This is a genomic window from Streptomyces sp. CA-294286 (assembly GCF_050947155.1).
In the GTDB taxonomy this organism is placed as follows: domain Bacteria; phylum Actinomycetota; class Actinomycetes; order Streptomycetales; family Streptomycetaceae; genus Streptomyces.
Map to the genome: position 1 here is coordinate 2487011 of NZ_CP192005.1, position 461373 is coordinate 2948383.

Annotated in this window: 395 protein-coding genes, 6 tRNA genes and 11 pseudogenes (1 of these 412 running past the window's edge); 183 read left to right on the forward strand and 229 right to left on the reverse strand. The window is 70.2% G+C overall.

The genetic code is table 11. The features are described from left to right. The 13 genes from ACQPZG_RS15790 to ACQPZG_RS15850 form a co-directional block, all read right to left on the reverse strand. On the reverse strand, window positions 1–779 hold the 5' portion of the coding sequence (locus ACQPZG_RS15790; protein ID WP_433546399.1) for an NADH:flavin oxidoreductase. 343 nt of this gene lie to the left of the window's left edge; 779 of the gene's 1122 nt are visible here — the first part of the coding sequence; its start codon is at window positions 777–779; the stop codon falls past the left edge of the window. 214 nt (window positions 780–993) lie between these two features. Further along, window positions 994–1650 (reverse strand): DsbA family oxidoreductase, encoded by a 657-nt coding sequence (locus ACQPZG_RS15795; RefSeq protein ID WP_433546400.1) that lies wholly within the window; start codon window positions 1648–1650, stop codon window positions 994–996. Between the two features lie 263 nt (window positions 1651–1913). Beyond that, on the reverse strand, window positions 1914–2432 hold the full coding sequence (locus tag ACQPZG_RS15800; RefSeq protein ID WP_433546401.1) for a pyridoxamine 5'-phosphate oxidase family protein: 519 nt from the start codon (window positions 2430–2432) through the stop codon (window positions 1914–1916). Between the two features lie 302 nt (window positions 2433–2734). Further along, a tRNA-Thr gene (locus ACQPZG_RS15805) sits at window positions 2735–2808 on the reverse strand. A 100-nt stretch (window positions 2809–2908) separates the two neighbouring features. Then, a complete protein-coding gene (locus ACQPZG_RS15810) occupies window positions 2909–4522 on the reverse strand; it encodes an alpha/beta hydrolase (RefSeq protein WP_433546402.1) in 1614 nt (537 codons plus the stop codon). Between the two features lie 162 nt (window positions 4523–4684). Beyond that, entirely contained in the window at window positions 4685–5890 is a 1206-nt protein-coding gene (locus tag ACQPZG_RS15815; protein WP_433546403.1) for a DNA polymerase III subunit delta', read from the reverse strand. A 459-nt stretch (window positions 5891–6349) separates the two neighbouring features. After that, window positions 6350–9844 (reverse strand): dTMP kinase, encoded by a 3495-nt coding sequence (tmk, locus tag ACQPZG_RS15820; RefSeq protein WP_433546404.1) that lies wholly within the window; start codon window positions 9842–9844, stop codon window positions 6350–6352. Window positions 9845–10284: 440 nt separating this feature from the next. After that, complete coding sequence (gene topA, locus ACQPZG_RS15825) at window positions 10285–13095, reverse strand: type I DNA topoisomerase (protein WP_433546405.1); 2811 nt, start codon at window positions 13093–13095, stop codon at window positions 10285–10287. Window positions 13096–13532: 437 nt separating this feature from the next. Next, window positions 13533–15062 carry a DUF7059 domain-containing protein gene (locus tag ACQPZG_RS15830; protein WP_433546406.1) on the reverse strand — a complete coding sequence of 510 codons (1530 nt, stop codon included), beginning with the start codon at window positions 15060–15062 and terminating at the stop codon, window positions 13533–13535. Window positions 15063–15156: 94 nt separating this feature from the next. Further along, window positions 15157–15690, reverse strand: a complete 534-nt coding sequence (locus ACQPZG_RS15835) for a small secreted protein (RefSeq protein WP_433546407.1) — start codon at window positions 15688–15690, stop codon at window positions 15157–15159. 285 nt (window positions 15691–15975) lie between these two features. After that, window positions 15976–18402, reverse strand: a complete 2427-nt coding sequence (locus ACQPZG_RS15840; RefSeq protein WP_433546408.1) for a sodium-translocating pyrophosphatase — start codon at window positions 18400–18402, stop codon at window positions 15976–15978. Window positions 18403–18590: 188 nt separating this feature from the next. After that, window positions 18591–19040 carry an ATP-binding protein gene (locus tag ACQPZG_RS15845; RefSeq protein WP_433546409.1) on the reverse strand — a complete coding sequence of 150 codons (450 nt, stop codon included), beginning with the start codon at window positions 19038–19040 and terminating at the stop codon, window positions 18591–18593. Window positions 19041–19167: 127 nt separating this feature from the next. Beyond that, window positions 19168–19521, reverse strand: coding sequence for an STAS domain-containing protein (locus ACQPZG_RS15850; protein ID WP_185033884.1), 354 nt, complete (start codon window positions 19519–19521; stop codon window positions 19168–19170). Window positions 19522–19684: 163 nt separating this feature from the next. Here ACQPZG_RS15850 and ACQPZG_RS15855 point away from each other — a divergent pair, with 163 nt between their 5' ends. Beyond that, window positions 19685–22069 carry a DEAD/DEAH box helicase gene (locus tag ACQPZG_RS15855; protein WP_433546410.1) on the forward strand — a complete coding sequence of 795 codons (2385 nt, stop codon included), beginning with the start codon at window positions 19685–19687 and terminating at the stop codon, window positions 22067–22069. Between the two features lie 553 nt (window positions 22070–22622). On the opposite strand, the gene ACQPZG_RS15860 is transcribed toward ACQPZG_RS15855, so the two are convergent. From ACQPZG_RS15860 to ACQPZG_RS15870, 3 genes are all read right to left on the reverse strand, one after another. Next, on the reverse strand, window positions 22623–22901 hold the full coding sequence (locus ACQPZG_RS15860) for an Rv3654c family TadE-like protein (protein WP_433546411.1): 279 nt from the start codon (window positions 22899–22901) through the stop codon (window positions 22623–22625). A gap of 311 nt (window positions 22902–23212) precedes the next feature. Then, window positions 23213–23629 (reverse strand): TadE family type IV pilus minor pilin, encoded by a 417-nt coding sequence (locus ACQPZG_RS15865; protein ID WP_433546412.1) that lies wholly within the window; start codon window positions 23627–23629, stop codon window positions 23213–23215. Beyond that, window positions 23616–23699 (reverse strand): hypothetical protein, encoded by an 84-nt coding sequence (locus ACQPZG_RS15870; protein WP_433549426.1) that lies wholly within the window; start codon window positions 23697–23699, stop codon window positions 23616–23618. The genes ACQPZG_RS15865 and ACQPZG_RS15870 overlap by 14 nt, the downstream gene beginning before the upstream one ends. 471 nt (window positions 23700–24170) lie before the next feature. On the opposite strand from ACQPZG_RS15870, the gene ACQPZG_RS15875 reads away from it, so the two are divergent. The 6 genes from ACQPZG_RS15875 (at window position 24171) to ACQPZG_RS15900 (ending at window position 30964) form a co-directional block, all read left to right on the forward strand. Beyond that, entirely contained in the window at window positions 24171–25196 is a 1026-nt protein-coding gene (locus tag ACQPZG_RS15875; RefSeq protein ID WP_433546413.1) for an ABC-three component system protein, read from the forward strand. Beyond that, window positions 25193–25660: an ABC-three component system middle component 2 gene (locus ACQPZG_RS15880; protein ID WP_405759831.1), complete on the forward strand. Its 468-nt coding sequence runs from the start codon at window positions 25193–25195 to the stop codon at window positions 25658–25660. Before ACQPZG_RS15875 ends, ACQPZG_RS15880 begins: the two co-directional genes overlap by 4 nt. Further along, complete coding sequence (locus ACQPZG_RS15885; RefSeq protein ID WP_433546414.1) at window positions 25653–27485, forward strand: hypothetical protein; 1833 nt, start codon at window positions 25653–25655, stop codon at window positions 27483–27485. Before ACQPZG_RS15880 ends, ACQPZG_RS15885 begins: the two co-directional genes overlap by 8 nt. Before the next feature lie 404 nt (window positions 27486–27889). Further along, a complete protein-coding gene (locus tag ACQPZG_RS15890) occupies window positions 27890–29170 on the forward strand; it encodes a hypothetical protein (RefSeq protein WP_018514232.1) in 1281 nt (426 codons plus the stop codon). Further along, complete coding sequence (locus ACQPZG_RS15895) at window positions 29167–30312, forward strand: hypothetical protein (RefSeq protein ID WP_158689985.1); 1146 nt, start codon at window positions 29167–29169, stop codon at window positions 30310–30312. Before ACQPZG_RS15890 ends, ACQPZG_RS15895 begins: the two co-directional genes overlap by 4 nt. Before the next feature lie 433 nt (window positions 30313–30745). Then, window positions 30746–30964 (forward strand): hypothetical protein, encoded by a 219-nt coding sequence (locus ACQPZG_RS15900; protein WP_433546415.1) that lies wholly within the window; start codon window positions 30746–30748, stop codon window positions 30962–30964. Between the two features lie 117 nt (window positions 30965–31081). Here the strand turns inward: ACQPZG_RS15900 and ACQPZG_RS15905 are convergent. Beyond that, a pseudogene (locus ACQPZG_RS15905) lies at window positions 31082–31222 on the reverse strand (transposase); the annotation flags it as partial. Window positions 31223–31454: 232 nt separating this feature from the next. Here ACQPZG_RS15905 and ACQPZG_RS15910 point away from each other — a divergent pair. From ACQPZG_RS15910 to ACQPZG_RS15920, 3 genes are read left to right on the forward strand one after another with little or no spacing between them, the layout of a single operon-like run. After that, window positions 31455–32306, forward strand: a complete 852-nt coding sequence (locus tag ACQPZG_RS15910) for a hypothetical protein (protein WP_433546416.1) — start codon at window positions 31455–31457, stop codon at window positions 32304–32306. Next, window positions 32306–33289 (forward strand): hypothetical protein, encoded by a 984-nt coding sequence (locus tag ACQPZG_RS15915; protein WP_433549427.1) that lies wholly within the window; start codon window positions 32306–32308, stop codon window positions 33287–33289. The genes ACQPZG_RS15910 and ACQPZG_RS15915 overlap by 1 nt, the downstream gene beginning before the upstream one ends. Continuing rightward, window positions 33286–33855, forward strand: a complete 570-nt coding sequence (locus tag ACQPZG_RS15920; RefSeq protein WP_433546417.1) for a hypothetical protein — start codon at window positions 33286–33288, stop codon at window positions 33853–33855. The genes ACQPZG_RS15915 and ACQPZG_RS15920 overlap by 4 nt, the downstream gene beginning before the upstream one ends. 37 nt (window positions 33856–33892) lie before the next feature. Here ACQPZG_RS15920 and ACQPZG_RS15925 read toward each other — a convergent pair whose 3' ends face one another. The 8 genes from ACQPZG_RS15925 to ssd form a co-directional block, all read right to left on the reverse strand. Then, complete coding sequence (locus ACQPZG_RS15925; RefSeq protein ID WP_405759816.1) at window positions 33893–34462, reverse strand: DUF6262 family protein; 570 nt, start codon at window positions 34460–34462, stop codon at window positions 33893–33895. Next, complete coding sequence (locus tag ACQPZG_RS15930; RefSeq protein WP_433546418.1) at window positions 34459–36993, reverse strand: tyrosine-type recombinase/integrase; 2535 nt, start codon at window positions 36991–36993, stop codon at window positions 34459–34461. Before ACQPZG_RS15930 ends, ACQPZG_RS15925 begins: the two co-directional genes overlap by 4 nt. Continuing rightward, on the reverse strand, window positions 36990–38036 hold the full coding sequence (locus tag ACQPZG_RS15935; RefSeq protein WP_433549428.1) for a tyrosine-type recombinase/integrase: 1047 nt from the start codon (window positions 38034–38036) through the stop codon (window positions 36990–36992). Before ACQPZG_RS15935 ends, ACQPZG_RS15930 begins: the two co-directional genes overlap by 4 nt. A 197-nt stretch (window positions 38037–38233) precedes the next feature. Next, window positions 38234–38371 (reverse strand): DUF4244 domain-containing protein, encoded by a 138-nt coding sequence (locus ACQPZG_RS15940; protein WP_433546419.1) that lies wholly within the window; start codon window positions 38369–38371, stop codon window positions 38234–38236. Between the two features lie 52 nt (window positions 38372–38423). Continuing rightward, window positions 38424–39218 carry a type II secretion system F family protein gene (locus tag ACQPZG_RS15945; RefSeq protein WP_433546420.1) on the reverse strand — a complete coding sequence of 265 codons (795 nt, stop codon included), beginning with the start codon at window positions 39216–39218 and terminating at the stop codon, window positions 38424–38426. Then, window positions 39215–40117, reverse strand: a complete 903-nt coding sequence (locus ACQPZG_RS15950; protein ID WP_433546421.1) for a type II secretion system F family protein — start codon at window positions 40115–40117, stop codon at window positions 39215–39217. The genes ACQPZG_RS15945 and ACQPZG_RS15950 overlap by 4 nt, the downstream gene beginning before the upstream one ends. After that, entirely contained in the window at window positions 40078–41229 is a 1152-nt protein-coding gene (locus ACQPZG_RS15955; RefSeq protein ID WP_433546422.1) for a TadA family conjugal transfer-associated ATPase, read from the reverse strand. Before ACQPZG_RS15955 ends, ACQPZG_RS15950 begins: the two co-directional genes overlap by 40 nt. Further along, entirely contained in the window at window positions 41226–42329 is a 1104-nt protein-coding gene (ssd, locus tag ACQPZG_RS15960; protein ID WP_433546423.1) for a septum site-determining protein Ssd, read from the reverse strand. Before ssd ends, ACQPZG_RS15955 begins: the two co-directional genes overlap by 4 nt. A 466-nt stretch (window positions 42330–42795) precedes the next feature. Here ssd and ACQPZG_RS15965 point away from each other — a divergent pair, with 466 nt between their 5' ends. After that, window positions 42796–43644 carry an HAD family hydrolase gene (locus ACQPZG_RS15965; RefSeq protein WP_433546424.1) on the forward strand — a complete coding sequence of 283 codons (849 nt, stop codon included), beginning with the start codon at window positions 42796–42798 and terminating at the stop codon, window positions 43642–43644. A 348-nt stretch (window positions 43645–43992) separates the two neighbouring features. On the opposite strand, the gene ACQPZG_RS15970 is transcribed toward ACQPZG_RS15965, so the two are convergent. Continuing rightward, window positions 43993–44820 carry an oxidoreductase gene (locus tag ACQPZG_RS15970; RefSeq protein ID WP_433546425.1) on the reverse strand — a complete coding sequence of 276 codons (828 nt, stop codon included), beginning with the start codon at window positions 44818–44820 and terminating at the stop codon, window positions 43993–43995. 112 nt (window positions 44821–44932) lie between these two features. On the opposite strand from ACQPZG_RS15970, the gene ACQPZG_RS15975 reads away from it, so the two are divergent. Then, complete coding sequence (locus ACQPZG_RS15975; RefSeq protein WP_433546426.1) at window positions 44933–45919, forward strand: ATP-binding protein; 987 nt, start codon at window positions 44933–44935, stop codon at window positions 45917–45919. Between the two features lie 13 nt (window positions 45920–45932). Here the strand turns inward: ACQPZG_RS15975 and ACQPZG_RS15980 are convergent, their stop codons facing one another. Next, the gene (locus ACQPZG_RS15980) at window positions 45933–47207 is read right to left on the reverse strand and encodes a hypothetical protein (protein ID WP_433546427.1); all 1275 of its coding nucleotides are present in this window, start codon (window positions 47205–47207) and stop codon (window positions 45933–45935) included. Between the two features lie 290 nt (window positions 47208–47497). Here ACQPZG_RS15980 and ACQPZG_RS15985 point away from each other — a divergent pair, with 290 nt between their 5' ends. From ACQPZG_RS15985 to ACQPZG_RS16010, 6 genes are all read left to right on the forward strand, one after another. Beyond that, window positions 47498–49999 carry a bifunctional SulP family inorganic anion transporter/carbonic anhydrase gene (locus ACQPZG_RS15985; protein ID WP_433546428.1) on the forward strand — a complete coding sequence of 834 codons (2502 nt, stop codon included), beginning with the start codon at window positions 47498–47500 and terminating at the stop codon, window positions 49997–49999. A gap of 226 nt (window positions 50000–50225) precedes the next feature. After that, on the forward strand, window positions 50226–52196 hold the full coding sequence (gene acs, locus ACQPZG_RS15990; RefSeq protein ID WP_433546429.1) for an acetate--CoA ligase: 1971 nt from the start codon (window positions 50226–50228) through the stop codon (window positions 52194–52196). 210 nt (window positions 52197–52406) lie between these two features. Beyond that, window positions 52407–53858, forward strand: a complete 1452-nt coding sequence (gene nhaA, locus ACQPZG_RS15995; RefSeq protein ID WP_433546430.1) for a Na+/H+ antiporter NhaA — start codon at window positions 52407–52409, stop codon at window positions 53856–53858. A gap of 76 nt (window positions 53859–53934) precedes the next feature. Continuing rightward, complete coding sequence (locus ACQPZG_RS16000; protein WP_433546431.1) at window positions 53935–54414, forward strand: phage holin family protein; 480 nt, start codon at window positions 53935–53937, stop codon at window positions 54412–54414. After that, a complete protein-coding gene (locus tag ACQPZG_RS16005) occupies window positions 54411–55403 on the forward strand; it encodes an alpha/beta fold hydrolase (protein WP_433546432.1) in 993 nt (330 codons plus the stop codon). The genes ACQPZG_RS16000 and ACQPZG_RS16005 overlap by 4 nt, the downstream gene beginning before the upstream one ends. A gap of 133 nt (window positions 55404–55536) precedes the next feature. Next, entirely contained in the window at window positions 55537–55725 is a 189-nt protein-coding gene (locus tag ACQPZG_RS16010; RefSeq protein ID WP_433546433.1) for a hypothetical protein, read from the forward strand. 60 nt (window positions 55726–55785) lie between these two features. Here ACQPZG_RS16010 and ACQPZG_RS16015 read toward each other — a convergent pair whose 3' ends face one another. The 4 genes from ACQPZG_RS16015 to nth form a co-directional block, all read right to left on the reverse strand. After that, window positions 55786–57186: a 6-phospho-beta-glucosidase gene (locus tag ACQPZG_RS16015; RefSeq protein ID WP_433546434.1), complete on the reverse strand. Its 1401-nt coding sequence runs from the start codon at window positions 57184–57186 to the stop codon at window positions 55786–55788. Between the two features lie 47 nt (window positions 57187–57233). Beyond that, window positions 57234–58439, reverse strand: coding sequence for a MarP family serine protease (locus tag ACQPZG_RS16020; protein WP_433546435.1), 1206 nt, complete (start codon window positions 58437–58439; stop codon window positions 57234–57236). 22 nt (window positions 58440–58461) lie between these two features. After that, on the reverse strand, window positions 58462–59211 hold the full coding sequence (locus ACQPZG_RS16025) for an NUDIX hydrolase (RefSeq protein ID WP_433546436.1): 750 nt from the start codon (window positions 59209–59211) through the stop codon (window positions 58462–58464). Window positions 59212–59279: 68 nt separating this feature from the next. Beyond that, complete coding sequence (nth, locus tag ACQPZG_RS16030) at window positions 59280–60116, reverse strand: endonuclease III (protein ID WP_433549429.1); 837 nt, start codon at window positions 60114–60116, stop codon at window positions 59280–59282. A 251-nt stretch (window positions 60117–60367) separates the two neighbouring features. Between nth and ACQPZG_RS16035 the strand changes: the two genes are divergently transcribed. After that, window positions 60368–61042 carry a Crp/Fnr family transcriptional regulator gene (locus tag ACQPZG_RS16035; protein WP_185033934.1) on the forward strand — a complete coding sequence of 225 codons (675 nt, stop codon included), beginning with the start codon at window positions 60368–60370 and terminating at the stop codon, window positions 61040–61042. Between the two features lie 369 nt (window positions 61043–61411). Here ACQPZG_RS16035 and ACQPZG_RS16040 read toward each other — a convergent pair whose 3' ends face one another. The 5 genes from ACQPZG_RS16040 to ACQPZG_RS16060 form a co-directional block, all read right to left on the reverse strand. After that, window positions 61412–62290, reverse strand: coding sequence for a prohibitin family protein (locus ACQPZG_RS16040; RefSeq protein ID WP_433546437.1), 879 nt, complete (start codon window positions 62288–62290; stop codon window positions 61412–61414). 476 nt (window positions 62291–62766) lie between these two features. After that, on the reverse strand, window positions 62767–63597 hold the full coding sequence (locus ACQPZG_RS16045) for an MBL fold metallo-hydrolase (protein WP_433546438.1): 831 nt from the start codon (window positions 63595–63597) through the stop codon (window positions 62767–62769). Then, a complete protein-coding gene (locus tag ACQPZG_RS16050; protein ID WP_433546439.1) occupies window positions 63594–64502 on the reverse strand; it encodes an NUDIX hydrolase in 909 nt (302 codons plus the stop codon). The genes ACQPZG_RS16045 and ACQPZG_RS16050 overlap by 4 nt, the downstream gene beginning before the upstream one ends. Window positions 64503–64746: 244 nt before the next feature. Continuing rightward, window positions 64747–65214 (reverse strand): RidA family protein, encoded by a 468-nt coding sequence (locus ACQPZG_RS16055; protein ID WP_433546440.1) that lies wholly within the window; start codon window positions 65212–65214, stop codon window positions 64747–64749. Further along, window positions 65211–65372, reverse strand: coding sequence for a DUF4177 domain-containing protein (locus ACQPZG_RS16060; RefSeq protein ID WP_075033571.1), 162 nt, complete (start codon window positions 65370–65372; stop codon window positions 65211–65213). Before ACQPZG_RS16060 ends, ACQPZG_RS16055 begins: the two co-directional genes overlap by 4 nt. 64 nt (window positions 65373–65436) lie before the next feature. Between ACQPZG_RS16060 and ACQPZG_RS16065 the strand changes: the two genes are divergently transcribed. Next, window positions 65437–66453, forward strand: coding sequence for an ArsA family ATPase (locus ACQPZG_RS16065; protein ID WP_433549430.1), 1017 nt, complete (start codon window positions 65437–65439; stop codon window positions 66451–66453). Further along, window positions 66450–67913 carry an ArsA family ATPase gene (locus ACQPZG_RS16070; protein ID WP_433546441.1) on the forward strand — a complete coding sequence of 488 codons (1464 nt, stop codon included), beginning with the start codon at window positions 66450–66452 and terminating at the stop codon, window positions 67911–67913. The genes ACQPZG_RS16065 and ACQPZG_RS16070 overlap by 4 nt, the downstream gene beginning before the upstream one ends. A 150-nt stretch (window positions 67914–68063) precedes the next feature. Here ACQPZG_RS16070 and ACQPZG_RS16075 read toward each other — a convergent pair whose 3' ends face one another. Continuing rightward, window positions 68064–68411, reverse strand: coding sequence for a WhiB family transcriptional regulator (locus tag ACQPZG_RS16075; RefSeq protein WP_433546442.1), 348 nt, complete (start codon window positions 68409–68411; stop codon window positions 68064–68066). Between the two features lie 568 nt (window positions 68412–68979). On the opposite strand from ACQPZG_RS16075, the gene ACQPZG_RS16080 reads away from it, so the two are divergent. Continuing rightward, the gene (locus tag ACQPZG_RS16080; protein ID WP_433546443.1) at window positions 68980–71223 is read left to right on the forward strand and encodes a transglycosylase domain-containing protein; all 2244 of its coding nucleotides are present in this window, start codon (window positions 68980–68982) and stop codon (window positions 71221–71223) included. Window positions 71224–71440: 217 nt separating this feature from the next. Here ACQPZG_RS16080 and ACQPZG_RS16085 read toward each other — a convergent pair whose 3' ends face one another. Beyond that, complete coding sequence (locus ACQPZG_RS16085) at window positions 71441–71917, reverse strand: GatB/YqeY domain-containing protein (protein ID WP_433546444.1); 477 nt, start codon at window positions 71915–71917, stop codon at window positions 71441–71443. Window positions 71918–72131: 214 nt separating this feature from the next. On the opposite strand from ACQPZG_RS16085, the gene ACQPZG_RS16090 reads away from it, so the two are divergent. The 3 genes from ACQPZG_RS16090 to ACQPZG_RS16100 all read left to right on the forward strand — a co-directional run bounded on the left by ACQPZG_RS16090 (window position 72132) and on the right by ACQPZG_RS16100 (window position 74183). Beyond that, window positions 72132–73064: a metallophosphoesterase gene (locus ACQPZG_RS16090; RefSeq protein ID WP_433546445.1), complete on the forward strand. Its 933-nt coding sequence runs from the start codon at window positions 72132–72134 to the stop codon at window positions 73062–73064. A gap of 268 nt (window positions 73065–73332) precedes the next feature. After that, window positions 73333–74079, forward strand: a complete 747-nt coding sequence (locus tag ACQPZG_RS16095; protein WP_433546446.1) for a Pr6Pr family membrane protein — start codon at window positions 73333–73335, stop codon at window positions 74077–74079. 30 nt (window positions 74080–74109) lie between these two features. Further along, window positions 74110–74183 (forward strand) — tRNA-Pro (locus tag ACQPZG_RS16100). A 98-nt stretch (window positions 74184–74281) separates the two neighbouring features. Here the strand turns inward: ACQPZG_RS16100 and ACQPZG_RS16105 are convergent. The 4 genes and pseudogenes from ACQPZG_RS16105 to ACQPZG_RS16120 form a co-directional block, all read right to left on the reverse strand. Continuing rightward, a complete protein-coding gene (locus tag ACQPZG_RS16105) occupies window positions 74282–74425 on the reverse strand; it encodes a hypothetical protein (RefSeq protein WP_433546447.1) in 144 nt (47 codons plus the stop codon). A 232-nt stretch (window positions 74426–74657) separates the two neighbouring features. Continuing rightward, window positions 74658–75360, reverse strand: a pseudogene (locus ACQPZG_RS16110) (class I SAM-dependent methyltransferase). Between the two features lie 107 nt (window positions 75361–75467). Next, a pseudogene (locus tag ACQPZG_RS16115) lies at window positions 75468–75713 on the reverse strand (hypothetical protein); the annotation flags it as partial. Between the two features lie 551 nt (window positions 75714–76264). Further along, complete coding sequence (locus ACQPZG_RS16120; RefSeq protein ID WP_433546448.1) at window positions 76265–76435, reverse strand: aureocin A53 family class IId bacteriocin; 171 nt, start codon at window positions 76433–76435, stop codon at window positions 76265–76267. A gap of 767 nt (window positions 76436–77202) precedes the next feature. Between ACQPZG_RS16120 and ACQPZG_RS16125 the strand changes: the two genes are divergently transcribed. From ACQPZG_RS16125 to ACQPZG_RS16170, 10 genes are all read left to right on the forward strand, one after another. Continuing rightward, entirely contained in the window at window positions 77203–77520 is a 318-nt protein-coding gene (locus tag ACQPZG_RS16125; protein WP_433546449.1) for a LysR family transcriptional regulator, read from the forward strand. A 202-nt stretch (window positions 77521–77722) separates the two neighbouring features. Next, the gene (locus tag ACQPZG_RS16130; protein WP_433546450.1) at window positions 77723–78010 is read left to right on the forward strand and encodes a hypothetical protein; all 288 of its coding nucleotides are present in this window, start codon (window positions 77723–77725) and stop codon (window positions 78008–78010) included. 41 nt (window positions 78011–78051) lie between these two features. After that, the gene (locus ACQPZG_RS16135) at window positions 78052–78519 is read left to right on the forward strand and encodes a PH domain-containing protein (protein ID WP_433549431.1); all 468 of its coding nucleotides are present in this window, start codon (window positions 78052–78054) and stop codon (window positions 78517–78519) included. Between the two features lie 35 nt (window positions 78520–78554). Beyond that, window positions 78555–79991, forward strand: coding sequence for a PH domain-containing protein (locus ACQPZG_RS16140; protein ID WP_433546451.1), 1437 nt, complete (start codon window positions 78555–78557; stop codon window positions 79989–79991). Window positions 79992–80209: 218 nt separating this feature from the next. Then, window positions 80210–81904 carry a TIGR02677 family protein gene (locus ACQPZG_RS16145; protein WP_433546452.1) on the forward strand — a complete coding sequence of 565 codons (1695 nt, stop codon included), beginning with the start codon at window positions 80210–80212 and terminating at the stop codon, window positions 81902–81904. After that, complete coding sequence (locus ACQPZG_RS16150) at window positions 81901–83226, forward strand: TIGR02678 family protein (protein WP_433546453.1); 1326 nt, start codon at window positions 81901–81903, stop codon at window positions 83224–83226. The genes ACQPZG_RS16145 and ACQPZG_RS16150 overlap by 4 nt, the downstream gene beginning before the upstream one ends. Next, a complete protein-coding gene (locus ACQPZG_RS16155; protein WP_433546454.1) occupies window positions 83223–87461 on the forward strand; it encodes a TIGR02680 family protein in 4239 nt (1412 codons plus the stop codon). The genes ACQPZG_RS16150 and ACQPZG_RS16155 overlap by 4 nt, the downstream gene beginning before the upstream one ends. Continuing rightward, window positions 87458–88729, forward strand: a complete 1272-nt coding sequence (locus ACQPZG_RS16160; protein WP_433546455.1) for a TIGR02679 family protein — start codon at window positions 87458–87460, stop codon at window positions 88727–88729. The genes ACQPZG_RS16155 and ACQPZG_RS16160 overlap by 4 nt, the downstream gene beginning before the upstream one ends. Window positions 88730–88826: 97 nt before the next feature. Beyond that, a complete protein-coding gene (locus tag ACQPZG_RS16165) occupies window positions 88827–90647 on the forward strand; it encodes a prolyl oligopeptidase family serine peptidase (RefSeq protein ID WP_433546456.1) in 1821 nt (606 codons plus the stop codon). Window positions 90648–90714: 67 nt separating this feature from the next. Beyond that, window positions 90715–91632 (forward strand): SURF1 family protein, encoded by a 918-nt coding sequence (locus tag ACQPZG_RS16170; protein WP_433546457.1) that lies wholly within the window; start codon window positions 90715–90717, stop codon window positions 91630–91632. Window positions 91633–91836: 204 nt separating this feature from the next. Here ACQPZG_RS16170 and ACQPZG_RS16175 read toward each other — a convergent pair whose 3' ends face one another. The 4 genes from ACQPZG_RS16175 to ACQPZG_RS16190 form a co-directional block, all read right to left on the reverse strand. Continuing rightward, complete coding sequence (locus ACQPZG_RS16175) at window positions 91837–93285, reverse strand: hypothetical protein (protein ID WP_433546458.1); 1449 nt, start codon at window positions 93283–93285, stop codon at window positions 91837–91839. Further along, entirely contained in the window at window positions 93282–93803 is a 522-nt protein-coding gene (locus ACQPZG_RS16180; protein ID WP_433549432.1) for a SigE family RNA polymerase sigma factor, read from the reverse strand. Before ACQPZG_RS16180 ends, ACQPZG_RS16175 begins: the two co-directional genes overlap by 4 nt. Before the next feature lie 781 nt (window positions 93804–94584). Beyond that, a complete protein-coding gene (locus tag ACQPZG_RS16185; protein WP_433546459.1) occupies window positions 94585–95646 on the reverse strand; it encodes an aspartate-semialdehyde dehydrogenase in 1062 nt (353 codons plus the stop codon). After that, a complete protein-coding gene (locus tag ACQPZG_RS16190) occupies window positions 95643–96914 on the reverse strand; it encodes an aspartate kinase (RefSeq protein ID WP_433546460.1) in 1272 nt (423 codons plus the stop codon). The genes ACQPZG_RS16185 and ACQPZG_RS16190 overlap by 4 nt, the downstream gene beginning before the upstream one ends. A 285-nt stretch (window positions 96915–97199) precedes the next feature. Here ACQPZG_RS16190 and ACQPZG_RS16195 point away from each other — a divergent pair, with 285 nt between their 5' ends. Then, complete coding sequence (locus ACQPZG_RS16195) at window positions 97200–97850, forward strand: hypothetical protein (RefSeq protein WP_433546461.1); 651 nt, start codon at window positions 97200–97202, stop codon at window positions 97848–97850. 129 nt (window positions 97851–97979) lie between these two features. Here ACQPZG_RS16195 and ACQPZG_RS16200 read toward each other — a convergent pair whose 3' ends face one another. The 3 genes from ACQPZG_RS16200 to ACQPZG_RS16210 form a co-directional block, all read right to left on the reverse strand. Beyond that, the gene (locus ACQPZG_RS16200; protein WP_433546462.1) at window positions 97980–98651 is read right to left on the reverse strand and encodes a DUF5063 domain-containing protein; all 672 of its coding nucleotides are present in this window, start codon (window positions 98649–98651) and stop codon (window positions 97980–97982) included. Continuing rightward, window positions 98644–99243 (reverse strand): recombination mediator RecR, encoded by a 600-nt coding sequence (gene recR / locus ACQPZG_RS16205; protein ID WP_185033972.1) that lies wholly within the window; start codon window positions 99241–99243, stop codon window positions 98644–98646. The genes ACQPZG_RS16200 and recR overlap by 8 nt, the downstream gene beginning before the upstream one ends. A 196-nt stretch (window positions 99244–99439) precedes the next feature. Further along, window positions 99440–99775 carry a YbaB/EbfC family nucleoid-associated protein gene (locus ACQPZG_RS16210; RefSeq protein ID WP_185033973.1) on the reverse strand — a complete coding sequence of 112 codons (336 nt, stop codon included), beginning with the start codon at window positions 99773–99775 and terminating at the stop codon, window positions 99440–99442. Window positions 99776–100173: 398 nt separating this feature from the next. Between ACQPZG_RS16210 and ACQPZG_RS16215 the strand changes: the two genes are divergently transcribed. Then, the gene (locus ACQPZG_RS16215; protein WP_433546463.1) at window positions 100174–100965 is read left to right on the forward strand and encodes an SLATT domain-containing protein; all 792 of its coding nucleotides are present in this window, start codon (window positions 100174–100176) and stop codon (window positions 100963–100965) included. A 287-nt stretch (window positions 100966–101252) separates the two neighbouring features. Here ACQPZG_RS16215 and ACQPZG_RS16220 read toward each other — a convergent pair whose 3' ends face one another. From ACQPZG_RS16220 to ACQPZG_RS16250, 7 genes are all read right to left on the reverse strand, one after another. Further along, a complete protein-coding gene (locus ACQPZG_RS16220) occupies window positions 101253–101900 on the reverse strand; it encodes a hypothetical protein (protein ID WP_433546464.1) in 648 nt (215 codons plus the stop codon). Between the two features lie 115 nt (window positions 101901–102015). Continuing rightward, window positions 102016–102735, reverse strand: a complete 720-nt coding sequence (locus ACQPZG_RS16225) for a GntR family transcriptional regulator (protein WP_433546465.1) — start codon at window positions 102733–102735, stop codon at window positions 102016–102018. 96 nt (window positions 102736–102831) lie between these two features. After that, window positions 102832–104193 carry an aspartate aminotransferase family protein gene (locus tag ACQPZG_RS16230; RefSeq protein WP_433546466.1) on the reverse strand — a complete coding sequence of 454 codons (1362 nt, stop codon included), beginning with the start codon at window positions 104191–104193 and terminating at the stop codon, window positions 102832–102834. Between the two features lie 480 nt (window positions 104194–104673). Continuing rightward, entirely contained in the window at window positions 104674–106941 is a 2268-nt protein-coding gene (locus ACQPZG_RS16235; protein ID WP_433549433.1) for a protein kinase domain-containing protein, read from the reverse strand. Window positions 106942–107028: 87 nt separating this feature from the next. Beyond that, window positions 107029–107493 carry a MarR family winged helix-turn-helix transcriptional regulator gene (locus ACQPZG_RS16240; protein WP_433546467.1) on the reverse strand — a complete coding sequence of 155 codons (465 nt, stop codon included), beginning with the start codon at window positions 107491–107493 and terminating at the stop codon, window positions 107029–107031. Then, window positions 107490–108089, reverse strand: coding sequence for a DJ-1/PfpI family protein (locus ACQPZG_RS16245; RefSeq protein ID WP_433546468.1), 600 nt, complete (start codon window positions 108087–108089; stop codon window positions 107490–107492). The genes ACQPZG_RS16240 and ACQPZG_RS16245 overlap by 4 nt, the downstream gene beginning before the upstream one ends. Before the next feature lie 156 nt (window positions 108090–108245). Then, window positions 108246–108902, reverse strand: coding sequence for a M15 family metallopeptidase (locus ACQPZG_RS16250; protein ID WP_433546469.1), 657 nt, complete (start codon window positions 108900–108902; stop codon window positions 108246–108248). Window positions 108903–109120: 218 nt separating this feature from the next. On the opposite strand from ACQPZG_RS16250, the gene ACQPZG_RS16255 reads away from it, so the two are divergent. Both ACQPZG_RS16255 and ACQPZG_RS16260 read left to right on the forward strand, forming a co-directional pair. Continuing rightward, complete coding sequence (locus tag ACQPZG_RS16255; RefSeq protein WP_433546470.1) at window positions 109121–109621, forward strand: hypothetical protein; 501 nt, start codon at window positions 109121–109123, stop codon at window positions 109619–109621. A 268-nt stretch (window positions 109622–109889) separates the two neighbouring features. Then, window positions 109890–110036 carry a hypothetical protein gene (locus tag ACQPZG_RS16260; protein ID WP_433546471.1) on the forward strand — a complete coding sequence of 49 codons (147 nt, stop codon included), beginning with the start codon at window positions 109890–109892 and terminating at the stop codon, window positions 110034–110036. 90 nt (window positions 110037–110126) lie between these two features. Here the strand turns inward: ACQPZG_RS16260 and ACQPZG_RS16265 are convergent, their stop codons facing one another. Beyond that, window positions 110127–111266, reverse strand: a complete 1140-nt coding sequence (locus ACQPZG_RS16265; RefSeq protein WP_433546472.1) for a winged helix DNA-binding domain-containing protein — start codon at window positions 111264–111266, stop codon at window positions 110127–110129. Between the two features lie 375 nt (window positions 111267–111641). Here ACQPZG_RS16265 and ACQPZG_RS16270 point away from each other — a divergent pair, with 375 nt between their 5' ends. Beyond that, complete coding sequence (locus ACQPZG_RS16270; RefSeq protein WP_433546473.1) at window positions 111642–113189, forward strand: substrate-binding domain-containing protein; 1548 nt, start codon at window positions 111642–111644, stop codon at window positions 113187–113189. A 137-nt stretch (window positions 113190–113326) separates the two neighbouring features. Here ACQPZG_RS16270 and ACQPZG_RS16275 read toward each other — a convergent pair whose 3' ends face one another. Continuing rightward, window positions 113327–114610 carry an adenylosuccinate synthase gene (locus tag ACQPZG_RS16275; RefSeq protein WP_433546474.1) on the reverse strand — a complete coding sequence of 428 codons (1284 nt, stop codon included), beginning with the start codon at window positions 114608–114610 and terminating at the stop codon, window positions 113327–113329. 240 nt (window positions 114611–114850) lie between these two features. Between ACQPZG_RS16275 and ACQPZG_RS16280 the strand changes: the two genes are divergently transcribed. Further along, the gene (locus ACQPZG_RS16280) at window positions 114851–115609 is read left to right on the forward strand and encodes a diacylglycerol kinase family protein (RefSeq protein WP_433549434.1); all 759 of its coding nucleotides are present in this window, start codon (window positions 114851–114853) and stop codon (window positions 115607–115609) included. Between the two features lie 1592 nt (window positions 115610–117201). On the opposite strand, the gene ACQPZG_RS16285 is transcribed toward ACQPZG_RS16280, so the two are convergent. After that, a complete protein-coding gene (locus ACQPZG_RS16285) occupies window positions 117202–117726 on the reverse strand; it encodes a GbsR/MarR family transcriptional regulator (protein ID WP_433546475.1) in 525 nt (174 codons plus the stop codon). 101 nt (window positions 117727–117827) lie between these two features. Between ACQPZG_RS16285 and ACQPZG_RS16290 the strand changes: the two genes are divergently transcribed. Both ACQPZG_RS16290 and ACQPZG_RS16295 read left to right on the forward strand, forming a co-directional pair. Beyond that, window positions 117828–118736 carry an ABC transporter ATP-binding protein gene (locus ACQPZG_RS16290; protein WP_433546476.1) on the forward strand — a complete coding sequence of 303 codons (909 nt, stop codon included), beginning with the start codon at window positions 117828–117830 and terminating at the stop codon, window positions 118734–118736. Continuing rightward, entirely contained in the window at window positions 118733–120337 is a 1605-nt protein-coding gene (locus ACQPZG_RS16295) for an ABC transporter permease (protein ID WP_433546477.1), read from the forward strand. The genes ACQPZG_RS16290 and ACQPZG_RS16295 overlap by 4 nt, the downstream gene beginning before the upstream one ends. A gap of 115 nt (window positions 120338–120452) precedes the next feature. Here ACQPZG_RS16295 and ACQPZG_RS16300 read toward each other — a convergent pair whose 3' ends face one another. From ACQPZG_RS16300 to ACQPZG_RS16375, 16 genes are all read right to left on the reverse strand, one after another. Then, window positions 120453–120956 (reverse strand): tetratricopeptide repeat protein, encoded by a 504-nt coding sequence (locus ACQPZG_RS16300; protein ID WP_433546478.1) that lies wholly within the window; start codon window positions 120954–120956, stop codon window positions 120453–120455. Between the two features lie 26 nt (window positions 120957–120982). After that, window positions 120983–121567 carry a Uma2 family endonuclease gene (locus ACQPZG_RS16305; RefSeq protein WP_433546479.1) on the reverse strand — a complete coding sequence of 195 codons (585 nt, stop codon included), beginning with the start codon at window positions 121565–121567 and terminating at the stop codon, window positions 120983–120985. Between the two features lie 93 nt (window positions 121568–121660). After that, window positions 121661–122368, reverse strand: a complete 708-nt coding sequence (locus ACQPZG_RS16310) for a response regulator (RefSeq protein ID WP_433546480.1) — start codon at window positions 122366–122368, stop codon at window positions 121661–121663. Further along, window positions 122365–123753: a histidine kinase gene (locus ACQPZG_RS16315; RefSeq protein WP_433546481.1), complete on the reverse strand. Its 1389-nt coding sequence runs from the start codon at window positions 123751–123753 to the stop codon at window positions 122365–122367. Before ACQPZG_RS16315 ends, ACQPZG_RS16310 begins: the two co-directional genes overlap by 4 nt. 119 nt (window positions 123754–123872) lie before the next feature. Then, window positions 123873–124733 (reverse strand): SDR family oxidoreductase, encoded by an 861-nt coding sequence (locus ACQPZG_RS16320; protein WP_433546482.1) that lies wholly within the window; start codon window positions 124731–124733, stop codon window positions 123873–123875. Between the two features lie 52 nt (window positions 124734–124785). Continuing rightward, window positions 124786–125781: an alpha/beta hydrolase gene (locus ACQPZG_RS16325; RefSeq protein ID WP_433546483.1), complete on the reverse strand. Its 996-nt coding sequence runs from the start codon at window positions 125779–125781 to the stop codon at window positions 124786–124788. 194 nt (window positions 125782–125975) lie between these two features. Continuing rightward, window positions 125976–127346: a kynureninase gene (kynU, locus tag ACQPZG_RS16330; protein ID WP_433546484.1), complete on the reverse strand. Its 1371-nt coding sequence runs from the start codon at window positions 127344–127346 to the stop codon at window positions 125976–125978. Next, window positions 127339–128187 (reverse strand): tryptophan 2,3-dioxygenase, encoded by an 849-nt coding sequence (locus ACQPZG_RS16335; RefSeq protein ID WP_433546485.1) that lies wholly within the window; start codon window positions 128185–128187, stop codon window positions 127339–127341. Before ACQPZG_RS16335 ends, kynU begins: the two co-directional genes overlap by 8 nt. A 109-nt stretch (window positions 128188–128296) precedes the next feature. Further along, complete coding sequence (locus ACQPZG_RS16340) at window positions 128297–129235, reverse strand: DUF3152 domain-containing protein (RefSeq protein WP_433546486.1); 939 nt, start codon at window positions 129233–129235, stop codon at window positions 128297–128299. 288 nt (window positions 129236–129523) lie between these two features. Beyond that, entirely contained in the window at window positions 129524–129937 is a 414-nt protein-coding gene (locus tag ACQPZG_RS16345) for a DUF3151 domain-containing protein (protein ID WP_185034018.1), read from the reverse strand. Between the two features lie 129 nt (window positions 129938–130066). Beyond that, complete coding sequence (gene fbaA, locus ACQPZG_RS16350; protein ID WP_433546487.1) at window positions 130067–131089, reverse strand: class II fructose-bisphosphate aldolase; 1023 nt, start codon at window positions 131087–131089, stop codon at window positions 130067–130069. 243 nt (window positions 131090–131332) lie between these two features. After that, the gene (pyrE, locus tag ACQPZG_RS16355) at window positions 131333–131872 is read right to left on the reverse strand and encodes an orotate phosphoribosyltransferase (RefSeq protein ID WP_433546488.1); all 540 of its coding nucleotides are present in this window, start codon (window positions 131870–131872) and stop codon (window positions 131333–131335) included. Window positions 131873–131893: 21 nt separating this feature from the next. Next, the gene (locus ACQPZG_RS16360) at window positions 131894–132712 is read right to left on the reverse strand and encodes an aldose 1-epimerase (RefSeq protein ID WP_433546489.1); all 819 of its coding nucleotides are present in this window, start codon (window positions 132710–132712) and stop codon (window positions 131894–131896) included. An 88-nt stretch (window positions 132713–132800) separates the two neighbouring features. Beyond that, window positions 132801–133724, reverse strand: coding sequence for an SRPBCC domain-containing protein (locus ACQPZG_RS16365; RefSeq protein ID WP_433546490.1), 924 nt, complete (start codon window positions 133722–133724; stop codon window positions 132801–132803). A 317-nt stretch (window positions 133725–134041) separates the two neighbouring features. Further along, window positions 134042–136039: a spermidine synthase gene (locus ACQPZG_RS16370; RefSeq protein WP_433546491.1), complete on the reverse strand. Its 1998-nt coding sequence runs from the start codon at window positions 136037–136039 to the stop codon at window positions 134042–134044. A 96-nt stretch (window positions 136040–136135) separates the two neighbouring features. Then, entirely contained in the window at window positions 136136–136657 is a 522-nt protein-coding gene (locus ACQPZG_RS16375) for a DUF2617 family protein (protein WP_433546492.1), read from the reverse strand. A 1222-nt stretch (window positions 136658–137879) separates the two neighbouring features. Between ACQPZG_RS16375 and ACQPZG_RS16380 the strand changes: the two are divergent. Next, window positions 137880–139049: pseudogene (locus ACQPZG_RS16380) on the forward strand (pyridoxal phosphate-dependent aminotransferase); the annotation flags it as partial. A gap of 335 nt (window positions 139050–139384) precedes the next feature. After that, window positions 139385–140644, forward strand: a complete 1260-nt coding sequence (locus ACQPZG_RS16385) for a glycosyltransferase family 39 protein (protein ID WP_433546493.1) — start codon at window positions 139385–139387, stop codon at window positions 140642–140644. A gap of 43 nt (window positions 140645–140687) precedes the next feature. Here ACQPZG_RS16385 and ACQPZG_RS16390 read toward each other — a convergent pair whose 3' ends face one another. The 3 genes from ACQPZG_RS16390 to clpB form a co-directional block, all read right to left on the reverse strand. Beyond that, a complete protein-coding gene (locus ACQPZG_RS16390) occupies window positions 140688–141806 on the reverse strand; it encodes an alpha/beta hydrolase (RefSeq protein WP_433546494.1) in 1119 nt (372 codons plus the stop codon). 218 nt (window positions 141807–142024) lie between these two features. Continuing rightward, the gene (locus ACQPZG_RS16395; protein WP_433546495.1) at window positions 142025–142564 is read right to left on the reverse strand and encodes a YbjN domain-containing protein; all 540 of its coding nucleotides are present in this window, start codon (window positions 142562–142564) and stop codon (window positions 142025–142027) included. A gap of 152 nt (window positions 142565–142716) precedes the next feature. Further along, window positions 142717–145335 carry an ATP-dependent chaperone ClpB gene (clpB, locus tag ACQPZG_RS16400; protein ID WP_433546496.1) on the reverse strand — a complete coding sequence of 873 codons (2619 nt, stop codon included), beginning with the start codon at window positions 145333–145335 and terminating at the stop codon, window positions 142717–142719. A gap of 153 nt (window positions 145336–145488) precedes the next feature. On the opposite strand from clpB, the gene ACQPZG_RS16405 reads away from it, so the two are divergent. Then, window positions 145489–145893, forward strand: coding sequence for a TIGR03618 family F420-dependent PPOX class oxidoreductase (locus ACQPZG_RS16405; protein ID WP_433546497.1), 405 nt, complete (start codon window positions 145489–145491; stop codon window positions 145891–145893). Window positions 145894–146018: 125 nt separating this feature from the next. On the opposite strand, the gene ACQPZG_RS16410 is transcribed toward ACQPZG_RS16405, so the two are convergent. Beyond that, window positions 146019–146372 (reverse strand): (2Fe-2S)-binding protein, encoded by a 354-nt coding sequence (locus tag ACQPZG_RS16410; RefSeq protein ID WP_433549435.1) that lies wholly within the window; start codon window positions 146370–146372, stop codon window positions 146019–146021. Further along, window positions 146369–146620: a 5'-nucleotidase gene (locus tag ACQPZG_RS16415; RefSeq protein WP_433546498.1), complete on the reverse strand. Its 252-nt coding sequence runs from the start codon at window positions 146618–146620 to the stop codon at window positions 146369–146371. The genes ACQPZG_RS16410 and ACQPZG_RS16415 overlap by 4 nt, the downstream gene beginning before the upstream one ends. 162 nt (window positions 146621–146782) lie before the next feature. On the opposite strand from ACQPZG_RS16415, the gene ACQPZG_RS16420 reads away from it, so the two are divergent. The 3 genes from ACQPZG_RS16420 (at window position 146783) to ACQPZG_RS16430 (ending at window position 149235) form a co-directional block, all read left to right on the forward strand. Beyond that, entirely contained in the window at window positions 146783–147760 is a 978-nt protein-coding gene (locus tag ACQPZG_RS16420; protein WP_433546499.1) for a helix-turn-helix transcriptional regulator, read from the forward strand. Between the two features lie 34 nt (window positions 147761–147794). Beyond that, a complete protein-coding gene (locus ACQPZG_RS16425) occupies window positions 147795–148466 on the forward strand; it encodes a helix-turn-helix transcriptional regulator (RefSeq protein ID WP_433546500.1) in 672 nt (223 codons plus the stop codon). A 190-nt stretch (window positions 148467–148656) separates the two neighbouring features. Beyond that, complete coding sequence (locus ACQPZG_RS16430; protein WP_433546501.1) at window positions 148657–149235, forward strand: hypothetical protein; 579 nt, start codon at window positions 148657–148659, stop codon at window positions 149233–149235. Window positions 149236–149332: 97 nt separating this feature from the next. Here the strand turns inward: ACQPZG_RS16430 and ACQPZG_RS16435 are convergent, their stop codons facing one another. The 5 genes from ACQPZG_RS16435 to ACQPZG_RS16455 form a co-directional block, all read right to left on the reverse strand. Then, entirely contained in the window at window positions 149333–149779 is a 447-nt protein-coding gene (locus ACQPZG_RS16435; protein WP_433546502.1) for a heat shock protein transcriptional repressor HspR, read from the reverse strand. A 7-nt stretch (window positions 149780–149786) separates the two neighbouring features. After that, window positions 149787–150965 (reverse strand): molecular chaperone DnaJ, encoded by a 1179-nt coding sequence (dnaJ, locus tag ACQPZG_RS16440; protein WP_433546503.1) that lies wholly within the window; start codon window positions 150963–150965, stop codon window positions 149787–149789. 39 nt (window positions 150966–151004) lie between these two features. Then, window positions 151005–151688, reverse strand: a complete 684-nt coding sequence (grpE, locus tag ACQPZG_RS16445) for a nucleotide exchange factor GrpE (protein ID WP_433546504.1) — start codon at window positions 151686–151688, stop codon at window positions 151005–151007. Then, window positions 151688–153547 carry a molecular chaperone DnaK gene (gene dnaK / locus ACQPZG_RS16450; protein WP_433546505.1) on the reverse strand — a complete coding sequence of 620 codons (1860 nt, stop codon included), beginning with the start codon at window positions 153545–153547 and terminating at the stop codon, window positions 151688–151690. The genes grpE and dnaK overlap by 1 nt, the downstream gene beginning before the upstream one ends. 185 nt (window positions 153548–153732) lie before the next feature. After that, the gene (locus ACQPZG_RS16455; protein WP_433546506.1) at window positions 153733–154833 is read right to left on the reverse strand and encodes an LCP family protein; all 1101 of its coding nucleotides are present in this window, start codon (window positions 154831–154833) and stop codon (window positions 153733–153735) included. A gap of 212 nt (window positions 154834–155045) precedes the next feature. Between ACQPZG_RS16455 and ACQPZG_RS16460 the strand changes: the two genes are divergently transcribed. The 3 genes from ACQPZG_RS16460 (at window position 155046) to ACQPZG_RS16470 (ending at window position 160057) form a co-directional block, all read left to right on the forward strand. After that, window positions 155046–155609, forward strand: coding sequence for a sugar transferase (locus tag ACQPZG_RS16460; RefSeq protein WP_433546507.1), 564 nt, complete (start codon window positions 155046–155048; stop codon window positions 155607–155609). A gap of 394 nt (window positions 155610–156003) precedes the next feature. After that, a complete protein-coding gene (locus ACQPZG_RS16465; RefSeq protein WP_433546508.1) occupies window positions 156004–158286 on the forward strand; it encodes a (Fe-S)-binding protein in 2283 nt (760 codons plus the stop codon). Between the two features lie 811 nt (window positions 158287–159097). Next, window positions 159098–160057, forward strand: coding sequence for a Yip1 family protein (locus ACQPZG_RS16470; protein ID WP_433546509.1), 960 nt, complete (start codon window positions 159098–159100; stop codon window positions 160055–160057). Window positions 160058–160204: 147 nt separating this feature from the next. On the opposite strand, the gene ACQPZG_RS16475 is transcribed toward ACQPZG_RS16470, so the two are convergent. From ACQPZG_RS16475 to ACQPZG_RS16485, 3 genes are all read right to left on the reverse strand, one after another. Next, window positions 160205–160708 carry a phosphoribosyltransferase gene (locus ACQPZG_RS16475; RefSeq protein ID WP_433546510.1) on the reverse strand — a complete coding sequence of 168 codons (504 nt, stop codon included), beginning with the start codon at window positions 160706–160708 and terminating at the stop codon, window positions 160205–160207. Between the two features lie 8 nt (window positions 160709–160716). Next, on the reverse strand, window positions 160717–161292 hold the full coding sequence (gene dcd / locus ACQPZG_RS16480; protein WP_185034056.1) for a dCTP deaminase: 576 nt from the start codon (window positions 161290–161292) through the stop codon (window positions 160717–160719). A 402-nt stretch (window positions 161293–161694) separates the two neighbouring features. Then, window positions 161695–161874: a hypothetical protein gene (locus ACQPZG_RS16485; RefSeq protein ID WP_433546511.1), complete on the reverse strand. Its 180-nt coding sequence runs from the start codon at window positions 161872–161874 to the stop codon at window positions 161695–161697. Between the two features lie 177 nt (window positions 161875–162051). Between ACQPZG_RS16485 and ACQPZG_RS16490 the strand changes: the two genes are divergently transcribed. Both ACQPZG_RS16490 and ACQPZG_RS16495 read left to right on the forward strand, forming a co-directional pair. Further along, window positions 162052–162125 (forward strand) — tRNA-Gly (locus ACQPZG_RS16490). 386 nt (window positions 162126–162511) lie between these two features. Beyond that, window positions 162512–163147 carry a TRADD-N-associated membrane domain-containing protein gene (locus ACQPZG_RS16495; protein WP_433546512.1) on the forward strand — a complete coding sequence of 212 codons (636 nt, stop codon included), beginning with the start codon at window positions 162512–162514 and terminating at the stop codon, window positions 163145–163147. 88 nt (window positions 163148–163235) lie between these two features. Here the strand turns inward: ACQPZG_RS16495 and ACQPZG_RS16500 are convergent, their stop codons facing one another. The 3 genes from ACQPZG_RS16500 to ACQPZG_RS16510 all read right to left on the reverse strand — a co-directional run bounded on the left by ACQPZG_RS16500 (window position 163236) and on the right by ACQPZG_RS16510 (window position 165329). Continuing rightward, window positions 163236–164438, reverse strand: a complete 1203-nt coding sequence (locus ACQPZG_RS16500) for a tyrosine-type recombinase/integrase (RefSeq protein WP_433546513.1) — start codon at window positions 164436–164438, stop codon at window positions 163236–163238. Continuing rightward, a complete protein-coding gene (locus ACQPZG_RS16505; protein ID WP_433546514.1) occupies window positions 164438–164659 on the reverse strand; it encodes an excisionase family DNA-binding protein in 222 nt (73 codons plus the stop codon). Before ACQPZG_RS16505 ends, ACQPZG_RS16500 begins: the two co-directional genes overlap by 1 nt. A gap of 184 nt (window positions 164660–164843) precedes the next feature. Next, on the reverse strand, window positions 164844–165329 hold the full coding sequence (locus ACQPZG_RS16510; protein WP_433546515.1) for a helix-turn-helix domain-containing protein: 486 nt from the start codon (window positions 165327–165329) through the stop codon (window positions 164844–164846). Window positions 165330–165623: 294 nt separating this feature from the next. Here ACQPZG_RS16510 and ACQPZG_RS16515 point away from each other — a divergent pair, with 294 nt between their 5' ends. The 15 genes and pseudogenes from ACQPZG_RS16515 to ACQPZG_RS16585 all read left to right on the forward strand — a co-directional run bounded on the left by ACQPZG_RS16515 (window position 165624) and on the right by ACQPZG_RS16585 (window position 179292). Next, window positions 165624–166832 (forward strand): DUF3631 domain-containing protein, encoded by a 1209-nt coding sequence (locus tag ACQPZG_RS16515; RefSeq protein WP_433549436.1) that lies wholly within the window; start codon window positions 165624–165626, stop codon window positions 166830–166832. Window positions 166833–167254: 422 nt separating this feature from the next. Then, a pseudogene (locus ACQPZG_RS16520) lies at window positions 167255–167410 on the forward strand (DUF2637 domain-containing protein); the annotation flags it as partial. A 902-nt stretch (window positions 167411–168312) separates the two neighbouring features. Then, a complete protein-coding gene (locus ACQPZG_RS16525) occupies window positions 168313–168918 on the forward strand; it encodes a plasmid mobilization protein (protein WP_433546516.1) in 606 nt (201 codons plus the stop codon). After that, window positions 168915–170639 carry a relaxase/mobilization nuclease domain-containing protein gene (locus ACQPZG_RS16530; RefSeq protein WP_433546517.1) on the forward strand — a complete coding sequence of 575 codons (1725 nt, stop codon included), beginning with the start codon at window positions 168915–168917 and terminating at the stop codon, window positions 170637–170639. Before ACQPZG_RS16525 ends, ACQPZG_RS16530 begins: the two co-directional genes overlap by 4 nt. 106 nt (window positions 170640–170745) lie before the next feature. Continuing rightward, window positions 170746–171126, forward strand: coding sequence for a hypothetical protein (locus ACQPZG_RS16535; RefSeq protein ID WP_433546518.1), 381 nt, complete (start codon window positions 170746–170748; stop codon window positions 171124–171126). Window positions 171127–171287: 161 nt separating this feature from the next. Next, window positions 171288–171950, forward strand: coding sequence for an HAD-IA family hydrolase (locus tag ACQPZG_RS16540; protein WP_433546519.1), 663 nt, complete (start codon window positions 171288–171290; stop codon window positions 171948–171950). A gap of 108 nt (window positions 171951–172058) precedes the next feature. Beyond that, entirely contained in the window at window positions 172059–173261 is a 1203-nt protein-coding gene (locus ACQPZG_RS16545; RefSeq protein ID WP_433546520.1) for a helix-turn-helix domain-containing protein, read from the forward strand. A 206-nt stretch (window positions 173262–173467) separates the two neighbouring features. After that, complete coding sequence (locus tag ACQPZG_RS16550) at window positions 173468–173911, forward strand: hypothetical protein (protein ID WP_433546521.1); 444 nt, start codon at window positions 173468–173470, stop codon at window positions 173909–173911. Further along, complete coding sequence (locus ACQPZG_RS16555) at window positions 173908–174117, forward strand: hypothetical protein (protein WP_433546522.1); 210 nt, start codon at window positions 173908–173910, stop codon at window positions 174115–174117. Before ACQPZG_RS16550 ends, ACQPZG_RS16555 begins: the two co-directional genes overlap by 4 nt. A gap of 53 nt (window positions 174118–174170) precedes the next feature. After that, window positions 174171–175058 carry a glycosyltransferase family 8 protein gene (locus ACQPZG_RS16560; protein ID WP_433546523.1) on the forward strand — a complete coding sequence of 296 codons (888 nt, stop codon included), beginning with the start codon at window positions 174171–174173 and terminating at the stop codon, window positions 175056–175058. Then, entirely contained in the window at window positions 175055–175963 is a 909-nt protein-coding gene (locus tag ACQPZG_RS16565) for a phosphotransferase family protein (protein WP_433546524.1), read from the forward strand. Before ACQPZG_RS16560 ends, ACQPZG_RS16565 begins: the two co-directional genes overlap by 4 nt. Further along, entirely contained in the window at window positions 175960–176691 is a 732-nt protein-coding gene (locus tag ACQPZG_RS16570; RefSeq protein ID WP_433546525.1) for a glycosyltransferase, read from the forward strand. Before ACQPZG_RS16565 ends, ACQPZG_RS16570 begins: the two co-directional genes overlap by 4 nt. 14 nt (window positions 176692–176705) lie before the next feature. Further along, complete coding sequence (locus tag ACQPZG_RS16575; protein ID WP_433546526.1) at window positions 176706–177614, forward strand: PIG-L deacetylase family protein; 909 nt, start codon at window positions 176706–176708, stop codon at window positions 177612–177614. Beyond that, on the forward strand, window positions 177611–178225 hold the full coding sequence (locus ACQPZG_RS16580; protein ID WP_433546527.1) for an AAA family ATPase: 615 nt from the start codon (window positions 177611–177613) through the stop codon (window positions 178223–178225). Before ACQPZG_RS16575 ends, ACQPZG_RS16580 begins: the two co-directional genes overlap by 4 nt. A gap of 8 nt (window positions 178226–178233) precedes the next feature. Next, entirely contained in the window at window positions 178234–179292 is a 1059-nt protein-coding gene (locus ACQPZG_RS16585) for a glycosyltransferase (RefSeq protein ID WP_433546528.1), read from the forward strand. On the opposite strand, the gene ACQPZG_RS16590 is transcribed toward ACQPZG_RS16585, so the two are convergent. Continuing rightward, complete coding sequence (locus tag ACQPZG_RS16590) at window positions 179262–180305, reverse strand: phosphotransferase (protein ID WP_433546529.1); 1044 nt, start codon at window positions 180303–180305, stop codon at window positions 179262–179264. The genes ACQPZG_RS16585 and ACQPZG_RS16590 overlap by 31 nt on opposite strands. A 123-nt stretch (window positions 180306–180428) precedes the next feature. On the opposite strand from ACQPZG_RS16590, the gene ACQPZG_RS16595 reads away from it, so the two are divergent. From ACQPZG_RS16595 to ACQPZG_RS16620, 6 genes are all read left to right on the forward strand, one after another. Then, window positions 180429–180677 carry a hypothetical protein gene (locus tag ACQPZG_RS16595; protein ID WP_433546530.1) on the forward strand — a complete coding sequence of 83 codons (249 nt, stop codon included), beginning with the start codon at window positions 180429–180431 and terminating at the stop codon, window positions 180675–180677. Window positions 180678–180734: 57 nt separating this feature from the next. After that, window positions 180735–181972 (forward strand): IS3 family transposase gene (locus tag ACQPZG_RS16600; protein ID WP_433546531.1). Its coding sequence is split into 2 segments (ribosomal slippage): window positions 180735–181058 and window positions 181061–181972, totalling 1236 coding nucleotides; the frame shifts between segments, so codons are not numbered across the junction. A 64-nt stretch (window positions 181973–182036) separates the two neighbouring features. Continuing rightward, the gene (locus tag ACQPZG_RS16605) at window positions 182037–183017 is read left to right on the forward strand and encodes an RES domain-containing protein (RefSeq protein WP_433546532.1); all 981 of its coding nucleotides are present in this window, start codon (window positions 182037–182039) and stop codon (window positions 183015–183017) included. A gap of 87 nt (window positions 183018–183104) precedes the next feature. Continuing rightward, window positions 183105–183671 carry a hypothetical protein gene (locus ACQPZG_RS16610; protein WP_433546533.1) on the forward strand — a complete coding sequence of 189 codons (567 nt, stop codon included), beginning with the start codon at window positions 183105–183107 and terminating at the stop codon, window positions 183669–183671. Between the two features lie 213 nt (window positions 183672–183884). Next, complete coding sequence (locus ACQPZG_RS16615) at window positions 183885–184361, forward strand: hypothetical protein (RefSeq protein ID WP_433546534.1); 477 nt, start codon at window positions 183885–183887, stop codon at window positions 184359–184361. 152 nt (window positions 184362–184513) lie between these two features. Then, a complete protein-coding gene (locus tag ACQPZG_RS16620; RefSeq protein WP_433546535.1) occupies window positions 184514–186727 on the forward strand; it encodes an NB-ARC domain-containing protein in 2214 nt (737 codons plus the stop codon). A 140-nt stretch (window positions 186728–186867) separates the two neighbouring features. On the opposite strand, the gene ACQPZG_RS16625 is transcribed toward ACQPZG_RS16620, so the two are convergent. Together ACQPZG_RS16625 and ACQPZG_RS16630 are read right to left on the reverse strand one after the other, a co-directional pair. Further along, on the reverse strand, window positions 186868–187551 hold the full coding sequence (locus ACQPZG_RS16625) for a hypothetical protein (RefSeq protein WP_433546536.1): 684 nt from the start codon (window positions 187549–187551) through the stop codon (window positions 186868–186870). Then, window positions 187535–187954 (reverse strand): hypothetical protein, encoded by a 420-nt coding sequence (locus tag ACQPZG_RS16630; protein ID WP_433546537.1) that lies wholly within the window; start codon window positions 187952–187954, stop codon window positions 187535–187537. The genes ACQPZG_RS16625 and ACQPZG_RS16630 overlap by 17 nt, the downstream gene beginning before the upstream one ends. 422 nt (window positions 187955–188376) lie before the next feature. Between ACQPZG_RS16630 and ACQPZG_RS16635 the strand changes: the two genes are divergently transcribed. Next, window positions 188377–188988 (forward strand): hypothetical protein, encoded by a 612-nt coding sequence (locus ACQPZG_RS16635; RefSeq protein ID WP_433546538.1) that lies wholly within the window; start codon window positions 188377–188379, stop codon window positions 188986–188988. A gap of 7 nt (window positions 188989–188995) precedes the next feature. Then, on the forward strand, window positions 188996–190027 hold the full coding sequence (locus ACQPZG_RS16640) for a helix-turn-helix domain-containing protein (RefSeq protein WP_433546539.1): 1032 nt from the start codon (window positions 188996–188998) through the stop codon (window positions 190025–190027). A gap of 268 nt (window positions 190028–190295) precedes the next feature. Here the strand turns inward: ACQPZG_RS16640 and ACQPZG_RS16645 are convergent, their stop codons facing one another. Together ACQPZG_RS16645 and ACQPZG_RS16650 are read right to left on the reverse strand one after the other, a co-directional pair. Beyond that, window positions 190296–190991, reverse strand: coding sequence for a UTRA domain-containing protein (locus ACQPZG_RS16645; RefSeq protein ID WP_433549437.1), 696 nt, complete (start codon window positions 190989–190991; stop codon window positions 190296–190298). A gap of 9 nt (window positions 190992–191000) precedes the next feature. Beyond that, a pseudogene (locus tag ACQPZG_RS16650) lies at window positions 191001–191216 on the reverse strand (GntR family transcriptional regulator); the annotation flags it as partial. Window positions 191217–191234: 18 nt separating this feature from the next. Between ACQPZG_RS16650 and ACQPZG_RS16655 the strand changes: the two are divergent. Further along, a complete protein-coding gene (locus ACQPZG_RS16655) occupies window positions 191235–191702 on the forward strand; it encodes an NUDIX hydrolase (RefSeq protein WP_433546540.1) in 468 nt (155 codons plus the stop codon). A gap of 423 nt (window positions 191703–192125) precedes the next feature. Then, entirely contained in the window at window positions 192126–193172 is a 1047-nt protein-coding gene (locus tag ACQPZG_RS16660; protein WP_433546541.1) for a DNA-methyltransferase, read from the forward strand. A 20-nt stretch (window positions 193173–193192) separates the two neighbouring features. Here the strand turns inward: ACQPZG_RS16660 and ACQPZG_RS16665 are convergent, their stop codons facing one another. Next, window positions 193193–193876 carry a hypothetical protein gene (locus ACQPZG_RS16665; RefSeq protein WP_433546542.1) on the reverse strand — a complete coding sequence of 228 codons (684 nt, stop codon included), beginning with the start codon at window positions 193874–193876 and terminating at the stop codon, window positions 193193–193195. Window positions 193877–194637: 761 nt separating this feature from the next. On the opposite strand from ACQPZG_RS16665, the gene ACQPZG_RS16670 reads away from it, so the two are divergent. The 3 genes from ACQPZG_RS16670 to ACQPZG_RS16680 all read left to right on the forward strand — a co-directional run bounded on the left by ACQPZG_RS16670 (window position 194638) and on the right by ACQPZG_RS16680 (window position 196050). Further along, a complete protein-coding gene (locus tag ACQPZG_RS16670; protein ID WP_433546543.1) occupies window positions 194638–195213 on the forward strand; it encodes a hypothetical protein in 576 nt (191 codons plus the stop codon). 190 nt (window positions 195214–195403) lie between these two features. Next, the gene (locus ACQPZG_RS16675) at window positions 195404–195652 is read left to right on the forward strand and encodes a hypothetical protein (RefSeq protein WP_433546544.1); all 249 of its coding nucleotides are present in this window, start codon (window positions 195404–195406) and stop codon (window positions 195650–195652) included. Continuing rightward, window positions 195649–196050 (forward strand): PIN domain-containing protein, encoded by a 402-nt coding sequence (locus ACQPZG_RS16680; protein ID WP_433546545.1) that lies wholly within the window; start codon window positions 195649–195651, stop codon window positions 196048–196050. Before ACQPZG_RS16675 ends, ACQPZG_RS16680 begins: the two co-directional genes overlap by 4 nt. Window positions 196051–196863: 813 nt before the next feature. On the opposite strand, the gene ACQPZG_RS16685 is transcribed toward ACQPZG_RS16680, so the two are convergent. The 9 genes from ACQPZG_RS16685 to ACQPZG_RS16725 all read right to left on the reverse strand — a co-directional run bounded on the left by ACQPZG_RS16685 (window position 196864) and on the right by ACQPZG_RS16725 (window position 206271). Then, window positions 196864–197733, reverse strand: a complete 870-nt coding sequence (locus ACQPZG_RS16685; protein WP_433546546.1) for a hypothetical protein — start codon at window positions 197731–197733, stop codon at window positions 196864–196866. 250 nt (window positions 197734–197983) lie between these two features. Next, window positions 197984–198256 (reverse strand): DNA-binding protein, encoded by a 273-nt coding sequence (locus ACQPZG_RS16690; protein WP_433546547.1) that lies wholly within the window; start codon window positions 198254–198256, stop codon window positions 197984–197986. Continuing rightward, a complete protein-coding gene (locus tag ACQPZG_RS16695; protein ID WP_433546548.1) occupies window positions 198253–198981 on the reverse strand; it encodes a hypothetical protein in 729 nt (242 codons plus the stop codon). The genes ACQPZG_RS16690 and ACQPZG_RS16695 overlap by 4 nt, the downstream gene beginning before the upstream one ends. Before the next feature lie 12 nt (window positions 198982–198993). Beyond that, window positions 198994–200592: a hypothetical protein gene (locus tag ACQPZG_RS16700; RefSeq protein WP_433549438.1), complete on the reverse strand. Its 1599-nt coding sequence runs from the start codon at window positions 200590–200592 to the stop codon at window positions 198994–198996. A 424-nt stretch (window positions 200593–201016) separates the two neighbouring features. Continuing rightward, on the reverse strand, window positions 201017–201262 hold the full coding sequence (locus ACQPZG_RS16705) for an S-type pyocin domain-containing protein (protein WP_433546549.1): 246 nt from the start codon (window positions 201260–201262) through the stop codon (window positions 201017–201019). Window positions 201263–201487: 225 nt separating this feature from the next. Beyond that, window positions 201488–202372, reverse strand: a complete 885-nt coding sequence (locus tag ACQPZG_RS16710) for a hypothetical protein (protein WP_433546550.1) — start codon at window positions 202370–202372, stop codon at window positions 201488–201490. Further along, complete coding sequence (locus ACQPZG_RS16715) at window positions 202369–204543, reverse strand: hypothetical protein (protein WP_433546551.1); 2175 nt, start codon at window positions 204541–204543, stop codon at window positions 202369–202371. The genes ACQPZG_RS16710 and ACQPZG_RS16715 overlap by 4 nt, the downstream gene beginning before the upstream one ends. Further along, window positions 204540–205463, reverse strand: coding sequence for a hypothetical protein (locus tag ACQPZG_RS16720; protein WP_433546552.1), 924 nt, complete (start codon window positions 205461–205463; stop codon window positions 204540–204542). The genes ACQPZG_RS16715 and ACQPZG_RS16720 overlap by 4 nt, the downstream gene beginning before the upstream one ends. A gap of 148 nt (window positions 205464–205611) precedes the next feature. Next, on the reverse strand, window positions 205612–206271 hold the full coding sequence (locus ACQPZG_RS16725) for a Crp/Fnr family transcriptional regulator (RefSeq protein WP_433546553.1): 660 nt from the start codon (window positions 206269–206271) through the stop codon (window positions 205612–205614). 292 nt (window positions 206272–206563) lie between these two features. Here ACQPZG_RS16725 and ACQPZG_RS16730 point away from each other — a divergent pair. Continuing rightward, window positions 206564–206845 (forward strand): annotated as a pseudogene (locus ACQPZG_RS16730) (helix-turn-helix domain-containing protein); the annotation flags it as partial. 3 nt (window positions 206846–206848) lie between these two features. On the opposite strand, the gene ACQPZG_RS16735 reads toward ACQPZG_RS16730, so the two are convergent. Continuing rightward, complete coding sequence (locus ACQPZG_RS16735; protein WP_433549638.1) at window positions 206849–207028, reverse strand: hypothetical protein; 180 nt, start codon at window positions 207026–207028, stop codon at window positions 206849–206851. Then, window positions 207025–207396 carry a hypothetical protein gene (locus tag ACQPZG_RS16740; protein WP_433549639.1) on the reverse strand — a complete coding sequence of 124 codons (372 nt, stop codon included), beginning with the start codon at window positions 207394–207396 and terminating at the stop codon, window positions 207025–207027. Before ACQPZG_RS16740 ends, ACQPZG_RS16735 begins: the two co-directional genes overlap by 4 nt. Before the next feature lie 198 nt (window positions 207397–207594). On the opposite strand from ACQPZG_RS16740, the gene ACQPZG_RS16745 reads away from it, so the two are divergent. Continuing rightward, complete coding sequence (locus ACQPZG_RS16745; RefSeq protein WP_433546554.1) at window positions 207595–208575, forward strand: HNH endonuclease; 981 nt, start codon at window positions 207595–207597, stop codon at window positions 208573–208575. 246 nt (window positions 208576–208821) lie between these two features. On the opposite strand, the gene ACQPZG_RS16750 is transcribed toward ACQPZG_RS16745, so the two are convergent. Continuing rightward, window positions 208822–209226 (reverse strand): hypothetical protein, encoded by a 405-nt coding sequence (locus ACQPZG_RS16750; protein WP_433546555.1) that lies wholly within the window; start codon window positions 209224–209226, stop codon window positions 208822–208824. 761 nt (window positions 209227–209987) lie between these two features. On the opposite strand from ACQPZG_RS16750, the gene ACQPZG_RS16755 reads away from it, so the two are divergent. Next, on the forward strand, window positions 209988–210773 hold the full coding sequence (locus ACQPZG_RS16755) for a BBE domain-containing protein (RefSeq protein WP_433546556.1): 786 nt from the start codon (window positions 209988–209990) through the stop codon (window positions 210771–210773). A 173-nt stretch (window positions 210774–210946) separates the two neighbouring features. On the opposite strand, the gene ACQPZG_RS16760 is transcribed toward ACQPZG_RS16755, so the two are convergent. Next, entirely contained in the window at window positions 210947–212131 is a 1185-nt protein-coding gene (locus tag ACQPZG_RS16760; RefSeq protein WP_433546557.1) for a zinc-dependent alcohol dehydrogenase, read from the reverse strand. 715 nt (window positions 212132–212846) lie between these two features. On the opposite strand from ACQPZG_RS16760, the gene ACQPZG_RS16765 reads away from it, so the two are divergent. Continuing rightward, a complete protein-coding gene (locus tag ACQPZG_RS16765; RefSeq protein ID WP_433546558.1) occupies window positions 212847–213338 on the forward strand; it encodes a DUF2243 domain-containing protein in 492 nt (163 codons plus the stop codon). A 23-nt stretch (window positions 213339–213361) separates the two neighbouring features. Further along, window positions 213362–214156 (forward strand): cytochrome c oxidase assembly protein, encoded by a 795-nt coding sequence (locus ACQPZG_RS16770; protein WP_433546559.1) that lies wholly within the window; start codon window positions 213362–213364, stop codon window positions 214154–214156. Between the two features lie 256 nt (window positions 214157–214412). Here ACQPZG_RS16770 and ACQPZG_RS16775 read toward each other — a convergent pair whose 3' ends face one another. Together ACQPZG_RS16775 and ACQPZG_RS16780 are read right to left on the reverse strand one after the other, a co-directional pair. Next, on the reverse strand, window positions 214413–215063 hold the full coding sequence (locus tag ACQPZG_RS16775; protein WP_433546560.1) for a response regulator: 651 nt from the start codon (window positions 215061–215063) through the stop codon (window positions 214413–214415). Beyond that, complete coding sequence (locus tag ACQPZG_RS16780; protein ID WP_433546561.1) at window positions 215060–216268, reverse strand: sensor histidine kinase; 1209 nt, start codon at window positions 216266–216268, stop codon at window positions 215060–215062. Before ACQPZG_RS16780 ends, ACQPZG_RS16775 begins: the two co-directional genes overlap by 4 nt. Before the next feature lie 150 nt (window positions 216269–216418). Here ACQPZG_RS16780 and ACQPZG_RS16785 point away from each other — a divergent pair, with 150 nt between their 5' ends. The 3 genes from ACQPZG_RS16785 (at window position 216419) to ACQPZG_RS16795 (ending at window position 220551) form a co-directional block, all read left to right on the forward strand. Beyond that, window positions 216419–216979, forward strand: a complete 561-nt coding sequence (locus tag ACQPZG_RS16785; RefSeq protein WP_433546562.1) for a VanZ family protein — start codon at window positions 216419–216421, stop codon at window positions 216977–216979. Window positions 216980–217154: 175 nt separating this feature from the next. Next, window positions 217155–218672, forward strand: a complete 1518-nt coding sequence (locus ACQPZG_RS16790) for an ABC transporter substrate-binding protein (protein ID WP_433546563.1) — start codon at window positions 217155–217157, stop codon at window positions 218670–218672. 13 nt (window positions 218673–218685) lie between these two features. Further along, window positions 218686–220551, forward strand: coding sequence for an ABC transporter permease subunit (locus ACQPZG_RS16795; protein ID WP_433546564.1), 1866 nt, complete (start codon window positions 218686–218688; stop codon window positions 220549–220551). A 325-nt stretch (window positions 220552–220876) separates the two neighbouring features. Here ACQPZG_RS16795 and ACQPZG_RS16800 read toward each other — a convergent pair whose 3' ends face one another. Beyond that, window positions 220877–222994, reverse strand: coding sequence for a pectinesterase family protein (locus tag ACQPZG_RS16800; RefSeq protein ID WP_433546565.1), 2118 nt, complete (start codon window positions 222992–222994; stop codon window positions 220877–220879). A gap of 433 nt (window positions 222995–223427) precedes the next feature. Beyond that, on the reverse strand, window positions 223428–224426 hold the full coding sequence (locus tag ACQPZG_RS16805; protein ID WP_433546566.1) for a PRC and DUF2382 domain-containing protein: 999 nt from the start codon (window positions 224424–224426) through the stop codon (window positions 223428–223430). Between the two features lie 344 nt (window positions 224427–224770). Here ACQPZG_RS16805 and ACQPZG_RS16810 point away from each other — a divergent pair, with 344 nt between their 5' ends. Further along, the gene (locus tag ACQPZG_RS16810; RefSeq protein WP_433546567.1) at window positions 224771–227140 is read left to right on the forward strand and encodes an ATP-binding protein; all 2370 of its coding nucleotides are present in this window, start codon (window positions 224771–224773) and stop codon (window positions 227138–227140) included. Here the strand turns inward: ACQPZG_RS16810 and ACQPZG_RS16815 are convergent. Then, window positions 227104–227259, reverse strand: coding sequence for a hypothetical protein (locus ACQPZG_RS16815; protein ID WP_433546568.1), 156 nt, complete (start codon window positions 227257–227259; stop codon window positions 227104–227106). The genes ACQPZG_RS16810 and ACQPZG_RS16815 overlap by 37 nt on opposite strands. Before the next feature lie 252 nt (window positions 227260–227511). On the opposite strand from ACQPZG_RS16815, the gene ACQPZG_RS16820 reads away from it, so the two are divergent. Together ACQPZG_RS16820 and ACQPZG_RS16825 are read left to right on the forward strand one after the other, a co-directional pair. After that, the gene (locus tag ACQPZG_RS16820; protein WP_433546569.1) at window positions 227512–228000 is read left to right on the forward strand and encodes a hemerythrin domain-containing protein; all 489 of its coding nucleotides are present in this window, start codon (window positions 227512–227514) and stop codon (window positions 227998–228000) included. Window positions 228001–228202: 202 nt separating this feature from the next. Continuing rightward, window positions 228203–228637, forward strand: a complete 435-nt coding sequence (locus ACQPZG_RS16825; protein WP_433546570.1) for an ATP-binding protein — start codon at window positions 228203–228205, stop codon at window positions 228635–228637. Window positions 228638–229090: 453 nt separating this feature from the next. Here the strand turns inward: ACQPZG_RS16825 and ACQPZG_RS16830 are convergent, their stop codons facing one another. Together ACQPZG_RS16830 and ACQPZG_RS16835 are read right to left on the reverse strand one after the other, a co-directional pair. Then, window positions 229091–229453: a hypothetical protein gene (locus ACQPZG_RS16830; protein ID WP_433546571.1), complete on the reverse strand. Its 363-nt coding sequence runs from the start codon at window positions 229451–229453 to the stop codon at window positions 229091–229093. A 52-nt stretch (window positions 229454–229505) separates the two neighbouring features. Next, window positions 229506–230483, reverse strand: a complete 978-nt coding sequence (locus ACQPZG_RS16835; protein WP_433546572.1) for an LLM class F420-dependent oxidoreductase — start codon at window positions 230481–230483, stop codon at window positions 229506–229508. A gap of 212 nt (window positions 230484–230695) precedes the next feature. On the opposite strand from ACQPZG_RS16835, the pseudogene ACQPZG_RS16840 reads away from it, so the two are divergent. The 4 genes and pseudogenes from ACQPZG_RS16840 to ACQPZG_RS16855 form a co-directional block, all read left to right on the forward strand. After that, a pseudogene (locus ACQPZG_RS16840) lies at window positions 230696–231157 on the forward strand (cation:proton antiporter regulatory subunit); the annotation flags it as partial. Window positions 231158–231255: 98 nt separating this feature from the next. Continuing rightward, window positions 231256–232587, forward strand: a complete 1332-nt coding sequence (locus tag ACQPZG_RS16845) for a cation:proton antiporter domain-containing protein (RefSeq protein WP_433546573.1) — start codon at window positions 231256–231258, stop codon at window positions 232585–232587. 207 nt (window positions 232588–232794) lie between these two features. After that, window positions 232795–233424, forward strand: coding sequence for a hypothetical protein (locus tag ACQPZG_RS16850; RefSeq protein ID WP_433546574.1), 630 nt, complete (start codon window positions 232795–232797; stop codon window positions 233422–233424). A 198-nt stretch (window positions 233425–233622) separates the two neighbouring features. Further along, the gene (locus ACQPZG_RS16855) at window positions 233623–234078 is read left to right on the forward strand and encodes a tellurite resistance TerB family protein (protein ID WP_185034114.1); all 456 of its coding nucleotides are present in this window, start codon (window positions 233623–233625) and stop codon (window positions 234076–234078) included. 134 nt (window positions 234079–234212) lie between these two features. On the opposite strand, the gene ACQPZG_RS16860 is transcribed toward ACQPZG_RS16855, so the two are convergent. From ACQPZG_RS16860 to ACQPZG_RS16870, 3 genes and pseudogenes are all read right to left on the reverse strand, one after another. Further along, window positions 234213–234878 (reverse strand): CatB-related O-acetyltransferase, encoded by a 666-nt coding sequence (locus ACQPZG_RS16860; protein ID WP_433549439.1) that lies wholly within the window; start codon window positions 234876–234878, stop codon window positions 234213–234215. 252 nt (window positions 234879–235130) lie between these two features. Further along, window positions 235131–235586, reverse strand: a pseudogene (locus tag ACQPZG_RS16865) (GNAT family N-acetyltransferase); the annotation flags it as partial. Window positions 235587–235621: 35 nt separating this feature from the next. Beyond that, window positions 235622–236851, reverse strand: a complete 1230-nt coding sequence (locus ACQPZG_RS16870; protein WP_433546575.1) for a M23 family metallopeptidase — start codon at window positions 236849–236851, stop codon at window positions 235622–235624. 276 nt (window positions 236852–237127) lie between these two features. Between ACQPZG_RS16870 and ACQPZG_RS16875 the strand changes: the two genes are divergently transcribed. Together ACQPZG_RS16875 and ACQPZG_RS16880 are read left to right on the forward strand one after the other, a co-directional pair. Further along, entirely contained in the window at window positions 237128–237865 is a 738-nt protein-coding gene (locus ACQPZG_RS16875) for a GAF domain-containing protein (protein ID WP_433546576.1), read from the forward strand. 80 nt (window positions 237866–237945) lie between these two features. Continuing rightward, entirely contained in the window at window positions 237946–238689 is a 744-nt protein-coding gene (locus ACQPZG_RS16880) for an ANTAR domain-containing protein (RefSeq protein WP_433546577.1), read from the forward strand. A 6-nt stretch (window positions 238690–238695) separates the two neighbouring features. Here the strand turns inward: ACQPZG_RS16880 and ACQPZG_RS16885 are convergent, their stop codons facing one another. Next, window positions 238696–238929: a hypothetical protein gene (locus ACQPZG_RS16885; protein WP_433546578.1), complete on the reverse strand. Its 234-nt coding sequence runs from the start codon at window positions 238927–238929 to the stop codon at window positions 238696–238698. A gap of 133 nt (window positions 238930–239062) precedes the next feature. On the opposite strand from ACQPZG_RS16885, the gene ACQPZG_RS16890 reads away from it, so the two are divergent. From ACQPZG_RS16890 to ACQPZG_RS16905, 4 genes are all read left to right on the forward strand, one after another. Further along, window positions 239063–239590: a DinB family protein gene (locus ACQPZG_RS16890; protein WP_433546579.1), complete on the forward strand. Its 528-nt coding sequence runs from the start codon at window positions 239063–239065 to the stop codon at window positions 239588–239590. Between the two features lie 195 nt (window positions 239591–239785). Then, the gene (locus ACQPZG_RS16895) at window positions 239786–240928 is read left to right on the forward strand and encodes an LLM class flavin-dependent oxidoreductase (protein ID WP_433549440.1); all 1143 of its coding nucleotides are present in this window, start codon (window positions 239786–239788) and stop codon (window positions 240926–240928) included. Beyond that, a complete protein-coding gene (locus ACQPZG_RS16900) occupies window positions 240925–241545 on the forward strand; it encodes an FMN reductase (protein WP_433546580.1) in 621 nt (206 codons plus the stop codon). The genes ACQPZG_RS16895 and ACQPZG_RS16900 overlap by 4 nt, the downstream gene beginning before the upstream one ends. A gap of 381 nt (window positions 241546–241926) precedes the next feature. Then, window positions 241927–242835: a hypothetical protein gene (locus ACQPZG_RS16905; RefSeq protein WP_433546581.1), complete on the forward strand. Its 909-nt coding sequence runs from the start codon at window positions 241927–241929 to the stop codon at window positions 242833–242835. A gap of 124 nt (window positions 242836–242959) precedes the next feature. On the opposite strand, the gene ACQPZG_RS16910 is transcribed toward ACQPZG_RS16905, so the two are convergent. The 3 genes from ACQPZG_RS16910 to ACQPZG_RS16920 all read right to left on the reverse strand — a co-directional run bounded on the left by ACQPZG_RS16910 (window position 242960) and on the right by ACQPZG_RS16920 (window position 245390). After that, window positions 242960–243826, reverse strand: a complete 867-nt coding sequence (locus ACQPZG_RS16910; protein ID WP_433546582.1) for an ABC transporter permease — start codon at window positions 243824–243826, stop codon at window positions 242960–242962. After that, window positions 243823–244815, reverse strand: a complete 993-nt coding sequence (locus ACQPZG_RS16915) for an ATP-binding cassette domain-containing protein (RefSeq protein ID WP_433546583.1) — start codon at window positions 244813–244815, stop codon at window positions 243823–243825. The genes ACQPZG_RS16910 and ACQPZG_RS16915 overlap by 4 nt, the downstream gene beginning before the upstream one ends. A 137-nt stretch (window positions 244816–244952) precedes the next feature. Next, window positions 244953–245390 (reverse strand): hypothetical protein, encoded by a 438-nt coding sequence (locus ACQPZG_RS16920; RefSeq protein WP_433546584.1) that lies wholly within the window; start codon window positions 245388–245390, stop codon window positions 244953–244955. A 182-nt stretch (window positions 245391–245572) separates the two neighbouring features. Between ACQPZG_RS16920 and ACQPZG_RS16925 the strand changes: the two genes are divergently transcribed. The 3 genes from ACQPZG_RS16925 to ACQPZG_RS16935 all read left to right on the forward strand — a co-directional run bounded on the left by ACQPZG_RS16925 (window position 245573) and on the right by ACQPZG_RS16935 (window position 249235). Then, window positions 245573–246502, forward strand: coding sequence for a hypothetical protein (locus ACQPZG_RS16925; RefSeq protein ID WP_433546585.1), 930 nt, complete (start codon window positions 245573–245575; stop codon window positions 246500–246502). Between the two features lie 210 nt (window positions 246503–246712). Beyond that, complete coding sequence (locus ACQPZG_RS16930) at window positions 246713–247240, forward strand: hypothetical protein (protein WP_433546586.1); 528 nt, start codon at window positions 246713–246715, stop codon at window positions 247238–247240. Between the two features lie 375 nt (window positions 247241–247615). Continuing rightward, entirely contained in the window at window positions 247616–249235 is a 1620-nt protein-coding gene (locus ACQPZG_RS16935; protein WP_433546587.1) for an alpha/beta fold hydrolase, read from the forward strand. Between the two features lie 225 nt (window positions 249236–249460). Here the strand turns inward: ACQPZG_RS16935 and ACQPZG_RS16940 are convergent, their stop codons facing one another. Then, entirely contained in the window at window positions 249461–251542 is a 2082-nt protein-coding gene (locus ACQPZG_RS16940; RefSeq protein ID WP_433546588.1) for a PhoX family protein, read from the reverse strand. Window positions 251543–251761: 219 nt separating this feature from the next. On the opposite strand from ACQPZG_RS16940, the gene ACQPZG_RS16945 reads away from it, so the two are divergent. Then, window positions 251762–252016: a hypothetical protein gene (locus ACQPZG_RS16945; protein WP_433546589.1), complete on the forward strand. Its 255-nt coding sequence runs from the start codon at window positions 251762–251764 to the stop codon at window positions 252014–252016. Between the two features lie 896 nt (window positions 252017–252912). Here the strand turns inward: ACQPZG_RS16945 and ACQPZG_RS16950 are convergent. Beyond that, a complete protein-coding gene (locus tag ACQPZG_RS16950) occupies window positions 252913–253287 on the reverse strand; it encodes a DUF6344 domain-containing protein (protein WP_433546590.1) in 375 nt (124 codons plus the stop codon). 330 nt (window positions 253288–253617) lie between these two features. On the opposite strand from ACQPZG_RS16950, the gene ACQPZG_RS16955 reads away from it, so the two are divergent. Together ACQPZG_RS16955 and metG are read left to right on the forward strand one after the other, a co-directional pair. Continuing rightward, on the forward strand, window positions 253618–255309 hold the full coding sequence (locus ACQPZG_RS16955) for a VWA domain-containing protein (RefSeq protein ID WP_433546591.1): 1692 nt from the start codon (window positions 253618–253620) through the stop codon (window positions 255307–255309). A 107-nt stretch (window positions 255310–255416) separates the two neighbouring features. Next, complete coding sequence (metG, locus tag ACQPZG_RS16960) at window positions 255417–257027, forward strand: methionine--tRNA ligase (RefSeq protein WP_433546592.1); 1611 nt, start codon at window positions 255417–255419, stop codon at window positions 257025–257027. Between the two features lie 516 nt (window positions 257028–257543). Here the strand turns inward: metG and aspS are convergent. After that, window positions 257544–259310: an aspartate--tRNA ligase gene (gene aspS, locus ACQPZG_RS16965; RefSeq protein WP_433546593.1), complete on the reverse strand. Its 1767-nt coding sequence runs from the start codon at window positions 259308–259310 to the stop codon at window positions 257544–257546. A gap of 166 nt (window positions 259311–259476) precedes the next feature. Here aspS and ACQPZG_RS16970 point away from each other — a divergent pair, with 166 nt between their 5' ends. Continuing rightward, window positions 259477–261573: a SpoIIE family protein phosphatase gene (locus ACQPZG_RS16970; protein WP_433549441.1), complete on the forward strand. Its 2097-nt coding sequence runs from the start codon at window positions 259477–259479 to the stop codon at window positions 261571–261573. 270 nt (window positions 261574–261843) lie between these two features. Here the strand turns inward: ACQPZG_RS16970 and ACQPZG_RS16975 are convergent, their stop codons facing one another. Continuing rightward, the gene (locus ACQPZG_RS16975) at window positions 261844–262803 is read right to left on the reverse strand and encodes a pirin family protein (RefSeq protein ID WP_433546594.1); all 960 of its coding nucleotides are present in this window, start codon (window positions 262801–262803) and stop codon (window positions 261844–261846) included. 123 nt (window positions 262804–262926) lie between these two features. After that, the gene (locus ACQPZG_RS16980) at window positions 262927–263493 is read right to left on the reverse strand and encodes an SseB family protein (RefSeq protein ID WP_433546595.1); all 567 of its coding nucleotides are present in this window, start codon (window positions 263491–263493) and stop codon (window positions 262927–262929) included. Between the two features lie 131 nt (window positions 263494–263624). Here ACQPZG_RS16980 and ACQPZG_RS16985 point away from each other — a divergent pair, with 131 nt between their 5' ends. The 5 genes from ACQPZG_RS16985 to ACQPZG_RS17005 all read left to right on the forward strand — a co-directional run bounded on the left by ACQPZG_RS16985 (window position 263625) and on the right by ACQPZG_RS17005 (window position 271779). Then, window positions 263625–265454 carry an acyl-CoA dehydrogenase gene (locus ACQPZG_RS16985; protein ID WP_433546596.1) on the forward strand — a complete coding sequence of 610 codons (1830 nt, stop codon included), beginning with the start codon at window positions 263625–263627 and terminating at the stop codon, window positions 265452–265454. 165 nt (window positions 265455–265619) lie between these two features. After that, window positions 265620–266351: a hypothetical protein gene (locus tag ACQPZG_RS16990; protein WP_433546597.1), complete on the forward strand. Its 732-nt coding sequence runs from the start codon at window positions 265620–265622 to the stop codon at window positions 266349–266351. 144 nt (window positions 266352–266495) lie between these two features. After that, window positions 266496–267788, forward strand: a complete 1293-nt coding sequence (locus ACQPZG_RS16995) for a M18 family aminopeptidase (protein ID WP_433546598.1) — start codon at window positions 266496–266498, stop codon at window positions 267786–267788. Window positions 267789–267943: 155 nt separating this feature from the next. Continuing rightward, window positions 267944–268162 carry a DUF6458 family protein gene (locus ACQPZG_RS17000; protein WP_433546599.1) on the forward strand — a complete coding sequence of 73 codons (219 nt, stop codon included), beginning with the start codon at window positions 267944–267946 and terminating at the stop codon, window positions 268160–268162. A 149-nt stretch (window positions 268163–268311) separates the two neighbouring features. Next, a complete protein-coding gene (locus tag ACQPZG_RS17005; protein WP_433546600.1) occupies window positions 268312–271779 on the forward strand; it encodes an AfsR/SARP family transcriptional regulator in 3468 nt (1155 codons plus the stop codon). Window positions 271780–271928: 149 nt separating this feature from the next. Here ACQPZG_RS17005 and ACQPZG_RS17010 read toward each other — a convergent pair whose 3' ends face one another. From ACQPZG_RS17010 to ACQPZG_RS17030, 5 genes are all read right to left on the reverse strand, one after another. Further along, window positions 271929–273743 (reverse strand): NHL domain-containing thioredoxin family protein, encoded by a 1815-nt coding sequence (locus tag ACQPZG_RS17010; protein WP_433546601.1) that lies wholly within the window; start codon window positions 273741–273743, stop codon window positions 271929–271931. Between the two features lie 232 nt (window positions 273744–273975). Next, window positions 273976–274767, reverse strand: coding sequence for an ABC transporter permease (locus ACQPZG_RS17015; RefSeq protein WP_433546602.1), 792 nt, complete (start codon window positions 274765–274767; stop codon window positions 273976–273978). Continuing rightward, window positions 274764–275777: an ATP-binding cassette domain-containing protein gene (locus ACQPZG_RS17020; RefSeq protein ID WP_433546603.1), complete on the reverse strand. Its 1014-nt coding sequence runs from the start codon at window positions 275775–275777 to the stop codon at window positions 274764–274766. The genes ACQPZG_RS17015 and ACQPZG_RS17020 overlap by 4 nt, the downstream gene beginning before the upstream one ends. Window positions 275778–276273: 496 nt before the next feature. Continuing rightward, entirely contained in the window at window positions 276274–277113 is an 840-nt protein-coding gene (locus ACQPZG_RS17025) for a DUF4097 family beta strand repeat-containing protein (RefSeq protein ID WP_433546604.1), read from the reverse strand. 81 nt (window positions 277114–277194) lie between these two features. Further along, entirely contained in the window at window positions 277195–277716 is a 522-nt protein-coding gene (locus ACQPZG_RS17030) for a hypothetical protein (RefSeq protein ID WP_433546605.1), read from the reverse strand. 458 nt (window positions 277717–278174) lie between these two features. Here ACQPZG_RS17030 and ACQPZG_RS17035 point away from each other — a divergent pair, with 458 nt between their 5' ends. The 3 genes from ACQPZG_RS17035 (at window position 278175) to ACQPZG_RS17045 (ending at window position 279932) form a co-directional block, all read left to right on the forward strand. Next, a complete protein-coding gene (locus tag ACQPZG_RS17035) occupies window positions 278175–278669 on the forward strand; it encodes a GNAT family N-acetyltransferase (protein ID WP_433546606.1) in 495 nt (164 codons plus the stop codon). Between the two features lie 116 nt (window positions 278670–278785). Further along, complete coding sequence (locus ACQPZG_RS17040) at window positions 278786–279406, forward strand: NADPH-dependent F420 reductase (protein WP_433546607.1); 621 nt, start codon at window positions 278786–278788, stop codon at window positions 279404–279406. 31 nt (window positions 279407–279437) lie between these two features. Next, window positions 279438–279932, forward strand: a complete 495-nt coding sequence (locus ACQPZG_RS17045; protein ID WP_433546608.1) for an LURP-one-related/scramblase family protein — start codon at window positions 279438–279440, stop codon at window positions 279930–279932. 111 nt (window positions 279933–280043) lie between these two features. Here ACQPZG_RS17045 and ACQPZG_RS17050 read toward each other — a convergent pair whose 3' ends face one another. Next, complete coding sequence (locus ACQPZG_RS17050) at window positions 280044–280838, reverse strand: carbon-nitrogen family hydrolase (RefSeq protein ID WP_433546609.1); 795 nt, start codon at window positions 280836–280838, stop codon at window positions 280044–280046. Between the two features lie 190 nt (window positions 280839–281028). Here ACQPZG_RS17050 and ACQPZG_RS17055 point away from each other — a divergent pair, with 190 nt between their 5' ends. Beyond that, on the forward strand, window positions 281029–281859 hold the full coding sequence (locus ACQPZG_RS17055; RefSeq protein WP_433546610.1) for a maleylpyruvate isomerase family mycothiol-dependent enzyme: 831 nt from the start codon (window positions 281029–281031) through the stop codon (window positions 281857–281859). A 29-nt stretch (window positions 281860–281888) separates the two neighbouring features. Here the strand turns inward: ACQPZG_RS17055 and ACQPZG_RS17060 are convergent, their stop codons facing one another. From ACQPZG_RS17060 to pdhA (ACQPZG_RS17080), 5 genes are all read right to left on the reverse strand, one after another. Then, window positions 281889–283193, reverse strand: coding sequence for an MFS transporter (locus ACQPZG_RS17060; protein WP_433546611.1), 1305 nt, complete (start codon window positions 283191–283193; stop codon window positions 281889–281891). Next, on the reverse strand, window positions 283190–283831 hold the full coding sequence (locus ACQPZG_RS17065; protein WP_433546612.1) for a GntR family transcriptional regulator: 642 nt from the start codon (window positions 283829–283831) through the stop codon (window positions 283190–283192). The genes ACQPZG_RS17060 and ACQPZG_RS17065 overlap by 4 nt, the downstream gene beginning before the upstream one ends. Window positions 283832–283908: 77 nt before the next feature. Beyond that, window positions 283909–285369, reverse strand: coding sequence for a dihydrolipoamide acetyltransferase family protein (locus tag ACQPZG_RS17070; protein ID WP_433546613.1), 1461 nt, complete (start codon window positions 285367–285369; stop codon window positions 283909–283911). Between the two features lie 13 nt (window positions 285370–285382). Then, window positions 285383–286363 carry an alpha-ketoacid dehydrogenase subunit beta gene (locus ACQPZG_RS17075; protein WP_433546614.1) on the reverse strand — a complete coding sequence of 327 codons (981 nt, stop codon included), beginning with the start codon at window positions 286361–286363 and terminating at the stop codon, window positions 285383–285385. Window positions 286364–286365: 2 nt separating this feature from the next. Continuing rightward, window positions 286366–287529, reverse strand: a complete 1164-nt coding sequence (gene pdhA, locus ACQPZG_RS17080; RefSeq protein WP_185032609.1) for a pyruvate dehydrogenase (acetyl-transferring) E1 component subunit alpha — start codon at window positions 287527–287529, stop codon at window positions 286366–286368. A gap of 328 nt (window positions 287530–287857) precedes the next feature. On the opposite strand from pdhA (ACQPZG_RS17080), the gene ACQPZG_RS17085 reads away from it, so the two are divergent. From ACQPZG_RS17085 to ACQPZG_RS17095, 3 genes are all read left to right on the forward strand, one after another. Continuing rightward, window positions 287858–288520 carry a response regulator gene (locus tag ACQPZG_RS17085; protein WP_185032607.1) on the forward strand — a complete coding sequence of 221 codons (663 nt, stop codon included), beginning with the start codon at window positions 287858–287860 and terminating at the stop codon, window positions 288518–288520. Window positions 288521–288637: 117 nt separating this feature from the next. Then, window positions 288638–289057 carry a pyridoxamine 5'-phosphate oxidase family protein gene (locus ACQPZG_RS17090; protein ID WP_433546615.1) on the forward strand — a complete coding sequence of 140 codons (420 nt, stop codon included), beginning with the start codon at window positions 288638–288640 and terminating at the stop codon, window positions 289055–289057. A 161-nt stretch (window positions 289058–289218) separates the two neighbouring features. Next, window positions 289219–290193 (forward strand): phosphotransferase, encoded by a 975-nt coding sequence (locus tag ACQPZG_RS17095; protein ID WP_433549442.1) that lies wholly within the window; start codon window positions 289219–289221, stop codon window positions 290191–290193. A gap of 58 nt (window positions 290194–290251) precedes the next feature. Here the strand turns inward: ACQPZG_RS17095 and ACQPZG_RS17100 are convergent, their stop codons facing one another. Then, window positions 290252–291964: a protein kinase domain-containing protein gene (locus ACQPZG_RS17100; protein WP_433546616.1), complete on the reverse strand. Its 1713-nt coding sequence runs from the start codon at window positions 291962–291964 to the stop codon at window positions 290252–290254. A gap of 353 nt (window positions 291965–292317) precedes the next feature. Here ACQPZG_RS17100 and ACQPZG_RS17105 point away from each other — a divergent pair, with 353 nt between their 5' ends. The 6 genes from ACQPZG_RS17105 (at window position 292318) to ACQPZG_RS17130 (ending at window position 300151) form a co-directional block, all read left to right on the forward strand. Next, window positions 292318–293961 carry a protein kinase domain-containing protein gene (locus ACQPZG_RS17105; RefSeq protein WP_433546617.1) on the forward strand — a complete coding sequence of 548 codons (1644 nt, stop codon included), beginning with the start codon at window positions 292318–292320 and terminating at the stop codon, window positions 293959–293961. Between the two features lie 198 nt (window positions 293962–294159). Further along, window positions 294160–294873: a hypothetical protein gene (locus ACQPZG_RS17110; RefSeq protein ID WP_433546618.1), complete on the forward strand. Its 714-nt coding sequence runs from the start codon at window positions 294160–294162 to the stop codon at window positions 294871–294873. Between the two features lie 104 nt (window positions 294874–294977). After that, complete coding sequence (locus tag ACQPZG_RS17115; RefSeq protein ID WP_433546619.1) at window positions 294978–295652, forward strand: PadR family transcriptional regulator; 675 nt, start codon at window positions 294978–294980, stop codon at window positions 295650–295652. A 172-nt stretch (window positions 295653–295824) separates the two neighbouring features. Continuing rightward, the gene (locus ACQPZG_RS17120) at window positions 295825–296628 is read left to right on the forward strand and encodes an ABC transporter ATP-binding protein (protein ID WP_433546620.1); all 804 of its coding nucleotides are present in this window, start codon (window positions 295825–295827) and stop codon (window positions 296626–296628) included. Continuing rightward, window positions 296625–299510 (forward strand): FtsX-like permease family protein, encoded by a 2886-nt coding sequence (locus tag ACQPZG_RS17125; RefSeq protein ID WP_433546621.1) that lies wholly within the window; start codon window positions 296625–296627, stop codon window positions 299508–299510. The genes ACQPZG_RS17120 and ACQPZG_RS17125 overlap by 4 nt, the downstream gene beginning before the upstream one ends. Before the next feature lie 98 nt (window positions 299511–299608). After that, window positions 299609–300151, forward strand: coding sequence for a bacterial proteasome activator family protein (locus tag ACQPZG_RS17130; protein ID WP_433546622.1), 543 nt, complete (start codon window positions 299609–299611; stop codon window positions 300149–300151). Between the two features lie 236 nt (window positions 300152–300387). Here ACQPZG_RS17130 and ACQPZG_RS17135 read toward each other — a convergent pair whose 3' ends face one another. The 7 genes from ACQPZG_RS17135 to pdhA (ACQPZG_RS17165) form a co-directional block, all read right to left on the reverse strand. Then, a complete protein-coding gene (locus tag ACQPZG_RS17135) occupies window positions 300388–301368 on the reverse strand; it encodes an NAD(P)H-quinone oxidoreductase (protein WP_433546623.1) in 981 nt (326 codons plus the stop codon). Window positions 301369–301456: 88 nt separating this feature from the next. After that, window positions 301457–302566 (reverse strand): potassium channel family protein, encoded by a 1110-nt coding sequence (locus ACQPZG_RS17140; protein ID WP_433546624.1) that lies wholly within the window; start codon window positions 302564–302566, stop codon window positions 301457–301459. A gap of 51 nt (window positions 302567–302617) precedes the next feature. Next, on the reverse strand, window positions 302618–304036 hold the full coding sequence (locus tag ACQPZG_RS17145; protein WP_433546625.1) for a molybdopterin molybdotransferase MoeA: 1419 nt from the start codon (window positions 304034–304036) through the stop codon (window positions 302618–302620). Next, a complete protein-coding gene (locus ACQPZG_RS17150) occupies window positions 304033–305043 on the reverse strand; it encodes a DUF6457 domain-containing protein (RefSeq protein WP_433546626.1) in 1011 nt (336 codons plus the stop codon). Before ACQPZG_RS17150 ends, ACQPZG_RS17145 begins: the two co-directional genes overlap by 4 nt. A 55-nt stretch (window positions 305044–305098) precedes the next feature. Further along, window positions 305099–306568, reverse strand: coding sequence for a dihydrolipoamide acetyltransferase family protein (locus ACQPZG_RS17155; protein WP_433546627.1), 1470 nt, complete (start codon window positions 306566–306568; stop codon window positions 305099–305101). A gap of 1 nt (window position 306569) precedes the next feature. Further along, window positions 306570–307592 carry an alpha-ketoacid dehydrogenase subunit beta gene (locus tag ACQPZG_RS17160; RefSeq protein WP_433546628.1) on the reverse strand — a complete coding sequence of 341 codons (1023 nt, stop codon included), beginning with the start codon at window positions 307590–307592 and terminating at the stop codon, window positions 306570–306572. After that, entirely contained in the window at window positions 307589–308722 is a 1134-nt protein-coding gene (gene pdhA / locus ACQPZG_RS17165) for a pyruvate dehydrogenase (acetyl-transferring) E1 component subunit alpha (RefSeq protein WP_433546629.1), read from the reverse strand. The genes ACQPZG_RS17160 and pdhA (ACQPZG_RS17165) overlap by 4 nt, the downstream gene beginning before the upstream one ends. 439 nt (window positions 308723–309161) lie before the next feature. On the opposite strand from pdhA (ACQPZG_RS17165), the gene ACQPZG_RS17170 reads away from it, so the two are divergent. Next, window positions 309162–309611: an Lrp/AsnC family transcriptional regulator gene (locus ACQPZG_RS17170; RefSeq protein ID WP_433549443.1), complete on the forward strand. Its 450-nt coding sequence runs from the start codon at window positions 309162–309164 to the stop codon at window positions 309609–309611. A gap of 163 nt (window positions 309612–309774) precedes the next feature. Here ACQPZG_RS17170 and ACQPZG_RS17175 read toward each other — a convergent pair whose 3' ends face one another. Both ACQPZG_RS17175 and ACQPZG_RS17180 read right to left on the reverse strand, forming a co-directional pair. Then, window positions 309775–310428: a TetR/AcrR family transcriptional regulator gene (locus tag ACQPZG_RS17175; RefSeq protein ID WP_433546630.1), complete on the reverse strand. Its 654-nt coding sequence runs from the start codon at window positions 310426–310428 to the stop codon at window positions 309775–309777. Beyond that, entirely contained in the window at window positions 310425–311933 is a 1509-nt protein-coding gene (locus ACQPZG_RS17180; RefSeq protein WP_433546631.1) for a 3-hydroxyacyl-CoA dehydrogenase, read from the reverse strand. Before ACQPZG_RS17180 ends, ACQPZG_RS17175 begins: the two co-directional genes overlap by 4 nt. Before the next feature lie 216 nt (window positions 311934–312149). Here ACQPZG_RS17180 and paaN point away from each other — a divergent pair, with 216 nt between their 5' ends. Continuing rightward, a complete protein-coding gene (paaN, locus tag ACQPZG_RS17185) occupies window positions 312150–313853 on the forward strand; it encodes a phenylacetic acid degradation protein PaaN (protein WP_433546632.1) in 1704 nt (567 codons plus the stop codon). A 75-nt stretch (window positions 313854–313928) separates the two neighbouring features. Here paaN and ACQPZG_RS17190 read toward each other — a convergent pair whose 3' ends face one another. From ACQPZG_RS17190 to ACQPZG_RS17205, 4 genes are all read right to left on the reverse strand, one after another. Then, window positions 313929–314975 carry a hypothetical protein gene (locus ACQPZG_RS17190; RefSeq protein WP_433546633.1) on the reverse strand — a complete coding sequence of 349 codons (1047 nt, stop codon included), beginning with the start codon at window positions 314973–314975 and terminating at the stop codon, window positions 313929–313931. Between the two features lie 227 nt (window positions 314976–315202). Next, a complete protein-coding gene (locus ACQPZG_RS17195; RefSeq protein WP_433549444.1) occupies window positions 315203–315970 on the reverse strand; it encodes a TrmH family RNA methyltransferase in 768 nt (255 codons plus the stop codon). A gap of 41 nt (window positions 315971–316011) precedes the next feature. Next, a complete protein-coding gene (locus tag ACQPZG_RS17200) occupies window positions 316012–317298 on the reverse strand; it encodes an HTTM domain-containing protein (protein ID WP_433546634.1) in 1287 nt (428 codons plus the stop codon). Continuing rightward, complete coding sequence (locus tag ACQPZG_RS17205) at window positions 317295–318128, reverse strand: DUF5819 family protein (protein WP_433546635.1); 834 nt, start codon at window positions 318126–318128, stop codon at window positions 317295–317297. Before ACQPZG_RS17205 ends, ACQPZG_RS17200 begins: the two co-directional genes overlap by 4 nt. 120 nt (window positions 318129–318248) lie before the next feature. On the opposite strand from ACQPZG_RS17205, the gene paaA reads away from it, so the two are divergent. The 6 genes from paaA to ACQPZG_RS17235 all read left to right on the forward strand — a co-directional run bounded on the left by paaA (window position 318249) and on the right by ACQPZG_RS17235 (window position 323392). Continuing rightward, a complete protein-coding gene (gene paaA, locus ACQPZG_RS17210; RefSeq protein ID WP_433546636.1) occupies window positions 318249–319370 on the forward strand; it encodes a 1,2-phenylacetyl-CoA epoxidase subunit PaaA in 1122 nt (373 codons plus the stop codon). Continuing rightward, window positions 319367–319666: a 1,2-phenylacetyl-CoA epoxidase subunit PaaB gene (paaB, locus tag ACQPZG_RS17215; RefSeq protein WP_433546637.1), complete on the forward strand. Its 300-nt coding sequence runs from the start codon at window positions 319367–319369 to the stop codon at window positions 319664–319666. The genes paaA and paaB overlap by 4 nt, the downstream gene beginning before the upstream one ends. Then, window positions 319663–320418, forward strand: coding sequence for a 1,2-phenylacetyl-CoA epoxidase subunit PaaC (paaC, locus tag ACQPZG_RS17220; protein ID WP_433546638.1), 756 nt, complete (start codon window positions 319663–319665; stop codon window positions 320416–320418). Before paaB ends, paaC begins: the two co-directional genes overlap by 4 nt. Then, window positions 320412–321065, forward strand: a complete 654-nt coding sequence (paaD, locus tag ACQPZG_RS17225) for a 1,2-phenylacetyl-CoA epoxidase subunit PaaD (RefSeq protein WP_433546639.1) — start codon at window positions 320412–320414, stop codon at window positions 321063–321065. Before paaC ends, paaD begins: the two co-directional genes overlap by 7 nt. Next, on the forward strand, window positions 321066–322130 hold the full coding sequence (locus ACQPZG_RS17230; RefSeq protein ID WP_433546640.1) for a 2Fe-2S iron-sulfur cluster-binding protein: 1065 nt from the start codon (window positions 321066–321068) through the stop codon (window positions 322128–322130). 104 nt (window positions 322131–322234) lie between these two features. Next, window positions 322235–323392: an acyl-CoA dehydrogenase family protein gene (locus ACQPZG_RS17235; RefSeq protein WP_433546641.1), complete on the forward strand. Its 1158-nt coding sequence runs from the start codon at window positions 322235–322237 to the stop codon at window positions 323390–323392. Window positions 323393–323423: 31 nt separating this feature from the next. Here the strand turns inward: ACQPZG_RS17235 and ACQPZG_RS17240 are convergent, their stop codons facing one another. The 4 genes from ACQPZG_RS17240 to ACQPZG_RS17255 form a co-directional block, all read right to left on the reverse strand. Beyond that, window positions 323424–323768, reverse strand: coding sequence for a rhodanese-like domain-containing protein (locus ACQPZG_RS17240; protein ID WP_433546642.1), 345 nt, complete (start codon window positions 323766–323768; stop codon window positions 323424–323426). A gap of 50 nt (window positions 323769–323818) precedes the next feature. Next, on the reverse strand, window positions 323819–324661 hold the full coding sequence (locus ACQPZG_RS17245) for a J domain-containing protein (RefSeq protein WP_433546643.1): 843 nt from the start codon (window positions 324659–324661) through the stop codon (window positions 323819–323821). Window positions 324662–324761: 100 nt separating this feature from the next. After that, window positions 324762–326222, reverse strand: a complete 1461-nt coding sequence (locus ACQPZG_RS17250; protein WP_433546644.1) for a DUF2252 domain-containing protein — start codon at window positions 326220–326222, stop codon at window positions 324762–324764. Window positions 326223–326386: 164 nt separating this feature from the next. Further along, window positions 326387–327445, reverse strand: a complete 1059-nt coding sequence (locus ACQPZG_RS17255) for a hypothetical protein (protein ID WP_433546645.1) — start codon at window positions 327443–327445, stop codon at window positions 326387–326389. Window positions 327446–327559: 114 nt separating this feature from the next. On the opposite strand from ACQPZG_RS17255, the gene ACQPZG_RS17260 reads away from it, so the two are divergent. Then, window positions 327560–328075 (forward strand): MarR family winged helix-turn-helix transcriptional regulator, encoded by a 516-nt coding sequence (locus ACQPZG_RS17260; RefSeq protein WP_433546646.1) that lies wholly within the window; start codon window positions 327560–327562, stop codon window positions 328073–328075. A gap of 40 nt (window positions 328076–328115) precedes the next feature. On the opposite strand, the gene ACQPZG_RS17265 is transcribed toward ACQPZG_RS17260, so the two are convergent. Together ACQPZG_RS17265 and ACQPZG_RS17270 are read right to left on the reverse strand one after the other, a co-directional pair. Continuing rightward, a complete protein-coding gene (locus ACQPZG_RS17265) occupies window positions 328116–329837 on the reverse strand; it encodes a glycosyltransferase (protein ID WP_433546647.1) in 1722 nt (573 codons plus the stop codon). Window positions 329838–329953: 116 nt separating this feature from the next. Next, window positions 329954–330036, reverse strand: a tRNA-Leu gene (locus ACQPZG_RS17270). A gap of 310 nt (window positions 330037–330346) precedes the next feature. Between ACQPZG_RS17270 and ACQPZG_RS17275 the strand changes: the two genes are divergently transcribed. The 6 genes from ACQPZG_RS17275 (at window position 330347) to pknB (ending at window position 338464) form a co-directional block, all read left to right on the forward strand. Beyond that, a complete protein-coding gene (locus tag ACQPZG_RS17275; protein ID WP_433546648.1) occupies window positions 330347–331201 on the forward strand; it encodes an FhaA domain-containing protein in 855 nt (284 codons plus the stop codon). Between the two features lie 10 nt (window positions 331202–331211). Continuing rightward, entirely contained in the window at window positions 331212–331733 is a 522-nt protein-coding gene (locus tag ACQPZG_RS17280) for an FHA domain-containing protein FhaB/FipA (protein ID WP_433546649.1), read from the forward strand. Window positions 331734–331883: 150 nt separating this feature from the next. Then, window positions 331884–333377, forward strand: a complete 1494-nt coding sequence (locus ACQPZG_RS17285; protein WP_433546650.1) for a Stp1/IreP family PP2C-type Ser/Thr phosphatase — start codon at window positions 331884–331886, stop codon at window positions 333375–333377. 15 nt (window positions 333378–333392) lie between these two features. Next, complete coding sequence (locus tag ACQPZG_RS17290; protein WP_433546651.1) at window positions 333393–334805, forward strand: FtsW/RodA/SpoVE family cell cycle protein; 1413 nt, start codon at window positions 333393–333395, stop codon at window positions 334803–334805. Then, window positions 334802–336262, forward strand: coding sequence for a peptidoglycan D,D-transpeptidase FtsI family protein (locus ACQPZG_RS17295; RefSeq protein WP_433546652.1), 1461 nt, complete (start codon window positions 334802–334804; stop codon window positions 336260–336262). Before ACQPZG_RS17290 ends, ACQPZG_RS17295 begins: the two co-directional genes overlap by 4 nt. Before the next feature lie 189 nt (window positions 336263–336451). Beyond that, entirely contained in the window at window positions 336452–338464 is a 2013-nt protein-coding gene (pknB, locus tag ACQPZG_RS17300; RefSeq protein WP_433546653.1) for a Stk1 family PASTA domain-containing Ser/Thr kinase, read from the forward strand. A gap of 155 nt (window positions 338465–338619) precedes the next feature. Here the strand turns inward: pknB and ACQPZG_RS17305 are convergent, their stop codons facing one another. From ACQPZG_RS17305 to ACQPZG_RS17330, 6 genes are read right to left on the reverse strand one after another with little or no spacing between them, the layout of a single operon-like run. After that, a complete protein-coding gene (locus ACQPZG_RS17305; RefSeq protein WP_433546654.1) occupies window positions 338620–339357 on the reverse strand; it encodes a class E sortase in 738 nt (245 codons plus the stop codon). Window positions 339358–339404: 47 nt separating this feature from the next. Then, complete coding sequence (locus ACQPZG_RS17310; RefSeq protein ID WP_433546655.1) at window positions 339405–340919, reverse strand: class E sortase; 1515 nt, start codon at window positions 340917–340919, stop codon at window positions 339405–339407. Beyond that, window positions 340916–341560 carry an aminodeoxychorismate/anthranilate synthase component II gene (locus ACQPZG_RS17315; protein WP_433546656.1) on the reverse strand — a complete coding sequence of 215 codons (645 nt, stop codon included), beginning with the start codon at window positions 341558–341560 and terminating at the stop codon, window positions 340916–340918. Before ACQPZG_RS17315 ends, ACQPZG_RS17310 begins: the two co-directional genes overlap by 4 nt. Next, window positions 341557–341736, reverse strand: coding sequence for a hypothetical protein (locus ACQPZG_RS17320; protein ID WP_433546657.1), 180 nt, complete (start codon window positions 341734–341736; stop codon window positions 341557–341559). The genes ACQPZG_RS17315 and ACQPZG_RS17320 overlap by 4 nt, the downstream gene beginning before the upstream one ends. 57 nt (window positions 341737–341793) lie before the next feature. Beyond that, entirely contained in the window at window positions 341794–342495 is a 702-nt protein-coding gene (locus tag ACQPZG_RS17325; RefSeq protein ID WP_433546658.1) for a class E sortase, read from the reverse strand. Window positions 342496–342522: 27 nt separating this feature from the next. Then, a complete protein-coding gene (locus ACQPZG_RS17330) occupies window positions 342523–343341 on the reverse strand; it encodes a DUF881 domain-containing protein (RefSeq protein WP_433546659.1) in 819 nt (272 codons plus the stop codon). 149 nt (window positions 343342–343490) lie between these two features. Here ACQPZG_RS17330 and crgA point away from each other — a divergent pair, with 149 nt between their 5' ends. Beyond that, the gene (gene crgA, locus ACQPZG_RS17335) at window positions 343491–343748 is read left to right on the forward strand and encodes a cell division protein CrgA (protein ID WP_433546660.1); all 258 of its coding nucleotides are present in this window, start codon (window positions 343491–343493) and stop codon (window positions 343746–343748) included. A gap of 297 nt (window positions 343749–344045) precedes the next feature. On the opposite strand, the gene ACQPZG_RS17340 is transcribed toward crgA, so the two are convergent. Then, the gene (locus ACQPZG_RS17340) at window positions 344046–344963 is read right to left on the reverse strand and encodes a rhomboid family intramembrane serine protease (RefSeq protein WP_433546661.1); all 918 of its coding nucleotides are present in this window, start codon (window positions 344961–344963) and stop codon (window positions 344046–344048) included. Window positions 344964–344974: 11 nt separating this feature from the next. After that, complete coding sequence (locus ACQPZG_RS17345; RefSeq protein ID WP_433546662.1) at window positions 344975–345505, reverse strand: peptidylprolyl isomerase; 531 nt, start codon at window positions 345503–345505, stop codon at window positions 344975–344977. Window positions 345506–345838: 333 nt separating this feature from the next. Here ACQPZG_RS17345 and ACQPZG_RS17350 point away from each other — a divergent pair, with 333 nt between their 5' ends. Continuing rightward, window positions 345839–346537: a DUF5324 family protein gene (locus ACQPZG_RS17350; RefSeq protein WP_433546663.1), complete on the forward strand. Its 699-nt coding sequence runs from the start codon at window positions 345839–345841 to the stop codon at window positions 346535–346537. Window positions 346538–346832: 295 nt separating this feature from the next. On the opposite strand, the gene ACQPZG_RS17355 is transcribed toward ACQPZG_RS17350, so the two are convergent. After that, a complete protein-coding gene (locus ACQPZG_RS17355; RefSeq protein ID WP_433546664.1) occupies window positions 346833–347093 on the reverse strand; it encodes a hypothetical protein in 261 nt (86 codons plus the stop codon). A 25-nt stretch (window positions 347094–347118) separates the two neighbouring features. Further along, a complete protein-coding gene (locus tag ACQPZG_RS17360; protein WP_433546665.1) occupies window positions 347119–347256 on the reverse strand; it encodes a hypothetical protein in 138 nt (45 codons plus the stop codon). Between the two features lie 1241 nt (window positions 347257–348497). Here ACQPZG_RS17360 and ACQPZG_RS17365 point away from each other — a divergent pair. After that, a pseudogene (locus ACQPZG_RS17365) lies at window positions 348498–348722 on the forward strand (GNAT family N-acetyltransferase); the annotation flags it as partial. 123 nt (window positions 348723–348845) lie between these two features. Here the strand turns inward: ACQPZG_RS17365 and ACQPZG_RS17370 are convergent. Beyond that, window positions 348846–349118: a hypothetical protein gene (locus ACQPZG_RS17370; protein ID WP_433549640.1), complete on the reverse strand. Its 273-nt coding sequence runs from the start codon at window positions 349116–349118 to the stop codon at window positions 348846–348848. 249 nt (window positions 349119–349367) lie between these two features. Then, window positions 349368–349440, reverse strand: a tRNA-Ala gene (locus ACQPZG_RS17375). Window positions 349441–349601: 161 nt separating this feature from the next. Between ACQPZG_RS17375 and ACQPZG_RS17380 the strand changes: the two genes are divergently transcribed. Together ACQPZG_RS17380 and ACQPZG_RS17385 are read left to right on the forward strand one after the other, a co-directional pair. Then, the gene (locus ACQPZG_RS17380) at window positions 349602–350150 is read left to right on the forward strand and encodes a DNA-binding protein (RefSeq protein ID WP_433546666.1); all 549 of its coding nucleotides are present in this window, start codon (window positions 349602–349604) and stop codon (window positions 350148–350150) included. A 71-nt stretch (window positions 350151–350221) separates the two neighbouring features. After that, the gene (locus tag ACQPZG_RS17385; protein WP_433546667.1) at window positions 350222–351772 is read left to right on the forward strand and encodes a protein kinase domain-containing protein; all 1551 of its coding nucleotides are present in this window, start codon (window positions 350222–350224) and stop codon (window positions 351770–351772) included. Between the two features lie 49 nt (window positions 351773–351821). Here the strand turns inward: ACQPZG_RS17385 and ACQPZG_RS17390 are convergent, their stop codons facing one another. From ACQPZG_RS17390 to dnaA, 11 genes are all read right to left on the reverse strand, one after another. Beyond that, complete coding sequence (locus tag ACQPZG_RS17390; protein WP_433546668.1) at window positions 351822–353300, reverse strand: hypothetical protein; 1479 nt, start codon at window positions 353298–353300, stop codon at window positions 351822–351824. A 520-nt stretch (window positions 353301–353820) separates the two neighbouring features. Beyond that, window positions 353821–353955 carry a DLW-39 family protein gene (locus ACQPZG_RS17395; protein ID WP_003958712.1) on the reverse strand — a complete coding sequence of 45 codons (135 nt, stop codon included), beginning with the start codon at window positions 353953–353955 and terminating at the stop codon, window positions 353821–353823. Window positions 353956–354111: 156 nt separating this feature from the next. Beyond that, window positions 354112–354185, reverse strand: a tRNA-Ile gene (locus tag ACQPZG_RS17400). Window positions 354186–354268: 83 nt separating this feature from the next. Continuing rightward, window positions 354269–354913, reverse strand: a complete 645-nt coding sequence (locus ACQPZG_RS17405; protein WP_433546669.1) for a DUF3566 domain-containing protein — start codon at window positions 354911–354913, stop codon at window positions 354269–354271. Window positions 354914–355006: 93 nt separating this feature from the next. Then, complete coding sequence (gyrA, locus tag ACQPZG_RS17410) at window positions 355007–357625, reverse strand: DNA gyrase subunit A (RefSeq protein ID WP_433546670.1); 2619 nt, start codon at window positions 357623–357625, stop codon at window positions 355007–355009. Between the two features lie 42 nt (window positions 357626–357667). Beyond that, on the reverse strand, window positions 357668–359770 hold the full coding sequence (gyrB, locus tag ACQPZG_RS17415) for a DNA topoisomerase (ATP-hydrolyzing) subunit B (RefSeq protein ID WP_433546671.1): 2103 nt from the start codon (window positions 359768–359770) through the stop codon (window positions 357668–357670). Between the two features lie 353 nt (window positions 359771–360123). Further along, on the reverse strand, window positions 360124–360630 hold the full coding sequence (locus ACQPZG_RS17420; RefSeq protein ID WP_433549445.1) for a DUF721 domain-containing protein: 507 nt from the start codon (window positions 360628–360630) through the stop codon (window positions 360124–360126). 113 nt (window positions 360631–360743) lie between these two features. Continuing rightward, entirely contained in the window at window positions 360744–361865 is a 1122-nt protein-coding gene (gene recF, locus ACQPZG_RS17425) for a DNA replication/repair protein RecF (RefSeq protein ID WP_433546672.1), read from the reverse strand. Between the two features lie 62 nt (window positions 361866–361927). Next, window positions 361928–362809 carry a phosphogluconate dehydrogenase (NAD(+)-dependent, decarboxylating) gene (gene gnd / locus ACQPZG_RS17430; protein ID WP_433546673.1) on the reverse strand — a complete coding sequence of 294 codons (882 nt, stop codon included), beginning with the start codon at window positions 362807–362809 and terminating at the stop codon, window positions 361928–361930. A gap of 131 nt (window positions 362810–362940) precedes the next feature. Continuing rightward, entirely contained in the window at window positions 362941–364071 is a 1131-nt protein-coding gene (dnaN, locus tag ACQPZG_RS17435) for a DNA polymerase III subunit beta (protein WP_433546674.1), read from the reverse strand. Window positions 364072–364983: 912 nt separating this feature from the next. Continuing rightward, entirely contained in the window at window positions 364984–366849 is a 1866-nt protein-coding gene (gene dnaA / locus ACQPZG_RS17440) for a chromosomal replication initiator protein DnaA (RefSeq protein ID WP_433546675.1), read from the reverse strand. A 395-nt stretch (window positions 366850–367244) separates the two neighbouring features. On the opposite strand from dnaA, the gene rpmH reads away from it, so the two are divergent. From rpmH to ACQPZG_RS17485, 9 genes are all read left to right on the forward strand, one after another. Further along, a complete protein-coding gene (rpmH, locus tag ACQPZG_RS17445) occupies window positions 367245–367382 on the forward strand; it encodes a 50S ribosomal protein L34 (RefSeq protein ID WP_015797593.1) in 138 nt (45 codons plus the stop codon). Window positions 367383–367400: 18 nt separating this feature from the next. Next, window positions 367401–367802: a ribonuclease P protein component gene (gene rnpA / locus ACQPZG_RS17450; protein WP_433546676.1), complete on the forward strand. Its 402-nt coding sequence runs from the start codon at window positions 367401–367403 to the stop codon at window positions 367800–367802. Continuing rightward, entirely contained in the window at window positions 367799–368158 is a 360-nt protein-coding gene (yidD, locus tag ACQPZG_RS17455) for a membrane protein insertion efficiency factor YidD (protein ID WP_433546677.1), read from the forward strand. The genes rnpA and yidD overlap by 4 nt, the downstream gene beginning before the upstream one ends. 3 nt (window positions 368159–368161) lie before the next feature. Continuing rightward, the gene (yidC, locus tag ACQPZG_RS17460) at window positions 368162–369418 is read left to right on the forward strand and encodes a membrane protein insertase YidC (protein ID WP_433546678.1); all 1257 of its coding nucleotides are present in this window, start codon (window positions 368162–368164) and stop codon (window positions 369416–369418) included. Window positions 369419–369432: 14 nt separating this feature from the next. Beyond that, window positions 369433–369951 (forward strand): protein jag, encoded by a 519-nt coding sequence (locus ACQPZG_RS17465; protein WP_433546679.1) that lies wholly within the window; start codon window positions 369433–369435, stop codon window positions 369949–369951. Window positions 369952–370054: 103 nt separating this feature from the next. Then, window positions 370055–370771, forward strand: a complete 717-nt coding sequence (gene rsmG, locus ACQPZG_RS17470; protein ID WP_185032688.1) for a 16S rRNA (guanine(527)-N(7))-methyltransferase RsmG — start codon at window positions 370055–370057, stop codon at window positions 370769–370771. Window positions 370772–371038: 267 nt separating this feature from the next. Further along, entirely contained in the window at window positions 371039–372115 is a 1077-nt protein-coding gene (locus ACQPZG_RS17475; protein ID WP_433546680.1) for a ParA family protein, read from the forward strand. Beyond that, complete coding sequence (locus ACQPZG_RS17480) at window positions 372112–373182, forward strand: ParB/RepB/Spo0J family partition protein (RefSeq protein WP_433546681.1); 1071 nt, start codon at window positions 372112–372114, stop codon at window positions 373180–373182. Before ACQPZG_RS17475 ends, ACQPZG_RS17480 begins: the two co-directional genes overlap by 4 nt. 303 nt (window positions 373183–373485) lie before the next feature. Next, window positions 373486–374103 (forward strand): GNAT family N-acetyltransferase, encoded by a 618-nt coding sequence (locus ACQPZG_RS17485; protein ID WP_433546682.1) that lies wholly within the window; start codon window positions 373486–373488, stop codon window positions 374101–374103. Window positions 374104–374709: 606 nt separating this feature from the next. Here the strand turns inward: ACQPZG_RS17485 and trxA are convergent. The 7 genes from trxA to ACQPZG_RS17520 form a co-directional block, all read right to left on the reverse strand. Then, entirely contained in the window at window positions 374710–375042 is a 333-nt protein-coding gene (gene trxA, locus ACQPZG_RS17490; protein ID WP_433546683.1) for a thioredoxin, read from the reverse strand. Window positions 375043–375082: 40 nt separating this feature from the next. Then, on the reverse strand, window positions 375083–376057 hold the full coding sequence (gene trxB / locus ACQPZG_RS17495; protein WP_433546684.1) for a thioredoxin-disulfide reductase: 975 nt from the start codon (window positions 376055–376057) through the stop codon (window positions 375083–375085). Window positions 376058–376182: 125 nt separating this feature from the next. Further along, window positions 376183–377082: a hypothetical protein gene (locus tag ACQPZG_RS17500; RefSeq protein WP_433546685.1), complete on the reverse strand. Its 900-nt coding sequence runs from the start codon at window positions 377080–377082 to the stop codon at window positions 376183–376185. Next, the gene (gene sigM, locus ACQPZG_RS17505; protein WP_433546686.1) at window positions 377079–377786 is read right to left on the reverse strand and encodes an RNA polymerase sigma factor SigM; all 708 of its coding nucleotides are present in this window, start codon (window positions 377784–377786) and stop codon (window positions 377079–377081) included. The genes ACQPZG_RS17500 and sigM overlap by 4 nt, the downstream gene beginning before the upstream one ends. Window positions 377787–377815: 29 nt before the next feature. Beyond that, on the reverse strand, window positions 377816–379555 hold the full coding sequence (locus ACQPZG_RS17510; RefSeq protein WP_433546687.1) for a protein kinase family protein: 1740 nt from the start codon (window positions 379553–379555) through the stop codon (window positions 377816–377818). A 120-nt stretch (window positions 379556–379675) separates the two neighbouring features. Next, the gene (gene murJ, locus ACQPZG_RS17515) at window positions 379676–381823 is read right to left on the reverse strand and encodes a murein biosynthesis integral membrane protein MurJ (protein ID WP_433546688.1); all 2148 of its coding nucleotides are present in this window, start codon (window positions 381821–381823) and stop codon (window positions 379676–379678) included. A gap of 58 nt (window positions 381824–381881) precedes the next feature. Next, a complete protein-coding gene (locus tag ACQPZG_RS17520; RefSeq protein ID WP_433546689.1) occupies window positions 381882–384191 on the reverse strand; it encodes a DUF6049 family protein in 2310 nt (769 codons plus the stop codon). 182 nt (window positions 384192–384373) lie between these two features. Here ACQPZG_RS17520 and ACQPZG_RS17525 point away from each other — a divergent pair, with 182 nt between their 5' ends. Beyond that, complete coding sequence (locus tag ACQPZG_RS17525; protein WP_433546690.1) at window positions 384374–385816, forward strand: CCA tRNA nucleotidyltransferase; 1443 nt, start codon at window positions 384374–384376, stop codon at window positions 385814–385816. A 94-nt stretch (window positions 385817–385910) separates the two neighbouring features. Here the strand turns inward: ACQPZG_RS17525 and ACQPZG_RS17530 are convergent, their stop codons facing one another. From ACQPZG_RS17530 to ACQPZG_RS17540, 3 genes are all read right to left on the reverse strand, one after another. Continuing rightward, a complete protein-coding gene (locus ACQPZG_RS17530; protein ID WP_433546691.1) occupies window positions 385911–387206 on the reverse strand; it encodes an MFS transporter in 1296 nt (431 codons plus the stop codon). Between the two features lie 101 nt (window positions 387207–387307). Next, on the reverse strand, window positions 387308–388390 hold the full coding sequence (locus tag ACQPZG_RS17535; RefSeq protein ID WP_433546692.1) for an inositol-3-phosphate synthase: 1083 nt from the start codon (window positions 388388–388390) through the stop codon (window positions 387308–387310). 48 nt (window positions 388391–388438) lie between these two features. Further along, a complete protein-coding gene (locus ACQPZG_RS17540) occupies window positions 388439–389188 on the reverse strand; it encodes a helix-turn-helix transcriptional regulator (RefSeq protein WP_433546693.1) in 750 nt (249 codons plus the stop codon). Window positions 389189–389576: 388 nt separating this feature from the next. Here ACQPZG_RS17540 and ACQPZG_RS17545 point away from each other — a divergent pair, with 388 nt between their 5' ends. Beyond that, window positions 389577–392309, forward strand: coding sequence for a transglycosylase domain-containing protein (locus tag ACQPZG_RS17545; protein WP_433546694.1), 2733 nt, complete (start codon window positions 389577–389579; stop codon window positions 392307–392309). A 202-nt stretch (window positions 392310–392511) separates the two neighbouring features. Further along, window positions 392512–393996: a glycosyltransferase family 87 protein gene (locus ACQPZG_RS17550; RefSeq protein WP_433546695.1), complete on the forward strand. Its 1485-nt coding sequence runs from the start codon at window positions 392512–392514 to the stop codon at window positions 393994–393996. Between the two features lie 142 nt (window positions 393997–394138). Here ACQPZG_RS17550 and ACQPZG_RS17555 read toward each other — a convergent pair whose 3' ends face one another. From ACQPZG_RS17555 to ACQPZG_RS17565, 3 genes are all read right to left on the reverse strand, one after another. Next, window positions 394139–395170: an alanine racemase gene (locus ACQPZG_RS17555; protein WP_433546696.1), complete on the reverse strand. Its 1032-nt coding sequence runs from the start codon at window positions 395168–395170 to the stop codon at window positions 394139–394141. A 66-nt stretch (window positions 395171–395236) separates the two neighbouring features. Further along, window positions 395237–396358 carry a lipid II:glycine glycyltransferase FemX gene (locus ACQPZG_RS17560; protein WP_433546697.1) on the reverse strand — a complete coding sequence of 374 codons (1122 nt, stop codon included), beginning with the start codon at window positions 396356–396358 and terminating at the stop codon, window positions 395237–395239. Window positions 396359–396499: 141 nt separating this feature from the next. After that, on the reverse strand, window positions 396500–396814 hold the full coding sequence (locus ACQPZG_RS17565; protein WP_433546698.1) for a hypothetical protein: 315 nt from the start codon (window positions 396812–396814) through the stop codon (window positions 396500–396502). Window positions 396815–397080: 266 nt separating this feature from the next. On the opposite strand from ACQPZG_RS17565, the gene rpsF reads away from it, so the two are divergent. From rpsF to rplI, 4 genes are all read left to right on the forward strand, one after another. Beyond that, window positions 397081–397371 (forward strand): 30S ribosomal protein S6, encoded by a 291-nt coding sequence (gene rpsF, locus ACQPZG_RS17570; protein WP_016644628.1) that lies wholly within the window; start codon window positions 397081–397083, stop codon window positions 397369–397371. Between the two features lie 87 nt (window positions 397372–397458). Continuing rightward, a complete protein-coding gene (locus ACQPZG_RS17575) occupies window positions 397459–398058 on the forward strand; it encodes a single-stranded DNA-binding protein (RefSeq protein WP_433546699.1) in 600 nt (199 codons plus the stop codon). A gap of 43 nt (window positions 398059–398101) precedes the next feature. Continuing rightward, complete coding sequence (gene rpsR / locus ACQPZG_RS17580; RefSeq protein ID WP_003967857.1) at window positions 398102–398338, forward strand: 30S ribosomal protein S18; 237 nt, start codon at window positions 398102–398104, stop codon at window positions 398336–398338. An 18-nt stretch (window positions 398339–398356) separates the two neighbouring features. After that, entirely contained in the window at window positions 398357–398803 is a 447-nt protein-coding gene (gene rplI, locus ACQPZG_RS17585; RefSeq protein ID WP_185032466.1) for a 50S ribosomal protein L9, read from the forward strand. Between the two features lie 138 nt (window positions 398804–398941). On the opposite strand, the gene ACQPZG_RS17590 is transcribed toward rplI, so the two are convergent. Beyond that, window positions 398942–400279, reverse strand: coding sequence for an MATE family efflux transporter (locus tag ACQPZG_RS17590; protein ID WP_433546700.1), 1338 nt, complete (start codon window positions 400277–400279; stop codon window positions 398942–398944). 495 nt (window positions 400280–400774) lie between these two features. On the opposite strand from ACQPZG_RS17590, the gene dnaB reads away from it, so the two are divergent. Further along, window positions 400775–402235, forward strand: coding sequence for a replicative DNA helicase (gene dnaB / locus ACQPZG_RS17595; RefSeq protein WP_433549446.1), 1461 nt, complete (start codon window positions 400775–400777; stop codon window positions 402233–402235). Between the two features lie 162 nt (window positions 402236–402397). Further along, window positions 402398–403849, forward strand: coding sequence for a serine hydrolase domain-containing protein (locus tag ACQPZG_RS17600; protein ID WP_433546701.1), 1452 nt, complete (start codon window positions 402398–402400; stop codon window positions 403847–403849). A 119-nt stretch (window positions 403850–403968) separates the two neighbouring features. On the opposite strand, the gene ACQPZG_RS17605 is transcribed toward ACQPZG_RS17600, so the two are convergent. The 4 genes and pseudogenes from ACQPZG_RS17605 to ACQPZG_RS17620 all read right to left on the reverse strand — a co-directional run bounded on the left by ACQPZG_RS17605 (window position 403969) and on the right by ACQPZG_RS17620 (window position 407491). Further along, entirely contained in the window at window positions 403969–405144 is a 1176-nt protein-coding gene (locus tag ACQPZG_RS17605) for a winged helix DNA-binding domain-containing protein (RefSeq protein ID WP_433546702.1), read from the reverse strand. A gap of 123 nt (window positions 405145–405267) precedes the next feature. Continuing rightward, complete coding sequence (locus ACQPZG_RS17610) at window positions 405268–405720, reverse strand: N-acetyltransferase family protein (protein WP_433549447.1); 453 nt, start codon at window positions 405718–405720, stop codon at window positions 405268–405270. A 51-nt stretch (window positions 405721–405771) separates the two neighbouring features. Continuing rightward, window positions 405772–405903 (reverse strand): annotated as a pseudogene (locus ACQPZG_RS17615) (MarR family transcriptional regulator); the annotation flags it as partial. A 709-nt stretch (window positions 405904–406612) separates the two neighbouring features. Beyond that, complete coding sequence (locus ACQPZG_RS17620) at window positions 406613–407491, reverse strand: GNAT family N-acetyltransferase (protein WP_433546703.1); 879 nt, start codon at window positions 407489–407491, stop codon at window positions 406613–406615. A 321-nt stretch (window positions 407492–407812) separates the two neighbouring features. Here ACQPZG_RS17620 and ACQPZG_RS17625 point away from each other — a divergent pair, with 321 nt between their 5' ends. After that, entirely contained in the window at window positions 407813–409306 is a 1494-nt protein-coding gene (locus tag ACQPZG_RS17625; RefSeq protein ID WP_433546704.1) for a globin domain-containing protein, read from the forward strand. A gap of 53 nt (window positions 409307–409359) precedes the next feature. Here the strand turns inward: ACQPZG_RS17625 and ACQPZG_RS17630 are convergent, their stop codons facing one another. The 4 genes from ACQPZG_RS17630 to ACQPZG_RS17645 form a co-directional block, all read right to left on the reverse strand. After that, entirely contained in the window at window positions 409360–409839 is a 480-nt protein-coding gene (locus tag ACQPZG_RS17630) for an NUDIX domain-containing protein (protein WP_433546705.1), read from the reverse strand. 92 nt (window positions 409840–409931) lie between these two features. Further along, complete coding sequence (locus ACQPZG_RS17635; RefSeq protein ID WP_433546706.1) at window positions 409932–410828, reverse strand: LysR family transcriptional regulator; 897 nt, start codon at window positions 410826–410828, stop codon at window positions 409932–409934. 283 nt (window positions 410829–411111) lie between these two features. Next, window positions 411112–412260, reverse strand: a complete 1149-nt coding sequence (locus ACQPZG_RS17640) for a cystathionine gamma-lyase (protein WP_433546707.1) — start codon at window positions 412258–412260, stop codon at window positions 411112–411114. 4 nt (window positions 412261–412264) lie between these two features. Beyond that, the gene (locus ACQPZG_RS17645) at window positions 412265–412645 is read right to left on the reverse strand and encodes a phage holin family protein (protein ID WP_433546708.1); all 381 of its coding nucleotides are present in this window, start codon (window positions 412643–412645) and stop codon (window positions 412265–412267) included. Window positions 412646–412717: 72 nt separating this feature from the next. Here ACQPZG_RS17645 and ACQPZG_RS17650 point away from each other — a divergent pair, with 72 nt between their 5' ends. From ACQPZG_RS17650 to ACQPZG_RS17665, 4 genes are all read left to right on the forward strand, one after another. Then, the gene (locus ACQPZG_RS17650) at window positions 412718–413035 is read left to right on the forward strand and encodes a cupin domain-containing protein (protein ID WP_433546709.1); all 318 of its coding nucleotides are present in this window, start codon (window positions 412718–412720) and stop codon (window positions 413033–413035) included. Between the two features lie 189 nt (window positions 413036–413224). Then, on the forward strand, window positions 413225–413455 hold the full coding sequence (locus ACQPZG_RS17655; protein WP_433546710.1) for a DUF5326 family protein: 231 nt from the start codon (window positions 413225–413227) through the stop codon (window positions 413453–413455). 366 nt (window positions 413456–413821) lie between these two features. After that, window positions 413822–414613, forward strand: a complete 792-nt coding sequence (locus ACQPZG_RS17660; RefSeq protein WP_433549448.1) for an IclR family transcriptional regulator — start codon at window positions 413822–413824, stop codon at window positions 414611–414613. A gap of 98 nt (window positions 414614–414711) precedes the next feature. Continuing rightward, window positions 414712–415146, forward strand: coding sequence for an SsgA family sporulation/cell division regulator (locus tag ACQPZG_RS17665; protein ID WP_185032433.1), 435 nt, complete (start codon window positions 414712–414714; stop codon window positions 415144–415146). A 135-nt stretch (window positions 415147–415281) separates the two neighbouring features. Here ACQPZG_RS17665 and ACQPZG_RS17670 read toward each other — a convergent pair whose 3' ends face one another. After that, window positions 415282–416679 (reverse strand): YibE/F family protein, encoded by a 1398-nt coding sequence (locus ACQPZG_RS17670; RefSeq protein ID WP_433546711.1) that lies wholly within the window; start codon window positions 416677–416679, stop codon window positions 415282–415284. 202 nt (window positions 416680–416881) lie between these two features. Here ACQPZG_RS17670 and thiC point away from each other — a divergent pair, with 202 nt between their 5' ends. Then, complete coding sequence (gene thiC / locus ACQPZG_RS17675; RefSeq protein WP_433546712.1) at window positions 416882–418648, forward strand: phosphomethylpyrimidine synthase ThiC; 1767 nt, start codon at window positions 416882–416884, stop codon at window positions 418646–418648. A 218-nt stretch (window positions 418649–418866) separates the two neighbouring features. Here thiC and ACQPZG_RS17680 read toward each other — a convergent pair whose 3' ends face one another. The 3 genes from ACQPZG_RS17680 to ACQPZG_RS17690 form a co-directional block, all read right to left on the reverse strand. Continuing rightward, complete coding sequence (locus ACQPZG_RS17680; protein WP_433546713.1) at window positions 418867–419700, reverse strand: hypothetical protein; 834 nt, start codon at window positions 419698–419700, stop codon at window positions 418867–418869. A 181-nt stretch (window positions 419701–419881) separates the two neighbouring features. Continuing rightward, window positions 419882–421162 carry a metallophosphoesterase gene (locus ACQPZG_RS17685; RefSeq protein WP_433546714.1) on the reverse strand — a complete coding sequence of 427 codons (1281 nt, stop codon included), beginning with the start codon at window positions 421160–421162 and terminating at the stop codon, window positions 419882–419884. A gap of 258 nt (window positions 421163–421420) precedes the next feature. Continuing rightward, entirely contained in the window at window positions 421421–422542 is a 1122-nt protein-coding gene (locus ACQPZG_RS17690; RefSeq protein WP_433546715.1) for a LacI family DNA-binding transcriptional regulator, read from the reverse strand. Window positions 422543–422931: 389 nt separating this feature from the next. On the opposite strand from ACQPZG_RS17690, the gene hisC reads away from it, so the two are divergent. The 5 genes from hisC (at window position 422932) to ACQPZG_RS17715 (ending at window position 432267) form a co-directional block, all read left to right on the forward strand. Next, window positions 422932–424038, forward strand: coding sequence for a histidinol-phosphate transaminase (hisC, locus tag ACQPZG_RS17695; RefSeq protein ID WP_433546716.1), 1107 nt, complete (start codon window positions 422932–422934; stop codon window positions 424036–424038). Window positions 424039–424321: 283 nt separating this feature from the next. Then, a complete protein-coding gene (locus ACQPZG_RS17700; protein ID WP_433546717.1) occupies window positions 424322–425830 on the forward strand; it encodes a cytochrome ubiquinol oxidase subunit I in 1509 nt (502 codons plus the stop codon). Between the two features lie 16 nt (window positions 425831–425846). Further along, a complete protein-coding gene (cydB, locus tag ACQPZG_RS17705) occupies window positions 425847–426848 on the forward strand; it encodes a cytochrome d ubiquinol oxidase subunit II (protein ID WP_433546718.1) in 1002 nt (333 codons plus the stop codon). Between the two features lie 68 nt (window positions 426849–426916). Further along, window positions 426917–430492, forward strand: coding sequence for a thiol reductant ABC exporter subunit CydD (gene cydD / locus ACQPZG_RS17710; RefSeq protein WP_433546719.1), 3576 nt, complete (start codon window positions 426917–426919; stop codon window positions 430490–430492). Between the two features lie 20 nt (window positions 430493–430512). Next, entirely contained in the window at window positions 430513–432267 is a 1755-nt protein-coding gene (locus tag ACQPZG_RS17715) for a sensor histidine kinase (protein WP_433546720.1), read from the forward strand. 29 nt (window positions 432268–432296) lie between these two features. Here ACQPZG_RS17715 and ACQPZG_RS17720 read toward each other — a convergent pair whose 3' ends face one another. The 7 genes from ACQPZG_RS17720 to ACQPZG_RS17750 all read right to left on the reverse strand — a co-directional run bounded on the left by ACQPZG_RS17720 (window position 432297) and on the right by ACQPZG_RS17750 (window position 439808). After that, entirely contained in the window at window positions 432297–433187 is an 891-nt protein-coding gene (locus tag ACQPZG_RS17720; RefSeq protein WP_433546721.1) for an HAD family hydrolase, read from the reverse strand. Window positions 433188–433269: 82 nt separating this feature from the next. Next, the gene (locus tag ACQPZG_RS17725; RefSeq protein ID WP_433546722.1) at window positions 433270–434184 is read right to left on the reverse strand and encodes an LLM class flavin-dependent oxidoreductase; all 915 of its coding nucleotides are present in this window, start codon (window positions 434182–434184) and stop codon (window positions 433270–433272) included. Between the two features lie 114 nt (window positions 434185–434298). Beyond that, window positions 434299–434883 (reverse strand): RNA 2'-phosphotransferase, encoded by a 585-nt coding sequence (locus ACQPZG_RS17730; protein ID WP_433546723.1) that lies wholly within the window; start codon window positions 434881–434883, stop codon window positions 434299–434301. Window positions 434884–435014: 131 nt separating this feature from the next. Then, complete coding sequence (locus ACQPZG_RS17735) at window positions 435015–436109, reverse strand: MerR family transcriptional regulator (RefSeq protein ID WP_433546724.1); 1095 nt, start codon at window positions 436107–436109, stop codon at window positions 435015–435017. 83 nt (window positions 436110–436192) lie between these two features. Continuing rightward, a complete protein-coding gene (locus ACQPZG_RS17740; protein ID WP_433546725.1) occupies window positions 436193–437137 on the reverse strand; it encodes a metal-dependent hydrolase in 945 nt (314 codons plus the stop codon). Then, a complete protein-coding gene (locus ACQPZG_RS17745; protein WP_433549449.1) occupies window positions 437134–438948 on the reverse strand; it encodes an SDR family oxidoreductase in 1815 nt (604 codons plus the stop codon). Before ACQPZG_RS17745 ends, ACQPZG_RS17740 begins: the two co-directional genes overlap by 4 nt. Window positions 438949–438950: 2 nt before the next feature. Further along, a complete protein-coding gene (locus ACQPZG_RS17750) occupies window positions 438951–439808 on the reverse strand; it encodes a M24 family metallopeptidase (RefSeq protein ID WP_433546726.1) in 858 nt (285 codons plus the stop codon). A gap of 265 nt (window positions 439809–440073) precedes the next feature. Between ACQPZG_RS17750 and ACQPZG_RS17755 the strand changes: the two genes are divergently transcribed. Genes ACQPZG_RS17755 through ACQPZG_RS17770 form a run of 4 tightly spaced genes read left to right on the forward strand, consistent with a single transcriptional unit; the run spans window position 440074 to window position 443637 of the window. Further along, a complete protein-coding gene (locus ACQPZG_RS17755) occupies window positions 440074–441093 on the forward strand; it encodes an ABC transporter ATP-binding protein (RefSeq protein WP_433546727.1) in 1020 nt (339 codons plus the stop codon). Next, window positions 441083–441994: an ABC transporter permease gene (locus tag ACQPZG_RS17760; RefSeq protein WP_433546728.1), complete on the forward strand. Its 912-nt coding sequence runs from the start codon at window positions 441083–441085 to the stop codon at window positions 441992–441994. The genes ACQPZG_RS17755 and ACQPZG_RS17760 overlap by 11 nt, the downstream gene beginning before the upstream one ends. Further along, window positions 441991–442902, forward strand: a complete 912-nt coding sequence (locus tag ACQPZG_RS17765; RefSeq protein WP_433546729.1) for an ABC transporter ATP-binding protein — start codon at window positions 441991–441993, stop codon at window positions 442900–442902. Before ACQPZG_RS17760 ends, ACQPZG_RS17765 begins: the two co-directional genes overlap by 4 nt. Window positions 442903–442917: 15 nt before the next feature. Next, window positions 442918–443637 (forward strand): ABC transporter permease, encoded by a 720-nt coding sequence (locus tag ACQPZG_RS17770; RefSeq protein ID WP_433546730.1) that lies wholly within the window; start codon window positions 442918–442920, stop codon window positions 443635–443637. 179 nt (window positions 443638–443816) lie between these two features. Here the strand turns inward: ACQPZG_RS17770 and ACQPZG_RS17775 are convergent, their stop codons facing one another. From ACQPZG_RS17775 to ACQPZG_RS17825, 11 genes are all read right to left on the reverse strand, one after another. Then, window positions 443817–445097, reverse strand: a complete 1281-nt coding sequence (locus ACQPZG_RS17775; protein ID WP_433546731.1) for a CynX/NimT family MFS transporter — start codon at window positions 445095–445097, stop codon at window positions 443817–443819. Between the two features lie 79 nt (window positions 445098–445176). Continuing rightward, entirely contained in the window at window positions 445177–445851 is a 675-nt protein-coding gene (locus tag ACQPZG_RS17780) for a FadR/GntR family transcriptional regulator (protein WP_433546732.1), read from the reverse strand. A gap of 151 nt (window positions 445852–446002) precedes the next feature. Next, window positions 446003–446842, reverse strand: a complete 840-nt coding sequence (locus ACQPZG_RS17785; protein ID WP_433546733.1) for an HAD family hydrolase — start codon at window positions 446840–446842, stop codon at window positions 446003–446005. Further along, window positions 446839–448116, reverse strand: a complete 1278-nt coding sequence (serS, locus tag ACQPZG_RS17790) for a serine--tRNA ligase (RefSeq protein ID WP_433546734.1) — start codon at window positions 448114–448116, stop codon at window positions 446839–446841. The genes ACQPZG_RS17785 and serS overlap by 4 nt, the downstream gene beginning before the upstream one ends. Before the next feature lie 579 nt (window positions 448117–448695). Then, window positions 448696–449631: a prephenate dehydratase gene (gene pheA / locus ACQPZG_RS17795; RefSeq protein WP_433546735.1), complete on the reverse strand. Its 936-nt coding sequence runs from the start codon at window positions 449629–449631 to the stop codon at window positions 448696–448698. A 202-nt stretch (window positions 449632–449833) separates the two neighbouring features. Next, complete coding sequence (gene efeB, locus ACQPZG_RS17800; protein ID WP_433546736.1) at window positions 449834–451117, reverse strand: iron uptake transporter deferrochelatase/peroxidase subunit; 1284 nt, start codon at window positions 451115–451117, stop codon at window positions 449834–449836. Window positions 451118–451122: 5 nt separating this feature from the next. Further along, window positions 451123–453213 carry a copper resistance CopC/CopD family protein gene (locus tag ACQPZG_RS17805; protein WP_433546737.1) on the reverse strand — a complete coding sequence of 697 codons (2091 nt, stop codon included), beginning with the start codon at window positions 453211–453213 and terminating at the stop codon, window positions 451123–451125. Between the two features lie 17 nt (window positions 453214–453230). Then, window positions 453231–453737: a copper chaperone PCu(A)C gene (locus tag ACQPZG_RS17810; protein WP_433546738.1), complete on the reverse strand. Its 507-nt coding sequence runs from the start codon at window positions 453735–453737 to the stop codon at window positions 453231–453233. Further along, a complete protein-coding gene (locus tag ACQPZG_RS17815; protein ID WP_433546739.1) occupies window positions 453734–454402 on the reverse strand; it encodes an SCO family protein in 669 nt (222 codons plus the stop codon). The genes ACQPZG_RS17810 and ACQPZG_RS17815 overlap by 4 nt, the downstream gene beginning before the upstream one ends. Before the next feature lie 29 nt (window positions 454403–454431). Beyond that, window positions 454432–455187 (reverse strand): YcnI family copper-binding membrane protein, encoded by a 756-nt coding sequence (locus tag ACQPZG_RS17820; protein ID WP_433546740.1) that lies wholly within the window; start codon window positions 455185–455187, stop codon window positions 454432–454434. Between the two features lie 110 nt (window positions 455188–455297). After that, entirely contained in the window at window positions 455298–456173 is an 876-nt protein-coding gene (locus ACQPZG_RS17825) for a hypothetical protein (RefSeq protein WP_433546741.1), read from the reverse strand. Window positions 456174–456422: 249 nt separating this feature from the next. Here ACQPZG_RS17825 and ACQPZG_RS17830 point away from each other — a divergent pair, with 249 nt between their 5' ends. Then, window positions 456423–456881: an ATP-binding protein gene (locus ACQPZG_RS17830; RefSeq protein ID WP_433546742.1), complete on the forward strand. Its 459-nt coding sequence runs from the start codon at window positions 456423–456425 to the stop codon at window positions 456879–456881. A 78-nt stretch (window positions 456882–456959) separates the two neighbouring features. On the opposite strand, the gene ACQPZG_RS17835 is transcribed toward ACQPZG_RS17830, so the two are convergent. Together ACQPZG_RS17835 and ACQPZG_RS17840 are read right to left on the reverse strand one after the other, a co-directional pair. Next, window positions 456960–458450 carry an aminopeptidase P family protein gene (locus ACQPZG_RS17835; RefSeq protein ID WP_433546743.1) on the reverse strand — a complete coding sequence of 497 codons (1491 nt, stop codon included), beginning with the start codon at window positions 458448–458450 and terminating at the stop codon, window positions 456960–456962. Window positions 458451–458579: 129 nt separating this feature from the next. Then, a complete protein-coding gene (locus tag ACQPZG_RS17840; RefSeq protein WP_433546744.1) occupies window positions 458580–459821 on the reverse strand; it encodes a PP2C family protein-serine/threonine phosphatase in 1242 nt (413 codons plus the stop codon). Between the two features lie 741 nt (window positions 459822–460562). On the opposite strand from ACQPZG_RS17840, the gene ACQPZG_RS17845 reads away from it, so the two are divergent. Beyond that, window positions 460563–461255 carry a bifunctional DNA primase/polymerase gene (locus ACQPZG_RS17845; RefSeq protein WP_433546745.1) on the forward strand — a complete coding sequence of 231 codons (693 nt, stop codon included), beginning with the start codon at window positions 460563–460565 and terminating at the stop codon, window positions 461253–461255. Window positions 461256–461373: the final 118 nt, after the last annotated feature.

The following is a 461373-nucleotide window of genomic DNA, read 5'->3' on the forward strand; positions in this document are numbered from 1 at the left end:
TCGGCGTCCCCGCCGGGCCACCGCCACGAGGGGTCGTTGATCTTCGCCTGCGAGAACCGGACACCGACCGGAAAACCCGACCCCACCGCCCGCGCGACCTCGGACACCACTTCCCGTACGAGCCGCAGACGCCCTTCGAGGCCGCCTCCGTACGCGTCAGTCCGCGTGTTCGTGTACGGGGTGAGGAACTGGTCGAGCAGATAGCCGTTGGCCGCATGGACCTCCACGCCGTCGAACCCGACCTCCCGGGCCCGCACCGCCGCGGTCGCGAAGCCGTGGACCGCCTCGCAGACCTGTCCGGCCGTCATCTCCGACGGAACCGGCCAACGCCCGTCCCCCCGGTACTTGGCCAGCTGCTCGCCCAACGGCCGCACCGCCGAGGGACCCGCGGTCCCGTCGCGGAAGCGGTTGCCCTGCGCGAGAGCCCCGGCGTGCATCAACTGAAGGACGATGCGCGCCCCGGCCGCGTGGGCCCGCTCCACGACGGGCCGCCAGGCAGCGGCCTGCGCCTCGTCCGTGATGCCCGGCTGGTGCAGGTACCCCTGGCTGAACGCGGTGTCGGCGTACGTCCCTTCGGTCACCAGGAGCGCGAACCCGCCCTCGGCGAAGGCCCCGTAGTACTCGGCCATCTCCGCCGTGGCCCTGCCGTCCTCGGTGGCGGACACCCGGGTCATGGGGGCGAGGGCGAACCGGTTGCGCAGTTCGAGCCCCGCGAAACGACAGGCGGTGAGGGCGGGATGTGCGCCGGGAGGCCTCCCGGACGGCGCACCGGGCGTCACCGTGGGCGCAACGCCGGACGGTGCACCGGACCGGATGCCGGACGGAGTGCCTGACGGGTCACCGGACCGGATGCCGGACGGAGCGCCGGACGATTCGCCGGGCCGGATGCCGGACGGAGCACCGGCCCCGGCATCGGGTCGAGCGACGGCGCGACCGCCGGGCCGGGCCCCGGAAGGGCTGCCGGAACGTCCCTCCGGATGCGTGCCGCTCACCTCAGCAACCCCCGTCGATACCGCACGCAGCCCCGTACAGGGTGCCCTCGGACTGCTGCGCCTGAGCGTCGAGGATCGCCTTGCGCAACTGCGCGGGACGCGGGACGCCCTCGATCCGGGTGTCACCGACCAGCAGGGTGGGAACCGACTGCACCCGATGGGCCGCCGCCTCGCGCAGCGCCTCCTGGTGCTTGGCGCGGTACGTGCCGTCCGTCAACGCACCCCGGAAGCCCGCCTCGTCGAGGCCGACCTCGCCGGCCAGTGCGGTGAGGACGTCGATCTCCCCCAGGTCCTGACTCTCCTGGAAGAAGGCGCGGAACATCCGCCGGGTGTAGGCGGTCCCCAGGCCGTGCTCCGCCGCGTACTGGTACCCCTCGAAGGCGAGGGCGGTGTACGGCTGCGGGGACACGGTGGGGAGCGTGATGTCGACCCCCAGACGACGGGCCATGGGGTAGACGGCCCGCTGCCAGATGGCCGGAAGGTACTCGTCCTCCGGCCGCAGGGTGGGCTGCGGGTGGGGACGCAGCTCGAACGGCATCCACTCGATCTCCACCTCGACGCCGACATCCGCGACCGCCTCTTCGAGGGGGCCCTCGGCCAGCATGCAGAAGGGGCAGACGTAGTCGGACCAGATCTTGATCTTGACGGGATCAGTCATGCGCAGACCTCCAGTTATTTGATCGCACACGCAATGACATCCCCCGACGATTCGGCAGGGGATACGCGGAACACGAAGAAGGTTGCACGCACATGCACTTTAGTGTCAAGTCACCTGCTCTTCTTCGGAGATCAACGCGCCCCACGCACCCCCGAACCCGGCCGGCACCTGCGCGCACGTGGGTGCGGGGCAGGTCGGCACGGCGCCGCCGCGTACCGCAGGCGCCGTACCGACGCCCAGGCCCTCCGTCACCGGGCCCGGCGTCATGGACCGGTGAGCTTGTCGAGGTCGGGGGCGTAGACGGTCATCCAGTGCGGGTTGAGCCGGTAGTAGACGACCTCGCGGTTCCAGTCGAAGGCGTCGTCCTCGTAGAAGTCCTTCAAGTAGGCGAGGAGTTCCTGCCAGTCGGCCGAGGTCCCGGCGCCCTCGGGGTTCAGCTCCTCCACCGTGCCGTGGGTGAACACGCCGAGGTCCTCGCCGCGCATGTGCGCGACGCTGGCGGCCGGACGGGCCGCGAGATGACGGGCCTTGGCGGCTTTGCGCGCCGTACCGAAGTGCCACCGGCCGTGCAGGAAATGCCCGTCGGCGCCGCTGATCCGCGGTTCGCCCTTGGCGGTCACCGTGGAGAGGGCGAGCGTGCACATGCCGGTGAGGGCCCCGGTGAGCTGCGCCGCCGTGATGGTGTGGCCCTCGACGATCGAGCGGAGGTGTGCGGTCGAGCCGGAGAGGGAGGAGTCGAGCAGGGACTGGAGCTTGTCGAGTTCTTCTGGGGTTTCGCGCATACGCCCATCGTCGGCCGCAAACCCGACACCCTCTGTCGTCATGGATGAAGCAGCGGTGAGGTTGCCCCGCGCGGACGACGCTCGGTGCTGCGCGGATGACGCCTGGTGCCGCGCGGACGGCACCAGGCGGGGGACGAAACGCCGGGACGTGTTCACGTATGCGCGATTGCTCGACGAGCTGTGCCGCCGTTGGCCGACCGAGACCACTGGGGGTCGCGGGGCCGCCTGCGCCGTGCACCCGGCACGTCCCCCAAACATGAAAAAGCCCCAGGTCACGGCGAGTGAGTCCTGGGGCTGATCCGAGCCGCCTTCGGGATTCGAACCCGAGACCTACGCATTACGAGTGCGTTGCTCTGGCCAACTGAGCTAAGGCGGCGCCGCCGTGTTCACACCATGGTGCGATCAGCAGCGTGCCCAAGTCTACACAGTTTCCGGGGGTGCTCCGTCCACCCCCGGAGCGAGGGGTTCCGCGCAGGTCAGGAGCACTGTTTGCCGTCTTGCGGAGGGGTGCCTTCCAGGAGGTAGGCGTTGATCGCGGTGTCGATGCAGTCGCTGCCCCGGCCGTACGCCGTGTGGCCGTCGCCGTCGTAGGTGAGCAGGGTGCCGCTGGCGAGCTGGGCGGCCAGGGACCTGGCCCACTTGTACGGGGTGGCCGGGTCGCGGGTGGTGCCGACGACGACGATCGGAGCGGCGCCCTTGGCTTCGATGCGGTGCGGTTTTCCGGTGGCGGGGACCGGCCAGGAGGCGCAGTTCAGGGAGGCCCAGGCCAGGCCCGCGCCGAAGACGGGGGAGGCCTTCTCGAAGGAGGGGAGCGCGGCCTCGACGTCGGCGGTGGTGGTGAACGCCGGGGGGAGGTCGAGGCAGTTGACGGCGGTGTTGGCGTACATCAGGTTGGCGTACTCGCCGCTGGGCCCGCGCTCGTAGTAGCTGTCGGCGAGGGCCAGCAGGCCGTTGCCGTCGCCCTGCTGGGCGGCTTCGAGGCCGGCGCGGAGCCTCGGCCAGGCTCCCTCGTCGTACATGGCGGCGATGGCCCCCATGGTGGCGAGGGCTTCGCCGAGGGGGCGGTTCTTGTCCTTGGTGGGGGCGGGCTTGGTGTCGAGAGCGGTGAGGAGGGCCTTCAGTCGGGTGGCGGCCTGGGTCGGGGTGCCGGTGCCGAGGGGACAGGCCCGCTGCTTGACGCAGTCGGCGGCGAAGGACTGGACTGCCGTCTCGAAGCCGGCCGTCTGGTCGCGGTTCAGGTCGCGCGCCGGCAGCGAGGGGTCCATCGCGCCGTCCAGGACCAGGCGTCCGGTGCGGTCCGGGAAGAGTTCCGCGTAGGTGGCCCCCAGGAAGGTGCCGTACGAGGCGCCGACGTACTGGAGCTTCTCGTCACCGAGGATCTCGCGGAGGAGGTCCATGTCGCGGGCCGCCTCCACCGTGGAGACGTGCGGCAGAATGCGGGCGGAGCGCTTCTTGCAGCCGGCCGAGAACTTCTCGTACGCGGCGGACAACGCGGCCACTTCGGCTGCGTCGTCGGGGGTCTGGTCGACCTGGGTGTGCGCGTCCATCTCCTTGCCGGTCAGGCACTGGACGGGTTCGCTGCGGGCGACGCCGCGGGGGTCTACGGCGACCATGTCGTAGCGGGCGCGGACCGGCGCGGGGTAGCCGAGGCCCGCGTACGCCTGGAGGTATCCGATCGCGGAACCGCCCGGTCCGCCCGGGTTCACCAGCAGAGACCCGATGCGCGTGCCGGGGCCGGTGGCCTTGACCCGGGACACGGCGAGCTTGATGTCGCCGCTGCCTCCGCTGCCGCTGCCGGGCTTCGCGTAGTCGAGGGGGGCCTGCATGGTGGCGCACTCGAAACCGGGGACACCGCACTGGCGCCACGTCAGTTTCTGCGCGTAGTACGGGGCGAGGGCCGCCCGGTCGGCGCCGGAGGAGCCCTGCGCCTGGCCCTGGGTGGAGGTGGACACCGTCTTGAGCGGCGGGGACGCCGTGCCCGACGAGCATCCGGAAGCACCCCCGATCAGCAGGCCGGTCGCGGCGAGGAGGGCGACTGACGTACGCAGCCGGGAGCGGGGCGAGGTGCGGAGCGGGGGCCTGGTGTCCATGCCCGGAGCGTAGTCGGGACGTGACGTGCCGTGCATGCCCGGTGCGCCCGGGTCCCCGTACGAGTGAGGCGGTCAACGGGGCGCCTCGGCGCGGAGGCGAACAGGGCGCGGCCTCCCTCTGGCTGTCGGCTCGCGCGGCGGGGCCGTCGGGCCATGTCGCCTTCAGCCCGTACGCAAGGACACCGCCATCGCCTCGACCGCCAGGAGCGGCGCCACGTTGCGGTCCAGGGCTTCGCGGCAGGCGATGATCGACTCGATGCGGCGCAGGGTGCGTTCGGGGGTGGAGTCGCGGGCGATCCGGTCCAGGGAATCCCGTACGTCCTCGTTGGCCAGCGCCACCGACGAGCCCAGCTGGAGGGCGAGCACGTCGCGGTAGAAGCCGGTCAGGTCGGTGAGAGCCAGGTCCAGGCTGTCGCGCTGGGTGCGGGTGGAACGGCGCTTCTGGCGGTCGGCCAGCTCCTTCATCGCGCCCGCCGTGCCGCGCGGCATGCGCCCGCCGGTGGACGCGCCCAGCGCCGCCTTCAGGTCCTCGGTCTCCTTCCCGTCGACGTCCTCGGCCACCTGCTTGGCGTCCTCGGCCGCCGCGTCGACGAGTTCCTGGGCGGCCTTCAGGCAGGCGCCGATGTCGTCGGTGCGGAACGGGAGACGCAGGACCGCGGCACGTCTCCTGCGGGCCCGTTCGTCGGTCGCCAGACGCCGGGCGCGGCCGATGTGGCCCTGGGTGGCGCGGGCGGCGGTCATCGCCGCTTCGGGATCGATGCCGTCCCGGCGTACGAGGACGTCGGCCACCGCCGCGACCGAGGGCGTGCTCAGCGTGAGGTGCCGACAGCGGGAGCGGATGGTGGGCAGCACGTCTTCGAGGGAGGGCGCGCAGAGCAGCCAGACCGTACGGGGGGCGGGCTCCTCGACGGCCTTCAGGAGCACGTTGCCCGCGCCCTCGGTGAGCCGGTCGGCGTCCTCCAGGACGATGACCTGCCAGCGGCCCACAGCGGGCGAGAGCTGGGCACGGCGGACCAGGTCCCGGGTCTCCTTCACACCGATGGAGAGCATGTCCGTACGGACGATCTCCACGTCGGCGTGCGTGCCGATGAGGGTGGTGTGGCAGCCGTCGCAGAATCCGCAGCCCGGGATGCCGCCGAGGGCACGGTCCGGGCTGACGCACTGGAGGGCGGCGGCGAAGGCGCGGGCGGCGGTGGAGCGGCCGGAACCGGGGGGGCCGGTGAACAGCCAGGCGTGCGTCATCTTGGAGGCGTCGGGTGCGGACTCTCCAGAGGTCTGGAGTGTGACCTGCGCGTCGGCGTCCTTGGCGGCGCCGGCGAGCTGTTCCTGAACGCGTGCCTGTCCGACGAGATCGTCCCAGACGGTCATGTGGGGGGTTGCCCTCCTTCCTCTCGTGGCGGGGCGGTGGTGGTGCGAGCCAGCGGGGCGCGTCCCTGGACGGCCCGCGGGTCGTGCCCCGGGTCCATTGTGACGGCACCCACTGACAACGAGGGACAACCACCGGCAACGAGGGACGGGCTTCAGCGGAGCGCCTCCCTCCGCCGCTCCGCCGGGGACCCCCTGTCGAGCGGGGCTCCCATCGGACCTCGGGCTCAGCGGGTCTCCGTGCTGCCCGTGCCCGCAGCTGCCCGTCCCCGCAGGGCCGGCGCGTCACCCGGCTCGTCCCCCACGGGCCCAGCACGTCTCCCCAGCCGTACCTCCCGCGCTCAGCCCATCTCCCCACCCGTATCGCCCGGGTTCGACGCCTCCTCGTCCCGCGAGGCCAACGCGTCCCCCCACCCGGATTTCACCGGCTCGGAGCGGCTGTCGCCCCGCTACCAGGCCCGTTCAGCGACGTCCCTTGCCGCGCCTGTTCCCGCGGTCGCCGTTCTCCCCGTCCGGATCGCCCAGCAGCTCGTCCGCCAGCGACGGCAGGTCGTCCAGCGGGGTCTCCTCCGCCCAGTCCGAGCGGCGGCGCGGACGTTCGGGTGCCCCGCCGCCCTGGGCGTCCGGGTCGAACTGGGGAAGTTCGCGAGTCCGGTCCTCCCCGCCGCCGGTCGCCGCTGCCTCGTCGCGGAAGTACCCGCGCGGAACCCGGTCCGCCGGTTCGCCGCGCGTCCCCGCGTCCGGCCCGCCCCGGACCCCGGCGTCCCGCACGGGCGGCAGCACAGCTGTCTCGTCGGTCGGAGAAGTCGGAGCCGCCGGGGAACTCGGGACCGCCGGAGAAGTCGGAGCCGCCCGGCCCGGTCGGACCGGCGGCAGCACCGCGGTCTCGTCCGCAGCCGAACCCGCCGACGAACCCGACGGCGGGTACGCCTGCGAGTGCTCCGTCCGCGAAGGAGCCTGCGGCAGCACCGTCGTCTCCTCCATGTCCGCGCGCGGGTCGGTCGGAGCCGAGGGAGCCGTGGTCGGCGCAGTGTCGGCCGAGGGAGTCGTGGTTGGCGCGTCGTCCTTCGTCAGGTCCAGCCGTACGACCGGAGTCGGCACCGTCACCTCGCTGTCGGACTCCGGCTGCTTGCGCAACGAAGCACGACCGGAAGCGGCAGCTCCGGAAGCAGCCGCTCCGGGAGCGGGGGGAGTTCCAGGAGCAGCGGCTCCGGGAGCAGGGCGAGTTCCGGGGGCAGGCCGAGTTCCGGGGGCAGGGCGAGTGCCGGGGGCAGAGGGCGAGGCGGAGGGAGTTCCCGGGGCGGGAGGCGAGGCAGGGCGGGACGCGCGCGTCGGGCCGGCGCTCGCGGCCGACACGGCCGCCGCGGCAGCCGCCGCGTTCGCCGCCTCCGTCGCCCGCCTGGCCTCCTCGGCCCGCAGCAGCGCCTCCTCCGCCTTGCGCTGCTTCTCGCGTCGGCGTTCCTCCGCCTCCGCGCGCAGCCGGGCCTCCTCCTCGGCCTGCTTGCGCAGGCGTTCCTGCTCGGCCGCCCGCGCCTTGGCCTCGGCCTCGCGGCGCACCCGCTCCTCCTCGGCGAGCCGACGCGCCTCCTCGGCCCGCAGCCTGGCCTCCTCGGCCTGCCGCTCCGCCTCCCGCCGGCGCGCCTCCTCGATCTCGCGGCGCTTGCGCTCCTCCTCCTCGGCGCGCAGCCGGGCGAGCTGTTCCTGTCGTTCGCGCTCGATCCGCTCCTCCTCGGCCTTGCGCGCGGCCTCTTCCTCGGCGAGGCGACGCGCCTCCTCCTCGGCGGCCTTGCGGGCGGCTTCGGCGGCGGCGATCTCCTGCTCGGACATCGGCAGCATCTGATCGAGCCGGTGGCGTACGACCGTGCTGACCGCCTCGGGATCCTGGCCCGCGTCGACGACCAGGTAACGGCTCGCGTCGGCCGCCGCCAGGGTCAGGAATCCGGACCGTACCCGCGCGTGGAACTCCGGAGGCTCCGATTCCAAGCGGTCCGGCGCCTCGGTGAAGCGTTCGCGCGCCGTCTCCGGCGACACGTCCAGCAGCACCGTCAGATGCGGTACGAGGCCGTGCGTGGCCCACCGCGACATGCGGGCGATCTCGGTGGGGGCCAGGTCTCGGCCGGCGCCCTGGTACGCCACCGAGGAGTCGATGTACCGGTCGGTGATGACGACCGCGCCGCGCTCCAGGGCCGGGCGTACGACCGAGTCCACGTGTTCCGCCCGGTCGGCGGCGTACAGCAGCGCCTCCGCGCGGTTCGACAGGCCCGCGCTCGACACGTCCAGCAGGATCGACCGCAGCCGCTTGCCGATCGGTGTCGCACCGGGTTCGCGGGTGACGACGACCTCGTGGCCCTTGGCCCGTATCCAGTCGGCGAGCACCTTGGCCTGGGTGGACTTCCCGGCTCCGTCGCCGCCCTCCAGGGCGATGAAGAACCCGGTCGCGGACGGCGCCTGCGTCGGCTCGCCGCCCCGGATCGCCTCGCGCAGATCACGTCGCAGGGGCACCCCCTGCCGGTCGTCCGTCTTGGCGAGCACGAGCGCGGCCACGGGCAGCAACAGGGCTCCGACCAGCATCAACGTGTACCCGGCACCGCCTCCCCTGATGAAGACGAAGCTTCCGCCCTCCAGCCGGTGGTAGCCGATCGCGGCGGCCAGCAGCGGCCCGGCGAGAACGCCGAGTGCGCCGCAGAGGCGTACGAACGCCTGGAGGTGCTCGGTCGTGCGGGCCCGGCGGTAGTCCTCGGTCTCCAGGTCGAGCAGGGTGTGCCCGGTGTTCGCGGCGACGCCCGCGGCGAAGCCCGCGAGGAGGGCGAGGAGCAGCACGGTGGTGGTGTCGGGCACGACGCCCATGGCCAGCAGCGCGATCCCGGTGACGGCGATCGCCAGCGCCAGCAGGCGGCGGCGCGACAGGGCGGGCAGGATCCGGGCGGCGCCGCGAACACCCAGGCCCGTACCGGCCGCGAGGGCCAGCACGAGCAGCGCGAAGACCGCCGGGCCGCGCCCGAGGTCCACCGCATGCAGTACGGAGACGGCCCCGGCGGCGGCGATCGCCGCGGTCACGGCCGCACAGGCCGGGACCAGAAGCGGAATGGCACCGGTACGCCCCCTGTCGGGGCCGTTCCCGGTACTACTGGGACGACGCAGCCCCTCCAGCGGCGACCGGGGACGCGGGGTGTGCGCGTCGGGCAGCTGAAGCAGCGCGAGGACCGAAACGGAAGCCGCGAAAAGCCCTGCGGCGAGGTACGAGCCGAGTGCCGCCTGGTGGTGCGAGAACCAGTCGAGCCCGGTTCCCAGCAGCCGACCGAGCAGCGTGGCGGCCAGCAGAGCGGCAGCGGCGACGGGGATGGCCACGAAGCGTGTACGGAGGGACAGCTTCCGCAGGGCCCCGAGGTGATCCGGAAGCGGCCGCACCGCAGCGCCCTCGATCGGCGGCGCGGGCAGCAGCGCGGGGGCGGCGCTCTCGTGCGCCACCGACCAGAACCGCTCCGCGACCCCCGCGATGAACACCGTGACCAGCAGCATCGCCGTCGCCTTTGCGGGCAGCCAGACCACCCACAGCGGGGCGACGACGAGCAGCGCGACCCGCAGTCCGTCGGCGGTGAGCATCGCCCACCGCCGGTCGAGCGGACCGCCCGGCGCGACGAGCGCGGAGAGCGGGCCGAGGAGCACGGCGCCGAAGAGGAGCGTGGCGAGGAGTCGGGCACCGAACACGGTGGCCACGACGAGGGCGACACCGCGGTAGTCGCCACCGAAGACCGCCCGGGGGCCCGATGCCTCCAGCGTCAGCAGGAGAAGTACGAGAAGGGCGAGAGCGTCTCCGACACCGCTGACGAGCTGTGCGCTCCACAGCCGCTTGAGCGGCTGATGGCGCAGGAGAGCCCGGACGGCTCGCTCGCGGGAGTCTGCGGCTAGTGCGTCGGAGGTGGGGCTCACGACCGTTGGCTGCTCGGCTCGCGTCATCCCGCCAGCCTATCCGCAGTGCCGGGGGCGTATGCGCGAGTGCTCGAACTGGAGTATGAGGTGCTCTCCTGCGTCAGCACACGGAGGCGACGGGCCAGGCGACCGACGTCCGCCCCCTCGGGCGGCGGGCCCCAGGGACGCGGGGCCCCTGCACGCGCGAAGCCGGGTGCTCGGAGGGCGGACAAGGATGGGGCTGCACCCACGCGGAAGCATCCCGCCCCGCCGTCCGCCCCACTCCGGCCGCTGGGTACTGAGGTCGGGGACGACCCTCCCGCCACCACGGAGACGTCCCGTCCCGCCGTCCGCTACGGCCGCTGCGTGCTGCGGTCGGGCGGCCCTCCCGCCCCGCCGCCCGGGGGCCGCGGTCGGGGACGACCCTCCCGTCGCCACGGGGGCATCCCGCACCCGCCGCGCCGTCGGGGCCGCCCCCGTCGCCCTGACTACTCCGCAGCCGAGGCGGTCTTCTTGGCCGGAGCCTTCTTCGCAGCAGTCGTCTTCTTCGCGGCGGTCGCGGAAGCCGTCTTCTTGGCCGCGGCCTTCTTCGCCGGAGCCTTCTTCGCGGGGGCCTTCTTGGCCGCCTTCTTGGCGACCTTCTTCGCCGGGCCCTTCGCCCGCTTCTCCGCGAGCAGCTCGTACCCGCGCTCGGGCGTGATCTCCTCGACGCTGTCGCCGGACCGCAGCGTCGCGTTCGTCTCGCCGTCCGTGACGTACGGACCGAACCGTCCGTCCTTCACCACGACCGGACGCTCGCTCACCGGGTCCGTGCCCAGTTCCTTCAGCGGCGGCTTGGCGGCGGCCCGCCCGCGCTGCTTGGGCTGGGCGTAGATGGCCAGCGCCTCCTCGACCGTGATCGAGAAGAGCTGGTCCTCGGTCTCCAGCGACCGCGAGTCCGTGCCCTTCTTCAGGTACGGCCCGTACCGCCCGTTCTGCGCGGTGATCTCGACGCCCTCGGCGTCGACCCCGACCACCCGCGGCAGCGACATCAGCTTCAGGGCGTCCGCCAGGGTCACCGTGTCCAGCGCCATCGACTTGAACAGCGAGGCCGTCCGCGGCTTGACTGCGTTCTTGCCCGTCTTGGGGGTGCCCTCGGGCAGGATCTCCGTCACGTACGGGCCGTAACGCCCGTCCTTGGCGACGATCTGCCGTCCGGTCTCCGGGTCCGTGCCCAGCTCGAAGTCGCCGCTCGGCCTGGCCAGCAGCTCCTCCGCGTACTCCACGGTCAGCTCGTCCGGGGCCATGTCGTCCGGGACGTCGGCGCGCTGGTGGCCCTCGGCGTCCTTCTCACCGCGCTCGATGTACGGCCCGTAGCGGCCGACCCGCAGCACGATCCCGTCACCGACGGGGAACGAGGAGATCTCCCGGGCGTCGATCGCGCCGAGGTCCGTGACGAGCTCCTTGAGTCCGCCCAGGTGGTCGCCGTCGCCGTTGCCCGCCTCGGACGCCAGCCCGGCCGCCTCGCCCTCGCCGAAGTAGAACCGCCGCAGCCACGGCACGGACTGGGCCTCGCCCCGCGCGATGCGGTCGAGGTCGTCCTCCATGCGGGCGGTGAAGTCGTAGTCGACGAGCCGGCCGAAGTGCTTCTCCAGCAGGTTGACCACGGCGAACGACAGGAACGACGGGACGAGCGCGGTCCCCTTCTTGAAGACGTAGCCGCGGTCCAGGATCGTCCCGATGATCGAGGCGTACGTGGACGGCCGGCCGATCTCGCGCTCTTCCAGCTCCTTGACCAGCGAGGCCTCGGTGTACCGGGCGGGCGGCTTGGTGGCGTGCCCGTCGACGCTCATCTCCTGGGCGCCGAGCGGGTCGCCCTCGGCGACCTGCGGCAGCCGGCGCTCGCGGTCGTCGAGCTCCGCGTTCGGGTCGTCGGCGCCTTCGACGTACGCCTTCATGAAGCCGTGGAAGGTGATCGTCTTGCCGGAGGCCGAGAACTCGGCGACCCGGCCGTCGGCCGAGGTTCCCGCGATCTTCACGGTCACCGAGTTGCCGACCGCGTCCTTCATCTGGGAGGCGACGGTCCGCTTCCAGATCAGCTCGTACAGGCGGAACTGGTCGCCGGTCAGACCGGTCTCGGCCGGAGTGCGGAAACGATCACCCGACGGGCGGATCGCCTCGTGCGCCTCCTGCGCGTTTTTGACCTTCCCGGCGTACGTGCGCGGCTTGTCCGGCAGGTAGTCGGCGCCGTACAGCTGCGTCACCTGGGCGCGGGCGGCCTGGACCGCGGTGCCGGACAGCGTCGTGGAGTCCGTACGCATGTAGGTGATGAAGCCGTTCTCGTACAGCTTCTGTGCCACCTGCATGGTCGACTTCGCGCCGAAGCCGAGCTTGCGGGACGCCTCCTGCTGGAGGGTCGTCGTACGGAACGGGGCGTACGGCGAGCGGCGGTACGGCTTGGACTCGACCGAGCGCACCGCGAAGGAGGAGTCGGCGAGGGCGGCGGCCAGTGCGCGGGCGTTCGCCTCGTCCAGGTGCAGGACGTCGCTCTTCAGCTGTCCGTCCGCGCTGAAGTCGCGGCCCTGGGCGACGCGCCTGCCGTCGACCGTGGTCAGGCGGGCGACCAGGGAGGACGGGTCGGAGGCGTCGCCGGTGCGTCCGGTGGAGAACGTACCGGTGAGGTCCCAGTACTCAGCAGAACGAAAGGCGATGCGCTCGCGTTCCCGGGCGACGACGAGGCGTGTCGCGACGGACTGCACCCGGCCCGCCGAGAGCTTCGGCATGACCTTCTTCCACAGGACGGGCGACACCTCGTAGCCGTAGAGCCGGTCGAGGATGCGGCGGGTCTCCTGGGCGTCGACCATCGGCTTGTTCAGCTCGCGCGGGTTCGACACCGCCTCGCGGATCGCGTCCTTGGTGATCTCGTGGAAGACCATCCGGTGGACCGGGACCTTGGGCTTGAGGACCTCTTGCAGGTGCCACGCGATGGCTTCGCCCTCGCGGTCCTCATCGGTGGCGAGGAAGAGTTCGTCCGACTCGGCCAGCAGCTCCTTGAGCTTCTTGACCTGCGCCTTCTTGTCGGCGTTCACGACGTAGATGGGCTGGAAGTCGTGCTCGACGTCCACGCCCAGGCGGCGTACCTCACCGGTGTACTTGTCGGGCACCTCGGCGGCGCCGTTGGGGAGGTCGCGGATGTGCCCGACGCTCGCCTCGACTACGTATCCGGGGCCGAGGTAGCCCTTGATCGTCTTCGCCTTGGCAGGCGACTCGACGATGACGAGTCGGCGGCCGCCCTGTGCGGTCTCGCTGGTCGGGGACAACTTGGCTCTTCTCTCCGGTCGACACTCGGTGGTCACAAGTGGTGGTCGGTACCCGCCCGGCACGGCTGTGCCGGACGCGTAACGCTGCGGAGTGTGACGGTACAACCCGCCCCCGTGTCAAACGGCAAAAGCCCGAAAGACCGCAACGGCCACACCGGAGACGGTAACCCGACAATCGCCATTCCTGCCGCCCGGACCGCCACGCCGCCCCCGGACGCGCCCGGCCCGCCCGGAATCCGAGGACGCGTCGGCCCGGCTCCCGGCAGCGTCCCGACCGCGGCCGGGACGCGGCACGACGACCGCCTCCGCACCCCCGGGGCCGGCGGTTCCGGACAGCGTCGCGCCAGGGGCCGGCGGTTCCGGGAAGCGTCACGACCCGCGGAAAACAGTGACCCGCCGATGTCCCGCGAGGCGGCGCCCCGCCCCGTCCGGCCCCCTCACCCCACCGGTACCAGGAACCCCTGCTCGACCAGCAGCCGAATGGCCTCCGGCGTCCGGTCCCGCAGCAACACGGGGTCCTCCTCCATCAATTGGGCGATGGCGTCCAGAATCTGTCCCGCGCTCAGCGATCCGTCCGACACCCCTGCGAATCCCGCGCCGACCGTGTCGACCTTCGTCGCGCGCCGCATTCCCCGGTGCTGACGCAGCACCACGTACTCGGGATCCTCGTCCCCCGGCACCCCGATCTGTTCCTGCACGACCTCCTCGGCCAGCACGAACCGGTCGGCGAGCAGTGCCGCGTCGTCGTGCGTCCGCAGGTAGTCCTGACGCTCGAAGTGCGCCCTGATGACCGGCCCGAGCGGCTGCTCGACGGGGTGCGGCCACTCCTCGACAGTGACCGACGGCTCACCCGTGGCCCCGGCCCCGCGCTTGCGCAGGGTGATCCACCCGAAGCCCACCCCGGTGGTTCCGCGCGCCTCGAACTCGTCGAGCCACGCCTCGTACCGTGCCGCGTACTCGGTGGGGTCGCTGCGGTGGTCACCGGCGTCCCGCAGCCAAAGCTCCGCGTACTGCGTGATGTCCTGCACTTCGCGCTGCACGATCCACGCGTCGCAGCCGGCCGGCACCCAGGAACGGAGCCGGTCCTTCCAGTCCTCGCCCTCGACGTGCTGCCAGTTGGCCAGGAACTGCGCGTACCCGCCCTCGTTCAGCCGCTCCCCCGCACCGGACACGAGCGCGCGGCACAGGTCGTCGCCGCCCATTCCGCCGTCCCGGTAGGTCAACCGCGCGCCGGGCGAGATCACGAAGGGCGGATTGGAGACGATCAGGTCGTACGTCGCTCCCTCGACCGGCTCGAACAGGGAGCCCTCCCGCAGCTCGGCCGGTGTCGCGCCGGACAGGGCGAGGGTCAGCCGGGTGAAGGCGAGCGCGCGCGGATTCAGGTCGGTCGCCGTCACCCGCACGGCGTGCTGCGCGGCGTGCAGCGCCTGGATTCCCGAGCCCGTGCCGAGGTCGAGGGCGGAACGGACGGGGGTGCGTACGGTGATCGAGGCGAGCGTGGTGGACGCGCCTCCGACGCCGAGCACGACGCCCTCCTCGCGGGTGCCCGCACCCCCCGCGCCGCCCACCGCGCGGCCGAGGTCGGACACGATGAACCAGTCCTGGCCTTCGTCCCCGCCGTAAGGACGCACGTCGACGGTCGCCCGGACGTGGTCGCCGTCGGCCACCAGCCAGCCGTCGGCCAGGCATTCCGCGAGCGGCAGCACCTCGGCCGCGCGCGCGGTCGGCACGGACTCCTGGAGCAGGAAGAGCCGCACGAGCGTCCGGAGCGGCCCGTCCCCACGGGTCGCCCGCAGCGCGGGCACGGTCTCGCCGCGCGCCAGGGCGCTGTACGCGGGCGCGCCGAGCAGGTCGAGCAGGCCGTCGGCGGTGAACGCGGCGGCGAGCAGGGCGTCCCGCAGCCCGGCCGCGTTCTCGGGGCCGGGCAGGGACTCGGGCAGGGGCGCGGAAAGGCTGGTCTGACTCACCCGGCCATTGTCGCCGCTGCCACTGACAATCGCCGTACCGGCCGGGCCCGCCCCCGTGCGACGGGCCCGGACTGCCCGCGTGAGCCGGGCGGCCCTACGCCGGCTTCGGTGCCCCGGCGCCCCCGGAGCTCGGGCAGAAGGACTTGGGCACCGGCAGCTCGCCGACCTTCCCCAGGTCCTCGCCGAGCTTGTCCAGGCCCTTCGGGAACTCCTTGCCCTTCGGGTCCAGGGCGTCCGCCTGCTTCTTCAGGTTGTCGAAGGCGGTGGCCTGCCCCTCCAGGTTCTTGATCATTTCCTTGTGGTCGCGCTCGCCGTTGGCCACCGGCGGGGGCCCGGCGTCGCGCAGCGCCTTGATCCGGTCCCTGGCGGCCTCCGCGTACATCTGGAAGGCCTCGGAGTCGGCCTTCTTGATGTCCTCGGGCTTGCCGTCCGCGGCCGTCGCCTTGAGCAGGCCGTCCGCCTTGACGCGCTTCTCCTCGGCCGCCTTCTCCTTGGGGCAGTAGGACTTGGACCAGGCCGCCTGCTCCTTCTTGGCCTTCTCCTCGGGGCTGTCGCCGCAGGCGGTCAGCGTGGCCGCCATCATCAGTACCGCACCGCCGGACAGTGCGGCTGCAAGCTTCTTGTTCACCGGATTGGTCCCTTCCAAGGCTCTCGGCCCCGGAACATACACGCCAAGTGGACTACCACCGCGCGCCGGGTGACCCATTCATCCGATATTGAAGCCATTTGTACCAGGAGAGACACCAGGAGAGAGGAGACTCACGGGCGTGGTTCGTGTTTCCGCGCAGGCCCCGCACAAACCTCATGCACCACACGCGCATCGGGCGGGCGGCGCACCAACGCGCGCCACCCGCCCGCCTGCTGACGTGCCGTGACGCCCCCGTACCCGACCGGGTGCGTCACCCTGCGCGGCTCACCCCGGCGACCTCACCGCCTTCGACGCCACCGGCGGCTCCGACTGCCTCGGAACGCCTCCCTCCGCATCGTCCCCGTCCCCCATCGCGACACCGCGCCGCTTCGAGACGTACACCGCTGCGACGATGACCCCGAAGGCGATCACCGCGACGACGGCCCGCACCCACGGGTTCGCGTCGACGCCGAAGCTGTACTGCACGACGGCGGGGGCGATCAGCAGCGCCACCAGGTTCATCACCTTCAGCAGCGGGTTGATCGCGGGACCCGCGGTGTCCTTGAACGGGTCGCCGACCGTGTCGCCGATGACGGTCGCGGCGTGCGCGTCGCTGCCCTTTCCGCCGTGGTGCCCGTCCTCGACGAGCTTCTTCGCGTTGTCCCAGGCACCGCCCGAGTTGGCGAGGAAGACCGCCATGAGCGTGCCGGCCCCGATCGCCCCCGCGAGGTAGGAGCCGAGCGCCCCGACACCGAAGGTGAACCCGACCGCGATCGGGGCCATGACGGCGAGCAGACCCGGTGTCGCCAGCTCACGCAGGGCGTCCTTCGTACAGATGTCGACGACCCGTCCGTACTCCGGCTTCTCCGTGTAGTCCATGATCCCGGGGTGCTCGCGGAACTGCCGCCGCACCTCGTAGACCACGGCGCCAGCCGACCGGGACACCGCGTTGATCGCCAGCCCGGAGAAGAGGAAGACGACCGCCGCGCCGAGCATCAGCCCGACGAGGTTGTTGGGCTGCGAGATGTCCATGGAGAGGTTGACCGGCGTGCCCTCGCCGCCGGTCACGATGCCCGCCTTCCGCGCCGCGCCGAGGATCGCGTCGCGGTACGAGCCGAAGAGCGCGGCCGCCGCGAGGACCGCGGTCGCGATGGCGATGCCCTTGGTGATGGCCTTGGTCGTGTTGCCGACGGCGTCCAGGTCGGTGAGCACCTGCGCGCCGGCGCCCGTGACGTCTCCGGACATCTCGGCGATGCCCTGCGCGTTGTCGGAGACCGGGCCGAAGGTGTCCATCGCGACGATGACGCCGACGGTGGTGAGCAGTCCGGTTCCGGCCAGGGCGACCGCGAAGAGGGCGAGGATGATCGAGGTACCGCCGAGCAGGAACGCCCCGTACACCCCGAGCCCGATCAGCAGCGCCGTGTAGACGGCCGATTCGAGCCCGATGGAGATGCCCGCCAGCACGACGGTCGCGGGCCCGGTCAGCGACGACTTTCCGATGTCCCGCACGGGCCGGCGGCTGGTCTCCGTGAAGTACCCGGTGAGCTGCTGGATCAGCGCGGCCAGCACGATGCCGATGGCCACGGCGACCAGCGCCAGCACCCGTGGGTCCCCGCTGTGCCCGAGCACGGATTCGTCCCCGACGCCCCGCAGATCGGCGTACGACGACGGCAGGTGCACGAAGACGGCCACGGCGACCAGCACGAGCGAGATGGCGGCGGAGATGAAGAATCCGCGGTTGATCGCCGTCATGCCGCTGCGGTCGCCGCGCCGGGGCGCGACGGCGAAGATGCCGATCATGGCGGTGATCACACCGATCGCCGGGACGATCAGCGGGAAGGCCAGGCCGGCGTCGCCGAAGGCCGCCATGCCCAGGATCAGCGCGGCGACCAGCGTGACAGCGTACGACTCGAAGAGGTCGGCGGCCATGCCCGCGCAGTCGCCGACGTTGTCGCCCACGTTGTCGGCGATGGTCGCGGCGTTGCGCGGGTCGTCCTCCGGAATGCCCTGCTCCACCTTGCCGACCAGGTCGGCGCCGACGTCGGCGGCCTTGGTGAAGATGCCGCCGCCGACCCTCATGAACATCGCGATCAGGGCCGCCCCGAGGCCGAAGCCCTCCAGGACCTTGGGCGCGTGTTCGGCGTACACGAGGACGACGACGGCCGCGCCGAGCAGACCGAGGCCCACCGTGATCATGCCGACGACGCCGCCCGTACGAAAAGCGATCTTCATCGCTTTGTGCGAGACCTTGGTCAAATCCTTTTCCGGCTCCCCGGCCACAGGAGTCGCTTCCCGCGCAGCCGCCGCGACGCGCACATTGCTCCGTACGGCGAGACGCATACCGATGTATCCGGTGGCCGCCGAGAACAGAGCGCCGACGAGGAAGAACAGCGACCGTCCGATCCGCTGCGAGGTGTTGTCCGCCGGAAGCAGCAACAACAGAAAGACCACGACGACCGCGAAGACCCCCAGAGTGCGCAACTGCCTCATCAGATAGGCGTTCGCGCCTTCCTGGATGGCGACCGCGATCTCCTTCATGGAGTCGGTGCCCTCGTCGGCCGCCAGCACCTGCCGCACCAGCAGCCGGGCGACGATCAGCGCGGCGACGGCGACGGCCGCGATGACGATCACGATGAGGCGATTGTCTTCGGTGAGGGAAACCGCGAGGTACGAGACATGATCGGACTGTGGGGAGTTGAGAAGTCCCGCCATTCGTCCTCCTTGATGCAGAAGCTCAAGATGTGGACGGATTGTAGGTAGCGGAAGCTGTTCCCAACAGAGTGCCGTTCAAGCGATCACGGAAGATGATCGAGGAATACCGCGGAAAAAAGGAAAGGCCCTGCTCAGCAGGGCCATTCCTTCATCACTTCAACCACTTCGGAATCACTGGGGAAATGCATTCACGGCATTACCACCGCCGAAGAGGTGGGCCAGCTCATCAGGATCGCTCCGCCGCCGGGCCCGCCGGTGACCCGGAGGTCGTCGACGAGCCCGCTGATCACGGCGAGACCCATGTCGTCCTCGCCGTCGGCATCGAGATCCACGGCGCCCGGCCCGGCCTCGGAGGCGCTGCGCGCTCCCGCAGCCGAACTGTCCGGAACGGGCACCTCGTCGCCGACCTCGATGGAGAAGGACTTCTCCTCCTCGGTCAGCGCCACCCGCACCGGAGCCGCGATGTTGTTCGTACGGTGCAGCCCCACGGCCCGGGAACAGGCCTCGCCCACCGCGAGCCGGACCTCGTCCAGCACCGCCTCGTCGACCCCGGCACGGCGCGCCACGGCGGCCGCCACGAGGCGGGCCGTCCTGACGTGCTCGGGCTGGGCGCTGAAACGGAGTTCCACGGTGGCCATTGCGCTCCCCCTAGGACGTACGGGCGTGCATGCGCGGGGACCGGACCAGGAGCCCGGTACCCCGCAAAATGTCCTGCTTGTGTTACTTGTTCTGCTTCCGGTGGCCCGAAAGCCGTCGGCGCGACCGTCAGTCGGTGGCGGCGACGGCTTCGTCGACCGTGGTGTGAATCGGGAACACCTTGGTCAGCCCGGTAATCCGGAAGATCTTGAGAATGCGCTCCTGGTTGCAGACCAGACGCAGCGAGCCCTCGTGGGCACGCACACGCTTCAGTCCGCCCACGAGCACGCCGAGGCCGGTGGAGTCGAGGAAGTCCACGCCCTCCATGTCGACAACCAAGTGATAGCTGCCGTCGTTCACCAACTCGACCAACTGCTCGCGCAGCTTGGGCGCGGTATACACATCAATCTCGCCACCGACCTCGACGACCGTTCGGTCGCCAGCAGGTCCAGTCACATTGCGAGTCGACAGGGACAGGTCCACGGATCCTCCAGCACCTTGCTATCGAGCGGCCGCCCCCCTGAGGTCTCCCCGGCGGAGCCAGAGGACGGAACGCCAGCCGCGAAAGGCATTCAATCACTTACCAGCAGGCGAGCACGACGCCTTGGGACCATTGTCCGTCACGCCAGTGACACACTCGGCGGTGATGGCCACCAATCCCCCTACTGGACGACCTCCCCGGAGCAGGGCCCAGACCCCGTCTCCCGGCGAGGTCCTCGCCCGTCTCACCGCAGGGGGGAGCCGGGCCGCTCGCGTCACTCATACGGAGCACCTGCCCCCGAGGGAGGGCAGCCATGCAGTGTGGCCCCACCGCATCCGTACCGAAGTGATCACGACGATCAGGGAAGCCGGGATCGAGCACCCCTGGACCCACCAGGCGCAGGCCGCGGAGCACGCCCTGGACGGCGAATCCGTGGTGATCGCCACAGGAACGGCCTCCGGCAAGTCCCTCGCGTACCTCGCGCCGGTCCTCACCGCGCTCCTCGACGGCTCCGAGGCCCCCAACGGCCGCGGGGCGACCGCCCTCTACCTGGCGCCGACGAAGGCATTGGCCGCCGACCAGCGGCGCGCGGTGAAGTCGCTCGCGGCCCCCCTCGGCAACGCGGTCCGCCCGGCGGTCTACGACGGGGACACCCCGGTCGAGGAGCGCGAGTGGGTCCGGCAGTACGCGAACCTGGTCCTCACCAACCCGGACATGCTGCACCGCGGGATACTCCCCTCCCACCCCCGCTGGTCGTCCTTCCTGAAGGCCCTGCGGTACGTCGTCATCGACGAGTGCCACACCTACCGGGGCGTCTTCGGCTCGCACGTCGCCCAGGTGATCCGCCGGCTGCGCCGGCTGTGCGCCCGGTACGGCTCCGAACCGGTCTTCCTCCTGGCCTCCGCCACCGCCGCCGAACCCGCGGTGGCCGCGGGCCGGCTGACGGGCCTGCCCGTCGCGGAGGTCGCCGACGACGCCTCCCCGCGCGGTGAGCTCGTGTTCGCCCTCTGGGAGCCCCCGCTCACCGAGCTGCACGGCGAGAAGAACGCACCCGTCCGGCGCACGGCCACCGCCGAGACCGCAGACCTCCTCACCGACCTGGTTCTTCACAAGATCCGCACAGTCGCTTTCGTACGGTCGCGCCGCGGCGCCGAACTGATCTCCCTCATCGCCAAGGACCGGCTGGCTGCGGTCGACCGCTCGCTGCCCCACCGGGTGGCCGCCTACCGCGGCGGCTACCTGCCCGAGGAACGCCGCGCCCTCGAAGCCGCCCTCCACTCCGGAGAACTCCTCGGCCTGGCCGCCACCACCGCCCTCGAACTCGGCATCGACGTCTCCGGCCTGGACGCCGTCCTCATCGCGGGCTACCCCGGAACCCGCGCCTCGCTGTGGCAGCAGGCCGGCCGGGCGGGCCGCTCGGGCGAAGGCGCCCTGGCGGTCCTCGTCGCCCGTGACGACCCCCTGGACACCTACCTCGCCCACCATCCGGAGGCCCTGTTCTCCCAGCCCGTCGAGTCGACGGTCCTCGACCCGGACAACCCCTACGTCCTGGCTCCCCACCTCTGCGCCGCGGCGGCCGAGCAGCCGCTCACCGAGGCGGACTTCGCACTCTTCGGCCCCGCCTGCGAGCCCCTTCTCCCGTCCCTCGAAGCGGCCAACCTGCTCCGCCGCCGCAACCGCTCCTGGTACTGGACCCGCCGCGACCGGGCCACCGACCTGGCCGACATCCGCGGCGGTGGCGGCCGCCCCGTCCAGATCGTGGAGGAATCCACGGGCCGGCTCCTCGGCACCGTCGACGCCGAGGCCGCCCACACCGCCGTCCATCAGGGGGCCGTCCACCTCCACCAGGGCCGCACCTACCTGGTCCGCCACCTCGACCTCGAAGACTCCGCGGCACTGGTCGAGGAGGCCGACCCGCCGTACTCCACCACCGCCCGCGACACCACCGCCCTGTCCGTTCTCAGCACCGACGAGACCGTCCCGTGGGGCACGGCACGGCTCCAGTACGGCTCCGTCGAGGTCACCCACCAGGTGGTCTCCTACCTCCGCCGCAAACTCATCACCGGCGAAGTCCTCGGCGAGACCAAACTCGACCTCCCGCCCCGCACCCTGCGCACCCGCGCCGTCTGGTGGACCCTCACCGAGGACGACCTCGACACGGCCCGCCTCACCCCGGAGATCCTCCCCGGCGCCCTGCACGCCGCCGAACACGCCGCCATCGGCCTGCTCCCCCTGTTCGCCACCTGCGACCGCTGGGACATCGGCGGCGTCTCGATCCCCCTCCACCCGGACACGCTCCTTCCGACGGTCTTCGTGTACGACGGCCATCCCGGCGGCGCGGGCTTCGCCGAACGCGGCTTCCACACCGCCCGCGCCTGGCTCACCGCCACCCGCGAAGCCATCGCCTCCTGCGAGTGCGACGCCGGCTGCCCTTCCTGCATCCAGTCCCCCAAGTGCGGCAACGGCAACGAACCACTCCACAAACGAGGCGCCCTCCGCCTCCTCACCACCCTGCTGAACGCGGCCCCCGCCGACCCGTCCGAGTCCTGAGAGCACCCCCGCCGACCGTGGACTGCCCGGTACGACGCCCGCAGGGGCCCTGGCGGGTGCAGGGGGTTCGCAGGGACCTTGGCCCAGGAACACCCACAGGGGCCTGACGGGTCAGGGACGCCTGCAGGACCTGACGGGTCCGGAAACACCCCGCAGGACCCCACAGGGCCGGGACGCCCGCAGGACCAGACGAGTGCTGGAACACCCCGCAGGCCAGAGGAACTGACGGCCCGTGAATTCCCACAGGGCCTGACGGGTCCGGGGCGCCCGCAGGGACCCGGCGGGCGGGACATCCGCAGGGATCTGACGGCTGCGGCACGTCCGGAGGGCCTGGGCGCCGGGAGGACCTGGGCGCCCGGCGTGTCCGAAGGACCTGGACGCCCGGAAGACCTGGACGTGCGGCGTGTCCGAAGGACCTGGACGCCCGGAAGACCTGGACGTGCGGCGTGTCCGAAGGACCTGGACGCCCGGCCCCGCGGAGACCAGGGACCCCGAGGGCCGCCGGGCCCGGAGGCGCGCCCGCCCCCCGCCGCCCCGCCCGGCCCCGCCCCGCTCAGTTCCCCGGCCCAGCCCTCGACCGCACCACCACCGCATGCGGCCCCACGCTCACCGCCGCCGACACATCCGCCACCTCCCCCCGCACCGCGCACCCCACCACGCGCACCCCCTGCGCCACCGCGACCTCCACCGCCCGGCCGCAGGCCACCTCTTCCCCCCGTGCCCACACCCCCGCCGCTGCCAGCGCCGCCAGGTCCGCACCCCCGCCCGCCCGGTGCCGCGCCACCACGACCTGCGCCATGGCCAGCACCCCGACGAACACCACGGCCAGCACCGCGACGACCCCCAGCCCCCAAATCGTGGCCGACCCCCGCTCCCGCCGATCCAGCCGACGCGTACGGCCCGTGCGACCCGTGCGACCCAACCGACCCAACCGATGCAACCGGCCCAACCGACCGGCCCACCGACCCAGTCGAGGTCCGCCCGGCCCAGGCCCGCCGGCCCCCGTACCCCTCGATCTCCGCCAGACCCCGAGCCGCCACCGCCCCGGGTGCCGGTCCCCCCGACCCAGCCCCCGCCACCTCGGGCCCCACTTCTCCTGCTCCTGCTCCTGCCCCCGCCCGCGGCGACAGCGCCACCACCGCCTCACGTCCCCACCCCCACCGTCTCCTCCGCCAGGGCCACCGCCTCCGCCCGCAACGTCAGCCCCAGCCTCCCCGCCCCCAGGACGCCCGCTCCCGGCGCGGGGGCCTCGACCCGTACCCGCACGAGGTCGCCTTCTCGCAGGAACCCCACCCGCGCACCGTCCGGAGCCGCCTGCCGGGCCGCCTCCTCCGTCGCACCCCGCGGCTCCTGCCGGGCGGCGGCTCGGGCCCCGGCGCGGGCCGCGTCCACGCATTGGATCTGGGCCGAGGCGGCCATCAGCGCCCACACCAGCGCCATCCCGAACAGGAGCAGCACCGGCAGCCCCATCGCCGCCTCCGCCGTCACGAATCCCCTGTCCGCACCCCGCGTACCGCCTTCCCGCCCGTCCGCCTCCGTCGGCTCCTCAGAACTGCACATCCAGCGCCCTCCCCACCGCCGCCTGCAAGGCCGCCGAAACGGCACCGCTCGTCACCACCTTGTAGAGCACCGCCGCGAAGGCGCAGGCGGCGATCGTTATCTAGTGTTGTCAAGTGCTTCTGCAGCTCATCGAGCTTCGACGCTGCCTGGCAAGTTAGGCAAGTAGTATCGGGCCGACGGCGAACTTCCACCGATTCAGCGGGCGGCCTGGCGTCGATCCAACCTCGGCGGCGAACGCACCGCGCGATGCACCCGAGCAAGCTGGCGCCGCTGGCAGGCGCCTCGTGGACGCACGAGCGATGAACCACGCGCTCCCACCCGACACGGGTGTCTGCCCACGGGGCACACCAGCCCCGGCTCTGGCTCCTACTCGCATGCTCATGGTCTTCTCGCGAACGACTCGCGAGTGGTACCTCTAGTGGGTCCATCGCTGGGGTGCAGCGGAGGCTTCCAGGGGGAGATGTTGGATCCGAGTCAGGGCCCGCAAGGGGCAGGAGTCCGAGCAGGCACTTCGTCGCTCATTCTCAACTTTCCGACAGCCATGCAGTTCCCGGCCATGCCGTCGCCCGAGAAGATCGTCTTCACCTACGACCCCGACGAGTTCGAAAAGTTCGTCGAGGAGTGGGTTCCTGCCCTGGAAAGCCTGTACGTACGGGTAGAGCGCCAGGGAGGCGCTGGCGACCACGGCATCGATGTGGCCGCGTTCCTCACTCCTCAGGGCCTGGAAGGCCCCTGGCATAACTACCAATGCAAGCGCTACAAAGGAACCTTGGCCTGGAGCACCGCTGCAGGTGAGATCCGGAAAATGTTCGCGGGCGTAGTCACCGGCCAGTTTATTGTGCCGGAGCAGTACACCTTCGTCGCTCCGTCCATCGGCCCCAGCCTGCAGCAGGCTCTGCAACGCCCGGTCACTACCCGCAAGGGCTTCGTGGAAGCACTGCGCGAGTCCACGGACAAGGTGATCACGGACCTGGGCCCGCAGCTGAGGCGGGAGGCAGAGGAACTGGCTGCAGAGACGCCGTTCGAGATCTTCCGGACCGTCAACATGAAGCAGATGCTTGAACAGCACAAAACTACTGACTTCTGGGTAAAGCGATTCCCGCCGGAGTTCCCGCCCCGGCCGGCCGTCATGGAACCGCCCGAGGAGCCAGAGCCGCGCGAGGCCCGTTATGTCCAGCAACTCGTGCAGGTCTACGCCGAGCGCTGGCCCAGCGATGCCAGCACCCTTGCCCAGATTGCACAGCACTCCAAGGCTGGACCGCACTTGCGTCATCAGCGCGAAGCATTCTTCAGCGCAGAGTCGCTGCGTCGTTTCGGGGAGGAGGCCTACCCTCCGGGTCACTTCGAAGCCATCGTCAAGGACATTTACGACGCCGTGATCGATGTGGCGCGGGATGACCACCCCACGGGGTGGAAGCGACTGCAGGCCGTCACCTCACAAGCGATCAGTGCCGGCCTGACGCAGACCGTTTTCGCACAGCACGTGAGAACTCTGGACCGTACCGGGGTATGTCATCACCTGGCGCACGAGGACGAGCTGACGTGGTGTGAGGAAGAAGGGCCATGAAACCCCTGAACAGCCCGCTGGAGATCGGCGTGCGGGCACTGGTTGTGCTCTCAGAGAGCCATCCTGATGCCCTAGACCTGGCCCAGCTCGCCCTCTTGGACCACGCCGTACTGCACAGCGGAGAGTTCGACGGCCCGCCCAGCCTTCACCCGGACCTGCCCGCACGCTCAGGGGAACTCGGCCTGAAGCGTACGGTCCTCGAACAGGCACTTCTGGTACTCATCCGAGCCGGCTTGGCCGAGCTCGAAGCTGACGGAACCGGCCTGGTCTACCGGGCTACGGAACGCGGACCGGCCTTCGTCGAAGTTCTCGAAGCCCCGTACCTTCTCAGGCTCCGCGAGCGCGCCGAGTGGGCCGTTCACGAATGGGCCCCGAACACGGACGTACGCGCCACCACGCGATCCCTGTTGACGCCTCCCCCCGCCCCCGTGACCTCCCGTCCGTTCGAGGGCCATCGTGGGTAGTCTCCAGCTGGTTCACCTCACCTATGCAGGCTCGGGTAAGCCATCAGCGCAGATCGTCTTCGGTTCCGAGCTGACCACGATCTACGGTGCCTCCGACACCGGGAAGACCTTCATCGTCAGGTCTGTCGAGTACATGCTCGGCGGCTCCCAGCTGACCATGGTTCCGCAGGCCGAGGGATACACCCAGATCCTTCTCGGGCTACTGCTACCCGACGGCAGCCCGCTGACCCTCGTCCGTCGGCCCGGCACCAACTCCACGCACCTGCATTTCGAGGACCTCCGCGACCTGGTCCACCGGCCGGCAGACGCCATCGTGAACTCTGTGCACAACGCACGCAGCAAAAACAGCCTCTCGATCCACTTGATGCGCGCCATGGGCCTGGACGAGGTCCTTATCCGCAAAAACGAAGCCGGCGGCACCCGTTCCTTGACGCTGACCGATCTGGTCTACCTGTCCTTGGTTACAGAAGACCGCATGATCGCCATGCCCTCCCCGGTCCTACGCACCGGCACTGCCACCACCCGCACCGCGGAGATGTCGGTAATGAGGTTTCTCCTGACCGGGGAAGGAGACCCTTCCATCGACACCGGGCCCAACGCGGGACAGCGACGTGTGAACAGGGGACAGATCAACCTTCTGGACCAACTGGTGATCGACTTGTACGCGAAGCTCGAAACGGACGAGTCTGAGCGTGACCTCAAGGACCGCCTGGTACGGGTCAAAACCTCGATCGATGCGCAGAGCACAGCCCTGCGAACGGCCGACGAACGTCACCGCGAAGCGGTTCGGGAGCGTATGAAGCGCTCCCGCAGACTCGCTGGGCTAGACGAGCGGCTGGCCGAGGTCAGCGATCTGCTGGGAAGATTTAGCTTGCTGGAGGCTCAGTACCGCTCCGATCTGGAGCGTTTGGTCATGGTCAACGAGGCTGGCAGCATCCTCGGCTACTTCCGTGTTGGAACCTGCGTCTTCTGCGGTGCTGATCCAGAGCACCAGCACGCCGGCCACAGCGAGCAGGAGGCCACTCAACTCCACATTGCCGTACAGGCAGAGGCCGCGAAGACTACTGCCCTGCTCACCGACCTCCTACCGACCATCGCCGACCTCGCCCGCGAACAGGAAGAGATCACGAGGACCTGGCGGACCGCCCAGAATGACCTACAGGCTTTGGAGGAGCTCATTGCCGAAGCCGAGGCCCAGCTCGCACCACTAAGGGAAGGCCTCCAAGAGCTGCTGGAAGCACGATCTGCAATCGAGCGGGGCCTGGAACTTCACACACGTATCGCAGAACTTGAGGAGAAGCGCTCTCGCCTCGATGGGGAGGCAGCGGTCCCGGCCACCCGGCCTGCCGACTACATCGCCGCCCGGATCGTCAACGACTTCGACTCGGTCCTCCAACGCACGCTGGCCGACTGGGACGTACCAGCAGTCGACAACCCTGGGTATGACCAATACAACGCCGAGATCCAGGCCGGGGGCCGCCCGCGCGCTGGTCGCGGCAAGGGCGTGCGGTCCGTCCTGCATTCTGCCTTTACCACCTCCCTAGCCCGCTTCTGCATCGAAAGAGACCTCCCCCACATCGGCTTCGTCGTCCTGGACTCTCCCGTGGTCACCTACCGTCAGCCCGTGAAATACGTCCCCCAGGACCCCGACCTACCGGACGTGCGCATCACATCCACCGTCGTGGATCGCTTCTACGAGGACATGCTTGCCTTCCCCGGCCAGGCTGTGATCATCGAGAACGGCGACCCTCCCTTCGGCGTCCTCTCCGAGGCCACCACCTACAACTTCACGGCCGCGGACGGCCGCCGCGGCTTCCTCCCGTAACTCTGCGATCCCACGATCGACAGGGCCTACGCCACAGCCATGAACGCTGGAGCATGTCCGATAGCGAGGCTTATGGGCTATCTGGATGCCCCGACCTCGACGGCACTCCGTGATGTAGGCGTGGGCACATCTCCTCCCCGCAACCTCGTTCCAAGCCCTGCTGCGGGGAGGCAAAGGGGTGCATGCTGGATATTCAACGCATATGCGGAATGTGGTCGCACGGTGGCCTCTAGGTAGGGCACTGTCTTGGGTGACAGCTCGCGTGAGTTGTCTCGGGGGAGCCGCACCGGCTGGGGCCCGCGAGCCTGCTTGGTGTTCGTATCTCCGATGCGTGAGAGCAGGGTCTCTGAAGTACCGGTGGAACCGGGCGACATGGAGCGCTCGGCAGATGACTGGGGGGTTGGATGGACAGGTTCGATGAAGGCCTGCGCTGTCAGGACGTGCATGCTGGGTTGCGCAACGTGGATCCGAACTCGGGCACACTGACTCCTCTTGCCGATACCCAACTGATCGGGATGGCAGCGAGCGTCGCGGCACTTGTACGTGGTCAGGAAGTGATCGGTGACGCTCAGGCTCTGCGAGCCTTGGCGGCCGAACAGCTGGACGTAAATCATTTCGCCTTCGACCAGGTTGTCCTCGCGTTGGATGAACTCGGCTTCGTTGAGGGTGTACAGCGTGCCGGCGGCAAGATCGTCAAGTTCACCGAGAGCGTCCCGTATTACGACGACCTGTACGCCAAGCTTGGTGAGGCGTGGAGGGACCGCCATCCGTCAGAGGCCGAGGAGCAGATGGTGCTCCTTGTTGACTATCTCGCCGAAGGGCCAGTGCCTGAGGAGGAGGCGTCCAATCGTGTCGGGTTGGACTCTTCCGCGCTACCCAGACTGCTGGAATTGGGTGAGCGATCCCAACTCGTCAAGCGAATCCAGATGCCAGACGGGGACGTCCTCTACTCACCGTTCTTCGGCTTCGAGAACCCGGAGGTCATGGGCAATCTGATCCGCGATCACGGCGCTGAATCTCTCGCACAGGCCTTCGCTGCCGTACGCGGCGAACAAGGCCTGCCGGTAGGCGATGGCCAGCCCCTTCTACAGGAGGCCATCGCCCGCGGTCTACTCCTGGCCCCCGCAGTAGAGCAGCCGAACGGCACTCTGCAGCCCTTCGCTGCATTGCCTTACATCCTTGATCACGACCTTCTGCGAGGTCGCAAGCCGATCTTGGATAAGGCCCTTGCTCTGCTGGCCTGCCTGCGATGCGGACAACACTTCGGCGGCAGCACCAATCTTCCGCCGGACGCGCTGATCGCCGTTATCGACAAGCTCCTTGACAGGAATGTCGGATTCTTGAACCCCCACTCCTCGCACGAACGGCAGTATCGCCTCGTCCACGCGGCGGGGTTGATCAGGTTCGGTCCTGATACTCGGCCGGGGGGAAGCTGGGTGACTCCTCAGTTCATCGACACTCCAGACAATCGACAGGCTCTGCAGATTGCCCGTGACCTGGTCACTCACGGCGAACAACTCAAGGGACGGGTGGGCGACGAACAAGCCCGCCAAACCCTGTCCTTGGGTCAGAGCTTCACGGCGCCAATGCAGACGATGCACCGAACGCGAGCCAAGGCGCGGACCTCACCGAAGCAATGGCAGGGTGTCATCGACGCAGCTCTCGGAAGGGGACGCATCCGATGACGGAACTCGACCTGGGTCTCAAAGTCGCATCCCGAAGGCTCTTGTGGAGGATGGGCTATACGACACGCCTGGATGTGCAACTCCGAAGCGTAGGCGTCGCAGCGACTGATGCGCCATCCAGTGGGCAGCGCGGGCGGCGATCAAGCGTGCCTGAGTCCTACACCGACCTTGACGTGCTCGGATACGTGATCAGCGGTGCGTTCCACGTTCAGAGCGCCATCGTCGACTGCAAGACCACGAGTAAAGGCTCGACGAACCGTATGTTCTGGGTTCGTGGAGTTGCAGACTTCTTCGCGGCCGATGCCGCTTACATGGTGCGGGAGAAGGATCTCAGCAACGCGGCAAGACAGCTCACATCTCGCTTGCGGATCTCTGCTCTAAACAGCTCAGAGATCACCAGTCTGGAGCAGTTGCATCCGAGTCATCTCGACCTGGAAGCCGAGCCATTGGCCTGGCTCTTCGAACCAGCGAAGGCCACGCAGGTCCTTCGGGCATTCGGTGGGTTGGATAAGCGTCTCAAATCACTCTTGGAATACAGGGAGTTCACGTACTGGATCACCGAACAGCACCGCAACCCTCTCCAGATGGTGGAGGAGCTCGCGAGCGTCGCCAATCACCTGGATCCTCGCATCCCGCACCATCTGGCCCTCGTTCTGGACTGCTCGTGGCTCTACCTACTTTCCCTAAGTCAAGCAGTGGAAAGTATGCGAGCGACTCACGTAGCAGATCATGACCGTGGCCTGCAGGAGTACCTCTTCGGGGGGCCCGTCGGGCTCCGTGAGAAGCAGGGATTGTCGCAACTGCTTGAGAACATCAAGAAGACGGGTGCCCTTCCCGAGCAGGTACACGTGGGGCTGCTTCCCGAGTACTATCCGCGTTTGCGGGAGCTCGCCGTTCGAGTTCTGACTCGTCCGGATACTGTGATGCCGGCCCTCCGAATGCTCGAACTGGCCACCACTGTGACCGCTCTTGGTAAGCGCATTGAAAAGCCTGAGGACATGGGAGGGCTGTTCGAGGAGGTCGCCGCCAAGCGTGCAGCCGACGTCGTGGGCTTCCTGGTTGGCAGCGCAGGGTTGAACTCGGGCTTCCGTTCCCGCGCCCGTTCCCTCTTCCTGGGGGAATCCGTACCTGACGCGGCCTGACCGATTGAGGACAACGGGTAGCGCTCACCCGAAGGGGCCTTGCCTCGCGGGCCTGCCTCGTGCGCACGAGGCAGGCCCTATGCGTCGCAGGACGGCTGCGGTGATGGATCACCTCGCGAAGGAATGAATGGGGCACCGGACACTGGTGTCCATGACGTGCGGAGCGGTGACCTTGCAGTTCTTCGGCGCGGTTCAGATGGCCGGGGCGCGCCGCCGGTGATCTGCAACGCCCATCGAGGAGACGTCGGGCCCGATGGGCGGTGTGATTACCGACCGTCTGTTCAGGCACTGACAGGTGGTCGCCGCAACTCGACGGATCTGCTGGCAAGTTAGAGCGCGGTCGTCAAAGATGCTGTCACCTGCTGCAGGCTTCGGGAGCCATGCGGGGATGCGTAGAATTCCGGCCTCAGACACTCACCGGGAGGGACGCGCGATGGAATTGGTGCCAGGCGAGTACGAGTTCACCTGCGACGAATGCAATGGCGACGGGTCCGTGCAGGTCATCAGAGCAGACGACAACGATGAGGCCGAACGCGTCTGGGACAGGTGCGACGACTGCTACGGCGAAGGCACCATGCGCGTGGATGAGGAGGAGGCAGCCGAGATGATCGAGGACGGTGGCCGTACTCCGATCCGCACACCGGCTTCGTGAACTTCGGTACTGATACCGAACACAAATGCGGGACGCCACAATCCCCGCCTATGACAGTTCTCGGCCACCCCGCCTCCTAGAGGCCGGCGGGGTGGAGGACTTCGTCACCGCGGTCGCGACACCGGTCCGGACCCTGAACCGTATGCCGTCGATCGGCCGCCGCCGAGACCAGACAGGCGGCCGACCCGCCCTCGTGCCCTTCGGCAACAACGGCTCCAGCACCGCCCACTGTTCATCCGTGAGATCTCCCCGACCCATGAACCGTGATCATTCACAGTCCAAGATCCACTTTCGATACACGGCCTAGCGGCATTGTTCGTGCTGACCCCTCAACGGGCTGAACTTCACCATGGCTTGGCACCCAAACTGCGCTGATCAGCGTTGATGGGCGTCAACACCAGGCGGGCCAAGCACATTCAGGGAGGTAGAACGGTAAGTGTTCGCCTGGCTACTCTGTGCGCTCTTCTTGTCGGTTCAGTGAGGAATCCGTATGAGCTACACAGAGCAGGACGTGCGCGAGGGCCGTCGACTGATGAACGAGGGCTGCGAGAACCGCCTCGTCCTCGGCGACAAGCTGCTGGCCGTCACGGTCCCGGGCGGCCCGGACAGCGCTTTCGACCAGTACTGCGACGAGATCGGCCTGAGCCCCAAGACGGCCAGGCAGTACCGGCATACCGCCCGGATTTGCACCCCGCCCGTGCGGCAGCTCGTAGCCGACTGCGGCGTCCACGTCAGCTACAGCGCGCTTCGCGAGGGCGCCCGCCTGGCGCCTTCCGGCAAACCGTACGACGAGGACTACAGCACCCTGCGCAGGCTGCTACGCGAAGCGCGCGAGGCAGGGGCCGGACGCATCAGCGCTCTCCGGTACCGTCGAGCGCTGGGCATCGGTCCTGCGCTGCAGGATTTGTTGGACCCCTCCAGCAACACGTCCTTGGCGGACTATCTCGCCTCCCTCGCACCCCAGGAGCGTGATCAGGCTCTTCGGGATCTGGTGGAGAAGAAGGCGGAGGTACACGACGCTCTGAAGCGGGTCATGGACGAGAAGCGTCGCCGAGACCGCGAAACCCGTGGCCCCGAGTGCGGTGGCGGGAAGCCCGACAAGGCCGCGGTCGTGGCCCGAGACCTGGTGCGGCTCAGTGACCAGGGGGCCGCGTTCATGAGCCGCTACCCGCCGGCCGCCTCTCTGGCCTTCACCAACGAGCAGAGGGCCGCCTGCAAGGAAGCGCTGGGGACCCTGGATGTCCTCGCAACGTGGATCAGGGTCAGGGTCCTCGACGACCAGCCAGCTGAGCCAGCTGCCGCTGACAAGTGGACCGAGACCCGCGACCTGGTGGGTGTGTGATGGAGCCAGGTGCAGCAGACGATGGCGAAGATCGCCTTAATGCCGATATCGAGGAGTTCGCTACCCACGACCGCAAAGGCGGCTGGGCCCGGGCGCTCCTGATTGCCCGCCGCGTCGAGCCTGATGAAGGTCACGGCATCGGATTCGATCAGGCGTCCACGAAACGGTTCGACCGAACCGTTTTCCGGCGCGTCAGCGCGCGGGAGTTCGCACGCCGGTCGCACACGAGCCACAAACGGGTCATGGCCTTTCATGAGGCCTGGAAGCGTGCGGCCGCGGACGGCATTGTCCCGCCGGTGGCCGACCTCACGCCCGGTGCCCACGTTGACCTGCCGGACGAGGAGGCGGCCCCGTTCTTCGGCGAGCACGGCTACTACCGCAGCTACGAGGCCCGCATGAACAACGGGGAGCGGCGGCAGGCGATCGAGCAGGAAGCCGAACGAGCCGGGATCAAGCCGGGCTCCCCTGTCTACGTGGCTCAGCAGCCAAGGGCACTGAAGACGGCGATCCTGGCCGACGCGGATACCCGTGCCGTCGCTCAGGAAGCATTGGCGGAGTTCGAACGGCGCGAAGGGCGGGCGGACTTCGAAGACCGTGCAGTAGCCCGACCTGCGGCCGAAGCGGGCGACCGAGCGGAGGGCATGAAGGAAGCAGTCCTAGGTCATCAGGCGCGGGAGGCGGAAGCCGAGGAAGCTGAGCGGGCGGTTCGCGTCACGTCGCGGGAACAGTCCGAACCCGACGTGGCTCTACAGGTCTTCACCGAGATGACCGAGGTCCGCCTCGCGACGCTACGGGCATTGTCACTGTTGCAGCGTCACCAAGTGGAGTTCACCGGCGACCGCAGTCGGGCCATCACCGACCTGTGCACCGCGTCGCAGGCGGCCCTCGGCTTCATCCGCGACCTGGCCGCCGGCCCCTACACGGCGCTGAACGACGAAGCTCTGCAAGCGTTTCTGGACGAGAGCGAGAAGAAGCTCCGGTGAGCCCCAAACGCGACAGGGACACCCCATCCCAGCTGGAGCAAGACGCCATCGACGTCCTGCTGTGGCTCGGGCCCAACGCTGGCCGTGAACTGTCCTACGCGGACATCTCCCGGGGCACCGGCATCCCCGACCGCCGCCTGCGGCGTGCGGTACCCAAGGCCCGCGCTGCCGCCCATGTGCTTGGACACCGGCTGGAGCAGTTCATGGCCTCCCGCGACCCGCTTAAGCGTGGGGCGAAGGTGACGCGCTTCCACAAGTTGGGCCAGGGCGACGAGTTCGGCGCCCGTGACGCGTTGCTCGCCTGCCGCAAGGCGGTTGCCTACATGGGCGACATGCACCGCGCCTGCTCTTTCGAGGCCAGCAACCCCAACAGCCTCGACCGTGAAGCGTTCGGGCAGATGGCGGAAGCCGCCGAAGGTGGCATCCGAACTTTCAGCGGCGTGGAGAAGCTGGGCAGCAAGGTCGTGAGGAACCAGGGGACTATGCGGCGCCAGGCCGAGCGGATTGCGGACCTGGAGGCACAGATCGCCGAGATGACCTCGGACCAGTCCGCCGCCTCGGCCTGATCTCCCTGTGAACGGCCCGGCGGTAACAGCCGCCGGGTCAGGTGCGGTTGATCTGCTTAAGCATTCGCTTGCCCGCTTCGCGGGCTGCAGTCAGGTCGTCATTGGCCTCGGTGAGCTTCCGTTTCAGGTCGTCTCGTTCGGCGCGTATCTCGTCGCGTTCCAGAGTGATTCGTTCCACGGCCGCCAGTAGCTCGTTTACCCGCTGGTTGAGTTCCTTGGTCCCGGCTTGGTCGAGCTGAGCACCGAGCGAGCGCTGGACGGCCCTCTTCAGGCGTTCGCGCTCGTCGCGCAGGGCCTTGTTTTCCTCGCGGACCAGGGCCAGGTCGGTAGCCAGGCTCGCCGCAGAGGCATCCTGGCCGGACTGCCTCGCGCGGCGGTCGGCTTTGGTCTGGCTTTTCATGGCGGCCTCGATGTGCTCACGGACGCCTTCGGCGTAAACGAGCCACCGGGATACCCCGGCGCTACGGGCGACCGCGAGGAAGGTGATCGTCTCCCCTCTGGCCTTCATGGCGTCGACCGTGGCCAGCACCTTGGTTCGCTTCGTCTTGCTGTCGTTCTTGCGGACCTCACGCAGGATGTCGCCAGGGGTGCGCTTCGTGTCGCTCATGCCATGCTCTCGCCGCGCTGGCCAGGGAAGCCAGGCATGCCCAGGGACACCGCGGAGCGGTGCCCCTGCACGGCACGGACCTTGCGCAGGACGGCCGATGCCTCCTCGACCTCGTCACGCTCGTCCTGTCCCATCGATTCCATCAGCTTCCGCACGGTCTCCACGGTTCCCTTGAAGGCCGTGATCTGGTCGTCCAGGTTCCTCACCACGAACTCGTCCACCTCCATCATGACCGCCATCTCCTTGTCCGCCTTCAGCGACCGGATGTGATCCTCGATGACAGGCAGATAGGACGGATCGGGCCGGTAGAAGGGGCAGGCTGCACACTGGAAACGAATCGGGCACGCCTTCCCGCCCGCCTTGACGTTGGAGGGTTCGGTACAGTTCCCGAAGATCACCGCTACTGAGCGGGCCTCGTACGCGGTAGCGGACCCCATCGGCGCGGACCTGCCCCTGCGGTCCACAGTGTGCAGGCGCATCACGTTGACCGCCTCCCGCTTTCGCTTGTGACTGATCTTGTAGTATCGCTGGGTGGTTTGCATGGATTTGTGGTCCATGAGCTCCCGCAATACCTCGATGCGCACCCCGGCGTCCGCGTACCGCTGACAGAACGAGTGGCGGAAGGCGTACGGGTAGATCAGCGAGCGGTCGAACGGCACCCGGTCCCCGTTCCTGTCGAACTCCTCGGACAGCAGGACGGGGACGTTGTCGGCCCACTTGCGGATCATCGACGAGATCTGCTCGGGCACCAGATGGCGGATGATGCCGTTCTCACCGGCCGGCGGGAACAGGAATCCTTCGCTGCCCGTGGGCAGGTCGAGCGTGTCGCGTACGGCCCGCCAGGTGCGGATGGTCTCGACCGTGTCGTGTTCGAGCTCCAGGCGCCGGTTCAGGCGCCGTCCTTTGCGGTTGTCCCAGATCAGCAGCCATTCGCCATCCGCGTGTTCGAGACAGCTCGTCCTCAGCTCGGCGATCTCGTACGGGCGACGGCCGGTGTCCCGAAGCAGCTCGTAGATCGCGCGAGCCATCGCCTGGACCTGCTCGGATGTCATCTTTCCGTGCGTCACGCCATGGCCCAGCAGGTGCGCGTAGTCGTTGAGTTGGGCGATGAGGGACTCCGGCAGGGCTTTGCCGGCCTCGTCCTCGTCGACCTCCTCGGCCTTGATGACGTGGCTGGAGTGGCGGGCGAAGCTCGCTGACATGCTGTCCAGGTGGCCCGCGGCCCGGTTGTAGTCGAGAATCTTGAAGAAGAACGACAGCAGGGCCCCGCGCTGCTTGCTCGACATGGCCCCGCCGTCCAGCTTGGGCAGCACGCGGAAGGTGTCGACCACAGCGTTCATGTCGGCGAACACCAGCTTGGTCAAGTCCATGCCGCCCCCGACCCGCGCGTCCAGGGCCCGGGAGACCGCCGTGCACACCCGCAGGCCACGCCGGGCCTCAGTGGTGTTCGGCTTCGTCTCGAAGATCCAGGTGACCAGGACTTCCCTGAGCCACGGCTGGCGGATGCCCGTCACGTCCAGGCCGAGCGGCCGTTGAGTGGTGCCCCCGCGCAGGCTCTTGACGCCGAGTTCGGACAGGTCCAGCACGTCCCTGCTGGTCGGGTCGACGCCCTCGAAGCGGTCGAACGCCGAGCGCAGGATGCGGTGCGTCTCGCGGAGGAGCGCGTCCACGTTCGCCTGCTTCCCGCTCGGCAACTGCCCAGCCTCGGCGGTGGCGATGGAGTCGACCCGCTCCGCCAGGTGCGCGACGGCCTGGCGGACGGCCACGGGGTCGATCTTCTGGCCGCGTTCGTCGCGCCGCTGCAACGCATACAGCATCTCCAGGCGGGCCACCGGATGCAGCGGGGCCAGAGAGAACTGGTGGACGTTCAGGAACGGTGCCTGCCGGTCCAGCCATGCCGGTTCCGGCGCGGACCGCCGCCCCCGGGCTGTGGACGTGACCTTCTTCCAGCGACTCTGGTGCATGCCGCACAGCCCGAAGGCCGCCCGTGCGTCGTAGCGGCAGCCCGCCACCCGGCAGGCGGGCGAAGGCCCGTACGGTGTCTGCCGCTCGATCCACGCCCCCAATTCAGAGTCGGGGTCGCGTTGCAGGTCCTTGTGCCGAAGCGAACCGTGCGCGTTGCACAGGCCCCACAGGACCGAGTCCCGCGGGCATCCCGTCACACGGCAGTCGGCCCGCTCACCGGAGATTACGCGGTTGCGGTCCGGCACGGAGGTGGTCTTGAACTCCTTCAGCCCCAGGCTGCCGGCGCGGTGGGCCTTCTCGCAGGTGGCGCACAGGCCCCGCCGAGTGCGGGTGAGCGCGTCGCAGGCGGCGACGTCGCACCGGTAGACGGCCGTGCCCGCGTGGTCGACATCACCGCTGAACAAGTGGGCCGCCGTCTCCCATTCGCCCGGACGCCAGTCGTGTTCGATGCGCTCGCGCAACCACGTGGTCCACTCGGTGAGGGCCTCGCGCAGCAGGCTGTCCGCCTCCTGGTCAGCGTCCCGCCGGGGCCGGTGAAGCGGGACGACATTGCCGGACACCGTCACTGACGGGCTTCCTTCCTCTTGGCGGCCACCAGCTTGACGGCGTCGCGCTTGTCCTTGTCGGTTGCGTGGGTGTAGGGATCCATCGACTGCGGCGACTGGTGTCCGGCCATGTTCTGAGCCACGTCGCGGTCCATCCCGGAGCGAAGCCACCGGGTGATCGCCGAGTGCCGCAGCATGTGCGGCCGGGCGCGAAACCCGGTGCGGGCCGCGAGCCGCTTGAACAGCTCATATGTGCTGGGGTACTTCATCGGCTCGCCGAGCGGAGCGCGGAACAGGTTCACGAACACCATGTCGCAGCCCTCGGCATCCGGTACCGCGTCGCGCTCGTAGCGGTAGGCGGCGTACAGCTCGACCGTGTCGGCCTCCACCGGAATCCACCGCGGATAGTGCGACTTGGCGTACGCGTTGTTGCTGTTCAGACGGCGCCGCACATGAACGTGCGGCCCCTCGACCCGGCAGCCCAGCGATGCGGAGTCGGGCAGGAAGTGCATGTCCTCACGTCGCAGCCCCAGGCCTTCGCCGATGCGCATGCCGGTGACCGCCAGCAGGGCCACCAGGAACCGGTCACGGGTGTGCGTCGTGCAGTTGAGGATCTGGTCGATCTGGTCGTCGGACAGCCATTCGTAACCCGGCACCGCGACGCGGTACTTGATCCGCCTCTCCTGGATCGTGCGGTGTTGGCCGTCCTCGCCCGGATCGAATCCTGACGGGGCGTAGTGCAGGAACTTCGGCTGCACGAGCTGGCTCACCACACTCGCAGGAACCCAGCCCTGAAGCGCGGACCACGTCAGGAACTCACCCACCGTGCCCATGATCTTGTTCGCCGTGCCCTTGTCGCGAAAGCGCGGCTCCGGGTTCGGGCGTTGGCCCTTAGGCGGCAGCGGCTCATCGACCAGCCACCGCATCATCGCCATGAGCTGGGCCAGGCTGGGACGTGTCCAGTCGACCGCGTTCTCGGTGCAGTACGACAGATACAGGGCGATCCGGCCCGCGTACGTGCGCTGGGTGTTGTAGGCCCGGTCGTTGCTCTTGAGTCCCACCAGCCAGGCGCACCCTTCAGTGTGCAGCTCGAAGGCTTCGTTGACGACGACCCAGTAAGTGGAACCGTCCCCCGATATGGCCCGCTCAGCTCGGTAGTGCCGGTACAGAACAGCAGACGTGGCCAACTTGCCTGACACCCCTTGGATACCGTTAAGGCAAAGGCAGAACCATCACACTTGCCTTACATGCCTGACGTTCTTCAAGTACCCAAGATAACGATCGTCCCTACCGCGTACTCGGCCGTGGACATCCCGTCGTCGGCAGCCCACCGCCCCCGTACTCGCGTCCGCACCCTGCCCGCGCCCCGCACCGCCCGGTCCTGCAACCACTTCCACATGTCGACCTCCCACAGATCAAAGCCAGTCCGCTTCCCGACACCCCAGGCCCGCTCACCGCCCCGCCAACAGCCCCTCCCCCAGTCCGATCACCACCGGTGCCACCCCCAGCACCAGGAAGGCCGGCAGGAAGCAGAGCGAGAGGGGCAGGACGATCAGCACGGCCGCCCTGTTCGCGCCCGCTTCGGCCCGGCGCGCCCGCTCGGCCCTCAACCGGTCCGCCACCCGGCCCACCGGGCCGGCCGCCGGAGCGCCGCTGGCCCCGGCCCGCTCCAGACACCTGGCCAACCCCGCGGCGCCGGGGATCGCCTCCAGCCGCCCCCACGCCTCGGCGGGTTCTCCCCCGAGCCGCAGCTCGGCCGCCACCCGCACGAGCCGTTCCCCGACCGGTCCGCCGAGCGAATCCCCCACTGCCCCGGCCGCCTCCACGGGCCCCGCCCCGGCAGCGACGCAGGCTGCCAGGAGGTCCGCCGCGAGCGGCAGCTGCCGTCCAGCGGCAGCCGCGTCCTCCCCGGCCGCCTCGCCCCGCGGCTGCCGCGCCCGCCACCACCGCCGCACCCCGATCGCCGCAGCACCCCCGACGAGGCAGCCCCACACCCCGCCCACCAGTACGTATCCGAGGACCACGGCCCCCGCGGGCCCGCCCCAACCCCGTGCCCACTCCGCCCCGCCCCGCCAGTTCCCGCGCCGTCCCGTCCCGTACACCGCGGCCTCGACCGCAAGCAGCGTCGCGAGCCGCCGTTTCGCCTCCCGCTCCCGCCGCCCGCCGGCCACGGCGAGGACCAGGCAGCCCACAGCCGACCCGACCGTCACCACTGCCCCCAGCCTGTGGACAACCTCTCCGTTCACGCGCCCTCCCCCTCCCCGCCCCGCACGATCCGGCGGGCCCAGAGGAGCCCTCCGGCCTCCAGCACCCCGCCCATGACCAGGCACCCCCAACCCCACGGCGTGTGCAGCAGCACCTTCAGCGGGTCCGCACCCATCGCGCTGCCGATCAGCACCCCCACCACCGGCAGCAGCGCGAGCAGCCCGACCGTCGACCAGGCCCCGGACAACCTGGACCGCAACTGCTCCCGCCGGTCCCGTTCGTCCCGCAGGGCAGCCTCCAGCCGGTCGAGTCCCGCCACCAGCCCGGCCCCGCTGCCCACCGCCACCTGCCAGCACACCCCGATGCCGACCAGCCCTCCGGCCCCCGGCTCCCGTGCCGCCCTGCGCAGCGCCTCCGGCACATCACCCCCGAAGCGCGCCGCCGCGACGACGTCCGCCTCGGCTCCCCCGAGCCCCCCGGTGTCCACGGCAGCGACGCACAGGGCCCGCCCCGGATGGCCGCCGGCCCGCAGTTCCCCGGACAACGCGCCGCACAGCTCGATCACCCTCTCCACTCTGCGCTCCCGTTCCCGCGACTCCTCCCGCGCCCGCAGCTGTCGCCCCACCCACGGCACCGCCACTGCTCCCGCCACCAGCGGAATCACCGATTCACCCAGTACGGCGAGCACGCCCGCCACGGGCACGCACCACCACTGCGGTCGCACCCGCTCCCCGAGCGCTCCTCGCCATCGCTCCCACGAGAGCGCCGCCCTCTGCTCCGCCACGCCCCCGGCCACCACCAGCCGGGCCCGGCGCAGCCGCTCGCCCTCCGAGCCGACCAAGAGTGCGGCGGCCAGCCCCGCGCACATCGCCGCCCCCCACACGACCGCACCGCCCACCGTCACCGCGCTCCCCCGATCAGTTCCCGCAGCCGCGGCCATCCCCGCTCCCGCACGAACCCCCCGGCGCCCCACCGCAGCGCGGGCACCGTCCTCACCAGCCCGGCGGGATCCCGTTCGAGCACGTGCAGTTCGGCGAGTCGGCGCCGACCGTCCCGGTCCCGCACAAGGTGCAGGACCACCGACAGCGCCGCGGCCACCTGGCTGTGGAGCGCGGCCCGGTCGAGCCCGGCGGCCGTCCCCAGCGCCTCCAGCCGGGCCGGGACATGTCCCGCCGCATTCGCGTGCAATGTTCCGCACCCTCCCTCATGTCCCGTATTGAGAGCGGCCAGCAGCTCGGTCACCTCCGCCCCGCGCACCTCGCCCACCACCAGCCGGTCCGGTCGCATCCGCAGCGCCTGGCGCACCAGATCCTGGAGGGTCACCCGCCCGGCGCCCTCCTGGTTCGGCGGCCGCGACTCCAGCCGCACCACGTGCGGGTGGTCGGGCCGCAGCTCCGCCGAGTCCTCGGCCAGCACGATCCGCTCCCGCTCGCCGACCAGCCCCAGCAACGCCGACAGCAGCGTGGTCTTCCCGGCCCCCGTCCCCCCGCTGATCAGGTACGAGAGGCGGGACTCCACCAGCGCCCGCAGCACCGCGTCCCCGCCCGGCGGCACCGTCCCGGCCGCCACCAGTTCCTCGGGCCTGAACGCCCTGGGCCGCACCACCCGCAGCGACAGGCACGTCGTCCCGACGGCCACCGGCGGCAGCACGGCGTGCATCCGCGTCCCGTCGGGCAGCCGCGCGTCCACCCACGGCCGGGCGTCGTCCAGCCGTCGTCCCGCGACGGCCGCGAGCCGCTGCGCCAGCCTGCGCACCGCCGCGGCGTCCGGAAAGGTCACCGCGGTGAGCTCCAGGCCCGCGCCCCGGTCCACCCACACCCGGTCGGGCGCGGACACCAGCACGTCACTCACGGACGGATCGGCGAGCAGCGGCTCCAGCGGCCCCGTCCCCACCAGCTCCGACCGCAGCTCCTCGGCCGCACCCAGCACTTCGGCGTCACCCAGCAACCGGCCCTGGGCACGCAACGCGGCGGCCACTCTCGCGGGCGTCGGCTCGGCCCCGCTCTCCGCGAGCCGTTGCCGTACGGCGTTCAGCAGCACGTTGGTGCTCATCCGGCCGCACCCCCGACCAGCGCCCGTTCCCAGAACGCCGTACAGAACCGGGACAGCGGACCTCGCGCGGAGCCGCCCGGCGGCTCCCCGTCGGCCAGCGCCTCCAACAGGTCGGGCTCCGGGGGAAGTTCGCCCACCAGCGGCAGGTCCAGGGCTTTCGCCACCCACTCCTCGTCGAGCCCCGCCGCGTACGGACCCCGCACCACGGTCCGCAGATCGCCGAGAACCATCCGCGCGGCTGCGGCGACCCGCTGTGCGGCAGCCACCGCCCGCAGTTCCCCGGGCACCACCAACAGCCCCAGATCGAGCTGGGCGAGCGCCTCCGCCACACCCTCGTCCACCCGGCGGGGCAGATCCACGACCACCACTCCGCCGGCCCGCCGCGCGGCGGCCAGCACGGCTCGCATCGCTTCCGGCGGGATCACCACCGCGTCGCTCCGGTCCCAGCTCAGCACCCGAAGCCCGTGCAGCCTGGGCAGCGACTCCTCCAGGGCGGCACTGGCCACCCGGCCTCGGGAAGCGGCGAATTCCGGCCATCGCATGCCCTGCGCGCTCTCGCCGCCGAGCAGGACGTCGAGCCCGCCGCCGAGGGGGTCGCCGTCGATGAGCACCGTCCGTCTGCCGTCCCGCGCCGCCGTCAGGGCCAGCGCGCAGGCCAGGGTGGAGGCACCCGCTCCGCCGCGTCCGCCCATCACCCCGACCGTGAGCGCCTGACGGCCGACGCCCTCCGCCGCGTCGGCGATCTGGTTCACCAGCCAGTTCTCGGCGTCCGGCAGCCGCAGCACGTGGTCCGCGCCGATCTCGACGGCCCGCCGCCACACCAGCGGATCGTCCTGGTCGTGCCCCACGAGCATGACCCCCCGCCTGCGCACGGCTCCACGCACCCGGGCCGCGGCGTCGTCCCCGACGAGCACCAGCGGCGCCGCCTCCCAACTGCCGCGCCGTTCCGGCAGCCCGTGGTGGACTTCGGGCTCCGCGCCGGCCGCGGCGCACAGCCGCAGCAGATCGTCGAGCAGTTCCACGTCCTCGGTGACGATCAGCGGTCCGCTGCGCCGCCCCTCGGCGACCGACAGCCGTTCGCCCGTGATCGGTCCAGTCACGATCCCCACCCCCTCTCGCCGCGCTCTTCAGCGATAGCGATTCCGACTTCCGCGACTTCGCGGCTGGAATCACCGTGCAGCGGTCCGGAAATCCGTGTGGATCTTGCTCGAAAACCGTGGACAACTCATCGGTTGTGAATATTCCGCTCACCCATACCGGTGACTTCCAAGGGGAGCGGAACAACTACACAGAGTGACGAGTTCGAACAGGACGAGTCCCTCGACGAAGAGCGGACATGACCCTGGGAGACGCACCATGAGGCCGCACGAGCGACCGGCCCGGAACCCGAAAAGCATCCGGACATGCGACGACCCCAGCCGGGGGGGAGAGCTGGGGTCGTCTGCCACGGTTCGACTCGGGGGGGGAGGAGCCGAACCGGGGTAGCACGGTCGCGAACGATCCGTGACTTCCATGGTGTACCCGAGAGGCTTCTCAGGCAAACCCACACGCCCCAGCGTACGCCGAATGGTGGGCCCCTATGCTCGCCTCGTGGAAAACCACTCGTTGCCGCGCACCGCTGCCTTCTTCGATCTGGACAAGACCGTCATTGCGAAGTCGAGCACGCTGACCTTCAGCAAGTCCTTCTACCAAGGCGGCCTGATCAACCGCCGCGCCGTTCTCCGCACGGCGTACACCCAGTTCGTCTTCCTGGCGGGCGGCGCGGATCACGACCAGATGGAGGGGATGCGCAAGTACCTCTCGGCACTCTGCAAGGGCTGGAACGTCCAGCAGGTGCGGGAGATCGTCGCCGAGACCCTGCACGACCTGATCGACCCGATCATCTACGACGAGGCGGCCTCCCTCATCGAGGAGCACCACACGGCCGGCCGCGACGTCGTGATCGTCTCGACGTCCGGCGCCGAGGTCGTGGAACCGATCGGTGCGCTGCTGGGGGCGGACCGGGTCGTGGCCACCCGCATGGTGGTCGGTGCCGACGGCTGCTTCACCGGCGAGGTGGAGTACTACGCGTACGGGCCGACCAAGGCGGAAGCCGTCAAGGAACTCGCCGCGTCGGAGGGGTACGACCTGTCGCGCTGCTTCGCGTACAGCGACTCGATCACCGACGTGCCGATGCTGGAAGCGGTCGGCCACCCCCACGCCGTCAATCCGGACCGTGCGCTGCGCCGCGAGGCGACGGTCCGCGAATGGCCGATTCTCGTCTTCAATCGCCCCGTCCGGCTCAAGCAGCGCCTCCCGCACCTCACCCTGCCGCCCCGCCCCGCACTCATGGCGGCGGCAGCAGTGGGCGCCGCGGCCGCCACCGCCGGACTGGTCTGGTACGCGAGCCGTCGCCGCACTCCCGTCGACGCCTGAGCTTTTGCCCGTATTTGAGACTAAAAGTAAAGAAGCGCCGCCAGGGGTTTCGCTCCGTGGGCAACGGGAGTAGAAAGGAGTCAACGGCCCGCGAGACCCAGGCCATCCGAGAGGATCGTCTGCCAGGCATCACGGCCCCACGGACCGCGCATGGAAGCCGAGCACCCACGCGACGTCGACCCGTCGATTACGGGCCAGCCGCACCAGGTGACGGGCAAAGCTCCCGACCTGATGGGCACATTTCGAGGACGCTTGGTAACTCGACGGACATGCCAGCGGCGGTACCGATATCGGTACCGCCGCACTTTCGTGCCCACCGACCGCCGGAACCGTCGGCGCGACGAGCCGTCAGGCCGCGCCGCGCTGCAACGCCTCGCACACCGCCATCGACTCGCGCGCTCCCAGTTCCACCGCGCGCCCGCAGTGCACGATCCACGCCGCCACGCCCTCCGGCGTACCGGACACGTATCCCTCCAGAGCCGCGACGTACTCCGCCCGGCCCCGTTCGGCGTGACCGACCTCGGCCGGGCAGACCGACTTGGGGTCCAGACCGCTGTTGATCAGCACGATGCGCTCGGCAGCCCGCGCGACGAGACCGTTGTGCGAACCGAAGGGCCGCAGCGCCAGCAGCTCTCCGTGCACGACGGCCGCGGTGACCAGGGCGGGAGCCGCCGCACCCCCCGCGATGACGAGTTGCGACAGACCCTCCAGCCGCCCCGCCACCTCGGTCGCACTCGGCAGCGGCAGCTCGATCAGCGACTCGGACACGGCCTCGCCCGCCAGCCTCGGCCGTCCGACCAGTTCGTCGGCGACCCCCGCCCCACCGGCGGCCACCAGGTGCAGCCGTGCCAGCACCCGCAGCGGCGACTGCCGCCAGATGGACAGCAGCTGACCGGCCTCGGCCGTCAACCTCAGCGCACCGCCGATCACCCGCGCCTCGTCGTCGCCGCTGAAGTCGGTCCTTCGGCGCACTTCCTCCAGCGCCCAGTCCGCGCCCGAGAGCGCCGCCGAGCCGCGTGCGCCGCGCAGCGCCGCCTCGCCGGTGATCGAGTTGCTGCGACGCCGCATGACGCGGTGCCCGTAGACCCGGTCCACGGCCTTGCGTACGGAATCCACGGCCTCGGGCACGCCGGTCAGCGCGCCCAGCGCCGCCAGCGGATCAGCGTTCGTACTCATAAGCAGCGAGCGTACGCACCGATCGGGCCCACCCCGGTCCACCCCACCTTGGAGTGGTCTTCTTCACTGATCGCACCGACGCACCGCGTTCGTGCGATTACCCTTGGTGAACATGAAGATCGCTTTCGTCGGGAAGGGCGGCAGTGGCAAGACCACGCTGTCCTCACTGTTCATCCGCCACCTCACCGCCAACGAGGCCCCCGTCGTCGCCGTCGACGCCGACATCAACCAGCACCTGGGTGCGGCCCTCGGCCTCGACGAGTCCGAGGCGGCGGCGATGCCCGCGATGGGCGCGCACCTGGACCTCATCAAGAACTACCTGCGGGGCGCCAATCCCCGTATCGCCTCCGCCGAGACCATGATCAAGACAACGCCGCCGGGCGAGGGGTCCCGGCTGCTGCGCGTCCGCGAGGACAACCCGGTGTACGACGCGTGCGCACGCCCGGTCCTCCTCGACGACGGCGAGATCCGGCTGATGGCGACGGGCCCGTTCACCGAGTCCGATCTGGGGGTGGCCTGCTACCACTCCAAGGTCGGCGCGGTCGAGATGTGCCTGAACCACCTGGTCGACGGGCCCGACGAGTACGTCGTCGTCGACATGACGGCCGGCTCGGACTCCTTCGCGTCGGGCATGTTCACCCGCTTCGACATGACGTTCCTGGTCGCCGAACCGACCCGCAAGGGTGTCTCGGTCTACCGCCAGTACAAGGAGTACACCCGGGACTACGGCATCGCGCTCAAGGTCGTCGGCAACAAGGTGCAGGGCCAGGACGACCTGGACTTCCTGCGTGAGGAGGTCGGCGACGACCTGCTGGTGACCATGGGCCACTCGGACTGGGTGCGCGGCATGGAGAAGGGCCGCCCGTCCCGGTTCGAGCTGCTGGAGGCAGACAACCGCCTCGCCCTCCAGGTCCTGCAGAACGCCGCCGAGGACAGCTACGCGCACCGCGACTGGGAGCGCTACACCCGTCAGATGGTGCACTTCCACCTGAAGAACGCGGAGAGCTGGGGGAACGCGAAGACCGGCGCCGACCTGGCTGCCCAGGTCGACCCGGCCTTCGTACTGGACGAGCGGCGGGCGGTTCCCCAGCCCTCGTGATCCGTCCTGGGGGTCAGTGACGTTCGGCGTGCTTCGCGGGCGCGACGGCGGCCGGGGGCTGGGCCAGGAAGGTGCTCCAGTCCGGCTTCGGCGCCTGGCCGACCTTCAGGGTGCGGAGCTTGGCCAGCACCTGCGGGTCCTGGGCGTCCAGCCAGTCCGCGAGCTGGCGGAAGGACACGCAGCGCACCTCCTGCTGGGTGCAGACGGTCTTGATGGTGTCCTCGATGGCGCGCATGTACGTGCCGCCGTTCCAGGACTCGAAGTGGTTGCCGATGATCAGCGGGGCGCGGTTGCCCCGGTACGAGCGCTCGAATGCCTGCACCAGGCCGTCGCGCATCTGGTTGCCCCAGTACTCGTGCTTGCTCTCGTCACCCCGGGTCGCGCCGGACTGGTTCATGTAGAAGTTGTAGTCCATGGACAGGGTCTGGAAGGCGCGGCCCGGGATGGGGACCAGCTGCATCGACAGGTCCCAGAGCCTGCCCTGCTTCTCGGGCCAGATCTGGTCGTTGACGCCGCTGGTGTCGTAGCGGAAGCCCATCTCGGAGGCCGCGCGCATGAAGTTCCTGCGGCCCTCCAGGCACGGGGTGCGCGCGCCGATCAGTTCCGTTTCGTAGTCGAAGGGCAGCGGCTTCACGGACTTGAGGGCCGCGTTGGACTTCCAGTTCTTGACGAAGGCCTTGGCCTGGAGGATCTCGCTCTTCCACTCCTCCTTCGACCAGGTGCCGACGCCGCCGTCCTTGCCGCAGAAGTGGCCGTTGAAGTGGGTGCCGATCTCGTTGCCCTCGAACCAGGCGCCGCGGATCTGCTCCACGGTGTCCTTGATTCCCTTGGCGTCGTTGAAGCCGATGTCGGAGCGGCCCACCGAATGCCGGGGCGGGTTGTAGAGCGTCTTCTTGTCCTCGGGCAGGAGATAGACGCCACTGAGGAAGTACGTCATTTTCGCGCCGTACTTCTGGCCGACCTTGCGGAAGTGCGAGAAGAGCCGCTGGCTGTCCTCTCCGGCGCCGTCCCAGGAGAACACCACGAACTGCGGCGGTTTCTCACCGGGCGTCAGTTTCCGCGGTACGGGCTGGAACGGCTGGGGCCCGGTGTACGCGGTGGAGCCGTCGCCGATGAGGCGGACAGGGCTCTTGGGGGCGGCGGCCGGACCGTTCTCCTTGGCACCGTGAGCACCGCTGCGGCCCACGTCGGCGCCCCGGTCGGCGGAGTCCGCGCAGCCCGCGAGAAAGGCCAGGGACATTACCGCGGCTGTGACGCCGAAAGTGACTCTCTTCGTGGCGGCCATCATCCGCCCACCTCTTTCTGGATCGGCTTTTCCAACGGCCGCAGCCCGAACAGGCCGAAACGGCGCGGCAAACCTCGCATGCACCCACACGCCCATTGATGCGACAAGCCGTAGGAAAGCTTTATTCACCGGTTCGGGTGAACGCATGACCCATTTGCCCCCATAGGCCCTGCCAACTCTTTACTCTGAATTACGATTCGTTTACCGAGAGTTTTAAGTCCCCCGCTGCACGCCGTGACCCACGGCCGCGACACCTCAGTCCCGCGACCCGCGCTGCCCCGGAGGAGACAAAGATGTCTGCTTGCGTACCCACTCGCCCCGACCACACCTCGCGCACCACCCGGGCCTCCCGGTTCCAGCGACCGCACAGCCCGCCGCCCGATGCCTCCGGCGCACCCGGCGAGGGCGGATCCCGCCGAGGCCGCTTCAGAATCGCCGGCTCCGACGTGTCCGCCTCGATCACCGTCTTCCTGATCGCGGTGCCCATGTCACTCGGGCTGGCCGTCGCCATCGGCGCGCCGCTCCAGGCGGGTCTGATCGGCGCCGCCGTCGGCGGCATCGTCGCCGGCCTGCTCGGCGGCTCCCCCCTCCAGGTCAGCGGCCCCTCCGCCGGGCTGACCGTCGTGACCGCCGAGCTGATTCAGCGGTACGGATGGCGCACCACCTGCGGGATCGTGATCTGCGCAGGTCTGGTGCAGGTCCTCCTGGGATCCCTCAAGGCAGCGCGCAACGCGCTCGCCGTCAGCCCCGCCATCGTGCACGGCACCCTCGCCGGCATCGGCGTCGCCATCGCACTGGCCCAGCTGCACATCGTCCTCGGCGGCTCGCCGCAGAGCTCCGCCACCGCCAACGCCCTGGCGCTGCCCGAGCAACTGGCGGACGTCCGCCCGGCCGCGCCCCTGATCGGCGCGCTCACCATCGCCGTGCTGGCCCTGTGGCCACGCCTTCCCGGCCGTACGGGACGGATCCTCCGCAAGACCCCCGCGGCGCTCGCGTCGGTCGCGCTCGCCACGGCGGTCGCCGCCCTCGCGGCCCCCCGTATCGCCCGGGTCGACCTGCCGTCCTGGCGCAGTCACGCGCTGCCGGAGATGCCTGACGGTCCGGTACTCGCCCTGCTGGCGGCGGTGCTGACCGTGACGCTGGTGGCGAGCCTGGAATCGTTGCTGTCCGCGGTGGCCGTGGACAAGCTGTCCGCCGACCGGGCGGCCACCGCCGGAACGGCGCCGGTGCCGCGCTCCGACCTGGACCGCGAGCTGCGCGCACAGGGCGCCTCCAACATGCTGACCGGGCTGCTCGGCGGCCTGCCGATCTCCGGCGGAGCCGTGCGCAGTTCCGCCAACGTCCGGGCGGGTGCGGTCAGCCGGGCCTCCACCGTGCTGCACGGGGTGTGGGTGCTGCTCGCCGCGGCGCTGCTGGTCGGCGTGCTGGAGTGGATCCCGCTCGCCGCGCTCGCCGCCCTCGTGATGGTGGTCGGCATCCAGATGGTGAGCTTCGCGCACATCCGCAACGTGCACCGGCACCGGGAGTTCCTGGTGTACGCCACCACGGTCGCCGGTGTCGTGCTGTTCGGCGTACTGGAGGGCGTGGCCGTGGGCGTCGCCGTCGCCGTCGCCGTCGCCATGCACCGGCTGGCCAGGACTCGCATCGTCACGGAGGTCACGTCCGACGGAGTCCATCACGTACGGGCCCGCGGCCAGTTGACCTTCCTGGCCGTGCCCCGGCTGAGCCGGACCCTGAGCCAGGTGCCGCGCGGGGCGCACGCGGTGGTGGAGCTGGACGGTTCCTTCATGGACCACGCGGCGTACGAGACCTTGCAGACCTGGCAGGACTGCCATGTGGCGCAGGGCGGAAAGGTCGAGGTCACGGGCCGTACCGGCATCCGGGTCTCCGGTTCCGCTTCGCATCCGGCGCACCACTGCTGCCGGCCGTGGACGCCTTGGCGCAACCACCACTGTGCGGAACACGCCCCGACCGCCGAAGCGTCCACGCCGTCCCGCCCCGCGCGCACGCGTCACCTGGCCAGCGGGCTCAGCGCGTTCCAGCGCAACACCGCGCCGCTGGTCCGCGACGAACTGGCCCGACTGGCCCGCGAGGGACAGCAGCCGACCCAGCTCTTCCTGACCTGCGCGGACTCCCGTCTGGTCACGAGCATGATCACGTCGAGCGGGCCGGGCGACCTGTTCACCGTGCGCAACGTGGGCAACCTGGTACCGCCGGCCGGCGTCGAGGCCGGGGACGACTCGGTCGCCGCTGCCATCGAGTACGCCGTGGACGTGCTGGGGGTCGAGTCGATCACCATCTGCGGGCATTCCGGTTGCGGGGCGATGCAGGCCCTGCTCAACGGGCCGGCCGAGGGCGGGGCGGACACCCCGCTGCGACGCTGGCTGCGGCACGGGACGCCGAGTCTCAAGCGGATGACGAGCCGGTCCCACTCGTGGGCACGGATCTCCGGGCGGCTGCCCACCGATGCGGTCGAGCAGCTGTGCCTGACCAACGTGGTCCAGCAGTTGGAGCACCTGCGGCAGCACGAGTCGGTCAAGCGGCGGCTCGCCGAGGGCACGCTGGAACTGCACGGAATGTACTTCCACGTGGGCGAGGCACAGGCGTACTTGCTGGTCGACGGGGCTCGCGTCGGGGAGACCATCGAGGTCTTCGACCGGGTGACGCCCTCGGCGGACCCCGAACAGCCCGCACCCTCACGGCTGCCTGCGCACACCGAGCTGCCGCCCCATGCGAAGCCGGTGACGCGGCCGAAGCCGTCGTCGCACTCCGAACTGGAGGACCTCAACGCCTGAACCTTCGCGGGCATACGTCCGTGCAACCGTATGGCCCCCCGCGCAGGGACGCGCGGGGGGCCGCCGGAGTGTCGGGCGCGGAGGCCGGGGGAGACGCAGGCGGTACGTCGCGGCCGTGCGCAGCAGCTCAGAGCCGCAACAGGTCTAAACCAATTGTCCGATGGCTCTTGTCACCCGGCCCCCGGACTGATGAGCTGGACACCGGGACACATCGGACGCCCTGGGAATGGGAGATGTCGTGAGCAATGAAAGCCTGGCCAATCTTTTGAAGGAGGAGCGTCGATTCGCTCCTCCCGCAGAACTGGCCGCGAACGCCAACGTCACCGCGGAGGCGTACGAGCAGGCCAAGGCCGATCGTCTCGGTTTCTGGGCCGAGCAGGCGCGCCGGCTCACCTGGGCCACCGAGCCCACCGAGACGCTTGACTGGTCGAACCCGCCCTTCGCGAAGTGGTTCGCGGACGGCGCGCTCAACGTCGCGTACAACTGCGTGGACCGGCACGTCGAGGCCGGCAACGGCGACCGCGTCGCCATCCACTTCGAGGGCGAGCCGGGCGACAGCCGCGCCCTCACGTATGCGGAGCTCAAGGACGAGGTGTCGCGCGCCGCGAACGCCCTGACCGAGCTGGGCGTACGCAAGGGCGACCGCGTCGCCGTCTACCTGCCGATGATCCCCGAAGCCGCGATCGCGATGCTGGCCTGCGCCCGGATCGGCGCCGCGCACTCGGTCGTCTTCGGCGGTTTCTCCGCCGACGCCGTCGCCTCCCGCATCCAGGACGCCGACGCGAAGCTCGTCATCACCGCCGACGGCGGCTACCGGCGCGGCAAGCCGACCGCGCTGAAGCCCGCGATCGACGAGGCCGTGGCCAAGTGCCCGCAGGTGGAGCACGTGCTCGTGGTACAGCGCACGCAGCAGGAGACGGCGTGGGACGGGACCCGCGACGTGTGGTGGCACGAGATCGTGGAGCGTCAGTCCGCCGAGCACACGCCGGAGGCCTTCGACGCCGAGCACCCGCTGTTCATCCTCTACACCTCCGGCACGACGGGTAAGCCCAAGGGCATCCTGCACACCTCCGGCGGCTACCTCACCCAGACGGCGTACACCCACCACGCGGTCTTCGACCTCAAGCCGGAGACCGACGTCTACTGGTGCACCGCCGACATCGGCTGGGTGACCGGACACTCGTACATCGTGTACGGCCCGCTCGCGAACGGCGCCACGCAGGTCATGTACGAGGGCACGCCCGACACCCCGCACCAGGGGCGCTTCTGGGAGATCGTCCAGAAGTACGGCGTGACGATCCTCTACACCGCGCCGACCGCGATCCGCACGTTCATGAAGTGGGGCGACGACATCCCCGCGAAGTTCGACCTGTCGTCCCTGCGCGTCCTGGGATCGGTCGGCGAGCCGATCAACCCCGAGGCGTGGATGTGGTACCGCAAGCACATCGGCGCCGACAAGTGCCCCATCGTGGACACCTGGTGGCAGACCGAGACCGGGGCGATGATGATCGCGCCGCTGCCGGGCGTGACGGAGACCAAGCCGGGCTCGGCGCAGCGCGCACTGCCCGGAATCTCCGCGACCGTGGTCGACGACGAGGCCCGCGAGGTCCCCGACGGCGGTGGCGGCTACCTGGTGCTGACGGAGCCGTGGCCGTCCATGCTCCGCACGATCTGGGGCGACGACCAGCGCTTCCTCGACACGTACTGGGCCCGGTTCCAGGACAAGTACTTCGCCGGTGACGGTGCGAAGAAGGACGACGACGGCGACATCTGGCTGCTGGGCCGGGTCGACGACGTGATGTTGGTCTCCGGCCACAACATCTCCACCACCGAGGTCGAATCGGCGCTCGTCTCGCACCCGTCGGTCGCCGAGGCGGCCGTCGTGGGCGCCGCCGACGAGACGACCGGTCAGGCGATCGTCGCCTTCGTGATCCTGCGCGGCACCGCGTCGGAGACCGAGACGCTCGTCGCCGAACTCCGCGGCCACGTCGGCACGGCCCTCGGCCCGATCGCCAAGCCGAAGCGCATCCTGCCGGTCGCGGAACTCCCCAAGACCCGCTCCGGAAAGATCATGCGCCGGCTGCTGCGCGACATCGCCGAGGACCGTGAGCTGGGCGACGTCTCGACGCTCACCGACGCCTCGGTGATGGGCCTCATCCAGGCGAAGCTGCCGAGCTCGGCACAGAACGAGGACTGAAACGCGTCATCGCGGGCAAGGGCATCCGGACGGCGGCTCCGCCGTGCCGGGTGCCCTTATCGCTCGTATGGTGAAGATCGCCGGATACGTCCTTGCGCACCCCGGGTAGAGTTGATCGTCGCGTCAGGAGCGCGTCAAAACTCAACAGGTGCGCCGGGAAGTCTGGTCGGCAATGTGCTTCGTGCTGCCCACCGACCGGAGGTTTTTCCCGTGGCCGCCCCCCCTCAGACCCCCACGCCCACCCCCACCCCGCCCGGGGACCGCAAGGTGCTCGGCCGGCTCCCGCTCCCCGAGCGAACGTATGTGGCCAACGCGCTGCGCACCGAGACGGTCGGCGGGATCCTGCTCCTCATAGCCGCGATCGCCGCACTGATCTGGGCGAACACCTTCGGAGCGAGTTACGAGGCCTTCCGCCATCTGCACTTCGGCCCGGACTTCCTCCACCTGAACCTGAGCATCCAGCACTGGGCCGCCGACGGTCTGCTGGCCATCTTCTTCTTCGTCGCCGGCATCGAGCTCAAGCGCGAGCTGGTGGCGGGCGAACTGCGCGACCCCAAGGCCGCCGCCCTCCCGGTGATCGCCGCCATCTGCGGCATGGCCGCCCCCGCCCTGGTCTACGTCGCGGTGAACACCTTCGGCGGCGGCGACCTGGGCGGCTGGGCCGTCCCGACCGCCACCGACATCGCCTTCGCCCTGGCCGTCCTCGCGGTCATCGGCACCTCGCTGCCGTCCGCGCTGCGGGCCTTCCTGCTGACCCTGGCGGTCGTCGACGACCTCTTCGCGATCCTGATCATCGCGGTCTTCTTCACCAGCGACCTCAACTTCCTGGCGCTCGGCGGCGCGGTCGTCGGCCTGGCCCTCTTCTGGCTGCTGCTGCGCGTGGGCGTCCGCGGCTGGTACGTGTACGTGCCGCTGGCCCTGGCGATCTGGGGCCTGATGTACAACAGCGGCGTGCACGCCACCATCGCCGGTGTCGCGATGGGTCTGATGCTGCGCTGCTCGCGACGTGAGGGCGAGGAGCACTCGCCGGGCGAGCACATCGAACACCTGGTGCGACCGGTGTCGGCGGGGCTGGCGGTCCCGATGTTCGCCCTGTTCTCGGCCGGTGTCGCCGTCACCGGCGGTGCGCTCGCCGACGTGTTCACCAAGCCGGAGACGCTGGGCGTGGTGCTGGGTCTGGTGCTCGGCAAGGCGCTGGGCATCTTCGGCGGTACCTGGCTGGCGGCCCGGTTCACCAAGGCGGAACTCAACGACGACCTGGTCTGGCCCGACGTCCTCGCGATCGCCACGCTGGCCGGAATCGGCTTCACCGTTTCGCTGCTGATCGGCGAACTCGCCTTCACCGACGACCTGAAGCTCGCCGACGAGGTGAAGGCGTCCGTTCTCATCGGCTCGCTGATCGCGGCCCTGCTGTCCGCGGTACTGCTGAGGATGCGGGTCCGCAAGTACCGTGCGCTCTACGAAGAGGAAGAGCGCGACGAGGACATGAGCGGCGTGCCGGACATCTACGAGGTGGGCCAGCAGGACTACCACCTGCGGATGGCCGCGATCCACGAGGCGAAGGCCGAGGAGCACCGGAAGCTGGCCGAGCAGTGCGCCGGTGGCGACAAGACCGGAGAAGTGCCGGGGGCAGCGCGCGACGAGGGCGCCGGTCCGGCATGATCTGACTGGCGATCCAACGAGTCCGGGCCGCGACGGGCCCGGACTCGTACAGCTTGAACCGAAGAAGGAGACAGCGATGAGCGACCCCGCGCGCAACGTCCACGGCGTCGAGAGCGCCGAGCGCAGCCTCGGCCAGCTGGTCGCCGCGGCGACCACCGAGATGTCCGCGCTCGTGCACGACGAGATCGCGCTGGCGAAGATCCAGCTCCGGCAGGACGTCAAGCGCGGCGCGGTCGGCGGCGGGGTGTTCGGCCTGGCGGGGGTCGTACTGATCTTTTCGCTGCCCATGCTGAGCTTCGCGCTGGCGTACGGCATCCACGCGTGGAGCGATTGGCACCTCTCCGTCTGCTTCCTGCTCTCCTTCGTCGCGAACCTGCTGGTGGCAGGACTGCTCGCATTGATCGGCGGCGTCTTCGCGAAGAAGGCCAAGCAGGGCAAGGGCCCGCAGAAGGTCGCCGCCTCCGCCAAGGAGACTGCCGCCGTCCTCGGGAACGCGAAGCCGCACCCGCGAGAGGTGCAGGACGCCACGGTCGTTGTGACACGCTCATCGGTATGACAGCCCTCGACGCGGACAGCTCCTCCGGTACGCTCCCGCCGGCCCCGGCAAGCGGACCGTCGGCCTCCGGCAACGGATCGACGGCCTCTCTCGTACGGCTCGACGGCCCGTGGACGCACCGGGACGTGGCTGCCAACGGCGCCCGCTTCCACATCGCGGAGCTGGGAGAGGGGCCGCTGGTCCTGCTGCTGCACGGGTTCCCCCAGTTCTGGTGGACCTGGCGGCACCAGATGACCGCGCTCGCCGACGCCGGCTACCGGGCCGTGGCCATGGACCTGCGCGGGGTGGGCGGCAGCGACCGTACGCCTCGGGGTTACGACCCGGCCAACCTCGCACTCGACATCACCGGGGTCGTACGGTCCCTGGGCGAGCCGGACGCCGCGCTCGTCGGGCACGACCTGGGCGGGTACCTGGCGTGGACGGCTGCGGCGATGCGGCCCAAGCTGGTGCGTCGGCTGGTCGTCTCGTCGATGCCGCACCCCAGGCGCTGGCGCGCGGCGATGCTGTCGGACTTCGCCCAGACCCGGGCCGGATCCTACGTCTGGGGCTTCCAGCGGCCGTGGGTGCCGGAACGGCAGCTGGTCGCGGACGACGCGGCGCTGACCGGCCGGCTGATCCGCGAGTGGTCGGGGCCCCGGCAGCCGGAGGACAAGGACGTGGACACCTACCGCCGGGTGATCCAGATCCCCTCGACCGCGCACTGCTCGATCGAGCCGTACCGGTGGATGGTGCGGTCGATGGCGCGCCCCGACGGGCTCCAGTTCAACCGGCGGATGAAGGCGCCGGTGCGGGTGCCGACACTGCACCTGCACGGTGCGCTCGACCCGGTGATGCGCACGCGCAGTGCGGCCGGTTCCGGCGAGTACGTCGACGCGCCCTACCGGTGGCGGTTGTTCGACGGGCTCGGGCACTTCCCGCACGAGGAGGACCCGGCAGCCTTCTCCACCGAGCTGGTGAGCTGGCTGCAGGACCCCGAACAGGACCGATAGCGGCCCCGGCGGCCGGAGAATCCACCCGCCCACCGGAACGCTTGTCCTACGAACAGCCAAATGCCTGCCGCATAGGCCAATTGGCGGGCCGTCAGGCGATTACCGACCTTGGGGCCCGGGCACACGTCGGGGTATGGGCTGGACGCACGACTTCGGTGACTCAGCACGCAACCGCCGCTCGGCCACAGCGCCGACCACCCGCGAGAGGGGACGCCCGCACGATGAGGGTCATGCACACCCCGGTCAGGCGATGGGCATCCCGCGCATCCTCCGGCGCCGCGCCCGGTGGATGTCGGCGCGACTGAGGCACCAGCGGACCTGACCCGTCGTCCGCGGCTGCGACCGCGCCCCCGCCCTGTCGGACCGGGGCGCGCGTGCGGGGCTAACGCTCCCGGAGGTACCCGAGTCCCGGGTGCGCGTCCCGGTAGCCCGCCAGCAGCCTGCGCGCCACCTGGACCGAGTCGACGAGCGGGTGCAGGGCGAACGCCTTCACCGCGTCCCGCGCCGACCCGCTCTCCGCCGCGTCCAGTACGCAGCGCTCGACGGCCTTCACGGCGGCCACCAGGCCCGCCTCGTGGCCGACGAGCTGCGACACGGCGGCGGGGCGGGCGCCGGACGCGTCGACCGTGCACGGGACCTCGACGACGGCTGCCTCGTCGAGGACGTCCAGGACCCGGCCGCCGGGCCGGTCCGGCGTCGCGTTGCGGACGTTGAGGATCAGCGTGGTGCGTTCGTCGCGCGCGACGGCCCGCATCAGGGCCAGCGCGACGTACTCGTACCCGCCGGACTCCAGGTCGTCAGCGGCGCGCTCGCCCGCGCCTGCCGCCTCCCGGTTCTCCGCCATGTACGTCGCCTCCCGCTCGGCCCTCGTACGGTCCCAGGTCTGCCAGGCGGCGCCGGAGGGCGCGCGGTGCGGCCCGGCGGCCAGCTCCTCGTAGAAACGTGCCTGCTGGTCCCTGAGGAAGGCTCCGCGGGTCTGCTTCGCCTGCCGGTACGCCGTCACCGCTTCCCGGTTGAAGTAGTAGTAGTGCAGGTACTCGTTGGGCACGGAGCCCAGCGCGCGCAGCCAGTCCGCGCCGAACAGCCTGCCCTCCTCGAAGGACGTCAGCCGGGCCTCGTCGGCGAACAGCTCCGGGAGTACGTCGCGGTCGTCGACGTACAGACCGCGCAGCCAGCCCAGGTGGTTGAGGCCGACGTAGTCGGCGCGGGCCGCCGCCGGGTCGTGCACCTGGAGGGTCCGCGCCACCCGGCGGGCCAGGCCGACCGGTGAGTCGCAGATGCCGATGACCCGGCTTCCCAGATGGCGCGACATCGCCTCGGTGACCAGGCCGGCGGGGTTGGTGAAGTTGATGACCCAGGCGTCCGGGGCCAGCCGCGCCACCCGACGGGCGATGTCGACCGCGACGGGCACCGTCCGCAGCCCGTAGGCGATGCCGCCCGCGCCGACGGTCTCCTGCCCCAGCACCCCTTCGTCCAGGGCCACCCGCTCGTCGGCCGCCCGGCCCGCCAGGCCGCCGACCCGGATCGCCGAGAAGACGAAGTCCGCGCCGCGCAGGGCGTCGTCGAGGTCCGTGGTGACCCGCACCTCGGGTGCGTCGGGGGCGCCCTCGGCGCGGGCGGCGACCGCCTGGTCGCGGAGGACCCGGGCGATGGCGTCCAGCCGGGCCGCGTCGAGGTCGTGCAGGGTGACGCGGGTGACACGGCCCTCGCCGCGGTCGCGCAGCAGCGCCCCGTACACCAGCGGGACGCGGAATCCGCCGCCGCCCAGGATCGTCAGATGCATGCTTCAGCCTCTCGGGTCGGGGACCGGCGGCTCTGCGGAGCAGGACCTCAGAGTGCGCAGCCCTGGCTGTCCACCTGCTGGTTGGCCGTGCGGCCGATCCTGATGTCGTCGCGGATCTCGTCGACCGTCAGCGCGTATCCGGTGTCCGGGTCGTCCAGGGACTTGGCGAAGACGACGCCGTACACCTCGCCCTCGGGGGTGAGCAGAGGGCCGCCGGAGTTGCCCTGGCGGACGGTCGAGTACAGCGAGTAGACGTCGCGACGGACCGTGCCGCGGTGGTAGATGTCGGGGCCCTTGGCGTTGATGCGGCCGCGGACGCGCGCCGAGCGGACGTCGTACGCGCCGTTCTCCGGGAACCCGGCGACGATCGCCCCGTCGCCGCTGCGGGCGTCGCCCTCGGTGAACTGGAGCGGGCGCGCCTTCAGTTTCGGCACGTCCAGGACGGCGATGTCGCGCTGCCAGTCGTACAGGACGACCTTCGCGTCGTACAGCTTGCCCTCGCCGCCGATCTGCACGGTCGGCTCGCTGACCCCGCCGACGACGTGCGCGTTCGTCATGACGCGGCGGTCGGAGAAGACGAAGCCGGTGCCCTCCAGGACCTTGCCGCAACTGGGCGCGGTTCCGACGACCTTGACGATGGACTGCTTGGCGCGGGCCGCGACCGGGCTGCCGGCGAGCTTCGGGTCGGGGGCCCTGACCTCGGTGATCGGCTCGTTGGAGAACGGGCTGAACACCTGTGGGAAACCGTTCTGCGCGAGCACCGAGCTGAAGTCGGCGAACCAGTTGGCGGCCTCGCCCGGCACGACCCGGTCCACTCCGAGCAGCACCTTGGAACTGCGCACCTCCTTGCCGACCGTGGGCAGCGAGGTGCCCGCGACGAGCGAACCGATCAGCCACGCCACCAGCAGCATCGCGCAGACGTTGACCAGCGCGCCGCCGGACGCGTCCAGGGCGCGCGCGGGCGACCAGGTGATGTGCCGGCGCAACTTGTTGCCGAGGTGAGTGGTGAAGGCCTGCCCCACCGAGGCGCAGACGATCACGATCACGACCGCCACCAGGATGCCGGTGGTGGAGTCGCCGAGGGACGATCCGTCGGCGAACCACCCCCAGACCACCGGCAGCAGATAGACCGCGGCGAGCCCACCGCCGAGGAACCCGATCACCGACAGCACGCCGACGACGAATCCCTGGCGGTATCCGATGATCGCGAACCACACGGCAGCGAGCAGCAACACAATGTCCAGGACGTTCACGCCCGCCACCCTGTCATGTCCGTCATGCGTGCCAGTCGAGAGGGACCTCGCGAGAGGGGTCCCAGGGTCGCTCCCAGCCCGCGAAGTGCAGCACCTTGTCGATCACACCGGCGGTGAATCCCCACAGCAGGCCCTCCTCCAGCAGGAAGGCCGGGCCGCGGTGACCACGCGGGTGCACGCTGGTGGCCCGGTTCGCCGGATCCGTGAGGTACGCCACGGGCACCGTGAAGACACTGGCAGTCTCACCCTGGTCGACGGCGCCGACCGGGCTCGGGGAGCGCCACCAGCCCAGCACGGGCGTCACCACGAAAGCGCTGACGGGGATGTAGAGGCGGGGCAGCACCCCGAAGACCTGGACACCGGAGGGGTCGAGTCCGGTCTCCTCCTCGGCCTCTCGCAGCGCCGTCCGCAGCGGCCCCGTCGTCAGCGGGTCGCCGTCCTCGGGGTCGAGGGCGCCGCCGGGGAAGGAGATCTGCCCCGCGTGCGAGCGCAGGCTGCTCGCCCGTTCCATCAGCAGCAGCTCGGGGCCGTGCCTCCCCTCACCGAAGAGGACCAGAACGGCGGACTGCCGCCCGCTGCCGCTCGCCGGCGGCAGGAAGGCGCTGAGCTGCTCCGGCCGGACGCTGCGGGCCGCGGCGGCCACCGGCTCCAGCCAGCCGGGCAGACCCCGGTCGGTGACGCTGACCAGGGGGAGACCGGGGACGTCCGCCGGTGGCGCGGCCCCGCTCCCGTACACCTCACTTGTGGCGCTCGGCGCGCTCGTACGTCTCATAGGCACCCCCGTACTGTCCCAACGTCCGCTCCCGGGACGATCGTTCCGGATTCGGCCGACCCGTTCGGTCACGGTGCGGCCGGCCCCGCTCCCAGCGGCGGGGCGGGTTTGCCGCCCGCGTCCAGGAACGACTGCGGGGGCTTGAGCCGCTGCCCCGGGTACCCGCCCTTCTCGTACTTCAGCAGCTTCTCGGCCTTCTGCGGGTCCGTCTCGCCCTCGCCGTACGACGGGCACAGCGCGGCGATCGGGCAGGCTCCGCAGGCCGGCTTGCGGGAATGACAGATACGGCGGCCGTGGAAGACGACGCGGTGCGAGAGCATCGTCCACTCGCTCTTCGGGAAGATCTCCGCGACCACCGCCTCGACCTTGACCGGGTCCTCCTCGTCGGTCCACTTCCAGCGGCGCACCAGGCGGCCGAAATGGGTGTCGACGGTGATGCCGGGGACGCCGAAGTAGTTCCCGAGGACCACGTTGGCGGTCTTGCGGCCCACACCCGGCAGCTTCACCAGGTCCTCGATCCGGCCGGGCACCTCCCCGCCGAAGTCGTCCCGCAGGGCCGTGGACAGCCCCAGCAGGGACCTGGCCTTGGCGCGGAAGAACCCCGTCGGCCGGATGATCTCCTCCAGCTCCTCCGGCACCGCCGCCGCCATGTCCTCGGGCGTCGGGTAGGCCGCGAAGAGGGCCGGAGTGGTCTGGTTGACCCGCAGGTCCGTGGTCTGGGCGGAGAGCACCGTGGCGACCAGCAGCTGGAAGGGGTCCTCGAAATCGAGCTCCGGATGGGCGTACGGATAGACCTCCGCGAGCGCGCGATTGATCTTGCGGGCGCGGCGGACCATGCCGAGGTGCGACTCGGCCTTCGCCTTTTTCGCCGCTCTCACCGGCTTCGCCGCACCCTGTTCGCCCACGGCTGAATCACGATCTGCTGTCACCTGCCCTGCCCCCTTGACCTGCGCTCTCACCGGCTTGTTGGACACCCGGCCAGCCTAGAGGCAGGCACTGACATCCGCCTTGGTCACCGCCAAATGCCTACCCAATCAGCCCCCTGAAGCACGACCAGGCCCGTGGGTAAGTCATCCTTAGTGATTGATCGCACTGTTTTACCGTCCGGCATCATGGGGACCCAGGCCCCCTGAGCAGGTCGACAAGGAGAGAACACGTGGACGACGTTCTGCGGCGCGCCCCGCTCTTCGCGGCGCTCGATGACGAGCAGGCCGCGGAGCTGCGCGCCTCGATGAGTGAGGTGACCCTCGCACGCGGGGACGCCCTGTTCCACGAGGGCGACCCCGGCGACCGCCTCTATGTGGTGACCGAGGGCAAGGTGAAGCTGCACCGCACCTCCCCCGACGGCCGCGAGAACATGCTGGCCGTGCTCGGCCCCGGCGAACTGATCGGCGAACTGTCGCTCTTCGACCCGGGCCCGCGCACCGCCACCTCGACGGCACTCACCGAGGTCAAGCTGCTCGGCCTCGGCCACGGCGACCTCCAGCCCTGGCTGAACGTACGCCCCGAGGTCGCGACCGCGCTGCTGCGGGCCGTGGCCCGTCGGCTGCGCAAGACCAACGACCAGATGTCCGACCTGGTCTTCTCCGACGTTCCGGGCCGGGTGGCCCGCGCGCTCCTGGACCTGTCGCGCCGCTTCGGCGTGCAGTCCGAGGAGGGCATCCACGTCGTGCACGACCTCACGCAGGAGGAACTCGCCCAGTTGGTCGGCGCCTCCCGCGAGACGGTCAACAAGGCGCTCGCGGACTTCGCGGGCCGCGGCTGGCTGCGCCTGGAAGCACGGGCCGTCATCCTGCTGGACGTGGAGCGACTGGCGAAGCGCTCGCGCTGACGGGACCGCTCGCCCGTACGGCGGCTTCGGCCGCCCGTACGGGAGTGGGCCGCACCCTCCTGGGGTGCGGCCCACTCGCGTACCCGGACGGGCCACTACGGGCGGGCGCACACGGGCAGGCCCGCACCGACGGCCCGCACCGGCAGGCACTGCGCCGCACGATCCCGCACCAAGACCCCGCACCGGCAGGCACTGAGCCGCACGAGCCCGCACCAAGACCCCGCACCGGCAGGCACTGAGCCGCACGAGCCCGCGCCGAGACTCCGCACCGGCAGGCACGCACCTGTCCGGGCCCGCAGCGGCGGACCGTAGACCCCTACGGGCACGCGCGCACCCGGGTGCGGGCATGCCTCCGGGTCCGGTCGGCGGTCAGTTCTTGCCGACGATCACGGGGGTCTTCCCGCCCTCGCCGCACGGAACCGCGTACACCGGGTGCTTCTGCGCGGCCTCCTTGAAGGCGTCGATGCACTGGTTGTAGAGCACCTTGTCGGTGAGGGAGTTGTTCAGGATGCGGTTGGCCTGGGCGATGCCCTCGGCCTCGATCTTGCGGCGCCTGGCCTCGGCGGCGGCCGTCTTCGCCGCCTCCTCGGCCCGCTCGGTGGACTGCTGCTGCTGGATCTTGCGGTCGATCTGGCCCTGGAGCTGGGCGGAGGGCTTCACGTTGCGCAGGTTGACCGCGGTGACGGCGATTCCGCGCGGGGCCAGCCGGGCCTTCGTCAGTTCGCCGATCTCCGCGTTGATCTTCTCGCGGGCCGAGGAGTAGCCCTGCTCGCTCGTGTGCCGGGCGAACACGTTGCGGATGATCTCGCGGCTGTCCGGCTGCACCAGACGCTGCTGCACGGACTCCTCGCTGCCCGCGAGACGGTACAGCTCCACGACCTTGTCCGGGGTCACCGCCCACTTCACGGTCACCTCGACCTCCATGACGCCGCCCTGCGACGAGCGGACCTCCACGACGTCCTTGTCGGACAGGTTGAGGTCGACGGGACGCGTCGAGAAGGACGTGACGGTGGTGAACGGCGACCGGATGTGCATCCCGGACAGCATCGGCCCGCCGACCTTGCCGAAGGTGACCGGCACTCCGACCTCGTACGCGCTCATCACGTACAGGCAGCTGGTGATCCCCGCCAGAAGGCCCGCCAGGAGCGCGCCGACCGCGCCCAGCTTCAGACCGCGGGCGCCCTGCGCGCGCCCGACCAGGAACAGCACCAAGGCCGCGAGGAGCAGCAGGATGGACAGCACGAACACAGTGGTTCCCCCCAGGAACAAAAAAGATCATGATACGAACGCGGAAGATGTAGGCGGAGCGTAAGCCATGGCGGGCGCACACAGCGGTGGGACGGACAGGCACAGCCACCCGTACATCGAGCGCGAAGGCTCGCTGGAGCGGATCCAGGACCGGGAACCCGACGGGCGATCCGTCCGTTCTCCTTTCGTACACCGAGGATCTCGGCCCGTGGCTGGCGAGCGAATACATCGCGGTCCACGGCCGCAAGACTCCCCGGCCGTACGGAAGTACCGCGGGTCCCGGGCCTTCGCGCCCCCGCAGCTTGTGAACTGCACAGGGATGAAGCAGGAGTTCCGGTTCCGCACGGGCCCGGTCCGCCCCGACCGGTCCCACATGATCCGGAGCCCTTTCGTCCGCCCGTCACCGCCTCCACGGTCCGCAACGTCCCCGAGGGCGCTGAGCCTCCCGCAATCCGCCCGCAGCAGCTCGGCGCGGCTCAGATCAAGCCGTGTTCGCGCAGGTACTCCAGCTGCGCGCGTACCGACAGTTCGGCCGCCGGCCACAGGGAACGGTCCACGTCCGCGTACACCGCCGCCACCACTGCGGACGCGTCGCGGTGCCCGTTCTCCACGGCCGTCTCCACCTGCGCCAGCCGGTTCGCCCGGTGCGCCAGGTAGAACTCGATCGCGCCCTGGGCGTCTTCGAGCACCGGGCCGTGCCCCGGCAGGACGAAACCCACCCCGTCGTCGACCGTCAGCGACCGCAGCCGTCGCAGCGAGTCGAGGTAGTCCCCCAGCCGCCCGTCCGGGTGCGCCACCACTGTCGTGCCGCGCCCCAGGACCGTGTCCCCCGTCAACACCGCCCGGTCGGCCGGCAAGTGGAAGCAGAGGGAGTCGGCGGTGTGCCCGGGAGTGGGCACCACCCGCATCTCGACTCCCCCGGTGGTGATCACATCACCGGCGCCCAGCCCCTCGTCCCCGAGCCGGAGCGCGGGATCGAGTGCCCGCACCGGGGTCCGGGTCAGCTCCGCGAACCGTGCGGCGCCCTCCGCATGGTCCGGATGCCCGTGCGTGAGCAAGGTCAGCGCGACCCGCTTGCCCGCCCTCTCGGCGGTGCCGATCACCGCCCGCAGATGCCCGTCGTCCAGGGGACCGGGATCCACGACGACGGCCAGGTCCGAATCCGGTTCGGACACGATCCAGGTGTTGGTGCCGTCGAGCGTCATCGCCGACGGGTTGGGGGCCAGGACGTTGACCGCGCGTGCGGTGGCACGCCCGGACAGCACGCCGCCCCGCGGCTGACCCGGCAGGGCCGCTGCCTCGGTCATCGGGCTCCTCCCCGCGCTCCGCCGCCCGCGGCGGGGATGTGTTTGGTGAACTCCTCGTGGCCCGGCCAGCTCAGCACCACCTCGCCGTCCTCCAGCCGTGCCCGCGCGAGCACGGGCGCCATGTCCCGGTCGGCCGCCCCGGCCAGGACCTCTGCCACCGTCCCGTACGGCTGGAGTCCGCGCAGTGTGGAGATCGTGGGCGGCATCATCAGCAGCTCGCCCCGGTCGTAACCGGCGGCGGCCTCACCCGGGGCGATCCACACCGTCCGGTCGGCCTCCGTCGAGGCGTTGCGGGTCCGCTGCCCGGCCGGCAGCGCGGCGACGAAGAACCAGGTGTCGTACCGCCTGGGTTCGAACTCCGGGGTGATCCAGCGCGCCCACGCGCCCAGCAGGTCGGAGCGCAGCACCAGCTGCCGCCGGTCGAGGAACTCGGCGAAGCCCAGCTCCCGGGCGACCAGGGCCTGCCGGTCCGCCTCCCAGTCCGCGCCCGTGATGTCCCCGACCACGGTCTGCGCGGTGGGGCCGGCGAGGAGGACACCCGCCTCCTCGAAGGTCTCGCGCACCGCCGCGCAGACCACCGCCTGGGCGGCCCCGGGGTCGTCGGGCAGCCCGAGCCGTTCGGCCCAGCGGGCCAGTGAGGGGCCCGCCCAGCGGACGCGGGAGTCGTCGTCACGAGGATCGACGCCGCCCCCCGGATACGCGTACGCGCCTCCGGCGAAGGCCATGGAGGCGCGTCTGCGCAACATGTGTACGGACAGCCGACCCGCGTCACCGGCACCGCTCGTGCCGTCGCTCAGCAACAGCACGGTCGCGGCCCGCTTCGGGGTCGCGGCGACCAGCTCGCCGTTCGCCAGCGCGCGGATCCGGTCGGGCCATTCGGGCGGGTACCACTGACCATTGGACATGGCCGGATGCTACGGCCAACCGTCCCGATGTTCGAGAGGCGGCAGTCCCCAGCACGCCCCCTCAGCGCTCACTCGGCAACGCACACTCGGCAACGCCCGGACCGGCAGTCGCGCACCGGCACTCGTGACCGCGCGCCCAGGTACCGGCGCACACCAGCCCTCGTGCGTCGGCACGCGCCGAACCGGCATGCGCCGGCCCCTCGCGCGCCGACGCGCCCGGTACCCGGCGTTCGCTTGCCGCGGGTCAGGCGCTGACGAGCTCCACCTGGATCTCGACCTCGACCGGTGCGTCCAGCGGCAGGACGGCCACGCCGACAGCGCTGCGGGCGTGCACGCCCTTGTCGCCGAGGACCTCGCCGAGCAGCTCGCTCGTGCCGTTGAGCACGGCGGGCTGGCCGGTGAAGTCCGGGGCCGAGGCCACGAAGCCGACGACCTTGACGACGCGCGCGATGCGGTCCAGGTCACCGACGACGGACTTCACGGCCGCCAGGGCGTTCAGCGCGCAGATCCGCGCCAGGTCCTTGGCCTCCTCGGCGGTGACCTCCGCGCCGACCTTGCCGGTGCACGGCATGGCGCCGTCCACCATCGGCAGCTGGCCCGCGGTGTACACGTACACCCCGGACTGCACGGCCGGCTGGTAGGCGGCCAGCGGCGGAACCACCGCCGGAAGGGTCAGGCCGAGCGAGGCGAGCTTCTCCTCGACAGCGCTCATGCGGACTTCTCCCGCTTGAGGTAGGCCACCAGCTGCTCCGGGTTGTTCGGCCCAGGCACTACCTGGACGAGTTCCCAGCCGTCTTCGCCCCACGTGTCCAGGATCTGCTTCGTCGCGTGCACGAGCAGGGGGACGGTGGCGTATTCCCATTTGGTCATGCGGCCGACTGTAGCCGGTGGAAACGGACGGGAAGGACGGCCTCCTGATTGGGCGGCGGGCGGACTGGTTAGGCTCGGAGGCGTGAGCAGGCTCCAGGTCGTCAGTGGCAAGGGCGGTACCGGCAAGACCACGGTCGCCGCCGCACTCGCGCTCGCCCTCGCCACCGAGGGCAAACGCACCCTCCTGGTCGAGGTCGAGGGCAGGCAGGGCATCGCGCAGCTCTTCGAGACGGAAGCCCTTCCGTACGAGGAACGCAAGATCGCTGTCGCGTCGGGCGGCGGGGAGGTGTACGCCCTCGCGATCGACGCGGAACGCGCGCTGCTCGACTACCTCCAGATGTTCTACAAGCTGGGGAGCGCCGGCCGGGCGCTGAAGAAGCTCGGCGCGATCGACTTCGCGACGACCATCGCGCCGGGGCTGCGGGACGTCCTGCTGACCGGCAAGGCCTGCGAGGCGGTGCGCCGCCGGGACAAGAAGAACGCGTACGTCTACGACTACGTGGTGATGGACGCCCCGCCGACCGGCCGCATCACCAAGTTCCTGAACGTGAACGACGAGGTCGCGGGCCTGGCGAAGTTCGGGCCGATACACAACCAGGCGCAGGCCGTGATGCGGGTCCTCAAGTCCCCCGAGACGGCCGTGCACTTCGTGACGCTCCTGGAGGAGATGCCGGTCCAGGAGACCGCCGACGGCATCGCGGAGCTGCGGGCCGCCGAGCTGCCCGTCGGCAAGGTCATCGTGAACATGGTCCGCCCGCACCTGGTGGACGAGCAGGCACTGCGCACGGCGGCCGGCGAGCAGCGAGCCGAGGTGGCCAGGGCGCTCTCCCGGGCGGGCCTGGGCGGGGCAGGGCGCGGAGGCGTCGCCGAGCGCCTGGTGGACCCGCTCCTGGAGCAGGCCGCGGAACACGCACAGCGGGTCGAACTGGAGCGGGAGCAGCGCGCCGCACTGGCCCAGCTGGACCTGACGACGTACGAACTCCCGCTGCTGGGCGAGGGGTTGCATCTGGCCGGCCTGTACCGGCTGGCAGCGGAACTCCGTGCCCACCTGGGCGCGGAACGGGCGGGGGGAACGGCATGAGCACAAGCACGGGCAGGCCGCGGGCGATGGCCGCGGCACCGGCGCTGGACGTCGATCCGCTGCTCGACGACCCCGCGACCCGCATCATCGTGTGCTGCGGTTCCGGCGGCGTCGGCAAGACGACGACCGCGGCCGCCCTGGGCGTGCGCGCGGCCGAGCGCGGGCGGCGTGCGGTCGTGCTGACCATCGACCCGGCGCGCAGGCTGGCGCAGTCGATGGGCATCGACTCGCTCGACAACGTGCCGCGCCGGGTCAAGGGGATCGACGAGGGCGCCGGTGGCGAGCTGCACGCCATGATGCTCGACATGAAGCGCACCTTCGACGAGATCGTCGAGGCGCACGCGGACGCGGACCGGGCCCGCGCCATCCTGGACAACCCCTTCTACCAGTCGCTGTCCGCCGGGTTCGCCGGTACGCAGGAGTACATGGCGATGGAGAAGCTGGGCCAGCTCCGTTCACGCGACGAGTGGGACCTGATCGTCGTGGACACCCCGCCGAGCCGGTCCGCACTGGACTTCCTGGACGCCCCGAAGCGGCTGGGGTCCTTCCTGGACGGAAAGTTCATCCGGGTGCTGATGGCGCCGGCGAAGGTGGGCGGCCGGGCCGGGATGAAGTTCCTCAACGTCGGCATGTCGATGATGACGGGCACGCTCAGCAAGCTGATGGGCGGTCAGCTGCTCCGTGACGTGCAGACGTTCGTCGCGGCCATGGACACGATGTTCGGCGGTTTCCGGACGCGGGCGGACGCGACGTACCGGCTGCTCCAAGCGCCGGGCACGGCCTTCCTGGTGGTCGCCGCCCCGGAGCGGGACGCCTTGCGCGAGGCGGCGTACTTCGTCGAGCGGCTCGCGGCGGAGGACATGCCACTGGCCGGTCTCGTACTCAACCGGGTCCACGGCAGCGGAGCCCCTCAGCTGTCGGCCGAGCGGGCGCTCGCCGCCGCGGAGAGTCTCACGGCGGAGAAGGGCGCCGGAGAAAAGCTCGGCGGGCACGGCATTGTGGATCAGTCGGACGGGAATGCTGGACCTCGTGACGCCACGGCCACCACTCCCCAGACGTCCCTGACGCCCGAGACACCTCCCGCGTCCGACACTCCCCGGGCCCCCGGGACACCCCAGGCTTCTGGGACACCCCACGCCCCTGAGACACGTCGGCCGCCTGAGCACGCTTCCGCCGAGCGCGCCGCCGACTCCACGGACGAGGACGGCGCAGACGGCGTCGAGCAGCTGACGGCGGGCCTGCTGCGGCTGCATGCCGAACGCATGCGGGTACTCGCGCGTGAACAGCGAACGCGCGACCGCTTCACCGCACTCCACCCCGAGGTGGCAGTGACCGAAGTCGCCGCCCTGCCCGGGGACGTACACGATCTGGCCGGTCTTCGGACCATCGGTGAGCGGCTGGCGAACGATCAGGCATCCCCGCCCGACCTCTCACCTTCCACACCGTCACCCTCGGTCTGACGGGCCCCCAGTTCGGCACCGGAGCACGCGCAGTCCTACCCGTACTCGTCTCGCAGCCCTGCCCGTACTCGTCCTGCACCCGTCAGCGCGCGGGGTCCGGCGTAACCCGTCCGGCCCCGTGCCACGAGTGGCCCAACGAACACGATCGGCCTAGCCCACCGCGGCGTACGTCTCCTCGTAGACCTCGTCGTCCTCCAGCACGTCCGGCAGGATTCCCGCGCTGCGCTCGTACTCCGTACGCGCGGTCTCCAGGAGCCGACGCCACGAGGTGACGGTCGGACGGCGGCGCAGCAGAGCGCGGCGTTCCCGCTCCGTCATGCCGCCCCACACGCCGAACTCGACGCGGTTGTCCAGCGCATCGGCCAGGCATTCGGTACGCACCGGACATCCGGTGCACACCGCCTTGGCCCGGTTCTGCGCTGCTCCTTGTACGAACAGTTCATCCGGATCGGTAGTGCGGCAGGCTGCCTGCGCACTCCAGTCGGTTACCCAGCCCATCCCGGCGCCGTCCTCTCCCGAATCGAGGCTCCCCCACGGCGACAGCGGCATATTCACCGCTGCCAGTTGAGGACGTTACGGAAGGCGGGCACAGCGCAACACCCCCTTCGGGCCCAATCTTGAATGGCCCGAACGGACTATGCGTACGCGGCAGATCACCCAGGGGAGTGACCAGGGAGCCCACGTCACGCCGCCGATCACCCACCGGTAAACCGGGACAGTTCAGCCGGAGTGCGGCAGTTCCACCGGGATCAGGCCGACATATCGGACGCCGTGCCGTCCGCCTGGGGCGCAAGTGCACTGCTGTGACAGAACGAGAGCAGCTTAGGCCAGAGCCTTTGCGCGTGTCCGGCGAAATGCGAACGCGGACACCTCCCCCGCCCCCTGACGAGATTCCGCCAACCACGCCCCGGCCCTGCCGACGCCCGGGGATCCGAGACGCCCGGCAGCCCCGAAGAACCCGAGCCACCCGGACCTCCACTCCCCGGATGTCACAACCTGGTACTCGAACATCCCGAGAGACCCCCGCTCCTGCGGAACGCCCTGGTCTACGGATTAGGCTGCCCCCATGGCAAAGAAGCGCTCGGGCGGGGGTCTCTCAAGGACCCAGCAGGCCGCCAAATTCCTCGGTGTCAGCGTGCTCTCCGGAGCCGTGCTGGCAGGCATCGCCCTGCCCGCCGCCGGTGCGCTCGGCCTCGCGGCCAAAGGCACGGTCGAGGGATTCGACACCATCCCCGCGAACCTCAAGCGGCCGCCGCTGAGCGAGCGCACCACCATCCTGGACAGCGAGGGCGGCAAGATCGCCACGGTGTTCTCACGGGACCGGACAGTGGTCCCGCTCAAGGACATCTCGCCGTACATGCAGAAGGCGATCGTCGCGATCGAGGACAACCGGTTCTACGAGCACGGCGCGATCGACCTCAAGGGCATCCTGCGCGCCCTCAACCGGAACGTGCAGGCGGGCGGCACGGCCCAGGGCGCTTCCACCCTGACGCAGCAGTACGTGAAGAACGTCTTCGTCGAGGAAGCCGGCGACGACCCGGACAAGGTCGCCGAAGCCACCCAGCAGACCCTCGGCCGCAAGATCCGCGAACTGAAGTACGCGATCCAGGTCGAGGAGGAGCTGGGCAAGAAGAAGATCCTGGAGAACTACCTCAACATCACCTTCTTCGGGCAGCAGGCGTACGGCGTCGAGGCGGCTTCACAGCGGTACTTCAGCAAGCCCGCCAAGGATCTGAAGCTCGAAGAAGCCGCGATGCTGGCCGGGCTGGTCCAGTCGCCGACCCGGTACGACCCGGTCAACGACTCGGCCGAGGCGACCAAGCGCCGCAACATCGTGATCCAGCGCATGGCCGACATCCGCCAGATCTCGCCCGCGGAGGCGGCCCGTGCCAAGGCCACGCCGCTGAAGCTGAAGGTCAGCAAGGCCAAGAACGGCTGCATCACCGCCGTGAGCGGCGCGGGCTTCTTCTGCGACTACGTGCGCGCGGTCTTCCTCAGCGACCCGATCTTCGGCAAGTCCAGGGAGGAGCGGGCCAAGGTCTGGAACCAGGGCGGGCTGACGGTCCGTACGACCCTGGACCCGAAGGCGCAGCAGTCCACCCAGGCATCGATCAAGGACCACGTCTACAAGAGCGACAAGGTCGCCACGGCGGTCACCCTGGTCGAGCCCGGCACCGGCAAGGTCCTCGCGATGGGCCAGTCCAAGCCGTACGGCTTCGGCCCCAACGAGACGCAGATCAACTACTCGGTCGACAAGCGGATGGGCGGCTCCAACTACGGCTTCCCGACCGGCTCGACCTTCAAGCCGTTCCTCGCGGCGGCGGCGCTGGAGCAGGGCAGGCCCCCGACGCAGGTGTACTCGTCGCCGTACCAGATGCCTTACCCGGACCGGGTCGCGACCTGCGACGGCAAGCCGTGGGTGAACCTCCGGAAAGAAAAGCTGGAGAACGAGAACGAGAGCGAGGTCGGCCCGTACGCGCTCCGCGAGGCGATGGGCCTGTCCGTCAACACCTACTTCGTGCAGATGCTCGAAGACATCGGGATGTGCCCGGTGCGCCAGCTGAGCGACAAGATCGGCCTGGTGCAGGGCAACGGGGACAAGATTCCCTATTCCCCGTCCTCGCTTACCCTCGGCTCCACCGGTGTCTCACCGCTGCGCATGGCCAGTTCGTACGCGGCCTTCGCCAACCGGGGCACGTACTGCACGCCGATCGCCATCGAGGCGATCACCGGCCGCGGCGGCAAGGCCCTGCCGGTGCCGAAGACCTCCTGCTCGCTGGCGATGGCCGAGCAGACCGCGGACACCATCAACACCCTGCTGCGCGGAGTGGTCGACTCCGGTACGGGCAAGGAAGCCGGACTCAAGGACGGCCGGGACAACGCGGGCAAGACGGGTACCACCGACGGCCGCAAGAACGCCTGGTTCGTCGGCTACACGCCGAACCTCTCCGGCGCGGTCTGGGTCGGCAGCCCGTCCCAGCAGGTGGAGATGGAGAACATCACCATCGGCGGCCGGTACCAGCAGAAGGTGTACGGCGGACAGGTCCCGGGACCGATCTGGAAGGACGCCATGACCGGCGCCCTGGAGAGCAAGGACTCACCCCAGTTCAACTCCGTCCACATCCCCGAGGACAACAAGGACAAGGACCGGGACAAGAACCGGCCGGGCGGCGACAACAAGCCGCCGGGCGGCAACCCGGGCCAGGGCTCCGGCGGCGGAGGCGGCGGCAAACCGGGCGGCGGCAACGGGAACCCCGGAGGTGGCGGCAACGGCAACTGGCCCGACATCCTCGGCGGAGACTGGCCGTAGACGGGCCGACCGCCCGTACCGCCCGTACCGCCCGAAGGGCAGTACGGGCGGTACCCGCCGAAGGGCCCGCACCTACCGGACACCCGTAACGGCTGAAGCCATGAGCGCCCAACGGTGACGCCGCGCGCGCTCGGGGCCGGACGAGCCGCGAGCCCGGGGCCGAACCAGAAGGGGGGCTCCACCCGTACACCGGGTGGAGCCCCCCTTCTCCGTACGGTCAGCCCGCCAGGAGCCGCTTCACCGTGGCGGCCACCCGGCCGCCCTCGGCGCGGCCCGCGACCTTCGGATTGACGATCTTCATGACCGCTCCCATGGCACGCGGCCCCTCGGCACCCGCCGCCTGCGCCTCCGTGACCGCTTCCGTGACGATCGCGGTCAGCTCGTCGTCGCTCAGCTGCTGCGGCAGATACGTGGCGAGGATCTCGCCCTCCGCCTTCTCCCGCTCGGCCTGCTCGGCCCGGCCGCCCTTGGCGAACGCGTCGGCCGCCTCCCGGCGCTTCTTCGCCTCCTTGGCGATCACCTTCTCGACCTCGGCGTCGGACAGCTCGCGGGCCTCCTTGCCCGACACCTCCTCGACCTGGACGGCGGCGAGGGTGAGCCGGAGCGTGGAGGAGCGGAGCTCGTCACGCGCCCGGATGGCTGCGGTGAGGTCTTCCTTCAACTGCGACTTGAGCTGGGACTTGAGCGTGGTCATGCCGCAAGTGTGGCAGGTCGTACGGGCCCGCCGCCCGCCGATTTACGCCGCGGCACCCATCGGGCGTCAGGCGTTCCGCCCCCGCCGGGCGCCCGCACCAGCACCTGCCCCCGCACCTGCACCTGCACCCGCACCAGCACCTGCACCCGCACCAGCACCTGTCCCCGCACCAGCACCTGCACCTGCGCCCGCACCGGTCTGCGACGATAAGCACATGCGCGCACGTTACGGAGTACCCCTGGGAATCACGGCCGTGGGAGCGGCCGGACTCGCCTACGCCACCGGGATCGAACCCCGACTGTTCCGGCTCCGCCGGGTGACCGTCCCCGTCCTGCCACCGGGGGCACGCCCCCTGCGCGTACTCCAGGTCTCCGACATCCACATGGTGAGCGGGCAGCGCAGGAAGCAGCGCTGGCTCCAGTCCCTGGCCGGCCTGCGCCCCGACTTCGTCGTCAACACGGGCGACAACCTGTCCGACCCGGAGGCCGTACCGGAGGTCCTGGACGCGCTCGGCCCGCTGATGGGCTTCCCCGGCGTGTACGTGTTCGGCTCCAACGACTACTACGGTCCCAGGCCGCGCAACCCTGCCCGCTACCTGCTGGAGAAGGTCCAGGGCAAGCACGGCCTGAACGGCAACGGCCCCGTCGTCGGTGCCGTGCACAACCCCTGGGAGGACCTCCGCGACGGCTTCGACGCGGCGGGCTGGGTCAACCTCACCAACACCCGCGCCGGCCTCAAGCTCCCCACCGCCGAAGGCTTCGACCTCGCCTTCACGGGCCTCGACGACCCGCACATCAAGCGCGACCGGTACAGCGAGGTGACCGGCGGACCCGATCCCTCCGCCGACTTCTCCATCGGTGTCGTCCACGCCCCGTACCTGCGTTCCCTGGACGCCTTCACCGCCGACGGCTATCCGCTCGTCCTCGCCGGGCACACCCACGGCGGCCAGCTCTGCATCCCCTACTACGGCGCGCTCGTCACCAACTGCGACCTGGACACCCGCCGCGTCAAGGGCCTCTCCACCCACGAGGCCGGCGGCCACCGCTCGTACCTCCACGTCTCGGCGGGCTGCGGCGCCAACCGCTACACCCCGGTCCGCTTCGCCTGCCCCCCGGAGGCCACCCTGCTGACGCTGACGGCGCCGTAGGGCCCGACACGGACGCGGGGGTCTGGGTACGGGTACGGCCCCGGCCGTGACCACGGCCGGGGAAGAACCGGCACGGCCGCGGAGGCCCCCGCCCGTGCAAGGGGCACCCCCGCCCTCGCCCGCACCCCGGGCAACCCCACCCTCACCAGCACCCCCGGGAAGCCCCCAAAGAACCCGGAAGTCCCCCACGTCCGCGAACCGGACCCCACCCCAAGAGGGGACTTTCTTCCCCGCGCCCGTCGGCCCCGCCTCCCCTACGGTGGAGATCATGATCGCTCCGTCCCCCGCGGGCTCCACGGGCGTGCCCGCCTCCGCAGTCGTACCGCCCCGCCGACGCCCGTACGCCGCCGTCTTCCGGACGCTCCTGTGCGCGGCGGCGGTCACGGGCATCGTGATCGACCTGTCCATCGGCGACCCGTCGCGCGTGCCGATCTACTTCACGGTCCAGTCGAACGCGCTGCTCGCCCTCACCCTCGGCTGGTCCGCCGTCCGCGCCTGGACCGGCGGCCCGCCCCTCTCGCCCCGCCTGACCGGCGGCACGCTCCTCTTCATCATGATCACCGGCCTCGTCTACCACCTGATCCTGGCCAACGACGCCTCCGGCTTCTCCATGACCGACGACCCCGCCCATCCGGTCACCGGCTGGCACACCGTCTCCAACCAGCTCCTCCACACCGTCACTCCCCTCGGTGCGGTCCTGGACTGGCTCCTCCTCACCGCCCCCGGCGGTCTCGCCTTCCGGTACGCCGCCCAATGGCTCGCCTACCCCGCCGCGTACTTCGCCTTCGCCCTCCTCCGCGGCGCCGCCGTCACGCCCGGCACCCCGGCCCGCTACCCCTACCCCTTCCTGGACGCCGCCGCCCACGGCTACACAGGCGTCGCCACCAACGCCCTGGTCCTGGGCCTGCTCTTCTACGCCCTGGCCCTGTCCCTGGTCGCCCTGGACCGGGTGCGTCCCTACCTGCAACCCCGCGAAAACCGGATTTCGCCTACACGCGCGGGTGGGCTAAAGTAATCGATGTCGCCACGGCAACGCGGTGGACATCGGGGTGTAGCGCAGCTTGGCAGCGCGCTTCGTTCGGGACGAAGAGGTCGTGGGTTCAAATCCCGCCACCCCGACAGCTAAGTACCAGATCAGGGCCGGTTTCCCTTCAGGGAGACCGGCCCTGACTGCGTTGTATCTGGGTGTCATCTGGGTGTGATCTTGAAACGGGGTGTCACCGCTCGGCGGCGCGCTGCTGCAAGAGCCGGTCGAGGATCGGGGCCGGGGAGCGCGGGGCGAGGAGCAGCCAGTCGTCCAGGGACTCGTGCCAGACCTCGGTGAGCTGGTCCATGAGGAACGCGTGCATGGTGTCCGTCACGTGGGTGTACCGGCGCTGACCGATCCGTCCTCGTGGCCCAGGCGCTCGTCCGCGAGAACCTTCGGGCAGCCCAGCCCCTCCAGGAGCGTGCGGTGGCCGTGGCGGAGCCCGTGACGGGTCAGCCGGCCCTTGATCGGCAGCCAGCACGCCTCAGCTGACCCTCAGCGCGAACGCACCGCGGCCCGGAGCCCAGGAAACTGGGCCCGGGGCAGCGGCATCCCCCGGCCCGGTCTCAGGTGGCGGGGCGCTCGGCCGTGACGAGGAGGGTGGCGGCGGGCCGGGGGCCGTCGCCAGCGGGCAGCTCCTCGACGCCGATGTCGGTAAACCCGGCCTGGGTCAGGACCTTGGTCCACACGTGCTCCTGCAGCACCCACCGGTGCATGGTGGCGCTCTCGCCCCCCGGGGGTCTTCGCCGGCACCTCGGCGGCCGTGACGTCCGGCTGCGCGGGCTTGCCGGACAGGTAGTGGGCGAGAGTGGAGAAGACCAGGTGTCCACCGGGGCGGAGCGCGTCAGCGGCGGCCGGGAGCAGCTCGCGGGGGTCGGTGAAGTCCACCGCCCCGAAGAGGCTGTAAAGCACGTCGTAGGCGCCCGGGTTCACGCGAAGGTGGGCGACGACGTCCGCGTGGACGAAGTGCAGACGCGGGGCGAGGTCGGCGTACAGGGCGGTGGCCATAGTGTGCTGGGCCGTGGACGCGTCCACGGCGTCGATCCGGTTCGGGGCGTGGTGCACGGCCAGGTGCGCGGCGTGGCGGGCGGCGCCAGCGCCGAGGTCGGCCATGGTCTTGCCGGTGAGGTCGCCGAGGACTTCCGGGCCCGGCCCGTCCTGCTGATCCCAGGTCCAGCGGAAGGAGTCGGGGACGGCGTGGTCCTGCGCGGCGCGGGCCCGGCCGTAGTGGTGCCATAGGTCTGTGGTCGTGGTCGTCACCCGCGTCATCCTGGCGACACCGCGCGGAGGCTGCTGCCGGTCCGGGCGAAAGTCACCCGGGCGTGCCTCGGCGGCCCAAGCCGTGGGCCCGGACCGACGAGGGCATCAGGTGAGGGTCAGTGCGAGTCGTTGCCCGGGTGGCAGGGGCCGCAGTCGGCGGCGTCCTCCCACAGCGGGAGGTCCACCTCCCAACCGGCGCGGGCGACGAGGTGGGCGGTCTTGATGACCGACCCGTCGTTCTTCATCTCGACCTCGGGCACGTGGTGCAGGAAGTACCCGCCGTTGTACTTGTCGCACAGCTCGGCGTAGGCGACGGTGTCCAGGATGATCGTGTGGGCGCCGATGTCGACCAGCTTGCTCGGCCAGATGTGGCAGGACGGCACCGCTCTCTTCTACGTGCTTCGGGTTCCCGAATTCACTTTTCGTGGCCTGTCGGACCTGCTCTACGAGAACGACTGCCTGGTCATCCCAGTCCAGGCCATGGCGCTGCCTGATGGCCTCTCCCTCGACGTCCGTCGCTCTTGAGTAGGCGGACACGGCCCCCTCGCCGGGCTTCCAGCGCTGCTTCGGTCCTGCCCACGACCGTGACGCCCGGTTCGTCCCGGGACGGCGATGCCGGCGTGGGACAGGTCTGCACCCGCAACCGGGACGGCTTCAGGAGTGCGCGTCGGTGCGGGTGGTGGAACGCGGCGCCCACCGAGGCAACGCTCGGGCTGGCTCCCTTCCCACTCTAGGCACGCGAAAAGACGGTCCACCGACTCCGAATCCCGTCGGCGGACCGTCATGAAGCATCGAGTTTGACGCCCTCCGAGCAGTGGCAAAACGGAGAGTCACAGTCGAATCGGTTACTGTGACTCTCCGAATTCAGCTGGACGGTTGCGCCGCCAGCGCCGGTGAGGCACTGGGTGAATACTTAGGCCCAGCCGTTCAGGCGAGCGATCATGTAAACGATCTCCCCAACGGTGTAGCCGGCGCTCGACCACTTCGAGATCTTGGCCTTGTTGGCCCACACCCACTTGGCGAACTTGGTACCGTACTTGGCTCCAGCCTTGATAATTGCCCCCGCCAGGCGCAGCCATCCCATTTTTTATACCTCCGAAATTGAGTACCGCTTCAACGCCGCCCGTTGCGGGTGCGTTGTCGGTGAGAAGCGGGCACGAATATGAGCTCCCCGACTGGAGATTTGGAAGCTAACACCGAGTGGCCCACCAGACCCAGTAGGGTCGGAATTGTCATTCAACTATTGCCATCCATTCGGGGGCTTGGTAAAGGCGGTGGTCACTTCAGGTGAAAAGGTGCAAAGGGTCGGTTCTTCACGCAACGGTCAAGTCGATTGCCGACGCGATGCGCGATCCCGTACCTTCTGGACATGCAGCCGCCATTGGCCACGGCGCATGCCCTGAGCAGCAGGTTCACCGTGAAGTGCGACCCCTGATCAGCCCTGGAGCGAGTACCCGACATCACGTCAGGGGCTGCGTCCGGTTAACACGCTGAAGAATGGGCGGCTTCGACCCTGAGTGCTCCGGAGGGAGCGTGACTTGACAAGCAAGACCCGCGCATCGCCACCCCGGCGTGACCAGCACACTCGCTCGACCAACAGGCTTTGAAACGTCTCCCGCTTCCAGTACTCTGGCCAAACATCTAGATCAGCCACAGCCGCAAAAACTGTGCCTGACCGGGTCTAGACCAGGGGACGATCCCGGACGCCAGATGTTGTTGAATCAGGAACTGAACGGCCGACGGGGCTGCATGCTGCATTCTCGACCGGAAGAAAGACGCCGATTGTTCGAGTCGGCAGGGTAGTAGCAGGACCTTGATAATCGAACGGGGGAAAGTCACTTGAATACGGTTATGCTGTACACCTTTGTAGTGGCTGCTTCGACCGGCAGCATTACAGAAACCGCCAAGAAGCTCAGGTATGGCAAGTCCACGGTGCTCTACCACATACGAGAGGTGGAAAAGGTCTGCGGGTCGGAGCTTTTCGAGCGAGAGGCGCGGGGGTGCAACCTCACCCATTCAGGCCGGAAAGCATTCGAAATCTCGGAGAAGTTGCTCCGGATGACCGCCGAGCTCAAGTCGTTGCCCTCCGGGGAGTCCCCGAGGGCGGCCAGAATGCGGCCGCATGCTGCGAGTTCCGGTTCGCCGAAGAACTTTCGACACTCCGGCTGACACAGGGACGCCGGATGCCTCGCACGCCGGCTGGCACAGGTCGGAGTTCTCGCACTCGACCCAGTGCGGGACTTCGGCCGCCAGGTCACATGTGGTGGTCACTCAACCGCGAAGAGGCACCGCCGGCTCCCTGGCTGTGACTCTTCAACAACAGCTGAACAGACAGATGTCGTCGTCTCAACAAGCTCGAACGGAGGCCTTGGTGTCCCAAAGTATCGCCCTTCCTGCGGTGGCCGCAGCGGTCCTGGCGGTGCTGGGTCTGCACTGGGCCATGGCGCGTAGAGGGCCGGTCTGGCTCGGGGCCGTGGTGCCATGTCTGTGGATCATCGCCGTCGTGGTGATGGCGGTGCAGGGTCGGCTCGATCTGCGGTCGTCCTTGGTGACGGTGGCGGCCCTGGTGTTGTTGCTCTGGATGTGGTCGGGCGGACGAGAGGCCAGGAGGAAGGCCGAGGCAGGCAGGGCTTCGAACTCGACGCCTCGGTCGTCATGAACCCTCGGACGCCGGCTGAACTCGAAAGGAAAACCTTGGCTGTGCAGGGACCGGATGCCGCCGCGCGGCAACTGGACGAGCGGGCGGTGCTGTTCTGGCAGGTGGAGAACGCGGTCGGCGCCGTCCTAGTGCTCGTCGTCGCCGTCGTCCTGTCCCGGCTTTCACCGCTTCCGGCAGAGTGGCGCACATGGATTCACATCCTGGCGGCGGCAGCTCTGGCGTTCGCCCTGTTCGACGCCCTCGTACTGATTCCGCTCCGCTACCGGTACTCCCGGTACACGCTGACAGCGGATTGCGTCATCGTTGAGCGGGGTCGCCTGTGGAGGCGACGCGACGTGTACCCACTGTCTCGCATCCTGTACTGCGAGACCCGCCAGGGTCCGATTCTGCGGTGGTTCAACCTGTTCACCGTCAGGACGGCAACGATCGTCGAGTCACGGTCGATCGGGCCGCTGTCACAGGCCGAGGCCGATCGCTTCGAGCAGTTCGTCCGCGAGCATTCCTCATGACCGGGACGCTCCCGAAGCGCCGCAACAGTCCGGCCATGTTCGCGACCCGTGTGGCCGAGCACGCGGCGACGATCGTCCCCACTGCCATCGCGGGGGTGTCGATCTGGTCCAGGTGGCCGGTCGTGTTCGGAATCCCGGTCGGCACGGTCTTCCTGCTGGTGGGCGGCATCAGCGTGCTCAGTCTGGTGGTGGACTGGTGGATGACCAGGTTCTCCGTGGACAGCGGCGGGATCAGCTACGACAGCGGTTTGCTGGTGCGGCGTTCCGCCTCGCTCGGCTGGTCGGAGGTGGTTTCCGTCCAGATCTCCCGATCGGCGGTGGCGCGACTCCTGGGCTCTTCACGCGTAGTGATCGGCATCGGCACGGAGTCGAAGACCAGCTTGGTGATCGAGGCGGTCCCGCATGCCGTCGCTGTCGCGATGGAGGGTTACTTCGAAGCCAACCGGGTTCGCCCGGCCTCACCGGGGCGTCGAACCGAGGCCCCGGCGACGGAGTCCGGCGAACTGATCTATCGCATCCGTGTACGCGACTACCTCCTGATCTCGGTGACCTACGGGCAGTTCGTGCTGCTGTTCCCGTTCCTGATGGAGCTCTACGAGAACGCCTCCGCCGTATTGCCGCTTCCCGCCGGCCTGCCGACGATCTCCGACCTGCCCGGACCGTTGTGGGTACTGGTGGTGGGCGCCGTGTTCGTACTCGCGGCAACGGCGATGGCGTTCGGAACGCTCATTGCCTGGCTGCGTTACCGGTCGTTCGAAGTCCGGTTCAGGGCAGGGGCGTTCGTCATGTCCGGCGGCCTCGTCTCCGCGGAGTCGCGGCAGATGCCCAGGTCTCAGGTGGGAGGGGTCAAGATCCAGCGGAATCCCCTGATGCGTGTCACCGGGTACGCGCGGCTGGCCTTCGTGTCCCGGCAGTCCGGTGAACGGATCGGCGCGAACATCGTCTTCCCCGCGGCGCGCCTGGAACGCGTGCGGGACAGCGTTCGGAGCCACTTTCCGGCCTATGCCGTTGCGGTGGACCGGATTACCAGGCCGAGCCGCACCCTGCGAGGGGGCCTGATCGGGGTGGCTGCGACCACCCTCGCCATGACGTGGTGGGCAGCGGACGGCATGTCCCCGGTCCCGGCGGGCGCCCTGATGACGGCCGTGGCGATCACACTGCTGGCCGCGAGCAACTACTGCTACGCAACGGCGGCGTTCGACCCGGAGAGTGCCGTGCTCCACGTGCGCCGCGGTTTCCTCTGGGTCACCCACTACGTCGTTCCGTGGGACTCGGTGTACTTCGCCCACTCCTACCAGCTACCCGTGGCCGGCCGACTGTCGGTCGGGGCGGTGTGCCTGGGGGTGTACGACTCGCGAGCCGTCCGACTGTGGGTACCGGTGAGGAGGCCGGCCCTGATGGGCCGGTTCATTGAGGCGACGACGCGCGCACCGGCCGTTCAGGGGAGCGAGGAGACGGCGGGAACGAGGTAACCGGAGTCGGTAGGAAGCACGGGGAAAAAAGCCGGTTGCCCGAAGCCATTGGCTGCACACGCCGTGGGAATCCTTCAGCGGGCCCGGCACACGTCCGTGGGAATCCCTCAGCGGGCCCGGCACACGCCGTGGGAATCCCTCAGCGGGCCCGGCACACGTCCGTGGCATTTTCGGCCACTCACCGGCGGCGTCCGGCTGGGCGGCGTAACCTCGCGGCCATGGGGGCATCAGCATCCGGTGCAGGTCAGGACGCCGGTGAGGGGACGCGGCGGCGGCTGGACGCGTACGCGTACCTCAGCGCGCCCGAGCGGCTGGAGCACCTCGCGATCATGCGGGTCTTCTGCGGAACGCTGCTCGCGGACCTCGCCGTCCCGGACGTCATGGCGAAGCTGCGCCGGAGCGGTGGTGCCGCCGCGGATCTCGACGCCGACACTCTGACCGTCCGGCTGGAGCAGCTGGTGGCCTGGGGAAACCTGCTGCGCAGCAGCCACACGGTGAAGGCGTCCAGCATCAGCGAGTACCAGCGTTCTCGCTCGCGCTACCAGCTGTCGAAACCCGGCGAACGCATCCAGCGGGATGCCGAGGGGGTCCTGGCCGAGGCCGACGCCGCCCGCGAGGTGAGCAACGAGCTGCTGGGCCTGGTCGAACGCGGGCTGCGGGAGCTGGCCGGCCTGGTGACCGCGCCGGGCGGCATCCGGCCGCAGGACGGACTGGAGCGGATCAGCACGCTGTTCGTGCAGTTCGGCGAGTTCGCGGACTCCGTACGCGACTTCTACGCGTACCTCGGCCAGGTGCTGTCCCGCTACGACCTGGACAGCGCCGAGTACCAGGGCTTCAAGGAACTGCTCCTGGACTATGTCGAGGCGATCACGGAGGACGTGGCCTTCCGTGCGCCCCGGATCTCGGCCGCGCTGGACACCCTGTGGCCGCACCTTGCGGCTCTGCTGGATCGGCTGGACGCCCACGCCCAGGGCCTCACCGGGCTGTCGGCGCAGGGCGAAGGACGCCCGGAGGTCCGGGTCCAGCGCAGCCGGGGACGCGAGCTCGCGGACTGGGAGGGGCTGCGCGGCTGGTTCAGGGACACCGACGGTCAGGGCAGCCAGGTCGATCAGTTGCGGGACGCCACGCTGCGCGCGTTGCAGTCGCTGCTCGCCAACGCCAAACGGATGCTGCGGTCGGCCACCGGGGAGATGTCACGGCGTAAGGATCTGCTGCGGCTGGCCCGCTGGTTCGAGGAAGCGTCGCCGCAGGACGCGCACGACATCGCGGTCGCCGCTTTCGGTCTGTACGGCGCCCGCCACCTGGGCATACCCCCGGCCACCGACGAGGTGGTGCCCGCGCACACGAGCTGGTGGACCGGCCCGGTGGTCGAAGTACCGGTGTCCCTGCGGGAGAGGGGCAGCCGGGCCCAGCGGGGCCGGGCCTCCGCGGTGGAGGACCACTCCGCGCAGAAGGAGCGACTGCGGGAGGCCGCCCGGCGGCAGGCGGCGGCCAGGGCAGCCGCGGCGGACGAACTGCGCAGCGCGTCGGGCCGGTTCGCCGACGTGCGGCTCACCTCGGCCGCGCTCGGGCTGCTTCTGGAGCTGCTGGCCACGGCACTCGGAAACGCCCGGCTCAGAAGACCCGCCGATACCGGCGGCGAGGGGCCCGGGGGCTTCGGCCTCGACTCGGCGCGCAGCGAGAACGCCGAACTGGGCATCCGGCTCACCGTCCTGCGGACGGCGGGCGCGCGGACGGTGCTGTACTCGGCCGACGGTGACCTGCTGCTGGACGACCTGGAGCTGGACGTCAGCCGTATCTCCGCCGCGGTCGACGGTGAGGGCGTTGTCGACGGTGAGGGCCTTGTCGACGGTGAGGACCTTGTCGACGGCGGGGGCCTTGTCGACGGCGGGGCCGAGGTGGGCGTGTCATGACCCTTCCCTCGTCGCACGACGTGGCCTTGGCGGCCGAACGCCGTACCGCCGCCCGGCTGCTGCTCGCGCACCCCCTGGTCACGTCCGACGGACCGCATGCCGACCTCTTCCCGCTGATCCGCCGGCACGCCGACTGGCTGGGCGGGAGGTTCCAGCAGGTGCTCGGCTACCGCCTGCTGGTCGACAGCTCCTTCGCCCGGCTGTTCAAGGCGGGGCTGGGGCCGGGATCGGGTCACCGCCTGGAACGCTCCACCGGCACCCCCTTCTCCCCGCACACGTACGCCTGTCTCGCACTGGCCCTGTCCGTTCTGGTGACCGCGCCCGAACAGATGCTGTTGTCGCACCTGGTCGCCGACATCAGGGCCGCTGCCGCCGACGCGGGGATCGAGCTGGAGGAGACGGGGCGGGCGACGGGCAGGCGGACCCTGGTGGCGGCTCTGCGCCGGCTCGTCGAGTGGGGTGTCCTCGTCGAGACCGAGGGCCAGGTGGCCGCGATCGCGCAGGAGGCGGGCGGGGAGGCCCTGATCACGGTGGACCGGGAGCTGGCACGCGTGGTCGTCGCCGGCCCGCTCGCACAGGCCCGGGACGGCGCCGACCTGGTGCGGCGGGCGGCGGACCCGGGGTTCGGCGGGCCGCGCACCTACGTGCGCCGGATGCTCGTGGAGACACCCGTCGTCCACCTCGACGAGCTGACCGACGCCGAACGCGACTGGCTGCGGACCCGGCAGCGCCGGGAAGCCCAGGCGTTCTCCGAACTCCTGGGTCTGGAGATGGAGATCCGCGCCGAGGGCGTGACGCTGGTGGATCCGGAGGGAGAGTTGACGGACCTGCACCTGCCGGGCACCGGGACCGTCGCACAGGCCGCGCTGCTGTTGGTGGAACGGCTCGTGCAACGGCTTCGGCCGCGGGAACCGGGGCATCCGGCGACCGGCGGGACGCTCGTCATCGGGGTGGCCGTCCCGGACGGCCTGATGGACGAGGTCCTCGCCGAGCTGATCGCCGAGTACGGGCAGCGCAGCAACTGGCAGCGCGGATACCTGGAGGACCTTCCCTCCCTGCGGCTGGCCGTGCTGGACCTGCTGGTCCGCATGCGGCTGATGGCCCGCACCGGGCGGCTGCGCGCCGAGGGCGAAGGGCTGCCCGAGGGGTACGTCGAGGAGGTGCCGGAAGGACGCGCGGTGACCGACGTCCGTGGCGCTCGGCCCGACGGCGAGGGCTGGGTGCTGCTGGCAGCGGCGGCCCGCTACGCCACCCTCGTGACCGTGCGACCGGCTGCCAGGGCTCGCCAAGGAACCGATGTGCAAGAGGAGTTGCCGCTGTGACCACTGACGTGCCCGGCCTCGTCCCGCTGCCGCGTTCGGGCCCCGCGACGACCACCGGCACCCGCTTCCGACTGCACCGGGCGGGCATCCGGAACGTCTGGCAGTACGACGCTCAGGAGTTCTCCTTCGGCGGCGGACGGCTGCTCCTGCGCGGCAAGAACGGCGCGGGCAAGTCCAAGGCGCTGGAGATGCTGCTCCCGTACCTCCTGGACGGCGATTCCCGGGCGCTGGACGCGACCGGGACCGGCCGCACCACGCTGCCCTGGCTGATGCTGGACGGGTTCGAACAGACCAACCGTCTCGGCTACCTGTGGGTGGAGTTCCAGGGCACGACCGACGGCGGCGGCCACCGTCACCTGACGCTCGGTGTCGCCATCCGTGCCTCGAAGTCGACGCAGAAGGCGGTGCCGACGTTCTTCGTGACCCCGCTGCGGATCGGCGAGGACCTGCACCTGGTCGAAGGCGGGAAGCCGCTGCCGGTGGACCGGCTCAAGGAGATCGTCGGCTCCGACAACACGACCGAGCGTGCGGTCACGCACCGCTCCCGGGTGGCCCGGGAGCTGTTCGGCATCACCGACGCGACGCGCTACCGCAACCTCACGCAGCTCCTGCACCGGCTGCGTCGCCCCACGGTCGGGGACCGCATCGAGCACGGGGGCGTGGCCTCCCTGCTGAGCGAGACCCTGCCGGGGCTCGACGAGGACGTGGTCGAGAAGGTGGCGCGCAACCTGCACGACCTCGACGCCGTACGCGACGAACTCGGCCGCCTGGAACGCACCGACACGGCACTGCGCACGTTCCTCACCGGCTACCGCGGCTACCTGGCCGGAGTCCTGCGTGCCTCGGCGCAGCGGGTCGGCCACGAGCTGGGCGTTCTCGCGCAGCGGCGCCGGGCGACCGGGGACGCCGCACAGCGGACCAGCGACCTGCGGACGCAGGAGGACGAGTCGGAGGGCCGGCTGGAGACCCTGCGCGAGGAGGAGCAGGCGGCCAGGACCGACCTGGCCGCCCTGCACGCCGGTCACGCCTACCGCAGCCTGCGCGAACTGTCGGAACGCCGCGGCACGGTGGAGGCGCTGCACAGCGCCGCCGCGGCTGCCTTCACCACCCTGCGCAACGCGCACGACGCCCAGGAGAGCGCGGCGGAGCGGCTGGCCGAAGGGGTCGAGCATGTGGGGAGCCGGTTGGCGGAGCTGGGAACCGAGCATCGGGAGCTGCTGACGCAGGCGGAGAGGGCCGGCCTCCCCACCGGTCATCTCGGCGAGGCGGTGGCCCTGTCCCGCACCGTCCTGTCCCGGTCCACCGAGACGGAGCTGACCACTCCGGACGGGGGCACGCGCACCGTACGGCACCGGTCGGCGGCCCGGGTGGACACGGTCACCACGCACGAAGGACTGCGGTCCTGGCAGGACCAGCTGAAGGACGCCGAGACGGTCGTGAAGAACCGGGCCCGGATGGTCCAGGAAGTGGCCCGCCTCATCTCACGGGCGGACGCGGCCCGCGCCGGGGCGGCTCAAGCCGATGCCGAGCGGGAGCGGTTGGAGGGCGAGGCGGAAGAGGCCGCCGACCGTCTGGACGTCGGCCGCCGGAAGGTCGCCGAGGAGAGCGGCGCCTACGCCCGCGGCATCGCTGAGTGGGCGGCGCACACGCGGACCGCGCTGGGGCCCGGCTGTCCGTCGCTGGACGCCGTCCGTGCCGCGGTCGGCCACGAGACCTCCGCCGACGCGCCCTTCGCGGACCGCACGCTGCCGTCCGACATCGACAGCCAGGCGTGGCGAACGGCTCAGGCCGTCCTGGAACCGCACGGAGAGGAACTCACGGGACGCCGGGACGCACTGGCGCTCGGCGTCGGCCGACTCGGCGAGGAGCTCGACCGCCTGACGGAGCAGAAGCGGGACTGGGCGCAGCGCACCGACCCTGAGCCATCGGCCCCGCACCATCGCGTCGCCGAGAGGACACCGGGCAGCGGAGCCCCGTTCCACCGGCTCGTGGACTTCGCGGACGGCCTGGCACCGGCCGACCGGGCCGGTCTCGAAGGGGCGCTGGAGGCGTGCGGAATCCTGGACGCGTGGGTGGGCGCGGACGGCGTCCTGCTCGACCCCCGCACCCGGGACACCCTGCTGAAGCCCGGTCCCGCTCTGTCCGACGGGCCGACTCTCGCTTCGGCCCTGCGCCCGGCCCCCGAGCCGGGGTGCGGTGTGACGTCCGAGCGCGTGGAGGGTCTGCTGGCCGCTGTCGCACTCACACCGGCAGCGCACGCCACCACACACAACGCGGTGTATTACGACGGCAGTTGGCGGCTGGGCGTGCTCAGCGGCCGGCACGACAAACGCGACACCGAGTACGTGGGGGCCGCCGTACGCGCCGAGACCCGGCGGCGCATCCTCGTCGAGCTGGAGGAGCGGATCGCGCAGACGCGGCAGCGGCTGGCCGACGTCCGCGAAGAGCTGGCCGCAGCCGATTCCGTGCGTCGGGCTCTCACACTCGCGGAACGGGACTTCCCCCGGGCGCAGCATCTCGCGAACGCGTGGAGCAGGACCGAATCGGCCGAGCGGGCCCTGCGTGACCTGACCGCCAAGGCGACCCGGGCGGCACGGCAGGCCGAGGAGGCCCGCGCTCTCGCGGTGTCGGCGCGTGCCGAGGCGGACGCCACCGCGACCGCCCACGACCTGCCCGGCGCCACCGACGCATTGGACCGCGTACGCACCGCGCTGGCTGCCCTGCTCAGCGGTGTGGGTCATCTGCGCAGGGCGGTCGGCGGCACGGACGAGCGGCTCGGCGCGCATCGGACCGATGCCGAACGGTACGAGCGTGCCGGTGCGGAGCGCCTGGCCGCGGAGGAGAGCTACCGGGTCCATCTCACCGGACTGCGCACCGCGGAGCAGGACCTGCGGACCCGCGAGGAGGCCATCGGGTCGTCCGAGGAGGAGATCCTCACCCGCGAGCGGGAGACGAAGCAGCGCATCGCGCACGCCGTCCGCGCCCTGCCGGGAGCGCAGCGGGCCCGCGACGACGTCCACGACCTGCGCGTGCGGGCGGAAGAGGACGAAAAGCGTCTGCGCGGGACCCTGGCGGACCAGGAGAGGGAGGTCATCGACACCGGCAGCGCTCTTCGCGGGGCACTCGGCCGACCGGAGGTCGTGCTCGGCGCCGGTCTTGATCGGTCCTCGCTGCCCGAGTTCGTGTCGGACGATCCGAGCGTGGACGTCCGCAGCCGTGTGCGAGCGCTGCGGGCCCTCGCCGATGCCGTGGCGCAGGCCCTCGGCCCCCCGAAGGGAGAGGTGTCGGACAGCGCCCTGCTCATCCGGCACACCGCGCTGCGCGACCAACTGGCCGGCGGATACGACGCACAGCTGGAGGAACGCGACGGGATCAAAGTGTGCCGCTTGGTCGACGACCACGGGTCTCATGACGTCGCGGCCGTGGGCGAACGGATCGCCGTGCAGGCCGCGGAGGCCCGAGGACGGCTCACCGAACGCGAACGCGAGGTGTTCCAGCGGTTCCTGACCGGCGAGCTCGGCGACCACCTCTCCACACAGGTCATCACCGCGGCGAACCTGGTCGCGGCACTCAACGACACCCTGCGGACCGTGCGCACCTCCCACGGCCTCGGCGTCGAGCTGCTGTGGAAGCTGGACGAAGACGTGCCCGCGGACGTCCGGGCGGCCGTGGACCTGCTGCGCAGTCCGTCGAGCCTGCGAACGCGCGAGGAGACCGAGCAGCTCCGCGAGGTCCTGCAACGCCGTATCGAGGACGCCCGTCGCGCCGACCCGTCAGCCGGTTACGCCGCCCATCTGCGCACCGCGCTGGACTACCGGGACTGGTTCCGCTTCCACACCTTCGTCGTCGAGGACGCGGCTCCGGGCCGCCGTAGGAAGCTGACCGGCCGGACCGGGCTGAGCCAGGGCGAACAACGGGTGCTCTCCTACCTCGTGCTCTTCGCCGCAGCCGCCGCCCACTTCACCAGTCTCGCCGGGTCGGCACCGCACGCGCCACGGCTGATCCTGCTGGACGACGCCTTCGCCAAGGTCGACGAACCCACCCACGGTCGGTTGGGCCGTATCCTCGTCGATCTCGATCTCGACTTCGTCCTCACCAGCGAACGGCTCATGGGCAACTGGCCCGAGGTTCCGTCCCTGCACATCTACGAGTGCCTCCGTGACCCCCATGTCCGGGGCGTGGCCACCCTGCACTACATCTGGAACGGCCGCCAACGGCGTCTGGTGTCGGTGTGAGTGCACTGCCCGCCGCGACGCGCGCGTGGCTGACGGGCCCCGGACTCGCCCGGCTCTGGGAGAGCGTGCGCAAACGGCTGGAGAGCAACGGCGTACAGGCCGTCGGCTCCCTCCGGCTCACCGCGGTGAACCCCCGGGAACGCAACGACCTGTCCCTCCTGCTGGGCAGGCCCCTCACCGGTGCGGCCGTGACCGTACGGCTCGACGTGCTCGACGCACGGCTGCGCGCGTCGGCCGCCGGACTCGGGCTGAGGCAGACCCTGGAGGACATCGGCCCGCCCCTCGCCGACCGACGTGCCGCCCGTGCGGACGCGGCGGCACGGCGGGAGCGGGTGTGGTCGTCCCTCGCTTCGTCGCTGGACGCCTCCCCGCTCGCCGACCAGCGGTGGCCGCGGCAGTGGTACGACCTGTTGCGCCGGGCCGGCGTTCCGCGAGGGGTGACGCCCGAAGCGGCGGTGCGGACACTCCAGCAGGCGGTCCAGATCCTCACCACTCTCCTCGGTCCCGAACGGGCCGGTGCACGCGGCCGGGGTGAACTCGCCGCCATGGCGACCGGCTCCGCGCACGGCCTGGACGACGGCACCTGGCTCGCGCGCCTCGTCCAGCGCGGCGTCGCCCTCGCCCACGGCACCGGATTCCCCGACGACGCGGCGGGGCGACGCGCTCTGTGGCGGCTGGTGTCCGTCACTGCGGACGAGGTCTCCAGCACGGTGCTGACGTACGGGCTGCGGCCCGACGGCGAGGGCTGGCGGGAGCGTGCCCTGCGCGAGCGGGCCGACCACCACGCCGAAGCCCACCTCACCCCGCGCGACCTGCACTCCCTGCGGCTGCGCCTGCCCGCCGGAACGCTCATCCACATCTGTGAGAACCCGCGCGTGGTGGAGGCCGCGGCAGACGCGGCCTGCGTCCGGCCCCTGGTGTGCACCTCCGGCAGCGCCGCCACGGTGGTCCTCACGCTCCTCGACGCACTCGCTGCCACGGGCTGCCGCTTCGCGTACCACGGCGACTTCGACTGGCCGGGGATCGCGTTGGCCAACCGGGTCGTCCGCCGCTACGGCGCCCGGCCCTGGCGCATGGGCACCGCGGACTACGAGCAGTTGGCCGCTCGCAGTCGGGCCGAGGGCATCCCCCGGCTGGCGCTCGACGGCCGGCCGGTCGGCGCGGACTGGGACCCGGACCTCTCCCCCGCCATGAGCGCCCTCGGCGTCGCGCTCCACGAGGAAGCGACCCTCGACCTCCTGGTGGCCGATCTGTCACGCCGCACGTAGGGACATCGGCGGACGTGGGGGCGGCGGGCCCGGCGGCCGGGGGCGGCGGTACTCCCGTGCCGTACCGGCCGCTGCGGGCGTCCGGTTTGATGGGGGGATGAGCAGCAGTGGAGACAACAGCAGCAGTACGGCCGTCCCCGCGTGGGAGATGCGCTTCCGGGCGCCGCGGGTTTCCTTGCCCGAGTGGGCCGAGGGGGCTCCGGAGCGGTCGTTGTTCGTGTCGAACGCGACGGGCACCTACGAGTTGTACGCCTGGGACCGGTCCAGTGGCGAGCAGCGGCAGGTGACGGACCGGGCCAACGGGACCACCGACGGGATGCTGTCACCGGACGGGGAGAGCGTCTGGTGGTTCGACGACAGCGACGGGGACGAGTTCGGGGTGTGGATGCGGCAGCCGTTCGCGGGCGGGGAGGACGTGGTGGCCGTGGTGGGGCTGGAGGCGTCGTATCCGGCCGGGCTGGCGCTGGGGGCCGACGGGACGGTGGTGGTGGGGCGGTCGACCGACGAGGAGGGGTCGACCGTGCACGTGGTGCGCAAGGGCGAGGGGGTGCCCTGTGAGCTGTACCGGCACCGGGAGTCGGCCGGGGTCGGGGACCTGAGTCACGACTCGTCGCTGCTCGCCGTCGAGCACACCGAGCACGGCGACGCGATGCACTCCTCGTTGCGGGTGCTGCGGGTGGCGGACGGGAGCGTCGTCGCGGAGCTGGACGACACCCGGGGCGGGACCGAGGAGCTGGGCCTGGAGGCGCTCGGTTTCTCACCCGTGGACGGGGACAGCCGGTTGCTGGTGGGGCACCAGCGGCGCGGGCGGTGGGAGCCGATGATCTGGGACCCGGTGACGGGCGTCGAGACGGAGCTGGCCGTCGACCTGCCCGGCGACGTGAGCGCGGACTGGTACCCGGACGGCAGGGCACTGATCATCGGGCACAGTTTCGAGGCCCGGGGGGAGCTGTGGCGGTACGAGATCGAGGGCGGCGTCCTGGAGCGGGTGCAGACGCCGCCGGGGTCGGTGAGCGGGGCCACCGCCCGGCCCGACGGTTCGGTCGAGTACCTGTGGTCGTCCGCCGCCGAGCCGCCGGTCGTGCGGTCCACCGGCGGCGGCGTGGTGCTGGATCCGCCCGGAGCGAAGGCGCCGCGGTCCGTGCCGGTGGAGACGGTGTGGGTGGACGGGCCCGGAGGACGCGTCCACGCCCTCGTGCAGCGGCCGGAAGGACACGCCGCGGGGAACGGCGGGCCGTTGCCGACGATCTTCGAGGTGCACGGGGGGCCCACCTGGCACGACAGTGATTCCTTCGTGGCGGGGCCGGCCGCCTGGGTCGATCACGGCTTCGCCGTCGTACGGGTCAACTACCGGGGTTCGACCGGGTACGGGCGCGCCTGGACGGACGCGCTCAAGCACCGGGTCGGACTGATCGAGCTGGAGGACATCGCCGCCGTACGGGAGTGGGCCGTGTCGTCCGGGCTCGCCGACCCGGAGCGGATCGTGCTGTCCGGGGGGTCCTGGGGCGGGTACCTGACGCTCCTCGGGCTCGGGGTGCAGCCGGACGCGTGGGCACTGGGGCTCGCCGCGGTTCCGGTGGCCGACTACGTGAGCGCGTACGAGGACGAGATGGAAGCGCTGAAGGCCATGGACCGGACCCTGCTGGGAGGCACGCCCGAGGAGGTGCCGGAGCGGTTCGCCGCCTCGTCGCCGCTGACGTACGTGGACGCGGTGAAGGCCCCGGTCTACATCTCGGCGGGGGTGAACGACCCGCGGTGTCCGATCCGGCAGATCGACAACTACGTGGACCGGCTGCGGGAGCGCGGGGCGGTGCACGAGGTGTACCGGTACGACGCCGGGCACGGGTCGCTCGTCGTCGAGGAGCGGATCAAGCAGGTGCGGCTGGAGATCGACTTCGTGCGGCGGCACCTGGGGTGAGGGGGACAGGGCGTTCCCGGGCCGCCCCGCCCGCCGGAGGGGCGGCCCGGGAACGTACCTTGGGAGCGTGTACCGGTTTCTGCTGACCCCGCGCTGGTGGGGGATCAACCTGTTCGTCGTGCTCGCCATCCCCTTCTGCATCTACATGGGGTCCTGGCAGCTCGGCCGCTTCGAGGACCGGGTCGACTCGCACCGCAGCGCGGAGGCGGCCCCCGACCCGGCGAAGCAGACCGCCCAGCCCCTGGAACGGTTGCTTCCGGTGACGACGGAGACCTCGGGCGAGCTCGCGGAGGTGCGGGGGCGGTACGCCGAGCAGTTCCTCGTACCGGAACGGAAGCTCGACGAGCAGCAGGGGTACTACGTCCTCGCGATGCTGAGGACGGCCGGAACGGGCGGTGCCGGCGGGAAGGCGCTGCCGGTCGTACGGGGATGGGTCGCCGGGGACGCGCGCGACGCCGCTCCGCCGCCCGCGCCCACCGGCGAGGTCACCGTGACGGGGGCCCTCCAGGCGTCCGAGAACGCGCAGACCGACGGCGTGCACACGGCCGGGGGACTGCCGGCCGGACAGGTCGGAATGATCAGCTCCGCGACCCTCGTCAACCTCGTGCCGTACGAGGTCCACGACGCGTGGATCACGCAGAGCGCGGGGGCCGAGAAAGCCGGGCCCGGAGCGCCGAACGGTTTGAAGCCGGTGCCGGCGGTGGCCCCGCAGGGCAGCGGTCTCGACCTGAAGGCCTTTCAGAACCTCGGATACACCGGCGAATGGTTCGTCTTCGCGGGCTTCGTGCTGTTCATGTGGTTCCGACTGGTGCGCCGGGAGGTCGAGGCGCTGCGGGACCTGGAGCTGGGAATCCAGTCGGAGGACGCCCCGACGGGCACGGGAGCCGCGGAGACGGCCGGAACCGACGGGACCGTCGAGACGGGCGGGACAGGCGGAACGGACGGGACCGTCGAGGCGGCCGAGGCCGGGGTGCGAGGGAAGTAAGCGGGGCGCCGCGTGCGTCGCCTTCCCCGGGGGTGTTCGAGGGGTCGTGGACGGTCCGTCCCGCCGCCCCGGGCGGCGCAACCGGGCCGGGTCGGGCCGGGTCGGCTCGTCGCGCACTCAGCGGGGCCGGGGCAAGGGGGGCCGCGAGAACCAGAGGCGGTGGCCGGCCGGCGGCCGGTGCGTCGGCCGGATCGTGCGGGGCGGTCAGGGGGTGTTGAGGACGCCCGTGCGGTAGATCGTTCCGGCGCAGGCGTTGGGGATGGTGGCTTCGGCGCTCGGCGCGCCCGGTTCCGCCGTGTGCGTCACGGCGACCTTGCCGTCCGCCGGGTCGCCGTCGGCCGTGCCGAGCTGGGTGGTCGTGCCGGTGGCGTCCGTCCCGTCCACCGACTCCGGAACCTTGCCGCCGCCGGGCTCGTCACCGCCGGGGGTGCTGCCGGTCGTCTGCCCGGGGTTGTCGTCGGACCCGTCGGTGGGCGTGGGGTCCGGGGAGGCGCCGGTGGTGGGGCAGGTGTCCTGGGGCACCCAGGCGAACTTCACCTCGTACGCGGCCTCCGGCGGCAGCACCAGGCTGCGCGCTTCCTTCGCCGGGTCGGGAAGGCCCGCGGCGGGGTCGCCCGCGGTGTGGTCGACGACCTTGATGCGCTTCCCGTCGGCCGCTCCCATCGCGTGGAAGTTCATCCGGCCCTGGCCCGGTACGGCGCATTCCGAGGCGGACTTGTTGGCGATGCGGAACGTGCCGTAGACCCGTCCCTGGGCGTCGGGGGCCCCGGTGGTCGCCTTGACGACGGCGAGCTGGGCGCCCTCGCAGGCGGGCTTCTCGGGCTCCGACGCGTCCTGTTCGTACGCGCCCTCGCCCGGCGAGGCGTGGCCGGTGCCGGACTTTCCGGCGTCCGGGCTGCCCGCCTCGGACTCCTTCTCCTCGTCGTCGGGGTCCGCGCCGGTGGTCTCGCCCGGCGTCCTGCCGCCGTGCGTGCCGCCGCCGTCGGTACCGCGGCCGTCGCTGCCGGGGCCCCGGCCAGTGGGGTCGGTGTCGGGGTCCGGGGAGTCCTGGGCGTGGCCCGCGTTGGCGGGGCGGGCGGTGGCGGAGTCCCGGGACTGGGACACGTGCAGGAAGGCCGGGACCGCGGTGCCGATCAGCAGTGCGGCGGCCGCCGCGCCGACGACGGCCTGACGCTTCCTGGCCCGGCGGACCGGCACGGCCCGGCGCAGGTGGTCGAGGGCGCCGTCGGAGGGCGCCAGGTCCGCCACCGCACCTTGCAGGAGCCGGCGTACGGCGAGTTCGTCGGGGCTGAGTGCGGGACCGTCCTGGCCGAGGAGGTCCCCGTCGTCGGTGCCGTCCGAGCCGGAGGGGCCACGGCCCGTACCGCCCGCGCCGAGGGGTCCGCGTCCCGAGCCGACCCGGCCGGAGGTGGGGCCACCGGGGCCGCGGGTGCGGTCGCCGGGGCCCGGGGTGCGGTCGCCCGCGCGGTCGCCGCCCGTGGTGCCGTGCGGCGGGAACTCTCGCCCGTGGCGCTCGTCGCGCCCGTTGCGCCCGTCGTTCACTCTTCCGTTCCCAGTCCGGTCGTTTCTCGGCCCGTCCGGCCCGTACTGCTCGCCGCGCCCGGGGCGATCGTCTCCGTCGCCGTTCGGCAGGCCGTTGCTGTCGCGGTTCATACGGTGGCCTCCATCGCGACGCGCAGCGCCGCGATCCCGCGTGAACCGTACGCCTTCACGGACCCCAGGGATATTCCGAGCACCTCGGCCACCTGCGCCTCGGTCATGTCCGAGAAGTAGCGCAGGCTGAGCACCTCGCGCTGGCGGCGCTGCAGTCCGCGCATCGCCTTGATCAGCGCGTCGCGCTCCAGGCTGACGTACGCGCCCTCCTCGGCGCTCGCCATGTCCGGCATCGGCTTGGACAGGAGCTTCAGGCCCAGGATGCGGCGGCGGAGCGCCGAGCGGGAGAGGTTGACGACGGTCTGGCGCAGGTAGGCCAGGGTCTTCTCGGGGTCGCGGACGCGTCCGCGTGCGGAGTGCACGCGGATGAACGCCTCCTGCACGACGTCCTCGCAGGACGCGACGTCGTCGAGGAGGAGCGCGGCAAGGCCGAGCAGCGAACGGTAGTGCGCGCGGTAGGTCTCGGTGAGGTGGTCGACCGTGGTGCCCTCGGCGAGGGTCGTCTCGTCAGCGGCCACGGGCGAGGGACCGTCCGTGGCGGAGTCCTGCGCGGGCTGCGGGGCCGGCTGCGCGGCCGGTCGTCGCCCCGACTGCGACGGGAGCGGCCGGGCCTGCTGCGGCGGAATGTGCCGCAGCGGAAGCGGAGCGGTGGATCCCGAACCGACGCCCGAACCGACGCCCAGGACGGGGACGGTCCCCGGGACCGGTCCGGAGAGAGGTCCTGCGACGGGTCCCGAAAAGGAGCCCGCGCCCGGCCCCGTAGGGGGCTGCGCCACCGGCTGTGCCGCGAAGCGCGCGGGTCGCGCCGCCGGCATGGGGGCGATCACCGGCATGCCGCCGGGCACGCGGGACGCACGCCGCGGGCGCGCCTGTGCGCCGCGCCGCGGGAGCGCCGTGATGTCGAGAACCTCTGCTGCCACGCCTGTTGGACACGCTTCCCCCCGCCAGGGTTGTACGCGCAGGCCGCCGCTTTCGACTCCGCACCCGGTGTGCTCGGCGTGCCCCGTCCGTCCGGTCCATTCGGTGCACCGATTCGCGCCATGCGTAATCGCCCCTCCCCATTGCCCCAATTTCTCCCCATAAGAAGGGATTGCCGCGGCCTCGCCCAAGGGCGATCACAAAGACGCTCCCCGCTCAATTCCCGGTTCCCGCAAGGCCGCTCCACGATCGGAGCAGGGCCGGGACAGTTCCGGAACTATGCCGGTGGCGAATAATCAAAACACGCTCACCCGTCGCCATACACGGTCCAGACCTGTTATCCACTCACAGAGTGTTCACAGATCCTACAAAGAATTCCGGTTAGCTCGCCGCTGGCTCAGAAGCGACCAATTCACCGATCTGCACCGTATTCAGGGCAGAACCCTTGCGGAGATTGTCGCCACACACGAAGAGTTCCAGGCCCTGCGGATCGTCGAGGCTGCGGCGCACCCGTCCCACCCAGGTGGGGTCGGTGCCGACCACGTCGGCGGGGGTCGGGAAGTCGCCGGAGCCCGGATCGTCGAAAAGGACCACACCAGGGGCGGTGGCGAGGATCTCGTGCGCCCGTTCCACGCTCACCTCGGACTCGAACCGGGCGTGCACCGACGCGGAGTGGGTGCTGATCACCGGGACCCGTACGCAGGTCGCCGTCACCCGCAGATCGGGCAGCCCGAGGATCTTGCGGGACTCGTTCCGGATCTTGAGTTCCTCGGACGACCAGCCGCCGTCCCGCACAGAACCCACCCACGGCACCACGTTCAGCGCCAGGGGCGCCGGGAACGGGCCCAGCCCGTCACCGACCGCCCGCCGGACCCCGCCGGGCGCGGTGCCCGCGTCCGGCTCGGCCGCGAGCAGCGAGAGCTGGGCGCGCAGGGTGTCCACGCCGGCCCGGCCGGCTCCGCTCGCCGCCTGGTAGGAGGAGACGACCAGTTCGGTCAGCCCGAACTCGGCGTGCAGCGCCCCCAGCGCGACGATCATGGAGAGGGTCGTGCAGTTGGGGGAGGCGACGATGCCCCGCTGCCGTGCCCGTACGGCGTGCGGGTTGACCTCGGGAACGACCAGCGGCACGCCCTCGTCCATCCGGAACGCGGCCGAGTTGTCCACCACGACCGCGCCCTGGGCGACGGCGACCGGCGCCCACTGCGCGGCCACCTCGTCGGGTACGTCGAAGAGGGCGACGTCGACGCCCTCCAGGGCCTCCTCGCAGAGCGTCACCACCGTCACCTGCTCCCCGCGCACGGCCAGGGAGGTACCGGCCGTACGACGGGAGGACAGGAGTCGGATCTCGCCCCAGATGTCGGCGTGCTGCGACAGGATCTGGAGCATGACCCGGCCGACCGCCCCGGTCGCCCCGACGACCGCGAGCGTCGGCTTGTGCGTCACCTTCCGGTGCCTCCGTAGACCACGGCCTCGTCGGAGTCCGTGTCGAGTCCGAAGGCGGTGTGCACGGCGCGCACGGCCCCCGTCACGTCGTCGGCGCGGGTGACCACCGAGATGCGGATCTCGGAGGTCGAGATCAGCTCGATGTTCACGCCCGCGTCACTGAGCGCCTCGAAGAAGGTCGCGGTGACTCCGGGGTTGGTCTTCATGCCGGCGCCGACGAGGGAGATCTTGGCGATCTGGTCGTCGTAGCGCAGCGACTCGAAGCCGACGGCGGCACGGGCCTTCTCCAGCGCCTCGGTCGCCTTGCGGCCCTCGGTCTTGGGGAGGGTGAAGGAGATGTCCGTCAGCCCGGTGGAGGCGGCGGACACGTTCTGCACGACCATGTCGATGTTGATCTCGGCGTCCGCGATGGCGCGGAAGATCGCCGCGGCCTCGCCCGGCTTGTCCGGCACTCCGACTACCGTGACCTTGGCCTCGGAGACGTCGTGGGCGACTCCGGAGATGATGGCCTGCTCCACCTGCTGGTCTCCCTGCGGCTCGTTGCTGACCCAGGTGCCGCGCAGTCCGGAGAAGGACGAGCGGACATGGATCGGAATGTTGTATCGGCGTGCGTACTCCACGCACCGGTGCAGCAGCACCTTGGAGCCCGAGGCGGCGAGCTCCAGCATGTCCTCGAAGGAGATCCAGTCGATCTTCTTCGCCTTCTTCACCACGCGCGGGTCGGCGGTGAACACGCCGTCCACGTCGGTGTAGATCTCACAGACCTCGGCGTCGAGGGCGGCGGCCAGCGCCACGGCCGTCGTGTCCGAGCCACCGCGACCGAGGGTCGTGATGTTCTTCCCCTCCTGGCTGACGCCCTGGAACCCGGCGACGATGGCGATGTTGCCCTCGTCGATCGAGGTCCGGATGCGGCCCGGGGTGACGTCGATGATGCGCGCCTTGTTGTGGACCGAGTCGGTGATGACACCGGCCTGGCTGCCCGTGAAGGACTGGGCCTCGTGGCCCAGGTTTTTGATCGCCATGGCCAGCAGAGCCATGGAGATCCGCTCTCCTGCGGTCAGCAGCATGTCGAATTCGCGCCCGGCAGGGATCGGAGATACCTGCCCGGCGAGGTCGATCAGCTCATCCGTGGTGTCGCCCATCGCGGACACCACGACGACGACCTGATGGCCGTCTCTCTTGGCATCCACGATCCGCTTGGCGACACGCTTGATGCCTTCGGCATCGGCGACGGAGGAGCCTCCGTACTTCTGCACGACAAGGCCCACGTGCGCTCCTCGTTAGTCCATTACGGCAGTTCATTACTGCGCTCGGGTCAGTTTAACGAGCAGGCCGGTCGCGCCGGGCGGGTATCGCATCGTGAGACGTTCCGCTCACACACTGGTCCCGCCCGCGCCGTCCCGCCTGCTCGACGGGGATGCTGCCCCGCCGCGGTGGTCGTACTCGGAAGGTGTGCCGGGTCACACGGGAACCGGGCGGGGGCACGGCCCGTCCCAACGGCGCGCTCCACCGCAGCCACTGGAACTCCGTGCACCGCCCGCCCTGGAGGAACCGTGTACCGACGTACGGCAGCCGCCTGCGCCGTCCTCGCCCTGCTCACGCTCACCGCCGCCTGCGGAACGGACCCCGGCCACCGCGTGGAGACCGCACCCGCACGGGACCTCGCCGACCGGGAGTGTCCCGGCGTCGACGCCACGGCGCGGGACCTGCCGGCCCAGGACGGCGCCCCCGTGAACACCCCCGAGGCGAGCGCCCTCGCGGCGGCCGTCGACCCGCCCAAGCGCGGCACCGGGGCGAACGCCGCCTACTACGACGTCTACAGCGGCCTGATCGTCGACCAGCCGGCCGGCCGGGTCGCCCTGTGCGTCACGGACCTGGAGCGCGGCCGGGCCTGGCGGGCGGCCGTGGCGAAGGCGCATCCCGAGGTGGACGTGGAGCGGCTGGATCTCTACCGGGCGCGCTGGTCGCAGAAGGCGCTCGACGCGGCGCGCGACCGCGTGTGGCGGGACCCGAAGCAGTACGCCTTCCCCCTCCATACCCTGTCCGGCGACGGCACCAAGGGCCTCACCGTCGGCACCAGCGCCGAGGGCGCGAAATCGGCGGACTTCCGCAAACAGCTCACCGAGAACGCGGGCGGGGTCGCGGTACGCATCGAAGCGACCGGACCCGTGGAGGCGCTCGGCGGCGACCCGAAGCGCGACTGACCGGACACCGCGAGAGGCGGCCCCGGCCGGGAGCGCGCGGACCGGGCGGAGGATACGCAGGGGGCGCACCGCAGCCGGCGGCGCGCCCCTCCCCCGTGGCCCCCCGGTCCTGCGGCCGTGGCACCCGGCCTACGGCGTCTTGAGTCCCAGCGGCCCCGCGATCTCCTCCAGCATCACGCGTCCCGCCTCCTCCTCCAGGTCCGCCTCGGCGGCCAGGTCCTCGTCCGTGTCCAGGCCGTCGAGCTCCTGGAGCGGCTGGTCGAGGCGGACGTGGGCGACGAGGGACTGGAGCGCGCGCAGCATGGCGGACGCGGTGGAGCCCCAGTTGGAGAAGTAGGAGAACTGCCACCACCACAGCGCCTCGGAGGTGCGCCCGGCCCGGTAGTGCGCCAGCCCGTGCCGCAGGTCGGTGACGACGTCCGCGAGGTCGTCGGAGATGCGGCAGGCGACGGGAGGCTTGCGCGGCTCGTAGGGGTCGAAGACCTCGGAGTACACGTCGATGGGCTCCAGCATGCGCGCGAAGCGGATGCGGAGGTCGTCGACGTCCGGCTCCGGGCCGAGGTCCGGCTCGTACCGCTCGTCCGGGACGATGTCCTCGTGTGCGCCCAGCCGGCCGCCGGCGAGCAGCAGCTGGGACACCTCCAGCAGGAGGAAGGGCACCGCGCTGTCCGGTTCGTCGCCCTTGGCGACCTCCGTGACGGCCAGGATGAAGCTCTCGACCTGGTCCGCGATCTGCACCGCGAACGAATCCGGTTCCTGGCCCCGGTCCCCTACGACCGAGCCCACAATGACGTCAGACATCCAGCAATCGTCTCCCCTCGAAGGCACGCCCGAGCGTGACCTCGTCGGCGTACTCAAGGTCTCCCCCTACGGGTAGACCACTGGCCAGTCGGGTGACCTTCAAACCCATGGGTTTGATCATCCGGGCGAGGTACGTGGCGGTGGCCTCGCCCTCCAGGTTCGGGTCCGTCGCGAGGATGAGCTCGGTGACGGAGCCGTCGGCGAGGCGGGCGAGCAGTTCGCGGATCCGCAGATCGTCCGGCCCGACGCCCTCGATGGGGCTGATGGCGCCGCCAAGGACGTGGTAACGCCCCCGGAACTCCCGGGTCCGCTCGATCGCGACGACGTCCTTGGGCTCTTCCACGACGCAGATGACGGTGTCGTCGCGGCGCGGGTCGCGGCAGATGTTGCACCGCTCCTCCTGCGCGACGTTCCCGCACACGGCGCAGAAGCGGACCTTGTCCTTCACCTCAAGGAGGGCGTGCGCGAGCCGGCGTACGTCGGTCGGCTCGGCCTGGAGGATGTGGAAGGCGATCCGCTGCGCGCTCTTGGGACCGACGCCGGGCAGCCTGCCCAATTCGTCGATGAGGTCCTGGACCACGCCTTCGTACAACGGATTGCCTTTCCTGGTTCTGCTTGCTTCGTACGGTAGTTGCTGCGGGGGCTCGGACAGAAGAGCTGGTGGGCCGGTGTTTGCGGCCGGTGCTCGGGGCCGGCCGTTCGGCCTCGCTCCGCTCCGGCCGTCGACATGGGCCCTCGGCAGGCGGCCGGGCCCCGGAGGAGCAGGCCGACCGCGGGCGGCAGGTGCCTCAGAAGGGCAGGCCGGGCATGCCGCCCAGGCCCTGGGTCAGCGGGCCGAGCTTCTCCTGCTGGAGGGTCTGCGCGTTCTCGTTCGCGGCCTGGACGGCGGCCACGACGAGGTCGGCGAGGGTCTCGGTGTCGTCCGGGTCGACGGCCTTGGGGTCGATGACCAGGCCGCGCAGCTCGCCGGAGCCGTTGACGGTCGCCTTGACCAGACCGCCGCCGGCCGTGCCGTCGACCTCGGTCCTGGCGAGCTCCTCCTGCGCGTTCGCGAGGTCCTGCTGCATCTTCTGGGCCTGCTGAAGCAGCTGCTGCATGTTGGGCTGGCCACCACCGGGGATCACGGGATGTCTCCTAGTCGTCGGTCGTACGGGTCGGGCAATCCGAGCCTACGTGGTCGCCCGACGGCATGCCCCACGCCGTACCAAGCAACTCTTTCGAGTGAACGGTTCACGCTCTCCCACCTGATCACGGCCCCCTACGGGGGGAAATACCGGGACAACGGCCACGCGGCCCACCGTTCGGCGGTAGGAAGGGCCAAGCGCACCCGTACGGAGGAGTTTGGCCGTTACGCGGCGGTGGACGCCGCCCGCGCGGCGTCTCGTCCCGTACGCAGACCTCGCGCACGCGGTCGTCCTGCCCGCGGACGTCCTGTAGGTAGACGTCGTGTAGGCAGTCGTCCCGAACGACCCGCAAGAACCGTACGAGTCAGTACGCATTCTCAGACGCAGAGGAGTGCCCGGTGAGTCAGCCGGAGATGCAGCCCGAGGGGCCGTCGGCCCGGCACGACGCCGGTGCCGGCGCAGTTTCCGGTGCCGGAGGACCTGTCAACGACGAGTGGGGCTGGGACGAGGAGGACCTGGCGGGGCGGCCGTTCCCGCTCGGCGACTGGGGCGAGCCCGCGGAACGGCTGGACGAGCTGTACCGGTGGGTCGAGGAGGGCGCGCTGCGCACGGCCCGCTGGTACCTGGCGGACCGGGGCTGGAAGCGGCGGGGTGCGCGGGCGCTGCGGGCCGGGGCGGCGGTGGCCGTCGTCGCGGGCACCGCGCTCCCCCTGCTCGACCTGATCGGCGCGCTGCCCGGCGCTGCGGGCTGGGGCTACCTCTCGCTGCTGGCCGCGGCGGCGTGCGTGGCCTGCGACCGGTACTTCGGGCTGACGTCCGGGTGGATGCGGGACACGGCCACCGCGCAGGCGGTGCAGCGGCGGCTCACCGCGCTCCAGTTCGACTGGGCGTCGGAGAGCGTACGGGAGATCCTCGGCCCGACGGAGGGGACGGCGAGCGAGGCGGCGGAGCGGTGCCTGCTGGTGCTGCGGCGGTTCACGGAGGACGTGACGGAGCTGGTGCGCGTCGAGACGACGGACTGGATGGTGGAGTTCCGGTCCGGTCCCGCGCCGCTGGTCATGCAGACGCTGGGGGCGGCTCCGGCGGCCCGTCCGGAGGGGGCGACGGGGCAACCGATCGGGCGGGTTCCGCTTCCGCCGGGGACTCGGCCGAACATGCCTCGGCAGAGGCCGCCGGAGCCGCCGAGGTAGGTGGGGGCCGGTGGTGGGGACGGGTGGTGCGGGTGCCGGTTCGGGGGTGCGGGGGCGCGGGGGTGCGGGGGTGGGTGAGCGCGGCGTGGGCAGGACGGGGCGTGGGGCGGGGGGTGCACCGTCCGGTGGGGGCCGCCCCCTTGCCCGCCCTCCCCCAAGCACTCGGCTTCGCTCGTGCAGGGAGGTGCCCCCGCGCCCCCGGGGGCGGCCCCGCCGCCCAAGGGGGCTGACGTAGGGGTGGCTCCGCCGCCCGAGGGGGCTGACGTCGGGGCCGGTGGGCGGGGAGGTCAGCTGAAAACGATCATGGAGCCTTGGCCCAGGCTTCGGGTCGTTGCGGCGTGCAGGCCGAGCCAGACGTGCCGTTCGCGGGCGAACGGAGACGGGTCCACCGGTCCCGGGGCGGGCTCCTCCAGGGCGGTCGGCCCGGCCGGAGGGGCCGGCGGCGCCGGCGGGTTCGCCGGGTCGATGCCGATGGACGGCGCCACGTACTCCAACTCCCGCAGCAGTCCCTGCGCGGATCCCAGCGGCCCGCCTCCCCCGAGGAGTTCGTCGTTGGACAGCGGCACGGGGAAGTCCACCGGCACGTACGCGCCCGCGTGGTCGTAGTGCCACACCAGGTGCGACCGCAGCGCGCTCTCCTCGAACATCTCCAGCAACTGCTCGTAGTCGCCGCCCAGTTCGTCGACCGGGGTGACCGCGAGGCCGCACACCTGCAACAGGTACGCCCGGCGCAGGAAGTGCAGCGCGTCGTAGTCGAAGCCCGCGACGGGCGCGACGTCGCCGGACAGCCCCGGCATGTACGGGAAGATCGGGACCGTCGGCAGGCCGGCCTCCGTCAGTGCCTTGTCGTACGAGGCGATCTCTTCGGCGAAGGGGTTGTCGGGGCTCTGGCACAGTACGTCGACAAGGGGGACCAGCCACAGGTCACAGGCCAAGGGGTGCGCTCCTCCACGGTCCGCGGCGTCCGGCCCCGTGGTCGGCGACCGGTCGCCACAGCGTAGTGCCATGTGCGCGCCGCGCGAAGGGTGTGAGTCGTAGCGGGCTCGGCTTTCAGGTACCGGCCCGTTCCGTGCGCCCGGCCCGCACTTCGAGCCGGTCCGCCCAGCCCAGCGCCGTCCTGTCGTGCGCGGCCAGCAGCTCGTACACGGTCTCCTCGTCGCACCGCGCGAGCGCGGCGACGACTTCCTCGTGGCCGCTCCACAGACAGTCCGCCGCCTGGAGGTCGAGTTCCTCCCGCAGGCGCAGGACGGAGAACACCCAGCAGCGAACCCGGAGTTGGTGCAGGAACTCGGCTATGTGCGGGTTGCCGACCATGGTGGCCAACTCCTGCCAGAAGCGCAGGTCGTAGCCGATGAGCACGTCCAAGTCCCCTGCCCTGGCCGCCCGCGCCGCCTCCTCGGCCCTGCGTCGCAGCACCGCGAGCCGGTCGGGCGCGAGGTCGCTCGCGGCGATGGCGAGCCGCTGGTGGACGCCGGACACCACGAGGGAACGCGCCTCGACCATGCCCCTGAACTCGGCGACGCTGTACTCCCGTACCCGGAACCCCTTGTGCTGGTCGGATGCGAGGAGGCCCTGCGCCGCGAGGTCGAAGAGGGCCTCGCGCACGGGCGTCGCGGAGACCTCGTAACTCTCGGCGATGTGCTTGACCGTGAACTCCCGGCCGGGTTGCAGTCGTCCCGCCAGCACCTCGTCACGCAGTGCGTCGGCGAGCTGCTGGCGCAGGGTGCTGCGGTTGACGGTCCCGCGGGTATCGGCTCCGCTCGCGGGCATGGTGACTCCCCCTTCGTCCGCTCCGGACACCCTATGGGGCGGACGGAGCGGGACAAGGGGGAGATCACCTGCCGTTTCGCGCGGGGGCGCCGCGGGTCACGCGGTGTGCTCGTCCGCCACCGTCAGCGCCTCGTCCAGGGCCGCAAGCCCTTCCTTCGCCTCGGCTTCGGTGACGTTGCACGGCGGTACGACGTGCGTGCGGTTCATGTTGATGAAGGGCCACAGGCCGTTCTTCTTGCAGGCCGCGCCGAAGGCGGCCATCGGTGCGGCGGCGGCGCCGGTCGCGTTGTACGGCACCAGCGGTTCCCGCGTCTCGCGGTTCTTCACCAGCTCCAGTGCCCAGAACATGCCCGTGCCGCGGACGTCGCCGATGCTCGGGTGGCGTTCGGCGAGGTTCCGCAGGCCCGGCTCGATGACGGTCGCCCCGATGTGCGCGGCGTTCTCGACGACCTTCTCCTCCTCCATCACCGTGAGGGTGGCGACGGCCGCGGCGCAGGCGAGCGGGTGCCCGGAGTACGTCAGACCGCCCGGGAAGGCGCGCTTGTCGAAGGTCTCGGCGATCTCTGCGGAGATCGCGACGCCGCCCAGCGGCACGTACCCGCTGTTGACGCCCTTCGCGAAGGTCATCAGGTCGGGCACCACGTCGTAGTGCTCGGCCGCGAACCACTTGCCGGTGCGCCCGAAGCCGGCCATGACCTCGTCCAGCACGAAGACGATTCCGTGGCGGTCGCAGATCTCCCGCACGCCCTGGAGGTAGCCGGGCGGCGGCGTCATGATTCCGGCGGTGCCGGGCACCGTTTCCAGGACGATCGCGGCGACGGACGTCGGTCCCTCGAAGGCGATCGTGTCCTTGAGGTGCTGGAGGGCGCGCGCGCACTCCTCCTCCTCGGTCGACGCGTAGAACGCGGACCGGTAGAGGAACGGCGCCCAGAAGTGGACCGTCCCGGAGGACCCGTTGTCGGAGGCCCAGCGGCGCGGGTCGCCGGTGAGGTTGATCGCGGTGTTCGTCGCACCGTGGTACGAGCGGTACGCGGCCAGCACCTTGGGACGGCCCGTGTGCAGACGGGCCATCCGTACGGCGTTCTCGATGGCTTCGGCGCCGCCGTTGGTGAAGAAGATCTTGTCGAGGTCGCCGGGGGTGCGGGAGGCGATGAGCCGGGCGGCCTCGGACCGCGCCTCGACGGCGAACGCCGGGGCGAAGGTGGTCATGGTGGCCGCCTGCTCCTGGATCGCCCGGACGACCTGGGGGTGCTGGTAGCCGATGTTGGTGAACACGAGGCCACTGGTGAAGTCGAGGTAGCGGTTGCCCTCGTAGTCCCAGAAGTACGAGCCCTCGGCACCGGCGACGGCCAGGGGGTCGATCAGGCCCTGGGCGGACCAGGAGTGGAACACGTGCGCCCGGTCGGCGGCCTTGACGGCTGCGCCCTTGGCCGGGTCCGGGGAGAAGTGAGGGGTCATGGGGCGAGGGTAGAGAACGCGGGGCCGGAGCCGCCATGACCATCTTGTACGGGTGGGGGCGTACGGGTCGGCAGGGTGTCGAGAGCGGGGGCTCAGGGAGAGGACAGGGGGAGGCGTCCGGTGAGGACACGCAGAACGGGACGCGGAGGGCGGGACTCGGAGAGCGGAGGGGTGCAGGTGCCGGGGGCTGGGGGATGCCGGGAGCTGCGGGACGCGGAGAGCGGAGGGGACAGGTGCCGGGAGGCGCAGCGCCGGGAGCTGCGGGGTGGGGGTGCCGGGGGGCGCAGTGCCGGGAGCTGCGGGGTGCCGGGGGCTGGGGAGGTGCCCGGGGAGGCCGGGTGCTGAGAGCTGCGGGGCGGCGGTGCCGGGGGACGCGGGGTGCCAGAGCTGCGGGGTGGGGGGTGCCGGGGGACGCGCAGTGCCGGGGGGGCGGCTGCGCACGCACGCAGTCCTGCGCGCGTGCGCGTACGAGCACGCCCCCTACCGCGTGTACGTCACCGACTTCCCGTCACCCGTCGTACGCCGCATCCGCCCGTCGGACAGCAGCACCACCTCGGACGCCCTGCCCGGTGAGCACGTGCTCGACGGACCCAGCACGACCCGGGAGGGGCCGAGCCGCAACGGCCCGTACGTCCCTGGGTCCGAGGTCAGTTCCGCCTCGAAACGACAGTGGTAACTCCCGGAACCGGTCGGCCCGTTGGCCGTGAGCGTCATGACGGTGTCACCCACCTTCCCCTGCCGGATGGTGAGGCTCCGCGTACTGATGCCTGCGTCACCGCCGACCGTGCCGCGCCAGGTCCCGAGAAATCCCGCCGGGACGGTGGTGGCTTCGGAGGGGGGCGGAGTGTCGCCGCCGGCCGGGTCGGACGAGGACTGGGGGTTGCTGGGCGTACTGCCCGTACCGGGGGCCGCCCCCTGCCCGGTGGGGCTGTTGTTGCCGGTGGGGGAGACGGAGGGCCGGTCGGCGGCGTCGTCGCCCCGCATGAACGCGTAGACCGTCCCGCCCGCGCCCAGCGCCACGACGAGTGCGACGGCGATCAGGGCGGCGGTGGCCCGGTTGCTGCGGGGCGGGGGCCCGGAGTCGCCGGGACCCAACGGGGCCGGGTAGCCGTAGCCGCCGGGCGGGGTGGGGTAGCCGTACGGATCAGGTGCGCCGTGACCCTGCCCTGCCGGGGGCAGCTGGGGGTGGCCGTAGCCGCCGTACTGGCCGGGCGGGGTGGGGTACCCGTACGCGCCGGGCTGGGCGGGTGGCAGTGCGGGGAGCGGGCCCGGCGCGTGCCCGTGGGGCTGCGCGGGAACGGTCCCCGGCGAACGCGGCGTGCCGGGTGCGGGCGGGCCGCCGGGGCCTCCGGCGGCCTCCGGGGCACCGCCCCCTCCGGGTGCGCCACCGGGCCCCGCCGGGGCGCCGGGACGGTTCGGGACGACGACGGTGGGCAGGGAGTGCACCCCGCCGGGGTTGCTGGGGCCACCGGGGCTACTGGGGTTGCTGGGCCCCGCGGGCCTCCTGGGGGTGCTGGGACTTCCCTGGCCCTCAGTCGCGCCGGGACCCCCCGGCACGCCCGGCCCCCCGGGCCCGGCGGGGTCACCGCCGGGGCCGCCCGGTCGGTGCGGGGTTCCCGGCTGGGGAGTGCCCGGTCCCCCGGTGGGAGCCTGCGGGCCGACGGAGCCGGGCGCTGCGGAGCCGGGTGCTGCGGAGCCGTCGGACTGAGCGGGACCTGCGGGTGCACCTGATCCGACGGCGGCGCTGTGCCCTGCGGGCGTGCCGGATCCGGCGTTCGCAGCCGGCCCGGCAGGTGTGCCGGGCGGCCCCTCGGAGTTCGCGGCAGGGCCCACGAGCGACGTCGTCGGGTTCTCCAGGTCCAGCAACTGGACCGCGTGCGCTCCCAGTTGAGCCACCAGGGACGCCGGGAGCCACGGGTCTCCGGGGGCCTGGCCCGGTCCCGTACGGGACAGGAGGTCGTCCAGGGCGGGGCGGGCTGCGGGGGGCTTCTGGAGGCAGTCGCGGATCAGGTCGTGGAGGGATTCCGGAACGCCGGAGAGGTCCGGGGGCTCCTGGGCGATGCGGTACATCATCGCGTGCACGCCGCTGTGCGAGGTGCCGAAAGGCAGCTTGCCGGTGGCCGCGTACGCGAGGACCGAGCCCAGGCAGAACACGTCGCACGCCGGGGTCACCCGGTCGCCCCGGATCTGCTCCGGGGCCATGAAGCCCGGGGAGCCGACCAGTGCGCCGGTGCGGGTCAGACCGCTTTCGGTGACCGTTTCCAGGGCACGGGCGATGCCGAAGTCGATGACGCGCGGCCCGTCGATGGTGACCAGGACGTTGGAGGGCTTCAGGTCGCGGTGGATCAGGCCCGCGGCGTGGATGTCCTTGAGCGCGCGGGCGAGGCCGGCGGCGAGGATCACGACCGAGCGCTCCGGCAGGGGGCCGTGGCTGCCGGAGACCACCTGCTGGAGGGTGGGCCCGGCGACGTAACCCGTGGCGACCCACGGGACGTCGGCCTCCGTGTCCGCGTCGAGGACCGGAGCCGTCCACCGGCCGCCGACCCGCCGCGCCGCGTGCACCTCCTGCCGGAAGCGGGAACGGAACTCCTCCTGCTCGGCGAGTTCCCTGCGTACGAGCTTGACCGCGACCGTGCGGCCGCGCTCCGAGCGGGCCAGGAAGACCTGGCCCATGCCACCCGCGCCGAGGCGCGCCAACAGGCGGTACGCACCGATGCGTTGGGGGTCCTCGGGACCCAGTTTCTCCATGGCCATGACTGCTGCGCCACCCTCCCCCGATGTGACCGCGATGGGCCGAGGATAGTGCCGTCGTACGACAAACGGGTCCGGTGCCCGCTACCGTTCCGTCACCGTACCGGACACGCTTTCCATTGCCACGGAGAGACGTTCGAGCACGCGGGCCGTCTCGGCGAAGCCCTCCTCGCCCAGCTCCGCCAACAGCGCGGCGGCGAGTTCGGCGTGGGCGGGGTCGAGCCGCCGGATGGCGTCGCTGCCCGCGGGGGTCGCGCGGAGGAGTTTCGCGCGGCGGTGCGCCGGGTTGTCGGCGTACTCCGCCAGGCCCCTGCTGACGAGGAGGTCGGCGATGCGCTGGACGCTCTGGCGGGTGATGCCCATCGTGCGGGCGATCGACGCCACGGGTGCGGGTGTCCGGTTGACCGCCCCCAGGACCTGCCACCAGGCGGCGGTCAGGCCCACCTCGCGGGCCATCGCGTCGGAGACGGAGATGAACTGGCCGTTGAGGTGGAAGACGCCGAGAGCGGTACGGGTGAGGAGGCGCTGGGTCGGGGATTCGGCGCTCACGCGGAGAGGACCTCGTAGGCGGAGGGGTCGGAGTCGTGGAAGAGGCGGTACCAGGCGTCGAGCTTGTCGCCCTCGAATACGCGGAGCAGGGCGAAGATCTCCCGCGCGAACGCGACCGGCTCGGTCGGACCCGCGGTGACGACCAGGCCGTCCGCGGAGGTCACGGCGTCGGCCTCCGCGTAGTGCTCGCCGCCCTTGTAGCCGCTCGCGGCGAGGTAGAAGGACACGGCACTGGTGTGGGCGCGGTCGTCGAGCAGGCCTTCCGTGGCGAGACCGAGGGTGGCACCGCAGATGGCGGCGACGGGGACACCGGCCTCGACGAAGCGGCGGGCGGCAGCGGCGAAGGGGGCCAAACCATCACCTTCGTCGAAGAGTTGGGCCCCGGGGAGGATCAGGAGCGAGCTGTCCGACGCGTCCAGGTCACCGAGGGCCACGTCGGGGAGGACGCGGAGACCGCCCATGGTGGCGACGGGGTCGGCGGTGAGGCCGACGGTCTTCACCTCGTAGCCGTGCTGCACCAGGAAGGCGGTGGCGAAGCCGGTCTCCCAGTCGGCGAGGGTGGGGTAGACGGCGAGGTGCACGGTCTTGGGGGGCATGGAAGTGCCTCTCGATCGTGAGCGATCGGACCCGAGCGGACCGATGACAACATGCTGTCATGTTGACAGCATGTTGTCCATATCCTTGTGCCACCCGGCGGGGCTGCAACGAGCGGGGCCGGGGGCCGGCCCGCCCTTCGAGGCGGGGCCGGCCCGTCAGATCTCCCGGGTGCCGTAGCGGGCCTCCGCAGCCCTCGTCCGCCACGCCCAGTACCTGTCCCCGTACGACCAGTGCCACCATTCCGTCGGGTAGTTGACCAGCCCGGCTGCGCTCAGGGCCGCGCCCAGTACCGAACGGTTCGCCCGTGCCTGCGGGCTCAATCCGAGGGCGTGGGTGTAGCACGCGCCCGCGCTCTCCTCCGGGCTCGCGTTCATCGGTGTGCCCATGTCCAGTTCGCGGCCGTCCGCGTCCGCCAGGGTCAGGTCGACTGCGGCTCCCGCACTGTGCGGGGCGATCTCCGGCGGCGACACGTAGCGGCTCGCGGCGCTGCGCAGTTCCGTGGCCGTCCAGTGCGGGTGCAGGGCGCGCAGTTCCGCCTCGTACTCCTCGAAGTACTCCCGCTGGAGCGCGGGCGGCCGGTATCCCTCCACCATCACCAGACGCAGCCCGGCGGGCAGCGACTCCTGGGCCCGGAGCAGGCGCTGGACGACGCCCGTCCGCAAGTGGGCGTAATACCCCTTTTCGTCCAGCCGCTCCTCCCCCGTCCGCAGACCGCTCTCCCGTACGTCCCTCAGCGCCTCGCCGCACTCCCGTACCGGAACGGCGGCGATCCTCGGGTCGGCCATCAACACGATCTCAGCGTCGTCACTCATGAATGGATCATGTCGCTCGTTCTTCTCGGACACCACTACGGATGAACGGTGTTGCTCGCGGCGCGCACGACCCGCCGAGCGCCCCGCCCCGCCCCCTCGCCCCCGCTTCCATTCGGGTACCGGGGGTGCCCCTGGCCGCGGATCTGGAACAGGGTGGTGGGTGCGCGGCGAAGCCGCGGCGTCGTCCGTCCGTTGCTGGCGAAAGGTTCCGTCCCCTCATGTCCCGTACTCTCGCCCCCGCCTTGACCACCCTCGCTCTTGCGGCCCTCCTCACCGCACCGGCGCTCGCGGCACCGGCCCCCGCACCCGCCGACGCGGCAGCCCCCACCCCGGTCGCGGGTCCTGCGACCACGCCGGTCCCCGTCCCCGAGTGCGGCGGAAGCCCTCTCGACTGGGCCGACCCGGGCGACTTGGGCGGCCTGTACGGGGGCCAGGTCCGCTTCGAGAAGCTCGGCCGTACCGGCGCGTACGGTTTCCTCGCCCGCCTCGCGCTCGACAAGCACCGCCTGGAGGCGGACCGGGTCAACGGCACCGAACAGTGGGAGATCCGCCGCTACTTCGGCGAGCCCGCTCCCTCCGTGCTCTTCTGGTCGCGGCACGGTGCGACAGTGCTCAACGATCCGCACTGCGACGACCCCGCCCGCCCGACCCGCGTCACCAGCACCACCGCGACCGTCGAGGGGGCCGCGACGGGCCGGCTGACCCGTATCGCCCCCTGACGGACGCGCCGTGCACGGTGGCGGGCCGCCGCCGGCAACCGGCCCGGTGGCCCGATCGGTCTCGTCGCACGAGACGGGGCCGGGGCCGGAGAGCGGAGACAGGGCCGGTGACAGGGCGCTCGCTGCCCGCCCGCTCGGCCGCGTCGATGCAGTCCAGCGCGAAGAGCCTCGTGGCCTGATGCCGAGGCAACGCGCCATCCCCTGCCCGCGTCAGTCATACCAAGGGGACGGATCGCCGGTCCGTCGCGTGGGAGGCGGGGGGACACCGATGGAAGAGCTCGTGCTCGTGGGGGTGCGGATTCTGCGGGTGTGCGGCGAGGTGCTGCTCAACTTCGGGGACATGCTGGCCCTGGGGCCTGAGGACCGCAAGGCGAAGCGTCGGTCTCGTCCCGCACCGGACGAAACGACCCCCTGAACCTGCACTGGACCCGTTCTCCGCGCCCTCCTGACGGAGAGCCCCTCCGTGTACGCACTGCGCTCACCACGAGGGCTGACCGGGAGGCGGTCAGCCCTTGACGAGGATCCTCTCGACCACGGGGAACCCCTTGTCCCACCAGTGTCCGTAACGCCCGTAGACGGCCGGGTCGCGTGCGGCCACCAGGGACCACAGCCGTTCCGCCTCCTCGGTCAGGCCCTGCCGCGCGGCTTTCCCCAGCTTGTGGAAAGCGATCAGTTCCAGGCCGCCGTCGGCCGCCCGCCACACCCCGGCGACCTTGCCGTCGACGAGGAAGCACGGCAGGACGTCACCGTTGCGCCGCACGACCAACGGCCGGTATTCGGCGGGCAGGAGCCGTCCGGGGATGGTGTGGGCGAGCAGCGTGCTGTCCCACATCGGCAGCAGCCTCGGCGGTGCCGGGGTGTCGGCGTCGGGAACGGTGGCGTCGGGCAGGTCGAACAGCACGGTCCCGTCGGGGCCCGACAGCCGTACCAGTCGGTCGCCGAGCCCCTGGAGCGCCTTGGTCGTCGCGGCGCGGGTCAGCAGGGTGAAGCGGGCGAAGTCCTGTGCCGTGGCGGGGCCGAACGCACGCAGGTGGGCGAGAAGCAGGTGCCGGACCCCGGCGTCGGCTTCCTCCGGCGTGGCCCCGGGCGCGGCCGGGGCGGCACGATAGGCGTTGCGGTGCGTGAACGACCAGGGGCCGCCGGTCGGCGCGTGGTGCACCGGCGCGAACGTGCGCAGCGCCCACCACATGCGGCGCGCGTGCTCGCCGTGCCGACCGGTGACCTCCTCCTCCACCTGGACGCCGGTACGGGGCTGTGCCAGGAACCCGGCGAGCCGCGGGAGCAGTGCGTCGGCGTCGTCGGGGGTCAGCCCCGTCGCGGTGTAGCGGCCGTCGTACAGCCGCGCCGCGCGCAGTGTGCTCAGCATGGCGGCCCGGTAGGGGGCGTAGTCGTCGGCGTGGACGGCGTGCAGGGTGATCCGCATGAGGGTGGCCTTCACGACCCGGCCGTCCGCGAACGCCGCGTCGAGGTCCTCGGGGGCGAAGTCGCGCACCCGGTTCCACAGCGCCAGGTAGGGGGATGCCGGTGTCTGCGCCTGGAGAGCACAGAGTTGACGGACCGCTTCCGCCACGTCGAGGGACCGGCGTTCGAGCAGGAGCTGTCTGTCCAGGGTCGCCAGGGCGAGCTGTCGCGCGGTAGGGCTCATGGCCGGATGATGCCACCCCGACCTGGCGACCGGTGCGGCACGTGTGTGCGGGAGTCGTACAGCCCCACAGGACTCGCACACAACAACGCGGCTTGCTGGGCGCGCAGTTGCCCGCATCCCCACGACGGCACGAGGGTGCATGGGACTCGTGCACCCCCACAGGACTCGCACGGAACAACGCGGCTTGCTGGGCGCGCAGTTGCCCGCATCCCCACGACGGCACGAGGGCGCACGGCGTGCTCCCGGTCCGGGACACTGCGGAATGCCGAACTCCCGGCGAACAGTGGTCCGTTCTCGCCCTGCGGCCGGATCCTCCCTCGTACCGTTGCCGTCCGGTCACCGACAACGCCCGGAGCCACAGGGGGGCCAACGGCAGTGGAATGGGTCAGCGCGGAGAACGTCGTCGCGGTGTGCACGGCCGTACTCGGTGTGCTCGCGTCGGCGGCGGCCCTCTGGTACGAGCGCCGGGTGCCGCGGCGCAAACGCATCGGATACCGGGTGCAGTTGGACACGCCGATAGGGGGAGACGCCCGGGGCGGGCGGACGAACGTGCGGACCGGGCTGTTCCGCGAGACGCCCGGCGTGGACATGTCGGACGGCACGCTCGTGCTGCTCCGTATCGAGAACGACGGTTCGCAGAGCATCGCCGACAACGACTACACCGGCATCGATCTGCACGGCCTCACCGTCGAGTTCGAGGACCGCACCATCCAGGGTGTCGCCGTCACCCAGCCCTCCGGGGCCGAGCACCTCATGGACCACTTCACGCCCGCGGCCGGAATGCGCCACACCGACAACCGCCTCTACCTGCCGCGCGTGCCGCTCAACCGGGGCCAGCACTTCAAGCTGCTGGTACTGCTCACCGGCGGCGGGGTCGGCGGCGCGGTGCGGATCAGCGGCGGCATCCGGGACGGCGAGGTGATGCCGAACCGCAGTACCACCCCGGACGAGAAGCCGCCGCTGTTCAGCAGGCCGGCCCGGGTCATCACCGTGCTGATGACGGTGTGCGTCGTCGCGCTCGCCGCGATCATCGTCGTACGGGAGGACGCCCCGCCGATCGGCTGCGAGCGGGGCGCGCTGCGGGTGACCGGGTCGACGGCGTTCGCGCCGGTGGCGCGGGAGGCGGCGCGGAAGTACATGAAGGACTGCCCGGGTTCCCACATCCGCATCGAGGCGCACGGCAGCAACGCCGGACTCGACGAACTCGTCCGGGAGGGCGCGCGGACGGACACGAAGGGCGGCGGGTCGCCGGGGGTGATCGCCCTGTCCGACGGACCGCGACCCAAGCAGTACGCGCAGCTGCGGGAGGACCGCATCGCGGTGTCCGTGTTCGCCGTGGTCGTCAACGACCGGCTGCCGGTGCGCGACCTGTCCCTCACCGACCTGCGGCGGATCTACCGGGGCGAGATCCGCGACTGGAGCCACTTCGGCGGGCCCCGGACACCGCGCCGCCCCATCCTGCTGGTCAGCAGGAACGCCAGCTCCGGCACTCGGGAGATCTTCCAACGGCGCGTCCTGGACGGCCTGGAACCGGCCAACTCCTCCCGCGACTGCGCCACCCCCGACTTCCCCACCGCGCCGGTCGTCCGCTGCGAACTCACCAGCACGGAGGCGGTGCTGGACGCGGTGGCCCGGCTGCCCGGGGCCATCGGGTACAGCGAACTGCGTTCCGGCACGGCCCTGAAGGGCGTACGCCGGCTGAGCATCGACGGCGCGGCGCCCTCGGTGGACGAGATCGGCGACTCGGCCTACCCCTACCGGGAGATCGAGTACGCCTACACGTACGGCAGGCCGCCCGCCGACTCGCTCGCCTCCAGCTTCCTCACCTACCTGGGGCGGGGCGGCGGCCAGGAGATCATCCGCACGCACGGACACCTGCCGTGCGCGACGCCGAAGGGCCTGCGGGTCTGCGGTGAGGGCTGAGCGGTCGTACGCGAGGGGCGACCGGACATCCCGGTCGCCCCTCACTCGCACAGCCGTTACCCGCACAGCTGTCCCTCGCACAGCCGTCACTCGTACGGCTGTCACTCGTACAGCCGTCACTCGTACGGCGCGAACCCCTAGATGAAGGAGTTGATCTCGATCGTCTCGGTGCGGCCGGGGCCGACGCCGATCGCGGAGATGGGTGCGCCGGACATCTCCTCCAGGGCCTTCACGTAGGCCTGCGCGTTCTTCGGCAGGTCGTCGAAGGTCTTGGCCTTGGTGATGTCCTCGGACCAGCCGGGGAGCTTCTCGTAGATCGGCTTCGCGTGGTGGAAGTCGGTCTGCGAGTACGGGAGCTCCTCGACGCGCTTGCCGTCGATCTCGTACGCGACGCAGACCGGGATCTCCTCCCAGCCGGTCAGCACGTCCAGCTTGGTGAGGAAGAAGTCCGTCAGGCCGTTCACGCGGGTCGCGTAGCGGGCGATCGGGGCGTCGAACCAGCCGCAGCGGCGGTCACGGCCGGTGGTGACACCGCGCTCGCCGCCGATGCGGCGCAGCGCCTCGCCGTCCTCGTCGAACAGTTCCGTCGGGAACGGTCCGGCGCCGACGCGGGTCGTGTACGCCTTGAGGATGCCGATGACGCGGCTGATCTTCGTCGGGCCCACGCCCGCACCCGTGCAGGCGCCGCCCGCGGTCGGGTTCGAGGAGGTGACGAAGGGGTACGTGCCGTGGTCGACGTCGAGCAGGGTGCCCTGGCCGCCCTCGAAGAGGACCACCTTGTCGTCGTCCAGCGCCTTGTTCAGGATGAGCGTCGTGTCGGCCACGAAGGGCTTGATCTGCTCCGCGTACTGGAGCATCTCCTCGACGATCTTCCCGGCCTCGATGGCGCGGCGGTTGTAGAGCTTGGTGAGCAGCTGGTTCTTGGTCTCCAGCGCCGCTTCGACCTTCTGGATGAGGATCGACTCGTCGTAGAGGTCCTGGACGCGGATGCCGACGCGGTTGATCTTGTCCGCGTAGGTCGGGCCGATGCCGCGGCCGGTGGTGCCGATCTTCCGCTTGCCGAGGAAGCGTTCCGTCACCTTGTCGACGGTGACGTTGTACGGCGTGATCAGGTGAGCGTTGCCGCTGATCAGAAGCTTGGACGTGTCGACGCCGCGGTCGTTCAGTCCGCTCAGCTCGGAGAGCAGGACGGCGGGATCGACGACGACACCGTTTCCGATGACCGGCGTGCACTCAGGAGAGAGGATTCCGGAAGGGAGAAGATGCAGCGCGTACTTCTGGTCGCCCACGACGACCGTGTGGCCGGCGTTGTTGCCACCCTGGTAGCGCACCACATAATCAACGGACCCACCGAGCAGGTCGGTGGCCTTTCCCTTGCCTTCGTCACCCCACTGAGCACCGAGCAGCACAAGTGCGGGCACAGGCGTACACCCCTTCCGGGCGGGGCATGTCCAAGGTCAGGGGCGTACGCGACGACGTACGTCGACGACTGTGTCGACGTGTGCCTCACGTGCTGTGACCGTTGAACCGCTGCCCCGGAATAGACGAAGCCCCTGGCGCAATAGCGCAAGGGGCTCTTGCACAAAGATGCTACCCGAGGAAGGACCGAGGTGTCGGCTCCCGACCAGCTGCTGGTGGTCATCGACCCGGTCGCCCGGCGTATGGACGGCGAGTCCGTCCGTATCGCGAAGGATGTCTTGTGCGCAGGGGCGCGCGCCAAAATTTGTCTTCCGGAGACCGGTGAGGAGTTCGCGCGGGCCCTCGCCCGCCGGGGCCGGCGGCGGCCGGTGGTGATCGGCGACGACCGCGCGCTGCTGCGCACGGTGGGCCTGCTGCACCGGGAACGGGAGCTGGCGGCGGGCGGCCCGGTGTCCGTCGTACCGGTCGGTTCGGCCGTTTCGCTGGCCCGTTCGCTGGGCGTGCCGACGTCCACGGTGGCCGCGGCCAGGGCGGTCCTGGACGGACGGGTGCGCCGCCTCGACCTGCTGGTGGACGACAGCGACGGAGTGGTACTGGGCGGGCTGCGCATCCCGGCTGCCTCTCCGGCGCGCCTCCCGGCGCCCTCCGTGTGGACGACCTGCCGGACGCTCGTCCGGACGCTGTCCCTGGCCAGACCAGCGCCGACGCCCGCGCTGCGCAGCTACCGGCTGCGGGTGGAGGCGGACGGCGTGCTGATGAGCGACCTGGACGTGCCGGTGGAGGACGTGTCGGTACGGTCCCGGGGCGGCCGGGCCGAGGTGCTGGTCCGGGGCACGGGCTCCGGGTCCCCGGTACGGGCCGAGGCCCTCACCGTGACGGTCTCGGGGCCGGACTTCCGTTACCGGGCGGACGAGGTGGTGGGCGGGCCGGTGCGGACGCGGACCTGGACGGTGCGGGAAGCGGCCTGGGGGCTGATGGTGCCGGTGGGGACGGAGGCGTAGGGGACGGCGGGTCGGGGACGGCTGCGGACCCTCACCGGACGGTCCCGTTCGGGGCGGCTGCGACCTTTCGCCGGACGGCGCCGGACGGCGCCGGAAGGCGGGTCCGGAACGGCTGCGGACCCTCGCCGGACGGGCCCGGAAAGGCGGGCCCGGTTCAGCCGCCAACCCTCCCCGGACGGCTCCGAAAAGGCGGGTCCGGGACGGCTGCCACCCCACGCCGGACAGCACCGCCTGCCGCTCCGGCTCCCGCCCGGAGCGGCAGGCGGGCCCGGCTTCAGGATGGCTGCTCTTCGGCTTCCGGCGTGCTGCTGCCCGGTCGGGTGCCGGCGGGCCGCTGCCCGGTCGGGTGCTGCCCGTCGGTGCTGCCCGGTTCCGGCAGCGCGCAGGGCGTGGAGGCTGCCGGGTCGGCCGCTGCCCCGCGCGCACGGACGCTGGTTGGCTGACGTCCGGGCGGACACGTCGGTGTTCCCGGGGGCAGGGCGGTGGTCGGACATGCGGGCGAACGTGCGGGCGAGCGGCGGAACCACGGGCGGCGGGACGGCAGCCGACGGATCGGCGGTCGGCAGCGCTGCGGACCGCAGCGCTGCGGGCGGCGGGCGGGAAGGCGCGGGCGCGGCCCTGAGGTCGCCGAGGACCGCCGCCGCCATCGTCCGGTACCGGTTCAGGGCCACCCGACTGGTGGCGGCGGGGGTCGCGGCGGGAGCCGCTTCGACGGGACTGGGCCTCGCGGGCATGGAAGCGGCCCCGGCCGTCGCGGCTCTCTGCGTCACCCTGATGGCGTACGGCGTGGGCTCCCTGCACCTGTCCGACCGCATGCACCAGGCGCTGCGGAACCGGCCCTGGCAGGCGGTGGCGGCCGTTTCCGTACCGCTGCGGCTGCATTCCGCGACCGTGGTCCTCGCCCGCCGGACGGACCGGGGCGTCGAGTACTGGCCGATGCAGGTGCGGGCCACGGGCCACCGGGCGGGGCTGGCCGCGCCGGGTCCCGACGGCGTGCTGTGGTTCTGCGGGCAGCCGGACCGGGGCGGAGTGGTCTCGCTGCCGGGCGGTGACGAGCTGGTGTGGGTCTCCCCTGTGGTGGACGGCCCCGCGCGGCGTGCGGCCGTGCGGGCGGCGGTGGCCAGGGGGCTCGCGGAGCGACCCGCACCGGAGCAGCCGGAGGGCTGGGGCGGGGGGTGGATCGCGTCGCACCGGGGCCGTCGCCGTGGGCTGCGGACCGCACGCGGGACGGCCCCGGGCGGAGCGGAGGCGGTGGCTGTGGCCCACCGGTCCCGGCAGCCGGGCCTCTACCGGTGGCTGGCGGTGATGGGATGCGGTCTGTTCCTCTGCGCGCTGGGGAGGGAGAGCGTCGAGCCGACCGACCTGGAGGTGGGCCTTGGCATGAGCGGTATCGGGCTCGTGCTCGGCTCGCTGTTCTGGGGCACCGCCAAACACCTCCGCCGCGAGATCCGCCGGGTCGGGAACCGGGGCGGCACCAACCCCGTGGAGCGGTGTGGGGCACGGTGGCGGGCCGAACAGGATTCCGCTCCCGCCCCGGCACGGCGGCGGGCCGAACAGGATTCCGTTCCCGCCCCGGCACGGCGGCGGGCCGGTCAGGATTGCCCTGCCGCCCGGTCCTCCCGCTGGGCACGCCAGCGTTCCATCATCAGCGGTATCTCCTTCTGGACGAACGCGAAGAACTCCGCCGACTCCGCGACGCGGCGGCCCGCCGGGCTGTCCGGACCGAGGGTTTCCGCGCCCTCCTGGAGCACCGCCCCCCACCGGGCCACGACCGCGTCGCGGCGGCTGAAGGTCTCGTACCAGAGCTGGTCGTGGAGGCTGTAGCGGTCGCGGCGGGTGCCGGGCTCGCGCTCCCGGCGGACCATGCCGACCTGGCTGAGGTAGCGGACGGCACCGGAGACGGCGGCGGGGCTGATGCGCAGCTGCTCGGAGAGTTCGGCGGAGGTGAGGGCACCGTCGTCGGAGGCGAGGAGCGCGGCGAAGACGCGCGAGCCCATCCGCTGCATCCCTCCCGCGGTCATCTCCCCGGCGAACCGTTCGACGAAGCGGGCGACGGCTTCCTCGTCGCGTCCGGCGCTGCGGGGCTCACCGGTTTCGGCGGTGTTGTCGCTGGTCACTGGCACATCTTCTCCCCTGGACACCCTCGCTCGGCAGCGCATGGAAGTTTATACGGTTTCTTAACTTCACAACTTTGTGAAGTACGCGTACGTTCAGAATTATGACCGACGCAATCAGCGTGGCCGGACTGCACAAGTCCTTCGGCCGCACGCACGCATTGGACGGCCTCGACCTCACCGTCAGGACGGGCGAGGTCCACGGCTTCCTCGGACCCAACGGTTCGGGCAAGTCGACCACCATCCGGGTCCTGCTCGGCCTGCTGCGGGCCGACTCCGGCGATGTCACGCTGCTGGACGGCGACCCCTGGCAGGACGCGGTCGCGCTGCACCGGCGGATCGCGTACGTGCCGGGCGACGTCACGCTGTGGCGCAACCTCTCCGGCGGCGAGGTCATCGACCTGTACGGGAAGTTGCGGGGCGGACTCGACGCGGGGCGGCGGGCGGAGCTCATCGGGCGCTTCGAGCTCGACCCGACGAAGAAGGGCCGTACGTACTCCAAGGGCAACCGGCAGAAGGTGGCCCTGGTCGCGGCGTTCGCGGCCCGGGACGTCGATCTGCTGATCCTCGACGAGCCGACCAGCGGGCTCGATCCGCTGATGGAGTCCGTCTTCCAGCGGTGCGTGGAGGAGGCGCGGGACGAGGGGCGGACCGTGCTGCTGTCCTCGCACATCCTGAGCGAGGTGGAGACCCTGTGCGACCGGGTCAGCATCATCCGGCAGGGACGGACCGTGGAGTCCGGCTCCCTCGCCGAACTGCGGCACCTGACCCGCACGTCGATCACCGCCGAGCTGGCGTCCCCGCCGAACGGGATCGCCGGCCTGCCGGGCGTGCACGACGTCGACGTCCAGGGCAACCGGGTCAGGCTCCAGGTCGACACCGACAAGCTGGACGCGGTACTCGGCGCGCTCACCGCTTCGGGGGTGCGGTCGCTGACCAGCACGCCGCCGACGCTGGAAGAGCTGTTCATGCGGCACTACGGCGAGGACCGCGAGGAGGTGCCCGCGCGATGACCGCTCTTGCCGCCGCCCGCGCCCCGGGCGGTCAACTCACCGCCACGGGCACTTTGTTGCGGTTCGCGCTGCGCCGGGACCGCATCATGCTGCCGGTGTGGGTGCTGGTGCTGGGCGTGATGGTCAGCAGCGGCGCCAACACCCTCGGCGCGCTGTACGCCACCGAGGCGGAACGCGTCCGGGCGGCGGCCACCATGGCGTCCAACGGGACCCTGCGCGCGCTCTACGGCCCGGTCTTCGACCCGTCGCTCGGCGGACTGGTCGCCTGGCGCTTCGGGACGTTCGCCGCCCTGCTGGCCGGGGCGATGAGCCTGGTCGTCGTCGTCCGGCACACCCGGGACGAGGAGGAGAGCGGACGGCAGGAACTGCTGTCGGCGGCGCGGGTCGGACGGCACGCGCCGCTGGCCGCCGCCCTGCTCGCCGCACTGATCGCCAACACGGCGGTGGCGGTGATCGTGATCGTCGCGCTCACCTCCGCCACGGGGGACGCGGCGGGATCCCTGGCACTGGGGCTGATGATCGCCGCGAGCGGGATGTTCTTCGCGGGGACGGCGGCCGTCACGGCACAGCTCACCGAGAGCGCACGGCTGGCGAAGGGCCTGGCGGCGGCGGTACTGGGCGCCGCGTTCGCGCTGCGGGCGGCGGGCGACGCGGGCACGGCGGATGGGTCGTCCGTACTGACCCGGGTGTCGCCGCTCGGCTGGGCGGAGAACGTCCGCCCGTACGCGGACGAACGGTGGTGGCTGCTGGCCGTACTGGCGGCTGCCGCGCTGGCCCAGGCGGGGGCCGCCCGGGTGCTGTCCGGGCGGCGCGACGTCGGCATGAGCTTCCTGCCGTCCCGGCCCGGTCCCGCCGTCGGGCGCCTGTCCACGGCGCACGGACTGGCCTGGCGGCTGCAGCGGGGCTCCGTGGCCGGGTGGACGCTCGGGTTCCTGGCGGCCGGAGTGCTCTTCGGCGGGATGACCTCGGGCGTCGGTGACCTGGTCGGCGGCAACGAACAGACCAGGGAGATCTTCCGGCGCATGGGCGGGCAGGAGGCGATGAGCGAGGCGTTCCTCGCGGCGATGGTCGGCATCCTCGGCATGGTCGCCGCCCTGTACGTGGCCGGTTCCGTGCTGCGTCTGCACGGCGAGGAGACCTCGCAGCGGGCCGAACCGGTGCTCGCGGGCGCGGTCGGGCGGCTGCGGTGGGCGGCCGGACACCTGGCGATCGCCTTCGGCGGGGCGGTGGTGCTGATGGTGGTCGCGGGCCTGGGCCTGGCGCTCGGCTACGGGCAGGACCTCGGGCCGGTCGTGGGCGCGGCACTGGTGCAGGTGCCCGCCGTGTGGGTGCTGGGCGGGGTGACGGTGTTTCTGTACGGGCTCTTCCCGCGGGCGGCGGTGGGCAGCTGGGGCGTGGTGGGGCTGTGCCTGCTGCTCGGCTGGATCGGTCCCGCGCTGGACCTGCCGGAGGCAGTGCTGGACGTGTCGCCGTTCGGACACCTGCCGAAAGTGCCGGGAGCGGAGATGGAATGGGGAGCGGTCGGAGTCCTGCTGGCGCTGGCCGTCGCACTGGTGGGCGCGGGCCTGGTGGGGCTGCGGCGGAGGGACGTGGCGGGATAGCGGGGACGTGGCGGAGGGGGGCGGCGGGGCGGAACCGCGGCGCGGACGGGACGACGGGACGGCGGTCGCGGGACGGCGTTCCGGGCTGGGACGATCCGCGTCGGAGCCGTCCCCCTCACACCACCTCCGTGAGGTCCTTCGCGTAGTGGGCGATCGCGGCGCGGTACTGCCGTACGCCCTCGTCGTCGCTGCTCTCCGCCAGCAGCGCCAGCAGCAGTTGCATCGCCTCGTGGTGCTCGCCGACGTTGAACAGGGCCATCGCGAGGAACGTCTTCAGCGCGCCGTCGGCGGGGAACTCCGCCGTACCGGAACGCAGGGTACGGACCGCTTCCTCGTACCGTCCGAGCACCCGCAACGTGCTGCCGAGTCCCAGCAGGGCCCCGCGCCGGTCCGTCGCGCTGAGCTGTCCGGCCAGGGCCCGCTCGTAGTACGGCACCGCCTCCGCCTCCAGCCCGAGCCGGTCGTGGGCCCATGCCGTCTGGTAGGCGATCTCGGCGTCGTCGGGGAAACGCCCGACCAGTGCGAGCAGCCGCTGCCTGGCCTCCTCGGTGCGGTCGGCGGTCCGCAGGGCGACGGCTTCGGCGAGGGGGGAATCGCGGTCCTGGTGCGGCGGTGTCATGGGAGGCATGGTCGCAGGGCAGGGAGTCAACGGACGTAGTTCTTGAGGATCTCCGTGTCCAGTTCGATGCCCACTGGCTCGGGCAGAGTGATGCGTGCGCCAAAGTCCACCTTGTGGACGTCCCCGTATTTGCCACGTTCCCGGTCCGGCTTGCTGAACACGGCCACTTCGCAGCTCTCACGGTCGATGAGCAGGTAGACGGGAATGCCTGCCGCCGCGTAGGCGGGCGGCTTCTCCACCCGGTCCCTGTGATCGGTGTCCGAGTCGTACGAAGTGATCTCGACCGTCATCAGGACACCTTCCGGATCTGCCCAGTCCGGCTGCCCCGCGAAATGCGCCACAGGCGCCAGTGTTCCGTCCGGCCGGGCACGCCCTTTCCGATAGGCCTCGACCTTCAACCCCTGCGTGGGGTTCAGGTCGAGGTCCGGCCGGGCCTGCATGCACAGGCGCAGCAACCACATGGTGATCGCGCCGTGGTCCCCATCCGTCAACTTCTTGGCCCCGATCCGCCCGCCGATGAACTCCAGCCTGACGGTTTCGGTCTCCACGGCGGCGAACTTCTCGAACTCGTCCACCGACATCTTCGGCATGTGCTCAGCCATGGTTGTCATGGTGCACCTCCTGTCAGGTGGGCACCAGTGTGGCGGGCCCGTGCACCCATCCGGACGCCTCCCTCCGTGATTCACCCATCCGTGTGATCACTCCTACCCCGGCACCACCAGCCTCGCCTCATAGGCGAACACCGCCGCCTGCGTCCGGTCCCGCAGGCCCAGTTTCACCAGCACCCGGCTGACGTGCGTCTTGATGGTGGACTCGGCGACGACCAGGTGCGCGGCGATCTCCCCGTTGGAGAGGCCCTGGGCGATCAGCACGAGGACCTCCGTCTCGCGGTCGGTGAGATCGCCGAGCTGGGCGAGGGTGGCGGGGTGGCGGGCCGCCGCCGGCCCCGAGGTCCCGGAGAGCTTCGAGAACTCGGCGATCAGGCGCTTGGTGACGGCGGGCGCGAGGAGTGCCTCGCCGCCCGCCACCACCCGCACCCCCTCGGCGAGCTGCCGCGCGGAGGCGTCCTTGAGGAGGAAGCCGGAGGCGCCGGCGCGCAGCGCCTGGTAGACGTACTCGTCGAGGTCGAAGGTGGTCAGGACGAGCACCTTCGCGTCCGGGTCGGCGGCGACGATCTCCCGGGTCGCCTCGATGCCGTTGAGTTCGGGCATCCGGATGTCCATCAGGACGACGTCCGGGCGCAGCGCGCGGGCCCGCGCGACCGCCTGCCGTCCGTCGACGGCCTCTCCGACGACCTCGATGCCGGGCATCGCGCCCAACAGGACGGAGAACCCCTCCCTGACCATCATCTGGTCGTCGACGATCAGGACCCGGATGGTCCCGGGGGCGGCCGGAGCCTGTGCCTCGCTCATGCGGAGGCCCCCCGGGCGGGCGGCACGGTGTCCTCGACGACCGGCAGGACCTTGGTGACCGCGTCCTGCGGTGACGCCTGCGCCACCGGTACGAACACCGTCACCTCGAAGCCGCCTCCGTCCGTCGGGTCCGCCGTCATCTCGCCGCCGAGCATCCCCACCCGTTCCCGCATCCCGGTCACCCCGTGCCCCGCGCCGGGCGACGGCGGGGCGTCGGCCGTGCCGGGGCCGTTGACGATCCGCAGGCCGAGCCCGCCCAGGACGTAACTGACCTCGACGCGCGCGGCGGCCCCCGGAGCGTGCCGCAGTACGTTGCTCAGGGCCTCCTGCACGATGCGGTACGCGGACAGCTCCACGCCCTGCGGGAGTTCGCGGACCGCGCCGGTGGTGACGTGCTCGACGTCCAGCCCGGTGTCCCGGACGTTGCTCAGCAGCCGGGGCAGGTCGGAGAGCTGGGGCTGCGGGGCGTCGGGCGCCTCGTAGTCCTCCGCCCGTACGACGCCCAGGACGCGGCGCAGTTCGGTGAGGGCGGCGACCGCGTTCTCCCGGATGGTGACGAAGGCCTGCTCCAGCTCGGGCGGCGGGTTCTCCACCCGGTAGGGGGCGGCCTCCGCCTGGATGGCGACGACCGACATGTGGTGGGCGACCACGTCGTGCAGCTCGCGGGCGATGGTGGTGCGCTCTTCGAGCAGGGTGCGGCGGTCGCGCTCGACGGCGGTGACAGACATCTGCGCCACGACCTCGCGCTGACCGGCCCGGCGGATGTGGAAGAGGGAGACGGCGAGCAGGACGAAGGCGGCGGCGACGAGGAACTGCGGCCCGGTCTCCAGAGGGCCCCCTCCCACCCCCAGCAAGGTAATCACCGCGGTGTAGGCGAAGGCGATCCCCCACATCCAGGCGGCCGTCCTCGGCCGGGTCCTGGCGGCGACGACCGTCATCACGACGAGCATCGCGCCGACGGCGGCGGGCGGCCAGGGCCAGCCCTCCCGGAAGGCTCCGACGGCGCCCGTGAAGAAGGCCGCCAGCAGGCACGTCCACCAGGCCAGCACCGGGCGGATGAGGGTCAGCGCGACGGGGACCGCGCAGAGCGCGCCGACGAACATCCCCTCCGCCCCGTCGCCCACCGTCTCGTACCCGATGGCGAAGGTGATGAGCGCCCAGGCCAGGACGAGGGCGTGCACCGACCAGCTCGCCCACTTCGCCATCGGCGCGGGCAGCCTGCCCAGGACCGGCCCGTCCGTCCGCAGCGGGGGGAGCGGGCGGAACGTGAGGGGCTTGCGCAGGAGGTCCTCGCGCAGGCCCTGGAGCGCGCGGAGGGCGAGGCGGTACTCGGGGCTTCGGCTGCGGGGACCGCGAGCGCTGGGCGTACTGGTCGTCTGGGTCACGTTCCCACGGTAGGTCGGCGCGCGGGCGCGGTCGTCCGCCCGTACGCCGACCTTCTTCGTCCGTCCCAGGTACTACGGGCCTCCGCCCCCGTCCGCAGCTCCTACAGCTCCTACAGCTCCTACTGTGCGCGGAACTCGTGCGCGTGCTCGGCCGCCCACTCCGCGAAGGTCCTGGCCGGGCGCCCCGTCACGTCCTGGACCGTCGTGGCGACCGTGCGCCCCTCGACCGGGGTGTCCCCGTACACGTACATCATGAAGTCGATGGTCTCCTGCGGCATGCCGGCCGCCCGCATCCGTTCCACCGCCTGCTCCTCGGTCAGCTCGACGAGGGCCACCTCGGATCCGCGCGCCTGCCCGAGGATGCGCACCTTGTCCTGGAGGGACAGCGTCTGCGGTCCGGTGATGACGTGGACCTGGCCGTGGTGACGGCCGTCGCCCTGCTCGTCCAGCAGGGCCACCGCCGCGACCGCGCCGATGTCGCCCTCGTGCACCATCGAGCTGAGCCGGTCCACGTACGGCTCCTCGATGCGGCCCCGGGTGCGGATGTCGTCCGCCCAGCCCAGTGCGTTCGCCATGAACTCCACGGGCATCAGAACGGTCCACTGCACGCCGAACCCGTTGCCGCGGACCGCGTCCTCAAGGGGCGACTCGCCACCGCCGTGCAGCACCGTCAGCCGCCGCACGCCCGCCTTCGCAGCCAGCGCCACTATCTCTTCACCCGTCGACAGGGGTGCGTAGCCCTCGCCGAAGACGATCAGGTGGGCCGCGTCGACGCCCTCCAGCGCGGGCGCGACGGACGCCGGGTCGGTCAGGTCGCCCCGGACGACCTCGACCTCCGCCGGGAAGTCCGCCTTCGCCGGGTTGCGGGTGAGGGCGCGGACCGCGGCGCCCCGGGCGAGGAGTTCGGCCACGACCTGGCGGCCGACCGTTCCGGTCGCGCCGGTCACGAGTACCTTCTGCACGTTGTTCGTGTTCGTCATGACAGGCACGGTAGGAGGACTTGCGGACAGGTACGTTCCGCGATGCGCGCGGCTAGTAGGCGAGTTGCGCGATCTCCTCCGCCACCACCGCGCACGCGTCCGCCGCCGGGTCGATCAGCGGAAAATGGCCGACGTCTTCGAGGAGGGTCAGACCGACGACCTCGCCCGCCTTGGCCGCCGCCTCCGCGTACGCCTCCGACACCTCCTGCGGAACAGTGGAGTCCGTGCGCCCCTGGACGATCGTCGTGGCGATGCCGGTGGGCAGGAGCGCCGCCGGGTCGGCGTACGCGCGCCGCTCCTGGTACCGGCCCTCACCGCCGAGGAGTTGGGTGACCGCCCCGCCGCACACACCGCGTTCCACGGCCGCCCGGAAGTCCGCGATGGGCGCGAGCGCGACCACCCCCCGCAGCGGCGGCGGCGACGGGAGCCGCCAGGGCGCGCCCTCGGGGAGTACGTGCCGGGAGGCCGCCCACAGGGCGAGGTGACCGCCGGCCGAGTGCCCGGTCAGGACGGTGCGCCGGACGTCCGCCCCGGGCAGCGCTTCCTTGGCCAGGCCCCCCATCGCGTCCAGGGCGGCGGCGACGTCGTCGAAGGTCTCCGGCCAGCGGCCCGCCGTGGGGCTGTCCGCGCCCTGCTGCGGGAGGGAACTCCCGCGCCGGTACTCGACGTTGGCGACCGCGAAGCCACGGCGGGCGAGGAAGCCGACGAAGGGGGTGATGTGCTGCCGGTCGTACGGTGCGCGCCACGCTCCGCCGTGCAGGACGACGACCAGCGGCGCGGGCCCTCCCCGTCCGGCGGCGGGTTCGCCCCGGGGCGCGAAGAAGTCGACGATCTGGTCGGGGTGTTCGCCGTACGGGAGGCTGACGTCCGGGGCGACGGGCGGACACGCGGGCGGCTCGTCGACGGGAGGCCCGGAGGCATGCTGTCCGGTAGCGGATCGCTCGGAGCCGCAGGGCGCAGGGCCGGGCTGCTCGGAATCCGAGTGCTCGCGGCCGGGGTGCGCGGGCGGCTCGTCGGGCAACGGCACACGGCTCGGCATGCTCGGCATACGGCTTCAACCTCCGGGCACTGGGGGGATGTTCCACGTGAAACATCCGCGTGGAACACACGCGGGACGTCCAGGAGAGCATCCGGGCGGGTCATCCATGTGGATCATTCAGCGGGGACGCTACCAGCCACTTTGCGCACGCGTGGCCACGCCGGGAACCATTCCCCCCGACGTGGCCACCCGCTTCGCAGGCCCTACAGCACCTCGGCGAGCACCCGCGCCGCCCGCTCCACGTCATCGAATCCGACGTACAGCGGAGTGAAGCCGAAGCGCAGCACGTCCGGGTGACGGAAGTCCCCGACCACGCCCCGCGCGATCAACGCCCGCATGACGTCGCCCGCGTCGTCGCACCGCAGGGCGATCTGGCTGCCGCGCTCGGCGTGCGCCGGCGGCGTCACCAGCTCCACTCGGCCCTCGGGCACGTACGCCCGCACGCACTCCACGAAGAAGTCGGTGAGCGCCAGAGACTTCGCCCGTACGGAGTCGATGCCGACTCCCTCCCAGACGCCCAGAGCCGTTTCGAGCGCCAGCATCGAGAGGATGTCGGGGGTGCCGACCCGGCCGCGGGTCGCTCCGTCGGCAGGGGTGAACTCCGGCGTCATCCCGAACGGGTTCGCGTGACCGGTCCATCCCGGCAGCGGCGAGTCGAAACCGGCCTGGTGGCGCGCCGCGACGTACAGGTACGCGGGCGCACCGGGTCCGCCGTTCAGGTACTTGTACGTGCAGCCGACCGCCAGGTCCACGCCGTGCTCGTCGAGCCCGACGGGCAGCGCGCCCGCGCTGTGGCACAGGTCCCAGACGGCGAGCGCGCCCGCCTCGTGGACCGCGGCCGTCAGCCCCGGCAGGTCGTACAGGCGTCCCGACCGGTAGTCGACGTGGTTGAGGAGGACCGCCGCGGTACGGGGGCCGAGGGCCTCTCGCACCTCCTCGGGCCGCACCGGACGCAGGGTGCGGCCGGTCATGCGGGCGGCGGACTCGGCGAGGTAGCCGTCGGTGGGGAACGTCGTCGCGTCGACGAGGATCTCGTCCCTGCCGTCCCCCGCCAACCGCACCGCCGCCACCAGCGCCTTGAAGACGTTGACGCTGGTCGAGTCGCCGACCACGATCTGGCCCGGGGCCGCGCCGACGATCGGCGAGATCAGGTCGCCGATCCGCTCGGGAGCCGTCCACCAGCCGCTCTCGTCCCAGGAGCGGATCAGCAGTTCGCCCCACTCGCGGGCCGCCACGTCCTGGAGACGGCCCGGAACGGCACGCGGCAGGGCGCCCAGCGAGTTGCCGTCCAGGTAGACGACCCCCTCGGGGAGGGCGAACAGCTCGCGGAACTTGGCGAGTTCGTCGGCGGCGTCGAGGCGCGCGGCCTTCGCCGCACCGACCTCCGCCGTGTCCGTACCGGCTTCCGCTCCGTGCGGCCCGGCCCCCACCGCCTGCGTTCCGGCCTCCGCTCCGTGCGGCCCGGCTTCCGCTCCGTGCGACCCGGCCTCCACCGCCTGCGTTCCGGCCTCCGCTCCGTGCGGCCCGGCCTCTGCCGCGTGCGGCCCGGCCTTCCCTCCGTGCGCCTCAGACATGGCTGCGCGCCGTCCACAGCTCGGGGAAGACGTTCTTCCGGGCGCGCTTCTCCAGCCAGGCCACCCCGGCGGAGCCACCGGTGCCGACCTTGGAGCCCATCGCGCGGCGGGTGGCGACCAGATGGTCGTTGCGCCATCGCCAGACCAGTTCGCCGACGTCCGTCAACGCCTCGCCGAGCACGACGAGTTCGGAGTGGTGGTCGCCCTGCGTGTAGACCTGCGTCCAGACCGCCTCGACCTCGGGCGACGGCTCGTACTTCTTGGACAGGTCGCGTTCCAGTACCTCCTGCGGCACGGGCAGGCCGCGCCTGGTCAGCAGGCGCAGCACCTCGTCGTACACGCTGGGCTCGTGCAGTGCCTTCTCCAGCTCGGCGTGCACGCGCGGTGCGCCCCGGTGCGGGACGAGCATCGAGGCCGACTTGTCGCCGAGCAGGAACTCCAGCCGCCGGTACATCGCGGACTGGAAGCCGGAACCGTCGCCGAGTGCGCTGCGGTAGCTGTTGAACTGCGCGGGGGTGAGGTTGGCGAGCGGCTTCCAGGAGGCGTTGAGGGCCTCCAGCTCACGGGTGGAGCGCCGGAGGGCGTCCAGTGCGACGGGGATGTCGTCCTGGCGCAGCGCGTCGGCCGCCGTCTCCCACTCGTGGACTATGACCGTGAACCACAGCTCCATGACCTGGGTGGTGACCAGGAAGACCATCTCTCCGGGGTCGTCGGAGAGGGGGTGCTGGAGGTGGGTGAGCACGTCCGCCTGGACGTAGTCCTCGTATGGTGTGGTGCCCGCGAAATCGAGGTTCGGGGTGTCCGAACCTTCGCTCCCGGGGGCCTCGGGGGTGTGCGTCATCGCATGCTCCTCGAAACGAACTTCCAGGTAGCGGTCCGCCCCTTCCTAGGATTTACGGAGCCCCGGTCCCTTGCGGGCAAGCATAGGCCGGGTCCGCAAGAGGTGCGTCTCAGAGGGCGGGACCGGAGAGGTATGCCCGGTTCGTGCCGTACGGCCACGCGTTGGAGCGGCACCCGTCCAGGCCCTTGATCTGCTGCATCATCACCGGCGCGGGACGGCCGGGACCGGGGCAGCCGAGGTGGCCGAGGCCAAGGGCGTGGCCCAGCTCGTGGTTGATGATCAGGTGCCGGTACTGGGCGGGCGGGCCGGCGAACTGCGGGGAGCCCAGCAGCCAGCGCCGCAGGTTCACCACGACGCCCTTGCCGGTCTCGCAGTTGAGCTGACCGCCGGTGTCCAGGCCGGCCTCGGCACAGAGCCGGTCGGCGGTGCCGGGGGTGGCGATGCGGATCACGAAGTCGGCTTTTTCGGTGACCAGTTGGAACCGGCCTCGGCCGTTCCTGGCCCAGCCGCGCGGGTGGGCCACGATCGCCTGTATCTCGGCGGCGGCCTCGTCCGGGAGGACCCCGCTGCCCTCCTCGACCTGCACCTCGTAGCGGCGCAGGGTGCCGGTGCCGACCGGGGTGCCGGAGATCCCGGCGGCGGTGAAGGTCCCGGATCCGGTCTCGGGCACCCGCGGGGCCCGGTCCGCGGGGTCGCGGGGACGGCTCGGCGGGTCCGACGACACCTCGCCCGGCGCGCGGTCGCCCTGCGCTCCCGCCGCTCCTGCCGCACTCGGCGGTCTCGCATCGGCCGTCCAGGGGGCACTCGGCTCTCCGTCGCCCTGCCAGGCGGCGGAGGCGTACGCGCCGCCGAGGACCGCGGCGAGGCTGAGCAGACCCGCGAGGACCCGTCCGCGCCGGGTGAGCCGGGTGCCCTCCGGCCGGCGGGCGTGCGGGGCACGGGGGTCCGGCGTCCGGTCGTACCGCGGATCGCCGTATCGCGAGCGGTGGTCCCGGGCGCGGTCGTGGGCGCTGCTCGGACGTTTTCGGCGGTCGTTGCGCTGGGCCACGGCAGAGCCCTCCCCTGGTCTTCGTTCCCGACTGGTGGGGGGAGCGGGGCGAAGGCCTCGGACGCCGGTAACGATCTTGGCTGCGGTCCGCCGATCGTACAGGCGTCCTAGTGGCCCGGCCGGGGAATGCGGCCGACACCGCGTGTCACCGCCGCCCGGAACCACCGCCTGCCCGCAGCGCCCCCGCCCCGACACACCGCTGCCCCCGCGGCCTGTGGACGGCCGAGGGGGCAGTGCCGCCCGCTTACGGCGTGCGCGGGCGTGGTGGAACGGGTGCGAGAAGGGCGGTCAGCCCAGCGTGTCCGCCGCGAGCGCCGACGAGTCGCGCAGGAACGTCGCGCAGCGCTCGTACTCCTCCTGCTCGCCGATCGCCTGCGCGGCACGGGCCAGCGCGTGCAGGGCGCGCAGGAACCCGCGGTTCGGCTCGTGCTCCCACGGCACCGGGCCGTGGCCCTTCCAGCCGGCCCGGCGCAGCGAGTCGAGGCCGCGGTGGTAGCCGGTGCGCGCGTACGCGTACGACTCCACGACGCTGCCCCTGTCGAACGCGCCGTCGGCGAGCTGCGCCCAGGCGAGCGAGGACGCGGGGTACTTCGCGGCGACGTCGGCGGGCGCCGTGCCGGATGCGAGCAGTTCGCGGGGCTCCGGGTCGTCGGGCAGGTGGGTCGGGGGCGGGCCCCCGAGGAGGTCCTGGTGAATAGCCATGCCCCCAGTCTGCCCTCCCGCCACGGCAACCGGCGCCCGTCCCCCGAAGTCGGTCCGCCCGGTGCCCGGCACCCCGGAGGAATCCAGGGGTGCCGGGGCCGTCCGGCGGGAGGCCCGCGCGCGTGCGGGCTACTTCAGGCGGGTGCCCGTGGAGCGCAGCGCCTCGCAGGCCTCGGTGACCCGCTTGGCCATGCCGGCCTCGGCCGCCTTGCCCCACGTGCGGGGGTCGTACTTCGACTTGGTGCCGACCTCGCCGTCGACCTTCAGCACCGCGTCGTAGTTGCGGAACATGTGCTCCACGACCGGGCGGGTGAAGGCGTACTGCGTGTCCGTGTCGAGGTTCATCTTCACGACGCCGTTGTCCAGCGCGGTGGCGATCTCCTCGGCGGTCGAGCCCGAGCCGCCGTGGAAGACGAAGTCGAACGGCGAGGTCTTGCCGTACTTCGCGCCGACGCCCTCCTGGAGGTCCTTCAGCAGTTCGGGGCGCAGCACGACGTTGCCCGGCTTGTAGACGCCGTGCACGTTGCCGAAGGAAGCGGCGAGCAGGTAGCGGCCCTTCTCGCCCAGGCCGAGCGCCTCGGCGGTGCGCAGGGCGTCGTCGACGGTCGTGTACAGCTCGTCGTTGATCTCGTGGCTGACACCGTCCTCCTCGCCGCCGGTCGGGGTGATCTCGACCTCAAGGATGATCTTGGCGGCGGCGGCCTTGGCGAGCAGCTCCTGGCCGATGGCCAGGTTGTCGGCCAGCGTCTCGGCCGAACCGTCCCACATGTGGGACTGGAAGAGCGGGTTCTCACCGCGCGCGACGCGCTCGGCGGAGATGTCCAGGAGCGGGCGGACGTAACCGTCCAGCTTGTCCTTGGGGCAGTGGTCGGTGTGCAGCGCGACCGTGATGTCGTACTTCGCGGCGACGATGTGCGCGAACTCGGCCAGGGCGACCGCACCGGTCACCATGTCCTTGTTGTGCTGGCCGCCCAGGAACTCCGCACCACCGGTGGACATCTGGATGATGCCGTCGCTCTCGGCCTCCGCGAAGCCGCGCAGGGCGGCGTGCAGGGTCTGGGACGAGGTCACGTTGATGGCCGGGTAGGCAAACTTCTCAGCCTTCGCCCGGTCGAGCATCTGGGCGTAGACCTCGGGGGTTGCGATGGGCATCTGTCCGCTCCTTGGGATATGCGGGTGTGCGTGCTGGTCCCTGACCTGGGGGCGACGTCATCGTCGACCCTCATCTTTCCAGACTCTCCACGGGACTCCACCCCGCGGAACCCGGCAGGCGGCCCGCTCCGCGCCCTCCGCAACACACGAAGGGCGTCGTGTTTCACGTGAAACACGACGCCCTCTCGCGAAACACCAGGTCACAGCCGCGCAAGAGCAAGGAAGCGACCTTCAGTCAGCGCGTCACTCCAGGCCCAGGTCCGCCAGCCGGTACCCGGTCAGGTACGGCACACCCGCGTCCGCGAGGGCCTTGGCCGCCCCCCGGTCGACGATGGTGGCGACCGCGACGACCTCGCCGCCCGCCTCCCGTACCGCCTCGACCGCCGTCAGCGGCGAGCCGCCGGTCGTCGACGTGTCCTCGACGACCAGGCAGCGCCGGCCCTTGACCTCGGTGCCCTCGATGCGCCGCTGCATCCCGTGCGCCTTCTGCGCCTTGCGCACGACGAACGCGTCGAGCCGCTGCCCGCGCGCGGCGGAGGCGTGCAGCATCGAGGTGGCGACCGGGTCGGCGCCGAGCGTGAGGCCGCCCACGCAGTCGAAGTCCAGGTCGGCGGTCAGGTCGAGCATGACCTGACCCACCAGCGGCGCGGCCTCCCCGTCCAGGGTGATGCGGCGGAGGTCGATGTAGTAGTCGGCCTCCAGCCCCGAGGAGAGGGTCACCTTGCCGTGCACCACGGCCTTGTCCTTGATCTGCTGGAGCAGGTCAGCGCGTACGTCAGTCATGCCTACGAGCTTAAGTGGGCGCTACCCGAGCCGCCGCCACGACCAGGTGGCGGCGGCCTCCAGGGGGTCCACCGGCGTGACCAGTCGGGGCAGCGTGTTCAGCCCGTTGGGCGGGCCGGTCTGCGGCTCCACGCACACGGCGGCCGCCTGCTCGTCGTACACGACGACCCACTCCTCGCGGCTGGTCACCCTGATCTCCAGCTGCTGCGGCCAGGTCAGGGTGACGTCGACGCCCTCGGGCATGCCGAAGCAGTCGTCCCACGGGCTGGGGAGGGGGTCGATGCGGCGGCCGGTGGGGAGGTGGTCGTCGCCGCGCTCCTCCTGCCAGGCGGCGTCGAAGGACAGCTCGACGTCCGCGCCGGAACCGAAATTGCGCCGGAACCAGGGGTGCCAGCCGACCTGTGCGGGGAAGGAGTTGTCGTACGTCTCGACGCCCATGGTGAGGGTGAGCGCGTCCGGGGTGAGCCCGAAGGTCTGGGTGACCCGGCCCGCGTACGGCCAGGGGCTGGTGAGGTCGTACGTGAAGGACGCGGACGCGGCGTCGCGGTGCACGGTCCGCCACCGGGTGTCGCGGCCGGTGCCGTGGATGGCGTGCGGCGGGGAGTTCAACGGCAGCTGGTGGACCTTCTCGCCGTCGCGGAAGATCCCGTTCTCGGTACGCCCGCACCAGGGGACCATCGGGAAACAGCCGAACGGCTTGCCGTTCTCCGGCTGGCGCAGCACCTCGGTGGACCCGATGCGCAGGCTCTCGATGCGGCAGCCGTCGGCCGGGGAGACGGTCAACTCGACGTCGCCGGCGCTCAGCAGGACACCGGGATGCTTGTTCTGTTCGCTACTCACACTTCGACAGTACTCAGCTCGGGGCCCTGCCTTGACCCACTTGTGCCTGCTCGTGCCGGTGGCCGCCCCGCGGGGGTTCCGGGGCGGCCTACTTGCGGCGGCGCAGCACCCTGCCGACGACCACCGCGGAGGCGACCGCGAGGGCGGCGGCCGGGGCGAGGCGGCGCAGCGTGTACGGGCCGGAGGCGGGGGCGGGCGCCATGACCGGGGCGTACCGGCCGCGCGGCGGCGCGTGGTCGACCTCCTCGGCGCTGCGGCCGATCATCGTGCGGCGGGCGTGCGCGGCTTCGGCCGGCGGCTCCTCGGGGAAGGCGTCCGGCAGTTCGCCGGGGATCCCTTCGAGGGCCGCGCGCAGGGCTTCGTCCTCGTCCTCGCGGAGCGCGTCGGTGTCAGGAGCGGGGCGTGCGCCCGCGCCGGTGCCCGGGAGCGGGTCGTCGAAGGACAGTTCCTCGCCGCCGAGGCGGTCGAGCGAGGGCGGCTGCGCGTCCGCCTCGTCCGGGGAGGGTCCCGGGGCGGCGGGTCCCGCGGGGGCGGCGGGTCCGGTGGAGGCAGCGGGCTCGGTGAGGTCGGTGGCCTCGGTCCCCAGGCGGGCGGCGAACCGGTCCAGTAGGCGGTGCACGGCGGCTTCGACGGCCGGGACGTCGAGTTCGGCGATGCGGCCGTCGCCGTGGGCGGTACCGGTGAAGAACAGGGTCGTGCCCCGGTCCGGGGCTTCCCCGGTCTCCTCGGTGCGTACGGTCAGGGCGAGCTTGACCGCGCCGTTGCCGCGGGCCTCCGTGCCCTCGCCCTCGACCGAGTACGCGCCGGGCTCGTCGGCGGCGGTGATGCCGAGGGTGCCGCGGTAGGTGATGGTGTGGCCGCCGACCCGGACCTTCATCCGGCCGGACAGCGGCGGGGACGTCTTGTCGGCGTCCTGCTGGAGTCCTGGCACGCAGCGGGCGACCCGGGCGGGGTCGGCGAGCGTCTGCCGTACGGCCTCGGGCAGAACCGGAACGAACACCTCATGCTCCATGCTGGCTGAGCCTACTCAGGTGGGGCGTGGACATGCATGACTCCGGACGCAAGTTCTGCGGGCGGATTCGCGGTCCGTGGGCCGGCCGGGTGGCCGCTGTCGCCCGCGGAACCGGTCCCGCCTGCGCCTCGCGCCCCAGCGCCGCAGCCGATCGACACACACCTCACAGACCACTCCCCGAGCGTCGCAACCGGCCGACACACACCTCACAGACCACTCCCCCAGCGCCATAACCGGCCGACACACACGTCACGCGCCGCTTCCCCTGCTGCGGCCCCTCGGTGGGCAGGGGCGCGCGGGGTGGACGCTCCGGTGGCTCAGTGCGCGTAGCGCGGATGGACCAGGGTCGAGGCCGGTACGCCGCGGACCCGGGACTCCTCCGCCGACCTGGCTCCCGCGCGCAGGACCGAGGGAGTGAGCGCGCGGAGGGCGGGCGCGTCCGGGGGCAGGTCCAGGGCCGGCCGGGCGGGGGCGGCGAGGATGAGGCCCCAGTCGCGGGGCGCGCGCCCGTTGCCGGAGGAACGGTCGGGCCCCGCGCTGTACCCGGAGACCTGTCCGGTCGCCAGGTACGGCCGCGTCGCGAGGCCCGCCGCGCGGAGGGTGGCGTCGACCGTCCAGTACACCCGCGGCCTGGCGCCGATCGGCCCGGCGTGCACGACGATCCGTCCCTGCGGGGCCAGGACGTCCGCCGCGAGGCCGTAGAACTCCTGCGAGTAGAGCTTCGTGGAGGCGGTGATGCCCGGGTCGGGGAGGTCGGAGATCACCACGTCGTACGGCGGATCGGCGTACGGCGCCGAGCGCAGCCACTGGAACGCGTCCGCGTGGACGACACGCAGCCGGGGATCCCGGTGGACGCCGCCGTTCAGGGCGCTCAGCGCCGGATCGGTTCGGGCGAGTTCGACGACGCCGGGGTCGAGGTCGACCAGGGTGACCGAGCGGACGTCCGGGTAGCGCAGCACCTCGCGCGCGGCCAGACCGTCGCCGCCGCCGAGGATCAGCACTCGCGCGTGCCCGCCGCGCATCGCGGGGTGGACGAGCGCCTCGTGGTAGCGGTGCTCGTCCCGGCCGGAGACGCGCAGCCGGCCGTCCAGGAAGAGGTCCAGGGGCCCGCGCGGCCCGCCGGTGATGACGACCTCCTGCACGTCCGTCTGGACCGCGACGCGGACCCGGTCGCCGTACACCGCCCGCCTGGCCGCTCGTTCGAAGTCGTCGACCAGCACGGTGGCGGTGGCGAGCCCGGCGAGCACGGCCACGTTGGCGACCACCAGCAGCCAGCGTTCCCGGCGGGTCAGTTCGCGCCGGAAGAGCCACAGGACGAGGGCCCCGCCGGCGGCCGTGTTGATCGCTCCGGTGACCAGGGCGCCGGTGAGCTGGCCCAGCATGGGCAGCAGCAGGAACGGGAACGCGAGCCCGCCGACCAGCGCTCCCACGTAGTCCGCGGCGAACAGGTCGGCCACGTCGCCGCTGGCGTCGTCCTCCGCCTCCACCGTTCCCGCAGCGCCCGGCGCCTCCGCCGCTCCCGAGGTCCCGGCCGCCGCCGCGGTCCCGGTGGCCGCCCCCGCGGTCTGCACCGTCCCCGGCGCCCCGGGCGCTTCCCCGGCCCCCTTCCGCGCACGGGACGCGTCCCCGCGGTCCTGGCGGCCGATCCACTGGATCAGCGTCATCAGCAGCGGGATCTCCGCGCCGATGAGGACGCCGATGGCCAGCGAGAACGCCACCAGGACGTACCGCGCACCGCCGAACCAGGCGAACGACGCGTACAGCACCAGTGCCGAACTCCCGCCGACCGCCGCGAGTCCCGCCTCCAGCAGCCCGAACCCGACGGCAGCCCGGCACCTCAGCCGTTTCGCCAGCAGCGAGCCGACGCCCATCGCGAAGACCATGGTGGAGAGGACCACGGACGCCTGGGTGACGGAGTCGCCGATCAAGTACGAGGCGAGGGCGACCAGTTCGAGTTCGTACACCAGCCCGCACGCGGCACAGATGAACACCACGCCCAGCACCAGGAACCGGGCCGCCCGGGGCCGCACCGGCAGCCGCCCCACCGCCCCGGCCCGGCGCTGCGGCGGCACTCCGCCGGAACCGGAGCGGCCGGCGGCGGCAGCCGAGGGGACACCGGCAGCCGCCGTCGAGTCGCCGGCGTCGGCGCGTCCGTCGGCGCGTCCGTCCTCACGTCCGTCGGCGCGTCCGGAAGAACCCGCGGCCCGCGATTCACCCGCGAGGGAGCCTCGACAGCCGGGAGGGTCCCCGGAGCCCGAAGGGGCCACGGCGTCGGAGGGGTTGGGGCCGGCTGAGGCGGAGGCCGGTTGGATCATGCGGGGAACGCTACGTCACCGCGTGCTCGCCACCTGTCACCCACAAGGGTGCTCCTGGGGCTTCCCGCGCATACCACCCGCACTCCCCGTCACCCCTCACACCGCGGCCGGCACCCGCACCCCCACTCGGGTGCGCGTGACCACCAGCTGCCCCTCCTGCGGATAGGCGTGCCAGGTGCGCCAGCTGACCTGGTCGCCGTCCTCGCGCTGGGCGAGCAGGGCGGTGAAGGCGTGCGGGCTGCCCGGGAACGTGCCGGCGAGACCGTGGGGATGGTCGGCGACCAGGGCGAGCAACTCCTGTGCGCGACCGGCGAAAGCGGCCTCGTGGAGCGTCTCGACGCGGGCGGCGAACTCGTAGTCCCAGTGGCCGACCTGCTTGGAGACGCCGAGCGGGAGCGGGGTGCGGCTGCCCGGAATGCAGGCGACGGTCTCGGAGCAGTACCCGTCACCCTCCTCCAGGAGGATCTGGTGGGAGGCGCCCAGGAGCCGCAACTGGAGTTTCGCGCCGCCGAGTTCGAGGTCCAGCACGGCCAGGGCGGGCAGCGCTTCGCGGCCCAGCGCCCAGGCGAGGTCGGAGGCACACGTGTCGGTGTAGTCGGTCTTGAGGGTTGTGAGCATGAGGGGGCTCCGCAAACGCGCAGTGGGGGGATGGACCGGGGCACGCCGTGAGGGACGGGATGGAGCTTGGGGGGGACCGCCCGCTGGGGCGCACCGAGGGCCGGGGGGATTCCGAGGGCCGCGTGATTCCTGTGGACTTGCGCAGGGTTTCGTGGACTGGGTCACAGGAAGCACGGAGCATCGCGGGAGAAATCGGGAAGAAGCCGGGCGGAAAGTAACCGAGGGTGAGTGAGGGGCGACTGACGATTTTTCAACAGCGAGGGAATCACGAAGCGCACGGCGCTCCTAGCGTTTTTACCCAACTTGGCGTGGTTTCCATCCCCTGGGGGGCCACACGGATCAACTGTTCAACAAAACTGCGCCCGGCCGGAGTTCGGGACGGCGTACAGCCGTCCCTTCGTCCCGCCGGGCGCGCGCCGCGCTCCCTCAGATGTGCGACGTCGGATCAACGGTCCGACGGATCAGCGCAAGCGGCCCGCTCGCCGGCTGCGGGGGTCGGCTCCGCAGCGCCTGGAGGCGGCAACCGCCCCGGGTCAGCTGCCTCCGCAGCCTCCCCCGCCGCCTCCACCCCCGCCGCCGCACGAGGACCCTCCCCCGCAGGACGTCGCGCTTCCGCAGCCGCCTCCACCGCCCCCGGCCCACCAACTCCCGCCGCCTCCGCGGGCGGAGCGCTTCCGCAGTGAGGTCGACGGGCGTACGGGACGCTTCGCCGCCTTCCTGGCCCTCGCCCGCATGCCGACCAGAATCAGGCCCGCCACTCCCAGCGCGATGAACAACGCCATGGCTCCCCACCGTCCTTCCGTTCCCCCGTCGAGCGGCAGATCGCCCGAACGTGTCCTGGGGATTCCCGCACGCCACGACGACCAAAGCACACTTGAGCAACTCCAGAGGTTCCGCGCAGGATGGCGCCATGACCTCCCGCTCCGACACCCCCGGCCCGGACAACCCCGCCCACGGAACCCCCGGGTCCCCCTCCCCGGCGACCGGGGCCCCCGCACAGGAAACATCCGCACCCGGAGCCCCGGACCCCGGAACCCCGCCGACCGGATCCCCCGCGTCCGGGACGACCGCCACCGGAACGACCACTTCCGGCACGCCTGACTCCGGCACGCCTGACTCCCGAACACCTGACTCCGGAACGCCTGACTCCCGAACACCTGACTCCGGAACGCCTGACTCCAGAGCCCCCGACTCCGGAACCCCCGCCCCACCCCGCCGGGGCCGCCCGTTCCTCAACCGCCGCCTCGCCGGGTTCGGGACGACGATCTTCGCCGAGATGTCGGCGCTGGCCGTCCGCACCGGCGCGGTCAACCTCGGCCAGGGCTTCCCCGACGAGGACGGGCCCGAGTCGGTCCGCGAGGCGGCGGTACGGGCGCTGCGCGACGGCCGCGGCAACCAGTACCCGCCCGGCCCCGGCGTACCCGAGCTGCGCGAGGCGATCACCGCCCACCAGCAGCGATGGTACGGAACGGCCCTCGACCCGGACACGGACGTCCTGGTCACCGCGGGCGCCACCGAGGCCATCGCGGCGGCGCTGCTCGCCCTGGTGGAACCGGGCGACGAGGTGATCGCGCTGGAGCCGTACTACGACAGTTACGCCGCCTGCATCGCCATGGCCGGCGGCACCCGCGTCCCGGTCACCCTGCGCCCCCGCGACGGGGCGTACCACCTCGACCTCGACGAGCTGCGCGACGCGATCACCCCGCGCACCCGGCTGCTCCTCCTCAACACCCCGCACAACCCGACCGGCACGGTCCTCACCCGCGCCGAGCTGTCCGTCATCGCGCAACTCGCCGTCGAACGCGACCTGCTGGTGGTCACCGACGAGGTGTACGAACACCTGGTGTACGACGGCGAACACGTCCCCCTGGCGTCCCTCCCCGGCATGCGCGAGCGGACGGCGACGATCTCGTCCAGCGGCAAGACGTTCGCCCTCACCGGATGGAAGGTCGGCTGGCTGACGGGCAGCCAGGAGATGGTGGCCGCGGTGCGCTCCGCCAAGCAGTTCCTGACGTACGTCTCGGCGGGGCCCTTCCAGTACGCGATCGCCGAGGCGCTGGCGCTGCCCGACACGTACTACGAGGCGCTGCGCACCGAGATGCGCGCCCGGCGCGACCTGTTGGCGGACGGCCTCGCGGCAGCGGGCTTCGGGGTGTACCGGCCCGCGGGTACCTACTTCGTGACCACCGACATCAGGCCCCTCGGCGGCACCGAGGACGGTTTCGCCTTCTGCCGGGAGCTGCCCGGGAGGGCCGGGGTCGTCGCCGTCCCGAACGCGGCCTTCTACGACGACCGCACGGCGGGCGCCCCGTTCGTGCGATTCGCCTTCTGCAAACGGCGCGAGGTGCTGTGCGAGGCCGTGGGGCGGCTGAAGGGGCTCGCCGCGGGGTGAACGACCGCCGGGCGGGACCGGAGGATCCCGGGGGCGAGGTCAGGGGATCCCGGAACAAGCCCGGAGGGCCCCCGGGGCGGGATTAGAGGACACCGGCCCCGCCCCGGGCTCCTTGCCGCCCTCTGCGGCCTCGTCCGCCGGAACGCCGCGCCGATGAAGCCCGCGCGGCGGGCGTGAGCGCTCCCGCCGGCGCCGTACGGGATCCGGTAATCGACTGCCCGTACCCTTACCCCCTACACCCGGTCGTCCGCCCGGCAGTGGCGAGCCGTGCCGGGGCCGATCAGCGGCGGGACGACCGCCGTCCCGCGACCGTCCCCGCGCCCGGAGGCAGCCCCGTGTCCGTCGAGACCACGCCGGTCGGCACCACCGACGACAACTCCGGAACCGATCGCGCCGGCTCCGAGGCCCCCGCTGCCGACGTCTCCGCCCCCGCCCGGCCCGCCGCACGCCCCCGCACCCGGGACGCCCTGCGGGCCTCGCTCCGGCGGGCCGCCCCCGCCCTGGCGCTGTTCGCGGCGGCCCGGCTGACCGGGATGCTCGTCGTATCGCTGTGGGCGTGGCACGTGGGGCGCTCGCCGCTGCGGGCGCTCGGCCAGTCCTGGGACTCGGTCTGGTACACCCGGATCGCCCAGCACGGCTACGGCCACACCCGCGTCCTGGAGGACGGCGCCGTCCTCCAGAGCGACCTGGCCTTCTTCCCGCTCTATCCCGGGCTGATCCGGTCGGTGTCGTACGTCCTGCCGGTGACGCCCGGCGGTGCGGGCCTGCTGATCTCCTGGCTCGCCGCCGGGATCGCCGCCTGGGGGGTCTTCGTCGTCGCCGACCGGCTGTACGGCCGCCGGGCCGCGACCTTCACGGTCGTCCTGTGGGGGCTGCTGCCGCACTCGGTGGTGCTGTCGATGGCGTACACCGAGCCGGTTTTCGTCGCCCTGTCCGCGTGGGCGCTGTACGCGGTGCTGTCCGGCCGCTGGCTGTGGGCGGGGACGCTGGCCGCACTCGCCGGGCTCTCCCGGCCCAACGCGGTCGCCCTGGTGGCCGCGGTCGTCGTCACGGCCCTCTGGGTGATCGTCGGGCGGCGCGGGCGGGCGCCCTGGCGGGTGCGGGCGGCGGGTGCTCTCGCGCCGCTCGGCTGGGCCGCGTACGTCGCTTACGTCGGCATCCGCAAGGGCGACCCGCTGGGCGGCTACTTCGCGGTGCAGGCGGGCTGGACCTCCCGCTTCGACTTCGGGATGGGCACCTTCCGCTTCATCCGTCACCTGGTGAGTGCCCCGGAGCGCTTCGGCTTCCCGATGGCCCTGGTCATCACGGGTACGGCGGTACTGCTGCTGGCCCTGCTCGCCTGCGGGATGGAACGCCGTCCTCCGCTTCCGCTGCTGGTCTACTCGGCGGCCCTCGTGCTCATCGCGGTCGGCGGCGCGGGCTACTTCGAGTCCAAGCCGCGCTTCCTGCTCCCCGCGTTCCCGCTGCTGTTCCCCCTCGCCTGCGCCATGGCGAAAGCACGGCCGCGGGCCGCGTTCGTGGTGACCGCCGCTCTGGCCGTGCTCTCGCTGGGGTACGGGACGTACCTGGTGACGGTCGCCCCGATGCCGATGTGAGGCCGCCGACGTCGCAGGCGCCGGTCGGACGTACGTCAGGGCCTCACGGTCCGGCGATCGGTCCCTGCATGTGCTCGCTGAGCCACTGGATCGACCCCTCCGCCATGCCCCCGACGTACGTCTTGGCGTTGTGGCTGCCGTTTCGGATGACGTTCAGCCGGGTTTTGACCCGGCCCTTTCCGTACTTCTCGGCGAAGCGGCGGACGTCCTGGACGTTCGCCTCCCTCGACCCGACCTGGAAGGCCAGGTAGACGTCCTTGTCCGGCGCGGAGGGCTGCCGGGACAGCGCGTCGGCCAGCTTCCGCGGATCGTTGGCGGCGCGCTCGGCCTCGTGGCCGGCCCAGAGCGGGGAGTCCGGGACGGTGTCGGGGCCGGAGGCGATGACGGCCTTGAACCTGTCGGGGTGCTTGAGGACCGACTTCAGTCCGACGAAGGCGCCGGACGAGGAGCCCATGAACGCCCAGCCGTCGCGGGAGGTGAAGGTGCGGAAGTTGGCCCGTACGAAGTCGGGGACGTCCTCGGTCATCCAGGTGCCCATCCGGGGCTGCCCGGGAATGTCGCTGCCGTCGTAGTAGTGCGTGGCGTCCGGGTTCAGCACCGGCATCACCACGAGGAAGGGGTGACTCCTCTTCTCCTTGGACCAGGTGGCGAGGGAGCTCTGGAGCTTGAGGTCGGTGCCCATCCAGTAGTTGTTGGGGTAGCCGTTGCCGCCGGGCAGCGCGATCAGCACGGGGAAGCCGCTGCGCGCGTACGTCGGGTCGAAGTACTCCTTGGGCGCCCACACCCAGACCTTGCCGGTGAACCCGGACTTCTTCCCGGCCAGGGTGGTCACGGCGATCCTGGTGCCGTCGGCTATGGAGTTCTGGGTGGTGAACGCGGCCTTCGGGCCGGTCGGCAGGAGGGTCTTCGCGGCGGCCCCCGACGGGGCCCGGTCCGGCCGGGCCTCCTTCGCGCCCGGGTCCCCCGCCGGTTCCCCGGCCATCGGTCCGCCCTCCGCGTCGAAGGAGACCGGCTCGCCCCGCTCGAACCAGCCGGTGCGGTACGCCCAGGAGCCCACCACTCCGAGACCGGCGCCGAACAGCACGCTGACCACGACCAGCAGCACCAGCCCTGCGGGGGACCTGCGCCGCCGGTGCGGGGCGGGGCGGCCAGGGTGACTCATGAGAACTCCGTTCGACCGGGCCCGGGGTGGCCGCACAGAGAGAGTCGTCATTCGCCCGTTTGGTTCGCCCGCACGCCCGCGACGTGCGCCACTCCACACGCCTTCGGACATGACTGGGGCCCGGCCGCCGTGGCGGCCGGGCCCCAGTCCTGTGCGTGCGCGGCGGAACCCGAGTCCTTGACGAGCCCGGGGTTCGGAGAAACCCGGGCTCCGCGGGCTCAGGACTCGTCGTCGCCCTTGTCGTCGTTCTCGACGGCGGAGTCGACGTCCTTCTCCAGGCCGAGCTGCTCGACGACCCATTTGTCGAACTCGATGGAGGCGCGGACCCAGCTCACCGTGGAGGACACGAAGTGCTCCAGGGAGACGCCGGTGCCGATCAGCATCTGCGCCTCGCCGATGAGGCGGACGGAGCCGTCGTCGTGCGTGTGGCTGTAGACCTTCGGCCACAGGGTTCGGCGGTTCCAGTCGTCCAGCAGTTCGAGGAGCTGGAGCTTCTCCTCGATGCTGTGCGGGCGGTCGTAGAACGTCCGTACCGAGAAGACCTGCTGGTCGTCCTCGCCGCGGAACATGAAGTACGTGCGGAATTCCTCCCACGGCGCGGCGAGGTCACCCTCGTCGTCGACGACGTACTTCAGCTCCATCTGGTCCAGGAGCTGCTTGACCAGATCCTGGTCGGGGACGACGGGGCCCGCCGGTCCCTCGGGCTGCGGTTCGGGCTGTCCCCCGAAATTCGGAATCGAGGACGGGTCGATGCTCACCGTGTATTTCCCTTCGTACGGTTCCGGTCATCCTCTCCCATGCCGGGAGGGGGATGGCAAGCCCCACAGGGGGCGATCCGCTGCGAGCTGACAGATCGCCTCGCATCGCACCCCTTACCGGAGCCCGCCGTGCCCTTCCCGGGTCGCGCCGGTCACGCCTTCTTCCCGGTGGAGACCGCAGGGTCCGTCGCCGGGCCCACGACCAGCCCGTCGCCCACCAGGTCCACCCGAACCGTGTCGCCGTCCTTGATCTCGCCGGCCAGGATCTCCTTGGCGAGGCGGTCCCCGATGGCGGTCTGGATGAGGCGGCGCAGCGGGCGGGCGCCGTACGCCGGGTCGTTGCCCTCCTCGGCCAGCCAGGCCAGGGCGTCGGGGGTGACGTCCAGGGTCAGCTGCCGGTCGGCCAGACGCTTGGCGAGGCGTTCGACCTGGAGGCCGGCGATGTGCGCCAGCTCGTCCTTGCCGAGGGCGGAGAAGACCACCAGGTCGTCGAGCCGGTTCAGGAACTCGGGCTTGAAGGAGGCGCGTACGACCTCCATGACCTGCTGCTTCTTCACTTCCTCCGAGGTCGTGGGCTCCATCAGGTACTGGCTGCCGAGGTTGGAGGTCAGTACCAGGATGACGTTGCGGAAGTCGACCGTCCGGCCCTGGCCGTCGGTGAGCCGACCGTCGTCGAGGACCTGGAGGAGGACGTCGAAGACCTCCGGGTGCGCCTTCTCGATCTCGTCCAGGAGCACGACGCTGTACGGGCGACGGCGCACGGCCTCGGTGAGCTGGCCGCCCTCCTCGTAGCCGACGTAGCCGGGCGGGGCGCCGACCAGCCGGGAGACGCTGTGCTTCTCCCCGTACTCCGACATGTCGATGCGGACCATGGCCCGCTCGTCGTCGAAGAGGAAGTCGGCGAGGGCCTTCGCCAGCTCGGTCTTGCCGACGCCGGTGGGGCCGAGGAAGACGAACGAGCCGGTCGGCCGGTCCGGGTCGGCAATTCCGGCGCGGGTGCGGCGCACCGCGTCGGACACCGCCTGCACGGCCTCGTGCTGCCCGATCAGCCGCCTGCCGAGCTCCTGCTCCATGCGCAGCAGCTTCTGCGTCTCGCCCTCCAGCAGCCTGCCCGCCGGGATGCCCGTCCAGGAGCCGACCACGTCCGCGATGTCGTCCGGGCCGACCTCCTCCTTGACCATGGTGTCGACCTCGCGGACCTCCGCCTCCGCGGCGGCGGCCTCCTCCAGCTCCCGCTCCAGGCCCGGGATCTCCCCGTACAGCAGCTTGGAGGCGGTGTCGAAGTCGCCGTCGCGCTGGGCACGCTCGGCCTGGCCGCGCAGTTCGTCGAGCTTCTCCTTCAGCTCACCGACCCGGTTGAGGCCCTGCTTCTCCTTCTCCCAGCGGGCGTTGAGGCCGCGCAGCTCCTCCTCCTTGTCGGCGAGGTCGCGGCGCAGCTTCTCCAGGCGCTGCACGGAACCGGCGTCGGTCTCGTTCTTCAGCGCCAGCTCCTCCATCTTGAGCCGGTCCACCGACCGCTGGAGCTCGTCGATCTCGACGGGCGAGGAGTCGATCTCCATGCGCAGCCGGGAGGCCGCCTCGTCGACGAGGTCGATCGCCTTGTCGGGCAGGAAGCGGGAGGTGATGTACCGGTCGGACAGCGTGGCCGCCGCAACCAGCGAGGAGTCCGCGATCTGCACCTTGTGGTGCGCCTCGTACCGTCCCTTGAGGCCGCGGAGGATCGCGATGGTGTCCTCCACGGACGGCTCGGCGACCAGCACCTGCTGGAAGCGCCGCTCCAGCGCCGGGTCCTTCTCGATGCGCTCGCGGTACTCGTCGAGGGTGGTCGCGCCGACCATCCGCAGCTCGCCGCGGGCCAGCATCGGCTTGAGCATGTTCCCGGCGTCCATGGCGGAGTCCCCGCCCGCTCCGGCGCCCACCACCGTGTGCAGCTCGTCGATGAACGTGATGATCTGGCCGTCGCTCTCCTTGATCTCGGAGAGGACGGTCTTCAGCCGCTCCTCGAACTCGCCCCGGTACTTCGCCCCGGCGACCATCGCGCCCAGGTCGAGGGAGACCAGCTTCTTGTTCTTGAGCGACTCGGGGACGTCGCCCTTCACGATGCGCTGGGCCAGGCCCTCGACGACGGCGGTCTTGCCGACGCCGGGTTCGCCGATCAGCACCGGGTTGTTCTTGGTACGGCGCGACAGCACCTGCACCACCCGGCGGATCTCCTGGTCGCGGCCGATGACCGGGTCCAGCTTCCCCTCGCGCGCGGCCGCCGTGAAATCGGTGCCGAACTTCTCCAGCGCCTTGTACTGGCCCTCGGGATCCGCGGTGGTCACCCGGCGCCCTCCCCTGCTCGTCTCGAATGCGGCGAGCAGCTTCTTCGCGCTCGCGCCCTGGTCCTTCAGTACGTCGGCGCTCCGGCCGCCCTTGGCCGCCAGGGCGATCAGCAGGTGCTCGGTGGACAGGAACTCGTCGCCCAGCTCCTTGGCCCGCTGCGAGGCGTCGGCGACGACGGCCAGCAGCTCGCGGTCGGGCTGCGGCGGGGCGACCGTGGACCCGGTCACGCTCGGCAGCGCCGCCAGCAGCCGCTCGACTCCGGCGCGCACCTCCGCCTGGTCAGCCTCGACGGCGGCCAGCAGGTCGGTGATGTTCTCGTTGTCCTGGCCCTCCAGCAGTGCGAGCAGCAAGTGCGCGGGGGTCAGATCGGGGTGGCCGTCCGCGACGGCCCGGTTGGTGGCCGCGTTGATCGCGTCCCGGCTCCTGTTGGTCAGCTCTGCTTCCACGTCTCTTCTCTCCTTTGCGCACCGTCGACCGGCCCCTGGGGCCCCACCGAGTTCTATGACTCTTTCAACGTGTACAAAGTTGAGTCTATTCCACTCAGCTTTGTGCGGGCGCACCGGCTCGGCACGGGAGTGCGCCCGGCTAACCTGCGGGACATGGCCATCGACGTACGCAACCCGAGCCCCGAGTACCGCGCCTTCTGGTCCGAGTACCACCTCTGCACCCTGACTACCCCCCGCCCGGACGGCACGCCACACGTGGTGCCGGTGGGAGTGACGTACGACGCGGAGGACGGCATCGCCCGGGTGATCTGCTCCGGGAGCAGCCGCAAGGCCGTCCACGTGCGGGCGGCGGGCGAGCAGGGAGCACGGGTGGCGGTCTGCCAGATGGCGGGCGCGAAGTGGGCGACCCTGGAGGGCGTGGCGCGGCTGCGCACCGAGCCGGAGGAGGTCGCGTACGCCGAGCAGCGCTACAAGGAACGCTACGGGCGCACCCCGCGCGAGAACCCGGAACGGGTGGTCATCGAGATCACCCTCACCCGCGGCATGGGCAACGCGTAGCCCGTCGGCCGGTACGCCCGGGAAGTGCGCACACAGCACAGCGACGTCCTCGTGTTCAGGTGCACGAGGACGTCGCTGTGTGGGGGAAGCGCCGCGATGCGATCAGTGACGACGGGGGAATCGCATCAGGCGCTGCGGGGGGTGGCTGTAGCAGTCCGCGCGGCGGACCGTGGGGAACGAGTGATGCTCTCGGCCTCGATGAGCTGGTGGTCGCACGTGTCGAGGCTCACGAAGATGTTGCCGTACCTGATCTCGCAGCGGATGGGCTGGGGGGCGCCCCTGGGCCTGCGCAGACACCGGTACGCCCGGACGTCCTCGTCCTCCTCGCGCACGACCAGGATCGGCTCGCCGAAGAGGGTCACCATCAACGAGTCGCCGCGCTCGGGAACCGCCGAGACGAGATCGATGAGGTGCCACCCACCACGGATGACCCGAGCCATTTCGCGTCTGAAGGAGGGGTCGTCGGAGGGCATGGTCAGGCGCCCTTCCCTGCCGGGGCGCTGTTCCAGGCGATGTCCCCGTCCGCCTGGACGTCGTTCCACGCGATGTCCGAGGGGCCGGCCGCCTTGACGTTCCAGGCGATGTCCGACGGTTCGGCGGCCGCTCGGAAGTTCCAGGCGATGTCCGACGGCGGTGCCGCCACCGTGCCCGCCCCGTCCTTCCCGCTGGACCAGGCGATGTCCAGGGGCAGAACCGCCCCGAGAACCGCCCCGGCAGAGAAGGCCACCGCAAGACCTGAACGAAGCATTCGCTGATACATAGTCGGCTTTGTCCTCACTTCCATGGGTTCCTCACCCCGCCGGTAAAACGATGGCCTATTAGGCCACGTCAACACCACAGGGGCGGTGCATCATGTTCTTGCACGTTCAGGACCCTGGGGGACGGACCTATGACCGCAAATGCCGCCAACTCGACACATCCCCACGCCATAACCGAGATGTGTGACGCCGCGAAGCAGCTCTACGCGAGCGCCTTGCGTTCAGGGCGGATTCCCCGGGCGGAAGTCGACCCGGCCCCGTGCCTGATGGACCTGGCACTGCTGCATCCCGATCCTGACGACGCACTCTGGCTCCGACCGGTTCCGCCGGCTTCGGCTCTGGCCAAAAGGCTCCAGACAATCGAGAACGAAATTCAGGTCAATCGGCGCCTGAGCGTCGAACTCACCGACACCTTCGAGCCATTCATGGCCATCAGCGCGCAGAACCCCCCGCCCACTTATGCCATTACGGTTCTGGAGGGGGACTCCCGGATCAACGCGGCCCTCGATCTCGCCCTGGCGGACACCGAGTTCGAGGTACTGACGATCCAGCCGGGCGGCGGACGCAGCGAGGACGCGCTCAACGCGGCGGTGTCACGCGGTCGCGCGCTCAACGGGCGCGGCGGATCCATCCGCACGCTCTACCAGCACACGGTACGCCACAGCCAGGGGACGCTCGCCTACGCGGAGATGATGGCCGGCGACAAGGTGGAGATACGCACCCTGGAGGAACTCCCGGACCGGCTCCTCGTCTTCGACCGCACGGTCGCCTTCATCCCGGCCCAGGACGACCGGCAGATCGCCCTGGAACTGCGGCACCCCGGCCTCGTGTCCTACCTGGCCACCGTCTTCGAGCACTTCTGGAGCCGCGCGACCCCGCTCGTCGAGCCCGTGACGTACGACCCCACCCCGGAGGGCATCTCGGGCGTCCAGCGCTCCATCGCGAAACTCCTCGTGGAGGGGCACGTCGACGAGGCCATCGCCCGCCGCCTCGGCATGAACGTCCGGACCTGCCGTGCCCACATCGCCAAGCTGGCGTCCGCCCTCGGCAGCAGGAGCCGCGCGCAACTCGGCTATCTCATCGCGCAGTCGAACATCCTCGACGTATAGCCGCACCCGCATCCTTTCGCAGAACGGAAGTCCCTTGATCCCGGATCCACCACCCGCGATCACCGTCCTGGAAGGGCTCGCGCGGATCAACGCCGCCCTCGACCTGGCGTGCGTGGCATGCCGCACGGAGGTCAGGACGGTCCAGCCCGGCGGGGCCCGGCCGGAACAGGCGCTGGCCCAGGCCCTGGAGAGAACCCACCTCCTGGCCCACCGGGGACTGCGCATGCGCACGCTCTACCAGCACACCGTCCGGCACAGCTACGGCACACGCGCCTACCTCGACCGTCTGCCGGACATCCAGGTCGAGCTGCGCACCGTGGAGGAACTCGTCCCCCGGCTCCTCGTCTTCGACCGCACGGAGGCGTTCCTCGCCGTCACACCGGACGCGCAGACCGCCCTGCACCTGCGGGACCCTGATCTCGTCGGGTACCTGATCTCCGCCTTCGAACGCTTCTGGCAGCACGCCGTCCCCCTCGACGAACCCCTCCCGGAGCCCGCCTCCCCCGACGGCCTGACCGCCATCCGCCGCTCCATCGCCCGCCTCCTCGTCCAGGGTCTCGTCGACGAGGAGATCGCGCAGCGCCTCGGCCTGAACGTCCGGACCTGCCGCGCCCACATCGCCAAGCTCGCCGCCGCCCTCGGCGGCACCAGCAACCGCGCCCAGCTCGGCTACCTCATCGCCAGGTCCGGCATCCTCGACACCTGACACCTGACACCTGACGCGTGACGCGTGACGCGTGACGCGTGACGACCGGCACCCGGCGCGTGGCGCAGGACACCCGGCGCGTGCCCCCCTGATGCCGCCGATCTGCGAGAAGTCCGCCGCCCGCGCAACCCGGCGGGCCCCGTCGCGGTCTTCCCCGGTGAACCGTCCGCCCCCGCCCCGAAGGCACGGCATGACCGAGCGCACCCCGTCCACGACCGCCGCGCAGCCGGTGGACCTCACCAAGGGCCCCGGGGCGCCGGAGGCCGTCCGTCCGCCCCTGGCGGACTCGCTCTTCGGGGCCGTGACGGTCACCGTCGCCACGCACGCCCGCGTCACCGTGTCGGGCTCCGCGATCCCCCGGACCGTCCTCGTCCGCGACCCCGGCGCGGCACGGCCCGATCCGCACGTTGCGATCGGCACCCGGGCCGCCGCCGAGCTGACCCTCTCCGTGGACGGCGTTCCGGCCGGGATCCGCCCCGGCAAGGGCCGCATCCGCCGCTCCACGTACAAGGTGGACGCCACCCACGACGGGGCCCGCTACCGTCTCACCCCCACCTCCCTCGCCACCAGCCGCTTCACCCGCGACGGCAGGCACCTCGCCGACTTCACCGCCGACGGCGACGAGACGGTCCTCGTGGAGTGGCACCCGGACGCCGACCCGCGGCCCGTCGACGCGTCCCTCGGCTACGCCCTCGCCGCCGCGTACGGCACCGGCGGTCAGCCGATGTGGGTCACGCTGATCGACGTGATCGCGGAGCTGATTCCCTGAGCGGCCCGGCAGCCGGCCGCCTACGAACGACGACGTGGGGCGGGAAGGCACCGGAGTGCCTTCCCGCCCCACGTGTCGCCGGCCCGTACGCGGCCGGTCAGTCCCGCGGCCGCTTCGGCCGCCACACCACCAGCGCGCCCGCCTGCTGGACGTCCTGGTACGGGACCAGGTCACGCCGGTACGAGGCGTGGACCTGGGCCTCGCGCTGCTGGAGGGCGGCGGCCGCGCCGTCCACCGCCGTCGAGAGTTCGGCGACGCGGGCCTGGAGGGCGGCGACCTGGTTCTCCAGCTCGATGATGCGTTTGATGCCGGCCAGGTTGATGCCCTCGTCCTGCGACAACTGCTGCACGGTGCGCAGCAGTTCGATGTCGCGGGCCGAGTAGCGCCGGCCGCGCCCGGCCGTGCGGTCCGGGGAGACCAGGCCGAGGCGGTCGTACTGGCGCAGGGTCTGCGGGTGCAGGCCGGAAAGCTGAGCGGCGACCGAGATGACGTACACCGGAGACTCGTCGGTCAGCTCGTAGGGGTTCCGTCGTCGGCCGTCCATCGCTCTCCTACGCTCCCTTCGCGTCCTGGAACAGTGCGGCCCTCGGGTCGTCGCCCTCGGTGGCCGTACGGTAATTCTCCAGGGCTTCCCTGGCCTTGTCGCCGAGCTTGGTCGGCACGTCGACCTCGACGGTGACCAGGAGGTCGCCCCGGGTGCCGTCCTTGCGGACCGCGCCCTTTCCGCGGGCCCGCATGGTGCGCCCGTTGGGCGTTCCGGCGGGCAGCTTGAGGGTGACGGCCGGGCCGCCGAGGGTGGGCACCTTCACCTCGCCGCCGAGCGCCGCCTCCACGAAGGTGACGGGCACGGTGACGGTGAGGTTGTCGCCCTTTCGGCCGAAGACCGGGTGGGCGTCGACGTGCACGACGACGTACAGGTCGCCCGCGGGACCGCCCCGTTCACCGGGGGAGCCCTTGCCGCGGAGCCTGATGCGCTGCCCGTCCGTCACCCCGGCGGGAATGCGGACCTGCATGGTGCGCGAGGACTTGGCGCGTCCCGAGCCCTTGCAGATGTCGCACGGGGTCTCGGCGATGAGGCCGCGCCCCTTGCAGTCCACGCAGGGGTCGGTGAGGGAGAATCCGCCACCGCCGCCGCGCGAGACCTGCCCGGTGCCGACGCAGGTCGGACACACGCGGGGCGTGCCGTTCTTGTCGCCGGTGCCCGAGCACGCCTTGCAGGGGGCCTGGGAGGACATCCGCAGGGGGACGGTCGCGCCGTCCACCGCTTCGGTGAAGCTGAGGGTGACCTCGGATTCGATGTCCTGCCCGCGGCGGGGCTGGGTGCGCGTCCCCGTGCCGCCCCGGTTGAAGAGGCCGCCGAAGACGTCCCCTATGCCACCGCCGAAACCACCGGGCTGGGCGCCGCCGCCGGCCGCGCCGCCGAAGAGGTCACCGAGGTCGAAGTTGAACGAGCCGCCGCCGGCCGCCCCAGGGCGGGCGGCGAAGCCGCCGTTCCCGAAGAGGGCGCGCGCCTCGTCGTACTCCTTGCGCTTCTTGGCGTCACCGAGGACGTCGTTCGCCTCGGAGATCTCCTTGAAGCGGTCCTCGGCCTCGGCGTTGCCCTTGTTGGCGTCCGGGTGGAACTCGCGGGCGAGCTTCCGGTACGCCTTCTTGATCTCGGCCTCGGTGGCGTCCTTGGGGACGCCGAGAACCTTGTAGTAGTCCTTCTCGACGAAGTCCTTCGTGCTCATTTCCTCGACGTCCCTCCTCTCGGACTCCCAAGTACGGTGCTACCCCTCCTCGGGGGCACCGCTCTCCTTGTCATCGGAGTCATCCGACTTCTCTGCCTGCGCCTTGTCCGCCGTCGCACCGGGCTGGGGCTCGGCGACCGCGACCCGTGCGGGACGGATCGTACGCTCGCCGATCCGGTAACCCGGCTGGAGGATCGCCACACAGGTCGTCTCGGTGACGTCCGGCGCGTAGCTGTGCATCAGGGCTTCGTGGATCGTCGGGTCGAAGGGCTCGCCCTCCTTGCCGAACTGCTGGAGGCCCATCTTCGCGGCCACGGTCTCCAGCGACTCGGCCACCGACTTGAAGCCGCCGACCAGTTCGCCGTGTTCGCGCGCCCGGCCGATGTCGTCCAGGACGGGCAGGAGTTCGGTCACGAGGTTCGCCGCGGCGATCTCCTTGACCGTCACCCGGTCCCGCTCCACGCGGCGACGGTAGTTCTGGTACTCGGCCTGGAGCCGCTGGAGGTCGGCCGTGCGCTCGGAGAGCGCCGTCCTGGCCTGGTCCAGCTGCGCCGTCAGTGCGACGTCCTTGGCTGCGTCCGCCGCGTGGGTGTTCGCTGCGTCCCCGGCCGGGGCCGCCGAGCCCGCCTCCTCGGAGGTGTCCTCGGCGGCCTTCGGCTCGGCGTCATCCGCGCCGGAGGGGACGTCGGGCTTCTCCTCGAAACCCGGAGTCTCCTCCGTCATCAGGCAGCGCCACCCTTCTTGTCCTTCTCGTCGTCGACGATCTCGGCGTCGACGACGTCGTCCTCGGCCTGCGCCTGGCCGGCGCCCGGGGCAGCGCCCTCGGCGCCGGGGGCAGCCTGCGCGCCCTGCGCGTCGGCGTACATGGCCTGGCCCAGCTTCTGCGAGACGGCCGCGACCTTCTCGGTGGCCGTACGGATCTCCGCGGTGTCCTCGCCCTTGAGCTTGTCCTTCAGCTCGGTGACGGCGGTCTCGACCTCGGTCTTGACGTCGGCCGGGACCTTCTCCTCGTTGTCCTTCAGGAACTTCTCCGTCTGGTACACGAGCTGCTCGGCCTGGTTGCGGGTCTCGGCGGCCTCGCGGCGCTTGTGGTCCTCCTCCGCGTACTGCTCGGCCTCCTCACGCATCCGGTTGACCTCGTCCTTCGGCAGCGAGGAGCCGCCAGTGACGGTCATCTTCTGCTCCTTGCCGGTGCCGAGGTCCTTCGCGGCGACGTGCATGATGCCGTTGGCGTCGATGTCGAAGGCGACCTCGATCTGCGGCACGCCGCGCGGGGCGGGCGGCAGACCGGTCAGCTCGAACATGCCGAGCTTCTTGTTGTACGCCGCGATCTCGCGCTCGCCCTGGTAGACCTGGATCTGCACGGACGGCTGGTTGTCCTCGGCCGTCGTGAAGATCTCGGAGCGCTTCGTCGGAATCGTGGTGTTCCGCTCGATGAGCTTGGTCATGATGCCGCCCTTGGTCTCGATGCCCAGGGACAGCGGGGTCACGTCGAGGAGCAGGACGTCCTTGACCTCACCCTTGAGGACACCGGCCTGGAGCGAGGCGCCGATGGCGACGACCTCGTCCGGGTTGACGCCCTTGTTGGCCTCGCGGCCACCGGTGAGCTCCTTGACGAGCTCGGCCACGGCCGGCATGCGGGTCGAGCCACCGACGAGAACGACGTGGTCGATCTCGGAGAGCTGGATGCCCGCGTCCTTGATGACGTTGTTGAAGGGGTTCTTGCACCGCTCCAGCAGGTCGGAGGTGAGCTGCTGGAACTGCGAGCGCGTGAGCTTCTCGTCCAGGTGCAGCGGGCCCTCGGCCGACGCCGTGATGTACGGGAGGTTGATCGACGTCTCGGTGGAGGACGACAGCTCGATCTTCGCCTTCTCCGCGGCCTCGCGGAGACGCTGGAGAGCCATCTTGTCCTTGCCCAGGTCCACACCGTGGTTGCCCTGGAACTGCTTCACCAGGTAGTCGACGACGCGCTGGTCCCAGTCGTCACCACCGAGGTGGTTGTCACCGTTGGTGGCCTTCACCTCGACGACGCCGTCGCCGATCTCCAGGAGCGACACGTCGAAGGTGCCGCCACCGAGGTCGAAGACGAGGATCGTCTGGTCGTCCTTGTCGAGGCCGTACGCGAGGGCGGCGGCGGTCGGCTCGTTGACGATGCGCAGGACGTTGAGCCCCGCGATCTCACCGGCCTCCTTCGTCGCCTGGCGCTCGGAGTCGTTGAAGTACGCCGGGACGGTGATGACCGCGTCGGTCACCTTCTCGCCCAGGTAGGACTCGGCGTCGCGCTTCAGCTTCTGCAGGATGAAGGCGCTCATCTGCTGCGGGTTGAAGGACTTGCCGTCGAGGTCGATCTTCCAGTCCGTGCCCATGTGGCGCTTGACCGAACGGATCGTCCTGTCGACGTTGGTGACCGCCTGGCGCTTGGCGACCTCGCCGACGAGCACCTCGCCGTTCTTCGCGAAGGCGACGACGGACGGCGTGGTCCTGGCGCCTTCGGCGTTGGTGATGACGGTGGGCTCGCCGCCTTCCAAAACGCTGACGACGGAGTTCGTCGTGCCCAGGTCGATGCCGACCGCACGTGCCATTTCGGATTCCTCCAGATTACGTACTTGAGTGGATCTGGCTCAAGGATGCATCACTCGTTCGCTCGCGTCAACAGACCTGAGTCGAGCACGCTCAACTCTTATGCGGTACTTATCCGCAATGACGAGAGCGGGCCCGGTTTCCGCTGGTCAGAGGGCCGGAACGGCCCCATGGTGCCCGCGCCGGGTCACTCGTACTCGTCGTGGACCGGCTCGTACTCCGGCTCGTCGGGCTCCTCGTCCGGCTCCGCCCGCGCCGCCTCCAGGGCCGCCACCACCGGCTGGTCCTTCCGTACGGCCTCGAACACCCGGCGCGCCTCCGGCTGCTCCAGGTCGAGCCGGTACCAGTGGTCGGACGCCTGGTGGTGTGGAAGCGTGGTGAAGGTCAGCGCACCCGGCGGCAAGTCCCGCAGGCTGTCGGCCACTTCGTAGAGCTCGGTCAGCGAGTCGAGGCCGGCGTCGGCGGTCAGCGCGGAGGTCGCGGCGTCGAGCACCGGCAGCAGCCGGGCTGGGTTGGTGAGCGTGCCGTTGGCGCGGATCTTGGCGACGAGGCGGTTCACGAAGTCCTGCTGGCGGCCGATCCGGTGGAGGTCGCTGCCGTCCCCGACGTACTTGCGCGCCCGTACGTAGCCGAGCGCGTCCTCGTCCTTCAGGACGTGCCGTCCGGCGGGCAGGTCGAGCCCGATGTCCGGGTCGCGCTCGGGCTTCTTGAGGTCGACCTCGACGCCGCCCACCGCGTTGACGATCGTCTTGAAGCCCGCGAAGTCGACGATCATGTGGTGGTCGACGCGGATGCCGGTCAGCTTCTCCAGCGTACGGATCGTGCAGGCCGCGCCGCCGAACTGGAACGCCCAGTTGAACTGGGCGTTCTGCGCCCGGCTGTGGCTCCCGTCCGCCCGCGGGCAGCTCGGCACGTCCACCCTCAAATCCCGTGGAACGCTGAGGACTTCGGCCCGCTTGCGGTCGGCGGCCAGGTGCAGCAGCATCACCGTGTCGGAGCGCTGGCTGTCCTGTTCCCTCCGCCGGTCGGAGCCGAGCAGCAGGATGTTCTGCGCCCGGCCGGGACGCCGGACGGGCCGCTCCGCGCCGTACTCGGCGAGCGCCGCGGCAGTCGCGTCGTCGGTACGGATGTTGGCGTCGAGCTTCCGGTACGCGAGCCAGCCCAGCGCCCCCGTCAGACCGACGAGGAGAGCCAGCGCGGCACACACGAGCCCGACCGTGCGCCGCGCCCCGAACCGCGCGCGCACTGCTGCGACGCGCGAGCGCGCCGCCGCGGCGGACGGCTTCAACGCGACCACCTCCCCGAGCCTCCGCCGGCGACCCGGCCGGAGCCCTCTGTCCCCACGACCCGCATGCCGCACCCTCCTCTCCGACCTCTCTGCCGTACGGCTGAGCGGCACGCGTGGCGCACCCGCCGACTGATCTTCATCGTGCGAGAGTCGGGTCAGTAAAACCGACTATTCGCACAAAGTCGGTCAAAGATCCCACGAAAGGATGCGGCATGCAGTCGTTGTCCGCGAAACGGGTGCTGGACCTGGCGGGCAGCCTCCTGCTCCTGCTCCTCTTCGCACCCGTCCTGGCCACGACCTACGCCGTCGTCGCCCTCACCGCACCGGCCGGGCCGATCTCCCACCGGCCCCGGGCGGGTCTGTACGGGAAGCCCTTCCCGCTGCTGGGATTCCACCGCGCTCCCCACGCACCCCGGAGCCCACGAGCCCCCCGGGGCCCGCACGCCGCCCGCGCCGCCGCGGTCGGCGGAGCCCTGCGACGCCTGGCACTCGACGGACTCCCCCAGCTCGTCAACGTCCTGCGCGGCGAGATGTCCCTGGTCGGTCCGCGCCCCCTGCCCGTCGAGGACACCGGCGGCACCGCCCTGGCCCGCGGTCGGCTCGCCGTCAAGCCGGGCGTGACCGGGCTGTGGCAGGTCAGCGAGCGGTCCGACCTCCCCTGGGACGAGATGCTGCTGCTGGACCTGGAGTACGTGGACACCCACTGCCTGGCCGTCGACCTCGGCATCCTCGCCCGTACCGTTCCGGCGGCCCTGACCGCGCGCGGCGCCCACTGAGGCACGCGCCCGCCCGCACCCGGCACGGGCCGCCCGCCGACGGGGGGCACCCGCGAGGCCACCACCGTCGATCACCCCCGCCTCGCGCGACGGCACCCGGGCACCCGCCCGGCCCGCCTGGGCGCCCGCCCGGAGCGCCCGGCCACCCAGACCGCCCGGGCAGGCCGGACCGCCCGGCCGCCCGGCCTACCCGGACCGCCTACTGAGGGTTGCCTGAGCGACGCAGATCACCGCCCGCGTGGATACTCTGCGACGGCATAAGTGGGTAATCTCAGCTCGACTGGATAAGTTACCGCTTAGTAATCACATACGCCTTCACGCCTGAGGACCCGGGACTTCCGGACGCGCCGCAGGCACCTCCGTTACCCACCTCGCAGGCCCGAGGAGCCCCCAAATGCAACTCGCCGCGATCATCGTGTCGCTGGTCCTCATGGCAGTCGGCGTCGCGCTGTTCGGCCGTGCGATCGCGCAGATCTACCGCTTCGTGACGCTCGGCCAGCCCGTGCCCGCCGGTACCCGTACCGACTATCCCTGGCAGCGCGCGATCACCGTGGTCAAGGAGTTCCTCGGCCACACCCGGATGAACAAGTGGGGCGTCGTCGGCGTCGCCCACTGGTTCGTGGCGGTGGGCTTCTTCTCGCTGCTGCTGACGATCGTGAACGCCGTCGGCCAGCTGTTCCAGGCCGACTGGATGCTGCCGATCGTCGGCGAATGGGCGCCGTACAACATGTTCGTGGAGTTCATCGGCACGATGACCATCCTCGGCATCCTGGTGCTGATCGTCGTCCGCCAGCTGAACCGGCCGGGCGGGGCGGGCCGCAAGTCCCGTTTCGCGGGCTCCAACACCGGCCAGGCGTACTTCGTCGAGACGGTCATCCTCATCGTCGGCGTCTGCATCTTCACGCTGCACGCGCTGGAGGGCGCCCAGCACCACGTGGACTCCTACGAGGCGTCGTTCTTCATCTCGTACCCGCTGGTCGCCTGGTTCAGCGGCATGGACCTCGGCACGCTCCAGAACCTCACGTACTTCTTCGCCGGCCTGAAGATCGCGACCTCCTTCATCTGGATGATCACGGTCTCGCTCAAGACGGACATGGGCGTCGCCTGGCACCGCTTCCTGGCCTTCCCGAACATCTTCTTCAAGCGCAAGGCCGACGGCGACGTCGCGCTGGGCGCGCTGCTGCCGATGACCTCCGGCGGCAAGGAGATCGACTGGGAGGACCCGGCCGACGACGCCGTCTTCGGCGTCTCCCAGGTCGAGCAGTTCTCCTGGAAGGGCATTCTCGACTTCTCCACCTGCACCGAGTGCGGCCGCTGCCAGTCGCAGTGCCCCGCCTGGAACACGGGCAAGCCCCTCTCCCCCAAGCTCCTGATCATGTCCCTGCGCGACCACGCGCACGCCAAGGCCCCGTACCTGCTGGCCGGCGGCGGCAAGGACATGGAGGGCAACGAGAAGGCCACCGAGGAGCAGCTGAAGGACGTCCCCGCCGCCGCCCTCGCGGAGGCCGAGCGTCCGCTCATCGGCACGGCGGAGGAGAACGGCGTCATCGACCCCGACGTCCTCTGGTCCTGCACCTCCTGCGGCGCCTGCGTCGAGCAGTGCCCGGTCGACATCGAGCACATCGACCACATCGTCGACATGCGCCGCTACCAGGTGATGATCGAGTCCGCGTTCCCGTCCGAGGCGGGCACGATGCTCAAGAACCTGGAGAAGAAGGGCAACCCCTGGGGCCTGGCGAAGAAGCAGCGCCTGGAGTGGCTCAAGGAACTCGACTTCGAGGTGCCGGTCGTCGGCAAGGACATCGAGGACCTCACCGAGGTCGAGTACCTGTACTGGGTCGGCTGCGCGGGCGCCCTGGAGGACCGGGCCAAGAAGACCACCAAGGCCTTTGCGGAACTGCTGCACATCGCGGGCGTCAAGTTCGCGATCATGGGCGGCGACGAGAAGTGCACCGGTGACTCCGCCCGCCGACTGGGCAACGAGCCGCTGTTCCAGCAGCTCGGCCAGGAGAACGTCATGGCGCTGAACATGGCCTTCGGCGAGGAGTACGACGACGACGGCAAGGTCACCGCGGAGTCGAAGAAGCCGCGGACGGCCAAGAAAATCGTCGCCACCTGCCCGCACTGCCTCAACACGATCGGCAACGAGTACCCGCAGATCGGCGGCGACTACGAAGTCATCCACCACACCCAGCTGCTCCAGCACCTCATCGACGAGGGCAAGCTGATCCCGGTGACCCCGGTCGAGGGCCTCATCACCTACCACGACCCCTGCTACCTGGGACGCCACAACAAGGTCTACACGCCGCCGCGCGAGATCATGTCCGCCGTCCCGGGCCTGCGCCAGCAGGAGATGCACCGCCACAAGGAGCGCGGCTTCTGCTGCGGCGCCGGCGGCGCGCGGATGTGGATGGAGGAGCGGATCGGCAAGCGCATCAACACCGAGCGCGTCGACGAGGCCCTCTCGCTCAACCCGGACATCGTCTCGACCGCCTGCCCGTTCTGCCTCGTCATGCTGACCGACTCGCTCAACGGCAAGAAGAACGACGGCAAGGCCAAGGAGTCCCTCACGGTCGTCGACGTGGCGCAGCTGCTGCTCGACTCGGTCAAGACGCCGATCGACCCGGCCGCCTCGGAGGAGTCCGAGGACGCCCCGGAGCCCGAGCCGGTGAAGTAGCCGGGCGGGGTCCCGTGCCGGACCCCGCGTGACGTGGTTGCGTACCAACGCATGAGCGGCTGGACCCGCCTGGAGGCGGGACCGGCCGCTCTTCGCGTTCCGGCGCCCGCGCGCCGTGCCGGGTGCCGGGGGTGCTCGGGCAGGGCCGGAGGACCGACGGGCCTGCCGAGACGGACAGAACTGCACAGCCGCCGGCACCCACCGTGCCGGGCGCCGGGGGCGCGCTCGGGAAGGACCGACGAGCCTGCCGAGACGGGCAGAACTGCACAGCCGCCGGCACCCACCGTGCCGGGCGCCGGGGGCGCGCTCGGGAAGGACCGACGGGCCTGCCGGGACGGGCAGAACTGCACAACCGCCGGCACCCACCGTGCCGGGCCCCGGGGCGCGCTCGGGAAGGACCGACGAGCCTGCCGGGACGGACAGAACTGCACAACCGCCGACACCCACCGTGCCGGGCCCCGGGGCGCGCTCGGGAAGGACCGACGAGCCTGCCGGGACGGACAGAACTGCACAACCGCCGACACCCACCGTGCCGGGCCCCGGGGCGCGCTCGGGAAGGACCGACGAGCCTGCCGGGACGGACAGAACTGCACAACCGCCGACACCCACCGTGCCGGGCCCCGGGGCGCGCTCGGGAAGGACCGACGAGCCTGCCGGGACGGGCAGAACTGCACAACCGCCGGCACACCCCCTGCCACCCTCAGAAGTCCCCCGCACGTCCCCCTAGGGGATGTCACAGCTCGGCCGCAAAGGCCCCCCGCTTCCGTACCGCCCGGCCACGGGCCCTTCCGGAGCGGGTACGTTCGTTCGCGTGGCTGGATTCAGGATCGGACGCGGCCGGGACAACCGCACGCAGCAACAACCGCAGCGGCAGCGGCCGCAGCAGCAGCCGTACGGGCAGCAGGCACCGCCTCAGCCCCCGTACGGCCGTCAGCAATGGCCGCAACCGCAGACCCCGCAGCACCCGGGCGGCGGCTACGGCCCCGACCCCGGGGGGCACCACGGCGGATACCCCGGGGGCTCCGACGAACCGGAGTACTTCGGCGACCCGCAGCCCCACCAGGCCGGTTACGGCGACCCGGGCCGCCCCCCGTACAACCCACCTCCGCCGCACGACCCGTACGCCGCCAACAATCCGGGGCACACCCAGGTCTTCCGCGTCGACGAGGACCCGTACGGCGACGGCAATACGTACCAGGCGGGGGGCCACCAACCGGGCCCGCCCACGGGTCCGCGACTGCACTGGAAGCAGCTCCTCTCCGGTATCGCGCTGCGCCCCGGCGCGACGTTCTGGCAGATGCGCGACCACCAGGTCTGGGCGCCGGCGCTGATCGTCACGTTCCTCTACGGCATGCTCGCGGTCTTCGGCTTCGACAAGGCCCGCGAAGAGACGATCAACTCGACGTTCGCCAGCGCCGTCCCGTACGTCCTCACGACAGCCGTCGCCATGGTCGTCTGCGGGCTGATCCTGGGCGCGGTCACCCACACCCTGGCGCGCCAGCTCGGCGGCGACGGAGCGTGGCAGCCGACGATCGGCCTCTCGATGCTGATCATGTCGATCACGGACGCCCCACGCCTGCTCTTCGCACTCTTCCTGGGCGGCGACAACGGCCTGGTGCAGATCGTCGGCTGGATCACCTGGCTGGCCGCGGGCGCCCTCTTCACCTCGATGATCAGCAAGTCGCACGACCTGCCCTGGCCGAAGGCGCTGGGCGCGTCCGCGATCCAGCTGATCGCCCTGCTCTCCCTCATCAAGCTGGGCACGCTCTAACCACGGCGACTGCCACAGCCACGGCTACGGCTACGGCTACGGCTACGGCTACGGCTACGGCTACGGCTACGGTGCGCACGCAGAAGGGCCCGGAACGAGACTCTCGTTCCGGGCCCTTCTTCCATGACCTTCACGCCGGTCGGTCCCCTACGAGTCGAGGACCTGCCCCGCCCTGCGCACGACCGGCTTTTCCACGGACCACGGGAAATTGATCCACTCGTCGGTCCGCTTCCACACGTACTCGCACTTCACGAGCGAATGCGACTTCTCGTACACGACCGCGCTCCGCACCTCGGCGACGTGCTCAAGGCAGAAGTCGTGCACCAGCTTCAACGTCTTGCCGGTATCGGCGACGTCGTCCGCGATCAGCACCTTCTTGTTGCTGAAGTCGATCACGTTCGGCACCGGCGCCAGCATGACCGGCATTTCGAGAGTGGTGCCCACCCCGGTGTAGAACTCGACGTTCACCAGGTTGATGTTCTTCACGTCCAGCGCGTACGCCAGTCCGCCGGCGACGAACACTCCGCCCCGGGCGATGCTCAGGATGATGTCCGGCTCGTACCCGTCGTCGGCGACGGTCTGCGCCAGCTCCCGAACCGCATGCCCGAACCCGTCGTAGGTCAGGTTCTCTCGCACGTCACTGTTACCCATACCGGAAATCACACCTGCGTCCGATGGAAATTGAGGAAGGACCGCGAGGCCGTCGGCCCGCGCTGTCCCTGATAGCGGGACCCGTAACGCTCGGACCCATAGGGGAATTCAGCCGAGGAACTCAGCTGGAACAAGCACAGCTGGCCGATCTTCATGCCCGGCCACAGCTTGATGGGCAGAGTCGCCAGATTGGACAGCTCCAGCGTCACGTGCCCGGAGAACCCCGGATCGATGAACCCGGCGGTCGAATGCGTCACCAGCCCGAGGCGCCCCAGCGAACTCTTCCCCTCCAGCCGCGATGCGAGGTTGTCCGGCAACGTGATGGTCTCGTACGTCGAAGCCAGCACGAACTCGCCCGGATGAAGAATGAACGCCTCGTCCCCGTCCGGCTCCACGAGCCGCGTCAGATCGCTCTGCTCCTCCGCGGGGTCGATGTGCGGGTACCGGTGGTTCTCGAACACCCGGAAGTAGCGGTCGAGGCGCACATCGACACTCGACGGCTGCACCATGGACTCGTCGTACGGATCAATGCGAACTCGTCCGGCGTCGATCTCGGCCCGGATGTCCTTGTCTGAGAGAAGCACCCACCGAGGATACGCAGAGCCCACGGGCCCACCCCAATCGGACGACCCCACCCCACTACGCCCCCACCGACCCGCACCCCGCCGCCCGACGCCCCTCACCCCGACGGCGCCGCCTCTACGCCCCCACTGCGCCCCCACGCCCCTGCGCCGCTACGAACGGCTGCCCTCGGCGATCTCCCGCGTCCCACCACAGCCGGACCCCGCATCAGACAACGGACGGCTTCCCGCACCCGGCCTCCGCACCAGACGACGGACGGCTTCCCGCACACGGGCCCGGGCCTCCACACAGCTCCGCGTACGCCGGTCACGGACAACGTTCCCCGATACCCGCCACTCCCCGGTGCTGCCACGCCCCCGCACCGCCCGGGGGCCCGGCTCCCACCTGTCTACCGTTCGTCCTCCCTACCGCTCGTCCGCCCCCATCACGGGCACGGGCACGGCATGCCTGAGCCGCGCGCACCGGGGACACCGAACGAGCCTCCCGGGCCCGATCCGCCCCTCCCCGAGCTGCCGCATCGGAAACGAAGAGGTACTGAACACGTGCCCCTCGGCACAGCGGACGACGGTGCGATCGCGATCCATCAAGTCCCTTCCCCAAACCACGCGTGGACGAAGCTGCCACATTAGGGGATATACGGGACGCGTTCCCAAGCGGCACTCCGCACCGCCCCCACACCTCCACCGACCACTTCCCTGCCCCAGGATCCCGACATGGGGTACAGTGTCCGACGATGCGGCAACAGCTCAACGGCCGTTTCGGCGGGTGTAGTTTAATGGTAGAACATGAGCTTCCCAAGCTCAGAGCGCGAGTTCGATTCTCGTCACCCGCTCCATACGAAAGCCCCAGGTCAGCGGCCTGGGGCTTGTTTGCTACCTAGACCTCCCAGGGGTGCCGTGCCATTCGCGTGCCACTAAGCACCCCCGGACGACGTACAGGATGCCCGGCAGATGCAGCAGCCACCCCCGGGGCGGCCCTCTCGCTGGCCACCACAGACGGCAGAAGCAGATCGCCAGGGGTTTGCGAATCATCGTCCCCGGCTCACGGCTGAGCGTCGGCACCATCACGACCGGCTGAAAGGGCAAACCGGTCACGCTCTGCCAGGAGACACCGGCACGGTCCTGCTACGACCTCGGAGAGGCAGAAGCCTCAGTAGGTCGGTAATTCCCGTTAAGCTGGACGGAGTTGGCGACGCGTCAGTTCTGTGAGCGGGGGCCTGAAGTGGCAGACACGACGGACGATGACGACTTCCCTGAGCGCAACGGCGCCTTCGCCTCGGGGCAGGGGTCGGTGATCCAAGTCGGCGGCGTCAGTAACGTCGTCATTGGCGGGGTACACAGCAGCCCCGTATACCAAAGCTCCAACATCGAGAGTCTCGCTAAGCAGCGGCAGAAGTTTCACTTCGACTTCCTCAACCACACGCTGAAGCAGGCGGAGTGGACATTCCGCCTGAGTGTGTGGTTCATGACAGGCGGCGCGGTGGTGATCCTCGCCGGGGCCGTCTTGGCATTGGTGCATGCAGGAAACCCTGACCTTAGTTACCTGCCCCTGGTAACCAGCTTGACCGGAGCACTGATCACTGTCGGAGGTGGCGCATTGGCCCTGCACTCAAGGCGGACCATGGCCAACCTCACCAAGGCCGCCGAGGACAACGAGGCGAAGATCGACATTGATCACAAGCTCGAAATCGCCACGACCTTCATCGATCGTGTGCAAGATCCAAAGTCCAAGGATCGCCTGAACTCAGCGGCGGCCATGAAGGCTCTGGACATGCAGGCGAAGCCCGAGACTATGGTCAAGCGGCTGCTGCCTGAACAACAGACCACGGAAATTGAGCGAGGCGGCTCAATCAGCTGATGGTGCCTCGAAACCGAGTAGCAGGGCGTATCCCACACGACTGTGGGGTGCGAGTCCAGCACCATGCTCGGCCCGCACCCCTGTTACGTCACCTTCGCTGGGCTCCTCGGATGGGCGCCTGGGGCGGGGGCGTTATCTGGCGAACAATGCCGACCGAGCTGCCCAGGGCTACCCGCGTGCGCTGGCGGCTGACATCAGCATCGATGGCGTCGGCGAGCCTGCGCTGGTGCTCCGCGGTGGAGTGCTGGTAGATCAGCTGCGCTCGCTCGGACGAGTGGCCCGCGCGAACCATCAGGTCCTTCATCTTGGCGCCGGTGTCTGCGGCGAGGTTGTTGCCGGTGTGCCGCAGGTCGTAGAAGCGGAACTCCTTCGGCATGCCGACCGCTTCCTTGGCCTTGCGCCATTTCCGGCTGAAGGTGGTGCCCCGGAGCGGAGCACCACGCTCCCCCACGAAGACGAGACCGTCCGGCCCGCCCTGCGCGAACCACTCCAAGTGCCGGCGGACGTCGAGGAGGATGAAGCCGGGCAGCATGATTGTCCTCTTGCCCGCACGGGACTTGGGGTCGCCGATCACCCGCTTGCCCGTATTCAGCTCCGGGGCGGCTCGCCGCACATTCACCGCACCGGTGTCGAGGTCGATGTCGGAGCGGCGCAGCTCTGCCAGCTCCTCCGGCCGCATGGACGCGAAGGCACCGAGGAGGACCATCAGCCGCCAGCGGATGCCAATGGCTTCAGCGAGCGCGAAGACCTGCCCGATGCTGGCAACGGGACGCTCATCCGCGTCCTCTCGCCCTGCCCCACGGATGGAACACGGGTTGCGGCGGACCAGATCGTCCTCGACTGCCGTCTGCATGATGGCCTTGAGGAGGCGGTAGGACTTGGCCGTCGTCGTGGCACCGGTTGCCTTCAGCCGTTCCGCCCGCCAGGTCCTGACTTTGGCTGGGCTGACGGCGTTGATGTGCTGGTCCCCGAAGGCGGGCTCCAGGTGGAGGCGCAGGAGTCGGCGGTACAGCTCCTCGGTGGTGGCCGCGACGCCACGCTCGTCGATCCACTTCTTGGCGTACGCGGCGAACAGCACCTCGCCGGCCTGCGGGTCGATCCAGTCCCCTCGCGACTGATCGGCCTGGACCTGGGCGAGGTAGACCTCGGCTGCACGCTTGGTCTCGTACGTCTGCGGGGCCGCCTGAAGCGAGCCGTCCGATCCGGGGTACCGGGCCTGGTAGCGGCCCGAGGGGAGCTTGCGGATGGCGCCGAAGCTGCGGCGCTGCGTCTTCTTGCGGGCTCGTGCCATCAGGCCACCAGCCCGAAGCCGGTGCGGCGGTTGCTGCGGACCGGTTCGACGGTCCGCTCCTCGACGTACGCGGTCAGGACGCTGTCCGCGATGCGTACGTGCTTTCCGAGCTTGACGTAGCGGATGCGCCGCTCGGTGATGAGGCGGCGGATGAAGCGCACGCCGGTGCCGAGTCGTTCGGCTGCCTCCTCGACGGTGAGGAGGCGGTCGTTGGTTTTCACCTCCTTCGCTGCTCGGGGCTGGGCGGAGGTGTGGGGTATCGCCTGGTGGCGCAAGCAGGGGTCCTCTTCTGGCCCGGCCAAATGGGGCGGCAACCCCTCGGCCGGGCCGGTGTCGTTCAGTGGTGGGATGGGCGGTACTGGCCGTGTCCTGGGGTTTGCGGGACCAGGAGGGCCGGAGGTTGGGCTATGCGGAAGGCAGCCCGTACTCCTCTTGGTTGATCTTCATGACGTTGTCCGCGATGGCGTTGCTGACCATCACGTCGGCCTCGTCGCTGATGTCCGGGTGTTCGGCGAGGTAGTCGGACAGCGCGTCGGTGGCCTGGCGGTAGGTGCGCTGGGCGCGCTGGGCAGCCAGGTGCGAAGCCACCACGGCGTCGATCAGCTCCATGGCACGGCCGGCGGCGGCCAGGGTCGGCGGGCCGACGAGGTTGGACAGTGACACCCCGAAGACCTCGGCGAAGCCGATGGCCTCGTCCAGGTTGATGCGGCGCTTGCCGTTCTCGATCCGCCAGACCGCCGACGGGTTCATCTCGAACCCGGCTTCGTTGAGGCGGTCGGAGAGCGCGGTGGTGCTCCAGCCGCGCTTGTCGCGCTCGACGCTGATGCGCCGAGCAGCGTTGTCCTCGCCCTTGAGCAGCACGCCGGGTGACTCGTCGTGATCGTCGGGCACTCCTCCTCCTTCCAGTCGCAGCACGTTCCTGCAAGGCGCAGGGGAACCCCTAAAGCGTACATCATCTTCTGCGTCTCGCAAAAGAGCTATGCATGTGGCAGAGTTTTGTAATGCCGGAGCCCTGCGCTCCGGTGGATCTGCCGGTTTGCCGACCGGCATACGAAAAGCCCCCCGGTGATCAACCACCGAGGGGCTCAAAGCGCAAACCTCGCGCCGCCCATCCCTGAACGACTAGCTGCATGGCCGGGATTGCCGTCCCGTATGGCCCGCAGATTGAGGAGCTTGATGTCCAGTATGGACGAAGCCACCCCGAACACGCCACCGCTCATCACCACGCCGATCACCTGGCCACCCGTCGCCGTACCCGGCCAGCCGACTCCGCAGGAGCCGGACCCCGCCCCGGCATCCGAGGGTGCACAGGTGCTCGCCGACCTCCTCGCCCAGATCCGCCGGTACGTCGTCCTGCCGAGCGAGGAAGCCTTCACCGCCGTGACGCTGTGGGTGGCGGCCACCCACCTGCAGACCGCGTGGCAGCACGCTCCGCGCCTCGCAATCGTCGGCCCGGCGAAACGGTGCGGGAAGTCGCGGCTCCTGGACGTGATCACCGAGACGGTCCACGAGCCGCTGATCACGGTGAACGCCTCCGCCGCCGCAGTCTTCCGGTCGATCACCGAGACCCCGCCCACCTTGCTGGTCGACGAGGCCGACACGATCTTCGGCTCCGCGAAGGTCGCGGAGAAGAACGAGGAGATGCGCGGCCTACTCAACGCGGGCCACCAGCGCAACCGGCCCACCCTTCGAGTCTCGGGCCCCAACCACGAGGTGTCGAAGTTCCCCACCTTCGCCATGGCGGCTCTGGCGGGCATCGGCGACCTGCCGGACACGATCATGGACCGGTCGATCGTGATCCGGATGCGGCGCCGCAGGCCGGGCGAGAAGGTGGAGGAGTTCCGCACCTTCCGAGACACCCCCGCACTGCACGCGCTGCGGGACCGAATCGTGGCCTGGCTGGGGCCGCTCCACGCGAAGGCGATGGACCTCACTCCGTCCATGCCGGTCGAGGACCGGGCCGCCGATACCTGGGAGCCGCTGATCGCGGTCGCCGAACTCGCAGGCGGCCCGTGGCCCGCCTTGGCCCGCACCGCGTGCCTGGCGATGACCCAGCACGAGGCGGAGCAGGACCAGGACAACAGCAGCCTGAGCATCCGCCTCCTGGCCGACATCCGCCGCGCCTTCGCCGCCGAGGGCGACCCCTCGGCGATCCGCACGGGCCGCCTCCTCGACCTCCTGAACCAGGACGACGAGTCGCCCTGGCCCGGGTACACCGACAACGGGCTCACCCCGCGCGGACTGCAGATCCTGCTGAAGGACTACAGCATCCGCTCGGCCAACCGCCGCTTCCCCGGCAACGTCCAAGCCAGGGGCTTCACCCGGCTGCAGTTCGCCGACGCCTGGGCACGCTACTGCCCCGAGCCGAAGCCGGAACCCATCCCCAGCGTCTGACCCGCTACGACCCGTCGCGACCCGTCCCTGTGCAGGTCAGCGCCGTGACGGGTCGCAAGGCCGCAACGAGTCGACCCGACATCAACGCGGCTCCCGTACCTGCTCTGACCAGGCACGCAACGGGTCGCAACGGGTCCCGACCAGCACGGACACACCCACCGTCCCCAACCCCTTGGAGCGCTCCTCCTTTGCCTTCACCCACCCCTGCCGCCCCCGCCTCGGTCCCGGCATCGCTGGCCGCCGCAGCTGGCCCGCCCGCACCGACCAGCATCGCCACGCCCGCCGTGGCCCGTTGGAGACGACGCACTCACCAAGGTGACAATCCTGCGGATGCTCGCCAAGCACCCACACCCGCTGGGGGCCCTCGCGTAAACCGCGGCGGACGCCGCACCCTCGTCTCCGGCCTGATGGTCGTCGTCCTCATGGCCTTCCGGGTCTCGTGGAACGCGCTGTCCGACGTAGCCCGCGCCATCGGTGCCGACTCCACCGCCGCCCTGCTCTACCCGTTCGTGGTCGACGGACTGATGGCCCTCGCACTGATCGCCACGCTCGTGCTGACCGGCAACGACCGGAGGTTCGCGCTACGGGTCCTGGCGACCTACACAATCGCCAGCCTCCTGCTGAACTACGTGCACGGCCTCGTACCGGCCCTGCACACGGAGCCGATCCGGTGGGGCCGACTGGCCGACTGGAACCCAGCGAACTGGGCCCTCGTACTCCTCGCGACCTCGCTCCCGGTCGGGTCGATCTACTTCGGATCGGACCTTGTAGCGAAGGTGCTGCATCACAACCCCGAGGCAACCGACTCTGCCGAAGTGGCCTCTGCCCGGCTGGATGAGCCCCAAGCGGACGAGCCAGCCGTACGGTCGACGCCTGAGCAGGCCGAATCGGCCACCGGGCAGATGAGCGAGTCGACCCCGGCGAAGGTCATCGAGGCTCCCGTAACGGAGTCGATCGAAGCCGACGAGTCGAACGCCGCCCCAACCTCCCCGAGCATCCCGGCCGGCCGCCGGAGCCGCGTCGACCGGAGCCGCCCCGCGTCGGCCGACCGGTCGGGTCCCCGACGCCGCCAAGTCGACCACCGACCGCCCCCGCACCGACACCGAAGTCCTCGACGCGGCCCGGCTCCTGACCGTCGACTGGAGCGACGACCAGCTGACTGCCAAGCGTCTACGCAGCGAACTCCGGATCGGCCAGAACCGATCCCGCCTCCTGCGCGACCAGCTACAGGCCGAACGCACCGGCCAGGCCGACCCCGTCGCGTACGACGGCTTCGAGGTCGAGCCACTCGACGGACTCGACGAAGCCGCCTCCCCGCGGCCAAGGGAACTCCACACGGCCCCCGCCAACGCCTGATCCCCCACGTTCGCGCCGATCTCCCCCGTCCCGCCTCACCCCTTGTCCCCCTGCAGCCGTGCGCGGGGACGAGGGGCCACGGGGGCAACACCCATCCCCACAGAACCCCACGGAGAACCAAGCCATGCACGCTCCACACCACGAACTCCCCACCGCCCAGCCGGAGGTGACCGCCGACCTCGCCCCAGGCGGAGCAAGTTGGAGGTTCGGACACTCCCCCCTCGGGGGTGCGTCCGAACCGGGCTCCGCCCCGGGGGCGGCGGAGCCCGGCCCGCGCCAGGGGGCGCGGACCGGGAAGCCGGTGGCCGAGGGCGGCCACCAACAGGGGAAGCCCGCAGGCAGGCCGCGTATCCGCGACCGTCAGCAGCGTCCCGCCGTCAGCGTCCGCCTCAACCCCGACGAGCGCCGTACCGCTCAGGCCGGCGCCGACGCCACCGGCCTGAGCCTGGCAGGGTTCCTCGCCCAGTCCGCACTCGCCGCAGCCCGCGACCTCGACCGCACCCAGGCCGCCATCGCCACCGAACACGACACGCTCTCCGCCCTGTTCGCCGTAGGACGCCTGCTCGGTAACGCCACCAACAACCTCAACCAGGTGGCCAAAGCCCTCAACTCCGGTGCAGACCGTCCACCACACATCGACCGCGTCCTGAACGAAGTGCAACACGCCGTCCAGGACGTACGACGGGTCACCGCCCGCCTCACCAACCCCCAGGACGGACAGGCCGCTTGATACCCCGCGTCCACAAGCAGGGCAGCCGCACCATCGGCCTCCTCAAATACCTCTACGGCCCCGGCACCCACGAGGAACACACGGACCCCCATCTGGTCGCCTCCTGGGACGGTCTCGCTCCCGACCCCGGCCGCCACCCCGACGCCACCCTCACCGAACTCCAGCAGCTCCTCGACGAACCCCTCCACCTCCTCGAGGCCACCGGCCGCCGCCCCGACCGCCACGTCTGGCACCTCTCCGTCCGTGCCGCCCCAACCGACCGCACCCTCACCGACGCCGAATGGGCCGACATCGCCCGCCGCACGGTCGCCGCCACCGGCATCGACCCCGCCGACGGAGCCGGATGCCGCTGGGTTGCCGTCCGTCACGCCGACGACCACATCCACATCGCCGCCACCCTCATCCGTGAAGACGGCCGCAAGCCCGACCACCACCGCTCCGGCCAGCGCGCCCAGGCCGCATGCCGCCTCATCGAAGCCGAGTACGGCCTGCACCGCGTCAGCCCCGGCGACGGCACCGCCGCACGTCGCCCCACCAGCGCCGAACGCCACAAAGCCAAACGGCAAGGGCGAGAGCGCACGGCGCGGGAAGAACTGCGCGAGACGGTGCGCGGCGCAGCAGCCGGCGCCGCCTCCACGGATGAGTTCTTCGACCGCCTGGCCGCCAACGGCCTGCTGATCCACAAGCGGATCGCACCGTCGGGCGATCTTCTCGGCTACAAGGTCGCGCTGCCCGGTGACTGCAACAAGGACGACGAACCGGTCTTCTACTCCGGCTCCACCCTCGCCCCCGACCTCTCCCTGCCCCGCATCCGCGAACGCTGGTCCCTGCAAGCGGAAGCGGCCCTCGGGGGCGACTCCGAGACGGTGCAACCCGTCCTGCCGCCGGTGACCCATCCCGCGTTCGCCCGGCGCCGGGCCACCGCTGCCACCTGGCAAGCCCTGTTGATCATCGACCACGGCGATGACGGCATGGCAGCAGCGCAGATCGCCGCAGCAGGGGAGGTCCTGGACGCGCTCGCCAAGACTTCCGCCGCCCACACCCGTGCTGAACTCCGGCAAGCTGCCTTCGTGTTCGAGCGGGCGGCCCGCTCTTACGTGCGTGCCGTACGCGGGCACGACCGGGCTCTGCGGCAGGCCGCCCACGATCTGGTCCACAGCGGCCCCGCCCTCGGCCACAGCGAAGACGGAGCCACTACGGCCATGGTCATCGACATGATCGTCTTCCTCGCCATCGCCGTGGCGAACTGGCACGCCCAGAGGCACCACCATCAGCAGGCCGCCGCAGCGCGGCAAACCGCCGAGCATCTGCGTGCCGCCTACCAGGCCGCCGCGGCCCACCCCATCACCGCCCTCCGCCAGCGAGGCCGGCGTCAGGCACCCCGGGCCCGGCAACAGCAAGCCGACATCCTGCGCCAGGCGCTGCCAGAGCTCGCCGAACGCATCCAGGCCGAGCCTGGCTGGCCCGCCCTGGCCGCCACCCTCACCGACGCCCAGCTAGCGGGCCACGACCCGGCCGCCCTGCTCGCCGACGCCACCCGACGACGCGAGCTCGGCACCGCCACCTCCATCAGCGACGTCCTCGTCTGGCGGCTGCGCCGCACTGCCCACCTGCCCGCCGCACCCGAAAACCCCCAGGCCACACCCACCCGAGGAGGCCGGCGTACCCCGACCGCAACACCTGCCGCCGGAGCAGCGACCCCCTCCAGCCATCGGCGCTGACCCAGTGAAACGGGCGCAACATAGCTGCCGATTCCTGATTATCGAAATCAGGAATTCTCCGGACCATTGAGACTTCCCAACACCCCACGAGGAGCACCACACCCGTATGACCACGCCTGCATTCCGCCCCGACATCATCGCCCTCCTTTGCGACGCGGACTTCAAGCACCGAGCCGATACCAACACCTGGTCGCACCGCGACGGACGACCGTTCAGCAAGGAGGAACAGGTCCACGTTTTCACGGCAACACGGGCCGAATTTGAAGAATTCGACGTGCAGTTCACGCGCTACCGGCAGTACCTGCAGGGGAAGGAAGGCGCCCCGGAAGCCCTGCAGCTCTTCCTCGCGCCGTTCATGCAGCAGCTCACCGAGAAGACCCTCGGCAATGCCATCCCGCTCATGAGCGAAGAGGAACGCACCGAGTTCGACCGTCTGCTCGCCCTCATAGCCGAACCGCCGCGCCCCTTTACCGCCAACACCTTCTGACAGCGGGCCCCATCGCTGCCTGATCAAGGCGAAAGAGGAGCCTGACCGAAGCAGCTCAGAGCCGGGCCTCCCAAGGGAGGCCCGGCTTCCATACGTGACGAGGGAACAGAACTTTGCGCGGTAGCGTCGTCGTTGAGGTCAACGGAGAGGAACCCCGCAGCATGGCGCAGCGCACGAACACCGCTCACCCCGATACCCCGCGCGGTCTCATCCTGGACTTCGCCGGGGTACTGACGGCCGACCCGCGCCCCGTGCACCGCGCCTGGTGCGAGTCCGAAGGGCTCCTCGCGGAAGCCTGGCGGGCGACCCTGAACGACAACCCCGAGGGGCGGCGGCTGTACACGGCCCTGGAGATCGGCCAGATCGGCCAGGCAGAGTGGAACGAAGGAACTGCCGCCCTGCTCGGCACGCACATCGCCCCGGAGAACCTGATGGGACGCGCCTGGGCGAAGGTACCGCCGGCCCGCCGGATGGCAGCGCTCGCCCGAGCCGCGAAAGCTGTGGGCTACCGGCTGGCGCTCCTGTCGAACAGCTTCGGCCTGGAGCCCTTCAACCCGTATGAGCAGGCTGGCATTTGGGACCTGTTTGATGTCCACGTGGTCTCGGAGGTGGTGGGCCTGGCGAAGCCCGACCCGGCGATCTACCAGCTCACCCTCGACCGTCTCGACCTGCCGGGCTCGTCCTGCGTCTTCGTCGACGACCACCCGGTGAACCTCCCGCCCGCCGAAGCCCTCGGCATCACCACCGTCCTCGCGACCACCGAGGGCGAGACAGTCGACGAGCTGGAACGCCTGCTCGGGGTGAGCGCAGTTCTTCCGGTGTAGGAGCTTTCCGGCCAGTCCACCAACTCCCCTTCTCCCAAAGGGTGCACGTATCCGCTGCGAAGTGGGTACGGTCCAAGCCTGGCTTGATCGGCCCGGGGAGTTACTGCCATGCAATGGTCGGAATACACCACCGCTGAACGACTCAAGACCCTCCGCAGCGGCATGACGCAGGAGCAGCTCGCGGAGGCCGCCGAGGTCTCGGTCGGTGTCGTACGGAAGCTGGAACGCGGCGGCACCGCCTCACTCCCTTCTCTGCTGGCCATCGCCTCCGCACTGGGCACGGACATCGCCGTACTCCTTGGACAGCAGGCACCGCGCCGCTCGATGGACCGCGACGAGCGGGCGGCCCTGCGTACCCTCTCGGCCGCCACCCACGACGCCGCGATCGGCCTGCCCGCCGACACCGAGCCGGGCACGGTCGATGAGCTGCGCGCCGTCGTCCAGCACGCGGATGCCGCCTACTGGGCGGGCCGGTACACCGAACTCGGTACCCTGCTCGCCGCGTTGCTGCCGGAGGTCCGCGCTCGGTACGACGGTGCCGGCGCCGACGAGAGAGAGGCCGCAGCCGGTGTGCTGGCCGACGTCTTCCAGACTGCGGGCATGGCCGCGAACGTCTGGGGTTCACGGGACCTCGCGTACGCCGCCCTCACCTACGGGCGGCAGATCGCGGTCCAGGCCGGTGACGACCTGCGCGAGGCGCACCTCGCCGCCACGACGGCTTGGGTGAACCTCCGGGACGGGCGTACGTCACAGGGCTTCGCGCTCGCCGCCGCCCAGGCCGACCGGATCGAACCGAAGATGTCCGAGCACGACCCCGACCGGCTGTCGGTGTACGGCCAGCTCGTCACCAACGCCGCCGTGGCCGCCTCGCGCGGAGGGGCCTCCGCCGATACGGCGCGCGAGTACCTGTCCCAGGCCCATGCGGTCGGCGCCCGCCTCGGCGGCGAGTACGCGCGCGGAGGCCACGCCCAGCCGTACGGCCCGCTGTACGCCGCCACTCAGGCCATGAGCATCGCCGTGGCCCTGGGCGATACGGCGGGGGCGCTGCGGCTCATGGATACCGTCCGGCTGGACGAAACGGTGCCGCTCGCGACGCGGGCCCGTTACGGGCTCGACGTCGCCCTGACCCATGTGGAGTGCCGCAGGTGGGAGCGGGCCGCGGACACGCTGGAGGCGGTGTGCGCCATGGCGCCAGGGTGGGTGCAGCACCAGATGTTGCCGGGCGTGATCATCTCCCGGCTGGCAGGTGTGTCCGTGGGGCGACTTCGCGGACTCGCCCACGCGGCGGGCGTACCGCTGGGCGTGCGCTGAGCTCCAAGCCTGGTCTGACCGCCTGCCGCCACGACCCGTGGCAGTTCGTCGGCCGGAAGTTCGCCGACTGCCACGCTCCGTAGCACCCCGCGCCCCGCTCGGCGGCTCCACCGGTACGGAGCGTGCCACCCCGCGCCATCCTGAACTTTCCCCGTAGCCACGGCCCGTGCCTGTTGGAGAGATCTCCTTCTCAGCACGCTGGGAGCATGCTGAACTCCCCGCCCGGCGGACTCGGGCACGTCCCCGTCGCCGTGTACTCCTGCGCCGCCGAATCCCCCGCCGTCCACGAAGCGGAACGCCGCGCCCGCCACTACGCCGACGCCCGCCACTGGCACGTCGCCGGGGTCTGGTCCGACGACGACCCCACCGTGCCCCTGGACACCCGTCTCGGCTGGTCGGCGATCACGGGTGCCCTGTCGTCCGGCCTGGTGCGCGGGATCATCGTCGCCGAGATCGGACACGTCGCCGCGGACGCAGCCCAGTTCGCCGCACTCGGCGTCCTCGTCCGCGACCGTGGCGGGTTCCTGGCCGAGGCAACGAGCGGCCCCTCCCGCCACATGCCGGGCCAGCACGAGCGCCGCCGCGTCCTCTTCGAGGCGGCGGCCGGTTGGGTGCCGTGGGTGCGCATCGTTCCCGGAAGCGCCCTGTGAGCGGGGTGCGCGCCGGGGTCGGTGATCTGGTTCGCGACGGCATCGGCCAGCAGGCAATCGTGACCGACATCAAGCAGGGACAGACCTGGGTGCTGCGTCGGCCGGCGGGCGGCATGGCCCACCAGTGGGAGACCGACGACCCCGACTCCCTCCACGTGGTGGAGACCCGCACGTCCCGGTCCGCACGCGAGCGGAACGAGCAGTGAGCGACCACGGCCACAGCACACCCCCACCCCTGCCTCCGGAAGGCGATCCCGCTTTGTACGCATTCGGCCTCTGCCTCGACCAGCGCTACCTCGTCCCCGGCCTGGCCACGATCACCGCCCTCGCCGACAGCCTCATGCCCCGGGCCCGCCGGGACGTGGCGCTCCGCATCCTCACCCTCGACCTGACGCCGTCCGAGGCCGTGCTCCTCGCACACCTCGCGCGACGCGTCGGCTTCGGCTCGTTCGACCTCTCCCACCGGTCCCCGCTGCGTACCGCGCGGATGGCGGACGCTTCGTACATCAGCGTCGCCACGTATCTGCGGTTCGAGTTCACCGCCAGCTTCGTCCGGCGTCCGTACGTGATCTACGTGGATGCCGACACTCTCGTACGAGGTGACCTGAGCGCACCGCTCAGCGGTCTACGCCCAGGTGAAGTCGGTGCCGTACGAGACGAATTCGGCCCGTCAGTCGGTGACAGCCATGCCCTGCCCGGTGTCGCGGAACGCTGGCCGCACCTGAAGGGCAGGCCGTACTACAACGCCGGTCTGCTGTGGGCCCACGTCGCCACCCTGCCCCAAGTCCGTCACGGGGTCGGTCACGCCTTGGCCCAGCACCGTCGGCACATCCTCCACAACGACCAAGACGCCCTGAACCTCTGGCTCCTCCACACCGGCCGCGTCCGGCCGGTCACCCCCGGATACAACCGCTTCGAACTCGGCAGGTTCCTCGAACGCGGCAACTGGGTCTGCCGCGTCGTCGCCCGCTCCCCGCGCCCCGACACAGCCGCCCACCTCGTCCACTTCGTGGGCCCCGAGAAGCCGTGGCAGCCCACCTGCCCGCGTACCGAGGACGTCCGGGAGTACCGCACCCATCTCCGCCACACCATGCGCTACGTCCGCGCCCTGGGCTCCGCCCACCCCGAACAGCCGGAGCTCCGATGAACACCACTCCCGTCCCCGCGATGGTCTCGCGCGCCTGCACCCTGTTCCTGGGCAGCCCCGCCAAGACCGCCGAACGTCTGAAGGCGGGCTCCCGTACGGCCGTCTACCGTGCCGCTCTCCACGACGGCACGCGCGTGGTCGTGAAGCTCTACTCCCACACCGCACGCCGCAACGCCTTCACCGAAGCCACGGCCATGCGCGCGGTTTCGGCGGCCGTTCCCGTACCGCGAGTACTCGGCTACGGAACCACCTCCAGCGACGGTGCCACCGCCCTGATCACCTCCGACCTGGGCCCGAGCACCCTCGGCTCCGCCGTGCGCGCGGGCAACCTCCCGCGCCTCCAGGCGCTCAGGGACCTCGGCACGCTCGTCGGCCTCGTGCACGAAGCACCGGTTGCTCCGAAGGCCACTCGGCGCCCCGTGATCGAGATGGTCACCTCCCTGAGCCGTCGCTGCCCGCCCAATGTGCTCGACCGGCTCGCACCCACCCTCGCGATCATCACCGTCACCCCGGACGAGGCGTCCACCGTGTGGTGCCACAACGACCCCCACCTCGACAACGTGGTCCTCGCCGGACCCCGGCAGACCCGCCACCTGGTCGACTTCACCGACGCCACCCCCGGGCGCCGGGAAGCGGACCTCGCCCACGCCCTCGTCATGACCGACGCCCACTGCCAATGGGACCGGCACGCCCTCCTCGGCGCCTATCCCCACCCTGTGAACGACACCCACCTCGCGGCATGGTCGGCCTTCCTCACCGTGAGCTGCTGGGCCCACGCCGCCCCCGGCAACGACCGGACCGTTCTGGCCGACCGCATGGACGCACTGTCCCGCCAGACGCCCCACCTCTTCCGGCCCCGCCCGGGGCACTCCCACGCACCGCACGCGAGAAGGAGAGCCCGATGAACCTCCCCGACCTGACGGTCGTCATCCCCGCCCACAACGAGGCCGCATACCTGCCCCGCTACCTCCCCACCGTCCTCGCATCCCTCGCGCAGTGGGAAGCCTCCAGCAACGAGCGTGGCGAAGTGATCGTGGTCGACAACGCCTCGACCGACGCCACCGCCGACATGGCCGCCTCCTTTGGCGTCCGCGTGATCAGCGAGCCCGTCCGCAGCATCGGCCGGGTCCGCAACGCCGGGGCGACCGCCGCTCGCAGCCCCCGACTGTTCTTCACCGATGCCGACGTTGCTCTGCCCACCGAGGCCCTCAAGGCCGCCGTGGCCGCAATGGACTCCGGAGCCGCCGGCGGGGCGATCCCGCCCCTCTACACACCGGACCGGCTCGGGGCACGGCTGCTGTGCGCGTACTGGGACCACTACCGAACCCGCCACGGCGGCGCACAGGGAGTCGCCCAGTTCAGCACCGCCACGGCCTTCAAAGCGATTGGCGGGTACCGCGAAGACCTCCTCATGAGCGAGGACGTCGACTTCTTCGCCCGCCTGACCGCCCACGGCCGCGCCACCAACGCCCCGGTCAAGATTCTGGACGACCTGCGCGTACGCCCCTCCACCCGCCGCTACGACCAGTGGTCGAGCCTCCGGATGCTCTGGTGGCAGAACCCGGTCACCGCCCGCCTCCGGCTCAGCTCCCCGCGCATGTGGCGCCACTGGTACGAGACCACCGTCCGATGAACCAGGAGCCCCCGATGACCGCCCCAGCCACAACCGCGCTCGCGCAGCCGCTTGCCCTGCCGGTACCGGACGCGACGGGGATCTACACCTTCCCCGACGACCTCGACCAGGCCCACCACCAGTGGACCCACCAACTCCTCACCCGGCACCGCGCCCACGACCACAACGTCATCGAGCTGATGGCCCCACACAGCGGCCGACCCCACTTCATCGAACTGCGCCGCCCCGCCGGCCGCCCCGTACTCGCACTCGAACCGCACCACGACGACTTCGCCCTCTCCGCCTCCGGCACCTTCCTCACCGACCCCCGCCCCCTCATCGTGGCCACGGTCTTCACCCGCTCCACCAGCGTCCACCCCACCCTCGAAGACGCCTACAGCACCGAGCCCGCCATCTCCCACCTGCGCGACCGCGAAGGCGCCGCCGCCCTGGCCCCGCTCGCCGCGACCCGCATCGCCCTCGGCCACAAGGACGCGGAACCCCCGTACCGCCCGTACGACCAGGACCGCCTCGACCAGATCACCGAGGAACTCCGCGCGATCGTCGCCGCCCACCCGAACGCCGAACTCCTCGCCCCCGCCGCCGTCACCCGCCACCCCGACCACCTGCTCGTGCACGAGGCCGCCGTCCGCCTGGGCTGCCGGTGGTTCTGGGAAGACCTGGCCTTCTGGTCCACGTACGCACTCGTCGGCTGCGACCAGCACCTCTTCCACTCCCGCACGCGAGCGTCGCTCGTCCCCTCGCTGGTCGACATCACCCCGGTCGTCCTCGACAAGTGCACGGTCCTGCGGATGCACGGCTCGCAGATGTACCCGGCCCGCAAGATGTACCGGCCGATCCGGCACGCCTGGACTGTCGCCGCCGACCTCCTGGGCAGCTCCGGAACGTACGCGGAGCGCTTCTACCGGATGGAGTCGCTGTGAAGGTCATCGCGATCGAAGGGCCGTCGTACGCCGGAAAGTCGACGGCGATACGTCACCTGCGCAGGCGCGGCTACGAGGACCGGGCCCACATCACGGACTGCTACGTCAAGCAGCTCGGCTGCCAGGACGCCGCACCCCCGGCACGCACCGCGTCCGCCGCCGAACAGATCACTGCCTTCGAAACGTTCATGGCCGTCGAGGAAGAACGCGTCCGTACAGCCCTCGCCTCCGCCAAGCCCTTCGCGATCCTCGACCGCTCCGTGGACACCCTCCTCGCGCACGCCCACGCCCTCGACGCCCTGTTCGGGTACGCCGTCCAGCACCGGCTACGCGACCGGCTCCAACTCCTCCCGCACCTGCGCCCCGACCACACGCTGTACTTCGACGTCCCCGCCGAGGCACTCGGCCTCCGTCGCAAGACCGCCGGCCACACGGCAGCCGAGCCCGACTACTTCCTGCTCGAGCCCGCCTTCCTCACACACACCCGCGACTACTTCTACGCCCGCGCCCAGCCCCCGGTGTCCCGCGAGGTCACCGTGCTCCCTGCCGACACCGACAAGGACGACATCGCCCACGCGGTGGAAGCCCTCGTCTCCTTCTGGATGAGGTGACCCTCCCCGTGCCCACCGCCCTCTTCGCCTGGCGTCGCACCCCGCCACCACTCCTCATCGGCGGGGCCGAAGTCACCCAGCAGCTCTTGGCCGAAGAACTCGCCGCCGGAGGCTGGCAGGTCTTCTACCTGGGCTCGCACCAGGCTCCCTGGGACCAGACCACGCAACTGCCCCAACTGCGCAGCCTCCTCGACGGACACCGCTCCCCGCACGAGGAGGCCGAGGGAGTCCTCCGCTACCGCTGGAACAGCGTGGACTGCATCGCCGTACCGCAGGACGGGATCACCTCCGCCCTCCACGAGCTGCTGGCTGGCCTGCGCCCCGACGTCGTATTCACCTCTCAAGAGAGTGCTGCCGACCTCGCCGAGCAGGCCCGTCCTGTTGCACTCGTCGTGGGCATCCTGCACTCCGTATCGAAGACTGGGCTCGGGGTCCTGGATGGAGGACCTCAATACGGCCTGGCGGTCTCGGAGTTCGCGCTCAGTCGAGCAACCCAGTACAACGGGACTCGCCTCGGAGTCCTCCACCCTCCGTTCGTGCAGCCCACGCAGGATACGAACGTGCTGCGCACCGACTCGGTGCTGATGGTCAACCCGATTCCGGCGAAGGGTTCCGTCCTCCTGCACGAGGTCATCCGCACGATGCCCGAGCAACACTTCACGCTGGTCGAAGGCTGGTGGAACACCGCCGCCGAGTTCGCCGCCTGCCCGAACGTGACCTACGTCCCCCGCACCTACGACATGGACACCCTCTACCGAAGCCACCGCCTGCTACTGGTGCCGTCCACCGTGGAGGACGCGTTCCCCCGCGTGATCGTCGAAGCTGCGCTGCACGGCACCCTGAGCATCGGCAGCGAACGAGGCGGCATCCCTGAAGCGATCGGCCCCCACGGGATCGTCCTCCCACGCACCGCAGACCCACGGGCCTGGGCGCACGCGATCAACACCGCCGACGACCGCACCCTCGGCTACCAAGCCCAGCGCCACGCCGCACGCTTCACCGCCCCAAAGCTGCCCGAACTCGAAGCCCTCGGCATCTACCCCGCGACGAACGCGCCCTCGACCTGATCGAGCCGCTCCGTCCACCAGTGCAGCAACGCCTCGTCCGCCGTGAAGAGTTCGTCGAACGAGAAGTCACCGCGGTCGTAGTGGAACTCCAACTGCCAGAAGTCCGTCATCCGCTTCCACCACAGCCGCCTCGCACCGTCCAACAGCGCGGAGGTCTCCAGCGACACCACGGACCGATAGCCGCCGACGAACTCCGACACCCGGTCAAGGTCGAACACCCCGCCCACGCCGAACTGCACCTGAGCCGTCCGCGCGACCTCTTCGGCATACGGCCGGACGCCGACGCGGTCCCAGTCGAGGATGGCGGTCAGCTCGCCGCCTTCCCAGAGCAGGTTCCGGTACTGGACGTCACCGTGCGTCCACCCGTGCCCGCCGCCAGGGACTTCACCTTGCGGGCGCCGGTCGACGTACTTGCCGATCAGCGCACGCCGCTGCTCCAGGGATGCCGATGCCGCCGCGTCGAAGGTGGTGTCGGCCCCCCTGTCCTCTACCAGTCCGGACAACCGTGCCGACTTCTCCACCGCTTGCTCCGGCGTCGCCACCTCGGAGGTCACCGTCTCAGATACCACAGGCAGCAACCCCCTGCCGCAGGCCCGGTCGAGCCCTGTGTGGAGACGCCCCAGGTGCGCTCCCAAGGAAGCGGCCTGGGACAGGCTGAGGTCCACCCCTCGGAGATGCCTCCCTGCCGCCCAGGGGAAGAGACACCAGACACCACCGCCGACCTCGGCCACCAGGGCGCCGGAGACGGTGGGGACGGGAGCGCTGACCGGGATGCCCTCGGCAACCAGCGCATCCAGCACCCCAAGGTTGCGCACCAGCCGATCGAGCGACACGTCGGTGACCCGCTTGAGTGCGAACACCCCGGCCGCGGTGTCCACCCTCCAGTTCGCGTTCATCAGCCCATCAACGAGGTAGCGCTTCTCTCGTACTGCCCCGAGGCCAAATGCGCTGGTCAGCTCAGCGAAGACGCTGCCGGGGATATCAGTCCTGTCCATCGCGGTCGCATCAGTCACGTGAAGGACGATACGCGGGCCAGCGCCCTCAGAACCCAGTTCCCCACACGACCTCCGGCGACGTCTCGGAAGCCGAGCACCCTCACGGCTCGCACCGGCGACGTGGGCCGCTACGGTGTCTTCGTGGGCGCAGGTGACGTATGGGCAACACAGGCAGAGCAGGGATGGGATTACGGCGAGGGTTTCGTCTGTGCTGGGTGCGTCGACGACGAGACCCTCGCGGCAAAGATCGCGGCGGACGCCGAGCAAGATGAGGCGTGCGACTACTGCGAACGCGTGCCAGCGGCTCCGATCGACACCCTATTGGAAGCCTACTTCGACGGCTTGCGCACTGAATACGCTCTGGCCGGTGACGAGGGGGCCTCCCCCTGAGTGGTGGACACGCTGATACTGGATCTGCTTGATCCGGAGGAAGCGAGAAGACCGCCGATGGCGATGAAGGACTACTCGGACGAGTTCAAGGCCGATGCCGTGGCCCTGTACGGGTCCACACCCGGGGCGACCTACAAGAGCATCGCCGCTGACCTGGGAGTTAACCGGGCGACCCTGCGTGAGTGGGTGCTGCGGGACCGCGAACGCCGTAGCGTCAGCGCCGCGGCTGCGAAGCCGGCCGCCCCACGTCGCGAGGCGGTACCGTCCGCTGATCCGGACGAGCGGGTCCGTCAACTGGAGGCCCGGGTGGCAGAACTCGAGGCGAGTGAGCGCAAGCTCGCCACCGAGCGGGACATCCTCCGCAAGGCGGCCAAGTATTTCGCCGGAGAGACGAACTGGTGAGGAGCCGCTTCCAGTTCGTTGACGACCACCGGGACACCTACGAGGTGAAGCGGCTCTGCCACGTCCTGGAGGTGAACCGGTCCAGCTACTACAAGTGGCTCGCCGGCGCCGAGGCCAGGGCCGCCCGGCAGCACAAGGACCGGGTCCTGGCCGAGGAGATCCGCGAGGTCCACGGCGAGTCCGGCGGCGCCTACGGCTCTCCGCGAGTGACCGCCGAGCTCCGCGAGAAAGGGCGGCGGGTCAACGAAAAGCGGGTCGCCCGGATCATGCGGAGGTTCTCCATCACCGGAATCCGCCTGCGCAGACGCGTCCGCACCACCGTCGCGGACCCAGCAGCCTCACCGGTTCCGGACCTGTTCCAGCGGGACTTCACCGCCGCCGAGCCGGGGCGCAAGTACATGGGCGACATCACGTATCTCCCGCTGGCCGGCGGGGAGTTCCTCTACCTCGCTACGGTGCTGGACTGCTTCAGCCGCAAGGTCGTCGGCTGGTCCATCGCCGACCACATGCGCACCGACCTGGTCGCCGACGCACTGCGGATGGCGGCCTCGACCCGTGGCAGCCTGGACGGCGCCGTGTTCCACTCCGACCACGGGGCCCAATACGGATCCCGGGCCTTCGTCGGCCTCTGCGACCAGCTCGGAGTCACCCGGTCGATGGGCGCGGTCGGCACCAGCGCCGACAACGCGGCCTGCGAAAGCTTCCACGCGTCCCTGAAGCGCGAGACCCTCCAGGGCGCCCACGACTACGGTGACGCCGGCACCTGCAGAAGAACGGTATTTGCCTGGCTGACCCGCTACAACACCCGCCGTCGGCACTCCGCCAACGACCACCTCAGCCCCAACGAATACGAACGCCGACACCACACCGCTAAACTCACGCTCGCCGCGTGATCAATAACCGCGTGCCCACCTTCATGGGGGAAGGCCCGAGCTCGCCTACTTCGAGGGTGAACTCGTGGCCAACCAAAGCTGGGACGGGCCCGACCTCGTGGACGCTTATGCGGACGTCCTGCTCGACGAGCGGCTACAGGAAACCGTTCGCGAAGCGGCTCGGTACGACGACATCTGGGTGGAGCGTGACTTCATCGCTCCGCGCGAGGACGAGGCGCTTCTCGACGGCTGGGAGCGGTTTAGCCACCAAGTGAAATACCGGACCCGCTACGTTTTCTGGCTGGCTTCCCCCGGTAAGGAAGAGAAGCACCTCGGCGGCGGTGAGATTCCCGCAGCCGCCATCCTGGAGTCACTCGGCCAACTAATTCCAAGGGCTGGTCTCGTACGGAGCATTCCGGCCGGGCAACACCTATGGCGCGCACGTGCGCATGACAGCGTAGGGGAAAGCTGGACTGCTGGAATGCTGGGGACCGCGTTGCCCGATCAGGCCAGACAACCTAATCGAATGAGTCCAGCTGGCATCCCTCTCTTCTACGGGGCCGATTCCTCAGACGCCGCAGTTGAGGAAGTGGCTCGACATGCAACCGACGCCCACCCCTGGGTTACCTACGCCGCGTTCGAAACCACCAAGCCGATGAGGGTGGTCGACTTCACTCGCCTGGAGAGCGTTCCGACTATCTTCGACACCGAGCGGGCACACTTGAGGCGTGCGCTGATGTTCTTGCACGAGTTTGTACACCTCATCAGCGCTGACGCGAAGGGGCGCGAGCACCTGGATTATGTACCCACGCAGATCGTCACGGAGTATCTGCTGCGGGTCTTTGATCAGGAACAGCCCGTTAGTGGGCTGGTGTTCAACTCGTCCGCTGCTCGTCACGGCGGCCTGTGCACTGTGCTCGATATCCCTCAGCACCATTGCCTCGATCCGCTCGCGCAGGCCCCGGAGAAGCACATTGCCCTGCGGCTGGTACCCGGCACGCTGCGCGCCGACCGCCCCCTGCGGCCCCGTTCTTCCCAGGCGAGCCGAGACTCCGAGAACCTATGATCACGACCAGGGGTACGAGCGAGTCGTGTGTTCAGGGCGGACACGAGGTGGGGGAGAGATATGGGGCAAGCATGGGGCGCTCTTGCTGTGGCCATCGTCGGAGTGATCGGCACTTTGGGTGCCGCGTTGCTGACACAGCGCAGAGCAGACCACCTTAAGCGCCAGGAACTTGAAGCCCTGGCGAGACAACAACGCGAAGGTCGGGACCACGCTGATCAGGTCCGTCGGGAAGAAGCACGCGCCCAGGTGCACCGTGACCTGATGGATCTGCGACGGGCCTGCTACATCTCCCTGAACACCACGGCACGCCAGTACCAGACCTCGCAGATCAATCTCCTGCACGCGCTACGGAACCATAACGACGCCGAGGTCCAGGCGTGTGCCGAGCAACTCGAGGAACGGAGGTTGGCTCTACGTGACAGCTACGCCGAAGCACAGATGATTGTGCCTCCCACGGTGTTCACCGATGCTCGGGCCGCTAGCCGTCAGCTGAACGGCACCTACGGCCAGCTGAAACGCTTGCTCGCGGCTCCCCATGTCGTCGACGGCGACCTCCTGAGGATAGAAGCGGAGACAGAGCTGTCGTGGGCGCTCCTGTCTGATCTGCGGGGCGCCATGCGCAGCGATCTCGGTGTAGACGAGGCTTCCATCTGAGCGGCGTGATCCCGCAGTTAACGCCGGCCGAGGGTCTGGCCTGAAGCCAGCGTAGCGGCGTTCATCGGTCAGGCCACCACCCTGCGGATACCTCATACCTCCGGCACAGTGTGAGGATCAACAGCTGTCAGCAGCTACGACACCACGAGTTCAAGTCAGTAACCAATACACTCTGCAGTTGACTACCCAAGACCAGGAAGGCAGGGGTACGACATGCTGGAGGAGGCATTGCTGGCTGCGGCCTCAGCGGGCGGCATCGCAGTGGCAGAGGCAGCAGGAACACAAGCATGGACAGGGCTGCGCCAGGCGCTTGCGCGTTGGTTCGGGCGCGGCAATGAACAACGGGAACAGGCAGAGCTGGAGCGCTTGGACCAGACCGCATCCGCCCTCGAAGCATCTGATGCCGACGCTACGGCTCGGGTGCGCATCTACCAACAGGCAATCTGGCAGGCCCGGATCGAGGCCGCGTTGGAGAGTCTGGACGAGACGGAACGCAACCAGGCCGCAGACGAGCTGGGCTCTCTACTCTCCCAGCACGCCCCTACCAGCGAAGTATCTGCCGATCAGGGCGGATTTGCCGTCGGGGGCAACGCGGACATTCACGCGGAGGGAGGGTCAATCGCAGCCGGGGTCATCCACGGTGGTGCGCAGATCGGCCACCCTCCAGTGCCGGATCCGTCCCAGGGCTGAACGGACCGGCAACTCCTAGCGCACTTACCCAGCCCGCAGGTACCGCTAGCTATGAGGGGGTATCTGTCCATGCTAGTTACAACAGTGCAGCGGTAGGTGTCGTTTACCAAGCCGCGCCACGCTTGCCAGCCAAGTGGCCACACCAGGTCGGAGTGATCCCACCTGAAGCGGAATGGTTCCAGGACCGTGCTGAGACCAATCAGCTGGCCCAGCTGCTGCCCTTGGAAGGGGCCGCAGTCGTCGAACCTGCCAACCAAGCGTTGGTCGGCGGGGTGCTGGCCGGAATGGGCGGGGTCGGCAAGACACAGCTGGCTGCCCGCTACGCACGCACAGCCTGGCAGACAGGCACGGTCGATCTGCTGGTGTGGATCTCTGCAAGCAGCCATAGCGCCGTCGCGGCTGGCTATGCCCAAGCCGCGGCCGAAGTCTTGGGCACCGACCCAAATGATCCGGAAGCTGCGAGAGCGTTCCTGGCTTGGCTGGAACCTAAGCCACAACCGAACCCGTGCCGATGGCTCGTGATTCTCGATGACATCGTCGACCCTGTCGACTTGAGCGGGTGGTGGCCGCCAACCAGCCCGTACGGCCGCGTCTTAGCCACCACCCGCCGTAAGGACGCAGCCATGATCGGGGGCAGTAGACGCCGGATCGAAATTGAAGTGTTCACCGAAGCACAAGCCCTGACCTACCTCAAGAACGCTCTTACCAGTCACGGCCGCACCGAGCTTCAAGAGCAACTCACCGCCCTTGCCGAAGACTTGGGTCAGCTACCACTTGCCCTGTCCCAGGCTGCCGTCTACCTCATAGATTCCGGCATCAGCTGCCTGGCCTACCGGAACCGACTGGCCGACCGTACCCGCTCTTTGTCCGACGCAGCTCCTGACGTCCTGCCCGACAACCAGAACCACACGGTGGCCGCTGTCTGGAGCCTGTCCCTCGACCGTGCCGATATCTTGCGGCCAGCCGGCCTCGCCCGACCGACACTTCAGCTTGCCTCGGCGATGGACCCGAACGGCATTCCTGAGCCCGTACTCACCAGCCAACCTGCACTCAACTACCTCGCCTCTCACAGAACCTGCTCTGCTCGCAATCAGGCGGAGGGCAGCGTTTCTAGTGACGACGCTCGCGCAGCCCTACGAGTCCTGCACCGCCTCAGCTTGGTCGAGCATTCTCTAGACTCGCCGCAACCACGGATTCGAGTACATCGGCTAATCCAACGCGTTACGCGCGAAGCCCTCTCCCCTACCGGGCATGCTGATGCGATGCGTTCAGCTGCTGACTCTCTTTTAGCGAACACCGGCGAGCTCCGAGACGACAGGATTGACAGAAGAGGATTTATTGCAAATAGTCAAGCAGTAATCAATAACGCGCAGGGTGATTTATGGACTCCTGAGCCGCATCCATTGCTCTCACATTTAGGCGCCGCCCTTGGAGCCGATTGCCAATTTGATGCTGCTCTGAAGTACTTCCACCAGCTGGTAAACGCAACAAGCTGTCACCTTGGCGAGGAAAGTCGCCATACGCTCGCAATGCGACACAATCTTGCCTATTGGCAATGGCGTGCAGGGGACTTACGTGGTGCCGCCGTCGCACTCAGAGATCTATTGGGAGACGCACTGCGCACAGTCAGGCCGTCTGACCACCTCATTCTGGCAACTCGCCGCGTACTAGCCAATGTCAGAGGAGATTCTGGAGAGGTAGCCGACGCCATAGGCGAACTCACGGAAGTCTACAAGGATTCCGTGAATACCTGGGGGGCGGCGGACTCCTTTTCCCTGGATGTCCGCCATAATCTCTCCCACTGGCAAGGAGTGGCTGGCAACACGACGCTAGCCTCAGATGGCATCAGGGAAGTACTTGGCCTGCGCCATCAGGAAATCGATCCCAACCATATGACGGAGGAGGAATTTGATGCACTTTTGGGCGGGTTGGCTGAATTCATCGAACTGCGCGGAAGGTCTGGACATGCAGACGAAGCGGTCGAACGGTATGCCAAAATCATCGAGGAACTCGGCCAACTCGTGGGCTTCGACAATGAGACCATCCGCTCCTTACGCACTAGCCTAGCGTGGTGGAAAGGAAGCGCGGGTGATATTCCCGGAGCGATCGCGGAATATACGGCTCTCCTGGAAGAAGAATCCAACCTTGAGGCCCATCATCCAACAATCCGAACTCTTCGCCATAACCTGGGATACTGGAAGGGAATGTCTGGGGAGCTCCCCGAGGCAATAGACATTCTTTCAGATCTCCTGAAGTCGGAACTTGAGCATTTGGGGCCAAATCATCCAGATGCACGGTTGACCCGTATCGTCCTCACGCGATTCCATTGGGAATTTGGCACTGTAATGGAATTGCCACCCCTCTAACTCGCAGCACACGGTTCAACGTAAACCATCAGCGCACTTGCGCAACGTGATCTTCGCGCCCGGCACGCTCGCCTGCGGGCCCTCGGGCTTCCCGGCCCCGAGGAGCGCACTTTCAGTTGATCTCTCATGCACCAGCGGGCTCACCGGCCGCCCAGGCTCTCCCCGAGCTCTTCCCTCGCCTTGGCGATCTCGGCCTCGGCGGCTTCGCAGGCGTCATGAGCCCGGTCCGCGGCATTCTTGCCGATGGCCAGGAAGCCGAAAAGCCCTGCGATGAAGCCTGTCAGCACTGCGCTGGTCCTCGCCACGCTTCCGGCCAAGGCCGCATACCGAAGATTCAGGCGGGCTGCTGCCCGCTGCCCCTGCGCACCCCTTCTCCTCGCAGAATCAGCAGCATTGGCCGTGCCAGAAGCACATAGCTCCGCCAGAGCTGCGCAGAGAAGGGCCAAGACCGTCACCCCGCCGGCCGCAATGCCCACGGCCAGGAATGCCATCCCTACACGGCCCCACGTCGACTGCTGGGGCGCGAAGACCCTCATGCTGACCATGCCAGCCATCCCGAAGGCCATGTAGGTCGCGAAGCACCAGCCGATGAAGATTTGGCCGGGTCCAGGCGGCCCTTCATCCTCATCAGATTGATCTTCCTCCGGGGAAGCCTTCTCATTTCGCTGCTGGCCCGGGGGTACTCGGGCTTCTTCGGCTCTCCTGTAATGCGAGTACGGGATCTGCTGGTTGCTGACATCTCCGTACACATTGCCTGCGATGAATACGCCAGGCCCCGTGTTGCTCTGGCCAGCGTTGTTCCGGGGGTCAGTCGTGTCGGGCATGCCCCGCGCCATGGTTGATGGTGAGACCGCCTGCGACGTTTCCGTTGATGAAGGTGCCCGCTCCGTGGTTGTGCTGGTTCGCCACCGACGTCGACGAGGGCTGTTGAACGAGCGCCATCAGTTCGGCGTAGAGATCCGGCTCCGTCTCCGCGAGACGTTGGAACACAGGAGCCCAAGTGGCGGCGAGAGCCCGTGCAACTGGCTCACGGTCGTTGGCCGGCACCCGCACCACAGCCACCCGGTCCCGATCCAGGCGATCAAGCTGAGCCGATACCTCGTCTCCTTCTCCGGCCCGTCGGAACAGGCGACCGATGGCGGCACGCCCCCTCTGGTACCCGTCCTGAGTTGCCTGGGTGAGGAAAGCCGCGGCCATGGTCGTCGCCGCGAACGTCGCTTCGTCCACTTCGTGTCCCCTCAACTGGTCGCAGCACTGTATCCACGGGCGAGGAGGACGGCAGCCGGAACACCTCATCCCGCATTCCAGGCCAGCCCGAAGAGGCCCAAGCAACAACTCATCTTCCGACAGGGGACGTTGCGCACACTGCTCGGCGGTGTGCCGCACTCTCGACGGACGCCGGAAGGCCATGACCGCGGACAGAAGTGGCGACCAGCCCTCCTCCCCAGCTAGGACCGCGACGGACCCCAACGAGGATCAGGTCGAGCGCGTACAGCGCCACGTTCACGTCGACCCCAGCCCTGCCCCTGGCCACGACAAACCTGATCGCAACACCGTGGCCGATGCCGTCGCTGGATCCGCTAGCAACGACACAGGAATAGTTCTACGAATAATTGACAGCAGATAGTTAAATCAGGCAGGATCTCCCTGTGACCGAACCCCTCAGCGCAGAAGAGGCCGAGTTGGCTCTGTCGCCGCATCTCCAAAAGATCGGTGGCTGCATCGACCGCGGATGGCGGCGGTGGCTCACCCTGCTGAAGCAGGACAGCGAACTCGCAATTGTGATCAGCGCCCGTTCACGGGCCAATCTGGTGTACGACTTCATCCGCCACGAGGCCGTAAACGCGTTCGATGACTGCGAGGATGTGACGGTTGGAGACAGCCGTGGCTTCCTGCTTCTCACGTTTGAAGAGAAGATCGTCCTGCGGTTCAAAAAGTTCAGGGACCGCAAGCTGCGAACCAGTGGCATATCCACTCAACAGCGGCACGAGTTTTCCAACCAAGTGCTACCAGGCATGGAGGCGCTAACCCACCTCGTCGCTGGCTACCTGCCCGACAAGGAAGGTCTGGGCCTGGAGCGGATGGCCATCACATGCAGCCTCGATGACGACCGGCTCTGGGTTCTAGAGTTGGATCTTGGCCTCGGTGAAATTGGCGTCACAGCACCTGTCGCCCCGATGCCGTTCACTCCGCAGCGGGATACGATCGTCCGGTCGAAACAGCGCGAAGTCCCAGGTCAGACTGGTACTGAAGAGAGGTAGCCACCCCATGAACCCGCGCCTTCTGCAACTCGCGCGGGAGTCTCGTGGCTTGTCCCAGTCCAAACTGGCTGGGCTCGCAGGCATCTCGCAGGCAGCCCTTTCTAAGGCGGAGAACGGCGTGGGAACGCTATCTCCCGAACGTGTGCAAGCAGTGGCTGAAGCCCTGGAGTACCCCCAAGAGCTGCTCGACTGGCCTGATGAGCCAGTAGGGCTGGGACCATCCGGCTTCTATCACCGCAAGCAGTCTGGCCTCGGCAAGACCGCGCTCCAGCGGATCGAAGCCGAGGTCAACCTGCTCCTCATGCAGCTCCGCCGGCTCGAGGCCAGTGTTGACATCGAGCCTATCTACCGACTCCCCGTCCTCGACTCCGACGAGCACACCCCAGAACAGGCCGCAGCCAAGATCCGGGCGAGCTGGCTCCTGCCGGATGGTCCTGTGCACGATGTGATCAGGACTGTCGAGAGGGCAGGGGTCGTCGTCGTACGACGCGACCTGGAGTCGCCAAAGATCTCCGGCCTGAGCGTCAGGCCACCGAACGGGTTGCCAGTGATCATCCTGAACCACGGGCTGACACCGGCGAGGGAACGCTTCACCGTGCTTCACGAACTGGGACATCTGGTCATGCACCAGCTGCCCAGCGACAACGGTGAGCGCGAAGCCGACGTGTTCGCGTCCGAGTTCCTCATGCCGAGCCGCCTCATCGGCCCACATCTTTCGGGCCTCACCCTCCAGCGCTCAATCCAACTGAAGCAGCACTGGAAAGCTTCCATGGCAGCGGTGATCCAGACCGCCAAGCGCTTGGATCGCATCGATGACAGCCGCTATCGGAGCCTGCAGGTCCAACTGTCTCAGCACGGATACCGCAGGAACGAGCCTGCCGAGCCAGACCGCGAAGTACCAACCATCCTCGCCAACATCCTGGACACGCACCGAGCCGATCACGGGTACTCCGACAAGGAACTTGCAACTGTTGTCGGCCTCCAGCTCCGAGAGTTTCGATCGGAGTACGGAAGCACCTTCGCGCTCCATGCTGTATGAGTGGTGCGTCCCTTAGTGGCCCGTGCCAAGACCACACAGCGACGCGTGCCACAACGTGCCAGTAGGGGCGGTAAACAGCGGTCACCAAGGGCTTCACCTGAGCTGCCGCTGATCACCCCCAGGCAGCTATCGCCCCAGGTCAGAGGGCATTCACCGGCCGAAGTACAGGGTGATTCCCAAGCTCAGAGCGCGAGTTCGATTCTCGTCACCCGCTCCATAGAAAAGCCCCAGGCCAGCGGCCCGGGGCTTTGTTGTTGCCTAGACCGGATCAAGTGTCTCGTGCCCGATACGTGCCCGATGACTGATCATCCGGCTTCCGTGCCGCCTTCTTGCGCGCCTTACGGATCGTCTTGTCCAGCTTCTTCGCCACCACGCGTTGCCGCTCGGTGTCCGAGTGCTGGTAGATCATCGCGGCCTTCTCCGAGGACTGCCCGGCGCGCACCATAGTGTCCTTCAGCGTGGCACCGGACCGGGTGGCAAGAGTGTGTCCGGTGTGCCGGAGATCGTAGAACCGGAACCCCTCCGGCAGGCCGACCGCAGCACGGGCCTTGCGCCACTTCCGCCCGAAGGAGGAAGACCGGGCCTGAAGGGTCTCGACGAACTCCGCGAACTCGTGTCCAGCATCCTCTAGCCGAGCGTAGATGCCGCCGGGGCCGGGGTTCTCGGAGAACAGCTCCGGGATGTCCTTCACGACGTCCCAAGGGAGGTACGACGTAGCTGTCTCGACGGGGGTGCCGTTGCGGAAGTAGAGACGGCGACGGGCAAGAACCTTGGCCCCGGGGGCGACGCCAAGACGCTCCGCGATCTCCTCGGGAGCATCCGCCGGACCGATGAATAGCACGCTCACCTTGGCGGTCGCACCGGCCTGTTCGGACTCCGCGAGATAGGCAGCCTTCCCGCCTTTGCGGTGCGAGCGCCGGAACCGGTCCGACGATCGGTGACGCACCGGGGGCCGATCCTTCACCGAGGAGCCCTTGCCGTGCCTCGTTTCGACGAGGCCATTCGCGCGGACTTCTGCCATGGCCTTGCGGATCGTGCCGCCGGAGACGCCGTAACGGTCGACCAACTCCGACTCGCTCGGCACCATGTCGCCGGGCTTGAGGACGCCCGCCCGGATCTGCTTGACGATCTCTTCTGCGATCCGAATGTATCGAGGTACGGCCCGGTCGCCTCCTACTGCTGTTCCCATCGTCCTACTCACTCTCCTATGCTCCTGTACATGAGTAACAGTGCCCAGGAAGCCCCGTCAACGCCGAAGCACAGTGTGTCCGTGGCAGGGGCGGTGGTGCGCGATGACGGGCGACTCCTGGCGATCCGCAGGGCGGACAACGGGACGTGGGAGTTGCCAGGCGGGGTCCTGGAGTTGGAGGAATCCCCAGAGCAGGGTGTCACCCGAGAAGTCTGGGAAGAGACTGGCATTCACGTCGAGGTTGACCAGCTCACCGGCGTCTACAAGAACACGACCCGGGGCGTCGTTGCCATGGTGTTCCGGTGCAAGCCATCTGGTGGCACCGAGCGCACGTCTGACGAATCGATGGCAGTTGCTTGGCTCACGCCCGAGGAAGTCACCGAGCGGATGTCCGAGGTCTACGCAATCCGCCTGCGAGACGCCCTGGACGGAGACGGGCCACACGTCCGGACCCACGACGGACACCGCATGATCCCAGCGCGGTAGAACTTTCCCTACTTCATCAAGAGGCCCGCTACCGCGGGCCCGGCCCCTTGGCTGCGGGCTCTGCGCCTTCGGCGCCCGCCCGCTGCCCTGGGCCGGTAAGCAACCGGCCCGATGTAGGCAACCCCGCTCGTGGCTGGTGCGGTCGGCTCCACGGCTTTACCCACCTCCCCAGTTCGGGTCCCGCGTCGAGCAAGACCAGGGGGCCACTCGTTCACATTCCGGGCAGGATCACAGCCTGCCCGAGTTGCCAGCCAGCGTACGACCCCCTGATCATGCTCGACCCCAAACTGGACAGGGCACCGGCCAAAGCCGCTCCGCCGACCTCCGCATAGGCTCTACCAACCTCCGGCGACCTCTTCGCCTACACTTGTATCTCCCGCATCTTGCTGGTATCACCTGTGACCTTTCGTGGAGGTTCTGAAATTGCTGCAGCTCAACGGAATTCACTCGGGTGACTGCCTTGAGTGGTTGATGACGCTTCCGGACAATAGCGTCGATACGATCATCTCATCTCCTCCGTACAACATTGGGAAGTCTTACGAATCTCGTACGCTACTCAATGAGTACCTGGCCCTGCAGGGGCTCGTCCTTCGAGAATGTCATCGAGTTCTCAAGGAAACCGGATCCATTTTCTGGCAGGTTGGGGTCTATGCGGATAAGGGAGTTCACATTCCTCTTGATGTCCGATTTTTCCCGATCCTGGAGGATCTTGGAATGATTCCAAGGAACCGGATTGTTTGGGTTAGGCCGCACGGCCTGCACGCCAAGAACAAGTTTTCTGCTAGGCATGAAACAATTCTCTGGTTCTCAAAATCCGCGGAATACAAATTCTTTCTCGATGAGATCCGCGTGCCGCAAAAATATCAGAACAAGAAATCTTGGAGAGGGGATAACAAGGGTGAGCTGACATGTAACCCTCTAGGCAAGAACCCTGGCGACATCTGGCTCTTTCAAAATGTCAAGCACAATCATGAAGAGCAGACTGTTCACCCTGCGCAATTCCCAGAAGATATGGTGGCGCGAATGCTGCTTGCTACCACAAAGCCCGGGGATGTTGTTCTTGACCCCTACATGGGGACGGGAACGGTCGCCGTAGTAGCTCGCGACCATGGGCGGAACTATCTCGGGGCTGAGCTGGATCCTACCTATCATGACATTGCCTTGCGGCGAATCTCGGGTGAGCCTGATCAGGAAGGAGTATTCCCGAACTTGAAGACCCTGCGTGACTATGTTTCACGCACAGGAAAGCCCATCGAGGATTATCGTTTCGAGGTACAAGTCGGGAAAACTCCGACCGAACGAAGCAAGTCGAAGCGCTTTGATGAGGCACACCACTTGGTCGAGATTGAGAATCGACTGGCCACTGAAGAAGAGTCGTTCGGCCAGCGCACTCGCGGACTCTCCGATGGCCTCCCAAGTCTGCCAACACAGGAAATCAAGCCGGTCGACGAGCCGTTGGGTCTCTTTTAGAGGCCCTATCGTCGTGCCACCTAAAGGTGAGCGGTGAGTCGGGCGGCTTGGCCTCCAGCCCTCTTACGAGCGCTCCAATTAACGCGAAATTGCCGCTCCTCTCCCGTGACAATGCTTCTGGAAGTCCTTCCCGTGTAATTGTTCCAGGAAGCTGAAACGGTCGTTGCCCTTGGGTCAATATTGAGACCGATCAGGCGAATTGCCAGATTAAGGTCTAGCGCACTGAGGACGCTCTCCATCTGCGCCCGCCCTTGCTCGAAATATAGCGTGCTCTGCGAGGCGGGCAGACATCCACTTTTCGTTACAATGAGCAGAGCCTGCGGGGGAGACGACATCCCAGCCAGTTTCCAAGAATTCCGGGCAACGACCTGGCTGCGGATGATATTGTTCCAAAGGAATGGATAGTTGGAGAATTGCCATTCCGCTAGAACTGCGTTCTTTCCAGCATCCCAATCGGTGCCAAAGGCTCGCAGTGTTGGTGGAACAATGATTTTGTTCCAACCGTAAGCTGCAGCACCAGCGGTCAGAATCCTGTTGGTAGCCTTTGGGTCGAAGATTGCTTGGCCATCGAGGCCAGCTTGGCCGCTCGGTTGAAGTTGCAGAGTTAGGTTGTCCAATACGGACGCGATCTCATGCCACTCCTCTTCACCTTCTGTCGAAAAGTATGTCTCGGCGCCGAAAAAATCTGCGATTTCAAAAAGCATGAACCCCTCCATTTATGATCGCGAGAGGTGATCCTACAAGAGGTTCTGTTGCGATGAAGTAGAAGCGGGAGCGCCGGGGTTCGCGCTACTTTGTAGAGATAGGTCAAATTATGACAAATGGGAAAATTGCGGAAATTTCTTGCTTAAATAAGAACTGCCCGACAATTTGTAAGTAGGAGCAGGCATGACCCTGACTGCATCGCGGTGTTCCTGTGGAGCTCGAAAACTCACGCCCCAATAGGGGGCGCCTCATCGGCGTCTGCGGCGCCGTTAGCGGAAAAAGACATCGATCGACGCGGGCCGCCGGAAGCTATCAGCGGATGTACAGCAACGGAGTACCGAGGCCCCAGCGAACGTTCCCGCCCGCCTCCGTCCTCTCATGGACTCGTAGCGACCGGTATGGCACCCAGTGACCGATCCAGTTAGAGCTACGGGTCAGAAGGTATCCGTGCCCGATCCGTGCCCGGCGAGGCGGTGAATCACGGTCAACCACAGGTGCCAAGGTGAGCCCCCTGAGTTCGCCTTGGCCCTCATCTCCGCAGCTCAGCAAAGCAGGACGGGCCCGAGGAGGCGTTGATTCCCAAGCTCAGAGCGCGAGTTCGATTCTCGTCACCCGCTCCAGCACGAACCCCCAGGCCACAGGCCCGGGGGTTCTTTCGTTGTCCAGGCCAGGTCAGAGCCGTGCGCCATCTCTGCACCGCCAGCTCCCTTCCATGCCTACCCAGAGACGAGGCTCACCTGCCAGATCACAGAATGACAACATGGAAATGTCTGAGCCCTACGCGACGACTGTCGCAGCCGTGGCACCTGTGGTCTGGGCCATTGGAACCGTTGAAGTTCACCAGGTGATCAAGCGTATGCGGACGGTATGCGATGACCGAGATCGCCTGGTGACGGAGTGCCTCCGCGCCCTCGCCGTCGCCCACGATGACACGGGCCTCGCACAAGCACGCAGAGACTGGAAGGCCATCCGGCGGCAGGATCGGCGCGCCTGGCCTTCAACCCTTCTTTACGTGGCATGGAGCTACCTAGGGATTGCCATGATCTTTTGCGTAGTAAGCGCATTGGGCTGGTTGGCAGAGCGCGGCGGACCAGGAAAGATCAGCGGGACGGACCCGACCGCCGCAAATTTTTGCCTGCTAGCCATCACCACCGGCCTCGTCTTCATCACCCTCCTGCCCATGGCGGTGGCTACAGCAGAAGCGATCCGCTCTCTTCGCCGGGCCCGCACCAAGCAGCGCGAGTTCGCCCGGCGCGAGGCCGAGACCGCCTCGCGCATTGAGGCCCTGCGATCGGCGAACTCAGGGTTGCCCTCAAGCGACCCGCCGACGACATGACGAAACCGTGCGGCGGTCGCGTCCGCATCGTCTCCCTCTGAACCAGAGGCGCCGTTGACTGGGATGCCTCAGTCGGCACCGCCCGACCGAGTCCGGCATCAGGGTGCTTGTTCGGCATACGGCGTGGGCCACTAGTCGGCACTGGGGAAGAAACACCATCACGGCGCGCATACTTCAGTATGCTGTCCGTATGTCCTCGACGACTCGCATCACTGTCACCCTGCCCAGCGATCAGGTGGCCGAGCTCCGCAAACTCACGGACAACGTCTCCGGGTACGTGGCGGAAGCAGTCGCCCGCCAGATCCGGCACCAGTTGCTCGGTGATGACCTGCGACGCCACGAGGAGGAGCACGGCAATTTCACCGACGAGGACCTTGCAGAGGCGCACTCGAAGATCTTTGGCCCCGCAAGCACCGGCACCCGGTCGGACGCCGCGTGATCGAGCGCATCGAAACCGTCGTTCTGGACTCCGAGGGGCTGTCGGCCTGGGTCGCGCAGGACCGGAAGGTCCTCGCGATGCTGCGGGTGTTCCATGACATGGGTGCGGACCTGGTCGTAGGGGCGAACACGATCGTGGAAGTCAGCCATGCGCGCACCAACATGCCACGGCTCAACTGGACACTGTCGCGGGTCAAGGTGGAACCGGTCACCGAGCAGGCGGCCAAGGCAGCCGCCGAACTCCTGAAAAGCAGCGGGTTGCACGGCCATAAGTACGCCATCGACGCCACCGTGGCGGAGGTGGCCCTGCGGCAGCCGGGGCCGGTCGCGCTGCTTACTTCCGACACCGACGACATGACAAAACTTTGCGGCACCCGCGTCCGCATCGTCTCCCTCTGAACCATCAGCGCCCTTGAGTGGGATGCCTCAGCAGGCCCCGCCGGTCTGAGTCCGGCCGGTTCATGGCTTCACAGGCGGGCCGAGGGGCAGGACGATCTCCGCAACCACCAACCACCAACCACCGCAGCGGTGGCGGGGGCATTCGATCCAGGGGGCCGGCATGGCGAAATGCGGTGCGCGCACCAAGACAGGCGGTCGTTGTCAGCGGAAGGTCGTGACGGGCACTTCCCGTTGCCCCGTACGTCAAGGTGCTTGGTCAGCCTACGGCGTGGCCCAGCGCAAGGAGAAGGAAGCGCGGGATACGCAAGAAGCGCTAGCGCCGACGCGGGGAGTGGGCGGCTGCCGGGCGTGAGGAGAGCCAGGTCAACTCCGAGCGGTTGATGATCGGCTCGTCCCTGACGGTCGTGCCACAACGTGCCAGTAGGAGCGGTAAACAGCGGTCACCAGGGGCTTCGCGGGAGCTGTACGCGAACGCCTCCAGGCGGCCATCGCTCCAGGTCAGAGGCCATGCACCGGCCGAAGTGCAGGGTGATTCCCAGGCTCAGAGCGCGAGTTCGATTCTCGTCACCCGCTCCATCAATCACGGCAAAGCCCCGGGCCGACGGCTCGGGGCTTTGCCGTTGCTCGACGAAGTCTGCATCGAGTCTCAGAGAGCTACGGGTGGCGTAAAGAACCCTCGCAACCCGAGTGACCTCGCGGTGGTCGACTCTGGAATGACGGGCGTCGCCCGGTAGCACTCACCCCAATCAGGCTGGGTAACGCCGAACTGACCCAGGTCCCGTATGCGCAGGGGTCAGCGTCTCCCAGGGAACGTCAGGGCTCCCTCAGCCCCATGGCCAGGTCCCTCAGATCGTCCAGCACGGCTACGCTCCGAAAAATGGCCTGAAGGGAGGTGTTAATCTGCCTGGAGGGACGGCGCAGCTGGCGGCTCGAAGAGCCGATCATACTGATCACCGCCGTTATCTCCTGGAAAGCGCCTGCCGCGTCCTGCACGGCTTGCGGGGCGGTGAGGAACTGTCCCAGCACCCCCTCCGTGCCCTCCGGCCATTCGCTGCGCGGCGTGCTCGACGCCCATTTCAAGAACGCCCGGAACGCGTCGGCGCTGGTCCGCATGCGCGCCGTGAAGCGTTCGGCTGCCATCTCCAAGTCGTCCGCCGGCCCCTCGATGGCCTTAGCCAAGCGGTTGATCACGGCCATCCGCATGTTCATCGAAGCCCCGGGATGGTTGGCACGTGCCATGTCCTCTCCGATCAGCTCCATCATTGCCACCAGGTCCGTCACGGCTGACTCCACGTCGGTCATGTCGCCGGAGATAGCCTCCATTTGCGCTTCCACCTCGACGACCCAGTCGAACAGGCCAGGGGCGTCCTCCTCTGCCCCGGCGGCGCGGTTCTCGGCGGGCTCGGGCCCGACCCCCTCGGGGAGCGAGGGGTGACTTCCGCCGCCCAGCATCTCCGTCAGTAGACCCGTTAGTTGCCGTCGGGCGGTACCCGTGTCGGCAGGCTTCGACGGGAACGGAATCGTTCCGGATTCCAGGAGCTGTTCGGTTCCCTCCGCGACATGGACGGTGTACCTGCCAAGGGCGTGTCGCATTCCGAGCCTGAACGAGAGCTCCGCCCCAGATTCGCTGAGGTCCGCGACGACGACGTCTACTTCATTGATCATGCGGAGCAGTTGGTCCATGGGCAGACCGGCCTCAGTGAGCCTGTCCGCTCGCAGGAAAGTGAGACCGAGCTGCTCACATGCGGGATGGACGATGTCCTCGAAGAAGACGGCGGACCGGTGTCGCTCCCCAGAGGGAGAGTGACCGGGAGGTGCAACGGCGGTGGTGGTGCAGATGGCAAGGCAGGTGGGCATGGCGGGGCTCTTTCAGAGTGGGTTCGGGGAAGGCCCCGTCGGGGCCGCCAGGCCCCGACGGGGTGAGGCGTGGAGATCAGTCGAAGAGAGTGAGCGCCACGCCGTCGGCAACCTCGTCGGCGAAGACCGGGCGTTCTTCGATGCCCAGTGCGCTCAAAAGGTCCACCGTGAGCACACGGTGGCGTCTGCCAACGCGCACGGTGGGGCAGGGAAAGGCGTTCTGGCCGACCAGGCGGTAGGCAGTCCCGAGGCACATGCCAAACGCCCTGGCCGCCGTTCGCAGATTGACGCTGACCGGAAGATTGAAAACGTCCCGGAAGGTAAGGGGAGTTTCATCGCGGTCGGTCATCCGCTCCTCCTTACGCGACGCAGAGACACCCTGGCGACCTGGCGGCCCCGGCCTGAGAACTCGACACTCATGGCGGTGTCGGCTGTTCCCCATGCCTGGGCGAGGGCGCCGAGGCGTACACCCTCGATACGGTGGGCGGGAACGGTGAGCCGCATCGTGGCGGAGAGTCCGGGCCGACGCAGGGAAGGGTCGTAATCCGCCTGCCAGCAGTCCGCTGCCGCTACGGCGGTGGGAACGCCGCTGACCCCCTCGACATCGCCCACGGCCCTTTCGAGGCGAGTCCGCCGCCACCTGTCGTACCCACGTGAACAGGCCGAACGCAGCACTGTCCCACCAGGGTCTGGATCATCTGCGGGCAAACCGGCCAGCGCTTCGAGGTAGCAGGTGATCAGTTCGGACTCTACGTCGCCCCGTTCGGCGCGAAATTGCCAGGTGATCTTGTAGGCGGTGCGACGGAGCCCTTGGAGCCCCAGCCAGACCACGGCCTCCGGCCAGGCGGGTCCCGCGGCTCCGGCTTGGACGCGCTCGGCCATCTGGTGCCACAGGCCCGCGCGTACCTCAGGTTGGACGGAGCGGTCATAGAGCAGTTGGCGGGCCCGCGCCAGGGGCAGTGGTTCGCACACCTCTTCCGAATCGCCGTAGAGACGTAACGCGGGCGTCGGCTCGCTCTCGGCGCAGTGACGCTCGACGACGGTGAAAATGCCGGGGTGAGGGGGAAGTGCCATCGGTCCTCCAGGTCAATCGGTGTTCGAGACAGGTGACGCGGCGCGCCACGCGATCTGCGCCTGGGTCGCCAGCTCCCTGCCAGGCATTGAGTCGGGGCACCTCTCGACGGCCAGGAGCCAGCGGAGGAAGCCAGGTTGCCGGTCGACCACCAGCTCTGCGAGGAGTTGGCTCAGTGCCCTGGCCTGTTGTCCCGTACGGGCCGCCTCGGCACACCAGTCGACGAGGGCATCGTGCATGGACCCGAAGGAGGACGATTCGTTCAGCGCGTGCGCTGCCAAACGCACCACGCTGGATATCAACTGGGGGTCCATGCGGATCTGGTCGCTCCACCACGCGAGGTCCATGCGCACCATCGCTGGGAAACAGAGGGCCGCCAGCAGGCCAGGGACGTCCTCTTCTCCCCGGGACCAGTCCTGCATGCAGCGAAGCACGGTCTTCTTAGCACGGGAGTCCCCGGCTTCGAAGCGCTGCTTCAACGTCTCAGCGACGGCAGTGGCGACGGCCCTCGCATCCGTATCGCCGTCCAGGGTTGTGAGAAGTTGTTGCAGCAACCGCAGGGCGTGCTCTTCCGCGACTGCACCGCGGTCCGGGTGGCAGGCGTGGATCACGGTTTCGCGCAGCGGGGCCTCGGTCTCGACACTCCATTGTTCAAGCAGGTCAGCCGCCGTACGCCCTGCTGCCGGGTCTTGGACAGCCGTGGCCAGAGACCATCCCGCCACCTGAGGAGCCCAGCGTGACGGAGCCAGAGCAAGTTCACGAAGGTGTTCCATGGACCGGCCACCGGTCGCCACCGCCATTGCGGCGACCGCCCGCCCAGCCATTTCTACCTGCTCCGCCTCAGGTCCCGGACCAGCGAGCCAGGAGTGCAGCAGAGGCACGAAATCCATGTGGTCACGGCACAGGACCTCCCACACGGCTTTCCTCATGGCGGACCGGAAAAAGGCCACGCTGTACGTGATCCCGTCCCCAGCGCGTCGCATACGCCGCGCCCCAAGAAGCCGTAATGTCTCGGGCCCGAAACATCGACGGGTACCGGCCGCCGAGTGGTCGCAGGACCTCCCGGCACAGGTATCCCGAATTTCTGCCGACTCCACAAGTCGGAGCAGGTCCTCGGCTCGCTGCGTCACCACGCCGCGGTGCAGCCCTCCGTAGACCGTGACGGCGAGCAGATCGGCGCGGAGAACGGGGTCGGTCTGGGCGCGGGTCACGGCTTCAGTGCCCTCGGCCAGGGCCACATGGCGCAACACCTCGGCTCCGGAGGCTCCGCCCGCAACACCCAGGTTGAGTGCGGCGTCCGCCGTCCGTGCCGCATATCGCGGTGGCAGTCCTTCGGGCAGCAGTTCGTCGAACTGGCCCGGAGGCAAGGCCCGCAACCAGGCGGCGCACGCCTCCCTGTCGGACGAGCCGTCAGCGAGGTGAGCGTTGAAGACCTTCCGAGCGTCCGGTGGATGGTGCCGCACCACCGGTACGCCCAGGTGATCCGCCAGGGCGTCTGCAAGTCCCGGAGCATCCGTCAACACGATGATCAGACGCGCTGCGGCCTCAGCGAGGGGCGTCTCAAGGCAGGACAGATCCCATGCCCGGAGCGTGAGCGGGTCCGGGGGCTCCATCACGAGGTATCCGTGCACTCCCTGAGACCGCGGTCGCCATCGCGAGAGGTTGACGGCCCCGTCCACCTGAACGAGTACGGCATCTTCATCGCCGTGGGCCAGCAGATTAAGGGCGTGTGTCTCGCGTCCTGTCCCTCGGTCCCCGAGAAGCACGGTAATGCCCGATTCGACTGCGGCAAGCGCTTCGTCGAAGGAGGGTGGCGGCACGAAACGCCGTCTCGCGGTCGCCAGGTACTTGGCCCGTACGGGGCCCTGCCGCAAGGGCACCGCGGACGTGGCGCCGCCGGTCAGGTGAGACACAGTGTGCCGCTGGCCACCCATTACCGTGCCAGCATTGACAGTGCTGTTCGGAGCTACAACTACGAGATCCCGGCTGGAGCTCACAGCTGCGACGAGATCGTCAAAGTCGCCACGCGGAGGGGTCTCAGATGTATCCATCGGCCCTCCCGTCAGCGTGGCCGGAGAGCTCGACGGCGGTGACGTGCTGGCCGCCATGGACTACGCCGGTGTTGATGATCCCGCGTTCGGCGTTCAGAACCGTCGTCAGGGGCGCCTTCGCCTCCTGGACTGCATCCGGCACCTTTCCGTGGGGAGCCACCGGATCGGTGGTCTCCTGCGTTAGGGGAAACGCGATGACGTCGTCCGTATTGCGATTCTCTGCTGCTCGCATGCCGCCCTCCAATGCTCTGGGCTCCCGGAAAGCGGCCCGGGCTCCCGTCTCGTGGACACATCGAGAGTCTCGCGTTTCACTCTGGGCTTCTGCTCCCCAGGACCAGAAAACAAGTGACTGCAATCACAGAGCGGAAATCGTGGAACCCGGGCAAAGAAAGAGCGAGTGTGCTGCCCGAAGACAGCACACTCGCCCATACATTCGATTAACGAGCGCAGAATGAGGTCAGACGACCCCGCCGGGGGCGGGGCGCCCTAGAGCAGAAATCCGGTCCCTGAGGATGTAGGAAATCTCTTTGCGCTCCTGATCGGTCAGGGTGCCCAGCAGCACAGCCAATTCCTCCTGCCAGTCACTGCGCGGGGGGCTCAGCAGGTTCTGGTGGTCGACCGACCAGTCCAGCACCTGCCGCACCTGATCGGGATGCCTGAGGAGCCAGAGCGCGGCCAGGGACACCGGTCCGGCATGCAGCGCCTGAAGGCAGAACTCGTACTCCCCACGCCGGCTGGTCGTCCAGGAGTAACGGACTCCTTCGCCCTCCTCCTGGCCGAGCAGCAGCTCCTCATCGCTTTCACGGAGCCGCACGTCGAACACCCGGTAGCTCAGCCCCGTTTCCTCAAGGCGCTGCGGCACGCCGAGGTACTGCATGATTTCCGGCGCCCCCAGCCCGCTGTCGGCCACCGCTTGCGCCTCGACCAAGTGGTGCAGGGCGCTGGTGAGGCGAGTCCGCACGACGTGCCAACCGTGCGCGGTCCTCGTACGCACGACGCGTACGGGGTCGTGGGCCCACCATGAGACCCACAGGTCCACCGATTCCATCCCGTACACGGTGGGGAGGCCGACCGCCCGCGTGTCCACGTGCTCTCTGGTGTCCACTCGGAAAACATCGGTGTAGCGTCCGGCCAGGGTGGGTGGAGCCGTCTCGTCCGGCGCGGGTACGAAGGAACCGGCATCGTCCGGGTCCCCGCCGCTACCGAGGGAGTGATAGTCCCCCACTTCGTCCCTAAGCACCAGGGACCAGTCTCTGGACGCGGACCAGCGCCAACGGAGGATTTCCCGCCAGGGCGGGCCGGTGACCCGGAAGTAGAGACGCTCAGTTGATTCCTCGCTCATGCTGCCTCCCTTCGTTGACCGGAGCGCCAGTTGCTGAGTGAAGTCCGCGCCGTGTTCAGTCCAGCCCATCCGTCGGCGCCCTTCTCATCCAACTCCACAAACAAGCGGAACTCGCCAAATCGCATGCCGCAAGCCAATTCCACAAAAAGATTCTCCACCGCGTGGAACTGCTTTTCGTCCCACCGCGACCAATCGGCCCATTTCAGCAGTTCCGTACAGGTCGTATCGAACGAACTCTCCGCGTTCAGCGCACGGCGGACCATTTCCACGATCCACCCCGTTTCCGGAGTCTCGACCGCGAGTCTCGGAACAAACCATCCCGAAAATTGCAGCAACTGGCCGAACAGCGGCAGCACCTGTTCCGGGCCACACCGCTCCGCCTCCAGCCACTCGACGAGTCGGCCGAGCACCTTCAACTCGTTGCCAGCCTGGAAAAGGCTCAGGATCGCCACCCGTACAGCCAGCAAGACCTTTTCGTCGTCGTGGTGCGGGTCCCCAGGTCGACGGTGCATACCGAGGAGGAGATCGTGCAGGAGCCGCAGTGCCAGGTCGGGACGTGAGAGTCCGAACTCGGCTCCACAGGTGTACGCCACCGTCGTCCTCAGGTGGACGGCAGCCGCCAGGCTCCAGCGCTGGAGGCGGTAGCGCACCTCCGCGACGAGTACCGGGTCCTCGGCCGCGATGCCCAGCGCATTCGCCGCGATGAGACGGCTGGTCGTGCGGTCCGATTCGGCGAGAGCCTGGATGTGCCGCAGTGCGTGCCTGCCGCCGCCCCACCTTGCTGCCCTTCCCATGAACTGACCGACCGGCTGGGTTAGTTCGGTAGTGCGCTCCACACCTCGCAGCCACTCGACTAGAAGGTCCGACAACTGTCCGTACTCACACCACACATGCCTGAGCACTGCTTCGGCCTGCCGATGCCTGACGAACACCACCCCTTGCACACTGTGCGCGTAGGCTCCCTCCGTGCTGATCACGCGCTCCTGTCGGACGGCGCGGACGGTGTGCAGCAGATCAGTCAGGGACCGCCGGAAGACGAAGTCCGGGTTGGGTCGACCGGGTTTCTCGGTTCCCAAGGAGTCCGTCAGCGGCAGCTCCGCCGAAAGTCGGCCCTCTGACAACTTCAGCAAGCGGGCAGCCTCCTCACTGACGAGTCGATGGTCCAGGCCCTCGTAGACGGAGGCGGCCAGCAAGAAGGCCAGGGCATCCGGATCGTCGCGCAACTTCCGCATGAGATCGGGGACCTCCCGCTCGGCCCGGTAGCTCAGCCGACCCCCCAGGTCACCGAGCGCGTCCGGGTCACCGTCAGCGGTCACGATGGCCGTCACCAGTTCCACCACCTCGGCCGGCACCAGCTCCGGGACCAGCAGGTCACTGAGCTCGTGGCCATGGGTCAGCGCCGCCAGCAGACGCTCTCGCTCCTGCTCATCCGCGATCAGTTCCTCGAAGTAGCTACTGAAGACCACGGCGGGAAGCGGCGGAACGCACGGAACGGGGCGGACGTGCAGATCCTGTTCGAGGCGATGCAGCAGCGCAGCATCATCAGGAAGCATGATCACCATGTGCGCTGTGGCCCTTTCCAGGAGCGAGCGCACATGCCCCAGGACACCGGGGCCTAAGGGCCGTGACGGAAACAGTCCGTCCATCAGGTAGCCCCGCGCCGCCGGATCGGTGGGCTGCCAGCGGTCCAGTTCGGTGACGCTGTCCAATGCCCGCAGCAGGGCGCCTTCCCCACAGCTCTCACGCAGGAGGTTGAGCGCCGCGGTGCGTCGGCCCGAACCCGGCCGCCCGGCCAGGAAGAGCGGTCCGTCCCTCAGCTCCGCGAGGGCGCCGCCGAACCAGTCGGGTCGCGCGTACCCGAAGGCGGCGGCACGCACCTCTGCCTCCGAAACGGGCCCCTCACGCACCCTCCCTTCTCGCGGCCCCCGCGCTTCCTTCGCGGATGCGTTGTGCACCCGCTGGCCTCCGTGGACAGCCCCGGAGTTGAAATTCCCTCGCGGCGCGTACACGAACGAGAGCGGCCCCCTGCCAGCCGCGCCGATCGCGTCGAGCAGTTCGGGGGCGTCATGCTCGACCTCGGTACGCGAAGGCCCCTCGTCGGGCGGTAGCTGCGGCGCGGCCGGTGCCGGTCCGGGCGCCTCCGCCACCCGCGGCGTCTCGTCCGGGGTCACTGCCGCCCCTGGTACTTGTTGCCGCGGACCTGATCGCCCTGGAAACCGCGGACACGTCCGGCCTTATTGCCCTCAACGCGGTCGCCGGCGACATGGTGGTTCGCCACGCTCTGTCCACCGTGGACCGTGCCGGTGTTGAGGTTGCCGCTGGGGGCGCTGTTCCTTACTTGCGGGGCCGGGGTCTCGTCGTGCGACTGCGCGGGGGCCGCTTCCGGCGCCGGCTCCTCGGTGGTGGCGGCGTCCGGGTCCTCCTCGTAGAGCGGACCGGACGGCTGGGGTACGTAGATCCAGGCCCGTTGGGAGAACGGCTTGCTTTCGACCGTCGCCGCCACCTCAACAAAGTGGTCGAGGTGGCGCCCGGTGTACCCGCCGACGACGGCGTCCTCGTAGCAGCGGTCGGAGAGGATCGCCGCGACGTGGGTGATGTTCGCCTTGTGAGAAACGAGTACGGCCTTGACGGGACGTGAGTCGAGTAGACGGTGCGTGTCGTTGCGCGCCGTGCCGTTACCGCTGAACTCGTCCCCGGTGTCGGGCAGTGGACCGACGTGCACACTTGCCCGGAGCCTGATGGGCGCGGCACCGTAGGACAGAACGTTGTAGTCCGTCAATACGTCCTGAAGCGTGAGCAGCAGCGGATGGATCACGAAGGGCATACATGTGGGGTCGAACCCGAAGATATAGCCGTCCCCTGTCGAGGTGGGGAAGGTGCGGTCCTCCCAGAGGTCCTGCAGTTCCGCCCTGAATAGCGCGGTCTTGAGGAGTTCGGGCACGGCCCGGCTGACGGCTTCATGCTCGATCGCCGGGCGTCCCGTGAAGTCCTTGGCGTCCACGGCCAGAATGCCCCGGTAGCCGGGTAACGGCCGACTGTGGGTGTTGGGGCGGGCGATTCGCTGGGGCAGTTCGCAGATGAACTCGCGCATGTCACTCCTCTGTGAAGCCCACCCGACCTCTCTGAGCACAGGTGGGGGTGTTCGTGCGTGCAACGCTTTGCGTTTCGAGCTTCACAGTGGGCATGGGAACGGTCCGCGCCGTAGGCCCCGACGAGGAGTGACGTGGATCACGCCGCACTTAGGGGTCCGTGCCGTCGAAGATCGCGTTGCGCAGCCCTTCCAGGTCGACCACTCGGATCCGACTCTTCCCCGCCTCCACCCGGCCCCGCCCGAGTTGTTCCAGCGCCTTGCTGACGGCCTTGCGGCCCACTCCGATGTGCTGCGCCAGCTCTTCCCTGGTGAGGTCGAAGGACCGCTGCCCGCGAGGGGACACCTCGATCAGGCGAAGCAAGGCCACAGCGAGCCGCTGGTGCGCAGCCCCGTCCTGAATCTCGGTCTGTTCCCGCAGACGACGGGAGGTCATCACGGCGAGCGGACAACCGAGCCGGTGGTTGTCGATGAAGCGCCGGAAATCCTGCCCAGGAACCAGAGCGGCTTTGCAATTGCTCATTGCCCATACGCTGGCCATGCGCACACCCGGACCCTCGAGCGCCATCTCGCCCAGGATGTCCCCACGGCCGCGGAAGGCGAGCAGCCGCTGCCGTCCGTCGCGGTCGGTTCGGACGATCTTCACCACCCCCTGTACCAACGCGAGCACCTGAGTTCCCTTATCGCCCTGACGCAGCAACCGTCGCCCGGCCAGGTACGTCTGGGTCGGATACCGCTCCAGCTCAGCCCACTCCTCGTGCGGCAGCAGAGCGCGAAGTGGTGACAGTGACAGGGAGTGATCTTCGCTCATGCGATCACGCTAGAGGGGGAACCCTCCAGGTAAGGGTCGAATAATGCATTCCGCACCTGAGGCATAGCAAAGAGGCCGGAACTCTTCCGTTCGGCGGAATTCCGCCGGAACCTTCCGGGCGTACGCCGTAGTGCCGCCCCGTACTAGTGGCAGCCCTCTTCGGCTTGCGGTGTCGCCCGAATAGGCTGATCGATGCCCTTCACGACACACTGAGCCTCTTTCATCCTGTGCTGGAGGGTGAAATGGGCTGGTCAGCGGGTGTGGTGACGAGGCAGGGACCCTCGTCGTTGGCGTGGTGATTCCACTCAGCACACCGGCGACCAAAGGAGCCCTGTTGGTTCCGTATCCTGCCATGCTCGACGTCCCGCACGAGCTCGTCGAGCATGTGGCCTGGCTGCTGCACGGGCACCGCCGGACCCGTAACACCCGGTGGCGCAAGCTCGGGTACTTCAAGCAGGCACTTCTCACGCTGGTGCACTTGCGGAAGAACGAGACGTTCTCGCAGCTCGGAGCGGGTTTCGGGATATCGCAGGCCACCGCCTGGCGGTACGTCGACGAGACGCTGAATGTCCTGTTCCTAAGCTCTGTCCTCTGGCCCGCAGAGGTACCTGCACACGCCGTGCTGCACCTTGACCTTGAACATCACCGGGTCGTCGAAGGCACGGATGCGTTCGTGCTTGGTGTCACCGGTCGCGGTGGACCTATCAGCGGCCTTGGCCGGGATCGGTTGATCGATGTCGTGCAGGGGGTCGGTCACTGCCGGGGGCGGAGGGCCCAGGTCGTCGCGCAGACAGCGCAAGGCGGGGCGGGCGAGCCGCATGGCGGCGGGGCCGGTAACTCGTTGATACCGCCGAACGCCTCGATCTCCTCGGCCGTCAGGCCGGTCATGAGCATGACGTCCGGTGTGAGGGAACCGTCGAGGACGTTGAGTGCCTCGACCATGCCGGTACGGAGGTCTTCGCGCCGCTGATCGAGGTGGACCCGTACTGCCTCAGCCACCAGGTCCTTCTTGGTCGAGCCGAGGAAGTGCGCTCCCTGGCTGATCAATGTGTCCGTCGCCGGGCCCAGCTTGAGCGGTGCCTGCCGAGGCGGTTTCGGAGCCGTGGCCTCACGCCGCACCTTCACTTCAAGGGCACCTCAGTACCTCAAGGAACGAATGACTGTGACCCGCTACTCATCGGCTCATCGGTGAACCTGCCCGCCAACAGCCGCCGAGCGGCCCTTCGGGGCAGTATCCCCGGGGCAGACAAGGCCACTCCCCGTCATTTCCCGAGCAACTCGGATCGAGGATCAGGTGTCAGTGGTCACCCATATGCTCCTGCCATGAGTGATGTTGACGCGGCGATCACCATCGCCGGTGGCAGAGCGTGGTCGTTCCTGGTGGCCGGCGAGGAACGCCAGTTCCAAGGGAACTCCGGCTACGAGGACGTGGCGGAGGAGTCCTACAGCTACGACTCAACCGTGGGCAACCATTTACGCGTTGCCATCGGCGACCTGGTGGTGGTGAGGAACAGCAACGAAGCTCTCGGAGTGGGGTACGTGGAGAAGCTGGACGTGACATCCGGCCAGGAGAAGCTCCGTAAAAGGTGCCCGAGTTGCAGGAGTACGGGCTTCAAAGGACGTGTCACAGAAGTACCCCGCTTTCGGTGCAGTCCATGCGGAAGCGTCTTCCCTGACCCAACGGTCGAGGTGATACCGGTCAGCACCTACCGGGCCCACTACGGCGGTACCTGGCAGCCGCTTGAGGGCTGCTTGGACAAAGTTCAGCTGGTTGCACTCAGCCTGAGCAGGTCCGACCAACAATCGATCAAGGCAATGGACCGGGCGCGTACGCTCGCAGCCGTCACCGCCCGCGGGATCCGCCTTCCACGCCAAGAACGTGCCCCACGAACAGCCCGCCAGAAGCCCCTGGAGCTTCCCGGTGGGAGGCGGCGGACAACCATAGCGGCCCGGCGTGGACAGGATGTCTTCCGCAAAGCGTTGGTCGCTCGCTACGGCATGATCTGCGCCGCGACAGGGCCGGCGCCCGCTGAGGTGCTGGAGGCTGCCCACATCCGGCCCTTCGCCACGACTGAGCGCCACCGCGTGGAGGAAGGGCTGTTGCTGCGTGCTGACATCCACCGCCTCTTCGACAGCGGACTGCTGGCGATCAGCTCCGACCTGAGGGTGCACGTCGCCCCGAGTCTGCGTGGCCACCTCGCGTACAGCGAGCTGGAGGGTGCACCCCTGCACGTCCCGCCGGGCTGCACCTTGGACCTCGACGCCATCGAAGAACACCATGCGGCCGTCACAGCTACCTGGTGAGCGCACATGACGGCCCCTGCGTTGGCGGCGGGGGGAGGCGTCCTCCCCCCGCGCCCGGTCCGTACCCGACGTGACCCATCGTGCCCGTCGGCTCCCACGCCCCCTCCGGCACAGCACCTCAGGTCGATGATCCGCCGTGGTACGGGGGAAGGCGGACCGAGGAGGGTTTCGGAGCATCGGCCAGTGCGCGGCCCCCGCGGGGCCTGCTCGGCGGTTCCTGCCGAACAGGCCCGCTGTGCCCGGCGGTTACGGCCGGGAACCGGCGCGCGTCCGGAAGCGGGCCGATATCGCCTGGGACAGCAGCAGCGTGCTCAGGGCGAACATCAGGGTGCCCAGGGGGACGTGGAGCGACGGCAGGTGCGCGATGCCCAGCACGACCTGCACCGTGGCGAGTACGAGGAAGCCGGAGGCGTACAGGATGGGCCGGGGCGACCCGCCGCCCGGTCGCCACGCCAGGATCGCGGCGAGTACGTACAGCATCGACGCGCCGTACAGCACCTTCGATCCGGCGTCGTGCAGTGCGTAGCCGTGGGACGAGGAGAGCAGCATTCCGGCGGTGACCGCCTGGAAGAAGAGGGCCAAGGTCTGGAGGGCTGTCGCGACCAGCGGGAAGGTGACTCTGCCCGGTGCTGGCGACGTCTGTGTGGTCATGACGTGGTCCCCTCTTCTGCCTGGCGGCGGTGGATCAGCGGTGTCTCGGTGATACGACGACGCAGCCCCCCGGAGTGTGAGGCGGCGCGCCCATCTCGCACGATCGGCTCCCGCGCCTGCGCCGGTTGCCTGACGGGTCCGGCGCGCAGCCCTCTCCGTTGGACCAGCCCGGACCGGCCCGGTCCGATTCTTCCCGGTGGGTGTGCTGCCGGACGCGGCGGGGACCCGGCCGACGCCGACGAGTTGAGCATCCGAGTCATCGGCGTAGCGTGGAAAGGGCCGAGGCCGGGCGCAGTCGGCGCGGAGAGCGGCCGAGGGAGCATCGGGCGGCTCGGTGTGAGCTGTGTGCCCCCCGAGCACGCGGCACGACGCGCAAGGAGTGAGGTTGATGAACCACTCATCGATCGAACAGCTGCGGGAACGCGTACGGGGGCCGGTGGTCACTCCTGACAGTGAGGGCTACGACGAGGCGCGCAAGGTCTACAACGCCATGGTCGACCGGCGTCCGGCTGCCGTGGTGCGGTGTGCCAACGCGGGCGATGTCATGGCCGCGTCGACTTCGCACGGGACGGCGGACTGGACCTCGCGGTGCGTGGTGGTGGGCACAGTGTGCCCGGCTTCGGGACCTGTGACGACGGCCTGGTGGCCGATCTGTCCGGCATGCGAGGCGTCCGTGTCGATCCCAGCTGCTCGTCGCGAGCGCGAACGAACACGAGGACCTGTTCTGGGCCCTGCGCGGCGGCGGCGGCAACTTCGGCGCGGTGACGTCGCTGGAGTTCCGGCTCAGCCCGGTCAAGGACGTCTACGGCGGGCCCATTCTCTTCGAGTTGGAGGATGCCGGCACGGTGCTGCGCGCGTTCCGGGAACTCATCGCCGACGCGCCGGAGGAGCTCGGCGGGTTCCCCGCCTTCCAGGTGGCTCCGCCGCTGCCCTTCATCCCGGAGAACCGGCACGGCGACACCTTCGTCCTGATCGTCGTGTGCTGGGCCGGCCCCCTGGATGAGGGAGAGCGCGCCGTCCAGCGGTACCGCGACATCGCGCCGGTGGTGGCCGAGCACGTCGGGCCGATGCCGTACTCCGCCCTCAACAGCGCGTTCGACGCGCTGGTGCCGCCCGGTCTCCAGCACTACTGGAAGGCCAACTTCGTGACGGAACTCAGTGACGCGGCGATCGCGGCACACCTCGAACACGCGCCTCGGTTGCCCGCCGTGAATTCGACGGTGCACATCTACCCGATCAACGGCGCCTGCCACCGCGTGGCACAGCAGGACACGGCCTTCGCCTACCGGGATGCCACGTTCGCCACCGTGATCGCCGGGATGTGGCCGGACCCCGCCGACAACGAGGCCAACACCGCCTGGGTGCGGGACTATTACGAGGCCACCGCTCCGCACTCGGAGGAGGGCGGGTACATCAACTTCATGGCCGAGGACGACCAGGACCGGATACGGGCCAACTACCGGGGCAACTACGAACGCCTCGTGGAGGTCAAGCGGGCCTACGACCCCGGCAACCTGTTCCACGTGAACCAGAACATCGAGCCGTAGCGGCAACCGGGGGTGCGCGGTGGGACGTGCGGGTGGGACGTGCGTGCCGCCCGCATCGGCCGGAAGAACGTTCCCGGCGGCGAGGACGAGGCGCACGGCCCACCGGGCCCCTGACCCACTGCCGCGGCTCAGAGGTCAGGGGATGGCTCAGGGGTCAGCGGATGGCTCAGGGGTCAGGGGATCAGGAGCGTCTTGATCATTCCGTCGTCCTTGGCCTGGAACGTCTTGTACGCCTGGGGACCCTCTTCGAGCGGCAGCCTGTGCGTGGCGAAGGTGTCGACGCCCAGGGGGTCCGCGTCGGTGAGCAGCGGCAGGAGGTCGTCGACCCAGCGCCTGACGTTGGCCTGTCCCATCCGGAGCTGGATCTGCTTGTCGAACATGGTCAGCATCGGCAGCGGGTCGGCCGCGCCGCCGTACACGCCGGACACGGAGATCGTGCCGCCCCTGCGCACCAGGTCGATCGCCGCCCGGAAAGCGGCCAGCCGGTCCACGCCCGCGGTTTCCATGAGCCGTTCGCCGAGGGCGTCGGGCAGGAGTCCCACGGCGGCGTGGGCGGCTTTCGCCACGGGGGCGCCGTGCGCCTCCATGCCGACGGCGTCGATCACCGCGTCGGGGCCGCGGCCGTCCGTGAGGTCGCGGACGGCTTCGCCGAGGTCCTTGCCGTGCCGGCGCAGGTCGAGGCACTTCACCCCGTCCGCGGCCGCGCGGGACAGGCGTTCGTTCACGAGGTCGATGCCCACCACCAGGCCCGCGCCCCGGTGCAGGGCGATCCGTGCCGCCATCAGGCCGATCGGTCCGAGTCCCAGCACGGCCACCGACCCGCCGGGCGGGATCGCCGCGTACTCCACGGCCTGCCAGGCGGTCGGCAGCACGTCGGAGAGGTAGACGAACCGGTCGTCGGCCGGCCCGTGCGGGACCTTGATCGGCAGGCTGTCGCCGAAGGGCACGCGCAGCAGTTCCGCCTGGCCTCCGGGAACCTGTCCGTAGAGCTTCGTGTAGCCGAAGAGCGAGGCGCCCGTGCCGCGTTCGCGGACCTGCGTCGTCTCGCACTGGGACTGCAGACCCCGGTCGCACATGAAGCAGTGTCCGCACGACACGTTGAAGGGGATGACGACCCGGTCCCCCGGCACGAGCGACGTCACCTGGGAGCCGACCTCCTCGACGATGCCCATGGGCTCGTGGCCGAGGATGTCGCCGGGGTCGAGGTAGGGGCCGAGGACCTCGTACAGGTGCAGGTCCGAGCCGCAGACACCGGTGGAGGTGATCCTGACGATGATGTCCGTGGGGTTCTGGATCTGCGGGTCCGGAACCGTCTCCACTCGGACGTCCCGCTTGCCCTGCCATGTCAGTGCGCGCATTGCGATCCTTTCTGGAGAAGCTCCGAAGGCTGTCTGCCCTCGGGCGCCCGCCTCGCGCATCCGGCCGCGTCCGTGTCCGCGGGTTCCGTACGTCCGGGGCGAGCCGGGAGTGTGCCGTCGGTCGTGGCGAGGTCCGGCGTTCTCCTCGCCTGCAATCCTCCTGACCCGTGAAACGTGTTCCACGCACGGTCCGGCGCCCTCGACTCGGGGACGGCGGCCCGCGCGGTCGATCTCCGGCCGCTCGGTCTCCGGCCCCTCGGTCACCGGCCCCTCGGTGCTGCTTGGTTCTGCTTGGTCTGCTTCGTTCTACTGGGTTCTGCTCCGTTCTTCGGGGTTGCGGCTCCGCGCGCTCTTGGGCTCGGCGCGTGGGTCGCGCCGCACACGCAGAAGCGGTCCGGCCCGGAATGCCCGGAGAGCCACGCCTTTCACTGTCTCCCGCTTCGGGGGCGCGTGCACTCCGGAAGCGGGAGGGTCGCGTACGGACAACCCTCTGCGGTGTGCGCGGAGAAGCAGCACGCGGGGGGGCGTCTCGAAGGGCCGCCGCTCGTGCGTCCGGGTGCGCGGGGGCATGTCGGATCGTCGGTGCGAGTCACCTGCCGTCGCGCCCGCGGGGCGTGGCGCACACGGCCGAATGCCGGCGTTTCCCGGGCTCACCCGCGTGCGGAGGGGGTAGCCGTAGTGCTGGTCGACGCCCACACACCGGGAAGGCAGTCTCATGAACGGATCGGTCCACCAGCAACCCCCCGTCTCGGATCCGCCCCAGCCGCGCAGGTCCATGGTGGTGTGCGCGGTGATCGGGGCGGCGTTCATGGCCGCTGTCGACGAGATCGTCTTTCACCAGATCCTGGCTTGGCACCACTTCTACGACCGCTCCACCAGCGGTGTGGGGCTGCTGTCGGACGGTTTGCTGCACACGGCCGAAGTGCTGGGGCTGGTCGCCGGGTTCTTCCTCTTCGCGGATCTTCGCCGTCGACGCACCCTGGCCCCGGACCACGCGTGGGCCGGGTTCTTCCTCGGGCTCGGCGGCTTCCAGCTCTTCGACGGGATCGTCGATCACAAACTGCTGCGGCTGCACCAGGTCAGGTACGGCGTGGATGTCACTCCGTACGACTGGGGGTGGAACCTGGCCGGCGCCCTGCTGCTCGTGATCGGTGTGGTGCTGGGCGTCCGTGCGGCCCGCCGCGTCCGGGCCGCGACGGCGTCGTGAGGCTCGCCCATACGCATCCCGGCGTGGCGGCGGCCCCCGGGTTGTGGGAGTGGTCGTCCTCGGTGGGGGCGCTGCTGGCCGTAACCGCCTATGTGCTCGCCTCGGGGCGGCTGTGGCGCAGGGGGGACGAATGGTCCCGGTGGCGGGTGGTGTCCTTCGGGGCCGGAGGCGCCGGTGTCGCCTGGGCCGGGGTGGGGCCGCTGCCCGGCGAGCCGTTCACCGCGCACATGGCCGCGCACCTGCTCGTGGGCATGGCGGCTCCGCTGCTGCTCGTCCTGGCCCGTCCCCTCACCCTGACCCTGCGCGCCCTGCCGCCCTGTGCGGCCCGGCGGCGGCTGCTGTCCCTCGCGCACTCCCGCCCCGTCCGGCTGCTGACCTTTCCTCCGCTCGCGGCACTGCTCGACGTCGGAGGGTTGTGGCTGCTGTACCGCACGGAGCTGTACGCGGCGACGCAACACCACCCCCTGCTGCATGCCGTGGTGCACGCGCACGTACTGGCGGCCGGGCTGCTGTTCACGTTCGCCGTCTGCCAGATCGACCCCGTGCGCCGGCGCTGGTCGCTGTCGCTGCGCGCGGGGGCCCTGCTGGCCGCCGGCGTCGCGCACGCCGTGCTTGCCAAGTCCTTGTACGCGACACCTCCGCCCGGTACCGCTCCTTCCGCCGCCGACCTGCATCTCGGTGCCCAAGTGATGTATTACGGGGGCGACTTGGTGGAAGCTGCGATCGGGGCCGTGCTCGCCGTCGCCTGGTACCGGGCGACCGGGCGCGCCTGGACGCGTCGGAGCCTCAGGTCCGGTGTCCCGGTCCTCGAAGGGTGAGAGCGAGCCGCCGGCATCGGACCAGGTACTCGAACGTAGGCCCCGACCTCGAAAGGTGACGGCGGATCGTCGGCGCGGGCCCGGCCCTCGGAGAGCGGCGGCAGGGCGTCGGCGGTGGACCCAGCTCGCGAAAAGCGGCGGCAGGGCGCGGGCCCGGTCTCGAAGGGCGGCGGCTCGTTGCCCCGCGCGTGACGGCCGCGCGGGGAGGCCGCGCGTGACGGCCGCGAGAGGAGGCCGCACGGGGAGGCCCGGCGTCTCAGGTGTCGCGTCCCACGAGGCCGTTGCGCCAGGCCCAGGCCGCGATCTCCACGCGGTTCCTGGCGCCGAGCTTGGACTGCACGTGGGTGAGGTGCGTCTTCACGGTGCCCACGGTGATGGTGAGGGCGGCGGCGATCTCGGCGTTCGTCAGGCCCCCGGCCAGCAGGACGACGACCTCCCGCTCGCGCGGCGAGAGCCGGGTGACGGGTTCGGGCCTGGCGGAGACGGCACGGAACCCGCGCAGGAGCCGCACGGTGATCGACGGGCTGACCAGGGAGTCCCCGGCGGCCGCGGCACGGACCGCCTCCACCAGCAGCCGCGGGCCGGAGTCCTTGAGGATGAATCCGACGGCCCCCGCTTCCACCGCGCGGAGCAGGTAGTCCTCGTCGTCGAAGGTGGTCACCATCACGACCTGCGGCCGGTGGGCGGCATGGGGCCGGGTGAGGTGGCGCAGGGCGTCCAGGCCGTCCAGGCGCGGCATCCGGATGTCCATGAGCACGACGTCCGGCCGGTGCGTTTCCGCCATCTCCAGGGCCTGGAGGCCGTCCTGGGCGTGGGCGACGACGTCGATGTCGTCCTCGACGGACAGGATCATGGCCATGCCGGTGCGGACGATCTCCTGGTCGTCGGCGAGCAGCACCCGGATCATCGGCCGTCCTTCCACGCGCTCTCCAGGGGGATCCGGGCGTTCACGCGCCAGTGTCCGCTGCCGTCGGGACCGGCCCGCAGGTCGCCGCCCTCGGCGGCGACGCGTTCCCGGAGTCCGACGAGACCGTATCCGCCCGGCGTCGGGGCGTCCGTACCGGACCGGTCGTTGACGACGTCCAGTTCGGCGGACCGGGCAAGGGCCCGCAGCGTCACGGACACCTGCCGGGAGTCCGGGGCGTGCTTGCGCACGTTCGTCAGCGACTCCATGGCGACCCGGTGCACGGCCGCCGTCGCCGCGGCCGGCAGCCGGTCGACGGGCCCCTCCTCGACGAGCCGGGCGCGCCCGCCGCCGGGCAGCGCGAAGCCCGCCACGAGCGTACGGAGTTGCTCCACTCCGCCCGGCGGTACCGGTTCGCCTTCGGTACGCAGCCCGCTCACCATGTACCGCAGGGTCCGCAGGGCCTCCGAGGCGGCCCGTTCGATCTGCCCCAGCGCCGGCACCGTCGCCTCCGGCCTGGACGCCGCGACCACCTGGGCCCCCTGGGCCTGTACGACGATGCCGGTCACGTGGTGCGCCACGAAGTCGTGCAGGTCGCGGGCGAAGTCGAGCCGCTGTTCCAGGCGTACCTGTTCGGCGTGGCGTCGGCGGTCGGCCGCCGCCAGCCGGGCCACGAGCGCCCCGGTCAGTCCGGCGCAGACGGTGAGCGTGCAGAACAGCGTCAGGAGGAGGCTGTTCTCGGTCGCCTCCACGGCCACCGGGCGCAGGACGACGGCCAGGAACAGCAGGAGGCAGGCCGCGGCGGCGGGCCGGGCCGCCCCGTACCGGGCCGTGGCGACCAGCACCACGACGAGCGCGGCGATCTCGAACAGGGTGTAGGCGTCGGCGCGCGCCACCGCCGGGTCCGGCCGCCCGGCCACGGCGCGCACCCACGCGCTGCACCCGAGGGACACCACCCCCGCCACCGCGCCGGCCACCGCCACGGCCCGGGGGTCGCCGCGCCACCGGCGCACCCTCCACACCACGGCCGCGGGGACGAGTCCGGCCATCGAGAGGAGGGTCTGGAGGCCGACGGCGGAGCGGTGGACGCCGGTGCGGTGATCGGCGGCGAGCGCCAGCACCAGGACGGCCCCGACCGGGACCGCGCCGAGGCGCAGCAGGACGCGGCGCGCCCGCGCGGAGCCCCTGCCGAAGTGCGGGAAGTACATACCGGCAGCGTACGTAGCGTCTGCCCGGAGTCCCTCTGCCGAAAGTCGTAGGGGTGCGGGCCCGCTCCGTCCTTCGGCGGATCCCCGGCGGTCCGGGCGCGGACGAGGATCGGTCCCGTCGATCCGTCAGCGAGCCCCAGGGGCGCCCCCGTGAACTTCCAGATCCAGATTCCCGCCACCGCCGTGCTGGGACCCGCTCTCGCCGTCTTCGTCCTGGTCGCCCTGGCCCGCCGGCGGCGCGACGTCCCCGGCTGGCGGGGCGGCCCGCTCGTGCTGCGGCTGGTCACCGCGCTCTACGCGGCGGCGGTCGCCTCGCTCACCGTCTTCCCGCTGTGGATCTACGGCGGGGACTACCGCAACCAGGCGGCGTGGATCGGGCAGATCCAGCCCGTTCCGCTGCTCATGGCGGACCTCTCGATGATCCCCAACATCGTCATGTTCGTGCCGCTCGGCTTCCTGCTGCCGCTGCTGCTCCCGCGTCTCGGCCGCGGCCGTACCGTGCTGGCCTGCGCTCTCGTCAGCCTCGGGATCGAGGTCTTCCAGCTGCTCCAGTACCTCGTCCTCGCCCACGGGCGTTCCGTCGACGTCAACGACCTGATCGCCAACACCCTCGGGGGCTTCGCCGGGTACGCGGTCCTGCGGGCGGCTCAGCGGACGGCCGCCGTCCGGGGCGCGTTGGAGAGGGTGTCCTTGTCGCCGCGGGCCGTCTGACCGCTCGGGGCAGCGCGAGCGTGTTCGGTTGCCGTACGGAAGTGGTTGAGCATTCATGCACCCGCCGGTGGTTCGGTAAGGCTTGCCTTATATGCTGGCGCGGCCTTCTGGCCCTTCCGGTTCACCGGGGCGGGCCGGAGGCGTCCATGGAGCCGTACGAAGGACACCCCCCACCATGCGCACCCCCCACCGAGGTCTGATCGCGGTTCTCGCGCTCGCGCCTCTGCTCACCGGCTGTTTCGCGGCGAGCGACGGCGACCGCGACTCCGGTTCGGCAGCGGGCGGTGCGAAGCGGCTGCGGGTCGCGCTCGCCGTCCCTCCCGTGCAGGCGCTCTCGCCGTACAGCAACGACGCCACCGTCCTCAGCAAGCTGGCCGTCGCCGAAGGGCTGACCCGGCTCGACGAGGACGGCACCGCGCAGGCCGCCCTCGCGACGTCCTGGAAGCAGGTCGACACGAGGACGTGGACCTTCGAGCTGCGGAAGGCGTCGTTCCAGAACGGTGCCCAGGTGACCGCCGCGGCCGTGGTCAACGCCCTGGACCAGGCAGGAAAGGCGGCGGCCGGGCCACGGGTGCTGAGCGACGTCACGCTGGACGCCGAGGCCGAGGACGCCGACACCGTGCGGATCACCACCAGCACGCCGGACCCCGTCCTGCCCCTGCGCCTGGCCAGCCCCGCACTCGGCATCCTCTCCGCCGAGGCGTACGCGAAGAACGGCGCCGTCAGCCCCGTCGGAACAGGGACGGGTCCCTTCCGGATCACCCGGCTGACCGGCACGACGAAGGCCACGCTCGACCGGTTCGACGGCTACTGGGGCGGCAGGGCCAAGACCCCCGGCGTCGACGTGTCGTGGATCGCCGACGGCACCGCCCGCACCCACGCGCTGCGCGCCGGCGAGGTCGACGTCGCCGAGTGGATCCCGACCTCCCAGGCCAAGCTCCTGCCCGAGGGCACTCGGCACGAGGTGCCCTCGGTACGGACCGACAGCCTCGTCCTGAACACCGGCGGCGGCGTCTTCGCCGACGCCGCGATGCGGGGCGCCGCGCGGCAGGCGGTGGACGGGTCGGTGCTCGTCGACTCCGTGTTCGGCGGCTACGCCGACGCGCCCCGGGGACTGTTCGGACCGGGCGTCGGCTGGGCCGCCGGGGCCCGCGAGGAGGTCACAGGACGGGCGCGGGCCGCGACCGCCGACCAGGTGCGGGCCGCGGGCAGGACGGTGCGGCTCGCGACGTACACCAACCGCGGTGAGCTGCCCGAGGTGGCGAGCGTCGTGCAGCAGCAGTTGGAGAAGGCAGGGTTCGGGGTCCGGCAGGACGTCCGCGAGTACACGCAGATGGAGAGCGACCTGCTCGCCGGGAAGTACGACGCCCTCGTCTTCTCCCGCGTCACCCTCCTCGACACCGGCGACGCCGTGTCGTACCTGGCCAGCGACTTCACCAGCAAGGGCGTCTACAACATCGCGCGGCTCAAGGACCCCGCGGTGGACAAGGCGATCACCGCCGCCGCCCAGGAGGGCGGGACCGAGGAGCGGCGGAAGAGGATCATGGCCGCCGAGGCGGAGATCCTGCGCACCGACGCCGTGCTGCCGCTGGTGCACGAGAAGGTCGTCCAGGGCATCGGCACGCACGTCAGCGGGGTGCTGCTCGATCCGCGGGAGCGCTCGCTGATCGACCTCGACACCCGCCTGAAGTAGCGGACAGCGGGAAATGAGGGTCGACGTCCCCACCTCGCGGGTCACCGCGCGGACCGCCGCCCGCGTGCCCCTCCGGGCCCCCGCCCGGCGTCGCGCGTCCGTGTGGCGGGCCGGAATCGGAACCGGTGCCGGGGCCCTGGCCGGGCGGGTGGCGGCGGGAGCCGGACTGCTGGTCGCGGTCGCGTTGCTTCCGTGGCTCTCGCGCACCGACCCCGCGCTGACCGTCCTGCGCACCCGTTCCGCCGAGCAGAACCCGACCCCCGAGGCGCTCGCTGCCGTACGGGAGCAACTCGGGCTGGACGACGGCCCGTTGACGCTCCTCGGACGGTGGTGCGGCGGGCTGCTGCGCGGGGACGCGGGGACCTCGTGGGTCTCCGGGGAGCCGGTGCTGCCCGACCTGGTGTCGGCGCTCGGGGTCTCGCTCACGCTGGTGGCCGGAGCGCTGGCGGTGACCGTCGTGGTCGCCGCACTCGTGTGCGCCCGCACGGTCTTCCTCGGCTCACGACGGCGGTTGCACCGCGCACGGGCGGGGACCGGTGCGGCCGTGCTCGCCGCGCTCCCGAAGTTCCTGCTGGCGTCCGTGCTCGCCACGGTGTTCGGGGTGTGGCTCGGCTGGTTCCCGTCGAGCGGCTGGGCGGGGCCCGCGTCGATGGTGCTGCCCGCGCTGGCGCTCGGGGTGCCGTCCGGCGCGATGATCGGCGGGCTGCTGGACCAGGCACTGCCCGCCGCCTTCCACGAGCCGTGGGCGCGCACCTGGTACGCCGTCGGCTTTCCGCCGGGCCACGCCGTACGGCACGCGCTGCGCCGGACCGTGCCCGGTGTGCTTCCGCAGCTCCTGCCCACCGTCGTCGCCCTCGTCGGCGGGGCCGTCTCCGTCGAGATGATCTTCAACGTGCCGGGGGTGGGCAGGCTGGTGCTCGGCGCCGCCCTCGCCCAGGACCTGCCGGTGCTCCAGGCGGGAACGCTGACGCTCGTCCTGCTGGGAGCCGCCGCCGGCCTCGGCCTGCGGGCCCTGCGCCGGAGGATGCTGGGGCCCGCGCTGCGCGAGGGGGCGCTGCCCACCCTGCACCGCCCGCCGATGCCCGCGCCCGCGGCACTGCGGTACCTCGCCGCGGCGTGCGCGCTCGTCCTGGTGACGCTGTGCGTGGCGGGGCTGCTGCGCGACCCGTTGCACGTGGACACGGCGGCGCGGCTGCTCCCGCCGTCGCCGGAACACCCGTTGGGCACGGACTCGTTGGGCCGCGACCTGCTGGCCAGGCTCGGACACGGGGCACTGCGCACGACGGGCGTCGCGCTGGGCGTGACCGCCGTCAGCGTGCTGGTGGGCGTGCTGCTCGGCATGGTGGCGAAGGCGAGCGCCGGGCTGACGGAGGTCGTCTCGACGCTGCCCGCCGTACTGGCCGGGCTGCTGGTCACCGGGCTCACCGGGCCGTCCGTGCTGGGGGCGGCGCTCGCGGTGTGCGTGGTGGGCTGGAGTCCGTACGCCGCCCAGACCGCCGCGCTCCTCCAGCAGGAGCGGGCCGCCGGGCACGTGACGGCGTCGGTCGCGCTCGGGGCCGGGCGCGTGCACGTGCTGCGCCGCCATCTGCTGCCCGCGCTCGTGCCGCCGGTGCTGCGCAACGCGCTGCTGCGGCTGCCGACGGCCGTGCTGGTGCTGGCGTCGCTGGGCTTCCTGGGACTGGGCGCGCAGGCGCCCTCGCCGGAGTGGGGACGCCTGCTGTCGGAGAACCAGGCGTACGCGGAGCTGGCGCCGTGGACGGTGCTGGGGCCGGCGGCGGCGTTGGTGGTGCTGGCGGTGCTGGCGGTTTCGGGGGCGGGAGTTGCGCGGGGAGGGGTACGGGGGCGGGAACGGGTGCGACGAGCGCGTTCGGGGCGGTAGGGGTCCGGGGCGTACGGGCCTGGCGGGGGCGTGGCGTGGGGGCGTACGGCGGGGGCGGGGCGTGGCGTGGGGCGTACGGCGGGGGCGGGGCGTGAGGCGGGGAGGTGCGCCTCCGGTGGGGGCCGCCCCTTGCCCACCCGTGCCGCCCCTTGGGCGGACCTCTGCCCAAGGGACGGCACGGAGGGGGGCAGGAGCGGCCCGCTGCCCAAGGGGGGCGGGGAAGGCGGCCCGCTGCCCAGGGGGCGGCACGGGTGAGGAAAAAGGGGGGCCCGCTGCCCAGGGAGGGCCGGGAAGGGGCGGCCCGCTGCCCAGGGGTGGAGGGGGGTCAGGAGGGGGTGGGGGTCCAGTCGCCGAGCCAGGTCCTGGCGGTCTGGGCGGCGGCCTGGGCGTCGGACAGGTGGGGGCGGTCCCCGGTGGCGGGGCCCGCGCCGGGGCCGGTGTTGCCGTACTCGGCGAAGCGGTCCTTCTTCCAGGAGAAGCCGCTCATGTCCGTCCACGGGGCCGGCTTGATCGCGTCGCTGAGCCTGGTGTTGCGGATGGTGGCCTGCGGGCGGAGGGTGGCGTCGCCGCCGGCGTGCCAGGGCCGGCCGAGGTGGAAGCTGCGGGGCGAGACGTCGCCGTTGACCGCGGAGTGCGTGATGAGGAAGCCCTTGCGGTTCGCGGCGGTGCTCGGGGCGGTGACGTAGCCCGCGGAGGTGCCGTTCCAGCGCTTCTTGACGGTGATGACCGACTGGGTGATCACTGCGGTGGCACGGCCGAAGACGAAGTCGACGTTGCCGGTGATGTACGAGCCGCTGACGTGGACGCGGCCCAGTCTGTCCCTGCCCGCGGTGTCCAGGAGGAGCGTGTCCTGGTCGCCCTCGGCGATGATGCCGTCGAGCACGATCCGGTCGGCGGCGGTGCGCAGGGCGACGGCCTGCTGGTTCTGGACGTGCTGGTTGCGGGCCTCGTCGAAGTCGTTGGAGACGGTGAGGTTGCGCAGCTGGGAGTCGTCGGACTCGACGGCGACGGTGGCGCTGCCGCCGGTGCCGTACGGGCCGGAACCGTCCGGCTTGGGCGTGCCGGCGGCGTTGTTGTAGACGATGACGGTGTCCTTGCGGCTGCTGCCGGTGCCCCGGAGGGTGACGTGCGGTTTGTTCGCGGGGATCTTCACCAGCTCGCGATAGGTGCCGGGCTTGACGGCGATCTCCACGCGGGACGCGTTGTTCACGGGGACGGCGTCGACGGCCTTCTGCACGGTCGAGAACTGGCCGGAGCCGTCCTTGGCGACGGTGAGCGTGCGGGCGGCGGCACGGGGAGCGGGCTGGGCGGAAGCCGGGGCGGGACCGGTCGTACCCATCCAGGCACGCGGTCCCGCGCCGGACGTGAGGAGGGCGGGGACGGCGGAGGCGCTGTCCAGCGTGTACGGGTAGAACTTCCGGGGGTCGAAGGCGGGGGCGCTGCCGCCGCTCTCGTTGCGGCCGGTGGTCCGTGCGAAGGCGTTGCCGCGCTGGGTGACGGTGGCCGTGGCGTCGCGGGTGACGGGGTTGTGCACGCCCTCGAAGTAGGAGTTCTCCAGGACCATGTTGGTCCTGCCACGCGCGTAGTTGCCGTACGCGGAGGTGATGGCGGTGCCGGGGAGGTCCTGGAGGAAGTTGTTGTAGAGGTGGGCGCGGGCGACGTTGTCCGTGGACGGGTTGCGCTGTCCGGTCTCGCGGAACCAGTTGTGGTGGATGGTGAGCTGGGCGGTGGCGTGGGGGGTCCAGCCGATGCCGAAGGTCTTGTTGTTGTCGCTGAGCTTGTTCCAGGACACCGTGATGTAGGTGCTGTCCTTGCGCAGGTCGATCAGCCCGTCCGCCATGCGGCGCAGGTCGTTGTGGTCGATCCAGACGTGGTGGGCGCCGTCCACCTGGACGGCGTCGAAGTCCCGGTCCTTCTCGTTCCAGGTGCCCTGGTAGGAGTCCCGGATCGTGAGGTTGCGGATGATGACGTTGTGGACGCCCTTCCCGAGGAAGAAACCGCCGCCGACGAGGTGGCCGGAGGTTCCCGCGCCCACGATCGTCTTGTCCGAGGCGACCTTGATCTCCTTGCCGACCGGGTTCATGCGGATCGTCGCCGCGACGACGATGACGTACGGCTCGGGGGCCGTCGCGTACCGCTCCAGTTCGGCGAGGGTGCGGACGGTCACGGTCCTGCCGTCGCGGCCGCCGTAGGTGCCCTTCTGTCCGAGGGCGTGCACGGAGGCGAAGCCGTCGGCGGACTCCCTGGCCCAGGCGGTGTTCGCCGCCGACGCCTTGGACGCGGCGGCGTCGGCGGCGGAGGCGTGCGGCTGGGCGGTCTCGCCGAACAGGCCGAAGGCGCCTCCGTACGTCATGGCCCCCGCGGCGGCCAGGGCGAGGGGGAGGCCCACAACGAGGGCCGTCTTGCGGCGGCGGTGCCGGGGCTTGCTTCTGTACTCGGTCATGGGGGATCCGTTCCGGCCGGGGATGGGGAGCGGGGACGGTCCGGTTCCGGTGGATCCGGCGTCCCGGTCCCTCTGTTGCCGCCGGGGGAGAAAAGGTTGCCCGTGCCGCTCGCGCGACCTGCGGCTCACCGGGTCGCGAGACGGGGCCCGGGGACGGGCGTGCGCCGATTCGGGCGCGGGACGCTCGAATCGGCGCACGGTACGCGACCGAGGAGCGCAGCACGCAGCCCGCTCGCCGACCGCCTCCCGCCGCCCCACCCCACGTCACCGAACCGCGCCGTGAACCCTGCGCCGCGCGGGACGCCGGCGCCCCGGAGGGCGTCGGCGTCCCGTGTCGCGTCGGTGTCGGTGTCGGAGGCGGACTGTTGCCGGTGAGGTCGACGCATGCGCGGGGCGCCCGGTGGGCCGGCGCATGCGAAGGGTGCCGGTGGGGTCAGCGCATACGGGGGTCGTCGCGGTAGCCCTCGCGGGTGTTCGCGTGCTTGGCGTGCACCCCGTCGTCGAACTCGATCTCCTCCTTGCGGACCTGACCGGAGACCTCCTGCTGCTCGGTGACCTTGTAGACCTCCAGGCGGATGCGCTCCACCGGGACGGTCTCCTTGCGCATCACCGCGCGCTCCTCGTGGAGGATGACCTCGACCTTCTCCTCGCCGATGTCGGCGTGGGTGTGGCCCATGCGGCGCTCCTCCTCGGTGATGGGAACCCGGGTGACGCGCACCTCCTCGTGGCTGACCTCGACGGACTTGGTGACGTCCTCGGTCACCACGCGCTTGCGCAGCTGGGCGCGGCCGCTCTCGTGCTCCTCGGTGGCGATGTCCAGCCGCTCCTCGGAGATGAGGATCTCCTCCATCTGCTCCTTGCCCCCGGCGGCGTGGCGGCCGGTGTGCCCGAGGTCCGGGACGCCGCTGCGGGTCGGCGCGCCCGCGCCGGCCAGGTCGCGTGCGGAGGTGCCCGTTCCGGCGAACGAGCGGGCGGAGGTGTCGGAGTGACCGGAGTCCGACCGCGTCCGGCCGGACGCCGCCATGCCCGTACCGGCGGCTCCCGCCGCGTGGCGGCCGGTGGAGGTGAAGCCGTTCGACGCGGCACGGCCGTGGTCGCCGGGGCCGGTCAGGCCGTAGTGCCGGTAGAGGGTGCCCTCTTCCGAGCGGTCGAGGTGGCCGTCGACGTCGATGCGCGGCGCGTCCTTGATGAGGTCCTTGCTGTGCGGGACCCGGAGTCCGTTGTCGGTACGGGTGGCGCCGGACAGCGGGACGAAGGTCTCCTTCGTGCCGAACAGGCCGGTCCGTACCGTGACCCACTCCGGGTCTCCGGTGGAGTCGTCGCGGTAGACCTTCTGGACGGCTCCGACCTTGTTGCCCTCGGCGTCGACGACGTTGGCGCCGTCCAAGTCCTCGGGGGTGAAAGTGCTCATGTGGGGGTGGGGAGAGGTCATGGGGGTCTCGTCTCCTTCCGTTCCGCGCAGCACCGAGCGATTGCGGTGCCCTGCGCATGTCTCCAGTGCGCGCGCCCGCCGCACGGCCCGCGACCGCAGTGATCGTTCCGCCGCGCCCTCCCGGTGCCCCCGAAGGCCCGCACGCAGCCCGTACACGGCGCGTAGCAGGCCCAACACAGTCGGAGGATCGAATTCCGCCCACTTACTCCGATCGGGTGAACCCGTCAGGGGGTGCGGTCTTGCCCCATACCGTCACCAGCTGTCACCGTACGGTCCGCACGCTGACACGGCCCGCCTCGACGGGCCACACTGGACGCACCTGGAGACCGCGTGTGGGGGGCGACATGGCACTCGGCTACACCCGGCGCACCGGCACGCTGCCCGTCGAAGTGACCGGCTTCGTCGGGCGGATCCCGGAGCTCGACCACGTACGCGGGCTGCTGCGCCGCTCGCGCCTCGCCACGCTGACCGGCCCCGGCGGCGTCGGCAAGAGCCGCCTCGCGCTGCGCACCGCGCTCTCCCTCAAGGGGGAGTACGAGGACGGCGTCGTCCTCGTCGAGTTCTCCGCCCTGCACGACCCGGAGCTGCTGCCGGGCGCGGTGGCCGGCGCGCTGGGGGTGCCCGAGCAGTCGGGGCGGATGATGCTGGACGTGGTGATCGAGCATCTGTCGGACCGCCGGGTGCTGCTGGTGCTGGACACCTGCGAGCACCTGCTGGACGCCTGCGCGCTGCTCGCGGACCTGCTGCTGCGGGAGGCCCCGGGCGTGACGGTACTGGCCACCAGCCGTCAGCCGCTCGACGTGCCCGGCGAACACACCCTGCTCGTACCGCCGTTGGGCGACGACGACGCGATCGACCTGTTCGCCCAGCGCGCGTCGGCGGTCGTGCCCGGCTTCGAGGTGCACGCGGGCAACCGCGGCGACGTACTGGCCCTGTGCAAACGGCTGGACGGCATTCCGCTCGCCATCGAGCTGGCCACCGTACGACTGCGGGCCCTGCCCCTGGCGCAGCTCACCGCCCGCCTGGAGCAGCGCTTCCAGGTCCTGACCGGCGGGCGGCGCAGCGCGGCGCTCCCCCGTCACCAGACGCTGCGCACCGCCATCGACTGGAGCCACGAGCTGTGCTCGCCGCAGGAGCGGCTGCTGTGGGCGCGGCTGTCGGTGTTCGCCGGGTCCTTCGACCTGACGGCCGTCGAGGAGGTGTGCGCGGACGAGGAGGACGGCGGTGCGGCCGGTGCGCACGGGCTGGGCCGGGAACAGGTCCTGGAGCACCTGATAGGGCTCGTCGACAAGTCGGTCGTCCTGCGCGACGGCGACGAGGGCGCCCGCTACCGGCTGCTCGACACGATCCGCGAGTACGGCGCTGACCGCTGCACGGACGAGGAGAGGGAACGGTGCGGGCGACGCCACCGCGACCACTACCTGAGCCGCGCCTCGTACTTCTTCGAGATGCTGCTGAGCGCCGAACAGGTGCCGCTGTACTGGCAGTTGCGTCGCGATCTGGCCGATCTGCGCGGCGCCCTGGAGTACTCGCTGTCGCGGCCGGACGGCGTGCGGCCCGCGCTGGTGATGGCGGCGCGGCTGTGGCCCTTCTGGTCGACGGCCGGCCTCTTCAAGGAGGGCCGGTACTGGCTCGACAAGGGCCTCGCGCTGGACCCCGAACCGTCGCGGGAACGCTCCCAGGCCCTGCTGTGGGGCAGCCTGCTGGCCGTCATGCAGGGCGATGTGGGCCCGGCGCTGGCGGGGTTCCAGGAGACCTGCCGGGTCGCCGAGGCGTGCGGCTCCGAACTCGACCGGGTGCTGGCCCTCGGTTACATCGGCGGCATCGCCTGGCTCCTGGGCGACGAGGCGACCGGGCGCGGCACGCTCGCCGAGGCGCTCGCCGGGCAGCACCGGATCGGCGACCCGCTCGGCCTGGTGGTGCACCACTACCAGAGCTCGTACGTCCAGTCGCTGATACGGCACTCCGACGAGTCCGACGCCCACGCGGACGAGGCGCTGCGGCTGATCGCGGCGGCGCCCGGCGGCGGGACCGGCGAATGCATGATCACCAGCCAGGTGCTGGGCATCAAGGGCATGGCCGCGTGGACGCGCGGGGACGCCCCGGAGAGCGTCCGGCTGGCCCGGGAATCGCTGCGCGCCAGCCGGGAGTTGAGGGACTTCTTCGCCACCACGAACTCGCTGGAACTGCTCGCGTGGGGTTCCGCGGAGACCGGCAGGTGCAGGACGGCGGCCTGGCTGCTCGGCACGTGCAGCGAGCTGTGGCGCAGGATCGGCTCACCCATGATCGGGGTGGCGATCTACCAGGACGACCACTCGCGGGTGGAGACGCTGCTGCGCAAGAAGCTCGGCGAATCCGAGTACCGGCTGCTCTTCGGGCAGGGAGCGGGGCTGACGCTCGACCAGGCCGTCGAGCTCGCCCTGGCGGGTGCCGCACGGCCCGTGACCGACGCGCCCGCGGGCGACCGTGCGCCGTCCGTCGAACACCTGACGCGGCGCGAGCGGGAGGTCGCCGTGCTGGTGTCGGAGGGGCTGACCAACCGGGAGATCTCGGAGCGGCTCGTCATCTCGAAACGGACGGCCGACGCGCACGTCGAGCACATCCTCGCGAAGCTGGGCTTCTCCTCGCGGACGGAGATCGCGGCCCTCGCCGGAGAGGCTGCCGGGGGCGGCCGAGGTCAGTCGTCGGAGCCCTTCGACGCGGGCCGCAGGTAGCGCGCCGCCGCGCTGAGGACCGCGACCGCGAAGAAGAGGGCGAGGAGGACCAGGGCGGCCGGCGGCAGCTCGGCGAGCGGCGTCCGGGCGGCGAGGGCTGCGGGGTGCGCGGGGTTCATGGCGCACGTGTGCCCCGGGCGGACGGATCGGAACGTGGCTTCCGCCGGAAGGAGGAGGGGGCCGGTGGCGTTGACGGCGGGGCCGGCCGCCTGCGCACGAGGAGCGGCCGTCGCGTCCCGGGCTCCGGAACCGGGCGGCGCGGCGCTTACCCGGACGGGCGAACCACCGTGACGGAGGCGGCATCCGGGGGTATCCGGGTGGCACAGCCCGCACCGGCTCCCGGTGCGGCCCGTACGGAGGAGGACTCACCCATGACCACCACGGACGTCGTCGAACTCATCCTCAAGGACCACCGCACGATGGAGGACCTGCTGCGGAACATGCGCAGCTCGGAGGCCGACCGGGCCAAGGCCCTCGACGAGTTCGCGGACCTGCTGATCGCGCACGCGCTCGCCGAGGAGGCCGAGGTCTACCCGGCCCTCAAGCGCTACAAGAAGATCGACGAGGAGGAGGTCGAGCACGGCGAGGAGGAGCACGAGGAGGGCAACGAGGCGCTGCTCGCCCTCATGGAGGTCGAGGAGGTCGGCTCCGACGAGTGGGACGAGAAGCTGGAGGAGCTGTCCGAGAAGATCTCCCACCACACCGACGAGGAGGAGCGCACCATCCTCAACGACGCCCGCGCGAACGTCAGTGACGAACGCCGGGCCGAGCTGGGCGCCGCGTTCACCCGGGAACGCGACAAGCAGCTCGCGTCCGGCTGTGGCAGCCTGGACAACGTGCGCAAAATCGTCAAGCACTGACCGAGTTTTCTCAGCTGCACCCCCTGTGGCCTGCGGAAACACCGGCCCGTCCGGCACCGTGCGCACTCCCTGAGATTGCCATGACTGAAATCGCGCTTTGGGGGAAAGCGCGACAGCAGAGCACCGGACTTCACGGGGGACGTCAGGTGTACGACACAGGACGGCGGTGCGAACGGTGCGGGAAGCGACGGTGGCTGCGGAAGTGACCATCCCCTTCAGTGCCAGCGCGACGTATGACGGCGCGCCGGGCACCATCGGGGAAGCCCGCGATTTCGCCGCGGACTTCCTGGTACGGGCCGAGGCGCTGCACGGGGTCACGGTCTCCCCGCGTACGTCGGGGACGGTCAAGCTGGTGGTCAGCGAACTCGTCACGAACGCGGTGAAGTACGCGCCGGGGCCGTGCCTGCTGGACGTGGCCATCGACCGGGACGGATCCGACGCGGGCGCCGGGACCGGCCGCGACACGCTGCGGATCACCGTCTGGGACACCGACAGCAGCCTCCCGCAGCCCGGCGCGCCCGATCCCGAGCGGATCGGCGGGCACGGCCTGGAACTGGTGCTGGCGCTGTGCAGCAAGTACGACATCCAGCGGCTGGCCGGAGGCAAGCGGGTACGGGTGCACCTGCCGCTGGGCTGAGCGGCGTCCCTCGCACCCCGGCACACCCCAACCGAGCGACGCACCACCTCGCACCCCGGCACGCCCCAACCGAGCGACGCACCACCTCGCACCCCGGCACGCGCCAGCCGAGCGACGCACCACCTCGCACCCCGGCACGCCCCAACCGAGCGACGCACCACCTCGCACCCCGGCACGCCCCAACCGAACGGCCGACCACCACGCACCCCGGCACGCGCCAACAAAGCGACGGGCCGACTTGCACCCCGGCACGCCCCAACCGAGCGGCCGACCGACCTCGCACCGTGGCATGCCGCTCGTCCGTCGGAGCGAGGACACCCGCCCGGCCGACCTCGTCCCCGCCGAACCTCCCGCACCCCGTACGCCGAGGGCCCCCGTCCGGAGGTGGACGGGGGCCCTCGGCGTACGTGCGGGCGCGTGGAGCCCGTCCCGCACCGCGGCGTGGCGTGCGTGCTACCCGTCGCGGCCGGCCAGCCGCAGCCTGACCTCCCGCTCCTGGTCGCCGGACGCCTCGCCCTCGTCCACCAGCGAGAATCCCGCGTTCAGTGCGTCCCGGACCAGCTCCACTCCCTCCGGCGTGCCCTGAAGGGTCACCGTCACCGGGCCGGAGAGGGAGGACGGACCGGCGGCCCCGTCGGTGTGCGCGTCGTCGGGGACGTCGAAGACGGACGTCCACACCGTCGGCCCCGCCCCCGGGGTGTCCTGCGGCATGTCCCCCGGGCCCCGGTCCGAGGACGGGAATCCCTTCGCGAGGACTTCGAGGACCGTGCGCGCGTCCTGCGCGGGACAGTCCGTGACGGTAACCGTGACCTTCATGGTCATACCTCTCCTTGTGCGGTCGTTCCGGACACCACAGTGCGCCGGGGAATCACAGTTCGCGCAGCGCGGGCAGCAGTTCCTTCTCCGCCCACTCCAGGTACGGTTCCTGCTGGTCGCCGCCGATCTGGACGAGCGCCACCTCGGTGAACCCGGCCTCCGCGTACGGTCGTACGGCCTCGACGAAGTCCTCCACCTTCGAGCCGCAGGGGATGGTCTCGGCCACGTCCTCGGGCCGGACGAACTGCGTCGCCCCGGCGAAGCCCGCCGGGCCGGGGAGTTCGGAGTTCACCTTCCAGCCGCCCGCGAACCAGCGGAACTGGTCGTGCGCCCGCGCCACCGCCGCGTCCCGGTCGGTGTCGAAGCACACCGGGAGCTGACCGACGCGCGGCTTGCCCGTGCCGCCGTGCCGGTCGAACGACTCGACGAGTTCGGCCTTGGCCTCCGTCGCGATGACGAGGTCGCCGAGCCGTCCGGCGAGTTCGCAGGAGCGCGGGCCGGAGACCGCGATGCCGATGCCCGGGAGGTCGAGCCCCTCGTCCCCGGGCAGGTCCCACAGCTTCGCGTTCTCGACGTCGAAGTGCGCACCGTGGTGGTTGACGTTCTCACCCCGGAACAGGGCCCGGATGATCTCCACGGCCTCTTCCAGCATCTCCAGGCGTACGTGCGCGGCCGGCCAGCCCGCCCCCACCACGTGCTCGTTGAGGTTCTCGCCCGATCCCAGCCCGAGCCGGAAACGGCCCTGCGAGAGCAGCTGCATCGTCGCGGCCTTCTGCGCCACGACGGCCGGGTGGTACCGGAGGGAGGGGCAGGTCACGTACGTCATGAGCGGGATCCGCTCGGTGGCCTGCGCCGCCGCGCCCAGCACGCTCCAGGCGTACGGCGCGTGGCCCTGCTCCTCCAGCCAGGGGAAGTAGTGGTCCGAGGTGACGGAGAAGTCGAAACCCGCCTTCTCCGCGCCCACCACGTGGTCGACCAGGGCACGGGGCCCGGCCTGCTCGGTCATCATCGTGTATCCGATTTGCACCATGCTGAGCGCCTCTCCGGGCAGTGAGCCCCGAAACGTGCGAAACCCCCGCCGATCATGAGCCACATATCACCGTACATGCACCCAAAGGACCTCACCACGGCGCAGGATAAAGTAATGGAACATTAAAGTCGACCAGTCTTGTCACGTTCTTAACGCCGTTCTCCGCACCTTCCCCGGCCGTCAGCAAGCCCTGATCTCCTCCGGAGGCCCCCATGGGAACCCGCCGTTCCACACTCCCCGGCATCGGCACCCAGTACGACTTCGTCACCGAGGGCGGGCGGCACGTCTCCGTCGTCGTGCACCACGACGGCCGCCGCTTCCTCGGGTTCTACGACCGGGACGACCCCGACGCCTGCCAGCAGGCGATCCCGCTCTCCCCGGACGAGGCGACCGCCCTCGCCCACCTCCTGGACGCCTCCCCCATCGACGCCGTGCGCACCGACGGCATCGACCTGGTCACCGAGCACATCCCGGTGACGTCGAGGTCCCCGTACGGCGGGAAGCTCCTCGGCGACACGAAGGCCCGCACCCGTACCGGCGCCTCCATCGTGGCGGTGCTGCGCCGTGCCAGTGCGCACCCCTCGCCCGAGCCGGCCTTCCGCCTCGCCATCGGGGACACCCTCGTGGCGGTCGGCACCCGGGAGGGCGTGGACACCCTCGCGGACCTGATCGCCGGGACGTCCTCCGGCGCGACCGCCGACACCGCCCGCGGCGACGCGCGGGACGCCCGTGCCGCCGCCGGCGCCGACGACTGAGGGACGGACCGATCGCCTTGCACCACACCACCGCTCTCCTCATCGAACTGGGCGCCGTCATCCTCACCCTGGGGATCATCGGCCGCCTGGCCGGCCGAATAGGCCTGTCCCCGATCCCGCTCTACCTCCTGGCCGGTCTCGCCTTCGGCCACGGCGGGCTCATCCCGCTCGACGCGAGCGAGGACTTCACCGCCGTCGGCGCCGAGATCGGCGTCATCCTGCTCCTGCTCCTGCTCGGCCTGGAGTACAGCGCGAGCGAGCTGGTCACCAGCCTCAAGACGCAGTACCCGTCCGGCATCGTCGACTTCCTCCTCAACGCGGTCCCCGGCGCGGTCGCCGCCCTCGTCCTCGGCTGGGGCGCGGTCGGCGCGGTCGCCCTCGCGGGCGTCACCTGGATCTCGTCCTCCGGCGTCATCGCCAAGGTGATGACCGACCTCGGCCGCCTCGGCAACCGGGAAACCCCCGTCGTGCTGGGCATCCTGGTCATGGAAGACCTCGCGATGGCGGTCTACCTCCCGCTCCTGACGGCGATGCTCGCGGGCGTCGGCCTGGCGGGCGGCAGCATCACGCTGCTCATCTCGCTGGGCACGGTCGGCCTGGTCCTGTACGCGGCGCTGCGCCACGGCCGGCTGATCAGCCGTGCGGTGTCCTCCGACAACCCGGAGATGCTGCTGCTGGTGGTGCTCGGCCTGACCGTCCTGGTGGCGGGCCTCGCCCAGCAGCTCCAGGTCTCGGCGGCGGTCGGCGCCTTCCTCGTCGGCATCGCGCTCTCCGGCGAGGTCGCCGAGGGCGCGCACAAGCTCCTCGCCCCGCTGCGGGACCTCTTCGCCGCCGTCTTCTTCGTCTTCTTCGGCCTCTCCACGAACCCGGCGGACATCCCGCCCGTACTCCTGCCCGCCCTCCTGCTCGCGCTCGTCACCACGTTCACGAAGATCGGCACGGGCTGGTACGCGGCGAGGCGGGCCGGCATCGGGCGCAAGGGACGGCTGCGCGCGGGCGGCACGCTCGTCGCGCGCGGCGAGTTCTCGATCGTCATCGCGGGCCTGGCGGTGGCCACCGAACCGCGCATCGGGCCGATCGCGACCGCGTACGTCCTGATCCTGGTCGTCATCGGCCCGCTGGCCGCCCGCTGGACGGAGCCCCTGTTCTCCCGGCTCCAGGGGCTGCCGGGCAGGCGCAAACCGCCGACGGCGGGCCCGCCGACCATGGAGGACATGATCGCGGCGGAGACGGCGTCGACGCCCCCGGCCGAGCCCCTCTCCGGCGAGGCGCCGTTCCCTCCCGACGGCCCACCCGTCGGGACGCCCTCGCAGGCGGCGGAGACCCCGCCCCAGGCGGCACGGTCCTGACTCGCTCGATCGGACGCAGCGTCACACTCGTCCGCCGAGCCCGGAACCGGCCGGAAACACGAGGTCACAGGGCTGCCCACCCGTCGGCGGGCAGCCCTCGGCCATGACGCTCCGTGGCTGAAATATTGCGGTGCGTCAACACCCTTCGGACGGTGGAGAGGAGCACCCCGCTCCCTCGCACCTCTGAAAGGAACCCTCTCCATGCGCATGTCCCGCAAAGCCGGCCTCCTCGTCTCGACCGCCGTGTGCGGCGCCCTCGCCCTGGGCACGGCGGGCCCGGCCATCGCGGTCGTCAACGACCACCCGGTGACCTCCGAGGCCGCCCCCGGCCCGATCCCCGGTGCGGAGGCGCTCACCGGGCAGGCGAAGAGCCTGGCGGACACCGCCGGCGTCCTCAAGCCGGTCTCCGACCTCGTGGGGGCGGTGCTCAAGGCCCCCGACGGCAAGGTCGCCCCGGACGCCGCGGCCATGCTCGGCAAGCCCGTCGACGAGGCGCTCGCCACGCTGTCCAAGCCGGTTCCCGCGGCCAAGGCCCCGGCCGACCCCGGCCTGAAGGCCAAGGCGGCGGCGGACCTCCGGGCTGACGTCACCGCGCTCCTGAAGGCGGTGGAGAAGGGCGACCCGAAGGCCACCGCCGCCGCGGTCAAGGCCGTCATCACCGGCAGCGTGAACGTGCTGGCCGCCGTCCTGCTCGGCGACGGCCTCCCGGCCCCCGACCTGAAGGGCCTGCCCGAGCTGCCGAAGGTCCCGGGCGCCGCCACGACGCCGCAGGCCCCCGGCACGGCCACCCTCCCGGCGCCGATCGTCCCCGCGGAGCCCGCCCACCCGGGACAGTAGCGACCGCACCGGAGAGGCCCACGCGGACCGACCGCGTGGGCCTCTCCGCGTTCCCGGCGGGCCCCGTCCCCGGCGAGCCCCGCCCCGTCCCCGGCGGGCCCCGCCCCGTCCCCGGCGGCCCCTTGGGAACTCCTGCGGCTCACATCCTGTTAGATTCTACAAAGCTGTAGATCAATCACCTGAAGACGGAGACACTTCATGGCCCTGTGGGACCGCCTCAAGGAAACCGCCTCTACGATGCAGACCCAGCTGGAGTCGAAGAAGAACGAGCTGAAGAGCGGCTCGTTCCGCGACGCGAGCATGGCCATGTGCGCGCTGGTCGCGGCGGCCGACGGCAGCATCGACCCGGCCGAGCGGCAGCGCGTGGCGGCCCTCATCGGCACGAACGACGTCCTGAAGAACTTCCCCGCCGACGACCTCCAGCGTCGCTTCAACGACTACTGCGGCAAGCTGACGGCGGACTTCGCCTTCGGCAAGGTGAGCGTTCTCCAGGAGATCGCCAAGGCGAAGAAGAAGCCGGCGGAGGCGCGTGCGGTCATCCAGATCGGCATCGTGATCGGCGGCGCGGACGGCGACTTCGACAAGTCGGAGCAGGCCGTCGTACGGGAGGCCTGCTACACGCTGGACCTGCCGCCGCACGAGTTCGACCTGTAGGCACGGCGGACCGGCGGGCCGTCCGGGCACTCACACACCCGGACGGCCCGCCGCACGACGTCCTGCCGTTCGACGTCCTGCCGTTCCACGTCCTGCCGTTCCACGTCCTGCCGTTCGACGGCCCGCCCCGCGCCTCAGCGCGGCGCAGCCGCCTCCAGTTCCTCCACGGTCCCCGCCATGACCACCCGCACGTGCTGCGTCAGGTGCTCGACCGGCCAGTCCCACCAGGCCACCGCCAGCAACCGGGCGATCTCCCCGTCCGTGAACCGCTTGCGGATCAGCCGCGCCGGGTTGCCGCCGACGACGGCGTAGTCCGGTACGTCCGAGGTCACGACCGACCCGGCGGCGACGATCGCCCCGTGCCCGATCCGCACGCCCGGCATGACGGTCACGCCGTTCCCGAGCCACACGTCGTTGCCGACGACCGTGTCTCCGCGCACCGGCAGGTCCGCCAGCAGGTCCGCGTGCGGCCCCCAGGCCCCGCCCATCATCGGGAACGGGAACGTCGACGGGCCGTCCATCCGGTGGTTGGCGCCGTTCATGAGGAAGCGCACCCCGGTGGCCAGCGCGCAGAACCTGCCGATGCGCAGCAGTTCCGGCCCGTAGTGGTAGAGCACGTGCCGCGTCTCGAAGGCGGTCGGGTCGTCGGGGTCGTCGTAGTACGAGTAGTCCCCGACCTCGATCAGCGGCGACTTCACGAGCGGCTTCAGCAGGACCACCCGGGGCTGGCCGGCCATGGGATGCAGCGTGCCGGGGTCGGTGGCCGCCGACCCCGCGGCCGGGGATGTCGATGCGGTCATGGGCTCTCCTCGTCGGTCACTGCGGTACGGGACGGCACTGCGGGACGCCACGGCACTGCGGTACGGGACGGCACTGCGGGACGCGACAGTGCTGCCGCGCACGACAGCGCCGCGGTACGCCACGGCACTGCGGTACGGGGTGGTGGGCGCTCCCGGCGTGGAGGTCGCCGCCGCGCCCGGCGTGCCGGACGGCTCGGGCACCGCGTAACACCGCACTCCGACGAACTCGCCCCCGCCCCAGTCCTGTTCACCCGAGCCGAGCAGCCGGCACCCGATCCGTTCGTAGAAGGCGACGGCGCCGGTGTCGGCGGCGACCACGTCGAGCACGGCCCGCCGCCCCCACTTCCGTGCCGCCCGGCTCACTCGGCCCATCAGGGCCCGGCCGGCTCCGCCGCCCCGGCCGTCCGGCGCGACGAACAGCCGCGCGACGACCGCCAGGGGCTGCTTGGCGCCGTCCCACAGACCGGGAGCGACGTCCCCCTTCGCCGGGTCCGCCGCCGTCAGGGCCACGTGCCCGACGAGCCGGCCGTTCCCGGACTCGGCGACCCACGCGCCGAGGGAGCCGTCCGGCACCAGCCAGCCCGCCGGTTCCGCGGGCCAGTCGCGCGGGTACCCGCTCGCCTCGTGCACGGCCCTCAGCATCCGTACGCACGCGTCCAGATCGGCGTCCCGTCGCCTCCGTACCACCACCGTGCTCATCGGCCCCATCCAAACACCCGGACGGTGATCTTCGCAGCGGGTTTTCACACGGAGACGCCGTGCTCCCGCAGCCAGGGCAGCGGGTCGACACCGGATCCCAGCTGGGGCGTCACACGCACCTCGAAGTGCAGATGCGGGCCGGACACGTTGCCGGTGCGGCCCGACAGCCCGATCGTCTCGCCGGCCACCACCCGCTGCCCCTGGCGCACCCCGAAGACGGACAGGTGCGCGTACTGCGTGAAGTAGCCGTTCGCGTGCCGCAGGATCAGCTGGTTCCCGAACCCGTCCCCGCACCCGAGGAAGTGGACGGTCCCGTCGCCCACCGCCCGTACCGGCGCGCCGTCGAACACCGCGAAGTCCTGGCCGGTGTGCCGGTGCGCCCACCGGCCCCCCGTCTCCGCGAAGCCCGACGACAGCGGCGCGGGATCGACCGGTCGCACCCACCGCGGGGCGGCGGCCCGGTCGGCCGGCGCGGGCGGCGGGCCCAGCGGCTGCACGTCGGCTCCGCCGGCGCACGGCGGGCCCGGCGCGCCCCGGGCCGCCCGGCCCAGTGAGCGGCCCGCCTGGCCCGCCGCCGCGCGCCGTCTCTCCTCGGCGGCGCGCAGTCGCTCCTGCGCCCGTCCGAGTTTCCTCTCCACGGTCCGCCGGGCCGCCGCCCGCCGCGCCGACTCCGCCCCGAGCTTCCCGAGCAGTTTCGTGGACGCGGCCCGGTCCCGCGCGAGCCGTGCCCGGGACTCCCGCACCCGCGCCAGCAGCGTCGCCGTCGCGTGTCCGCCCCGGCCTGCCAGCGACACCCGCTCCAGCATGTCCTCGGGCGACCTGGCGGCCAGGAGTCCGGCCGTGTACGTGAGCGGGCCGCCGCCCCGCCGGTACTGACCTCGCGCCAACCCCCCCAGGGCGTCCCGCAGTCGGGCGATCCGGGCCCGCTCGACGCCTTCCGCGGCCCGCAATCGCACCACCTCCCCGCGCACCCGCCCGACCGCTCTCCGGCCCGCTTCGTGCGCCTTCACGGCGGCCCGCGCCTCCCGGTACAGCCGCTCGACCTCTGCCGTCCCGGGCACGGGCTCGGCGGCCCTCACCACACCACCGGCACCACCGCCCACACCTCCCATCGCCTGCGCACCCATGCCCGCGCCCGCTCCCATGCCCGCACCCGGGCCCGCACCCATGCCCGTGCCCGCGTCCGCGTCCGCGTCCGCGTTGACGCCCAGCACGAGACAGGCGGCCATCGACACCGACACCGCGCACTCGCGGGTGAATCCGACTCGTCGCATCGACCGACTGTGACCACCCGGCACCCGGTCGGCGCGGTACCGGCGCGAGCGGCGCGCGACAGGGTCACTCAGGTGCAGCAACAGGAGTCCGCGAAACCACCGCGCCGTCCCTCCCGACACACCCCCGTACCAGCCTCTGCCCCTGCCGTCCAAGGCATTTGAACCAACGCCTGCCGGGCGGGCATCCTGGGAGGACAGCAAAGACGCCGTTCGGCAGAGTGCGGCACCACGGGGCGTGGGCCGCGGTCCGGTTCACGGTGTTCGGAGTGATGACGCGTGTCGGCTTGCCTGTTCGAAGAACTGGACGCACTGGTCGGCCTGTTGAGCACACGAGGTGCCGGGCCGTCCGGGGAGTGGACCGTGCACTGCGCCGGGTTGCTGGGGCTGGACGGGGTGTCCGTGTCCGCCGCGACGCCGGACGGCGGGGACGAACTGCTCTGGTACAGCGACCCGTTGGCAGCACGCCTGGCCGACCTTCAGTTCACGCTCGGCGAAGGGCCCGGCGTCGAGGCCGCCAGGGACGGTTCCCTGCACCTGATCGCGGACGTACGGAACCTGCCGCACTCGCGCTGGGCCGGGTTCGCCCCCGGGTCGGTCGAACTCGGCGTACGGTCCGTGTTCGCCCTCCCGCTCAGGCTGGGGGCGATCCGGATCGGGGCGCTGATCGGGCACGGCTGCGAGGCGCGGGCCCTCACCGAGGAGGGTCTCGAAGCGGCACTGGCACTCTGCGACGCGCTCACCCACCACCTGCTGTCCACCGCGTCACAGGACGGGGCGGGCGCACGGGCGCAGGAGGAGCCGCACGGCACGCTGCACCGGGCGGTCGTGCACCAGGCGTCCGGCATGCTGAGCGTCGATCTCGGGGTGGATCTCGCCACCGCCCTGGGGCGGCTTCGCGCCCACGCGTTCGCGCGGGACCGGCCCGTCGTCGCCGTCGCCCGGGACGTCGTCGCACGGCGGCTCCGGCTGACCGACGACCGCGGCCGGAGGGACATCGGGCGCGAACCGCCCTGAACTCTGTGGAGAGACGTGGAAGAACGCAGGAACCCTGCACGCACCAGGAGTCGAAGCCGTAGGAGCCGAGGAATCCGACCATGACCAGGGAACGTGAGCTGACACTGGCGGACGCCTTCGTCGAACTCGCCGACACACTCGTCGACGAGTTCGACGTCATCGATTTTCTTCATCAACTCACTTCGAGATGCCGTGAGTTGCTGGACGTTTCTGCTGCGGCGGTACTGATCGCCCCCGTCAACGAGCCGCTGCGCGCGGTCGCACCCTGCGACCCCGGCGACGCCCTCGCCGAACTGCTCGACGTCACCGCGCACGAGGGGCCGGCGCTGGAGTGCCACGCCGGGGACGGAACCGACGCCGAGGACCTGACACGCATCGACCTCTCGCGGGCGGACGCGCGGTGGCCCGTCTTCGCACCGCTCGCCCGCCGCGCCGCGTACACCTGGGCGTGCGCACTGCCCCTGCGGCTGCGCCGCGAACGCCTGGGCAGCCTGCTGCTCCTGCGTACCGGCGAGGGGCCGCTGTCCGAACTCGACATCCGGCTCGGGCAGGCACTCGCCGACGCCGCCGCGATCGGCCTCGTGCACGAACGGACCCTGGTCGCCCATCAGGTCACCGGCATCCAGCTCCGCACCGCGCTCCAGAGCCGCATCCTCATCGAGCAGGCCAAAGGGGTGCTCGCGGCCCGGCTGGCGGTGGGCGTGGACCAGGCGTTCGCCGTCCTGCGGCGGCACGCCCGCAGCAACGGCAAACGGCTGACGAGCGTGGCCCGCGAGGTGATCGACGGGGAGCTGACGCCTGAGGCGGTGTCCGGGGAGCGCTGAGGCCGGTCAGGAGAAGCGCCGCAGATGCTCCTCCGTGGGCCTGAAGCGCTTCTGGCAGTTGCCGCACCACCAGCGCCAGTGGTGCTCGTCCTGCTCGCGGATCTCGGATCTGGTGTCCTTCCACAGCACTCCCTGCCGACAGTGCGGGCAGGTGGGCGGGATCGGCGGCGGCACGGGCGGACGGGCGTCCGTACGGGCATCCATGACGGCGTCGGCGGGGGCGTCGGTACGTGTGGACATCCCGGCAGCGTGCACCTGCCGGGGAGCGCCCGGGGCGGATTCGTCCAGGGGTCACCCCATCGGGGACGGTGCGCACGCCCCGCTTCGATTAATCGCTCGACAGTTGCCGCGGGCAGGGGCACCATCCCCTCCGATGACAACTGACACGGCTAACGCGCCGGCACGCAGCGACAGGCCCGCCGCCTGGGACGAACGTTCCACCCTGACGAAGTACCTCGAATACGCCCGGCGCACCGCGTGGGAGAAGTGCGAGGGCGTCTCCGCCGAGCACGCGACCGCCGCACCGCTGCCGGGCTCGCCGCTGATGTCCCTGTGGGGGCTGATCAGCCACCTGCGCTGGGTCGAGCACTGGTGGTTCGACGTCGTGTTCCGCGGCGGCCGGGACGAGGGCCCGTGGACCGACGAGGACCCCGACGGTGAGATGCGCGTGGTCGAGGGGGCGTCCCTGGAGGAGCTGATCGCGGAGTACCGGGGCAAGTGCGCCGACTGGGACGCGTTCGTCGCCCGCACCGACCTGGACGCACTCGCCGCACAGCCGTCCAGGGACGGCACCAGGCCCACCCTGCGCTGGGTGCTGATGCACCTCGTCGAGGAGATCTCGCGGCACAACGGCCACCTGGACATCCTGCGCGAGCTGGCGGACGGGACGACCGGGGACTGAGCGCGCCCGCGCGGGGCGGGGGCCTGGACCCTGCCGTGCCGTCCCGCCGCGCGGCGGGACGGCACCCGTCCGCAGCCGCGGTTGCGTACCCGGGAATAGGCCGTCGGGGCCCACCGTTGCAGAGTTCGTTAAACATTCAACAAGAATGTGGAACGCGCCCTGTCGACACACTCTGAGGTGGCCCCGATGAACGCCATGCAGTTCGGAATCTTCACCGTCGGCGACGTGACGCCCGACCCGACGACCGGACGCGTCCCGACCGAGCACGAGCGCATCAAGGCCATGGTCGCCATCGCGCAGAAGGCGGAGGAGGTCGGCCTCGACGTCTTCGCGACCGGCGAGCACCACAACCCGCCGTTCGTGCCGTCCTCGCCCACCACGATGCTCGGTTACCTCGCCGCCCGCACCGAGAACCTCATCCTCTCCACCTCCACCACCCTCATCACCACCAACGACCCGGTGAAGATCGCCGAGGACTACGCGATGCTCCAGCACCTGGCCGACGGGCGCGTCGACCTGATGATGGGGCGCGGCAACACCGGCCCGGTCTATCCGTGGTTCGGCAAGGACATCCGCCAGGGCATCCCGCTCGCCGTGGAGAACTACGCTCTGCTGCACGAGCTGTGGCGCCAGGACGTGGTGGACTGGCAGGGGAAGTTCCGCACCCCCCTCCAGTCCTTCACCTCCACCCCGCGGCCCCTGGACGGCGTGCCGCCGTTCGTCTGGCACGGCTCGATCCGGTCGCCCGAGATCGCCGAGCAGGCCGCGTACTACGGGGACGGCTTCTTCGCGAACAACATCTTCTGGCCGAAGGACCACTTCCGGAAGCTCGTCAACCTCTACCGCGAGCGGTACGCGCACTACGGGCACGGCACCCCCGACCAGGCGGTGGTCGGCCTCGGCGGCCAGGTGTTCATGGCCAGGAACTCGCAGGACGCGGTACGGGCGTTCCGTCCGTACTTCGACAACGCCCCGGTGTACGGCCACGGGCCCTCCCTGGAGGAGTTCACCGCCGAGACACCGCTCACCGTCGGCTCCCCCCAGGAGGTCGTGGAGAAGACCCTGACCTTCCGCGAGACCTTCGGCGACTACCAGCGCCAGCTGTTCCTGCTGGACCACGCGGGGCTGCCGCTGAAGACCGTGCTGGAGCAGCTCGACCTGCTGGGCGAGGAGGTCGTGCCCGTGCTGCGCAAGGAGTTCGCGGCCGGTCGCCCCGAGCGGGTCCCGGGCGGGCCCACGCACGCGGCCCGGGTCGCCGAGTCGTCGGCGTCCGCCGGCCCGACCGCCACCACCCCCGCCGTCGGCGGGGCCGACAAGCAGGAGGCATCGGCGTCATGACCGAGCTGGTCGTCGTCTCCGCGGGGCTGAGCGTCCCGTCGTCCACCCGCCTGCTGGCGGACCGCCTGACGGAGGCGGTACGGGCCGAACTGCCCGACGTCTCCGTCCGGACCGTCGAGCTGCGCGAACTCGCCGTCGCCATCGCCAACCACCTCGTGACGGGTTTCCCGAACGCCGCCCTGCGCGAGGCGATCGACGCGGTGGCACGGGCGGACGGGCTGATCGCCGTCACGCCGGTCTTCTCCGCGTCCTACAGCGGCCTCTTCAAGTCCTTCTTCGACCTGGTCGACCCGGACGCGCTGACCGGAACCCCGGTGCTGATCGCCGCCACCGGCGGCACCGCCCGCCACTCCCTCGCCCTGGACCACGCGGTTCGTCCGCTCTTCGCCCACCTGCGGGCGGTCGTCCTCCCGACAGCCGTGTTCGCGGCTTCCGAGGACTGGGGCGGCACGGGCGACAGCTTCACGGACCGCCTGCCCCGTCGCATCGCGCGGGCGGCCTCGGAGCTGGCGGCACAGCTGCGCCGGGGGGAGGCGACGACGGCCACCCGGCCGGACACCGGGCCCGACGAAGTCGTGCCCTTCGCCCGGCAGCTCTCGGACCTCCGGCTCGGCTGAACCCACCGCGGAACGGCCCGGGTCCTTCCCCCTGCCACGTGCGGCACGGGGAAGGACCCGAGATCCGGTGGTCGGGACGCTTTCTCTGGGGAATGGACGGTGAGGCCCTACCCCACCCCCCACCCCTTTCGCGCGCCCGCGCACGCGCGCGCATGCGCGGGCGCACACGGGTGCGGGCGCACACGGGTGCATGCGGGCGCGCATGCGCGCGAGGCGCCAACTCGCAAGCCTCTTGCGAGAGATGGCAATCCGTGACCGTGTGGCGACTTGACGTGACGAGCGTGTACTGTGCGTCGCAACAGAACGACCCCCGAGGGTGCTCCAACACCGCATCGGGGGTCTGACCAGAAGAGATCGACCCACTCTACGAAAGCGATCCCCATGGCTGTCGAACAGCTTAGTCCCGCCCCGTCCCGCCCCGCGCACCCGATGTCCGCCCCCGGGTACGGGAAGAGGACAGCGCCGCACCAACTCCCGCGCGCAGGAAGTGACTTCGACCACCTCGCGCACCGCGAATCCGCCATCGCCCACTACATCGACCGGCTTCCCGAGGGTGCCAACATCGGCATCAAGGCCCTGGCCCAGGAGATCGCCGGGTACGGGCAGATGGCCGTCTCCTCGGCCCTGCGCAAGCTCGAAGCCGCAGGTCACCTCTTCCACCAGGTGGACACGGTCGTCGACGCGGACGGCCGGACCCTGCGCGTGACCCGCACCTACTTCTCCCGCACCGCGCGCCCCGACGCCTGGTGGCGCTCGCACCTCACCGACGAGGAGACCGAGAACCACCCGGAAGAAGTCGCCGACACCCCCGGCGAGCCGGAGCGACGCGCCTACCGGGCACTGTCGCGGCTCTCGCACCGCACGCCGAAGCTCCCCCTCTCCGACAACGAGTGCGTCGAGCTGATCCCGTACGCGGCGGAGTGGTTCCGGCGCGGGGCCTCCGAGGAACGCCTGATGAACTCCCTCGCCCTGATCCTTCCGCCCGTCGTCTTCAGCCCCTTCGCCTTCGTCCAGCGCAAGCTGGTCAAGCAGCTGCCGCCGCCGCTGCCCGAGCCCCGGCAGGGCAGGCCGATCCTGGAATGCCGGGAGTGCGGGGTGCCGGGCGAGGCCGCGGCACTGCCGGGCGGCCTGTGCCGGCCGTGCCGCAGCCAGCCGTACGTACCGGCCCGGCCGGGGCTGCCCGCCGAGACGGTGCACGGCAAGGCGGCCTCCCTGCGGCACCAGTTGCGGGCGGCGTGGCCGCCGAAGGGACTGCGGGGCGGCGGCGGGCTCGCGCTGGGCACGGCCTGAGCGGAGCACGCCGTCGAGCACCGGCCCGCGCGTCCAGGCCACGCGGTGCACCCTGGCCGCGGGGCACCCCGGCACGGCCCGCGCGGGCCGTGGGCCGCGCCGCCCGGCCGACCGGTCCCGAGCGCTACTTGCGGTTGTAGAGCCGCATCGTCGCCGCTCCGAAGACGACCAGGAAGAACGCCGCCCAGCCCAGCGACCACGCGATGTCCGCGCCCGGCCAGTTGCCCGCCATCAACTCCCGCACGGCGGACGCCACATGGCTCACCGGGCTGTTGTTGACGAAGGCCTGGAGCCAGCCCGGCATCGTCTTCGGGTCGACGAAGACGTTGGAGAGGAACGTCAGCGGGAAGATCACCATCATGCTGACGCCCATCACCGACTTCTCGGAGCGCAGCAGCAGACCGAACATCGTCCAGATCCACGAGAAGGCGAACGAGAAGACCAGCAGCAGGGCGATCCCCGCCAGGACGCCGAGCACGCCGCCCTGCGGCCGGTAGCCGATGACCAGGCCCACCGCCAGGATCACCACGGACGCGATCAGGTACCTGATGACATCGCCCAGCAGGTAGCCGACCATCGGCGCGGGCCGCCACATCGGCAGGGTGCGGAAGCGGTCGAAGACGCCCTTCGAGATGTCCGTGTTGATGGCGACGCCCGTGTACATCGTGATCATCACGATCGACATCACGAGGACGCCGGGCAGCAGGAACTGGATGTACTCCGAGACCGATCCGGCGAGCGCCCCGCCGAAGAGGTACGCGTACATCAGCACCATCATGATCGGGAACGCCGTCACGTCGAACAGCTGCTCCGGCACGTGCTTGATCTTCAGCATGGCCCGCCACCCGAAGGTGAGGGAGGCCGACAGCGCGCTGGGCCGCGGCGGCCGGTCCTTGGCGACCAGCAGCGCCGCGAGTGCGTCGACCTTGGGGGCCGCGAGGTGGAGATCGTCGTTCTGATCCTGCTGGGCGGTGGCCGGTGCCGTACTCATGCCGTTGCCCCCTTCTTGTCCGTGAGGGCCAGGAAGACCTCGTCGAGGCTGGGCTGGCCCAGCGCGAAGCTGTCGACGGTGATGTCGGCGCGGGCGAGGGCGGCCAGCGCGCGGGCGGCCTGTTCGGCGGCGCCCCGGTCGGTGCCCTGCCCGTCCACGGTCGCCGTCAGCGCGACGGGATCCGCGTCGAGCTGGACCACCGCGTTCATGGCGTCGGTCAGGATCCGTTCCGCCTCCGCCCGCTGGGCCGCCTCGCGCAGCCGCAGGTGCACGGAGCCGGAGCCGACCGACGCCTTCAGCTCACCCTTGGTGCCCTCGGCGATCACCTTGCCGTGGTCAATGACGGCGATGCGGGACGCCAGTTGGTCGGCCTCGTCGAGGTACTGGGTGGTGAGCAGGACCGTCGTGCCCTGCGCGACGACCGCCCGCACGATGTCCCAGACCTGGTTGCGGCTGCGCGGGTCGAGTCCGGTGGTCGGCTCGTCCAGGAAGAGCAGGTCGGGGGTGTTCAGGATGGAGGCGGCGATGTCGATGCGGCGCCGCATGCCCCCGGAGTAGTTCTTGACCTGCTTGCCCGCCGCTTCCGTGAGCCCGAACGCTTCGAGCAACTGGGCGGCCCGGGAACGGGAGCCCGCTTTGGAGTGGCCGAGGAGTCGGGCCAGCAGGATCAGGTTCTCGGCGCCGGTGAGGTCCTCGTCGACGGACGCGTACTGCCCGGTGAGGCTGACCAGGGAACGTACCGCGTCCGCGTCCTTCACCACGTCCTTGCCGAAGACCCGGGCGCTGCCGCCGTCCGGGCGCAGCAACGTCGCGAGCATCTTCACGGCGGTGGTCTTGCCCGCGCCGTTGGGTCCCAGGACGCCGTAGACGGTGCCGGTCGGTACGCGGAGGTCGATGCCGTCGACGGCGCGGTTCTCACCGAAGACCTTGACCAGACCGGTGGTCTCGATCGCGATGTCCGGGTGGGCGGTAAGGCTGCTCGTGCTCATGTGTGGTGGCTCAACTCCCCGTTATCAAGGCGTCCTTGCGTCCTAGCTGACCGACAGGTGTTCTACTCCGGTCGGCGTGCGGTCGCGACGCCTGCCGCGAAGTCGACCGTAACCGAAGGAAGTTGGTCGTAGTTGAATTATCTCCGGCCGCTGGGGAGCGCGCGGGCACGATACCTGACGGGCGGCACGGGCCGGGTGGACAGGGCGTAGTACGTGGCCACCAGCATCGCCGCGCCGAGGGCCAGCCCCAGCGCCACCGAGCTGAGGACGCTGCCGTCGGCCAGGCTGTGCAGGAAGCCCATCGCCGCGCCGAGGACGACCGCGTACGAGAGGGCCCGGGGGCCCGCGGCCAGGCCCTTCCCGATCCGTCCGACGCCGTACGCGACGGCGGCGAGGACGAGCCCGCACACCGCCCCGAACAGGACGTTCGCCCCGGTGAGCGGGCCGGTGCCACGTGCCATGAAGGCCGCGTAGCCGCCGTACACGAGACCTAGGAGGAGGGGGATCGCCCAGCTCGCCCGCGTGGCCCCGGCCGGACCCCGGCCTCGTCCCCGTGCCGCTGCGTGTACGCCCATCGGGACACTCCTCAAGGTCGCCGGCCCGCGTCGCGCGAGCCGTCCCGGGTCACTCCCCCGCCCCACCAGGTCACACCCGGACGGGTGAACCGGCAAGTGGATCAACGGTGGGCGGCGGTGGCCCTCACCACTCCGGCGGCACACTGCTGGCGCCGTCGGCCGCGCTGCCCTTGGCTGGGGGGATGCGCCGCCGCCTCCGCACCTGCCTCTCCGTCCTCCTGCTCGTCCTCGTCGCCCTCCTCGTGCCGGTCGGCGCGGTCGCGGTGTGGGCGGACCGCGAGGTCGAGGACACCGGGCGGTACGTGGAGACGATGGCACCGCTCGCCGACGACCCGGACGTACAGAACGCGGTCGCGGAACGGCTGACCAGCGAGACGATGAAGAGGATCGACCTGGGCCCGCTCCGGGACGGCACGGAACGCCTCCTCGGCGAGGCGGCCCGTTCCTTCACCGGGACCGACGCCTACCGCACGGCGTGGAACACGGTGAACCGCGTCACCCACGACGCCTTCCGCGACGCACTCGCCGCCCCCCGGGGCAGCGGGGACACCGTCACCGTCGACCTCGCCCCCGTCACCGAGGAGCTGAAACGGCAGCTCGCCGCGGACGGGGTGCCGCTCGCCGAACGCCTCCCGGTCGTCCACACGGACATCGTCCTGGTCCGCACGGACCAGCTCGACACCTGGCGCAGCGTTCACCGCTTCCTCGCCCCGGCCGGCCGTTGGCTGCCGCCCCTCGTCCTGGCGCTCGCGGCACTGGCCGTGCTGCTCGCCCCACCGGGCCGCCGCCTGCACACCCTCGCCTTCGCCGGCCTCGCCCTCACCGCGGGCGCGCTCCTCCTCGCCCTGACCCTGGCGATCACCCACAATCTGGCGCTCTCCCACCTCACGACGGAGATCGGCGCACCGGCCGCCGAGGCGCTGTACTCGACGGTGACCGCGCCGCTGCGCACCACGGCGTGGGCGGTCGGGGCGGCGGGGACGGTCGTGGCGGTGGTGGCGTGGGGAGCACGGTGGGCCACGGGCCGCCGCAGCGGGAACACCGGGCGCGAAAGCCGCGAGCGGGCGGGGCACGCGGGGCGCTGGGACGAGGAGCGCGGCGGACGCGGGTGAGGAGCGCGGCAGGCGCGGGAGAGGAGCGCGGCGGGCGCGGGAGCCGCGAGGGGGTGGGGCATGCGGGGCGAGGAACGTTCCGGGCGAGGGCGCGCACGACAAGCACGGCGAGCGCGGGAGAGGAGCGCGGCGAGGCGCGAGGGCACGGGCGCGCACTCTGATGGACCACCCGCCTCGCGAGAGTGCCCGCGGCGGCGCAGGGTGGTCCGCATGAAGATCAACCGCACCGCCGTCCTGCGCGCCACGGGCGCCGCCGTCGTCGCCTCCCTCCTCACGTTCTCCGTCTCCGCGTGCAGCGACGAGAACAAGGACAAGGCGTCGAACGCCGTTTCCGACGCCACGAAGAACGCCGGTGAAGCGGCTGCGTCCGCCACCGCGAAGGCCGGAGAGGCCGCCGGCCGGACCAAGGAGGCCTTCGCCTCCGCGTCCGCGTCCGCCTCGGCCAGAATGAACGAGGTCAAGGACGGCAAGGACGCCAAGGACGAGGTCGAGACCGGCGACGTGAAGGCGGACGGCGACCGGTCGACCGTCGAGGTCACCGCCTCCAACAAGAAGGAGGAGAAGCAGAGTTACGTCGTACAGGTCAACTTCCGCGACGAGGGCGGCAATCTGCTCGACGCGGTCGTCGTCAACCTGAAGGACGTCGACGCGGGCAAGGAGGCGAAGGCGACGGCGCGCAGCAACCGGTCGCTCCAGGGCGAGATCAAGGCGGAGATCGGCAAGGCGCTGCGTCACTGAGCACGGGGCGGGGCGTCGGCGGACAGCTCCGGCCTCGCACGCGGGAGCGGTCGGCTCCGCACGCGGGAGCGGTCGGCTCCGCACGCGGGCACGACGGCGCGGGGCGCGGCGGCGCGGGGCTCGGCGGCGCGGGGGGCGCGGGGCAGCGCAGGAACGGGCCGCAGCGGCAGTGCGAAGGCCCCCGGCGCGGGGCGGCAGGAGTGCCTCGGAACGCCGCCCCGCGCCGCAGCACCGCGACGACAGCCGCACCCGTAGGACCGGGCAACACGACAGGACGCCGACCGAGCCACCACGGCGCTGCGGACCCCCGGCGCAATACCGGCCCACGCTACGCCCCACCCCGTGGCGGAGCGACGACGACGAAGGGTGTGAGACGTGGCAGCAGAGAGCCGGCCCGGACCTCGTACGGCGGTCGCGGCCGCGCCGCCCCGCGCCCGGTACGGCATCGCCCTCTGCACCGCCCTCGTCCTCGCCCTCTCCGCGTGCGGCCAGGGCAAGGACGACGGTGACGGGGGCGACGCCACGAAGCGGCCTCCCTCCGCCGCCCCTCCCGCCGTCCCCACCCCCGAGGCCGACTGGGACGACTGCCCCCTCACCGGGCAGCCCAGCCGCGAATGCGCAAACCTCAAGGTGCCCGTGGACGCCGCGGACCCGGGCTCCGGCACCCTGGACCTCGCCGTGTCCCGCCTTCCCGCCACCGACCGCAAGCGCCGGATCGGCGTCCTGGTCATGGATCCCGGCGGCCCCGGGCTCCAGGGCCGCTACACCGCCGCGAACCTGCTCCCGCCCCAGCTCCGTGCCCTCTTCGACATCGTCGGCTTCGACCGGCGCGGTTCGGGGGCGAGCACCCCTGTCGACTGCGGCGAGCCCACCGGGGCCATGCGCCGGCTCGACGAGACCGCACCCGCCGACCTCGCGAAGGCGGACCCGGCGGCCGTGGAGAAGTCCGCGCGCGAGTACGTCGCCGAGTGCCGCGCCAAGTACGGTGCGTTGCTCGCCCACCTCGGCACCGCCGACTCGGTCGCGGACCTGGAGTCCCTCCGGCTCGCACTCGGCGAGGACAGGCTGAGTCTCCTCCCGGCCTCGTACGGGACTCTCCTCGCCCAGGAGTACCTGCGCACCCACCCCGGTCGCGTCCGCGCCGCCGTACTGGACGGCACGGCCGACCCGGCGGAACGCGGTGTGCCCTTCGTGCTCTCCCAGAGCGCCTCCCTGGAGGAGGCCGCCGGAACCTCGGGCCTCTCCCCGGCCGAGAAGGCCGCCCGGGAACTGCGCGACCGCACCGCCGGGTTCCGGTCCTGGTGCGCCGCGTCCGGCCCGGCGGAATGCGCGATCGCGCCCGAGCCGGACGAGGTCCTCGCCGCGGTCGCCGCCAGAACCGACCACCTCCTCGGGGCGGCCACCGCCGTCATGGTCACTCCCGCGGACTGGCCGGGCTTCAGCCGCGCCGTCGACAAGGCGCAGGGCACGACGGGCAGCGGGACCGCGACCGCCGACGCGACCGCCTTCGCCGACCTCAAGGCGTACGCGGACAGGGGCTTCCCGAAAGACGTCGCGAAGGCCGTCCAGAATCCCCCGCGTCCGGCCGCCTTCGACCTCGGCGTGCACTGCGCCGACTACGCCTGGCCGCAGACCACCGAGGGCTTCCTCAAGGAACTGACCGACACGGCACGGGAGTCGGGCAACGAGGACTCCGCTCCCGCTTACGCCGCCCTCTACTCCGCCTGCCCGTCCTGGCCCCGCAGCCGGGCCCCGCTCGGCGCGATCCGGGCCCCGGCCGCCCCCCGTCCCCTGGCCGTCAACGCCGAGGAGGACGTCCGTACGGCCCTCGCCGGGGCGCAGGCCGTCGCCGAGCGCCTCCCCGCCGCCCTCCTCACGGTCGGCGGCCGGACCCACGGCCTCGCCAGGACCGGCAACCCGTGCGTCGACGCCGCCCTCACCGCCGCCCTCGTCAACGGCACGCCCCCGAAAAACGGCACCTGCCCGGCCCCGTGACCGGGCGGGCCCGGGAGCGGCTATCCCTGGGGCCGCGCCCCCCAGCCCGCCTCCCACCCCCGCAACCGCGGCACGCGGGACGGACGCGCAGACCCACCGGGCGCGGCACGCGGACACGCAGACCCACCGGGCGCGGCACGCGGGCGTGGAGGGGAGCGGCCACCGCTCCCCTCCATGCCCGCTCGGCCGCCTCGACGTGCGGCGACGCGCCCCCTGCCCGCTCGCTCAGACGCCGATGTCGCAGCCGTCCTTGCGCCAGACCGAGACGACCGACGGGCGGACTATCCGGCCGGGGCCGTCGGGCCAGACCGAGGAGGGCTTCTCGACGGACGCGCCGTCCGTCTCGCCCGGGTGCTGGACCGCGACCAGGACGCGCTCGGACTGGATGACCGGACCGCAGGTCTCCGCGCCGATGGGAACCGTGAGGAACTGCTTCAGCTCGCCCCGGCGGTCGCCGGAGACCGCGACGCCGAACAGGCCGTCGTGCGAGCCGAGCTTGTTGCCGTCGGTGGAGATCCACAGGTTGCCGTGCGGGTCGAAGGCGACGTTGTCGGGGCAGGAGATCGGGGAGACCCGGTCCTTGGGGAAGCCCGCGAAGTAGGTGGAGGGGTCGTTCGGGTCGCCCGCGACGAGGAAGAGGGACCAGGCGAAACGTGTCGCGGAGGCGTCGTTGCGGTGCTCGGCGAGTTCGAGGATCTGGCCGTGCTTGTTGGCGTTGCGCGGGTTGGCCTCGTCGGCACCGGCCTTGCCCGCCTTGCCGCGGTCGGTGTTGTTGGTGAGCGCGACGTAGACGCGGCCGGTGCGGGGCGAGGGCTCGACGTCCTCGGGGCGGTCCATCTTCGTCGCGCCGACCTTGTCACCGGCGAGACGGGTGAAGACGTACACCTCTTCGGCGGTCATGCCGGGGACGTGGGACTTGTTGCCGGTGGCGAGGGGAATCCAGATGCCCGAGCCGTCGAACTCGCCGTCGGCGGGGAGCTTGCCCGTGCCGTCGATCTCCGTGGTGGGGGAGTCGCCGGTGAGCTTCGCGACGTACAGGGTGCCCTCGTCGAGGAGGGTCAGGTTGTGCTCGCGGGCCGCGCGCGAGTTGCCCTTCTTCATGCGGCGCGAGGAGACGAACTTGTAGAAGTAGTCGAAGCGTTCGTCGTCGCCCATGTAGACGACCGGCCGCCCGTCGTCGGTCAGCCGGGGCTGCGCGGCCTCGTGCTTGAAGCGGCCGAGGGCGGTGCGCTTGCGGGGCGTCGAGTCGGGGTCGTACGGGTCGAGTTCGACGACCCAGCCGTGCCGGTGCGACTCGTTGGGCTCCTGCTTGGCGTCGAAGCGCTTGTCGAAGCGTTCCCACTTGCGCTCGGTGGGGCCGCTGCCGAGGCCGTAGCGCTTGTCGGTGGCGCTGGAGCCGTTGGCGAAGTACTGGTTGAAGTTCTCTTCTCCGTGGAGGGTGGTGCCCCACGGGGTGGTGCCGCCCGCGCAGTTGTTGAGCGTGCCGAGCACCTTCCGGCCGGTCGGGTCGGCGGAGGTACGGAGGTACTTGCTGCCGGCGGCGGGGCCGGTGAGCCGGAAGGTGCTGGTGGCGGTGAGGCGACGGTTGAGGTGGTGGCGGGGGACGGCGGTCAGGCCGTTGCCGCGCCGCGTCTCCTCGACGACCACGACGCTGAGACCGTGCGCCGCCAGAGCGATCTCGAACTGCTCGCGGGTCGGGTTCTCCGGGTCGTACCCCCGGAACATCAGGTTCTCGTCGCTGTACTCGTGGTTGGCGACCATGAGCTGGCGACGGCGACCGCCGAACTCGCCGCGCAGAGGCAGCAGCGAGAGGAAGTCGTTGTTGTAACCGAACTGGCCGGCCTGGGCCTTCGCGGTCTGGTTCTCCGGGTCGAACGCGGGCGCACCGCGCAGGATCGGGTCGCCCCAGCGGATCACGACGTTCTGGTCGTAGCCGTCGGGGACGGTGACCTTGTCGTCGGTGTTGGGGGCGACGGGAGCGAAGCGCAGGCCGCGGGCGGCCTTGCCCTTCGAACCGTTGCCGTTGCCGTGGCCGTTTCCGTGTCCCCTGCTCCCGGCCGCCGCGGCTTCGGGGGCCTGGCCCAGCGTCAGCGCGCTCCCGGCCGCCGTGGCGACCGTCACCACCGCCGCGGCCCGCATCATCGAGCGGCGCGAGAGGGCGCCCGCGATGACGTCGCCCGCGTACTCGTTGTCGCTGGTGTTCGGGACTTCCTGGAAGCAGGCGTCCCCGCAGCGGTAACGGCACGTGAGTGCGGAACGTCCGCCGGCGTGCGACGACGGGTTGAGCAGCGGCAGCAGATTGCGCACGTCGAGTCCCCTCCGAGGGGTGGTGTGTGACAGACGGCCCGTGGCCGGTGACATGTGGTTTCGGCCGTGACACTAGGTGGTGCACGGGGAGCGCACGGGGCACGTCGAGTGAACGACGAGTGAAGTCCAGCCGACTGGAAGAACCGCGGGCATCGCGCCCTGCGCACCACGCGTCCGGCCTCACGGGAAACGGGACCGACCCCACACCGTGTCGGCCGCGTGAACGGCGCCCGGGACACACGGCCGACGGCCGGTACGGGCGTGCGTACGGGCGTGCGCGTACGCGATCCGAGCAGCGCGCACAGCAGCCGGGAGCGGATCGTCGCCGAAGCGGTGCTCCTGCGGTGTGCCGACGGCATCGAGTCCTTGGGCATGCGAAAGCTCGGCACCCACCTGGGCGCCGACGCGACATTCCTCTACCGGCATGTCGCCAACAAGGACGAGCTCGTCGAACTGCTCGTGAACGGGGACTGACTACGGGGGCGGGAAGTCCCTTGTAGTCCCTTGCATGGGGCGGGATTTGGATACTGGCGACCGTGCCTGGCGCCCGGTCAGGACGGTGCGGGCGGTCCGGTGGATGCGGTCGGTCGGGTGGGGCCGGTCGGCCCGGTGGGTACTGTCGGCCCAGTGAGCGCCGTCGGTCCAGTGGGGGCGGTCGGCCCAGTGGGCCCGGTGGGTGCGGTCGGCGCGGTGAGTGGGTGCGGTGGGTCCGGTGGGTGCGGTCGGCGCGGTGAGTGGGTCCGGTCGGCCCGGTGGGTGCGGTCCGTCTCGGTCAGGACGTCATGCGGTGCGTGGCGGCAGTTCGGCCGCGTACCTGTCGATGACCGCCGGTCAGTGGTCGGAGCGAAACCATGTGGAGGAGCGGAGAGAGTGCGGGCCACCAGGGGCGGGGCCCCGAGCAGATCCGCTGGCGAAACCGGGTTACTGCGTCTTCAACGCGTCGTGTGCGCAGTGGAGTTGTTCTGGTCTGCTGTCCAACTGCCTGGATGTCCTGCTCCCGGCGCAAGGCCGAAGGGCCTCAGCCGTCGGTCGCCGACTCACGGGCTATGTCTCAGTGTTCCGGCGTCTCGGCGTCTCGGCGACCCTTGTCCGGGGAGCTGAGATCCGCGCTCTGATGCCTGTGCTCTGCGTTCAGTGTCTGCGTCCTGCGTCCTGCGTCCTGCGTCCTGCGTCCTGCGTCCTGCGCACGGTGCCTTGTCGACCGGCCCTGCCGTAAGGGCCGCTTCGTACAGACTTCCACGTGCAGCTTTTCTCGCCGGCCCCTGCGTGCGGGCCTCTACGTACACATTCCGTACGGACTTCCGTTCGTTCCTGTCGCATGGGCCCTGCCGTACGGGCCCGGTCGTACGCGGCGGTGCGGCCCGTGGTGGTCAGGCGACCGCTTCGTAGTCGTCGCGTACACCGGACTGCGTGCGGTCCATTGCGGGGACCTGGCGCACCCTCGGGGAGCCGCCGTGCGCCTCGGCCCGGATGCGCTGCTTCATGGTGGGCGGCACGGAACGCGTCAGCCCTTCCATCGACCAGCGCGCCGAAGGCGACGCGTCGGCCACCTGCCCGTCGAGGGGGCTGTGTTGGCGCGCTCCGACCGGGGCCGTCGACGACTGGCGGGTGTCGGCGGCACCGCCGGCGGAGGAGTTGTTGTCGGTGGGGGCGGGCGCGGTGGCGGCCGACGCCGGGGCGGCGAAGCCCATCGCCGCGAGGAGCGCGACAATCGCGCCGATCAGTGCAGTCCACATCGTCTTCATGACACGACTCCATGAGGTGACCCGGAACGCTGCGGTTCCGGGATGTCCGGTTTTCGTACTGTCCTCATGATGCCGACGACGCACGGGAAGGCGCGGACCGCCACTCCGATTCGCAGTTCTTCGGACAAACCCCACCCGTGCGGCCCAATCGGGGGCTAAAAACGTTGTCCAGGGCCTCGGAAGGCACTGCTCCGGGCGACTGATTGCGGCCGCTAACCTTACGTGTCACCCCTGGTCAGGGATCAATCGTGCCAGCCGTGGACATACCCGGTCATGGAAGTGCACCGCACCCCACTCACTCACATCACTCCCAGTCGAAAGGCCTCGCCCATGGGCATTCGGAGCTTGCTGCGCAAGGTGTTTGGCGGCCGGACGGAACAGACCGACGGCCCGAACGAGTCGAACGAGGCGAGCGGAACGAACGAGTCGGCGTCGGCAGCGCCCTCGGTACCGGCCCAGGCCGAGCGCGACCCGGGAGCCGCCGAGTCGGCGGACGCCGGGGAGGCCGGGAAGGAGGCCGGCAGCACGGAGCCGGTCAACTCCCTTGCTGCGAAAGCTGGTTCCACGGCCGAGACGTCTGCCGCCCGGACGGACGCGGAGCGGAGTCTCGCTGCGGATCTGGTGGCCGAAGCCTTCGACAAGCCCCAGCCCAAGCCGACCCCGGGCGAACCCGCGGCGCGCGAGGTGAACGTACCGGCCCAGCAGGCCCTCACGGAGGAGCCCGCGGCCACACAGCCCACCAACGCAGGACCCGCCTCCGCGAAGGGCCAGGTTCCGGCCCAGACGGACCGTGACACGAGTCCGGAACGAGCCACGGACCCCGAAGCGACCCGGACCGAACCGTCCGCCCCCGCTGCGAAGCCCACCGCAGAGGACCAGCCCGCCGCAGCGGCCGTCCCCGCCGCCGTACCCGAGCCGGACACCGAGCCCGAGCCCGCCGCGAAGGCCGAGCCCACCGCCGCACCCGAACCTGCGAGCCAGGCCGAGGCCGAAGCCGCGAGCCGGACCGAGCCCGTGAACAAGGCGAAGCCCACGGACAACAAGGCCGAGCCCCAGCCGGACAGCGAGCGCACACCGGCGACCAAGCCGGAGCCTGAGCCCGCGACCGCGACCGCGACCGCGAGCAAGTCCCAGCCGGACGATGAGCCGGAGGCCGCAAGCAAGTCCCAGCCGGAGCCTGCGACCGCTACCGCTACCGCAAGCAAGTCCCGACCGGACGACGAGCCCGCGACCCAGGGCACCCGGAGCACCCCGGCCGAAGGAACACCCGCCCGGGACACCTCCGCGCAGGGCACCTCTGCCCAGGGCACCCCGGCCGAAGGCGCACCCGCCGAGGACTCCGTTTCCGACGGGCCCGCGCTCAGTGGCGCTCAGGTGAAGTCGCGTACCGCGAAGGTCGCCGGGGCGTACCGGGCCGCCGGGGCCGCGCTCAAGAAGGCGGGCGTGGAGGGGGCGCGGGCGCGGGTGTACCTCGTGCTCGACCGGTCGGGTTCCATGCGTCCGTACTACAAGGACGGCAGCGCCCAGAAGCTGGGCGAGCAGGCCCTCGCGCTCGCCGCGCACCTCGACGGGAGCGGGGAGGTGCCCGTCGTCTTCTTCTCGACCGACATCGACGGCACTGGAACGATCACGCTCGACGACGCTCCCGGCAAGATCGACGCCCTGCACGCGGACCTCGGACACATGGGCCGCACCAGCTACCACCGCGCGATCGAGCAGGTCGTGGAGCAGTACGAGAAGGACGGGGACCACGACGGCCCCGCGCTCGTGATCTTCCAGACGGACGGCGCACCCGAGGCCAAGGGAGCCGCGACCGCCGCGCTCGCCGAGGCCGCCCGGCTGCCGCTCTTCTGGCAGTTCGTGGCCTTCGGGGAGACGGAGGCCAAGGGCTTCGACTACCTGCGGAAGCTGGACGCTCCGAACGCCGCCTTCTTCCACGCGGGCCCGGCGCCCGCCGACCTCACCGACGCCGCGCTCTACAAGGGGCTGCTGGCCGGCTCTGCGGAGTGGCTGAAGGGCTGACCCGTACCCCCCACCAGCACACATGAGGGGCCGCCCCGGGCTCGCGCACGCCGGGGCGGCCCTCTATGCGGGTGAGGAGGCCCCGTACCGGCGATTAAGATTTCCGCATGGCGGCCACTGGAATCGAGAAGCAGGGGGCGGCGGCGTACTACGTCACGACCCCCATTTACTACGTCAACGACGCTCCTCACCTGGGCCACGCCTACACGACCGTCGCAGGCGACGTGCTCACGCGCTGGCACCGTCAGCGCGGCGAGAAGGTGTGGTACCTCACCGGCACGGACGAGCACGGTCAGAAGATCATGCGCACTGCCGAGGCGAACGGGGTCACGCCCCAGGAATGGTGCGACAAGCTCGTCGAAGAGGCATGGAAGCCTCTCTGGGAGCACCTCAACATCGCGAACGACGACTTCATCCGGACTACGGAGAAGCGTCACACCGACCGCGTCCAGGAGTTCGTGCAGGACCTGTACGACAAGGGCGAGATCTACAAGGGCGGCTACGAGGGCCCGTACTGCGTGGGCTGCGAGGAGTACAAGCTTCCCGGCGACCTCATCGAGGCGGAGGACGGGACGAAGCTCTGTCCCGTCCACAAGAAGCCGGTGGAGATCCTCAAGGAGGAGAACTACTTCTTCAAGCTGAGCGAGTACGGCCCGAAGCTGCTGGAGTTCTACGAGGCCAACCCCGGCTTCATCCAGCCGGAGTCCGCGCGCAACGAGGTCGTGAACTTCGTCAAGCAGGGACTTCAGGACCTGTCGATCTCGCGGTCGACGTTCGACTGGGGCGTTCCCGTGCCGTGGGACGACAAGCACGTCATCTACGTTTGGGTCGACGCGCTGCTGAACTACGCGACGGCGGCGGGCTACGGCGCGGACGAGGAGAAGTTCACGTCCGTCTTCCCGGCGGACGTGCACCTCATCGGCAAGGACATCCTCCGCTTCCACTCGGTGATCTGGCCCGCCATGCTGATGGCGCAGGGGCTGCCGGTGCCGGGCCGGGTATCGGCCAACGGCTGGCTGATGGTCGGCGGCGAGAAGATGTCGAAGTCGAACCTGACCGGCATCAAGCCGCAGGACCTGACCTCGCACTTCGGCGTGGACGCCTACCGCTGGTACTTCCTGCGGGCGATCGCCTTCGGCAGCGACGGCTCGTTCTCGTGGGAGGACTTCACCGCCCGGTACACCTCCGAGCTGGCCAACGACTTCGGCAACCTCGCCTCGCGGGTGGCCGCCATGATCGGCAAGTACTTCGGCGGGACCCTGCCCGCGGCGTCCGCCTCCGGCGCTGCGGAGGCCGCCGTGCAGGACGGCCTCGTGAAGGCCGTCGCCGAGGCGGACCGCCTGATCGGCGAGGAACTGGACTTCCAGGGCGGCATCCTGGCGATCTTCGACTTCGTGAAGCAGGTCAACGGCTACATCACGGAGCAGGAGCCGTGGAAGGTGGCCAAGGACGATTCGGACGAGGGCCGGGCACGTCTCGCGACGATCCTCTACACCTCCGCCGAGTCGCTGCGCGCGATGGCCGTCCTGCTGAACGCGGTGATGCCGGACACGTCGCAGAAGCTGTGGGACTCGCTGGGCGCGGACGCGGCCGGGCTGGGCGCGCTCGCCGCGCAGAAGGTGCAGGACGCGGCCGACTGGGGTCAGCTGCCGGTGGGCGCGACGGTGACGAAGGGCGCGGTGCTGTTCCCGCGCCTGGAGGAGAAGCCTGCCGTGTAGGCCGGTTCTCCGTCCGTACGGCGAGGGCCCCGGGATCGTGGAGATCCCGGGCCCTTCGTCGTACGTAGGGTCAGGTCGGACAGCGCCGAGTGGGCCTGCGACACAGCGCAGATGTGGCGGCTGCCGTAGCCGCGCCGCGTCCGCCCCGGGTCAGTCCACCCAGCTCTTGAGCGGCTCGGTGTCGAGCGCGATGCCGACGGGGTCGGGGAGCAACACGGCTTCTCGGCAACGCCTTGACCCCGATCCTTCCGTTCACGAACTCCAGGCGGACGAACTCGTCACGCCGGACGGCATCGCGGGCCAAGCCCTCGAAAAAGTCCTGCGTCAGCACGCCGGACCTCTCCTCCGTGACACTCACGGCGGCCTCCTCCGGGATCGGTGGTGCCTTCCACGGTACGGGCTTGCGCCGCGCACCGGCTCGTTTCTCCCTCACCTTCGCCATGGCTGGACCGCATATGACGAGGGCCCGGAATCCGAGGATTCCGGGCCCTTCCGCCGAACGAGTGATCAGTCGAGCTACTTCTCGACCGGCTTGCGCAGCTGGATGTTCAGCTCGCGCAGACGGGTCTCCTCCAGGACCGTCGGGGCGCCCATCATGAGGTCCTGGGCGTTGCCGTTCAGCGGGAACGCGATGGTCTCGCGGATGTTCGGCTCGTCGGCGAGGAGCATCACGATGCGGTCGACGCCCGGGGCGATGCCACCGTGCGGCGGAGCACCGAGGCGGAAGGCGCGCAGCATGCCGGCGAACTCCCGCTCGACCGTCTCGGCCTCGTAACCGGCGATCTCGAACGCCTTGAGCATCAGATCGGGCTCGTGGTTGCGGATCGCGCCCGACGACAGCTCGATGCCGTTGCAGACGATGTCGTACTGGAAGGCCAGGATGTCGAGCGGGTCCTTCTCCTCCAGGTCCTGCATGCCGCCCTGGGGCATCGAGAAGGGGTTGTGCGAGAAGTCGATCCTGCCGGTCTCCTCGTCCTTCTCGTACATCGGGAAGTCGACGATCCAGCAGAACCGGAAGACGTTCTCCTCGAAGTGCCCGGACCGCTTCGCGGCTTCGACGCGCACCGCCGACATGATCTTGGAGACCTCGTCGAACTCGCCCGCGCCGAAGAACACCGCGTGCCCGGGGACGAGGGAGAGACGGTCGGTGAGCGCCTTGACGTCGTCCTCGGTGAGGAACTTGGCGATCGGGCCGGCCAGCTGGCCGTCCTCGCCGACGCGGACCCACGCCAGGCCCTTCGCGCCCTGCTCGACCGCGTAGTCGCCGAGGCCGTCGAAGAACTTGCGGGACTGCTTCGCGGTGTCCGGGACGGGCAGCGCGCGGACGTGCTTGCCGGCGAATGCCTTGAAGCCCGAGTCCGCGAAGACGTCCGTGACGTCGACGAGCTCCAGCTGGGCGCGCAGGTCCGGCTTGTCGTTGCCGTACTTCAGCATCGACTCGCGGAACGGGATGCGCGGGAAGGGCGAGGTGACCTCGCGGCCGTTGCCGAACTCGGTGAAGAGTTCGGTCATCAGCTTCTCGATGGGCTGGAAGACGTCTTCCTGCTCGACGAAGCTCATTTCGACGTCGAGCTGGTAGAACTCGCCCGGCGAACGGTCCGCGCGGGCGTCCTCGTCGCGGAAGCACGGCGCGATCTGGAAGTAGCGGTCGAAGCCCGAGATCATCAGCAGCTGCTTGAACTGCTGCGGCGCCTGCGGCAGCGCGTAGAACTTGCCGGGGTTCAGACGGGACGGAACGACGAAGTCACGGGCGCCCTCGGGGGAGGTAGCGGTGAGGATCGGTGTCGCCATCTCGTTGAAGCCGAGCGCCACCATCTTCGAACGGATCGACGCGATCACGGACGAGCGCAGCATGATGTTGCGGTGCATGCGCTCGCGGCGCAGGTCGAGGAAGCGGTACTCCAGGCGCCGCTCCTCGTTCACGCCGTCGTCGGCGTTGATCGTGAAGGGCAGCGGGGCGGCGGCGCCCAGCACCTCGACCCCGCTCACCTCGATCTCGACCTCGCCGGTGGGCAGCTCGGCGTTGACGTTGTCCGCGCCACGGGCGGAGACCTTGCCGTCGATGCGGACGACGGTCTCCTTGGTGAGCTTCGCCAGGGCCTCGTTGCCGGGGGTGCCCGGACGGGCGACGAGCTGCGTGATGCCGTAGTGGTCGCGCAGGTCGATGAAGAGGATGCCGCCCAGGTCGCGACGGTTGTGCAGCCAGCCGCTCAGCCGGACGTCTGCGCCGACGTCGGAGGCGCGGAGCTCGCCGCACGTGTGGGACCTGTACCGATGCTGCATCGTTCATCCAATTCTTCGCGAGATTCTTCGCGAGACAGGCGGGAATCAACTTCGGTCCAGGTTACCGGCCTCACGCATCCCGTTTTTCAGGCGTCGTTTCACGTGAAACATCGCCCGCCGGTGCCCCGAGCGGCCCATCTCCGCGCAACCTGGAAGTATGTCCCTCATGCGCACCGAGGACGTGCTGGCCGCGATCGACACGGGCCTGTGGCGGTGGGACAACGCCGCCGGGACCGTTGCCTTCGACGCCGAGGCGGCCCGCCTTGTCGGCCTGCCCGCCGAGGAAGTCACACTCACCGAGTCGGCCGCCCGCTCCCGTTTCCACCCGGTGGACTGGAACGAGATACACGGCATCGTGCAGCTCGCCGTCGCCGAGGGCACCGTCGCGGAGGCCCGGCTGCGGATCATGTCCGAGGACGGGCGGCAGGTTCTCCGTACCGTACGGAGCCGGTCGCGGCCTTTCGACTCGGACGGCGACTACCAGCTCATCGGCACCATCCAGGAGGTCGCCGAGTCCCCTCCGGGCACTGCGGCGCGCACCCCCGTGACCGGTGACTGGCGGCGCTCCAGGGAGGCGTTCCTGCTGGACGCCGGGCGTGCGCTGGCGGAGGCGCGGTCCACTGCGGAGGTGCTGCGGGTGGCGGCGTCGCTGTCGATGCCGGGATTCTCCCCGGACGGCCTCGCGGTGTTCGGGGCGGCGGGCGACCGGCTGACGACGATAGGGCACCACGGGCACAAGCCCGGCGACGAGCAGCCGTTCACGAACATGCCGCTGGACACGGACTACCCGGCGGCCGAGGTCGTGCGGACCGGCCGGGCGATCTACCTGCCCACCCCGGAGGAGTACCGGAGGAGGTTCCCGGCGACCTGGCCGCTGGCGGAGAGGTTCGGCCGCAGGTCGTGGGCGTTCCTGCCGCTGATCGTGGCGGGGCGGACGATGGGCGCGTGGATGGCGGGCTTCGCGCACCCCGTCGCGTTCACACCGGACGAACGGTCGGTGCTGACGACGGTGGCGCGGATGCTCGCGCAGGCCCTCGCCAGGGCCGGGGTCGAGGAGTCGGAGCGGGAGCTGTCGGCGGGCCTCCAGCGGTCCATGCTGCCGACGCTGGGGCCCGACATACCGGGCATGAAGGTCGCGGCGCGTTACGTACCGACCGGTGGCGGTCTCCAGGTCGGCGGCGACTGGTACGACATGATCGCGCTGCCCCGGGGCCGGTTCGCGCTGGTCATCGGGGACGTGCAGGGGCACGACGTGCGGGCGGCGGGGCTGATGGGCCAGCTGCGGATCGCCCTGCGCGCGTACGCCTCCGAGGGCCACCGGCCGGATGCCGTGCTCTCCCGCGCGTCCCGCTTCCTGCACGGCATCACCGATTCCTACGCGCCCGAGGACCACTCCAGTCCGCGCTTCGCGACCTGCCTGTACCTGGAGGTCGACCCCGCGGACGGGACGGTCGAGCTGGCGCGGGCCGGCCATCCGGAGCCCGCTGTGCGGATGCCGGACGGGACCGTGCTCGTCCGGACGACGGCCGGCGGGCTGCCTCTGGGCATCGATCCGGACACCGACTACCCGACGACCCGGCTCGCCCTGGAACCCGGCGAGACGCTCATGGTGTGCACGGACGGACTGATCGAGACCGGTGGCCACGACCTCGACTCCGGCTGGTCGAGACTCCGTACGATCATGGAGAGCCACCGGGAACTCGACCTGGAGAAACTGGCCGACGAACTGGTGCAGGCGGTGCACGGCCCGCCGTCGCACCACACCACGGGACCCCTGTCCGACCGGCGTGAGGACGACATCGCGGTGCTGCTGCTGAGCCGGGAGACCACCGTCACGGAGGTCTCCCCCGTACGTTCCACCGCGCTGACCGTCGCCCAGGCGGAACCGGAGCGCATCGCGGGCACCCGCCGTCAGCTCCGTGAGCTGCTGCACGACTGGGCCGACGCGGACCAGGTCGACTCGGCGGTGCTGATGGTCTCCGAGATGGTCACCAACGTCCTGGTGCACACGGACGGGGACGCCCTGCTGACGGCGCGGGCGACCGGACCGGTCGGCAAGCGGCGACTGCGGGTGGAAGTGACGGACATCAGCGACGAGCTGCCGCACAAACGGCGGCCCGGTGAGATGGCGTCCTCCGGACGCGGCCTGCTGCTGATGGAGATGCTGGCGCACGAGTGGGGCGTGGACCCTCGCGGCCAGGGCAAGTCGATCTGGTTCGAGCTCTACGAGGACGCGCCGCCGGTGTCGTACGAGGACGTCTGAGCGGACCGCGGGCCGGCGCGGTACCCGCCCGCGGCACCAGGAGGAGCAGGCCGGGCCGGGCGCTTCGGTCGCGAGCGCCCGGCGGTCGGCGAGCGGCATGTCGACCTCGGGTCCGATGGGCCGTGCGTCCGATAGGCCGTAGGGCCCATGGGCCGTGCGTCCGGCGGGCCGTGCGTCCGGCGGGCCGTGCGTCCGGCGGGCCGTGCGTCCGGCGGGGCGGCGGCGGGGGCGCCGTTGTCGTGTGTGCCCCCGCCTCCGCCGCCGTACCCGCTACTTCATTCCGTGCACCGCCGGCACCTTGCCCAGCCGTCCCGCCTGGAAGTCCTCGAAGGCCTCGCGGAGCTCGGCCTGGCTGTTCATGACGAACGGGCCGTAGTGCGCCATCGGTTCGCGGATCGGGCGACCGCCCAGCAGCACGACCTCAAGGTCGGGCGTGTGGCCGTCCTGGCTCTCGTCCGCGCGGACCGTCAGCGCGCCTCCGTCGCCGAAGACCGCCGTCTGGCCGCTGTGCACGGGGCGCCGCTCCGCGCCGACCGCTCCCCGACCGGCCAGGACGTAGGCCAGGCCGTTGAAGTCGGGGCGCCAGGGGAGGGTGACCTCGGCGCCCGGACGGAGGGTGGCGTGGATCATCGTGATGGGGGTGTGGGTGATGCCGGGGCCGTCGTGCCCGTCGAGTTCGCCCGCGATGACGCGCAGCAGCGCGCCTCCGTCGGGAGAGGTGAGGAGCTGGACCTGGCCGCCGCGGATGTCCTGGTAGCGGGGGTTCATCATCTTGTCGGCGGCGGGGAGGTTCACCCACAGCTGGAGGCCGTGGAAGAGGCCGCCGGACTGGACGAGGGACTCCGGGGGCGCCTCGATGTGGAGAAGGCCCGAGCCGGCCGTCATCCACTGCGTGTCACCGTTGCGAATGGTGCCGCCGCCCCCGTTGCTGTCCTGGTGGACGAAGGTGCCGTCGATCAGGTAGGTGACGGTCTCGAAGCCGCGGTGCGGGTGCCAGGGGGTGCCCTTGGGCTCGCCGGCCGCGTACTCCACCTCACCCATCTGGTCCATCATGATGAACGGGTCGAGGTACTGGTAGTTGATGCCCGCGAACGCGCGGCGCACCGGGAAGCCCTCTCCCTCGAAGCCGCTCGGAGCCGTCGTGACGGCGAGCACGGGACGGGCGACGGCGTCGGCCGGGGCGGTCACCCTGGGAAGGGTCAGCGGGTTTTCGACGGTCACTGCGGGCATCTGAAGCCACCTCCTGGCGGAATGTTCAACATTCAACTTAGTTGAAAGCTGAACATCCCGCAAGAGGAGCCCTGCCGGGGAGAGAAGCCCAGGTCAGCCGGGCGTCGGGCGTTCGCGCGACCGTCAGCCGTACATGCGGCGCATGGCGAAGTCCACCATCTGCTCGACCGCCTTGGCGTCGAACACCATCCGGTGCTCACCCTCCATGTCGAGCACGAAGCCGTATCCGGTCGGCAGGAGGTCGATGACCTCGGCGCCCGTGATCACGAAGTACTTGGACTCCTTGCCCGCGTACCTGCGCAGTTCCTTGAGCGTGGTGAACATCGGGATGACCGGGTGCTGGGTGTTGTGCAGCGCCAGGAAGCCGGGACCGTCGCCGCGCGGGCAGTAGACCTTCGAGGAGGCGAAGATCTGCTGGAAGTCCTCCGCGGAGAGCGTGCCGGTGGTGAAGGCGCGCACCGCGTCCCCGAGGGACGGCGGCGAGGGCTCGGGATAGAGCGGCTGCTCGCCGTAGGCCTGCTGACGGCCGCCCTGGTGCGTGCCCGGGTGACCGCCCTGATGTCCGGACTGGTGCCCACCCGGATGGCCCGCCTGGTGCGGCGGCGGCTGCGGCGGGGCGTAACCCTGCTGGGGACCGCCCGGCGGGGCGTAACCCTGCTGGGCGCCCGGATTCTGCTCGTAGCCATACATGCGGGAAAGAGTAGTGCGCCACATCCGGCGGCATGGGGTTGCGGCTTATTACCGACGGGTAGCATCATCGTAGCTACTTGCTGGTATTTGTACGAGGAATCCGCCTCCCCGAGCTATACGGAGCCGTCGCCATGGGGCACTACAAGTCGAATCTCCGGGACATCGAGTTCAACCTCTTCGAGGTGCTCGGCCGCGACAAGCTGTACGGCACCGGCCCGTTCGCGGAGATGGACGTCGACACCGCCAAGAGCATCCTCGACGAACTGCGCCGCCTCGCCGAGAACGAACTGGCCGCCTCCTTCGAGGACGCCGACCGCAACCCGCCGGTCTTCGACCCGGCCACCAACACCGCGCCCGTCCCGGCCTCCTTCAAGAAGAGCTACCAGGCCTTCATGGACTCCGAGTACTGGCGCCTGGGCCTGCCCGAGGAGATCGGCGGCACGACCTCCCCGCGCTCCCTGATCTGGGCGTACGCGGAGCTGCTGCTCGGCGCGAACCCGGCCGTGTGGATGTACTCCTCCGGCCCGGCCTTCGCCGGCATCCTCTACACCGAGGGCAACGAGGCGCAGAAGAAGGTCGCGCAGATCGCCGTGGAGAAGCAGTGGGGCTCCACGATGGTCCTCACCGAGCCGGACGCCGGTTCGGACGTCGGCGCGGGCCGCACGAAGGCCGTGCAGCAGGAGGACGGCTCCTGGCACATCGAGGGCGTGAAGCGCTTCATCACGTCCGGTGAGCACGACATGTCGGAGAACATCCTCCACTACGTGCTGGCGCGTCCCGAGGGCGCGGGACCGGGCACCAAGGGTCTGTCCCTCTTCCTCGTACCGAAGTACGACTTCGACTGGGAGACCGGCGAGCTCGGCGAGCGCAACGGCGTCTACGCGACGAACGTCGAGCACAAGATGGGCCTCAAGGCGTCCAACACCTGCGAGATGACCTTCGGCGACCAGCACCCCGCCAAGGGCTGGCTGATCGGCGACAAGCACGACGGCATCCGCCAGATGTTCATGATCATCGAGTTCGCGCGGATGATGGTCGGCACGAAGGCCATCGCGACGCTGTCGACCGGTTACCTGAACGCCCTGGAGTACGCCAAGGAGCGCGTCCAGGGCCCGGACCTGGCCCAGTTCATGGACAAGGCCGCGCCCAAGGTCACCATCACGCACCACCCGGACGTCCGCCGCGCGCTCATCGAGCAGAAGGCGTACTCCGAGGGCATGCGCGCCCTGGTGCTGCACACCGCGTCCGTGCAGGACGAGATCGCACTCAAGGAAGCGGCCGGCGAGGACGCCAAGGCGCTCGTCGCGATGAACGACCTGCTGCTCCCGATCGTGAAGGGCTACGGCTCGGAGAAGTCCTACGAGCAGCTCGCCCAGTCGCTCCAGACCTTCGGCGGCTCCGGGTACCTCCAGGAGTACCCGATCGAGCAGTACATCCGTGACGCCAAGATCGACACGCTCTACGAGGGCACCACGGCGATCCAGGGCCAGGACTTCTTCTTCCGGAAGATCGTCCGCAACCAGGGTGCGGCGCTGAACCAGCTCGCCGAGGAGATCAAGAAGTTCCTGGCGGTGGGCACCGGCGGCGACGAGCTGGCGGGCGCCCGCGAGCAGCTGGCGAAGGCGGCCGTGGACCTGGAGGCCATCGTCGGCACCATGCTGACGGACCTCGCGGGCACCGAGAAGGACGTCAAGTCCATCTACAAGGTGGGGCTGAACACGACCCGGCTGCTGATGGCGTCGGGCGACGTGGTGGTCGGCTACCTGCTGCTGCGCGGCGCCGCTGTGGCCGCCGAGAAGCTGGCGAACAGTGCCTCCGCGAAGGACGTTCCGTTCTACACCGGCAAGATCGCCGCGGCGAAGTACTTCGCCGCGAACGTGCTGCCGGGCGTCGGCGTCGAGCGCGCCAAGGCCGAGGCCGTCGACAACTCGCTGATGGAGCTGGACGAGGCCGCGTTCTAGTCCCGTCCGGACACCGGCCCGGCTTGCCGACCGCCCCCGGGCGACGTGAGCGGGCCGTGCGCACGGACCGTACGAACGAGCCGCGCAGATCGGCGGACGGGCCGGAGACGTTTCACGTGAAACGTCTCCGGCCCGTTGTCGGTGGTGCGTGGCAGGCTTGGTGACATGGCTGGAATGGGTGGACAGGATCAGCAGCACGGCGGCAAGGGGTACTCCGTCCCAACGGGGCTGCCGTACGCGCTTCAGGAACTGCGCAGCCGCCTCGGCTCGGCGAACGACCTGCTGAAGGACCTGTACGACGGCGCGTACCCCGCCGAGTACGAACCCGTCGCCGACTCGCTGTACGGGGCCTACCGCACCGCCGCCGACCTGGCGCCCGCGCGCAACGTCACCGGCTGCAAGGAGCACCCCGACGGGGCGGTGGACCCGACCGTGCCCGACGGCTGGGGTCGCTGCCTGATCTGCAACCACCGCCGACGGCTCAACGAGCGGTCGGCTCCGACCCCGGCCGAGGAGACGCCCCGGCTGCCCGAGGGACCTGCCCGGCGCGCGACGCTGGGCTCGCTGACGGCACAGTTCGCGCTGGTCAACGAGCGGTCCTTCGACCTGGGGACGTCCTCGCGACCGAAGGAGTTCGCGGCGTTGGCCGAGGCTCTGCACCGGGCGTTCGTGCTCGCCCGCGAGCTGTCCCGGCCGCGCAACTCCTCGGGCTGCGCCCAGCACCCCGGCGCCCCCGTGGACCCGGACGCGCCGCCCGGGGAGGAGTGCATCTTCTGTGCGGGTCGGCGCCGCCAGGCGCAGCGCGCGGCAGGCACGCCGCAGATGCTGCCGCGGGTACCGCGCGGAGAGCGGCGGATGCCGTTGCGGCGGCGCTTCGAGCGACCGCCGGGGCTGTAGACCGGCCGGCCGGCACTCGGCGGGAGAGCCGTCGCGTCTGCCCGGTGGTGGACCGCCCTGCGGCTCCGACTCCCCTTGCGACCGCGACACGGCACCGCGACCAGGGGGGCACGGCCCGGCATCACCGCTGGTTAGGCTGAACGCATGAGCAGCGCAGCCCGATTCGATCGCGGCCACACCGACGACCTGATGTCCTTCCTGATGGCCGGCCCGTCGCCGTACCACGCCGTGGCCGAAGCGGCCGCGCGGCTGGAAAAGGTCGGCTTCCGTCAGGTCGCCGAAACCGATGCCTGGGAGGGGACGACCGGCGGCAAGTACGTACTGCGCGGCGGGGCCATCGTCGCCTGGTACGTGCCCGAGGGCGCCGAGCCGCACACGCCGTTCCGCATCGTCGGCGCGCACACCGACTCCCCCAACCTGCGCGTCAAGCCCCTCCCCGACGCGGGCAACGAGGGCTGGCGGCAGGTCGCCGTCGAGGTGTACGGCGGCACGCTGCTCAACACCTGGCTCGACCGGGACCTCGGGCTCGCCGGACGGCTCACCCTGCGCGACGGCTCGCACCGGCTGGTCAACATCGACCGGGCGCTGCTGCGGGTCCCGCAGCTCGCCGTCCACCTCGACCGCTCGGTCAACGAAGGCATGAAGCTCGACAAACAGCGCCACATGCAGCCCGTCTGGGGGTTGGGCGAGGTGCACGAGGGCGACCTGATCGCGTACGTCGCCCAGGAGGCCGGCGTCGACGCCGAGGACGTGACGGGCTGGGACCTGATGCCGCACGCCGTCGAGCCCCCCTCGTACCTCGGCCGGGACGAGGAACTGCTGGCCGGCCCCAGAATGGACAACCTGATCTCCGTGCACGCGGGCGTGGCCGCGCTGGCGGCGGTGGCGAGCGGTGACGTCGAGCTGCCGTACATCCCCGTGCTGGCCGCCTTCGACCACGAGGAGAGCGGTTCGCAGTCCGACACCGGGGCCGACGGCCCGCTGCTCGGGGCCGTGCTGGAGCGTTCGGTGTTCGCCCGCGGCGGCACGTACGAGGACAAGGCACGCGCCGTCGCCGGCACGATCTGCCTGTCCTCCGACACCGGGCACGCCGTGCACCCCAACTACGCGGAGCGGCACGACCCGACGCACCACCCGCGTGCCAACGGCGGCCCCATCCTCAAGGTCAACGTCAACCAGCGGTACGCCACCGACGGTGCGGGGCGTGCGGTGTTCGCGGCGGCCTGCGAGAAGGCGGGCGTGGCGTGGCAGACCTTCGTGTCGAACAACTCGATGCCGTGCGGCACGACGATCGGACCCATCACGTCCGCCCGGCACGGCATCCAGACCGTGGACATCGGCGTCGCGATCCTCTCCATGCACAGTGCGCGCGAGCTGTGCGGGGCGGACGACCCCTACCTGCTGGCGAACGCGCTGACCGCATTCCTGGAGGGTTGATTCCGCGAGGAACCCCCTGAACCCCTCTCTCCTGGAGGGGTGAACTCCGCCTCCGCGCATGGCCGTTCCGGGCCCGGGTACCCGCGTCTCAACAGAGGTTCGATTCCTTCGGAACCGGGCCGGTCGTGCGCAATCACTTTCGGAGGCGAACTGACATGGGACTGGGCGGCTGCATCGTCCTCGTCGCGGTGGGGGCCATCCTGACCTTCGCCACGGACTGGAAAATGGAGGGCGTCAACCTCGACATGGTCGGGGTGATCATGATGCTCGTCGGCATCATCGGGATCGCCGTCTTCACGAGCGTTCTCAAACGCCGCAGGGGCATGGTCGTCCCGCCCACCGTGGTCGAGGACCGCGACCGGCGCTACGAGTGAGACAGAAGTCACCGGTCCCACGGGCGGCGCACGGGATCTCGGCGTCCGCATGACGCCTGAGGCGAAAACGGCCCCGGTAAGCTGACTCGTCGCCCCTCCGTCGGGTGCACAGAAGCGCACGGGGGCCGCAGGTCTTCGGGGAGGCGTCAGTGGAGTTCCGGCTGCTCGGAGCCGTGTCCGTCGCCACCGAGGCCGGAGAGCTGCCGCTCGGCCCGGCCAAGCGGCGCAGCGTACTGGCCGCGCTGCTGCTGCGCCCCAACACCGCCGTCCCCGTCGACCAGCTCATCGACACCATCTGGGACGAGACTCCGCCCGCCCACGCGCGCACCGTCGTCCAGGGGCACGTCTCGCGGCTGCGGGCGCTCCTGAACGACGGGGAAGCCGCCGCGTACGGCGTGGAACTCGCCACCCGGGGAAGCGCGTACGTCCTCCAGACGTCGGAGTCGCTGCTCGACGCGCACCGGTTCGAGGAACTCGTGCATCTGGCGAGGCGGCAGCGGAAACCCGCGGACGCGGTGTTGATGCTGCGCGAGGCCCTGGCCCTGTGGCGCGGCCCCGCACTCACCGGAACGGTGACCTCCGAACCCCTCCGGGCAGCCGCGCACGCGCTGGAGGAGACCCGCCTGGTAACGGTCGAGAACCTGGCCGAGGCATATGGGAAGCTCGGCGAGCACGGACGGGCGGCGGCCGTGCTGCGGACCGAGGCGGTCGCGCACCCGATGCGCGAATCCCTGGCAGCCGCCCTGATGCAGGCGCTCTACCGGGCCGGCCGCCAGTCCGACGCCCTCGACTGGTACCACCGCACCCGACGACTGCTCTCCGACGAACTGGGCGTGGACCCCGGACGCGCGCTCCAGGACGCGTACCGGGCGATCCTCCAGGGCGACGGACAGGGCGACAGGGATGCGCGAGGCGCAGGGACGAGCGGCGCGGGTGGGACGGCCGGATCCGGAATCGCGGGCGGGGCCGGGCCCGGAGCCGACGTCACGGGCGGGACCGGTTCTACGGGCAGGACCGGCTCCACCGGCGGAACGAGCGCCACCGACGGGACCGGCTCCACCGGCGGAACGAGCGCCACCGACGGGACCGGGCCCTCGTGGGGCGTCGAGTCCGATGGCATCGCTCCCGACGTACCGTCACACACTCGCACCCACAGGCGAAGTTCCCGCCCTCCTCTCACAACCACCGCGCCCGAAGCGTCCGACGTGCCCCGGCCGACCCACGCGTCCCAGGAGTCCCACGGTGTGTCCGAACGCCCCCGTCCGGCCCACGGGTCCGCTTTCCGGCCGCAAGCGGGCTCGGACGCCCCGTCCTGCTCCGCCGCCTCCACCGGCGACGAAGAACTTCCCCCGGACCCGCCCCGCACCGGCGCCTCCCGAACTGGCTCGGCGTCCGCTCCTGAGACCGAGCCGTCCGCCGCAGCGGCAGGTGGCGCGACCGGTCCGATGTCCGCGCCGGGGGCCGCCCCCGGAGCCGGGGCCAGCTCGGCCTCCGTACCCTCCGCTGCCTCCTCCCGGCCTCCACGCGAGCCCTCGCGGTCCGCGCCCCCGGCCCCGCCCCGGGACCAGTGGGCGTCCACCCCCGCGCCCACCGGTGCCGCCGCGCACGTGCCGGAGCCCGGCTTCCTCTCCCGCAGCCCGTACACGGTCCCGGAGTTGCTGCCCCGCCGCCCGCGCGGGTTCCTCGGACGACGGGACGAGCTCGACGCCGTGGGGGAGGCGGCGGCCTGGGGCGAAGCACCGGTCGTGCTCGTCACCGGGCCCGCCGGGGTCGGCAAGACCGCGCTCGCGCTGCACTGGGCGTACCGCGCCGCCGCGGCCTTCCCCGACGGTCGCCTCTATGCCGACCTGCACGGTTTCGATGCGCTCGCGAACCCCGAACCGGTGGACGTGGTACGGGAGTTCCTCGTATCCCTCGGCGTCACCGGACGCGCCGTACCGGAGACGCCGGCCGCCGCCGCGGCCCTGTACCGGCGGCTCACCGAGGACCGACGGCTGCTCGTCGTGCTCGACAACGCACACAGCTCCGAGCAAGTGCGACCGCTGCTGCCTTCGGGGGGCGACTGCGTCACCGTCGTGACCAGCAGGAACCGGCTCGACGGACTGATCGCCGCCGATCTCGCACGTCCGGTTCCGCTCTCCGTCCTGGGCCCCGAGGACGCGACGGCGCTGCTCGCCGGCGTGATCGGCCCGCGCCGCGCGGCAGCCGAACCGGAAGCGGCGAGCAGGCTGGCCGAGCTGTGCGACGGGCTGCCACTGGCCCTGCGCATCACCGCCGCACGCCTCGCCACCCACCCCGAACGGACACTGCATCAGCACGCCGCCGAACTGGCCGACGAACAGAGCCGGCTGGCGATGCTGGAGGTCGAGGACCGAGGAGTGGAGGCGGAGCTGCGCCTCAGCGTGCAGAAGTTGCGGCCCGCCGACCGGAGGACCTTCCTCAACCTGGGCGCGCACACCGGCAGGACCTTCGACAGGTACGCCGCCGGGGCCCTCGCCCGGTCCACCCCGGGCGAAGCGGGCGCCGCGCTCGACCGACTGGCCGCAGCCCACCTGGTGCAGGAGGCGGGGCCGGGCCGGTACGCCCTGCACGACCTGGTGCGCCTGTACGCACGCGCACTCGCCGAGGCCGAGGCCGAGACCGAGACCGCCACCGGAACGAGCACCGAAACAGGCTCCGGCACCCGAGGAAACGCCACCCTCCGGCTCATCGACCACTACCTGCACACCGCACTCGCCGCCAACGCCGTCGCCGAACCCGGCAGCCGCCCCTGCTGCACGATCCCGGACGACGCGCCGAAGACGCATCCTGTACAGAAGTTCGGCAGCCGGGCAGAGGTCATCGAGTGGTACGCGGCCGAACGCGAGGCACTCGCCGGAGCGATGACGGCAGCGGAGTCCGCCGACTGTCCCGAACGGGTGTGGCGGCTCGGCGTGCTCCAGTGGCCGTACGTCCTGTGGCGGGTGCGGGACGGCTGGACGCCGATGCTGGAGCAGACCCTGCGGGCGACCGTGGCGGTGGCCGACCCGGACGCCGAGTCGCGGGTGCGCGCCCTGCTCGGATGGGTCCTGCTGGAGGAGGGGAAGCCTGAAGAGGCGTACCCGCATCTGGAGTTGGCACCCGAGTTGGCGGGGCGCGCGGGGAACCCGGTGGACGAGGCGATCGGCCGGATCAACCTGTCGCTGGCGCAGCAGTCGCGCGGCGAAGCCGCCGAGGCGCGCCGGGCCTGCGTACGCGCCGCCGAGCTGGCCCGGCAGGCGGGCGACCGGCAGACGGAGATGCTCGCCCTTCAGACACTCGCCGAACACTGCCTGCGCGCCGGCGAACCGGAGGCCGCACTCCGGCACTCTCTCGACGGACTCGCCCTCGACCCGGCCGATCTCGGGCTGCTCCGCAGGGTGCTGCTCCAGACCGCGCACGGCGAGTCGCTCGCCCAGCTGGGACGGATGGCGGAGGGCGTCGAACTGCTCTCGCTGGCGGCCGAGACGGCGGAGCAGGAGGGCTTCCACGAGGGCGCCTGCCGGGCGCTGTCGGCCCTGCTGCGGCTCACGGGCGACTCCGCGGCATACGGCGATCGGCACGCACGGGCGTCGGCGGCGCTGACCACGGGACGCTGACCGGGGCCGTGCTCACGCGAGGGCTGCCGGGTCGACCGCACGTCGCGGGAGCCGACCGTCGGCCCGCGCGGTGCCCTTCCGCCCCGGGCGAGCCCACGCCCGCGTCCACGCTCCTCCGGCTCAGCCCCGTGCTCTCCCGCTCCGTCCTCTCAGCCCTCTGCGTCCATGCCTGCCAGGACCAGTGCCAGCCGGGAAGCACCGGTGTCCGTGACGCGGACCGGGACGCCCCAGTCCTGCTGGTGCATGTGACAGGCCGGGTACTCGTTCTCCGGGTCGTCGTCGCAGGACGCGGCCATCGCGGACACGTGCAGCACCCCCTCCGTGACGTCGGGGTTCAGCGTGATCTCCCGTACGAGGTCGGTGCCCGTGCCCTCGCCGGCGGCGATCAGGGCGGGCGGCGTGGCGGAGACCAGCAGCCGGGTCGACGGGCCGTAACGGGTGTCGAGCTTCTGGCCCTGCGGGGCCTGGAAGACCACGTCCAGCTTCAGCGTCCCCGGCGCGACCTCGGTCGCGGCGCGCTGCGTACGGTGCGCGACGGCCTCCACCCGGACCGCCTCCTCGGGCAGCCGGAGCCGGGTCAGCCGGTGGCGCGCCGACTCGACCACGACGAGCTCGTCCCCGTCGAGCACGGCATCGCTCGGCTCGCGCAGGTCCGTCGCCCATGTCGTCACCTCGGAGGTGGCGGGGTCGTAGCGGCGCAGGGCGTGGTTGTACGTGTCGCAGATCGCGACCGACCCGTCGGGGAGCGCGGTGACGCCCAACGGGTGCTGGAGCAGGGCCTGTCCGGCCGCTCCGTCGCGGTGGCCGAAGTCGAAGAGGCCGGTGCCGACGGCGGTGTGCACCCCGCCTTCGGCGTCCACCCAGCGCACCGCGGAGGTCTCCGAGTCGGCGACCCAGAGGCGCTCCCCGGCGGCGGCGAGCCCGGACGGCTGGGCGAACCATGCCTGGTCGGCGGGCCCGTCGACCAGACCTTCGTTGGTGGTTCCCGCAGCGACCCGTACGCGTCCCGAGTCCGGGTCGTACGCCCAGAGCTGGTGCACTCCCGCCATCGCGATCCAGACCTCGCCGCGCCACCACGCCACGTCCCACGGGGACGACAGAGACACGTCGAGGGCGGGGCCGGAGGTGGGCTCGCCCTGCCACCACTGCGTGCCGGTGCCCGCGACGACCGTGACCTCGCCGCTGTCCGGGTCGTACGTCTTGAGCTGGTGGTTCACGGTGTCCGCGACGATGACGCGGCCGTCGGGGAGGAGGGCGAGCCCCTGCGGTTCGTCGAAGTCCCCGTCGATGCGGCGCAGCACCTCCTCGCCGTCGGGCGCGAGCTCGACGAGTTGGTCGCGGGTGGTGTCGGAGACGAGAAGGTTGCCGGAACCGGGAAGGCGGAGTGCCTTGCCGGGGAAGCGGAGGTCGGTGGCGACGGGCTCCGGCTCGACGTACGGGCCGTCGCCGCGCCGCAGCGTGCCCTTCGCCTCGTGCTCGGCCTCCAACTCGGTGACCAGGCGTTCGATGGCGTGTGCGTGACCCTCACCGGCGTGCTGGGCGACGACATAGCCCTCGGGGTCGATGACGACGAGCGTCGGCCAGGCGCGTACGGCGTACTGCTTCCAGGTGGCCAGCTCGGGATCGTCGAGGACGGGGTGGTGCACCTGGTAACGCTCGACGGCGTCGATGACGGCTTGGTGCTCGGCCTCGTGAACGAACTTCGGCGAGTGCACGCCGACGATCACCGTGGTGTCGCTGTGCCGCTGCTCCAGCTCGCGGAGCTCGTCGATGACGTGCAGGCAGTTGATGCAGCAGAAGGTCCAGAAATCGAGAACAACGACCTTGCCTCGCAGGTCCGCGAGGGTCAGCTCCTTCCCGCCGGTGTTGAGCCAGCCCCCCTTGCCGATCAGCTCGGGGGCGCGGACACGGGCACGGCGGCGGGGCTCGGGCGCGGGGGTGGGCACCGGGGCAGCATCGTTCATGCTTCAAGCTTGCCATCTGGCGGTGAACTCGCGATCACGCCTGTACGAAGCGTCGGCGCGGTCGAATGTTTCACGTGAAACCGGTGCCCCCGGACGGAGCGAAGCGCTTCCGTCGGCGGCGTGCCGCGGGCGGAGGCGTTCGACGCGCAGAACCAAGGGCGTACATCCGGGGGGTGCGCTTGCGTTCCGGAGCATCGCTTCGGTCGGTTGGCTACTTCCGGTCCTTTTTGAACTACTTCGGGTCCTTGTTGAACTGCGCCATCGACCAGCGGTAGCCGAGCACCGAGAGGCCGACGCTCCAAGCGATCGCCATCCACCCGTTGTGGCCGATCTCGGTGCCGAGCAACAGGCCCCGCAGGGTCTCGATGGCGGGAGTGAACGGCTGGTACTCGGCGATCGGCTGGAACCAGCCCGGCATCGTCTCCGCGGGGATGAAGGCGCTGGAGATCAGTGGAAGCAGGATCAGCGGCATCGCCATGTTGCTCGCCGCCTCGGCGTTCGGGCTGGCCATCCCCATGCCGACCGCGATCCAGGTGAGAGCCAGGGCGAAGAGGGCGACAAGCCCGAAGGCCGCCAGCCACTCCAGGACGGTGGCGTCCACGGAACGGAAGCCGATGGCCACCGCGACCGCACCCACGAGGAGCAGGGCGGCGAGCACCTGGAGCACGCTGCCCACGACATGCCCGATGATCAGCGAGCTGCGGTGGATCGCCATCGTGCGAAAACGGGCGACGAGCCCTTCGGCCATGTCGGTGGAGACCGAGATCGCGGAGCCGATCACGGTGGAGCCGATCGTCATCATCAGGATGCCGGGAACGAGGTAGGCGATGTAGTCGGACCGGTCGGCGTTGCCTCCGCCGATGCCCGCGCTCATCACGTCCCCGAAGATGTAGACGAACAGCAGCAGCATCATGACCGGTGTGAGCAGCAGGTTCAGGGTGAGGGACGGGTAGCGCCGAGCATGCAGGAGGTTGCGGCGCAGCATCGTGGACGAGTCGCGTACAGCGAGGGACAGGACACTCATCGGGCGTTCTCCTCGGTGTGGACGGGGTGGGCGACGCCGCCGGTCAGGGCGAAGAAGACGTCGTCGAGGTCGGGGGTGTGCACGGTCAGCTCGTCGGCCTCGACGCCGGCCGCGTCCAGCAGGTCGAGGAGGGAGCGCAGCTCGCGCTGGCTGCCGTCGCTGGGGATCTGGAGTGTCAGCGCCTCGTCGTTCCTGGCGACTGCGCGCAGGGCGTCGGCGGCCGACAGGTACGCGGCCGGGTCGGTGAAGCGGAGCCTGACGTGCCCGCCCGGAACGAGGCGCTTCAGCTCTTCCGCGCTCCCCTCGGCGGCGATCTTCCCGTTGCTCAGCACCGCGATGCGGTCGGCGAGTTCGTCAGCCTCCTCCAGGTACTGGGTGGTGAGGAAGACGGTGACGCCGCCGGAGACGAGCTCACGGATGATGCCCCACATGTGGTGCCGGGAGCGGGGGTCGAGGCCGGTCGTCGGCTCGTCGAGAAAGATGACTTTCGGGTTCCCTACCAGCGTCATCGCGATGTCCAGGCGCCGTTTCATGCCGCCGGAGTAGGTGGAGGCGGGCTTCTTCGCGGCTTCGACGAGGTCGAAGCACTGGAGGAGTTCGGCGGCGACCCGGCGGCCCTCGCGCTTCGAGAGATGGTGCAGATCGGCCATGAGGAGCATGTTCTCCTCGCCGGTGATCAGGCCGTCGACGGCGGAGAACTGGCCGGTCACACCGATCGCGGCGCGCACCTTCTGCGGCTCGGCGGCGATGTCGTGGCCGGCGACCCGGGCCTGCCCGCCGTCGGCGGTGACGAGCGTGGAGAGGATCTTCACGGCGGTGGTCTTGCCGGCCCCGTTGGGCCCGAGCAGTGCGAAGACCGACCCGGCCGGGATGTTCAAACCGATCCCGTCGAGAACGGTTTTGTCGCCGTACGACTTGCGCAGACCGCTCGCGGAGATGGCGCCCGACGAGGGGTGCGGCGATGCGTGGACCGAGCGAGACTTGGATGTGGACATGACATGCGAGGGCATGGATTTCTCCGGTGGGGTGGGGAACGAGGGTAAGGGTGACAGTGCTGTGGTGGGGCGGCGACGCGAGGTGAGGAGGCGGCGGCACTGAGCGTGAGAGGCACTGCGGGCCCGGTCCGTGCGGGGCGGCGCGGGGCCCTGTTGGTGTGCGGGGCCCTGTTCGTGCGCGGGGCGGCGCGGGGCCCTGTTCGTGCGCGGGCCGAGTCCGTGTACGAGTTGAGTCCGTGCACGACGGGCGGGCGGGGTCCGTGCACGGCGGGGTGGCCCGCGGGTCGGAAGGGGCCGGGCTGCGCGGTACGGGTGCGGAGGAGGAGGTCCGGGGGCGCACGTTGCGGGGTGGACGTCCCGGGCCGGTCGGGTCGGTGCGGGGCCTGTCCATGGGCGGCGCTCGGCCGGGGTCTGAACCCGTCCGGTCTGCCGTCACACGGAGTCCTGGCCCTGGAAGCACTGCTGCACGGCGTCCCGGCGCGCGTGCTCGGTTTCTCGGTGTCCCGCTTCCTCAGGCCCGTGCGCGGCGGACGTCGACGTTGCCCCAGCGGGTACGGGCACGGATCTTGACGGTTTCCTCGGCCGCGTCCGGCGCTTCGGAGGCGGTGAGCGTGTTGCGGGCCTGGCCCTTCTCGGAACTGACGTCGAGCCAGGCAGCCGTGCCTTCGCGCACGCCGATCTCGATGGCGCCGTAGCCGGTCTCCGCTTGGACCGTGCCGCGCACGACTTCACCGACGCGCAGGGCACCGTGGGACGTGGTCGCGGTGACCGAGCCCTCGGCACGTGCGATGTCGATGTCACCGTTGGCACCGCTCACCCGCAGGTCCCCGGTCGTCGCGCCGACGTGTGTGCTGCCGTGCGAGTTCTTCAGGACGGCGGTGCCGTCGACGTGGCCGACGCGCAGGCTGCCGGAGCTGGTGGTGATCCGTGCGTTGCCCTCCACGCGGTCCACGGTGATCGAACCGTGGGAGGCGTTCAGGTCCAGCGGCCCCGTGGTGTCGAGGCGGACGTCTCCGGCCGAGGTCTTCACCCGTACCGTTCCGAGCCGGCCCTCTGCCAGGACCTGGATCCAGGAACCGGTCACGTCGATGTGCGAGTCCGCGGGAAGGGCGATCGTGATGTCGACGGCGCCGGTGGGACCGATCACGGCGCGCTGCCTGGTCTTCACGGACAGGACGCCACCCGCGTAGGAGACCTCCGTCTGTTCGGCGGCCCGGACGTTCTTCTTGTCCTGGTTCTGCGGCCGGACCTCCACGGCGGTGTCGCCGCGGTCGCTCGCGGTGAACCGGAGGGAACCGGCCCCCACGTGCGCGCTGACCGAGATCGGTTCGGGAGTGTCGTAAGAAGGCATGGCTGTCCCGTCCTCTGGAGTCGGTGATGCGTCTTCGCTGGTGAGAGGTGGTGCGGAGAGGGAGTAGCGGGCGGGGCGCGGTCAGCGCACCCAGCCCGTGATGCTCTGTCCGACGGCCTGCGTCCGCTGCGGCGTACGCGGCTGGGCGGAGCCGTCGACCGCCGCGGACACCGCGCGAACCAGCCACGCGTTGACCGACAGCCCCTCGCGGCTCGCGGCGCTCTCGGCCTGGGCCTTGAGGTGGGCGGGCAGGCGGAGGTTGATCCGCGCCGTGGCCCCGTCGTCGGCGTCCACCGGGGGCTGAGACGGGGCGGGGGGGCCCGCGATCGGCTCCCGTGCCTCCTGGAACGGTTCGGCGGCGGGCGGCGGAGTGACCACGAACTCCGGGTCGAGTCCGCGCAGGCGTACGTCGACCGATCCCGGTGCCAGCTCCAGGGTGACCTCGCCCATGGCGGCGGACAGTGCGTTGAGAAGGGTCAGCCGGGCGGCCGACTCCAGAGGGGCGGTGAGCCGTTCGGCGAGGGCGCGGGCGTCGTCACCGCCGGCGTCCGCAGCGACGGCCAGCTCGTGCCGGAGGTTGTCGACGTAGGGGGTCAAGTCCATGGCGCCATAATGGCACACCCATTGCGCCAAGGCGAGCCACTTCGGGCACCTTCTCACAAGAACGCCTCTGACCTGCGTTTCTTATCCGCGACCGGACCAACGAGCAGCCCATGTGGCGAGCAAATGACGCACCCGCAGCACCACGGCGGCACCACAATGGCACCACTCATGCCGACGGCCCGCACCCGGCCGGCCCCGCATCCGGCACGTGCCGCTGTCCGACGCCCTCCGCCTCGCTCACGCCGTCGCCCTCGCCCTCACCATGGCGCGGGCCCGGACGGATCGAGAGCGCGAACCGGGGACAAGCGCATGCCGTTCCCCACCCCTCCGGGCCGAGAAGGTTTCACGTGAAACGGTCACCTCCGGGCGTTTCACGTGAAACACGGCGAACGCTGTCTGGAGCCACGTCACTGCCCAGACGCTGGCTTGGAGCCCCCTCCCACGCCTAGCCTCCTGGCATGCCTCGACTCCAGCCATTGCGCGCCGAGCACGCCGCTGCCGTCCTCGCCTTCGAGCGGGAGAACCGGGACTTCTTCGCCGCTTCGGTACCCGACCGCGGCGATGCGTTCTTCGCCGAGTTCCGCGCCCGGCACGAAGCGCGGCTCGCCGAGCAGGCCACCGGCGCGATCGCCTTCCACCTGCTCGTCGACGAGGACGGCGAGGTGCTCGGCCGCTTCAACCTCATCGACATCGCCGACGGCGAAGCCGAGGTCGGTTACCGGCTGGCCGAGAAGGCCACCGGCCGCGGCCTCGCAACGTCCGCCGTCCTCGAACTCTGCACCCTCGCTGCCGAGTGCTACGGCGTCCACACTCTCCGCGCCGAGACCACCCTCGACAACGCGGCCTCCCGTGCGGTCCTGGCCCGCACCGGTTTCGTCCCTACGGGCACGGCGGACTTCGCCGGCCGCCCAGGACTGACGTACGTACGCCCCAGCACGACGCCCGCTCCGTAGGAACAAGAGGAGCGGTCATCAGGGGCACGGAGGTCCGGCGGAGTACGGCCAAAGGACCAGTGCGCAGGGCCGCGCGACCGATCCCCGATCCGGTTCGGCGCGCCTACGTTTCCCGTATGCGCATTGGAATTCTTGGCACAGGAAACGTAGCAAGGGCACTGGCAACGGGCTGGGCGCGAACGGGACATGAGGTAGTCCTGGGCTCTCGCGACCCGGACGCGAAGAAGGGTCTCGACCACACGGTCGTCGGCCTCTCGGAAGCCGTCGTGCACGGCGAAGTGGTCGTCAACGCGACCCCGGGGGCGGAGTCGATTCCGCTCCTCCGGCGCATCGGCGCGGACGCGCTCACGAACAAGGTGCTGCTGGACGTCGCCATCGGATTCCGGGAGGACTGGACGCTGGAACACCCGGACGCGAGCCTCGGGGAGCTGATCCAGGAAGAGTTCCCCCGGACGTACGTGGTGAAGTCGCTCTGCACGATGGACTCCACGGCGATGGGGCATCCGGCGGGGCTGGAAGGACCCAGCACCGTGTTCCTCTCCGGGGAGGACGCGGACGCGAAGAAGACCGTCGGACGGCTGCTGGAGGACCTCGGGTGGCCAGGACCGTACCGCCTCGACCTCGGTGGGATCCGGACCGCGCGCGGCCAGGAGCACTACGCGCTGTTGTTCATCGCCGTCGCCACGAGCACCGGCGACTTCGGGTTCAACATCAGGGTCGTGCCGCCGCGCGCGTGACGCGGCCATCGGGGCGGGTATCCGTCAGAGCATGAAATTCCTCGTACGCGACAAGATCTTCGGCATTGGCGACGACTACTGGATCGAGGACGAGCAAGGGCGGCACGCCTTCCTGGTCGACGGAAAGGCGCTGCGGCTGCGCGACACCCTGGAGATCAAGGATCCGAATGGGCGCGTACTGATCACGCTCAAGGCGAAGATGCTCAGCCTCCGGGACTCGATGACCATCGAGCGGGAGGGCGGAACCCTGGCGACGGTACGCAAGAAGCGGCTGTCGTTGATCCGCAACCACTACCGGGTCACGCTGAACGAAGGCACCGAGCTGGACGTCAGCGGGCGGGTTCTGGACCGGGAGTTCGCCGTGGAGTACGACGGCGAACTCCTCGCGCACATTTCGAGGAAATGGTTCCGGATGCGGGACACGTACGCGGTCAACGTCGTGCGGGAGGACGCGGACGCGCCGCTGATGATCGCCGTCGCGGTGTGCGTCATCCGCATGGCGGAGAAGGAACGGGACGAGGACTGACCCCGCCCCCGCTCGGGCGGGGGCGGGCGCGCGCGGACCGGGAGCGATGCAGCGGGCCGAGCGGTGCGGGCCGGGAAGTGCCGAGGCCCGGCGGTGCAAGCTGCGGGAGCGTCATCGGCGCGGTGGCTGGAGCCCGAGGAGGCGGTCCTTCAAGGCCGGGAACTTCTCACGGGTGTCGCCGGGAAGCGCCGGGTCCAGGTCCACGACCAGGACCTCCTCGCCCGTCCCCGCCTCCGCCAGCACTTCGCCCCATGGGTCGACGACGATGCTGTGCCCGGCCTGCTCGACGCCTCCGTTCGTGCCCGCGGTGCCGCAGGCCAGGACGTACGCCTGGTTCTCGACGGCCCGCGCACGGGCCAGCAGCGTCCAGTGCCCGCGCCGCCGCGCCGGCCAACCGGCGGGAACGGCGAAGGCGTTGGCACCCGCGTCGACCAGCCCCCGGAAGAGTTCCGGAAAGCGCAGGTCGTAACAGGTCGCCAGGCCCAGGTGCAGTCCGGACATCGGCACGGTCACCAACTCCTGGCCCGCGCCCATCAGTACGGCCTCGCCCTCGTCGAAGCCGAAGCGGTGGATCTTCCGGTACGCGGCGACCAGGGCGCCGTCGGGGGAGAAGACGAGGGAGGTGTTGTACAGGGGGCCCTCCGGGTCCCGCTCCACGATCGAGCCGGCGTGCAGCCAGACCCCGGCGTCGCGGGCTGCCTTCGCCATCACCTCGTAGGTCGAACCCTCCAGGGGTTCCGCCTCGTCGGCGAAGCCCTCGTAGGCCCAGGCACCGGTGGGCCAGAGTTCGGGCAGCACCACGAGGTCGCTGCCCTGCTGCGCCCGTACCAGCGAAGCGACCCTCTCCCGACGGGAATTGGCCGATTCGTCGTCATTTACCTCGATCTGGAGCAGAGAGGCGCGCACACTACCACCGTCCTGGCATTCGAGCCGTCAACACGGGCCTACGATCGTCACACGAAAGCACTGCCGGGGTGCCTGTCGGCAGCGTAACTTAGCGTTCGAACCCGCTACCCGGTACGTACTGCCCGCACTCAGTCCGCACACACCGTCCGCACTGCCCGCGCCGCCGCCACTGAACCGCTCAAGGGGTCCCGTGACCGTCCACCATCCCGCTCTGCAGACCTACGCCGACGCCTGGTCCCACTCCATCGAGGCGATATCCGAGCTGGTCCAGCCGCTCGTCGAGGGCGAGTGGAACCGCCGTACGCCGTGTCCGGGCTGGTCGGTGCGGGACGTCGTCTCCCATGTGATCGGCATGGAGTGCGAGATGCTGGGGGACCCCCGCCCGATCCACACGCTGCCCAGCGACCTCTTCCACATCACCTCCGACCTCGCCCGCTACATCGAGGTGCAGGTCGACGTGCGACGTCACCACACCGCTCCCGAGATGACCTCGGAGCTGGAGTACACGATCATTCGCCGCAACCGGCAGCTGCGGAACGAGACCCGCTCCCCCGACGCCCTGATCCGCTCCCCCCTCGGCGGGCAGCAGCAGACCCTCGAACTGGCCACGCAGCTGCGGGCGTTCGACGTGTGGGTGCACGAGCAGGACCTCCGCACCACCTTCCACCAGCCGGGCAACCTGGACTCGCCGGGCGCCCACGTCGCGCGCGACCTGCTGCTGGCCTCCCTGCCGAAGGTCGTCGCCAGGGACGCCGGCGCCCCGCCGAACTCCGCCGTCGTCTTCGACGTGCACGGCCCCGTCGAGTTCCTGCGCACCGTCCGCGTGGACGAGCAGGGCACCGGCACCATCGACGGCACGCCCTCGCTGGGTCCGCTCGTCACGATCGCGCTCGACTGGGAGACCTTCTACCGGCTGGCCTGCGGCCGGGTGCGGTACGGGTCGGTCGCCGACCTCGTCAAGATAGAGGGCGACGAGGAACTGGCGCGGGAGATCCTGCGGAATTTCGCCGTCACGCCATAGCCTGCGGACGCCGACGCGGGCGGGAGCCCTCACACCGGCACGTGCACGGCCTCCACGCGGCTCGCCACCAGGTGGTCCCGCTCGCGCCTGGCCGTCCGGGTGCGCAGCCGCAGGATCTGCGTCAGGCCCAGGGCCTCCAGCACGAACACCGAGGCGAAGGCGATCCGGTAGTTGTCGCCGGTGGCGTCGAGCAGTACGCCCACCGCCAGCAGCGTCGTCATCGAGGCGACGAAGCCGCCCATGTTGACGATGCCGGAGGCGGTGCCCTGCCGCTCGGGCGGGTTCGCCGGGCGCGCGAAGTCGAAGCCGATCATCGAGGCGGGTCCGCAGGCCCCGAGCACCACGCACAGCGTGACGAGCAGCCACGCCGGTACGTGCGGTGCCGGGTAGGCGATCACGGCCCCCCACAGCACGGCCGTCGCCCCCACCGTGCCGAGCGCGAGCGGCACCCGGGCCGCGTGGTGCCGGGCGATCACCTGTCCGTACACCAGGCCGATCACCATGTTGGAGAGCACGACCAGCGTCAGCAGTTCTCCGGCCGCCGCCCGCGTCATGCCCTGTGCCTGCACCAGGAACGGCATCCCCCACAGCAGCAGGAACACCATCGCCGGGAACTGGGTGGTGAAGTGCACCCACATCCCCAGGCGGGTGCCCGGCTCCCGCCAGGCCGCCGCGATCTGCTCCCGTACGAAGGCGGGTCCGGCCTTCGGCGCGGGCGGCGTCTCGTGCCCCTCGGGGTGGTCCTTCAGCAGGACGAGGGTCAGTACGAGGACGACGACGCCGGCGGCCGTGCTGCCCACGAAGGTGGTCGTCCACCCGTACCCGTTCAGCGACCGTGCGATCACCAGCGTGGAGACCAGGTTTCCCGCCATCCCGAACAGGGCCGCGACCTGCGCGATCATCGGTCCGCGCCGGGCCGGGAACCAGCGGGTGCCCAGCCGCAGCACGCTGATGAAGGTCATCGCGTCACCGCAGCCGAGCAGGGCCCGGGAGGCGAGCGCCGTGCCGTAACTGGGCGACAGTGCGAAACCGAGCTGTCCGACGGTGAACAGGACGATCCCGATGAGCAGGACCTTCTTCGTGCCCAGCCGGTCGACCAGCAGGCCGACGGGTATCTGCATGCCCGCGTACACGAGCAGCTGCAGGATCGAGAAGGTGGAGAGGGCGGAGGCGTTGACCTGGAAGCGGTCTGCGGCGTCCAGGCCGGCGACGCCCAGGCTGGTGCGGAAGGTGACGGCGACGAAGTAGACGGCGACGCCGACGCCCCACACGAGCATCGCCCTGAGCCCGCCGGGAGGATCGCCGTGCAGTACCCGGGGTGCCCGCCCGGTCATCGGCCGTCCCCCCTGACGAGCACTTTGACCCGGCTGACGTGCCGGTGCACGCAGGATGCCGCGGCGTCCGCGTCCCCCACCCTGATCGCTTCCAGGATGTCGGCGTGCTCGGTGATGTTGAGCGCGATGCGGTCCGGGTGGGCTTCCATCACGGCGACGCCCATCCGCAGCTGACGGTCGCGCATCTGGTCGTAGAGGCGGGAGAGGATCTGGTTCCCGGCGTTGCGGACGATCTCCGCGTGGAAGCGGCGGTCGGTGTCGGCGACCTCGGCCAGGTCCCCCGCGAGGGCACGCCGCTGCTGCTCGGCGAGGAGCTCTTCGAGCCGGGCGATCAGCCGGGGCGACGCGGGTACCGCCTTGCGTACGGCGAACTCCTCGACCAGCAGCCGGGTCTCGACGACGTCCGCGATCTCCTGCGCGGAGACGGCCAGTACCAGGGCGCCCTTCTTCGGGTAGAGCTTGATCAGCCCTTCCACTTCGAGGCGCAGCAGCGCTTCCCTGACCGGGGTGCGCGAGACGCCCACGGCTTCGGCGAGATGGCCCTCGGTGAGGAGTGTTCCGCCCTCGTAGCTGCGGTCGAGTACGCCCCTCTTGATGTGGTCGTAGACGCGTTCGGCGGCGGGGGGTGCGGCAGGCATGCGCACAGCATAGATACAACAGAGGTGCAAGAAGAAGACCCGTCCGCGATGCGGACGGGTCTGCCTCCTGCGGTCGGCTACGCCCAGGTGATGAGACGTTTCGGGTGCTCCAGGACCGCCGCGACATCGGCCAGCACCTTGGAGCCGAGTTCGCCGTCGACCAGGCGGTGGTCGAAGGACAACGCCAGAGTGGTGACCTGGCGGGGCTTGACCTTGCCCTTGTGGACCCAGGGCTGGAGCTTGATCGCACCGACCGCGAGGATCGCGGACTCGCCCGGGTTGATGATCGGCGTACCGGTGTCGACGCCGAAGACGCCGACGTTGGTGATGGTCACCGTGCCGCCCTGCATGGCTGCCGGCGAGGTCTTGCCCTCGCGGGCGGTGGCGACCAGATCACCGAGGGCGGACGCCAGTTCGGGCAGGGTTTTGGCGTGGGCGTCCTTGATGTTCGGGACGATCAGACCGCGCGGAGTGGCCGCGGCGATGCCCAGGTTCACGTAGCTCTTCTGCACGATCTCCTGGTTCGCCTCGTCCCAGGAGGCGTTGACGCCCGGGTTGCGCTTGATGGCGACCAGGAGCGCCTTGGCGATGAGCAGCAGCGGGTTGACCCGCAGTCCGGTCATGTCCGGGTCCTGCTTGAGGTCGGCGACCAGCTTCATCGTGCGCGTCACGTCGAGGGTGATGAACTCGGTGACGTGCGGGGCGGTGAAGGCACTGTGCACCATGGCGGCGGCGGTGGCCTTGCGGACGCCCTTGATCGGGATGCGGATCTCCCGCGCCGTGTCCTCCCGGGGGGCGGTTCCCTGGCCGTCGGCCGCTGTACGTGCGGCCGTCTCGCGCTCGGACTCCGCGCGCCCGGCCGTTTCACGTGAAACATCGTCGGCGACGGGCGCGGAGGGCGCGGGCGTCGCCGCCGCGTGCACGTCTTCGCGGGTGACGACCCCGCCGGGACCGGTCGGGGTGACCGACGCCAGATCGATGCCGAGGTCCTTGGCCAGCTTGCGCACGGGAGGCTTGGCGAGAGGACGCGTGCGCTCCTCCACGGCCGCCGGGGCCCCGTTCAGCTCGGCCTGGACGGCGGCGGAGTAGGCCGCCTTCTCCGGGGCGGGCGTGTCCGACTTGCGGGCCCGGCGCTTGGTGGAGGCCTCGGAGACGCCGTACCCGACCAGGACCGGCTGGCGCCCGGCGGGGGCGTCGTCGTCCTCGGCGGCCGGCTCGACCGCCGGGGCCGCCACCGGTTCGGGTGCGGCCGGGGCCTCGGGCGCGGCGGTGCCCGGCGCCACGTCGACGGTGATGATCGGGGTGCCGACGTCGACCGTCACACCCTCCTCGAAGCGCAGCTCGTGCACCACGCCGTCGTACGGGATGGGCAGCTCGACGGCCGCCTTGGCGGTCTCGATCTCGCACACGATCTGGCCGTCGGTGACCGTGTCGCCGGGCTGGACGTACCACTTGAGGATCTCGGCCTCGGTGAGGCCCTCGCCCACGTCGGGCAGCTTGAACTCGCGGTACCGGGTGGAAGTGTCGGTAGTCGTCATGTGGTCGGCCCCTTCAGTACGCGAGCGAGCGGTCGACGGCGTCGAGCACCCGGTCCAGACCCGGCAGGTACTCCTCCTCCAGGCGCGCCGGCGGATACGGCGCGTGGTACCCGCCCACCCTCAGCACCGGTGCCTCCAGGTGGTAGAAGCAGCGCTCGGTGATCCGGGCGGCGATCTCGGCGCCCGCACCGTAGAAGACCGGCGCCTCGTGCACGACGACCAGGCGTCGCGTCTTCTCGACGGAGGTCTGGATGGTGTCGAAGTCGATCGGGGACATCGAGCGCAGGTCCACGACCTCGACCGACTTGCCCTCGTCGGCGGCGGCGGCCGCCACCTCCATGCAGACCTTGACCATCGGCCCGTACGCGACGAGCGTGAGGTCCGTGCCCGCGCGCTCGACCCGGGCGCTGTGCAGCGGGGCGGGGATCTCGTCGAAGTCGACCTCGCCCTTGTCCCAGTAGCGCCGCTTCGGCTCGAAGAAGATCACCGGGTCGTCGCCCTGGATGGCCTGCTGCAGCATCCAGTACGCGTCGGAAGCGTGCGACGGCGAGACGATCTTCAGACCCGCGACGTGGGCGAACAGCGCCTCGGGCGACTCGCTGTGGTGCTCGACCGCGCCGATGCCGCCGCCGTACGGAATGCGGATGACGACCGGCAGCTTGATCTTGCCGAGCGAGCGGGCGTGCATCTTCGCGAGCTGCGTGACGATCTGGTCGTACGCCGGGAACACGAACCCGTCGAACTGGATCTCCACGACCGGCCGGTAGCCGCGCAGCGCCAGTCCGATGGCCGTGCCCACGATGCCGGACTCGGCGAGCGGGGTGTCGATGACCCGGCCCTCGCCGAAGTCCTTGAACAGGCCGTCGGTGACCCGGAAGACACCGCCGAGCTGACCGACGTCCTCGCCCATGACGAGGACCTTGGGGTCGGTCTCCAGGGCCTTGCGCAGGGACTCGTTGATCGCCTTGGCGATCGGAAGCTTCTTCACGGCCATGGTTACTTGCCCTCCTCGGCGAACGACGCCCGGTAGGCGGCGAACTGGGCGCGCTCCTCGTCGACGAGCGCGTGCCCGTCCGCGTAGACGTTCTCGAAGATCGCCATGGTGTCGGGGTCGGGCATCGAGCGCACCGCCTCACGGACCCGCTTTCCGAGGGCCTCGCTCTCGGCCTCCGTCTCCTCGAAGAAGGCGGCATCGGCCAGGCCCTGGTTCTCCAGGTAGGTGCGGACCCGCAGGATCGGGTCCTTCGCCTTCCACGCCTCGCGCTCCTCGTCGGCCCGGTAACGCGTCGGGTCGTCGGTGGTGGTGTGGGCGCCCATCCGGTAGGTGAACGCCTCCACCAGGGTCGGTCCCTCGCCGCGGCGGGCCCGCTCCAGGGCGGACTTGGTGACGGCCAGGCAGGCCAGGACGTCGTTGCCGTCGACGCGCACGCCGGGGAAGCCGAAGCCCTGGGCGCGCTGGTAGAGCGGCACCCGCATCTGCTTCTCGGTGGGCTCGGAGATCGCCCACTGGTTGTTCTGGCAGAAGAACACCACCGGCGCGTTGTAGACCGCCGAGAAGGTGAACGATTCGGCGACGTCGCCCTGGGAGGACGCCCCGTCGCCGAAGTACGCGATCACGGCCGAGTCCGCGCCGTCCTTGGCGACGCCCATGGCGTAGCCGGTGGCGTGCAGGGTCTGCGAGCCGATGACGATCGTGTACAGGTGGAAGTTGTTGCTGTTCGGGTCCCAGCCGCCGTGGTTGACGCCGCGGAACATGCCCAGCAGGTTCGTCGGGTCCACGCCGCGGCACCAGGCCACGCCGTGTTCGCGGTACGTCGGGAAGACGTAGTCGTCGTCTCGCAGGGCGCGTCCCGAGCCGATCTGCGCGGCCTCCTGGCCGAGCAACGAGGCCCACAGGCCCAGCTCGCCCTGGCGCTGGAGCGAGGTCGCCTCGGCGTCGAAGCGGCGGGTGAGGACCATGTCCCGGTACAGCCCGCGCAGCTCGTCGGCGGTCAGGTCGATCTCGTAGTCCGGGTGCGTGACCCGCTCGCCCTCGGGCGTCAGCAGCTGGACCAGCTGCGGCTCGTCGGGGGCCTGCGGCGTCTTCTTGGCGCTGGCGCGCTTGGTGCCTGCTCCGCTGCTGCGGCGCGGTTTACGCGCGGCAGTGCTTTCCACGGTCACGTGCGTGCTCCTCCGTCGGTCCGGCCCCCGGGGTCTGCCGGGATGACCAGTGCGGCTCGCCCTGTGCCCGTACCCGCGCACGGGGTGGGTGCGGCTCGGCCGGGACAGGGCGTGACAGGTGCCCCGGCGAGCGCCCTGTCAAAAGCACGTTACCCAGTGCTTCGCATAACTGCGAAACCCCGTTTGACCTGCGATTTTGCTTGGATTTCCAAGTAAATCGAGAAAAGGGGGAACAATCACTGGTCAGAGCCTTGCGGGCCGCCGGAACAGGGGAACGTTATCCCGGTCACCTCGGGCACGGGAAGAGTTCGTGTGTGAGGATGGCGCCGTGCGCGAAACAGGCAAAATTACCGTTTTCCTTCTTGATGACCACGAAGTCGTCAGGCGTGGCGTCCACGAATTGCTCTCCGTCGAGGACGACATCGAAGTCGTCGGAGAAGCCGGAACAGCAGCAGATGCCCTGGTCAGGATCCCTGCGACCCGGCCCGACGTGGCGGTGCTCGACGTCCGGCTGCCCGACGGCAGCGGTGTGGAGGTCTGCCGCGAAGTCCGTTCGCAGAACGAGGACATCAAATGCCTGATGCTCACGTCCTTCGCGGACGACGAGGCCCTTTTCGATGCGATCATGGCCGGTGCGTCCGGCTATGTCCTCAAGGCGATCCGCGGCAGTGAACTCCTCTCGGCCGTGCGGGACGTGGCGGCGGGCAAATCCCTCCTCGACCCGGTGGCCACCGCTCGCGTCCTGGAGCGCCTGCGGGCCGGCAACAACGCCAAGGGCGACCAGCGGCTCGCCAACCTCACCGAGCAGGAACGCAAGATCCTCGACCTGATCGGCGAGGGCCTCACCAACCGGGTGATCGGCGAGCGGCTGCACCTCGCCGAGAAGACGATCAAGAACTACGTATCCAGCCTGCTCTCCAAGCTCGGCATGGAAAGACGCTCGCAGGCCGCCGCCTACGTCGCCCGGATGCAGGCGGAAGAACGTCGCTGACCAGCCGTTTCGCGTGCGCAGCCGTCCGCATCGCACTCGCCTGATCGGGCGCTTTGTGACCCATCTCGGGACCTAGGTCTCTTTTGGCGCGCCCCGTGGATGGCGCAGAGTGAACGCATGCCCCACACCAACAGGCTCCGTGCCATCGAGCTGCTGACCTCCGTCCCGTACGGCAGGGTCGCCACCAGCATGCGCGCGCTGCCGTTCCTGGCGGTGGCACGCCATGTCGTCACCGACGGCACGCTCCTGCTGTGCATGCACGCCGGGTACGGGTACCACGAGGCGTGCAACGGCAGTGTGGTCGCCTACGAGGCCGACAACTTCAACTCCGGTGCGAGCGTGCTGTGGTCCGTGCAGGCCACGGGGGAGGCACGGATCGTCGAGCCGACCGCCGCCGAGCGGGAGCTCTTCGGGCCGGGCCCCGCCCTGATCGAGGGGCGGCCGTTCGAGCCCGTGCACATGCGGATCGATCCGCAGTTCTACCTGGTGCACTCCATGGAGGGCTCCGTACGACGACAGCTCCAGCACACGGTGTGACACCGCGCTGTCCCCGGTGATCTAACATCTGCCGGGTGCCGCGCCCCTCCGCCCCCGCCCCCGCACCGGCCGAGCCCGCGAACGAAGCGGCCCCGCCCTTACGCAGGGCGCCCACCCCGTCCGCGCGCACGGCCGCCGCGCCCGCCCCACCGGTCGGCGAACTGCTGCGCCGCTACGCCGCCCCGGGGAAGCCGCTGTCCTGCGTGCGGGTCGCCCAGGGGCTGCTCAACCACGGTTTCCGGCTCGCCACCACCCGTGGCGACTACTTCCTCAAGCACCACCTCGACGGCGACCGGGCCGCCATCGCCCGTCAGCACCGGGCCACCCAGCGCCTGAAGGAACTGGGCGTGCCGGTCGCCCCGCCCGTCGCGGACACCCACGGCGACACCGTCGCCGTGATCGGCGGCCGCTGCTACGCCCTGCACCCCTGGGTCGACGGCAGACACCGCGACGGCGCCCAGCTCACCGCGACCGAGTCCCTGCGTCTGGGCGCCCTTCTGGGCGTCGTGCACACCTGCCTGGACCAGGTCATGGAGTCCGAGGCGGGCCGCGACGGCGGGCTGATCAGCGCGGACCCCCTCGACACCTTCGAGACCATCGACGAGTTGCTCCTGCTGGCCCGCAGCCGGCGCCCCCGTGACGCCTTCGACCTGCTGGCCGAACACCGTCTCCTGGAGCGCCGCGTCCTCCTGGAGCGGCACGCGCACCGGCGACCGCCGACGGGCGCCGAGCCGGCCGCCGGATGGGTGCACGGCGACTTCCACCCGCTCAACCTCCTCTACCGGGACGCCGAGCCCGCCGCCATCGTCGACTGGGACCGGCTCGCGGTGCAGCCCCGCGCCGAGGAGGCGGTACGTGCGGCCGCCATCTTCTTCGTACGGCCGGACGGCCGTCTGGAGCTGGACAAGGCACGCGCGTACGCACGCGCGTACCGCCGCACGGCGGGCGCTGGGGAGGACGAGCTGGCCGCCGCGGTGCACCGGGTGTGGTGGGAGCGGCTCAACGACTTCTGGATACTTCGCTGGCGCTACCAGCTGCACGACCGAAGGGCCGACCCGCAGTTTCCTGCGGTGTCGGCCCTGGCGGTCTGGTGGACCGAGGAGTACGAGGCGGTACTGGACGCCTTCGCGGGGTGAGCTGCCGCGGAGTATCGCTCCGGCCGTCCGCGGCCCGGCCGTCCGGCGGGCGGGCCGGTCAGGTTGCCGCGCCCTCCACAGCGCCACCGTCACCGGCACCGCCGGGGGCCGCACCGCCGGGAGCAGCGCCCCCGTCGCCCGCGCCGCCGGGAGCAGCACCGCCGGGAGCCGCGCCGCCGGGAGCCGCACCCCCGTCACCCGCGCCGCCGGGAGCAGCACCGCCGGGGGCCGCACCGCCGGGAGCCGCACCCCCGTCACCCGCGCCGCCGGGAGCCGCGCCGCCGTCAGCGACACCGCCGCCGGGGGTGCCGCCGGGAGTTCCGCCGGGGCCGGTGGGGTCGCCGGTCGGTACCTTGGTGGGCTCCGTGGTCGGGGTCTTCGAGGGCTTCCTCACCGGTGGCGGGGGCACGGGGTTCCCGCCGGTCGAGCTGTTGCCGGTCGAGGAGCCGTTGCCGGTGTCCTCGCCGCCGTCACCGGGAGTCTCGTCGTCCCCGGTGGGCGAGGGGGTGCTGCCGTCCGTGGGCGACGGCGTGCTGGACACGCTCGTCTCGTTCGGCTTCGGCTTGTCGGGCGGGGTGCCCCGCGTCGTCGCGTAGACGACGCCGGCCGCGATCGCCAGGAGTGCGAGGATCGCGAAGATCCACACCTTGCCGCGCCCGGGGCGGCGGTCGTCGTAGCCCTCGTCGTAGGAAGACCCGTCGTGCGGGTTGCCGGGCGGGAGCATCGCGCCGCCCTGCCGGAACTGCGAGGTGTCGCTGTGCTGCGGGTGGCCCATGGCGGCGGTGGCGGCGGTGCCGTGCGCCGGGGTGTAGCCGGACTCGTGCATGACGACGGGGCCGGTGTTCCAGGTGCCGGTGTGGCTGCCCTGCTGCTGAAGCATCTGAAGGCCGTACTGGACCAGCCCGCGCATCTCCTCGGCGCTCTGGAACCGGTCGTCCGGGTCCTTCGCGAGGGCACGCATGGCCAGGCCGTCGAGCTCCGGCGGGGCCACGTCCGACATCTCGGAGGGCGGGACGGGGAGGTCCTGCACGTGCTGGTAGACCACCGAGAGCGGCGTCTCGCCCATGAACGGGGGGCGCAGCGCGAGCAGCTCGTACAGCAGGCAGCCCGTGGCGTACAGGTCGGAGCGGTGGTCGACGGCCTTGCCGAGCGCCTGCTCGGGCGAGAGGTACTGGGGGGTGCCCATGACCATGCCGGTCTGCGTCATCGTCGACTGCACGCCGTGCAGGGCGCGGGCGATGCCGAAGTCCATGACCTTGACGGCGCCGCTGTGCGTGATGATCACGTTCGCGGGCTTGATGTCGCGGTGCACGATGCCGTGCTGGTGGCTGTAGGCGAGCGCTTCGAGCACGCCGGAGACGATGATCAGCGCCTGCTCGGGGCCCGGGGCCTCGGCGTTGAGCAGCAGGTCGCGGATGGTGTTGCCCTCGACGAGCTCCATCACGATGTACGGGACGAGGTTGCCGCCGATGCGGTCCTCACCCGAGTCGTACACGGCGACCACGGCATGGTGGTTGAGGCCGGCGACCGACTGGGCCTCGCGCGTGAAGCGGGCCTTGGCGACCGGGTCCTCGGCCAGGTCGGAGCGCAGCAGCTTCACCGCGACCGTGCGGCCGAGCCGTACGTCCTCCGCAGCGAAGACCTCCGCCATGCCGCCGCGACCGAGACGGTGGGTCAGCCGGTAGCGGCCATCACCGACAAGTCCGCCCATACCGAACGATTCCGGCAGGTCAGACACTCCACCGCCGGTGTCCTCGGGTTCGGGTGCCATCAGTCCTCGCCGTCATCATCTGTCCGCGTCGGCGCACGCAGCGCGTCGCGGTCGTCCCATGGTTCTCCGCCACGTCACGCTACAGCCTCCTAGGAGGGGCCCCTGCTCCCCAAAGGACCTGCCATCAAAACCGTTGCGCCTGTACCCGTGCAAATTACCCACCCTTCGAGGCGCCGCGGGTAACGCTTCCGAGACTCTTCCTTGCGCGTACGGTCACGGAACGGGCACCTCGCTTGACGTGTCGGTGCCCTCGGGCAGACTTGGCCCGTAATGCGGGACGGTCGCGGATTGTCTCCAGGGGCAAGCAGCGATGGACTGACGCGGAACCGCCGCGCCGAGGGGGATGCACAGTCATGAGCCAGGACGGCACACAGGGCCGGTACGCGGGCGGCTCGGTGGCGGGTGGTCGCTACCAGCTCCGCGACCTCCTCGGCGAGGGCGGCATGGCGTCGGTCTACCTGGCGTACGACTCGGCACTCGACCGCCAGGTCGCGATCAAGACATTGCATACGGAACTCGGCCGCGAAGCCGCCTTCCGCGAGCGGTTCCGGCGCGAGGCACAGGCTGTGGCCAAGCTCTCGCACCCCAACATCGTCTCGGTCTTCGACACCGGCGAGGACACGGTCCTGTACGCCGGTTCCGCCGCGGCCGGCGAGGCCCCGATGCCGTACATCGTCATGGAGTACGTCGAGGGCGACCCGCTCGGTTCGGTCCTGGCCGCCGACATCCAGCGTCACGGCGCGATGCCCGCCGACAAGGCCCTGAAGATCACCTCCGACGTGCTGGCGGCGCTGGAGACCAGCCACGAGATGGGCCTGGTGCACCGCGACATCAAGCCCGGCAACGTGATGATGACCAAGCGCGGCGTCGTCAAGGTCATGGACTTCGGCATCGCCCGCGCGATGCAGTCCGGCGTCACGTCGATGACGCAGACCGGCATGGTCGTCGGCACCCCTCAGTACCTCTCGCCCGAGCAGGCGCTGGGGCGCGGCGTGGACGCCCGCTCCGACCTCTACTCGGTCGGCATCATGCTGTTCCAGCTGCTCACCGGGCGGCTCCCGTTCGAGGCGGACTCGCCGCTGGCCATCGCGTACGCGCACGTCCAGGAGGAGCCGGTCGCCCCGTCCTCCATCAACCGGACGATCCCGCCGGCCGTCGACGCGCTCGTCGCCCGCGCGCTGAAGAAGAACCCGAACGAGCGCTTCCCGAGCGCCGCCGCGATGGCCGACGAGTGCGCGCGCGTGCTCACCACCGTTCAGCCGGGCGCCGCCCCGGCCATCGTTCCGGGCAGCGGGCCGGCCCAGGCCAGCGGCTCCGGGGTCGGCTCCGCGGTGTTCCCGCCCGTCGATCAGAGCGGGCAGGTCCCGTCGGGCCACGTGCAGCAGCCGTACCTGCCGCCGACGCCGGGCCCGTACGGGCACCCCACCCCGACGCCGACCGGCCATCCGACGCCCCCCGTGCAGGGCGCGTACGGATACCCGCAGCAGCCGGGCTACTCGACGCCGCCGCCCACGCCCTACGGACAGCACGCGGCGCAGGGCCCCCACACGCACGTTCCCGCCGCCAAGAAGAACAGCATGCCGCTGATCATCGGGGCGATCGTGATCGCGCTGGTCGCGATCGGCGGCGTGGTCTATGCCCTCCAGCCGACGGAGAAGCCCCCCGCCAACGAGGGTGCCGATCAGACCTCGGGGCAGAAGGCCGGCTTCAAGGGCCCGGACCGGTCGAAGACCATCAAGTCCACGGAATGCACCGTTCCGAAGGAGGACGAACTCGACCCCACCAAGGTCAAGACGCCCGACTTCATCTACAAGAACGTCCGTTCCGTGAAGGAGTGCCTCCGAGAGGCCGGCTGGAAGGTCCGGGAGAAGCCGATCGACGAGAACCAGTGGGGCGAAGAGTCGGTCATCGAGCAGTACCCGGGCGCGGGGTACGCGATCGACCCGGAGAAGACCACCATTGAGCTGACGGTCTCGACCGGCAACCCGCCGCAGTAGCCGTACGCGGCGTGGTGCCGGGTGGTACGCCGAACCCGCAGCCCGGCAAGTCCGGCGCGTCAAGGACGGCAGCCGGCCGACGCGCCCGTCAAGGAGGACTCCCGCTTCCGTTCGGACCGGCCCGAGTGCCCGTTTTGTCGCGGTGTGTGACGCTGATTCCGGCAGGCTCGGCGCTACCGGACGGGAGGCGGTCGCCCCATGGCTCCAAGGCTCCGTGCACAGTTCGCGGCCGCGCTGGCGGCAACCCTGTGGTGGTGCGGCCTCCCGGCCCACGCGGCGGGCTCCACTCCGGGCGGGTTCGCTGCTCCGGACGCGTTCGTCGCTCCGGCCGGGTTCATCGCTCCGGCCGGCTCCGCAGGAGCGCACACCTCGCTCGGGCCGGTCGGCCGCGCGCCGGGCGCCCAGGGGTCGGACAGCCGCGGCCGGACGGGTTCGCCCGGCTCCATCGCCCCGCCCGTTTCTTTCGGCTCTCCCGACCTGATCCGTTCCCGCGACCCGGTCGCCTCACCCGCCCCGACCGGCCTTTCCGGCCCGGCGGCCCCGCCCGCCCCGCCCAGCCCGCGCGGCGCGGGTCAGCGCCTCGCCGATCCCTCCTCCGAGCAGTTCGCGGGGCGCCTGGCAGGAGTCGGACGGACCAGGCCGGGACGGGCGCCCGACCCCGAAGAGGTATTTCCTCTTCGTATCTCCGTCCCGCAGGCCCCGCCCGTACACCGCCCGCCGAAGGCCCGTCCGTCCGCTCCGGCCACCCCGCACGCGACCCGCCCGTCGCCCCACCCGCACACGTCGGACCAGCCGATGGCGGTGCCACCGCCCCGCACCTTCGACATCCGGCCGCTTCCCCTGGGCGCCGGAATCGCCCTGGTGGGCCTGGGGCTGGGCTTCCTCGCGCTCCGCCTGCGCCGAACGGGCTGAGACCCGCGCCCGATGCCTTCCGCACCCACCAGAGCCTCCCCGAAGGGCTCCGGCACCACCCCTCGCACTTGCCACGCCCGCCATACCGGGTATACATACTCAGTATGTCGATCCGCCACGGCCTTCTGGCCCTCCTGGAACAGGGCCCCCGCTACGGCTCCCAGTTGCGCACCGAGTTCGAGTCCCGTACGGGTGCCACCTGGCCGCTGAACGTCGGGCAGGTCTACACGACCCTCAGCCGACTGGAACGTGACGGCATGGTCGCCCCCAACGGCGACGACGACGCGGGCCACCCGCTGTACGCGATCACCGACGCGGGCCGCGCGGAACTGCACCAGTGGTTCGAGCGCCCTGTCGACCGCACCAGCCCGCCCCGCGACGAGCTCGCCATCAAGCTCGCCATGGCCATCGGCGCGCCGGGCGTCGACATCCGGGCCGTCATCCAGGCCCAGCGGCACGCGACCCTGAAGGCGATGCAGGACTACACGCGGCTCAAGGCGCAAGCGTTGATCGCCGTCGAGTCCGGAGCCGGCCAGGAGACCCACCGGGGGCGCGACGACATGGCCTGGCTGCTCGTCCTGGAACAGCTGATCTTCCAGACCGAGGCCGAGGCCCGGTGGCTCGACCACTCCGAGTCCCGGCTGGTGCGGCTCTCCGCCTCGGCCGCGCGGGGAGCGACGCCGCCACAGGCCGGACCTTCCGACCCGTCGACCGCTCCTGCCGTCTCGGCGGGCAGCCGGAAACCGAGGAGTGCCGCTGCCCGCTTCGGCCGGCACTGAGCCCTTCTCGCGGACACGGCCCCGCTCCCGTGCGGTCGCCTGCCCGCACTGCCACAGCAGTCCCACGACGACCGCCGCTTCACGACGGCCGCCTTCCGTACGACCACCGCTTCCGTACGACCGCTGCCCGGCGTCCCTTGCCGCGCAGCCTTCCCAGGGGGGAACCACGCTCATGCCCGACCAGTCACATCTGCCCCAGCAGTCACATCAGCCCCACCAGCCACCTCGGACTCAGCCTGTGCTGCAACTGGAGCAGCTGACTCGCGTGCACGGCAGCGGCGCCACCGAGGTGCACGCGCTGCGCGGCGTGAACCTGTCCGTCCTGCCCGGTGAACTCGTCGCGGTCATGGGCCCCTCCGGCTCCGGCAAGTCGACGCTGCTCACCATCGCGGGCGGCCTCGACAGCCCCACCTCGGGGCGGGTCGTCGTCGAGGGCACCGACATCACCCGGGCCAGCCGCAAGCAACTCGCCGCCCTGCGCCGCCGGAGCATCGGCTACGTCTTCCAGGACTACAACCTCATCCCGGCGCTGACCGCCGCCGAGAACGTCTCCCTGCCCCGCGAGCTCGACGGCGTCTCCGCCCGCAAGGCCCGCGTCTCCGCACTCGCCGCCCTGGAGGAAATGGACCTCGGGCACCTCGCCGATCGCTTCCCGGACGAGATGTCCGGTGGTCAGCAGCAGCGGGTGGCGATCGCCCGCGCCCTGGTCGGCGACCGTCGGCTGGTGCTCGCGGACGAACCGACCGGTGCTCTGGACTCCGAGACCGGCGAATCCGTCCTCGCCCTGTTGCGCGCGCGCTGCGAGGCGGGCGCGGCCGGCATCCTCGTCACCCACGAGCCGCGCTTCGCGGCCTGGGCCGACCGCGTGGTCTTCCTGCGTGACGGCTCCGTGGTCGACGAGACCATGCGATCCGGAGCCGAGTCACTGCTCGCCGTCGGCGGCCCCGACGCCGCCGGTCAGGCGGGCGTCAAGTGACCGGTTGGTACCACTCCTGGCTCGCGGCCATCCGCATCGCCCGCCGCGACGCCTGGCGCTCCAAGGGCCGCAGCCTCCTGGTCCTCTCCATGATCGCGCTGCCCATCCTCGGCGTGAGCGCCGTCGACGTCACCCTGCGCAGCGCCGAACTGAGCGTCGCCGACCGGATGGACCGCCGGCTCGGCGCAGCCGACGCGCTGCTGACCGACAGCGGGACGGGCGGCGCGCCCATCGAGCAGAACCCTCACCTCGGCACCCCGGGCAACGACAACTGGCAGCCCCTCGGCGGCTGGGACGCCTACCACAGCAAGCCCTCTCCCGAGGGCCGCGCGGACCTCGCGAAGGCGCTTCCAGCAGGGACGAAAACCCTCGCCGACACGAAGGGACACACCCCGCTCCGCACCCAGCACGGGCTCCTCCAGACCGAGGTACGCGAGCTGAAGGCCACCGACCCGCTGGCGAAGGGCCTGATGGTCCTCGGCGAGGGCCGCTTCCCCGAGAAGGCCGACGAGATCGCCGCGACCCACCATTTCCTGGAAGCGGGTGGCCTTTCCGTCGGGGACAAGGTCACACCGCGCTCGCTGGACACCGAGTTCACCATCGTCGGCGCCTACGAGCTGCCCGACGAGCTGAAACTCGACCAGATCAACGCACTGCCCGGCACCTTCCTCGGCCCGCTGAACAAGTCCCTCCTCGGGCAGGGCCTTTCGCCCACGGGTGGCGAGACGAGCTACCTGGTCGGCCTGGGCGGCGGCGAAGGTTTCACGTGGAACATGGTCAAGGAGGTCAACTCCAAGGGCGTCGCCGTGCTCTCCCGTGCGGTCGCCCTGAACCCGCCCGCCGACTCCGAGGTCCCGTACTACCAGCACAGCGCATCGCGTGACAGCTCCGGCGGATCGGCCGGCGCGCTGGCGGCAGCCGCCACCGTCGTCGGTCTCGCCCTCCTGGAGATCTGTCTGCTGGCCGGCCCGGCCTTCGCCGTGGGCGCCCGCCGTTCCCGCCGCCAGCTCGGCCTGGTAGGTGCCAACGGCGGCGACCGCCGCCACATCCGGGCCATCGTGCTGTCCGGCGGGCTGGTCATCGGCGTCGCCGCCGCCGTCGTCGGCACGGTACTCGGAATCGCCCTGACGCTGGCGCTCCAGCCCGTCCTGGAGGGGTACCTCGGTCAGCGGTTCGGTGCCTTCGAGCTGCGCCCGCTGGAACTGTTCGGCATCGCCCTGCTCGCCGTGCTCACCGGACTGATGGCGGCGATCGTGCCCGCCGTCACGGCCTCCCGCCAGCCCGTCCTGGCCTCTCTGACCGGGCGGCGCGGAGTCCGCAAGGCCAACCGGGTGCTTCCGGTCGTCGGTCTGGTCGCCGTCGCGCTCGGCGCGGCCATCGCCCTGTACGGGGCCGTGGCCAGCGACAGCTTCCTCCTCGTCGCGGGCGGCAGCGCTCTCGCCGAGCTCGGAGTGGTGGCCCTGACCCCGGTTCTCGTCGGTCTGTTCGGGCGGCTCGGCGGCCGGTTGCCGCTCTCGCCGCGGCTCGCCCTGCGCGACGCGGTACGCAACAGGGGACGCACGGCGCCCGCCGTCGCCGCGGTACTGGCCGCCGTCGCGGGCACCGTCGCGGTCGCCACGTACACCGCCAGCACCGACGCCAAGCAGCGTGCCGACTACCAGGAGATGCTCCCGTACGGGGTCGGGTCCGCCACCGCCGACGAGGCGGGCGGACGCGATGTGAACGCCATGCGGTCCGCCGTGCAGGCGAACCTGCCGCTCGACGTCCTCGCCGAAGTCCAGCGCATCGTCGTGGGGGACAAGAAGTGCACCCCGTACAGCGACGACGCCAAGTGCGGACAGTACGAGGTCCAGATACCGAAGGCCAACCGCTGTCCCCTCCACGAGGGCGGTGCCGCGGCCAGTGACCCGAGAGAGCGGTTCTCCGTCGAGGAACGGCGGGCGCTGGCCGAGGACTGGCGCTGCACCATGGAGTTCACCGGAAACGCGCCCGGCGTCGGCGGGGTGACCGTCGGGGACGAGAAGATCCTGAAGGTTCTCAAAATCACCGACCCGGGTGTCGTGAACGCCGTCAAGCAGGGCAGGACCGTCTCCTTCGAACGCGCCCACTTCGACAAGAACAACGCCGGCAAGGTCGGCATCAAGGTCGTCACCGATCACAAGAAGGCCGAAGCGGCGCTGACCGCCGGCAAGGAGGCGCCCGGAAAGGTCACCTACCTGCCGGCCCACCTGGCGCCCGAGAGCGTCAAGCCGTACGGCATCCAGCTCCTCGTGCCCCCGGCCGCCGCCAAGGCCGCCGGGTTCACCACGGTGCCCTACGGCCTGGTCTTCTCGACGTCCGCGCTGCCCAGCACCGAACAGACCCAGTCCCTGAACGGCGCGTTCGACAAGATCGGCCTCACCACGACGCCGTACATCGAGTCCGGGTACTCCGGCAGCACCGGCATCGTGCTGCTCGCCCTGACGGTGTTCGCCGGACTGGTCACGATCGGTGCCGCGGGCATCGCCACCGGTCTCGCCCAGGCCGACGCCGAACCCGATCTGAAGACCCTCACTGCGGTCGGCGCACCCCCGCGGGTACGTCGCGCCCTCAGCGGGTTCCAGTGCGGGACGGTCGCCCTGATGGGTGTGGTCCTCGGCTCGGCGGCAGGTGTCCTGCCCTCGATCGGTCTCCTGCTCAACCAGCGGCGGGCCGACGCGTCCCTCCGCCAGGAGAGCATCGACCAGGGCTGGGGGGACGGCATGAGCACCACGGAGATCCCCATCGTGATCCCGTGGGAGACCCTGGGCGCGCTCGTGATCGCCGTACCGGTCGGCGCGGCACTCCTCGCGGCACTGGTCACCCGCTCCCGGGGCGCGCTCGCCCGGCGTGCGGAGGCCTGAGTCGGCACTTGGCGCAACCTGTGCCCCCGTATGAAGGTGGATCACCTTTGTACGGGGGCACACCCCGTGGTGAAGCAGGTGTACGAGACAATGGCGGCATGGAGATGCCGAGGAGTGAACGGTCGCAGGAGAGCCCCAAGATCCTGGTCGTCGGGCAGGACCAAATGGCGCTCGGCGGCGGTGACGACGAGTCGCGCGAGGTGCCAGTGACAGACATGGTCGAACAGCCCGCGAAGGTCATGCGGATCGGCAGCATGATCAAGCAACTCCTGGAGGAGGTCCGCGCGGCCCCTCTGGACGAGGCGAGCCGGGTGCGGCTCAAGGACATTCACGCCAGCTCCGTGAAGGAGCTGGAGGACGGGCTCGCCCCCGAGCTCGTCGAGGAACTGGAACGCCTCTCGCTGCCTTTCACCGAGGAGGCCATTCCCTCCGAGGCGGAACTGCGGATCGCGCAGGCCCAGTTGGTGGGGTGGCTCGAAGGGCTCTTCCACGGCATTCAGACCGCGCTGTTCGCCCAGCAGATGGCGGCACGCGCCCAGCTGGAGCAGATGCGCCGGGCGCTGCCGCCGGGCGCATCCCACGAGGACGACGAGGAAGGCGGCCACGGGCCCGCGGCCCGCACGGGCGGACCGTACCTGTAGGTCGCGTCGCGCGGCAGCCTCGTCGGTGAGCCGTGCACAGACGGCTCGGGTCCCTCCGTGTGCACGGAGGGACCCGAGCCGCCTGTCTTCCCGTCGAACCGTCAGTTTTTCCGCCGGGCCACCGGTTTCCCGCCGAGCTGCCTGTCTCTCCGCCGGTCCGCCTGCTTCCCCCCGGGCGGCCTGTTCCCCCGCGACCCTTCGGGGCGATCGGCGCACGGTCAGCGGCTCCTCGGCGGTCAGCCCACGGCGAGCAGGACCTTGCCGATGTGGCTGCCCTCGTCCAGCGCCTTGTGCGCCTCGGACGCCTGGTCCACGGGGAAGACCCGGTCGACCACCGGGCGCACCCGGCCGGCGGCGATGAGCGGCCACACGTGCTCGCGCACCGCCGCGACGATCGCCGCCTTCTCCCCCGCCGGCCGGGCCCGCAGCGACGTCGCCGTGATCGCGGCCCGCTTGCGCAGCAGGGCGTTGAGGTTCAGCTCGCCCTTCACGCCGCCCTGGAGACCGATGATCGCGAGACGACCGTTGGTGGCGAGCGCCTTCACGTTCTGGTCCAGGTACTTGGCGCCGATGATGTCGAGGATGACGTCCGCGCCCTTGCCTTCGGTGGCCTTGCGCACCTCCTGCACGAAGTCCTGTTCGCGGTAGTCGATGAGGACGTCGGCGCCCAGTTCGGCACAGCGCGCCAGCTTCTCCGGTCCGCCGGCCGTGACCGCGACACGGGCCCCGACGGCCTTGGCGAGCTGAATGGCCATGGTGCCGATGCCGCTGGCACCGCCGTGCACGAGGAGCGTCTCCCCCGGACGCAGGTGGGCGATCATGAAGACGTTCGACCAGACCGTGGCGGTCACCTCGGGCAGCGCCGCCGCCGTCACCAGGTCCACGCCCTCGGGTACGGGCAGCAGCTGTCCGGCCGGGACGGCGACCTTCTGCGCGTACCCGCCGCCCGTGAGCAGGGCGCACACCTCGTCCCCGACCGCCCAGCCGTGGACGCCGGCGCCCACCGCGACGATCCGTCCCGAGCACTCCAGGCCGGGATAGCGGGACGCGCCCGGCGGCGGGTCGTAGAAGCCCTGTCGCTGGAGCAGGTCGGCACGGTTGACGGCGCTCGCGGCAACCTCGACGAGGACCTCTCCCTCGTCCGGAACGGGGTCGGGGACCTCCGCCCAGACGAGTGCCTCGGGGCCACCGGGTTCAGGGATCGTGATCGCATGCATGGACTCGACGCTACCCCCGGTACCTGTGATCAGTCCGAAGACCCTTGCGAAGGGCACCCCGAAGGCTCACACAACGGGCCCCGAAGCACTATTCCGCCGAGGTCACCCGTACGCTGTGGCCCCCGTCGGGGCCCCCCGTCGACACCCGTGCGATCGCGATCACCCGGTCGGTGGACTGGAGCGGGCTGGCCGCCGGATCGTCGTAGCCGAGCAGCCGGTGCCCGCGCAGGACGTTGACCACCAGGTCTTCGGTCTCCCGGACGCTCTTGCCGACCTCGCTCTTTATGACCGGCCGCTCGATCAGGTCGAGGCCGCTGCCCTGCTGGATCAGGTCCTCCATCACCGTGCCCGCGCTCGGGCTGAGCACCGAAAGACCGAGCAGGCGGCCCGCCGCGCTCGCGCTGGTGATCACGGCGTCCGCTCCGGACTGCCGCAGCAGCGGCGCGTTCTCCTCCTCACGGACCGCTGCGACGATCTTCGCGCCGCGGTTGAGCTGACGGGCGGTGAGGGTGACCAGAACCGCCGTGTCGTCGCGCTGGGTGGCGATGACGATCTGCCGCGCCCGCTGGAGCTCCGCCCGCAGCAGCACGTCGCTGCGCGTCGCGTCGCCGATCACCCCGGTCAGTCCCTCTGCGTTCGCGGTCTCGACGACCTTGGCGCTCGGGTCGACCACGACGATCTGTTCCTTCTTCAGTCCGGTCGCGAAGAGGGTCTGCATCGCGGACCGGCCCTTGGTGCCGTAACCGATGACGACGGTGTGGTCGCGCAACTGGGACCTCCAGCGGTTCAGTCGGAACTCTTCCCTCGTCCGTTCGGTGAGGACTTCGAGAGTGGTGCCGACCAGGATGATCAGGAAGAGGACGCGCAACGGCGTCACGAGCAGCACATTGCTGAGCCGTGCGCCGTCGCTGTAGGGGACGATGTCGCCGTAGCCCGTGGTGGAGAGGGTGACGGTCGAGTAGTAGACGGCGTCGAGGAGATCCACGCTGCCGTCGGAGTTGTCGTGGTAGCCGTTGCGGTCGAACCAGACGAGGAGCACCGTCGTCAGCAGCACCAGCATTGCCATCAGCAGACGCTTGCCGACCTGCCGCAGTGGGCGTTCGAGCACCTGCTTCGGCAACTTCACCGGGGCGGCGGTCAGATGCTCCTCGGCGGCTCTGGCCATTGCGTCGTCACCGGGTAGTTTCACGTGAAACATCCTTCCGTGCGGGCGGGCGTTTCACGTGCGACAACGGGAGAGCGGGCTGTTTCACGTGAAACACCCTTCTGCCCAGGGCAGGTCGAGAATCTCCAGCTCGTCCCCGGCCCGTGCGCCACCGGGCGGTACTACGGCCAGCCCGTCGGCCGCCGCGATGCCGCGCAGCATCGCGGGACCGTTGTAGTGCAGCGGTACGGAATGCTCGACGCCGGTACGGGGGTCGGTGCGGTGGGTGACGGGCACGAGACGGGTGGAGACGGGGTGGCCGGGGATCGCGTCGCGGACGGGCGCCCGGTAGGGCTCCGGGGCGGGGCGGTGGGCGAGCCCCCGCAGCAGCGGCTCGGCCAGGGTCAGCAGGCCGGACACCGCGGCGAGCGGATTGCCGGGCAGGCCCACGAGATGGGTGTCGGGAGCGAGACGGGCCAGCAGCATGGGGTGACCGGGGCGCACGTCGACTCCGTCGACGAGGAGTTCGGCGCCTGCTGCCGCAAGGAACGGGTGGACGTGGTCGACCGGCCCGGCGGCGGTGCCCCCGGTGGTGACGACCACGTCGGCCTCGGTGCCGAGTACTGCCTTGCGCAGGGCCTGCGGGTCGTCGCCCAGGCATCGGGTGTCGAGGACTTCGGCACCGAGCGCGCGCAGCCAGGGTGCGAGCAGCGGGCCGAGCGCGTCGCGGACCATGCCGTCGTGCGGGAGGCCCTCGGTCAGCAACTCGTCGCCCAGGACCAGCACCTCGACCGTGGGGCGGGCAATCGTCGACAGGACGTCGTACCCGGCGGCGGCGGCCAGTCCGAGCACAGCCGGGGTCACCGTGGATCCCGCGGGCAGCAACCGGTCGCCGGTGCGGCATTCCTGGCCGCGCGGACGGATGTCCTGACCCGGGGTGACCTCCCGTCGGGCGTGCAGCCGCAGCTTCGCCTCGTCCGTGTGGGCGTGCTCGCTGCGGATCACGGCGGTCGTGTCGGCGGGCACCCGGGCTCCGGTGGCGATCCGTACCGCCTCGCCGTCGGAGAGGGGGGCGGGGGCGGCCCGTCCGGCGAGGATGCCCGTGCCCTGTCGGTACGCCCACGGGCCGGGGCCGGCGACGGCCCAGCCGTCCATGGCGGAGGTGTCGAAGGACGGCAGGTCGGTGAGTGCGGTCAGCGGCTCGGCGAGGACCTGACCGAGCGCCTGGACCAGGGGGGCCCGGCGAGGGCGGGCCGGCACGGCACGCCCGGCCCGGCCTGCCTCGGCGCGTGCCTCGGCCCAGGGGGTGGCCGTGGGGTGGGCGCCGGGAGCGGAGGTCGGACCGGCCTCCGCGTGCCCGGCCGGAGCGTCCGGCGCGGGCCGCGCGGCGGTTTCGGCGGGGCCGTCGGCGGGAGTGGGCGAAGCGGCCGGTGCTGCACCCGGTGCGGGCACGGCGGGCTGCTCGCGGTTCACCAGGGCGAGGGCCTGCTCGATCCCGTCGATGTCGTTCTCGGAGTCGTTCATGCCCGGCCCTCCGGCGAGGACGCCTGTGTGTCCGCCGGTGATCCCGGCTGCGTCCCGGGCACCGGCCCGGCCTGCTCTCCCGGCACCGGTGCCGCCTGCTTGTCCGGCTGCGGCCCCGTCTGTGTTTCCGCCACCCAGCGCTCGGCGAGGGCAGCGGCCTTGCGGACGGCTTCGGCGACGGCCTGGGGGCCCTGGCCGGCTGCCCGTCCCGCCGCGTACCCGACCAGGAACGTGGTGAGGGGGGCGGCGGGCCGGGCGACGCCGTGCGCGGCGTCGCGGGCGAGGTCGAGGAGGAGGGTGGTGTCGACGTCGAGCTCGACACCGAGTTCGTCCTTGACTGCGGTGATCCATTCATCCAGCACATGCCCATGCTCCCTGATGCGGGCGCGGGCCGTTGCGATGTCCTCCCAGGTGTCGCAGTCGAAGGAGGCCCGCGGGGCGGCCCCGGTGACCCGGGCGAGGGCGAGCTCGGCGGTGAGCAGGCGCAGGGGCAGCCCGTTCAGGGAGCCGTACTCCGTCGCGAGCAGGGCCAGTTCCCGGCGCAGGGCTTCCGTCCGGTAGACGGCGACGAGCGGCTGGTCGCGCCCGTCGGCGTCGACCAGCAGCGCGCCTTCCGGGCCGCGCGCGTCCTGCCCGCCGTCCCGCCTCTCGCCCGGCCCGCGTTCCAGGGTCCGTACGAGAGCGCTCACCGTCGCCGCGTCCACGAACGGCAGGTCGACCGAGAGGACCACGATGCGGTCGGCGCGCGTCTCCCGCACTCCGGCGTCGAGCGCGGCCAGCGGCCCTCCACCGGGCGGATCCTCCCGCGCCCAGGTCACCGGCCGCGCGGTGGCGTGCCGGCCGCCGACGACCACGGTGGTCGTGGCGTCGGCACAGGCCGCCAGAACCCGGTTGAGGAGAGTCCTGCCGCCGATCCGCACAGCGGCCTTGTCCACCCCGCCGAGCCGCCGCCCGGCCCCACCGGACAGCACGACGGCGTCATACGCGGCAGTACTCATGGCGCTCATGGGGAAAGTATGTACGGCCCGCTCTACCGGGTGGCGGGCCGTACCCCCTCATCCGTCAGAGCGTGCGCAGCAGCAGCTCCGGATGTTCCACGCAGTCGGCGACGTACCGCAGGAAACCGCCCGCCGTGCCGCCGTCGCAGACCCGGTGGTCGAAGGTCAGCGAGAGCTGCACCACCTGACGTACTGCCAATTCCCCTTCGTGCACCCAGGGTTTGGGCACGATGCGGCCGACGCCGAGCATCGCCGCCTCCGGGTGGTTGATGATCGGCGTGGAGCCGTCGACGCCGAACACGCCGTAGTTGTTGAGCGTGAAGGTGCCGCCGGTGAGCTGGGCCGGGGTGAGTCTGCCCGTCCGGGCGGCCTCGGTCAGCTCGACCAGTGCCTCGCCCAGCGACTCCACGTTCCGGGTGTGGGCGTCGCGCACCACCGGGACGACCAGGCCGCGCTCGGTCTGTGCGGCGAAGCCGAGGTGCACCTCGGGCAGCCGCACCACTTCGCGGGCCTCGGTGTCGACGGTGGAGTTGAGTTCCGGGAAGCGGGCGAGAGCCGCCGTGCAGATCCGGGCGAGCAGCGCCAGCACGGACACCTTGGGGGTGCCGCCCACACTGTTCATCGCGGCCCTGGCGGCCATCAGTGCGGTCGCGTCGGCATCCACCCAGCAGGTGGCGTCGGGTATCTCGCGGCGGCTGCGGGACAGCTTGTCGGCGACGGCGCCGCGTACGCCCTTGAGCGGGACGCGCGTGGCGGTCGCGGCCGGGACGGCTGCGGCAGCGGGCTCGGCCTTCGGCTCCGGCGGCCGCATCGCCCGCTCCACGTCGCTGCGGAGGATCAGCCCGTCCGGGCCCGACCCGTCCAGCTGCCGCAGATCGAGGCCGTTCTCGCGTGCCAGCCGCCGCACCAATGGCGAGATGACCGGCACAGGCCCGGCAGACGCGGCCGCTCGGCCGTCGGGCGTCGGCGCGGCAGCGGAGGTACGCCCGCCGGGTGCCGGGGCGGAGGCCGGAGCGGCGGACGCCGACGCAGGCAGGGAGGCAGGACGAGCGGGCGTCGACGCCGAAGCGGGCACGGGCACGCGGCCGTCGGGGGCGGGCGTCCCCCCGAGGGGACCCGCGGAGGTGCTCATGTGGTCGATCCGTACCCGGCGGCGGCGTGCCGCCGGAGCCGTGGTGCCGTAGCCGACCAGGACATTCCCCGACCCGGAGTCACCGTCGCCCTCGGCCCCGGTCGCGGCCCCCTCCGCCGCGCCGCTGCCTCCCGGGCCCTCGGCGTCGATGGCGCCCGCGCCCACGGCCACCGTCAACAGCGCTGCTCCGACGGGCAGTTCCGTACCCTCCTCGCCGAAGCGAGCCGTGACCACGCCCCCGTACGGGCACGGCACCTCGACCATCGCCTTCGCCGTCTCGACCTCCACCACCGGCTGGTCGACGGCGACGACGTCGCCCACCTCCACCAGCCAGCGCACGATCTCCGCCTCGGTCAGCCCTTCGCCGAGGTCGGGGAGCTTGAACTCCAGCACCTGTGGCATCTCAGACCTCCCACTGAAGCCGCGCGACCGCGTCGAGCACCCGGTCCACACCCGGCAGGTGGTGGCGCTCCAGCATCGGCGGCGGGTAGGGCACGTCCAGCCCGGCGACACGCAGCACCGGCGCCTCCAGGTGGTGGAAACAGCGCTCGGTGACCCGGGCGGCGATCTCGCCGCCGGGGCCGCCGAAGCCGGTGGACTCGTGGACGACGACCGCGCGCCCGGTCCGCCGTACGGACGCGGCGACCGTCTCGTCGTCGAACGGCACCAGGGACCGCAGGTCGAGGACCTCCAGGTCCCAGCCCTCGGCCGTGGCCGCCTCGGCGGCCTCCAGGCACACCGGCAGGGAGGGGCCGTAGGTGATCAGCGTGGCGCTGCGGCCGGGACGGCGGACGACCGCCCGTCCTATCGGCTCGACGGCCGCCGGGGCGTCCGGCGACCAGTCCGCCTTCGACCAGTACAGCCGCTTGGGCTCCAGGAAGACGACCGGGTCGTCGGAGGCGATGGCTTCGCGCAGCATCCCGTAGGCGTCCTGGACGGTCGCCGGGGTGACGACGTGCAGCCCCGGGGTCGCCATGTAGTACGCCTCGGAGGAGTCGCTGTGGTGCTCGACGCCGCCGATGCCGCCGCCGTAGGGGATGCGGATCGTCAGCGGCATCGGAAGCGCGCCACGCGTGCGGTTGCGCATCTTGGCGACATGGCTGGCGAGCTGCTCGAACGCCGGATAGGCGAACGCGTCGAACTGCATCTCCACGACCGGCCGCAGCCCGTACATCGCCATGCCGACGGCCGCCCCGAGTATCCCGGCCTCGGCGAGCGGGGTGTCCGTGCAGCGGTCCTCGCCGAACTCCTTGACCAGCCCGTCGGTGATCCGGAAGACGCCGCCGAGCGCGCCGACGTCCTCACCCATGACGTGCACCGTCGGGTCCTCGGCCATGGCGTCGCGCATGGCCCGCTGGAGGGCCTGCGCCATGCTCGCGGGCTTTGCCGCGGCCTTTCGCCCCGGGGCCACGGTGGTGCTGCTCATCGCTCCGCCTCAGCTTCCAGCTCGGCCCGCAACTGGGCCTCCTGCTCGCGCAGTTGAGCGGTCCTCTCGGTGTACACCTGCGCGAAGAGCTCCATCGGGTCGAGCACCGGGTCCGCGTTCATCCGCGCCCGCAGGTCCGCTGCCATCGCCTCCGCGGCCTCCCTCGCCGCGCGCACGCCGTCGTCGTCGAGCATGCCGCGCTCCGTCAGCTCCCGCTCCAGGAGGACGATCGGGTCGTGGTCGCGCCAGGCCTCGACCTCGGCGTCGACCCGGTAGCGGGTCGCGTCGTCGGCGTTGGTGTGGGCCTCCATGCGGTACGTCACGGCTTCGATCAGCGTCGGTCCGCCGCCGCGCCGGGCGCGCTCCACCGCCTCGGTCAGTACCTCGTGCATCGCGGCCACGTCGTTCCCGTCGACCAGCCGGCCCGGCATGCCGTACCCGACGGCCTTGTGGGCGAGGGAGGGAGCGGCGGTCTGCTTGGCGAGCGGCACGGAGATCGCGAAGCCGTTGTTCTGCACGAGGAAGACGACCGGGGCCTGCCAGACGGCGGCGAAGTTCAACGCCTCGTGGAAGTCGCCCTCGCTGGTGCCGCCGTCGCCGACCATGGCGAGCGCCACCACGTCGTCGCCCTTCAGCCGGGCGGCGTGCGCGAGGCCCACCGCGTGCGGAAGCTGGGTGGCGAGCGGAGTGCACAGCGGAGCTATCCGCACCTCGCGCGGGTCGTACCCCGTGTGCCAGTCGCCGCGCAGCAGCGTCAGCGCCTGCACCGGGTCCAGGCCGCGCGCCACGGCGGCGAGGGTGTCTCGGTACGAGGGGAACAGCCAGTCCTGCTCCTTCAGTACGGCCGCGGCGGCCACCTCGCAGGCCTCCTGGCCCGTGCTGGACGGGTAGACGGCGAGCCTGCCCTGCCGGGTGAGGGCGGTGGCCTGCGCGTTGTACCTGCGGCCGCGCACCAGCTCCGCGTACAGCGTGCGCATCAGGGCGGGGTCGACCCGGGCGGCCGCCTCGGTGCCCAGGACCCGGTACGGCTCGGGGTCGGGGAGCAGCGGGGCGGGGTCGGTGCGGGGCTTCCAGGCCGGCGGCGGACTGGGCCGGTAGGCCGTGCTGCCCGGCATCTCTTGAATCGTCACGACGAACACCTCCTCGTGGGAGCGGTGCGGAGCGGTCACCAGCACGCCACGGTGTGGTGTGCCTCACCTACCGATTGTTCGGTCGTGGATGCAGTTTGGCTACAGGCGGTGCCACCCTGTGGACAAACGGTTCTGCGCAGCCTGGGATGGGAACAGGACGTCCATGACGGGGAGGCGGGGGCACGTGGCAGCTGAACAAATGGCCGGATCGGGTGACGGTCTGCACGGGAACGACGGAGATTTCCACAGGGATTCGCCGGGAGAGCACACCCAGGACGCGCCGAGGGAACCTGCGCGCCACCTCCCCCAGGACCCGCCGAGAGAGCCCGCGCGCCACCTCCCCCAGGACCCGCCGAGAGAGCCCGCGCGCCACCTTCCCCAGGACCCGCCGAGAGAACCTCAGCGGAATCCCCCGCGGGAGCCCTCCCCGGCACGTCCCCTGGACTCCGTGGACCGCGACATCCTGCGGATGCTCCAGGCCGACGGCCGTGCCTCGATACGGTCGGTGGCCGAGCGCGTCCATGTCTCGCGCGCCAACGCATACGCCCGGATCAACCGCCTCATCGACGACGGTGTGATCCGGGGTTTCAGTGCCCGGGTCGACCACGAAAGGGCGGGCCAGGGCGCTTCCGCGTACATCACCCTCAAGATCGTCCAGAACTCGTGGCGCACGGTCCGCGAGGAGTTGCAGGCGCTCCCGGGGGCCGCTCACATCGCCCTGGTCAGCGGCGATTTCGACGTACTGCTGCTGGTCCACACCCCGGACAACAGGACGCTCCGCGAGCTGGTCCTGACCAGGATCCAGAACATTCCGGAGGTGCTGAGCACCCGCACCCTCCTCGTCTTCGAGGAGACCGACCTTGACCCGCAGTCCGGCCAGAGCTCCTGATCGGGTGACCCGAACGACCGAACGTAGAACGACCGAACGACCGAACAACCGAACGACCGAACGGCAAAACGACAGGACGGCAGGCCGACCGGACGGACGAACGGCACGGCACGGCACGGCACGGCACGGCACGGTAGACCGTACGCCGACCGGTCCCCGGCCCCTAGCCCGTCCGCAGCCCGTCGAAGGCCAGTCGTACGACGGTGTCCGCGAGCTGTTCCCGGTCCACCCCGTCGGGGTGCGGCCGGTACCACTCCACCAGCGAATTGATCATCCCGAAGAGCAGCCGGGTGGCCAGTCTGATGTCCACGTCCGCCCGCAGGTCTCCGTCCGCCGCCGCGGCTTTCAGCAGGTCGGACACCCGCTGGTCGAACTCGCGCCGCCGCTCCAGCGCCCACCGCTCGGTCTGCGTGTTGCCCCGTACGCGCAGCAGCAGGGTGACGTAGGGCAGTTCCGCCATCAGCACCTCGACGGTGCGCCGGGTGACGTGCTCGACGCGCTCGATGGCCCGCCCGTGCTGGGCCTGCGGCTCCTCCAGGGCGGCGAACAGCCCGTCGAGTGCCCGGCTGACCGCGCGCCGCAGCAGCTCCTCCTTGCCGGAGACGTGGTGGTAGATCGACGACTTGGAGATCCCGGCGGCCTTCGACAGGTGCTCCATCGACGTGCCGTCGTACCCGCGCTCGTTGAAGACGCGCACGGCCACGGCGAGCAGCGTCTCGGGCGTGTACGTGTCCCTCTTCGCGGTGGGCGTGCGCTCTGCCGTCGTGCCGCGCTCCACCGCCGCACGGTCGGCGAACGGACGGTCCGTGGTGCTCATTCGGCGGGCTCCTGCTCGGCGTAACCCTGCCGGTAGTGCGCCAGGGAGGGTGCGTAGCGCCCGGTCGGGCAGCGCTCGTGCATCGCGGTGAGCAGGTCGAAGGACCAGTCGCCGGTGAGGGCACGGCCCCACTCCAGGGGGCCGCGCGGGTAGTTGACGCCCAGGCGCATCGCGGTGTCGATGTCCTCGGGCGTCGCCACACCCTTGGCCACGGCGTCCAGGGCGAGGTCGACGAGCATGGCGACGGTACGGCCGACGATCATGCCGGGGACGTCGCCGATGACGCTGACGTCCTTGCCGAGCGCCTGGAAGAGGCCGACCGCCTCCCTGAGGGTCTGCTCGGACACGTCGGCGGAGGCGGCCAGGGCGACGCGGGTGGCGGCCCGGTAGTCGAGGGCGAGGTCGAAGTAGACGACGTCGTCGTACTCGACGGAGGTGTGCCCGTCGACGGGGGCGAGCTGGCCGCCGCTCGGCAGGCCGATGTACGGGCCGCCCGAGGTCAGCTGCCGCACCTCGATGCCGTCGGCCTCCTGGAGCATCGTGACCACCTCGGCGGCCGGCCCGAAGTCACCGGTCACGCTCACGCGCGCGGGGGCGGCCTCGGGTGCGGCGGTGTGCGGCTCGGGCCCGGCCGCGCCCTCTCCGTACGGGTACCACCCCCGGCCGGACTTGCGCCCGAGCCGCCCGGACTCCACCAGCCGGCGCTGCGGCAGCGAGGGCACGAACTTGGGGCTCTGGTGGAACGCCTCCCACACCGACCGCGAGACGGCCTCGTTCACGTCCTGCCCGATCAGGTCGGTCAGCTCGAAGGGCCCCATCCGGAAACCGCCGGACTCGCGCAGCACCGCGTCGATCGTGGCCGGGTCGGCGGCCTGCTCCTCGTACACCGCGAACGCCTCGGCGTAGAAGGGGCGAGCGATCCGGTTGACCAGGAAGCCGGGGGTGTCCGCACAGCGCACCGGGGTCTTCCCCCAGGCGAGCGCCGTGTCGTACGCGCGCGTGGCGGCGGCGGCGTCCGTCGCGAAGCCGCTGACCACCTCCACGAGGGGGAGCAGCGGGGCGGGGTTGAAGAAGTGCATGCCGACGAAGCGGCCGGGGTGCTTGAGCGCGCCGGCGATCGCCGTGACGGACAGCGAGGAGGTGTTCGTGGCGAGGAGGCAGTCCTCGGCGACGAGCGCCTCAAGCGAGACGAACAAATCCTGCTTGACCGGCAGCTGTTCCACGATCGCCTCGACAACGAGCGCGGCCTCGGAGAGGTCCCGCAGGTCGCGGGCGGCGCGCAGGCGCAGGAGGGCCGCGTCGGCCTCCGCGCGCTCCAGGCGGCCCTTCTCCACCAGCCGCTCGATCCGGGAACGCACGGAAGCGTCCGCGGCGGCGGTACGCCCGGCGTCCGCGTCGAAGAGGAGTACGGGGTGCCCGGCGAGGAGGGCGACCTGGGCGATGCCCTGCCCCATGGTTCCGGTGCCGACGACGGCGACGGTGCGGGCGCGCTCGATTGCTGTCATGCGGGCAATCCTCCCGGACGGGTTGTCCACAGGTTCACGTCGGCCCCCTTGTCCCGACCGATCGTTCGGTTACTCTAGCCGTGTCCGCCCTTGCGAGCCCAGTCCGCGCCGGCCCCGGCACCGTCCGCTCCCGGCCGGTCCCCGTTCGAACCGCATATTGAGTCCCCATTCCGAGCCCCACCCCCAGCCCATCTCGACGAGGAGTTGGTCCGCGCAATGCAGTCGCCGCAGAAGCTGACGCAGCTGACCGAGACCCACCGGCCCACACTCGACCAGGCCCTCGAAGCGATCCGCACGCGCGCCTACTGGTCTCCGCACCCGGAGCACCCGAAGGCGTACGGGGAGAGCGCTGCCGCCGACGGCCTCGCGGCGTTCGAGGCGCTGCGGAACACCCGCTTCGACCTGGGGGACCAGCCCGGTACGGACGGCTGGGTGGGCGGCCCCGCCTCCGAGGGCGGCGAGGTCTCCCCGTACGGGCCGGAGCTGGGCGTCTCCTACCCGCACGCGGACGTGGACGTCCTGCTGCCGGCCATGCGCGCGGGCATGGGCGCGTGGCGCGACGCGGGGCCCGAGGCGCGGGCGGTGGTCTGCCTGGAGATCCTGGCCCGGATCAGCGCCCGTACGCACGAGTTCGCGCACGCGGTGATGCACACCAGCGGCCAGGCCTTCATGATGGCGCTCCAGGCGGGCGGCCCGCACGCCCAGGACCGCGGCCTGGAAGCGGTGGCGTACGCCTACGCCGAGCAGACGCGGGTGCCCGCAGCAGCCGACTGGTCCAAGCCGCAGGGCAAGCGCGATCCGCTGAACCTGTCGAAGTCCTTCGTCGCCGTTCCGCGCGGCGTCTCGCTCCTGGTGGGCTGCAACACCTTCCCCACCTGGAACGGCTACCCGGGGCTCTTCGCGTCCCTGGCGACCGGCAACCCGGTCCTGGTCAAGCCGCACCCGCGCGCCGTGCTGCCGCTCGCGATGACCGTGAAGGCCGCCCGCGAGGTCCTCGCCGAGGCCGGCTTCGACCCCAACCTGGTGGCACTGGCCGCCGAACGTCCGGACGAGGGCATTGCCAAGTCGCTCGCCCTGCGCCCCGAAATCAAGATCATCGACTACACGGGGTCGACGTCCTTCGGCGACTGGCTGGAGGCGAACGCCCGTCAGGCGCAGGTCTACACGGAGAAGGCCGGCGTCAACACGGTCGTCGTCGACTCCACCGACGACTACCGGGGCATGCTCTCCAACCTGGCGTTCTCGCTGTCCCTCTACAGCGGTCAGATGTGCACCACCCCGCAGAACCTGCTCATCCCCCGCGACGGCATCAGCACCGACGCGGGCGCCAAGTCGTACGAGGAAGTCGTCGGCGACCTCGCGAAGTCGGTCGGCGGACTGCTCGGCGACGACGCGCGCGCGAACGCACTGCTGGGCGCGCTGGTCAATCCGGACGTGAAGGCCCGCCTGGACACGGCGGCCGGGCTGGGCGAAGTCGCTCTGCCCTCGCGTGAGGTCACCCACCCGGACTTCCCCGACGCGACCGTCCGCACCCCCGTCATCGTCAAGCTGGACGGGGCGAAGCCGGACGCGGAGGCGGCGTACATGTCGGAGTGCTTCGGCCCGGTGTCCTTCGCCGTCGCCGTCGACTCCACGACCGCCGCCCTGGACCTGCTGCGGCGCACGGTGCGCGAGAAGGGCGCGATGACGGTCGGCGCGTACACGACCTCGCCCGAGGTGGAGCGCGCGATCGAGGAAGTCTGCCTGGAGGAGTCCGCGCAGCTCTCGCTGAACCTCACGGGCGGGGTGTACGTCAACCAGACGGCCGCCTTCTCCGACTTCCACGGCTCCGGCGGCAACCCGGCCGCGAACGCCGCCCTGTGCGACGGCGCGTTCGTGTCCAACCGCTTCCGGACGGTGGAGGTACGCCGCCAGGCGTGACGGCGTACCAGTAAGGCCGGATGCCGTGGCCCGCACCCCCATGCGGGCCACGGCATTCACCGCACCGCGCTCCGGTCAGCGTCGCGGGTCGGCCACCACGCCCATCTCCCGGAGAACGGCGGCGATCTCGCATGCCGACCCGTGCACCTGGACATTTCCTACGGACAGGCGCATGCCGCTCTGCTCCGGGGTCGCACTCTGCTGCGGGACTCGCGGCTCGGCCAGCCGCCGTACGATTTCGACGAACTTCACGCTCCCGCACGGCCTTTCCAGCCGACTGTCCTTGATCCCGTACCGCTCGGTCTCCGGACAGCGGTAGGAGGGGCCGAACGGCGGCCCACTGTCCTCACCCGGCGCGGGAACGCAGATCTCCATCTCGCCGTGGCGGCAGTGCACCGTCCCGTCGGACATGACGGTGAGGTCCCTGTCGAGGGCGCGCAGCTCCTGCGGTCCGCCGTGACGCTCGCCCCGACCTGCGGAAACACCCGTCGGAAGGTTTGCGCCCTCATTAGTAATGAAGACACAAACCCTCCGGTCGGTCGTCCTTGTGTCCCCCGAGGACACCGCATGGCTGGTCTGGGTCGGGTTTCCCAGCCCGAGGAGGTTGCAGATGTCCACGGTGACGAACCACGGCTCCCCCTCGATCACCACCACCCGGACCGGCTCACCGGTTACCGGGAACTCCGCGCGCACCATCACCGCCCGCTCGACATCCACCTCGTCGGCAGCCGCCCCCACCGACTCCAGCAGGCCGGCCCGGACCTCGCGAGCCACCTCGCTGCTGTCCAGCGTCATCGCGAGCACCAGGGCAGCCTGGGCGGTGAAGATCCCCAACTGCCGCCTCGGAACCCTCGATTCCGGGAGGTTGACGCTCACGAACACCCGGAGTTCCTCCCCCCGGAGCTGCCGGTACCCGTAACCCCTTAGCTCCCCTGCGTGCTTGCGCACCACCCGCCGCAGCACCACCGCATCGACCTCGAAGTAGTCGGCCAGCAGCGTCGCCGTGACATGGGCCCCGTCCGGCAGCAGCGGCAGCCGCTTCACGTCGTTGAGGACGTCCGTCCGGTGTGCCAGGGTCGCGCGTACCTCGCGCGCGTCCAGCAGAGATCGTTCCGTGTACATGTGGCTGTGCCCTCCAGAGGGCTCGCAGGAATACGGCGAACCACCCCTCAGTGCAGGAACCAGCTACGGGCGGTGACAGAGACGTTCACATGACCTTGTCCAAGGTCAGCTCTCAGGCCCGCTCTACGTGCGCGGCTTCACCACTTCTGCCGCAACCAGGATCGACGCTCCGCTCGAAGACGTGAACGACACACCCGTCCGAAAGTCACACTTACGCGGGTGCGGACCTACGAGGGGTCCGCGATCTCCGCGTACCGCTGCACCCATGCGTGCATCGCGATCGCCGCCGCCGCCCCCGCGTTGATCGACCGCGTCGACCCGAACTGCGCGATGGAGCACACCATCGACGCATGCGTCCGCGCTTCCTCCGTCAGCCCCGGACCCTCCTGCCCGAACAGCAACACGCACCGCTTCGGCAGCACGGTCCGCTCCAGCGGCACCGCGCCCGGGAGGTTGTCGATGCCGATGATCGGCACCTCCTCGGCCGCCGCCCACGCGGTGAGCGACTCGGTGTCGGGGTGGTGGCGGACGTGCTGGTAGCGGTCGGTGACCATCGCCCCGCGCCGATTCCAGCGCCGTCGCCCCACGATGTGGATCTCCTTGGCGAGGAACGCGTTGGCGGTCCGTACGACCGACCCGATGTTGAAGTCGTGGCCCCAGTTCTCCACAGCCACGTGGAAGTCGTGCCGGCGGGTGTCCAGGTCCGCGACGATCGCCTCACGCGTCCAGTACCGGTACGGGTCGACGACATTGCGCCGGTCGCCCTGCGCGAGCAGCTCCGGATCGTACCGCTCGCCCTCGGGCCACGGCTCGGGGTGTGGACCGACGCCGACCTCGGCACCGAAGCCCTCGTCGTACTGTGCGGGGTCGGACTGCTCTGCCCGTGCGGGGTCGGACCGCTCGGGGGCGGACTGCTCTGCCCGTGCCGGGTCGGACCGCCCACTTCGTGCGGGGTCGGTCCGCTCGGGCCGAACGGGGGCGTACTGCCCGCTCAAGGCGGATTCGGACTGCTCGTCCCGTGGGGTGTTCTCGCTGCTCACCCCACGAGCGTACGGGGCCGCTCCTCGTCTGCGGGACGCTGCAGCACGGCCTTGGGCGACGGCCGCACCCGGCTCCTGACCCGGTCCCGCAGCCGTCCCGCGCGCCCGCCCAGCCACAACAGGAACACGGTCGGCAGGAACACCGCGTCCGCGGCGATCATCGCCATCGAGAAGAACGGCAGCCCCAGCAGCACCGCGATGCTCGCGTGCTCCAGGATCATCAGCACCAGCAGGACGTTCTTCACGCGGCGGTTGAACAGGGTGAAGGGGAAGGCGACCTGCACCATCACCGTGCCGTACGTCACCAGCATGATCATCGTCCCGCTGGAGGCGAGCAGGGACGACAGGTCGGGCCAGGGCGTGAAGTAGTCCAGGTGCAACGGGTAGTAGACCGCGGTGCCGTCCTGCCAGCGGGAACCCTGCACCTTGTACCAGCCAGCCGTCGCGTAGACGAAGCACACCTCGACCATGATGACGGCCAGCCCCGCGTTGTGCACGAGGTTCGCCAGGACGTCCAGCAGGAGCCGCGGCTCGCCGTCCGCGTACCGGCACGCCGCCCACCACAGCGCGTGGGCCAGCAGCAACGCCCAGAAGACCAGCAGCCAGCCCCACCGCACCACACCCGTGAACGTGACCACCGCGAGGGCGGTGCCGAGTGCCCCCCACACCACGGGGCCCACCCGGTCGCGCACGACGGCGGCGACCGTGCCGCCCGCGGCCCGCACCCGGCGGGCGTCCAGCGACCACACCTGGCCGCAGCGGGTGAGCACCAGGTACATCGCCATCAGGTGGATGACGTTGTCCCCGCCGTCGCCCAGGAAGACGCTGCGGTTCTGGAGGGACAGCACCCCGATCATGAACAGGACGGACATCGTCCGGGTGCGCCAGCCGATCGCCAGCAGAGCACTGGCCGCGATGGCCGCGACGTAAACGAATTCGAACCACAGGGTGCTGTCCGTCCACATCAGCGCCGTGAAGGCCCCGTTGTCGTCGACGATCCGGCGCGCCATGTCCCAGTTCCAGGGCCCCTCGGGCCCGTACATCTCATGGCGGTGCGGGATCTCGCGCAGCAGGAAGAGCATCCAGGTTCCGGCGAACCCGATGCGGATGACGGCGCTCTGGTACGGGCCGAGGGCGGCGGCGGTGACGTTCTGCACGCCCCGCTGGAGGAGGCGCGCCGACCGGCGCAGTTGCGCGGGAACGTGGGTACGCGCGCGCGTGCGTGAAGCGCGCGCCGTGGGAGACGTACCGGAAGGGGGGGTGGGGGGGATGCCGGTGCTCACTTGGTCACTCCTGCCTCGGCCGCGACCTTCGTGAGGTCGGCCGGTGTCACCGTCCACCAGGGCAGCACCCGGTACGCGGGTGCCGCGGTCACCTTCTCCTTGCTCCACGGCGGCGGTTTCACCCAGGTCGTGCGCGAGCGCACCTGGACTCGGTGCACGGCGCCCCCCATGTCGAGGGCGGACATGCGCTCCAGCACGATGCGCCGGACGTAGCGCTCGGAGAGGTCGCCACGCATGCCGAGCGACTCGTTCTTGTCGTTGTGCCAGCCGGTGTAGAAGTCCCAGCCACGGCGCAATTGGTTCTGGGCGGTGTGGCTGGGCAGGAGGCTGCCGCGGATCTCCTCGGCGTCCCTGGCCGTGAAGTCGATCCACTCGGTGACGCGCCACTGGCCGCTCCCGGTGCGGATCTGGGCGCGGGCCTGGACGGCGACGTTCTGCTGGAGCGGGTTGGGCGCGAAGAGCTTCCAGTTCTGTTCGAACTCGGGGTTGATCCAGGCGTCCACGGCGGCGGCGTGCTCCTTGCTCACCGTGTTCGACGGGCTGACGTGCAGAAAAACCATGCCGAGGTGGACGAGGGCGGTGACGCCGACCAGCGCGAGGGCGAGGGCGGCGACGATCTGGGAGCGGAAGGACAGCCCTGCCATTCCCGCCCTGCCCCGGGGCCGGACCGGAGTGCCGACGTCGGCGGCGTCGGCGTCGGCGTCGGCGTCGGCGGACGACGTTGGGCCGCAGTCGCTGCCGGGGCGGAGCGGGCCGAGGTTGCCGCCGGACCGGGCAGGGTCGGCGTCCTGCGTCCCGCCGGTCCCGGCCTTCTCGTCGTACGAATCCATCCGCCCCGCTCCGCACGTGTCGGCCAGTTGTCCACAGAGGTTGACACCCTACGGGCCGCCGCCCCACCATTGAAGTCGATGAACCGAACGATCGGTCGGTAGGGTGATCTGGGGGCCAGGATGACGGCATTGACGCAAGCGACGGCAGCACACACCCCGAACGGGACCGGCGCGGAGGACGAAGCAGCACACCAGCGGGCGTTCGACGCCGCCGTCGCCGCCGACGAGCGCATCGAGCCGCGCGACTGGATGCCGGACGCCTACCGCGCCTCCCTGGTCCGCCAGATCGCGCAGCACGCGCACTCCGAGATCATCGGCATGCAGCCGGAAGCCAACTGGATCACCCGCGCCCCCTCGCTTCGCCGCAAGGCGATCCTGATGGCCAAGGTGCAGGACGAGGCCGGGCACGGGCTGTACCTCTACAGCGCGGCCGAAACGCTGGGCACCAGCCGCGAGGAGCTTCTCGACAAGCTCCACTCCGGCCGCCAGAAGTACTCGTCGATCTTCAACTACCCGACGCTGACCTGGGCCGACGTCGGCGCGATCGGCTGGCTGGTGGACGGTGCCGCGATCACGAACCAGGTCCCGATCTGCCGTTGCTCCTACGGCCCGTACGCCCGCGCCATGGTCCGCATCTGCAAGGAGGAGTCCTTCCACCAGCGCCAGGGGTACGAGTCGCTGCTCGCCCTCTCGCAGGGCACGCCGGAGCAGCGCGCGATGGCGCAGGACGCGGTGGACCGGTGGTGGTGGCCGTCGCTGATGATGTTCGGTCCGCCCGACGACGAGTCCTCGCACTCCGCGCAGTCCATGGCCTGGAAGATCAAGCGGCACTCCAACGACGAGCTGCGCCAGCGCTTCGTCGACATCGCCGTCCCGCAGGCCGATTCCCTGGGCCTCACCCTCCCCGACCCCGACCTGCGGTGGAACGAGGAGCGCGGGCACTACGACTTCGGCGCCATCGACTGGGCCGAGTTCCGGGACGTCCTCAAAGGCAACGGGCCCTGCAACGAACAGCGCCTCTCCCAGCGCCGCCGGGCCCACGAAGAGGGCGCCTGGGTACGGGACGCGGCGGCGGCGTACGCGGCCAAGCACCACCAGGGCACCCGCAGGGGCAGCGCCCGGGGCACCCGACCGGGCAACCCCTCGGACACCCGCACGAACCCCACGGGCACTCGCGCGGACAGCAGCCGGAGCGCCCGCCACGACAGCACCACGGACAGCGACAGGGGGAGGACAGCATGACCGGCACGGCTTCGCACCAGGACTGGCCACTGTGGGAGGTGTTCGTGCGCTCGCGCCGCGGACTGTCCCACACCCACGCCGGCAGCCTGCACGCCCCGGACGCGGAGATGGCCCTGCGCAACGCCCGCGACCTTTACACCCGTAGGTCCGAAGGCGTCTCGATCTGGGTGGTGCCGTCCGCGGCGATCACCGCGTCCTCCCCCGACGAGAAGGACTCCTTCTTCGAGCCGGCCGGCGACAAGCCCTACCGGCACCCCACCTTCTACGCGATCCCGGACGGGGTGAAGCACCTGTGACCACCGCCCCCGCGACCCGTTCCGCCGCTCTCGCCCTGGGCGACGACGCGCTGATCCTGTCCCACCGGCTGGGGGAGTGGGCGGGCCGTGCCCCCGTCCTGGAGGAGGAGGTGGCCCTCGCCAACATCGCGCTGGACCTCCTGGGCCAGGCACGCGTCCTGCTCTCCCTCGCCGGCGACGAGGACGAGCTGGCCTACCTCCGGGAGGAACGGGCGTTCCGCAACCTGCAGCTCGTCGAGCAGCCGAACGGCGACTTCGCCCACTTCCTCGCCCGGCAGCTCTACTTCTCCACCTACCAGCACCTGCTGTACGAACGGCTGGCTGTTGGAAGCGGCGAGTTCGCACCCCTCGCGGCGAAGGCGGTCAAGGAGACGGCCTACCACCGTGACCACGCCGAGCAGTGGACGCTGCGCCTGGGCGACGGAACCGCGGAGAGCCACGACCGGATGCAGCGTGCCGTCGACGCGTTGTGGCGGTTCACCGGCGAGCCCTTCCAGCCGGTCGAGGGCCTGGCCCTGGGAGCCGACACGGAAGCCGACGACCAAGGGCTCGGCTGGCAGCAGCTGGAGTCGGACTGGTTGGCCTCCGTCACCGGTGTTCTGGAACGGGCCACTCTCGCCGTGCCCGAAGGGCCGCGCACCGGGGCATGGACAGCGGGCGCCGGACGGCAGGGCCTGCACACGGAGCCGTTCGGACTGATGCTCGCCGAGATGCAGCACCTGCACCGCAGCCACCCGGGAGCGTCATGGTGACCGACACACCCTCGACCGGCACCCCCTCGGCGCACGTCCCGCCGACCGGCACCCCCTCCACTCACGTCCCCCCGACCGGTGCCACCCGCGCCGACATCCCGTCGGCCGGCTCGTCCTCAACCGGCGTCCCTCCGTCCGGCACCCGGCTCGAAGAGGAGCTGCGCCGCCTCGCCGGCACCGTGCCCGACCCCGAACTGCCCGTGCTCACCCTGGAAGAACTGGGCGTGCTGCGTGCCGTTCACGTCTCGGGGCCCGGCCGGGTCGAGGTCGAACTGACCCCGACCTACACCGGCTGTCCCGCCGTCGAGGCCATGGCCGCCGACATCGAGCGGGTACTCCACGAAAGCGCCGGCATGACCGAGGTGACGGTGCGCACCGTGCTCGCCCCCGCCTGGTCGACGGACGACATCAGCGCCGAGGGGCGCCGCAAACTCGCCGAGTTCGGCATCGCCCCGCCCCGCACCACCCGCGAGATCGACGCCGCTTCCGCCGCCCGGGAGCCGATACCCCTCTCGCTCGCCCTCCGCTGCCCGCACTGCGGATCCATCGACACCGAACTGCTCAGCCGGTTCTCCTCCACCGCGTGCAAGGCGCTGCGCCGCTGCGTGTCCTGCCGCGAACCGTTCGACCACTTCAAGGAGTTGTAGATGCCGTTCCACCCGCTCCGGGTCCGGGGCATCGAGCGGCTCACGGACGATGCGGTGGCCGTCACCCTCGCCGTGCCGCCCGAGCTGCACGAGACCTTCCGGCATGTCCCGGGCCAGCACCTGGCGCTGCGGCGGATCGTGGACGGCCAGGAGATCCGGCGCACGTACTCCATCTGCGCGCCCGCGGCCGCAGCACCCGCCGAACCGGTGCTGCGCGTGGGCATCCGGCTCGTCGACGGCGGCGCGTACTCCACGTACGCGCTCAAGGAGCTGCTGGTCGGAGACGTGGTGGAGGCGATGCCGCCCATGGGCCGGTTCACCCTCACGCCGCGGGACGGATACTTCGCGGCGATCGTCGGCGGCAGCGGCATCACTCCGGTGCTGTCCATCGCGGCGACGCTCCTGGAGCAGCGGCCGGACGCCCGGTTCTGCCTCGTCCGCAGCGACCGCACGGCGGCGTCCACGATGTTCCTGGAGGAGACCGCCGACCTCAAGGACCGTTACCCCGATCGGTTCCAGCTGGTCACGGCGCTGTCGCGGGAGGAGCAGCAGTCGGGGCTGCCGTCCGGACGGCTGGACACGGAGCGCCTCACGGCCCTGCTGCCCGCCCTGCTGCCGGTGGCGGACATCGACGGGTGGTACCTGTGCGGCCCGTACGGCCTGGTGCAGGGCGCCGAACAGGCCCTGCGCGGACTCGGGGTCGCTCGGGACCGCATCCACGAGGAGGTCTTTCACGTCGACGACGGTACGGCGGACGGCGCCCCTGCCGCGTTGGCGCCCGCCGCCGTGGGCGGCACCCTCACCGCGACCCTCGACGGCCGCTCCGGCACCTGGCCGGTCCAGGACGGCGAGTCGCTCCTGGAGACGGTGCTGCGGGCTCGTGCGGACGCCCCGTACGCCTGCAAGGGCGGGGTGTGCGGCACCTGCCGGGCGTTCCTGGTGCGTGGCGAAGTACGGATGGACCGCAACTACGCGCTGGAGGCGGAGGAGACCGAGGCGGGGTACGTGCTGGCCTGCCAGTCCCACCCGGCCACCGGCGAAGTGGAGTTGGACTTCGACCGCTGACGCACAGGCCGAGTCGCGCGCCGCCATTCCCTTCCCGTAGAACGTGTTCTATCTTGACGCCCCGTCAGGAACCAGCGCGTGCATGGCCACCGGAGGGCAGGGCAGTGGACTTCACCTTCACCGAGGAGCAGCAGGCGGCCACCGAGGCGGCGCGGGCCGTCTTCTCCAAGGCGACGCCCGACGCGGTACCCAGCCCGGCGCTCGTCGAAGGTGCGGTCGCCGACGACTTCGACCGCCCGCTGTGGGCGAAGCTCGCACAAGCCGACCTGCTGAGCCTGCTGCTGGCCCCCGCATACGGGGGCGCGGGGCTGGACCCGGTCGCCCTGTGTCTCGTGCTGCGGGAGTCCGCGAAGGTCCTCGCCCGGGTGCCCCTGCTGGAGACGAGCGCGGTCGCCTTGGCCGTACAGCGGTACGGGGCGCCGGAGTTGGCCGGATCGGTGCTGCCCTCCGCCGGACGCGGAGAGCTGGTCCTGACGGCCGCCGTCCATGGCCGCACCGGACACGACCCGGCTCAGCTCGCGGTCACGGCACGCCGGACGGACGGAGCCGACTGGGTGCTCGACGGAGTGCAGACAGCGGTCCCCTGGGCACAGCAGGCCGATCTGGTCGCCGTCCCGGCACACACCGGTGCGGGCCGCCCGGTCCTCGCGCTCGTCCCCCGCACCCGTACCGGCGTCACCCTCGCCGACCAGGTGTCCACGAGCGGGGAGCGCCTCGCGGAGATCCGTCTCGACGCCGTACGCGTGCGGGCCCACGAGGTGATCACCGAGGCCGGGGCGGGGGAGTGGCTGCGGACGCTGCTCGTCGTCGGCACCTGCGCGCAGGCCCTCGGCCTCGGCGAACAGGTCCTGGCCATGACCGCCGACTACACCTCGCAGCGCGAGCAGTTCGGCTTCCCCGTCGCCACCTTCCAGGCCGTCGCCGTCCAGGCCGCCGACCGCTACATCGACCTGCGCGCCATGGAGGCCACCCTGTGGCAGGCCGCCTGGCGCCTCGGCACGGGAGCCGAGGGAGCTCTGCCCCTCGCCGGAGACGTGGCGGTCGCCAAGACTTGGGCCTCCGACGGTGTCCGGCGGACCGTCCAGACCGCACAGCACCTGCACGGAGGCGTCGGCGCGGACACCGACTACCCGCTGCACCGCTACCACGCCTGGGCCAAGCAACTGGAGCTGTCCCTGGGCCCGGCAGCCGCCCACGAGGAGGCCCTGGGCGACCTGCTGGCCGTCCACCCCCTCAACCGGTCTGCCGCTGAACGGCCCTGAGTGGCCTGCGAGTCGTGCGGATCGCCCGAGTTCAGAGAACGAACGCGGCGGAGTCGCCCTCGGAGACCATGGGCCGGCCCGCACCGTCCCAGGCGAGCATCCCGCCCTCGATGTTCACCGCGTCGATCCCCTGCTGCACCAGGTACTGGGTGACCTGCGCGGACCGCCCGCCGACCCGGCACATCACATGGGCACGGCGGCCGTCCGCCACGGCCTCGGTGACCTCGCCGAACCGGGCGACGAAGTCACTCATCGGCACGTGCAGAGCGCCCTCGACGTGCCCGGCCGCCCACTCGTCGGCCTCACGGACGTCCAGCACCAGGCCGTCAGCCGGTACCGACGCGACGTCCACGGAGGGCAGGGAGGCGAAGTTCATGAGGACAGCCTTTCTCGTACATGCAAACGGTGCGCGTGCGCCCCGGAACGCTACTGCACCCACCGGGCGAGTTCGGCCTCGCGCTCGGAGACCTGCGCCTGCAGTTGCCCGGCGATCTCGTCCAGCAGTCGGTCGGGGTCCTCCGGCGCCATCCGCAGCATCGACCCGATCGCGGAGTCCTCCAGGTCGCGGGCGACGACCGTCAGGAGTTCCTTGCGGCGTGACAACCACTCCAGCCGCGCGTACAGCTCCTCGCTCTCGCTGAGCCGTGTCTCGGGGACCGGGCCGGCCGCCCACTCGTCGGACAGTTCGCGCAGCAGCTTCTCGTCGCCGCGCGAGTAGGCGGCGTTGACCCGGGTGATGAACTCCTCACGTCGGCTCCGCTCCTTGTCCTCCCTCGCCAGGTCGGGGTGCGCCTTGCGGACCAGGTCGCGGTAGAGCTTGCGGGCCTCCTCGCTGGGCCGCACCCGCTCCGGGGGACGCACCGGCTGCTCGGTCAGCATCGCGGCGGCCTCGGGCGACAGCCCGTCCGAGTCCATCCAGTCGTGGAAGAGCTCCTCCACGCCCGGCATCGGCATGACCAGCGCCCGCGCCTCCTGCGCCTTGGCCAGATCCTCCGGGTCCCCGGTGTGCCGGGCCCTGGCCTCCGCGATCTGGGCGTCCAGCTCGTCCAGCCGCGCGTACATCGGGCCCAGCTTCTGGTGGTGCAGCCGGGAGAAGTTCTCGACCTCGATCCGGAAGGTGTCCACCGCGATCTCGAACTCGATCAACGCCTGCTCGGCGGCCCCCACCGCCCGCTCCAGCCGAGCCTCGGGCCGCGCACCGGCCGTGGTCTCACCGGGCGGTACGTCTTCGTTGGGGGTAACCGGTCCCCCGGCGGCATCCTGAGTCACCCGACCAGCCTACGGTCCCGCCCGAGGGCGAGGGCCCGCCCCCGGCCCGGCAACGCGTGGCGACCGCCGAGGGCTGCGCCCCCTCCTGGGTCCGGCCCCGTCACACCCCCCTCTCCGCCGCTATCCGCCCGTCCCTGATCGCCGCCACCAGTACCGCGTGGTCCGCCTCCGTCCGGTCCGCATAGGCGACCGCGAAGTCGGCGACCGCCTCGTCGAACTCGTCGTTCTTGCCGCAGTACCCGGCCACCACTTCCGGGTCGGCGCTGTGCGCGTGCGCCCTGGCCAGGAGCGCGCCGGTCATCCGCCCGTAGTCGTCGACCTGGTCGGCGGGGAGCGCCGTCGGGTCCACGCTCCCCTTGCGGTTCCTGAACTGCCGCACCTGGAAGGGCAGGCCCTCGACCGTGCACCAGCCGAGCAGGATGTCGCTGACGACCTGCATCCGTTTCTGTCCGAGGACCACCCGCCGCCCCTCGTGCACCGGTTCCGGTATCGCGAATCCGGCTTTCGGGAGGTACGGGACCAAGGCGGACGCCCGTGCCTCCTTCACCTGCAGGACGAGCGGTTCCCCGCGGTGGTCGAGCAGCAGCACCACGTACGACCGGGTTCCCACGCTCCCGGTGCCGACGACCCGGAACGCCACGTCGTGGATCGCGTACCGGGCCAGCAGCGGCAGCCGGTCCTCCGCCACCGTCCCCAGGTAGCCGCCCAGCGCCGACGCCACCGCCGACGCCTCGGCGTCCGACACCCGGCGCAGCACCGGAGGAGCGTCGACGAACCGGCGGCTGCCGCCCTCGGCGGGCTCCGTGGACCGGGCGGCGAAGCGTGCGCTGGTGTTCTTGCGGGCCTTCTCCGAGACCCGCTCAAGCGTGCCCAGCAGATCCCGGGCGTCGGTGTGCGAGACGAGTTCCTCGTCGGCTATCGCGTTCCAGGCGTCGGCCACGGGCATCCGCGCGAGCAGCCGCATCGTCCGCCGGTAGGCCCCGACCGCGTCGCGGGCCCCCTGCCGACAGGTGTCCTCGTCGGCCCCGGTCTCGCGTGCGGCGAGCACCAGGGAGGTCGCGAGCCGCTTGACGTCCCATTCCCAGGGCCCGACAACCGTCTCGTCGAAGTCGTTGAGGTCGATGACGAGCCGCCCGCCGGCGTCGCCGTACAGCCCGAAGTTCGCCGCGTGCGCGTCGCCGCATATCTGGGCGCCGATCCCGGTCACGGGCGTGCCCGCCAGGTCGTAGGCCATCAGTCCGGCCGACCCGCGCAGGAAGGCGAACGGGCTGGCGGCCATGCGTCCCACGCGTACCGGCGTCAGCGAGGCGACCCGTCCCCGGCTGGAGTCCTCGACGGCGCGCACCGCGTCAGGGCGGTCCTCGTCGAGCGCCAGGGTGCGGTGTGCCTCCCGTGGCGTGCGGCCCCGCAGCGCCTTCCCCTCCCTTTTGCGCGAACGGGTCCGCCCGGCCTCCGGCCCTGCCGCGTTCGTACGCCGCGCGAATCCCTCCACCACCGGAATTCGCTCGGTTTCTGTCCCTTGCCCGGCCTCGTTCGTCACGTGCCGCCACCCCCGCTGCATACCGTCCGACAGCCGTCCGTCCCGGCTGCTTCTTCAACTCCCCATGAAGGTAGCGCCGTTGTCCGGGCCGTGCGGCAGCCCCCTGTGGATAACCCGGCATTAGTACGACGAACGATCCCGGACCTGGTCCGGGACCGTTCGTCGCGCGTCCTCTCACGCCCGGCTCATACGCCGACCGCTTCCTCCAGTTCCTCCTCCACCGCGCGCTCTTCCCTCACCGGTGCCGCGTGCGCCGCCTTCCGCCGACGCACCCTCTCCGACGCCGCCGCCGCTCCCATGACCGCCGCACCGGCTACGCACCACAGCGCCAGCACCAGGACGTTCCGTCCGACCCCGGTCCCGTCGAAGTACACGTGTCCGCGTACCCCCTCGATGAAGCCGGCGCCGTTCCAGAAGGAGTGCAGCGAGGCGAAGAAGCCGGACTGGAGCTCGGGCTTGAAGATGCCGCCCGAGCTGGTGAAGTTCAGCATCACGAACAGCACCATCACGCCCAGCGTCGTCCACCTCTTGAGGAACGTGTGCAGTCCGACGCCGACCAGCAGGATGCCCGCCGTGTACAGCCACGCCATCGCCCACAGGCCGGGCAGCCCCTGGTCCACCAGGTGGAACAGCGGCCCGGCGAAGACGGCGCCGATCGCGCTGACCACCAGCGACATGCCCAGTGCCAGCAACGCCCTGATCCGCAGCGGCAGCACCGCACCGGCACCGCCGATCACCGCGACCGAGGCGTACGAGCCGATGCTGAGCGCGACGAGCAGGAAGAACAGCCCCTGTCCCGTCGGGTCGCCCTTCGACACCGGCACCACGTCCGTCACCCGGAGCGGCGCGCCCTGCTCGGCGGCGACTTCCGTGAAGACCTTCTGCACGACGGTCGCCGTCGTGTCGGACTCGGCGGTGGCGACCATCAGCTCGGGCTTCGTGCCCGGCACGTACGCCCCGTAGGTCTCGCGGGCCCTGAGCTGTGCCTCGGCGGCCGGGCGATCGGCGACGGTGCGCACGTCGAGTGCTCCCGCGCCCTTGTCGTGCAGCGTCTGCGCCAGCACCTGGGCGCTCGCCCCGGATCCGACGACGTCGACCCGCAGACCGTGCGGCTCGGGTGCGTGGAAAGCGCCCAGGTAGGCCAGGCCCATCCCGACGCACATCAGCAGCGGGGTGAGGAGGTGGCCGAGAACGTGCCGCAGGGACGCTCCCGTACTGCTCAAACCAGCGGGGGACGCAGACATCAACGGACTCCAGCACACATGACGGGGGGGGACGACGAGCGATAGTGGTTGGTTATTACAACCACCAATACAGATGTACTCTACAACCAATCGATCGGAGGGCAAACCACCCCCATGACCACCCCGCACGCCCCGGGCCAGCACCCCCCGGACCCCCAGAAGCCCCAGGACCACCGGCGCCCCTACGATCCCGGCAGCCCCGCACACCCCCGGCGCACCCGCGCCGTCGACACCATCGAGCGCGAACTGACCGCCTTCGCCCGCCGGGCCCGCGCCACCGCCGCCCGCCTCCACCCCGACCTGCCCCTGGTCTCGTACACGCTCCTCGCACACATCCACGACCAGCGGGGCTGCCGCGCCACCGACCTCGCGACGCACTACATGCTCGACAAGTCCACCGTCAGCCGACAGCTGACCACCCTGGAGAAGCTCGGCCTGGTGGAACGTCGACCCGACCCCGACGACCACCGCGTCCAGGTCCTGCACACCACCGACGCGGGCGCCGCCACCCTCACCGCCACCCACGCCAGCCGCCACGCGGCCTACCAGGAACGCCTCGCCGACTGGTCCGAGGCCGACCTCACCCGCTTCGCGGCATACCTGCTGCGCTACAACAACAGCCCCTCGTAACGGCGACGTCTTTCCCCCGCGGACGTCGCCTCCAGAACCTCTAGAACCGCACGCTCCACACCGTCGCCGCCCCCGCCGAGCCGCCGTCCGCCGCGGGCACCCGCAGCAGCGTCGCGTCCCGGCCGTCGATCAGCCGCCGCACTCCCGCCGCGCCCGGCTGCAACCGCCCCCTCTCGAACCGTACGAAGCTCACACGCGTTCCCCGCGGCACCCGCGCCTCCCTCACGCGCTCCCCGTACTGCCGGTACGTCACCGCGTCGCACCCGGAGTACCAGCCGAACTCCGGCTCGTACCCGGTGACGATCAGACACCGCTCCCCGTCCTGCGCCGCCAGCGTCCGCGCCACCGGCACCGTCGAGACGCCCAGCGCCGTCGGCCCCGGCATCGCCCCGTGCGCCACCACCTGCGCCGTCCCGAGCACCGTCACCCCGGCCAGCACCGCCAGGGACGCCAGGACCCGCGGTGCCCACGCGCGCGTGCACTCCGCCAGAGCCTGCACCCCGAGGATCGTCAGCAGCGTCACCGGCAGGTACACGAACCGCGGTTCACCGTCCGTGGCCACGCCGAGCACCACGAACACCAGCAGTGCCGCAGTCCCCAGGAACACCCGACGCCGGTCGTCCTCCCGTACGCCCGTGGCCTCGGCGTTCCGGCCGCCCCGCACCCGCCGCCAGGCGGCGAACGCCGCGCACAGACCCGCGGCCATCACCACCGCGCCCAGGTCTCCCGCCAGCCGGTACGGGAAGACGCTCAGGTAGTACACCAGCCCGTCGCCCACGTACTCACGGTTGGCCTGCGAGGTCGCCGACAGGATCATCCCCAGCGGCTTCCCGGTCCGCTCCACCGCGTGGAGCAGGTGCGGTACGAGCCCCAGCACGAGCAGTCCGACCGCCGCCCAAAGCCACCGTCCGTACGCCCACCAGGCCCGCGGCCCGTACGCGAAGACGCCCGCCACCGCGACGGCCAGGAGATTGCCCACCACCCCGTAACGAAGGTAGAAGGCGGCCAGCGCGACGACCGGCACGAGCAGCAGCGCGAGCCGCCCCGCCCGGCTCCCGGCCCGCTCCTGCGCCTTGACCAGCAGGAACACCACGACCAGCAACAGCGCCGTGGAGCCGATGTCGTTGAGGAACTCCGGCACGCGCCGCAGGAACCCCAGGCCGCTCAACAGCACCAGAACCGCGACCACGGCCCGTCGCGGCGTCGTCCACGCGCGTGCCACCAGGTACGTCGTGCACAACATCACCAGCGCGAGCACGAGGGTGACCGCCCGCAGGGTTCCCATGCCGCTACCGGAAGCGTGTCCCTCGTACCCCGTCAGCCACAGCGCGAGCGCGCCCAGAGCGGGCAGCCCGACCGGGCGGTACACGCCCCAGCCCGCGTCCGGCGTCCCGTCGAACCAGAAGCGGGCCTTGTTCGCGTAGACCGCTTCCTCGTGGCCCAGATAGGGCTCGAAGTCCTGCAGCCACACCCACGCGCCCACCGCGGAAGCCAGCACCACGGCGACGTACACCCACGCCGGCACCTGCCGCAGCCGTTCCTCGAAAGAGGCCCACGGACCGGGAACTCCGTCGCGCCGCGGCCCGTTCTCCAGCCACCAGGGCTTCGCTGCCAGCCACAGCACCGCGGCGAGCAGCAGGTAGGGCCACGGCTGCCAGCCGGGCAGCCAGCCCCCGAGCCCCACGGCGAGCATCAACTGCTGCGCGGCGGCCAGCACCGTCAGCACGAGCGCGCCGACCCCGAAAACCCTCGCCCGCGCCACAACCGCCTCCGAAGCCCCACCGACAACAAAAGGGACGAACCGCATAAGGACAAAAAGGAAAAGGACATACGGAAACGGGCCCCACCGTTTTCACGGTGAGACCCGAATCCATGAAGTGCGCGAGGGGGGATTTGAACCCCCACGTCCCGAAGGACACTGGCACCTGAAGCCAGCGCGTCTGCCGTTCCGCCACTCGCGCATGAGTGATGTCGTTCGATTCGCCGCACTGGTTTGTGCGACTGGCTGGCGACAAGAAGAAGATTAGCACGGTGGCCGGGGTGGGTTCACACGCATAGTTTGCGGGGACCCGCCAGTGGAACGACGGACTCCACGACCCACTCCTCAAGGGAGGAAGACGCGTGCGGGACACTGTCAGGCAGCCACCTCTACGATCCCTTGTGAGGGGTGACACTCATGGACTGGGCGGACAAGGGGAACCAGCCGTTTTCCCGGCGCGTGGATACGATCAGTAAGCAGTACCAGGACGACATCGACGGAGGAGGTGCCCCATGGGAGTCCTGAAGCGTTTCGAACAAAAGCTCGAAGGCATGGTGAACGGCACCTTCGCCAAGGTCTTCAAGTCCGAGGTCCAGCCCGTCGAGATCGCCGGCGCCCTCCAGCGCGAGTGCGACAACAACGCGACGATCTGGAACCGGGAGCGGACCGTCGTCCCCAACGACTTCATCGTCGAACTCAGCACTCCCGACTACGAGCGTCTGAGCCCGTACTCAGGACAGCTGGGCGACGAGCTCTCCGGCCTGGTCCGCGACTACGCGAAGCAGCAGCGCTACACCTTCATGGGCCCCATCAAGGTCCACCTGGAGAAGGCGGACGACCTCGACACGGGTCTCTACCGGGTACGCAGCCGCACGCTCGCTTCCAGCACGTCGCAGGTCACCACCCCCGCCGACGCCGACCCCGCAGCCCCGCGCGGCGGCGGTTACGGCTACCCGCCCTCGTCCTCCGCGAGCGCACCGCCCATGCCCCAGGCCCCGCCCGGCGGCCCCGCCCGTCCCGCCCCCGGCGCGGACCGGCGCGGACCGGCCGCGGCGCCCGCAGGCCCCGGACCCATGCCCGGCACCCCGACGAGACGGTGGATCGAGATCAACGGCAACCGCCACCAGATCTCCCGCCCCACCCTCGTCATGGGTCGCAGCACCGAGGCCGACGTACGGATCGACGACCCCGGCGTCTCCCGCCGGCACTGCGAGATCCGCGTCGGCACACCCGCGACGATCCAGGACCTCGGGTCCACCAACGGCATCGTGGTGGACGGGCAGCACACCACCCGCGCTACGCTCCGCGACGGCTCGCGGATCGTCGTGGGCAGCACCACCATCGTTTACCGGCAAGCCGAAGGGTGAAGCGGGGGCAATGTCAGAGCTGACCCTGACGGTCATGCGGCTAGGTTTCCTAGCTGTCCTGTGGCTATTCGTAATCGTGGCCGTCCAGGTCATCCGCAGCGACCTGTTCGGCACTCGTGTCACGCAGCGCGGCTCACGCCGCGGCAACGCGCCCGACACGCGTGCCCCACAACAGAACACCGGCGGGGGGCGCCAACAGGCCGCGCCCCCGCAACAACAACAGAGGCAGCGCCGCGGCGCCCCGACCAAGCTCGTCGTCTCCGAAGGCAGCCTCACCGGAACCACGGTGGCGCTCCAGGGACAGACGATCACGCTGGGCCGGGCGCACGATTCGACGATCGTGCTGGACGACGACTACGCGTCCAGCAGGCATGCCAGGATCTATCCGGACCGCGACGGCAACTGGATCGTCGAGGACCTGGGATCCACCAACGGCACCTATCTCGACCGGAACCGGCTCACCACGCCGCAACCGATTCCGCTGGGCGCACCGATCCGCATCGGCAAGACCGTCATCGAGCTGCGGAAGTAGTACGACAATGAGCGAGCGGAGCGAGCGAGCCGCGTCGGCCCCCGCGCGGGGCCCCAGGGCCCTGTCCACGGGCCCTGGCGCGCTCCCGACCGGAGGGTGGGCAGTGTGGCTCGAAACCCGGTGTACCCGGAGCCGACGGGTGAGGTGCGTATGAGTCTGTCCCTGCGCTTCGCCGCCGGATCCCACAAGGGCATGATCCGGGAGGGCAACGAGGACTCCGGCTACGCCGGCCCCCGCCTTCTCGCGATCGCCGACGGCATGGGCGGCCAGGCCGCCGGCGAGGTCGCCTCCTCCGAGGTGATCTCGACGCTGGTCCAGCTCGACGACGACGTACCCGGGTCGGACATCCTGACCTCCCTGGGCACCTCCGTGCAGCGGGCCAACGACCAGCTCCGCATGATGGTCGAGGAGGACTCCCAGCTGGAGGGCATGGGCACCACGCTCACCGCCCTGCTGTGGACGGGCCAGCGCCTGGGCCTCGTCCACGTCGGCGACTCCCGCGCCTACCTGCTGCGCGACGGCGTACTCACCCAGATCACACAGGACCACACCTGGGTGCAGCGCCTCGTCGACGAGGGCCGCATCACCGAGGAGGAAGCCACCACCCACCCGCAGAGGTCCCTCCTCATGCGCGCCCTGGGCAGCGGCGACCACGTGGAACCCGACCTCTCCATCCGCGAGGTGCGGGCCGGCGACCGCTACCTGATCTGCTCCGACGGGCTGTCCGGCGTCGTCTCCCACCAGACGATGGAGGAGACGCTCGCCAGCTACCAGGGCCCGCAGGACACCGTCCAGCACCTGATCGAGCTGGCACTGCGCGGCGGCGGCCCCGACAACATCACCTGCATCGTGGCCGACGTCCTGGACGTCGACGGCAACGACACCCTGGCCGGGCAGCTCAGCGACACCCCGGTCGTCGTCGGCGCGGTCGCCGAGAACCAGATGCCGCTCGGCGACACCCGCGGCATGCAGACCGCGGCCGGCCGCGCCGCGGGCCTCGGCCGCCCCGCCTCCCCGCCGCAGTCCCCCTCGGGGAACTTCGGCTCGGCCGGCAGCGGCGGGTACGGCGGCGGCACGCCCGACGACACGTTCGACATGTACAACGGCGAGGACTTCGTGAAGTCCCCGGGCCGCAAGTGGTTCAAGAGATCCTTCTACGTCGTGCTCGCCCTCGCCGTCATCGGCGGCGGTCTGTACGCCGGTTACCGCTGGACCCAGACCCAGTACTACGTCGGCGCCAACAACGAACACGTCGCGCTGTACCGGGGCGTGGACCAGGACCTGCCGTGGGTCTCCCTCTCGAAGGTCGAGAAGGACCACCCCGAGATCGAACTCAAGTACCTCCCCGACTTCCAGGCCAAGGAGGTCAAGGACACGTTGCCCGCGCGGGACCTCGCCCAGGCGCGCGAGAAGATCGAAAGGCTCTGGCTCCAGGCGACCGCCTGCAGGAAGAAGTCCGAACAGCGCACCGCACCGACGCCGAAGCCGCCGGCCACGCCCGAACCCGGCAAGACGCCGGCCCCGGGCGACAAGACTCCGCCGAACACAGCCACGCCCACTTCCAGTGCTCCTGCTCCCGGTCCCACACTGTCCGAGGAAGAGCAGGAACTGGCCTCGCAGTGCGGTAAGCCGGCCACACCGTAGGGGGCCCCACACACCATGAGCGTTGTCACCAACACGACCACGATCGGCGCGATCGAAGCACCGAGCAGGCGCAACACCGAGCTGCTCATGCTGGCGTTCGCCGTCGCCATCCCGGTCTTCGCGTACGCCAACGTCGGTCTCGCCAAGGACGGCAGTCTGCCTGCGGGCATGCTCGGGTACGGAGTCGGGCTCAGCCTCCTTGCCGGAGTCGCGCACCTGATGATGCGCAAGTTCGCCAAGTACGCGGACCCGCTGATGCTGCCCATCGCCACCCTGCTCAACGGGCTGGGGCTGGTGCTGATCTGGCGGCTCGACCAGGAGCCGTCCATCACCACCGCCAGCCTCGGCGGACCGATGGCTGCCAAGCAGCTGATGTGGTCGACGCTCGGCGTCGCGCTCTTCCTGGCTGTGCTGTTCTTCCTCAAGGACCACCGCGTCCTGCAGCGCTACACGTACATCTCGATGGTCGTGGCGCTGATCCTGTTGATCCTGCCGGTGTTCTTCCCTGCACGATTCGGCGCGCGCATCTGGATCACCATCCCCGGCGTCGGCTCACTGCAGCCGGGCGAGTTCGCCAAAATCATCATCGCGATCTTCTTCGCGGGCTACCTCATGGTGAAACGCGACGCCCTCGCGCTCGCCAGCCGCCGGTTCATGGGGATGTACCTGCCGCGCGGCCGCGACCTCGGACCGATCCTCGCGATCTGGGCGCTCAGCCTGATGATCCTGATCTTCGAGACCGACCTCGGCACCTCGCTGCTCTTCTTCGGCCTCTTCGTGATCATGCTGTACGTCGCCACGGAACGCACCAGTTGGGTCGTCTTCGGCCTCACCCTGAGCGCGGCGGGCGCCGTCGGCGTGGCTACCTTCGCCACGCACGTGCAGTCTCGCGTCAACGACTGGCTGAACCCGCTGGCCACGAAGTGTGTGAACGGCGAATGCGGCCTCGTCACCGAGACCGCCGAGGCGATGTTCTCCTTCGGCTCGGGTGGTCTCTTCGGCTCCGGACTCGGCCAGGGCTACTCACGCTTCATCGGCGGCATCGCTCCCAAGAGCGACTACATCCTCGCCACCATCGGTGAGGAAATGGGGCTCACCGGTGTGATGGCGATCATCCTGCTGTACGGCCTGCTCATCGAGCGCGGCGTCCGCACGGCCCTGGCCGCTCGCGACCCCTTCGGCAAGCTCCTCGCGATCGGTCTTTCCGGCGCCTTCGCCCTCCAGGTCTTCGTCGTCGCCGGCGGCGTCACCGGCCTCATTCCGCTCACCGGTATGACCATGCCGTTCCTGGCCCAGGGTGGGTCCTCCGTGATCGCCAACTGGGCGCTGGTGGCCATCCTGCTGCGCATCAGTGACACCGCGCGCAGGCCCGCGCCGGCCCCTGCCCCGTCCCCCGACGCCGAGATGACCCAGGTGGTCCGAACGTGAACAAGCCCCTGCGCCGGGTCGCGATCTTCTGCGGCATCCTGATCCTGGCTCTGCTCGTACGAGTCAACTGGGTCCAGTACGCCCAGGCGGACAAGCTCAAGAACCACACGGACAACAAGCGCGTTCAAGTCGAGCGTTACGCCCACCCGCGGGGCGACATCGTCGTCGACGGCAAGGCGATCACCGGTTCCGTCGAGGCCAATAGCAGCGTCCGCAAGTACAAGCGCACGTACAAGGACGGAGCCATGTGGGCCCCCGTCACCGGCTTCGCCTCCCAGGTCTACGGCGCCACGCAGCTGGAGAGCATCCACGACGGCATCCTGACCGGCACCGACGACCGTCTCTTCTTCGACCGCACGCTCTCCCTGTTCACGGGCGAGCAGAAGAAGGGCGGCAACGTCGTCACCACCCTCAACGGTGACGCCCAGCGTGCCGCCTACGAGGGGCTGAAGGGCAAGAAGGGCGCGGTCGCGGCCCTCGACCCCAGGACCGGCAAGATTCTCGCGCTGGCCAGCGCTCCTTCGTACGACCCGTCCAAGATCTCCGGGATGGGCGACGCCGAGGAGTGGAAGAAGCTCGACAAGAAGGTCAACCCGGACGATCCCTCGCTCAACCGGGCGCTGCGCCAGACGTACCCGCCGGGGTCGACGTTCAAGGTCGTGACAGCTGCCGCGGCCCTGGAGCACGAGAAGTACACGGACATCGACGCGGCCACCGATTCGCCCTTCCCGTGGAAGCTGCCCCAGTCCTCCAAGTTCCTTCCGAACGACGGCAACCACCCCTGTGAGAACGCCAGCCTGCGGGTGGCGCTGCAGTGGTCCTGCAATACCGTCTTCGGCAAGATCGGCTCCGATCTCGGCAGGGAGAAGATGCAGGAGACGGCGGAGAAGTTCGGCTTCAACAGCGAACAGTTCACGCCCGTCCGCTCCAACGCGAGCGTGTGGCCCAAGGAGATGGACCCGCCGTCGACCGCTCTCTCCGCCATCGGCCAGTTCGAGACCGCCGCCACGCCCCTCCAGATGGCCATGGTCACCGCCGCCATCGCCAACGACGGCAAGCTGATGAACCCGTACATGGTCGACAAGCTCACCGACCCCAACCTGGACGTCATCAAACAGACCGACCCGGTCGAGATGAGCCGGCCGCTGTCTGCTGACAACGCCCAGAAGGTGCAGCAGATGATGGAGACCGTGGTCAAGGACGGCACCGGCAAGAACGCCCAGATCGACGGCGTCACCGTCGGCGGCAAGACCGGTACCGCACAGCACGGCATCAACAACGACAAGAACCCCTACGCCTGGTTCATCTCCTACGCCAAGACCGACAAGGGTTCCCCCGTCGCCGTCGCCGTCGTCGTGGAGGACAGCGACGCTGCTCGTGGTGACATCTCCGGCGGTGGCCTCGCCGCACCGATCGCGAAGAACGTCATGAAGGCCGTGCTCGACCGCTCCAAGTAGCCACTCGCGGGCCGGTACGTGACCGAGGTCACGGAACCGGCCCGCTGTCGTACGCGACGTACCGGTCAGGTATCAGGTGACGGTCGCGGGCCGACCCGGTGCGGACCGCCCGGTACCGTATGCGCGAACAGCACACCGCCGGACCACGCACGGGTGCGGTCGGGACAGACGGAGAGGGCTGGATTAGCTATGGAAGAGCCGCGTCGCCTCGGCGGCCGGTATGAGCTGGGCTCGGTGCTCGGTCGTGGTGGCATGGCCGAGGTCTACTTCGCCCAGGACACCCGGCTCGGCCGCACCGTCGCTGTGAAGACGCTGCGGGTGGACCTCGCCCGCGACCCGTCCTTCCAGGCCCGGTTCCGCCGTGAGGCCCAGTCGGCCGCCTCGCTCAACCACCCGGCGATCGTCGCCGTCTACGACACCGGCGAGGACTACGTCGACAACGTCTCCATCCCGTACATCGTGATGGAGTACGTCGACGGATCGACCCTGCGCGAACTCCTGCACTCCGGGCGCAAGCTGCTCCCCGAGCGCACCCTGGAGATGACCGTCGGGATCCTCCAGGCCCTGGAGTACTCGCACCGCGCCCAGATCGTCCACCGCGACATCAAGCCCGCCAACGTCATGCTCACGCGCACCGGCCAGGTCAAGGTCATGGACTTCGGCATCGCCCGCGCCATGGGCGACTCCGGCATGACGATGACCCAGACCGCCGCCGTCATCGGCACCGCGCAGTACCTCTCCCCCGAGCAGGCCAAGGGCGAGCAGGTCGACGCCCGCTCCGACCTCTACTCCACCGGCTGTCTGCTGTACGAACTGCTGGCGGTCCGTCCTCCGTTCATCGGGGACTCACCGGTCGCCGTCGCCTACCAGCACGTTCGGGAAGAACCGCAGCCCCCGTCGAACTTCGACGCCGAGATCACGCCCGAGATGGACGCCATCGTCCTCAAGGCACTGACCAAGGACCCCGACTACCGCTACCAGTCGGCCGACGAGATGCGTGCCGACATCGAAGCGTGCCTGGACGGACGGCCCGTCGCCGCGGCCGCCGCCCTCGGAGCGGTCGGTTACGGCGGCTACGACTCGTACGGCGGCGGCGAACAGCCCACCACCGCCCTGCGACAGGCCGGTCAGGGCGGCCAGACGGCGATGATGCCTCCCGTCAGCGGGAACGGCGACTACGGCAGCGGAGGCGGCGGCTACGACGACTCCCAGGGCCGTCGCCGACAACAGCCCAAGAAGAGCAACCTCTCGACGATCCTGCTGGTGGTCGCGGGCATCTGCGTCCTCATCGGCGCGGTTCTGATCGGCAACGAGGTGTTCGGCGACAAGAAGAAACCCCCGGCCAAGGTCGACGTGCCGCAGATGGTCGGCATGGAGTTCGCACGCGCTCAGGAAACCGCGACGAAGGCCGAACTCAAGCTCAAGCGCCTCGACCAGCCCTGCGAGGACAAGGAGAAGGGCCTCGTCTGCTCGCAGACGCCGCAGAGCGGCTCCGTCGAGAAGAACACCGAGATCCAGGTCGTCGTCTCCACCGGCGCCCCCAAGGAGGCGGTGCCCGACGTCATGGAGCAGACGGAGAACCGGGCCCGTAAGCGTCTGACCGACGCCGGCTTCGAGGTCCAGGTCAAGCAGGCCGAGTCCGAGAAGCCCGCGGGCACCGTCATCAGGCAGTCGCCGGACGGGGGCGAACAGGCCGCCAAGGGCTCCGAGGTGGTCATCACCATCGCCAAGACGAAACAGTTGGAAGTCCCGCCCCTGTCGGGTCAGACCTACGAGGCGGCCGAGAAGATCCTCAAGGACCTCGGCTTCCAGAACGTCGCCAAGAGGGAGGAGGAGTCCGCCGACAAGCCGCCGAACACGGTCATCGGTCAGTCCCCCAACGGCAACACCAAGGCCACCCCGGACACCGCCGTCATCCTGACCGTCGCCAAGGCCAAGGAGCCTGAGCCGCCGCCCGCGGACGAGCAGGTCCAGATCCCGGCCGATCTCCTGGGCAAGACCTACGGCGAGGTGAAGGGGACCCTGGAGGGCATGGGCCTCAAGGTCGAACCCTCCCCGGGGTCGAAGGACAAGGACGACGCCAGGGTCATCGGCGTCAACCCGCCCGGCGGCGCCACGGTCCCCAAGGGCTCCACCGTCCAGCTCACCGCCTTCGGCGGAGGAGGCGGAGACCACGACCGCGGAGGCGGCATCTTCGACTGACGGACTCGGCTGCGGTGGGTGTTTCACGTGAAACACCCACCGCGGCGACCGCAGTGCGCAGAACGCGCGGACGATGTTTCACGTGAAACGGCGAGGACCCGGCGCAGTGACTGTGCCGGGTCCTCGCCGTTTCACGTCCCGCTGCCTGCGCCCGCCTACCGCAGCTCCGCTGGGGGCGTCCGCTTCGCGTCGACCTTCTCGGTGCGCTCCAGCTCGCCCCACACCACGTAGCGGTACTTCGAGGTGTAGACCGGCGTGCAGGTGGTCAGCGTGATGTAGCGCCCCGGCTCGGACTTCCCCGACTCCTTGGGGACCGGGTCCAGCACCTTCACGTTGTACTTCGAGGTCTCGGGCAGCGTCGCGTACACCTTGTAGACGTACCAGGTGTCCTTCGTCTCGAAGACGATCGAGTCGCCGTCCTTCAGCTTGTCGATGTTGTGGAACTTGGCGCCGTGCCCGTCGCGGTGGGCCGCGAGCGAGAAGTTCCCCTGCTTGTCCCACGGCAGAGCGGCCTTCACCGGCTCCGTGTAGTAACCCGCGACGCCCGCGTTGAGCCGCTCGGTATCGGTGCCTTCGGTGACCAACACCTCACCGTTCTTCATGGCGGGAACATGCAGGAAACCGGCGCCGCCTTTTATGTCCCGCGCGCCCGGCGCGCTGCTCTCCCACTGCTGCCGCACTTCGTCGCCCTGCTTGCCCGCCTCGCGGTCCGCCAGGACGTTCGTCCACCACAGCGAGTACGCCACGAACAGGCCAAGGACGAGGCCCGCGGTGATCAATAGCTCGCCGAGGACGCCGATCGCCCCGGCGATCCGCCCCCGCGGTCTCCGCCGCGGCGGGGCGTTCTCCTCGCCCGGCCGCTCACCGGCGTTGCGTTCGGTTCTCGCTGCCACCGCACCCGTCCCTCATGTCCCGGTCCGCGGTCACGGAACCGCCGAACTCACCCGCCGAGCGCCGCCGGCATGCCCTTGCTCCGGGGCCGCTCCTCGACCATCTTGCCCCAGACGATCAGCCGGTACGTGCTGGTGAATTCCGGCGTGCACGTGGTCAGTGTGAGATACCGGCCGGGCTTGCTGAACCCGGACCCCGGCGGCACCGGCTGGATGACCCCGACGTTCGACGGTGAGGTCTGCGGCAGCATCGACGTCATCTCGTACGTGTAGAAGACGTCCTGCGTCTCGACGACGATCTTGTCGCCCTTGACCAGGCGGTTGACGTAGCGGAACGGCTCCCCGTGCGTGTTGCGGTGGCCCGCGACCGCGAAGTTGCCCTGCTTGTCGGAAGGCATCGCCGTCTTCAGCTGGCCCTCCGCGTAGTGGCCGACCATGCCCCGGTCGAGCACCTTGTGTTTGTCGATGCCCTCGGCCACCGGCACCTTCACGTCCAGCTTCGGGATGTGCATGATGGCGAAGCCCTGGCCCGGTTCGAACGCCCCGGCCGCCCTCGGCTTCCCGCCGCCCTTCGCCCAGTCGTTCTGCAGGCTGTGCGCGGCTCCGTCCGCGTGCATCCCGGCACGCACGTTGGTCCACCACAACTGGTACGTCACGAACAGGAGCATCACCACGCCGAAGGTGATGAACAGTTCCCCGATCAGCCGGCTGACGACGACCCCGGGGCTCTCCTGCTTCCCGGGCGCCGAAGCGCCCTGCGCCGCCCTGCGGCGCTGGGCCCGGCCACCGCCATCGGGCGCACCCGCTCCGGGCGCGGACGCGTCGGTCTGCTCGCCCGCCGGAGCGGACCGCGGTCCCTGTTCGGCTATTCGCTGCCGGACGCGGGCCGGCGGCGAAGCCGGCTGTCCGGCGGGAGCCCGCGGGGGGACAGCCTGCGGGGACACCACCTGCAACGCCATCGTCGCGCTGTCGAGGGGCGCCCCAGGGGCCTCGTGGTGTGGCTCCGGCCGCTGCCCGTAGGTCTGCCGGTCGGGAGCGTATGCCTGCGGTGTCTGCTGGTCCGGTGCGTACGCCTGCGGGGCCTGCCGGTCGGGTGCGTACGCCTGCGGGGCCTGCCGGTCGGGTGCGTACGCCTGCGGGGCCTGCTGCTGGCCGTACCAGTCGCGCCGATACCCCTCGGGGTCGTACCACTCCTGCGGTTCCTGGTGCCGGGACGGCTCGGGGTACTGCCGGTACGGGGACGGCTCCTGGTACTGCTGCGGCTGTACGGCTGCCCGCCGTCCCGGGTACGGGTCGTTCGCCCCGGACGCCCCCTGGTACTGCTGCGCCTGAACGGCCCCCTGCTGTCCCGTGTACGGGTCGTGGACTCCGGTGGCCTCCGGGACCCATGTCGGCTGCTGCACGTCCGGCAGCGGGTCGCTCAGCGGGTCCCTGAGGCCGTCCACCGCCGCGTCGAGGCCATCCTGCACCCCGTACGCCCGCTGGGGCTCGTATCCGTACTCGTACTCGCGGCCGCGCGCCGGGGGCACACCGTAGGGATCGTGCTCGGGGCGCAGCGACGTCACGCGACGGCCTTACCCGCACCCACCACCGGAGCCAGCCCCGCCGAGCGGCCCACGGCCTCCGAGTCGCCGCACTGCGCGAGCCAGTTCGCCAGCATCAGGTGTCCCCACTCGGTCAGCACCGACTCCGGGTGGAACTGCACCCCCTCGACCGGCCGGTCGCGGTGCCGCAGCCCCATCACGATGCCGTCCTCGGTGCGAGCGGTCACCTCAAGCTCCGCCGGGACGGACTTCGGTTCCGCGGCGAGCGAGTGGTAGCGGGTCGCGGTGAACGGCGAGGGAAGCCCCGCGAAGACCCCGGCGCCCTCGTGCTGCACGGCCGAGGTCTTGCCGTGCAGCAGCTCCGGCGCCCGGCCGACCACGCCGCCGTAGGCGACCGCCATCGACTGCATGCCCAGGCACACCCCGAAGACCGGAATGCCGTTGTCCGCGCAGTGCCGCACCATGTCGACGCAGACACCCGCCTGCTCCGGCGCACCCGGCCCCGGGGACAGCAGCACGCCGTCGAAGCCGTCCTGCGCGTGGGCGAGTTCCACCGCGTCGTTGCGCAGCACCTCGCACTCGGCACCCAGTTGGTAGAGGTACTGGACGAGGTTGAAGACGAAGCTGTCGTAGTTGTCGACGACCAGAATGCGTGCGCTCATGACCCGTTCGATCCGTTCTGTCCGTCGACCGTGACGTCACCGAACGGCAGCAGCGGCTCCGCCCACGGGAACACGTACTGGAAGAGCACGTACACCGCCGCCAGGATCAGGACGAGCGAGATGAACGCCCGCACCCATGCGTTGCCCGGCAGATGCCGCCAGATCCAGCCGTACATGCTGTCCCTTCCCGTTCGGTGGTGACCAGAGTAAAGGGCCGGGGCAAGCCATCGGGGTCAGCCGGTCAAAGCGCGCGGCACGCCCTTGCTCACGGGCTGCGTGGCGTCCAGGTGCGCCCACACGATCAGCCGGTGGCTGCTGCCCCACTCCGGGTCGCACGTGGTCAGGGTCAGGTAACGGCCCGGTCCGCCGTACCCGGCCTTGCGGGGCACCGGGTCGACGACCCCGACGTCGCCGGGCACGGTCCGGTAGGGCTCGGAGTCGACGCGGTAGGTGAACCAGGTGGTGCCGTCGTCGATCACCACCGCGTCGCCCGGCCGCAGTGCGGGGAAGTCCTTGAAGGGGTCGCCGTAGGTCCTGCGGTGCCCGGCGACCGCGAAGTTCCCCGCCTCCCCCGGGCGGGCGGTACCCGTGTAGTGGCCGAGCCCCTCCCTGAGGGTGCGGGTGGCGGTGCCCTCCAGGACGGGCCACTCCCAGTCCTTTCCGAACCGGGGCACGTGCATGACGGCGAAGGGCTTCCCCTCCCGGTGCACGGGCGCGGGGGACGGCGCCGGTGTACCGGACCCCGCGCCTGTGGAGCCGACGGGAGCGGACGCCCGCTGCGCCCACTCGTCGCGCAGCGAGTCGATCCGCCCGCCCGAGGCGTCGGCCGCCCGCACTCCCGTCCACAGGACGACGTACGCCACGAAGAGGACGAGCAGAGCGCCCGCGGTGATGCAGATCTCACTGAAGGCCCGCACCCACACCCGTACCGACACGGCGTGGCCCCCTTCCGTGACGCGCGGCTACTGCTGGACGGGCTTCGCGTAGTGGAGATCCACTGTGCCCGAGTAGCCGGACAGAGTCAGCGACTCGTGCTCGTCGACTTTCCATCCGAGGCCGTACGCCTTGACGTACAGCTGGTAGTTCTGGAGGGCCGGGGAGGCGGCGAGCGACCTCTTGAGGCGGCCCCGGTCGCCGACCGCGGTGACGGTGTACGGCGGCGAGTAGACGCGACCCTGGAGGATCAGGGTGTTGCCGACGCAGCGCACGGCGCTGGTGGAGATGAGGCGCTGGTCCATGACGCGGATGCCCTGGGCGCCGCCCTCCCACAGGGCGTTGACGACGGCCTGGAGGTCCTGCTGGTGGATGACCAGGTCGTTCGGGTGCGGCTTGGGGTAACCGGGGTTGGCCGTCGCGCCGGGCGGGGCGTCGTTGAGGGTGACGGTGAGCGCCTGGCCCGCGACCTTCTTGGTTCCTGCGGCCTTCTCCAGGGCGCCGAGCCGGGCGTCCTCGGCCTCGGTGCTGCCGTCGTCGCGGCGGGCGAGGGCATCGACTTCCTTGCGGGCGAGGCTGGTGGATTTCTCCAGTTCCTCGTTCTTCGCGCTGCGCTGTCGGGTGAGGTCGGAGAGCTTCAGCAGGGAGTCGTCGCTGCGGATGTTGGTGCCCTTGGCGGTGCTGAAGCTGGTGACGAAGATGAGCCCGGCGAGAGCGAAGACGGCAGCGGTCAGCAGCCGCACCGGCCGGAGCGAGAACCGTCGCGAGTGCTTCGTCCCGGTCACCGGCGCATCCCGATCGTGCGTCGGGTTCCCCGACGGGTCTGGGGCGTCGGCAGAATTGCTCATACCCTTATCTCCTTCGACGCCGCGGAAGCACTACGCTAACGGACGCCCGAGGGAGGCCGCGTGCGTCCCCGACGGCTCCCGCCCTGCCCCCTGGCGTCACGCCACAGTTCCCTGCGCGGTCACGCAGCGCATCGACAGGAGAGTCCCTCGTGCCGAAGTCACGTATCCGCAAGAAGGCCGATTTCACGCCTCCGCCCGCCTCGAAGCAGGCGACCGCCATCAAACTGACGAGCCGCAACTGGGTGGCGCCGGTGATGCTGGCGCTCTTTCTCATCGGTCTCGCCTGGATCGTGCTGTTCTACGTGACCGAGGGCGAGCTGCCTCTCAAGAGCCTCTCGAACTGGAACATCGTGGTCGGCTTCGGCTTCATCGCCGCCGGCTTCGGCGTCTCCACGCAGTGGAAGTGAGCGTCTGAGAGGCACTTCTCGGGCTGTTCCGCAAGCACTGCCTAGAACTGTCCACAGCGTTATCCACACCTGAGGAAAAGTTACGACGATCTGTGGATAACTCTCACGCTGTTGACGCCAGTGTGATCGCATCCTCACCCCGAGACCTACTGACGCCCCTTGTCCCGGCCGGAAAGACCCAGCTCAGCGACAAGGGGCTCAGTTGTTCCCCCGCTCCCGCACCGCATGCACAGCTCTCGCCACGCACTGTGGACAACGAGCGACGAGCGGGCTCCCCGAGCCCCTCCCCGCGCTCCTTCACAGGGTCAGCGAAGCCGTTCTGACCAGGACGGTCACCAGCACCGCTGCGAAGACCAGTCCGAAAGCGCCGTACTGCACCAGCCCCCGCTTCTCCCGCGGGGCGTGCACCAGGGCGAGCGCGAGCAGCGCGCCCGCGACGAGGCCCCCGATGTGGGCTTCCCAGGCGATGTTCGAACCGCCGAAGGTGAAGATCAGGTTGATCACCAGCAGGGCGATCACGGGCCGCATGTCGTAGTTCATGCGCTTCATCAGGACGGCGGTCGCACCGAGCAGGCCGAAGATCGCGCCGGAGGCACCGAGCGAAGGCTGGTTCGGAGCGGCGACGGCGTAGGTGAGCGCACTGCCCGCGAGACCCGACAGCAGGTACAGCGCGAGGAACCGGGCCCTTCCGAGCGCTGTCTCCAGCGGCCCGCCGAGCCACCACAGACCGAGCATGTTGAAGGCGATGTGCCAGATCTCCTCGTGCAGGAACATCGCCGTGAACAGGCGGTACCACTCGCCCGTAGCCACCCCGTCGAGCAGGACGTACGGCGGCGCGGACACCCCGCCGATGAGGTAGAAGTCCCGCAGGATCGACTCGCCCGCCGGCGCCAGCGACACGACGGCGAAGACCGCCAGGTTCAGTCCCACCAGGATCTTGGTGACGAGCCGGGGGTCCCCCGCGTGCACCACGCTGCCCACGACGGTCCGCGGCTGACCGGCACCGGGCGGGTGCCCGGTCCCCGACCCGCTGCGCACGCAGTCGGGACACTGGAAACCCACTGACGCGTCAACCATGCAGTCGGTACAGATCGGCTTCTCGCACCGGGTGCACCGGATGCCGGTCTCCCGGCCCGGGTGCCGGTAGCAGTGCGGCAGCCCGCCGTCCGCACCGGCGGGCTGCTGCGGGTCCGGGCCCTTCGGCGGCTGCTCCATGCCGTCCATTGTCACGACCTCGACTCAACGACGACTGTCTGAAGGACGATGTCCTGAACCGGGCGTTCCGTGCGCGCGTTGACGTCGGCCCGCACGATCGCGTCGACGACCTTCTTGCTCGCCTCTCCGACGACCTCGCCGAAAATGGTGTGCTTGCGGTTGAGCCACATCGTCGGCTCGACGGTGATGAAGAACTGGGAACCGTTGGTTCCGGGGCCGGCGTTGGCCATCGCCAGCAGGTACGGCTTGTTGAACGCGAGCTCGGGGTGGAACTCGTCCGCGAACTCGTAGCCGGGTCCGCCGAGACCGTTGCCGAGCGGGTCGCCGCCCTGGATCATGAATCCGCTGATCACCCGGTGGAAGATCGTTCCGTCGTACAGCTTGTCGGTGGTCCGCTCCCCGGTCGAAGGATTGGTCCACTCCCGTTCGCCCGTGGCCAGTTCGACGAAGTTGCGGACCGTCTTGGGCGCGTGGTGCGGCAGCAGCCGGATGTCGATGTCGCCCTGGCTGGTCTTGAGTGTGGCGTAAAGCTGCTCGGCCACGGATCTGCCTCCCGCTGAAGTCCTCGTCGCCCGCCGTCAGTGGTGCGTCAGGCGTCCGTCGATCCTCCCACGGGGCGTCGCGGAGCCGCCCCCAGCCGGCCCCCACGACAGGTTTTCTTCGGACGAGTCCGTGCGGAACCGACGCGTCCGGCAGCGAAGCGTGGCATTGTCGTCCGGAGTTCCCCTTGCACCGTATTTGCCCCACGGTCGTCGTTCATGGCCGTTCATGACCCGGATGCCCGCCCACACGTGCCGGGTGTGGTGCTGACGGGCATGATTTCGATTCGGGCGGACACACGCATAGCCGAAGCGCCACCGAGGAGGAGGATTTCCGTGACCCGTAAGGACAGCGTGCGCAGCGCGACCAGTACGGCGAAGGACAGCGTGCGACACGCCGCCGAAGTGGTGGCGCCCTACGCGGGCACGGCCAAGGAAACGGCCGTGCAGTACGCGCACGAAGCCCGGACACGGCTCGCGCCGCGGGTTTCCCAAGCCACCGAGCAGGCCCGCACCCAGTACGGGGCGCACCTCGCCCCTCGTATCGAGCAGGCCCGCACCCACGTGCCGGCCCGTGTGGACGAGGCGGCCCACAAGGCGGCCGTCGTGACGAAGAAGGCCGCCCGGCAGGCCGCGGACTACACCGTTCCGCGCGTCGAGCACGCCGTGGCGGTGGCCACCCCCGTACGGGACGAGGCGAGCGCCCGCAGTGCGGCAGCTCTCGCCGCCCTGCGCGGCCAGGTCTCCGCCAAGGAGGTCCAGAAGCTGGTGCGCAAGCACGAGCGCCGGGCCCGCACCGGCCGACTCGCCAAGCGCCTGACGGTGCTGGGGCTGCTCGCCGGCGGTGCCTTCGCCGCATGGAAGTGGTGGGACAAGCAGGCCAACCCGGACTGGCTCGTGGAGCCCCCGGCCGCCACCGAGGTCCACGACCGCACTCCGCTGACCTCGGTCGACGGCAGCGGCCAGGCCGCGCTCGACCCCGAGGTGCAGGCCAAGCAGGCGGAGGCGGAAGCAGCGGACCCCAAGGACCGCTGACACCGGAACTGCCCCCGTGTGACGGCAAAGACCCCCCGAGCTGCACTTCGCAACTCGGGGGGTTGCTGTTGCCCCTGGAGCCCCGGCGGATCCGCCTGTGGGGCCCGCGAGATTCGGACCCGGAAGCGCGACCGCTCGGGCTGCGCCTTCCCTTCCGCCTCCCGGCCCCGTACGGCCTCGGTCACGCTCCGCGCGACGCGTCGTGCCGCCACTTCCGGAGCCCGAGGTGAGTGCGCCGAGGCACGCGAGGGTGGTCAGGGCGAGGATGCTGTAGAGGTGCACCTTGCCGTGATCCTCACCGGCACTCCGGACAGGGCGGCCGCAGTTGCGTGGTCTCGACGCCGGCGAGGTTCAGCTCGGGGACGCTGTTGTCCTGCAGCACCAGAAGCGACTGGACGAGCGGTGCGCGTCCGGTGCGCGGCGGGTTGAGCAGCCGTACGAGGTCGTGGAAGGCCACGTCCTGCGCCCGGAAGGCCCGGTCGAGGATCCGGCCGACCTCGGTGACGGCTTCCGGCCCGCCGTCGAGGGCCTTGCCGTGCAGTCGCAGGCAGGCCATCTCGATGTGGCATCCGACGAAATACTCAGGCAGCGCCGGACCCCAGCGGTACCAGCGCGGTACGCCACACCTCGCCCTCGCCGAGTACGAGCGGGGCGCCGAGGGTCGCGCGGAGCGCCTCGGTCGCAGCGTCCGCGTCCGCGTCCGCCTCCAGGATCTCCATGACGGGGCGGGCGACTCCACGGGGCGCGCCACGGGCTCGGGCGTCGCGCGGTACGCCGTCCGCGGTACCCCGTGGCGGTCGTGCACGGCATCGACGGCGTTGTCGAGGACGTCCGGGTCCAGCGGGCCGTCGATCCGGAAGACGACGCATCAATGGGCGGAACGGTCGTCCGGCTTGAGCAGGTGGTGGGTCAGGTGGCCGGTCTGCATGGGAGCCAGGGCACGTCGGCGCTCCCCGCGCGGGCGCGGATCTCCGGCATCGCGCCGACCGCGACGGCTAACTCCCGTGCAGGTCCGGTGAGCAGGTACGTGACTGCGGCCGCGACGCACAGCGTCAGCAGGTGGGCACGCACGGCGCCGCCCTGCGGGCGTCGCTGGACCGGGGATCGCTGACTGCCACAGCCACGCCGTACGCAGCAGCCGACCGCGGCCCCCGGCGCGGCGCCGTGCGAGACTCGGCAGCGGCTGTGGGTGACTTGGGGGGAACGTGGGGTCGTCCGAGCTTCTCGTCACGCTGGACCGACAGCGCCACGCGCCCGTTCCAGTCACGGTAGGTGGGGCAGCCTGGCCGCACAGCGCGGCCGACGCAGCAGACCACGGTTGGCCCCGCACCGCAGGTACCGGGCCGGGCTCTGGACTACTCAGTGTTCCTCCGGCACCTCTCGCGAGCCGCAGGGGCCCCGGTCGAATCCGGGAGCGCCACCTTCCAGGCACTCCTGGACAGAGCAATGGCGTGGATCCAGTGTTGAACCCGTGACTCCCGTAACTCGTATGACGCTGCGTCCCTACACGGCGTCGGACCAGCCCGCGCTGCTGGCTCTCATCGATACGGACCGGCTCCCGGGCCAGCCGCAAGCCACCCCGGACCTGCTCGCCCGTGCTGCAAGAGGCTGTGTCGCAGCGGATGACCACTGGTGGGGAGCCTTCGAACCACCCCTCATCCACGTCGCACTCGGCTCAGGCGGCAAACTCGTGGGTGCCGCTTCTTGGGCCGTTCGCGCGAAGGATGCGCAGAGAGATGAAGCGGCTGTGATCCTGTGGCTGCACTGCGGCGAGGACGTGGCTGTGGCCAACTCACTGCTCGCCCACGTGCTCTGGGCCCTGGCCCATCTCCCCGTCGAGGCCTTCCAGTTCGCCACCTCGCTCACCCAGGGGCTGGAAGGTCTACCGGCGAACCATCGGAAAGTGACACACGCTGCCCTGGAGCGCGCTGGGTTCGTCGGGGAACCTCTGTGGCGGTACATGCGGACCACCCTGCCGAGACGGAGCATTCCCCACACCAACGACGTACGCGTCGTAGTCGGAGGAGAGCAAGGAGGGGTGCGGAAGTTGGAGGTCCTCAGTGACGGCCGCACCGTGGGCGAAGCCGTCATCGGCTACCCGGTGCAAGGCATCGGAATCCTGTCGTGGATCGAGGTCGACCCAGCAGCGCAGGGCAGAGGCCTGGGACGCATACTGCTCGGGGCCGCCCTCGACCTGCTTGCCGAACTCGGCGCTACCCAGGTGGTGCTTTACGTGGACGATGACGAGCCCCCCGGTGGCGAACGCGACCGGACTGCGGCCACCGCGCCCTTTACGAGTCGGCCGGTTTCACTCAGATCGCCCGGCTGTGGTCCTACACCCTGCAAGGTGGCCATAAAGGCGCTCCCTACCTTTGTCCCGCGTGACGTGCAGACCGGATTCCCCGCCCAGCTGCTCCCCCAGCTGCAACCGGATGGAATCGTCCGCCTCGCTGTGCGCCTCCGTCACCGGCGACATGTACAGACGCCCCTGGTCGAACGACAGCTCGACCGCCTTGGGCAACTTCATCGAACGCCGCACCTGGCTGAGCCACTGCGCATACTCCGGGTACTTCGCGCTCATTGCGCCTCCCAGCCCACCACGAAGTACCGCCGTCGTACGGGCCGGACATCACGGACCACCGACCTCAAACCCACGACCAGGGGACCGCGCGCACCACAGGGCCTGGGAGATCGGCAGGAGATGACACGACCGAGCAAACTCCCGAAATCTCGGGCCCCCCTCTCACCAGCGCCCACGACCGTGCCCACCGATGGGCACAAAAAACACCCCCTGAAACCACGTTTCCGCAGATCAGAGGGTGTTTCACTGTGGAGCCTAGGAGATTCGAACTCCTGACATCTGCCTTGCAAAGGCAGCGCTCTACCAACTGAGCTAAGGCCCCGAAAAGGGTGTCCGGAAGCGAGCGGAACAGCACCCGGCGACCGACGGACACCAGAGTAGCGGGTGTCCCCGGTAATTTCGCAAACAGATTGGGGCTCCCCGCCGACGACCACTCTCCGTAAGATGCACCGCGAGGTTCGCAGCAGCGAAGGGGAGACGCAGATGGACGCAGCACAGCAGGAAGCCGCGGCGAGAGCCAGGGAGCTTCAGCGCAGTTGGTACGGGGAGCCGCTGGGGGCGCTCTTCCGTCGCCTCATAGACGACCTGGGCCTCAATCAGGCCAGGCTCGCCGCCGTACTCGGCCTGTCCGCGCCCATGCTGTCCCAGCTGATGAGCGGCCAACGAGCCAAGATCGGCAACCCCGCCGTGGTCCAGCGCGTGCAGGCGCTCCAGGACCTCGCGGGCCAGGTCGCCGACGGCAGCGTCAGCGCGGGGGAGGCGACCGACCGGATGGAAGAAATCAGGAAGTCGCAGGGCGGATCGGTGCTGAGCACCGCCAGCCAGACGACGTCGAGTTCGGGGGCGCCGACGGTGCGCCGCGTGGTCCGCGAGATCCAGTCGCTGCTGCGGTCCGTGGCGGGGGCGGGGGACATCATCCACGCAGCGGATTCCCTCTCCGCCGACCATCCGGAACTGGCAGAGTTCCTGCGGGTGTACGGGGCCGGGCGCACCGCCGAGGCGATCGCGCACTACGAGGCACACCAGAACTGACGGCCGCCGGATGCGGAGGAGCGAGCCGTACGGCAGCGGGACGAAGCGGATCGGGGAGCGGGCGCAGCACCATGGGTGAGGTTTTCGCGGGGCGGTACGAGCTGATCGATCCGATCGGCCGGGGCGGGGTGGGCGCGGTGTGGCGCGCCTGGGACCACCGGAGGCGGCGTTACGTCGCCGCGAAGGTGCTCCAGCAGAGCGACGCGCACACCCTGTTGCGCTTCGTTCGCGAACAGGCACTGCGCATCGACCATCCGCACGTCCTGGCGCCTGCCAGCTGGGCGGCGGACGACGACAAGGTGCTGTTCACGATGGACCTGGTGGCCGGCGGTTCGCTCGCCCACGTCATCGGGGACTACGGCCCGCTCCCGCCCCGCTTCGTCTGCACCCTCCTCGACCAGCTCCTCGCGGGACTGGCCGCCGTGCACGCGGAGGGTGTCGTGCACCGCGACATCAAGCCCGCGAACATCCTCTTGGAGGCCACCGGCACCGGCCGCCCGCACCTGCGGCTCTCCGACTTCGGCATCTCCATGCGCAAGGGCGAACCCCGCCTCACCGAGACGGACTACGTCGTCGGAACGCCGGGCTACTTCGCGCCCGAGCAACTGCTGGGCGCCGAACCCGACTTTCCCGCCGACCTGTTCGCGGTCGGCCTGGTCGCCCTCTACCTCCTCCAGGGCCGCAAACCGGACTCCAAGGCGCTGGTCGAGCACTTCGCCACCTACGGGGTTCCTGCCGCCCCGCAGGGCATCGAGGAGCCGCTGTGGCAGGTCGTGGCGGGCCTGCTCCAGCCCGACCCGCAGGCCCGGTTCCGTACGGCCACAGGCGTCCGCAAGGCCCTGACCACAGCGGTCGAGATGCTGCCGGACGTCCATCCCGACGAGGACCGCGTCGAGGTGTTCGACCAGATCGGTCCCCTCCCGGCAGGGTTCGGCCCGTCCGGCCCGGAACCTGCCGCGCAAGCCTCCGACCCCCGCCCGTCCCGAGCCGCCGCCCCCCAGCCGTCGCACGGCCGTGACCCCGCCACCCCGGCCCCCCACGCACGGCCTCGCGGCACCCCGCCTGACAGCGTGCCGCCCCATCACGGTCCGACGCCCCAGTCCGGCCAGCCGCCGAACACTTCGGGCGGGCAACCGTACGGACCGCCCGGCCAGTCGTCCCCTCCCGGCCCTGACCCGGCCTCGCCCTCGCCCTCGGTTTCGCAGGCGGCAGACACCTCGATGTCGCAGACCGGCAGCTTCCACCTCGCGCCACCACCGCACGTCGCCCCGCCTCCCGCACCCGCCCACCCGACCCCGCCGCCCTACGGAACGCCGCCGGACCCCTCCCAGGCCGTCACCGCCGCAGTCGGTCGGCAGCAGCCCGCCACCCGCGCCTACACCTCACCGGCCACCGGCCTTCCTGCACCCGCGGCAGCGCAGGCCCGGCAACACCCTTATGCCGCGCCTCACTCCGAGTTCACACCGCGCCCTCCGCTCGCACCGCACCCCCACCCGCAGTTCGCGCCCGTCGGGACACCCGTACGACGACGGCCGGGACCTCCCGCGAAGGTGGCGGTCCCGGTCCTGATGCTCGCCCTGCTGTGTTTCGCCGTGGGCATCTGGGCCCTGACACAGACCTGAAACGCGCTGTCGACGCCTGACCCACCGACCGGCCAGCCGGGCTCCCGGCCTAGAAGCCCGCAGGCCTCCCGTTTCTCTGCTCGTGGTGCTGCGGCTCGGCCGCCGACGCGGAGCCGGACACGCCCGTGCCCGCCCGCCGACGAGCCAGCAGCGTCCACACCCCGAGCCCCAGGACGAGTACGGTCCCGGAACCGATGCCGGCCGCCGCGACCACCCGCATCGTGCCGTTGCGCTTCTCCTGCGTCTCGCTCAGCCCGCCCGCTGCCGCCTGCCGGTCCTCGTCCGAGACACCGAAGTCACCGGCAGCTTCCGCGTAGGCGGGTGCGCCCGACCTGTCGCCCTCGACGCCGACTCGCAGCGTCATCCCGTACGGCTGGTCGCCGAAGACCTCGCCCACCTTGGGATTCAAGGTGACCCGGAGGTAGTACCAGCCGGCCAGCTGCATGTCCTTGTCCCCGCTGCGGGAGGTGAAGCGGTTCTGGTACGCCACGGGCGGCAACGGGGACATCGCCGCCGACTTCTGCTTCCCGTCGTACAGAAGCGGGCTCGCTTGCTGCACGAACCCGCGCGCCGGATTGAACAGGGCGAAGGACAGTGCGCTGCCGACGGCCCCCTTCTTGTCACCGACCGCGCTGTGCAGGTCGATGTCGGTGAAGATCTGCTGTCCCCAATCGACCGGCACGCGGTAGAACAGTGACTCTCCGGGCCCGATCCGGTCGCTCCATTCGCCGGTGGTCAGCCCGGTGGCATCGTTGAAGCCGGTGCCGCCATCGCGCTGCTGCGGACCGCCGGTGGGCGGGGCGGGGGAAGCACTGGGCCAGCTCTTCGGGGCCTCCGTCGGCCCGGCCGCCTTGAGGCCGGGTTCGCTCTGGTGGCGGATCTCCAGGTCCCAGTTCTCCGGCGCGGACTTCGCCGAACCACCCCGCTCGACCAGCACGTAGTACGTGCCGGCACCCTGACAGCTCCGCGAGCCCTCCTTGATCAGCCTGCCCGCGTACGTGCTGAGCGGCCGCGCGTAGGCATCCGAACCGCCCAAGGACACCCTGTCGCCCGGGTCGCAGGAACTGCTGTCGCGGTCCAGGACGGACACCTTCAGATCGTCGCCCGATCCGACCTCGGCCCCGGGTTTCGGCACGGCGACGGCCGACACATACGCGTTCGTCCGTGCGTCGAGGTCCAGCCGGTAGAACCGCTTTCCTTTCGGTTCGATGCTGTCCTTGTACGTCCCCCCGGCCGCCAGGGGCGGAGCCTCCGCCGTGCTCACCGCACCCCGGACCGGCTGGGCCGTCGGGGCGAAGACGTAAGGGGCGGGCTCATCGACCGCCCACGCCTGCCCCGGAAACCCCGCCACCACGCACAGCGCCGCCGTCCCGGCAAGCACCTCCCGAAGCGCCCGACGTCCCTTGTAGCTGCTGCGCTGCACCCTCACACGCCACCCCTCGTCCGTGTCCCCGGTCGTCCGTCGCCGCACCGCCAGGAGTACCGGAGCCTGAGCGTTCGTCACCACCATGACGGCCTTCGCCGGCACGACAGGTACCGTAGCCTGCCCGGCAGCAGCGCCAGCGGCCCCGAGAAAGCCCTGCGCTGCCCGTGGCGGCAAACTCCGGCGAGCTGTGCGCGCGGAGGTACTCGGCAAGGCGTACGCCGCGCACGCACCGCGTCACCGCCTCGGGGTCGAGCGCTCGCTCAGGTCGCGGTGACGGACCAGGCGCGACGACGGCCAGCCCACTTCGGAACACGTGTTTCACGTGAAACATCGCCGATCCCGGCGCGCGGTGTTTCACGTGAAACAGCCAGGCTCCCGTCGCGGGCATGCCCGGCAATGGCTGTCGGTCCTGGCAGTCCTCGCCCTCAGCCTGCATCCGTCGCCTCTTCCGCGCCCTCTGCACCCACTCTCACAAGTCGGCAATTTGCACAGCGGAACACACATTGGAGTCACCACGATTCCGAAACGACCTCACCGCCCGAGAGCGCCCGCGGCCGTCCCGGCACAGCACAGGGCCCCGGCCGCTTCGAGCGGCCGGGGCCCTGTGGGGGACTACTGGGGTTCAGACACCCGAACCTGCGGGCACGGAGTCAGTCGCCTCCGTCCACAGATCCTGCTCGGCGCGATCCGCCTGGATCTGGCGGTACACGAGGAGCCCGCCAATGGCGGCCAGTGCGACCAGGAGAAGCTTCTTCACCGCGCGACCTCGTCTTTCCTTGACGTAGGAGACCTTTGGCGGCCGACTATACACACCGACCGATACCGATCGGTGACCTACCGGGTGCTCTGCTTTCCGACGCACAAAACCGGTTGGCCCGGACGAGGAATCCTCGTCCGGGCCAACCGGTCACTGTGGGGCTAACAGGATTTGAACCTGTGGCCTCATCCTTATCAGGGATGCGCTCTAACCAACTGAGCTATAGCCCCGCCGCGCTCGCGCGCTGACTCCTGAAGATTAGCGCACGTGGGGGGCAGTCCCAAAATCGGTTCCCCACCCCCGCCACGAGGCCCTACTCGTCTTCGGCGAGCGTGAGCTCCACGCCGCCGACGAAACCGGCCGACAGGTTGTAGATGAACGCGCCCAGCGTCGCGAGTGCCGTCGCCAGCACCACGTCGATCACCGCGATCACCGAGGTGAAGATCAGCACCCGGGGCAGCGACAGGAACGACTGGAGGTCGAACCCGGCGCTCTCGACGGAGCCGGCCGTCGAACTGGTCGCCTCACTGATCGTGCCGCCGACGGTCTCGAAGACACCCATGGCATCCATGACCATCCACAGCACGGCCGCCGCGATCACCGTGCAGATACCCAGCGCGATCGACAGCAGGAAGCTGACCTTCATCACCGACCACGGGTCCGCCTTAGCCACCCGCAGCCGCGCCTTGCGCGTACGAGGCGTCGTCCGCGCCCCTGTGCGAGGGCGACGCACCGCCGCCTCGACCTGCCCGCCCTGCGTGCCTCCACCGGCCTGCTGAGGGCCACGTTGCCCGCCTTGCGTACCGCCGCCCCCCGCAGGGGCAGCCTGGTACGCCTGGGGCGGGTGGTACGGCTGGGAGTCCGGTCCCTGGGCCGGCTGGTCCCGCTCGCCGGGCAGCGGCCCCGCCGCGTACCCGTCGTATCCCTGCGAGGGCTGCGGCCCCCGGGTATCTGTCACAGTTCCCCCCTGGGAGTCCGCGGCAGAGCCACGGGCACCGGGTGCTCCGGCCCCGGAAGCTTTTTTTCCGGTGCCCGTGGCTCCACTCACGACTTACTCCTCGCGCTCCCCACCCGAGGACTCTGCGCCCTCGGGTACTTCTGCCGCGGTCATGGCAGTGACCGCACTGTCCACCTCGGTCTCCGGCCCGCCTTCGGCGCCGTCGACCTCCTCGGCCTCACGACCGGCCTCGGCGTTGCGCGCGATGCCGACGACGGCGTCCCGCTTGCCCAGGTTGATCAGTTGGACGCCCATGGTGTCACGGCCCGTCTCCCTGACTTCGTTGACTCGCGTACGAATCACACCACCGCCGAGGGTGATGGCGAGGATCTCGTCCGTCGCCTCCACCACCAGCGCGCCCACGAGCGAGCCCCGGTCCTCCACGATCTTGGCAGCCTTGATGCCCAGACCACCACGACCCTGGACCCGGTACTCGTCGACCGGGGTGCGCTTCGCGTACCCGCCGTCGGTCGCGGTGAAGACGAACGTACCGGGCCTGACCACATTCATCGAGAGCAGTTCGTCACCCTCACGGAAACTCATGCCCTTCACACCGGACGTCGCCCGGCCCATCGGACGCAGCGCGTCGTCCGTCGCCGTGAACCGGATCGACTGGGCCTTCCTGCTGACCAACAGCAGATCGTCCTCCGCCGACACCAGCTCGGCACCGATCAGCTCGTCGTCGCTGCCGTCCGCGGTCTCCCGCAGGTTGATCGCGATGACACCACCCGAACGGGGCGAGTCGTAATCCTTCAGCGACGTCTTCTTCACCAGGCCGCCCTTGGTGGCCAGGATCAGGTACGGCGCGGCGTTGTAGTCCCGGATTGCGAGGATCTGCGCGATCTTCTCGTCCGGCTGGAACGCGAGCAGGTTCGCCACGTGCTGGCCCCGGGCGTCACGCCCGGCGTCGGGAAGCTCGTACGCCTTCGCCCGGTACACCCGGCCCTTGTTCGTGAAGAACAGCAGCCAGTGGTGGGTGGTCGACACGAAGAAGTGGTCGACGATGTCGTCCTGCTTCAGCTTCGTGCCGCGCACGCCCTTGCCGCCGCGCTTCTGCGACCGGTAGTCCTCGGTCTTGGTGCGCTTCACGTAGCCACCGTTGGTGATGGTGACGACGATGTCCTCCTCGGCGATCAGGTCCTCCATGGACATGTCGCCGTCGAAGGGCACCAGCTGCGAGCGCCGGTCGTCGCCGAACTTGTCGACGATGACGGCCAGTTCCTCGCTGACGATGGCGCGCTGGCGCTCCGGGGAGGCCAGGATCTCGTTGTACTCGTTGATCTTGGCCTGGAGCTCGTCGTGCTCCGCCACGATCTTCTGACGCTCCAGCGCGGCCAGTCGGCGCAGCTGCATCTCCAGGATCGCGTTCGCCTGGATCTCGTCGATCGACAGCAGGCCCATCAGGCCCTCGCGGGCGATCTCGACCGTGTTGGAGCGGCGGATCAGCGCGATGACCTCGTCGATCGCGTCCAGGGCCTTGAGCAGACCGCGCAGGATGTGCGCCCGCTCTTCCGCCTTGCGCAGACGGAACTTCGTGCGCCGGACGATGACCTCGATCTGGTGCGTCACCCAGTGCCGGATGAACGCGTCCAGCGACAGCGTGCGCGGCACCCCGTCGACCAGTGCCAGCATGTTCGCGCTGAAGTTCGACTGCAGGTCGGTGTGCTTGTAGAGGTTGTTCAGCACGACCTTGGCGACGGCGTCGCGCTTGAGCACGACGACGAGGCGCTGGCCGGTCCGCGAGGAGGTCTCGTCCCGGACGTCGGCGATTCCGCCGACCTTGCCGTCCTTCACCAGGTCGGCGATCTTCTGCGCGAGGTTGTCCGGGTTGGTCTGGTACGGGAGCTCCGTCACGACCAGGCACTGACGGTTCTGGATCTCCTCGACCGCCACCACGGCGCGCATCGTGATCGAACCGCGGCCCGTCCGGTACGCCTCCTCGATGCCCTTGCGGCCCACCACCAGGGCGCCGGTCGGGAAGTCGGGGCCCTTGATGCGTTCCAGGAGCGCGTCCAGGACCTCCTCCTGAGATGCCTCCGGGTTCTCCAGGCACCACTGCGCACCGGCGGCGACCTCGCGCAGGTTGTGCGGCGGGATATTGGTCGCCATACCGACCGCGATGCCGGACGAGCCGTTGACCAACAGGTTCGGGAAACGGGACGGCAGGACCGTCGGCTCCTGGTTACGGCCGTCGTAGTTGGCCGTGAAGTCGACGGTCTCCTCGTCGATGTCGCGGACCATCTCCATCGAGAGGTTCGCCATCTTGCACTCGGTGTAACGCATGGCGGCCGCGGGGTCGTTGCCCGGTGAGCCGAAGTTGCCGTTGGACGCCACCAGCGGCATGCGCATCGACCACGGCTGCGCCAGCCGCACCAGGGCATCGTAGATCGAGGAGTCGCCGTGCGGGTGGTACGTACCCATGACGTCACCGACGACGCGGGCGCACTTGTAGAAGCCCTTCTCGGGCCGGTATCCGCCGTCGTACATCGCGTACAGAACGCGGCGGTGCACGGGCTTCAGGCCGTCCCGCACGTCGGGCAGCGCTCGGGCCACGATGACGGACATCGCGTAGTCGAGGTACGAGCGCTGCATCTCGGTCTCAAGCCCGACGGGCTCGATCCGTACGGTCAGATCCTCGGGAGCAGGGGTCACAGGGGTGTTCTCGTCGGCCATTGCTGGTCAAAATCCTTTCGAAGCGGTCAGCGACGGACCGACTCAGATGTCGAGGAAGCGAACGTCCTTGGCGTTGCGCTGGATGAACGAGCGCCGCGCCTCGACGTCCTCGCCCATCAGCACCGAGAACAGGTCGTCGGCCTGGGCCGCGTCGTCCAGAGTGACCTGGCCGAGCACACGGTGGTCGACGTCCATCGTGGTGATGCGCAGTTCCTCGGCGTCCATCTCACCGAGACCCTTGAAGCGCTGGAGGTCGCCCTCCTTGATGCGCTTGCCCTGCTGTTCGCCTGCCTCCCGCAGCGCATCGCGCTCACGGTCGGAGTAGGCGTACTCAACGTGGTCGCGGCTCCACTTGAGCTTGTACAGCGGCGGACGCGACAGGTAGACGTGGCCCGCCTCGACCAGCGGCCGCATGAAGCGGAACAGGAACGTCAGGAGCAGCGTGTTGATGTGCTGACCGTCGACGTCGGCGTCCGCCATCAGGATGATCTTGTGGTAGCGGAGCTTCTCGATGTCGAAGTCCTCGTGCACACCAGTGCCGAAGGCACTGATCAGCGCCTGCACCTCGGTGTTCTGGAGGATCTTGTCGATCCGCGCCTTCTCGACGTTGAGGATCTTGCCTCGGATCGGCAGGATCGCCTGGTACATCGGGTTGCGGCCGGATTTCGCCGAGCCGCCGGCGGAGTCACCCTCGACGATGAAGATCTCGCACTTCGTCGGGTCGTTCGACTGGCAGTCGGACAGCTTGCCCGGCAGGGATGCCGACTCCAGCAGCCCCTTGCGACGAGTCAGATCCCGGGCCTTGCGAGCCGCGACACGGGCCGTGGCGGCCTGGATCGACTTGCGGATGATGTCCGCGGCCTCGTTCGGATTGCGGTCGAACCAGTCGTTGAGGTGCTCGTGCACGACCTTCTGCACGAAGGTCTTCGCCTCCGTGTTGCCCAGCTTGGTCTTCGTCTGACCCTCGAACTGCGGCTCGCCCAGCTTCACCGAGATGATCGCGGTCAGGCCCTCGCGGATGTCCTCACCGGCGAGGTTGTCGTCCTTCTCGCGCAGGAACTTCTTCTCCCGCGCGTACCGGTTCACCAGACCCGTCAAGGCCGCACGGAAGCCCTCCTCGTGCGTACCGCCCTCGTGCGTGTGGATCGTGTTCGCGAACGAGTACACGCCCTCGGTGTACTGCGAGTTCCACTGCATCGCGATCTCGACCGAGAGGAGACGCTCCTTGTCCTCGGCCTCCACGTCGATGACGGTCGGGTGAATCAGCTCACCCTTGCGCGAGTTCAGGTACTTCACGAAGTCGACGATGCCGCCCTCGTAGTGGTACGTGACAGTGCGGACCTGCTCCTCGTCCGCCGTCTCGGGAGTGTCCGCACCGGCGACGGCCTTCGCGGACTCCCGCTCGTCCGTCAGCTTGATGGTCAGTCCCTTGTTCAGGAACGCCATCTCCTGGAAACGCCGCGACAGCGTCTCGAACGAGTACTCGGTGGTCTCGAAGATGTCGGGGTCGGCCCAGAACGTGACCGAGGTACCGGTCTCCTCGGTGGCCTCGTGCCGTTCGAGCGGCGCGGTCGGGGCCCCCGCCTTGTACTCCTGCGTCCAGCGGTAGCCGTCCGTCCTGATCTCGACGGCCAGCTTGTACGAAAGGGCGTTCACGACGGAGACGCCGACGCCGTGCAGACCACCGGAGACCGCGTAGCCTCCGCCGCCGAACTTGCCGCCCGCGTGCAGCACGGTGAGCACGACCTCGACGGCCGGCTTCTTCTCGACGGGGTGGATGCCCACCGGGATGCCTCGACCGTTGTCGATGACACGCACCGCGCCGTCGGCCAGGATCGTGACGTCGATGGCGTCCGCGTGGCCGGCGAGGGCCTCGTCGACGGAGTTGTCGACGACTTCCTGCACCATGTGATGCAGGCCACGCTCACCGGTCGAGCCGATGTACATGCCAGGCCGCTTGCGGACCGCGTCCAGGCCCTCAAGGACTGTGATCGCGCTGGCGTCGTACGACGAGGTGACCCCGGAAGAAGTGCGCACCGGGGCTGCCTTCTCGTCGGTGACCTCGCCGGCTTCGCCGGCAATGGACGGACTGATCTCGTTGGGGTTGCCGGAATCGGCCACGAAGCGCCCTTTCTGGCACAGCACAGGCCCATCCCCTGCCGTCGGCTGGGGGGTTCCCCATCCCCAGGCAGGCAGGAGCGGCTGCGTCGTTCTGTGTGAGTCGACGTGCCCCGCGAAACTAAGCGAGGACTACCGACCAGTCTACCGGTAGCGCGGACATGAATGGGGGTTTGCTGGTGCCTGAGTCCGCATGTGCCGCCCCAAACCGGGGCCGACCTACTCCCCATATCCGGGGAGGGGCTCCAGGCGGCTCACACGGGCACTCAGCGCTTCCAGCTGTCAAGCTCCGGCTACGGTGAGGGACGCCTCACTCCGGCCGTCCGGTTTCACGTGAAACATCCTCTTCACGTTTCACGTGAAACACCGACACATCCGCCCTACCCGTACGTGTCCCCGGGCCCCGTACTTCCCGGCGCCCGCAACGGTCCGTACCGGCGTTGCGGTGCATTCGGCCCCTGAAGTTTGATCACTCGTACGGTGTCCCGCCCCAGCTCTGCGTTGAGACGGCGCAGCAGATCGGGCACCATCCACTTCAACTGGGTCGCCCAAGCCGTGGAATCGCAGCGGACCACCAGGATCCGCTCGTCCTCGTCGTACTTCAGCGGCTCGGAGTGCTGAGCCACGTCCGGCCCCACGATCTCCTTCCAGCGCCCCATCACCCCGCTGACCGCGATCGGCATCTCCCAGCCCCGCTCGGTCTTCAGCCGGTCCAGCGCGGCCCCCAGCTTCAACGGGTCGCGGCCGTCGGCCCCCGACCCGGAGCGCAGACCGCCCCCACGGCGCACCGTCTTCTTCTGCTGCGCAGCCGCACCCCGTGCTCGGGCCTGCTCCTTCGCCGCGGCCAGCGCCTGCCGGGCCAGGTCCACTCCCGACGACTGAGGCACCCCCGGCGGAACGGCCCCGGCCTTCGGCTCGGCCGTCGACCCGACGGTCTTCGCGGCCGCCGCGTTCGACACCCCCGGCTTCGATGCTCCGGCCTTCGGCCTGCTCTCGCCGCTCACAGACGCGTCACCTCGCCACCGGCCACCTCGTAGCGGGCACCCGCCAGAACGCCCGGCACATCGTCGTCCACCGCCGCGGTCACCAGGACCTGCTCGCCCGGGGCCACCAACTCCGCCAACCGCTCCCGGCGCCGCGCGTCCAGCTCCGCGAACACGTCGTCCAGCACCAGCACCGGCTCGTTCCCCTCCGCGCGCAGCAAGTCGTACGAAGCAAGCCGCAGGGCCAGGGCGTAGGACCAGGACTCGCCGTGACTCGCGTAGCCCTTCGCGGGCAACTGGCCCAGTTTCAAGAGCAGTTCGTCGCGATGCGGACCCACGAGGGTCACGCCGCGCTCGATCTCCTGCTTGCGCGCCTCGCCGAGCGCCCCCAACAACTGCCCGTAGAGGTCCTCCCGGGACTGTGCCTCGCCGGGCGCCGAGTTCCGGTACTCCAGTACCACCGGCCCGCCACCGGGCGCCAGCTGCTCGTACGCCTTGTCCGTCAGCGGCTGGAGCGTGGCGACCAGATCAAGGCGCTGAGCAAGGAGCTCGGCCCCCGCCTTCGCCAGGTGCTGGTCCCACACGTCGATGGTGGACATGTCCATGGACCGGCCGCCGTGCCTGCGCGCCATCGCGGCCGACTTCAGGAGCGTATTGCGCTGCTTGAGCACGCGCTCGTAGTCGGACCTCACCCCGGCCATCCGCGGCGACCGGGCGGTGATCAGCTCGTCCAGGAACTTCCGGCGCTCGCCGGGGTCGCCCTTGACCAGGGCGAGATCCTCGGGCGCGAACAGGACCGTGCGTACGATCCCCAGCACGTCCCGCGGCCTGACCTGCGACGACCTGTTGATGCGGGCACGATTGGCCCGGCCGGGATTGAGTTCCAGCTCGATCAGCTGGGACCGCTCGCCCTGGGTGACAGCCGCGCGGATCACGGCCCGCTCGGCTCCCATCCGTACCAGGGGAGCGTCGGAGGAGACCCGGTGACTGCCGAGGGACGCCAGATAGCCGACGGCTTCCACGAGATTCGTCTTGCCCTGCCCGTTCGCCCCCACGAACGCGGTGACGCCCGGGTCGAGCGGGACCTCGACCCGGGCGTACGAGCGGAAGTCGGCCAGCGACAGATGCGTGACGTGCATGGTGGTGCGCCGACCTTCCCCGACTGTGCTTCGCTGCCCTTCCGGGCCTACTGCTGCAGTGCCTACTTCTTGTGGGACTCGACCGCGTGCCCGCCGAACTGGTTGCGCAGCGCGGCGATCATCTTCATCTGCGGGGAGTCGTCCTGACGCGACGCGAAGCGCGCGAACAGGGAAGCCGTGATCGCGGGCAGCGGCACGGCGTTGTCGATGGCCGCCTCGACGGTCCAGCGACCCTCGCCGGAGTCCGCGGCGAACCCGCGCAGCCCCTCCAGGTGCTCGTCGTCGTCGAGAGCGTTGACCGCCAGGTCCAGCAGCCAGGAGCGGATGACCGTGCCCTCCTGCCAGGAGCGGAAGACCTCACGCACGTCCGTGACGGAGTCGACCTTTTCCAGCAGCTCCCAGCCCTCGGCATACGCCTGCATCATGGCGTACTCGATGCCGTTGTGGACCATCTTCGCGAAGTGACCGGCACCGACCTTGCCGGCGTGCACGGAGCCGAAATCACCCTCGGGCTTGAGCGCGTCGAAGACCGGCTGGACCTTCGCCACGTCGTCGGCGTCGCCGCCGTACATCAGCGCGTAGCCGTTCTCCAGGCCCCAGACGCCACCGGAGACACCGCAGTCGACGAAGCCGATGCCCTTGGCCTTCAGCTCCTCGGCGTGCTTCTCGTCGTCCGTCCAGCGCGAGTTTCCGCCGTCGACGACCACGTCGCCGGGCGACAACAGTTCGCCGAGGGCGTCGATCGTGGTCTGGGTGGCGTCACCGGCCGGGACCATGACCCATACGACGCGCGGGCCCTTGAGCTTGCCCACAAGCTCTTCCAGGCCGGGGACGTCGGCGACGTCCTGGTTGCGGTCGTAACCGATGACGGTGTGGCCTGCGCGGCGAATGCGCTCGCGCATGTTGCCGCCCATCTTGCCGAGGCCGACGAGACCGAGCTCCATCAGAGATTCCTTAACATTCGAGGCGATTCGTACCCGGGTCCGAGCCTACGCCCGGGGCGGGCGGACAGCCCGAGGGGCACGTGAGGCCCGGCGCCCCTTGGGCCCCGGGCCTGCACGGAAGTCCGCCGGACTCAGCCCGAGAGCCGCACCGGCATGATCAGGTACTTGTACGCGTCGTCCGCCTCGGCATCCACGGCAGGGCGACCGCTGAGCAGCGCCGGCTTCGTGGACGTCGTGAACGAGAGCTGCGCAACCGGCGAGTCGATGGCACTCAGGCCGTCCAGCAGGAACGTCGGGTTGAAGGCGATCGAGATGTCGTCGCCGTCCAGGCTGGCGTCGACACGCTCCACAGCCTGTGCATCGTCGCTGGAACCCGCTTCGAGGATCAGGACGCCCTGTTCGAAGGTCAGCCGGACCGGGGTGTTCCGCTCCGCGACCAGGGCCACACGCTTCACCGCCTCGACGAACGGGGCGGTCTCGATGACGGCGACGGAGTTGAACTCGGTCGGGAACAGCGTCCGGTACTTCGGCAGATCACCTTCGAGGAGACGGGTCGTCGTACGACGACCGGCACCCTCGAAACCGATCAGGCCCTCGCCGGAACCCGAGCCGGACAGGGCAATGGTCACCGTGTCCCCGCTGGTCAGCGACTTGGCGGTGTCCAGGAGCGTCTTGGCGGGCACCAGGGCGACAGCGGACGCGTCCGGGTCCTCCGGCTTCCACAGGAACTCGCGGACCGCGAAGCGGTAGCGGTCGGTGGACGCCAGTGTGACCGTCTCGCCCTCGATCTCGATCCGCACGCCGGTCAGCACGGGCAGCGTGTCGTCACGACCGGCGGCGATGGCCACCTGGGCGGCGGCGGAGGCGAACACCTCACCCGGCACGGTGCCGGTGGCGGACGGCATCTGCGGCAGCGCCGGGTACTCCTCCACAGGGAGCGTGTGGAGTGTGAACCGCGAGGAACCGCACGCCACGGTCGCCCGTACACCGTCTGTGGAAATCTCCACCGGCCGGTTGGGGAGGGCGCGGCAGATGTCGGCGAGGAGCCGGCCGGACACCAGGACCGTGCCGTCCTCCTCGATCTCCGCGTCGACCGACACACGGGCCGAAACCTCGTAGTCGAAGCCGGAGAGGCTCAGTGCGCCCTCCTCGGCCTTCAGCAGAAGGCCCGCGAGGACGGGCACCGGCGGACGGGCCGGGAGGCTGCGGGCCGTCCAGGCCACCGCCTCCGCGAGTACATCGCGCTCCACCCGGATCTTCACCGGAACCGCCTCCTGCTGTTGCTGGCTCGCCCTGCTGGCTTTTCTTCGTCGGACTGGTGTCTCCCGGCCGTCGGCTGGGGAAGTTCACCGGGGACCAGTCTGACGTACGCCACCGACAGTCGGTGCGGCTGCGGGTCAAGTCGTGGCGAGAGGCGCGAGAGGCCGCTGGGCCGAGTTGTACACAGGCCCTTCTTCTATGCGGATTCCGGTCTCACTCTTAGTGGGAGTAGTAGTAGGGCCTGTGGAAACCGTGGATAACCCCGTTTTCGCAGCTCAGGCCCACTTTTTTGTCCACCGCGCCTGTGGGCGGGACCGGTGGACAACCCGGCCGCTCTGTGGACGGCTCGAAGTTCTGCACAGCCGATGCACAGGGGACCCCCACTTCCCCACAGGTGTGTCCCCAGCTTTACCCCGCTTCCCCACAGGGCAACCGGGCTCCTTGGTGTGACGGCTTTCACTCGACCCGGTGAGAGGCGTTGTGCCGTTGCCGAACAGTGGACAACGCTGGGGAAAAGCTGTGGGAAAGACCTCCAGCCCTGTGGGCCATCGGTGGACAACGCGACGGGTGCCCTGTGGACGGGAAAACTGTCCACAGCCTGTGGATGACGGTTTGCCACAATTCCACAGCCACTTGACCTGGGGTGATGGAGCCTCAGCTCACGTGCCTGTGGACGCAATCTGGACAACTTCCCAGTCCCCAGGGTGTGGACGGGACATCGTCCCAGGATCTGTGGAGAACTGCAGCCCACGGGCCCCTATTCGAACAGGGCCGGTCCTCCACAGCCCTGGAAAACAGGGCGGCGGGTCCGGCGGACGCGTGCGCAACGTCCCTCAGGACCACTGTCGGCAACAGGAAAGGGCGCCCGGAGAATGCTTCTCCGGGCGCCCTTCGGCGTCGTACGGGCCGGGTCGTCAGCCGTTCTTGATGCGGTTGGTGAGCTCGGTGACCTGGTTGTAGATGGACCGGCGCTCGGCCATCAGCGCACGGATCTTGCGGTCTGCGTGCATCACCGTCGTGTGATCCCGACCGCCGAACTGCGCGCCGATCTTCGGTAGCGAGAGGTCGGTGAGCTCCCGGCACAGGTACATGGCGATCTGGCGTGCCGTCACCAGCACGCGGCTGCGCGAGGATCCGCACAGATCGTCCACCGTCAGCCCGAAGTAGTCCGCCGTCGCCGACATGATGGCGGGTGCCGTGATCTCCGGCGAGGCGTCCTCGCCGCCGGGGATGAGGTCCTTCAGTACCTGCTCGGTGAGACCGAGGTCCACCGGCTGCCTGTTCAGGCTCGCGAAGGCCGTGACGCGGATCAGCGCCCCCTCCAGCTCGCGAATGTTGCGCGAGATGCGTGAGGCGATGAACTCCAGTACCTCCGGCGGGGCGTTGAGCTGCTCCTGCACCGCCTTCTTGCGCAGGATCGCGATGCGCGTCTCCAGCTCCGGCGGCTGTACGTCGGTGGTCAGACCCCACTCGAAGCGATTGCGCAGCCGGTCCTCCAGCGTGACCAGTTGCTTGGGCGGCCGGTCGGAGGACAGCACGATCTGCTTGTTCGCGTTGTGCAGCGTGTTGAACGTGTGGAAGAACTCCTCCTGCGTCGACTCCTTGCTCGCGAGGAACTGGATGTCGTCGACGAGCAGGATGTCCACGTCGCGGTAGCGCTTGCGGAACGCGTCGCCCTTGCCGTCGCGGATGGAGTTGATGAACTCGTTGGTGAACTCCTCGGAGCTCACGTACCGCACGCGCGTGCCGGGGTAGAGGCTGCGGGCGTAGTGGCCGATGGCGTGCAGCAGGTGCGTCTTGCCGAGTCCGGACTCCCCGTAGATGAACAACGGGTTGTACGCCTTCGCCGGCGCCTCGGCGACAGCGACCGCGGCCGCGTGGGCGAAACGGTTCGAGGAGCCGATGACGAAGGTGTCGAAGAGGTACTTCGGGTTCAGCCGGGCCTGCGGCTCTCCTGGACCCGGCGCGGGCGCGGGCTGAGCGGCGAGCGGGCCGGGAGCGCCGCTGGGCGTCGGCAGGTTCGGGCCGCCTCCGTGACGGGGGCCGTGGTCCTGCCGGTCCGAGTGGTCCTGGCGCTGCTGCTCGTACGACTGCTGTTGCTGGTCGTACGAGGGCCGGTCGGGCAACTGCGTCCGGTAGTCGTGCTGCGGCGGCCGGGAATAGGAGTCACGCTCCTGGAAACCGCCGAGCCGGGGCTGCTGCCAGCCGCCGTGGTCTTCCTGTGCGCCGCCGGGCCAGGAGCCGGGCGCGGGGCGGGACTGCTGCCGGTACTCCGGGTAGGCGGGGCGGGCTGTCGGCAGCCCGTCGTCGTGCTGCGGGCGGTGCCCGTAGGTGTTGTCGTAACTGTCGCGCGAGTCGCGCGAGTCGCGGCTGTCGCGCACGTCGCGTTGCTGGTCGTCGCGCTGCCGGTTCTGCTGCTGGTCCTGGTGCTGTCCGCCCTGGTGCGGTCCCTGGTACGGGGACGGCTGTGAAGGCTGCTGGCGGGACAGCGGGGCGGGCGACTCGCCGACGGAGTCGTCGACGGTGACGGCGATCCGGATCGGCCTGCCGCACTCGTGGCTGAGTGCCTCGCTGATGAGGGGGGCGAGCCGACCTTCGAGGACCTGCTTCCCGTATCCGTTGGGCACGGCGAGCAGTGCGGTGTCCGCGACCAGGGCGAGCGGCTGGCAGCGTTCGATCCACTGCTTGTCCTTGGCTTCGAGGCCCTGCTGGCCCTCGCCGAGCAGATGCTCCAGCACGCGCGGCCACACTGCGGCAAGATCGGCAGGTACGTCAGCCACAGGGCACGCTCTCTCACAGGTCCCACGAAGGTGTGGTTCTCGGGACGGGACGGGAAGTACGGGCTGGACGGGCAGGGACACATGGGTTGCATGCCCACGAAAGCCAGAATCCAGGTTTGGCCACGGTAGTCGGGGCAGCTCACGCGGTTCAAGTTGTTGTCCACAGGCTGTGCACAGAGCGGCCCCGACAAGCCCCGGTTTGACCGGATGGCGTAGCCGCGCGTACCGTAACCAGGTCGAGTTGTCGATGGCTGCTGCCGCCTGCCTCCGATGGGCAAAGATCATGGTCAATGATCGTGAAGCGGTGCACTGAGAGCGTTGCGAGCTTCCTCGTGGGCGCACGGTGACAGCCAGGCGATGTCCCGCCATCCCCGATTCATTTCTGGAGCCCCCGAGTGAGCAAGCGCACCTTCCAGCCGAACAACCGTCGTCGTGCCAAGACCCACGGCTTCCGTCTGCGCATGCGTACCCGTGCCGGCCGCGCCATCCTGGCGAACCGCCGTGCCAAGGGCCGCAGCGAACTGTCCGCCTGATCCCGCACGGGTCATGACGTGCTGCCTACCGAGAATCGGCTGAGGCGGCGCGAGGACTTCGCGACCGCGGTACGACGAGGGCGCCGTGCAGGCCGCCCGTTTCTCGTCGTCCATCTACGCAGTAGCGGTGCAACGGACCCGCACGCGGCAGGGGAGAGCACTCCCCCGACGCGTGCGGGTTTCGTCGTGAGCAAAGCCGTCGGAGTCGCTGTCGTACGCAACGCGGTGAAGCGCAGACTCCGCCACCTCATGCGCGAAAGGATTGCCGAGCTGCCCCCCGGTAGCCTGGTAGTCGTACGGGCGCTGCCCGGAGCGGGCGGGGCCGACTACGCACAGCTGGCCCAGGACCTGGACGCCGCGTTGCAGCGGCTGCTGGGCGGGGCTCCCCAAACCGAAGGTCGGGGGAGAGGCACGCGATGAAGTACCCGCTGCTGGCGCTCATCAAGCTGTACCAGTGGACCATCAGCCCCATGCTCGGGCCGGTCTGCCGGTACTACCCGTCGTGTTCCCACTACGGATTCACGTCCATCGACCGGCACGGCGCGGTGAAGGGCTCAGCCCTCACCGCCTGGCGCATTCTGCGGTGCAATCCGTGGTCGCCGGGCGGTGTGGACCATGTTCCGCCGCGCACGCGCCGAAGGTGGCACGAAGCGCTGCGCGACGCGTGGCGCGGCAGCAAGGGCGAGAAGTCCGCCGATGGCGTGTCTTCTCGGGGATCCGCCCCCGACACCCCGAGCCCGGCCGCAGAGACCTCGCCCAATGCTCAAGGAGCTTGATTAGTGGACACGATTGCCAGTCTGTTCAGCTTCATCACCTGGCCCGTTTCCTGGGTCATCGTCCAGTTCCACAAGGTGTACGGGTTCGTTTTCGGCCCTGACACGGGGTGGGCCTGGGGCCTGTCCATCGTGTCCCTCGTGATCCTGATCCGCATCTGCCTGATCCCGCTGTTCGTGAAGCAGATCAAGTCGACGCGGAACATGCAGGTGCTCCAGCCGAAGATGAAGGCGATCCAGGAGCGCTACAAGAGCGACAAGCAGCGTCAGTCCGAAGAGATGATGAAGCTGTACAAGGAGACGGGTACCAACCCGCTCTCCTCGTGCCTGCCCATCCTGGCGCAGTCGCCGTTCTTCTTCGCGCTGTACCACGTGCTCTCCAGCATCGCCGACGGCAAGAAGATCGGCGTCATCAACGACCAGCTCCTGGAGAGCGCCCGTCAGGCGCACATCTTCGGCGCTCCGCTGGCCGCGAAGTTCACGGACAGCGCGGACAAGATCGCCGGGCTGGACGCTTCGGCGACCTCGGTCAAGATCGTCACCGCGATCATGATCGTGATGATGTCGGCCTCCCAGTTCTTCACGCAGCGCCAGCTCATGACGAAGAACGTCGACCTCACGGTCAAGACGCCGTTCATGCAGCAGCAGAAGATGATGCTGTACATCTTCCCCGTGATGTTCATGGTGATGGGCATCAACTTCCCCGTCGGTGTCCTCGTCTACTGGCTGACCACCAACGTGTGGACCATGGGCCAGCAGATGTACGTCATCAACCAGAACCCGACCCCGGGCAGCAAGGCGCAGGACGCTTACCTGCAGCGTCTGCTGAAGAGCGTGGTGTCCTCGGGCGAGGTGAAGGCACGGCGCAAGCGCAATGTCGTCAAGGTGATCGTCGCCAAGGGCCCCGACCGCAACGACGTCGAGCGCAAGTTCATCACCGGACTGGCCAAGGCGGGCTTCGCGGCAGAGCCCGACGGCACGGTTTCCCGGAGCGCCACGGCCGCTGCCGACGCCGAGGGCAGCGCCGCTGCGGCGAAGCGCCAGCAGCCCAAGCGCCAGACAAAGGCGAAGCGCCAGTCGGCCACCGCGCAGCAGAGTACGGCCGCCAAGGCTGCCGAGGGCTCCTCTCCCAAGACCTCGCTGGAGAAGAAGGACGAGGCGCAGGACGCCAAGTCCACAACGGCGGGCAAGCCTGCCCGTTCCCAAGCCAAGTCCGGGCAGCGCAAGGGCCCGCAGCGGCCCAAGCACCCGTCCAAGAAGTAAGAAGGAGTCCTCTCGTGACGGACGGCACCACCACCTCTTCCGCGCCCGCCGACGGCACCGACACGCTGACCCGCCTGGAGCAGGAGGGCGAGATCGCGGCTGACTACCTCGAAGGTCTGCTCGACATCGCCGACCTCGACGGCGACATCGACATGGACGTCGAGGCGGACCGGGCCGCTGTTTCGATCATCAGTGACTCCAGCGGCCGGGACCTGCAGAAGCTCGTGGGCCGTGACGGCGAGGTGCTCGAAGCCCTTCAGGAGCTGACACGTCTCGCCGTGCACCGCGAGACGGGCGACCGCAGCCGGCTGATGCTGGACATCGCGGGCTTCCGGGCGAAGAAGCGTGAGGAGCTCGCGGAGATCGGTGCCAGGGCCGCGGACGAGGCGAAGACCTCGGGTGCCCCGGTGAAGCTCGACCCGATGACCCCGTTCGAGCGCAAGGTCGTGCACGACGCGATCGCCGCGGCGGGTCTGCGCAGCGAGTCCGAGGGCGAGGAGCCCCAGCGCTTCGTCGTTGTGCTTCCTGCCTGACCTGGATCATTGCCCTTCGGCCCCGTCTGTTCGCAGGCGGGGCCGAACTTTGTCAGCCTGATAGTCAGCCACCCCAGTGCGGTACGGAAGGACGGTCCCCGTGATGGAGGCAGCAGCGGAGCTTCCCCAGGCGCCGGAAGTCGCCAAGACGGTTTTCGGCGAGTTCCTCCCGCAGGCGGTTCGGTACGCCGAGTTGCTCGCGGACGCCGGTGTCGAGCGCGGTCTGATCGGCCCGCGTGAGGTGCCACGGCTGTGGGAGCGGCACCTGCTCAACTGTGCCGTGCTTTCGGAGGTCGTCCCCGAGAACATCACCGTGTGCGATGTGGGCTCAGGGGCCGGCCTGCCCGGTATCCCGCTGGCCCTGGCCCGACCCGACCTGAAGATCACCCTTCTTGAGCCGCTGCTACGGCGTACGAACTTCCTCCAGGAGGTCGTCGAACTGCTGGGGCTCGATCACGTCACGGTCGTGCGGGGCCGTGCTGAGGAAGTGATGGGGAAGGTGGAACCGGTCCATGTGGTGACCGCTCGGGCGGTCGCTCCATTGGACCGGCTCGCGGGGTGGGGCGTTCCCCTGCTGCGTTCTTACGGCGAGATGCTCGCGCTCAAGGGCGACACCGCGGAGGAGGAGCTCAAGGGTGCGCGTGCGGCGCTCAGCAAGCTTGGCGTGGTGAAGACCGAGGTTCTTCAGGTCGGCGAGGGGGTGGTGGAGCCGCTTTCCACCGTCGTGCGCGTCGAGGTCGGAGAAAGCCCTGGAGGTGTGCGCTTCGCGGCGAAGCGGGCCAAGGCGGCACGAACGGGCCGTTCCCGGCGTCGTCGCTGAAGGTCTTCGTCCTAGCGGATTGACGTGTCCCAGGTGCTCCATACATGGTGCCCTGCGTATGTGGCGCGGAGTGTCGGGGTCTGCCGGTGAGCCCGCGCGTGCATCGTGTTTCACGTGAAACGTCGCTCGCTGCTGCAGGGAATCATCAACCGGGGCCGTGCGGCTTCTTCGTCGCACGAAGCAAGACCCGAAAGGACCATGGGGTTGTCCACAAGGACGGGTTCTTCCACAGGAGAACGGGCCTCACTGGTTGGCGCCCCCCAAAGCGTGACAGGCTCTGAGCACTACGAGCCTGAAGTCGAGGAGAGTGAATCCTTGCGGTCCGACGCCAACATCGCGGGACCGATGACCGATCCGGTCCCCGGCCCCCGTTCCGAAGCGGCGGGGGACGATGTTTCACGTGAAACATCGCCCCTGCCCGACGACACCCCTATTGGTCGTGCTGCCCAACTGGCGGTAGATGCTCTCGGTCGAGCCGGCGAGGGACTGCCGAGGCCTGAGCAGACACGAGTGATGGTGGTCGCCAATCAGAAGGGCGGAGTAGGGAAGACCACGTCCACGGTCAACCTAGCTGCCTCGCTCGCGCTGCACGGCGCAAGGGTCCTGGTGATCGATCTCGATCCGCAGGGCAATGCCTCCACGGCGCTGGGAATCGACCATCACTCCGAGGTTCCCTCGATCTATGACGTGCTGATCGACAGCAAGCCGCTGTCGGACGTGGTTCAGCCCGTCCGGGACGTCGAAGGTCTCTTCTGTGCCCCGGCCACCATCGATCTCGCCGGTGCGGAGATCGAGCTGGTGTCCCTGGTGGCGCGGGAAAGCCGACTGCAGCGCGCGATCCAGGCGTATGAGCAGCCGCTGGACTACATCCTCATCGACTGCCCACCGTCGCTGGGTCTCCTGACCGTCAACGCGATGGTTGCCGGCGAGGAGGTACTGATCCCCATTCAGTGTGAGTACTACGCACTGGAAGGGCTTGGACAGCTCCTGCGGAACGTGGAGCTGGTGCGCGGGCACCTCAACCCCGAGCTGCATGTCTCGACGATCCTGCTGACGATGTACGACGGCCGTACCCGGCTCGCCTCGCAGGTTGCAGAGGAAGTGCGCAGCCACTTCGCCAAGGAAGTACTCAAGACCAGCATTCCCAGGTCCGTCCGGATCTCGGAAGCTCCCAGCTATGGGCAGACCGTGCTCACCTATGACCCGGGCTCCAGCGGCTCGCTGTCGTACCTTGAGGCGGCGCGCGAGATCGCGTTGCGGGGGGCCGGAGTCTTCTACGAGGCGCAGCAGGCCCATGCTGCCGACCAGCACAATCAGCACAGCATGGCGGAGGGTGTCCAATGAGCAGCGATCGACGTAGAGGGCTGGGGCGCGGACTGAACGCGCTGATCCCGAATGCTTCCCGGGAGACCCAAGTGCCCGCGAGCGGCACTCTGACCTCGGAGCGCGGAGTAGCGGCCGCGAAGGTGGCCGCTCTGTCCGTGGGCAATGTTTCACGTGAAACATCGCCTGCGGTCCGAGAACCCGAGCCGGACGTACTGAAGGCTCCCGAGGGGGCGTTCTTCGCGGAGCTGCCGCCGCAGTTCATCGAGCCGAATCCGCAGCAGCCGCGCACGGTGTTCGACGAGGATGCCCTTGCCGAACTCGTCACCTCCATCAAGGAGGTGGGATTGCTTCAGCCCGTCGTCGTCCGGCAGGTGGGCCCGGAGCGGTTCCAGCTCATTATGGGCGAGCGCCGTCTGCGAGCGTCCAAGGAAGCCGGTCTGGAGAAGATTCCGGCGATCGTACGTGCGACAGAGGACGAAAAGCTTCTGCTGGACGCGCTGCTGGAAAACCTCCACCGGGCGCAGCTCAACCCGGTGGAAGAGGCTCATGCCTACGACCAGTTGCTCAAGGACTTCAACTGCACGCATGACCAGTTGGCCGACCGCATCGGTCGTTCGCGGCCACAGGTCTCCAACACTCTGCGGTTGCTGAAGCTTTCCGCCCCTGTGCAGCGCAGGGTCGCGGCCGGGGTGTTGTCTGCCGGCCACGCCCGTGCGTTGCTGGCCGTTGAGGATTCCTCCGAGCAGGACCGACTGGCGCATCGCATCGTGGCGGAAGGGCTGTCGGTGCGGGCGATCGAGGAGATCGTGTCGCTGCTGGGTTCTGAGCCGCACAAGGAGACCAGGCCCAAGGGGCCCCGTGCCGGTTCGCGGATGGCTCCCGCTCTGTCGGATCTTGCGTCCCGGCTTTCGGATCGATTCGAAACGCGGGTGAAGGTCGACCTCGGTCAGAAGAAGGGCAAGATCACCGTCGAGTTCGCTTCGGTGGAGGACTTGGAGCGGATCCTGGGCACCCTTGCCCCGGGCGAGGGGCGTGTACTGGAAAAGGGTTTGAACGAGCAGGACGGGCAGAGCGACGCGAACTGATCTCCTCGCGAACTCCTAGTGGAGGCGGGGGTGTTGCGGCAGTGGCCGGAACACCCCCGCCCTTTGCTCGCCGACGGTATCGGTCCGATCGCGCGGTGGTTACGATGCTTCGTGGTGCGGCGCATCCACTGCCATCCGCCAAAGGGAGGACGGAGCCATGCGAACGGTGAGCCGAGGCCAACTGGTGACTGTGGGGCTGGGGCTCGGGGCGGTCGGCGGTTTCGTCGGCGGTCTGATCCGGGAGTGGAGTGCGCTGAGCGCCGCTCGTGGTGCGGCAGGCGAAGAAAGTGGGGAACAGCCTTCATGGGGCGTCGGCTCGTACCGCTCACGCTGGACAACTTGGCGGACCTTCCCCACCGGTGTCGCAGCTGTGTCTTCTGGGAACTCGATGCCGTCCGTGGAGAGGCGGCGGTAGAGGCAGGCCGGGCCGAGCTGGAGAAAGAGGCCTGGCTCTCGGCGGTTCTGCTGGAGTGGGGGTCCTGCGGCCGGGTGGTCTATGTGGACGACGTTCCGGTGGGTTTCGTGATGTTCGCGCCCCCGGCGTATGTCGCGCGTGCGACGGCGTTTCCCACAAGCCCGGTGTCGCCGGATGCGGTGCAGCTGATGACGGCGGTGATCGTGCCCGGCTACCAAGGACAAGGGCTGGGGAGGGTGATGGTTCAGACCGTGGCCAAGGATCTCCTTGGGCGGGGCTTCAAAGCGATCGAGGCGTTCGGTGAAGCCCGCTGGAAAGAGCCGGGCTGTCTGCTGCCCGCCGATCACCTGCTGGCGGTCGGCTTCAAGACGGTGCGCCCGCATCCCACGTATCCGCGTCTGAGGCTCGAACTGCGCACCGCGCTGTCCTGGAAGGAAGATATGGAGCACGCGCTGGACAAACTGCTGGGAGTGGTCCAGAAAGATCCGGTTCTCCGACCGCTGTGAAACGGTGCGGACTCACCCCGAGAGCTTGGGATTTCGTGATCGTCGCAACGCCCCAGCTCAAGGGGTGTGATGGACTTCGAGATCCGGACGGTTCGGCTCGCGTTCCGCAGGGCGCAAGAAGGTCTCCGGGGAACGAGAGACACTCCTCCCCGGGATAGCGCAACGCTGAAGCGTGCCGAATCGTCGGCGTTGACCTCAGGACGGCAACGAGTGGCGCGACGGCCACTGCGAAGAAGCGGAACCGGAAGTGGCCACTGGCCCGGGAGAGCGATAGGGACCGCCACAGCGGGTGCTCCCTCGCCATCCGACATCCCGGTCTCCTTACGTGACCCGCCGGCCCGGGCTGCAACGAGAACGCCAACGGTCTGCCGCAGCAGTACGTCCCCAAGAGGCACCGATCTGCCCGTCCATGACTCCGGGCACCGGGCAGCCGCCGCCAACCAGATCAACCGCCGACCACGCAAAACGCTCGGCCGGGAAACCCCAACCGAGCGCCTGCGTGAATTACTAGTGGTCTGATCGACACGACCAGGTGCCGCAACCGCCCGTGGAAGCCGCCGGGCGGGTGGGCTTCACCGTTTCACGTGAAACAACGGCGGCGTACTGTTACTCGCCGATGAAGGGGTCGAGGTCGCGGATGATCGCGGCCTTCGGCTTGGCACCGACGATGGTCTTGGCGACCTCGCCGTTCTGGTAGACGTTCAGCGTCGGGATGGACATGACGCCGTACTTGGCCGCGGTGGCCGGGTTCTCGTCGATGTTGAGCTTGACGACCTGGATCTTGTCGCCGTGTTCCGCCGCGATGGCTTCGAGGGACGGCGCGATCTGACGGCACGGACCGCACCAGGCTGCCCAGAAGTCGACGAGGACGGGCTTGTCGCTCTTGAGGACGATCTCGTCGAAGGAGTCGTCGGTCACATTCTTCAGGTCGCCGGCCACGGCGGCCTCCTTCACTGCTGGTGGTGTGTGGGGTGGGGGGTCAGACAGCGGGGGTCTTCTCCGGCTCGGCGACCTTCTCGGTGTCGGCGAGCGCGGCGAGGTAGCGCTCCGCGTCGAGCGCGGCGGAGCAGCCGGTACCGGCGGCGGTGATGGCCTGGCGGTAGGTGTGGTCCACGACGTCACCGGCGGCGAAGACACCGGCCAGGTTGGTGCGGGTCGAGGGAGCCTCGACCTTCACGTAGCCCTCGTCGTCCAATTCGACCTGACCCTTGAAGAGCTCGCTGCGGGGGTCGTGGCCCACGGCGATGAACAGGCCGGTGACGTCGAGAGGGGCAGTCTCGCCGGTCTTGGTGCTGCGCAGCGTGATGCCCGAAAGCTTCTGGTCGCCTTCGAGGGAAGCCGTCTCGCTGTCCCAGGCGAACTTGATCTTCGGGTCGGCGAACGCGCGCTCCTGCATCGCCTTGGAGGCACGCAGGGTGTCCCGGCGGTGGACGATGGTGACGGACTTGGCGAAGCGGGAGAGGAACGTGGCCTCTTCCATGGCGGTGTCGCCGCCGCCGACCACGGCGATGTCGTGGTCCTTGAAGAAGAAGCCGTCGCAGGTGGCGCACCAGGAGACGCCGCGTCCGGAGAGAGCGTCCTCCTTGGGCAGGCCGAGCTTGCGGTGCTGCGACCCGGTGGAGATGATCACGGTCTTGGCGCGGTGCACGGTACCGGCGGTGTCGGTGACCGTCTTGATGTCCCCGGTGAGGTCGACGGAGACGATGTCGTCGGGGATGAGCTCGGCACCGAAGCGCTCGGCCTGGGCGCGCATGCCGTCCATCAGGTCCGGGCCCATGATGCCGTCGCGGAAACCGGGGAAGTTCTCGACCTCGGTGGTGTTCATCAGCGCACCACCTGCGGTGACGGCACCTTCGAACACCAGCGGCTTCAGCGATGCGCGCGCGGTGTACAGCGCGGCGGTGTATCCGGCCGGCCCGGAGCCAATGATGATCACGTTACGGACGTCGCTCACGGGTTTCTTCCTCGTCTCTGCAGACTGCTTACTGCCAACCGGGGCCCGGTCTGAACCTTCCACCCCATCCAACGGATACTACGGGGCTGGCATTCCCGGGGCGGCCCGGCACTTGGAGGAGTCTGTCAGCGCCTGGGGTAGGTATCGGTGAGCAGCAGATTGCCCTTGCCCGTGGGTTCGGCATCGATGCAGGACGCGTCGACGACGTACGCATGAACCAGTGTGGGCTTGGAGGCATGGGGCAGGACGAGGAGATAGGCGGGCTTGCCTTCGTAACTCCCGCTTTCGAAGCCCAGGGGGGTCTCGGTGCGGCCCGTGCCCTTCTGAATACAGGAAGGCACACCGAGCATCGCCTTCGGAGAGTTCGGGTTCTCCTGGATGTCAATCGACGGGGCGTTCTTGTCCTTGCTCAGAGGGTTTTCCGGTTCCGGCGCAGAGGCGAGCAGGGTATCGACGTGTTCCTTGAGCGGCTCTCCCGAGAACTGCTGGGAGAGCGTTGCCGACGACGCGCTGTCCTTGGCCCCCGTCTCACTTGCTGGCGTGGACAGGGACTGCACCAGCAGGACACCGAGCCCGACCGTGGCTGTCCCGAGGACGGCCCCCCACAGGGCGCGGCGGCGGGGTGTGCGGGAGGTGCGCCGTCCGGGACCGGTGGCTGCGCGGGCCTGGCCTGCGGGCCGCTCGACCCGAGGAGGGACGGATGCCGGGGGATTGGGAGCAGCCGGTGTTTCACGTGAAACAGCAACAGGGGCGGCCGCGTCGGGCGCGCTGGAATTCAGGAGGGCCTCCGCGGCCAGAGCCGCGTCGATCCTTCCGGCCACGTCGGAGGGCATGCGCGGCGGTCCGGGGAGGGTGCCGAGCGTGCTGCGGATCTCCTCCAAGGACGCCCGGACGTCTGCGCACAGCGCGCACTCGTCGATGTGACGACGTACGTCCTCCATGCGGTTCTGCGGCAGGTTCCCTTCGGTGAGGTCGGAGATCTCCGCGACATCCGGGTGCTGAGTCGTGCCGGTCGTGGAGGTCACGCGCGCCCACCTCCGCCCTTCACAGCAGCAGGGCCGGGCCCTGCGTCTTTTGCATCCGATGCCGGTGGTGGGACGGATGTCCCCGGCCTCCGGTTCCTTCCCCCCTCGGAGTCCCCGCTATCCCCGGTTCCTGCCCGTAGATGCGTGAGGAGTGGCAGGAGTCTGGCCCGGCCCCGTGCGCAGCGGCTTTTCACGGTTCCGGTCGGTACGCCAAGGACCACGGCGGCCTCTGCCACCGGGTAGCCCTGCATGTCGACGAGGACGAGTGCGGCCCTCTGGTCGGGGGGCAGGGTACGCAGTGCTGCCAGCAGCTCGCGGTGGAGGTCCTGACGTTCGGCCGGGGCCTCCGCCGACTCATGGGGTTCGAGGAGCTGTTCCAGACGCTCGTTGTCGTCCATGGGAGAGGTTCTGCGGGACGCGGCCTTGCGCACGCGGTCCAGGCAGGCGTTGACGGTGATCCGGTGCAGCCAGGTAGTGACGGCCGATTGGCCGCGGAAGGTGTGGGCGGCCCGGTAGGCGGACACCAGGGCGTCCTGGACGGCGTCGGCGGCTTCCTCACGGTCGCCGAGGGTACGCAGCGCCACTGCCCAGAGCCGGTCGCGGTGTCGGCGTACGAGCTCGCCGAAGGCGTCGGGGTCCCCCTTGACGTGCCTGGCCAGGAGATCCTGGTCGTCGGCATCGCGAAGTGCGACGTCGTCGTCCAACGGTGGCCCCCTCCCCCTGGTGGCTTGAGTCAGCCGGTGAATTTCACATCGGTTATGGCCTGCTTGTGTCCTGCGCCGCTGAACTCGTCCTGTCCGGCCATGGGCATGGCTGTCATCCAGAGCAGGACGTAGCGCGTCTTCACCGGCTTCTTCGCCTTGATCGAGGCCTGGGCGCCGCTGGTGGTCGTCGTGGCGATCTTCGTCATCGAATCGACGTCTCCCGAGGTGGACATGGAAGGCGCCGCGTACATGGAGATTGTGGTGTGGTCACCCGCGTACTTGAACGCTATCGACGACTCGGCGACGTCTCTCTCCTCGCCGAGGTCGTAGACGATGCCCACGCCCTTCTTGATCGAGGGTGCCAGTTCCGGGCCGTCGGTATAGCTCTTGGTGCGCCAGTACGAGTTGCGGTCGCCGTCATAGGTCTGCGCCACGTCGGCGGCGGCCTGGGGAAGGCCGTCGGGAGAGAACTCGGCGGCGCCCTTGATGTCGAGCGGCTTGAGCGCCGGCGGACGGGCAACCTCGTTGTTCTTCGGTTCGGTCTGCGTCTGGGTGTCGTCGGCGGTCTCGCGCCTGTCCAGGAGTGTGTCGGCGAGCTGCCAGCTGCCGAGGCCCAAGGCGGCGATGAGGAGAGAGGCGACGCCCCACTTGAGGACCCGGCCGGTGCGGCTCTGAAGCGGCCGAGGCGGGACCGGCACCGGCTGAGGACCCGTGGGCCGTGACTGCTGCCGCCCGTACGAGCCCTGCTGGTAGGTGGTGCGCTGGTAGTCCGGGCGGGAGGGGTACGAGGGCTCCGGGGGGCGGATGCGGGGCATCGCTGCGACGGCCTTGGCCAGCTCGTCGGGGGTCGTGCAGGGCGGTTCCTGGCGGGAAGCGGTGGCACCGTCGTTGGCCAGGGCCCGCATGGCGAGTTCGGACAGTCCGCGGTGGACGCCGGCGCGTACCTGGTCGGGAGGGATGAGGCCGATGTCCTTGGGCAACCCGGTCAGGCCGTACGCATCGCTCTCGTAGGGCCAGCGCTGAGTCAGCGACGCGTACAGCAGCGCGCCGATCGCCTCGGTGTCGGCGCGCTGCGCCGTGCCGGAGCTGATACCGCGCAGGGCGGCGTTCACCGCGAGGCCGCGGATGCGGTACTGACCTGTGGAGGTCCGCAGCACGGCGCTCGGCGTGAGCCGCAGGTGGGCCAGGCCTTCGCGGTGGGCAGCCGCCATGGCTTGGGAGACCTGGCTGACGAGTTGGTACGCGTCGTGCGGCTCCAGCGGCCCGCCGGCGAGGATCGAGGTCAGTTCGGTGGCGTCGGGCAGCCACTCGTGGACGACGTAGACGAGGTCGTTCTCCTCGACGGCGTCCAGGACCTGGACGAAGCGGGGGTCGCCGAGCAACGCAGAGGAGCGTGCCGCAGCCAGCACGGTGCGTGCCCGGGGGTGGTCGGCGGGCAGCAGGTGGACGCCCACGGCGCGCCGCAGCTTCTCGTCGACCGCACGCCAGCTGCTGAAGCCGTCGAGACGGGTGACACACTCCTCCAGCCGGTAACGTCTGGCGAGTTTGTGACCGCTGTGCAGTTCCGGCGCGACGATCGGGGTCTCGGTGCCCTTCTTCTCCGTCACGTTCTGCGTGGTCGTCTCTGGTGTGTCCTGGCCTTCTGCCAGCCCGTCGGCCGTGGCCCTGTCGGCATCAGAGGCGGACGACTCCTTCCCGCCCGAGGCGGGGGGAGGAGTGTCACCGCTGTTGTCGGCCACGTCGACGGCAGCCGTGCTACGTTCCGCCACCGTCGTTCCTGCCTCCCCATCCGTTGCGCGCTGTCGAGCAGCCCTGCCAATTGTGCCCACAGTCCGCCGCTGTGCACGACACGTGGCGGCGGGCCATGGTTGTGCGGCCGTCGTCGGAGCTCAGCGGCCCAGACGTCCGCGGACCATGCCCACCAAGGCGTTGAGTTCCGCGATGTGCATCTTCTTCGCGGCGACGAAGAAGACTCCGAGCAGTGCGGCACCGCCGACGACCAGTGCGGCGAGCGAGCCCAGGACTCCCTGTCCAAGGACCTGGGAGAGCGCATACCCCACCGCACCGGCAACCAAGGCTGCGGGAATCGAGGCGATCGCGAGCCGCGCGTACGTACGCAGGACGTTCGCACCGTCCAGGTCACCGCCGAGCCGCTTGCGCAGCCGCTGCCAGGCAATCCCGACGCCGATGGCGTAGGCGAGGCCGTACGAGGCGGCCATGCCGGTCACGGCCCACCGGTCGGGCAGCAGGAGGTAGCACAGGGCCGAGGCGGCGGCGTTGACGGCGGCCACGATGACCGTGTTGTAGAAGGGGGTGCGGGTGTCCTCGTACGCGTAGAAGGCACGGAGCACGACGTACTGCACGGAGTACGGGATCAGGCCGAGGCCGAAGGCCATCAACATGTAGCCCATGTTCGTGGCCGGGGTGGTGCCTGAGGAACCGAAGATCAGTGTGCAGATCGGGACGCCGAGCGAGAGAAAGGCGAACGCGATCGGGACGATGGCGACGGCCGTGGTGCGCAGGCCCTGGGAGATGTCGTCGCGGACCGCACCCGCATCGCCCTCGTTCGCCGAGCGTGCCAGGCGGGGCAGCAGCGCGGCCATCAGGGAGACGGTGATGATGGCCTGCGGCAGGCCCCAGATCAGCTGGGCGTTGGCGTAGGCGGCGAAGCCGATGCCCTCGCCGTGCTTGCCGACGGCCGCGGTGGCGAGCTGGATGACGACAATGGCGCCCGCCTGGTTGGCGAGGACGAACAGGACCGTCCACTTGGCGAGCTTGGCCGCCTTGCCGAGGCCCTGGCCCTTCCAGTCGAACCGCGGGCGCAGTTTGAAGCCGGTCTCGCGCAGGTACGGGATCATCGCCAGTGCCTGCACGACGAGGCCGAGAAGGACACCGATGCCCAGGAGGCGCTCGCCCTCGGGCGGGATGGTGGCGACGGTCATCCCGGAGTTCGCCGACGTGCCGTACACCCAGATGAACGCACCGAGCGTGGCGATGATGACGATGTTGTTGAGGACCGGAGTCCACATCATCGCGCCGAACTTTCCGCGCGTGTTGAGGATCTGGCCCATCACGACGTGGACGCCCATGAAGAAGATCGTGGGGAGGAAGTAGCGCAGCAGGGTCACGGCGACGTCGTTGGAGGCCGGGTTGCCGGAGACCGACACCGAGAGGAATCGGACCAGCAGCGGGGCGAAGACCATCGCGAGGGCGGTGAGCGCCCCCAGGGCCACCGTGACGAGGGTCAGGAGGCGGTTGGCGTAGGCCTCGCCGCCGTCGGCGTCCTCCTTCATGGCGCGCACGAGCTGCGGTACGAAGACGGAGTTGAGGCCGCCGCCGATGGTCAGGATGTAGATCATCGTGGGCAGCTGGTAGGCGACCTGGAAGGTGTCGCCGAGCAGGCCCGCGCCGAGCGCCGCGATGATCAGGGCGGAGCGGATGAAGCCGGTGAGGCGCGAGACCATGGTGCCCGCCGCCATCACGGCACTGGACTTCATCAGCCCCGCCGCGCGCCCCGCCGGTTTCTTGGGCGGTGCCGTGTTGGTGACGAGCTGCTCCGGGGCGGTGGCCGGCGCGGGCACGCCAGGGGCCTGCTGGTCGCGGTAGAGATGGGCGAACGCGTCCTTCCCCGGCGGCTCCTCCTCGCTCGCCCGGGTCACCAGGTCGTCGACGCCGGTGAACTGCACGGTGCGGGCGTCGTCCCCGTACGGCAGGTGGCGGGAAGGGCCGTCGGGCTCCGGCGGCGGAGTCTGGGCCCACACCCGCGGATCCGGGGAGTGCGAGGGTGCCGGAGGCTGCTGGTACAGCGGCGGAGTCTCCGGGAAGGTGCCGGGCGGCGGAGGGGGATGCGAGGCACGGTCGTAGAGGGCCTCGGTCACCGGATCCTGCGCGGAGAGGTCCTGTGCGCGGTACGGGTCGTGGTCGTACGCGGACTGGAGGTACGGGTCGTCCGGGGAGGCGGGCTGACGGGGCGGGGGTGCGCCCGCCGCTTCACCGCCCGCGTGCCGGACGTGGTCACCGTCGTACGGCGCGTTCATTGCAACCCCACCTCATCGTCCCCGGTCGACGGCCACGACATGGCTCGACGGTTATGGCTCAACGGTCCACTTTCTCACTCGCGGCCGTAGGCTCCCCGCTTTCCGGACCGGTGTCCGGGGTCGGGTCACTCGGCTGCTCGGAACCCTCGCCGTCCGGCGCGTCACCGTTCGGCGCCTCGCCGCGGGCCGCCGCGCGTTTGCGTTGCGAGTACATCTTGATTCCGGCGAGCACGAGCAGCAGTACGCCGCCGGCGATCACCAGCATGATCGTGGGGGTGATCTCGTTGACGTTCACCATGAACCGCATCTCGGGCCCGTACGGTGTGCCGTCCTCGGTGAACAGCTGGGCGACGACCGGGACCTTGCCGTTCGCGTTGGCCGTCGTGGCGATCTTCACGGACTGGCTGTGTCCGCCCCGGATCTTGATGGGCTGCTCGGTGATCGGCCCGCCGTCGCCCTCGCCCACCTTGAGACGCGTGGGCATGGTCGACTGGAGTCGCAGCACAAGGTGGTCGACGTCCTGCACCAGCTTGTTCTGGACGGTCACCGGGATGGTCGCGCTGCGCCCCGACAGGGTCGCGGTGGACTTCTCGATCAGATTGACCTCGTTGGTGAGGTCGTTCAGATAGCGCTGTACGTCCTGCCGGTAGCGGCTCGCCGCCGTTTCGTTGCGGCGCCAGGAGGTCGACATCTCACGGTTTATGGCGTTGCCGAACGGGGTGACCACCCGCTCCGGCTTGGTGAGGACCACTTTGAACCGGTCCAGCGTGTGCTGGGTCGCCTTGATGTTCTCGAAGGCCGTGGTCGGCAGTTCCCGCTTCCGCAATCCGTCCGGGTACGAGGACCGACTGGGGACCTGGGTCGTGGCTCCGGGGTCGGGCTTGGCCTTGGCCGCCCCCATCAGGTCGAGCGGCTGCGTCCAGCGCTGGACGTCCAGGGCGCGCAGGGCGGAGGCCATCGACTGGGCCTGGGTGACGGACGGCATGCGCTGCGGGGCGACGACGATGCTGCGCTGCTTTTCCTCGTCCTGCTGGGTCAGTGCCAGCGTGTGGGCGAGGAACCCCTGCACGGCCAGGGCCGACTTCTCCGCATTGGCCATGTCGCCCTGGAAGGCGGTCGAGAGCCGTGCGTCGGCGACGACGGCGGTACGGCCGCCGCCGATGGGGCGGACCGCGGTGGGCGTGTAGAGCAGGCTGCCGTTCTCGCCGAAGCTGTCGCTGCGGGCGATCACGTGGTGCGCGCCGGCGGAAGTCGCGGTATTGACGATCAGGGGGTCGACGGCGCCCTCGACCGGCCAGGCGAAGTCCGTGGAGGGCTTCACGTGCAGGGTCGACTCCACCGTGCCCCTGGCGGCCTCCGTGGCTCGCTGCAACTGGTTCAGGGAGCCGGGGACGTTCTTGCCGCGATGGGCCAGCGACGCCAGGTCGGGGTCTGCGAACGGCAGCGCGACGACCTTCTGGTCCTGCACCGCCTTCTCCAGCGCGGCCAGCCATTGCCTGGCGACGGTTCGGCTCTTGCCCGGCACGTTGGTGCCTGTCGCTCTGTCCTTGACCGTGTACCCCTTCACCATCGCGTCCACGGTGGCGAGCAGGTCGGGATCGATGACCCAAGTCACCGGCAGTTCGTCACCCAGCGAGACCATCTGTTCGAGACGGCCGCCCGGGGCAAGTTCCCTGGCGAGGTCGTCGTTCTCGAAGACCGGGGTCTGCTGCTCGTCCGAGCCCGTCTCGGCGGACAGCCGGGTCGTGGAGACCAAGGGCCACAGGTAGGTGAGCTGCGTCCTCTTCTTCGTGTTCTCGGGCTGCCACGGCAGGAACGTCCGCTCGATGCCCAGTACCTGTTCGGTGCTGCGCCCTGCCGTCCTCCCCGCCAGCGAGACACTCAGCTGGTAGACGCCCGGGTCGCCGAGTCCCAGCTTGTCGACCGGCACCGCGAGGGTGAAGTCCGTACTGATTCCCACGGGCAGCCTCGGGAACCCGACCGTGTACTCCTTCAGCTCGCCGGGCTCGCGGCCCTCCGCGTAGCCGGTGCGGGCCGCCGCCGTGTCGACCTGGGTGCGGCCGGAAAGCCTCTCGCCCACCCGCAGGCCGACGCGGGCTTCGGAGATGGGCCCCTTGCCCTTGTTGGTGACGGTGCCCGAGACGGTGACCGTGTCGCCCTTCCCCGGAGCGCCGGGTGTCAGCGAGTTCAGTGCCACCTCGACGGTGCGCCATCCCGTGGCGTCCTCGGCGGCGTACGCCGCGGGCGCGGCCGGGAACTGTGCCAGGCCGACCAGGAGCGGGGCACCGGCGATGAGGGATGCCGCACGCCGGGCCCATCGGCGGGCAGGAGAAGGATTCATCCCCTGAAAGTCTGCCGCCTCGGCCACGCGCTCGCCCGTCCCTCGTCGTTGGCTGCCTTGGATGGTTGCCCGGTTGCTGCGTCCACGCATGGTAACGATGCGTGCGGCGACGAAGTGCCGTGGACTGCGCCACATGATCGGAAGAGTCTCTCAGGGCCCAACGAAAACGATGACACTGCGCCCGGCGGGGGCACGTACCCTTTTCTGTTGTGCCGAACGCCAATGAAGACAACCCCAGCGCCCTGACCCAGGTGCAGCACCGTGCAGTGAGCGAACTGCTGCGGGTCTCCCCTGTCGTCGACGACCTCGCCCGCCGGTTCCGGGCGGCGGGCTTCCACCTTGCGCTGGTCGGAGGCTCGGTCCGGGACGCGCTCCTGGGCCGGCTCGGCAACGACCTGGACTTCACCACCGATGCCCGCCCCGAGGACGTACTGAGGATCGTCCGGCCATGGGCGGACGCGGTGTGGGAGGTAGGGATCGCCTTCGGGACGGTGGGCTGCCAGAAGGACGGCTATCTGGTGGAGGTCACCACGTACCGCTCCGAGGCGTACGACAGGACGTCCCGCAAACCGCAGGTGTCCTACGGCGACTCCATCGAGGAGGACCTCGTACGCCGCGACTTCTCGGTGAACGCCATGGCGGTGGCACTCCCGGAGAAGGAGTTCATCGACCCGCACGGCGGGCGCGATGACCTGACGGCGAAGGTGTTGCGCACACCAGGGACGCCGGAGGACTCCTTTTCCGACGACCCCCTGCGCATGCTTCGCGCCGCCAGGTTCGCCGCTCAGCTCGATTTCGAGGTCGCCCCGGAGGTGGTCGCCGCGATGACGGCGATGTCCGAGCGCATCGAGATCGTCTCGGCCGAGCGGGTGCGTGACGAGTTCAACAAACTGCTTCTTTCCGCCCATCCGGCCAAGGGCCTGTCGCTCCTCGTCGACACCGGTCTCGCCGCACACGTGCTGCCGGAGCTGCCCGCGCTGCGACTGGAGAGCGACGAACACCACCGGCACAAGGACGTCTACGAGCACTCGCTCATCGTCCTTCAGCAGGCCATCGACCTGGAGGAGAACGGCCCTGATCTGGTGTTGCGGCTGGCTGCGCTGCTGCACGACATCGGCAAGCCGCGCACCCGGCGCTTCGAGAAGGACGGCCGCGTCTCCTTCCACCACCACGAGGTGGTCGGCGCGAAGATGACCAAGAAGCGCATGACCGCACTGAAGTACTCCAACGACATGATCAAGGACGTGTCGAAGCTCGTGGAACTGCATCTGCGGTTCCACGGCTACGGGACGGGCGAGTGGACGGACTCGGCCGTGCGCCGGTACGTACGGGACGCCGGCCCTCTGGTGGACCGGCTGCACAAGCTGACCCGCTCGGACTGCACCACGCGCAACAAGCGCAAGGCAGCCGCGCTCTCCAGGGCCTATGACGGGCTGGAAGAACGCATCGCGCAGCTTCAGGAGCAGGAGGAGCTGGACTCGATCCGGCCCGACCTGGACGGGAACCAGATCATGGAGGTTCTGGGAATCAGGCCCGGCCCCGAGATCGGTCAGGCGTACAAGTTCCTGCTGGAACTGCGTCTGGAGAACGGCCCCCTGGAGCACGAAGCGGCTGTCGCGGCGCTCAAGGAATGGTGGGCGGGGCAACACTGAGTCGTTGTTTCACGTGAAACATCAATGGTTTCACGAGTGATGAGGTGCGGGGGAAGGCGGTCGGTGTTTCACGTGAAACACCGACCGTCATGTTTCACGTGAAACGTCGTCCGCTGCGTGTGGACCGGCGCCAACGGGTCAGGGCGAACGCCACCACCCCGTAGAGCACGGCAACGCCGAGGACCAGGATGACGGACCGGCCGTCGGCCGGCAGCAGGAGGGCCGCGACCGCTGCAGCGCCCACGAAAGCCACGTTGAACAACACGTCGTAGAGAGAGAAGACCCGACCGCGAAAGGCGTCGTCCACCGAGGACTGCACCACCGTGTCCGTGGAGATCTTTGAGCCCTGGGTGACGAGACCCAGGGTGAAAGCGGCGACGAGAACCGGCCCTGGAGCGAAAGACAGCCACAGCGCCGGTACGAGAACGGCTGCGGACGCCGCGCACACGACCATCCAGCCGTACGGTCCCAGGCGTCCCGCGGCCCACGGTGTGAGCAGGGCCGCGACGAAGAAGCCGGCGCCGGACACCCCGAGCGCGAGGCCGAGCAGGGCCAGTCCGTCGGAACCATCGGCGGGCCCTGCCTGATCGGTCCAGGCGTACCGGCACAGCATCAGGAGCATCACCGTCAGCGCGCCGTAGCAAAAACGCATGGCCGTCACCGCGGCCAGCGCGCGGGCGGCTGCACGCCGCTCCGCCAGATGGTGCAGCCCGGCGAGGAGACCGCGCGCCGTGTTGGCGACGGCTACACCGAGCCGGGGCTGGACCACATCGCGTTCCGGCCCCAGGAGTTCTCGTCCCAGGCGGAGGGATGCCAGCGCGGAGCACAGGTAGAGTCCGGCGCCGAGGAGGACGACCGCCGCGTCCGAGTTCCAGCCGAGCAGCCGTACGCCGAACGCGAGAGACCCGCCCAGGGTGGCCGCGAGCGTACCGGCGGTCGGGGACAGGGAGTTCGCGACGAAAAGGCGCTCCTCGTCCACGACGCGTGGCAGCGCGGCGGAGAGCCCAGACAGAACGAAGCGATTGACGGCCGTGACCGACAGCGCGGACGCGTAGAAGATCCAGTCCGGAGCAGCGACCACGATCAGCAGCGCAGTGCCGGCGGCAAGGACGGCGCGCAGCAGATTTCCGTACAGGAAGACCTGGCGACGCTGCCAGCGGTCGAGGAGGACACCCGCGAACGGGCCCACGACCGAGTACGGCAGAAGCAGCACGGCCATGGCGGAGGCGATCGCGGCCGCCGAGGTCTGCTTCTCGGGAGAGAAGACGACGTATGTCGCCAGGGCCACTTGATAGACACCGTCCGCGGACTGGGAGAGCAGCCGCACGCCCAGCAGGCGACGGAAGTCGGGCAGGCGCAGCAGCACCCGAAGATCACGCACGACGGACATGCGAGCAAGAGTCACACACGGGCGTACGAAGAGGGCCCCGGGGCGTATGCCCCGGGGCCCTCTTCACCGGCGCCGTACTTTTCAGCGCGACCGGGCGGAGGTCAGCGCTCGACCTCGCCCTTGATGAACCTCTCGACGTTCTCGTAGGCCTCGTCGTCGAAGTACTGGACCGGCGGGGACTTCATGAAGTACGAGGAGGCGGAGAGGATCGGGCCACCGATGCCTCGGTCCTTGGCGATCTTCGCGGCGCGCACCGCGTCGATGATGACGCCCGCGGAGTTCGGGGAGTCCCACACCTCAAGCTTGTACTCCAGGTTCAGGGGAACGTCGCCGAACGCACGGCCCTCCAGCCGGACGTACGCCCACTTGCGGTCGTCCAGCCAGGCCACGTAGTCGGAAGGGCCGATGTGGACGTTGTCGTCGCCCAGGTCGCGGTCACGGATCTGCGAGGTCACGGCCTGCGTCTTGGAGATCTTCTTGGATTCCAGACGGTCGCGCTCCAACATGTTCTTGAAGTCCATGTTGCCGCCGACGTTCAGCTGCATGGTGCGCTCCAGGCGCACTCCGCGGTCTTCGAAGAGCTTGGCCATGACACGGTGCGTGATGGTGGCGCCGACCTGCGACTTGATGTCGTCGCCGACGATCGGGACGCCAGCCTTGGTGAACTTGTCCGCCCACTCCTTGGTGCCGGCGATGAAGACCGGAAGGGCGTTGACGAAAGCGACCTTGGCGTCGATGGCGCACTGGGCGTAGAACTTCGCCGCGTCCTCGGAACCGACGGGCAGGTAGCAGACCAGGACGTCGACCTGGGCGTCCTTCAGGGCCTGGACGACGTCGACCGGCTCCTGCTCCGACTCCTCGATGGTCTGGCGGTAGTACTTGCCCAGGCCGTCGAGGGTGTGGCCGCGCTGGACGGTGACGCCGGTGGGCGGAACGTCGCAGATCTTGATGGTGTTGTTCTCGCTGGCGCCAATGGCGTCCGCGAGGTCCAGGCCGACCTTCTTGGCGTCGACGTCGAACGCGGCCACGAATTCCACGTCCTTGACGTGGTAGTCGCCGAACTGGACGTGCATCAGACCGGGCACGCGACTGGCCGGGTCAGCGTCCTTGTAGTACTCGACGCCCTGGACCAGCGACGCAGAGCAGTTGCCCACGCCGACGATGGCTACGCGAACCGAACCCATTGACGGTTGCTCCCTGTGTTCTCGACGAGGCCTGCGGGGTGCAGAACCTCACTTGGCGGTGTCGTCCGACTGATCCGGCGGGGTTGTCCCCTGGTGCCGGGGCAGGCCGTCCGTATCACCTGATGTCCGGTCACCGGTTGTGCGATGACCAGCTGTACTGCCGTCCGGCGTGCTGTTGCCGGACGTGCTGTGCTGCGGCGGGTCCGACGCGGGGTCGTCACCGGGTCGGCGCTGACCCCGTCCCGCCCGTTCACTCTCGATCAGTTCGTTCAGCCAGCGCACTTCGCGCTCCACGGACTCCATGCCGTGACGCTGAAGTTCGAGCGTGTAGTCGTCCAGACGTTCGCGGGTACGGGCCAGCGAGGCCCGCATCTTCTCCAGGCGCTCCTCCAGCCGGCTACGGCGCCCCTCCAGGACCCGCATCCGCACCTCGCGCTCCGTCTGCCCGAAGAAGGCGAAACGGGCCGCGAAGTGCTCGTCCTCCCAGGAGTCGGGGCCGGTGTGGGAGAGCAGTTCTTCGAAGTGCTCCTTACCTTCCGCCGTCAACCGGTAGACGATTTTGGCTCGGCGACCCGCGAGGGAGGCGGCGAGCGCGTCCTCGGGGGCGCTGCCCGGTTCCTCGATCAGCCAGCCGTTGGCGAGCAGCGACTTGAGGCACGGGTAGAGCGTCCCGTAACTGAAGGCCCGGAAGACGCCCAGCGAGGTGTTGAGCCGCTTACGCAGTTCGTACCCGTGCATCGGGGACTCGCGGAGCAGGCCGAGCACGGCGAATTCGAGGATGCCGGAGCGCCTGCTCATCCTTCGCCTCCCCTGCTGTTCCGGTAAGTCCCGCCCGCTGTCCTGCACTTATGCCGAACTTATGCCGGGCTGATGTATCGACTCGATACATCCAGACGATAGAACGACTGTCCCTGGACAACAAGGGCAGCCAGGGTGAACGGCGTCACATCACGGCCTCGTGACAAGCAACTTGCCTGATTTGGGGTGACCATCGGCACAGAGTGGGTTTTGAGCGTGCGTAGTCTGTGCGGCATGCAAAACACCGGGAGCCGCGTGACGCAAGGGGGCGTCGTGTTCCCGGCAGTAGCAAGGACCGGCCTGTGGGAGGGCCTGTCCGCATTTCGGGGGGACCGGAACTCAACTGCCGCTTCCAGGCGTACTCGCCTGCCCGAGGAGTAGTCGTTCGATGAGCGAGCACCGTCGCAAACCTCCGCAGCCGCAAGGTGGCGGACGTGCCGCGGCCAGGAAAGCCGCCCAGCAACCTTCGGGCCGCCGTGCGGCCCCGCCGTCCCGCGGCAGCGCCGCGGGGCCGCCGCCTGGTTCGTACCACCAGGAGGGTTCGTACGGGCAGGAACCGTCGTACGGAGGGAGGGCCGAGGCCCGTCGCGCCGCACAGCGGGGCGGAGGAGGCGGCCGACGTGGTGGGGGCCGGGGCGGCCCCGAGGGCCCCGGGCGCGGTCGCGGAAGGGGCGACGGCCCACAGAAGAAGCGACTCATCGACTACCCGCGCTCCACGAAGGACGGCTGGCAGCGCTTCGTGCCGTCGTGGAAGCAGATGGCCGGACTGTGCGTCGGCTTCATCGGCGCGCTCCTGGCCGCGAGCAGCATGGCCTACGCGTGGGTCGAAGTCCCCCAGGTCCATGCGGCGGCCAAGGCGCAGAACAACGTGTACTACTGGGACGACGGAGCACAGATGGTCGCGACCGGCGGAGAGTTCAACCGCCAGGTGCTCGACTACGACAAGATCCCCGACGCCATGAAGCACGCCGTCATCTCGGCGGAGAACAAGAGCTTCGAGAAGGACCCAGGGGTCGACCCCATGGGCATCCTGCGGGCGGTCGCCAAGATGGCCATGGGCGGCAACACCCAGGGCGGATCGACCATCACCCAGCAGTACGTCAAGAACTCCAGGCTCACTCAGGAGCAGACCCTGACCCGGAAGTTCACTGAGCTCCTCGTCTCCATCAAGGTCGGAGACGAACTCTCCAAAAAAGAGATCATGGCGGGGTACCTGAACGTCTCGTACTACGGACGGGGTGCCTACGGCCTGCAGGCCGCCGCCCAGGCGTACTTCGAGAAGGACGCCAAGGATCTCGACGCCAGTGAGTGCGCCTTCCTGGCAGCCGTGCTGAAGGGCGCCACCTATTTCGACCCCGCGGGCGCGCCGGCCATCGACCCGGAGGCCACCGCGGCCAAGAACAAGAAGCGGGCCGTGGACCGCTGGAACTGGATCCTCAACGAGCAGGTCAAGGACGGCAGGCTGACTCAGGCCGAAAGGGACAAGTACCCGACTTTTCCCAACGTCAAGCCGATAAGGAAGAACGCCAACCTGAGCGGCCAGATCGGATACCTGGTCGACCTCGCCAAGGCCAACTTCATCAACAAGAACGACCAGAACATTACCGCTGACAAACTGTCCCAGGGCGGCTACCACATCTACACCACTTTCAACAAGCAGAAAGTGAACAGCCTCGAAAAAGCCGTCAAGAACATCTACAAGAAGAACATCGATCCCCAGAAGCGGCCGAAGTACGACACTCACGTTCAGTTCGGCGGTGCGTCGGTCGATCCGAAGAACGGGAAGATCGTCGCGGTCTACGGCGGTGACGACGCGACGAAGCACTTCACCAACAACGCCGACCAGACGGGTGCCCAGGTCGGCTCGACCTTCAAGCCCTTCGTGCTGGCAGCCGCCATGCAGTACGGAAAGCGCAACCCCGCGGGCGGCAAGGAGCAGTCGGAGGACGAGCGGACACTCATCTCTCCGAAGAGCATTTACAACGGCGACAACAAGCTGAAGATCAAGCAGTACAACGGGGACGTCTGGCGGAACGAAGAGGGCAAGGAATGGCTCCAGACCAACGACGGTCAGGAGTCGTACGGGCCCATCAGCCTCCACAAGGCCATGGAGGTCTCCGCGAACTCGCCCTATGTGCAGCTGGGCATGGACGTGGGCATCGACAAGGTCCGTGAGACGGCCATCGACGCCGGACTGCTGGAGAGCAGCCTCACCAATTGGCAGAATCCGTCGTTCTCCATCGGCATTTCCGACCCGAGCGCGATCCGGATGGCCGGTGCGTACGCCACCTTCGCAGCCAGCGGCAAGCAGAACGATCCCTACTCGGTGACGAAAGTCGAACGAGGGGGGAGCGTCATCTGGGAGCACGAGGCGAAGCCCAGTAACAAGATCCCGGCCAACGTCGCCGACAACGTCACCGACGTGCTGAAGAACGTCGTGGAGAACGGCACCGGCAGTAACGCCCAGCTTCCGGGACGCGAGGTGGCCGGCAAAACGGGTACCACCGACGGCAACAGGTCAGCCTGGTTCGTGGGCTACACGCCGCAACTGTCGACTGCCATCGACATGTACCGGCTGGACGACAACGCCGAAAGCAAGAACCGTGAGTTCCTGAAGATGTTCAACACCGGCGGTCAGAAGAAGATCCACGGATCCTCGTTCCCGTCCGACATCTGGCACGACTACATGCTCGAAGCGCTCAAGGGTGCGGAGAAGATGACCTTCCCGGTGCCGGAGCCCATCGGCAAGACGGTTTACGGCGGTGGTGCCAAGAGCCCGGAGCCCACGCCCACCGAGATCCCCACGACCGCGCCTCCGACGACGGCGCCTCCGACCACCCCGCCCACGACGTCCCCGCCCACGACGCCTCCGGTCGAGACGCCGGGCGGCGGCGACGAGGAGTGCGACCCGTGGGACTGGAAGTGCAAGAACGACCCGGGCGGTGCCAACGGGGGCGGCGGCGCCGACGCCGGTGGTGGTGGTGACAACGGCGGCGGTGCGACGAAGACACCGTTCCCGCCGGACGGCGGGAACAACGGAGGCCAGAACGGAGGCGGCGGTGCCGCGGACGGCGGTGGCGGCAACGGCGGCGGCGGCTTCCTGGGCGGCAACGACGGCTAACGCCGCACCTTCGTCGCAGAATGCGCAGTAGCGGCGCCAGGCCCCGAGGGCCGTCGCACCAGCAACACGGTGCGGCGGCCCTCGCCCGTATTCCCGCACGACGGTGTTGCCTACCACGTACGGCGGTGTCTCCCGTACGGCCGGGAAGGGGCGTGCCGCAGCACCCACGTTCCACACAGGCCCGTACGGCAGGATGTCCCGCATGACGAGCGTGCACGAGGACCGGCCGGTACCACCCACGCGGCAGGACGAGGTCGCCGCCGCCGGCAGTGAGCTGATCGGCGGTCCCATCGGCCGGTGGGCCAGGACCGGCAGCAGCCGGCTCACACCCGTGCGGGTTGTCGCACTGGCGATGATCGGCATGTTCGCCCTCGGCATGGTGCAGAAACTGCCCTGCTACAACTGGGCCTGGTTCCAGGGAACCAGCTCCCAGTACACCCATGCCTGCTATTCCGACATCCCCCACCTCTTCGGCGGGCGGGGCTTCGCCGAGAACCTGATGCCCTACTTCGACCGGCTCTCCGGGGACATGAACTTTCTTGAGTACCCGGTCCTGACCGGACTGTTCATGGAAGTCGCGTCGTGGCTGACCCCGTCCGACGGCGACATCAAGTACCGCGAGCAGATCTACTGGATCGTCAACTGCGGCATGCTGATGATCTGTGCCGTCGTCATCGCCGTCTGCGTCGCCCGCACGCACCGCAGGCGCCCCTGGGACGGCCTTCTCGTCGCGCTGGCCCCCGCCTTCGCGCTCACCGCGACCATCAACTGGGACCTGCTCGCCATCGCCCTGACCGCCGCGGGAATGTTGATGTGGTCACGCGGTCGGTCGCTGGCCTTCGGCATCCTCATCGGACTCGCGACCGCCGCCAAGCTCTACCCCGTGCTGCTTCTCGGACCGCTGTTTCTGCTCTGCTGGAGAGCCGGCAAATGGCGTGAGTTCGGTGTCGCGACACTCGGCACAGCGGGCTCCTGGCTGCTGGTGAACCTGCCCGTCATGCTTCTCGCCCCCGAGGGCTGGAAGAAGTTCTACACCTTCAGTCAAGAACGCCAGGTCGACTTCGGTTCCTTCTGGCTGATCATCACTCAGCGCACGGGAAAGTCCTTCGAAGTGGAGAGCGTCAACACCTACGCCACGCTGCTCATGCTGCTGCTGTGCGCCGGAATCGGGTGGCTCACCCTCGCCGCTCCCCGCCGCCCCCGCTTCGCGCAGCTCGCCTTCCTGGTCGTTGCCGCGTTCATTCTCACCAACAAGGTCTACTCCCCCCAGTACGTCCTGTGGCTGATCCCCCTCGCCGCGCTCGCCCTGCCGCGCTGGCGGCACTTTCTCATCTGGCAGGCCTGCGAAGTCATGTACTTCCTCGGTATCTGGATGTACCTCGCTTTCACCACCAGCGGCGACAAACGCCAGGGCCTGCCCACCGACGGCTACCACCTCGCCATCGCCCTGCACCTCATCGGCACCTTGTACGTCTGTGCCGTCATCGTCCGCGACATCCTCCTGCCCGAACGGGACCAGGTTCGGCGCGACGGCTCCGACGACCCGTCCGGCGGCGTTCTCGACAGGGCCTTGGACGTCTTCGCCCTTGGTCGGACCGACCGTCGGCCCCAGCACACGGCGCAGCAGCTCCAGAGGCCCCGTGTGCAGTGGGGCGCCGGAAAGGGCACCCACACCGCGCCGGACTGAACCGGGCCTGCAACGGCACGGTCATCTCCGCGCACAGCAAGGCCGCCCGCGCAAAAGTGCACGGGCGGCCCTTTGTTTCACGTGAAACGCGCCCCCCTGTTTCACGTGAAACGCGACCCGCGTGTTGCACGTGAAACGACGATCAGCGATCCACCAGCCGGTCGAACTGCGTCGTAGTGTGCCGCAGATGAGCCACCAGCTCTTCGCCCACCTTCGGCTCCGTCGCGTCGGAGGGCACGAACAGGATGGACACCTGCATGTGCGGAGGTTCCGCGAACCAGCGCTGCTTGCCCGCCCACACGAACGGTGCCAGGTTCCGGTTCACCGTCGCCAGACCGGCCCGCGCCACCCCCTTCGCCCGTGGCATCATCCCGTGCAGCGCCTTCGGCGCCTCCAGACCCACGCCGTGCGAGGTACCGCCCGCGACGACCACCAACCATCCGTCGGACGCCACCTTCTGCTGCCGGTAGCCGAACCTGTCACCCTTGGACACCTGCGTCACGTCCAGCACCGCTCCGCGGTACTCCGTCGCCTCGTGGTCGCCCAGCCACAACCGGGTACCGATGCGCGCCCGGAACCGCGTCTGCGGGAACTGCTGCTGGAGCCGCGCCAGTTCCTCGGCCTTCAGATGGCTGACGAACATCGTGTGCAGGGGAAGACGGGCCGACCGCAGGCGGTCCATCCAGGCGATGACCTCCTCGACCGCATCCGAGCCATCCGTGCGGTCCAGCGGCAGATGTAGCGCGAACCCCTCCAGGCGCACGTCCTCGATCGCCGCGTGCAACAGCGCGAGCTCGGACTCCTTCACGCCGTGCCGCTTCATCGAGCTCATGCACTCGATGACGACCCGCGCGCCCACCAGGGCGTGCACACCGTCCACCGAGGACACCGAACGGATCACGCGGTCCGGCAGCGGCACCGGCTCCTCGCCCCGCCGGAACGGGGTCAGTACCAGAAGATCACCACTGAACCAGTCCTTGATCCGGGCAGCCTCGTACGTCGTCCCCACGGCCAGGATGTCCGAACCGAATCGTGTCACCTCCTCGGCGAGACGCTCGTGACCGAATCCGTAGCCATTGCCCTTGCAGACTGGAACCAGGCCCGGGAACTGCTCGATCACGGACTTCTGGTGCGCCCGCCAGCGCGCGGTGTCGACGTAGAGAGTGAGCGCCATCAGCCGGTCCGGAACCTTTCCCTTGCTGCGGTGAGTTGTGGTGTTGCCGAGGTACGAAGGCTGAGGTCAGCGACGTGACATATAGACATCGAGCGCCTTGTGGAGCAGCTTGTTGAGCGGGAAGTCCCATTCGCCGAGGTACTGCGCGGCCTCGCCGCCCGTACCCACCTTGAACTGGATCAGACCGAAGAGGTGGTCCGTCTCGTCCAGCGAGTCGGAGATGCCGCGCAGGTCGTAGACGGAGGCGCCCATCGCGTAGGAATCCCGAAGCATTCGCCACTGCATCGCGTTCGACGGACGCACCTCACGGCCGATGTTGTCCGAAGCGCCGTAGGAGTACCAGACGTGCCCGCCGACGACCAGCATCGTCGCTGCCGAGAGGTTCACTCCGTTGTGCCGGGCGAAGTACAGCCGCATCCGGTTCGGGTCCTCGGTGTTGAGGGCCGACCACATGCGCTGGAAGTACTCCAGTGGACGCGGCCGGAAATGATCGCGCACGGCCGTGATCTCGTACAGCCGCTGCCACTCGGCCAAGTCCTGGTAGCCGCCCTGGACCACCTCGACCCCGGCCTTCTCGGCCTTCTTGATGTTGCGCCGCCACAGCTGGTTGAAGCCCTTGTGGACCTCCTCCAGTGAACGGTTGGCCAGCGGCACCTGGAAGACGTACCGCGGCTGCGCATCACCGAAGCCGGCCCCGTCGTCCTCGCCCTGCTGCCATCCCATCTTCCGCAGCCGGTCCTGCACTTCGAAAGCGCGCGGCTCGATGTGGGTGGCTTCCACGTCGCGCAGACGCTTCACGTCCGGGTCCTGGATGCCTGCCTTGATAGCGGCGGCGTTCCAACGCCGGATGACGACGGGCGGACCCATCTTCACCGAGAAGGCGCCCTGTTGCTTCAGGTGGGCCAGCATCGGCTGCAGCCAGTCGTCCAGGTTCGGCGCATACCAGTTGATCACCGGGCCCTCGGGAAGATAGGCCAAGTAACGCTTGATCTTCGGCAGTTGGCGGTACAGCACCAAGCCGACACCGACCAGCTCGCCGGTGCGGTCGAACCAGCCCAGGTTCTCCGAGCGCCACTCCGCCTTCACGTCGGCCCACGCCGGGACCTGCATGTGGCTCGCCGCGGGCAGGCTCTGGAGGTAGGCCAGATGCTGCTCTCGGCTGATGGTCCTCAGGGTCAGGCTCGTCATGCGGGGCACTCCTCGGCAGCTGTGTCCCCATGGGGTCAGGGGCTCCGGCTCTCGCGCCGAAGCCTACTGCGCCACAGGAGCGCCCCGTCTGGCCCCGCCGGGCGGGCCCGAGGTAGAGCGGCCGACCCGCTGAGTCGCCGGTCAGCCCAGCACGCCGCCGAACAGCCCGCCGTGCGCCATGCCGAGGAAGAAGCCGAGAGCCGCTGCACCCAGCCCGATGATCGTGAAGAAGCGTTCCCGGGTCGTGGCGGAGATGAACAAGCCGTACCCACCGGTGACGATCCCGACCAGCCCCGCCCACGAACTCAGCAGGTGAAGATCGTGGAACATCGCCGTGACGAGGGCCAGCACACCCAGCACCAGCGTCACCGCCATCAGCGTGTCCTGGAGCGGATGGGGTTTCCCGTCGGTCGCGAAGAGGGAGACGGACGGACCGCGTCGCATTGCCTGCGCCATGAGGCACCTCCTGGCAGGAAGGCGGCGCACTGTAGCGCCGCTCACACCCGAGGTGTCCAGATTGCGGCCACTCGGGGCCCGATTTCAACCGGAAGCCTCTCTACGGGTACTCTGGACGGTCTGCACCGGTGTCACCCCTGCCCTCAACATCCCGAGGGTCCTTTCCCACGGGATTGTCAGTGGCAGTCGATACCGTTGCTTACGCATCACGACCCTCCTGCCACGGAACGACCGTGGCCGCTGAGTCCAAAGGAGGTGGGTTCCACATGCGTCACTACGAAGTGATGGTCATCCTCGACCCCGATCTCGAGGAGCGCGCTGTCTCCCCGCTGATCGAGAACTTCCTCTCCGTCGTCCGTGAGGGCAACGGAAAGGTCGAGAAGGTCGACACCTGGGGCCGTCGTCGTCTGTCCTACGAGATCAAGAAGAAGCCCGAGGGCATCTACTCGGTCATCGACCTGCAGGCCGAGCCTGCGGTCGTCAAGGAGCTCGACCGACAGATGAACCTGAACGAGTCGGTCCTCCGGACCAAGGTCCTCCGCCCGGAAATGCACTGAACTTCGGTTCAGCGCCCACCGGGTCCGAGTAGCACCCACCAGTAGCACCACAGCAGCCAGCAGCAATCCCCGCCGAGAGGTTCACCCATGGCAGGCGAGACCGTCATCACGGTCGTCGGCAATCTCGTCGACGACCCCGAGCTGCGCTTCACCCCGTCCGGTGCGGCGGTCGCGAAGTTCCGTGTCGCGTCCACTCCCCGCATCTTCGACAAGCAGACCAACGAGTGGAAGGACGGCGAAGGCCTCTTCCTCACGTGCTCGGTCTGGCGTCAGGCGGCGGAGAACGTCGCGGAGTCGCTCCAGCGAGGCATGCGCGTCATCGTGCAGGGCCGGCTGAAGCAGCGGTCCTACGAGGACCGTGAGGGCATCAAGCGCACGGTCTACGAACTGGACGTCGAAGAGGTCGGTCCCAGCCTGAAGACCGCCACGGCCAAGGTCACCAAGACCTCCGGCCGCGGCGCCCAAGGCGGCGGGTTCGGCGGCGGTGGCGGCCAGCAGGGTGGCGGCGGCAACTGGGGCGGCGGCTCCGGTGGCGGCCAGCAGGGCGGCGGAGCACCCTCCGACGACCCCTGGGCCTCCAGCGCGCCGGCCGGTGGACAGCCGCAGCAGGGCGGGGGCGGCTGGGGTGGAAACTCCGGCGCTTCCGGTTCCGGCGGCGGTGGCTACTCGGACGAGCCGCCCTTCTAAGGCAGCTCGAACTCCCACTTCTTGATCACACAGGAGAAACACCATGGCGAAGCCGCCTGTGCGCAAGCCTAAGAAGAAGGTCTGCGCGTTCTGCAAGGACAAGACCCAGTACGTGGACTACAAGGACACGAACATGCTGCGGAAGTTCATTTCCGACCGCGGCAAGATCCGTGCCCGCCGCGTCACCGGCAACTGCACGCAGCACCAGCGTGACGTCGCCACAGCTGTGAAGAACAGCCGTGAGATGGCGCTGCTGCCCTACACGTCCACCGCGCGATAAGGGAAGGGTGACCGACAGATGAAGATCATCCTGACCCACGAGGTCTCCGGCCTCGGCACCGCCGGCGACGTCGTCGACGTCAAGGACGGCTACGCTCGCAACTACCTGGTTCCCCGCGGCTTCGCGCTGCGCTGGACCAAGGGTGGCGAGAAGGACGTGGCGCAGATCCGCCGCGCCCGCAAGATCCACGAGATCGCGACCATCGAGCAGGCCAACGAGGTCAAGGCCAAGCTCGAAGGCACGAAGGTCAGCCTGGCCGTTCGCTCCGGCGACGCGGGCCGTCTCTTCGGTTCCGTCACCCCCGCCGACATCGCTTCCGCGATCGTCGCCGCTGGTGGCCCGAAGGTCGACAAGCGTCGCGTCGAGCTTGCCGCCCCGATCAAGACCCTCGGCTCGCACCAGGTCTCCGTGCGACTGCACGACGACGTGGCCGCGAAGCTCGGTGTCGAGGTCGTCGCTGCCTGAGTGCAGCACGCCCCGGCCTGAGAAGGTCTGAGCACGTGTGTGGGCCGCATCCCTCCGGGGATGCGGCCCACACACGTTTTCGGACGCGGCGTGGTGCTGCCCGGCCGCTTCGTTTCACGTGAAACATGGCGCGCTGCCTCAGCGGGTCGCTCCCGTGACAATCCAGCGTCCCGAGCGGGTCCGCCACCACAGAGTGGCCATCCGGACCGCCATCATCAGCACCATGGCCCACCACAGCGCGGTCAGTCCGCCGCCCAGTTTCGGCACCAGGAGCGCCACCGGTGCGAAGACCGCGAGCGTCGCGAGCATCGCCCAGGCCAGGTACGGTCCGTCGCCTGCCCCCATCAGTACGCCGTCCAAAACGTAGACCACCCCTGAGATCGGCTGACATACGGCCACCACCAGGAGAGCGGGCAGCAAGGCGTCACGTACCAGTTGGTCGCTTGTGAAGAGGGGCATGAACAGGGGGCGGGACACCGCGACCAGGATCCCCAGAACCACACCTGCCGCGATGCCCCACTCGACCATCCGACGGCAGGCGGCACGGGCCCCCTCCTCGTCGCCCGCACCCAGATAGCGGCCGATGATTGACTGGCCGGCGATGGCGATGGCATCCAGTGCGAAGGCCAGCAGGCTCCACAGCGTCAGGATGATCTGGTGTGCTGCCACGTCTGCGTCGCCAAGCCGGGCGGCGACCGCGGTGGTGAGGAGCAGAACCGCGCGCAGGGAGAGCGTTCGGACGAGAAGCGGGGCGCCCGCTCGCGCGGAGGCTCTTATGCCCGCGGCGTCCGGGCGCAACGACGCGCCGTGGCGCCGGGCGCCGCGGACCACCACCACGAGGTAGACGGCCGACATCGCCCACTGGGCGGCGACGGTGCCCCAGGCGGAGCCGGCGATGCCGAGTCCGAAGCCGTAGACGAGGAGCACGTTGAGGATGCCGTTCGCTGCGAACCCGCCGATGGCGACGTACAGCGGGGTCCTGGTGTCCTGGAGGCCGCGCAGCACTCCGGTGGCGGCCAGGACGACGAGCATGGCCGGGATACCGAGGCTGGAGATGCGCAGGTACGTGACGGCGTGCGGGGCGGCCGTTTCGGAGGCGCCGAAGAGCTCGATGAGGCCGGGGGCGGTGGGCAGGACGGCCGCGATGACCGCTGTGCCCAGCAGCATGGCGAGCCAGATGCCATCCATGCCCTGCCGGATCGCGGAGGCCAGGTCTCCGGCGCCGACGCGCCGGGCGACGGCCGCGGTGGTGGCGTAGGCCAGGAAGACGAAGATGCTCACGGCGGTGGTGAGCAGCGCCGAGGCGACGCCGAGCCCGGCGAGCTGGGGGGTGCCGAGATGGCCGACGATGGCGCTGTCGGCCATGAGGAACAGCGGCTCCGCGACGAGTGCGCCGAAGGCGGGAAGGGCGAGGGCGACGATCTCGCGGTCGTGCCGACGGCGGCCTGGTCTCGATACCGCAGGAGCCTGAGTCATGAGCTCAATCTAATCTTCCACAGGTAAGAGATGCAATGGGCCAGCAACCCTTACCAGGACGTGTTTTCGGGGCCTGCGCGCGTGCTTCCCGAGGTGATCTTGGTCGGGGTGGAGAAGTTTTTCTCCCCCACAGCCCGTGGATGGTGTTTTTGCAGGTCAGACGGCCCGCTACGGGAACGCTGTGAACTTGTCCACAATGCTGTCCCCCGCTCCGTGCACAGGTTCCGGGGGGTTCTCCACAGCCAGCGGTGAGTTTCTCACAGGGCCTGTGGATAACAAGATTGGCTGACGGTGCCCGCGGGCCTACCGTGGACCGGCGCCCGCCCTGTCTTCCGGCGCGGCCCGGCTCCGCAGAACCGGGGCTCGAACTGCCGATATCTGCCGGAAGCGGAAGTCGGGCGTCTCATTTGTCAGAGCCGTGCCGTAAGAAAGAGTGGCACAGCGAGGTCCGCGTCGCGGACGGGAGGAGGTGGGCCGGTGACTATTTCCGAGCCCTTGGACGACCCCTGGGCCGACAGCGGTCCCGGTGACCGTCTGCCCGCCCGCAAGCGAGGTGGCGACGGCGGCCGCGGCCGGGACGACCGGCACGACCGGGGCTCCGAAGGCGGTGGCTGGAGCGGTGGCGGCAGCGGCTTCGAGCGCGTACCGCCACAGGACCTCGACGCGGAGCAGTCGGTGCTCGGCGGCATGTTGCTCTCCAAGGACGCCATCGCCGATGTCGTCGAGGTTCTCAAGGGCCATGACTTCTACAAGCCCGCGCACGAGACGGTCTTCCAGGCGATCCTCGACCTGTACGCGAAGGGCGAGCCTGCCGACCCGATCACGGTCAGCGCCGAACTCACCAAGCGTGGCGAGATCACCAAGGTCGGAGGGGCCCCATACCTGCACACGCTGGTGCAGTCGGTGCCGACGGCCGCCAACGCCGAGTACTACGCGGAGATCGTCCACGAGCGTGCGGTGCTGAGACGCCTCGTCGAGGCGGGCACGAAGATCACGCAGATGGGATACGCGGGCGACGGCGACGTCGACGAGATCGTCAACTCCGCGCAGGCGGAGATCTACGCCGTCACCGAGCAGCGCACGTCGGAGGACTACGCTCCGCTCGGCGACATCATGGAGGGCGCACTCGACGAGATCGAGGCGATCGGTTCCCGCAGCGGTCAGATGTCCGGCGTGCCGACCGGGTTCACCGACCTGGACTCGCTGACGAACGGACTGCACCCGGGCCAGATGATCGTCATCGCGGCCCGTCCCGCCATGGGCAAGTCGACGCTGGCTCTCGACTTCGCACGGGCCTGCTCGATCCAGAACAACATGGCCAGCGTGATCTTCTCCCTCGAAATGGGCCGCAACGAGATCGCGATGCGACTGTTGTCGGCGGAGGCGCGGGTGGCACTGCACCACATGCGGTCGGGCTCGATGACGGACGACGACTGGACACGGCTCGCCCGCCGCATGCCGGACGTGTCGGCGGCACCGCTGTTCATCGACGACTCGCCGAACCTGTCGATGATGGAGATCCGCGCGAAGTGCCGTCGGCTCAAGCAGCGGCAGGACATCAAGCTGGTCATCATCGACTACCTCCAGCTCATGCAGGCGGGCGGCTCCAAGCGGAGCGAGAGCCGTCAGCAGGAAGTCTCGGACATGTCGCGAAACCTGAAGCTCCTGGCGAAGGAGCTGGAGGTGCCGGTGATCGCGCTGTCGCAGCTGAACCGTGGCCCCGAGCAGCGTACGGACAAGAAGCCGATGGTCTCCGACCTGCGAGAATCCGGTTCGATCGAGCAGGACGCGGACATGGTGATCCTGCTGCACCGTGAGGATGCGTACGAGAAGGAGTCGCCGCGGGCCGGCGAGGCGGACATCATCGTCGGCAAGCACCGTAACGGTCCGACGGCGACGATCACGGTGGCCTTCCAGGGCCACTATTCGCGGTTCGTGGACATGGCGCAGACGTGATCGGAGCCTGGAGGGGCTTGTGTCTCGGACCCACTTGAGGGTCGGAGTCGGACCCTGAACGGTCTGGACGCGTGCGCCTGGCGGGGTGCGGCCGAGGGGGGAGAGGCCGAGCAGCCGTGGGGGAAGGATGCGTCCGGTGCGTACGAGGGGTAGGGGTGGGGCATGACTTCTTCCGCGGCCGTACTTGCCGACGAGTCCGATCTTCCACTTCTGCTGCCCAGTACGCGGCGTGCTCTGCTGCACCGCGTGGCCGCCGCGCAGGCCGCGGGCCGGGTGCCGTCGCTGGCTGCGGCGGTGCAGCGGGACGGGCGGGTGCTGTGGAGCGGTGTGCGTGGGGCGGCTGCCGACGGGCGGGAGCCCGACGTGGACGTGCAGTACCGGATCGGGTCGATCACCAAGACGTTCACCGCGGTGCTGGTGATGCGGCTGCGCGACGAGGGACTGCTGGATCTCGCGGACCCGCTGGAGAAGCACCTTCCGGGGACGGGGGTCGGCGAGGTGACCGTCTTTCAGCTCCTCGGGCACACGGCCGGGTTGGCGGCCGAGACGCCGGGGCCGTGGTGGGAGCGCACGCCGAGCGAGCTGCGGCCCGGGTTGGGCGACGTCCTGGGCGACGTACGAGCGGAATCCGCGCGTCCGCATCCCGTAGGACGGGTGCACCACTACTCCAACCCCGGCTACACGCTGCTCGGCTCGCTCGTTGAGGCGGTGCGCGGGGTGTCCTGGGCGGAGGCGGTGCGGCGGGAGATCACGGAGCCGCTGGGGTTGACGCGGACGAGTGCGCAGCCGCAGTCGCCGTACGCGCAGGGCTGGGCGGTGCATCCGTGGGCGGACGTGCTGTTGGCCGAGCCGGTGGTGGAACTGGGGCTGATGGCACCTGCGGGACAGTTGTGGTCGACGGTGGGTGACCTGTGCCGGTTCGGTGCCTTTCTGGCAGCGGGCGACGAGCGGGTGCTGAGTGGGGAGTCGGTACGGGAGATGAGGGTGCCGGCCGCGCCTCTGGAGGCCGGTGGCTGGTCGGGGACGTACGGGCTCGGGGTGCAGGTCCTGCGGGTGGGCGGGCGTGAGCTGGTGGGACACGGAGGCTCTTTGCCGGGCTTCGTGGCAGGGCTGTGGGTGGATGCGGCGGACGGGGTGGCTGCTGCGGCGCTGGCCAATGCGACCTCGGGTACGGCGGCCGGGGCCCTGGCGGTTGAGGTGGTGTGCCTCGTGGCGGAGGCGGAGCCGCGTATCGCGGACGTGTGGGAGCCCCTGGCGGAGAAGGACGTGCACCAGGAGCTGCTGGAGCTGACGGGTGCTTGGTACTGGGGGACGGTTCCCTATGGCCTGCGCTTGCTCACCGGCCGGGGGTTCTCGCTGGAACGGCTGGACGGCGGTACGGGGCGGGCTTCGCGCTTTCGGGCGAGGCCGGACGGGACGTGGGTGGGGCTCGACGGGTACTACGCGGGGGAGACGTTGCGGGTGGTGCGCGGAGCCGGAGGCGCGGTGGGGGTCGCGCAGGGTGCGGTGAGCCATCTCGACCTGGGGTCGTTCGTCTTCACCCGGGAGCCGTACGAGGCGGGGGCGCCGATTCCGGGTGGTGTGGACGAGGGGGGGTGGCGCGGGATCGGATGAGGTGAGGAGCGGACCCCGGAGACGGGCGGGCAGTAAGAGGGCGCCGACAGCCGCCGTGGCGGCTATGGGCCGACCGTTCCGCAACGGCGGCCCCGGCGTCGACAGCTCGTCCCGCCGGTTCATGCCGTCGACAGTTCGCGCTCCAGGGGCGTCCGGAAGCGTGGAGTCACCCGTGCCCGTCCCAGCCAGGCGCTGAGCCGTTCCGCCTCCGCTTCGACGGCCGTCGTTGCCTCCGCGCCCCGGTCCGCCAGAAGTCGGCAGACGACCTCGCCGCCCGGCCGCTGTGCCCAGCCGCCGACGATCTCGCCGTTCCACCACACCGTCGGACCGATGTTGCCGGAGCGGTCGAAGAGCGACGCTCGGTGCTCGTCGGCGAGGTGGAAGCCGCGGTCGGCCCAGCCCATGGCGCTGGGGTCGAGGCCCGGGAGGAGGGCGGCCCAGGGTTCCGTTTCGGGCTCGGGGGCGGTGTCGTCGGGGGCCACGTGGGCTGCTCTGCCGTCTTCGAGTCGTACTTCCGTGGCGGCGGACGCGGTCAGGGCCTTGCGCACGTCGGCGAGGGTCCAGCCCGTCCACCACTTGAGGTCGGCTTCGGTGGCCGGACCGTAGGAGAGCAGCCATCGGCGGGTCAGTTCCGCTTTGGCCTCCGCGGCGGGCAGGTCGGGCCACGGTTCGCTCGCGGTCCAGCGGAACTGGCTGGAGGTCCAGGTGCCGCGCGGGCGGTCCCGGCGGATGCGGCCCTCGGCTGCCATGACGCGGAGAACCCGGGAGGCGACGCCCTGGACGGTCTCCCCTTTCTTGCCGGGGAAGACGGTGATCCTCGTACGGAGCGCGTCGGACGCGGCGGAGAGTTCGCTGCCGGAGGCGCTGCCGTGTGCGGCGAGGAGTGCGTGGACCTCGGCTTCGGCGGCTTCGAGCCAGGCGGCGTCGAGGCCGCCGTCGTCCTCGGCGAAGTGTTTGAGGAGGGTCCTGCGCTCCTTGGCGGCGATGGCACGGGCGGTGGAGGCGTAGACGTACGGGGCGAGTTCACGGGTGACGGCGAAGAGGGTGTTGCGCATGGCGAGGAGGCGAACGAGGGCGACGTCGTCGTACATCTCGCGTTCCAGGTCCTGGACCGTGCAGGAGGTGGTGCGTGCGGCGACGGAGAGGAACACGGTCGCCGCGTCGGTCGCGTGCAGGCCGACGAGGGCGTCGGCGACCGCTGCGGCGCTGGTGGCGCTGGCGGAAGGGGAGAGGCGGTGGCGGCGGCCGAGGCGGCGGCGGCGCTCGGCGGCGGTGAGCGTCGGGGTACGAGGCACCGGTGGAGCTCCTTCGAAGAGGTGGAGGTGAAGGGGCGGGGACTGCCGGTGGTACGGGCGCGGGGGGCCACCTCCGCCGCCGGTACGGGCCCGCACCGGCCCGCCCGGCCGCGTTCGCGGTGTTCAGAGAGTGAGTTTGAAGCCCACGTGGGAACCGGTGAAGCCGAGCCGTTCGTAGAAGCGGTGAGCCTCGGTGCGGGTGGCGTCGGAGGTGAGCTGAACCAACTGGCAGCCGCGCGAGCGGGATACGGCGATCGCCCACTCGATGAACCGGGTGCCCAGGCCGGTGCCACGGGCGTCCTCGTGGACGCGTACGGCTTCGATGATCGAGCGGGTGGCGCCCTTGCGGGAGAGTCCGTGAATGATCGTCAGCTGGAGCGTGCCGACGACCCGCCCGGCCAGTTCGGCGACGACGACGTACTGGTTCGGGTCTTCCTTCAGCCCCTTCAGGGCGGCGATGTACGGAGTGAGATCGTCCGGGGATTCGCGGTGTGCGCCGAGCGAGTCGTGGGCGAGCATCGCGACGATCGCGGGCAGGTCTGCCTCGGCCGCCGGGCGTATCGACAGGGTGGACAGCTGGTCGCCCGGAACGGCGCTCTCTTCGGTCATGAGCGCAGAATACGCAGCTCAGACCGGGGTGCGCAGCTCTTCCACCGCGCGCACCAGGGGCGCGAGTCCGACGTTCTCGGCGGTGCCGACGAGGGCTTCGCGCAGGGCGGTGTCGTGCGTGGGGCGGGCTCCGGCGAGGAGGGCGCGGCCGGTGCGGTTCATTTCGTCGACGGGTACGGCCTCGGGGGTCGACCCCGGCGCGCCCCTGATGACCGTGCTGGGTGCCCGCGTCTCCCGTGAGCGGATCTGACGCTGCTGAGGGAGGTCTTCGTCGCGGGCAACGTGCTTTTCGCCGTCGCGCCTGCCTTCGACCGGATGCCGGCCGGACGTGTGGCCGCCCCCTGCGCACGGCGCCTTCTTCGGGGACGGCCCGGTCGTGGCGGCCGGGTTGGTCGCGCCGCAGAAGATGGCCGGGCCATCGCGATGTTGTCCCCGGACTGTCCCGGGGCCTGACGCCCGCCCATGTGGTCGGGGCGGCGGCCCCGGCACGTACCTCGGGCAGAGTGCGGGCCGGCGGATCGCTTTCCTCGTCGTCGCCGTCCCGGGGCGCTCGGCCTGGCGGGAGTCGCCGCGCCGGCGCCCCGAGCAACCGAAACCCGAGGGCAGGCGGCTGCGCGACGGTGTGGCCGCCTTCCGCAGCGTGCTGTGTCGGGCGGGCGGTATACGTACGGCCCGAAGCCGGGAGGTACGTACGCAGCATGGGTGCGTACGTACGAACCGGGGGTCGTGTACGGACGAAACAGCGGTGGTTGCACAGGCATGACGGGCAGGTACGTACGGGTCACCGGCGTCTGCGTGCGGGGCCGAGGCCCATGTACGGCCCAGCGGCACGAAGGTACCGAGGGCCGTACGTACGCCCTCAGCCGGTTGCCGTCGACAGTGGGGCGAATCGGCGGTGGGAGTCCCCGGGGAGGTCGGGCGCGCCGTACGTCATGACGGTTTGGCGGCCTGCCGTGGTCAGGCCGTGGGAGCGCAGCCAGTCGCACAGCTGAGTGTGGTGCTCGTCGACGTCGATGCGGAGCGGACGGTCGGTGCCGGCCGCGAGGGACGCGACCAGCGCCTTCGCTGTGTCGGTGTCGTGGGCGATCAGCGGCCCCACGGTATGGCTCTCCCCGTCGGGCCAGGCGGCCGCGTAGCCGAGGAGGCCGGTTCGGTCCTCGGCCACGCGCAGTTGGTCGGCGAAAGCGGGCAGCCTGGCGATCATGGCTGTGCGGTCATGGCCGAAGACCTCCGTGTCCAGCCGGATGAGGGCGGCGAGGTCGGCTGGGGACGCGGGACGGGTGGCGATCGAGGGCGGCGGGCCCGCGGAGCGGAAGTGGCCGCGGAGGGTTTCGGCGTGGCCGGCCGTGGCGAATCCGAGCCGGGTGTAGAGACGCCGGCCTTCCTCTGTGGCGTAGAGCGACACCTGCGCGCGGCCCGCCTGGGCGAGGGCGTGCCGCATCAGGTGGAGGCCGAGTCCCTGCCGGACGTGCCGCTCGGCGACCAGGACCATGCCGACCACGGCGTACGCGGGGCCGCGTGGGGCGTCGGCGCCGTACGCGGTGAGGGTGCAGGCAGCGATGAGGGATGTGCCGCCGGCCACCGGGTCGTCGATGCCGTAGCCGGTGCCGGCGGTGAGCAGCAGTCCCCATTTGTGCTCGGTACGTGGCCAGTCCCGGTCTTCGCCGAGGTCGGCGCAGACGGCGAGGTCGCGCAGGGTGAGGCGGCGAACGGGGAGCTCGACGAGCGGCGTGGGCATGGGAGCCAGGCTGTCGGAAGCTGTGATCGTCCGTCCAGCGCTTTAGCGGGCGATGTTTCACGTGAAACACCGCCGGGTGGTGTGCCGGGGCTCCAGGGGAATGGTGTCGCCGTTCCTGGGAATGCGCTGCCACGGACCGAAAGGCCGCAGGGCGGGTCGCGACACGGAGCGAAAGCAGCCTAGAGCCAACGAGAGATCGGAAACCAGGACTTCCCGGTCTTCGCCCGTTCTGAGGGACGGGCTGGCACGCTGCGATGACGGGAACTGCGGCCGACGCGCAGCCTTTCCGCCTTGCTCTGATTGAGGGAGAAGTGCGACCACATGACGTTCGAGGCGAGGCACGGAATGGATGCTCTGTCCACCCCGGCGGCTGGGAACAGCAGCGCGGCCGGAGAAGAGGGCGGGAACGACGAGGCGGGCACCGGCGACATGGCCGGCGCTTTGTCTGCGCCCGCCGCCCTCGGCACGTCGCACGCGCTCAGTGCAGTCGGCGCGCCCGCCGCACCCGTCGGCGGGACCGGCCCCAGTGAGCCCGCCGTGCCCGTCGAGGGGCCCGGCCCCGTGTCCATCGGTCCCGCGACGCCCGGCGTTCCCGCTACGACCGCGCCCGCTGCTCCCGAGCGCGCCGCGGCTCCGGGGCGCGAGCCGGAGTCCGGCACCGGCCTCGCACCGAGCCCTCCCGACGGCGTGCGGCCGGCGGGGCGGCCCTCTGCGGACGCACTTCGGGTGCGGCGCACCCTGGCCGAGATCGAGCCTGTCGCCGACCGGGCGACCTCGTACTTCTACGCGCTGCTGTTCCTGCGCCATCCCGCCCTGCGGGACCTGTTCCCGCCGGCGATGGACACCCAGCGGGACCGCCTGTTCAAGGCGCTCCTGACGGCGGCCGAGCACATGGACGATCCGCGGGCCCTCACCGGGTACCTGCGTCAACTGGGCTCCGGCCACCGCAAATACGGCACGCAGTCCGCCCACTACCCGGCCGTCGGCGAAGCCCTGATCGGGGCGTTGGCCCGGTACGCGGAGACGGTCTGGGACCGGGAGACGGAGGCCGCGTGGGTGCGTGCGTACACGGCGATCTCGCAGATCATGATCGACGCGGCGGCGGAGAGCGAGCTCAGGTCCCCCGCCTGGTGGCAGGCGGAGGTGGTCGCGCACGATCTGCGTACCCCGGAGGTGGCGGTGCTGACACTGCGCCCCGACCAGCCGTATCCCTTCCTGGCGGGGCAGTACACGAGCCTGGAGACGCCGTGGTGGCCGCGGATCTGGCGGCACTACTCGTTCGCTGCGGCGCCCCGCGCGGACGGTTTGCTGACACTGCACGTGAAGGCCGTTCCGGCGGGGTGGGTGTCCAACGCGTTGGTGCACCGGGCCCGGCCCGGGGACGTGTTGCGGCTGGGCCCGCCCGCCGGGTCGATGACGGTGGACCACACGACGGACAGCGGGCTTCTCTGCATCGGCGGAGGCACCGGCATCGCGCCGATCAAGGCGCTGGTCGAGGACGTGGCGCAGCACGGCGAGAGGCGACCGGTGGAGGTGTTCTACGGAGCGCGCACCGACTACGCCCTGTACGACATCGACACCATGCTGCGTCTGGCGAAGTCGCATCCGTGGTTGTCGGTGCGCCCGGTGGTCGACGACCGGGCACGGTTCCCGGAGGCGGTCCGGCGGTTCGGCCCGTGGACGTCGTACGACGCGTATCTCGCGGGGCCGCCCGGCATGATCCGCAGCGGGCTCCACGCCCTCCGGACGGCGGGCATACCGGGCAGTCGGATACGTCACGACTCGGTCGAGGAACTGGTGGCCGCCGCGGGTTAGACCGGCCCGGGGGCGGGCCGCCGACCGGGATCGCGAAAGCCGGGCCGAAGGGATCAGCCCAGGTCAGGGGCGAGCAGTGCGCGTACACCCTCGATGTTGCCGTCGAGGTAGTGGCGCAGGGACAGCGGTACGAGGTGTACGGCGGCGATGCCGACCCGGCTGAACGGGATGCGGACGATCTCGTACTCGCCCAGCGGTTCGTCGACCTCGGGGCCGTGGCGGCGCGCGGGATCCATGGACTCCAGGCGGCAGACGAAGAAGTGCTGCACCTTCGCGCCGGGGAGCCCGTCCCCGGTGATGTGCTCGACGGTGTCGACGAAGCAGGGCACCACATCGGTGACCTTCGCCCCGAGTTCCTCGTCGACCTCGCGGTGGAGGGCGTCGACGACCGTGGTGTCCTCGGGCTCGACTCCGCCGCCGGGGGTCACCCAGTACGGGTCGACGCCGGGCTTGGTGCGTTTGATCAGGACGAGGTTCTCGCCGTCGAGGAGCACGGCGCGTGCGGTGCGCTTGACCACGGGACGTTCGGTCATGGCAATAACGTGGCCCGCCGGGGGCCCTCCGAAACTCTCTTGCCCCTGTTGGCCCTCCGCCGGTCAGCGGCCGAGAAGCCCGAGGGGGAGGTTCAGCACCAGTCGCCGGCCGCGCGCAGCAACCATTCGTGGGCCCGTGCGATGTGCGGGCGAGCGAGCGTTCCGGCGCGCACCGCGAGGAAGTAGGTGCGCAGCGGAGGGACGGCGGGCTCGTGCAGAGCCACCACCTCGCCCCTCGCGAGTTCGTTCGCGCACAGGTAACGCGGCAGGACGGCGAGGCCCGCGCCCGCGGCCGTGGCGGTCAGGACGGCACGCAGGTCGGGGGCGACGACGGTGCCGGCCGCGGCGGGCGGGGTGTCGAACACGGCGGCCCAGTACCGGGCGACGAGCGGCAGGCTCTCGTGCACCTCGACCACCGGGAGCTGCTCCAGGACGACGGCTCCCTTGACCGCGAGGAGTTCGGGGGTGAGGTGCTTCGCCCAGCGGGGGGCGGCGACCAGGACGTGCTCCTCGTCGCACAGGGCGGTGGCGGTCAGCAGTCCGCCGCGCGGACGGTCCGTGGTGAGGGCCAGGTCGTGGTGTCCGTCGGCGAGGCCGGCGAGGTTCTCCTCGGAGTTGCCGAAGGAGACCCGCAACGCGAGGCCCTGTGCGGTGAGCGGGGACAGTGCGGGCAGGGCGCGCAGCGAGGTGAACTCCGGAGGGCCGGCCAGGTGCAGGGTGCGTACGCCGGTGTGGTCGTCGAGTCCGGTCTCGGTGATCTCGACGAGTGCGTCGAGATGGGGTGCGGCCCGGTGCGCGAGTTCGTCGCCGATGGCGGTGGGGGTGACGCCGCGGGCCCGGCGCAGGAAAAGCGGGCGGCCCAACTGCCGCTCCAAGGTGCGTATCTGGGCGGTGACCGCGGGTTGGGACAGGCCGAGGAGGGCTGCGGCCCGGGTGAAGGAGCCGGCCCGGTGGACCGTGACGAAGGTGCGCAGCAGGGCGAGATCCATATCGTGCCTTCCGCATTGCGCGGTGCCCGGCCGCCGGTGCCGGGGGCGGGTGTCCGCCCGTTCCGTCCCGCCGTCCGGACACCGTGGTCCGGTCCCCGCCGGTGTTCCCGAAGACGCAGTATAAATATGTCGATAGGTCTCTGTCGCTGGCGTGATTGGACACTGACGCACAGTCAACTAGCCTTGTGCAGGCGGTTCTCCGCGCGCAGAACCGGGACGGTCCGAGCCACGAGGGGGGAGGCTCGGACCGTCTGTCCTACGCCAGTAGGCTACGCGGCGCTACTCATCCGACCGCCGCGTCGAGCGACCGCAGCACGTCCACGATCAGGTTGTCCGCGTCCTCCGCACCCACCGACAGCCGGATGAATCCCTCCGGCACGGCGTCGCCGCCCCACCGTCCGCGTCGCTCGGCCGTGGACCGCACGCCGCCGAAGCTCGTCGCGTCGTCGACCAGCCGCAGGCCGTCCAGGAACTTCTCCGCGAACTCCCTGTCGGGCAGCGTGAAGGACACCACGCAGCCGAAACGCCGCATCTGTCGCGAGGCGGTCGGGTACGCGGGGTCTTCGGGCAGCCCGGGATAGCGAAGGTCACGTACGACAGGGTGCGCCCGCAGCGCGGTGGCCAGTGCGAGGGCGGTGGCGCCCTGTCGGTCGGCGCGCAGTTGGAGGGTGGCCAGGGAGCGGTGGGCGAGCCAGGCTTCCATCGGGCCGGGGATCGCGCCGACGACCTTGCGCCAGCGCCGTACCCGTGCCGCCAGCTCGGCGTCCCGGCAGGTCACGTAACCCAGCAGGATGTCGCCGTGACCGGTGAGCCCCTTGGTTCCGCTCGCGACCGAGAAGTCGGCGCCCAGGTCCAGGGGTCGCTGACCGAGCGGGGTGGCGAGGGTGTTGTCGACGGCGACCAGGGTGCCCGCCTCGTGGGCGGCGTCGGCGAGGAGCCGGATGTCGCAGACGTCGAGGCCGGGGTTGGACGGCGACTCGATCCACAGCAGCCGCGCCCCGGTGAGGTGGGCGATCTGTGCTTCTCCCGCGGTGGGTGCGGTGCGCACCTGAACCCCGTACGCCTCCAGCTGCTCCCGTACCAGGGGCAGTGCCTGGTAGCCGTCGTCGGGGAGGACCACCGTGTCCCCGGCTTTCGCCTGGGAGAGCAGTACGGCGGAGACGGCGGCCATGCCGGAAGCGAAGACGACGGTGTGGGCGGCCTGGCCCCCGTTCTCGGTGGGCGGGGCCTCCAGCTCACCGATGGCCCGTTCCAGGTGGGTCCAGGTCGGGTTCTCGTCGCGGCCGTAGGTGTACGGGCCGGTGGGCTCTCCGGGCAGGTGGAAGTGCGCGGCGAACACAGGGCCGGGAAGCGTCGGTTCATATGCCTCGGGCTCGGGCAGTCCGGCCCGCACGGCCCGGGTGCCGTCGCCGTCCTCGTTGGACATCGGCATCGGCTCAGTCCCTTCCGTCGGGGAGCAGCATGTTCAGCGCCCAGGAGACGACGCTGATGATCAGCGCACCGAGGACCGCCGTCCAGAAGCCCTCCACGTGGAAGGCGAGGTCGAACCTGTCGGCCAACCACGACGTCAGCAGCAGCATCAGCGCATTGACGACCAGTGTGAACAGCCCGAGCGTGAGTACGAACAGTGGGAAGGACAGAAGCTTCACCACCGGCTTGACCAGGAAGTTCACCAGCCCGAAGAGTAGGGCGACGACGATCAGCGTGCCGACCTCACGGCCGGTGCTGTCACCGTCGAGCGTGATGTCCCGGACGAGCCACACGGCCACCCAGAGGGCCACCGCGTTGGCGATCGTCTTGACTGCGAAATTCATCATGTGTCTGATCGTGGCAGAGATGATCGCCCCGGACAGGCAAGGAGCGATCACACGGCGAGGAGCGGAACGAGCATGAAGGCATTCCGACTGGACGAGCTGGAGGCGGAGCGCGCCGCCAACGACGGCGCGTATCTGCAGTTCCTCAAGGAACGGAACATGTCGGCCGGCCTGTACGCGCTCGATGCAGGCGACACGGATCCGCAGGCGCCGCACAACGAGGACGAGATCTACTTCGTCGTCAGCGGTCGGGCGGCGATCACGGTCGGCATGGAGACGACGCAGGTGGCGCGGGGCAGCGTGGTCTACGTACCAGCCGGGACGGCGCACAAGTTCCATCACATCTCGGAGGACTTGAGGGTTCTGGTGATGTTCTCCCCGCCCGAAAGCTGAGTGCATCCCGCCCGTCCGGCGCCACCGGACCCCGGGGTGTTTCACGTGAAACACCCCGGGACCCTAGGGGGCGGATCAGGGGTCTTCAAGGGATTCCGGCCCTCCGCGCGAGCGGTCCCCCGCCTAGCATCGAAGCCAAGGAACCACCACTGCGCCGGGCGGAACCCGGGCTGAGGGAGAGGCAAGAAAATGGCTGCACGGGAAATATTCGCGGGTCTGCCGGGCTGGGTGAAGTGGATCGCGATCCCGGCGCTGGTTCTGCTGGTCTTCGGCGGCACGATCCTGGCCGCGATCGGCGCTCTGGTCGGCCTGTTGTTCAAGCTGCTGCTGCTGGTGGCACTGGTCGGCGGTCTGATCTACGTCGTCCGGCGGTTCATGGCGTCCTCCTCGACCGGGGGCTCCTCCCGCGGTGACTGGTAGCCAGTGACTGATAGCCCGTGCGGGCGTTAGCCCGCCGGGGGGAATTTGGCACCCGAAAGCAACTGAGCCCCGGGGACCGGCAGTTAGGGTGGAAAACCGCTGCCGTCACCCGGGAGTCCCGCTCCCCGGCGACCGCGTTGCCCCTCGGGACCCCGGGAGTGCCCCATGGCCACGGCCCAGCCCAGAGCTCAGACGGGCGCCCCACCCCCAGCGCGACCGCTCGCGGTGCCCGCACCCGCCACAGGCGTGCCCGAGGTGCCCGTACCCGCGGTGGCTCCGCCTGAGGTGCCGGAATCCACCACGGGTGCCCCCGAGGTGTCCGTACCCGCAGCGAGTGCGCCAGGGGCGTCGGCACCCGCCGCGCCCCTGCTGAACGCCGCCGTACCCGGCCCCGCCGGGCCCGACGGACCGGCACCCACCCTGATCGGCTCGGTGCAGCGTGCTCTGCGCCTGCTCGAAGCCGTCAGCGTCCATGCCGACGGCGCCCCCGCCAAGCAGCTCGCGCGGGAGGCCGGACTGCCGCTGCCCACCGCGTACCACCTGTTGCGCACCCTGACTCACGAGGGATACCTCAGACGTGAGCAGGGGGTCTTCGTGCTCGGTCCGGCGGCGGGGCGGCTCGGGCGGGGGAGCTGCGAGCAACGCAGGCGGGAGGCGTTGCTGTCCACAATGGAGCGCTGGCGCGACACGCTCGGCGTCGCCGTGTACTTCGCCGTCTACCACGAGGGCGAAATCGAAGCGACGGTCCTCGTCGAAAGTCCCGAGCACCCGGCCGTCGAGGAGTGGGCCGACTTCCGCGAGACGGCGCACGCGCATGCGATCGGCCAGTGCCTGCTGGCCCAGTTGGACACCGTGTCCCGGCTCGACCACCTCGACCGTCATCCGGTCGAGGCGATCACCCCGTACACGGTGCGCGACGGTGCGTCCCTGCTGGAGCGGCTGGCGACGATCGAGCGCACGCGGACGGTGGTGGAACGCGAGCAGTACATGCTCGGGACGGCGTGCGCGGCGATTCCGGTCACCATCGGACAGACCGCTGCCGTACTGGCGATCTCCGTGCCTCTCGCACAAGAGCACCGTCTGGGCCCTGCGATCGAACGCCTGGGCGAGGAAATCACCGAGGTGGTCCGTTCGCTCATGTTCTCTATCAGTATCTGAAAACTCACTCCTTGTGATCTGCTACTGCTTCGACCACGATGGCGTCAAGAGGACCGGAGGGGAACGTTCCGGCACTTCCATCTACGTCAGGGTTGGCGATGCGCGAGTCGGTTCAGGCAGAGGTCATGATGAGCTTCCTCGTCTCGGAGGAGCTCTCCTTTCGTATTCCGGTGGAGCTCATGTACGAGGCGAAGGACCCGTATGCGATTCGCCTGACCTTTCATTTGCCCGGGGACGCGCCCGTGACCTGGGCTTTTGGTAGAGAACTGTTGGTCGACGGGATCAACGAGCCCTGCGGCGAAGGCGATGTGCACATCTCGCCCTCCGACCCCGACGAGCTGGCCGACGTCCACCTCCGACTTCAGGTCGGCGCGGACCGGGCGCTGTTCAGAGCGAGCGCGGCACCGCTCGTGGCGTTCCTCGACCGTACCGACAAGCTCGTACCGCTCGGCCAGGAGCACACGCAGAGTGACTATGCCGGGTGCCTGGAGGACGAACTCGGGCGGATCCTCGCCGAGGAGAACGCGGGCTGAGGCGACGCCGGAAACACCACGGGCGGGCAGGTTTACAGCCCCCGCACACGAGCGGCGGCCGGAGTGATCCGGCCGCCGCTCCGGCATGTGCCCCGGGTCCGCCACGCTCCGCCGACTCTGGCCGCGCGCCCCGGCTCAGGTCTTGCGGCGCCGGCCGCGCCCGGTGCGTACCGGCGCAGTACCGGAAGCGGCCCCGCCGCCAGCTGTCGCGCCGGTCCGGTCGGCGGAGACGACCAGTGCGGCGAGCGCCGTGGTGACCGGAACCGAGGCGACCAGGCCGATCGAGCCGATGAGCGTACGGACGATCTCCTCGGCGACCAGTTCGCTGTTGGCGACCGTACCCACGCTGCTCTGCGCGATGGAGAACAGCAGGAGCAGCGGGAGGGCGGCACCCGCGTAGGCCAGGACCAGGGTGTTCACGACGGACGCGATGTGGTCGCGGCCGATGCGGATGCCCGCCCGGTACAGGGCGCGCGGACCCATCGTCGGGTCGGCCTGGTGCAGTTCCCACACGGCGGACGTCTGCGTGACGGTCACGTCGTCGAGCACACCGAGCGAGCCGATGATGACGCCCGCGAGCAGCAGGCCGCTCATGTCGATCGACGGGTAGAGGCTGTGGATGAGGCCGGTGTTGTCGTCGACGTTGCCGGACAGGAACGCCCAGCCGATGAAGAGGGACCCGAGCAGCCCGATGAGGAGCAGCGAGATGAGGGTGCCCACGACGGCGACGGAGGTGCGGGCGTTGAGCCCGTGGCAGGCGTACAGCGCGATAAGCATGATCGCACTGGCCCCGACCACCGCCACGACCAGGGGATTCGATCCCTGGAGGATGGCCGGGAGGATGAACAGGGTCAGGATCGCGAACGAGGCCGCCAGCGCGATCAGCGCCATGAGGCCCTTCATCCGGCCGACGATCACCACGGCGAGCGCGAAGATGCCGGCGAGCAGGGTGAGCGGGAGCTTCCGGTTCACGTCGGTGACGGAGTACTGGAGGTCGCGGGGCGCGTCGGGGGCGTACGCGACGACGACGCCCTGACCCTGCTTCAACTGTCGTGGCGCGCCCGGCTGCACGATCTCGTCGAAGGTGCGGCCCTTGCCCGAACCGGTGAGGACCTCGATCTTCGCCTTCTTGCAGTCGGTCTTGCCGCCCGGGTCGCCTTCACCGTCCTGTGGTGCCGGCGGAGTGCTGCCTCCCTCCTGCTGCGGTTGCTGGGCGACGCCCGCGCCCTTGCAGTCGATCTCGTCGACCTGGACGACCCGGCCCTTCTCGGTCTGCCGGTCGAAACCCACTCCGGTGCGCTCGTGGGCGGGCGCGCCGCCCGGCCACAGAACGGCGAGTCCGACGAGAACGGCCGTGGCGAAAGGAATCAGCACGGCCGCGATCACCTTGCGCAGGTGCTTGGACACGGGCGCCGCGGGACCGTGACTGTGGCTGTGCCCGTGGGCGTGAGCAGACGGCGGGAGATCCTGCGGAGGACCGGGTGAGGACGGCGGCTGGGACGGGGTCGGGGGAGGCGGCTGGGGTGGGGTCACCGCCCGATCATCGCAAGAACGGGAGGGGCCCTCTGTTCAGCGCGGCCGGAGTGGCGTTAGCGTGGGGTCAAACCTTTTGCACACGCGGGAGCTCGGAGCACCGGGCTGAGAGGGCGCTGACCTCCGTACACATGGGTACGGAAAAGGCTGCGTCGACCGCCGAACCTGTTACCGGGTAATGCCGGCGTAGGGAGTAGGTCTCATGACCACGATGGATGCACGCACGCCTGCCCACAACGAGGGCGAGCGCACGCCGGGCTGGCACAAGGGGTACGTCGAGGGCTCGCGCCCCGACCTCCGGGTGCCGGTCCGTCAGGTGCACCTGACCAACGGGAAGGACGTGACGCTGTACGACACGTCCGGCCCGTACACCGACCCGACCATCGAGACGGACGTACGGCGCGGACTCGCCCCGCTGCGTGAGAACTGGATCATCGGCCGTGGTGACACCGAGGAGTACGCGGGCCGACCGGTCCGCCCCGAGGACGACGGCATCAAGCACACGTCGCCGCGCGGCGGCCTGCGGAACCTCGACGCGGTCTTCCCCGGCCGCCCGCGCCAGCCCCGCCGGGGACGCGACGGGCAGGCGGTGACGCAGCTCGCGTACGCACGACGCGGCGAGATCACCCCGGAGATGGAGTACGTGGCCATCCGGGAGAACGTCTCCCCCGAGGTCGTACGGGAGGAGATCGCCGCCGGGCGCGCGGTGCTGCCCGCGAACGTGAACCACCCGGAGATCGAGCCGATGATCATCGGCAAGCGGTTCCTCGTGAAGGTCAACGCCAACATCGGGAACTCCGCGGTCACGTCCTCCATCGAGGAGGAGGTGGACAAGATGACGTGGGCGACCAAGTGGGGCGCGGACACCGTCATGGACCTGTCCACCGGTCGCAACATCCACACCACCCGCGAGTGGATCCTGCGCAACGCACCCGTCCCGATCGGCACCGTGCCGCTCTACCAGGCCCTGGAGAAGGTCGACGGCCGCGCCGAGGAACTGTCCTGGGAGGTCTACAAGGACACGGTGATCGAACAGGCCGAGCAAGGCGTGGACTACATGACCGTCCACGCGGGCGTGCGCCTCGCGTACGTGCCGTTGACCGCGCGCCGCAAGACCGGCATCGTCTCGCGCGGCGGGTCGATCATGGCGGCCTGGTGCCTGGCCCACCACAAGGAATCGTTCCTGTACGAGCACTTCGAGGAGCTCTGCGAGATCCTCGCGGCGTACGACGTGACGTACTCCCTCGGCGACGGGCTGCGCCCCGGCTCGATCGCGGACGCCAACGACGAGGCGCAGTTCGCCGAGTTGAAGACCCTTGGGGAACTCAACACGACCGCCAAGCGTTTCCACGTACAGACCATGATCGAGGGCCCGGGACACGTCCCGATGCACAAGATCAAGGAGAACATCGACCTCCAGCAGGAGATCTGCGAGGAGGCGCCGTTCTACACGCTCGGCCCGCTGACGACCGATGTGGCCCCCGCCTACGACCACATCACCTCCGGCATCGGCGCCGCGATGATCGCCTGGTGGGGCACCGCGATGCTCTGCTACGTGACGCCCAAGGAGCACCTGGGCCTGCCCAACCGTGACGACGTGAAGACCGGCGTCATCACGTACAAGATCGCCGCGCACGCGGCGGACCTCGCGAAGGGTCACCCCGGTGCGCAGGAGTGGGACGACGCCCTGTCGGACGCCCGCTTCGAGTTCCGGTGGGAGGACCAGTTCAACCTGGCCCTCGACCCGGACACCGCACGGGAGTTCCACGACGAGACGCTGCCCGCCGAACCGGCGAAGACGGCCCACTTCTGCTCGATGTGCGGGCCGAAGTTCTGCTCGATGAAGATCAGCCACGACATCAGGAGGGAGCACGGGGGCACCGCCGAGGAGATCGAGGCGGGCATGGCGGAGAAGTCCAAGGAGTTCGCCGCGGCCGGCAACCGGGTCTATCTGCCGATCGCCGACTAGCGTCGACGAAAGCCCCCGGGGGAATGCGGGGTCGGTGGTGTGGTTCCGGGCTGTTCGGGCTCGCGACCGGACCACCGATGCTCCGCTGGGCGGTCCGGACCCTGGCTCTCCTGCTTCGCGGTCCGGACCTGGGCTTCCCCGCTTCGTGGCCCGGCCCCTGGCTCTCCTGCTTCGTGGGTTCGGACCTCGGCTCTCCTGCTTCGCCGTTCGGGCCGTCGTCACTCCGGTTTGTGGTCCGGGCCGCCGAAGTCGGGACTGGAAAAGTCCGGGCTGGAGAAGCTGGGCCGGCTCTTGTGGCCGTTGTGCGCGTTGTTCTCGCTCGGACTGCTGAAGTCCGGACGGGAGTATCCGAGACCGGCGATGCGGCCGGTCTGCCGGGGAGGCGTGGGGTCCGGCCCCCGAGTGGCGGGCGGGTCGGCGAGCGCGTCGCGCAGGAAGGGGACGATGCCACGCTCCAGCAGGGCGTGCTTCCAGGCTTCCCTGGCCCGGTCGATCTCCTCCGTGCCGGCGGTGTGCCGGGCGACCGGCAGTGCGGTCGAGCCGTTGCGCAGTGCGGTGATGAGCAGTCCGATGGCCGCGCCGAGCAGTCCTGCCGCGGCGAGCGCGCCGAACACCCACCCGGCGGTCACCAGGGCGTCCGCGAGAGCCGGTTCGGGCGTGATCATGCGCAGCAGGAAACCGACGAGCAGCAGTACCGCCGCGGCCACGCCGGCCAGTACGGGCGTCAGAACGGCCAGTACGGCGACCGCACCCGCTCCCGATGCCTCCGCCTTCTCGCCCATGTCCGCCGGAAGCAGGGCGCCCGCGGCGGGCAGGGCGGGGGCACGGAGGTCGCCACGCACCTTCACGTAGTGGTCGTACTCGGCCGAGGCGTGGCCGGCGATGATCTCCCGGGCGTTGAGTGCTGCGGTGCGCAGCTGCTCGCTGTTGAGCCGGCCGCCCGGCGCGGCGAGTTCCGGGCGTTCGCGGGCGGTGCGCAGTGCTTCGTCGAGGGTCCGCTCGAACTCGGGGCGGTCCTCGGCCAGCAGGTGCGGAACGCTGTTCATGTGCATCCCCCGATACTCCGTAGGGCCGAATTCCCGCGTCGGTCGGGTAATTGGGCGGAAACGGAGGAGAGCCTGCTACGGATAACCCGATGGTAGAGCGCCTACGGCACGGGGTGACAGGGGGTTTGAGGAAATTGGCCCGGAGCCCGGAGCGAGCTCGTAGGCTGTAAGTCTTCCCTCGTCACACTCAGTCATTCAACGGGAGTTGGACCACCAGGAGCTTTCCGGCCATGGTCACTCCGCCGTCCATGGCGATCGCCAGCCCGTCCGCGTAGACGTGCGGACCCTCCACGACCGGCCCCGAGCTGCCCTCTCCGTCCCCGGAGTCCTCGCCACCGACCTCCCCCAGGAGGTACGGAATGGGGCTGTGACCGTGGACGATGCGCTCGCCGCCATATGCGGCGAGCAGTTCCCGTACGGCATTGGCACCGCCTTCGTCACGGAAAGCGAATCGCTTGGTGAATTTGCGGAAGACGTCCCAGCATTCGTCGGCGTCGTTACGCGTGAGGATGTCGTGCACCGTGTCGTTGACGTCCGTGATGGTGCTGCCGTAGTCCAGGTAGGCGGTGGTGTCGGAGTGGGTGAGGAGGTGCCCGTCCTCCAGCGCCACCGCGTCCAGCCGGGCCATCCACTGGAGGTGGACGTCCTGGAGGCGTTCCATGTCGTACTTCTGGCCGCCGTTGAGCAGCCAGGCGGCCTGGAAGGTGGCGGTGCCCGCCCCGGAGCTGACGGCGGTGTCGCCGAAGCGCCGGGCGCCGAGCAGCAGCAGCTCGTGGTTGCCCATGAGCGCCTTGCAGTAGCCGCCCGCCGCCGCCGCTTCCGCGGAGAGGCGCATCACGAGGTCGATGACGCCGATGCCGTCGGGACCGCGGTCGGTGAAGTCACCGAGGAACCACAGCCGGGCGTTGCCCGCCGCCCAGTGGCCCTCGTCGTCGATCAGCCCCTGCTCGTGCAGGGCGTCGAGGAGTTCGACGAGGTAGCCGTGCACGTCTCCGACGACGAACAGCGGGCCCAGTCCCTCGCCCTCCCTCGCGGCGGACACGTCGGGCTGCGGGATGCGCAGGGTGTCGCCGGGGCCGCCCCGGTCGTCCCGGCTTATCACCGGGAGGTCGCGCTGGGTGGGCGTGTACCCCTCGGGCTCCTCCTCGGCGCCGCCGAAACCGTCCGCGCCGTGGGCCTGCTGGCTGCCGTGGGCCTGCTGTTCCCCGTACGCCTGCTGAGAGCCGTACGGTCCGGTCGGTAGGTGTGCCTGACGGCCGGCGTGCGCGTGACCTTCGCCGTACGCCCGCTCCTCGCCGTGCGGCGGCTTCGTGCCGTACGGCTGATGCTCGGCGTACATCTGCTCCGCGTCGTACGCCTGCTCGGTTTCGTACGGCGTCGCCACGGGTGCCTGCGCATACGGAGGCACCCGGAAGTCCCGCACCGTCGCCGTCCGCACCGCGGGTCCCTGACCGGCCCCCTGAGTCATTGACCCCTCCACCACCGTCGCACCGCCGTACACCTTGGAATTCCCACCCGGTCTCCGGTGGTCCGCCGTGTCGTGCGCCCATCATAGGAATGCGGCCCGCGCTGTGTGAGGCACCAGGGGTGGTGAATCCCGGTACACCCGCAGTTCACCGGTGGTTTCGCCCGGATTGCGGAGATCAGTACCGGTGCCCGGCCGGTACTGATGCCGGGGCGGCTCCCCGCGACCGCCCCGCCCCCCCCGTCACCTTGGCCCGCCGCGTCAGTCCCCCGAGGGCGAGCGCGGGGCGCTCACCGTGGTGCGCGGTGGGCGTCGCTGGGACGAGGTACGGATGATGAGTTCGGTCGGTATCACCTGTTCGACGGGTTGCCCGGTGTTCAGTCCCTCGATGGCGTCGATGAGGAGCTGGACGACGGCGGTGCCGATCCGTCGGGGTTTGAGCGAGAGCGTGGTGATGGGCGGCTCGGTGCTCGCGTACACGGTCGACTCCGAGCAGCAGACGAGCAGCAGGTCCTCGGGAACCCGCAGCCCGTAGCGGCGGGCGGCGGCCAGGAGGTCGGTGCCGTTGGGGTCGAAGAGTCCGTACACGGCGTCCGGCCGGTCCGGCCGGGCGAGCAGCCGGTCGGCTGCGACGGCGCCCGCGCACGGGTCGTGCGCCGGGTAGGACTCGTACACCGGGTCCTGTCCGACGCGCTCGCACCAGCGCAGGTAGGCGGTGGTGGAGAGGCGGGTGTAGGTGTCGGTGGTGGTTCCGGTGAGCAGGCCGATGCGCCGGGCGCCGGCGTCGGCGAGGTGGTCGAGGAGTTCGAGAACGGCGGCTTCGTGGTCGTTGTCGACCCAGGCGGTGACCGGCAGGTCGCCGGACGGGCGTCCGTCGGAGACGACGGGCAGGCCCTGGCGCATGAGTTCGGTGACGACCTGGTCGTCGTCGGAGGGGTCGATGACGACGGTCCCGTCGAGCGCGACGTTCTGCCACACGTCGAAGGGACTGTGCCGGGAGGACGCGGGGAGGATGACGAGGGCGTAGCCGCGGGCGAGCGCGGCCGAGGTCGCCGCTCTGGCCATCTCCGCGAAGTACGCGAATTCGGTGAAGGTGAAAGGTTCATCCCCGTAGGTGGTGACGGTCAGGCCGATGAGGCCCGACTTGCCGGTACGGAGGGTTCGGGCCGCGGCCGACGGGCGGTAGCCCAGCCGATCGGCGACCTCGCGGACGTGGCGGCGGGTGGCGTCCGGGAGCCGGCCCTTGCCGTTGAGGGCGTCGGAGACAGTCGTGATGGAGACGCCGGCCGCGGCGGCGACATCCCGGATGCCCGCACGTCCTGGCCGACTGCCTCGCCGGGGTGTCTCGGTCCGGCTCACCTGATGCTTCCCTGCTGCTGTCATGGCGAGCCGATAGTAGGGCGCGGAGCACTGGTTGGCCTTCGCGCATATGCGCCGATTGACAGGCACGTTTCTGCACGGGTCTAAGCGCACAATGACCATGGAAACCATGGGGGTTGGCGCGGTTTCGGTAGGAAGTCCTTCGGCATGTGGTCCGGCCCCGGTGCCTGACGGATATGTCGGGGAGGTCTCAACTCACCACTTCGAGGGACGCGCGCCACGGCGTGAGCCACCGGCGCGCAATCACGGTGGGAGCGCGCCACACGCTGCTCGCGCCCTGCGTGAGGTCCCGGCCGGTCGGTGAAGCGTCCTTGGGCAGCCCCTTCGCAGCGCCGCCCAATCCTCATAGGGTGAGCAGTATTGGCGGTAGGTACGGTCGAGGAGGACCTCAAGTGAGCGAGACGAACGGTACGAGCCAGGCGCGCCCCCGACTGCGCGCGGTGCTGGACGGCATCCCCACGTACAAGCCCGGCAAGCCGGCCGGGGCTGCCGACGCCGACGGGCCGACGGCGTACAAGTTGTCCTCCAACGAGAATCCCTTCCCTCCCCTGCCGGGCGTCATGGAGCGTGCGGTCGAGGCGGCGGGCGGCTTCAACCGCTACCCGGACATGGCCTGTACGGGTCTGATGGAGGAGCTCGCCGCGCGCTTCGGGGTTCCCGTCTCCCACCTGGCCACCGGCACCGGCTCGGTCGGCGTCGCGCAGTCCCTGCTCCAGGCGACCTCGGGGCCGGGCGACGAGGTCATCTACGCGTGGCGATCGTTCGAGGCGTACCCGATCATCACGCAGGTCAGCGGAGCGACCGCGGTGCCGGTGCCGCTGACCGACGGCGACGTGCACGACCTGGAGGCGATGGCGGCCGCGATCACCGAGCGGACCAGGCTGATCTTCGTCTGCAACCCCAACAACCCCACCGGCACCGTAGTGGGCAGGGCGGAGCTGGAGCGCTTCCTGGACCGGGTGCCGGGGGACGTGCTGGTGGTCCTGGACGAGGCGTACCGCGAGTTCATTCGCGACGAGCAGGTGCCCGACGGCATCGAGCTCTACCGGGACCGTCCGAACGTGGCGGTGCTGCGCACCTTCTCCAAGGCGTACGGTCTGGCCGGGCTGCGGGTCGGCTTCGCGGTGGCGCACGAGCCGGTGGCGGCGGCGCTGCGCAAGACGGCCGTCCCGTTCGGCGTGAGCCAGATCGCCCAGGAGGCCGCGGTCGCCTCGCTGCGCTCCGAGAGCGCGCTGCTGGAGCGGGTGGACGCGCTGGTGGGCGAGCGCACGCGGGTCTACGAGGCGCTGGTCGGCCAGGGGTGGACGGTGCCCGAGACGCAGGCGAACTTCGTGTGGCTGCGGCTGGGGGACCGTACGACCGACTTCGCGGCGGCCTGCGACCGGGCCGGCGTCGTCGTCCGGCCGTTCGCGGGCGAGGGGGTACGGGTGACGATCGGCGAGGTCGAGGCGAACGATCTGTTCCTGAAGGCGGCGGAGGCGTTCCGCAAGGAGCTCTAGTGCTTCTCCGGGCCGGGCTGCGGCTGCGACGGTGAAGCGTCGTCCTTCGTTGCTGGTGAGCCTGCGGTGCGTTCGGCGGTGACTTCCGGTGCCCCTGTGAGCCCTGACACGGCTCGTGGGGGCACCTGCGGTTTGGGGACCCCCCCGGGAGGCTCCGAAAGGGCGTGCGACATAATGCTTGTGAATGTGAACGCGTTCACAAGCGCGTCCCGTTCATCCCATTACCTATGGGATTAAAGGGGCAAAGTGCCGCTGAGGCCGCGGTGACGTAAGGAGCGACGACGTGGACCTGGCTCTGGCGCCAGAGACCCTGGCGCGATGGCAGTTCGGTATCACCACCGTCTATCACTTCCTGTTCGTCCCCCTGACGATCTCGCTCGCCGCGCTCACCGCCGGCCTGCAGACCGCCTGGGTGCGGACCAACAAGGAGAAGTACCTCAAGGCGACCAAGTTCTGGGGCAAGCTCTTCCTCATCAACATCGCGATGGGGGTCGTCACCGGCATCGTGCAGGAGTTCCAGTTCGGCATGAACTGGTCCGACTACTCGCGCTTCGTCGGCGACATCTTCGGTGCGCCGCTCGCGTTCGAAGCGCTGATCGCGTTCTTCTTCGAATCCACCTTCATCGGGCTGTGGATCTTCGGCTGGGACAAGCTGCCGAAGAAGATCCACCTCGCCTGCATATGGCTGGTGTCGATCGGCACGATCCTCTCCGCGTACTTCATCCTGGCGGCCAACTCCTGGATGCAGCACCCGGTCGGCTACCGGATCAATGAGGAGCGCGGGCGCGCCGAGCTCACCGACTTCTGGAAGGTCCTCACCCAGGACACCGCGCTCAACCAGTTCTTCCACACCATCACCGCCGCCTTCCTGGTCGGTGGGGCGTTCATGGTCGGCATAGCCGCCTTCCACCTGGCCCGTAAGAAGCACGTCCAGGTGATGCGCACCTCGCTCCGGCTCGGCCTGGTCACGGTGGTGATCGCCGGTCTGACGACCGCGATCAGCGGCGACATGCTCGGCAAGGTCATGTACAGGCAGCAGCCCATGAAGATGTCCGCCGCCGAGGCCCTCTGGGAGGGCGAGGCGCCCGCCCCGTTCTCCGTCTTCGCGATCGGCGACGTCGACAAGGGACACAACCGGGTCACCATCGAGATCCCCGGTGTGCTGTCCTTCCTCGCTCATGACAACTTCACCGAGTACGTCCCGGGCATCAACGAGCTCAACAAGGCCGCCCAGGAGAAGTACGGCCCCGGCGACTACCGGCCCAACATCCCCGTCGCCTACTGGGGCTTCCGCTGGATGATCGGCTTCGGCATGGCGTCCTTCGGCCTCGGGCTGCTTGGCCTGTGGCTGACCCGGAAGAGGTTCCTGCTGCCACCGGGGCTGCGGACCGGCGAGGACGAGGTGCCGAACCTGGTGCTCTTCCGCAAGAAGGTGCTCAGTCCGCGCCTCGCCTCCCTGTACTGGGTCGTCGCGCTGTGGACCATGCTCTTCCCGCTCATCGCCAGCTCGTGGGGCTGGATCTTCACCGAGATGGGACGCCAGCCCTGGGTCGTCTACGGCGTCCTGAAGACCTCCGCGGCCGTCTCCCCCGGCGTTTCGCAGGGCGAGGTCCTCACCTCGATGCTCGTCTTCACCACGCTGTACGCGGTGCTCGCCGTGATCGAGGTCAGGCTGATGATCAAGTACGTCAGGATCGGCCCCCCGGAGCTCACCGAGGCCGACCTCAATCCGCCCACGAAGATCGGCGGCGACGACCGCGATCCCGACCGGCCGATGGCCTTCTCGTACTGAGGAATGGGGAACTGTTGTGGAACTCCATGACGTCTGGTTCGTTCTGATCGCCGTCCTGTGGATCGGCTACTTCTTCCTGGAGGGCTTCGACTTCGGGATCGGCGTCCTGACCAAACTGCTGGCCAGAGACCGCAAGGAACGACGGGTCCTGATCAACACCATCGGGCCCGTCTGGGACGGCAACGAGGTCTGGCTGCTGACCGCCGGCGGCGCCACCTTCGCTGCCTTCCCCGAGTGGTACGCCACCCTCTTCAGCGGGTTCTACCTGCCGCTGCTGCTCATCCTGGTCTGCCTGATCGTGCGCGGCGTCGCCTTCGAGTACCGGCACAAGCGGGCCGAGGAACGCTGGCAGACCAACTGGGAGCACGCGATCTTCTGGACCTCGCTGCTGCCCGCCTTCCTGTGGGGCGTGGCCTTCGCGAACATCGTGCGAGGCGTGAAGATCGACAAGGACATGGAGTACGTCGGGAACTTCCTCGACCTGCTCAACCCGTACGCCCTGCTGGGCGGGCTGGTCACGCTCACCCTGTTCACCTTCCACGGCGCGGTGTTCGCAGGGCTCAAGACGCTCGGCGACATCCGGGTACGGGCACGGACCCTGGCACTTCGACTGGGCGCGGTGACGGCTGTGCTGGCGCTGGCCTTCCTGGTCTGGACCCAGCGCGACACGGGCGGGACCAGCAGCCTCGTCGCGCTGGTGGTGGCGGTGCTGGCGCTCGTCGTGGCCCTTGCGTGCACGGCGGCGGGGCGCGAAGGATGGGCGTTCGCACTCTCGGGCGTGACCATCGCGGCCGCGTTCGCCATGTTCTTCCTGGCGCTCTTCCCGAACGTCATGCCCTCCTCGCTGAACGAGGCCTGGAGCCTCAACGTCACCAACGCCTCGTCCAGCCCGTACACACTGAAGATCATGACCTGGTGCGCAGCCATCGCCACTCCGCTGGTGCTGCTCTACCAGGGCTGGACGTACTGGGTCTTCAGGAAGCGCATCGGCACGCAACACCTCGCCGACGCGCACTGAGAACGCCCGATGAGAACCTGCCCGTCCAGCCGTGACCGGGACCCGTCCTGCAGTGGGGGATGTTTCACGTGAAACCGATCGACCCGCGTCTGCTCCGCTACGCCCGTGCCACCCGCTTCTTCCTCGCGGCGGTGGTGGTCCTCGGACTCGCCGGGGCGGGCCTGGTCGTCGCCCAGGCGATGCTCATCGCCGAGGTGGTGGTCGGCGCCTTCCAGGACGGTCAGGGGGCCGCGGAGCTGCGCACCTCCCTGATCCTGCTGGCAGCAGTGGCTCTCGGCCGGGCGTCGGTGACCTGGCTGACCGAGCTCGCCGCACACCGGGCGAGCGCCGCAGTCAAGTCCGAACTGCGGGGACGGCTGCTGGAGCGGACCACGGCTCTCGGCCCCGGGTGGCTCGGGGGACAGCGGGTGGGCTCGCTGATCGCCCTGGCCACGCGGGGGGTCGACGCCCTGGACGACTACTTCTCGCGCTATCTGCCGCAGTTGGGGCTGGCCGTCGTCGTACCCGTGGCGGTGCTGGCGCGGATCGTCACCGAGGACTGGGTATCGGCCGCCATCATCGTGGTGACGCTGCCGCTCATCCCGCTCTTCATGGTTCTCATCGGGTGGGCCACGCAGGCCCGGATGGACCGCCAGTGGCAGCTGCTGTCACGGCTGTCCGGGCACTTCCTGGACGTGGTCGCCGGGCTGCCCACACTCAAGGTGTTCGGTCGGGCCAAGGCGCAGGCCGAGTCCATCCGGGAGATCACGGGCGAGTACCGGCGCGCCACCATGAGGACGCTGCGGATCGCCTTCCTGTCCTCCTTCGCCCTGGAGCTGCTGGCCACGCTGTCGGTGGCACTGGTCGCCGTCACCATCGGCATGCGGCTCGTGCACGGCGAACTGGATCTGTACACGGGACTCGTGATCCTGATCCTGGCTCCGGAGGCGTATCTGCCGCTGCGGCAGGTCGGGGCGCAGTACCACGCGGCGGCTGAGGGGCTGTCGGCCGCCGAGGAGATCTTCGCGGTCCTGGAGAGCGAACCGCCGCGGAGCGGCGCGGGGGAGCTGCCGGATTCCGTCGCACTGCGGGTCGACGGCGTGACCGTACGACACGAGGGGCGGGCGGCTGCTTCGCTGGAGTCGGCCTCGCTGACCGTGGCGGAGGGCGAGACCGTCGCGGTCGTCGGGCCGAGCGGGGTGGGCAAGACGACGCTGCTGAACGCGCTGTTGGGCTTCGTGCCGCTGGAATCCGGACGGGTGCTGGTCGGTGGCGTGGATCTGGCGTCCGTGTCCTTGGAGAAGTGGCGGGAGCGGGTGGCATGGGTGCCGCAGCGGCCGCACCTGTTCGCCGGTTCCGTCGCCGAGAACGTCCGGCTGGCCCGGCCCGACGCGGACGACGCGGCGGTGCTCCAGGCACTGCGGGACGCGGGGGCGTACGACTTCGTGGCCGCGCTGCCGCAGGGGGCCGAGACGCTGCTCGGCGAGGACGGCGCCGGGATCTCCGCCGGACAGCGGCAGCGGATCGCACTGGCGAGGGCGTTCCTCGCGGACCGGCCGGTGCTGCTGCTCGACGAGCCGACGGCCTCACTGGACGGGGAGACGGAGGCGCAGATCGTCGGGGCGGTACGGCGGCTCGCGGCGGGGCGGACCGTCGTGCTGGTCGTGCACCGGCCGGCGCTGCTGGCGGTGGCGGACAAGGTCGTGCGGCTGGGGGACGTGAGGACTGGGGCCGCCCCGGCCGCTGGGCTGCCCTCGCGCGAGCAGGCGGCTTCCGCACTGTCGCAGGACATCGCGGCGGGCCCGGTGGGCGGTACGCGCTCTCCGGCGGAGGCCGTAGCCGAACCGGGGCGACAGGGCGGCGATGTTTCACGTGAAACACGCGGCGGCTTGCTGCGCCGGGTACGACAGGACGCGGGTGAACAGCGGGGGCGGCTCGGGCTGGCGCTGCTGCTGGGCAGCCTGGCGCTGGGATCGGCCGTGGGACTCATGGCGGTGTCCGGCTGGCTGATTTCGCGGGCCTCCGAGCAGCCACCGGTACTGTATCTGATGATGGCGGTCACCGCGACGAGGGCCTTCGGTATCGGGCGAGCCGTGTTCCGGTATGCGGAGCGGCTCGTGTCGCACGACGCGGTGCTGCGGATGCTCGCCGACATGCGAGTCGCCGTCTACCGACGACTGGAGCGCATCGCACCCGCCGGGCTGCGCGAGGCACGACGCGGGGACTTGCTGTCGCGGCTGGTGACGGACGTCGACGCGCTGCAGGACTACTGGCTGCGGTGGGTGTTGCCGGCCGGAGCCGCGGTGATGGTGAGCGTCGCCGCCGTCGGGTTCACCGGCTGGATGCTCCCCGAGGCGGGTGCGGTGCTGGCCGTCGGGCTGCTGGTCGCCGGGGTGGCGGTACCGATGCTGAGCGGATGGGTGGCGCGGCGGGCGGAGCGCCAGCTGGCCCCGGCGCGGGGTGTGCTGGCCGTGCGGGTGGCTGACCTGCTCGGCGGGGTGGGCGAGTTGACGGTGGCGGGAGCGCTCGGGCGCCGGGCCGCCGCCGTACGGGATGCGGATGGGGTGCTGACGCGGATCGCGTCCCGGGGTGCTTCGGCGACCGCGCTGGGCGGCGGGCTGTCCGCACTGGTGAGCGGGTTGACCGTGGTCGCGGCGGCCTGGGTCGGGGCGCAGGCGGTGTTCGAGGGGCGGCTCGCCGGAGTGCAGCTCGCGGTGGTGGTCCTGACGCCGCTGGCCGCGTTCGAGGCGGTGACCGGCATGCCGTTGGCCGTGCAGTACCGGCAACGGGTGCGACGCAGTGCGGAGCGGGTGTACGAGGTGCTGGACGCGCCTCTTCCTGTCCTGGAGCCCGCGCAGTCCGGGAAGGCGCCCGCGTCGCCCTTCCCCGTGGAGGTACGGGGTCTGACCGCGCGGTATCCGGGGCAGCAGGGGCACGCTCTCGCCGAAGTGGACCTGACCCTGGAGGCCGGGAAGCGGATCGCGGTCGTCGGGACGAGCGGTGCGGGCAAGACGACGCTCGCCCAGGTGCTCCTCCGGTTCCTGGACGCGGAGCGGGGGACGTACACCCTCGGCGGAGTGGCGGCCGACGCGCTCGACGGGGACGAGGTGCGCCGGATGGTGGGGCTGTGTGCGCAGGACGCACACCTCTTCGACAGCTCCGTACGGGAGAACCTGCGGCTGGCCAGGACCGGCGCGGACGACGCGGAGCTGTGGGACGCGTTGGGGCGGGCCCGGCTGCGCGAGTGGGCCGAGACGCTGCCCGCCGGGCTCGACACGCTCGTGGGTGAGCACGGGGCACGGCTGTCCGGCGGGCAGCGGCAGCGGCTCGCACTGGCCAGGGCGCTGCTGGCGGACTTCCCCGTACTCGTGCTGGACGAACCGGCCGAACACTTGGACCTGGCGACGGCGGATGCGCTGACCACCGACCTCCTCGCCGCCACGGAGGGCCGTACGACGGTGCTGATTACGCACCGGCTGCAAGGGCTGGAGGCGGTGGACGAGGTGCTGGTGCTGGACGAGGGCCGAGTCGTGCAGCGCGGGGAGTTCGCCGTGCTGGCCGGGAGCGAGGGGGCGCTGCGGCGGATGCTGGAGCGGGAGAGGGCGGCTGAACCGGCAGCTCAAGCGGGTGCAACCGCTGCACAGTCGACTTTCCCCTTCAAATAGGACTAACTAGTCTGAAGGGCATGTCAGTGCAGCAGGACCCGCCCGCCTCAGCGGATTCGCCGCCGCCCCGCGGCGGGGTTGCCTCCCACGACTCGCTTGCCGCGGCGGCGGAGGCGACCCGCGGTCTCCAGGGTCTGTCGACCGAGCTCACCGCTCGGGTGCCGCACTTGCTGGAGGCCATGCGATCGGTGGGCACCGGTCTGGAGCTGCATTCCACCCTGGACCGCATCTGCGAAACGGCCGCCGCGCTGGCGGACGCCCGGTACGCGGCGATCGGAGTCGTCGGCGGCGAGGGCGAGGGTCTCTCCGACTTCGTGACGTACGGCGTCAGCGGGACCGAGGCAGCAGCCATCGGAAGGCTGCCGGCCGGGCACAAGGGATTGCTGGGCGCTCTCATCGCGGACCCGGAGCCGCTGCGGCTGGCGGACCTGACGGCCGATCCCCGTTTCGAGGGCTTCCCGCCGCACCACCCGCCGATGCGGACCTTCCTCGGCGTGCCGATCCGGGTGCAGGACAGGATCTTCGGCAACCTCTACCTCGCCGAGAAGAAGGGCGCGGAGGAGTTCAACGACTACGACCTGCACATGCTGCGGGTGCTGGCCACCGAGGCGGGCATCGCCATCGGCAACGCCCGTCTGTACGAAGCGGCGCGCCAGCGGGAGCGGTGGATCGACGGGTCGGTGGCGGTGACGACCGCCCTGCTGTCCGGTGAGGGCGTGGACGATGCGCTCACCGTGGTCGCCGAACAGGCGCGGCGGCTGGCGGACTCGGCGGCGGGCATGGTGCTCCTGCCCGCCGCCGAGGGCGGTCTGGAGATCGCGGCGGTCTCCGCGGACGATCCCGGGGAGTCCCTGGGCCAGGTGATTCCGGTGGAGAGTCCGATCGTGGCCCTGCTGCTCGCCGGGGAGGCGGTGTTCGTCCAGGACTCCGCCACCGATCCGCGCATGATCACCAAGATCGCCGAACGGTACGGGCCGAGCATGCTGCTGCCCTTGCACAGCGGCGGCCGGGTGCTGGGCGCGCTCGCCACCCCGCGGGCCCGGGGCGGAAAGCAGTTCACCGAGGCGGAGCGGACGCTGGCGACCCAGTTCGCCTCGCAGGCGGCGCTGGCGTTGATGATGGCGGAGTCGCAGCGTGACCGGGAGCGGCTCGCGGTGTACGAGGACCGCGACCGGATCGCCCGTGACCTGCACGATCTCGTCATCCAGCGGCTGTTCGCGACGGGGATGATGCTGGAGAGCGCCCAACGCAGGTCGATCGTGCCCGAGGTGCAGGTGGGCGTGGGCAAGGCCGTGGACGAGCTGGACGTCACGATCCAGGAGATCCGTACGGCGATCTTCGCGCTCCAACAGGGGCCGGCGGAGGCCCCGTCCGGGCTGCGCACCAGGGTGCTGCGGGAGATCAACATGGCCTCGGTGCCGCTGGGATTCAAACCGGCGCACCGCTTCGTCGGACCGGTGGACGCCATGGTCGGCGAACTCACGGGCAAGAACCTCATCGCAGCGCTGCGGGAAACGCTGTCGAACGCCTTCCGGCACGCGGACGCCTCACGCATCGAGGTCGTCGTGGACGCCACGGCGACCCTGGCCGACGGTCGGCGCTCGGTGCGGCTCACCGTCGCGGACGACGGTGTGGGCATCCCCGAGGGCGGGCGGCGCAGCGGGCTGCGGAACCTGGCACGGCGGGCGGAGGCGCTGGGCGGCGCCAGTTCGTACGGGCCGGGGCTGGGCGACGGCGGCGGGGGAACCACCGTGGTGTGGGAGGCCCCGTTGTAGGGATGCCTCCCGGACCCCGCAGGAACGGGCTACTCCCCGGCCGGCACGTCGTAGCACCCGGCCAGGATGCGTTCGATGACCACCGCGACGCCGTCCTCGCCGTTGGGAGCCGTACGGCCGGAGGCGGCGGCCAGGACTGCCGGGTGGGCGTTGCCCATGGCGTAGGAACGGCCCGCCCAGGCGAGCATCTCGATGTCGTTGGGCATGTCTCCGAAGGCCACGACCTCCTCCGGCGAGATGCCGCGCTCGGCGCAGCAGCGGGCCAGGGTGCTCGCCTTGGAGACGCCCGGACCGCTGATCTCCAGGAGTGCGGTCGGGCTGGAGCGGGTGACCGAGCCGAAGTCGGCGACCGTCGCGCGGGCCAGGTCCAAAAAGTCGTCCGGGGTGAGGGAGGGGTGGTGGGCCAGCAGCTTGATCACCGCGGCACCGCTGCCCGGGGTCTCCTCGTGCAGCAGTTCCTCGGCGGTGGCGATGCTCGCCGCCGCGTCGAACTGGAACGGCGGATAGTCGGGTTCGTAGTGGATACCGGTGGTCAGTTCCACGGCGAACGACGTGCCCGGCGCGACCGCGCGCAGCGCGGCGACGGTGGAGAGGGCGTCGGTGCGCTCCAGCGGGCGGACCTCGATCAGCTCGCCGCCCGCGTGCAGGTCGACGACCGCGGCACCGTTCGCGCAGATCGCGAGGCCGTGCCCGTGGACGTGCGCACTGACCACGTCCATCCAGCGGGCCGGGCGGCCGGTCACGAAGAACACCTCGATGCCGGCGGCCTCGGCGGCGGCGAGAGCCGCGACGGTGCGCTCCGAGACGGTCTTGTCGTCGCGCAGCAGGGTGCCGTCCAGGTCGGTGGCGATCAGGCGTGGGGCGACGCCGGGGCCTGCGCCTGTGGTCGGGAGGGAGCGAGGGTCGATAGCTGAGGTCACCGTTTCATCTTCTCGCATGGAACGCACGGACGTGCGAAAGCATGCACATCTGAGAGGGCGGAAACGGAACAGTACCCTCCGCTCAGTCGCGGTTTCCGAGCTGGACGAGTCCCTCGCTCGCGACCTGCTCGAAAATCTTCTCGTCCGCCGCGAACTGTGTGCCGGCGATCGGCCAGTGCAGCACGATCTCGTCGATTCCCAGCTCCGCGTGGCGGCCCGCGAAGTCCACGAACGCGTCGAGGGAGTCGAGCGGCCGGTCCGGGGTGAACCCGGTCAGCAGGATTTTGCCCAGCTCCCGGGCGTCCCGCCCGATCTCCTCGCAGGCCGCCCCCAGCTTGGCGACCTGACCGCCGATCGCTGCCAGGGACTGGTCCGGCGTGCCGTCCGCGAAGAGCTTGGGGTCGCCGGTGGTCACCCATGCCTGGCCGTACCGCGCCGCCAGCTTCAGACCGCGCGGCCCGGTCGCCGCCACGGCGAACGGCAGCCGGGGGCGCTGGACGCACCCGGGGATGTTCCGTACGTCGCCCGCCGAGAAGAACCGGCCCTCGTGCGTCACGGCGTCCTCGGTCAACAGCCGGTCCAGCAGCGGTACGAACTCGGCGAACCGGTCGGCCCGCTCGCGCGGCGTCCACGACCGCGCACCCTCCGGCAGCAGCGCGGTCGCGTCGTAGCCGCCCGCGCTGCCCGCGCCGATGCCCAGGGTGAGGCGCCCGTCGCTGACGTCGTCGAGCGAGATCAGCTCCTTGGCCAGGGTCACCGGGTGGCGGAAGTTGGGTGAGGTGACGAGTGTGCCCAGCCGCATCCGGTCGGTGGCGGACGCGGCGGCGGTCAGGGTCGGCAGCGCCCCGAACCACGGGCCCTCCCGGAACGGCACCCGCCAGGAAAGGTGGTCGTAGGTGTACGCGGCGTGAAAGCCCAGGTCCTCGGCCCGCTGCCAGACCTCCCTGCCACCCTCGTGCCAGCGACGGATCGGCAGAATCACAGTGCTCAGACGCATGATCCCGACTCTACGGGTTCCGCCGCGGCTGCGGTGTCGCTCGCCCCCGGGGCCCTCCTCGGAGGGCGGCAGCCGTCCTTCGTGACGGGGGCGCGCGTCATCGGAGCCCTCTTTTCAGGAGTCCGCGAAGAGCTTCAGGGAGTCCGGGAAGCGCAGGAAGCGCGTCGGCACGCGTGCCGTCAGCCAGACCCCGTTGGCGCTGACCCGGAAGACGTAGCCGGCGCGGTGCATCGCCCCTGCGTCCACGGACAGCACCACCGGCCTGCCCCGGCGGGCGCCGACCCGGTTGGCGGTCTCCCGGTCGGGCGACAGATGGACGTCGTCGCGGTTCATGGGGCGAAGGCCCTCGGCGCGGATCGCCGACAGGGCGCGGGGGTGGGTGCCGTGGTAGAGGTACGCGGGCGGTTCGGCGGGCGGCAGGGCCAGGTCGACGCCGACCGTGTGACCCTGGCTGGCACGGATGACCGGGCCCCGGCCCGGTTCGTCGTCCCGTACCGCGAAGCGTTGCTTGTCGTTGACGGCGACGACGTGGTCCAGCTCGGCGCGACTGAGGGGGAAACCGTGTTCCGCAAAGGCCCGGAGCAGGGTGTCGATCTCCACCCAGCCGTGTGCGTCGAGAATGATGCCGATGCGCTCGGGCTGGTGGCGCAGGTGCTTGGAGAGGTACTTCGACACCTTCACCGCACGTTGTTCGTCCATGGCGGAAGCGTCCCTGAGCGAATGACGGGGGCGCATCCGAATTCTTGTTCGCGGCACGCCAGTTCTGCGTAATCCACAGCCAGGGACCCTTTTCCACAGTGGAAAGAGCGAATCTGTGGATAACTCGCGAGTTATTTAGGGTGGTTCGTCAACTTTTGTGGGTTCCGTGGCGCTGCGGCCAGCGCATCCAAGGTGCGTGCCTGAACCTCGCGTTGGGTGGCCGCGGCGACAAAGGCCGCCATATTATCCTCTCCCACCAGATTACGGACGGCGGTGGCCGTGGACGCAGGGAGTGCGACGGTCTCCTCCGCCGGCCCGCCGGAGTGAGGTCTTCCGTCCTTCGGCTCGCCGGAGTGCGGTCTTTTCTCCCCCGGTCCGGCGGAGTGCGGTCTTTCGTCCTTCGGTCCGGCGGGATGCGGCCCCTCCTCCCCAAGCCCCTCGGCGCGGGCCCCCTCCTGCGCCGACAGGGGCGCGGCCCCCAGATGCTGCTGAAGGTGCCGGGTGGCGAACAACCGCATGGCGCGCGAGAGTTCGGCGTCCACGCTCTGCTGCGCGAGGGGGCGCAGCCTCCGCACGAGAGCGGCTGCCTCCGCCGCGTCAGCGTCCTTCGGCGGCCGGTGCCCCAGGTAGCGGGCGAAGACGTGCTCGGTGGTGAACTCAAGGAACCGCGACGCTATGTGCTCGACCTGCCCGCGCAGTTCCCACAGGTGCCCCGAGATCGCGGGCAGGGGCACCCCGGCGGCGTGCAGTTCGGCGGCCACCGCCAGCTCCTGCGGCGACGGTACGAGGAACTCGTCGTCCCGGCCCGCAATCCTCTCCAGCACCCCCAGGGCGACCGCCTCCGTCACCGCCGCGTCGTCGCGGAGACCGCCGAACCGCGCGTCCAGCTCCGCCCGGGAGATGCGGCCCGGTTCCTCGTCGGTCCACGGCCCGCCCACCTCCGCGACCAGACCGAGTACCCCGCCGAGACCTCGTCCCGCGTCCCAGGCCTCCAGCAGCTCCTTGATACTGGCCAGCGTGTAACCGCGCTCCAGGAGGTCGGCGATCTGGCGCAGCCTGGCCAGATGCGGCTCCCCGTACACATTGGCCCGCCCGCGGCGCTCCGGCCGCGGAAGCAGCCCGCGGTCCTGGTAGGCGCGGATCGTACGGACCGTGGCGCCGCTGAGCTGCGCCAGGTCCTCGATCCGGTACTCGGCCGGCGCCTGACGCGATGGTCGCGCGGACATCCTTACTCCTTCCCGCCGACGTCGGCCGGTCACCCGGCCGCCCCGGAACCGAAAGCTCCGCGGTGCCTCAGGTCCGCGGTGCCTCAGGTCCGCAGTGCCGCGCGTCCCACCGCGCCCGCCGCGGCACGCGCCGCCGGCGAGGCGGCCAGGTACTCGACGGCCCTGCGCAGCGAGCCTTCCTGGGAAGGATGGTACGACCGCCGCAAGTAGCGCGGTATCGCCGAGCCCAGCTCCCGCCAATCCGGCAACAGTCCCTTCGACACGGCCCTGTTGTGCTCCCGCAGCGAATACCTCAACCGTCCCGCGAGCCGGGGGTCGTGCCGTATGAGGTACGAGGCGCCCCAGGCCCACAGCCACAGCATCACCGGCGCGACCACGACCATGCCCTCGACGCGGCGGGAGTACCGGGGCAGGCCCCCGCCGGCGCAGTGCTGGTACATGTCGAAGGCGACCGCCCGGTGCTCAACCTCCTCCGCGCCGTGCCAGCGCAACAGGTCGAGCATCATGGCGTCCGGATCCGCGCGGTCCAGGCCCTCGGCGCCCAGGACCCAGTCGCCGAGCACGGCGGTGAACTGCTCTATGGCGGCGATCACGGACAACCGGAAGCGCAACCACTCCCGCGCGGACACCGGAACGCCGAACGGCGGCCGCTCGCCGAGGAGCTTCTCGAAGAGGAAGTCGACGTGCCGGGTGTACGGGCCGGTGTCCAGCCCCTGGTCGGCGAAGTGGTCCAGTACGTAGCTGTGCTGGACGCTGTGGGTGGCCTCCTGGCCCATGAAACCCTTGACCTGGCGGAGAAGGGCGGGATCGCGGACCAGCGGGAGGGCCTCTTTGAAGACCCGTACGAACCAGCGCTCGCCGGCGGGCAGCAGCAGGTGCAGCACGTTGATGACGTGGGTGGCGGTCGGCTCATCCGGTATCCAGTGGAGCGGCGTCTCCTGCCAGTCGAAGGAGACCCTGCGGGGCGCGATGACATGGACCTCGTCGCTCTGCCGGCCCTGTCCGCGCGGGCGGGGTGCGGTGCTCACAGCGACGGATCCAGTCGGGCGATCGCGCGCAGGGCCTTGGGCGCGAAGCGGGACAGGAAGTGGGCGGCACGCGCCTCCGGCGTCACCGGCATCACGGCCCGGTTCTGCACCACCGCGCGCAGGACGGCGTCGGCGACCTTCTCCGGCGGGTAGTTGCGCAGTCCGTAGAGTCGTGAGGACCGCTTCTGCTTGCGCTTCTCCTCCTCCGCACTCACCCCGGTGAAGCGGGAGGTGGCGGTGATGTTGGTGTTGACGATGCCGGGACAGATCGCGCTGACGCCGATGTCCTGGCCGGCCAGTTCGGCGCGCAGGCACTCACTGAGCATCAGCACCGCCGCCTTGGACGTGCTGTACGCGGACAGCGCCCGGGAGGGCTGGTACGCGGCTGCCGAAGCGGTGTTGACGATGTGCCCGCCCTGGCCGCGCTCGGCCATCTGCTTGCCGAAGGTGCGGCAGCCGTGGATGACGCCCCACAGGTTGGCGTCGAGGACCTTCTTCCAGTCGTGTGCGGAGGTGTGCATGAAGGGACCGGACATGCCGATCCCGGCGTTGTTGACCAGCACGTCCACCACGCCGTAGTCGGCCGCGACCTTGGCCGCGAGCTTCTCCATCGCTCGACCGTCACCCACGTCGACGACTTCCGGCCAGGCTTCCGGAGCCCCGATCAGCCGGGCCAGCTCCGCGGTCCGCGCGGCGCCCTCCTCGTCCCGGTCCACGGCCACCACCCGCGCGCCGGCCTCGGCGAACGCGAACGCGGTGGCCCGGCCGATGCCGCTGGCCGCCCCGGTCACCAGGACCAGCTGCCCGCCGAACCGATCCGCGTACTTACCGCCCGCCGCGGTGGGCCGGGGGGCGACAGCGGCCGCGCCGTCCTCGTTCGCCAGGACGAACTCGGCCGTCCAGGCCGCGAGTTGGTCGGGCCGCGTGCGGGGCACCCAGTGCTTGGCGGGCAGCGTGCGGCGTACCAGGTGCGGGACCCACGTCTCCAGCTCGTCGTACAGCCGCTCCGACAGGAAGGAGTCCCGGGTCGGCGTGATCAGCTGTACCGGCACGTGGGCGTACGCGTCCGTGCGCGGCCTGCGCAGTCGGGGGCGTACGTTGTCGCGGTACAGCCAGGCGCCGTGCGCCGCGTCCTGTGGCAGCGACGCCGTCGGGTACCCGCCCGCCGGGACCTTCTCCATCCGTTGCAGGATCTTCGGCCACTGCTTTCCGAGCGGTCCCCGCCAGGCCAGCTCGGGCAGCGCCGGGGTGTGCAGCAGGTACACGTACCAGGACTTGGCGCCCTGCCCCAGGAGCTGGGCGGCACGACGCGGCGTCGGCCGGGACGTCCGCTTCGCGATCCAGTGCCCGAAGTGGTCCAGCGAAGGTCCGGACAGGGACGTGAAGGACGCGATCCGCCCCTGTGTCCGCTCGACCGTCGCGAACTCCCAGCCCTGCACGGAACCCCAGTCGTGCCCCACCAGGTGCACCGGCCGGTCCGGGCTGACCGCGTCCGCGACCGCCAGGAAGTCGTCGGTCAGCTTCTCCAGCGTGAATCCCCCGCGCAGCGGCTCGGGAGCGGAGGATCTGCCGTGCCCGCGCACGTCGTACAGCACCACGTGGAAGCGCCTCGACAGTCGCGTCGCGACATCGGACCACACCTCCTTGCTGTCGGGGTATCCGTGCAGCAGCACCACCGTCGGCTGCGTCGCGTCACCCAGCTCGGCGACGCACAGCTCGATCCCTCCGGTCCGCACCCGACGCTCGCGCGCCCCCTCCGGGCCGCTCTCCGTAGCCGGGCCCGCCGTGCCGTCCCGTCCAGCCTTCCCCATCGTCATGCCGCCCTCTCCTCGGCCCAGCGCCGCACGTGCGGCAGGTCGTCGTCCAGCCAGAAGGCGCTCTGCTCGGGGTCCTCGGAGTCGGTGACCACCAGGATCTCCTCGAACTTCACGCCCGTACCCCTGAATCCGAGGTGCGGTTCCACTGCCCACAGGCCCGGCTGCGGCGGGTGGTCGGAGAACTTGTGCGGGCTCCACAACGGCGACCAGCCCTCCCGGTGCCCGTGCAGCGCGTCCGACGCCAGCCCCTTCAGTGCCTGCGTCCCGAACCCGAACACCTGCGGCGACCAGCGGCGTTCCTTCACCCGGTCGACCTTGTGGGCGATCACGCCGAACGGGTAGGCGCGGTGCCGGTTGGCGTACCCCTGGCGCACCATCAGCCGCTCGACGTTCTCGTAGATCTCCCGCAGCGGGCGTCTCTCGCGCACCTGGTCCAGGAGCAGGGTGCGGTGCGCCTCCAGATCGGCGAGCAGCCGGTCGTGCACCGGGTTGAGGCCCAGGCAGCCGGAGTACCCGATGTCGGCGGTGAAACCGTGATGGACGGGCGCCATGTCGAGAATGAACGGCATCCCCGGCTCCAGCCGCCGGTTCGTCGGGAAGAACTGGAACGGTGTCCGGAAGCCCGCGAACGCCGTACGGTCCCCGAACCACGCGAACGGCAGGTGGAACCAGTCCCGCACCCCGCGCTCGCGCAGCCACACCCGCTGCATCCGGGCCGCGTCGCGCTCGGTCACACCCGGTTTGAGCTGCGCGGCGACGGCCTCGGCGCATTCGTACGCGAGGCGCTGCACCCGCCTGAACCCCCGCAGTCGCGCGGTCGTTCCGCCCTGCTCGCCCTGCACTGCTGAGGTCATGCCACCCGTCCGTCCCGTGTAGCGGTACGTGTTCGCAACTTGACACTGATGAATGTGACAATGCCCGACGGCTACGTCAAGGGCTGTGCACAACGGCCTGTGGACAACCCGGCCCCCGCCGCTCGGGGTCTTCGCCCCCGACGCCCTGTCCACCCTCGGTACTGCGGCCCCTACGGGCTTCTACGACCAGAGGCGGAGACGCCAACCACCGCCAGGGCTGACGTGGAATGTGGTCCGCGCCACTACCTTCGGAAAGGTGACTGCCGTGATCGCAACCGAAGCCCTGAGCAAGCGGTTCCCCCGGGTGACCGCGCTTGACCGGCTCTCGTTGGACATCGGACCCGGAGTAACGGGCCTGGTCGGATCCAACGGAGCCGGCAAGTCCACCTTGATCAAGATCCTGCTGGGTCTGTCCCCCGCCACGGAGGGACGTGCCGCAGTGCTCGGCCTCGACGTGGCGACGAGCGGCGCGGAGATCCGCGAGCGCGTGGGGTACATGCCCGAGCACGACTGCCTGCCACCGGACGTCTCGGCCACCGAGTTCGTCGTCCACATGGCGCGCATGTCGGGTCTTCCCGCCACCGCCGCACGCGAACGCACCGCCGACACCCTGCGCCACGTCGGCCTCTACGAGGAGCGCTACCGCCCCATCGGCGGCTACTCGACCGGCATGAAGCAGCGGGTGAAGCTGGCCCAGGCCCTGGTCCACGACCCGCAACTGGTCCTTCTCGACGAGCCGACCAACGGCCTCGACCCGGTCGGCCGCGACGAGATGCTCGGCCTCATCCGCCGCATCCACACCGACTTCGGCATCTCCGTCCTGGTCACCTCGCACCTCCTGGGCGAGCTGGAGCGCACCTGCGACCACGTCGTCGTCATCGACGGCGGAGCGCTGCTGCGGTCCAGCTCGACCAGTGACTTCACCCAGACCACCACGACCCTCGCGGTCGAGGTCACCGACTCCGACGCCCACCCCGACGGCACGCGCGCGTTGCGCGAGGCGCTCACCGCGGCCGGCGTGACCCTGCACGCGGCGGAGGAGCAGGGACTGCCCGGCGCGGGCCACGTCCTGCTGGTCGAGGGCGAGGGCGAAGCGACGTACGACCTGGTGCGCGACACGGTCGCCGACCTCGGTATCGGCCTGGTCCGCATGGAACAGCGCCGCCACCACATCGCCGAGGTCTTCCACGCCGGCCCCCCGCAGCAACAGATCCAGCAGCAGTCACAGCAACCAGCGCAAGCGCAGCTCGCACCGCAGACGGGAGGCGGCCACGATGGCAACTGATCTCACTCCGCCGGGCGCCGACCCGACGCGCATCCACAACATCGGCTACCGCAAGTACGACGGGCAGCGGCTCGGCCGCTCCTACGCCAGGCGCTCGCTCTACTCGCAGTCCCTGCGCGGCGCGTACGGACTGGGGCGCAGCGCCAAGTCCAAGGTGCTGCCGATGATCCTGTTCGGCGTGATGGTCCTGGTCGCGGCGATCATCGTCGCGGTCGCGGTGGCCGCCCCGGCGGGCACCATGACCAAACTGCCGCTCTCCTACACGGCGTTCGCGATCACCCTCCAGCCGGTGATCGGCCTCTACCTCGCCTCCCAGGCACCGCAGACCGTCTCGCGCGACCTGCGCTTCAAGACGGTCCCGCTGTACTTCTCCCGGCCCATCGAGCGCCGGGACTACGTCCTCGCCAAGTACGGGGCGATGGCCTCCGCGCTGTTCGTCCTCACCGCTGTTCCGCTGGTGGTCCTCTACGCGGGCGCGCTGCTCGCCGAGTTCGACTTCGGAGCCCAGACCAAGGGCTTCGGGCAGGGGTTGGTGTCCGTGGCACTGCTGTCCGTCCTGTTCGCCGGCCTCGGCCTGGTGATGGCCGCACTGACGCCGCGCCGCGGGTTCGGCGTCGCCGCCGTCATCGCCCTCTTCACCATCTCGTACGGCGCGGTCTCCACCGTCCAGGTCATCGCCTACAGCCAGGAGGCGACCGACGCCATCTCGTGGCTCGGCCTCTTCTCCCCCGCCACCCTCATCGACGGCGTCCAGACCGCCTTCCTCGGCGCCTCCTCCGCCTACCCCGGCGGGTACGGGCCCGGGGCCGGCGCGGGCGTCGTCCACCTGCTGGTGGTCCTCGCGCTCATCGCAGGCTCGTACGCCGTACTGATGCGCCGCTACCGGAAGGTCGGGCTGTGACCACGATCGACATCACCAAAGCCTCCCGCTGGTTCGGGAACGTGGTCGCCGTCAACGACGTGACCATGAACATCGGCCCCGGCGTGACGGGCCTCCTCGGCCCCAACGGCGCCGGAAAGTCCACCCTGATCAACATGATGGGCGGCTTCCTCGCCCCCTCCAACGGCACCGTCACCCTCGACGGCAAGCCGATCTGGCGCAACGAGGAGGTCTACAAGGAGATCGGCGTCGTCCCCGAGCGGGAGGCGATGTACGACTTCCTCACCGGACGCGAATTCGTCGTCGCCAACGCCGAACTGCACGGCCTCGACGACCGCGCGGCCGCACAGGCCCTCGCCACCGTCGAGATGGAGTACGCCCAGGACCGCAAGATCGCCACGTACAGCAAGGGCATGCGCCAGCGCGTGAAGATGGCGTCCGCCCTGGTCCACGACCCCTCGGTACTGCTCCTGGACGAGCCGTTCAACGGCATGGACCCGCGTCAGCGCATGCAGTTGATGGACCTGCTGCGCCGGATGGGCGGCGAGGGCCGCACCGTGCTGTTCTCCTCGCACATCCTGGAAGAGGTCGAGCAGCTCGCCTCGCACATCGAGGTGATCGTCGCCGGGCGGCACGCCGCCTCCGGTGACTTCCGCAAGATCCGCCGGCTGATGACGGACCGCCCGCACCGCTACCTCGTCCGCTCGGGCGACGACCGTGCCCTGGCCGCCGCGCTGATCGCCGACCCTTCCACGGCCGGCATCGAGGTCGACTACACGGAACGGGCACTGCGCATCCAGGCCGTCGACTTCGGCCGCTTCACCGAGCTGCTCCCGCGGGTCGCCCGTGAGCACGGCATCCGCCTGTTCACGGTGCAGCCCTCCGACGAGTCCCTCGAATCGGTCTTCTCCTACCTCGTCACGGCCTGAAAGGAGCTTGCTGCGATGTACGAACCCACAGTCGCCCGGCTCACCTACCGGGCCCTCCTCGGCCGCCGCCGGGCCGCCATCCTCTTCATCCTTCCGGCGCTGCTCCTCGTCATCGCCGTCGCGGTGCGGGCGCTGGTCGGCGTGGACGACCAGGTCGCCGCCGACGTCCTGGGCGGCTTCGCGCTGGCCACCATGGTCCCGCTGATCGGCGTCATCGCCGGTACGGGCGCCATCGGGCCGGAGATCGACGACGGCTCGATCGTCTACCTGCTGTCCAAGCCGGTGAAGCGTCCCACGATCATCTGCACCAAGCTGATCGTCGCCATCGCCGTCACCATGGCCTTCTCCGCGATTCCGACCTTCATCGCGGGCATGATCCTCAACGGAAACGGCGGTCAGGTCGCGATCGCCTACACGATCGCCGCACTCGTCGCCTCCATCGCCTACAGCGCGGTGTTCCTGCTGCTCGGCACCGTCTCGCGGCACGCGGTCGTCTTCGGCCTGGTGTACGCGCTGGTGTGGGAGGCCCTGTTCGGCAGCCTGGTGCCGGGGGCGCGGACCCTCAGCATCCAGCAGTGGGCGCTCTCGCTCGCCGAGAAGATCGGCACGAACGGCACGATCACCTCGGACGTCGGGCTTCCCACGGCGGTGATCCTGCTGGTCGTCGTCACCGGCCTGGCCACGTGGTACGCGGGCCAGAAACTGCGCTCGCTCACTCTTGCGGGTGATGAATAGCCCGAAGCGGCACTTTCGGGAACAGGAAGCGCCCCTGATGCGTATCTCCCATACGCATCAGGGGCGCTTCCCGCTTCCTCCGCACCTTGACACCTGCACAGTGTTTCCCCAGGCACAGTTCCCCGGATGCACGCGTACGCGACCGCCCAGCGCCCCCCGACCGCGTGCGGAAGGTCGAATCAGACCTTCCGGTCCCTGGCCGCGAAGAGACCCACGGCCAGCGCCGCCGCGCACACGCCGAGCATCAGGGCGATCGGCACCGTCCAGCTGCCGGTCACCTGGTACACGGCGCCCGCGGCCAACGGACCCGCGGCGGCCAGCAGATAGCCGATCGTCTGCGCCATCCCGGAGAGCCGGGCCGCCGTCACCGCATCCCCGGACCGCAGCACGATCAGGGTGAGCGCCAGGCCCACGGCACCGCCCTGCCCGATGCCGAGGATTGCCGACCACAGCCAGGCCCCGGCGACCGGGGCGACCATCAGGCCGACGTAACCGGCCGCGACGAGAGAGGTGACCAGAGCGATCAGCGGACGCTGACTGCGCATGCGTCCGGCCAGCAGCGGTACGGCGAAAGCACCCGCGACCTGGATCAGATTGTTGAAGGCGAAGATCACGCCTGCCGTGGACCGGCTCATTCCGTGGTCGGTGAAGATGGTCGGCATCCAGGCGATCAGCACGTACGACCACAGCGACTGGAGCCCCATGAAGAGGGTGACCTGCCAGGCGAGACCCGATCGCCAGACACTCCTCGACCCGGCGGGAGCGGCGCTGCCGGGCGCCCCCGGGACGACGCGCGTCTCGTGCCCGGTACGTCCGCGGGAGATCAGCACCTGGGGCAGCCAGGCCAGCGCGGCCACGGCGGCCAGCAGCGACCAGAACGCCATCGACGCTTCCCAGCTGTCGCCGAACGCCTTCTCCAGCGGCACGGAGGTGGCGGCCACGATCGTGGCTCCCGCGATCATCGAGCCGGTGTAGACCGAGGTCATCGACGCGGCCCTGTCCGGAAAGTCCCGCTTGATCAGACCCGGCATCAGCACGTTGAGGAGGGATATCGCGACACCGATCAGCACTCCGCCGCCGTACAACGCGGCCGTGGCGGGCAGCACGCGCACCAGGATGCCCACGCCGAGCAGCAACAGGGCGCAGAACAGGACCACTTCGGTACCGAAGCGCCGACCGAGCCAGGGGGCGACCAGCGCGCCCACGCCGAGGAACAGCACCGGCACGGACGTCACGAGGCTGGTGGCCGTCGACGACAGTCCGAAGCTCTCGCTGATCTCACCGACCAGCGGGGACACGCTCGCCAGAGCCGCACGCATGTTGAGGGAGGCCAGCACGATGCCGACCATGAGCAGCACCGGATGCGCGAGCAACGCCCGCCGTGCGGCGACACCTTGGGGGGAGGGCCGTACGTCGGCCTCGGCGTCCAGCAGGAGTTGATCGGCGTCCGGGCGTGACAAGGCAAGCACCTTTCGAAGTGGGGGGAAGGAACGGCGGTCGAGGAGGGCGCCGTGGGGGGAGGGGGCGGAACGGGCGTCGTCAGCGGCCGATCAGTTCGCGAACGGCGTCGATGGGTACCTGGAGAAGGGCCCTGGCGGCCTGTTCCGCTGTGGTGGGGTCACCGGACTCGATGGCGTCGACCAGGGCCGCGTGCGCGAGGAGATCGATGGGCGGCAGCTGACGGTCCCCGAGCGCGGTGACCAGGGACGCGTGCACCTGGGCGGAGAAGAAGCGGTAGACCTCGGTGAACGCCGCGTTGTGGGTGGCCTCGACGATGCCCCGGTGGAAGTCGAGGTCGGCGTCCGCGGCCCGGTCGCCCTGTTCGGTCAGCGCGGCGAGGGCCGCCCGTAGCGTCCGCAGGTCGTGCTCGTCGCGTCGTACGGCAGCCAGCCGGGCGGCTTCCGCTTCCAGGGCCACCCGTAGTTCCAGTACGTCCAGCACACCGGCGTGCCGCATCCCGCGCAGGACGGCCGAGGGGTCCGCGGTGGAGCGGACGAACGTGCCGTTGCCCTGGCGGGATTCCAGCAGGCCGGCGTGCACCAGCACTCGTACGGCCTCGCGCACGGTGTTGCGGCCGACGCCGAGCAGGTCGGCCAGGACGTGTTCGGTGGGAATCCGGTCGCCGACGGACCACTCACCGGCGGTGAGCTGGTCGCGGAGCTGCTCCACGACGGCGTCCACCAGGGACTTCCGTCCCGCCGCCTGAAGTGCCATGGGTCGGCCTCCGCTTCCTGCTTCCGTCCGAGCGCCCGGCACGATTCGCCCGGTTGCCCAGTCATCCTACAACTGCTGCCGAGATAGATGTAAAGGGCCCCTAAACAGGGGGGGGAGGCGGTACCGGAGTACCGCCTCCCCTTCCGAATCCTCAGCGCGCCAGCAGGTTCTCCAGGACCACGGCGATGCCGTCGTCCTCGTTGGACGCGGTGACCTCGTGCGCGACGGCCTTCAACTCGGCGTGCGCGTTGGCCATCGCCACACCGTGCGCGGCCCAGCCGAACATCGGGATGTCGTTCGGCATGTCACCGAAGGCGATCGTGTCCGCGGCCTTCAGCTTCAGTCGGCGCGCGGCCAGCGACAGACCGGTCGCCTTGCTCAGCCCCAGGGGCAGGATCTCCACGACCCCCTCGCCGGCCATGACCACGCCCACCAGGTTCCCGACGGTCGTCCGGGCGACTTTCGCGAGCTCGTCGTCGGACAACCCCGGGTGCTGGATGTACACCTTGTTCAAGGGCTCCGCCCACAGCTCGGCCGGATCCTCGAAGGGCAGGTACGGGAGCGACCCCTCGTGCACCCGGTAGCCGGGGCCCAGCAGTACGGCGCCGTCCATCCCGTCCCGGCTGGCGGCCAGCGCCAGCGGACCGACCTCGGCCTCGACCTTGGACAGTGCGAGCCCCGCCAGTTGCCGGTCCAGCGTCACCGAGGTCAGCAGCCGTCGCTCGCCCGCGTGATAGACCTGCGCGCCCTGCCCGCACACCGCGAGCCCCTCGTAGCCGAGGTCCTCGAAGATGTGCTTCGTCCAGGCGACGGAACGGCCCGTCACCACGATGTGGGCAGCGCCCGCCGCCGTCACCGCGTCCAGCGCGTCGCGTGTGCGCTGCGAGACCGACTGGTCGTCGCGCAGCAGCGTGCCGTCCAGATCGGTGGCGACCAGCTTGTACGGGAACGGAGCGGGCGCGCCGGGACCGGCGGAAGCGGAAGTGCTCACTTGGCGATCGGCTCCAGCACCTCACGGCCGCCCAGGTACGGACGCAGCATCTCGGGGACCCGCACCGACCCGTCGGGGAGCTGGTGGTTCTCCAGGATCGCCACGATGGTGCGCGGCACCGCGCACAGCGTGCCGTTGAGGGTGGCGAGCGGCTGGACCTTCTTGCCGTCGCGCATCCGGACCGAGAGCCTCCGCGCCTGGAAGCCGTTGCAGTTCGACGCCGAGGTGAGTTCGCGGTACTTGCCCTGGGTGGGGATCCACGCCTCGCAGTCGAACTTCCGCGAGGCCGACGATCCGAGGTCGCCGGTCGCCACGTCGATCACCTGGAACGGAAGCTCAAGCGCGGTCAGCCACTGCTTCTCCCACTCCAGCAGACGCAGGTGCTCGGCGTCGGCGTCCTCCGGGTGCACGTAGGAGAACATCTCGACCTTGTCGAACTGGTGTACACGGAAGATGCCCCGGGTGTCCTTGCCGTACGTGCCGGCCTCGCGGCGGAAGCACGGCGAGAAGCCCGCGTAGCGCAGCGGCAGCTTGTCCGCGTCGATGATCTCGTCCATGTGGTACGCGGCGAGCGGGACCTCGGAGGTGCCGACCAGGTAGTAGTCGTCCTTCTCCAGGTGGTACACGTTCTCCGCCGCTTGGCCGAGGAAGCCGGTGCCCTCCATCGCGCGCGGACGGACCAGCGCGGGGGTCAGCATCGGGATGAAGCCGGCCTCGGTGGCCTGGGCGATCGCCGCGTTGACCAGCGCCAGCTCCAGGAGTGCGCCGACACCCGTGAGGTAGTAGAAGCGCGATCCGGAGACCTTCGCGCCGCGTTCGACGTCGATGGCGCCGAGCGCCTCGCCCAGCTCCAGGTGGTCCTTGGCCTCGAAGCCCTCGGCACCGAAGTCGCGGATCGTGCCGTGCGTCTCCAGGACGACGAAGTCCTCCTCGCCGCCCACCGGAACGTCCTCGTGGACGATGTTGCCGAGCTGGAGCAGCAGGCGCTGTGCCTCCTCGGCCGCCTCGTTCTGCTCGGCGTCCGCGGCCTTCACGGCGGCGGAGAGCTCGCCGGTGCGCTTCAGCAGCTCGGTCTTCTCGTCGCCGGTGGCCTTGGGGATGAGCTTGCCGAGCGTCTTCTGCTCGTTGCGGAGCTCGTCGAAGCGGACGGCCGACGACCTGCGCCGTTCGTCGGCGGAGAGCAGGGCGTCGACGAGCGCGACGTCCTCTCCACGGGCGCGCTGGGAGGCGCGAACACGGTCGGGGTCCTCACGAAGCAGGCGAAGGTCAATCACCCCCCCAGGCTACCGGTGCCCGCATCCGTCACTCGACTGGAGAGGACAGCACCTTCCGGTTTGCCCGCATTGCCCCGAGTCGGGAATGTGGCGGACGGGGCCGGAATCATTCCGTGCGGCCCGGCGGCCCCTCTGGCACAACGGACGCATCGCCCCGCGACGGGGTGCGACGGTGACAGCTGTCCGGCTCTTCTCCCCTGCCCGAGACGGCAGTTGGCGGCCCTCTTGAGTACCTTTTCCACAGGAAGGTGCTTACCCCGACAAGTTATCCACAGGGTGTGTGAAAAAGCTGTGGATCTCGGAACGGGCCTCGGGAAAGGTGTATCCGGGACGAGGGATTCCTTGCTCAAACTCGACTCACGCACACATTCGAGTGGGAATCCCCCCCCTGAAGGGTTGATCAGGGCTGGAGGGGTGACATGTGCAGTCCTGTGACTCCCCGGAGGGGCGAAGTGCCACTGGGGCGATTTGTCGACCATGTCGCGTTAGGTTGTCGACTTGTCCCCAGGTGCAGACGCACCCTGTGGATAACTCTGCGGGGAAAGCCCCGCGCGCATGCCGAACAGGTTCGGGCCGTCTTCAGGCCCGCCCGTCCTGGCACCGTGCCAGCCAGTCCGACGCTTCCGTGAACTCCTGGTCCGACGTGCCGTGCCGCAACTCGGCCACGTCCTCGACGGCGACGCCCGCCCGCGGGTACGACCCGAGGAAGCGCACCTTCGGCGCGATCCGCTTCAGCCCCATCAACGCCTCGCCGACCCGGCGGTCCGCGATGTGTCCCTCCGCGTCCACCGCGAAGCAGTAGTTCCCGATGCCCGCGCCCGTCGGCCGCGACTGGATGAGCATGAGGTTCACGCCTCGCACCGCGAACTCCTGCAGCAGTTCCAGCAGCGCGCCCGGACGGTCCGGGCCCAGCCAGATCACCACCGACGTCTTGTCCGCGCCCGTCGGTGCCGCCGGCCGCGCCGGACGGCCGACCAGCACGAAGCGGGTCTGCGCGTTCACCGCGTCGTGGATGTCGGTGACCAGCGGTTCCAGCCCGTACGTCGCCGCCGCGAACTCGCCTGCGAAGGCGGCGTCGTAGCGCCCCTCCTGCACCAGCCGAGCGCCGTCCGCATTCGAGGCGGCGGACTCCCACAGCACGTCCGGCAGATTCGTCCTGATCCAGTTGCGCACCTGTGGCTGCGCCGCCGGATGGGCGGTGACCGTCTTGATGTCGGTGAGCTTCGTGCCCGGCCGCACCAGCAGCGCGAAGCGGATGGACAGCAGTACCTCGCGGTAGATCATCAGCGGTTCGCCCGAGGTCAGGGCGTCCAGTGTCGCCGTGATCCCGCCTTCCACCGAGTTCTCGATCGGTACGAGCGCCGCCGCGGCCTCCCCGGCGCGCACGGCGTCCAGTGCGGCCGGGACCGACAGCATCGGGGCGAGTTCACGAGTGGCGGCTTCGGGGAGCGTACGGAGGGCGACCTCGGTGAAGGTGCCCTCGGGGCCGAGATAGGCGTAGCGCGTCGCTGACATACGGTCACCCTAATGCGCCACCCGGGGCCCGGCTCAGCTGTCTCACCACCCGCTGCGGCCCCGCGGCTCCGCCTGCCCGAAAGCGTCTGCGACGGCACCGACGACTCCGGGCCGCCCTGGGCTCCCGCCCGACCCGTCCTTCCCTGGCATCGGCGACCTCGCCCGCCGCGGGCCGGGCTTGCGGGGGCAGGAAGGTTCGGGCTCACCCCTCCAGCAGCCGCTGTCCCACGTACTCCCCCTTGCCCGGCCCGCCCGGCACCGCGAACAGCCCGCTGGACTCGTGCCGGATGAACTTCGACAGGGCGTCCCCCCGGTCGAGCTTCCGCTGCACCGGCACGAAGCCCCGCAGCGGATCCGCCTGCCAGCAGATGAACAGCAGCCCCGCGTCCGGCGTTCCGTCCGCCGAGATGCCGTCGTGGTACGAAAAGGGCCTGCGCAGCATCGCCGCGCCGCCGTTCTGCTCCGGCGCGGAGATCCGCGAGTGGGCGTCGGCGGCGATGACGAGCTGGCCGTCCGGGCCCACCTTGGCCAGGTCGGGCTCGGTGAACTCGTCGCCGCCGGTCAGCGGGGCGCCGTCCTTCTTGCGCCGCCCGATGACCGTTTCCTGATCACCCCGGGGCAGCTTCTCCCAGTCGTCGAGGAGCATGCGGATGCGCCGTACGACCGCGTACGAGCCGCCGGCCATCCACTCCTGCCCGGCCGGACGTCCGCTTTCCGGGACGAAGATCCGCTTCTCGAAGTCCGGCTCGGACGGCTTCGGGTTGCCCGTGCCGTCCACCTGTCCCATCAGGTTGCGGGTCGTCATGGGGGAGGCGGTCGCGCCGGGCGAGCGGTTGAAGCCGTTCATCTGCCAGCGCACCCGAGCGGCCTCGCCCGCCTCCTTCTGGACGGCGCGCAGCGCGTGGAAAGCCACCAGGGCGTCGTCCGCGCCGATCTGCACCCACAGGTCGCCGTTGCTGCGACGGGCGTCGAGGTGGTCGGAGGAGAAGTCCGGCAACGGGTCCAGCTCCATCGGCCGCTTGGCCGTCAGGCCCGTGCGGTCGAAGAAGGTCCGGCCGAAACCGAAGGTGAGGGTGAGGGAGGAAGGTCCTGCGTCCCGTGCGACCTCGGTGTCCTCCCCGGCCAGCGAGCGGCCGGACATCAGTTGGCTCGCCACGTGCGACCAGCGGCGCAGCAGCGCCGTGGCCTCCTTGCGGCCGGCCCCGGGGGCGAGATCGAAGGCGATCAGATGGCCGCGGGACTGCAGCGGGGTGGTGATGCCCGCCTGATGTTTCACGTGAAACATGACCTCGGTCGCGCCGACGGAGGCCAGGGCGGCCGGCCCCTCGCCGTCGGAGTTCACGGCGGAGGCGACGCCCGCCCCGCCGACCGCGCCCAGAGCGAGCCCGGCGGCGCCGGCGGCGCCCGCGGTGCCGAGCAGTCTCCGCCGGGAAAGGCCGGGCGTCTCCGTGTTCTCGGGACTCTCGGCAGAAGAGGTGTCGGTCATGCGGGTCAGCCGATCTTCACGTTCTTGTTCACGGTCACTTGGTCGGTGTCGGAGGTCCGGATCGTCACGTCGAGTTTCCAGGTTCCCGCCAGCGGAACCTGGACGCCGTTCGCGCTCCAGTGTCCGGGAGAGAGCTTGTCGGGGACGACGGGGAGCGGCCCGATCTGCTTCTCCTCGTTGGTGAGGGCGACCTTCAGCTCGGGTGCGTCGACCGGCTTGCGGGCGGGTGACTCGGCCCATACGTGCAGGGCGTTGCTGCCGGTTCGGCCCGGGGTGAGCTGGACGCGGAGGGTTCCCTTGCCGTCCTCGCCGCCGGTGTCGAAGGGGAGCACGACGTCGACGGGACGGTCCGGCACCGCGGGCGAGGCGCCTGTGCCGCGGCCGGCCTCCTGGAGCTCGGTACGCCCCGGTTCGGTGCTGGTCAGGACGGTGGTGACGGCGAGCAGAACGACCGCGACCGCCGCTTCCACGAGGACCGAGCGCCGCAGCCCCGAGCGCTGCGGGTCCGCGTCGCGCTCGCGCTTGGCACGCGTCGCCTCCATGGCGGCCCGCTGCCGGGCGAGCTGGGCGGCGCGCTCGGGGTCCGTGCCCGCGCCGGTCGCCGGGGCATCCGCCTCGGTGGCCCCCCCGGTGCCCGCCGAAGTGCGCGTCGGGGCGTCCGCGGCAGCGTTTCCCGTGGAGTCGGCCGTCGTCGTACGGTCACCGGACCGCGGCCGGGACACGGCCGCCACGGGTTCCGCGCCCGGCCCCTCCGCCAGCCGTCCGGTCCACCTGCGCGAGCACCAGGCGGCACCGACCATGGCCACCACGAGGGCGATCTTGGCGAGCAGCAGCTGCCCGTACGCCGTGTCGACCAGCGCCTGCCAGGTACCGACCTGTCGCCAGGACTGGTAGGCGCCGGTCGCGGCGAGCACGACGACGGAGGCGAAGGCGAGCCGGGAGAACTTCCGTACTACGGAGCGGTCCAGCGCGGGCGAGCGGTGGAGCGCGACCAGGAGTGCGGCCAGGCCGCCCAGCCAGGCGGCGGCCGCCAGCATGTGGAGCACGTCGACCGGCATCGCGATGCCCGGCTGGAGGCCGGTCGAGGCGTGCTCGGACATGGCCCAGGTGGCCGCGATGCCCGCCGCGACGACCCCGCCGCCCAGCGCGAGGCCGAAGGTGAGGTCCTTGAGCGAGGAGTCCTCGTCGTCCTCCGCCTGGCCGCCGTCGGCCTGCTCGGCGTTCTTCTTCGCGTACGCCCCGAACAGCACCGCGACGAACAGGGCGGCAGCGCCGAGCAGCAGCAGCCGCGACACCAGCGCCGCACCGGTCTTGGTGGACAGCACGGCCTTGAGCGCCGCCAGGTCGAAGATGCCCGACAACTCACCGGAGCCGGTGTACGGGGCCCTGAGCAGCAGCATCGCCAGCGTCGCGGCGGTCAGCAGCAGCCAGCCGCGCACCACCAGCCGCTGGATCGGCCGCTCGGCCGCACCCCGCCGCCAGCAGGCGAGGACGAAGGCAGCACCGCCGACGAGCACGATGAATCCGGCGTACGCGGCGTAGCGCGCGATGTCGTAGAGCACGCCCACCGCACCGCCGCCCGCTTCCTGGGAGGGCAGCGCGACGCTGCTCTCGGAGGGAGCGCCGATGGAGAAGGTGAAGGCACCGGAGATGGGGTGGCTGTCGGCGGAGACGGCCTGCCAGGCGACGGTGTACGTGCCGTCGGGCAGCCCGCTGTGCAGGGCGATGCCGTACTTGACGACGTTTCCGCTGCACAGGTCGAGGGTTTCACCGGTGTCGGCGCGCTTGCCCGACGGGTCGAGAACGCGGATGGCGTCCTCGCCGAGCGCGATCTGCTCGGAGAAGTTGAGGGTGACGTCCTTGGGTGCGGTGGCGAGCACCGCCCCGTCCTTCGGGTTGCTGTCGGTGAGCGCGGCGTGTGCGGCTGCGGGGGAGGCCCCCGCGAGCAGTGCGCCGAACAGGGCGGCGATCGTCAGCAGCAGGCGAACGACCGAAGTGGCCGCCGGTGTCCCGGAGCGAGGCGTCCCGCATCGTGAGGTCCCGGAGCGGGAGGTCTGGACGCGGGGTGTCCCGAAGTGCGGGGCGGTGTCCGTCATGGTGTGCTGTCAGCCCCTCAGTGGTGCTGCTGCGGGTTGTGGGTTGCCGCTTCGACCTGCATGTCGACCTTGACCGTGCCGGTCTTCTCGAAGTGCAGCTCGACGGCGATCCTGTCGCCCTTCTTCGGCTTCTTCTTCACGTCGAGGAACATGAGGTGGCTGCCGCCGCGCTTCAGGTCCAGCGTGCCGTTGGCGGGTACGTCGAAGGACGCGACCTGCTGCATCCTGCCGTCCTTCGTCTCGTGGATCTCCGCCTTGCCGGCGAAGGCGGAGGCGGTGACGGAGGTCAGCTTGTCGGCGACGGAACCGCTGTTCCTGACGGTGAGGAAACCGCCCGCCATGTCGGCCATCGCGGGTTCCGGTATGAAGGCGCCGGTCACTTCCAGCTTCGGCTTGCTGTCCGTCTGCGCGGCGGGCGTCCTGCTCGCCGACGTGTTCGTCTCGCCGCTGCAGCCGGTGAGGGCCAGGGCCCCGGCGACGACCGTGGCGGCGAACGAAAGGGTGCGGGTGGTGCGGCGGTTCACGGGGTTTCTCCCTTGACGATCTTCGGGAGATCGGCGGTGTAGTCGTCCGGGGTGGCTTCGTCGGTCCACAGCACGTAGCCGGCGTCGGTCTTCGGCGAGAACGCGATGACTTGCTTGGTGTGCATGGACGTGACGTTGCCGTTCTTGTCCGTCGTGGACGGCTCGATGCTGACGCCGAGCTGGCGTGCCCCGGCCTGGATGGTCGGGAAGTCGCCGCTCAGTCCGATGAAGTCCGGGCTTCCCGCGCCCTTGAGCCATTTGCCGAGTTGCTGCGGCGTGTCCCGATCGGGGTCGGTGGTGACGAAGACGACCTGGAGCTTCTCCTGGTCGGCCTTGGGCAGCTTCTTGTACGCGACGGCGATGTTGCTCATCGTCATCGGGCACACGTCGGGGCACTGGGTGTAGCCGAAGTAGATGAGCGTCGGCTTGCCCTTGGTGGCTTCGCGCAGGTCGTACTTCTTGCCCTGCGTGTCGGTGAGGACGAGGTCGGGCTTCTTGTAGGGCCGGTCGAGGACGGTCGCGGCCTTCGTCTTGGTCGGGGTGGAGACCTCGGCGGCCGACTGGCTGCTCTCCTTCGAGGAGGAGTCGCCATCGCCGCACGCGGACAGGGTGAGCGCGGCCGCGGCGGCGAGGGCCGCCGCGACCAGCGCGTTCTTCTTACGCATGGAATTCCTGGAGCTTGAGGAGGGGTGGATCAGGCGGCGCGACGGCGGCCGGCGAGAACGCCGAAGGCCACACCCGCGACACCCACGATGATGCCCACGACGCCGAGGACGCGGGCGGTGGTGTCGCTGCTGTCGGCCGCGGCGACGTTCTGCTTCTCGTCCTTGTGGTCGGTCTTGTCGGTGCTCTTGTCGCCGGTCTTCGTCTTGTCGTCGTCCGCGGCGGCCCCGTGGCCGTCGCCCTCGGGCGCGCTCAGCTTGAGGACGGGAGCCGGGGACTGCGGCTCCGGCTGGCCTTCCTTGGGCTCTTCGATCCAGCGGACGACCTCGTCGTTGTCGTACGTCTGAAGGGCCTTCAGTACGAGCTGGTCGGCGCCCTCGGGAAGCTTGCCGAGCGAGAGCGGGAACTGCTGGAACTCGCCGGGGCCGATCTTCCCGCCGGTCCAGGTGATCTTCTCGACGGCTTCCTTGACCTCCTTGCCGTGCACCTTCAGCGGCTTGTCGAGGGTGGTCTTCTCGACCTTGGCGGTCCAGCCGGGCACGGCCTGCGGCATCACGGAGGTGAGCGGGTGGTCCTTGACCGGGAAGGTCACTTCGAGCTTCACCGTGGAGGCGTTGTCGCGCTCATTGGGGACCTTGACGTTGACGGTGGCGTAGCCGCCCTGGGCGGCGGGGCCGACCGGCTGCACGGTGACGTGCGCGAAGGCCGGTCCCGCGACGAGCAGCAGGGAGGCGGCCGAAGCGACACCGACGGCGGAGAGACGGGAGAGACGACGCGAAACGGTCATGACTGTGTACCCCACAGAGGCAGGAGTGGACTGGGTGGCCGGGGCACCTCGTTCGGGCGCACCGGTTCCGCGACCCGACCGCTGCGCAGGTGTGCGTGAGGGGGGTCGCGTCAGGCGACGAGGGAGTACGCCGACGCGGGCGGCCCGCGCCTGATCACCGAGTGCAGCAGGTCCCGCCCGGTGAGCCGGACCGGTGCGCGGAAACCGGCGGGCGCGACTTCCGGCCCGCAGGCGGGCGCCGCCGACAGCCCCGCCAGCAGGGCGCGTACGAACGCGAGCGCGGCGCGCAGGGACCGTACGAGCGTGCCCGCCGCGACCTCCTCCACGCCGTACGCCGAGATCAGTGCCAGCCGACGCAGGGCGAGGTCGCCGTGGCGCAGCAGCCATCCGGTGGCGAGCGCGGCCATCAGGTGACCGAGCAGCATGGGGAGGCTGGGGACCAGCGAGTGCAGACAGTCGGCCACCGCACCGCCGCCCCCCTGTCCACCGCTCGTACCGACGGCGCCGTAGGAGCCGTACGATCCGGAAGCGGTCGACGCGGTGTGCCCGGCGTGTCCGCCGGCCGACGGGTCGATGCCCGCCGTCGCCAGCACGTCGCGGACCTGATCCGCGCTCATCGGCGTGCCGCCTCCGCACACCAGCTGGGCGGCGAGCCCGGACAGCGCACCCTGATCGGCACCGGCGGCACTGCCCGCATGGCTCTGTCCGATGCCGAACAGGGCGTGCAGGCCGAGCTGGCCCGCGGTCAGCGCGAAGGTGAGGGAGGGCAGCGACCGGGTGTGTCCGGCCAGCGGCGCGGCCAGCGTGAACACCGCGGCGAAGGCGACGCCGAGCGTCCACCACGGCACGGTCGCCGTGGAGCCCAGCACGTGCCCGGTCGCGGACAGCACGACGCAGACCGCGGCGAACACCGCGGCCCTCAGCAGTCGCGAGGCGACTGACGTGCGTGCGTCGCACACGGCGACGGGCGGCTCGGGCTGGGACATGGCGGAGCCATCATCGCACTGCGGCCGGGCAGCGGACCCGGCAGGTCCACAAGCTCACGATGGTCCGTTACGTCACCCCGGGCCGCCGGGCGCCGGGTCCCTCCTCCGCCCGCTCGGCCCGCCGCCCGCACCGGCACCCGGGGGAGGCGCATCCGCCGAATGAGCGCTCTCGGCCCGATTCCGGGCTTACGGGCCTCCACTTGCGGCAATACGTAGACGTATGACGAGCCGCAGCCAGGAGGCTGGAGCATGAGCATCTGGTGGTCACTCCACTTGCGGCGGGAAGCCGCGAGCGTTCCGCTCGCCCGTCGTCTCCTGCTCGGGGCCATGGAGACAGCAGGAGTCGACCCGGACGTCTCCTACGACCTGTCGGTCGCGCTCAGCGAGGCCTGCGCGAACGCCGTCGAGCACGGCGGGGACGACACCTCGGGCCCGCACTGCGCGGAGTACCAGGTGACCGCGTACCTGGACGGCGAGAAGTGCCGTATCGAGGTCGCCGACTCGGGGCCCGGTTTTCCCGGGCCGCGCCGTCGCCGCAGCCGGGCCGCGCGCCCCGTGTCGCACACCCGCGAGAACGGCAGGGGGCTGTGCCTGATCGAGCAGCTCGCCGACCACGTCCACTTCCGCAACCGGCCGGGGCGGGGCGCGGTGGTGACCTTCGACAAGATCCTGAAATGGCGCGAGGGCGCGCTGCTCCAGGCGTCCTGACGGAACACCCGGGCAACGCGCCCCGAACGGCCGGCCCCGCCGCCCCGCTCGACGGAGGGACCGGCTCTGCCCGCGTGACTACTGGGCGGCCTTCGTGGCGGCCATCCACGCCTCCACCTCGTCGGAGCGCCGCGGAAGCGCGGCCGACAGGTTCAGGTTGCCGTCCTCGGTGACGAGGATGTCGTCCTCGATGCGGACGCCGATGCCCCGGTACTCCTCGGGCACGGTCAGGTCGTCGGCCTGGAAGTACAGGCCGGGCTCGACGGTGAGGCAGACGCCCGGCTCCAGCGTGCCGTCCGCGTACGCCTCGCGTCGGGCGGCGGCACAGTCGTGCACGTCCATGCCGAGCATGTGGCCGGTGCCGTGCAGGGTCCAGCGACGCTGCAGGCCCAGCTCCAGGACGCGTTCGGCCGGGCCCTCGACGAGGCCCCACTCCACGAGCTTCTCGGCGAGCACGCGCTGCGCGGCCTCGTGGAAGTCGCGGTACGCGGCCCCCGGCTTGACCGCCGCGATACCGGCCTCCTGGGCCTCGTACACCGCGTCGTAGATCTTCTTCTGGAGCGGCGTGAACGTGCCGTTGATCGGCAGCGTGCGCGTGACGTCGGCCGTGTAGAGGGTGTGGGTCTCCACGCCGGCGTCGAGCAGCAGCAGGTCGCCCGAGCGGACGTCGCCGTCGTTGCGGACCCAGTGCAGGGTGGTGGCGTGCGGGCCTGCGGCACAGATCGAGCCGTAGCCGATGTCGTTGCCCTCGACGCGGGCGCGCAGGAAGAACGTGCCCTCGATGTAGCGCTCGGAGGTGGCCTCCGCCTTGTCGAGGACCTTCACGACGTCCTCGAAGCCACGCACCGTCGAGTCGACGGCCTTCTGGAGTTCGCCGATCTCGAACTCGTCCTTCACCAGGCGCGCCTCGGAGAGGTAGACGCGCAGCTCGGCGTCGGTCTCGGCGGTGACCTTGTCGGCCAGGGCGGCCTCGATGCCCGCGTCGTGCCCGCGCACGGCACGCACCCGGCCGGTGGCCTCGCGCAGCGCCTCCGGCAGCTCGCGGACGTCCTTGGCGGGCATGCCCAGAAGCTGCTCGGCCTCGGTGAGCGAGTGCCGGCGGCCGACCCACAGTTCGCCCTGGCCGTCCAGCCAGAACTCGCCGTTCTCCCGGTTGGAACGGGGCAGCAGGTAGAGCGTCGCGTCGTGGCCGGTGTCGGTCGGCTCCATGACGAGGACGCCGTCGTGGGTCTGGTCGCCGGTGAGGTACGCGTACTCGGTGGAGGCGCGGAAGGCGTACTCGGTGTCGTTGGACCGGGTCTTGAGGTTGCCCGCGGGGATCACCAGACGCTCGCCGGGGAAGCGCGCGGAGAGCGCGGCGCGGCGGGCGGCGGTGTGCTTCGCCTGCGGCACCGGCTCCAGGCCGTGCAGCTCGGTGTCGGCCCAGCCGGACTTCATGTTCTCGGCGAGCTCGTCGGACACACCCGGGTACAGCCCGTTCTTGCGCTGCTTGATGGGCTCTTCCTCAGTGGCCTCGGCGGCCTCGCCGTCAACGGTCTCCGGGGTCTCCGGCTTGGTCTCCTCAGACACGAAACGTCTCCTCATACGACACAGGGCCAGGGGTTTCCCGCCTCCTGGCCCTCCATCGTATGTCCGTGCGGTCGAAGGCTCCCCAGCCTGTGGACAACTGTGAGAAATCAGTCCCGTGCCGACGCGGACTCAGTCGAAACGTGCCGCCAGCAGCACGACGTCCTCCGTCGCCTCCGCCTCGTCGAGCCCGCCGGGCAGCACCGTCCGCAGGACGTGGTCGACGAGCGCCTCCGGGTCCTCGCGGACCGTCCTCGACGCGCTCGCCGCCGCCGCGTGCAGTCGCGCGAAGGCCCGGTCCATGGGGTCGCCGGTGCGTTGCAGCAGCCCGTCGGTGTACAGCAGCACGGTCTCGCCGGGCTCCGGACGGATCTCGACGCTGGGCGCTTCCCAGCACGACAGCATTCCCAGCGGAGCGGACAGCGACGTCTCCACGAACTCGGTGCGCCGTTCGCCGACGATCAGCGGCGGGCTGTGCCCCGCCCCGGCGAGGACGACCGTCCGCTTGGCCGGTTCGCAGTACGCCAGCAGCGCGGTCGCCGACCGGGCGGGCTCGGTCAGGCGCATCAGGAGTTCCAGGTCGGACAGGACGGCGACCGGGTCCTCGCCCTCCATGACGGCGTACGCCCGCAGACTCGCCCGCATCCGCACCATGGCGGCGGTGGCGCCGGGGCCGGACCCGGAGACGGATCCGACGGTGAGGCCGAGTGCCCCTTCGGGCAGCGCCAGCGCGTCGTACCAGTCGCCGCCGCCGTGCCGGCCGGCGTGGTGCCGTACGGCCATCTGCACCCCGGGGACGCGGGGCAGTCTGCCGGGCCGCAGTTCCCGGGTGAGTGCCGCCACGCGCGCGCGTGCCCGTTCCAGCTCCAGCAGACGGGCCAGGTGTTCGGCGGCGTACTGGACGTAGAGGCCCACCAGACGGCGCTCTCGTTCGGCCGGTTCCGCCGGTTCGTCGTACAGCCAGACGAGCGTGCCCAGCCGGCCCGAGGGTCCGGCCAGCGGAAGCGCGTAGCTGGCGGCGTAACCGAGGCGGACGGCGACCTCCCGGTGCAGCGGGTCGAGGTCCTCCTCGTGGAACAGGTCCGGACTGGAACCGAAGAGGCCCGGTCCCGGGTCGTCCGCCGAAGGGCTCGGCACCGTCTCGATGTGGCCGAGATCGGCGTGTGTCAGGCCGAACCCGACGGTCGTGTCGGGCCCGAGTCCGTCGGCCGGTTCGAGTGCGACGAGACCTCGGCGGGCTCCGACGAGGGCGGCTCCGGCGCGTACCGCTTCGTGCAGTGCTTCGTCGAGCGCGCTGGTGGCCACCAGGCGGCCGGTGCTCTCGTGGAGGGTCGTGAGGTCGAAGACCCAGCCGGCCAACCGGTCCTGGATCACCGCTCCGGTCCGGGCTGGGATCTTTCCCGCAGGCGCGGAAGTTTGCGTGGGGGGCGGAAGCAGGGGATTGATTCCGGCCACTTTCGGCACGTTCGGGGCGCTCATGTCAGCCGGCTTTCCACCTGGTGCTTTTCGCGCAATAGCATCGCAAACCCCCAGTCGTTCTGCGCCGCTATCAACGGATCCACATCTACACGCAGATGTAAGGCGATGTCCAGCATTGTCCTGGAGGGATTCATGGTGTCCCCGGGGAAACTGGTGATCGCGAACTTGGCGTGAAAGTGCAGTCCCCGGCGGAGATTTGCGATCGACTGAGGGGGATCGACAGCGCGTCATATCAGCCGTGCTGGGTATCTGACTCGTGGATGTCCGGGCGAGTGCGGCCACGCAGCCGTCGTCCCGGAACCCGGCGGCGGGCGCATGCGTCCTCTTCGCTGTGGGCCCGGCACGGTCCCCGAGTCGCGGGGAAGCACCAGGGAAAGTGCCACCGGAAGTCGCACGGCAGAGCCGCACGCAAGTCGCACCGCACGAACAAGCGGAATCCAAGCACCATCAGAAGCTCCGGCGACGTCCTGCGGGACGGGCAAGCGCCTCGTGCGCGCCACCCCCCGCCACGTTCCACGCCCCGCTCTCAAGAGGCTGTGACAGCGCAGTCTTGTCAGTGCCCCGGCAGTGTCCTGCCCGGCAACGGTTCGGTACGTCATCTGGACCTCGGCGTTCAACGGAAAGGAACGAGCGCTCATGCGCGAGATCCTCGGAAGGCGACGCAGGCGCAAGCTCCGGCGGAGCGAGCGGCCCGCCCCACCCGGTACGGCGCTGACCTGCGCCACCGCATGGCAGTGGCCGGTGCTCCCGGGCGTGGGCCTGACGACGGTCGGCGACGATCCGGCCCCCGGCCCCGGCAGGATCTGTGCCTGCCCCGACCCCGAGTGCGTGGTTCCCGGCGCGCACCCCTTCGACCCCGGGCTGCTGGCCGCCACCACCGACGCGCGCATGGTGCGCTGGTGGTGGCGGATCCGCCCGACCGCGCCGGTGCTGCTGGCCACCGGAGGCGGCGCGCCCTGCGCGCTCAGCCTCCCGGCGCTGGCCGGGGCGCGTGCGCTGGTGGCCCTTGACCGGATGGAGGTGCGGCTCGGCCCGGTCGTGGCGACGCCCACCCGGTGGTCGCTGCTGGTGACCCCGTACTCCCTGGAGCGACTGGGCGAACTGCTCTACGCCCAGGACCGGGTGCCCGCTTCCCTGCGGTTCCACGGGGAGGGCGGCTACCTGGTGCTGCCGACCTCGCAGACCGGCGCGGGCGAGGTGCGCTGGGAGCGCGAGCCGGTGACCGGACGGGACGGGCGGCCGTGGCTGCCGGACGTCGAGACGGTGCTGGACGCCCTGGTCGTGGCGAGCAGCGGTGCGCCGGGCGGCGGGAGCAGGCTCGCGTACTGAGGACGGCCGGGCCGAGGGAGCGGAGGCCGTGCATCCGGAGACGACCGTGCATTCGGAGGCCGTGCATCCGGAGGCCGTGCATCCGGGGACCGGGACGGTCCCCGGGTCCGTGCCCGGG

Excerpts from the sequence above, each read along its gene's own strand:
- ACQPZG_RS16070 (WP_433546441.1), top strand. The coding sequence starts at position 66,450 with ATGAGCACAAGCACGGGCAGGCCGCGGGCGATGGCCGCGGCACCGGCG.
- pyrE (WP_433546488.1), bottom strand. The coding sequence starts at position 131,872 with ATGACTGACGTACGCGCTGACCTGCTCCAGCAGATCAAGGACAAGGCC.
- ACQPZG_RS16540 (WP_433546519.1), top strand. The coding sequence starts at position 171,288 with ATGGCGCAGCGCACGAACACCGCTCACCCCGATACCCCGCGCGGTCTC.
- ACQPZG_RS16525 (WP_433546516.1), top strand. The coding sequence starts at position 168,313 with ATGCACGCTCCACACCACGAACTCCCCACCGCCCAGCCGGAGGTGACC.
- ACQPZG_RS16255 (WP_433546470.1), top strand. The coding sequence starts at position 109,121 with ATGTCCCGTACTCTCGCCCCCGCCTTGACCACCCTCGCTCTTGCGGCC.
- ACQPZG_RS16750 (WP_433546555.1), bottom strand. The coding sequence starts at position 209,226 with ATGACCACACAGACGTCGCCAGCACCGGGCAGAGTCACCTTCCCGCTG.
- ACQPZG_RS16795 (WP_433546564.1), top strand. The coding sequence starts at position 218,686 with ATGAGGGTCGACGTCCCCACCTCGCGGGTCACCGCGCGGACCGCCGCC.
- ACQPZG_RS17575 (WP_433546699.1), top strand. The coding sequence starts at position 397,459 with ATGGCAGGCGAGACCGTCATCACGGTCGTCGGCAATCTCGTCGACGAC.
- ACQPZG_RS17655 (WP_433546710.1), top strand. The coding sequence starts at position 413,225 with ATGGCTGCACGGGAAATATTCGCGGGTCTGCCGGGCTGGGTGAAGTGG.
- ACQPZG_RS17260 (WP_433546646.1), top strand. The coding sequence starts at position 327,560 with ATGACCACCCCGCACGCCCCGGGCCAGCACCCCCCGGACCCCCAGAAG.
- ACQPZG_RS17760 (WP_433546728.1), top strand. The coding sequence starts at position 441,083 with ATGGCAACTGATCTCACTCCGCCGGGCGCCGACCCGACGCGCATCCAC.
- ACQPZG_RS16790 (WP_433546563.1), top strand. The coding sequence starts at position 217,155 with ATGCGCACCCCCCACCGAGGTCTGATCGCGGTTCTCGCGCTCGCGCCT.
- ACQPZG_RS17240 (WP_433546642.1), bottom strand. The coding sequence starts at position 323,768 with ATGAACTTCGCCTCCCTGCCCTCCGTGGACGTCGCGTCGGTACCGGCT.
- thiC (WP_433546712.1), top strand. The coding sequence starts at position 416,882 with ATGACCACGATGGATGCACGCACGCCTGCCCACAACGAGGGCGAGCGC.
- ACQPZG_RS16010 (WP_433546433.1), top strand. The coding sequence starts at position 55,537 with ATGGGCTGGACGCACGACTTCGGTGACTCAGCACGCAACCGCCGCTCG.
- ACQPZG_RS15900 (WP_433546415.1), top strand. The coding sequence starts at position 30,746 with ATGGAATTGGTGCCAGGCGAGTACGAGTTCACCTGCGACGAATGCAAT.
- ACQPZG_RS17320 (WP_433546657.1), bottom strand. The coding sequence starts at position 341,736 with ATGTACGGCTGGATCTGGCGGCATCTGCCGGGCAACGCATGGGTGCGG.
- ACQPZG_RS16280 (WP_433549434.1), top strand. The coding sequence starts at position 114,851 with ATGGACGGCGAGTCCGTCCGTATCGCGAAGGATGTCTTGTGCGCAGGG.
- ACQPZG_RS17355 (WP_433546664.1), bottom strand. The coding sequence starts at position 347,093 with ATGGCCTGCCTGCGACTGCACGGCAAGGCCCTCGACGGCGGGCCGGAA.
- ACQPZG_RS16655 (WP_433546540.1), top strand. The coding sequence starts at position 191,235 with ATGCTCCTGTACATGAGTAACAGTGCCCAGGAAGCCCCGTCAACGCCG.
- ACQPZG_RS16015 (WP_433546434.1), bottom strand. The coding sequence starts at position 57,186 with ATGCATCTGACGATCCTGGGCGGCGGCGGATTCCGCGTCCCGCTGGTG.
- ACQPZG_RS17680 (WP_433546713.1), bottom strand. The coding sequence starts at position 419,700 with ATGCACATGAACAGCGTTCCGCACCTGCTGGCCGAGGACCGCCCCGAG.
- ACQPZG_RS17745 (WP_433549449.1), bottom strand. The coding sequence starts at position 438,948 with ATGGGGAAGGCTGGACGGGACGGCACGGCGGGCCCGGCTACGGAGAGC.
- ACQPZG_RS16985 (WP_433546596.1), top strand. The coding sequence starts at position 263,625 with ATGGGGCACTACAAGTCGAATCTCCGGGACATCGAGTTCAACCTCTTC.
- ACQPZG_RS17120 (WP_433546620.1), top strand. The coding sequence starts at position 295,825 with ATGCCCGACCAGTCACATCTGCCCCAGCAGTCACATCAGCCCCACCAG.
- ACQPZG_RS16075 (WP_433546442.1), bottom strand. The coding sequence starts at position 68,411 with ATGGGCTGGGTAACCGACTGGAGTGCGCAGGCAGCCTGCCGCACTACC.
- ACQPZG_RS16345 (WP_185034018.1), bottom strand. The coding sequence starts at position 129,937 with ATGGCTATTCACCAGGACCTCCTCGGGGGCCCGCCCCCGACCCACCTG.
- ACQPZG_RS16570 (WP_433546525.1), top strand. The coding sequence starts at position 175,960 with ATGAACCTCCCCGACCTGACGGTCGTCATCCCCGCCCACAACGAGGCC.
- ACQPZG_RS16320 (WP_433546482.1), bottom strand. The coding sequence starts at position 124,733 with ATGACGAACACGAACAACGTGCAGAAGGTACTCGTGACCGGCGCGACC.
- ACQPZG_RS15910 (WP_433546416.1), top strand. The coding sequence starts at position 31,455 with ATGAGCTACACAGAGCAGGACGTGCGCGAGGGCCGTCGACTGATGAAC.
- ACQPZG_RS16050 (WP_433546439.1), bottom strand. The coding sequence starts at position 64,502 with ATGTCCAATGGTCAGTGGTACCCGCCCGAATGGCCCGACCGGATCCGC.
- ACQPZG_RS16485 (WP_433546511.1), bottom strand. The coding sequence starts at position 161,874 with ATGGATCGCGATCGCACCGTCGTCCGCTGTGCCGAGGGGCACGTGTTC.
- ACQPZG_RS17530 (WP_433546691.1), bottom strand. The coding sequence starts at position 387,206 with ATGTCCGTCGTGCGTGATCTTCGGGTGCTGCTGCGCCTGCCCGACTTC.
- ACQPZG_RS16230 (WP_433546466.1), bottom strand. The coding sequence starts at position 104,193 with ATGACCCCTCACTTCTCCCCGGACCCGGCCAAGGGCGCAGCCGTCAAG.
- ACQPZG_RS15880 (WP_405759831.1), top strand. The coding sequence starts at position 25,193 with ATGAAACCCCTGAACAGCCCGCTGGAGATCGGCGTGCGGGCACTGGTT.
- ACQPZG_RS15950 (WP_433546421.1), bottom strand. The coding sequence starts at position 40,117 with ATGGCCGCGGCTGCGGGAACTGATCGGGGGAGCGCGGTGACGGTGGGC.
- ACQPZG_RS17145 (WP_433546625.1), bottom strand. The coding sequence starts at position 304,036 with ATGAACGACTCCGAGAACGACATCGACGGGATCGAGCAGGCCCTCGCC.
- ACQPZG_RS16710 (WP_433546550.1), bottom strand. The coding sequence starts at position 202,372 with ATGAGCGAGGAATCAACTGAGCGTCTCTACTTCCGGGTCACCGGCCCG.
- ACQPZG_RS15840 (WP_433546408.1), bottom strand. The coding sequence starts at position 18,402 with ATGGCGGGACTTCTCAACTCCCCACAGTCCGATCATGTCTCGTACCTC.
- rpsR (WP_003967857.1), top strand. The coding sequence starts at position 398,102 with ATGGCGAAGCCGCCTGTGCGCAAGCCTAAGAAGAAGGTCTGCGCGTTC.
- ACQPZG_RS17360 (WP_433546665.1), bottom strand. The coding sequence starts at position 347,256 with ATGGAGATCCTGGAGGCGGACGCGGACGCGGACGCTGCGACCGAGGCG.
- ACQPZG_RS17280 (WP_433546649.1), top strand. The coding sequence starts at position 331,212 with ATGTCAGAGCTGACCCTGACGGTCATGCGGCTAGGTTTCCTAGCTGTC.
- ACQPZG_RS16535 (WP_433546518.1), top strand. The coding sequence starts at position 170,746 with ATGACCACGCCTGCATTCCGCCCCGACATCATCGCCCTCCTTTGCGAC.
- paaN (WP_433546632.1), top strand. The coding sequence starts at position 312,150 with ATGCAGTCGCCGCAGAAGCTGACGCAGCTGACCGAGACCCACCGGCCC.
- ACQPZG_RS17825 (WP_433546741.1), bottom strand. The coding sequence starts at position 456,173 with ATGTCCCAGCCCGAGCCGCCCGTCGCCGTGTGCGACGCACGCACGTCA.
- ACQPZG_RS17805 (WP_433546737.1), bottom strand. The coding sequence starts at position 453,213 with ATGACGGACACCGCCCCGCACTTCGGGACACCCCGCGTCCAGACCTCC.
- ACQPZG_RS17030 (WP_433546605.1), bottom strand. The coding sequence starts at position 277,716 with ATGGACTTGACCCCCTACGTCGACAACCTCCGGCACGAGCTGGCCGTC.
- ACQPZG_RS16700 (WP_433549438.1), bottom strand. The coding sequence starts at position 200,592 with ATGGAGCCCCCGGACCCGCTCACGCTCCGGGCATGGGATCTGTCCTGC.
- tmk (WP_433546404.1), bottom strand. The coding sequence starts at position 9,844 with ATGACGCGAGCCGAGCAGCCAACGGTCGTGAGCCCCACCTCCGACGCA.
- ACQPZG_RS16245 (WP_433546468.1), bottom strand. The coding sequence starts at position 108,089 with ATGCCCCCCAAGACCGTGCACCTCGCCGTCTACCCCACCCTCGCCGAC.
- ACQPZG_RS16085 (WP_433546444.1), bottom strand. The coding sequence starts at position 71,917 with ATGACCACGCTCAAGTCCCAGCTCAAGTCGCAGTTGAAGGAAGACCTC.
- ACQPZG_RS17135 (WP_433546623.1), bottom strand. The coding sequence starts at position 301,368 with ATGCATGCGATCACGATCCCTGAACCCGGTGGCCCCGAGGCACTCGTC.
- ACQPZG_RS17110 (WP_433546618.1), top strand. The coding sequence starts at position 294,160 with ATGGCTCCAAGGCTCCGTGCACAGTTCGCGGCCGCGCTGGCGGCAACC.
- ACQPZG_RS16465 (WP_433546508.1), top strand. The coding sequence starts at position 156,004 with ATGCAACTCGCCGCGATCATCGTGTCGCTGGTCCTCATGGCAGTCGGC.
- ACQPZG_RS17230 (WP_433546640.1), top strand. The coding sequence starts at position 321,066 with ATGCCGTTCCACCCGCTCCGGGTCCGGGGCATCGAGCGGCTCACGGAC.
- ACQPZG_RS16850 (WP_433546574.1), top strand. The coding sequence starts at position 232,795 with ATGTCCCGCAAAGCCGGCCTCCTCGTCTCGACCGCCGTGTGCGGCGCC.
- ACQPZG_RS16365 (WP_433546490.1), bottom strand. The coding sequence starts at position 133,724 with ATGGAGCATGAGGTGTTCGTTCCGGTTCTGCCCGAGGCCGTACGGCAG.
- ACQPZG_RS17540 (WP_433546693.1), bottom strand. The coding sequence starts at position 389,188 with ATGAGCAGGCGCTCCGGCATCCTCGAATTCGCCGTGCTCGGCCTGCTC.
- ACQPZG_RS17275 (WP_433546648.1), top strand. The coding sequence starts at position 330,347 with ATGGGAGTCCTGAAGCGTTTCGAACAAAAGCTCGAAGGCATGGTGAAC.
- fbaA (WP_433546487.1), bottom strand. The coding sequence starts at position 131,089 with ATGCCCATCGCAACCCCCGAGGTCTACGCCCAGATGCTCGACCGGGCG.
- ACQPZG_RS17650 (WP_433546709.1), top strand. The coding sequence starts at position 412,718 with ATGAAGGCATTCCGACTGGACGAGCTGGAGGCGGAGCGCGCCGCCAAC.
- ACQPZG_RS15965 (WP_433546424.1), top strand. The coding sequence starts at position 42,796 with ATGGTGGGCCCCTATGCTCGCCTCGTGGAAAACCACTCGTTGCCGCGC.
- ACQPZG_RS17065 (WP_433546612.1), bottom strand. The coding sequence starts at position 283,831 with ATGCCTGCCGCACCCCCCGCCGCCGAACGCGTCTACGACCACATCAAG.
- ACQPZG_RS16200 (WP_433546462.1), bottom strand. The coding sequence starts at position 98,651 with ATGTCTGACGTCATTGTGGGCTCGGTCGTAGGGGACCGGGGCCAGGAA.
- ACQPZG_RS15815 (WP_433546403.1), bottom strand. The coding sequence starts at position 5,890 with ATGACCGTCTGGGACGATCTCGTCGGACAGGCACGCGTTCAGGAACAG.
- ACQPZG_RS17015 (WP_433546602.1), bottom strand. The coding sequence starts at position 274,767 with ATGAGTGTCCTGTCCCTCGCTGTACGCGACTCGTCCACGATGCTGCGC.
- ACQPZG_RS17205 (WP_433546635.1), bottom strand. The coding sequence starts at position 318,128 with ATGGATTCGTACGACGAGAAGGCCGGGACCGGCGGGACGCAGGACGCC.
- ACQPZG_RS16820 (WP_433546569.1), top strand. The coding sequence starts at position 227,512 with ATGACCACCACGGACGTCGTCGAACTCATCCTCAAGGACCACCGCACG.
- ACQPZG_RS16720 (WP_433546552.1), bottom strand. The coding sequence starts at position 205,463 with ATGCGCGAGTTCATCTGCGAACTGCCCCAGCGAATCGCCCGCCCCAAC.
- ACQPZG_RS16870 (WP_433546575.1), bottom strand. The coding sequence starts at position 236,851 with ATGCGACGAGTCGGATTCACCCGCGAGTGCGCGGTGTCGGTGTCGATG.
- ACQPZG_RS17735 (WP_433546724.1), bottom strand. The coding sequence starts at position 436,109 with ATGTCCGCGCGACCATCGCGTCAGGCGCCGGCCGAGTACCGGATCGAG.
- ACQPZG_RS17020 (WP_433546603.1), bottom strand. The coding sequence starts at position 275,777 with ATGCCCTCGCATGTCATGTCCACATCCAAGTCTCGCTCGGTCCACGCA.
- ACQPZG_RS17665 (WP_185032433.1), top strand. The coding sequence starts at position 414,712 with ATGCGCGAGTCGGTTCAGGCAGAGGTCATGATGAGCTTCCTCGTCTCG.
- ACQPZG_RS17770 (WP_433546730.1), top strand. The coding sequence starts at position 442,918 with ATGTACGAACCCACAGTCGCCCGGCTCACCTACCGGGCCCTCCTCGGC.
- ACQPZG_RS16980 (WP_433546595.1), bottom strand. The coding sequence starts at position 263,493 with ATGTATGGCTACGAGCAGAATCCGGGCGCCCAGCAGGGTTACGCCCCG.
- ACQPZG_RS17070 (WP_433546613.1), bottom strand. The coding sequence starts at position 285,369 with ATGACGACTACCGACACTTCCACCCGGTACCGCGAGTTCAAGCTGCCC.
- acs (WP_433546429.1), top strand. The coding sequence starts at position 50,226 with ATGGGAGATGTCGTGAGCAATGAAAGCCTGGCCAATCTTTTGAAGGAG.
- ACQPZG_RS16390 (WP_433546494.1), bottom strand. The coding sequence starts at position 141,806 with ATGAGTCACCCTGGCCGCCCCGCCCCGCACCGGCGGCGCAGGTCCCCC.
- ACQPZG_RS16670 (WP_433546543.1), top strand. The coding sequence starts at position 194,638 with ATGGAAATGTCTGAGCCCTACGCGACGACTGTCGCAGCCGTGGCACCT.
- ACQPZG_RS17290 (WP_433546651.1), top strand. The coding sequence starts at position 333,393 with ATGAGCGTTGTCACCAACACGACCACGATCGGCGCGATCGAAGCACCG.
- rplI (WP_185032466.1), top strand. The coding sequence starts at position 398,357 with ATGAAGATCATCCTGACCCACGAGGTCTCCGGCCTCGGCACCGCCGGC.
- ACQPZG_RS17730 (WP_433546723.1), bottom strand. The coding sequence starts at position 434,883 with ATGGACGAACAACGTGCGGTGAAGGTGTCGAAGTACCTCTCCAAGCAC.
- ACQPZG_RS17535 (WP_433546692.1), bottom strand. The coding sequence starts at position 388,390 with ATGGGTTCGGTTCGCGTAGCCATCGTCGGCGTGGGCAACTGCTCTGCG.
- gyrA (WP_433546670.1), bottom strand. The coding sequence starts at position 357,625 with ATGGCCGACGAGAACACCCCTGTGACCCCTGCTCCCGAGGATCTGACC.
- ACQPZG_RS16175 (WP_433546458.1), bottom strand. The coding sequence starts at position 93,285 with ATGAACCGCGACAGCAACGGCCTGCCGAACGGCGACGGAGACGATCGC.
- ACQPZG_RS16095 (WP_433546446.1), top strand. The coding sequence starts at position 73,333 with ATGATCGCTCCGTCCCCCGCGGGCTCCACGGGCGTGCCCGCCTCCGCA.
- ACQPZG_RS15855 (WP_433546410.1), top strand. The coding sequence starts at position 19,685 with ATGGCCACCAATCCCCCTACTGGACGACCTCCCCGGAGCAGGGCCCAG.
- yidD (WP_433546677.1), top strand. The coding sequence starts at position 367,799 with ATGAAGTACCCGCTGCTGGCGCTCATCAAGCTGTACCAGTGGACCATC.
- ACQPZG_RS17160 (WP_433546628.1), bottom strand. The coding sequence starts at position 307,592 with ATGAGCAGCACCACCGTGGCCCCGGGGCGAAAGGCCGCGGCAAAGCCC.
- ACQPZG_RS16890 (WP_433546579.1), top strand. The coding sequence starts at position 239,063 with ATGACAACTGACACGGCTAACGCGCCGGCACGCAGCGACAGGCCCGCC.
- ACQPZG_RS16675 (WP_433546544.1), top strand. The coding sequence starts at position 195,404 with ATGTCCTCGACGACTCGCATCACTGTCACCCTGCCCAGCGATCAGGTG.
- ACQPZG_RS17550 (WP_433546695.1), top strand. The coding sequence starts at position 392,512 with ATGACGAGCGTGCACGAGGACCGGCCGGTACCACCCACGCGGCAGGAC.
- ACQPZG_RS16120 (WP_433546448.1), bottom strand. The coding sequence starts at position 76,435 with ATGGGATGGCTGCGCCTGGCGGGGGCAATTATCAAGGCTGGAGCCAAG.
- ACQPZG_RS17285 (WP_433546650.1), top strand. The coding sequence starts at position 331,884 with ATGAGTCTGTCCCTGCGCTTCGCCGCCGGATCCCACAAGGGCATGATC.
- ACQPZG_RS17750 (WP_433546726.1), bottom strand. The coding sequence starts at position 439,808 with ATGACCTCAGCAGTGCAGGGCGAGCAGGGCGGAACGACCGCGCGACTG.
- ACQPZG_RS16435 (WP_433546502.1), bottom strand. The coding sequence starts at position 149,779 with ATGGACGGCCGACGACGGAACCCCTACGAGCTGACCGACGAGTCTCCG.
- ACQPZG_RS16855 (WP_185034114.1), top strand. The coding sequence starts at position 233,623 with ATGGCCCTGTGGGACCGCCTCAAGGAAACCGCCTCTACGATGCAGACC.
- ACQPZG_RS17045 (WP_433546608.1), top strand. The coding sequence starts at position 279,438 with ATGAAATTCCTCGTACGCGACAAGATCTTCGGCATTGGCGACGACTAC.
- ACQPZG_RS16125 (WP_433546449.1), top strand. The coding sequence starts at position 77,203 with ATGCTGTACACCTTTGTAGTGGCTGCTTCGACCGGCAGCATTACAGAA.
- ACQPZG_RS16970 (WP_433549441.1), top strand. The coding sequence starts at position 259,477 with ATGCGCACCGAGGACGTGCTGGCCGCGATCGACACGGGCCTGTGGCGG.
- efeB (WP_433546736.1), bottom strand. The coding sequence starts at position 451,117 with ATGACCGACACCTCTTCTGCCGAGAGTCCCGAGAACACGGAGACGCCC.
- ACQPZG_RS16835 (WP_433546572.1), bottom strand. The coding sequence starts at position 230,483 with ATGGTGCAAATCGGATACACGATGATGACCGAGCAGGCCGGGCCCCGT.
- ACQPZG_RS16375 (WP_433546492.1), bottom strand. The coding sequence starts at position 136,657 with ATGCTCACAACCCTCAAGACCGACTACACCGACACGTGTGCCTCCGAC.
- ACQPZG_RS16685 (WP_433546546.1), bottom strand. The coding sequence starts at position 197,733 with ATGGACCAACTGCTCCGCATGATCAATGAAGTAGACGTCGTCGTCGCG.
- gnd (WP_433546673.1), bottom strand. The coding sequence starts at position 362,809 with ATGGAGCTCGGTCTCGTCGGCCTCGGCAAGATGGGCGGCAACATGCGC.
- ACQPZG_RS17545 (WP_433546694.1), top strand. The coding sequence starts at position 389,577 with ATGAGCGAGCACCGTCGCAAACCTCCGCAGCCGCAAGGTGGCGGACGT.
- ACQPZG_RS15845 (WP_433546409.1), bottom strand. The coding sequence starts at position 19,040 with ATGGCCACCGTGGAACTCCGTTTCAGCGCCCAGCCCGAGCACGTCAGG.
- aspS (WP_433546593.1), bottom strand. The coding sequence starts at position 259,310 with ATGCAGCATCGGTACAGGTCCCACACGTGCGGCGAGCTCCGCGCCTCC.
- ACQPZG_RS16300 (WP_433546478.1), bottom strand. The coding sequence starts at position 120,956 with ATGACACCGCCGCACCAGGACCGCGATTCCCCCCTCGCCGAAGCCGTC.
- ACQPZG_RS16880 (WP_433546577.1), top strand. The coding sequence starts at position 237,946 with ATGACCAGGGAACGTGAGCTGACACTGGCGGACGCCTTCGTCGAACTC.
- ACQPZG_RS16500 (WP_433546513.1), bottom strand. The coding sequence starts at position 164,438 with ATGGCACGAGCCCGCAAGAAGACGCAGCGCCGCAGCTTCGGCGCCATC.
- ACQPZG_RS15875 (WP_433546413.1), top strand. The coding sequence starts at position 24,171 with ATGCAGTTCCCGGCCATGCCGTCGCCCGAGAAGATCGTCTTCACCTAC.
- ACQPZG_RS17060 (WP_433546611.1), bottom strand. The coding sequence starts at position 283,193 with ATGACCGGGCGGGCACCCCGGGTACTGCACGGCGATCCTCCCGGCGGG.
- grpE (WP_433546504.1), bottom strand. The coding sequence starts at position 151,688 with ATGACGGAGGAGACTCCGGGTTTCGAGGAGAAGCCCGACGTCCCCTCC.
- ACQPZG_RS16745 (WP_433546554.1), top strand. The coding sequence starts at position 207,595 with ATGAGTGATGTTGACGCGGCGATCACCATCGCCGGTGGCAGAGCGTGG.
- ACQPZG_RS15955 (WP_433546422.1), bottom strand. The coding sequence starts at position 41,229 with ATGAGCACCAACGTGCTGCTGAACGCCGTACGGCAACGGCTCGCGGAG.
- ACQPZG_RS16830 (WP_433546571.1), bottom strand. The coding sequence starts at position 229,453 with ATGAAGGTCACGGTTACCGTCACGGACTGTCCCGCGCAGGACGCGCGC.
- ACQPZG_RS17830 (WP_433546742.1), top strand. The coding sequence starts at position 456,423 with ATGAGCATCTGGTGGTCACTCCACTTGCGGCGGGAAGCCGCGAGCGTT.
- ACQPZG_RS17000 (WP_433546599.1), top strand. The coding sequence starts at position 267,944 with ATGGGACTGGGCGGCTGCATCGTCCTCGTCGCGGTGGGGGCCATCCTG.
- ACQPZG_RS17725 (WP_433546722.1), bottom strand. The coding sequence starts at position 434,184 with ATGCGTCTGAGCACTGTGATTCTGCCGATCCGTCGCTGGCACGAGGGT.
- ACQPZG_RS17175 (WP_433546630.1), bottom strand. The coding sequence starts at position 310,428 with ATGAGCACCACGGACCGTCCGTTCGCCGACCGTGCGGCGGTGGAGCGC.
- ACQPZG_RS15985 (WP_433546428.1), top strand. The coding sequence starts at position 47,498 with ATGTCTGCTTGCGTACCCACTCGCCCCGACCACACCTCGCGCACCACC.
- ACQPZG_RS16145 (WP_433546452.1), top strand. The coding sequence starts at position 80,210 with ATGGGGGCATCAGCATCCGGTGCAGGTCAGGACGCCGGTGAGGGGACG.
- ACQPZG_RS16930 (WP_433546586.1), top strand. The coding sequence starts at position 246,713 with ATGAAGATCAACCGCACCGCCGTCCTGCGCGCCACGGGCGCCGCCGTC.
- ACQPZG_RS17385 (WP_433546667.1), top strand. The coding sequence starts at position 350,222 with ATGGGTGAGGTTTTCGCGGGGCGGTACGAGCTGATCGATCCGATCGGC.
- ACQPZG_RS16090 (WP_433546445.1), top strand. The coding sequence starts at position 72,132 with ATGCGCGCACGTTACGGAGTACCCCTGGGAATCACGGCCGTGGGAGCG.
- ACQPZG_RS17565 (WP_433546698.1), bottom strand. The coding sequence starts at position 396,814 with ATGGCGCAGGCAATGCGACGCGGTCCGTCCGTCTCCCTCTTCGCGACC.
- ACQPZG_RS17560 (WP_433546697.1), bottom strand. The coding sequence starts at position 396,358 with ATGACGAGCCTGACCCTGAGGACCATCAGCCGAGAGCAGCATCTGGCC.
- ACQPZG_RS17315 (WP_433546656.1), bottom strand. The coding sequence starts at position 341,560 with ATGAGCGCACGCATTCTGGTCGTCGACAACTACGACAGCTTCGTCTTC.
- ACQPZG_RS16405 (WP_433546497.1), top strand. The coding sequence starts at position 145,489 with ATGGCCATCGACGTACGCAACCCGAGCCCCGAGTACCGCGCCTTCTGG.
- rpsF (WP_016644628.1), top strand. The coding sequence starts at position 397,081 with ATGCGTCACTACGAAGTGATGGTCATCCTCGACCCCGATCTCGAGGAG.
- ACQPZG_RS16045 (WP_433546438.1), bottom strand. The coding sequence starts at position 63,597 with ATGACCGAGGCAGCGGCCCTGCCGGGTCAGCCGCGGGGCGGCGTGCTG.
- ACQPZG_RS17090 (WP_433546615.1), top strand. The coding sequence starts at position 288,638 with ATGCCCCACACCAACAGGCTCCGTGCCATCGAGCTGCTGACCTCCGTC.
- ACQPZG_RS17620 (WP_433546703.1), bottom strand. The coding sequence starts at position 407,491 with ATGCCCACGCCGCTCGTCGAGCTCCCCGTTCGCCGCCTCACCCTGCGC.
- ACQPZG_RS17330 (WP_433546659.1), bottom strand. The coding sequence starts at position 343,341 with ATGAGCAATTCTGCCGACGCCCCAGACCCGTCGGGGAACCCGACGCAC.
- ACQPZG_RS16550 (WP_433546521.1), top strand. The coding sequence starts at position 173,468 with ATGCTGAACTCCCCGCCCGGCGGACTCGGGCACGTCCCCGTCGCCGTG.
- ACQPZG_RS16695 (WP_433546548.1), bottom strand. The coding sequence starts at position 198,981 with ATGGCACTTCCCCCTCACCCCGGCATTTTCACCGTCGTCGAGCGTCAC.
- ACQPZG_RS17690 (WP_433546715.1), bottom strand. The coding sequence starts at position 422,542 with ATGACAGCAGCAGGGAAGCATCAGGTGAGCCGGACCGAGACACCCCGG.
- ACQPZG_RS17105 (WP_433546617.1), top strand. The coding sequence starts at position 292,318 with ATGAGCCAGGACGGCACACAGGGCCGGTACGCGGGCGGCTCGGTGGCG.
- ACQPZG_RS16765 (WP_433546558.1), top strand. The coding sequence starts at position 212,847 with ATGAACGGATCGGTCCACCAGCAACCCCCCGTCTCGGATCCGCCCCAG.
- ACQPZG_RS17180 (WP_433546631.1), bottom strand. The coding sequence starts at position 311,933 with ATGACAGCAATCGAGCGCGCCCGCACCGTCGCCGTCGTCGGCACCGGA.
- ACQPZG_RS17645 (WP_433546708.1), bottom strand. The coding sequence starts at position 412,645 with ATGATGAATTTCGCAGTCAAGACGATCGCCAACGCGGTGGCCCTCTGG.
- ACQPZG_RS17035 (WP_433546606.1), top strand. The coding sequence starts at position 278,175 with ATGCCTCGACTCCAGCCATTGCGCGCCGAGCACGCCGCTGCCGTCCTC.
- ACQPZG_RS16575 (WP_433546526.1), top strand. The coding sequence starts at position 176,706 with ATGACCGCCCCAGCCACAACCGCGCTCGCGCAGCCGCTTGCCCTGCCG.
- ACQPZG_RS16290 (WP_433546476.1), top strand. The coding sequence starts at position 117,828 with ATGACCGACGCAATCAGCGTGGCCGGACTGCACAAGTCCTTCGGCCGC.
- ACQPZG_RS17010 (WP_433546601.1), bottom strand. The coding sequence starts at position 273,743 with ATGAACGATGCTGCCCCGGTGCCCACCCCCGCGCCCGAGCCCCGCCGC.
- ACQPZG_RS16260 (WP_433546471.1), top strand. The coding sequence starts at position 109,890 with ATGGAAGAGCTCGTGCTCGTGGGGGTGCGGATTCTGCGGGTGTGCGGC.
- ACQPZG_RS16690 (WP_433546547.1), bottom strand. The coding sequence starts at position 198,256 with ATGACCGACCGCGATGAAACTCCCCTTACCTTCCGGGACGTTTTCAAT.
- ACQPZG_RS17640 (WP_433546707.1), bottom strand. The coding sequence starts at position 412,260 with ATGCCGATGTCCAACGAGGACGGCGACGGCACCCGGGCCGTGCGGGCC.
- ACQPZG_RS17190 (WP_433546633.1), bottom strand. The coding sequence starts at position 314,975 with ATGTACACGGAACGATCTCTGCTGGACGCGCGCGAGGTACGCGCGACC.
- ACQPZG_RS17370 (WP_433549640.1), bottom strand. The coding sequence starts at position 349,118 with ATGAGCGCGAAGTACCCGGAGTATGCGCAGTGGCTCAGCCAGGTGCGG.
- ACQPZG_RS17715 (WP_433546720.1), top strand. The coding sequence starts at position 430,513 with ATGTCAGTGCAGCAGGACCCGCCCGCCTCAGCGGATTCGCCGCCGCCC.
- ACQPZG_RS17480 (WP_433546681.1), top strand. The coding sequence starts at position 372,112 with ATGAGCAGCGATCGACGTAGAGGGCTGGGGCGCGGACTGAACGCGCTG.
- ACQPZG_RS16565 (WP_433546524.1), top strand. The coding sequence starts at position 175,055 with ATGAACACCACTCCCGTCCCCGCGATGGTCTCGCGCGCCTGCACCCTG.
- ACQPZG_RS17025 (WP_433546604.1), bottom strand. The coding sequence starts at position 277,113 with ATGCCTTCTTACGACACTCCCGAACCGATCTCGGTCAGCGCGCACGTG.
- ACQPZG_RS16265 (WP_433546472.1), bottom strand. The coding sequence starts at position 111,266 with ATGAGCCCTACCGCGCGACAGCTCGCCCTGGCGACCCTGGACAGACAG.
- ACQPZG_RS17250 (WP_433546644.1), bottom strand. The coding sequence starts at position 326,222 with ATGCAGCGGGGGTGGCGGCACGTGACGAACGAGGCCGGGCAAGGGACA.
- ACQPZG_RS15895 (WP_158689985.1), top strand. The coding sequence starts at position 29,167 with ATGACGGAACTCGACCTGGGTCTCAAAGTCGCATCCCGAAGGCTCTTG.
- ACQPZG_RS16625 (WP_433546536.1), bottom strand. The coding sequence starts at position 187,551 with ATGCCCGACACGACTGACCCCCGGAACAACGCTGGCCAGAGCAACACG.
- ACQPZG_RS16305 (WP_433546479.1), bottom strand. The coding sequence starts at position 121,567 with ATGACAACCATGGCTGAGCACATGCCGAAGATGTCGGTGGACGAGTTC.
- ACQPZG_RS17140 (WP_433546624.1), bottom strand. The coding sequence starts at position 302,566 with ATGTTTCACGTGAAACTACCCGGTGACGACGCAATGGCCAGAGCCGCC.
- ACQPZG_RS17340 (WP_433546661.1), bottom strand. The coding sequence starts at position 344,963 with ATGGAGCAGCCGCCGAAGGGCCCGGACCCGCAGCAGCCCGCCGGTGCG.
- ACQPZG_RS16475 (WP_433546510.1), bottom strand. The coding sequence starts at position 160,708 with ATGGGTAACAGTGACGTGCGAGAGAACCTGACCTACGACGGGTTCGGG.
- ACQPZG_RS17075 (WP_433546614.1), bottom strand. The coding sequence starts at position 286,363 with ATGGCCGTGAAGAAGCTTCCGATCGCCAAGGCGATCAACGAGTCCCTG.
- ACQPZG_RS16225 (WP_433546465.1), bottom strand. The coding sequence starts at position 102,735 with ATGCCCGCGAGCGGAGCCGATACCCGCGGGACCGTCAACCGCAGCACC.
- dnaK (WP_433546505.1), bottom strand. The coding sequence starts at position 153,547 with ATGGCACGTGCGGTCGGCATCGACCTGGGCACGACGAACTCCGTCGTC.
- ACQPZG_RS17100 (WP_433546616.1), bottom strand. The coding sequence starts at position 291,964 with ATGGCACCCGAACCCGAGGACACCGGCGGTGGAGTGTCTGACCTGCCG.
- ACQPZG_RS16370 (WP_433546491.1), bottom strand. The coding sequence starts at position 136,039 with ATGATCCAACCGGCCTCCGCCTCAGCCGGCCCCAACCCCTCCGACGCC.
- ACQPZG_RS16810 (WP_433546567.1), top strand. The coding sequence starts at position 224,771 with ATGGCACTCGGCTACACCCGGCGCACCGGCACGCTGCCCGTCGAAGTG.
- ACQPZG_RS17150 (WP_433546626.1), bottom strand. The coding sequence starts at position 305,043 with ATGAGCGCCATGAGTACTGCCGCGTATGACGCCGTCGTGCTGTCCGGT.
- ACQPZG_RS16995 (WP_433546598.1), top strand. The coding sequence starts at position 266,496 with ATGAGCAGCGCAGCCCGATTCGATCGCGGCCACACCGACGACCTGATG.
- ACQPZG_RS17685 (WP_433546714.1), bottom strand. The coding sequence starts at position 421,162 with ATGACTCAGGGGGCCGGTCAGGGACCCGCGGTGCGGACGGCGACGGTG.
- ACQPZG_RS16000 (WP_433546431.1), top strand. The coding sequence starts at position 53,935 with ATGAGCGACCCCGCGCGCAACGTCCACGGCGTCGAGAGCGCCGAGCGC.
- ACQPZG_RS16705 (WP_433546549.1), bottom strand. The coding sequence starts at position 201,262 with ATGCGAGCAGCAGAGAATCGCAATACGGACGACGTCATCGCGTTTCCC.
- ACQPZG_RS16025 (WP_433546436.1), bottom strand. The coding sequence starts at position 59,211 with ATGAGACGTACGAGCGCGCCGAGCGCCACAAGTGAGGTGTACGGGAGC.
- pheA (WP_433546735.1), bottom strand. The coding sequence starts at position 449,631 with ATGTCAGCGACGCGCTACGCCTATCTCGGCCCCGAGGGCACCTTCACC.
- ACQPZG_RS16905 (WP_433546581.1), top strand. The coding sequence starts at position 241,927 with ATGGCTGTCGAACAGCTTAGTCCCGCCCCGTCCCGCCCCGCGCACCCG.
- ACQPZG_RS16515 (WP_433549436.1), top strand. The coding sequence starts at position 165,624 with ATGGACGAAGCCACCCCGAACACGCCACCGCTCATCACCACGCCGATC.
- paaA (WP_433546636.1), top strand. The coding sequence starts at position 318,249 with ATGACGGCATTGACGCAAGCGACGGCAGCACACACCCCGAACGGGACC.
- ACQPZG_RS16005 (WP_433546432.1), top strand. The coding sequence starts at position 54,411 with ATGACAGCCCTCGACGCGGACAGCTCCTCCGGTACGCTCCCGCCGGCC.
- ACQPZG_RS16950 (WP_433546590.1), bottom strand. The coding sequence starts at position 253,287 with ATGAAGACGATGTGGACTGCACTGATCGGCGCGATTGTCGCGCTCCTC.
- ACQPZG_RS17625 (WP_433546704.1), top strand. The coding sequence starts at position 407,813 with ATGACGTTCGAGGCGAGGCACGGAATGGATGCTCTGTCCACCCCGGCG.
- ACQPZG_RS15800 (WP_433546401.1), bottom strand. The coding sequence starts at position 2,432 with ATGCGCGAAACCCCAGAAGAACTCGACAAGCTCCAGTCCCTGCTCGAC.
- murJ (WP_433546688.1), bottom strand. The coding sequence starts at position 381,823 with ATGAACGCGCCGTACGACGGTGACCACGTCCGGCACGCGGGCGGTGAA.
- ACQPZG_RS16915 (WP_433546583.1), bottom strand. The coding sequence starts at position 244,815 with ATGAGCACGAGCAGCCTTACCGCCCACCCGGACATCGCGATCGAGACC.
- ACQPZG_RS16900 (WP_433546580.1), top strand. The coding sequence starts at position 240,925 with ATGACCGAGCTGGTCGTCGTCTCCGCGGGGCTGAGCGTCCCGTCGTCC.
- ACQPZG_RS15810 (WP_433546402.1), bottom strand. The coding sequence starts at position 4,522 with ATGGACACCAGGCCCCCGCTCCGCACCTCGCCCCGCTCCCGGCTGCGT.
- ACQPZG_RS17600 (WP_433546701.1), top strand. The coding sequence starts at position 402,398 with ATGACTTCTTCCGCGGCCGTACTTGCCGACGAGTCCGATCTTCCACTT.
- ACQPZG_RS16955 (WP_433546591.1), top strand. The coding sequence starts at position 253,618 with ATGGGCATTCGGAGCTTGCTGCGCAAGGTGTTTGGCGGCCGGACGGAA.
- ACQPZG_RS17255 (WP_433546645.1), bottom strand. The coding sequence starts at position 327,445 with ATGTCTGCGTCCCCCGCTGGTTTGAGCAGTACGGGAGCGTCCCTGCGG.
- ACQPZG_RS16975 (WP_433546594.1), bottom strand. The coding sequence starts at position 262,803 with ATGCCCGCAGTGACCGTCGAAAACCCGCTGACCCTTCCCAGGGTGACC.
- recF (WP_433546672.1), bottom strand. The coding sequence starts at position 361,865 with ATGCACGTCACGCATCTGTCGCTGGCCGACTTCCGCTCGTACGCCCGG.
- paaD (WP_433546639.1), top strand. The coding sequence starts at position 320,412 with ATGGTGACCGACACACCCTCGACCGGCACCCCCTCGGCGCACGTCCCG.
- ACQPZG_RS16815 (WP_433546568.1), bottom strand. The coding sequence starts at position 227,259 with ATGAACCCCGCGCACCCCGCAGCCCTCGCCGCCCGGACGCCGCTCGCC.
- ACQPZG_RS16335 (WP_433546485.1), bottom strand. The coding sequence starts at position 128,187 with ATGACGCACACCCCCGAGGCCCCCGGGAGCGAAGGTTCGGACACCCCG.
- ACQPZG_RS16060 (WP_075033571.1), bottom strand. The coding sequence starts at position 65,372 with ATGACCAAATGGGAATACGCCACCGTCCCCCTGCTCGTGCACGCGACG.
- ACQPZG_RS16295 (WP_433546477.1), top strand. The coding sequence starts at position 118,733 with ATGACCGCTCTTGCCGCCGCCCGCGCCCCGGGCGGTCAACTCACCGCC.
- ACQPZG_RS16150 (WP_433546453.1), top strand. The coding sequence starts at position 81,901 with ATGACCCTTCCCTCGTCGCACGACGTGGCCTTGGCGGCCGAACGCCGT.
- ACQPZG_RS17845 (WP_433546745.1), top strand. The coding sequence starts at position 460,563 with ATGCGCGAGATCCTCGGAAGGCGACGCAGGCGCAAGCTCCGGCGGAGC.
- ACQPZG_RS15940 (WP_433546419.1), bottom strand. The coding sequence starts at position 38,371 with ATGTGGAAGTGGTTGCAGGACCGGGCGGTGCGGGGCGCGGGCAGGGTG.
- ACQPZG_RS16430 (WP_433546501.1), top strand. The coding sequence starts at position 148,657 with ATGACCGAGCGCACCCCGTCCACGACCGCCGCGCAGCCGGTGGACCTC.
- ACQPZG_RS16165 (WP_433546456.1), top strand. The coding sequence starts at position 88,827 with ATGAGCAGCAGTGGAGACAACAGCAGCAGTACGGCCGTCCCCGCGTGG.
- kynU (WP_433546484.1), bottom strand. The coding sequence starts at position 127,346 with ATGTCTGAGGCGCACGGAGGGAAGGCCGGGCCGCACGCGGCAGAGGCC.
- ACQPZG_RS16775 (WP_433546560.1), bottom strand. The coding sequence starts at position 215,063 with ATGATCCGGGTGCTGCTCGCCGACGACCAGGAGATCGTCCGCACCGGC.
- ACQPZG_RS17485 (WP_433546682.1), top strand. The coding sequence starts at position 373,486 with ATGGGGCGTCGGCTCGTACCGCTCACGCTGGACAACTTGGCGGACCTT.
- ACQPZG_RS17635 (WP_433546706.1), bottom strand. The coding sequence starts at position 410,828 with ATGGATCTCGCCCTGCTGCGCACCTTCGTCACGGTCCACCGGGCCGGC.
- ACQPZG_RS16250 (WP_433546469.1), bottom strand. The coding sequence starts at position 108,902 with ATGAGTGACGACGCTGAGATCGTGTTGATGGCCGACCCGAGGATCGCC.
- ACQPZG_RS15890 (WP_018514232.1), top strand. The coding sequence starts at position 27,890 with ATGGACAGGTTCGATGAAGGCCTGCGCTGTCAGGACGTGCATGCTGGG.
- ACQPZG_RS17815 (WP_433546739.1), bottom strand. The coding sequence starts at position 454,402 with ATGCGTAAGAAGAACGCGCTGGTCGCGGCGGCCCTCGCCGCCGCGGCC.
- ACQPZG_RS16640 (WP_433546539.1), top strand. The coding sequence starts at position 188,996 with ATGAACCCGCGCCTTCTGCAACTCGCGCGGGAGTCTCGTGGCTTGTCC.
- ACQPZG_RS16235 (WP_433549433.1), bottom strand. The coding sequence starts at position 106,941 with ATGGAGAAACTGGGTCCCGAGGACCCCCAACGCATCGGTGCGTACCGC.
- ACQPZG_RS16545 (WP_433546520.1), top strand. The coding sequence starts at position 172,059 with ATGCAATGGTCGGAATACACCACCGCTGAACGACTCAAGACCCTCCGC.
- paaB (WP_433546637.1), top strand. The coding sequence starts at position 319,367 with ATGACCGGCACGGCTTCGCACCAGGACTGGCCACTGTGGGAGGTGTTC.
- dnaJ (WP_433546503.1), bottom strand. The coding sequence starts at position 150,965 with ATGAGCACGAAGGACTTCGTCGAGAAGGACTACTACAAGGTTCTCGGC.
- ACQPZG_RS16460 (WP_433546507.1), top strand. The coding sequence starts at position 155,046 with ATGCAGTCGTTGTCCGCGAAACGGGTGCTGGACCTGGCGGGCAGCCTC.
- ACQPZG_RS15975 (WP_433546426.1), top strand. The coding sequence starts at position 44,933 with ATGAAGATCGCTTTCGTCGGGAAGGGCGGCAGTGGCAAGACCACGCTG.
- ACQPZG_RS16920 (WP_433546584.1), bottom strand. The coding sequence starts at position 245,390 with ATGGGCGTACACGCAGCGGCACGGGGACGAGGCCGGGGTCCGGCCGGG.
- ACQPZG_RS17115 (WP_433546619.1), top strand. The coding sequence starts at position 294,978 with ATGTCGATCCGCCACGGCCTTCTGGCCCTCCTGGAACAGGGCCCCCGC.
- ACQPZG_RS16310 (WP_433546480.1), bottom strand. The coding sequence starts at position 122,368 with ATGAGCGAGGCACAGGCTCCGGCCGCCCCCGGGACCATCCGGGTCCTG.
- ACQPZG_RS16055 (WP_433546440.1), bottom strand. The coding sequence starts at position 65,214 with ATGAGCGCTGTCGAGGAGAAGCTCGCCTCGCTCGGCCTGACCCTTCCG.
- ACQPZG_RS17780 (WP_433546732.1), bottom strand. The coding sequence starts at position 445,851 with ATGGCACTTCAGGCGGCGGGACGGAAGTCCCTGGTGGACGCCGTCGTG.
- ACQPZG_RS17820 (WP_433546740.1), bottom strand. The coding sequence starts at position 455,187 with ATGACCGTTTCGCGTCGTCTCTCCCGTCTCTCCGCCGTCGGTGTCGCT.
- ACQPZG_RS16760 (WP_433546557.1), bottom strand. The coding sequence starts at position 212,131 with ATGCGCGCACTGACATGGCAGGGCAAGCGGGACGTCCGAGTGGAGACG.
- ACQPZG_RS16325 (WP_433546483.1), bottom strand. The coding sequence starts at position 125,781 with ATGCCGAGCATGCCGAGCCGTGTGCCGTTGCCCGACGAGCCGCCCGCG.
- ACQPZG_RS16860 (WP_433549439.1), bottom strand. The coding sequence starts at position 234,878 with ATGACCGCATCGACATCCCCGGCCGCGGGGTCGGCGGCCACCGACCCC.
- ACQPZG_RS15970 (WP_433546425.1), bottom strand. The coding sequence starts at position 44,820 with ATGAGTACGAACGCTGATCCGCTGGCGGCGCTGGGCGCGCTGACCGGC.
- pknB (WP_433546653.1), top strand. The coding sequence starts at position 336,452 with ATGGAAGAGCCGCGTCGCCTCGGCGGCCGGTATGAGCTGGGCTCGGTG.
- ACQPZG_RS15980 (WP_433546427.1), bottom strand. The coding sequence starts at position 47,207 with ATGATGGCCGCCACGAAGAGAGTCACTTTCGGCGTCACAGCCGCGGTA.
- ACQPZG_RS17590 (WP_433546700.1), bottom strand. The coding sequence starts at position 400,279 with ATGACTCAGGCTCCTGCGGTATCGAGACCAGGCCGCCGTCGGCACGAC.
- ACQPZG_RS16780 (WP_433546561.1), bottom strand. The coding sequence starts at position 216,268 with ATGTACTTCCCGCACTTCGGCAGGGGCTCCGCGCGGGCGCGCCGCGTC.
- ACQPZG_RS16990 (WP_433546597.1), top strand. The coding sequence starts at position 265,620 with ATGGCTGGAATGGGTGGACAGGATCAGCAGCACGGCGGCAAGGGGTAC.
- ACQPZG_RS16420 (WP_433546499.1), top strand. The coding sequence starts at position 146,783 with ATGACCGCAAATGCCGCCAACTCGACACATCCCCACGCCATAACCGAG.
- ACQPZG_RS15795 (WP_433546400.1), bottom strand. The coding sequence starts at position 1,650 with ATGACTGATCCCGTCAAGATCAAGATCTGGTCCGACTACGTCTGCCCC.
- ACQPZG_RS16080 (WP_433546443.1), top strand. The coding sequence starts at position 68,980 with ATGGCAAAGAAGCGCTCGGGCGGGGGTCTCTCAAGGACCCAGCAGGCC.
- ACQPZG_RS16725 (WP_433546553.1), bottom strand. The coding sequence starts at position 206,271 with ATGAGCGAAGATCACTCCCTGTCACTGTCACCACTTCGCGCTCTGCTG.
- ACQPZG_RS16665 (WP_433546542.1), bottom strand. The coding sequence starts at position 193,876 with ATGCTTTTTGAAATCGCAGATTTTTTCGGCGCCGAGACATACTTTTCG.
- ACQPZG_RS16910 (WP_433546582.1), bottom strand. The coding sequence starts at position 243,826 with ATGAGTACGGCACCGGCCACCGCCCAGCAGGATCAGAACGACGATCTC.
- ACQPZG_RS16615 (WP_433546534.1), top strand. The coding sequence starts at position 183,885 with ATGCTGGAGGAGGCATTGCTGGCTGCGGCCTCAGCGGGCGGCATCGCA.
- ACQPZG_RS17040 (WP_433546607.1), top strand. The coding sequence starts at position 278,786 with ATGCGCATTGGAATTCTTGGCACAGGAAACGTAGCAAGGGCACTGGCA.
- ACQPZG_RS16895 (WP_433549440.1), top strand. The coding sequence starts at position 239,786 with ATGCAGTTCGGAATCTTCACCGTCGGCGACGTGACGCCCGACCCGACG.
- ACQPZG_RS15915 (WP_433549427.1), top strand. The coding sequence starts at position 32,306 with ATGGAGCCAGGTGCAGCAGACGATGGCGAAGATCGCCTTAATGCCGAT.
- ACQPZG_RS17630 (WP_433546705.1), bottom strand. The coding sequence starts at position 409,839 with ATGACCGAACGTCCCGTGGTCAAGCGCACCGCACGCGCCGTGCTCCTC.
- ACQPZG_RS16925 (WP_433546585.1), top strand. The coding sequence starts at position 245,573 with ATGCGCCGCCGCCTCCGCACCTGCCTCTCCGTCCTCCTGCTCGTCCTC.
- ACQPZG_RS16805 (WP_433546566.1), bottom strand. The coding sequence starts at position 224,426 with ATGACCTCTCCCCACCCCCACATGAGCACTTTCACCCCCGAGGACTTG.
- ACQPZG_RS17380 (WP_433546666.1), top strand. The coding sequence starts at position 349,602 with ATGGACGCAGCACAGCAGGAAGCCGCGGCGAGAGCCAGGGAGCTTCAG.
- ACQPZG_RS16140 (WP_433546451.1), top strand. The coding sequence starts at position 78,555 with ATGTTCGCGACCCGTGTGGCCGAGCACGCGGCGACGATCGTCCCCACT.
- ACQPZG_RS17155 (WP_433546627.1), bottom strand. The coding sequence starts at position 306,568 with ATGCCACAGGTGCTGGAGTTCAAGCTCCCCGACCTCGGCGAAGGGCTG.
- ACQPZG_RS17130 (WP_433546622.1), top strand. The coding sequence starts at position 299,609 with ATGGAGATGCCGAGGAGTGAACGGTCGCAGGAGAGCCCCAAGATCCTG.
- ACQPZG_RS15865 (WP_433546412.1), bottom strand. The coding sequence starts at position 23,629 with ATGTGCAGTTCTGAGGAGCCGACGGAGGCGGACGGGCGGGAAGGCGGT.
- ACQPZG_RS17555 (WP_433546696.1), bottom strand. The coding sequence starts at position 395,170 with ATGGCGCTCACTCTCTACGTCGACACCGCGCGCTGGCGGGCGCACCAG.
- rsmG (WP_185032688.1), top strand. The coding sequence starts at position 370,055 with ATGGAGGCAGCAGCGGAGCTTCCCCAGGCGCCGGAAGTCGCCAAGACG.
- ACQPZG_RS15925 (WP_405759816.1), bottom strand. The coding sequence starts at position 34,462 with ATGAGCGACACGAAGCGCACCCCTGGCGACATCCTGCGTGAGGTCCGC.
- ACQPZG_RS16800 (WP_433546565.1), bottom strand. The coding sequence starts at position 222,994 with ATGACCGAGTACAGAAGCAAGCCCCGGCACCGCCGCCGCAAGACGGCC.
- metG (WP_433546592.1), top strand. The coding sequence starts at position 255,417 with ATGGCGGCCACTGGAATCGAGAAGCAGGGGGCGGCGGCGTACTACGTC.
- ACQPZG_RS16885 (WP_433546578.1), bottom strand. The coding sequence starts at position 238,929 with ATGTCCACACGTACCGACGCCCCCGCCGACGCCGTCATGGATGCCCGT.